Below are 461,373 nucleotides of genomic sequence, written 5' to 3' on the forward strand. Positions count from 1 at the left end.
ACCAGTTCCATAATCGCCTCCAACTCAGAAAATTCTTAGTTAATTGTAGTGTCTGGCAGATTGATTTTTAGACAGCTTGTGCGATTAATCCTAATTTATGCGAAGAAGATCGCGCTTTTTCCCTCATTTCTGCGACCAATCTGCTGTAAAAGTTTCCGTTTCACGGTCACGCTTTGCTACTCTCAGAAACCGGTTGTCTATTAATCCAGGAGGAGAAACTTGTGACCCATTATGGAAAAGCGCTACTGGTTACGGCCTTTTTTGCCCTGACCGCTTGCCAGTCTGCCAGCAAACCTGACACCAGCGCGGCGGCCAGCCACGATCCCGAAACCGATCAGTGCGGCGCATCGCAATATCAAAACTATGTAGGGCAGCCGCTATCGGCGCTCGACAATAAGCGCTTTGAAGTCCCGGTGCGTGCTATACCGTGGAATTCAGCGGTAACGATGGATTTCAATCTGCGTCGGGTAAATTTCGCGGCGGATCAGAGCGGTAAGATTTCCCGGGTGTACTGCGGTTAACACCAAAACGACATTGCATTGTCATCTGGCTGTCACAGCGCCGGGCGAGGATAGCTGCGCACTACGGAGATTTCCTCGTCACTCTCGAATATGCAATGCTCGTCTTATTTCTTCCCGCTACGGCGGGAATTTTTTTATCTTTCGGCCTGCAAAGCTGATTGAGGAGTGATGATGAAAAAGAGCGGAACGTTGCTGCTGTTAACGCTGTTATTAAGCCCGCTGGCGAATGCCTCGAGCGAAGCGGCGTGGCAGCAAAACGACAAAAATATGCAGCAAAGCTGCCTCAAGGCCAGTGGCCTGAAGACAGCTAAAGTGGTGGGTAAGCCGATTCAGTATGATGACCGCGTGGGTTTTGATGCGCTGCTGCTGGAGGGGCGCTATCCGCAAAAGCACATGAAAAACCAGCTCGGCCGCGAACTGTGCCTGTACCAGCGTCAGAGCGGCAAAGCGTTTGTCAGCGAAGCCGACCATCTGCGTGCGGTAAAATAGTGCCGTGGGCCGCTACTTCTGCGGCCCCGATTCCAGCAGTTTCGCCAGCAGATTGCGATAACTCTGCAGCTGCTGTTCATCTCCTTCAAATTCCAGCTTGTCGATCACCCGCGCAATAATCGCTTTGCTGGTGGCAGGCTGCCCGTCATCCATCAGTTCGCGCATGATCGCCGCCAACACATCGCTTTCATGCGGTGCATGCCAGGCGGGGCTATTGAAGTAGTCGGTAATCGCCCGACTGGCGCTGTTTGGCTGGGTTCTCATAGCTGACCTCCGCAGAGACAACGATGCCCGCCGCCAGATAATGGCAGCATGGGGAAATATGGGTTAATCATGCGGACTGTCCAGAACGGGCAGCACGTCGCCAGTGATCACTGGTGGTTTTTTAAACATAGATGCGGTGATGAATAATGTCAGTAACGAGTAGACATATTTTTTCACGTTTGCCGGGCGTTGCGATGCGCTTATCTTGCGGCAGGCATTGTTTCAGCACATAAAGACACTAAAAAACGGGCTTCTGACATGATTTGCTGTGAGCAGAATCACGCTCAACAGCGGAAAACTGCGTTTTTTACCCCATGCCATGTTTTGCCGTCCGGTAATGTTACGAGATTGTTAGACTTAAGCCTCGTTCTATTCTGCTGATGCTCACGCCCATGTTACGCTCCATCGAGTCCTGGAAAGTTAATCTGATATCAGTCTGGTTTGGCTGCTTTTTCACCGGCCTCGCCATCAGTCAGATCATTCCCTTCCTGCCGCTGTATGTTGAAGAACTCGGGATTCGTGGCGGTAACGCGCTGAGCGTATGGTCAGGACTCACCTTCAGTGTCACCTTCATTGTTTCTGCCGCCGTGGCGCCATTATGGGGCAGCCTTGCCGACCGCAAAGGACGCAAGCTGATGCTGCTGCGCGCGTCATTCGGCATGGGCGCGGTGATTCTGTTGCAGGCGTTTGTTACGCAGGCGTGGCAACTGCTGCTACTGCGTGCGCTGATGGGACTCACTTCTGGCTATATCCCCAATGCGATGGCGCTGGTGGCGGCTCAGGTGCCGCGCGAGCGCAGCGGCTGGGCGCTGAGCTGCGTCTCTACCGGGCAAATCAGTGGCGTGATCCTTGGACCGATGATTGGCGGGTTGCTGGCTGACTGGCTCGGTTTGCGCATGGTGTTTATCGTCACCGCGGTATTGCTGATGGTGAGCTTCCTCGTCACGCTATTCCTGATCAAAGAGACCGGTTATACACCGGTGAGCAAGAAGGACAAACTGAGCGGCCGCGAGGTGTTTCGTAGCCTCGATAACCCGCGCCTGATGATGTGCCTGTTTGTTACCACCATGGTGATTCAGATGTGCAACGGCTCGGTAAATCCGATTTTGACGCTGTTTGTACGCGAGCTGGCGCCGAATGCGCAAAACATCGCTTTTCTCAGTGGCGTGATTGCCGCGCTGCCGGGCGTGTCGGCGCTGATCTCCGCGCCACGGCTCGGCAAGCTCGGCGATCGCATTGGTACGCAACGTATTCTGATCGCCACCATGATCGTTTCGCTGGTGCTGCTGGTGGCGATGTCCTTTGTCACCAGCGCCACGCAACTTGGCGTGCTGCGTTTCCTGCTCGGTTTTGCCGATGGCGCCATGATGCCCGCGGTGCAGACGCTGCTGGTGCGTCATTCGCGCGATAACATCACCGGCCGCATCTTCGGCTATAACCAATCGTTTATGTACCTGGGAAATGTTGCGGGGCCGCTGCTGGGCGCGGCGGTATCAGCGGCCACCGGATATCGCTGGGTGTTCTTCGCCACGGCGATGGTGGTGTTAGTGAACGTGGTGTTGCTGCGTCGCTTCTATCGCCGCCCGAAAACCACGCTGACTCCACCGCGGAGCCAGCGTGATGCGGCGGAAAAACCTACTGACGCAACTTCAGCGCGTAGTGCCAGCGCTGCTGAGAAAGCAAAAACTCCGGGCTGACGCTTGGGCTCCAGGAGTCGTCACCGCCGACGCCCATATGGAAGCCGTCGAGGTGCAGCCAGCAGCCATCCTCTTCCTGTAATAAGTGGCGATGCGAGGTTGCGCGCAGCTGTTCAAGACTGTAACGACTGAGCGAGAAAGCGAAGTCGCCGCTGACCTGCAAGTCACCGCTCTGCAACTGACGCGTGCCGCAGCGCAAGCCATTTTCACCCGGGAATACGTAGGCAGTGCTCAGCGCGGCCAGCGGCAACTGCCAGCGCGAGAACTGCGCTGCTAGCTGGCGATCTGGATAGTTCTCGTGCGGGCCTAAGCCGAGCCAGCTCACCTGCTGTGGTGCTTTCACCCACTGACAACGTAGACCGATGCGGGCCGGTGGCGGCAAGCCGGGCGCCTGCTCCACGCTCACGCTTACCGACAACTCCCCGTTGCTGCCGATCTGATAACGTTTGTGACTGGTGAAGATCAGTTGCCCGTTAGCCTGCCACTGATGCCAGGTTTCAATCAGCACGCTGTGTTTCAGGCTATCGACCTGCATATCCACCAGCACCGCTTCCAGCTGATCATATCCCGCGCGTTTCCAGCGCTCGATCCACGCATTGGGATCAACGTTGGCGGCTTCGCTAGTACCAATGTCGTTATCAATTGGCGCACGTATAAAGCACTCCTGCAGCGGCGTTAACAGCGTTTCGGCATCATCAACAAACCATTGCACCAGCTCGCCGCTGCGACGGGAGAAGTGCCAGCGCTGCTGCGGCAGCACCACCGCGACCAGATCGTGATTAGCGATCAGCTCGGGCGCGGTGGTGCTAATTTCAGCTACGCGCTCAGGTAACTCGGCGGGCAGCGGCCACTGATCCCAGGCGACGCGCGCCTCGGCCTCAGACCACGGCGTGGCGTTGAGCTGATAAACCGCCAGGTTCAGCCAGGCGTTGCCCTGCAGGTTCTCACTGACTGGCAGCGTAAACGACTGGCTACCTTGTGGCGCGAGGTCGAGCGGCAATTCACCGCTGGCGAGGGCGACGCCATCTTGCTCAATCGACCAGCGCAGCACTTCATTATCGCTACGGCGGAACAGATATTCGCTGGTGACGGTAAAGCGCCAGGCATCCTGGCTATCGCGCTGAAACTGGAAGAATTGCTGTGCGCGTTGGGCTTCAAACAGCGCCGGATGTGGTGAGCGATCGGCAAACACCAGGCCATTCATGCAGAACTGGCGATCGTTCGGCGTGTCGCCAAAATCGCCGCCGTAGGCTTGCCATGGCTCGCCATTATTGTCGTAGCGCGTCAGGCTTTGATCGACCCAGTCCCAGACGAAGCCGCCTTGCAGGCGCGGGAACTGACGGAATGCCTGCCAGTATTTGGCGAAACCACCCAAGCTGTTGCCCATCGCATGCGCATATTCACACAGAATCAGCGGGCGCGTTTCGCCCGGCAGGCCAATCCATTTTTTCAGTGACCACTTCGGCACGGCCGGGAAGGGCTGATCCTTATCGACGCGCGCGTACATCGGACAGACGATATCGGTGGCTGCGGTATTCGCACCGCCGCCTTCGTACTGCACCGGACGTGTAGGATCGCTGCTTTTCACCCACTGGTAGAGCGCATCGTGCGTGCTACCGTGCCCGGATTCATTGCCCAGCGACCAGATAATGATGCAGGCGTGATTGCGATCGCGCTGCACCATGCGCGTCACGCGCTCGCTGTAGGCCGCGAACCAACGCGGATCGCTCGAGAGCCGGTTCATCGGCTGCATGCCGTGCGTTTCAATATTGGCTTCATCCACCACGTACAAACCGTACTCATCGCACAGCCGATACCACAGCGGATGATTAGGATAGTGAGCGCAGCGCACCGCGTTGAAGTTGTGGCGCTTCATCAGTTCGATATCGCGCCGCATGCTGGCTTCATCCACCACCTGCCCATTTTCCGGATGATGTTCGTGGCGATTCACGCCGCGAATCAGCAGCGGTTTGCCGTTCAGGCACAGCTGGCCGTTCTCAATGCTGACGCGACGGAAGCCAACGTCATACGCTTCGGCTTCCAGCAAGGCGCCATTTTCATCCAATAGGGCAACCACCGCGCGATAAAGATGCGGCGTTTCGGCGCTCCACAGCAGCGGCTGAGTGATGGGCAGCACCAGCAACGCACGTTCGGGATAATGACCGCGCTCATCAATGATGTCGCTGCCCGGCGCCTGTTCCTGCTCAGCAACGCACTTTTCACCGAGCCACAAACTGACGCGTAATCGACACTGCGCAGGCTGATGTGTGCCCGGCTGGATCCTGACGTTCACACGCAGGTCACCGCGCAGATATTCCGGGCTAAGTGCGGTTTCAAGCTGCACATCGGCGAGCTGGGTTGCTGGCTTATGCAACAGGCTGACGTCACGGAAGATGCCGCTCATGCGCCACATATCCTGATCTTCCAGATAGCTGCCATCGCTCCAGCGCAGCACCATCACCGCTAAGCGATTCTGACCTGGCTGCAGCGCGCGGCTGAGGTCAAATTCAGCGGGCAGGCGGCTGTCCTGCGAATAGCCGATCCATTGTCCGTTGCACCACAGGAAGAAAGCTGAATTCACGCCATCAAAGATAATGCGCGTCTGGCCCTGCTGCAGCCAGTTATCATCCACTTTGAATGTGAGCGAATAACATCCGGTGGGATTTTCTTGCGGCACAAAAGGCGGTGTCACCGGAATCGGATATTGCACATTGGTATAAATGGGGGCGTCGAAGCCGTGTAGCTGCCAGTTAGCGGGCACCGGCAACGTTTGCGCGTCCGGCAGATCCTGCAGCAGCCAGCTTTGCGGCACCGCTTCAGGTTGGGTGAAGTAGCTGAAGGTCCATTGACCATTCAGCATCAGCCGCGAGGGAGAAGGACGATCGTCACGCGCCTGGGTTTCATCGCGCCAACTGGCAAACGGGGGATGCGCATCCAGCCGGTTTAGGCTGGTGATCACCGGATTTTCCCAGTCACGGCGCGCCAGAATTTCGCTGAGGGACACAGCAGATAAGGTCATGATGAGATCTCATATTTTGTAATGCGCTCACATTGCGTGAAATTGCCTCGTCTGTAAAGCCATCTGCCGCGATTTTGCGCGCTGAGTGGCAGGCCGTGATGGCGCCTCTGTGATGTTTTAGCCGCTTTAGTGCCAGTAAATTGTTAAGCGTGGTGAGCGGAGATGAATAGCGCCGGGTTGCGGAGAATTCTGTATTGTCGCGCCCGGTGCGGCCTCATACACTCAGCCCGATTTCACCATTCCGAGGTAATTATGGTTCGTATTATTAAATTCGCCGCAGTTGCGGCACTGGTCACCGCGCTGAGCGGTTGCATTTTCCCACCTCCGGGCGGCGGCTGGGGCGGCGGTCATGGGCATGGCGGTGGCGGGCCGGGACGTGGCTTTATGGGGCCGCAATAATGAGCGCCAGCGTTAATTAATTTAGCCAGCGAAACGTTTCAATAAATAAAGGACTCGCCAGTGAAACGTTTCGCCGTTACATATTGATATTGCATCTCTTTTTTCGCGCTGCGGCTAATCTATTTTTTACGCAAAATACCGAATAATTGTTGTTGTTTTATTCCGCTCAATGCTAACGTCTGTTTTTCTTCTCTCATTGAGCTTGTCGCATGAAAAACCTGATTGCGGAACTCCTTCTAAAGCTGGCTGAAAAAGAAGAAGAGTCTAAAGAATTAGTGGTTCAGGTAGAGGCGTTAGAGATCGTGGTCACCGCGATGCTGCGCAAACTGAACTCCGAACAATTCCATGAAATTGCCACCGGTATTAAATTAGCGATGCCGCCCGTGGCGCCTGCCGCTGAAACGCCTGATACCACCCTGCTGCGTAATTATGTAGAGAAGCTGCTGAACCATCCGCGGGTATAAAGATTTTCGCCTGTTTTTACCGGCGAATGTCGTTATCGATTTCTCGTATTGACTTATTCCGTGCCATGCTTAGTGGGCAATAATGCTATGGAGAATCCGGTAATGAAATCGTGTCTTTTGGCAATAATGACAGCAGGCTTGCTGATTGCAGGCGGAGCGAGCGCGGCAGAGAAAACCGCGCAGCAGGAAAAAATGACCACGTGTAACCAAAGTGCCGGTACACAAAATCTGAAAGGCGATGCGCGTAAAAGCTTTATGAGTGACTGTCTGAAAAAAGACAGCAAAATGGGCAATATGACGCCGCAACAAATGAAGATGAAAACCTGTAATGCTGATGCGGGCGATAAAAAGCTCACTGGCGATGCGCGTAAAACCTTTATGAGTTCATGTCTGAAGAAGAGCTGATTTAATTATTGGCTGAAGTGCGCGATGCCTTTAGATAACGGCAGCTGAAATATATTAAGGGTTCATGGTTATCATGAACCCTTTCTTATTGCAGTTAACCGCAGCATGGATATATTCAGGTTTACTTATCACGTCAGAGGAAAAACTCATACCAGGATGTTCATCACAAAAACGCCGCCACAACGCTGGCAGGATGCATTAGTCCTAAATAATGACTAATTAAGTCAAATCCGCTCAATCCCTGCGAAGCCAGACCGTTCGTTGGGCAGCCTTTATCTGTGGAGTCTGCTATGAATGTGCTTGATTATGCTGTGATGGCGCTGTACGCGCTGATGATTGTGGCTATTACCCTGTGGGCGATGCGCAAGGTGGGCAGCACGCGCGATTTTTTTGCCGCCGGTGGAAAAATGCCGTGGTGGTTGTCGGGCGTGTCGCATCACATGTCGGGCTACAGCGCTGCGGTATTCGTGGCTTACGCGGCGGTAGCTTACAACATGGGCATCACCATCTATTTCTGGTGGGCCTTCCCGATAGCCATCGCCGTGCTGATTGGCTCGCGTCTCTTTGCCCCGCGCTGGGCGCGACTGCGCATTTATATGAACATCGAATCGCCGATGGAATATCTCGCCACGCGCTATAACCTGCCAACGCAGATGGTGCTGGCGTGGAGCGGGGTGCTGCTGAAAACCTTCGATGTCGGCGCGAAGTGGGCGGCGATTGCGGTGATTATCAACGTTTTCACCGGGCTCGATCCGCTGATAGGTATTTGTGTTTCCGGGGCGCTCAGCTTGTTTTACACCGTGATGGGCGGCTTGTGGGCCGATGCCTGCAACGATTTCGGTCAGTTTGTGGTGCAGTTTGTCGCCGCCATTGTAATGGTGGTGGCGGTGGCGATGCATCTTGGCGGTTTTGGCGAGCTGTTCACCATTTGGCAGCGGCTGCCGCCAACCCATACGCAGATCATTCAGGAACCCTATACCCTCGGCTTTGTGCTCGCCTATTTCGTCATCTATACCCTGAGTTACAACGGCGGTACCTGGAATCTGGCACAGCGCTTTATTGCTGCGCCCGCCGGCCGCGATGCCCGCAAAGCGGCGCTGCTCTCCTCGGCTCTCTATCTTATCTGGCCGTTAATTCTGTTCTGGCCGATGTGGGCAGCGCCGCTGCTGTTTCCTGGCCTGAGCGATCCGTCGCGCTCTTATTCGATGATGGCGATGGAACTGCTGCCGAATGGCTTAGTAGGGCTGGTGCTGGTGGCGATGTTCACGCATACGCTATCGATGACCTCCTCTGATGCCAACGCCATTACTGCCGTCGTCACGCGCGATATTCTGCCGGGCATGCTGCCGAGGCGCTTTCAGCGCGGTAAAAGTTCGCTGCTGGTGGCGCGACTCACCGCCTTTCTGTTCATTATCACCACGCTGGTGATTGCCATGAACGCCAGCCATTTCGGCGGCGTGCTGTCACTGCTGATCGTCTGGTTTGGTGGTCTGGTCGGTCCGATATCAATCCCGATGCTGCTCGGACTGCTACCGGCTTTTCGTCGTAGCGGTAGCGCCGCCGCGCTGGTGAGTTGGGCGGTGGGGGTTGGCACCTTCTTCTGCGTGAAATTTATCTTTACCGATGTCAGCACCGCAACGGTGGTGGCTGCGCCGGTGATGTCATCGCTGATGCTGTTTATCGCCATGGGTTGGCTGCGCCGTGCGCCGGTTCGCCCGGAAGTGGATCAGCTGCTGAATGCCCTGAATCAGGATCAGGATGCGACCGCCGATAAGCGCTGGCCGCAGAAAACCAATGTTTCTCAGGAGGGATAACATGACGCTATTACAACAGGGAAAAAAGGATCGTTTGGAGGTTAAACGCTTCGCCAGTCGCGCTGCGCTAGGCGCTGAGGCAGCCCAGGACGTGGCGATGTATCTGCGCCAGCGGCTGAGTGCACAACGGCTGGTGCGTATGGTGTTTGCCGCTGCGCCGTCGCAAAACGAGTTTCTTGCCGCGCTGGCTGCGGCGCCGGACATCGACTGGTCACGCATTCACGCCTTACACATGGATGAATACATCGGACTTGATCCCGCTGCGCCGCAGCGTTTCAGCCAGTTTCTGCGTCAGCACCTGTTTGATGAGGTGCGGCCGGGCGAAGTCCATCTGATTCCCTCCAGCGGCGATCCGGCGGCAATCTGTTCTGCGTACAGTCAACAGCTTAACGCCGCGCCGATTGATGTGGTGTGTCTGGGGATTGGCGAGAACGGCCACTTAGCCTTTAACGATCCGCCGGTGGCAGACTTCAGCGATCCTTACAGCGTTAAGGTGGTGCAACTGGATGATGCATGCCGCCAGCAGCAGGTCAACGATGGCTGTTTTGCCACCTTCGCAGCGGTGCCGACGCATGCGGTGACGCTGACCATTCCGGCCTTGATGAGCGGGGCGCGCCTGTTCTGCATGGTGCCGGGCGCCAGCAAACGTGCGGCGGTGCAGGCAACGCTCAATGACGCTATCTCCACGGCTTGTCCGGCAACCCGGCTGCGCCAGCATCCGCACTGCACGCTGTATACCGATAGCGCTGCCTGCCCGGAGGTGACATTTGACTAACGCCATTTTGCGCGGCCGTGATTACCGCACGCTGCAACCCATCGAGCTGGAAATTCAGCACGGCAGCATTGCTGAGGTGCGCGCGCTGAGCGCACTCGATGACGATATTATCCTCGCGCCGGGTTTTGTCGACCTGCAGGTCAACGGTTTTCAGGGCGTCGATTTCAACCACTTTACTTTTAGTGAGCAGGATGTACTGCACGCCACGCGCGCGCTGTGGCAGCAGGGCGTGACCAGCTATTTGCCGACGGTAATCACTGCCAGTCCGCTAGAGATTACGCACGCGATGCAGCGGCTGGCCAGCGCTTGCCAGCAGCATCCTGAGGTGGCGCGTGCGGTGCCGGGTTTTCATCTGGAAGGTCCCTTTCTGTCGCCAGAAGATGGACCGCGTGGTGCGCACCCGCGCGAGGCGATTCGCGCGCCGGATATCGCGCTGTTCGATAGCTGGCAGCAGGCGGCGCAGCGGCGCATCCGGCTGTTAACGCTGTCGCCGGAGTGGCCGCAAAGCGACGCGCTGATCCGGCATTGCGTGGCGCAGCAGGTGCGCGTTGCGATTGGTCATACTGCGGCAACCTCTGAGCAGATTCGCGCAGCGGTAACTGCCGGCGCTACGCTTTCCACCCATCTCGGCAACGGCGCGCATCTGCAGCTGCCGCGGCATCCAAATTACATCTGGCAGCAGCTGGCTGAAGATGCGCTGACGGCCACGCTGATTGCAGATGGCGACCATCTGCCGCCGGACGTGCTGAAAGTGTTTTTGCGCGCCAAAGGCGAGCAGGCGCTGCTGGTCAGTGACGTGACGTCCTTCGCTGGGCAGCCACCGGGCATTTATCACACTGCCATCGGTGGCCGCGTGCAGCTTAGCGCCAGCGGTCGTTTGAGTCTGGCGGATGCGCCGCAGTTGCTGGCGGGTTCAGCGCGCGGGCTACTGGACGGGGTCAACTTCCTGCTGCGCGAGAAGTTGGTTCCGCTGGCGCAAGCCATTGAGATGGCATCGATACGGCCAGCGTGCCAACTCGCTCTGCCGCAGCAACAGGGTTTGGCTGCCGGAGCGCCCGCCGATCTGCTGCTGCTGGCACCGCAAACGGATGGCAGCGTGCAGCTGCGCGGCTGTGTAAAACAGGGCGAGTGCGTGTGGCGACATGACGCAGCGGCCTGACAATCGCAGATTATCTTTTACTATTTAACAACCAGTTAGCTACCGTTGCGCTTTGTTATTGCGGACAAATCACCACGCTTTGCCAGGCTTACTCTTTGTAGGGATTTGCTGTCTACATCAAAAACCAGAAGAAAGGAGGCCTATCGTGAGCTATCAAACCGTCGTGGAACTCAAGTCGCTGGCGCAGCGCAAACCCACCAAATTTACCGTTGGCGACACCGATGTGGTGTTGATTCGTGACGATGAGCGCGTGCAGGCATTTCAGGCCAAATGCCCGCATGCCGGTGCGCCGTTAGAGCAGGGCGCGGTATGTGGTGACAAGCTAATCTGTCCGTGGCACAAAGCGGTGTTTCAGCTGCAGGATGGCCAGATGTGTGAGCCGCTGGCATTAGCCAATTTGAAACGTTATCCGGTGCGGGTTGAACAGGGCAAAGTGCTGGTCAATCCGCAGGCGATGGCGCCCGCCAGTGCACCATCCGCTCAGGGAACTTCGCCAGTGTGCGTGATTTTAGGTTCGGGCGCGGCGGGCAGCGCGGCGATCTGGACGCTGCGTGATGAAGGTTTTAGCGGGCAGATTGTGTTGGTCGAGCGTGAATCAGAGGCACCTTACGATCGCACGGCGCTAAGCAAGTTTGTGCCGTCCGGCAAAATGGCAATTGAAGAGGTGCCGAAACTCCTCAAGCAAGATGTCCTGGGCGCGGTACAGCGCATTCAGGGGGATGTGGAGCAGCTGAAAGCGCTGGAGCAAACGCTGATCCTTAAGGGCGGTCAGCAGGTGAAGTTCGATCAACTGCTGATTGCCAGCGGCGGCGTGCCGCAATCGCTGGACATTGCAGGCAAGGATCTGGACGGCGTGCATCTGCTGCGCTCTCTCAATCAGGCCGATGAACTGCTGAAAGAGGTGGATAAAACTGAACAGCTGGTGATTATCGGCAACAGCTTTATCGGCATGGAGATGGCCGGATCGCTACGTAATCGTGATGTTGAGGTCACGGTGATTGCGCGTCATCCGCTGCCGTTTGCCAAACAGTTTGGCGAAGAGATTGGCCGTCACTTTTACGATCTGCACCGCAGCAACGGGGTGAAATTTGTTGAGGGCGATCCAGTGGCGCTGGAAGGCGAGGGCAAAGTCAGCGCTGTGCGCCTGAAAAGTGGCAAGACGGTAGAGGCCAGCCTGGTGCTGTTCGGTACCGGCGTGGTGCCCGCAACCCAATTCATTCACGACCTGCCGCTCGAAGAGGATGGCAGCTTACTGACGGACAGTCAGCTACGCGTGGCGGATAACATTTGGGTGGCCGGTGATATCGCCAGCTACCCTTCGGTGCGTGGCCCGCAACGTATTGAGCACTATCGCGTGGCACATCAGCAGGGGCGTATCGCGGCATTGAATATGTTGGGTAAACAGATATTGTATGACCGCGTGCCATTCTTCTGGACCGCGCACTACGGTACTCGTTACGAGTATTTGGGGCATGCGGAGGAGTGGGATGATTATCGCCTGCTGGGATCGCTGCAGGATAAGCGCTTTATCGCTTTCTATTGCCGCGAAGGGATGATTGCGGCGGTGTGTTCTGCCGGGCTGTATACGTTGACGGCAGCGCTGGTGCACGAGATGCAGCACCCGATGACGCTGGCGCAGGGGATTGCGCTGTATGAGGCATATCAGGGGTAGAGTGCAGCGCGCGCTGCCCCTCATCCCAACCTTCTCCCGCCAGCGGGAGAAGGGGCCGCCTGAGCTCACTATTTCCTCTCCCGCTGGCAGGAGAGATAGATGCGGCAACATGCTCGATCGGTTCCCTCTCCCGCCTGCGGGAGAGGGTTAGGGTGAGGGGCAAACCGCTCCAATCACTGCTTACTCAACGCCTCTGACTTCGCCATGCAAGCCTGCATCGCGTTAATCACTGCGGCGCGGAAGCCTTTCTCTTCCAGCACTTTTACCGCTTCAATGGTGGTGCCGCCTGGCGAACACACCCGATCTTTCAGCACGCACGGATGCTCGCCGGTTTCCAGCACCATCTGCGCTGAGCCTTTTACCGCCTGCGCCGCGAACTGATACGCCTGTGCACGCGGCATGCCGCCGAGCACCGCGGCATCCGCCATCGCTTCAATAAACATAAACACATACGCCGGTGCCGAACCGCTTACGCCAACTACCGCGTGAATCAGATATTCATTCACCACCGCCGCTTTGCCGAAGCTCTCGAAAATGGCGACCACTTCATCCACTTCATGCGCTTCCACCAGCACGTTAGGCGTCACAGACGTCATGCCTTCATTCACCAGCGACGGCGTATTGGGCATCACGCGAATGATTTTGCGATCGTGGCCTAAAACAGAAGCCAATGAATCGAGCGTCACACCCGCCGCAATCGATACCACCAGCACATCTTTTTTCAGTTGACCGGCAACATCTTTCAGCACTTTGAGAATCACATTGGGTTTCACCGCGCCAAACAGGATATCGACTTCACGCGCCAGGCATTCAACGCTCTCTGCGGCGGTGATGCCGTACTGTTGCGCCATCGCCTGATTGGTGGCCGGTTTGCGGTCAAATACCAGGATATTGGCCGGGGCGATCTGCCCGCTGTTCACCAGTCCGCTGATGATAGCTTTCGCCATATTGCCGCAGCCGACAAACCCGATTTTTTTCTCCAGCATCGCTTTATCCTCTAAGTGGTTCATTTTCTGTGGGGGTAAGCTTACGTCAGCGAGGATTAATAACAAGGCAGGCAGACAGCAAAAACAGTTGCCATTCTGCCGCAGCACGGCAAGATCAGCCTCATTGTCTGCGAAAAAGGAGTCATCATGTCGATTTGGGTTGATGCGGATGCCTGTCCCAATGTCATCAAAGAGGTGTTGTACCGCGCTGCGGAGCGCACCAAAGTCACCGTGACGTTTGTCGCTAACCAACCGCTGCGCGTGCCGCCTTCGCCGTGGCTGAAAACGCTGCAGGTGGCTGCCGGTTTTGACGTGGCCGATAATGAGATTGTGAAACGCGTGCAGCCGGGTGAGCTGGTGATTACCGGCGATATTCCGCTGGCAGCGGAAGTGCTGGAGAAAGGCGCTGCGGCGTTGAATCCGCGCGGTGAACGCTATTCGCCGGATACCATCCGTCAGCGCTTAACCATGCGTGACTTTATGGAAACGATGCGTGCCAGCGGGATTCAGAGTGGCGGTCCGTCGACGTTGAGCCAACGCGACCGCCAACTGTTTGCTAATGAACTGGATAAGTGGTTACGCCAGCGCTAATCAGACGAAGCTGTCATCGTCGTCAAAGTCGCCACCGCTGCTAAAATCGCCGAAATCATTGTTATCCGCCAGGTTGTTATCCCAACCCGAATTATCATTGAGAAACGCGTTGTTACTGTCGTTGCCGTTGAAGGTATCGAGGCTGTTATCGACCTGCGGCAGCGCCGGTTCGTTAATGATGTTAACGATCTCTTCCGGTTGCGAATGGTGGAACATGCTGGTCAGCATATCCGCCATCACCACGCCACCCGCCACGCCAACTGCCGTTTGCAATGCGCCGCCGAGGAAGCCGGTGCCGCGCGCCGGCGCTGCACCGTATTGCTGCTGTGGCGGGGGCGCATACTGCTGCTGAGGCTGCGGCGGTGGCGTGCCCCAGGCCGGTTGTTGCTGCTGGGAGGCTGCCGGACGCGAACCGCCGCCAAACAGGCTTGAAAGAAAACCGCCGCTGCTCTGCTGTGGCGACTGTTGCTGCTGCGCCTGCGCCAGACGATTTTCCAGATCCGTGACCTGTGCATTGAGCTTTTTCAGCGCCGCTTCCTGAATCAGGATCGCCTGCGACATGTAGTAAGGTGCGCCAGGCTGATTCTGTAAATGCTGTTTGATTAACTGCTCTGCGCCTGCATCACGCGGGCCGCTTTGGCTTTCAGCCTGTTTCAGTCGGCTGAACAAGCTTTCAATCAATTGTTGTTCTTCGTTTTGCATGGGAAACCTCCATTTACGGTATGACTCAATATATGAGGGCGCGACCCAGGAAAGTAAATCAGCGGCCTGGTAAGGAAATGTTGCCCGCTCTTACATTTTCGGCGATGCACGATTCATGCATTGTTTTTCGCTGGTTAATCAAGCGAATAGCCCAGGATGTGACTGAAATACGCGTAAATCGTGCCTCGCGGGTGGCTGATAAAATAAAATCCAGGTATTATGCGACGCATTATTGACCTGATGACGTTGCCCGTGCGGCACATTACGGCGGAGGATGAGCCTGGATGTCATTACCCATCTATCTGATCGGCGCACGCGGTTGCGGTAAAACCACGGTGGGCCAGGCGCTGTCGCAAGCGCTGGGCTATGCCTTCAACGATACCGATCACCATCTGCAACTCACCACCCAGCGAAGCGTGGCCGAGATTGTGGCATCTGAAGGGTGGGAGAGCTTTCGCGCCCGTGAGACCGAATCGCTGCGTGCGGTTACCGCGCCAAATACGGTTATTGCCACCGGTGGCGGCATGGTGTTGGCCGAAGCCAACTGTCGCTTTATGCGTGAACATGGTCAGGTGATTTGGCTCAATGCGCCATCGGACGTCTTAGCGCAACGTCTCGAACATCAGCCGGAAGCGGCGCAGCGTCCGACGTTAACCGGCCGTCCGATTGCCGAAGAGATGGGCGATATCCTGCGTGAACGCGCGCCTCTGTATCGTCAAACCGCGCACCATGAAGTGAATGCGATGCAATCACCCGAGCGCGTGGTTGAGCAAATTTTGCAGTCGCTGTCACTGGCGCGCGCCAGCTAAACCCTCAGATTTTTCTCTCTTTTTTTGCAGCGATCCTCCGTTGTCTATACTTCACGGTAGGCAGAGGATCACGGCTGCCCGTGGACAACTGAGAGAAGAGGGAAAATTATGCCAACGAAACCACCCTATCCGCGTGAAGCGCGCATCGTCACTGTTGAAAAAGGCTCGTCAGATCAAACCGTGACCTGGTATGAATTACGTGCCGACCATCCCAAACCCGATACGTTAATTAGTGAACATAAATCTCAGGCCGAAGCGCAGGATGCTAAAGAGCGCTACGAGGATGCCGAAAAAGATTAACGTTATCCATCATATTTCAAGCTGTAGATACGTTGGCTTGATGTGTTCTCCCCAGTCACTGACTAAAGTAAGCGCCTGGGGATTTACACATTTGCCGCCTTCCTGCAGCTTGAACTATTCAGGATAAAGAAACTCAACCAAATACTGCGCATTACCCAATAAGCTCTATCCCTTCCTGCTAAATATCTTTCTCGCCTGATAACGTCATTCAATTCTGTTTTTCTGCCGTATTTTCTCCTGCCTTAAATTCCATAAGTATTGTCCGGCTAAAAATTTGCGCTTGACGCATAAAGCCACGCGTTTTACTTTCGGGGTCTTGATAAAGGAACTCGGTTCCACATAGTGAAACAGGCGCCATGACCACACTCGAAAATGCCTCTGCCGTACTGAAGCTGTTCCAGCGCTTTGGCGTGGCGCAGGGCCATCCGGGCTTAACGTTTACCGAGGTGGTGGATGCGTTGGGGTTGCCGAAAAGCACCGTATCGCGCCTGTTAGCGACGATGGAAAGTGAAGGCTTACTTGAGCGTGATGCCGAGAGCCGCTGCTTTCAGATTGGCCGCGTGCTGCTGTCGGTTGCTGGTCACTATCTCTCGACGCCGTTGGTTGATAGCGCCTCGGCGCCGATGGCGCGTCTGGCGGCCAGCAGCGGTTGCATGGGCTACATCTCGGTGCTGGACGGTGACGATGTGCTGGTGATGCGGATGTATCACGGTCGCTTCTTCACCCAGCTCGTTACGCCGCCGGGCACACGCGTTTCATTAACCGGCACTTCGACCGGACGCGTGCTGTTAGCGCAGTTAAGCGATGAAGAGGTTCGCGATCGTTTTGCCAGCAACTGGCAGGCGGCTTCGCTGAACTCACCGCTAACGCTGGATGATTTGTGTAAAGAGTTAGCCGTGATTCGACAGCAGGGCTGGGCAATGGCGCGCAATGAGACGCTGCCGGGCATCAGCTCACTGGCGGTCGCCGTGACCAATAAACATCGCGGTGAAAGTGCCGCGCTTTGTCTCTCGTTTTTATCGCAAGAAGCGGCGCCCGGTTACCCGGAAGCACTGCTCAGCGAACTACGTGCCACCGCCGCCCTAATGGCGGAAAAGTACGGCGCGTAACCCTGAATCAATCAGGGAATCCCTCTTAACGATTTTAAGGCGTAATACTTCGCGCCACACCAGGGAAATAGCAGGTCTTCGGACCTGCTTATTTCAATAATCAGGGAACGATTAAATAAATATGTGGATGTCCCGCGTGTCGGGCATTGCATTTTAAGGCGTTTCTACAGGGTGAAAATACGGGGATCTCATGCGTCAAAATAATCCAATAAAAAGTGTTGGCGTTGCCTTAATGCTGGTTCTGCTATCCGTTGCAGGCGCCATTATTGGGGTACAGCTTATTACCACCATTGGGGTGACACCCAATACCTCTATTATCGGCGCGCTGTTTGCCATGCTGCTGGCGCGCATTCCACTGCAATGGTTTCGTCGCTACCGTTCGATTGAAGTACAAAACCTCGCGCAAACCGCTATCTCTTCTGCCACCTTTGGCGCCGCCAACAGCCTGCTGATGCCGATTGCGGTGCCGTGGGCGCTGGGCGAACCGCAGCTGGTGCTGCCGCTGTTTGTTGGCGTCAGCGCGGCGATGCTGCTTGATGCTTATCTGCTCTATCGTCTGTTCGATACGCGCGTGTTCCCCGCCAGCAATGCGTGGCCGCCGGGCGTGGCGGCAGCGGAAGCGATTAAAGCCGGGGATAAAGGCGGTCGTCAGGCGTGGCTGCTGGTGGTGGGGATTGTCGGCGGCATTGTCGGTTCGATGCTGAAGATTCCGATGTCGGCGTTTGGTACCGCGTTTATCGGCAATATCTGGGCGCTGAGTATGCTGGGTATCGGTTTTCTGCTGCGCGCGTATGCGCAACCGGTTGCTGGTATTGATATCAACGCCCTTTATATTCCGCACGGCGTGATGGTCGGTGCCGGTTTAGTCGCGCTGATTCAGGTGGTGCAGGTGATTCGCAGTCGCCGTAATGACCAGATCAACGTCAGCCGCAGCGATAGCGAAGTGAAGCGCTCGCTTGGCTTTGGCACCGTGGGTTATATCGTTATCTCCACGCTGCTGGCGCTGGCAGGTGGTTTGTGGAGCCAGATGGGCCTGCCGATGCTGGTGTTGTTTATTGTTTACGCCGCCTTTGCTGCCTTTGTACATGAACTGATTGTCGGCATCGCCGCCATGCACTCCGGCTGGTTCCCGGCCTTTGCGGTGGCACTGATTACGCTGATTCTCGGCATTCTGCTCGGCTTCCCGCCGCTGGCGCTGTGCCTGCTGTGTGGTTTCACCGCCGCAACTGGCCCGGCATTTGCCGACATGGGCTATGACCTGAAAGCCGGCTTTATCCTGCGCGGTAACGGCGCAGATATGCAGCAGGAGCTGTGGGGCCGCCGCATCCAGCTGATCGCCGCCATGATCGCCTTTGTCATCTGTATTCCGGTGGTGTGGTATGCGCATACTATTTTCTTTGCCGAAAATCTGCTGCCGCCGGTGGCGCGTGTTTACGCGAAAACCATTCAGGCCGGGGCGGAGCCGGGTATCGCCGGTAACCTGCTGATGTGGGCAATTCCGGGCGCCATCATCCAGTTAATCGGCGGACCCAAACGTCAGCTCGGGGTGCTGCTGGCGACCGGTTTGCTCATCAATAACGCCGCTGCCGGTTGGGCGGTGATGATCGGTATCGCGCTGCGAATCATCATTTTGCGTGTGTGGGGCGAGCGTGGACGTTCACCGATGGAGGTGATGGCCGCTGGATTTATCGCCGGCGACGCGCTCTACAGTTTCTTCCATTCACTCTTTGCCAGTAGCACTAAGAAATAATCCAGGGAATTCATTATGAGTTTACAGCAGACACTGCAGGTCTTTGAGTTACTCGATAGCGCCTACATTGATGGCCAGCAGGTGGTGGATTTGTTCGCTGCTTATCCGGGCGTTAGCGCCAGCACTACCCGCGTCAGTGGGCCAAAAGGGCGTACCGATTTTGTCCGCATCGATATTCCCGGCGCGCAGGGCAAGCGCAACGGCGGCAATGCGCCAACGCTGGGTATTATTGGTCGTCTTGGCGGCATCGGTGCGCGTCCAACGCGGATTGGTATGGTGTCTGACGCGGATGGTGCCGTGGCGGCAGTCAGCAGTGCGCTGAAGCTGGCGCAGATGCAAACCAAAGGCGATGTGCTGGCGGGCGACGTGATCATCACCACCCACATCTGCCCGGATGCGCCCACTCGTCCGCACGAACCGGTCGATTTCATGGATTCGCCGTGCGACGACATCACCATGAATGACAATGAGGTGATCGCTGGCGTTGATGCGATTCTGTCGATCGACACCACCAAAGGTAACCGCATCCTTAATCACAAAGGCTACGCGCTGTCGCCTACGGTGAAAGAGGGCTACATCCTGCGCGTGTCGGAAGATTTACTGCGCATCATGGAGATGACCAGCGGCAAACCGGCGGTCACGTTCCCGATTACCACGCAGGACATCACGCCCTACGGCAACGGGGTTTATCACCTCAATAGCATTCTGCAGCCCTCCACCGCCACCGATGTGCCGGTCGTGGGCGTGGCGATCTGCGCGGAATCGGTGGTGCCGGGCTGTGGTACCGGCGCCAGCCACGAAGTGGATATCGCCTCTGCGGTGAAGTTTGCGGTGGAAGTGGCGAAAGAGTTCGGACGCGAAACCTGCCAGTTCTATGACGCGCAAGAGTACGCTGTGCTGCTATCTTTGTATGGTAGTCTCAGCCACTTGCGTAACCGGAAAGCCTGATGATGAATACCTCCCTGGTCACACTTACCATTGGTCAATCACCGCGCAGCGACATCTTGCCGCTGCTGCAGGAACATCTGCCCGCCGATCAGATAGCACATGCCGGGCTACTCGACGGCCTGACGCTGGCCGAGGTCGAGCAGCAGTATGCGCCCGCGCCGGGCGATAAAGTGCTGGTCTCGCGCATGACCAGCGGCGAGCAGGTGCGTCTGTCGGGACCAAAAGTGGAGCAGGGACTGCAGCGTAAAATCACCGCGCTGGAACAGCAGGGCTACGACACCATTCTGCTGCTGTGCACCGGCGAGTTCGGCACGCTGAAAACGCAATCCGCTTTATTGCTGGAGCCGGATCGCATCATCCCGCCGCTGGTGCGCGCGATTGTGCAAGAGCATAAAGTCGGCATCGTGGTGCCGGTCGAAGAGCAGATTGCCGAGCAGGCCAACAAGTGGCGCAACCTGACGAGCCCGCCGTGCTTTGCCGTGGCCAGCCCGTATCTGGCCGAGCAGGCCGATTTGGTAGAAGCCGGGTTGTCGTTGCAGGAGCAGGGCGCGGATGTGGTGGTGCTGGATTGCATCGGTTATCACCAGAAGCATCGGGATTTCCTGCAAAAAATGTTGGGCATTCCGGTACTGCTGTCGAACGTGCTGGTGGCCAAGCTGGCGGCAGAGTTGATCGTCTAAGGCGGATAGATCACAACTTACGATCGGTGGCGCTATTTCGCGTGACAGATCAGCGAGTTCCTTAGTAATCTGCCAGTCACGATAATGTGCTGTGAGGAAGTAATATGCTCAATACGAGTGAGTATTTCGACGGAAAAGTGAAATCCATTGGTTTCGACAGCGTGACCATTGGCCGTGCCAGCGTTGGCGTGATGGCGGAAGGTGAATACACCTTCGGTACCGCTCAGCCGGAAGAGATGACGGTAGTCAGCGGCGCACTGAAAGTGCTGCTGCCGGGCGAAACCGAGTGGAAATGGTACGAAGCCGGTTCCGTCTTCAGCGTTCCGGGCCAGAGCGAATTCCATCTGCAGGTAGCCGAGCCTTCTTCTTATCTGTGCCGCTACCTCTGATTTACCCGTCATACTTCGCGCTGCAGATGCGTTGGCTGCGTGTGCTCACCCCAGTCACTTACTTTAGTAAGCTCCTGGGGATTCTCACCCTTGCCGCCTTCCTGCAACGCGAATTATTTAGGGTAAAATTCTGTGCGCTAGATGGTTTTAAACCTGCGATTCTGTTTTGGATTGCAGGTTTTTTGCTTTAATTATGCACCGTTTTAACGCTTCGCTTCGCCGCCTAACGCTTCTACCAGGTTAGCGATCAGCGCGGCCAGTTCGCTGCTCATCAGAATGAAATCAGCATCGAAACGTTGAGCGAAATCGTCGCGATCGATGTCATCATTCTGCTCACGCAGCGTGTCGCTAAACTTCAGGCGTTTCACCGAAGCATCGTCGGCAATGACAAACTGAATGCGCTCCTGCCAGTCGAGCGCCAGCTTGGTGACCACTTTACCGGCTTCAATATGCGTGGCGATTTCATCGGAGATCAGATCCTGTTTCTTGCAGCGGATCACGCCGCCATCTTCCAGCATCGCTTTCAGCTCGGCTTCATCCATCAAGGCAAAACCAGCCGGCAATTCACCGGAACGCACCCATTCGGTCAGCGTCAGCTCGATCGGATTCTCCAGCGTCAGCGGCACCACCGGCAATGAACCGAGGCTTTTACGCAGCAGTGCCAGCGTATCTTCGGCTTTTTTGGCGCTGGCGCAGTCAACGATGATCAGATTGTTGACGGTGTCGATCCACATAAAGGTCTGGCTGAAGCGGCTAAATGCGCGCGGCAGCAGGCTATGCAGCACTTCATCTTTCAGCGAGTCTTTCTCAGTCTTCTTCAGCTTGCGGCTCTGTTCCGCCTCCAGCTTGTCGATTTTGGCTTCCAGCGCCTGTTTCACCACTGGCGATGGCAGGATCTTTTGTTCAGTGCGCGCACAGATTACGATCTGACCGTTAATCTCATGCGTCAGCGCTTCGCTGCGGTTGCCCATCGGTGATACCCAACCGGTTTTCGCCATATCCTGGCTGCCGCACGGTGAAAAGGTGAAGGCGTCGAGCTGCTTTTCCAAATCGTCTGCGGACAGCGGGATGTCACGATTCAGACGATAAACCATCATATTTTTAAACCACAACATCGGGATTCCTTACCGTGGGTGCGATCGGGCGCACAAGTCTCAAAGTCAGCGCGCATGATAGCGAAACATCGGATTCGTTTCATTGCCTTTCCCGATTCAGCCTTCTACTGTATTTGTCACCAGAACGAATAATGAGGAATAAATCGTGCGTATTGGGATTGATTTAGGCGGCACTAAAATTGAAGTGATTGCCCTGTCCGATCAGGGACAAGAGTTGTTCCGTCACCGCGTCAATACGCCGCGTGATGACTACGCTGCCACGGTTCAGGCGATTGTCGATTTGGTGTTGCTGGCGGAGGAGAAGACCGGACAGCAGGGCACGGTGGGCATTGGCATTCCCGGCACCCTTTCGCCTTATACGCAGCGGGTGAAAAATGCTAACTCTACCTGGCTGAACGGACAGCCGCTGGATAAGGATTTGGCGCAGGCGCTGAATCGTGACGTGCGCATCGCCAATGACGCGAATTGTCTGGCGGTTTCCGAAGCGGTGGATGGTGCGGGCGCGGGCCAGCCGCTGGTGTTTGCAGTGATCATCGGCACCGGTTCAGGCGCGGGCGTAGCGATTGGCGGCGAGTCACGCATCGGCGGTAACGGTAACGCCGGCGAATGGGGCCATAATCCGCTGCCGTGGATGGACGAAGATGAACTGCGTCACCGCGCGGAAGTGCCATGTTATTGCGGGTTGCAGGGCTGTATCGAGACATTTGTTTCGGGCACCGGCTTTGCCATCGATTATCAGCGTTTGAGCGGTAAGGCATTGAAAGGCGCCGAAATCATTAAGCTGATTGAGCAGCAGGATCCCGTGGCGGAACTGGCGATGAATCGCTACGAAATGCGTCTGGCGAAATCGCTGGCGCAGGTGGTGAATTTGCTTGATCCGGATGTGATTGTGCTGGGCGGCGGGATGAGCAATAACGATCGGCTGTATCAAACCGTGCCGGCGCTGATGAAACAGTGGGTGTTTGGCCGTGAGTGTGAAACGCCGGTATTGAAGGCGGTGCACGGTGATTCAAGCGGTGTGCGCGGGGCCGCATGGCTGTGGCCGGTGAAGGGTTAGGATTCGGTGTGTGCTGGCTGTCCCCCTCTTCGTACCGTGCTGGTTGCCCCCCACCTCGGTCCTCCCCCATAAATGTGTTCAGTCCGGGGAGATCGTGAACACTTGTTCGGGGACATGGTAGACACTTACAACTAAGGCATAAGAACCCGTTTATGGAGTCGCTTATGCCCTGGGATGCGAGAGATACCATGTCATTACGTACTGAGTTTGTTCTGCTCGCCTCGCAAGACGGGGCGAACATCCGCGAGCTGTGCCGCCGCTACGGCATTTCTCCCGCCACCGCCTATAAGTGGCTTCGCCGCTGGGCTGAGGAAGGGCCGTCCGGTCTTCAGGACCGCTCACGCACGCCCCGTCATTCCCCCGGCAGGTCGCCCGACGACATCACTGACCTGCTGCGTATGGCGCATGAGCTTCATCAGCGCTGGGGAGCACGCAAGATTAAGCGCTGGCTCGAAGAACGCGGACACCGCATGCCCGCCTTCAGCACCGTCCATAACCTGATGGCCCGCCACGGCCTGCTGCCGGGACTGGCTCCGGGTATCCCGGCCACGGGGCGCTTTGAACACGCGGCCCCGAACCAGCTCCGGCAGATGGATTTTAAGGGCCACTTTCCCTTTGGCGGCGGCCGCAGCCATCCGCTTACCCTGCTGGACGACCATTCCCGGTTCTCGCTGTGCCTTGTGCACTGCGCTGACGAACGGCGCGAGACGGTACAGGAGCAGCTGGTCAGCGTCTTTGAGCGCTACGGCCTGCCGGACCGGATGACGATGGATAACGGCTCACCGTGGGGCGACACGACCGGGACCTGGACGGCAGTGGAGCTGTGGCTGATGCGGCAGGGTATCCGGGTGGGCCACTCCCGGCCTTACCATCCGCAGACGCAGGGCAAGCTGGAGCGCTTTCACCGCAGTCTGAAGGCGGAAGTGCTGCAGGGAAAGTGGTTCGCGGATAGCGGAGAGCTGCAGCGCGCCTTCGACCACTGGCGGGCAGTCTACAACCTCGAACGCCCGCATGAGGCGCTGGATATGGCGGTGCCGGCGTCGCGCTATCAGCCATCATCGCGGCAGTACAGCGCCCGCGTAACGTCACCGGAATACGACGAGAGCGTGATGGTCAGGAAGGTGGATATCAGCGGGAAGCTGAGCGTAAAAGGCGTCAGCCTGAAGGCAGGCAAGGCGTTCAGGGGAGAGCGGGTTGGGCTGAAGGAGACGCGGGAAGACGGTTACTACGAAGTGTGGTGGTACAGCACAAAGGTGGGGGTGATCGACCTGAAGAATAAGTCGATCACCATGGGTAAGAATGTTAAAAAGTGTTCACCATGTCCCTGAACACCCGTTTACCATGTCCCCGGACCGTACAAAATGGGGGAGGAAGATGCTGCTATATGTGAGTTATGAAGCTGCATATGGCAGCGTCTCCTTCTCCCGCTTGCGGGGGAAGGCCGGGATGGGGGACAGCCAGCACATACTCACTCACCTATTAACATCGAATCCCGCGGCGCGTTGTCGCGCTGTGATTTAGTTGCCAGGAAGTAGACATACCCCACCGCCATAATCGCCACAAACAATCCGCCAATTACCGGGTTAAACCACAGCATTGCCACCAGACACACCAGCGACAGCACCAGCGCAATACCCGGCACAATCGGATAGCCCGGCGCGCGGAAGCTGCGTTCCATCTCTGGAGCGGTGCGGCGCAGTTTAAACAGGCTCAGCATGCTCATCAGATACATCACAATCGCGCCGAACACCGCCATGGTGATCATCGCGGCGGTCAAGGTCATGCCCTGCAAATTGATGAAGCCATCGCTGTAAATCGCGGCGATACCAATTAAACCACCAGCGATAATCGCGCGGTGCGGCGTCTGGAAGCGTGACAGTTTCGCCAGACTTTGTGGCAGATAACCGGCGCGGGCGAGGGCGAAGAACTGCCGTGAATAGCCAAGAATAATGCCGTGGAAGCTGGCAATCAGACCAAACAAACCGATCCACACCAGCATGTGCATCCAGTTGGAGTTCTCACCAACAATCATCTTCATCGCCTGCGGCAGCGGATCGTTGATATCCGACAGCTTGCGCCAGTCACCTGCGCCACCGGCCAGCAGCATCACGCCAATCGCCAGCACCACCAGCGTGATAATGCCGGTGATATAGGCCTTGGGAATGGTGCGCTTCGGATCTTTGGCTTCTTCGGCCGCCATCGCAGCGCCTTCAATCGCCAGGAAGAACCAGATGGCGAACGGAATGGCGGCAAAAATGCCCGACATCGCTGGCATACCGAAGCTATCGCTACCCGCCCAGCCATTAGCGGCAAAGTTGGCAAGGCTGAAGCCCGGCGACACCACGCCCATAAACACCAGCAGCTCGAGCACCGCCAGCACGGTGACCACCAGTTCAAACATCGCTGCCAGCTTTACGCCAAGAATATTCAAGGTCATAAAGACGATATAAGCACCTACCGCCGCCGTTTTCGGATTGAGGTCGGGATATTGCACGTTAAGGTAAGCGCCAATCGCCATGGCGATGGCGGGCGGCGCGAACACGAACTCAATCAGCGTCGCCAGGCCGGCAATCAACCCACCAGTTTCGCCGAACGCGCGGCGGCTATAAGCAAACGGGCCGCCCGCATGCGGAATCGCCGTGGTCAGTTCGGTAAAGCTGAAAATGAAGCAGGTATACAGGGTGGCGATCATCGCGGTGGTAATCAGAAATCCCAGCGTGCCCGCCACGCCCCAGCCGTAACTCCAGCCGAAATACTCACCGGAAATCACCAGTCCAACCGCGATGCCCCACAAATGCAGGGTGCCCAGCGTGGGTTTGAGCTTATTCGTCATCATCTTCTCCCCGTCGTCGTTGTTGGTGCGGCAGCTTCACCGCGCTTTTTTATCTTTGCGCTACAGTGAAGTGATAATGCCGCTGCCGTACGCGGGAAAACTTGACGCGGGCGCAGTGAGTTTTGTCTTCCACGGTCAACTCGCCAGCAAGAAAAGTGCCAGATGCACGCTGCGGTCAACTTTGACTGGTCTGCGGTCAAGCAGTCAGGACGACGTCATCCCATGCTGATAACACCTGCTTGATGCTGGAGACTGATGAATGATTGCCGAACAATCCGATAGCTTAACCGATGCTGAAATCACCCGGCTGGCGCATCAGGCGCTGGTCGCTTATCCCGCCGCGCTGCGCGGCGACCTGAAGCTGCTGTGCCGCTCGGAAAATGCCACCTTTCTGTTGCAGGCGGCGGGCAAGCGTTATGCGCTGCGTTTGCATCGCCCCAACTATCACAGCAAAGCAGACATTCAAAGCGAACTGCTGTGGCTGGATGCACTGCGCGACATCGGCATCATGGTGCCGCAGGCGATTGCGGCCAGCGATGGCGAAACCGTGTTGACGTTAGCGATGGCCAACGGCGCCGAGCGCTACGCGGTGCTGTTCCACTGGATCGAGGGCGAGATGCCAACCACGGATGTCGATCCCAAAGCCTTTCAGCAGCTCGGTCACATCACCGCGCGTCTGCACCAACACAGCCGCAGCTGGCAGAAACCGGCCGGTTTCCAGCGCATCATCTGGGATCATCACACCATGGTCAGCGATCGCAGCCATTGGGGGCGCTGGCAGGATGCGCCGAACCTCAATCCGGCCGATCACGGCATCGTCGCTGCCGCGGTGGCGCGCGTGGGACAGGAGCTGCAAGGCTTTGGCAAAGGCGCGGATCGTTATGGTTTGATCCACGCCGATCTGCGTCTGACCAATCTGCTGCTGCACAAAGGCGAAACGCGGGTGATCGATTTCGATGACTGCGGGCTCGGCTGGTATCTGCACGATCTGGCGGCAGCGATCAGTTTCGTGGAGCATCATCCGCGCGCCGCCGAATGGGTGGATAACTGGATCCTCGGTTACGAAAAAGTGGCGCACATCAGCGATGAAGAGATGGCGCTGGTGCCGACGCTGTTGATCCAGCGCCGCATTCAGATGACGGCGTGGATGGGATCGCACGCGGAAACGGAGATGGCGCTCAGTCTGGGGCCGCAGTGGGCCGATCATTCCGTGCGTCTCTGTCGTCGTTATCTGGAAACCAATCAGCTGCCGGTCGGCGTCTGATGCACCAGCAGTGAGCAGCGCTGCGTCGTTGCGGCGCACGGAAGGCCGCCATTTATGGCGTAATGTCACTCACTTAAGCAAAAAATTGCGTTTATACGAAGGTGCGCATGAATGCGCACCCTACGAAACCCCGCCAAATCACCGTAGGGTCGCCATTTATGGCGGCCTCACATCTGAATCCACCGATTACCCGCCTGGTACGAAAATTGCTGGAATCCTCTGCCTGTTTCACTCGCGCCATCCTGAGAGGTTCCGATGCCATCACTGATAACCCCCACCGAAGCCTTTAGCGCCTTGTCCATCAACGCCAGTAACCGTGGCGTGCTGGCGGCGGCCGCTACCGGCCTGAGCGCGTTTATTACTGACAAGGGCGGCGATGTCGATCGCATCTTCGGCATCAGCGGAATCAACTCGGAATTGCTGGCGAGCCCAACCTTAAGTTTGGGCTTGGTGAATTATTGTCGCGTGATGGAAGAGGCGGCGCGCCACGCCGATTTTGATAACTTCGGTTTGCACTACGGCAAGCAGTTCAAACCGCAGTCATTAGGCTTGATTGGCTACATTGGCCTGTGTTCGCCGACGCTGGAGCAGGCGCTGCACAACGTGGTGAATGCCTTTCCGTGGCACCAGCACGATACGCTGACGCGGCTGGTGGATAAAGGGGAATGCTGGCGGCTCGATTATCAGGTGCGCCACGGTGCCATCCTGTCGCGTCGCCAGGATGCGGAGCTGACGCTCGGCATGTTCCTCAATTTAATCCGCCACGTTGCCGGCAAGCATTGGGCGCCGCGCGAAGTGCATTTTGAGCATCCGCGCCCTGAGCAGTGGCACGAGCACTGCAAAGTGTTTGATGCGCCGGTCTGGTTCGATCAACCATTTAACTCGTTACTGATCCCGAAACGCGATCTGCTGCGCAGCATGCCGGAGCACGATCCGATGCTGCTGATGGTGATGCAGGATGCCATCCGCCGCCTCAACAGCGCCGCCAGCCTGCAAAGCGTGGTGGAACAGGCACGATCACAGGTCAATCTGTCGCTGATGCAGGGCGAACCGGTGCTGGAAGAGATTGCCGAAAAAATGGGGTTGTCGAGCTGGTCACTGCAGCGGCGACTGCGCGAAGAGGGCATTAGCTTCACGGCGCTGGTAGACAAGGTGCGTTGCGAAATGGCTACGCATTATCTGCAACAGAAACAGCTACCGATCTCGGAAATGGCGCTGCTGCTCGGTTATTCCGAGGTCAGCGCCTTCTCACGTGCGTTCCGCCGCTGGTTTGGCATCAGCCCGCGCCAGTGGCGCCAGCATGGACTGGCGAACCCGGTGCAAAACCAAACCATGCGGGTTGGCCAGGATTAGGCGGCTGAGGTAAATCTTTGGTTTGCCCAATCAATTGCCAGGCGCGCAGGCACAAGCTTTCATCGCCTTGCGTCTGCGTGACCGCGTAGCGCCCGCTGGGCTGCCACTCCAGTCGCACCAGACATTGCTGACCGGCATAACGCTTAGCATCGCGGAAATGCTGGTTAAGCTGGTGCTGCATGCCATCGGCCCATTTGCAGGATGCGCTGCCCGGCGCACTCTGCGGCTGGCACAGATTGGCGATGCTATCCTGCTGTTTTGGCTGAGCCTGCTGGCAAGCGCTGAGCGCTAAAATAATCACTGCGCCGCTCAGCAACGCGATAATTCTGTTCATCAAATTGCCTAGAGTATTCTCGATTATTAGCCACAGTCTACAGGCCGCATTCAGCATTGCTATGGCATTACTCCGACTGTTGGCAGAACCAGAATTTGCCGCCGCCGCAAGCTACTCTTCGCCGGGCAACTCCAGCTTGCTGTAACCCAATCCGTTCATCTTCCGCACCCGAATCTGCACCGGAATGCGCTCCTTCATCGCTTCCACGTGGCTGATTACGCCGATGGTTTTGCCGCTGGCGTTCAGCGCATCCAGTGCATCCAGCGCGGTATCCAGCGTTTCCGCATCCAGCGTGCCGAAACCTTCGTCAAGAAACAGCGATTCGATACGCGTTTTATGGCTCACCAAATCGGACAGGGCTAACGCCAGCGCCAGGCTGACAAGGAAACTCTCACCGCCCGACAGCGTGCGGGTATCGCGCGTGGCGTCTGCCTGCCAGGTATCAACCACTTCCAGCTCCAGCTCTTCGCTGACGCGACGCTGCAGCAGGTAGCGGCCGTGCAGACGATCGAGCTGGCGATTCGCCAGCCATACCAGATGATCGAGCGTCAGTCCCTGGGCGAAGCGGCGGAATTTATCCCCTTTGGCGGAGCCCACCAGATCGTTCAGACGGCCCAGCTGGGACAGCTCCACTTCATCAGCGGCGATTTGCGTCAGCAACGACTGCTGCTGCAGACGCAGCGCGGCATCGCTGTGCAGCTGCTGCTGCGCTTCGCCCTGCTGGCGCGCGTTGTCGCGTAGCGTCATGCGCAGCTGCTCCAGCTGTTGCTGGATGTTGGCGGCGCTGTCATCACTGAGCTCCGCCGGACGCTGCTGCTGATGTGCAGCCTGTCGCTGGCTGAGCTGCTGGTGTAGCGTGAGCTGCTGCTGACGCCGCTGCTCAAGCGTTTGCAGCCGCTGGCGCAGCTGCTGCACCTCGCTTTCCTCCAGCAGTGCGGCACGCAGCGCGGCTTCATCAGCAAAATCACTCTGCTGTAGTGCGGCAAGCAGGGCGGCTTCCGCCGCGGCTACGCGATCGTGCAACGTCTGCTGCTGCGCGGTGATTTGCTCACACTGACCATTCAGGCTGTGCAGCGCGCTTTGCGCCTGTTGCCACTGTTGCAACTGCTGCGCCAGCGCCTGTTCACGCTGTTGCAGGGCGGCGTGCTGCTGCTGGCGCGCTGTCGCCACTGACTGCTCGCCAAACAGCTGCTGACGCTGCTGCTGCTGTTGCTGGAGCTGTTGCTGCAGGGCGCTGAGCGAGTGCTGCAATTCATCGAGACGCTGCTGCTCGCGTAGCTGGTTCTGTTGCAGGCTGTTGCGCTCACCCTCGGCTTTGGCCAGCTGCGGCTGCAATTCTGCGAGTAACCGCTCACTTTCCTGCCATTTGCTCCAGCGCTGCTGCAAGACGCTAAGCCAGTTTTCGCGCGCCCCCGGTTCCGGCAGATGAAGCTGGTGCTGCGCTAACTGCTGCTCCAGCTGCTGCGCCAGTTGCTGCCTGGCGCTGCGTTCGCTGGCTTCGCGCTGGCTAAGTTCGTCCAGTGTTTGCTGCGTGCTGGCGATCTGCTGCTGCGCCAGCTGCTGCTGGTTTTGCTGCTGCTGCCACAACTGCTGCTGGTGCAGATGGGCATCCTTCGCCTGCTGCACGGCGCGCGCGGCGTTTTCCCGTGCCTGAAGCTGCTGCTGCTGGTTGCTTTCCTGCGCATCCTGCTGCTGCAGCCACTGCGCGAATGCGTCCTGCTGCTCCAGCGAGCAGGACAGGGCAAGCGGGTCGCACAGCGTTTGCCACTGCGTTTGCGCCGTCGCCAGCTGCTGGTCGAATTCGTCAATCTCCTGCTGCAAGGCCTGCTGCTGTTGCAGCGACAGCTTCTGCTGCTCGCCTTTGGCGGTGCCGGACTCTTTTAACTGCGCCACACGGGTTTCTAGCGCGGCCAGTCGCTGCTGGTTTGCGCCGGGTTCAAGCTGCTGATATTGCGCAATGGCGGGATGCTGGCACGAGCCGCACAGCGGGCAGGGCTGATCCGGCTGTAACTTCGCGCGTTCGTCAGCCAGCTGCGCGATGGTGCGCTCCAGCTCGCAAATTTTGCGCACATCCAGCAGCGCTTGATGTTCGCGTTTGTACTCTTCGCGCAGCGCCTGCAACGCCTGTTCAGCGTCCTGATGCTGTTGCTGCAGCTGCGTTAATTTCTGCTGACGCTGCAACCGCTGCGGCTGCAGCGAGCGCCACTGCGCGGCTAACAGGCTGAGCTGCTGACGCGCTGCGCGCTGCGTTTGATGCTGAGCCAGCGCGCTGCGCAGCTGAGTCGTGCTGACTTCGGCCTCGAGCGAAGTTAGTACTTGCTCCGCTTGCAGGCGCAGCTGAGCAGCGTGAGCTTCGGCCTGCTGCAGCGGCTGCGCCGCCTGTTCACGCTCAGCCTGCGCCTGTTGATGCTGCGCAAGCTGGCTGCGCTGCTGCTGTTGCTGCGCATTCAGCTGCGTCAGCGTCTGTTCGCGCTCATCGAGCCGCGCGATCTCCGCCTGCCAGCGCGTCAGTTCTGCGCCCCAATCGGCGACAGCGGCTTCGCGGGTACGGAATTCCTGCTGCTGGGTGAGCTGCTGCTGTAAACGTTCACTTACCTGCTGTTGCTGACTTAGTGCGGCTTGGCTGTTGTGCAGCGCCTGCTGCTGCTGAACGTGTAGCCGTTGTTGCTCGCTGAGCTGCTGGGCGTTATTGGCGATGCGGTGATCCAGCGGAATAACCTGTTCGGTCAGCAGCGTTTCCAACTGCTGCTGTTGCTGGATAGCCTGCTCACGCGCCTGCTGTGCCGCTTGATAGTGGCTTTCGCCCTGCTGCAGAGCGGTTTTCGCCTGCTGCTGTTGGCTGTGAAGCTGCTGTGACTGCTGCTCCAGCGACAGCCGATCGCGTTGCAACTGTTCGCGCTGCTGCAACTTATCGCGCAGTTTTTCTGCCGGTTCGGCACGCGCCAGCCGTTGACGATCGCTATCGGCCTGCTGCCAGGCCTGTTGTGCAGCGAGCAGCGTCTGTTCTGCCTGCTGCTGTTCCTGGGTGAGCTGCTGCGCTTGCGTCAGCCAGTGCTGTTGCTGCTGCGCCTGCGTCAGCTGTTGGTTGAGGATTTGCTCCTGCGTGCCGAGTTCTGCCAGCTGTTGTGTCAGCTCTGCGCGCCGCGCCTCGTCCAGCAGCGACATGCCGCCTGCGCGCGCGCGCAGGGTATCCAGCTCGCTGCGGGCGCTGCGCCAGCGTTCGTAGATCTGAATCGAAATTTGCCCGTAGATCTCGGTGCCGGTCAGCTCTTCCAGCAGCTCGGCGCGTTCGCCGGGTTTGGCATTGAGGAAGGCGGCAAACTGGCCCTGCGACAGCATCATGGAGCGGGTAAAGCGCGCGAAATCGAGTCCGGACAGGGTTTCGATCGCTTTTAGCTTGTCACCGACTTTATCCGCGACGATCTGATTATCGGCGACGCGCGCCAGCTCGACGCGCGGTGCCTGTAGCTTACCGTCGGCCTGACCGCGGGCGCGATTCTGGCTCCAGAAGGCGCGCCAGGCTTCACCTTTGATTTGAAACTCAACTTCTGCCAGACATTCGGCGGTGTCGCGGGTGATCAGCTCATTTTGCGTTTGCGACAGCGTGCCAAGGCGCGGCGTCTGGTGATAGAGCGCCAGACAAATGGCATCAAGCAGGGTGGTTTTGCCCGCGCCGGTGGCGCCGGTAATGGCAAACAATCCGTTACTGGCAAAGGGCTCGCGGCGGAAGTCGATAAACCATTCGCCGCGCAGTGCATTGAGGTTTTTAAAACGGAGCGTCAAAATTTTCATGCTAACGGATTCTCCAGCGCGGCCAACTGGCTGCGGAACAGCAGCGTCAACTGCTCGGCCTGGTCGGCGTCCAGCTGATCATCCTGCGCCAGCCGGCGGGCAAACACCTCTTCCACTTTTAGTTCACTCAGGGTTTCGTTATCCAGTCGCTCCAGGCTGCGCTGTCGCTGTTCACGGCTGCGGCGCACCAGCAGCACTTCAACCGGCAAATTTTCCGTCAAGGCTTCGATGCGGCGCTGCAAGTCGCTGAGATACTCCTGGGTGGTGATTTCGATGTCCAGCCAGGTTGGCTGCTCGCCTGCACTTGCGCTGAACTGAGCCAGCTGATGTTCGATCTCCGCCATGGAGCCTTTGAGCATCTGCATCGGCTGGAAGTGGGGAATGGGCAACGGCGTGACGGCATCGAGCGTCGCGCTGAACTCCAGCAGGAACACGCTTTTCTCGCGGCCGAGTTCATCAAAGCTGAGTGGAATCGGCGAGCCGCTGTAGCGAATATGGTCGCTATCGGCGATGCGCTGAGGACGATGAATATGGCCCAGCGCGATGTAATCGGCGGGCGGGAACGCCTGCGCCGGGAAGGCATCCAGCGTGCCGATATAGATGTCGCGTACGGAATCGCTTTTCGTAACGCCAACGGTGGTGAGATGGCCGGTGGCAATAATCGGTAGCGTGCTTTCCAACGCATCGCGCTGCGCCTGCGCGGCGGCGAAGCACTGCTGATAGTGCTGCGCGATGGCTTCCAGCAGGGAAATCTGCTTCTCGCGCCCGGATTGGCCGGCCTGGCTGCGCAAAATATCGCGCGGACGCAGATAAGGAATGGCGCACAGCAGCGCCCCCGGCGCGCCATCGCGCTGCTTCAGGGTTAATACCTGCTGCTCGCCGTGGGGCGTCGCGCTGGTAATCACCTGGGTATTCAGGCAGGCCAGCAGCTCGCGCGATTCATTCAGCGTGGCGACCGAATCGTGATTACCGGCCAGCACCACCAGTTGACAGCCGCTGGGCTGCAGCGCCACCACAAAACGGTTAAACATTTCGCGCGCGTAGCTCGGCGGCGATCCGGTATCAAACAGATCGCCGGCGATGATCAGCGCATCCACCTGATGCTGCACAATCTGATCCAGCAGCCAGTCGAGAAACGCCTGATGTTCTCTGGCCCGACTTTTGCTGTAAAAGAACTGGCCGAGATGCCAGTCAGCGGTGTGAATGATGCGCATGTTTGCTCCGTGCTGAGTTTAGCGAAGGCGAATTATAACCACTTAAGATCACAAAGAAAAAAAGCAGATTTTTATTGTGACATTTCCGTTTTTTATCTATCTATCTTAAGGCGGTGTTTTCATAAAAGTGTCATAAAACTGACGCATAATGGCGCCGCAAATCCCAGTGACACGGTGTCACACTAGCAGGAGTTATAATGGCTAAGCGCATTTTGGTTGTGGAAGACGAAGCTCCCATCCGTGAAATGTTATGTTTCGTGCTGGAACAGAATGATTACCAGCCTATTGAGGCGGAAGATTATGACAGCGCGATTGGTAAGCTGATCGAACCCTGGCCTGATTTAATTCTGCTGGACTGGATGTTGCCCGGTGGCAGCGGGATTCAGTTTATCAAGCATTTGAAGCGCGAAGCCATGACGCGCGACATCCCGGTGATGATGCTGACCGCGCGCGGTGAAGAAGAGGATCGCGTACGTGGTCTGGAAGTGGGCGCGGATGATTACATTACCAAGCCGTTTTCACCGAAAGAGCTGATGGCACGCATTAAAGCGGTGATGCGCCGTATTTCACCGATGGCGGTGGAAGAGGTGATTGAGATGCAGGGTTTGAGCCTCGATCCTTCGTCGCATCGCGTGATGTCCGAAACCACACCGCTGGAGATGGGGCCGACCGAATATAAATTACTGCACTTCTTTATGACGCATCCGGAACGCGTTTACAGCCGCGAACAGCTGCTGAACCACGTCTGGGGCACCAATGTGTATGTCGAAGATCGCACCGTTGACGTGCATATTCGCCGTTTACGCAAAGCGCTGGAGCTGACCGGCCACGATCGCATGGTTCAAACCGTTCGCGGAACAGGGTATCGTTTCTCTGCCCGCTACTAATCGTAAACGGAGTTTTTACCGTGCTGGAACGACTCTCCTGGAAGAGACTGTTGACCGAGCTGGCGCTGGTCTGTTTACCTGCGCTGGTGCTCGGTCTGTTGTTCGGCTATCTGCCGTGGTTGCTGCTGATTGCGGTGACCGGTGTGATGTTTTGGCACTTCAAAAACCTGATGCGTCTGTCGCACTGGCTGTGGGTCGATCGTTCGATGACGCCGCCAACCGGACGCGGCAGCTGGGAACCGCTGTTTTACGGTTTGTATCAGATGCAGCTGCGCAATCGGCGCCGTCGCCGGGAGCTGGGCAATCTGATCAAACGTTTCCGCAGCGGCGCTGAATCGCTGCCGGATGCGGTGGTGCTGACCACCGAAGAGGGCACCATTTTCTGGTGTAATGGTTTGGCGCAGCAGCATCTCGGCTTGCGCTGGCCGGAGGATAACGGCCAGAACATCCTGAACTTACTGCGTTATCCTGAATTCTCCCGCTATATCCGCCAGCGTAAATTTGATACGCCGCTAACGCAGATCCTCAATAATCAGCATCATATGGAATTCCGCGTCATGCCTTACAGCGAAGGGCAGTGGCTGATGGTGGCGCGTGATGTCACCCAGATGCACCAGCTTGAGGGCGCGCGACGTAATTTCTTCGCCAACGTCAGTCATGAACTGCGCACGCCGCTCACCGTGCTGCAGGGTTATCTGGAAATGATGGATGATTCGGTGATGAACGAGCGCACGCGCAGTAAAGCGTTGCACACCATGCAGGAGCAGACGCGGCGCATGGACAGCCTGGTGAAGCAACTGCTGACTTTGTCGCGTATCGAAGCGGCACCGGCCATCGACCTGAAAGAGACGGTGGATGTACCGGGCATGCTGCTGCTGCTGCAGCGTGAAGCGGAAACCCTGAGCCAGGGACGCCACACCATCCATTTCCATACCGATCCGCATCTCAAAGTGTTCGGCAATGATGAACAGCTGCGCAGCGCCATTTCCAACCTGGTTTACAACGCGGTGAATCACACGCCGGAGGGCACGCGCATCGACATCAGCTGGTTGCGCACCCAACAAGGCGCGCAGTTTAAAGTGTGTGATGACGGACCCGGCATCAGCGAGCAGCACTTGCCGCGCCTGACCGAACGCTTCTATCGGGTAGATAAAGCGCGCTCACGCGCCACTGGCGGCAGCGGATTGGGGCTGGCGATTGTGAAGCATGCGCTTGGCCATCACAACGCGCGATTGGAGATCACCAGCGTGCCGCATCAGGAAACCTGTTTCAGTTTTCTTCTGCCGCCACGGTTGATTGTGGCTAACGTGATTCAAGAGCGAGTTAACTAAGGTTTGCACGACGTAGCGGCGCAATTTATTGCGCGATAAATCGTGCCGCGACAGAATAGACGTCTTAATGAATTGCGGAATCGCTGATGAAATCGCTGTTGCTCTCCTGCTTGCTGCTTTGCGCTGCTTTAGCGCACGGCCAACAAACTATGCTGACCGGCAATTTGAGCAGCGTCGGCTCGGATACGCTGGGTTATTTGATGACCTTGTGGGGCGAGGATTTCAGCCGCCAGTCACCGGGCGTTAATGTTCAGGTACAGGCGGCGGGATCCTCAACCGCACCCACCGCACTGGCGGCCGGGGCCGCGCAACTGGGCGCGATGAGCCGCCCGATGCAGATCGACGAACGTCAACTCTTTATCGCCCGCTACGGCTATCCGCCGCTTGCGGTGCCGGTGGCGATGGATGCGCTGGTGGTGGTGGTCAATCAGGACAATCCGTTGCCGCGCATCGCGCCGCAACAACTCGATGCTCTGTTTTCCATTACCCGGCTGTGTGGCGCACAGCAGGTGCCGCAGCATTGGGGCGATCTTGGCCTGAAGGCTAGCCAGTGGGCGACGCGCAGCATTCAGCGCTATGGCCGCAACTCGGCTTCGGGAACATGGGGCTTCTTTAAGCAGCAGGCGCTGTGTAAAGGCGATTTCCGTGCCGACGTCGCCGAATTCCCGGGTTCTGCTGCGGTGGTACAAGCGGTTGCCGCCACGCCTAACAGCATCGGTTACGCCAGTTTTGGCTTTCATCTCAGCGGGGTGAAGATGCTGCCGGTGGTGACAGCAGACGGCGACAGCGTGATGCCGGATGCCGAATCGATCCGCAGTGGCCGCTATCCCTGGTCGCGTCCGCTCTATATCTACGTCAATAAAGCGCCCGGCAAACCGTTGCCGCCGCTGGTCAGTGCTTTCCTGCATCAGGTGCTGTCGCCTCAGGGACAGCGACGGGTGAGCGAAGCCGGTTATCTTCCGTTATCGGATAACCAGATGGCACAAGCGCGTGCCGCCATTGAGGGAAATTGAAGAACGTGCATCTGATCATGAAATTCCTTCATGTGAGCTGAATTTTCTTCTATTGCCGAAGGGGTAACAGCGTGGCATTCTTCTCGGACATATAGCCATCCAGATGGCTAAAAATAACCAGCCGAAATTATACCCTGACGCAACTATGCGCTCAGCCAGGAGAGAAGATGTCACGTCATTCCCCATTCCGTGCCGATACCGTTGGCAGTTTCCTGCGTCCCGCCGCCATTAAACAGGCGCGCGAGCAGTTCGCGAAAGGCGATATCAATGCTGACCAGCTGCGTCAGGTTGAAGATCGCGAAATCCGTCACGTTGTCGAGCAGCAGCGCGCCAACGGTCTGCAGATCGTTACCGATGGTGAGTTCCGTCGTGCCTGGTGGCACTTCGATTTCTTCGGCGATCTGCATGGCGTAGAGCTGTTCGAAGCCGATCAGGGCATTCAGTTCAACGGCGTACAGACCAAAGCGCACGGCGTGAAAGTCACGGGTAAAGTGGCCTTCAACCCGAATCACCCGATGCTCGATCACTTCCGCTTCCTGCAAAGCATTGCCGGTGATGCGGTGGCGAAGATGACGATTCCAAGCCCAAGCGTGCTGCACTTCCGCGGTGGCCGTAAGGTGATTGATGCGACGGTTTATCCCGATCTGAAAGCGTATTTTGCCGATCTGGCGCAAACCTATAAAGACGCCATTAAGGCGTTTTATGATGCGGGCTGCCGCTATCTGCAACTGGATGACACGGTGTGGGCCTACCTGTGCTCAAGCGATCAGCAGCAGCAGATCCGCGAGCGTGGCGAAGATCCGCAGGAACTGGCGCGCATCTATGCTGAGGTGCTGAATACGGCGCTGGAGGGGAAACCTGCCGATCTGACCGTGGGTCTGCATGTGTGTCGCGGTAACTTCCGTTCTACCTGGATTTCCGAAGGTGGCTATGAGCCGGTTGCGGAAGTGCTGTTTGGCGGCGTGAATATCGACGCCTTCTACCTTGAGTACGACAACGAGCGCTCAGGTGGCTTCGAGCCGCTGCGCTTCCTCAAGCCGGGTCATCAGCAGGTGGTGCTGGGTCTGATCACCACTAAAACCGGTGAGCTGGAAGATGCGGAGCAGGTTAAAGCACGTCTGCAGGAAGCTGCGCAGTACGTGAGTCTCGATCAAATTTGCCTGAGCCCGCAGTGTGGCTTTGCCTCCACCGAAGAGGGCAACAGCCTGAGCGAAGAGCAGCAGTGGCAGAAGATTCGTCTGGTGGTCGAGATAGCAAGAACAGTCTGGTAATGCTGTAAACCTGAACAAACAGGCGCGTAAATCGCGCCTTTTGTGCATCTTCAGGCCAGATCATGCAAAGAGATCTCTCGTGCTGAGGAAACTTTTAGCAAATCATCTGAGGTGTTTGCCCGCTATTCCGCCGTGATTCACTGCTTTATCCCGCTATCCTGTTATATCCTTCTGGTTTTCCGATCCCGTATTGCCTTTCTTCGCTATAAACGTTCTAATTTGCGCCGTTGTCGATTTATCCCTCTGCGAACAGAAGAAAAGTAGTTTAAATCACCTGCGCTTTAGCGATTTGGCCCGCATAACCCGCTGGTCTTGCCTGATAAGCCCTTGTTTTAGCGCATCCAGAGGACAACACGAACCCAACTTCCACCGCAACATCAGCTACAGGCAGTACAGAAGTTTATGACACATCGTTTAACCTCGAAGGATATCCTGGCGCTGGGCTTTATGACGTTTGCCCTGTTCGTTGGCGCAGGAAACATTATCTTCCCACCGATGGTGGGCATTCAGTCTGGCGAACACGTTTGGGTGGCTGCATTCGGCTTCCTGATTACGGCTGTTGGTCTGCCGGTGATCACCGTTATCGCGCTGGCGCGCGTCGGCGGCGGTATTGATGCGTTGAGCTCACCGATTGGCAAAGCCGCCGGTTTGCTGCTGGCAACCGTCTGCTACCTGGCTGTTGGCCCGCTGTTTGCCACGCCGCGTACCGCAACCGTCTCCTTCGCCGTGGGCATTGCCCCGCTGACCGGTGATGGCGCGCTGCCGCTGTTTATCTACAGCCTGATTTACTTCGCGCTGGTGATCGGCATCTCCCTTTATCCGGGCAAACTGCTGGATACCGTAGGCCATTTCCTCGCACCGCTGAAAATTTTTGCGCTGATTGTGCTCGGCGTGGCCGTGCTGATCTGGCCGGCTGGCGGCGTGTCGCCGGCAACCGATGAGTATCAGCGTGCGGCCTTCTCTAGCGGTTTCGTCAATGGTTACTTAACCATGGATACGCTGGGTGCCCTGGTGTTCGGTATCGTCATCGTTAACGCAGCGCGTTCACGCGGTGTGGAAGATGCGAAATTGCTGACGCGCTACACCATGCTGGCCGGTATCATCGCCGGGGTGGGCTTGACGCTGATCTACCTGACGTTGTTCAAACTGGGCAATGACAGCGGTGCATTGGTGGCACAGAGCGCCAACGGTGCCGAGATTCTGCATGCTTATGTGCAGCAGACCTTCGGCGGCATGGGCAGCTTCTTCCTTGCGGCGCTGATTTTTGTGGCCTGCATGGTGACAGCGGTTGGCCTGACCTGCGCCTGTGCGGAATTCTTTGCGCAATACCTGCCGCTGTCGTATAAAGCGCTGGTGTTTATTCTGGGTCTGTTCTCAATGGTGGTGTCGAATCTCGGCCTGAGCCATCTGATTCAGATCTCGATTCCGGTGCTGACGGCGATTTATCCGCCGTGCATCGTGCTGGTGGTGCTGAGCTTTACCCTGAAGTTCTGGAACAAAAGCTCGCGTATCATCGCGCCAACCATGCTGGTTAGCCTGCTGTTTGGTATCGTAGACGCCATCAAAACCACCAGCTTTAAAGATGTGCTGCCGCTGTTCAGTCAGCATCTGCCGCTGGCCGATCAGGGACTCTCCTGGTTGCCGCCATCGCTGGCGATGCTGGTGATTGCCGCGGTGGTGGATCGGGCAAAAGGACGTGAACAGGTTGCTGTGCATCAGTAAGCGATACTGCTGTTAATTCCGACCACGGGCTTGCCCGTGGTTTTTCATTTTCAAGGTACTGAGTGTTATGCAAGAAACCAATAAGCTCAAACGCGGACTGAGCACGCGCCACATCCGTTTTATGGCGCTGGGATCGGCGATTGGAACCGGGCTGTTTTATGGCTCAGCCGATGCCATTAGAATGGCAGGCCCCAGCGTGCTGCTGGCGTACATCATCGGCGGTGCGGTGGCATACATCATCATGCGTGCGCTGGGTGAGATGTCGGTTAACAATCCACAGGCCAGCTCATTCTCGCGCTATGCGCAGGATTATCTCGGCCCGCTGGCAGGTTACATCACCGGCTGGACCTACTGTTTCGAAATCCTGATTGTGGCCATTGCCGACGTGACGGCGTTTGGTATCTATATGGGCGTGTGGTTCCCTGAGGTGCCGCACTGGATTTGGGTGCTGAGCGTGGTGCTGATAATCGGTGCCATCAACCTGATGAGCGTGAAGGTGTTTGGCGAAGTGGAGTTTTGGTTCTCCTTCTTTAAAGTCGCCACCATCATCATCATGATCATCGCCGGCTTCGGCATGATTTTCTGGGGCATCGGCAACGGTGGACAACCGACGGGCATTCACAATCTGTGGACCAACGGTGGCTTCTTCGCGCACGGCATTGTCGGCATGCTGCTTTCGCTGCAGATGGTGATGTTTGCCTACGGCGGCATTGAGATTATCGGTATTACTGCCGGTGAAGCCGAAGATCCGAAGACCTCCATTCCGCGTGCTATCAACTCAGTGCCGATGCGTATTCTGGTGTTCTACGTCGGTACGCTGTTCGTGATTATGTCGATCTATCCGTGGAACCAGGTGGGGACGTCCGGCAGCCCGTTCGTACTCACTTTCCAGCATTTAGGCATTGCTGCGGCGGCATCGATCCTTAACTTCGTGGTGCTGACGGCTTCGTTGTCAGCGATTAACAGCGATGTGTTTGGTGTGGGCCGTATGTTGCACGGTATGGCGCAGCAGGGCCATGCGCCGAAAGTGTTCCAGAAGGTATCCAATCGCGGCATTCCGTGGGTGACGGTTTTAGTGATGATGCTGGCGATGCTGATCGCGGTATATCTCAACTACCTGATGCCGGAAAAAGTGTTCCTGGTCATCGCCTCATTGGCCACCTTTGCCACCGTTTGGGTGTGGATCATGATTCTGCTGTCGCAGATTGCGTTCCGCCGCAAGATTGGCAAACAGGAAGCCGGTAAGTTGCAGTTTGCTATGCCGGGCGGCAGCGCGACCGCGTGGTTCGGCGTGCTGTTCCTGGCGTTTATCATCGGATTGATTGGTTACTTCCCGGATACCCGCGTGTCGCTGTACGTGGGCTTTGCGTGGATTGCGCTGCTGTTGCTGGCGTGGCCGCTGGTGAAAAAGCGTAACAGCTGATGCAGCTAATGCAGGTGCGCGCTTATGCGCACCTGCAACCCGGCGAAGCTGGCTGGCATCACGTCATGCATGTGTTACCAACTCTTCCCTAACGCAATCTCGCCACCAAATGGGCTTAGATGATTATTGTCGTAATAGAGCGGCAGGCCTTCGCTGGTGATCATACAACCTTGTTGATTGCACAGATTGTCGCGTAGCGACAGTACGCGCACACCTTGCTGCTGATAGCTTTTCAATAACGTCTCAACCGCTTCTTCCGGGAACTGGAACAGTTTGGTCCGTTCGCTCAATAGCGGCGGCGCCTCCCATTTCCCGAGCCAGGCACTCAGCTCACGACGAATCGGCATATTACGGTTATTGCTGAAGCGTAACGGATCGACATCTACCGATGGCGCATCTTCAATCACCGTAACCTTTTTCCCTGCCTGACGCAGCTGTGCCAGCACCTGATCCATACCAAATTTGAGCGCTTCCAGATTGCTTTTCTCTGGATGATCGAGCGCGGTAAAGCCGGCGCCGGGTAACAGACTCATGCCAGAAGCCCAATAGGCGCTGATCACCACCTCATCAATCTTGTCGCTCAGCACCATCTTCAGCACCTGCTGATTAAAGTTGATGCACTGCTGCGTATGTTTGGGCATTTGGCTCACCACGCGCGTGGCGCCAATCAGGAATGGGCATGAGGCTTTGGTAAGTTGAAACAGCGGCTTGTGTTGTCGCAGCGCGTATCCTGCCACTGAGGTACGTAACGCGGCGGCGTGGCTATCGCCAATCAACGCGATACCGGGACGATCGGTTACGGGATGGCACTCTGCATTCAGCGACGGGAAATTGGCACCGTAATCCAGCAGACACGGATTGCGTTGTGCCGAAATCTTCCATGATTCGCCATTCACAACCATCTCACTCACTCGCGATTTCATACCGCCGGTTTGCCATAGCAGCACCATCGCGCCGGCAGCAACGATTGAGGAGGCGCAATAACCCGGAATCACCCAGCGCGTGCGGTTGCCAGCCTGACGGAATGGCTGCTCGACGAACCGCCATGACAGCCAGGCAATCGCCAATGCCACGCCGCTGATGGTCAATCCCTGCCACGCGGTGAGCGGGTGATCGCTACAGATGCGTGCCAGGCTGAGCAGTGGCCAATGCCACAGATACCATGAGTAGGAGATCTTGCCGATAAAGCGCATCGGCGCGTTTTCCAGCAGCCGCTGGTTCAGTTCACCGCGTGCGCCAATCATTAAACACGCTGCGATGACTGGAATAAGCGCCAGCCAGCCGGGAAAGCTATCTTCTTTGCTCAGCAGTAGGCTGGCGGCAACGATCAGCAGCCAGCCGATCACATTGAGCCAATTGGCGCAGCGTCCTTCGAGGGGCTGCGGTTTCCATAACGCCAGCAGCACGCCAGCCCCTAATTCCCAGGCACGTGTCGGCAGCAGATAGAAGGCATGCGTGCTGGCAAAAGGCGTCAGCCAGATGCAGGCCGCCAGCGAAATAAGGCTCAGTACCAGCACCACACCCGCCATGGAGCGTTTCAGGCGAGCTGCCAGCAGCAGAATAAACGGCAGCACGATATAGAATTGTTCTTCGATGCCGAGCGACCAGGTCATCAACAGCGGGTTGAGATCGGCATCACTGCTAAAATAGTCACCGCTTTTCAGCAATAACATATTCGGAACCGAGATAAATACCGCCACGCTGTATTTCGCCAGCTGGCTGAACTCCAGCGGTGAAAGCAGAATAAAGCCAAGCAGCAGTAATATCGCCATCATAAAAAACAGCGCTGGTGCAATGCGGCGAATACGGCGTAAATAGAATTGATAAAACGAGAAGCGTCCTTCAGATATTTCCTTGCTAATGATACCGCCAATTAAAAAACCAGAAATAACAAAAAACAGATCGACGCCAATAAAGCCGCCATGCAGCGTAGTGATGCCAGAGTGGAACAGAACAACCAATATAATAGCGACGGCGCGCAGGCCGTCAATATCCGCACGATAGCGGTGAGAGGTAGTCGCAGTCATAATACGAATCCACGTTAGTATTAATATTTAGGTTTAGAAGAATGAAGTTCGTTTAAAAATAAATCGGCGCGTCCTGTCGCCGAAAAAAACTGCAAAAAGGAGAAAATGAGTATTACTAAGGGATGTTTGACGGATGCAGCATATCCCATTTCTAACTGATTCGGGATGTTGATTGAAAAAAGGAGACAAGTCTCAGCTTGCAATAGGTTATTACTCAAGAACGACGTAAGTAATTTTGCCTGAAAGTTAAGCCCGCATTACTTATCGAGCTTAACCTCAGGTGCAACAATTCTTAGAGTTGGGGATACGTTATTGAGGTTAACGCGTGATGATCGATAGCCTGATTAAACTGCTGTAGCGTCGATTGATAAGGACACAGCGTGCCAACATCGGTTACGCGACAATTTTGCTGATGCCACTCTTCACGCAATAGCGCATGGGTTTGATCGATCGGCGTGAGATGGCGCAGATCATCCAGGCTTTGTGCCTGGAAATAGACGCGCAGGAAGCGCGCGTTGCTGGTGGTATCGCGCCAGCGTTCAAACACCAGACTGCTGCCGGGTGGAATATTGCCGCGGGCATAGCCCGGCAACTGCCAGCTAAAATTGATCAGCGTGCGTAGCATGGCGATATTGGTGTCGTGTGCTACTAGCAGTAGCCAGTGCGCGTCGGGTGAGTCAGCGCTGTTGTCTAAACCTTTAACTACCGCATCCAGCAGTATTGAACCGCGTCTTTGCGCAATATAAGCAACATCATTACTGAGATCGTAGTTGGCGGTGAGCAGCGGCAGCAGGGCGCTAATCTGCTGTGCGGAGGTAATATTCCCCCATGCCAGCTGGCTAAGCGGCAGGTTTTCGCTCCAGCCGAGCCGCAGCGTTTCTACCATGCTGGCCAGCACGCTCAGGCCCTGCACATAGGTATGGCCGCTTTTAGTCTGCTTGAGCTGCCACGGACGATCGAAAAAGGCGCAGTCGGCAGTGCACACCGCTTGCTTCAACTGCTGAATTTCCGGCTGTAAATCATGTTGTAGCTCAGCCAGATTGCCCGCTTTGGCAGAAATGGCCGCGTTTTCCTGCGCCGGATCGAGCTGCGCAAACGGCAGTTTGTCACTCTGGAACAACGGATCGACATCGCCCTCAACCGAGTGGACCTGCACACCGCAGCCGGGGAAGGCGCCATCCACCAGCGCTGCGGCGGTGGCACGCGTGCGCTGTAGCGGGCTGGCGCGCACGTAAATCTCTCCGGCAGTGGGGCAACCGGCGCGTAACAGACCGAGCTGGCGATAATGTTCGCCTTGCCAGCGGCCTTTATTGACCACCGCCGCATAACCGTGGCCGGTCAACTCACCATCGGCGGTATTCCAGCGCGGCCAGGCGCGTTCCGTCGCCGCTTCGATCTCTTTACGATTACCCGGCGTTGGCGGACGCACGCCGTGGCGGCTAATCTCCACCACTTTTTCCAGCTGATAGCGATCTTCGGCGTGAACCGGTGCGTTTAGCAGCCACAGCAGGCTAGCGATAAACAGGCGAGCAATCATAACGGCAGATGCGCGGGCAGCAGCGCTTTCAATTGTGGATAAATCGCGGCATTCGCCAGCAGCACTGGATTACCGTTCTGCAGGCCGTGATGGGTGAGATAATCGTTAGTGATGCCGCCTGCTTCGCGCATCAGTACAATGCCCGGCAAGCCATCCCACGGATTCATATGCGCTTCGTAATAACCGATCAGTCGACCGGCGGCCGCCCAGGCGCTCATTAAGGCACCCGAACCATTGCGAATAAACATACCGCCCTGCGCCAGTAACGCGCCAATAAAGGCGGTAAGTGGCTCAATCGGTTGGCTATTGGAACTGCTGAGGCCGAGCACGCCTTGATCGAGCTGCTGTGCGCTATGCGCCTGGATGCGTTTGTCATTGACCCACGCACCTTTGCCGCGGCAAGCGTGGAAGGTTTCATGGTGGTTGGGATCGCATACCACACCAATCACCGCTTCGTTTTCACAGACAATTGCCAGCGAAACGCACCAGGTGTGCAGGCCGTTAATAAAGCTGCTGGTGCCATCGATCGGATCGATCACCCAGATAAAACGCGCGCCGCTGGTCGCGCCGCCGCTCTCTTCGCCCAGCACCGCATCATCTGGAAAGCGCTCATGGATCAGATGTTTGACTAACTGCTCAACGTTGCGATCCGCCTCGCTAACCACATCCTGCAGATCCTTTTTATGCTCAATGACTAACTGATGGCGTTGCTGGTACCAGGATAGCGCGCGGCTGGCGGCGGTTTTCGCGACATCGCAGGCGAAGTGATAGCGTGCGTCGAGTTCGGTTAGCGTGGCTGATGACATCTTTCCCTCTTATGATTTTCCGACCGTAGAAGCAACAACAGACGCCCAAAATGGCGCATTGGCTGTGTGACAGACTTAACAAAAGTTAAGAAAGGCTTCATTAAGCCGCAGATGACTGCGGCTGACAAGAGGAGGAGAAGGCCAGCCAGCGAATTTTTATGTTCACTGGCGGCTAAAGCGGCAAGGAGGATTAGCGGCGGGTTCTCACGCCGATTTGGCGCATATCATTGCCGGTTGGCGATTGATGGACGCGCAGACCAAAGGTTGGCAGTACGGCGTAAATATGGTCGAAGATATCTGACTGAATATTTTCATACTCTTTCCACACCGTGGTGCTGGTGAAAACATACACTTCCAGCGGCAGGCCGTTTTCACCCGGCGCTAATTGACGCACCATCAACGTCATCTCCTTATGAATGCGCGGATGTTGCTCCAGCCAGCTTTGTAACCAGACGCGGAAGGTGCCGACGTTGGTTAAGCGGCGGCCATTGAGTGGTGAATCCAAATCACAGCCCAGCTGTGCATTCCATGCGGCAACTTCCTCGCTTTTGCTGTTCAGATACGGCGTCAGTAAATGGGCACTTTTCAACTGCTGCATCATGGCATCGTCGAGGAAGGTGATGCTGGTGGTATCGATATGAATGCTGCGTTTGATGCGGCGTCCGCCGGATTCTGACATCCCACGCCAGTTTTTAAACGAGTCTGAAATCAGCGCGTAAGCGGGAATGGTGACGATAGTGTTATCCCAGTTGCGTACTTTTACCGTAGTCAGCGAAATGTCGATCACCGCACCGTCAGCGCCATATTTCGGCATCTCCAGCCAGTCATTCATCTTCAGCATATTATTGGCAGCCAGCTGGATGCCGGCCACCAGACCGAGAATCGGATCTTTGAATACCAGCATCAGCACCGCAGTCATCGCGCCGAGTCCGGTTATCAGGACGCCAGGCGATTTGCCTAATAGCAGCGAGATAATCATGATCACCATTAAAATGGCGGCGATCAATTTCACGCTTTGAATGATACCGCGCAACGGCAATTGCTGTGCCAGCACGCTGTTAACACTGAGCTGCTGTAACAAATCCAGCAGAGAAAACAGCATCAGCAGGGTAAACACCATCATCCACAGCTGCGCGAAAATCAGCAGTGCGCTGTAGAGCTGGCTGCTGTCATGCAGGAATAATTCGGTTTGTAATTTAAATAACACGCCCTGCATTAACCACACGATACGGCTAAACAGGCGGCTATTAATCAGCGCCTTTGGCCACTGGCGACTGCCGTTTGCGCTGTAACGACGCAATAGCGGCAAAATGGCGCGATGCAGAATTGCATGGGTGAGAAGCGAGATGGCAAAGATGATCGCAATCACGATGCCCAAAGCCATGATGTGCGTGTAATTAAGACCGGCTTCTGCGAGCCAGTTGGCAATAAAATGCTGCATGAGATTTCCCTGGTGTGAACGAAGTGTAAGGTCACGCAGGGTAGGGGATGGGAAATTTCCCGTCCAACAGACGGGTCTTGAAATCTCTGAGACTAAAGTTGTTGCGCGCGCGCGTCGGCCATCAGACGTGGATAGAACTGGAAGAACAGCGGTTCCAGCCGATCATAGTGATCAACAAAATCCTGATAGGAATCGCGTAGCGCGACCAGACGTGGACGGCGATGCGCCATGCCGCTTAGCACGCGCGCCAGCCGGGTGGGTTCGGCGTAATGCTCAAACCAGCGCTCGCGCCACATCACCGCATTCAGCTCAATAAAGCCTTCCGGCGTGCCCGCCAGCTGCGGCACGATGTCGCGTTCGGCTGCGGCAGTGAACGCCACCAGCGATTGCGTCGGGTGGAATTTTTCCCAGTGCAGCGCGAGGAAGTGATCCCAAATCACATCAAGCGTGATGGGCGCCACGCGGCGCGTTTCGGGGCGAAACAGTTCACGTGCAATACGCACTTCGGGCAGATTATCGGTCAGGACGTCGATGCGGCGATGCATCGCAATGCCCTCCACCACCGGCGCGGGCCATCGCGACTGCACGTTGCCGCGCACGAAGTCGGCCATAAGATTGCCCAGCAGAGAGCTGTTAGCCAGCTGCGCGAGGTGAAGATGAGCGAGAAAGTTCATGGCGCATTATATACACGTCAACCTTCAAGTTACAGGTGCGTTGGCTGCTTTCGCTCACCCGTATCACTGAGTAAAGCAAGCTCATCGGGCTTCTCTCGTGTGCCGCCTGGCATAGCTCGAATTATTTTGTGTATAAGCAGCATCACAGAAGCGCAGCCAGTTGTTCAGAATTTGCCGCTTTTCCGCTAGACTATGCCGCCTGATTTTAAGTCCTGAAGAAGTGAAGCATGCGCGTAGCCGATTTTACCTTTGAGTTGCCAGAATCCTTAATCGCCCACTATCCGCAGGCGCAGCGAAGCGGTTGTCGCTTGCTGTCGCTGGATGGTCCAAGCGGCGCATTAAGCCACGGCGTATTTACTGACGTGATGGATAAGCTCAATCCGGGCGATTTGCTGGTGTTCAACAACACCCGCGTCATTCCTGCGCGCGTTTTTGGCCGTAAAGCCAGCGGCGGGAAAATTGAGATGCTGGTTGAGCGCATGCTGGACGATAAACGCGTGCTGGCGCACGTGCGCGCCTCTAAAGCGCCAAAGCCGGGCGCAGAGCTGCTGCTGGGCGATGACGAAAGCGTTAAAGCCACCATGGTGGCGCGTCATGACACGCTGTTTGAAATTGCCTTCGCAGACGATCGCGCGGTGCTGGATATCCTTAACAGCGTCGGCCACATGCCGCTGCCGCCGTATATCGATCGTCCGGATGAAGATGCCGATCGTGAGCTGTACCAAACCGTGTATGGCGTGCGTCCTGGCGCGGTGGCTGCGCCAACCGCCGGTCTGCACTTTGACGAACCGCTGCTGGAGGCGCTAAAAGCCAAAGGCGTTGAGATGGCTTTTGTCACGCTGCACGTCGGTGCTGGCACCTTCCAGCCGGTGCGCGTGGAAACCATCGAAGATCACATCATGCATGCTGAATACGCCGAAGTGCCGCAGGATGTGGTGGATGCCGTGCTGGCGTGTAAAGCGCGCGGCAACAAAGTGGTCGCCGTCGGCACCACTTCAGTGCGTTCGCTGGAGAGCGCCGCAAAGGCCAGCCAGGACGCACTGATTGCGCCATTCTTCGATGACACACAGATTTTCATCTATCCCGGCTATCACTATCAGGTGATCGATGCGCTGATCACCAATTTCCACCTGCCGGAATCGACCCTGATTATGCTGGTCTCGGCTTTTGCCGGTTATCAGCACACCATGGCGGCTTATCGCAGCGCGGTGGCAGAGCAGTACCGTTTCTTTAGCTACGGGGATGCGATGTACATCACCCGTAATCCACAAGCACCTGACGAAAGCGTCGGTGCATAAAAAAGTCAGACTGTCTTTCTGATGAGGTTAATGTGAAATTTGAATTAGATACTACCGACGGGCGCGCGCGCCGTGGCCGTCTGGTCTTTGATCGTGGCGTAGTGGAAACCCCGGCGTTTATGCCGGTAGGCACCTACGGCACCGTTAAAGGCATGACGCCGGAAGAAGTGAAAGAGACCGGTGCGCAGATCCTGCTCGGCAACACCTTCCACCTGTGGCTGCGCCCGGGGCAAGAGATCATGAAGCTGCACGGCGATCTGCATGATTTCATGAACTGGCAGGGGCCGATCCTCACCGACTCCGGCGGCTTCCAGGTGTTCAGCCTTGGCGACATCCGCAAGATCACCGAAGCGGGCGTGCATTTCCGTAACCCAATCAACGGCGATCCGATCTTCCTCGATCCGGAAAAATCGATGGAGATTCAGTTCGATCTCGGCTCTGACGTGGTGATGATTTTCGACGAATGTACGCCCTATCCCGCCGATTGGGATTACGCCAAGCGTTCAATGGAGATGTCTCTGCGCTGGGCAAAACGCAGCCGCGATCGTTTTGATGAGCTGGGTAATAAAAATGCGCTGTTCGGTATTATTCAGGGCGGTGTTTACGAAGATTTACGAGATGTCTCCGTTAAAGGTCTGGTAGAGATTGGCTTTGATGGGTACGCTGTGGGCGGCCTGGCGGTGGGTGAACCTAAAGAGGACATGCACCGAATCCTGGAGCACGTCTGTCCGCAAATTCCGCAAGACAAACCGCGTTATTTGATGGGCGTCGGCAAGCCAGAAGATCTGGTGGAAGGCGTTCGCCGCGGTATCGATATGTTTGACTGCGTTATGCCTACGCGCAATGCGCGTAACGGTCATCTGTTTGTTACCGATGGCGTGGTGAAAATCCGTAATGCCCGGTATAAAGATGACACCGCAACGCTGGATGCTGAGTGTGATTGTTACACCTGTCGCAATTATAGCCGCGCCTACTTGCATCATCTTGATCGCTGTAACGAAATACTGGGCGCACGCCTGAATACAATTCACAATCTGCGCTATTACCAGCGTTTGATGGCAGGTTTACGCAATGCCATCGAAGAGGGTAAATTAGAGCACTTTGTTAGCGAGTTCTACCAACGGACGGGGAAGGCGGTTCCTCCGCTGAACGTCTGATAATTCATCAATGAGGGAAATTTAATGAGCTTTTTCATTTCTGACGCCGTAGCCGCAGCAGGCGCACCGTCTCAGGGAAGTCCGTATTCTCTGGTGATCATGCTGGTGGTATTTGGTCTGATCTTCTACTTCATGATTCTGCGTCCGCAGCAGAAGCGTACCAAAGATCACAAGAAGCTGATGGATTCCATCTCTAAAGGTGATGAAGTGCTGACCAGCGGTGGCTTAGTTGGACGTGTGACCAAAGTGTCAGAAACTGGCTATGTTTCTATTGCCCTGAACGACACCACTGAAGTAGTTGTTAAACGTGATTTCGTGGCCGCCGTTCTGCCGAAAGGTACTTTGAAGGCGCTGTAATTTTTTCTTCCCGAAGGGAACTGCCGTGTTAAACCGTTATCCTTTGTGGAAGTACATCATGCTGGTCGTCGTGATTCTCGTCGGCCTGCTCTATGCGCTTCCTAACCTTTATGGTGAGGATCCGGCCGTTCAGATCACTGGTGCGCGCGGTGGCGCCGCCAGTGAGCAAACGTTGGATCAGATCCAGACCGTATTAAAACAAGACAATATCGAGAGCAAATCCCTCGCTCTGGAAAATGGTGCCATCCTGGCCCGCTTTGCGACGCAGGATGTGCAGCTGCGCGCCCGTGATGCCATCACGACGGCACTGGGCGAAGATTACGTTGTGGCACTTAACCTTGCGCCGGCAACGCCACGCTGGTTGAGCATGCTGGCCGCGGAACCGATGAAACTCGGTCTTGATCTGCGCGGCGGCGTTCACTTCCTGATGGAAGTCGACATGGATACCGCGCTGGGCAAACTGCAAGAGCAGAATGCCGACAGCCTGCGCAGCGACCTGCGCGACAAAAGCATTCCGTATACCACCGTTAATAAAATCGCGAACTATGGCGTAGAAGTGCGTTTCCGTGACGGCGCCAGCCGTGACGCGGCAATTAGCTACTTGTCTACTCGCCATCGCGATCTGGTGATCTCAAGCCAGGGCAGCGATGCGCTGCGTGCGGTCATGAGCGATGCACGCCTGAGCGAAGCGCGTGAATATGCGGTGCAGCAAAACATCACCATTCTGCGTAACCGTGTGAACCAGCTTGGCGTGGCCGAACCGTTGGTGCAGCGTCAGGGTTCTGACCGCATCGTGGTAGAGCTGCCGGGTATTCAGGACACCGCGCGCGCCAAAGAGATTTTGGGCGCAACCGCAACGCTGGAGTTCCGTCTGGTTAACACCAGCGTGGATCCAACCGCTGCGGCCAGCGGCCGTGTTCCGGGCGATTCAGAAGTGAAGAAAACGCGCGAAGGGCAGCCCGTGGTGCTGTACAAGCGTGTGATTCTGACCGGTGACCACATCACCGATTCCACCTCCAGCATGGATGAGTACAACCAGCCGCAGGTGAACATTTCACTGGATGGCGCCGGTGGCAACATGATGTCGAACTTCACCAAGGACAACATCGGTAAGCCGATGGCGACGCTGTTTGTGGAGTACAAAGACAGCGGTAAGAAAGATGCCAACGGCCGTTCGATTCTGGTGAAACAGGAAGAAGTGATTAACGTGGCGAACATTCAGTCGCGCCTCGGTAACAGCTTCCGTATCACCGGCATCAACAATCCAAACGAAGCACGTCAGCTGTCGCTGCTGCTGCGCGCGGGTGCGTTGATTGCGCCAATCCAGATTGTTGAAGAGCGCACCATCGGCCCAACCATGGGTCAGCAGAACATCACACAAGGCCTCGAAGCCTGCCTGTGGGGTTTGATTGCGTCGATCATCTTTATGGTGGTGTTCTACAAGAAGTTTGGTCTTATCGCTACCAGCGCACTGCTGTGTAACCTGGTGCTGATTGTCGGCATCATGTCACTGCTGCCAGGCGCGACGCTCACCATGCCGGGTATTGCCGGTATTGTGTTGACGCTGGCGGTTGCGGTCGATGCTAACGTTTTGATTAACGAACGTATTAAAGAAGAGTTGCGTAACGGACGCTCGGTACAGCAGGCGATTCATGAAGGCTATAAAGGCGCCTTCTCCAGTATCGTCGACGCCAACGTCACCACGCTGATTAAAGTCATCATTCTTTATGCGGTCGGTACCGGTTCAATCAAAGGCTTTGCGATTACCACGGCTATCGGTATCGCAACCTCAATGTTTACCGCTATCGTCGGCACCCGTGCCATCGTTAACCTGGTGTACGGCGGCAAACGCATCAACAAGCTGTCTATCTGAGGAGTGCGTTGTGGCACAGGAATATAGTATTGAGCAGCTAAACCACGGGCGTAAAGTCGTCGACTTTATGCGCTGGGATCGGCTGGCTTTCATCATCTCCGGTCTGCTGATTGTGGCATCTATCGCCATTATCGGTGTGCGAGGCTTCAACTGGGGCCTCGACTTTACCGGCGGAACGGTGATTGAGATTAACCTGGAAAAACCGGCGGATCTCGATGCGCTGCGCGAAGGTTTAGTGAAGGCGGGCTTTGAAGAGCCGCTGGTGCAGAACTTTGGTAGCAGCCGCGATGTAATGGTGCGTATGCCACCGGCCACCGGCAATGCAGGCACGGAGCTGGGCAACAAAGTTGTGGCATCCATCAGCCAGACCACCCAGCAGAACGCCACCGTGAAGCGTATTGAGTTCGTTGGCCCAAGCGTGGGAAGCGATCTGGCGCAGGCGGGTGCGATGGCTCTGCTGTCGGCGCTGATTGCGATTCTGATCTACATCGGCTTCCGCTTTGAGTGGCGTCTGGCGCTCGGTACCGTACTGGCGCTGGCGCACGATGTGATTATCACCTGCGGCATTCTGTCGCTGGCACATGTCGAAATCGATCTGACCATTGTCGCTTCACTGATGTCGGTAATTGGTTACTCGCTTAACGATAAGATCGTAGTATCCGACCGTATTCGTGAGAACTTCCGCAAGATTCGCCGCGGTTCCTCTTACGACATCACTAACGTGTCGCTGACTCAAACGCTGAGCCGTACGTTGATCACCTCCATCACTACGCTGGCGATGATCATGATTCTGTTCGTGTTTGGTGGTGCGTTGCTGAAAGGCTTCTCACTGACCATGCTGATCGGTGTCACCATCGGTACCATTTCATCAATTTATGTCTCTTCAGCGCTGGCGCTGAAACTCGGCATGAAGCGTGAACATATGCTGGTGCAGAAAGTGGAAAAAGAGGGCGCAGATCAGCCTTCGATTCTGCCGTAATGCTGCGTTAGAAAGTAAACGGGCTGCCAATGGCAGCCCGTTTTTTTATGCCTGTCGATCAGGGCGTGGTTTTGTGGGTAGCGGGACTCTCAACATCGTGCACGCGCACGTAGCCGAGCTGTTCTGGCGCTAAGCCGCTCAGTCGCAGCGGCACGGTCACCATACTGCGTGGCATTAAGCTGGCAGGCACCTCGATGGTCTGGCTCAGGCTTCCCGCATTAAGCGGTTTGCCGCTGGCCGGATCCATCTCGCCCCAGACTACGGTGGCACTCAGCGCCGGAATCGGCTGATCATCGGTGGAACGGATATTCAGATTGGCGCGACTGCCGCCCGCTTCACCCGCCACCTGCGAGAGCGACAAACGCACTTTACCCAGCTGCGTCTGAAGCTCCACCGGCGTATTGGCTTGTGGCAACAACCACGCGCCTTGGGTGGACTGGCTGTTCAGCTGTCCCTGAATTTCCAGCGCCGTTGCCTGATTGGTCAGCTTGCGCATCTGCTGATTAAGCTGACTCACTTCCTGGTGCAACTCTTTGACCTGCGGTGAAACCGGCGTTGAACTGCAACCACTGAGAACCAGCAAAGAGAGTGCTGCTGGTGCCCAAAACGTCCTGATCGTCATGCAATGTCCTTTCTTTATTCGGGAATACGTAAAACCTGGCCAGGGTAAATCTTATCAGGATGCGTCAGCATTGGCTTGTTCGCCTCGAAAATCTTGTTGTATTGATTGGGATTTCCGTAGACCTCTTTCGATACCGCACTCAGGGTATCGCCTTTTTTTACGGTGTAGAACTTCGCGGGCGTGACGGAATCGCTGGTGGTGACCTTGTCATCCACTTTGGTGATCCCCGCGACGTTACCCGCAGCCACCAGGATTTTCTCCTTCAGCTCCTGAGAAATGCCGTCGCCGGTAACCGTAACGGTATCGCCTTTAACATCCACCTTCACCTTATCGCTGTCAGGTAAGCCGAGCTTGTTGATGTGATCCTGCAATTTCTTACTGGCATCGTCGCCGCCACTCACGGCATCCCACAGTTTTTCTCCAGCTTCTTTCACGAAATCGAACAGACCCATACATCCTCCAGATAATTATGGTGTACCGCCTTGCTGACGGCTCTCTAAGCGTAGTGGTTTTTTACGTGCGGGCATGTAGGGGATGTCTTGCATTTGGCTTAACGTCACAAACTGCGATTCACACATTATGTGCCACACACATACATTTTGTGTCGTGATCGCGCTACACTGTGTGGCCTATTTATCTCGCATCAGGAAGCCTCATGCATTGCCCATTCTGCTCCGCTGTGGACACCAAAGTGATTGATTCTCGTCTGGTTAGTGAAGGATCGTCGGTGCGTCGCCGTCGTCAGTGTTTGGACTGTCATGAGCGTTTTACCACCTTTGAAGTGGCCGAACTGGTGATGCCGCGCGTGGTGAAAAGCAACGATGTGCGCGAACCCTTCAATGAAGATAAGCTCAGCAGCGGCATGATCAAGGCTCTGGAAAAACGCCCAGTGAGCGCTGATGCGGTGGAAAGTGCGGTAAATCACATAAAAACCCAGCTGCGTGCCACCGGCGAGCGTGAAGTGCCGAGCGCGCTGATCGGTAATCTGGTGATGGATGAGCTGAAAAAGCTCGATAAAGTGGCCTACATTCGCTTTGCTTCGGTTTATCGCAGCTTTGAAGATATTCGCGATTTTGGTGAAGAGATCGCCCGCTTACAGGACTAATCCATGACTGACGAACGCTACATGGCGCGCGCGCTGGAACTGGCGCGCCGCGGACGCTTTACCACTACACCGAACCCCAACGTTGGATGTGTGATTGTGCGCGAGGGCGAGATTGTCGGCGAAGGCTGGCATCAGCGCGCGGGCGAACCGCATGCCGAAGTGCACGCGCTGCGTATGGCGGGTGAACGCGCCAGAGGCGCAACCGCTTATGTCACGCTCGAACCCTGCAGTCATCATGGACGCACACCGCCGTGTTGCGATGCGCTGATTGCTGCCGGCGTGACGCGCGTGGTTGCCGCAATGCAGGATCCCAATCCGCAGGTGGCGGGACGTGGCCTGTATCGTTTACAGCAGGCGGGTATCGAGGTGAGTCACGGTCTGATGATGAGCGAAGCGGAGGCGTTGAATCGCGGTTTTCTGAAACGCATGCGTACCGGATTCCCGTGGATCCAGCTGAAACTCGGCGCATCGCTTGATGGACGTACCGCGATGGCGAACGGCGAAAGTCAGTGGATCACCTCGGCAGCCGCAAGGCGCGATGTGCAACGTCTGCGCGCCCAGAGTTCAGCTATCCTTAGCACCAGCGCCACCGTATTAGCGGATAATCCGTCGCTGACGGTACGCTGGGGTGAACTGAGCGCCGATGTGCGTGCAAAACTTGATGAAGCCCAGTTGCGTCAGCCGGTACGCGTAGTGATTGATAGCCAACAGCGCGTCACGCCGCAGCATAGTTTGATCGGCCAGCCAGGCGAAACCTGGTTGATGCGCAGTGAACCCGATCAGCAAGCGTGGCCCGCCAGCGTCACACAAATTGCGGTGCCGCAGCGTGGTGAACAGCTCGACCTGGTGGCGATGATGATGTTGCTCGGCCAGCGACAGATCAACAGCGTTTGGGTGGAAGCGGGCGCCAGTTTAGCGGGCGCACTGCTGCAAGCCGGGCTGGTGGATGAGCTGATCGTCTACATGGCGCCGAAGCTGCTGGGAAACACCGCGCGCGGCCTGTGCGCGCTGCCGGGATTAGAACAACTGGCAGATGCGCCCGCCCTGAATTTTAGCGACGTCCGCCTGGTCGGCGAAGACCTGCGCCTGACGCTGACTCCGCGTTGAAAACGCGCGGAAAAGCCTGAGCGCGTCGCCAAAGAGTATGATAGAATCCGCCCCCTTCTGCGGGGCCATAAAACAACCCAAAGGATATGTATGAAAGTTATCGAAGCTCCTGTTGCCACGCCTGATGCAAACATTGCCATCGTAATTGCGCGTTTTAACAACTTCATTAATGACAGCCTGCTGGACGGCGCGATTGACGCTTTGAAGCGCATCGGCCAGGTGAAAGCAGATAACATCACCGTTGTCTGGGTTCCAGGTGCATACGAACTGCCGCTGGCAGCACGCGCACTGGCGAAAGCCGGTAAGCACGACGCCATTGTCGCGTTGGGCACTGTCATCCGTGGCGGCACCGCACACTTCGAATATGTGGCCGGTGAAGCCAGCTCGGGCATTGCGCACGTCGCCATGACCAGCGAAATCCCGGTGACCTTCGGCGTGTTGACCACTGAAAATATCGAGCAGGCGATTGAACGCGCCGGCACCAAAGCAGGTAATAAAGGTGCCGAAGCGGCCCTGACTGCACTCGAAATGATCAACGTATTGAAAGCCATCAAAGCCTGATTTTTGTAAGGGGAATTTTGTGAAACCTGCTGCTCGTCGTCGCGCCCGTGAGTGCGCTGTTCAGGCGCTTTACTCCTGGCAGCTGTCTAAGAACGACATTGCCGATGTGGAATACCAGTTTCTGGCGGAACAAGACGTCAAAGACGTCGATATTAGCTATTTCCGCGAATTGCTGGCCGGTGTGGCGACTAACAGCGCGTACCTGGACGGTCTGATGAAGCCTTACCTGTCGCGTCAGCTCGAAGAGCTGGGCCAGGTGGAAAAAGCCATCCTGCGTATTTCGCTGTATGAGCTGAGCAAGCGTTCTGATGTGCCGTATAAAGTGGCCATCAACGAAGGCATTGAGTTGGCAAAAGTGTTTGGTGCTGAAGACAGCCACAAATTCGTCAACGGTGTCCTCGACAAAGCTGCCCCGCAAATTCGACCCAATAAAAAATAGTATTAAAGGCCGGTTTACCGGCCTTTTTCTCATTGAGACCTGACTTATGTCTTGTGGTGAATTCGAACTGATCGCACGTTACTTTAACCGCGTCACCAGCTCCCGCCGCGATGTGGAGAAAGGAATTGGTGACGACTGCGCGTTGCTCAACGTGCCAGAAAAACAAACCCTCGCCATCAGCACCGATACGCTGGTTGCGGGCGTCCACTTCTTGCGTGATATCCATCCTGCCGATCTCGGTTACAAAGCGGTTGCCGTTAATCTCAGTGATTTAGCCGCGATGGGCGCCGATCCTGCCTGGCTGACGCTGGCATTGACGCTGCCCGAGATCGATGAAGATTGGGTAGCGGCTTTCAGCGATAGCCTGTTTGAGCTGCTGGATTACTACGATATGCAGTTGATTGGCGGCGATACCACACGTGGACCGCTCAGCATGACGCTCGGCATTCACGGATTGGTGCCGGTGGGAAGGGCGCTGAAACGTTCGGGGGCTAAGCCGGGCGACTGGATTTTTGTCACCGGTACGCTGGGTGACAGCGCCGCCGGTTTGTCGCTGCTGCAGCATCGTCACCGTCTGAATGATCCGGCGGTGCACGAAGCATTGATCAAACGCCATTTGCGTCCGATGCCACGCGTGCTGCAAGGCCAGGCGTTGCGTGGTTTGGCAACCTCGGCAATTGATATTTCCGATGGTCTGATTTCCGATCTTGGCCATGTGCTCACTGCCAGCCGCGTCGGTGCACGCCTCAATCTCGACGCGTTACCGCTTTCACCGGCGCTGCGCGATCACTTCGAACCTGAGCTGGTGCTGCAATGGGCGCTAAGCGGTGGCGAAGATTACGAGCTGTGCTTTACCGTGCCGGAAGTTAACCGTGGCGCGCTGGACGTGGCGCTCGGCAATTTTGGCGTGCCTTATACCTGCATTGGCCAGATTGCTCCGGAATCGGAAGGGCTGACACTGCTGGAGAACGGCAAGCCGCGTAGCGTAAATCTGAAAGGGTTTGATCACTTCGGCAGCAAGTGAAAGTGGTTTTCATGAATGGCCACCCGACAAAATCAGCGTAGGGTCGCCATTTATGGCGACCTGTTTTAAAAACTACTCAAATCCTACCACCGGATGCGGTTGATACACCGTCTCCAGCTCTGCAATATCTGTCGAACTCAACTCCACATCGACCGCCTTCACCAGCTCAGCAAACTGCTGCTCACGCGAGGCGCCAATGATCGGCGCTGTAACCGCCGGCTTGTGTAACAGCCACGCCAGAGCCACCTGGGCACGCGTCACGCCTTTATCCGCCGCAACATTGGCCAGACGCTCGGCAATCGCCGCATCGTTCTCTTCGGTACCGGTATAGAGCTTCTCCATCACGTTATCCGAGACCGAACGCGCGGTGGTTTCGCCCCATGGACGCGTTAACTTACCGCGCGCCAGCGGACTCCACGGCAGCACGGCGATGCCTTCACGCTGGCACAGTGGATGCATTTCGTTCTCTTCTTCGCGCTGAATAAGATTGTACTGATCCTGCATGCTAACAAACCGCGCCCAGTTGTTTTGCTTTTGCAGGTCCAGCGCCTGAGCAAACTGCGATGCGTGCATCGACGATGCGCCGATGTGGCGCGCCTTACCGGATTTCACCACCTCATGCAGCGCCTCCAGCGTCTCTTCAATTGGCGTATCGTAATCCCAGCGGTGAATCTGCAGCAGATCGACATATTCCATGCCAAGACGCGTCAGGCTGTCATCGATAGACTGCAGGATATTCTTGCGTGATAGGCCTTGTGACAGATTGCTGAGCGGGAAATAGACCTTGGTGGCGACCACAACCTGATCGCGGCGGGCAAAATCTTTCAGCGCGCGGCCCACGATCTCTTCGCTGCTGCCGTCGGAATAGCTGTTGGCGGTATCGAAGAAGTTAATGCCGGCCTCCAGCGCTTGTTTGATCAGCGGTCGGCTGCTCTCTTCCGGCAACGTCCACGCGTGATTACCGCGCGTAGGATCGCCGTAGGTCATGCAGCCTAAACAGAGACGCGAAACCTGTAAGTCGGTTTGGCCTAAGGGAATAGTTTTCATTTGGGCTCCTGCTCTTATGCTTGAGGGAAATCGTTCCCTAAGCATAGCAGCAGGCTCGCTCACCGGGCGGTGAGCGAGTCGGGCAGTTTACTGGGCGAGCCAGTCAGCGATTTGCTGCTGAATACCGGCGGCATCCAGCTGGTAATCCTGGCGCACCTCTTCCTGCGTGCCTTGCGGGATGAACTCATCCGGCAGGCCGAGGTTAAGCACCGGCACGCGCAGGCGTTTTGCCATCACATACTCGTTGACGCCGCTACCGGCACCGCCTTTGATCGCGCCTTCTTCCAGGGTGATCAGCGAATCGTGACTGGCCGCCAGCTCGGTAATCAGTGCTTCGTCGAGCGGCTTCACAAAGCGCATATCCACCAGCGTCGCATTCAGCGCTTCAGCGGCCGCCGCCGCTTCTGGCAGCAAGGTGCCGAAGTTGAGGATTGCCAGCTTTTCACCGCGACGCTTCACGATACCTTTACCCAGCGGCAAACTGGCCAGCGGTTCCAGCACCGCACCGGTGCCGGTACCACGCGGATAACGCACCGCGCTTGGGCCATCCTGATAGTGATAACCGGTGTAAAGCATCAGACGGCATTCGTTTTCATCGCTTGGCGTCATGATCATCATCTCTGGCACACAGCGCAAAAACGCGATATCAAACGCGCCCTGGTGGGTTTGACCATCGGCGCCGACAATGCCGCCGCGATCGATAGCAAACAGCACCGGCAGTTTCTGAATGGCAACGTCATGGATCAGCTGATCGTAGGCGCGCTGCAGGAAGGTCGAATAGATTGCCACAATCGGCTTATAGCCGCCGATCGCCATACCGGCTGCGAAAGTGACGGCATGCTGCTCGGCAATCGCCACATCAAAATATTGCTGCGGGTAATCACGCGAATAGCTCACCATGCCGGAACCTTCGCGCATCGCTGGCGTCACCGCCATCAGGCGCGGATCGTCGGCGGCCATTTCGCTCAGCCAGTTGCCGAAGATTTTTGAGTAGCTTGGCAGTCCCGGCACGCTTTTCGGCAGCGCTAAGCTGGCGGGATCGAATTTCGGTACCGCATGCCAGGTGATGGGATCTTCTTCCGCCGGGGCATAACCTTTGCCCTTTTTGGTCATGATGTGCAGGAACTGCGGACCTTTCAGATCGCGCATGTTCTTCAGCGTGCTTACCAGCGTCAGCACGTCGTGACCATCGACCGGGCCAATGTAGTTAAAGCCCAGCTCCTCAAACAGCGTGCCCGGCACCACCATGCCTTTCAGGTGCTCTTCGGTGCGTTTTACCAGCTCTTTAATCGGCGGTAAACCGCCCAGCACGCGCTTGCCGCCTTCGCGCAGGCGTGAATAGGTTTTCCCGGAGAGAATCTGTGCCAGGCGATTGTTGAGCGCGCCGACGTTTTCGGAGATCGACATTTCATTATCGTTGAGGATCACCAGCATATCCGGCTTGATATCACCGGCGTGGTTCATCGCTTCAAACGCCATGCCTGCGGTAATGGCGCCATCGCCGATAATACAGGCGGTGCGACGGCCTTTACCTTCACGGTCGGCGGCAACCGCCATGCCGAGGCCCGCGCTGATCGAAGTGGACGAGTGGCCGACGCTCAGCACGTCGTATTCACTCTCACCGCGCCACGGGAACGGATGCAGGCCATTTTTCTGCCGGATAGTGCCGATGCGATCGCGGCGTCCGGTCAGAATCTTGTGTGGATAAGCCTGATGGCCAACGTCCCACACCAGATGATCAAACGGGGTGTTATAAACATAATGCAGCGCCACTGTTAGCTCGACGACGCCCAGACCCGAAGCAAAGTGGCCGGATGAACGGCTTACGCTATCCAGCAGATACTGACGCAGCTCGTCACACAGTTCCGGAAGTTTTTCTTTCGGTAATAAACGTAATTCCTGAACCGTGTTTGCTAACGCCAGTGTCGGGTATTTTGCAAGATCAAAACTCATCAGAGACTCATTATGAAAGTTATTTATCGCGTTCAATTATGAAGCTTGCCAGCGCTTGTAAGGCGATTGTGTTGTAAGACTGTGCAGCCAGAATATCGAGCGCGCCAAGCGCCTCTTGATAGAGATCCCAGGCTTTGCTGCGAGCATTTTCCAGCCCCATCAAGGCCGGATAGGTGCTTTTTCCTAACGCCTGATCCGAGCCCTGCGTTTTCCCTAACACCGCAGTATCGCCGACCACATCAAGGATGTCGTCCTGCACCTGAAACGCCAGTCCGATGGCGTTGGCGTAGGTATCCAGTACCGGCAAGGCGGCACGGCCACGTTCTCCGGCGGCTAATGCGCCAAGACGCACCGCTGCACGAATTAACGCGCCGGTTTTATGACGGTGAATCTGTTCCAGCTGCGCCAGGTCGATACGTTTGCCTTCAGCCGCTAAATCCAACGCCTGTCCGCCGCACATGCCCGCTACGCCGCTGGCCTGCGCCAGTTCGGAAATCATCGCAATGCGCGCTTCGGCGCTGACGCCAGGCATCGGCTGATCGGCCAGAATCGAAAAGGCCAGAGTTTGCAAAGCATCGCCGGCGAGAATCGCCGTGTCTTCGCCATATTTAATATGGCAGGTTGGCTGCCCGCGGCGTAACGCATCGTCATCCATCGCCGGCAGATCGTCATGAATCAGGGAATAAGCATGGATGCATTCAACGGCGGCAGCCGGCACATCCAGGCTGGCCGCGTCGGCCTTCAGCATTTCGCCTGTGGCGTACACCAGAAAGGGACGCAGACGTTTACCGCCTAATAATGCCCCATACTCCATGGCATTCACCAGAGGAGAACTCTGAAAAGGAAGTGGATCTATTAAGCGCGTCAACGCCTGATTGACGCGTTGATGGTACGCGCTCAGCAGTTTAGCGAAATCCATTACTCATTATCCGGCGTAAAAGGGGCGAGGGCGGCATCTTTCTCATCGCTGAGCAGGATTTGCACCCGTTGCTCTGCCTGTTGCAGGGTTTGCTGACCGGTACGTGCCAATTGTACACCGCGTTCAAATTCGTTTAGCGCCTGTTCCAGCGGCAACTCACCACTTTCCAGACGGCTAACAATCTGTTCCAGCTGCTGTAATGCGCTTTCAAAACTGGCTGGCGCTTCGGCTTTTTTCGGCATAATCAGTGTCGACTCACAGGTTAGGACATTATGTTGCAATCGGTCATGGTAGCCGACGAGGATTAATTAGCAAAATAATGAATGTGACTGCGGTAGCAGAAGCAGTCACCCCTCAAAGGTGATATACTTTTGCGCCTCGGATGCGGGGGCTCCTGAATCAACCCGCAATTATATGATTTTAACAGCTAAGTGCCGATGCTTTTAGCACTTATTTGCCCAAACGAACCCCTGTCGCCATGAAGTTTATCATCAAGCTGTTCCCAGAAATCACCATCAAAAGTCAGTCGGTGCGTCTGCGCTTTATCAAAATTCTTACCAGCAGCATTCGTAATATCCTGCGTACCGTCGATGAAGACATCAAGGTCGTGCGCCATTGGGATCACGTTGAAGTGCGTTCCAAAAATGAGTCGCTGCGTGAAACCATCGTCACCGAACTGACGCGTATTCCCGGCATTCACCACGTGTTGGCGGTGGAAGATCGCGCCTATACCGACATGCACGATATCTTCGAGCAGACGCTGGTGCTTAATCGCGAGCGTCTGGAAGGCAAAAGCTTCTGTGTGCGCGTGAAGCGCCGCGGAACGCACAGCTTCAGCTCGCAGGATGTTGAACGCTACGTTGGCGGCGGTCTTAATCAGCACATCGCCAGCGCGCGGGTGCAGCTTAATCGTCCGGATGAAACGGTGAACCTGGAGATCGAAGACGATCGCCTGTTACTGATCACCGCACGTTATGAAGGTCTGGGCGGTTTCCCGATAGGGACGCAGGAAGATGTACTGTCGCTGATTTCCGGTGGTTTCGACTCCGGAGTTTCCAGCTACATGCTGATGCGTCGCGGTTGCCGTGTGCATTACTGCTTCTTTAACCTTGGCGGTGCGGCACATGAGATTGGTGTACGTCAGGTCGCGCATTATCTCTGGCAGCGTTTTGGTCGTTCGCATCGCGTACGTTTTGTGGCGATCAACTTCGAGCCGGTAGTCGGTGAGATTCTGGAGAAGGTTGACGACGGCCAGATGGGCGTGGTGCTGAAGCGCATGATGGTGCGTGCGGCGTCAATGGTGGCAGAACGTTACGGCGTGCAAGCGCTGGTCACCGGCGAAGCGCTCGGTCAGGTGTCCAGCCAGACGCTGACCAACCTGCGTTTGATCGATAATGCCTCTGATACGCTGATTTTGCGTCCGCTGATTTCACACGATAAAGAGCACATCATCGATGTGGCGCGTAAGATCGGCACCGAAGATTTTGCCCGCACCATGCCGGAATATTGCGGTGTGATTTCGAAAAGCCCGACCGTGAAGGCGGTGAAAGCGAAGATCGAAGCGGAAGAGCTGAATTTCGATTTCGAGATTCTGAATCGTGTCGTGCAGGAAGCCAGCAACGTCGATATCCGTGAAATCGCTGAACAGACCGAAGAAGAAGTGGTGGAAGTGGAAACCGTCGACTCCTTCACCAGCAACGATGTGGTGCTGGATATTCGTTCGGCGGATGAGCAGGACGCGAAGCCGTTGGCACTTGAAGGCGTTGAGGTCAAACCTCTGGCGTTCTACAAACTCAGCACCCAATTCGGCGATCTGGACCAGAGTAAAACCTGGCTGCTGTATTGCGATCGCGGTGTGATGAGTCGCCTGCAGGCGCTGTATCTGCATGAGCAGGGCTTCAAAAACGTGAAGGTTTATCGTCCTTAAGCTCCAGGTGCGCATGAATGCGCACCTTACCGTTTTTGTTGGGGCGTCTTGATGGCGACCCCAGTGAATTAACGCTCTTCAAACTCCTGATAGTTATAAATCCCCGCCGCCAGCACCAGCTGCGCAGCGACTTCGCGCGCCTTCTCTTTATCCACCAGCAAATCAATCAGCTTCAAAGCAAAGTCCATCGCAGTGCCTGGTCCCTGGCTGGTCAGCAGATTTACGCGCGGGTCCCATACCACGCGACGCTCCATCCATTTGCTGTCTGGAATGGTGTCACGCAAGCCGGGAAAACCGGTCATATTGCCCACCGGGAACAGATCGTGCGGTACCAAAACGGTGCCCGGCGCGGCACAGATTGCCGCCACAATCTTGCCTGAAACATGGAACTGGCGCACGGTCTCGACCAGTAGCGGGCTGTCGCGGAAGGTTTCTGCGCCTTTTAAACCGCCAGGCAGCACAATCGCGTCGTAATCATTGTCGGCGACCTCTACTAACGGCGCGTCCGCAAGCAGGCGCACGCCGCGCGAACAGACGATCTCGCGCGTGCCGTCACTCTCGACGCTGGCAGTGGTGACACTTATTCCGCCGCGCACCAGCAAATCGATAGTGGTGACCGCTTCGGTCTCCTCACTGCCATGTGCCAGGCAAACCAGAACCGATGCGTTCGCGCTCATAGTGGGACTCCTTACGTTTAATCAGATCGTACAAACGGGTGTTCTCCGGCAGCGAAATACCCTGCGCGCGGGCGCGGCGCAACAGGTAGCCAGTGATGTAATCAATTTCGGTTAGACGCTGCGCCCGCACATCCTGCAGCATCGATGAGGTGTTGGCGGCGGTGCTATCAATCACGTCGTAAATAATGCCGCGCAGATTATCCACCGCCATATGCTGGCCTTCGCGCTCCATCACCCAGGCGATCTCTTCACACAAAGTGGCGATTTGCTCTGGCCAGGCTCGCAACGCGCCGTTCTGGCAGTCGTGCTCGACGGTTAGCGGATTGATCACGCAGTTGATCGCCAGCTTGCGCCAGCTGGCGGCGGCGATGTTGTCATGCCAGGCCACATCCGGCAGCGCCTGATGCAGAATATCGGCGATATCGCTCAGGGCAGCGCTCTCGCGATTAGCCGGACCGATATGTGTCATACCCTGGGCGACATGCTTGATCACCGTGCCATCACGCATCGCGGCGTGGGTGGTGATACCGCGTAGCAGCGGCTGACGCACATCTTTTAGCTCATCCAGCGTGCCCATGCCATTGTGCAGTAGCAAAATGGGGGCATGCGCAGGCAGCACGCTTTGCAGGTTTTTCACCGCAGGCGAAACCTGTGGCGCTTTTAGTGTCACCAGTAACAGCTGGCTTTCGGCGAGGAACAGCGGATCGTTAGCAATAAATCTGTGATTGCTCACCTTGCCTTGGGGATCGATGACATTCGCTGAGCAGTAAGGCTGTGGCACACGCAGCCAACCCTGAACCTCATGTCCCTGACGGGCGAGCGCGGCGAGCCAAATTTGACCTAAGGCGCCACATCCCAACACGGTAATTTTCATTTTGCCTCCCGTGGGCGGGTTCCTGTTTTCACGATATGGGTAAGTATAGCTTTCCGCGTATCGTGTTTTATTAGCGCCACAAGACGCGTATTATGCATGTCACTTTAGTATCAGGAGAAGAAAAGATGCCATCTTTCGATATCGTTTCCGAAGTCGAATTGTCGGAAGTGCGAAATGCCGTGGAGAATGCGAGCCGCGAGATCTCAACCCGTTTCGATTTCCGTAACGTGAGTGCAACCATTGAGCTCAACGAAAAGAGTGAGACCATCAAAATCAGCAGCGAATCTGATTTCCAGGTAAAACAGCTGGTGGATATTCTGCGCGAAAAGCTGCTGAAGCGTGGCATTGAAGGCGCGGCAATTGAAGTGCCGGAAGAGATTGTGCACAGCGGTAAAAGCTGGTCGGTTGAAGCCAAGCTGAAAAAGGGTATCGAAAGCGATATCGCCAAAAAGCTGGTGAAACTGATCAAAGACAGCAAGCTGAAAGTACAGACGCAGATTCAGGGTGAAGAACTGCGCGTAACCGGTAAGTCACGCGACGATCTACAGGGTGCGATGGCGCTGGTGCGCGGTGGTAACCTCGGCCAGCCTTTCCAGTTCAAAAACTTCCGCGACTAATCGCGTTTGTCGCGCGCCGCACGACGATATAGCGTGCTGCGCGCGACGCCCAATGCCTGCGCCGTTTTACTGATATTGCCATTGAAGCGCTGCAGCGTTTCGCTAATTAAGCGTTCATCATGACTCTGCCGATCTTCCTGCATGGGTAGTGCTGCGCGGCGATATTCGGCAGGTAAATGCACTTCGGTCACTTCCTCACCTTCATCCGCCAGCGCCAGCAGCACGCGTAACAGGCTGCGTAATTGCCGCACATTACCGGGCCACGGCAGCTGTGCCAGCGCGGTCAGCAGCGCAGGCGAAAGCTGAATGTCACGTTCTGCGCCGCCCAGCTCGAGCCATAAACGGCAGATAAACCCTTCGATATCCGGCCAGTCGCGCAGCGGCGGAATGGTCATAGAAAATTCCTGCAGGCGATAGAGTAAATCTTCGCGGAATTCACCTTCTGCCACGCGCTGTGCCAAATCCCGGTGCGTGGCGCAGATCACGGCAAAATTTACCGGCCAGCTGCGACTGGAACCGAGCGGCGCCACTTCTTTCTCCTGCAACACCCGTAGCAAGCGAGTTTGCAGCGCCAGCGGCATATCGCCGATCTCATCAAGGAACAGCACGCCGCCGTCCGCTTCGCGTATTTTGCCGATATAGCCACTCTTGTTGGCGCCGGTAAAGGCGCCGGGCTGGTAGCCAAACAGCTCGGATTCAATCAGCGCTTCCGGGATTGCCGCGCAGTTAATCGCCACAAACTTGCCTTCACGCCAGCGGCTCTGCTGATGCAGTGCACGACTTACAAACTCTTTGCCGCTGCCGGTTTCGCCGTGAATGCAGAGTGACACCCCGGCGTTAAGCAGCCGCACCATCTTTTCGCCATCGCGATGCAGCGAGAAGGGCAGATCGCGGGTAGGTTCGCTCGGTGCGGCGAAATGGCTGCGCTGGGGCGCGCGCAGGCGGAAATAGTAGCGCTGGGTGGCGTAATCGAGCGGCATGGGAAGGGTATTGGCGTGTTGCTGCTGCTGCGGAAACAGCTGCTGGAAAGTCACGCTGCCGAGTTGATCGCTACTCAATGCCAGCTCGCGCATCGCCAGACGATTCGCGGCGGTCAACACGTTATCTGAAAATACCAGCAGCAGCTCATCGCTGGTATCGATGCCTTGTGGCTGAAGGTGCAGGCTCATCAACCACTGCTGCGGATGCAGGCTCTGCTTCACCCACAAATACTCAATCTGTTTCGCTGCGGCTTTGACCCAGCTAAAGGTTTGCGGATGTGGGAAGTGCGCCGGACCGGAGATATCCAGCACGCCAGCAATCTGACCGTTCGGCATTTGCAACGGCATCGCCGCGCAGTACAGCCCTTGATTAAGCGTCAGGAAGTGCTGATGGCCGGCAATTTCGCAGCCGTCATCAATCGCCAGCGCGGTGCCAATCGCATTGGTGCCACGCCCGCATTCACTCCACAAATTGCCGGGTGCTAGCGCATAACGCTGAGCTTTTTCCATCGAGGGCATATCGCCAAAGGTATTGAGTACCAAACCGGTGGCATCCGAGAGAATGACCACCGATTGCTTCTCAGCCAGTTTTTGCGCCAGCTGGTTAATCACCGGCTGGGCGAACTGCTGCAGTCCGGCATTGCTGGCGAGCAGGTCTGCCAGCTCACCCTGGCGAACACGAGGAAAATCGTCGGCGGTGCGATCGAGGCCATACAGCTGGCTACGGAACCAGGAGTCGCTTAACAGCGGATTGGCGGTAACGGCAGACGCGGATGAATTTCCCTGCATTGATGACCTCGTACCTAAGCGGAAGTGTTGCGGCATTGTAGCGGCTTGGTTTCCGTACTGTTGCGATACGCAACACAGATGACGATTTTTTCTCCATCTGCTCGCGCAGAAAGTGGAAGTGTGATTTGTTAATTTTCTGATTTATTTGGTTATTTATGCATTTTTTGTTGGGTTGGTAAAACTGGCACGCGCGCTGCAATAGCTTATCCAGCAGCGTGTTATTCAATGAAGTCATACAACGTTGCCGCTGTCCGTTCAGATTATCTGACCCTACATTAAGGAGTTTGCGATGCGTTATGCACATCCCGGCACGCCCGGCGCTTTGGTTTCATTTCAGGCGACCTACGGCAACTACATTGCGGGCAAATTCGTCGAGCCGCTCAGCGGCCAATACTTCACCAATACTTCACCGGTAAATGGCAGCGATATTGCGCAATTCCCACGTTCAGACGCGCGGGATATCGATTTAGCACTGGACGCTGCTCATCAGGCCGCTGACGCCTGGGGGAAAACCAGTGTGCAGCAGCGTGCCAATATCCTGCTGCAGGTAGCGGATCGCATCGAGGCGAATCTCGAGAAACTGGCGGTGGCGGAGAGTTGGGATAACGGTAAGCCGATCCGTGAAACACTGAATGCCGATCTACCGCTGGCGGTGGATCACTTCCGCTACTTCGCCGGTTGTCTGCGCGCGCAAGAGGGCAGCACCGCGGAGATCGATGAAACTACCGTGGCCTATCACTTCCATGAACCGCTCGGCGTGGTAGGGCAAATCATCCCATGGAACTTCCCGCTGTTGATGGCAGCGTGGAAACTGGCACCGGCATTAGCGGCAGGTAACTGCGTGGTGTTGAAACCTGCCGAGCAGACGCCGCTGGGGATTACGCTGCTGATGGAAGTGATTGGCGATCTGTTCCCGGCGGGCGTGCTGAATGTGGTGCAGGGATTTGGCCGTGAAGCGGGGGAAGCGCTGGCGACCAGCAAGCGCATCGCCAAAATCGCCTTCACCGGTTCAACTCCGGTTGGGCGTCACATCATGGCCTGTGCCGCTGAAAATATCATTCCCTGCACCGTGGAGCTGGGTGGCAAGTCGCCGAACATCTACTTCGCTGATGTGATGGACGGTGAGGACGAGTTTATAGAAAAAGCGGTAGAAGGCTTAGTACTCGGCTTCTTCAATCAGGGTGAAGTTTGTACCTGTCCTTCGCGCGCGCTGATCCATGAATCGATCTATCAAGCCTTTATGGATCGCGTAATGGCGAAGGTGGCAAATATCCGCCGTGGCGATCCGCTCGATACTGACACTATGATCGGCGCGCAGGCCTCGCGTCAGCAATTCGACAAAATCCTGTCATATATCAACATCGCACGTGACGAAGGCGGACAAATTCTGACCGGTGGCGAACGCGCGAGCGTGGCCGCTGAGCTGAATGATGGATTCTACATTCAGCCGACCTTAATCAAAGGAACTAACCAGATGCGCTGTTTCCAGGAGGAGATTTTTGGGCCGGTGATTGGCGTTACCACCTTTAAGGATGAGGCTGAAGCGCTGGCGATTGCCAACGAAACGCAGTTTGGTCTTGGGGCTGGCGTGTGGACGCGTGATACCAATCTGGCGTATCGCATGGGACGCGGCATTAAAGCGGGGCGCGTCTGGACCAACTGCTATCACATCTATCCCGCTCATGCGGCATTCGGCGGCTATAAGCAATCGGGTGTTGGCCGTGAGACGCACAAAATGGCGCTGAGCGCTTATCAACAAACCAAAAATCTGCTGGTCAGCTATGGCACCGCGCCGTTAGGCCTGTTCTGAGTCCGCATCCGATCAAATGGAGAGTGAAAGATGAATATGCAAATCAAAACCACCATGAAAGCCGCCGTGGTGAAGTCTTTTGGTGAACCGTTAGTGATTGAGCAGGTACCGGTGCCGCAGGTGGGACCGGGGCAGATTTTGGTGAAGATCGCCGCCACCGGCGTGTGTCACACCGATTTACACGCCGCGGAAGGCGACTGGCCGATCAAGCCGAATCCGCCGTTTATTCCGGGTCATGAAGGTGTCGGCCAGGTTGTGGCGCTGGGCGCAGGCGTTAAACATTTGAAACTGGGCGATCGCGTGGGCGTGCCGTGGCTCTATTCGGCCTGCGGTCACTGCGAGCATTGCCTTGATAGCTGGGAAACGCTGTGTTTGTCGCAGCAAAACGCCGGCTACTCGGTAAACGGCAGTTTCGCCGAGTATTGCCTCGCTGATGCTAACTACGTCGGCATCATTCCGGATAACGTTGATTACAATGAAATCGCACCGATTCTCTGCGCGGGCGTCACCGTCTACAAAGGGCTGAAGATGACCGACACCAAACCCGGTGATTGGGTGGTGATTTCGGGCATCGGCGGCCTGGGTCACATGGCGGTGCAATATGCGGTAGCGATGGGATTGAACGTGGCGGCTGTAGATATTGATGATGAGAAGCTGGAATTTGCTAAACGCTTAGGTGCCAGCGTGGTGGCTAATGCGAAAAATGTCGATCCGACCAAAGTGTTTCAGGAGAGCTTCGGTGGCGCGCATGGCGTGCTGGTGACGGCGGTTTCACCGAAAGCCTTCGAGCAGGCGATTGGCACGCTGCGTCGTGGCGGTACCATGGTGCTGAACGGTTTGCCGCCGGGAAAATTTGATTTGTCGATCTTCAATATGGTGCTGGATGGCATCACGGTGCGCGGTTCCATCGTCGGGACGCGTAAAGATCTGCAGGAGGCATTGGATTTCGCCGGTCGTCATAAAGTGAAAGCCACCGTGGCGGTGGAACCGCTAACCAACATCAACGATATTTTCGCGCGCATGCACGCCGGCAAGATTGAAGGGCGTATCGTGGTGGATTTGTCGCTGTAAGAAAAAGCCCGACACGGAGGTCGGGCTGATGATTTAGCAGCTGGCGAGCAGCGCTTCGAGTTCTACGCGGCTCGTCACTTTGCTGTCTATTTTGATATAAGCACTTTTCTCTTCCGGCACGATAAACACTGACGCCACGCCGGGTTGTGCTTTCAAACGTTTCTCAAGGTTTGGCACTGCCAGCACCGCATCGCTGAGCATGATACGCAGGCTGCTGACGTAAGGCGGTTCCTGCATCGACATCGCCACAAATAGCCACGCTGCCGCGACAATGGCGCCAACCAGGAATACGGTTTGTGCATCAACATGACCAAAGATCCAGCCGCCCATGCTGCCGCCAATCGCCACGCCAATGAACTGGCTGGTGGAGTAAATGCCCATCGCGGTGCCTTTGTAGCCTGGCGGCGACTCTTTGCTGATCAGGGAAGGCAGAATGGCTTCCATCAGGTTGAAGGCGAGGAAGAACAGCTGCACGCCAATCACCAGCGTCCAGAAGTGACCTGCCGCGCCCCACAGCACGATTTCCGCAACGATGATCGTCGCCACACAGCCAACGAACACGCGCTTCATGCGGCGTTTAACTTCGGCATAGATGATGAAGGGCACCACGGCAACAAACGCGACTAACATGGTGACCAGATAGACTTTCCAATGTTCTGCTGCTGGCAATCCAGCCTGTTCAAACTGGCCTGGCAGCGCCACGAAACTCGACATCAGCAGAATATGCAGACAGAGAATGCCGATATTCAATTTTAATAATCTTGGGTTGGCCAGCACCGTGCGGATGCTGCCTTTTACCATGCCCGATTCACGATTGAGCACGTGGTTTGGTGCATTCGGCACCACTAACAGGGTGATGACGATGCCAAGCGTCGCGAGGATAGCAATCATCCAGAACAGCGCGTGCAAGCCCAGCGCATGCGTCACGATGGGACCGACCACCATCGCAATGGCAAAGGTGACGCCGAAGCTGATGCCAATAAATGCCATGGCTTTCGTACGGTTCTGTTCGCGGGTTAAGTCCGACAGCAATGCCATCACCGCTGCAGCGATCGCGCCAGAGCCCTGTAATGCACGGCCCAAGATCACGCCCCATATGGAGTCGGATGTTGCGGCAATGATGCTGCCGAAGACAAACAGCATCAGTCCGCCGACGATCAACGGCTTACGGCCGACACGATCGGAGAGCAGACCGAAAGGAATCTGGAAGATGGCTTGCGCCAAACCATAGATGCCGATTGCGAGACCAATCAGCGTTTCACTGGCGCCCTGTAACGCCATGCCGTACGTGGTGAGTACCGGCAAGACCATAAACATTCCCAGCATGCGCAGGGAAAAAACCGTACCTAAACCCCATGTAGCGCGAAGCTCTACTGGCGTCATTTTATTGTCGTTCATGTTTACCTCAAAATTATACTGCGCCCATTTTAGGCAGCAGGGCAGGGCGGGTAAAACATTTGTTCTTAAGCAGTGGTAACAAAAAGAAAGGGCGCGAAATTCGCGCCCTTTCTGGTTTTGCGGAGCTGAATTACCAGACGTAAGTCAGCAAGTCTTTCGACGCCGGCGTCATGAAATCAACTGACATCATCACGCTGAGGGCAGTGATAGCGATAATCGAGAACACAAACAGTTTACGCGCCCAAACTTTATCGTTTGAGGTTTTGTAACCTGAAAGCGCCATCCCGAGCCACCACACGCTAACGGCCGCGGCCACCACCAGATATTTGTAGCCCGCGTAACCGCCAAGGGTCAGCATCAGCGTGGCAATCATGAACGCCAGGATATACAGCGTAATATGATTTTTCGCCACCGAGATGCCTTTCACTACCGGTAGAACCGGAATGTTGGCAGCCTGGTAATCTTTAAAGCGGAAGATGGCAATCGCATAGGAGTGCGGCATCTGCCACAGGCTAAAGATAGCCAGTAAAATCAACGCGCCAGCGTCAAACTGGTTGGTCACTGCGCAGTAGCCAATCACCGGCGGCGCAGCGCCAGAGAGACTACCAATCAGCGTGCCGTAGACAGAGTTACGCTTCATATAGAGGCTGTAAACGCCTACGTAGACCACGAAGCCCATCACCGCCAGCCACATGGCCAGCGGGTTAGCGCCGAAATACAGCAACGCAAAGCCAGCAATACCCAATGCGGTTGCATAAACCAGGCTTACTTTCGCCGAGATCAGGCCTTTGACCAGAACACGGTTCCGCGTTCTCTCCATTTTGATGTCGATATCGCGGTCAATCACATTGTTGAATACACAACCTGATGCGACGACCAGCGACACGCCAACCAGCGAGGCGAGAAACAGGGTGTAATCAATGCTGCCTTTCGAAGCCAGCAGGAATCCACCGATCACAGAAATTAAATTGCCGAAAATAATTCCTGGTTTTGTTACTTGCAGGTATTGCTTAATCATTACACGACTCTTTAGTGGGCCATCATGTTGTAGTTGAGGTTCCACATAATCCACAGTGAGCCTACGACAACAATCAAGATGATGAGTGCTGAGAAGACAATGGCCACCATGTTCCAGCCACCTTCTGATTTGCTGTCTAAGTGCAGGAAGTAGACCAGGTGAACCAGCACCTGAACCACCGCACACACCAGAACCACACCCAGAATAGTGCCGTGTGAAGCGCCGCCATCCATTACCATCCAGAACGGAATACCGGTCAGGATGATCGAGAGGACGAAGCCGATCATGTAAGACTTCACGCTACCGTGCGAAGCGCCATGTTCGTTAACAGAATGACTCATTACATGGCTCCCATCAGGTAGACAACGGTGAATACGCAGATCCAAACCACATCCAGGAAGTGCCAGAACAAGCTAAGGCACATGATACGGGTGCGGTTGGTTGCAGTCAGACCACGTTTAGAAATCTGGAACATCATCACTGCCATCCAGATCAGACCAGAGGTCACGTGCAGACCGTGCGTGCCGACCAGCGTAAAGAACGCTGACAGGAAGCCGCTGCGGTCAGGACCGAAGCCTTCCTTGATCAGGTGATGGAATTCATAGATTTCCATCCCGATGAAGCCCGCACCGAACAGGAAGGTCAGGGCTAACCAGCTGATGACCGAACCCTTGTTCTGGTTGTTCATCGCGATCACTGCCATACCATAGGTAATGGAGCTGAGCAGCAGCAGCGCGGTTTCGACCAGTACGAACGGCAGTTCGAAGATGTCTTTACCTGCCGGGCCACCGGCAGTGTTATTGACCATAACTGCATAGGTCGCAAACAGGGTTGCGAAGATAATGCAGTCACTCATCAGGTAGATCCAGAAGCCAAAGACTTTATTGGCTCCTGCATCGTGATGCCCATGCTCCGCATGGGCGTCGTGGTGGTGTTTTGCAGTTTCAGTTGACATTATTTCAGACCTGCTTTGCTGATTTCGTCAAAGTGCTTCTTCTCGATCTGCTCGACTTCGGCAACCGGTACGTAGTAATCCACGTCTTCATCGAAGCTCTTCACAATCCAGGTCACGATAGTACCTACGAATGTGAGGCCAGCCAGCCACCAGATATGCCAGATCATTGCGAAACCGAACACAGTCATCAGGGCCGCGATAACAACAGCTGCGCCGCTGTTTTTCGGCATATGAATTTCTTCATATTTTTCTGGCTGCTTGTACGCTTCGCCTTTCTCTTTCATTTCCCAGAACGCATCACGCTCGTGGATATGTGGGATAACGGCAAAGTTGTAGAACGGCGGCGGTGAAGAGGTTGCCCACTCCAGCGTACGTCCACCCCACGGGTCACCGGTCAGGTCACGATTCTGGTCGCGGTCACGCACAGAAACGTAGAACTGGGTCAGCTGGCACAGAATACCGCAAGCGATCAGCGCCGCACCGCCTGCTGCAACAACCAGCAGTGAGTGGAACTGTGGATCGATGTCCTGGCTGATACGACGCGTCATACCCATGAAGCCCAGCGCATACAGCGGCATAAATGCCACGAAGAAGCCGATGATCCAGAACCAGAACGCGCGGATACCCCATTTTTCATTCAGCGTGAAGCCGAATGCTTTCGGGAACCAGTAGGTCACGCCAGCCATACAACCGAACACCACACCACCGATAATAACGTTATGGAAGTGCGCGATCAGGAACAGGCTGTTGTGCAGAATGAAGTCCGCACCCGGAACCGCCAGCAGAACACCTGTCATACCACCAATAGAGAAGGTAACCAGGAAGCCGATGGTCCACAGCATCGCTGAGTGGAACTCAACGCGACCCTGATACATGGTGAACAGCCAGTTGAAGATTTTCACGCCGGTCGGGATAGCGATGATCATCGTCATGATACCGAAGAAGGCGTTTACGTTTGCACCCGCACCCATGGTGAAGAAGTGGTGCAGCCAAACGATGAACGACAGTACGGTAATCGCGATGGTCGCCCACACCAGAGAGGTGTAACCGAACAGACGCTTTTTAGAGAAGGTCGCAGTGACTTCAGCGAAGACACCAAACACCGGCAGAACCAGGATGTACACTTCCGGGTGACCCCAGACCCAAATCAGGTTGACGTACATCATCATGTTACCGCCCATTTCATTGGTGAAGAAATGGAAGCCAAGGTAACGGTCAAGTGTCAACAGTGCCAGCGTAACGGTCAGTACCGGGAACGCAGCGATGATCAGGACGTTAGTACACAGTGATGCCCAGGTGAATACCGGCATTTTGAACAGGTCCATGCCCGGTGCACGCATCTTCAGAATGGTAACGAAGAAGTTGATACCGGTCAGTGTGGTACCGATACCGGACAGCTGGAGACTCCAGATCCAGTAATCGACCCCGACGCCAGGACTGTACTCCACCCCGGAAAGCGGCGGATAAGCCAACCAGCCGGTCTGTGCGAACTCGCCCACACCCAGAGAGATGTTCACCAGGATCACACCGATCGCGGTAAACCAGAAGCTCAGGTTGTTCAGGAACGGGAAGGCAACGTCACGTGCACCGATTTGCAGCGGTACCGCGATGTTCATCAGACCTACCACGAATGGCATCGCCACGAAGAAGATCATGATCACGCCGTGAGCGGTGAAGATCTGGTCGTAGTGGTGCGGCGGTAGAATGCCGGCTTCCCCAGCGGAAGCCATCACTTGTTGGGTACGCATCATTACCGCATCGGCAAAGCCGCGCAGCAACATGACGAATGCCATGATGATGTACATGATACCCAGTTTTTTGTGGTCAATGGAGGTGAACCATTCAGACCACAGGTACTGCCACTTACCAAAATAGGTGATGGCCGCAACCAGCGCCAGACCACCTAAGATGATAGCGGCGACCGTAACCACGATAATGGGTTCGTGGTATGGCACTGCATCCAGTGTTAATTTTCCGAACATCGTATTATTCCTCGGCTCCCGCGGAAGCGGCGTGACTCATGTCCATACCTTCATGCTGTGGCATGTCCATCTTCCCGTGGCTCATCTTGAACTTATCAATAACTTGCTTGAACAGTTCTGGATTCGTCGTAGAGAAATATTCCACCGGGTGATTTTCGCTTGGCGTAGCCAGTTTCTCGAAATCATCCATGGTGTTCAGCGCGTTAGGTGCCGCTTTAACTTTGGCAACCCACTGCTGGAATTCCGCATCGTCTTTAGTTGCAATGGCTTTGAATTTCATACCAGAGAAACCACGACCACTGAAGTTCGCAGAGATACCGTCAAATGTTCCTGGCTCGTTGGCGATCAGATGCAGTTTGGTCTGCATACCGGCCATTGCATAAATCTGGCTGCCGAGAGTAGGAATAAAGAAGGAGTTCATCACGGAGTTGGAGGTGATCTTGAAGTTCACCGGAGTATTTGCCGGGAAGGCAATCTGGTTAACGGTGGCAATACCCTGTTCCGGGTAAATGAACAGCCATTTCCAGTCCAGCGCCACTACATCGATCTCAACCGGTTTAACGTCAGAAACCAGCGGTTTGCTCGGCTCCAGCGCGTGGGTTGATTTCCAGGTCAAAACGCCGAGGAAGATAATGATCAGGATCGGAATGGTCCAGACCACGGCTTCCACTTTGTTCGAGTGTGACCAGTTAGGGCTATAGGTTGCATTAGTATTGGTTGCCCGATATTTCCAGGCAAAAAATACTGCCATGAAGACTGCCGGGATAACGACGATCATCATCAAGCCAAAAGCTGTCAGAATCAACGAACGTTGCTCCAGTGCAATCTGTCCTTTGGGATTTAACAACGCACTATCGCAGCCACTGAGTAATACAGCGCCTGCAATTAATGACAAAATCCCCAAACTTTTATTGTATTTACTGAGTCTCATTTAACGACCTCAATGACAAAGGGCTCTATTGTCGTTTAAGTGTGCGCGCATTTTACGGGAAGGTTTATGCAGTGTAAACCAGCATAAGGATGTGTCAGAAGGCTGTTGACACCTTTTGCTAAGGGTGTCACAGATGTTACGCAGGGTGACAAATTATTAACTGCGACAAGCAGTTGGCGTTAATATAACAAAAAACAATGGTAGAAACCGCAGAAAAATCAGGGAAAGTATAAACCGTACTCTTAATGCTCATTTATTTAACATTTCTGTATCATTTTTGCGATGAGTTTAATACAAACTAATTGCTCACCGGATTTAAATATTACCGCGAAGTTGTTAATTTAATGTTTCTAATTCGCGTTAAAAAAAATGCTATTGGTAAAATCAGTTCCTGATATTTTTTGCGCCATTTATTTGTCATTCACAAATAGCGATGAGTTAACGGTGATTGCCCGGCGACATTTTTCTTAATGCCAAACTGTCCAAAATTACGCCGAGTGCAACGGCCAACAGGGCAAATGCCATGCCGGCTTCAAACATCGGCGTAAGCAGCGCGTTGATTGGCAAAACTCCGCTGGCATTAAGCGCCAACGCCAGCAGCCATAACGCCAGCAGGCCACAGCCAACACTAAATAGACGTACCGTCCAGCGGTAGCCTTGCGGCCATAAGCTGCGCATCACAAACTCACCACTTTGCTGGATGCTATGTAACGTGCCGCGACATAGCCACAACAGCAGCAAACCCGGCACACCGGCAAATACCGTAAAGGCATAAAAAGCTGGCCAGCCCCAAAGCTCAACCAGCCAACCGGCTGCAGGGCCAACGTAAACGCGTCCTACCGCCGAAAGGGCCGAGAGCAGCGCGAACTGGGTGGCGGAGAAGGATTTATTACACAGTGTCATTAACAAGGCGACAAAAGCCGCTGTGCCCATACCGCCGCACAGGTTTTCAATGAAGACCGCGCTGGCCATACTCCCAAGATGCGGAGGCGTCACGGCCAATAGCCAGTAAGCAAAGTTTGAGACAGCTTGTAGCACGCCGAAAATCATTAATGCACGGAACAGACTTAAGCGCTGCATCAGCACGCCGCCATATAGCGCGCCAATAATCGTAGCAAGCAAGCCGAGCGTTTTGTTGACCAGTCCGACGTCGCCGGCGCTGAAACCCACGCCGCGAATCAGGAATGTGGTGGTGAGCGAAGCGGCAAACGCATCGCCGAGCTTATAAAGGATAATCAGGGTGATCAGCAGCCAGGCATTGTTACGCTGGAAGAAGTCTTTAAGCGGGAACGTTACTGCCTGACGTAATGAATGTGGTTCACGCGCTGGCATTGTCGGCTCTTTAGCCAGTAATGTCGCGATCAGCCCTGGCACCATCAACAGCGCCATCAGCCAGTACGTGGCTTGCCAGCCGAGATAGCGATCCGCTAACCAAAGCGCGAGTCCGCCCGAAATCAGCATCGCCAGACGATAACCTAGCACGGTGATGGCCGCGCCGCTGCCGCGCTCTTCCGGCGGTAGCACGTCGGTTTTCCAGGCATCAAACACGATATCCTGCGAAGCCGAACAGAACGCCACCAAAACCGCCAACGCCGCCAGCAGCGTTAAGTCACGCGAGGGTTGCATAAAGCCCATGGCAATAATGCCGCCAATCAGTGCCAGCTGAGTGACCAGCAGCCAGCCGCGACGCCGGCCAAGAAACGGCGGCGTATAGCGATCCATCATCGGCGACCACAGAAACTTAAATACGTAAGCCTGGCCGACAAGGGAGAAGAAACCAATCGTTTTCAGGTCAACGTTCTCAACCGTCATCCACGCCTGTAACGTCCCGGCGGTTAACGCCAGTGGTAAGCCAGAGGCAAAACCGAGCAGCAGCAATACCGCCGCATTACGTTGGGTAAAAATACGCAGATAATGAGATGTCATAGCCAACCTGGAATGAAGCCCGGCCAGAAGTGACCGGGCAAATTACTGCGGAAATTAGCGGGCGTTCTGCTTAATGAAGTTGTGAACGCTGGTGTCCTGCGCCATATCAGCAATCACGTCACTCAGCGTTGAGTTAACCGCGTTGGTGATCTTCGCGTTGGTAGCGGTAAACGCACCTTCTACGCTGTAAGTCTGGCGATAGTTTTTCACCTGCTTGTTGCCGTTTTTCGCGGTAGCGATGATGGAGATATCGGCTTTAGTCGTAATGCTATAGCGCACGTTGCCCTGTGTTACATCAGCATATAGACCGTTCACCACAATTTGCAGATCTACCGCACCGCTTGGGCCGATCATATAACCGCGTGACGTCATCTGCTTCTCCAACACTTCCTGCAGCAGGAAGCGCAGGTCGCGTGAAGGCGTCAGCGTAATCAGTTGACCATCGCGGTTGACTTTCGCCAGCGCCTGATCGGAACGTTGATCGGCACCGTTAACACTGATGGTAACGCCCATCAGACTTGGATCTTGCTGCGGCAGTTGAATCTTCGGTTGAATATCCAACGTGGTGTTGTTGCTGGCACAGCCGGCCAAAATAAAAGCAGCCAGCAGAGGGAATAACAGTTTTTTCAACATACTCATTCTCGTTAGCATATAGGTTGGTTTGCAAAACTGCGGCCATCATAGCATTGCGCAGCGGTGAAAAAAGCCCCGGGCTAATGGAAATTGATTGTAAAGGCTTTTTTCAGACGGGCAGAAACCCCACCCGGTTGACCTGAAGCATAAGCGGGTTACTATGCGCAGCGTCGAGGGATTTATTTGCGGCTAACCCGCGGAAGCGGTGAAAAACCTACTAATATTTAAACAGATGGGCACAGCGCTCGCCGGAGAGGAGTGTTAATCATGATTCGCGAACAAATAGAAGAAAAGTTGCGTAACGCTTTCGAGCCTGCACATCTTGAAGTGCATGATGAAAGCTACCGTCATAACGTGCCCGCCGGTTCTGAAAGTCACTTTAAAGTGGTGATTGTCAGCGATCGATTTACCGGTCAGCGCTTTCTGCAACGCCATCGCGCCATTTATGGTGAACTGGCAGCCGAGTTAGCGGGCAGCGTACACGCGCTGGCACTGCATACTTACACGCAAAAAGAGTGGGATGGATTGCAGGATACGGTTCTGGCCTCACCCAATTGTCGCGGTGCAGGAACCCTTGCCTGAATTCATTTCATCACCTTCCTCAAAACGGCCTGCGGGCCGTTTTCTTTTCATTTATTCCCTCCAAACGCGATCTACGGCGCAAAAAAGCAGCAAAACCGCCAAAAAGTGGTGAGTTTGCAGCCTCGACTCATTCCAGCGATGCCGCTATAATGCGGCGTCTATTTTTCCGGAATGTCTTCGGGACGCTTCTGGTAACAGGGATTAGGTTCTGCCTGCAGAGGCCGTCCCGGTTGTTGGATACGGCGCATTTATGTGTGGTGTCTGAAGTTGACCGAGCACGTGATTTTTTGAGGTAACAAGATGACAGTTTCAGTAGAAACCACTCAGGGTCTGGGCCGTCGCATTTCGATTACTGTTGCAGCTGACAGCATCGAGAGCGCAGTGAAGAAAGAACTGGTGGAAGTGGCTAAGAAAGTCCGTATCGACGGTTTCCGTAAAGGCAAAGTGCCGGCACACATCATTTCTCAGCGCTACGGTGCTTCTGTTCGCCAGGACGTGCTGGGCGAGCTGATGACGCGCAACTTCGTTGACGCCATCATCAAAGAGAAAATCAATCCGGCTGGCGCACCAAACTATGTGCCGGGCGAATATAAAGAAGGCGAAGATTTCACCTACGCGGTCGAGTTCGAAGTGTATCCAGAAGTTGAGCTGAAAGGCCTGGATGCTATCGAAGTCGAGAAGCCAGTAGTAGAAGTGACTGACGCTGACGTTGATACCATGCTGGAAACCCTGCAGAAGCAGCAGGCGACCTGGAAAGAGAGCGATGCTGCAGCGACTGCAGAAGATCGCGCAACCATCGACTTCAGCGGTTCTGTTGACGGCGAAGAGTTTGAAGGCGGCAAAGCCTCTGACTTCGTGCTGGCAATGGGCCAGGGTCGTATGATTCCAGGCTTCGAAGAGGGCGTTGTTGGCCATAAAGCCGGCGAAACCTTCACTATCGACGTGAAATTCCCAGACGATTACCACGCTGAAAACCTGAAAGGGAAAGACGCGAAGTTCGAAATCGTGCTGAAGAAAGTTGAAACCCGTGAGCTGCCAGAGCTGACAGAAGAGTTCATCAAGCGCTTTGGCGTGGAAGATGGTTCAATTGCCGGTCTGCGTGCTGAAGTGCGTAAGAACATGGATCGCGAGCTGAAAGGTGCTATCCGCAATCGCGTGAAGACTCAGGCAATCGACGGTCTGGTTAACGCCAACGACATCGATGTTCCGGTTGCGTTGATCGACAGCGAAATCGACGTTCTGCGCCGTCAGGCAGCACAGCGTTTTGGTGGCAACGAGAAGCAAGCGCTGGAACTGCCACGTGAACTGTTCGAAGAGCAGGCTAAACGTCGCGTAGTTGTTGGTCTGCTGTTGGGCGAAGTGATTCGCATCAACGAACTGCAGGCTGATGAAGATCGCGTTAAAACGCTGATCGAAGAGATGGCTTCTGCGTATGAAGATCCGCAGGAAGTGATTGAGTTCTACAGCAAAAACAGCGAGCTGATGAACAACATGCGCAACGTGGCTCTGGAAGAGCAAGCGGTTGAAGCAGTTCTGGCCAAAGCCAAAGTTACTGACAAAGCCACTAACTTCCAGGAACTGATGAACCAGACCTCAGCGGCCTGATTCGTAAGTTAACCGTAAGTGCTAAGCCCGTGACTGAAAAGTCGCGGGCTTTTTCGTTTCTGGCGTGATGTGCGCAGATTTGTCCTCTATTTGCTTAATTAATCGGCAAATTATCCGCTAAGCTCTTTTTCCGTGTTAGCGAATGGGCAAAAGGTTGTTATGCTTGAAACAACTGGGCAGCATCCCCAGATACAGGGAGAATGCATGAAAACAGTGAGACTGACTGATTAACCGTGTCGATATCTCGGTTTGAGACCGTGGCACGTAGTGTTCCTGCCGCGGCTTACGTAAAATCGGTACAGAATGTTGCCAATGAAATTTATCAGGAGACGGTAATGTCATACAGTGGCGATCGTGAATTTACTGCACCGCACATGGCGCTGGTGCCAATGGTGGTCGAACAAACCTCGCGCGGCGAGCGTTCTTACGACATCTACTCTCGCCTGCTCAAAGAGCGTGTGATCTTCCTGACCGGTCAGGTTGAAGATCATATGGCTAACCTGATCGTGGCGCAGATGCTGTTTCTGGAAGCTGAGAATCCTGAAAAAGACATTTACCTCTACATTAACTCGCCTGGCGGCGTGATTACTGCTGGGATGTCGATTTATGACACCATGAAATTTATCAAGCCCGACGTTAGTACCATCTGTATGGGTCAGGCTTGTTCAATGGGTGCGTTCCTGCTGACTGCGGGCACCAAAGGCAAACGTTTCTGCCTACCTAATTCACGTGTGATGATTCATCAGCCGTTAGGCGGTTATCAGGGCCAGGCGACGGATATCGAAATCCATGCGCGCGAAATTTTGAAAGTGAAGCAGCGTATGAATGAGTTAATGGCTGAGCATACCGGCAAGTCGCTGGAAGAGATCGAACGCGACACCGAGCGCGATCGTTTCCTCTCTGCGGGCGAAGCGGTAGAGTATGGCTTAGTCGATTCTATCCTGACGCATCGCCAATAAGACACATCTGTCTGCCCCTTGCGCTATAGTTAACGGGAAGCAGGCAGATGGGTTGAATGCATATCGGCCGTTGATGTACGGCCAGCGCCGTACAACAAATTTGGTCTGAGAAAGAAAAGAGGTTAGCTGATGACAGATAAGCGCAAAGACGGTTCAGGTAAGTTGCTGTACTGCTCTTTCTGCGGCAAAAGCCAGCATGAAGTCCGTAAGCTAATTGCCGGGCCGTCAGTGTACATTTGCGACGAGTGCGTTGATCTCTGCAACGACATCATTCGTGAAGAGATTAAGGAAGTAGCGCCGCATCGCGAGCGCAGTTCACTGCCGACGCCGCACGAAATCCGCCATCATCTTGATGATTATGTAATTGGTCAGGAAAGGGCGAAGAAAGTGTTGGCAGTAGCGGTGTATAACCACTACAAACGCCTGCGCAATGGCGATACCAGTAATGGCATCGAACTGGGCAAAAGTAACATTTTGCTGATCGGTCCAACCGGTAGCGGTAAAACATTGCTGGCAGAAACGCTGGCGCGTTTACTGGATGTGCCATTTACCATGGCCGATGCCACCACGCTGACCGAAGCCGGTTATGTGGGTGAGGATGTAGAGAACATCATCCAGAAGCTGCTGCAGAAGTGTGATTACGACGTGCAGAAAGCGCAGCGCGGTATTGTCTACATTGATGAAATTGATAAGATTTCTCGTAAGTCGGACAACCCATCGATCACCCGTGACGTATCGGGCGAAGGCGTGCAGCAAGCGCTGCTGAAACTGATTGAAGGCACCGTGGCTGCTGTACCGCCGCAGGGCGGACGCAAACATCCACAGCAGGAATTCTTGCAGGTTGATACCTCTAAGATTCTGTTCATCTGTGGTGGTGCATTTGCCGGTCTCGACAAAGTGATTTCTCAGCGTGTTGAAACCGGATCTGGTATCGGCTTCGGCGCAACCGTGAAGGGCAAATCTCAGAAGGCGAGCGAAGGCGAATTGTTGTCGCAGGTTGAGCCAGAAGATCTGATCAAGTTTGGCCTGATTCCTGAATTCATTGGTCGTCTGCCCGTCGTGGCAACGCTGAGCGAGTTGAGTGAAGAGGCGCTGATTCAGATTCTGCGTGAGCCGAAGAACGCGCTGACCAAACAGTATCAGGCGTTGTTCAATCTCGAAGGTGTAGAGCTGGAATTCCGTGACGAAGCTTTAACGGCAATTGCTAAAAAAGCGATGTCACGTAAAACCGGTGCACGTGGTCTACGTTCCATCGTGGAAGGTGCGTTACTCGAAACCATGTATGACTTGCCATCAATGGATGACGTTGAAAAAGTGGTGATTGATGAGTCAGTAATTGATGGTCAATCCGAGCCGATGTTGATTTATGGAAAGCACGAAGCCCAGGCTTCTGGCGAATAAATAAACAATCGCACCGCGTTGTTATCTTAAAAAAGGGGAAAAATCTTTCCCCTTTTGTTTTTCTCTCGCCAGTGACATTGAATGTCGTACAAGCATCCCCATATACTCAATATCCTGTGGGTTTAACTGCAAAACCTCTATTGCGCGGTACCCATCACCTGGCGGACATTAAACTAAGAGAGAGCTCTATGAATCCTGAGCGTTCTGAACGCATTGAAATCCCCGTGTTGCCGTTGCGCGACGTGGTGGTTTATCCGCACATGGTAATTCCGTTGTTTGTTGGCCGGGAAAAATCGATTCGGTGCCTCGAAGCCGCGATGGATCATGATAAAAAGATCATGCTGGTTGCACAGAAAGAGGCTTCAACGGATGAACCTGGCATTAACGATCTCTTCTCAGTAGGGACCGTCGCTTCTGTATTGCAGATGCTGAAACTTCCAGACGGCACGGTAAAAGTGCTGGTTGAAGGTTTACAGCGCGCACACATCACCACGTTGGCTGATAATGGCGACCATTTTGTTGCCCAGGCTGAATATCTGGTCTCGCCGGAAATTGAAGAGCGCGAACAGGAAGTGCTGGTGCGCACGGCCATCAATCAGTTTGAAGGCTATATCAAGCTGAATAAAAAAATCCCGCCTGAGGTATTAACTTCCCTCAACAGTATTGACGATGCGGCCCGATTGGCCGACACCGTAGCAGCGCATATGCCGCTGAAACTGGCTGATAAACAGTCGGTGCTGGAGATGTCCGACGTGAATGAACGTCTGGAATATCTGATGGCGATGATGGAATCAGAAATCGATCTGCTGCAGGTTGAGAAGCGTATTCGCAACCGCGTTAAAAAGCAGATGGAGAAAAGCCAGCGTGAGTACTATCTGAATGAGCAAATGAAAGCCATTCAGAAAGAGCTGGGCGAAATGGATGACGCGCCCGATGAATACGAGGCGCTGAAACGTAAGATTGAAGCGGCTAAAATGCCGACCGAAGCGCGTGAAAAAGCTGAAGCTGAGTTACAAAAGCTGAAGATGATGTCGCCGATGTCAGCAGAAGCGACCGTGGTTCGTGGCTATATTGACTGGATGGTTCAGGTTCCATGGGTCGCGCGCAGCAAGGTGAAAAAAGACCTGCGTAAAGCGCAAGAGACGCTGGATATTGACCATTATGGTCTGGAGCGTGTTAAAGACCGCATCCTTGAGTATCTTGCGGTGCAGAGTCGCGTCAGCAAAATCAAAGGACCGATTCTGTGTCTCGTTGGACCGCCAGGCGTAGGTAAAACCTCGCTGGGCCAGTCGATTGCGAAGGCAACCGGACGCAAATATGTGCGTATGGCGCTGGGTGGCGTACGCGATGAAGCGGAAATTCGCGGACATCGTCGTACCTACATTGGTTCTATGCCCGGTAAGCTGATCCAAAAAATGGCGAAAGTTGGCGTGAAGAACCCGCTGTTCCTGTTGGATGAGATCGACAAAATGTCGTCCGACATGCGCGGCGATCCGGCTTCAGCGCTGCTTGAGGTGCTGGATCCCGAGCAGAACATCGCGTTCAACGATCACTATCTGGAAGTCGATTACGATCTTTCTGACGTGATGTTCGTGGCGACCTCCAACTCCATGAACATCCCAGCGCCGCTGCTTGACCGTATGGAAGTGATTCGTCTTTCGGGTTATACCGAAGATGAAAAGCTGAATATCGCTAAGCAACATTTGCTGCCGAAACAGATTGAACGTAACGCGCTGAAAGACAAAGAGATCACCGTCGACGACAGCGCCATTGTAGGTATCATTCGCTATTACACCCGTGAAGCGGGCGTGCGTAGTCTGGAGCGCGAACTCTCCAAGCTGTGCCGTAAAGCGGTGAAAACGCTGCTGATGGACAAATCGAAAAAACACATCGTGATCAACGGTGATAATCTCAAGGATTTCCTTGGCGTGCAGCGCTTTGATTATGGTCGTGCAGAGAGCGAAAGCCGTGTTGGTCAGGTGACCGGTCTGGCGTGGACGGAAGTGGGCGGCGATCTGCTGACCATCGAAACTGCCTGCGTACCTGGCAAAGGTAAGCTGACTTACACCGGTTCGCTGGGCGAAGTGATGCAGGAATCGATTCAGGCGGCGCTGACTGTAGTGCGTGCGCGTGCGGAGAAACTGGGCATCAATGCTGATTTCTACGAGAAACGTGACATTCACGTCCACGTGCCAGAAGGTGCGACGCCGAAAGATGGCCCAAGCGCCGGTATCGCCATGTGCACCGCGCTGGTCTCATGCTTAACCGGCAACCCGGTACGTTCTGACGTGGCGATGACGGGCGAAATCACCCTGCGTGGCTTGGTTCTGCCGATTGGCGGACTGAAAGAGAAGTTGCTCGCAGCGCATCGTGGTGGCATTAAAACGGTACTGATTCCCGATGAAAACAAGCGCGATCTGGAAGATATTCCACAGAACGTGATTGCCGATCTGGAGATTCATCCGGTGAAGCGTATTGAAGAGGTGCTGAACCTGGCACTGGAAAATGCGCCTTATGGTATGCAGGTTGCGACCGCAAAATAGTGATTAGCGACATAAACCGCTAAAAAGCGAAGCTGGCAGGCAAATTGTTGCTTGCCAGCTTTTTTTTGTGCCGCTAACTTAGTGGGCTGCTGGATCAACGATTAAGATGAATACCGTTGTTTCGGCTCCACAGGCTTGATATAACTTGCTGCGCGTTCGCACCGGGCGGGAAGCGCGGGTGCGATGTGAATAATAAAAGAGGGGATGAAGAGAGTGAATAAGTCACAGTTGATCGACAAAATTGCTGCAGACGCTGACATTTCTAAAGCAGCAGCGGGACGTGTATTAGATGCATTCATGGAGTCCGTTACCGAAGCTCTGAAAGGCGGTGATGAAGTGGCACTGGTTGGTTTCGGTACTTTCTCTGTACGTGAGCGTGCAGCTCGTACAGGCCGTAACCCACAAACGGGTAAAGAACTCACCATCCCGGCTGGTAAAGTTCCGGGCTTCCGTGCAGGTAAAGCACTGAAAGATTCCGTCAATTAATGACCGCTGATCTATCCATTGAAGCAATTTCTTCCATGGATTGAGGACGCAAAAGCCGTTCTCATGTAACATACGGGCACATCATTTTTGATGTGCCTTTTTTATTCTTGATGCGCGGCGATGGCCTTTGGTTGTTGTCTCCGCATGGTTGCCAACTGCCAGCCTGAACAGCAGTTGCACGATGATGACATCGTGTTAAAGCTTTACATTCACACTACAGCGGAGTGTTGTCATACCATGATGGACAATTTACGCGCGGCGTCGAATCATGTCGTGCTCAAGATTATTCTGGGATTGATCATCCTGTCTTTTGTACTCACCGGGGTGGGCAACTACCTGATTGGCGGCGGCAGCGATTATGCCGCGAAAGTTAACGGCCATGAGATCAGCCGTGCTGAGCTGGAGCAGGGTTATAACAATGAGCGCAATCGTCAGCAGCAGATGCTGGGCGATCAGTTCTCACAGCTAGCCAGCAACGAAGGCTATATGCAGCAGATGCGTCAGCAGGCGCTGTCACAGCTGATTGATCAGGCACTGCTCGATCAATACATCAAAGATCTGCACATTGGCATCAGCGATGATCAGGTGAAACAGGCAATTTTCAATCAAAAAGCCTTCCAGACCAACGGTAAGTTCGACAACGCCAAATACAGCGGCCTGATCACCAGCATGGGCTTCACCGCTGACCAGTATGCGGAAGCGCTGCGCAAGCAGCTGGCGACGCAGCAGCTGATTAACGCCATTGCCAATACCGATTTCATGCTGAAAGGCGAAACCAGCAAGCTGGTAGATCTGGTGTCACAGCAGCGTGAAGTGCGGCAGGCGGTGATTGATGTCAACGCGCTGGCGGCTAAACAGACCGTCAGTGACGATGAAATCAGTCAGTATTATCAGCAACATCAAAACAGCTTTATGGCGCCTGAGCAGTTCCGCGTGAGCTACATCAAAATGGATGCCGCTAGCATGACGGAAACGGCCAGCGAAGCAGATATTCAGAGCTGGTACGACCAACATAAAGCGGATTATTCACAGCCGCAGCGCAATCGCTATAGCGTGATTCAGACCAAAACTGAAGCCGATGCCAACTCCGTGGTTGATGCCCTGAAGAAAGGTGAAGATTTCGCTGCACTGGCAAAAAGCAAATCAGTTGACCCAATCTCAGCGCGTAAAGGTGGTGATATGGGGTGGCTAGAGCCGAGCACTACGCCAGACGAGCTGAAAAATGCCAATCTGACGCAGAAAGGCCAGCTGTCGGGTGCTATTAAGTCTTCTGTTGGCTACCTCGTGGTGCGCCTGGACGATATTCAGCCGGAGCAGGTTAAACCGCTGGCCGAAGTGCATGACGCCGTTGCGGACAAAGTGAAGCAAGAGAAAGCGGTGGATGCCTTCTACAAAATTCAGCAGAAAGTGAGCGAAGCGGCCAGCAATGATAATGAATCGCTGGCTGGCGCAGCACAGGCTTCGGGTCTGAAAGTGGTCGAAACCAATTGGATCACCCGCGATAACTTGCCAGATGAGCTGAATTTCGATGCGGTTAAGCAGGCGATCTTCAACGGTGGTTTAGTCGGGCAGAATGGTGCGCCGGGTAACAACTCCGACATCATTTCTGTGGATGGCGATCGCGCCTTCGTCTTGCGTATCAGCGAGCATAAACCGGAAGCGGTGAAGCCGCTGGATCAGGTTAAAGCGCAGATTGTGGATACCCTGAAGCATGATAAAGCGACGCAGCAGGCAAAAGCGCAGGCCGACAAATTGCTGGCCGATCTGAAAGCCGGTAAAGCAGATGCGCTGCAAGCTGCGGGCTTGACGCTCAGCGCCAGCAAATCATTCGACCGCAATGCACAGGATCCGGTTGCGCAGTCAGCCTTCAATCTGCCACAACCTGCCGACAATAAGCCGTCGTGGGGCGTGAGCGAAGATATGCAGGGCAATGTGGTGCTGGTGGCGCTGGATAAAGTCAGCGCCGGCAACATGCCGCAGGCACAGACCGATGAGATGGTGAAAGGTGTGACGCAGAATAATGCGCAGATCGCCTTTGAAGCGCTGCTGGAAAACCTGCGTAAAGAGGCGAAAATTAAGTACGGCGCCGCTGCACAAAACCAGTAAGCCTCACAAAAAAAGTTAAATCACTGCAATACCGAAAGGCCGCTTATGCGGCCTTTTCCATTTCTGGAATTGCCCTTTTGAGCGTTGATTTTAGCTGTGACACCCTGCTGTTGCTGTCAAACACAAGGAGAAACACAGCATGGTTAAATCAACGTTTCATGCCCTCTGTATTGCGCTGGCGCTGGGCGGCGCAGTTTATACCACTGGGCTCGCGGCCGCCGAGAGCCCCAGCGAAACGCAGGCAACGCAAGTTTCCACGCCACAGGAAGGGCAGGTCAGCATTAATTCAGCCACAGCTGAGCAGCTCGCTGCTGGCATGAATGGCATAGGACTAAAGAAAGCGCAGGCGATAGTGAGTTATCGCGAGCAATACGGTCCCTTTACTGCCATTGAGCAACTCAAGGAGGTGCCGGGCATCGGCAGTGCATTGATAGAGCGTAACAGCGCTCGGCTTAAACTGTGAGGCGACTCGCGACTTTGAAGGATTGAAAAAGCCCCTATTCAGGCTGTGCTATGCTCAACAGGTCTTACCAGTTGTCATTCTCAGCCTGAACAGGAGCAACAATGCAAACCACAATTAAAGTGCGCGGGTATCATCTGGATGTTTATCAGCACGTGAATAACGCGCGCTATCTGGAGTTTCTTGAAGAGGCACGCTGGCAGTGGTTGGAGGATGTCGATGCCTTTCATTGGCTGATGGCGCAACAGCTGGCGTTTGTGGTGGTGAATATCAACATTAACTATCGTCGTCCGGCAGTGCTGGGCGACGTGCTGAATATTGAAAGTGAAGTATCTCAGCTAAGCGGTAAAAGTGGTGTGATCACGCAGCGCGTATTATTGGCGAAAGATAATTCGGTGGTGGCTGACGCAGCGCTAACCTTTGTTTGTATCGATTTACGCACGCAAAAAGCGGTGCCGATGGAGGGGGAGTTGCGCGATCGTATGGCGGCGTTGATGCTTGAGAGTCATTAGCTGGCATCAATGACGCCAGCTTACAGCGCAATCTGAATCAGCTGAGGCCGCTTTTCTGTTTCATCGCGGCCATCACGGCTGACGTGTTTTCCTGATACTCGGCTAAGCCGCGGGCACGTAAATGACAGGCTGCGCATTCGCCACATCCATCGCCCTTAATGCCGTTATAGCAGGTGAGGGTTTCGGCGCGTACCAGCGGCAACTGCTGCCAGTAATCTGCCAGCGCCCAAGTCTCCGCTTTGTTCAGCCACATTAGCGGCGTTTCAAAGCGAATATTGCGCGCCATCCCCAGACTGACGGCGTTATTCAGGGCTTTAACAAACTCATCGCGGCAATCCGGATAACCGGAGAAATCGGTCTCACATACGCCGGTGATCACTGCCTCAGCTTCAACCTGATAGGCATAAATTGAGGCCAGCGTCAGGAACAGAATATTGCGGCCCGGCACAAAGGTACTCGGTAAACCGCTGGCGTTAGGATCGTACGTCGGTACGGGAATATTATCGCGCGTCAGGCTGCTGACGGCTAACTCGTTGAGCAGCGTCACATCCAGCACTTTGTGCGCGCGGGCGCCGAGCTTTTGTGACAGCTCAGCCGCAACCTCAATCTCTTCGCGGTGACGCTGGCCGTAATCAAAGGTGACGCAATGCACTTCATCATAATGTTGCAGCGCCTGAATTAAACAGGTGGTGGAGTCTTGTCCGCCACTAAATACCACAACGGCTCTTTTCATTTTTTCTTCCCCAAAAATCAGTGCGCCTATGGTACTGGCTCAGACGCGGGCTGAACAGTATACCCGTCATACTTCGAGTCCCTTCATGGCGCCTACTCTTGGGTAGGTGCGTTGGCTGCGCGTGTTCACCCCGGTCACTTACTTCTGTAAGCTCCTGGAATTCACCCACTTGCCGCCTTTCTGCAACTCGAATTTTTTAAGGTGTAGCGCTGGCTGTGGTTGGCGGCGGAATCCAGGCGCGGGTGAAATCAAACCAGCCCAAACTGTTGAGTTGAATGCCCTCAACGCCAGGCGGAGCAAAAACCTGATAGCGATAGTTAAACAGTGGCAGAAGATGACCTGCGCGCATCAGATGCTGGAACAGTTGATGGGTTTGCTCGCCACGCAGCGTCGCGCTGGGTTGCTGGGCGATGGCGCTAAGCGGTTGTTGCAGCACGTCTTCGCGCAGCGGTTGCCATACCGCATCGTTCTCCAGCCAATTCACTAGCGTGAACAGCGGCGCATCGCCGATCAGCCGATCGCCCATCACGACATCAGCTTCACTGAGATCGATATCGTCGCGCCAACTTTTTACGTCGTGAAAAAAGCAGGTCAGGGTGCAGCCGTATTGCGCCAGTAGGGGGATCAGCGCTTGTGCCATGACATGCAACTCGACCGGTAAATGGTAATTCAGCGTCAGAGCTGGCGGCAGTGCAATGTTGTCGCACTCTGCAAACGGTACGGGCCAGCCGGGGAGCAGTTCGTGACTTGGGGTGATCAAGCCTTCATCCAGCGGCAACTGCTGAATCACGCCGCTACGCTGAATCAGCGCAATCAGCGATTTGGCCTGGTCGGCACTGAAGTGCGAAGAGATACGCGGTGCGAGATAGCAAAATCCGAGGCTTATGCTGCGATCTACTGACCGCAGCGTATCCAGTTCATCAGGATCGCCAATCGCGATTTGCACCGGGTGGCTACAGCTGGTGCCGAGATCACGATCAAACAGCTGTGGCGTGATCCAGTATTCCATCCGCTGGATCAGCGGGCGCTGCAAATGCCAGCGCGCATGGCTCTCCAGCCGCACCAGATCAGCGGTGAAGTGCGTCAGTTTCCATGCTCCGCTGCCAATATCAGCGAATTCAGGATGAGGTAACAAACAGAACTGATGCGCCAGCCGCTGCGGCAGCCAGTAATCGCTTTCGCGCAGTTTAATATGCACCGCCAGCGGATGCGGGGCTTCAATTTGCTCAATTGCCGCCAGCAGGCGCGAACCGCGCGGCGATTGCATGATCTGTTGCAGCTGCTCGACCAGTTGCGCCGCTTGCACCGGCTCATCGTTATGCCAGCTGAGCTGCGGGCGCAGCCAGAAGTACCATTCACGGCCGCTGGCATCGTGCTGCCAATGGTGAGCGATATCGCCTTCAACATCATTATCGCGAAAGCGCGTTAGCCCGGAGAAAACCTGGCGCGCCAGATGTTGCTCGGCGCGCCCGGTCAGCTGCAGCGGACGCAGCGGTTCCATCGCGCGGTAATAGGGGATGCGCAAAACCGGCGACTGGTTTTGCCATTGGCCGCCCATCAGCGGCCGCAGCATTTTCACCAGTCGATCGGGATGCAGATCCAGCACTTGTAAGGCTTGTACCGCTTCACCGGCATCAAGTTGCCGTGTTAACAACTGCTGCCGCAGCTGCTCCGGCGACAGCAGAAAAGTCAGCTCGCCCTGTTTGCCGCGTCCGGATTCAGCGCGCCAGCGTAGCCAACCCGCATCTTGCCATTGGCGTAGCAGCGTGCGCGCGTGGCGTTCACTGCAAAAACAGTGCTGTGCCATCACAGCGACGCTAAGACGTTGTGTTTCACCGTGGCTGAGTTGCCACAGACGCTGAAATTGGTTGACCCGATGCAGTTCGCGCATAGCTAAACCCGGAACAGTTTTTAAAAAGTATTCACTATTAGTTCCGTAATTACCAGGCGATAGTAGCCACCTCATTCAGACAGGAGAATTCGCATGGCTCGTCTCGCGGCATTTGATATGGACGGTACGCTGCTGCTGCCCACCCATCGGTTAGGTAATGAGACGCTGGCAAGCCTGCAGGCGTTGCATCAGCGCGGGGTAACTCTGGCTTTTGCCACCGGCCGCCATCTGATGGATATGCAGCGAGTCCGCGAGCAAATCACCTTGCCAGCATGGCTGATCACCGGCAACGGCACGCGTATTCATGATCTGGAAGGCAACCAGCTTTACGGCTGTGATTTGAGCTCATCAGTGGCTGAAGAGGTGATTCACACCCATTGGCAAACGCCGGCGTCGATTCATATTTTCAATGATGAAGGCTGGTTTACTGATAAGCCCATGCTTGGTGCGCTGGAAGCTCATGCGATGAGCGGCTTCCATTACCAACTGCGTGACTTGCGCCAGATGTCGGCGCATGAAGTGACTAAGATCTGTTTTATTGCGCCGCATGAAATGTTGCAGGCGTTAAGAAGTGAACTGCAGGCCGCATTAGGCGAGCGGGCAAATATTTGTTTTTCCGCGTGGGATTGCCTGGAGGTATTGCCGGTCGACTGCCATAAAGGCGCGGCGTTGGGACGTCTGTGTCAGCATCTTTCGCTGTCGCTCTCCGACTGCATGGCGTTTGGCGATGCGATGAACGATCGTGAAATGCTGGAGCGCGTGGGCAACGGATTTATTATGGGCAATGCAATGAATCAACTGAAAGCGTCATTGCCGCATTTACCGATTATTGGTCATTGCGAGACACAGGCGGTGTCTCACTACTTAAATCACTGGATGACCACACCACACCTCGATTATTCCCCCGAATGCTGAGGCTTACAGTGAACCGGACAGGACGTCCGGTTTTTTATTGCAGCTCATGCACCCACGGCGTAATGTCGCCGATATTCTGCTTCACCCATTCTGCATTGTAATAGGTATCGGGATAGCGCTCGCCGCTATCGCATAGCAGCGTCACCAGTGAACCTTGCTCGCCATTTTCCCGCATACGTTTTGCTATCTGCAACATGCCCCAGAAGTTAGTGCCGGTTGAAGCGCCAGGACGACGTCCAAGGATCTGCTCCAACTGCAGCATCGCAGCGACGGTCGCCCCATCCGGCACCTTCATCATTTCGTCAATCACGTCCGGTAAAAACGACGGTTCCACGCGTGGACGGCCAATGCCCTCAATCAAACTGCCGCGTTCGCTGCGCAGCGTAGTGTCGTGGCTGTGCCAGTAATCAAAGAACACAGAATGCTGCGGGTCGACCACCAGCAGGCGGGTATCGTGGCCCTGATAGCGGATGTAACGGCCTAATGTGGCTGAGGTCCCGCCGGTGCCGGCGCTCATGATGACGGTATGCGGTACCGGAAAAGGTTCATGCGACATCTGACGGAAAATGCTTTCGGCGATATTGTTGTTGCCGCGCCAGTCCGTCGCGCGCTCAGCGTAAGTGAACTGGTCCATAAAGTGGCCTTTTAATTCACGCGCTAAACGCTCGGATTCGCTATACAGCTGGCAGGGATCGGCGACGAAATGGCACTCGCCGCCATAAAAACGAATCATCTCGATTTTACGTTTGGCGGTACTGGCGGGCATCACCGCGATAAATGGCAGGCCAAGCAGCTGCGCGAAATAAGCTTCCGATACGGCGGTGCTGCCAGAAGAGGCTTCAATGATCGGCGTATTTTCACCGATCCAGCCATTAACCAAACCGTAGAGAAACAGGGAGCGCGCCAGGCGATGTTTCAGGCTGCCGCTAGGATGGGTACTTTCATCCTTTAGATAGCAGTGAATACCGGGGAAATCGTCCAGTTTGAAGCGGATGAGATGCGTATCCGCTGAACGCTGAAAATCGGCGTTAATTTCATTGATGGCGTGGCGAACCCAGAGCGTTTGCATGTTGCTTTTCCGTGATCATTATTGCGCACATTGTAAGGCACTGGCAGGAAAAAGAGGTTGCTTTAATCGGGATATAATGGTGCGCTTAGAGAAAATTTTTCTCCGGGAGTGGCAAATGTTAGATAAAACTGACCGTGCTTTGCTGGCAATGCTGCAGCAGGATTGCACGCTGTCGCTGCAGACGTTGGCCGAAGCCGTGAATCTCACCACCACGCCGTGCTGGAAACGCCTGAAAAAACTGGAAGATGATGGCATTATTCGTGCGCGTGTGGCGCTGGTGGACGGCGAGAAAATCGGTCTATCGCTCACCGCCTTTATGTTTGTTAAAACTCAACAGCACAGTAGCGAGTGGTTTAAGCAATTTGTCGCCGTGGTGCAGCAAATGCCGGAAGTGATGGCGTTTTACCGCATGGCGGGTGAGTACGATTATTTGCTGCGTATTCAGGTGGCGGACATGAAGAGCTATGACAACTTTTATAAGCGTCTGGTGAATGGTGTGCCGGGCCTGATGGATGTGACCTCCAGTTTTGCCATGGAAGAGATTAAATACACCACCGCATTGCCGGTAGCGCCCTAACGGGCAGAGAAAGAGACACGCTTGTGCGATTATTCAGCCAGTTAAGTTGGTATTTTTTGCGCGAGTGGCGGCGATATTTGGGTGCCGTCAGCTTGCTGATTGTTATTGCGCTGCTGCAGTTGCTGCCCCCGCACGTGGTCGGCGTGATTGTCGACGGCGTCACCCAGCATAACCTGAGCGCAGGGCAAATCTTCATGTGGATTGGCGTGATGCTGCTGACCGCGGTGATCGTCTATCTGCTGCGTTACGTCTGGCGCGTGCTGCTGTTCGGCGCCTCCTACCAATTGGCCGTTGAGCTGCGAGAAGATTTTTACCGTCAGCTCAGTCGCCAACATCCTGCCTTCTATCTGCGTCATCGCACGGGCGATCTTATCGCCCGTGCCACTAATGATGTTGATCGCGTGGTGTTTGCCGCCGGTGAAGGCGTGCTGACGCTGGTGGATTCGCTGGTAATGGGATTGGTAGTGCTGATCGTGATGAGCACACAAATCAGCTGGGAGCTGACGTTACTGGCGCTGATACCGATGCCGATTATGGCATTCGCTATTCAGAAAGATGGCGCACGCTTGCATCAGCGTTTCAAAGTGGCGCAGGCGGCCTTCTCCAGTCTTAACGATCAAACTCAGGAAAGCCTGACCAGCATTCGCATGATCAAGGCGTTTGGCCTTGAAGATCACCAGTCGCAACAGTTTGCGGGCATCGCCGCAGATACCGGCAAGAAAAATCTGCACGTGGCACGCGTTGACGCGCGTTTCGATCCCATCATTTACATCGCCGTCGGCTTCTCCAATCTGCTGGCGATTGCCGGTGGTGGCTGGATGGTGTGGAACGGCAGCTTAACGCTCGGTCAACTCACCAGTTTTGTGATGTATCTCGGTTTGATGATTTGGCCGATGCTGGCGCTGGCATGGATGATCAATATCGTCGAGCGTGGGAGCGCGGCGTGGAGCCGTATTCGCTCACTGCTGACAGAAGCGCCTGCGGTCGAAGATGGACAGAAAGTGTTACCACCTGAACCGGGCGTGCTGCAGGTTGCGATCCGTGAATTCCGCTATCCGGCCAGTTCCGGCGCGGTGCTCAGTCACCTCAATTTTCAGTTAAAACCGGGCCAGATGCTGGGATTATGTGGACCGACTGGCTGCGGTAAGAGCACATTGCTCAGCCTGATTCAGCGCCATTTCGATGTTGATCAGGGCGATATCCGCTATCACAACACGCCGCTGCCGCAGCTGCGGCTCGATAGCTGGCGCAGTCGGCTGGCGGTAGTGAGTCAGACGCCGTTCCTGTTCTCCGATACCATCGCTAATAATCTGGCGCTCGGCTGTCCGAATGCCACGCAACAAGAGCTGGAGCAGGTGGCGAAGATGGCCTGCGTGCACGACGACATTCTGCGCCTGCCGCAGGGCTATGAAACCGAAGTCGGCGAGCGCGGCGTGATGCTGTCCGGTGGACAGAAACAGCGCATTTCCATTGCACGCGCGCTGCTGCTGAATGCGGAAATCCTGATTCTGGATGATGCGCTGTCGGCGGTAGATGGCCGTACCGAGCATGACATTCTGCATAACCTGCGTCAGTGGGGCAAAGGGCGCACGTTAATTATCAGTGCGCATCGTTTGTCAGCGCTCACTGAGGCCAGCGAAATTCTGGTGCTGCAGCAGGGCGCAGTGGCGCAGCGTGGCGATCATGACACCTTAGCGGCAAAAGAGGGCTGGTATCGCGACATGTACCGTTATCAGCAGCTGGAAGCGGCATTGGATGACGATGAAGTGGCAGAAGGAGCAAGCCGTGGCTAAATCACAACGTCTGTGGCCGACGCTGAAACGTCTGCTGGCGTACGGCAAACCGTGGCGTAAATCGCTGTGGCTGGCGGTCGGTATGCTGTGGATTGCTGCCGCAGCTGAAGTTACCGGACCGGTTCTGGTGAGCTATTTCATCGATAATTTGGTAGCGAAGCATCAGATGCCGTGGGGCATTGCCGCTGGCTTGCTGGTGAGCTTTGTTTTGCTGCAATTGCTGGCGGCGGGATTGCACTATTTTCAAGCGTTGCTGTTTAACCGCGCGGCAATTGGCGTGGTGCAGCAACTGCGCGTTGATGTGATGAACGCGGCGCTACGCCAGCCGCTGAGCGCCTTCGACACGCAGCCGGTGGGGCAGATTATCTCCCGCGTCACCAACGACACCGAAGTGATCAAAGATCTCTACGTCACCGTGGTAGCCACCGTATTGCGTGCTGCTGCGCTGATTGGTGCGATGCTGGTGGCGATGTTCTCACTGGATTGGCGCATGGCGCTGGTCGCGCTGGTGATTTTCCCGTTGGTGCTGACGGTAATGCTGATATATCAACGCTTCAGCACGCCGATTGCACGTCGCGTACGCAGTTATCTGGCGGATATCAACAACGGCTTTAACGAAGTCATCAACGGCATGAGTGTGATCCAGCAGTTCCGCCAGCAGGCGCGCTTTGGTGAGCGCATGGGCGAAGCCAGCCGTTCACACTATCTGGCACGGATGGAAACGCTGCGGCTGGATGGCTTTTTATTGCGCCCGCTGCTGAGCCTGTTTTCCGCCATGATTCTTTGCGGTTTGCTGATGCTGTTTAGCTTTGCCACGCCGGGCGTGTTTGAAGTCGGCGTACTCTATGCCTTTATTACCTATCTTGGCCGGCTTAACGAGCCGCTGATTGAGCTGACCACGCAGCAGTCAATGCTGCAGCAAGCGGTAGTGTCTGGCGAACGTATCTTCGAACTAATGGATGCCGAACAGCAAGGTTACGGCGGTGATATTCAGCCGCTGGCCTCCGGCAGTATTTCGCTGCGTGATGTGAGCTTTGCCTATCGCGATAATCGCGATGTGTTGAGCAATATTAACCTTGAAGTGCCGGCGCGTAATTTTGTTGCGCTGGTCGGTCATACCGGCAGCGGTAAAAGCACCTTAGCCAATTTGCTGATGGGCTATTATCCGGTAACACGCGGTAGCATCGAACTGGATGGTCGCCCGCTGCCGCAGTTGTCGCATGCCGCCTTGCGTCAAAGTATTGCGATGGTGCAGCAGGACCCGGTGGTACTGGCAGATTCGCTGCTGGCCAACGTGCGTTTGGGCCGCGATATCCCGGAAGAGGAGGTGTGGCAGGCGCTGGAAACGGTGCAGCTGGCACCACTGGCACGCAGCATGGCTGAAGGGATTCACACGCGGCTGGGCGAGCAGGGTAACAATCTGTCGGTTGGGCAGAAACAGCTACTGGCGCTGGCTCGCGTGCTGGTTTCACTGCCGCAGATTTTAATCCTCGACGAAGCCACGGCCAATATAGACTCCGGTACGGAGCAGGCCATTCAGCATGCGTTACGGGCGCTGCGCCAGCACAGTACACTTGTGGTCATCGCGCATCGGCTTTCCACCATCACGGAAGCCGATCAGATTTTAGTGCTGCATCGCGGTCAGGTGGTTGAGCGCGGAACGCATGCTGAACTGCTGGCTGAGCAGGGCCGTTACTGGCAAATGTATCAGCTACAGCAGGCGGGCGATGAACTCGCGGCGGGCATCCCCGTACAAGCTGAAGGGTGAATTGCACCTTTTTTGCACAGTTTTATCGGAATGTTCTGTATTGATGCACCCCTTTGAGGCCTGGAGCACCAAAGGGGTGCAACATTGCAACACCTCTCTTGCCACCACTCCCCAATTAGCGCCATACCTCACATAACGAAGCGCCATGCAGCGCGCCCAGGCTACTGACATTCCCCTTTTTTTATTTATGGCACAGCCTTTGCTTATATCCCTACGTGTCCGCGAAGACTCACTCAATTTCTTATCCGGAGGGGAACGTATGAAGCTGGTTACCGTGGTAATCAAACCATTTAAGCTGGAGGACGTGCGTGAAGCCTTATCCTCTATTGGCATTCAGGGACTGACAGTTACCGAGGTGAAAGGTTTCGGTCGCCAGAAAGGTCACGCAGAGCTTTATCGCGGTGCCGAGTACAGCGTTAACTTCCTGCCAAAAGTAAAAATTGATATCGCTATTGCGGACGACCAGCTTGATGAAGTGGTCGATGTCATCAGCAAGGCCGCTTATACCGGCAAAATTGGCGACGGCAAGATTTTCGTCGCAGAACTGCAGCGCGTCATTCGTATTCGTACCGGCGAGACCGACGAAGCAGCACTGTAACTGGGGCTCTGAATTGTGATGGGATGGAAAGAAATGAATAAACTGATAACGAAGTTGGGCCTCACCAGCCTCGCGCTGTTACCTTCTCTGGCGATGGCGGCAGCACCTGCGGTGGCAGATAAAGCTGATAACGCCTTTATGATGATCTGTACCGCGCTGGTACTGTTTATGTCAATTCCAGGCATTGCGCTGTTCTACGGTGGTTTGATCCGCGGGAAGAACGTGCTGTCAATGCTGACTCAGGTTGCGGTGACGTTTTCACTGGTGTGTGTGCTGTGGGTCATCTATGGCTACTCGCTGGCGTTCAGCGAAGGTAACGCCTTCTTTGGTAGCTTCCAGTGGGCCATGCTGAAAAATATTGAGCTGAAAGCCTTGATGGGCAGCTTCTATCAGTACATCCATGTCGCGTTCCAGGCTTCCTTCGCCTGTATCACCGTTGGCCTGATTGTGGGTGCGTTAGCTGAGCGTATTCGCTTCTCTGCGGTACTGATTTTCGTGGTGGTGTGGCTGACGCTGGCCTATCTGCCAATCGCACACATGGTTTGGGCGGGCGGCTTGCTGGCGCAAGATGGCGCGCTCGACTTCGCAGGCGGTACTGTAGTGCACATCAACGCCGCTGTTGCCGGTCTGGTCGGTGCTTACCTGGTGGGTAAACGTGCTGGTTTCGGTAAAGAAGCGTTCAAACCGCACAACCTGCCAATGGTATTCCTTGGTACGGCGATTCTGTATGTGGGCTGGTTCGGCTTCAACGCCGGTTCTGCATCTTCTGCTAACGAAATCGCTGCGCTGGCCTTCCTGAATACCGTTGTAGCAACGGCGGGTGCTGTTCTGTCCTGGGTGTTTGGCGAGTGGGCGGTACGTGGTAAACCTTCTCTGCTGGGTGCTTGCTCGGGCTTCATTGCGGGTCTGGTGGCGATTACCCCAGCCTGTGGTTACGTGGGTGTTGGCGGCGCGCTGATCATCGGTCTGGCGGGTGGCTTAGCCGGTCTGTGGGGTGTGACAACGCTGAAGAAATGGCTGCGCGTTGATGACCCATGCGATGTATTCGGTGTGCACGGCGTGTGTGGCATCCTCGGCTGCATCCTGACCGGTGTGTTCGCTTCATCTTCACTGGGCGGCGTTGGCTACGCAGAAGGCGTGACTATGGGCCATCAGGTGTGGATTCAGCTGTTCAGCGTGGGTGTGACTATCGTCTGGACTGCGGTTGTTGCCTTCATCGGCTTTAAACTGGCGGATATGATTGTTGGCCTGCGTGTTCCGGAAGATCAGGAACGTGAAGGTCTGGATGTGAATAGCCACGGCGAGAACGCTTACAACCAGTAATCGTCGGGTTAAAGAAGAGCAGTGCGCTAAAATTATAAGAAAACAGAGGGGCGATGATTTCGCCCCTTTTTTTATGCCTCGCGCTGACGCATTACACCTTCCTGCACGGTGGTGGCCACCAGCCGGCCATCTTGCGTATAAAACTCACCACGCACAAATCCGCGTGCACCTGATGCAGATGTACTCACCACGCTGTACAGCAGCCACTGTGACAAGTCGAATGGGCGATGGAACCACATAGAGTGATCGATGGTGGCAACCTGCATATCCGCCTCAAGGAAGCCTTTACCGTGCGGCTGTAGCGCAACTGGCAAGAAGTTGAGATCCGAGGCATAACCGAGCAGATATTGATGAATGCGGCGATCGTCCGGCAACTCGCCGTTAGCGCGAATCCACACCTGGCGCAGCGGTTCGTCGACGTGACCTTTCAACGGGTTATGAATCTGCACCGGGCGGATATCCAAAGGACGTTCGGCGAGGAATTTCTCTTTTAATTTCAGCGGCAAATGTGCGGCCAGCTTTTTCGCCAAATCCTGCTCCGATGGCAGATTATCCGGGCCTGGCACCTGCGGCATGCTGTTTTGATGTTCGAAGCCACTTTCTGGAGCCTGGAACGATGCCGTCATGTAGAAAATCGGCTGGCCATTCTGCACGGCGCTGACGCGGCGCGCACTGAAGCTTTTGCCATCTCGCAGCGTTTCGACATCATAAATAATGGCTTTCTGGCTATCGCCTGGACGCAGAAAGTAGCTGTGGAAGGAGTGAATAATGCGTTCTTCCGGCACCGTTTGTTTCGCAGCATATAGTGCCTGTCCCACTACCTGACCACCAAACACCTGGCGCAGGCCAAGGTCTTCGCTCTGACCGCGAAATAGCCCTTCTTCCAGTTTTTCCAGATTTAATAAATTAAGCAGGTTGTGCAGTGCCTGACTCATAGCGGATTCCTCAGTGTGACTTATCGCGCCAGTGTGAAAGATCCGACCAGTTTCCGTCAATGATTTTGCCGTACTTTCAGCAAGCTGGCTGATGCTTTAGGCGCAATCCCGATATTTGTGCCAGAATTAAGGGCATTCGGCGGTAGAAAATCCAGGTATTAAATTTACCGCCGACAATCATAGTGTTCATAAGGAGACGACATCGATGAAACTCTGGCAAGTTATTAGCGGTATGACCCTGGCCGCAGCGATTACAGGTTGTGCCGACCACAGTAAACCGGTAGCTACCCCAACGCTCGGCTCAGCGGTAGCAGGGCAGCAGGCCGCCATCGCGCAGCCAAATGTCAGTGGCTCGGTGTATATTCGCCAGCGCATTGCGCTGCCGCCGGATTCCGTGCTGACTGTCACGCTCTCTGATGCGTCGCTGGCCGATGCGCCATCGAAGGTGCTGTCGCAGCGCGTAGTGCGTACTGAAGGGAAACAGGCGCCGTTCCAGTTTGTCTTGCCGTTTAATCCGGCAGACATTCAACCCAACGCGCGCATTCTGTTAAGTGCGGCCATTTCAATTGATGGCAAGCTGGCGTTTATCACCGATACGGTGAAACCGGTGATTAATCAGGGCGGAACCAAAGCAGAACTGCTGCTAGTGCCGGTGACTAACGTCGCGATGCAAACCCAACCGGGCGCAGCGACTACGGTGCCTTCGACATCACCGACGCAGGTTACGCCATCGGCTTCGGTACCCGCTCCGACGAGTCTTTAAATCGATCAATGGGGCGAGAGAGCGCCGGAAGTCAACATTGTTCCGTAAAGCCGCTGTCTCGTCCCTGATCGCTCGGCACACGCCATCCATGGCGTGTGACGCTTTACTCCACAACGATGACTTCCGGCGTATTGAGTTGAGTGCGGTTTGTCGCCTGTCTGAGCGCGTCATATAGCACCGCTAAATTTGCCAGCGATATTTTTCCAACTCGATCTCCCCAGCATCACTCACTTCAATTCCTTCCGCTTCTAACGCATCACGCTGACGAAACAGATCGTCGCCCTGCAGAGAAATACGACCATGGCGATTGATGACGCGAAACCAGGGCAATTTGCTGCCTTCTGGCAAACGGCGTAATACGCCACCCACCTGACGAGCTGCACGTGGCGAACCTGCCAGCTGGGCAACATCACCGTAAGTGATGACTTTTCCTGGCGGAATGGCCGCAATAATCTGCCAGACGCGCTGAGAGAAATTGTTCTGGTCGCTCATGTGCGCACCTATTTTTATTGAAGAAAGGGCAAACTTTAGCATGCAGAAGGGTAGACAGCAGCGCTTAGCTGTGTGCTTGTGCAAGAAACCAACGGTTGTCTGGCCTACGCTTGCAATTGCCAGGGGGTTACTTGATAATGCCTGCGCTCTCGAAATGAGGGCTCGTCAATGGGGGCCCTGTTGGTTCTCCCGCAACGCTAACTTGTGAACTCGGTCAGATCCGGAAGGAAGCAGCCGCAGCAGGCGACGCGTGTGCCGGGATGTAGCTGGCAGGGCCCCCACCCATTTTATCTCCCTTCAGAAATCCCACAGAATTTAACCCATAGAGAAATCTGGCACTCCTTTGCCGGTGAATCACTCCTTGATAAAACGATGACGTTGCAGAATGGCTGTTAGAGGAAAATCTTAGCGGACGAACTTCCAGACAGAAACCGGTACTTTATCGTAAAGCTTATTCATGGTCAGTTCAGCCAGACGGTGATCGGCTGCCGAATAGAATACCGCGAGTTCATTATCAGGTAATTCGTACTTGTTTTTTTCGATCACCCGTTCAAGGGTATCGATTGAGCGACAGCGGCGCAGTCGCATCAAATAATCTGTTTTGGTTAAGGCTTGGTTGCTCATAAATAAACCGGTCTCAGTCTGGTGCTAAAAGGAATGGCTAGGTTGTTGGAGATAAGCACACTCTTCGGCAAACAGATTAAATAAGCGTTTTGCTGAACGCTGCCACCGTTGTAGATCCTGAGTATTGATTCCATAGCTGCTGAACAGCATAAAGGTATCGTCAAGATATTCATCGATTTGCGTAATCAGGGCTTCATCTTCAACGTGCTTAATTTTGTAATTCATCGTGAAAGAAGCGATATGCTCAATCAAATCGTTGAGCTGTAAATTGCTTTCAGAAGTAGGATCATTAACCCAGCCATGATGGCTATCAGTCAATGTCGCCATACTTTCATCGAACAAGTTCTCACACAGGTATTTAAGCTGGGCAATATCATGCCGTTTCGGTGAGTATTCGTCCATCTTTTTCCCCTCCATAGCTAGCACAGTTACCGCAGCGCGGCGAGATTAGGAAAAGCTACCAGGAAGCGATCACGAATAAAGCGTATTCAGCGACTCCTTAAATGTAATCCACAATCATTAGCTTTGCTCACCTCAATTACCAAATATTACAATTCGTCGGCAGGAGAGGGGCGGGTATTGTCAATCACTTCAAACACCAGTGCGCCGGGGTTTACCTGGAACATCACTTCTTCACGACGCGTAAACGTTTCATTTAAATCCAGGCAAGGATTAAATAAATTCCAGTTGAAATCGTAAAGCATTTTAAATCGATTATTGTCGGTTGGTTGAATAGAAATAATCTGGAAGCTGTCGGGAACTAATTGCGCGTTTTGAGAATACCACTGTAAATCACCGGCTAATGCCTCGGCTATTTTGAGAATATTCCCCTGGATAATTCTTACTAACTTTTCGCAATCGTCCTCATCCACAGCAATATCACAATGAATAATAGACGGCATTTTGTATCCAGTAAAAGAATGATGTTTCTATCATTGAGCTTCTTGCCCGACATTGCAAGTCGCTAATAAACAGAAAGAGTAATCGTTGTGATGGGTTTCATAACTCAATCAAGTAAAAACGGTGAATTACCGGGAATATCTTCGCCAGCGGTCAACTTTTGAAACACTTTTACTCAGGCGCAATGAAGGCGGAATCGGGTACCATTATTGTTATGTTATAACATTATTGGTTATTGAGTATGAATCACAGCGGTTTACTTCTATCCCTTGGCGGCCGGTTACTGGTCGCGCTGGCGTTGATTGCCTTTCTGGCGCTGGCATTATGGTGGGGAATGCAGAAATGATGCATTTCAACCGCTTACAGGCAGGTTATCAGGGGCGGGCGGTAACGCCAGTTATTAACGGCGAGCTGACAAAGGGCAGCATGACGGCGCTGATTGGTGCTAATGGCAGCGGAAAATCGACCTTATTGAAAACCATTGCTGGTTTACTGCCGCCAATTTCCGGTCACTGTGAATTGCAGATTCAGCGCAAAGCGCTGGGGTGGCTACCGCAGCGCAGCGAACTTGAAACGCGTTTTCCTCTTACGGCTTATGAACTGGTGGCGATGGGGTGCTGGCCGCGCTGCGGCTGGTTCGGCAGCATCAATCGGTCCTTATGCAAAGAAATTGACGCAGCGCTGGATGCGGTCCAGATGCGTGAGTTTGCTGATGCTCAACCTTCTACCTTATCCGGTGGACAACTGCAGCGAGTGCTGTTCGCGCGTCTGATGCTGCAGCGCAGCCAGCTCTGGCTGCTGGATGAACCCTTCAACGGTATTGATACGCAAACCGTCACGCTGCTGATGTCCATTCTTGAGCAGCAGCAGCGAGCGGGAACCACAATATTGGTGGTACTGCACGATCGCCCGCTGGTGGCGCGTTATTTTCAGGATGTGTTGTCACTGGATGACACTGACTCTGCACACGCTCCGCAATTGCGCAAGGTGGCGTCGTGACATTAATTCAACCCTTCATCGAATTTGGTTTCATGCGCCGTGCGCTAGTCGCCTGCGTGGCACTGGCGATCAGCGCAACTCCGCTGGGCGTGTTCCTTTCACTGCGCCGCATGAGTTTGGTCGGCGATGCGCTATCACATGCCGTATTACCCGGCGCGGCGATGGGTTATCTGGTATCGGGATTATCGCTGGTGGCGATGGGCATTGGCGGCCTGATTGCCGGTTTGGCAGTGGCGCTGCTCTCCGGCGCGGTTAGCCGTTATACGCACTTGAAAGAGGATGCCAGCTTTTCTGGCTTCTACCTCGGTTCGCTCGCGCTCGGTGTCACGCTGGTGTCGCTACGGGGTTCCAGCGTCGATCTTCTGCACGTGTTATTTGGATCGCTGCTGGCGGTGGATAACGCGGCGATTCTGTTGGTCGGCGGCATTGCGGCTTTCACTTTGCTGCTGCTGGCGGTGATCTTCCGTCCGCTGGTGATAGATGCATTCGATCCCGATTTCCTGCGCGCCCAAGGCAAATGGAGCGCGCCGCTGGTGCACGGGTTGTTCCTGATGCTGGTGGTGCTCAATCTGGTGGCAGGCTTTCAGGTGCTGGGCACGCTGATGTCAGTGGGATTGATGATGTTACCTGCAACCAGCGCGCGCTTCTGGAGCCGCCATCTCGCCTGCATGCTCGGCATCGCCATGCTGCTGGCGATCGTCTCTGCGTTTATCGGCCTGATTCTATCGTGGCATTTCTCGCTGCCGGCTGGACCTGCGGTAGTGCTGAGTGCTGCGGTGCTCTTTCTACTTTCTGTTTTGACAGGACCATGTGGCGGCCTGTTGCGCCGCCGATAACGAAACCAATAAAGGGGATATGAATGAAAAAGTTACCGCTGAGTTTGGCGATTAGCGCCATGCTGATTAGCCCGCTGGCGCTGGCCAAAAGCGTTGATGTTGTGGCGAGCTTTACCGTGCTGGCAGATATCGTGAAGCAGGTAGGTGGCGAGCACGTTAATGTGAAATCGTTAGTTGGCCCAAATGGCGATCCTCACACCTTCGAACCCACGCCGCAAGATAGCCAGGCGCTGTCGCAGGCTGATGTGGTGTTCGTTAGTGGTTTAGGCATGGAAGGGTGGATGGATCGCCTGATCAGCGCTTCAGGCTACAAAGGCACGATTGTAGTGGCATCGAATGGCGTGAACACGCGCAAGATGGAAGAGGACGGTAAAAGCATCACCGATCCGCACGCGTGGAACAGTATGCAAAACGGTGTGATTTACGCCACGAATGTGATGAATGCGCTGATAAAAGCAGATCCTGAAGATGCAGTGGATATTCGCAAAAGCGGTGAAAGTTACATTCAGCAATTGCAGAAGCTGGATAGCTGGGCGGAAACCGCGTTTGCTGAAGTGCCGAAAAACAAACGTAAAGTGCTGACCAGCCACGATGCCTTTGGCTATTTCGGCCAACGTTACGGTGTTAGCTTCCTTGCGCCCGTTGGCTTTTCAACCGAAGCAGAAGCCAGCGCCAGCGACGTGGCCTCGATCATCAAACAGCTAAAGGCCGAGCACATTAATACCTACTTTATGGAGAATCAAACCGATCCGCGTCTGGTAAAACAGATCGCCAGCGAAACGGGGGCAAAGCCGGGCGGGGAACTCTATCCGGAAGCGTTGTCTGAAGCTGATGGTCCCGCGGCGACCTATGTGGCCGCGTTCAAACACAATGTTGACGCCATTCTGCATAGCATGAAGTAAAAAAAAGGCCGGGGAGCATCCCGGCCAATTATCACGACACATTCCTACCTTTTTTTCTTTCTTCCCTGAACCGCCTTAAAGCGCGGATTGGTTTTGCAAATCACATAGATGCGACCTTTGCGACGCACCACTTTGCAATCTTTATGGCGCGACTTCGCAGAGCGCAATGAACTCAATACCTGCATGCCTAATCCCCCGTGTTACTTGTTACGCGTCAGGAAGCTGCCAAAACGCTGATTGAAGCGCGCGGTGCTGCCCTCTTTGGCGAAATCTTTTTGTTTACCGGTGTAGAACACGTGGGATTTTGAGGAAACATCCAGCGTAACGTACGGCAGCACTTCACCTTCATACTCGATGGTGCGCTCGGTTTTGATGGTGGAGCCAACTTTGAAGTATTCGTTAGCTGACGTGTCGTGAAACACCACAGCGCGATAATGGGGATGAATATCCGGTTTCATAGTAACCTCGTTATGTAATGTTATACTATAACAACAGTATGAACCCGAAGCATGATGAATGCAACCGCGTTAAACACAGGTGTTTTTGCAGGGTGGTGAAGGGGTAATAAAAAAGGCCGCATCAGCGGCCTTTTCGGGAAGGGTAAAACTTAGTGTTTATGCTCGACAGGATGACCCTGTTCAATATCACCTTTGTTCTTACTGAAGCGGCGGCGAACCACCACGAAGAACACCGGAACGAAGAAGATAGCCAGCGCAGTTGCTGTTACCATCCCGCCCATAACGCCAGTACCTACCGCGTTCTGCGCGCCAGAACCCGCACCAGTACTGATCGCCAGCGGCATTACGCCCAGGATAAAGGCGAGTGAGGTCATCAGAATCGGACGCAGACGCATACGGGATGCTTCCAGCGTTGATTCAACCAACCCTTTGCCTTCCTTCTCCATCAAATCCTTAGCAAATTCGACAATCAGGATGGCGTTCTTCGCCGACAATCCTATGGTGGTCAACAAGCCCACCACAAAGTAGACGTCGTTGCTCAGGCCACGCAGCGTAGTAAACAGCAGTGCGCCGACGACACCCAGCGGTACGACTAACATGACCGAGAATGGAATCGACCAGCTCTCATACAGCGCCGCCAGACACAAGAACACCACAATCAGCGAGATGGCATACAGCGCCGGTGCCTGGTTGCCAGACAAGCGTTCCTGATAAGACATGCCGGTCCAGTCATAACCGATACCTGCAGGCAGTTTTCCAGCCAACTCTTCCATCAGGTTCATGGCATCACCGGAGCTCTTGCCTGGCGCTGCCTGGCCAAGGATCTCCATCGATGGCAAGCCGTTATAACGCTCCAGACGCGGTGAACCGTACTGCCACTTCGCCGAGGAGAAGGCGGAGAACGGAACCATGGTGCCGCCACTGTTGCGCACGAACCACTTACTGATATCGTCCGGCAACATACGCGAATCGGCTTCGCCCATGACGTACACTTTCTTCACGCGACCACGATCGATGAAGTCGTTGACGTAAGAACCACCCCATGCTGAACCCAGCGTGGTATTGATGTCAGACAACGACACACCCAGTGCCTGCGCTTTTTCCTGATCGATAATCAGTTTGTACTGTGGCGTATCTTCCATACCATTTGGACGTACGCCAACCAGCGTATCCGGATGCTGGGCAATCATGCCAAACAGCTGGTTACGCGCGGCGGTCAGCTTCTCGTGACCCAGGTTACCCTGATCGGTCAGCATGAAGTCAAAGCCGGTGGCGTTACCCAGTTCGATAATCGCTGGCAAGTTGAACGGGAATACCATTGCATCTTTGATCTGACCGAGCGCCTGCATGGCACGTCCGGCAATCGCAGGTACTTTCAGGTTAGCATCGCCACGCTCATCCCACGGCTTGAGGCTGACGAATGCAATACCGGTATTTTGTCCACGACCGGCAAAGCCGAAGCCGTTAACGGTAAACACCGAATTCACGCTGTCTTTCTCTTTGGTCAGGAAGTAATCGGTTACCTGATCCAATACCTTCTGGGTACGTTCCTGGGTTGCACCGGCCGGCAGCTGCGCCTGCGCCAGTAACAGACCCTGATCCTCTTCCGGCAGGAACGAGGTAGGCAGTTTCAGGAACATGTAGGCCATGCCGACAACGATAATGAGATAAATCAGCAGGTAGCGACCGGTACTGCGCACGATATGACCGACACTATCGACATAGTGGTTGGTGCTCTTGTCGAACATACGGTTAAACCAGCCGAAGAAACCGGTGGTTTTACCGTGGTTGCCTTTTGCCACTGGCTTCAGCAGGGTGGCACACAGCGCAGGCGTCAGAATCAACGCCACTAGTACCGACAGCGCCATCGCGGAAACGATGGTGATCGAGAACTGGCGATAGATTACGCCGGTTGAACCGCCGAAGAACGCCATTGGAATAAACACCGCAGACAGCACCAGTGCGATACCCACCAGCGCGCCCTGGATCTGCTCCATCGAACGCTTAGTGGCCTCTTTAGGCGGTAAGCCCTCTTCGGCCATCACACGTTCAACGTTCTCTACTACCACGATGGCGTCATCTACCAGCAGGCCGATAGCGAGCACCATCCCGAACATCGTCAGGGTGTTTATCGAGTAGCCAAAGGCGCTGATAACCGCAAAGGTACCGAGTAAGACGACCGGAACGGCGATGGTTGGAATCAGCGTTGCACGGAAGTTCTGCAGGAACAGATACATCACCAGGAACACCAGCACGATCGCTTCAAACAGCGTTTTCACCACTTCGAAAATCGAAATTTTAACGAACGGCGTGGTGTCGTACGGATAAACGGTTTTCATGCCTTCCGGGAAGAACGGCTCCAGCTTCTTCAGTTCGCCTTTAACCGCATCGGCGGTATCCAGCGCGTTAGCACCGGTTGCCAATTTGATCCCGATACCTGAAGCCGGTTTGCCATTATAACGCGCGATGATCTCGTAGTTTTCACCACCCAATTCAATCTTCGCTACATCACGCAAGCGCACCTGCGAACCATCCTGATTCACTTTCAGCAAGATATTGCCGAACTCGTCTGTTGATGTCAGACGGGTTTGCGCAATGATCGAGGCATTCAGCTGCTGGCCTGGTACTGGTGGCGTACCACCTAACTGACCTGCGGCAATCTGGGTGTTCTGCACTTGCAGCGCGCTGATCACATCCACCGGTGTCAGCTGATAGTTATTCAGCTTGTGGGGATCGAGCCAGATACGCATCGCATACTGCGCACCAAACACCTGGGTATCACCCACGCCCGGCATACGGCTGACCGGATCTTTGATGTTAGAAGCGACATAGTCAGAAATATCATTCTGCGTCATGGTGCCGTCATCACTGACGAAACCGGCCACCATCAGGAAGCTACTGGAAGATTTCTTAACCTGAATCCCCTGTTGCTGCACCTCTTGTGGCAATAACGGCGTGGCCAGCTGCAGTTTGTTCTGCACCTGAACCTGCGCAATATCGGCATCAGTACCAGACTGGAAGGTTAGCGTCAGCGTCAACGTACCTGACGAGTCGCTGCTCGAGGACATATACATCAGTCCATCGATACCGTTCATGTTTTGCTCGATGACCTGGGTCACCGAATCTTGCAGCGTTTTCGCATCAGCACCCGGGTAGGTCGCCTGGATTTCAACCGCCGGCGGCGCAACATTGGGATATTGCTCAATCGGCAGGCTGATAATCGATAGCACACCGGCCAGCATAATGATGATGGCGAGCACCCACGCAAAAATGGGGCGATCAATAAAGAACTTAGCCATGTATCAGTGGCTCCTGTTTATGACGATGATTTAGCAGACGGTGATTCTGGCGCAGCTTTGGCATCGTCGGAGACTTCTTGTGGCGTCACCTGCGCACCCGGTTTGGCACGCTGGATACCGGTGGTGATCACCCGATCGCCTTCTTTCAGACCTTCCGTCACCAGCCATTTGTCGCCAAATGCCTGATTAGCGGTGATGTTACGTGATTCCACTTTGTTATCTGCGCCAACGACCATTGCCGTAGCCTGACCGGTTGGAGTGCGGGTTACGCCCTGTTGCGGTACCAGCAATGCGGTTGGGTTGGTGCCTTCATCCAGACGTGCGCGAACAAACATACCTGGCAGCAGGCGATTGTCCGGATTCGGGAAGATGGCGCGCAGCGTAATAGAACCGGTGGTTTCATCCACGCTGACATCAGAGAATTCCAATGTGCCTGACTGGCTATATGCGCTACCGTTTTGCATCAGCAGGGTGACGTTGGCCTTACCGTCATTCTGTTTCAGCTGACCGGATTCCAGCTCTGCGCGCAAACGCAGGAAATCATCGCTGGATTGGGTCACGTCAACATACATAGGATCGAGCTGCTGCACGGTTGCTAACGCGGTGGTTTGCCCATTTGAAACCAGTGCACCTTCGGTCACTGACGATTTACCAATACGACCGCTGATTGGCGAGGTCACTTTGGTATAGGCCAGATTGATGCGTGCGGTTTCCACATTGGCACGCGCCGCCTGAGCGGCAGCCGCAGTCTGCGCTGCAGTGCCTGCTGCGGTGTCATAATCCTGCTGACTAATGTACTTGGTACCCAGCAGCGGCTTATAACGCGTAATGGTTAGCTGCGCGACGCGGGCATTGGCTTCTGCCTGCGCTAAATCGGCTTTGGCACTGTCATAGGCTGCCTGATAGGTGGCGGGATCGATTTGATACAGCGATTGACCGGCCTTTACATCACTACCTTCAACAAAATTACGCTTGAGAATTATACCTGACACCTGAGGGCGAACTTCCGCAACGCGGAAGGCCGAGGTACGGCCCGGCAGCTCAGTAGTAATTTTCAAGGGTTCGTTTTTTAACGTCACAACACCCACTTCTGGGGGCTGCTGCTGGGCGGCTTGCTGGGATTTATTATCATCACATCCTGTTAACACAAAGCTGCCTGAAAGCATCAGGACGGCCGCCAGAGGCGCTAATCCTCTGTTTTTATTCATAAATAAACCTCTAGTGTCCGATATCAAATGATCAATGGATCACAAACCGATAAACCCATTGCTGCGTTAAAACACGGGTCGTGCTATGGTACATACATTCACAAATGTATGTAAACTTACAAGTTTGTAAAAAAAGCCCAGCATGGCACGAAAAACCAAAGCGCAAGCTCTTGAAACACGGCATCAAATTCTTGACGCCGCATTAGCACACTTTTCCGAACACGGTGTGGCCGCCACGTCTCTGGCGGATATCGCAACAGCGGCCGGCGTCACGCGCGGTGCTATTTACTGGCATTTCAAAAATAAAGCCGATCTATTACATGAGATCTGGCTACGTTGTGACGCTGGGCTGGACGATGTGGAACTTGAGTATCAGACAAAATACCCTGGCGATCCACTTTCTGTTGTCCGTTCGATGTTGATCTATATCCTTGACGCCACAGCAAAGGATCCGCAAAGACGCGCATTAATGGAGATTATCTTTCATAAATGTGAATTTGTTGGCGAAATGTCGACCTTACAGGATATGCAGCAGAGCTTACTGCAAGAGTGTTACGATCGAATTGAAAACGTGCTACGTCTCTGTATTGATGCCGGTCAGTTGCCTGCGGGCCTCAATACACGCCAGGCCGCGCTACTGATGCGGGGCTATATCAATGGCATGATGGAAAGCTGGTTGTTCAACCCGCAAAGCTTTGATCTGGCAGAAGATGCACCACAGCTGGTGGATGCCTTCCTCGATATGCTAAGGCTGAGTCCAACGCTGCTTAGTCCGCCTTAACTTCCGCCGCTTGTTTTTGCTCATAATCATGTTGAACGATCGCCAACGCCGCCAGTACGGTAGCGGTGGGGACGTTATTCTCTTCAAGCAGTTGAATCAAATCGACGGCAAGCTTGATTTCGTCCGGTGCGCTGTCCAGTGACATTTTTTCTCCTAAATACGTAATTTCGCCGCGACCAGCAGCATTAACAGTGCGCCGAGCAGCGCTGCGGCGAAACCGGCCGGATGCAAGGTGGCGAGATCGCCGGTAGTAAAGTAAGTAGCGATATAACCACCAATGAGTGCGCCAATCACCGCCAGCACCAGCGTAGGCACGAATCCTCCCGGACGACCGGGAAAAATAACCCGCTTGAGCCAACCCGCGGCTAATCCCATCACAATCCAAAAAACCAGCGTCATGATTTTCTCCTCCTGCGCATCGCAACGAGTATAGAGGAAAAAGCGCCGTGCTTAGCGCGAAGTAAACTGTAATTCCAGTTTGTAGATGGCGGCACGACAGCGCGCCAGACGCTCCTGTAACTGATCAACTTCACGGATCAGTTGCTGCTGAACGCTCAGGGTTTCAGCCCGCGCCAGATGCTGTTCACGTTGCTGAATCATCGCCAGCAGTCGCTGTTCAAAGCCTTGGTACTCTTCGCGTTTTTTTTGACGTGAATCGATGCGCGGACGCTCACGCTTGACGCGCAACTGTTGGCTATCGCATTCGCGTTGCAAGGCGGCGATCTGATCCAGTACTTTCTCTGCCAGCCACTGACGGCGCGCCACATCGCTATCGGCTGCGGTTAGTTGTGAAACATTGCTTTCCAACTCGCGCAGATAATCCGCCAGGCGCGTGCCGCTGGTGCGAAATAGCTGAGTGTCAAAACGTGGCTGACGACAGGCACCATCCGGCTGCTGCGCAATCTGCTGGCGCAGTAAATCTAACATGGCATGAAGACGCTGTTGTGCGGGCGGTTGGGGCATCACTCGGTTTCCGACTGTGTTAACGTAACGCTGTTTTGACTCTTTCAGGCATCAGGCATGCAGCGTATTTTACTACTGAGCCTTGGCTGGCTGGCGATTGTGCTAGGTACGCTGGGCATTGTATTACCTTTATTACCCACCACGCCATTTGTGTTGCTGGCGGCCTGGTGTTTTGCGCGCTCGTCGCCACGTTTCCACCACTGGTTGCTGTGGCGATCGCCGTTTGGTCGCTATATTCGCCACTGGCAACAGCATCGCGCCATGCCGCCCGGGGCTAAAGGGCGCGCTATCCTGATGATTGTGGCCACCTTTTCCGTCTCAATCTATCTGGTGAATTTGCTGTGGGTGCGCATTCTGCTGGGCGTAATGCTCGCTCTGCTAGTGCTGTTTATGTGGCGCATTCCGGTTGTGGCAGAGAACGCCGACCCGCCGCCGCAGTCGCGTTAGGGTTGCATTTAGCCGGGTATTTGCATAGATTTGGGCATCTTCGTGCGTGGCTTCCCTTATAAACGACTTCGCTTAAGCCGGTTTCCGGTTATTGGCGCTAGAGAAGCTGCGCGTATTAGATATTTTCTCCAGGCGTAACATTTATGACCGCAACTGCGCAGCAGCTTGAACTCATCAAAAACAGCATCAAAAGCATTCCTGACTATCCTAAGCCGGGCATTCTGTTCCGTGACGTGACCAGTCTGATGGAAGATCCGCAGGCCTATGCCGCGTCGATCGCCATTCTGGTTGAGCGTTATCGTGACAAAGGCATCACCAAGGTGGTGGGGACTGAGGCGCGTGGCTTCCTGTTTGGTGCGCCTGTCGCGTTGGGTTTGGGCGTGGGTTTTGTGCCGGTGCGTAAGCCTGGCAAACTGCCGCGTGAAACCTTCAGTGAAAGTTATGAGCTGGAGTACGGCACCGACGCGCTCGAGCTGCATAAAGATGCAATCAAGCCGGGCGATGTGGTGCTGGTTGTCGACGATCTGCTGGCAACGGGCGGCACCCTTGAAGCGACAGTAAAATTGATCCGCCGCGCTGGTGGTGAAGTGAAAGACGCCGCCTTCGTGATTAATTTGTTTGACCTGACCGGCGAAGCCCGTCTCACCGCCATGGGCGTTGAGTGCTTTAGCCTGGTCAATTTCCCCGGCCACTAAGGCCTGTGCGCTCCGCTGTGCGGCGGGGCGCAACCTCCGCAAAGTTATCGGTTGCTGATCCGCTTGTGGCTGTTAAACTACTGCCAAAATAAACAGGGTTTGCGAAACCGCATTTTCTCCCTTCTCCCTAAAATCCAGTGATTGAATCCACATGAGCTATCAGGTACTTGCGCGAAAATGGCGTCCCCAGGCTTTCGCTGACGTAGTCGGTCAGGAACATGTGCTGACTGCGCTGGCCAACGGGTTGTCACTGGGACGAATCCATCATGCTTATCTTTTTTCCGGCACCCGCGGCGTAGGTAAAACCTCGATCGCGCGTCTGTTGGCGAAGGGACTTAACTGCGAAACCGGTATCACCTCGACGCCGTGCGGACAATGCGATAACTGCCGCGAAATCGAGCAGGGGCGTTTTGTCGATCTGATTGAGATCGATGCCGCATCGCGCACCAAAGTTGAAGACACGCGCGATCTGCTCGATAACGTGCAGTACGCACCGGCGCGTGGGCGCTTCAAGGTCTACCTGATCGATGAAGTGCACATGCTGTCGCGTCACAGCTTTAACGCGCTGCTGAAAACCCTTGAAGAGCCGCCATCACACGTTAAATTCCTGCTGGCGACCACCGATCCGCAGAAGCTGCCGGTAACAATCCTATCGCGTTGCCTGCAATTCCATCTCAAAGCGCTCGACGTTGAGCAAATCCAGCAACAGCTGGCGCATGTATTACAGCAAGAGCAAATCGCCGCCGAACCGCGCGCGCTGCATCTGCTGGCCCGCGCCGCTGACGGTAGTATGCGCGATGCGCTCAGCCTGACCGATCAGGCGATTGCGATGGGGCAGGGCAGCGTAACGCGCGATAGCGTGGCGCAAATGCTCGGCACGCTCGACGATGAACAGCCGCTGGCGTTGATTGAAGCGCTGGTGGACGGGCAGGGCGAGCAGGTGATGGCGCTGCTGAACCAGGCGGCCTCACGCGGGGTTGAGTGGGAAGCGCTATTGGTAGAGATGCTGCGTTTACTGCACCGCGTGGCGATGGTGCAGCTGCTGCCGAGTTCGCTCAGCGAGGACGATCTCAGTCAGGCCGATCGCCTGCGCGAGTTAGCGCGCGTGCTGCCTCCAGCGGACGTGCAGCTCTACTACCAAACGCTGTTGATGGGACGGAAAGATCTGCCGCTGGCACCGGATCGTCGCTTAGGCGTTGAAATGACGCTGCTGCGTGCCCTGGCATTCCATCCGCAGGCGGCAATTGCTGAGCCGGTAGCGCGTCCAACCTTGACGCCACAAGCCGCGCCACAAGCCGCGCCACAAGCTGCGTCGCAGGTTGCGGCCCCCGCAGCAGCGTCCGCGCCTGTCGCGTCTGCGCCGAAAGCGGCTCCGGCTGCACAACCGCATATGGCACCGCCGGATAATGAGGCGCCGCCGATGTCAGATGATTATCCTGACCTGCAATCTGCGCCCGATCCGCTACCCGACTCCACCAGCCAGTTGTTACAGGCGCGAACGCAGCTGCTGCGTCAGGGAGCCGGCAAAGCAAAAAAGAGTGAGCCGGCAGCGCGTTCCGCGCGGCCGGCGAATCCGGCGCTGGAACGTCTCGCTAGCGTCACTGAACGCGTACAACAACGTGCGGCTGAACCTGCGGTAAAAGCACCGGCTAAACCGGAAGCCTATCGCTGGAAAACCCAGCTGCCGGTTGAGGCGAAGCCTGAACCCGTGGCGACGCCAAAAGCCTTGCGTTCTGCACTTGAGCATGAGAAAACCCCTGAGCTGGCGCTACGTCTGGCGGAAGAGGCTCAGCAGCGCGATGCATGGGCGGCTGAGATTGCCGCGCTGACGCTGCCGAAACTGGTGCAGCAGGTGGCGCTCAACGCGTGGAAAGAGGTGGCGGAAAATGGCATTACGCTGCATCTGCGCAGCAGCCAGCGCCATCTCAATTCTGCTGCTGCTAAGCAGGCGCTCACGGAAGCGTTGAGTAAGTCTGCCGGTCAGCCGGTTGAATTGACTATTATTGAAGACGATAATCCTACGGTATTGACGCCACTGGAGTGGCGTCAGGCCATTTACGAAGAGAAGCTGTCGCAAGCGCGGCAGTCGATCGAAAGCGATACCCACATTCAGACACTGCGTCGCTTCTTCGATGCCGATTTGGATGAAGAGAGTATTCGACCGGTGTGAACATGCTGCCGCGCGTTGATTGCGCGCAGCCCCAGCAGAGAGAGAAAACTATGTTTGGTAAAGGCGGATTGGGCAACCTGATGAAACAGGCCCAGCAGATGCAAGACAAAATGGCCAAAGTTCAGGAAGAGATTGCCGCGATCGAAGTGACCGGTGAATCAGGTGCTGGCTTAGTCAAAGTAACCATCAACGGTGCGCACAACTGCCGTCGTGTCGAAGTCGATCCAAGCTTGCTGGAAGATGACAAAGACATGCTGGAAGATTTGATTGCGGCGGCGTTCAACGATGCAGCGCGTCGCATTGACGAAACGCAGAAAGAGAAAATGGCTTCAGTTTCTAACGGTATGCAGCTGCCACCTGGCTTCAAGATGCCGTTCTAATGCAAACCAGTCCACTGCTTGAATCTTTGATGGAGTCGTTGCGCTGCCTGCCGGGCGTTGGCCCGAAGTCGGCGCAGCGCATGGCTTTTCAGCTGTTGCAACGCGATCGTAGCGGTGGCATGCGTCTGGCGCAGGCTCTGACCCGCGCCATGTCGGAAATCGGCCACTGCGCTGATTGCCGTACCTTCACCGAGCAGGAGATTTGCACCATCTGCGCCAATCCACGCCGTCAACAAAACGGTCAGATTTGCGTGGTGGAGAGCCCGGCGGATATTCACGCCATTGAGCAGACCGGCCAGTTTGGCGGCCGCTACTTTGTGCTGATGGGCCACTTGTCACCGCTGGATGGCATTGGTCCGCAGGATATCGGCTTAGATCGGCTGGAGCAGCGTCTGGAGCGTGAAACCTTAACCGAAGTGATCCTCGCTACCAATCCCACGGTGGAAGGGGAAGCCACCGCCAACTACATCGCCGAGCTGTGCGGACAATATGGCGTTGATGCCAGCCGCATTGCGCACGGTGTACCGGTTGGCGGCGAGCTGGAAATGGTCGACGGCACCACGCTGTCGCACTCGCTCGCCGGACGCCACAAGATTAAATTCTAATCACTTGCCGATGTCTTCGCGGACATCGGCTTGAAATCCTGCCCTTCATCCCCATTTCTCTCTCAACGTATCATCAACCCCGATTCAGTTGAGGTAGCAATGACCATGAAAGGACAAGAGACGCGTGGCTTCCAGTCAGAGGTAAAACAACTTCTGCACCTGATGATCCATTCGCTCTATTCAAACAAAGAGATTTTCCTGCGCGAGCTGATTTCAAACGCCTCTGATGCCGCCGATAAGCTGCGCTTCCGCGCGCTGTCGACGCCAGATCTGTATGAAGGCGACGGCGACCTGCGCGTGCGCATCTCGGTCAATCCGGAAAACCGCACCCTGACGCTCAGCGACAACGGCATCGGTATGCGTCGTGATGAGGTGATTGAGAACCTCGGCACCATCGCCAAATCCGGTACCAAATCTTTCCTCGAATCCATGGGTTCCGACCAGGCAAAAGATAGCCAGTTGATCGGCCAGTTTGGCGTTGGCTTCTATTCTGCCTTTATCGTGGCCGACAAAGTCACCGTGCGTACTCGCGCGGCGGGTGCAAAAGCCGATGAAGCGGTATTCTGGGAATCAGCCGGTGAAGGTGAGTACACGCTGGCGGAGATTGAGAAAGCCGATCGCGGTACCGAGATCACCCTGCACTTGCGCGAAGGCGAGGACGATTTCCTTGATGCATGGCGCGTGCGTAACGTCATCAGTAAATATTCCGATCACATCGCGCTGCCGGTTGAGATCGAGACTAAAGATGAAGAGAGCGGCGAAAGCAGCTGGGAAAAGATCAACAAAGCCCAGGCGCTGTGGACGCGTAATAAGTCAGAGATCAGCGACGACGAATACAACGAGTTCTACAAACATATCGCCCATGATTTTAGCGATCCGGCGATCTGGAGCCACAACCGCGTGGAGGGTAAGCAGGAGTATACCAGCCTGCTGTACATCCCGGCGCGCGCGCCGTTTGACATGTGGAATCGCGACAGCAAGCACGGCCTGAAACTTTACGTGCAGCGCGTGTTTATCATGGACGACGCCGAGCAGTTCATGCCGAACTACCTGCGCTTTGTCCGTGGTCTGATAGATTCCAACGATCTGCCGCTCAATGTGTCACGTGAAATCCTGCAGGACAGCCGCGTTACCCAAAGCCTGCGCGCCGCGCTGACCAAGCGTAGCCTGCAGATGCTGGAAAAATTGGCGAAAGACGACGCGGAAAAATATCAGCAGTTCTGGAAAGAGTTCGGTCTGGTGCTGAAAGAAGGTCCAGCCGAAGACAGCGCCAATCAGCAGGCGATTGCCAAACTGCTGCGCTTTGCCACCAGCCAGAGCGAAGGCGCCGAGCAGACCATTTCGCTCGACGATTACCTGAGCCGCATGGTGGAAGGTCAGGATAAGATTTACTACATCACCGCCGACAGCTATGCCGCCGCGAAGAGCAGCCCGCATCTGGAACTGTTCCGCAAGAAAGGCATTGAGGTGCTGCTGCTCTCCGATCGTATCGACGAATGGATGATGAGCTACCTCACCGAATTCGACGGCAAAACCTTCCAGTCAGTCAGCAAAGCGGATGATTCGCTAAGCAAGCTGGCCGATGAAGAGACCGAAGAGCAGAAAGAAGCGGAAAAAGCGCTGGAGCCGTTTGTTGAGCGAGTGAAAACTCTGCTGGGCGAGCGCGTGAAAGAGGTGCGTCTGACGCATCGTCTCACCGACACGCCAGCAATCGTCACCACCGATGCTAACGAAATGACCACGCAGATGGCGAAGCTGTTTGCAGCGGCCGGTCAGGACGTGCCGGAGGTGAAGTACATCTTCGAGATCAATCCGGAGCATACGCTGGTGAAACGCGTGGCGGATACCCAGGACGAAACGCGCTTTGCCGAGTGGGTTGAGCTGCTGCTGGATCAGGCGTTGCTGGCTGAGCGCGGTACGCTCGACGATCCGAACCAGTTTATCCGTCGTATGAATCAGCTGCTGACGGCGTAATTGCACCAAACTCGTAAGGTCGCCATTCCTGGCGACCTTTTTTATATCTGCGCCTGATCGCGTAACCAATCGCGAAACAGCGTAATCTCCGCATCGTGCTGGCGTGAAATCTTGGTCATCATCAGGGTGGCGCGATCGACGCGCACAAAGCCCAACGGCGCAATCAAGGTGCCGTCACTCAACTCCTTACGCACCAACAGACGTGGTGCCATGATCACGCCTAAGCCATTTTTTGCCGCCTGAATCCCTAACGTCAAATTATCGAAATGCTTGCCGATCCAGAAATTGCCGCGCGCGCCGCTGGTTTTCGCCCATTCCGCCCATGCATGCAGGCGCGTATCGGCGTGCAGCAGCGGCAGCGAGGCGAGATCCTGTTCGCTTTGAAAACGCGCCGCAAACAGCGGAGCGCACAGCGGGCCGATATAATCATCACTGATCAAGGTGGCATCAATATCGTCATCGGGTGATTGCTCAGCGCTGAGGATCAGCACATCGGTGTGCTCACTGCGCAGCTGGTCAATCTCCACCAGCGGCTGAAACTGCACTTCAATATCGGGATAGCGCTGATAGAAGCTGGCGATGCGTGGAATCAACCATTGCGCCAGAAAGCTGGGCGCGCAGGAGACGCTGAGGTGATGACGCATGCCGGTGCGGATGCTTTCGCAGGTGGTGGAGAGTTCGCTGAACGCTTTCTGACAACTCACCAGCAAACGCTCACCGTGTGAGGTTAATTTGACGCGTCCGCTGGCCCGCACAAACAGCGGCTTGCCCATCCAGCTTTCCAGCTGCCGCACCTGATGGCTGATGGCGCTGTGGGTGACATGTAGACGTTCGGCCGCCACGCTAAAACTGCTATACAGTGCCGCCTGGTGGAAATATTGCAGAGCACGTAATGATGGAAGCGCGGTCATACTCGTCCCTTGTGTAAAAACCTAACAGGGATTGTCAGTTTATATCATTTTAATGTCCAGCCGCATTGGCCTAACCTTTCCCCCAGATTATGGCGGGTTGACGGCTGAGCCTCTCTGTGTTTTACGCCGAAGTTACCGCCACGCTTCACTTCCCGCACACAGCACAATAACCAGAGAAATGTCACGCGATGGCTCCACAACTTGCTACTGCCAGGGCGGCGGCGGCGCGCGATAAGCTTCGCGGCTTGCTGTCTCGTCATTACCGGCTTGAAAATTACGATATCTTCTTCGCCCCCTCTTTGCATATTGCACGGGTGCTGCTTTCCCAACTCTTTCTTCGTCAGGAGCAGGCGCGTAATCAAACTCGCTATGCCTCGCAATATCCGGTCAGTGAACTCAGCGTGTTGCCCACCTTGCCGATGATGGCGGGCAATATTGCGCTGGTGGAGCACGTTGATATGCAGCAGGGCCGGGTACGCGCACTGAGCGAATGTCAAAGCCAGGGCGTTACCGATGCGTCGGAGTCGTTTGCTACGCAGCTGCATAAGCGCTTAATTAGCGATGCGCGGCTGTTTGTTGCGCGCCTCGACAGGCATGCTGCGCTTTGTGGTGATCTGGTGATGATTGCGCTGCGCACCGCGGATTTCAGTACGCTGGTACGCAGCGAGCTGCGGCTGTTTGAGCAGGGATTAGCGCTAGGCGAGGCGCCGGAACAGGCACTTGAATTAATGGATGATAGCGAGTGGCGGCCCTTCAACATTGCTATGGTGGAGAATATCGCGCTCGACTCGCCCTTTATATTGCACTCTATTCAGCAACCGGGTTTACCCTTTGCGCTTTTTCCGCTACCGAGCGGTCTCAATGCTCATGCATTACCGCAGGATATTCAGGTTCTGCCACAGCAGGGTCGTTTGCGGCTGCGGGCCAATGTGCGCGGCGGCGTAAACAAACATCTCAACGTCACGCCGACCTTAAAAAAGCGCCTGAAGGACGTGCTGATGCTTAGCCGTAATTCTTAAAAACAGGCACTCTGCTGGTATTCGCTGACAAAGCAGGTCAAAGTAGGCCTTTCATGGCAAGCACGCCCGTTTCCTTGTGGTGCGCGGGTCATAATGGTATGTTCTTCGCCTTCTCAGATTGAACAATGCAATTCGCAAGGGGAATTACGCAATGCGTATTATTCTGCTCGGAGCTCCGGGCGCAGGTAAAGGCACTCAGGCTCAATTTATCATGGAGAAATACGGTATTCCGCAAATCTCCACGGGTGACATGCTGCGTGCGGCAGTGAAAGCAGGCACCGAACTGGGCCAACAGGCTAAAGCGATCATGGATGCCGGTAAACTGGTGACTGACGAGTTAGTGATTGCGCTGGTTAAAGAGCGTATCGCGCAGGAAGACTGCAAAAACGGTTTCCTGCTCGATGGCTTCCCACGCACTATCCCGCAGGCTGATGCCATGAAAGAAGCGGGCATCAAGGTTGACTACGTGCTGGAGTTTGCTGTTCCGGACGAGCTGATTGTGGATCGTATTGTCGGTCGTCGAGTCCATACGCCATCCGGCCGCGTTTATCACGTCACCTACAATCCACCGAAAGTGGCAGGTAAAGATGACCTGACCGGCGAAGAGCTGACCACGCGTAAAGATGACCAGGAAGAGACCGTGCGTAAGCGTCTGGTGGAGTACCATCAACTGACCGCGCCGCTGATTGTCTACTACGGCAAAGAAGCGCAGGACGGCAACACCGAATATCACAAAATCGACGGCACCCGCCCGGTCGCTGAAGTGAGCACGCAATTGGCCACAATCCTCGGCTAAGGCGTTCTGGGGCCGGTTGTCCGGCCCTTTTGCAGCAATTGCTTTCCCCTCCCACGATTTCCGCTACAATTTCCCCCTGATTTTGCATTTGACCCATTCGTTTCGACATCAAGGAAATACAATGAGGCAAGAAAAGCCCGGGGTTTTGCTGGTTAATTTAGGCACGCCAGACGCACCCACCACACCTGCGGTTAAGCGCTATCTGAAACAGTTCCTCGGCGATCCACGTGTGGTCGATACGCCACGCTTATTGTGGTGGCCGATTCTCAATTTCATCATTGTGCCATTCCGATCGCCGCGCGTTTCGAAACTCTATGCCTCGGTGTGGATGGAGGAAGGCTCGCCGCTGATGGTGTTCAGCAAACGTCAGCGTGAAGCCTTAGCGCAGCGTTTAGATATGCCGGTTGAACTTGGCATGAGCTACGGCCAGCCCAGCCTGGATAGCGCCCTGCAGCGTCTGCTGGCGCAGGGCGTCAATAAACTCATCGTGCTGCCGCTCTATCCACAGTTCTCCTGTTCGACGGTTGCGGCGGTGTGGGATGGATTAGCCACCAGTTTCAAACCGCTGCGTTCACTGCCGGAAGTGGCGTTTATTCGCGATTATGCGGAACATCCGGCCTACATCGCCGCGTTGAAAGCCTCGGTGGAGCGCTCCTTCGCGCAGCATGGCGAACCGGATCTGCTGGTGCTGTCATATCACGGCATTCCGCAGCGTTTCGCCAATGAAGGCGATGATTATCCGCAGCGCTGCAAAGACACCACGGCTGCGCTGGCGGCGGCCTTAGGCATTGCACCGCATAAGATCATGATGACCTTCCAGTCGCGCTTTGGCCGCGAGCCGTGGTTGACGCCGTATACCGACGAAACCATGAAGAGTTTGCCGGCGAAAGGCATCAAGCACGTGCAGGTGATGAGTCCAGGCTTTGCCGCAGATTGCCTCGAAACGCTGGAGGAGATTAGCGGGGAGAACTGCGAGATCTTCCTGCATGCCGGCGGCGAAAAGTTCGAGTATATTCCGGCGCTCAACGACGATGCTGAACATATTGAAATGATGGTGCAGCTGGTCAACGCGCGCCGTTAAGGGTGTGGCAGAGAGTGTGATATCATTCTCTGCCTGATTTTCCCTGACGGCACTCTCGATGAAATTTCCCGGCAAACGCAAATCCAAACACTATTTCCCCGTCAACGCGCGCGATCCGCTGCTGCAAGCTACGCAGCAAGAGCAGGAAGAGGGCAGTTGGGTGGTGGGTATCGACCAGACGCTGGTGGATATCGAAGCCAAAGTCGACGATGACTTTTTGCAACGTTACGGTCTCAGTGCCGGTCACTCGCTGGTGATCGACGATGCCACCGCTGAGGCGCTCTACAACGAACTTATGCGTGAAGAGCTCATCAGCCATCAGTTTGCCGGCGGCACCATCGGCAATACCTTACACAACTACTCCGTTCTCGCCGATGATCGCTCTGTACTGCTGGGCGTAATGTGTAACAACATCCAGATCGGCGGCTATGCCTATCGCTATCTGTGCAATACCTCCAGTCGCATGGATCTCAACTTCCTGCAGGGCGTTGATGGCGCCATTGGCCGCTGCTTCACGCTGATTGGTGAGCAGGGCGAACGCACCTTCGCCATCAGCCCTGGTTTAATGAATCAGCTGCATGCTAACAACATCCCGGAAGAGGTGATTGCGGGGGCGTCGGCGCTGGTGTTGACCTCTTATCTGGTGCGCTGCCAGCCGGGCGAACCGATGCCGGAAGCGACCTTGCGCGCCATCGAATATGCGAAGAAACACAATGTGCCGGTGGTGCTGACGCTCGGTACTAAATATGTGATTCAGGATAACCCGCAGTTCTGGCGCGATTTCCTGCGCGATCACGTCTCGATCGTCGCGATGAATGAAGAAGAGGCTTTCGCGCTGACCGGTGAGCAAGATCCGTTGCTGGCATCGAACATGGCGCTGGATTGGGTGGATTTAGTGCTGTGCACCGCTGGGCCGACCGGTTTGTACATGGCCGGATTCACCGAAGACGAGTTCAAACGCAAAACCAATCATCCGCTGCTGCCAGGCGCGCTGGCCGAATTCAACCAGTATGAATTTAGTCGCGCGATGCGCCATAAAGATTGTCAGCAGCCGCTGCGTATCTTCTCGCATATCGCCCCGTATATGGGCGGGCCGGAGAAGATCATGAACACCAACGGCGCGGGCGATGGCGCACTGGCCGCGCTGCTGCATGACATCACCGCCAACAACTTCCACCGCCAGAAGGTGCCTAACTCCAGCAAACATGGCCGTGAGTACCTGACGTATTCGTCGCTGGCACAAGTGTGTAAATATGCGAACCGGGTGAGTTATCAGGTGTTGAACCAGCATTCACCGCGTCTGACGCGCGGTCTGCCGGAGCGGGAAGACAGTTTAGAAGAGTCGTATTGGGATCGTTGATGGTGGCATCGGTGCGCATTAATGCGCACCTGACGCCGTAGGGTCGCCATTTATGGCGACCTGGCCTGAGACCGCACAAATTTAAATCGGGCACTCACGCACAATCGGGTTCTGCGCTATCTCTTCTTCCAGCACGTGCAACATGCTGTTAGCGATTTCACGTTCGCCCATCACCACACGATTGGCGCCGCGCTCCATAATGTAGGTCACCTCATCGTCATAATGCGCGCGTGCGATGATCTCAATGTCCGGACGCTTCTCACGCGCTGCGGTCACCACTTCACCAGCTTCATAGCCATTCGGAATGGTCAGCAGCAGCCAGCGAGCGCAGTCGAGGCGCGCTAACTCCATGGTATCGACGCGTGCTGCATTGCCCAGTACCGCTTTGATGCCTTGCTCGCGCAGCGCTTCAACGCGAGGACGGGAGTTTTCCACCACTACCAGCGGCACATCCGCTTCCATTAGCTTTTGTCCCAGCAGGCTGCCAACGCGGCCATAGCCGACCAGCACGGCGTGGTTACAGATATCCACCGGAATTTGCTTCTCCTCTTCAATGGCTTCTTCCAGCGTCTGCTCTTCCATAGTCTCGGTTTTATCGAGATAGCGTTCCAGAATGGTAAACAGAATCGGGTTAAGCATGATGGAGAGAATCGCCGCCGCCAGCACCAGATTGCGACCTTCGTCGCTCAGCATACCCAGCGAGATACCGAGACCGGCGAGGATAAAGGCGAATTCACCAATCTGCGCCAGGCTCACTGAAATGGTCATTGCGGTACGACGTGAATGACCCAGCAGCGTCACCAGCAGCCAGGCGGCAATGGATTTGCCCAGCACGATAATCGCCAGCGCGCCAAGTACCGCCAGCGGCTGCTCAAGCAGGATCATCGGATCAAACAGCATGCCGACCGAAACAAAGAACAGCACGGCGAAGGCGTCGCGCAGCGGCAAGGTATCGTGGGCGGCGCGATGGCTGAGTTCAGATTCATTCAATACCATGCCGGCAAAGAAGGCGCCAAGCGCGAAGGAGACATCAAAGAATTCGACCGCACCAAAGGCGATACCGAGCGCCAGCGCCAGTACCGCAAGGGTAAATAGCTCACGCGAACCGGTAGCGGCACTCTTGGCGAGAATCCATGGCACGACGCGGCGGCCTACCACCATCATCAGCACCATAAAGGCGACGACTTTGCCGATGGTCAGCAGCAGATCCCACAGCAGCAGAGTTGGGCTGGCGTTGCCCTGTTCCAGCATGCCGGCGATGGCGGGCAGCAGTACCAGCGTTAGCACCATCACTAAATCTTCTACGATTAACCAGCCAATAGCGATTTGTCCGCGCTGGCTATCAATCAGTTGTCGTTCTTCAAGTGCCCGCAGCAGCACCACGGTACTGGCGGTAGAAAGACACAGGCCGAATACCAGGCCGGTCATCCACGACCAGCCCATGGTCCAGGAAAGTCCCATTCCCAGCAGCGTCGCCACGGCAATTTGCGCGATGGCGCCAGGAATGGCGATGGACTTTACCGACATCAAATCCTTCAGCGAGAAGTGCAAACCGACGCCGAACATCAGCAGAATCACGCCGAGTTCAGCCAGTTCTGGTGCAAGGTTGGTATCTGCGACAAAGCCTGGCGTGAAAGGGCCGGCCAGCACGCCAGCCAATAAGTAACCGACCAGCGGTGAGATGCGCAGGCGGTTTGCCAGCATACCAAGGAGAAATGCGAGGACCAGCCCCCCGACAATGGTAGTGATCAACGGTGTGGTGTGATGCATGCCTGTCTCCTTGTGTGCAAATGTATCCGCTTGTAACAACCTAGTGTAATGCACAATCGCTCACCGCGTTTAAACATTTGAGCGGTAAAAGACCAGTAAATTGAAAAAATGAGACAAAAACGCAGCTGAAGCTTCATTTTCATCAGTTATCTCACTATATCGGCTGCAAATACGCAGAATGAAGGGCGATGAGGAAAAATAGTTGCCCTGTGAAAGGGGCTTAAGGAAAGTGGTTATCACAGATAAAGCCGTCATAAAGGGGATAACTGGTGACCAGGCCAGGATTTGGACGGTGGATAGCAGATTAGATTCTGGTGATGAGCAGTAGATCGTTGCAAGCTGATCCACGTAAAACGTCTTTCATCTTGAGTTAATAAGTCATCTGTGCGACACAGAAGGGCGAAAACGCAGATTAAGTCCACCGCTCAGTGGAAAAACGCAGAATAAGGAGATCGGCATTGTTTTTATCACCGCGAAAAGGGCGCTGGCTGGCGCTGTTAGTGTTACTGCTGCCGATGCTGGCGCAGGCGTGGCAAACGGATCGCAGTTATCGTTTCAGCATTTTGCACACCAACGATCATCACGGTCGTTACTGGACTAACGCTCAGGGCGAATACGGCCTGGCGGCACAGAAAACCTTGATGGATCAACAGCGTTATGATGTGCAGGCTAAAGGCGGTGGTGCGCTGATTCTCTCAGCGGGCGATGTGAACACCGGCGTGCCAGAGTCAGATATGCTGGATGCGGAGCCGGATATTCGCGGCATGAATCTGGTCGGCTATGACGCCATGGCGTTGGGCAACCACGAATTTGATAAACCACTCAGCGTGCTGCAGAAGCAGCAGAAGTGGGCCAAGTTTCCGTTCCTTTCGGCCAACATCTATCAAAAAGGCACCGATACGCGCTTATTTAAGCCGTGGGCGACGTTTAATCGCATGGGGCTAAAGATCGCGGTGATCGGTCTGACCACCACCGACACGCTGCGCATCTCCAATCCGGAGAATATCGCCGCTATCGATATCCGCGATCCGGTGAAAGAGACCGAGAAAGCGGTGGCGGAACTGCGCGCCAGTGAAAAACCTGACGTCATTATCGCACTAACGCATATGGGTCATTACGACGACGGTCAGCACGGTAGCAATGCGCCAGGCGACGTTGAGCTGGCACGCAGCCTGCCGCCCGGCACCCTCAATGTGATCATCGGCGGCCATTCGCAGGATGCGGTGTGCATGGAGAAAGAGAACGTCAGCGTAAAAGATTATCAGCCGGGCCAACCGTGCCAGCCGGATCGCCAGAATGGCGTGTGGATCATGCAGGCGAAGGAATGGGGCAAATTCGTTGGACGTGGTGACTTCACCTTTCGTAATGGCGAGCTGACGCTGGAGAGTTACCAGCTGATCCCGGTGAATCTGAAACACAAAGTGAAGAACCTCGACGGCAGCGAATCCTGGCTCACCTGGCAGGAGGAGATCCCGAAAAACAGCGCGATGATGAAGCTGTTAACCCCTTATCAACTGCGTGCCGGCAAGAAGCTGGATGTGAAAGTCGGCAGCAGTGATGGCGTATTCGTTGGCGAACGCGACAAGGTGCGATTTGAACAAACCAACCTCGGTCAGCTGATTTTGCGTGCGCAGATGGCGGCGACCAAAGCGGACTTTGCCGTGATGAGCGGTGGCGGCATTCGCACTTCGCTTGCGCAGGGCAATCTGAGCTGGCGCGATTTGCTGCAGGTGCAGCCGTTCGGTAATAAGGTGGTATCGGTCACGCTGACCGGCAATGAGTTGCTGAACTATCTGGCGACAGTGGCCAATATCAAAGTGGACTCAGGTGGCTTCGCGCAGTTCACCAACATCAGTTTGGTAGCGGATGGCAAAGGCGTGAGCGATGTGAAGATTAACGGCGAGGCGCTGCAAAAGGATAAAACTTATCGCATGGCGACCAACAGCTTTAACGCCAGCGGCGGCGACGGTTATCCGAACATCGAAACCCATGCCGGCTTCAGCAATAGCGGGCTGCGCGATGCCGATGTGCTGCGCGAATTTGTTAGCCAGCATTCGCCGTTGAAGATTGCCGACTTTGCGCCAACCGGCATCGTGCATCTGACGGAAGCGCAGATTGAGGAGCGCAACAAAGCGCAGGAGAAGCAGCGGAAACCAAGCTATCCGCAGATGATTCTGGCGTGGATTTGGCCGCGCGCCGCGCAGCAACATTGAACGTTGATGGCCAGGTGCGCATGATTGCGCACCTGGGCCGTAGGGTCGGCCGTCATGGCGACCGGTTTTCAGAGAGGCATCAAGCCTGACAGGATTTCTGCGTCACCCAACGGTGGCGCAATTTATCCCACACCCAGTTGTAGAGCATGGTATAGGGCAGGAAGAACAGAAAGAACGCCACTTCCAGCACGAAGGCTTCCAGCAGCGAAATATTCAGCATCCAGGCGGCAATCGGCAAGCCGATCAGGATAAAACCACCTTCAAAGCCCAGCGCGTGCATAGCGCGCAGACCGAAGCCGCGTTTAACCTGCGGCGGCCAGATGCGATCAAAACCGGTGTTATAGATCATGTTCCACAGCATGGCGACGGTCGACAGCATGATCGCCAGCGCGCCCATCTGAAACAGCGGTTTCTCCATGATCCAGGCAGCCAGCGGCGCAACGGTGATAAGTGCCAACCCTTCAAAGCCTGCGGCATGACAAAAACGTTCTTTCAGCGAACGGGTACGCATAGAAACCTCCTGATTAGTGATGTCGCGTATTTTCGCACCCTAAAATGCTAAGATAAAATGATCACCTATCGATAAAAGCGATGGTTCACCATGAAGTACTCCCCGGAATCTCTTGAAGCTTTTGTGCAAACCGTCGCCAGCGGATCGTTTTCAGCGGCAGCGCGCGCGTTGGCAAAAAGCCAGTCCACCATCAGCAGCGCGGTAGCTAATCTGGAAGATGATCTGGGCTTCACGCTGTTTGATCGCAGCGGACGCCAGCCGGTGCTCACCGAACATGGACAGCGTGCGTTTGCGCAGGTGCAGCAGATTCTGGCCGCCAGCCAGCGGCTGGATGAGCTGGCGGTGCGCCTGTCGCAGGGAGTTGAGCCGCGCCTTAGCCTGGCGATCTCTGATTTCTGGCAGGCCGATCATCATCAAAATTTGCTCAATCGTTTTGATCAACGTTATCCGGATATCGAGTTCGAGTGCATGATCGCGGAGGATGCGGATGCTTTAGATCTGTTGCAGGCCGGTCGTGTGCATCTCGGCGTGGTACGGGCGCAGCCACAGTTGCCGCCGGATTTGGCGGTGGCGCGCCTGCAGGTTGGCGCGCAGATGGCGATCTATCTGCATCAGGATCATGCCTTGTCGCAGTTGCAGCAGGTGAGTGAAGGGCAGTTAGGTGAGCTGCGGCATCTACGGCTCAACACGTGGGTGCAAAATCGTGAGCCGCTGCCCGCCGGACGCGTGTGGTCAGCGCCATCCTATCTGTTACTGCTGGAGATGGCGGAGCAGGGTTTCGGCTGGAGCGTGTTGCCGCGCTGGCTGGTGGAGCAGTTTGGTCATCAGGTGCTGAAAGAGCTGCCGGTGCCGGGCTGGCCACAGCGTATTGCGGTAGATGTGGTGTGGTCACGACGCAATCCACCGGGGCCGGCCGGGCGCTGGATGATCGATCAACTCTGCGCCCAGCAGCCCGATTAATCGCGTCTGGCGACATCGGCCAGCGGCGCATCCAGCAGGCGCGACAAATCCTGCGCCGCCAGTTCGATATCCAGCCCGCGTTTGCCGCCAGAGATGAAAATGGTGGCGAACTCCGCCGCCTGCCGATCGATCACCGTTGGCAGACGTTTTTTCTGTCCCAGCGGGCTAATGCCGCCCACCAGATAACCGGTTACGCGCTGTGCCAGCTGCGGATCGGCCATATCGGCTTTCTTGGCGCCCAGCGCTTTGGCGACCTTTTTTAGGTCCAGCTGAGTTGAGACCGGCGTCACCGCCACGGCCAGCGCTTTGGCATCGCCATTGAGCGACACCAGCAAAGTTTTGAACACCTGGCGCGCATCAAGATTGAGCTTACGCACCGCTTCATCACCAAAATGAGTTTCATGGCTGTCGTGGTCATACGGATGCAGGGTAAAGGTGACGTTTTGTTTTTCCAGAAGTTTTACCGCGGGCGTCATGATCGCTCCTTGTTAGGAATATTCTTATTTCAGTTTTGATGGAAAAACAGTGGCGAAATTCTGAACTTTGCGCGAGAATTGGCCCGCGCCAGCAAGAGATTGCTGGTGATAACCAAAATCATAAACAAATTCCTCTTTGACGGGCCAATATTATTATTGGCCTTCTTTTTTTCTGAATTTTTCCATTGTTATCACTCGCACATACTTGTAGCGGCGCGATTTATCGCGCGCTTTTCAGCGACATTCGTAAGCTCAAATGAGCGCAATAAATTGCGCCGCTTGTATCTTGAATGTGTTGCTGGTTAGCTACCAGCAACATGAAACGGAGGCAGCTTTTTGCGCCGCTTAAGACCCGATCTTGCTTCGTAGCTTTAAGCCCTCCGTTTCTCCTTTCACGCCAGCAACTACTCTGAACGGTAACCAGAAGCTCTGACTTCGTATGTACAAGGCTAGATGGCGTGATGGTTTAAGTGAAAGGGAGATATCCGATGTTCTGTCTTGGTATTGATGTCAGCAAAAACAAACTCGACCTCTGCCTGTTCCCCGGCAACGGCAAAAAGAAAACGAAATCCATCAAAAATCAGGTCGGCGTAGAACGTGACATCTGCGACTGGCTCCAGAAGCAGAAGTGCCCGCCAGAGCAGGTGATGGTGGTGATGGAAGCGACCAGCGTCTATCACGAAAACGTCGCTTACGGGCTGCACGGGAACCCGCCCGTGACGGTCTGTATCGGCAATCCGCAACGGGTCAGGGAGTTTGCCCGCGGAATGGGTATCCTGACCAAAAATGACGCGGTCGACGCCTGGGTGCTGGCCCGTTACGGCGAGCTGAAACAGCCCGATGCCTGGGTTCCGCCGCCACCGGAAGTCCGCAAGCTGAAAGACCTGCTGCGTCTGCGTGACGCCATCGTTGAAGATGTGCAGCGCGCGACGAACAGGCTCGAGAAGGCGAACTCAACCCAGACGGCGGGCGAGGTGACCGACTCGCTTGAAAGAACAAAAAAATCGCATGAAAAGGAGCTGAAGCGAATAAACGCGCTGATTGACGACCACATGGATAAGAATGATGGTCTGAAAGATGATCTTAAGCTGCTGGAGTCGATAAAAGGTATCGGCGGCGTAGTGGGAACGACCATGCTGTCGGTGCTGCGTACGTGCCAGTTCCGCAATGCGGGTCAGGTAGCGGCGTGGCTGGGCGTGGTGCCGGTCGAGAAGACGTCAGGCAGTTCGGTGAGAGGGCTGGCCCGGATGTCGAAAACCGGTCCCGCCGACGTGAGAGCGAAGCTGTATATGGCCGCGATAGTAGCGGCAAGGTGGAATCGCCCCGTAAGAGCGCTGTATGAAAGGCTGATGGCGAAGGGCAAGCCAGCCAAAGTGGCGCTGGGAGCGGTGATGCGCAAACTGGTCCATCTCTGCTTCGGTGTGCTTAAAACACGAGAGCCGTGGAACGAAAACTACGTAGCTACCGCTTGACGTTCAAGACGGTAGCTACGGATAGGTGCAGAATTTATTTCTTCAGCAACCCCGGCAAATTATCGTCGCCATACAGATGCAGCGCGCCCACCGCCACCACATATCGCCCTTTAGGTAATGCCAGCAACAGTTCGCGCCAGTGCTGATTACGATTACGCATCAGCGTGTCGTTAAGCTCGCTGCTAAAAGTGCTGGGCAACGCCACCGGTTGCGGCGTTGGCGGCGCATCCAGCCACCAGCTAATCATGGTTTGCAGCAGACGTGCGTTGGTATGCCAATGCTCAAGCGTATCCAGCAACAGCGGCAAACCATCTTGCGGCAGCGATTTCAGCAGGGCGATCTGGGTTTCCGGACCTTCCAGTTCAATAATGCGTTTATTCGCCGCTTTTGCCGCCTGCAACAGCTGATAATCGATGCCAAACTGCGGACGTAAGCCGAGTCGCTGCGCCTGTTGTGCCTGTAACATCAACGCGATTTGCCAGAACGGCAGCGTGTCGAACACGCTCAGTGAAAGTGACAGCTCATCACACAGGGCTTGCAGCCGTTGCAGCACGTCAGCTGCAAGGCGCATTGCCAGCGGTGGATGCGCATCATCGTTGCTAAACGGCGATGCGCCTTGCGTGATATCGGCTTCAACAATCAGCGCGTCGGCTTTATTAAGCTGACGCAGCAAACCGGCGGGCAGCGGCTGCATGTCGCGCGTGCCCATATGAATGCTGCCCGCCAGATGCAGGCGTCGGTCACCCAGCTGAATATCCATGGCCGGCCAGCTGTAACTGGCCGGGAAAAGGGTCGCGATCCGTTGTTGGATGCTGTGCCACAGACCGTGTCTCATTCCCTGTCCTGTCCTTTTTAATGCAAAAATCCATGCTAGCGATTTCATCCACGGAAGAACAGGGCTGGAGTGGCTATTCCCGCTGCGCGGGCTTGAAGCGCAGCAAACGGTTAGCGTTACTCACCACGGTAATTGACGATAGCGCCATCGCTGCACCCGCCACAATTGGGCTCAGCAGCAGGCCGGTAAACGGATAGAGCACGCCCGCGGCAATCGGAATGCCCAAGCTGTTGTAAATGAAGGCGCCTAATAGGTTCTGACGCATATTGCGCAGCGTGGCGCTGGCTATCGACAACGCATCGGCGACGCAGTGCAGATCGTTGCGCATCAGCGTAATTGCTGCGGTTTCAACCGCCACATCGCTGCCGCCGCCCATCGCGATACCGACATCTGCCTGCGCCAGCGCCGGTGCATCATTAATGCCGTCGCCCACCATCACCACTTTGCGACCTTGCTGCTGCAGTTGAATAATGGCCTGCGCTTTGCCCTCCGGCAGTACGCCGGCAATCACTTCATCAATTCCGGCTTCGGCGGCAATTGCCTGCGCGGTTTTCTGGTGATCGCCGGTCAACATAATCAAGCGATAACCCAGCTGATGCAGACGCTGCAGCGCCTCTTTGCTCTCCGGACGTAGGCTGTCACGCAGCGCGATTAATCCCAGTAGCTGATGACTATCGGCCAGCAGCACCGGCGTAGCGCCTTGTGCGGCAAAGTGCTCGATATCCGCTTGCGCGGCGCGGTAATCAATCTGATGTGCATCCAGCAGCGCCTGATTACCCAGCAGCAGCGTTCTGTCGTCAACTTTAGCGCTGATGCCTTTGCCACGTATTGTACGAAATTGCTTAACCGCTTCGCCGCTGACATCAGGCGCGGCAGCGAGAATTGCTTTAGCCAGCGGATGGCTGGATCCATGCTCCATCTGCGCCGCCGCGCTGAGCACCTGCTGGCGATTCCAGTCGCTGTAAAGCAACACATCGCTGACCTGCGGCGTGCCGCGCGTCAGGGTGCCGGTTTTATCGAACACGATGGTATCGACTTCGCTGGCACGTTGCAGCGCATCGGCGTCACGCACCAGCACGCCCAGTTCTGCCGCGCGTCCCACGCCAGCAATCACCGACATCGGCGTGGCTAAACCCAATGCGCAAGGACAGGCGATGATCAGCACCGTAGTGACAATCACTAGGGTATAAGCCAGCTGCGGCTGCGGACCAACCAGATACCAAATCAGGCCGCTCAGCAGCGCAATCGCGACCACCACCGGGACAAAAACGGCGGAGATGCGATCGGCCAGACGCCCGATGTCAGGCTTGCTGCTTTGCGCCTGTCGCACCAGATTAATGATGCGCGACAGCGTGGTATGGCTGCCGGTGGCGCGCGCGACAAAGTGCAGCGTGCCGTCTTGCACTAGCGTACCGGCAAAGATTTTGTCGCCCGACTGTTTGGCCTGCGGTACGGCTTCGCCGGTCAGCATGGCTTCATCAAACCAGGCTTCGCCGTTGACGACGTCACCATCTACCGGCACGCGATCGCCGGTCACCAGTTTAAGCGTCATGCCCGGCTGAACCTCGCTCAGCGGCAGCAATGTTTCACCGTGATCGCTGACGACGCGCGCCTGCGCGGGCGTTAAATCCAGCAGACGTTCCAGTGCTTTTGAGGCACGCTGGCGTGCGCGCTGCTCCAGCGCGTGGCCAAGATTGATTAAGCCCACGATCATCACGCTGGCTTCAAAATAGAGATGGCGTGCCTGATGCGGAAAGAATTCTGGCCATAGTGCCACACTCATTGAATAGAGCCACGCTGCACCGGTTCCCAGCGCCACCAGCGTATCCATGGTGGCGGTGCCGTGACGCAAACTGCGCCACGCGCTGCGATAGAAATGGCCACCGGCAATCAGCATCACCAGCAAGGTGATCACGCCCAGCGTGCGCCACAGCGTTTGGTTATCGGCGCTCAGCATCATGTTGTCGCCGAGCATGCCCCAAATCATCATCGGCACGCCGAGCAGCAAGGCCAGCGCTGATTGCCAGCTAAAGCGCCGCATGGCTTGCCGTGCGCTGACCTGCTGGCGTTCGCGCCGCGTTTGTTCATCATCGATCACTTCGGCGGAATAGCCCGCCTGATCGACCGCGCTAACCAGCGCGTCGGCTGGTGCATCGCCGAGGATCAGCGCGCTGCGCTCGCCGAGATTGACGCGTGCCTGGCTGACGCCGGGCACGTTTTGTAGCGCCTGCTCCACGCGACTCACGCAGCTGGCGCAGCTCATGCCGCCAATCAGTAAGTGATGCACGGGAAGATCTTTGGTAAGCGATTCTGCCGGTTGCGACTCCGTTGTCAGCGCCTCCGGCGGCGGCTCTGTAGCTGTCAACGGTTTAGGCTTTGGGCTGGCTGCGCCGTCTTTCAGCACCGCGTGATAACCGGCTTGTTCCACCGTGGCGATCAGATCGCTGGCACTGGCGGCGCCAGTTACGCGCGCTTCTTCCTGCGTGACGTCGGCCTGTTCGACATCGCTGCGCTGCTCCAGCGCTTCTTTTACGCGTTTAACACAGTGGCCACAGGACAAGCCGTCCAACGCCAGCAGTTGAGTATGTGACATGTTTTACTCCTCAGGTTTTGACTGCATGCAAAATTTGCATTAGAGATGTACCCTAAACCTTCCATTCAGGGGAAGGTCAAGAGGTGAATATGAACATCAGCGATGTGGCAAAAAAAACCGGACTCACCAGCAAAGCGATTCGTTTCTATGAAGAGAAAGGCGTGGTGACGCCGCCATCACGCAGTGATAATGGTTATCGCTATTACGCGGCGCATCATATTGATGAACTGAATCTGCTGCGTCAGGCGCGTCAGGTGGGGTTTACGCTGGAAGAGTGTCGGGAACTGGTGACGCTGTTCAACAATCCTGCACGGCACAGCGCGGATGTTAAAGCGCGCACCTTGCAGAAAGCCGATGAGATTGCCGCACATATCGAAGAGTTACACGTAATGCGTGCGCGCTTGCTGGAACTGGCAGAAGCCTGCCCGGGCGATGACAGCGCGGAGTGCCCAATCATCAATCACCTGGCGGGATGCTGCCATCACGCGGATGGCAAGCGCGACTCAGGGAAAAATTAAAGCGGGTAGGCAAAAGAGAAATCACGAATAAAGGCGCCATTCGCAGCGGCTATCGCTTTCACCATCTCGGCATAATAGTTTTCAACACCGATTTCATGCACCGCGGCGATCATCGGTTTAAGACGATCACAATAGATGTCTGGATTGAGCGAAGATGCGCGGTTTACATTGGGAACGTTCTCGCCACAAATGGCCTGATAATAGGTGCGTGTTGCACCTTTCACTTCGGCTGAAACGGCTTTCATATCGTCTTCAGCGGTAAGGATTTGCAGCGTCGGAATTTGATGCGCATCGATGGCGTTCTGCAGGCGATCAACAAACTGCTTAAAGAACTCAATTGAACCCAGGTCCATGACGCGCGGCGCGGTAGTGCGGCTCTGTGTGTTGCCAAGCGGTTTGCTGTGCTCTTTATGCGAATTAGCTGTTGTGGATGAAGATAATTTTTTCAGATCGAGATCAAACAGCAGATCCGCCAGCTCGCGGCGCTGTGCCAGATCCATATCCTTAATCTCTTTTACCAGATGGGCGACCTCATCTGACTTGTACTGGAAGTTCTGTAGCCAGATAGACCAGTACTCATTTTTCGCAACGAACCAGGCAGGTCGATTATCTGCGGAGTAACGCTTAATCTTCGCGCTTTTTTTGTCATATTCGATCGCTGTTCCATCGGCAAACTGGAACTGGCAACCGGCGAATAACGGATTCACGTCAACTTCCGCGCCTTGCTTTACCCACTCTTCAACCTCACTTGACATAAGGTAGGTGAGAGGAGGCTTATCATTTTGGACACACTCAACCAGAGATTTTAAGTCAGGGATTTTACGTTTGAAATTATACCCATAGTAAATAAAGCGTTTCATGGCTGGCTATCCCTTTAACAGTGTGCAGGTGAATTTACCACATTGTTAGAAGCTTATCTTAACGACGTCGTATCAGTTTGTTCAAAGTGTGTTCTATGTCCTCAAAAATAGCCCCTTCCTCATAAAGCAAGGCTGCCGCTTGTTCAATCTCGCGATCGGTTGGCTTATATTCCCGAATGAATCTCGCATGTGAAATGACTAACTCGGGTGATTCCGCACAGATATCGATTTTGTAGAGCGCTATCAGACAGGAAACAATATGTTCTCTCAATGCGCACATCCCTACTGACAGTGAAACTTAGCGAAAACAACATTCTGATAGGCTAATGCTGCTGCATTTTTCGCCCTAAGCGGGTGAAACGCCGAGTCTTGCTTAGCCTCGCGGATCAATTGGCGTATATAGGGTTGCGAGAGGCCAAATTCCTGCGCGATATCTGCCGCTGTATTTCCTGCCACATGTGCCATATAGATTTGCTGATTGCGTTGTGTGTGATCTGACATCTAAAGTTCCCCGATAGTCTTTAGCTTATTCAAAGTGAGAGTTAAGTTAATACTGAGTGTTGTGGTCTTGTTTTATACGCTGAGAAAAGGGCCATCAGACGACAGCCCCGTGAAACACTTTGCTGTTAGTAATGGAAACCACCGCCTTGATGACCGCCACCCGCAGCAGCATGGGCACCATTACCGAAGCCATGCGCTTCGGCGCTGTGTGTTCCTTCGGAATTGCTACCACCATTGCCATGATCATTGTTCGCATGGCCATGCATCGCCCGTCCATTTGCCCCACCTTTCAGCGGATTACGCTCAAAGGCAGCGATGTGTGGCACCGCAACTTGTAAAGAAGGAGTCACCGCAGCCAGCTCCGCCGCTGTGGTGGTGGTGCTGACACCGTTAACCGTCAGGCTAACCGGTGTCTTAGCTGGCAGACTTGCCGCACTTACGTTGATTGAACCCACCATCATTTGCTGGCGCTGCATCTCGCCGAGCTTGTAGCTAGTGGCGCTGATCTGCGGAGCCTGGGCAGGAGCAACACCCATCATCATTTGCTGGCGTTGCATCTCACCGAGCCTGTAGCTGGTGGCGCTGAGCTGTTTAGCCTGACGATCGGCATCGGCCTGACGGGCGTCAGCCAGGGCTACCGCCATGTCCGAGTTTTTGCGGACGTTGACTTGATGCGGCAGGTTATAACCACCCGCTACGGCGCCGGCTAACTGATTCCTGGCACCAGCCATTTGTGCATTGGCATTGGCCCGGGCGGTCGCGGCTTGGCTCATGGCATCACGATCCACTTGCATAGCCTCAACGCCTTTCAGGCCACTACCTTGGTGAGTGAAGCGTCCAGCATAAGCTGCGGCAACGCGTGCATCCGCAGCAGACTGCATGCGGCTGGCATGGCTTACCGCCTCCTGACCACGACTGATGGCAGCCGTATCGGCTAAAGCAGAAAGCGAAGAAGAAGTAACAACAACAGCGACCAGAGTTTTAGTAAAATTTCCCATGATTAGTTTCCTGGAAGTTAGATTGAACTTTGTCTTAAGTTTTTACTTAATTCTTAATGGTGCGGATATTACGCTCGCTAAAAACTGCGGCAACACTTATTTTGCGCAGCGCATTAAGTTTTGAGTTATCTCTATGAAACTAAATGTAAACTTTTTTAGTGTTGGTGTAGTTTGTTGTGGTGCTATTAAGTGTTGGGTTTGTTTGTGCGTTGAAGTTTGATGTTTATGTTTTCAGGTTTGGGAGCATTAAGGGGGAGATGATGAAAGCGAGTGATGAAATGCTGGGAGGATATCAATGATTTGCAATGCTAGTAGGGTGAGGCGAATCAGGCCGCGCATCGTTAGACCGTGCAGCTTGAGTGAATACGGGAAAGTAAGGTTACCAGGAAGGGGGAATTACAGGACGAACAGCGTAAGCACTGCGATAACCTGCCGCAGATTGATTATCGGGCCGAGTCGTTCGGCCCGTTTAACGCGCGGTACCGATCAGTACAGCAGCGAGTAAAGCTGGCGGCGATAGCGGGCGGCGAGGGTATCGCCAGTGCCGAGTGCGGCCAAAATCTCCTGGAACATCTTGCGCACCTGGCCATCACCCGCACTGAGATCGCTTTTCAGGAAACCGAACAACAGCTCTAACGCTTCTTCGTTGCGGCCAACCTGATGCAGCTGTAAGGCAAGTTTTGCCGCCAGCTCGGCATTCGCTGCATCGCCGGCCAGTTGCTCCTGCAACAGCTGAATTTCAGGCGTATCGGCGGCCTGTTTCAGCAGCTCGATTTGCGAGATCAGGCTTTGATAGCGCGTGTCCTGATCCTGCAACGGTACCTTATCCAACACCGTTTCCGCTTCGTCGCTGCGATTAAGGGTGATCAGCACTTCCGCCAGCAGCAAACCGATTTCGCTGTTTTGATTGCTCAGCTGCCAGGCATCTTTCAGCAGCGGCAGGGCGTCAAGCGGTTTGCCTTCGTGCATCAGCTGCATGGCTTGCTGCGCCTTTACTTCTTCTTCACGCGGCAACACCTTTTGCAGCAGGGCGCGAATCGCCTCTTCAGGTTGCGGGCCCTGGAAGCCGTCCACCGGCTGACCGTTCTGGAAAAGATAAACGGTTGGGATGGAACGCAGACCAAACTGCGAGGCCACCATCTGCTCTTTATCACAATCCAGCTTCGCCAAAATAAACTGACCGGCATACTCCTGCGCCAGGCGATCCAGCACCGGCGTCAATTCCTGACAATGCTGACTGCGTTCGGACCAGAAATAGAACAGCACCGGCAGCTGCATCGACTGCTCTAAGGTCTGTTGCAGATTGGATTCGTTGATGTCGATAATCAAAGCGTGTGACATGAATACGTCTCTTTGCAGAAAGTGTGTTGAGGATATGGGGGCAAGCTGCCCAGGTTCAAGCTCGATTCTGACTTGCAGCTTAGTTGCTGCGTAAAATGCGATCCAGTATCCAACCTGGCAGCAGGCGTTTCAGCAGGCTCATCGCCCAGGCGACCAGCGTCACCGGATAACGCAGACGCGGATGTTTGCTCTCTAACGCGTGACGCAGTTTCGGCAGAATCGCTTCCGGCGGCAGAGTAAAACGCGCGGCGATACCGGGATTGCGCACCGGTTTATCCTGTTCACCCTGATGCACGTTATCGGTGAAACGCGTGCTGATGGGGCCCGGCTCGAGCAAGCTGACGCGCACGCCAGACTCGCGCACTTCAAGACGTAGCGCATCGCTCCAGGCTTCCAGCGCCCATTTGCTGGCGGCATACGCGCCACGGCCTGGCGTAGAGATCAATCCCAGCACCGAACTGGTATTGACGATGCGGCCATTGCCGCTGGCCTGCAGCGCCGGTAGCAGGCGCATCGTCAGTTGATGGGTGCCAAACAGGTTGGTGGAAAACTGCTTTTCCAGCTGCTGACGCGACACGCTGCTGAGCGGCCCATATTGACCAAAACCGCCGTTATTAAACAGCGCGTGCAGGCGATGCTCGGTGAGCTCCAGCACGCGGTCGGCGGCGGCATCGACGCTGGCGGCATCATCGAGATCCAGCTGCACGCCAATAAATCCCAGCGCTTCCATGCGCGCCACATCGTCCGCGCGGCGACAAGCGGCCAGCACGCGATAGCCGCGTGATAAAAGATCGTTAGCGGCGACCAAACCAATGCCGCTGGAGCAGCCGGTGATGAGAATTGTTTTTTGCATTTCTTTACCCGTTAAAAATCACACGCCTGCATTAATCATGCTTTACTAGCGGAGCCAGTTCGGTCGCCATCAGGTTGGCGATAAACGGCTGAGCATCCGGATTGGGGTGAATTCCATCCTGCTGCATCCACTCCGGCTTCAGGTAGACCTGCTCCATAAAGAAGGGCACCAGAGGAATGTCGTACTGCTGTGCCAGGCGCGGATAGATAGCGCTAAACGCCTCCGTATAACGACGCCCATAATTGGCGGGCAGACGAATCTGCATCAGCAGCGGCTGCGCTTTAGCGGCTTTCACTTCGTCGATCACTTTGGTCAGATCGTCAGCGATGTTCTGCGGTGGAAAGCCGCGCAGGCCATCGTTACCGCCCAATTCGATTAACACCCAGCGGGGCTGATGCTGTTTTAATAGGCTCGGTAAACGCGCCAGCCCTTGCCCTGCGGTATCACCGCTGATGCTGGCGTTGACGACTTTGGGCTGCTGTTGCCACTCTTTATTCAGCAAACTTGGCCACGCCGCCGTAGCCGACATGCGATACCCGGCGCTCAGGCTGTCGCCCAACACCAGCAACGTGTCGGCGGCGGCAAATCGGGACACCAGCAGAAGCAATAACAACAGGAAGGGATAATGCCAGCGGAAAACATTGTTGCAGTTCATCATCTTACTAAGTCCGTCGGTCAGGGAGAGCATCAGCTGACCATCCTTACCGGAGTTGAGCTGGTTGTCAAACCAGCTGAGACCATCGCCTTGATTGGCGAGTCCGGCTCGGGCAAGTCCACGCTGCTCGGCATTCTGGCGGGCCTGGACGATGGCAGCAGCGGCGAAGTGCATCTGCTCGGTCAGCCGCTGCACACGATGAATGAGGAGCAACGTGCTGCGCTGCGCGCGCGTGAGGTCGGCTTTGTTTTTCAATCCTTTATGCTGGTGCCAACGCTCAACGCGCTGGAAAATGTGCAGCTGCCCGCGCTGCTGCGCGGCGACAGCGATCGCGAAAGCCGCAGCCAGGCGGTGGAGCTGCTGACGGTGCTGGGCCTGAAAGATCGTCTGCACCATCTGCCTGCGCAACTCTCCGGTGGCGAGCAGCAGCGTGTGGCGTTGGCGCGCGCCTTTAGCGGTCGTCCCGGCCTGCTGTTTGCCGATGAGCCGACGGGCAACCTCGACCGCAAAACCGGCGATCGCATCGCCGATCTACTGTTCTCACTCAACCGCGATTTTGCCACCACGCTGATTTTGGTGACGCACGATGAGCAACTGGCGGCGCGCTGCGACCGCCGCTTGCGGCTGCGTGACGGCAAGCTGTGGGAGGAGACATGATTTGGCGCTGGTTCTGGCGCGAGTGGCGCTCGCCCTCGCTGCTGATTGTCTGGCTGGCGCTGACCTTAGCGGTGGCGTGCGTGCTGGCACTAGGTTCGATCAGCGATCGCATGGAAAAAGGCTTAAGCCAGCAGAGCCGCGACTTTATGGCCGGCGATCGTACGCTGCGCACCACCTCGCCTGCACCGGACGCATGGCTGAATAAAGCGCGCGACGAGGGGCTATCGGTGAGTCGTCAGCTGAGCTTTATGACCATGACGTTCGCCCAAGAGACGCCGCAGTTGGCGGATGTAAAAGCCGTGGATGATGCCTATCCGATGTTTGGCACACTGCAAACCCATCCGCCCGGCTTACGCCCGCAAGCGGGAACGGTGCTGGCCGCGCCGCGTTTGCTGGCGTTGCTGAACCTGAAAGTGGGCGACAACGTAGACGTTGGTGATACCACGCTGCGTATTGCCGGTGAAGTGATTCAGGAGCCGGATGGCGGTTTCAATCCGTTCCAGACCGCGCCGCGTCTGCTGATGAACCTGGCCGACGTGGAGAAAACCGGCGCGGTGCAGCCGGGCAGTCGCCTGAGCTGGCGCTATAAATTCTCCGGCGAACCGGCACCGCTGGCGCGCTACGACAGTTGGATCGAGCCGCAGCTAAAAGCCGATCAGCGCTGGATTAGCGTCGAGAACTCCGAAGATGCGCTAGGCCGATCCATGCAGCGTGCACAGCAATTTTTACTGCTCTCCGCGCTGTTGACGCTGATGCTGGCGATTGCCGCGGTGGCGGTGGCGATGAGCCATTACTGTCGCAGCCGCTACGATTTAGTCGCGGTGCTGAAAACCCTCGGCGCAACGCGCAAGGCGCTACAACGGCTGATCATCGGCCAGTGGCTGGCTGTGCTGCTGCTGGCGGCAATAGTCGGGAGCGCATTAGGGCAAGGGATTGAAGTGATTCTGCTGCTGATGTTGAAACCGGTGCTACCGGGCGCGCTGCCTGCGGCGAGCTTCTGGCCGTGGCTGTGGGCGATTGGCGCGATGTTTGTGATTTCGCTGCTGGTCGGTTTACGTCCTTACCGCTTGCTGATGGCGACGCAACCGCTGCGCGTATTGCGTCGGGATGCCGTGGCCAACGTTTGGCCGCTGCGCTTTTATCTGCCCGCGATGGCGTTGGTAGTGATGGGATTGTTGGCGCTGCTGATGGGCGGCAGCAAAATGCTGTGGGCGCTGCTGGCCGGCGTGGTGATGCTGGCGCTGCTTCTGGCACTTCTCGGTTGGGGCACGCTGCTGCTGCTGCGTAAGCTGGTGGTGCGCAATCTGGCACTGCGCCTGGCGATCAACCGTCTGCTGCGCCAACCGGCGATGACGCTCAGCCAGCTGGCGGCGTTTTCGCTCTCATTCATGCTGCTGGCGCTGCTGCTGGTGATGCGCGGCGATCTGCTCGATCGCTGGCAACAGCAACTGCCGCCGGATAGCCCGAACTATTTCCTGCTGAACATCACCAAAGAGCAGGTGCCACAGGTAAGTGATTTTCTAACCGGGCATCACCTCAAGCTGGAAACGTTCTACCCGATCGTGCGCGCACGTCTGACCGAGCTGAACGGCAAAGAGGCCGATCCGAAGCTGGATAACGCGCTCAATCGCGAGCTCAATCTAACGTGGCAGGCGGAGCGTCCGGATCATAATCCGCTGATTGCCGGCAGCTGGCCGCCAAAAGCCGGTGAAGTCTCAATGGAAGTGGAGCTGGCGGATCGTCTCGGCGTGAAGCTCGGCGATAGCTTAACTTTCAGCGGCGATACCCAGCAGTTCAGCGCCAAAATCACCAGCTTGCGTAAGGTCGATTGGGAAAGTTTGCGTCCGAACTTCTTCTTTATCTTCCCGCCGGGTGCGCTCGATCAACAGCCGCAAACCTGGCTGACCAGCTTCCGCATGGAGAGCAATCCGGCGCTACTGGCGCAGCTTAATCGCGCGTTTCCGACGCTGAGCCTGCTGGATATTGGCAGCATGATGCGCCAAATCGGTCAGGTGCTGACGCAGGTAAGCCAGGCGCTGGAAGTGATGGTGGTGCTGGTCACGGTGTGCGGCGTGCTGCTATTGCTGGCACAGATTCAGGTCGGTATGCGTCAGCGCCGCCAGGAGCTGGTGGTGTATCGCACGCTCGGCGCCAGCAAACGGCTGCTGCGCGGCACGCTGTGGTGCGAGTTTGCGCTGCTTGGCGTGGTGTCGGGGATTGCCGCCGCCCTTGGCGCTGAAGCGGCGCTGTGGGGATTGCAGCGCAAGATCTTTGATTTCCCCTGGCAGCCAGACTGGACCCTGTGGATCGTGTTGCCGATCGGTGGCGCATTGTTGCTCTCATTGTGCGGCGGCTGGTTAGGCGTAAGGTTGTTAAAGGGGAAGGCGCTATTCAGGCGGTTTGAGGCGGCGTGATGTCCTCACTGCGACGCTTTCCCACGCGCGGGAAAGGAAAATGTTAGCTCGATCAATTCCCTCTCCCGCGTGCGGGAGAGGGTTAGTGTGAGGGTGAGGGTGAGGGGACAAAATCCCTGAACTACAACTTTTCCACCGCCCACGCAATCCCGCTTGCATACTCTGCCGGCAGCAGCGGCACCAGCGCATTTAAGGCTTCCGCCAACCGCGCGTGATCGCTATCGGTCAGATTCAGATGCCCCACCTTGCGGCCAGCGCGCACCTCTTTGTCATACCAATGCAGATGCACCAGCGGTTGTTGCAGCCACGCCAGATTCACATCGGTGCCGATCAGGTTCACCATCACCGACGGCGCAAACATCACCGGTTGCGGCAGCGGCAAGCCGAGCACGGCGCGCAGATGCAGCTCAAACTGGCTGATGGACGCGCCATTTTGCGTCCAGTGACCGCTGTTGTGCACGCGCGGGGCCAGTTCGTTGATCAGCAAACCGGCTGGCGTAATGAAACACTCCATCGCCATCACGCCGACGTAGTTCAGCTCATGCATGATGGCGCTGAGCATCGCTTCCGCCTGCTGTTGCTGCGCGGCATCAGCCTGCGGGAAGGCGACGCTGGTGCGCAGAATGCCGTCCTGATGCAGGTTGTGCGTCAGCGGATAAAACACCGTGCTGCCATCATGTCCGCGCGCACCGACCAGCGACACTTCACCGCTGAAGTTAATGCCTTGCTCAACGATGCATTCGCCGTAACACTCATCCGGCAGCGCATCGGTTTCATTGGCGCGCAACCGCCACTGTCCGCGGCCGTCATAGCCGCCGGTACGACGCTTCACAATCGCCAGCTCGCCCAGCGAGCTGAACACCTGCGGCCACTCGGCTTTATCCGCCAGCAGCTGCCACGGCGCGGTGGCGAGGTTTAACTGATCCAGCAGCTGTTTTTGCGTCAGGCGATCGGCCAGACGCGGGAAAATATCGCGATTCACAAACGCCGGATGGCTCGCCAGTTCGCGGGTTAACGCGGTTTCTGGCCAGCGTTCGATCTCGGCGGTAATCACGCTTTCGGCGATCGGTAGCGCAGAGGGTTCTGCATCCAACCCGACCGGATAGACCGCGATGCCGAGCGGTTCACCCGCCTGACGCAGCATGCGGCCTAACTGACCGTTTCCTAATACGCAAACCGGCTTCATGCGTCCTCCCGCGGATCCGGGTTGTTCAGCACTTCATCGGTCTGCGTTTGACGCCAGTTGGCGATGCGCGCGGACAGCGCGCTGTCGTGAATCGCCAGAATCTGCGCCGCCAGCAGGGCAGCGTTGGCGGCACCGGCTTTACCAATTGCCAGCGTTCCCACTGGAATGCCGCGCGGCATCTGCACGATGGAGTAGAGGCTATCGACGCCGCTCAGCGCGGCGCTTTGCACCGGCACGCCCAGCACCGGCACCAGCGTTTTGGCGGCCAGCATGCCCGGCAAGTGGGCGGCACCGCCGGCACCGGCGATAATCACCTGAAAACCGTTGTCGGCGGCGTTTTCCGCAAAGCTGAACAGTTTGTCGGGTGTACGGTGAGCTGAGACCACTTCAACGTGGAAGGGCACATCCAGGCTGTTAAGAATTTCCTCGGCGAACTGCATGGTAGCCCAGTCACTTTTAGAACCCATGACAATGGCGATACGGGCCGGGGTGGCGTTGGATGACATGCGGTCAACTCCTGTGAATATGCAAACGAACCTGGCCGGGCGGGCAGGCGAAGAAGGGCACAGAGAATAGCATGAGATGGCAGCAAGGAAAACGGTTGCGTAGGCGGAAAACGGGCATTTACGCCCGGATGTCAGAAGGGGAATTCGATCAGGCTTACGCCGCTGGCATCAAGCTGAATCATCGAGCCATGCTCATGCCAGGCACCGAGCACCGCGCGCTGAGCGTTTTCGCCGTGCAGCGAGAACTGATGAATCGCCGGGCGATGCGTGTGGCCGTGAATCAGTATCTGCAGCTTGTGGCGTGTCATCGCTTCCTCAACGGCGTGCTGATTGACGTCCATAATGCTGACCGACTTGTGCTGATTGGCCTGTTTGCTGCCATTACGCATGCGCGCGGCAATGCGCATGCGCAGGCGCAGCGGCAGCGCAAGGAACAGACGCTGCAACCAGCGCTGATGCACTTTGGCGCGAAAACGCTGATAACCTTCATCGTCGGTGCACAGGGTGTCGCCGTGCATAATTAATACGCGATGTCTGTACAGCTCCAACACCTGTTCTTCCGGCAGCAGCGTCATGCCAGAAGCCCGCGCGAAGCGTTGACCGAGCAGGAAGTCGCGATTACCGTGAATGAAGAATTTCGGCACCGGCAGCGCCTTGAGCGCCGCAGCAATTTGCTGATGCAGTGGATTGGGATCGTCGTCGCCGATCCAGGCTTCAAACAGATCGCCAAGGATGTAAAGCGCATCGCACGAACGCGCTTCACCCTGCAAAAAATGCAGAAAACCGGCAGTAATTGCCGGTTCTTCATTGCACAGATGCAGATCTGCGATAAACAGCGTGCGCGACATTACTCGCTAACAGTCACTTTCTGGATGACAACGTCTTCAACCGGAACGTCCTGATGCATGCCGCTGCGGCCAGTTTTCACCGCTTTGATTTTCTCAACCACGTCCATGCCTTCAACCACTTCAGCGAACACGCAGTAACCCCAGCCTTGCAGGCTTTCGTCACGGAAATTCAGGAAGTCGTTGTCTGCTACGTTGATAAAGAATTGCGCAGTGGCCGAGTGTGGAGCCTGCGTACGCGCCATCGCCAGCGTACCTTTGGTGTTTTTCAGGCCGTTGTTCGCTTCGTTGCGGATATCGGCTTTGGTGTCTTTCTGCTTCATGCCAGGCTCAAAACCGCCGCCCTGAACCATGAAACCGTTGATTACGCGATGGAAGATAGTGTTATCGTAAAAACCTTCCGCGCAGTATTCCAGGAAGTTCTTCACGGTAGCCGGCGCTTTGTCATCGAAGGTTTTAATTACGATATCGCCATGGTTCGTCTGGAAAGTGACCATTATTTTCTTCCTGTCAGGTTTGTCGTCAGTGTCGTCTGCCGCGCCTGCAAGGCGGCGGGGCATTTTTGTAGACGCTTCTTATATCACAATTTCCAATAACGCGTCAGTAACCGGACGGCAGTTGGCAACCGAGCGATGCACAACTGAGAAAAATACGGCACAATAACCGGCTTGACGTTGGTCAGTTAAGCGATGAAAACAGATCACACAGAGCGCAGACATCGTAGCGGCGCAATTTATTGCGCGATAAATCGCGCCGCTACGGAATGTGCGGTCATTGAATACCATGTTTAACCGATCGGCTGACGCAATAAACAGCTAGATTTTTGATAGTTCTATTCCCGCACACGTAAAACAAACGGAACCGTTCAATGCTAAAGATTTATAACACCCTGAGTCGACAGAAAGAGGAATTCAAACCCATCCATGCCGGTGAAATCGGTATGTACGTGTGTGGTATTACGGTTTACGACCTCTGTCATATCGGCCATGGGCGTACCTTTGTGGCATTCGACGTGGTGGCGCGTTATCTGCGTTACGTGGGCTATCAGCTGAAGTATGTGCGTAACATCACCGATATCGATGACAAAATTATCAAACGTGCCAATCAAAACGGTGAAAGCATTGAAACGCTGACCAACCGCATGATCGCTGAAATGCATAACGATTTCGCCGCACTCGGCATCCTGCCGCCGGATCTGGAGCCGCGCGCCACGCGCCATATCGATGAGATCATCGAGCTGGTCGGCACGCTGATTGAACGTAATCACGCTTACGTCGCTGACAATGGCGATGTGATGTTTGACGTGCTGAGCGACAAAGCTTACGGCGTGCTGTCGCGTCAGGATCTGGAACAGCTGCAGGCCGGTGCGCGCGTCGAAGTGGCGGATGTGAAGCGCAATCCAATGGACTTCGTGCTGTGGAAAATGTCCAAAGCCGACGAACCGGCGTGGAATTCGCCGTGGGGCAACGGCCGTCCAGGCTGGCACATCGAATGTTCGGCGATGAACTGCAAACAGCTCGGCACCCATTTCGACATTCACGGCGGCGGCTCGGATCTGATGTTCCCGCACCATGAAAACGAAGTGGCGCAATCCACCTGCGCGCACGATGGTCCGTATGTGAATTACTGGATGCACTCCGGCATGGTGATGGTTGATCGCGAGAAGATGTCGAAATCGCTGGATAACTTCTTCACCGTGCGCGATGTGTTGCAGCATTACGATGCCGAAACCGTGCGTTACTTTCTGATGTCGGGCCACTATCGCAGCCAGCTCAACTACGGCGAAGATAACCTCAATCAGGCGCGTGCGGCGCTTGAGCGCTTGTACACCGCGCTGCGTCACACCGACGCCAACACCACAGCGGCGGGTGGCGAAGAGTTTGAAGCGCGTTTCCGTACCGCGATGGATGACGACTTCAACACGCCGGAAGCCTATTCGGTGTTGTTCGATATGGCGCGTGAAGTGAATCGCTTGAAAAGCGAAGATAAAGCGGCGGCCGATGCGTTGGCGGCGAAACTGCGCCAGATTGCCAACGTGCTCGGCATTCTGCAGCAGGACCCAGAGCAGTTCCTGCAGAGCGGTGCGCAGGTCAATGACGACGAAGTAGCGGAGATCGAGCATTGGGTGAAAGCCCGTTCCGACGCGCGTGCAGCCAAAGATTGGGCGCAGGCGGATGTGGCGCGCGATAAGCTCAACGAGTTGGGCGTGATCGTTGAGGATGGGCCACAAGGTTCCAGCTGGCGACGCAAATAACCGGAGAGGGCGAGAAATCGCCCTTTTTTATTATGGCGATTGAACAGATTCAGATTCACGGCTTCCGCTCGGTGCGCGATCTCACGCTACCGCTACAACAGCTCAACGTGGTGAGCGGACCCAACGGCTGCGGCAAATCCAATTTGTATAAAGCGGTGCGGCTGCTGCACGAAGCGGCCAGCGGGCGCTTAGCGCTGGCGCTGGCAGAAGAGGGCGGCATTCAGAAAGCGATGTGGGCGGGCGGCTTACGGCGCGGCGATCGGCGCCACGATCCTAAACGTCTTTCATTGGCGGTGGTAATGGACGACATGGATTACCAGATCGATGTCGGTTTTCCTGAGCCTTTAGCCACCAGCATGTTCAACCTCGATCCGCTGGTGAAAGAGGAACGCTTGTGGATGAGCGGCCAGCGGCGGCGTCCTTCTTCCTGCATCCTGCAGCGCACTAATCAAACCGCTTTCCTGCATAACGTTGATGGCGAGCGCGTGAGTTATCCGGCGGTGCTGCATCCGGAAGAGTCGCTGTTTGGGCAACTGGGCGAACCGCATCTCTATCCCGAGCTTTCGCAGGTGCGCGAACGGCTGCGCCAGTGGCGTTTTTATCATGAGTTTGCCGTCTGGCCCGGTTCGCCGATTCGTGCGCCGCAGATTGGCGTGCGTGCGCCGGTGCTGAGCCACGATGGCAGCAATCTGGCGGCGGCGTGGGCCACTATCGTCGAGCGCGGCCATCACGAGCTGTTGTTTCAGGTGATGGATGATGCTTTCCCGGATACCGAATTTCACGTGGATGTGCAGAACGGGCGCTTTCAGATGCTGATGTCGCGGCGCGGGATTTTGCGTCCGCTGGAGAGCGCTGAGTTCTCTGATGGCACGCTGCGTTTTCTTTGCTTAGTGGTGGCGTTACTCAGCCCGCGTCCGCCAGCGTTTATGGCGCTGAATGAACCGGAAAACAGCCTGCATGAAGATCTGCTGCCCGCCTTGGCGCGCCTGATCGCCGAAGCCAGCCAGTTCAGCCAACTGTGGATCACCAGCCATTCACCAAAACTGGCGACGCTGATTGCCGAACATACGGCGGTGAATCATATCGAGCTGGAGCAGATAGAAGGGGAAACGCGCGTGGTGGGGGAAGAGCGTCTTTTGTAGATACCGTCTTGCCAGTTACCTGGCAAGACATATTTTGGTATCGAACGGACGGCCTGATTTCAGCACACCATAAGCCAGCTGGAGCAGCTTCTTCATCGCCGCGCATACCACGACTTTTCCCGTTTTCCTGCCCGCATCCAGACGGTTCTTCAGCGAGATGACCGCCGGATTCCACCTCATTGCCACTATCGCTGGCATGTACAACGCCTTACGCATCGCGCTGTTCCCCATCTTCGATATCCGGCTTTTGCCTTTCCACTCGCCGGACTCCTGCCGCATCGGGTTCAGACCCACCCACGCCACAAGCGCCTTGCTGCTTCTGAACCTCGACATATCGCCCATATACGCCAGCATCGTGCTGCTCAGCACGCCCGCGATACCCGGGATAGATTCAAGCAGCTCTTTGTTCTTTTTAAGGTCCGGGTCATTATTGATATGGTCGTTTATTGCCCGCTTTGTTTCGTCTATCTGCGCATCCAGCGCCGCAATGACCACGCGGATTGAGGGCTGCACTACCGCATCCGATATCTCCAGACGGTTCTCTTCCATCTGCCGCATTTCCTGAAGGTTCGTCAGGCGCTTCACCAGCGCTTTCAGCCTGCGCTCATTGAGTGGTGCCGGCTGCCACAGCGAGGGGCCGTGCATTTTGCAGTAGCGCGCTATCATGCGCGCGTCGTCCTTATCCGTCTTATTACGGTTCAGTTCGGCCTGGCCAAAGCGCTTAATGCGCGCCGGATTTTCCACGCTGACGTCATAGCCCTCATCGTGCAGGAAGGTGGCCAGCGGCTCGCTGTACGCGCCGGTGGCCTCCATGCAGATATGGCAGCAGCCGAACGGCCCCAGCCATTTCTTCAGGGCGCTGAAGCCTTTAGGCGTGTTGGGGAAGACTTTGGTTTTGTAAGACGTCTCGCCTTTCCAGACGGCCACATCAAACTTTTTCGAAGCAATATCAATACCGACGGGCATACGTGTTTGCATAGATTCTCCTTAACAGCATCAGGGAAACCGCCATGACCATCCTTATGGATGCGTGCTCGAAGCACAGGATACCGTCCGGTCTTGAAGGCGGGAGTTAAGTTGCCGGGGATGAATCTACTAAGCAGGCTTTGTGCCCAGGGGTCGCCCCCATCTCACCAGCAACTTCCCGATGATCAGTCGGGGATCATAGCACCCGGAGGAGAATGATCGAGATATAAGGGTCGCCATTCATGGCGACCGTATCAATTACTGCACCTTACGTGATGACGCCATTCACGGCGACCATCACCTCATTACGCGACAACCGTGATCTTAAAGCCAGCAAACTCAACTTTCTGGCCTTCTACAATCTTGCAGCGCTTACGCGTTTCCACTGCGCCATCTACGCGCACTTCGCCTTCCGCAATCACCGCTTTCGCCTGCGCACCGCTCTGCACCCAACCTTCGAGTTTCAGCAGGTCGCACAAATCAACGTGGGCATGTTTACCGAGAGAAAAACTGGCCATTATGCCTCCTCAATGTCGTGAAATTCTTCGCACGCGGTCAGCGTGTTTTGGATCAATGTAGCGACCGTCATCGGACCGACGCCGCCTGGAACGGGCGTGATGTACGAGGCACGCTTAGATGCCGCATCGAACTCCACATCACCGACCACTTTACCGCTGTCGAGACGGTTGATACCGACATCAATCACCACCGCGCCCGGCTTGATCCAGTCGCCCGGAATAAAGCCCGGCTTACCGACCGCCACCACCAGCAGATCGGCGTGCTCAACGTGATGACGCAAATCTTTGGTGAAACGGTGCGTGACGGTGGTGGTGCAACCGGCAAGCAGCAGCTCCATGCTCATCGGACGGCCAACAATATTCGATGCGCCAACCACCACGGCGTTCAGGCCGTAAGTATCGATATTGTAGCGCTCCAGTAAGGTGACGATGCCGCGCGGCGTACATGGACGCAGCTTTGGCGCGCGCTGGCACAGACGACCGACGTTGTACGGATGGAAACCATCCACGTCTTTGTCGGGCACGATGCGCTCCAGCACTTTGACGTTATCGATGCCGGCTGGCAGCGGCAGCTGCACCAGAATGCCATCGATCTCGTTGTCATTATTCAGCTTATCAATCAGCTCCAGCAGCTCTGCTTCGCTGGTGGTGGCCGGCAGATCATAGGAACGGGAGATGAAGCCCACTTCATCACAAGCACGACGTTTGCTGGCAACATAGATCTGCGAAGCCGGGTTTTCACCCACCAGCACCACTGCCAAACCGGGCGCACGTTTACCAGCCGCCAGACGCTGCTGTACTTTTTCGGCAACCTCAAGGCGCACCTGCTGCGCAATCGTTTTACCGTCAATAATTTTTGCTGCCATCAGAGAGGAAATCCATCTGTAGAGGGTTAAATCGGGGATGGCGCCTATTCTGTCAGAAGCGCGTGCGGCTGTCAGGTAGAGATTCGCCCTCTACGCTGCTTTCCCGATTTTTCGCCGTGGCGCCAGCCCGCATTAGCGCTTATGATGCCCGGCAGTGAATGAGATGGATGACGTGATGATTTGGTTAATTCTCGCCACGCTGGCGGTGGTGTTCGTGGTCGGTTTTCAGCTGCTGACAGCCAGCTCGCGCCATGCGGTGCAGGCGCTCAATAAACGGTTGCAGTTGCCGCCGGTACATATCGAATCGATGCTGTCGCTGATGGGCAAAGAGGCGGCAAAAGAGTTCACCGACTACATTGCGGGCGATAACGACACGCATCTGCACAACGGCGCGGCGGTGCTGCTGATTTGGCAGGTGCTAATTGTCGATGGCAGCGACGAGAACATGCAGCGCTGGCATGGCATTTTGATCCGGGCGGGTTTCCCAGCGTTGATATCGAGGCAGCAGTTGTTGCTGGCGTTGGGGTTCCTGCGTCAGCTGGAGCCGGACAGCCAGGAACTGCATGCGCTGCGCGACCAGTACAATGCGCACTTCACCCAGCAAGGGATTGAGCTGGAAGGTGAAACGGAGCAGAGCGGCAATCTGGTGTCGTTAAGCGACTGGCGCAAGCGGCATTAAGGGGTTTTGGTTAATCTGGCAGCACTCCGCTGCTGTGGAAGGGCAAAAACGTTGACGCGCGAGCCGCTGGACGTATAATCCGACCCAATCACTATGCGCCCTTAGCTCAGTTGGATAGAGCACCGGCCTTCTAAGCCGTAGGTCACAGGTTCGAATCCTGTAGGGCGTACCATCTCCCTCTGTAATATCTTCTCTAATTTATCTCTATTTCGTAAACACCATATTATCTTAATCAGGAACATAAGCTGAGAGCTATTGATACTCAGTGAATCCTATGCGATTTAAAAATACTGGCATTAGCTTTACTTAATGAAATCAGATAATTAAATGCGATAGAATGACGCCAATATCACAATCCTGTTTAAAATAGTTATGGTTTGAGCATGTCAATTTTAGATTTCTCTAGCGAAAATAATTTTAAGTATAGGTAGCTCTACTCAAAACGTATGAAATGCACATTTATTGATTACATTATTATCGATGCCTAATCTCATCGATAATTTATAAGAGGTTTGGTTTGAAGAAGAGTTCGAGTTTATGATTTGCAACTTTAGGTACTTCACTAGGCATTGTGGTGGTCATTTTTCATACTTTAAAATTGTAAAACTCTGGCAGGTATTGTTTGCTTTTTGAGCGTTAAAATCTTATATGCTGCAAAAAAATTCTGAAGTTGCAGAATCGATTAGGGAAAACTATGACACTGATTAATTTAAAAGATCTTGAAGCCCACCTCTGGCATGCTGCCCATATTATCACCGGGCCTATCGATGCATCAGATTACAAAACGTACATTTTCCCAGTCCTGTTCTTCAAGCGCATTTGTGACGTATATGACGAAGAATTTGCCGATGCGATGGAGAGAGTTGGGGATGCAGAGCTTGCCAAGGGTAAGATGTTTCACCGCATTCAGATACCAGAGAATTGTCACTGGCGCGATGTTTTCGCTGAGACCAAAGACATCGGTCAGGCATTAAAAGACTCCTTCCGTGGTATAGAACTGGCAAACTCTAAACTGCATGGCATTTTTGGCGATGCCAGCTGGACCAATAAAGAACGCCTTTCTGATGAGTTACTGGCTACGTTACTTAATCATTTCAACAAGGTGAATCTCGGCGTTGCCAGTGTCCGTGACGATGACATGGGGCGTGCATACGAGTACCTGATCAAACGTTTTGCTGATAAAGCTAACAAGAAAGCTGGTGAATTCTACACCCCAAGGACTATTGTTCGCTTGATGGTTAATATTCTTGATCCAAAAGCCGGTGAGAGCGTTTACGACCCTGCTTGTGGTACTGGCGGTATGTTGCTCGAGACTATTCACCATGTTAAAGAAAACGGCGGTGATCCGCGCTTGCTAAAAATTAAAGGTCAGGAAAAAAACCTGACCACCGAAGCCATCGCGCGAATGAACCTGTTCCTGCACGGTCAGGAAGATTTCGATATTGTTCGCGGTGATACGCTGCGTGAACCTAAGTTTTTACAAAGCGATCGTTTAGAAACCTTCGATTGCGTTGTTGCTAATCCACCATTTAGCTTGAAGGAATGGGGATACGATCTGTGGTCGAGCGATCCCTATGGCCGTAAGCAATATGGTCTGGCGCCTAAAACAAATGGTGATTTTGCTTGGGTGCAGCATATGTTTGCTTCACTTAACGACAATGGACGTATGGCGGTCGTGTTACCTCATGGTGTGCTGTTTCGTGGCGGAGCTGAGGGGGGAATTCGAACCAAATTGCTGCAAGAAAATTGCATTGTGGCGATTATTGGTGTCGCTTCCAATCTGTTCTACGGCACTGGTATTCCTGCGTGTATTTTGGTACTGCGCAAATCACGCCCAGCAACGCATAAAGATCATGTATTGATCATCAATGCTGAAGAAATCTATAACAAGGGGCGTGCGCAGAATACGCTGTCCAACAAGCAGGCCGATGACATATACCAAATCTATCATGACCAGGCGCAACAGGGACCAGATGCAAAAGAAATCGAAGGTGTAGCGCGCTGGGTTCCTCTAAAGGAGATTGAAGAAAATGACTTCAATCTAAATATTGCTCGTTATGTGCAAAAGCCACTCGAAGAAGAAACCATCACTGTGGAAGAGGCGCTCAAAGATTTTCAACGGAAGCTGGCTGAGCTGGAAGAAGCCGAAGAGGAGCTGGAAGCCCTGCTTATCAAAGAAGGGTTCGAGGTATGAGTACTATGAGTAATAAAAAGCTGGAAGAGCTGCTCTGGGGAGCTGCTGAGTTTCTTCGTGGCCAAATCGACGCATCAGACTACAAGCAGTATGTCTTCCCCTTGCTGTTTTATAAACGCCTGTCAGATGTCTATCTGGAAGAATATAACGAGGCGATGGAGCTCCATGAAGGTGATGCCGAATATGCCGCTATGCCGATGTTTCACCGTTTCAACATTCCCTCTGAGGCAGCTTGGGAAAAGGTCCGTAATACCAGTAAAAACATTGGTGAAGCGATTCAGAATGCGCTTCGACTGATTGAAGCCAATAACCCGCGTTTACATGGCGTCTTCGGTGATGCGCAGTGGACTAATAAAGAACGCCTGCCCGATCATCTGCTGGCTGATCTGATTGAACATTTTAGTAAAATTCCGCTTGGCATTAAATCTGTCGCCCAGGATGATCTTGGTGAAGCCTACGAATACCTGATTAAAAAGTTCGCTGATGATTCCGGCCATACGGCAGCAGAGTTTTATACCAATCGAACAGTCGTGCATTTAATGACGCGCATTATGGGCTTAAAACCGGGTGAAACTGCCTATGATCCGACGTGCGGCACTGGAGGGATGTTGCTAAATGCAGTGATGGATCTTCGTGCAAGAGGGGAAGAGTGGCGCTCTGTGCACCTTTATGGCCAGGAAGTGAACTTGCTGACTTCAGCTATTGCTCGTATGAATATGTTCCTGCACGATATTGAAGAATTTGATGTACTACGTGGTGACACTCTGGCTGAGCCTAAGTTTATTGAAAACGATCGGCTCAAGCAGTTTGATGTAATTTTTGCCAACCCGCCATATTCCATCAAGAAGTGGAATCGTGACAAGTTTGCCGCCGATCCATATGGGCGTAATCTCTATGGCGTGCCACCGCAGGGCTGCGCTGATTATGCATTTTACACTCATATCATTAAAAGTCTGAAGCCAGAGACTGGTCGTGCCGCCATGCTTTGGCCCCATGGCGTGCTGTTCCGCGATTCTGAGCAGAGCATTCGTAAACAGGTGATTGAATCGGACATTATTGAAGCGGTGATTGGTTTGGGGCCGAACCTGTTTTATAACTCGCCGATGGAGTCTTGCGTGGTAGTGCTTAACAGCAATAAGCCAGCTGAGCGCAAAAACAAAGTGTTGTTTATCAACGGGGTTGAGCATGTCACCCGTGAACGTGCCCATAGCCGTTTATCCTATGATAATCTAACAGTGTTATGTGAGGCTTACTTTACACCTGAAAAGCAGAGCGATATCACCGCTTTGATGGATATCGACGTTATAAAAGAGAATCTCTATAACCTGTCAATTCCACTATATGTGCAAGCACAAAGTAACGCAGAAGCACATAACATTGAACATGTAATTGAGGCGTGGAAAATAAGTCGCACTCAGCTAAAAAAACAAACTAATAAATTATTCCAAAGCCTTGCAGCGCTTGGATATAACGTTGAAAGCAAGGTGGAGCAGTAAATGGTTGAACATAAATTACCTGAAGGCTGGCAGATGGTGAAGTTTGGAGATATCGCGAAACATATATCCAAACGTGTAGAACCGAGCGAGACAGATCTTAAAGTTTATGTCGGTTTGGAGCATTTAGATCCTGATAGCCTGAAGATCAAACGTCATGGTACACCCAGCGATGTTGAAGGACAGAAGCTTTTAGTGAAAAAAGGCCAGATAATTTTTGGCAAGCGTCGTGCTTATCAACGTAAAGTCGCGGTAGCGGATTGGGATTGTATCTGTTCGGCTCATGCTATGGTACTGGAAGCCAATTCAGCAAAGGTCATTCCTGAGTTTTTGCCATTTTTTCTGCAGTCTGATGTATTTATGAATCGTGCAGTAGCGATTTCTGAAGGTTCATTATCTCCTACAATAAAATGGAAAACGCTAGCAACGCAAACCTTCCTATTTCCCGATGTTAACCTACAAAAGAAAATGCTCAAAGTCTTTCAATCAATTGAAGAGACTATATGGCAGTGCTGGAGTTTAATTAATAGTTCAATTAAACTTCGTTCTGCAACAAGAGCTGAACTTTTATATAAAGGTGGAAGCTCAAAGAACCTAATTTCAACTCATTGGGGGAATATTCCTGATGGATGGGAAATTAAACCATTTTCTTATTTGGCAACGATAAACCCAACTTATAGGTATGGCGAACAGTCGGAAGTCACTTTTTGCGAAATGGCTACTCTGGATACAGACTCCATGAAAGTTAATGGTGAGTTAAGTATTAAGAAGATAGGGAGCGGTGGTTCGAGATTTAAGAATGATGACATATTGTTTGCACGTATTACGCCTTGCGCCGAAAATGGAAAAATGGCCATAGTCGATTTTTTAGAGGATAATTCCGTGGGACAAGGCTCTACTGAATTTATAGTGCTGTCCCCGAAAAATATATCTTCTGAATATCTTTATCATCTTTGCAGAACAAACCGTGTGCGACAATTTTCCATAAACAATATGGAAGGTTCTACTGGGAGACAAAGAATACCTGCACAAGTTTTTGAAAGCATTATGTTGCCTATTCCGCCAAGAAACGAAATAAAAAAAATTGAAAGTTGTTTGTCAGATGCGGAGAAATTACATTTGGCCGTCCTGTCAAAATTAGAAAGTATTATTAGAGTGAAGAAGTCTTATATGCAAAAAATATTTGAGGTGATATAAATGTTTAACGAACAAACCGTCACAGAGAATGGAATTATCGACCGTTTAAAAGGTTTAAGCGGTGTCAAGTGGACATACCACCACGGAGAAAATCTGCCTAAACAAGCGCAGGATATCTTTGTTGATGAGTGGCTAAAAGACGCGCTTTGTTCGTTAAACCCTGATATCGGCAGACAGCCTCACTATGCCGATGAGGTCATCTATAAACTGCGGGGAGTGGTTTTAGAAGCCCGCCATACCGGTTTGGTAAAGGCCAATGAAAACTTCCAGGAATGGTTGATGGCTGAAAAAACCTTGCCCTTTGGCGAGAATGGCGACCATATCACCATCAATCTGATTGATTTTGACAATATAGAGAACAACCACTTTGTGGTGGCGCAGCAGGTTCACTATATCGCGGCCACTGAAGTCTATTTTGATATTGTCCTGTATGTGAACGGCATACCGTTGGTAGTGGGCGAAGTTAAAACCGCAACGCGCCCAAGTGTGACCTGGCAAGACGGTGCCGCCGACTTTATGGGCGGTAAAAAGTACTACTGGAAAAACGTTGGATCTTTCTTTGTACCTAACTTACTGTGCTTTGCCAGCGAAGGTAAAACCTTTGCCTATGGCGCAATTAATGCCCGAGTCAAAGACTGGGGGCCCTGGCATAATACTGAGCTTCGTGATGAGATTCTGCCGGGCTTGGCATCGGTACTCAACAGCTGCGAGAGTTTGTTAAATCCGCAGACCTTATTGCAGCTACTGGAATCTTTCGCATTATTTTCAACCGTCAAAACGGGCAAAAATACGTTGCCTAAACGCGTTAAAATCCTGCCGCGTTATCCGCAATTTGAAGCAGCAAAACAAATCGTTGAGCGTGTTCGCAGAGGCTATCCAAAGAAAGGTCTGATTTGGCATTTCCAGGGATCGGGCAAATCCTTGCTGATGCTTTATGCTGCTAAAATGCTGCGTGCCGATAATGCGTTAAAAAACCCGACGGTACTTATCGTTGTGGACCGGCGAGATCTGGACAGTCAAATTAGCGAGACTTTTGGTGGAGCCGACGTAAAGAATCTGATTAAAGTGCAAAGCTGCAAAAAGTTGGGCCAATATATTGAGCAAGACAGCCGTGGCATTTTAATCACCACCATCTTTAAATTTAAAGATATCGAAATTGACGATAGCAACCCCAATGGCTTAAACAACCGTGACAACATCATTGTGTTGGTTGACGAAGCTCACCGTACCCAAGAAGGTGGGTTAGGCGAGAAAATGCGCTGGGCGTTGCCCAATGCTCACTTCTATGGCCTGACTGGCACACCGATTTCTGGCATTGATCGTAATACATTCAAATTGTTCGGTGCCGAAGAAGATCCGGGTCGCTATATGAGCCGCTATAGCTATAAACAGTCAATCCGGGATGGTGCAACTAACCCCGTGAAGTTCGAACCTCGGTTGGCTGAACTCCGAGTGGATCGTGATGCTATCAACGAAGAGTTCGAGCAACTGGCTACCGAGAATAACCTGGATGAAGAAGAAAAAGCAGCATTGTCCAGACGCGCCGGCAAGCTGGCTATTATGCTGAAATCTCCCAGACGTATGGCTGCGGTGAGTAATGACATTGTTGAGCATTTTACCAGCCATGTTATGCCGAAAAAGATGAAAGGCATGGTTGTGGTATACGATCGCGAAGCCTGTGTGCAGATGTATTATTTGCTCGGTGAAAAGCTCGGTTTTGATGTAATTGAAGTGGTTATGAATGTTGACCAGGCTCCGGTTAAAGCTGAAAAGGGTGGTAAAAAAGATAAGCTAAACAAGGACTGGCTCAAATGGCATGACGAACTGGAGCTACCTGTTAAACAAGCCGATTTCGAACGCTGGCAGCACATTGATGCGGAAGAGCAGGTACAGAAGGATCTGATTGAATGCTTTAAAGATCCTGTGCATCCGTTGCAGCTTATCATCGTTACCGCCAAGCTGCTTACGGGCTTTGATGCACCAATTTGCTACTGCATGTATCTCGATAAGCCTTTACGCGATCATACGCTTCTGCAGGCCATGTGCCGAACCAACCGGTTGTACGAAACCGATGATGTACGCAAGGACATGGGATTAATTATCGACTACCTCGGCGTTTTCGAAAATCTGCGTACCGCTCTGGCCTACAACCCTGAAGAAATTGAAGGGGTTGTAGAGGGAATCGAGGCATTTAAAGAGCTCTTGCCGTTACAACTGAATAAATGTCTGGCCTTCTTCCCTGGTGTGGATCGTTCCATAGAAGGTTTTGAAGGTATTATGGCTGCGCAGGAATGCCTGCCGACCAACGAGAAGCGTGATGAATTCGCTGCCAGCTTTGGAGTGTTATCTAAGTTATGGTCAGCTATCAATCCAGATCCTTTTTTGACCCCTTATCGTCAGGACTATAAATGGCTGGCGCAAATTTATGAATCGGTGCGTCCGGTGGGGCAGACAGGTGCGCTTGTTTGGGCTGCGCTTGGTCCTGAAACCATCAAAATGATCCATGAGCATACTGATATCAATCGTATTCGCGATGATATTGACGAGTTGATCATGGATGAGCACGCAATTTTTACCCTGACCGCTAAAGAACAGGAACAACGCGCAAAACGCCTGGAGATTGATCTTATGGGGCGTTTGCGCGGCAGTCATGACCCTAAATTTGTGGCATTGGGCGAGCGTTTGGAAAAACTGCGTCAGGACTATGAAGCTGGTGTTATCAAGGCCATCGACTGGTTGAAAGGCTTATTAGTTGCTGCGAAAGATACGGTGCAAGCCGAACGTGAAACGGGTGAACAAATAGTAACCGAAGCTGATAATAAGCAAGCCTTAACCAAGCTTTTCATTGAAACTCGCCCAGAGTCTACCCCAAAGCTAATTGGTGATGTTGTTGAGCAGATTGATAAAATCGTAAGAGTCACTCGTTTTGATGGTTGGCAAAATTCAAATAGTGGCCCACGTGAAATACAAAAAGCGCTGCTACTGACTCTTGCTCAGTTTGGTTTAGGGAAGGATAATGAGCTTTTCCAAAAAGCATATGAGTATATTGAAGAGCACTATTGATGTTTTAAATAACTTGATCGCTATAAATCAAGTATAAGGATAGCTAGTGGTCCTTATACTTATCCAGGGGGCTAAATTAACCTCATGGTTTATTTCATTGAGTCAAACCGTTTATGTAGATTCACCAAAGGGCAACATTTTAGAGGTCCTAGTACATACCTTATAAGTAATATATTATATAGGAAATGAATTATCTGACCCTTAAATGAGCAAGTCATACTGTAGTAATAGGAAGCTTAACTATGCAATGGAAAGTCGTACGGATTGATTTTACTGAACGTTGTGCCTGTGTTTTTGGAACCAAAACACATTACATTACTTCAGGAAAAGGTTATGTCGTTGTTGATGTTGATGGCAACGAAAGATTTTCTGGACCAAACTGCGCACGTAACCCTGATTTTGTTGTTAATCCTGATGAAAATGTTCCAGATTTAACTAAAGGTTGCCTGGAACCAGACGGTGAGGATTCTGGCCCTAAAATTACTGTTCCATCCGTAGAAACAGGAGGTGCCACCAAAAAACCAGCATTAATGAGTGATAAAATTAAGCACAATGCAATTGCTTATTTGTTATTGCGTGTTGAAAAGTTGAAGCATTTTAAAAAAATAAAATACCGAAAATTAGATGTTGTATATGAACGCTACAAGAACTCAGGTTTAACTGATAGTGATTATGCTTTTTTAAATCGATTAGTCGATGCAAAAGACTTTCCAGAATATTCGTTAAAAAATTTACAGGCTATTTATGCTTGTGATTTCTGGATTAATCAATTCATTAAAAATGAATGCAATAGAGATTTAACATTTGTTGATGGATGCAGAAGCTATCTTCACAGGAAACTTGCCTTGACTCCTTCTCAAATTACAGGGTTGAATAGTTGGTTTGATAATTCTAATGGAAGAAGAATGGTTAGATTAAAGTCAAATTCTTTCGTTATAAATCCTGGTAATTACTGGGGGGATGATTGCAGCATCAATGAAAATTTGTGACTTTTATTTTAAAGATATACTAAGATGTAAATTTATATCTTTAAGCATGAATGTAAATGGTTCCTGATTTTGGCTTTGGAGGTGTTGAGTGTGTGATACAAAAAATATTCTGTATATATTTTAAAGTGCAATGATGGTTCTTATTATACAGGTATGACTTCTGACCTTGAGCGCAGGATGTTGTCACACCAGACTTGTGATGAAATGTGTGCTAAGCATACTAAATTTAGACAGCCAGCTGAGTTGGTTTTTTTTGTTTCTGATATAGCTAATGGCATTTTAGCCAGAAAAGTAGAAAAATACATCAAAGTTTTAACTAGAGAACATAAAGAAGAACTAATAAAAGGTAATGAAAAAAGATTGAAACTGTTATATAAAAACTTGATGAGAATTGTTGATAATTATAGTGAGTATTTATTTTTCCATCATGTGGATTTTTATCGCTTTGAAATGACGGGGGTAAATATTTTCATTTGAGAACTTAATTCACTTAGTGTTTAATTTTTTTAGGGTGCTATTTTATATGTGTGATTAAAGATTGAATATAAAAGTGGTCATTGATTTTTTCAAGTGCCTATTCAACTCATCCAGCCCGCTCTCCACAATCATCTCGACCGCATCACTCCGTGTAATTTCACTTAACCGTACAACCTAGTCGATTTCCCTCAAAACAAACATGGGTAATGACAGCGACACCGCTTTCTTCTTCTTTTTATCCAGAAATACCCGGCTGACGGTTTCGCTCTGTTGTCGGTTAGAGTTGATTATTGATGCTAATTTGGTTGTAAATAAATTTCTTATTGATTCAAATGTAAAGTTATTTCTTTAGATGCGAATTCTTAGAATGAATATATTCATCCCTGTGATATAATATGGTTTTTTGAGAGCTAGGCTAAATTTTTGTTTCACTAAGCATTTAAATCTTAATTACTTTATTATGACTTCTCACAGTTTCGTAATTTGTAAAAAAATCCAGATTTAGTGTTCTCGATGATAAACCTGTCATCATAATTAGCACGTCTGAAAAAAGTTACTCCATTTGATGTCGCTTGCTGCTTTACTCCATCCATAACGGTTTCAAGTTGTGGCGAAGTGACGGTATTATCCAGCATGTGCGCAGTAAACTTATCACCTTCATCAAGCACCTCGGCTGCTTTCTGCATAAGCACGGTTTCGGTATGAGAGCTAGTAATTCTAATGTCACAAACATACGTTCCGGGGCCTCTATCTTCAGCAGCAAGAGCTGAACCTGTTGCCATTAGAATCGATGCTGTCAGGATTATCTTTTTCATAGTGCCTCATCAGTAATTATGGTTTTATGTATTGAAAATTTTATCGGCATCATTGAGTAAAACTAAAATGATTTACTGTCTTAAAAAATAATGATGAACATAGTTTGGAATCACACTGGCGGAAATTTTCCCCTACACATTCTCTATTTGCCTCATCACATCTGGCCTATCATCAAGATTACTTTCAGCGCGAAAATTTGATTTGAGGCTATCCTTATCCCATTCATCCAATCACCCCATTTTCCTCACGTAACCGTCCTATCATGATGCGCACTATTTCCGGCATCTCATGCAGATTATCCTCCCTCAACCCCAGCATCATGTTGTACCCATTAAATAATCCATCAGCCCCCAACCTTGGCAGCGGCAGCAGTTTAGTAGGCATCGTCAGCCAAAACCGCAGATCATAATCGCACCCCAGATACGTCCGCAGTAGCGTCATCACATCCTGCCTGAGTTGCCCATTAGGCATCCAGCCCTTCACTTCATCAAGATCGTCGGTCAAAAGCTCAACCCGCGAACAATAACCAGCCACACAGATCTCATCCCCCAGCACCGGGTTCTGGTCGAGTGACAAACCGCCACGCAGCGAGAGCTGGGCGCGCTTTGCTACCGGCATCCTCACCGCATGATGCGCGAACACTTCAACGTGAGTATTGGGTGCCTGGCTGTTGATCACCGCCGCAATACCTTCAGCAGTGTGTGTGGTATGCAGCAGCGGTTGCAGTATCGCCAGTAAGCGTGAAGATGGCAGCTCGTGGCTATGGGCAATGCCTGTCAACGCCATCAGGCTCTTTGAAATAGCATCGGTACCGCCGGGCGCAAAAGTGGTCGGATAACTGTATTTGCGCCAGATGCGATAAAACTGCGTCATTAGCCGGTGATTGAAGATATCCAGAAACGCTGCCATTGCGTCGGCGCCGTCACGGGCCTGATTAATATCATCAATGATGGTGGTGGGCAGCGGCGAATCCACGCCGTACAAGCCGAGGAAATGTGTTCTAACGGTGGGCGGCGCATCAGGATTATCGGCGTCGATTTCCGTGCGCTTTAGCTCGCCGGCGGGAAAGCCCAGACGCGGGTTGGGGCGAAAGCGCACCGGATCACATTCCGGCGTACGGCCCGTGCCCAGGCGGCTATGGGTTGCCTGTTCTAGCAGTTGGCAGAAGCGGTAAAAGTTAAACCGCGCCGTCTGATCATCGCCGTTGGCGTCCAGCCAGAACGGCGGCAGAGGTGAACGGTTTTGTTTGTTGTCGTCTGTCACATCAATACCCTGTTAATTCGCCGCTCCGGCCAGGCCCATTCGGTGCCCGAGGCGTTCAGCAGCACCGTCAGCTGGGTAAAGCGGATGACGCTGGCGTACTGGGTGAAGAACTGCTCCAGCAGTTCGCAGAACAATCGGGCATCGCCGGTGCCGCTAAACATTGTCTCATCCAGCAGCACGCGGATACGCACGCCGTGCCAGTGATATAAGGCGTTATAGTCCTGCTGCCAGCTAACGTGACGGATACCATTGATGCGTCGGCGGTTGTTCTCCTCGTCGCTCCAGTTAAATAGCGACATCACGGCCCGCAGGTTTTCGGCATTGCTAATCATCTGGCTCAGGGCGCGGGGATGCAGCAGCGATATCAGGTGCCACTGATAAAGTTGCGTGGTTGGCGGATAATAGGGCATGGAAGGGGGCTGTCGTGTACTGCACCGCACAGCCAGGTTGCCGATCACTGCGCTGCCATCAAATACCGCTTTCTCCAGCGCCATACGGGGATAATTGCCGTTGGTGCAGGTGATGTTCATAAACAGCGTGGCATCTTCCTGAGTTCGGTCAGCCTCGCTGGCATCGCCACCCAGCATCAGCAGGGTTTCATAAAGACCGCTGACGCCACGCCAGATGCGCGTATGGAAATAACGCTCCGGCCACGACGCTTTGTGTTGCAGCATGCCGCCTTTTTGCCGGAAGTGTCGATACGGCACATAACGCCGCTTATCCAGCTTTTCACTGGCGGCCACCGCATCCACGCTGTAGATCTCCGTATGCTGATCGCCCAGCCGGTGTGGTCGTAGGCGATAATCCAGCACCGCAGGCTGCACTTTCAGCGGCTCTGCGTTGAGAGAAAACAGGTTGATAACCGGAACGCAGTGAATGCGCAGCACATCTTGCGGCACCGGGATGTCGCGCGGAAGTGGCTGTCTCAAATGGATTTCGAGTATCGCCTCCCTGCAGCTTTCACTAAAGGGCAGCGTGTTAAGCCCGGAAAGGGTAAAGAACGCATAGCGCGCGGGAAAACTGAAATATTCCAGCAGCGGACGCACTTCGCCGCACAAGGCTGGGCTGTCGCTTTCCGGCCACACTGAGTGCCAGTGCTGCTGCCAGCGGGCGCGGATGTCGCCAGTAAAGGGTTGTGGATCGCAGTTATCACTCTGCGGCAGGCGAACCGTGATCCGTTCAATCTGGTTGCTCAGAGCCTGATACATCAGCGACTGCACCGGGCGATCTCCGTGGATATAAAGCGGGATATCGCTGAGATCGATCTGGCTCGGATCTGCCTGTGAACTGAGAGCAAACCGCAGGCAGATCATCTGGTGCCCATCGGGATGGAAGGGCGCCGTTATCTCGCCCAGCGTCAGCGGATGCAGCTTGAGCGCATCGGTGGTGCGATAGGGGCAGCGCAGGCCGGTTATATCCATCGGGCGGGTCAACAGCGTAGTGCCTTCCGGCAGCACGGCATCACGTACCTGGGCGATGGTATCTGGCGTGAGTTCAACGATCGCCATCGATGGTAGCGTGCGGTTTACCACGGGCAGCAGATGCCCAAGCAGTGGCTCCGTCAGTTCAGGGATATCATCATCAATCTTGCGGCGCATCTGCGCCATCAGCAACGAAAATCCCTGGAAGAGCTGCTCTACAGACTCATCCATCTTCAGCGACGTTCCGTCAATGCCGAGACGACGAGCCGCCTGCGGATGCTGTTCAGCAAACTCTTGCGCCGCTGATTTCAGATAGCGCATTTCGCTGTCGAAATAGTTGAGAAAGTCGTGATCGTTCATGGCTCACCTAATCAACCGGCATCAATGTCAGATAAAGCAGTGAGCAGAGTGAAATCAGCCACAGCAGCAACAGAGAGAGCAGGGTTCGATAAAAAAAGGTGCGCGTTCCCCGCCAGCGATCCGGCAGAGAGCGGGTGCTGGAAGTTTTTTGCCGCCACAGATGCGCCATGCCTTGATCAAATTCGGCAAGATCCTTGTCGTCGTTGAGTAGTGAGAAAAGCCGCTCATCCAGCCATAAGCGCCAGCAGTAATAGTGCGTAATTAAAAACAGCACCATTAACGGTACGCTTAGCGCGAAGGTGATGAGGTGAAACATCAGCGCCAGCGGTGGTAGCGTTAAGGCGGCGACGTAGCGCCAGCTGGCGAGATGGATTTGCACAATCCGGTTCGTCATGCTGTTGTCTGACATAACTGCTCCTTGCTAAAAGCTTCCAGAGCCTTGAGGTGGGCGGGCGTGAGGACAATCTGTGGGCGTCTGGCTTGAATCATTTCAACAGCCTCAGCAACTGACGCAACGTGCCCCTCAGCCAGCAGCCAGGCTGCAACTACCGTCGCACTGCGCGATAAACCCAGGGCACAGCAAACCAGCACCTTGTCATACGTTTGGCACAGCTGGCGGAGTTGCCTTACCGCATGGCGCATATCCTCAATCTCTGGCACCAGCAGATCCATCAGCGGGTAAGCTTGCCAGCGCTGTGCCCTTCGGTTGCCTTGGTGGAATTCGGCTGTCAGGTCGAAAACTGCGATATGCCGTTCCGCCTTACCGGGAAATCTACCCAGCGCTACGCCGGTAAAAATGACACTGCTTTTAGCCATGTGGCGGGAGAACCAGCAGCGGGAGATCGCTGCGCCTGTCAGATAAGGCAACATCAGTAAGCGCGCGGAAAGAGACAGGCTGCCGCTGCTGTTTTTTTGGAATATCGTCACGCCCAATCCGGCATAACCCGCCGCTACTATCAGTAGTGCGATGCCGGGCCACAACAGCAGATAGCCATAGGGAATGTTCATTCCCGCCAGTAAAAACAGTAATCCGCCGAGGCAGTATTTAACGGCGAGACGCTGAGCGTGCGGTGAAGGAGGCTGCCAGCGCCATCGCCCTTCAATCGGGATGGCGTAGCTGATGATGACCGCAACCCCATATCCACTGATCACATCAATGAAATGGTGCTGCCAGGTCGTGAGCACCGAGATGGCAATCAGCACAAACCAGCTGCCTGCGACAACTCTCGCCTTGCGATTCAGGTGCTGGCGGAAGCGTAACCAGAGTAGCCAGGTCAGAATGATGTGCAGCGATGGCGCCTGGTTATAGGGCAGGTCAAACTGCTCCAGCTGGTGGAACAACCAGCCAAAGGCGCCCTGTGTTTCCGGGCGCGTAAAGGTGAATTTCAGCGGAAACAGTAAGAACGCCGCGCACGCCACCAGCGATGCCGTAAGCAGTCGATAGCCGTGGCGCATCAGCTCCTGTTTTGAGGTGCAGATAAACAGTGAAATGCCGTACAGCAGGTCAATGCTCCAGTAGGGCACGATGGTCCAGGGAACAAACGGTATCGCCCGCTCCCAGCTCAATACCACGCTGCCGATATCCTCCCGGGTGGCGGTGAAGGTATTGACCTGGCCGTAACTGAGAAAAAACAGCGGGCCCAGCAGCAGTAGCCAGCCAAGCCCCTGTTTCCAGAGGCTATGTGGGCGCTGAGTCAGCGACGATTCAGTCATGCTGCTCTCTTACCGCCAGCGACACGGTGAAGATGCCAAACTCATCAATAATCTGGTGGCACTTCTCGAATCCGGCTTGTTCAACCAGCGTGTCCATCTCTAGCTGGCTACGCACGCGCATCAGCCAGGGAATGCCGTTCTGATGGCTGGTTAAGGTCCAGGCAATCGTTTTGAGCTGCGGGTGCCACGGCTGCCCGGTATAAACCAGCACGCCGCCAGGAGGAATGGCTGCCGCAAGCCCCGCTAACGACGTTTTAATTAACGCATTGCTCGGGAACAGTTCATAAAGCCCGGAAACAATACCCAACGTTGGAGCCGGGGCGAGAGTGGCGAGCGAGTCGTAATCAAAAGCATTGCCTTTTTTGAACTGCGCGAGATGGCCTAAGTTGCGCTCATCGATCAGCGCCTGTCCTTTTTCCACATTCAGTTCGCTGTAGTCGCGCAGCAAAATGCTTTCAATATCAGGCTGCTTCTCCAGCGCATCAAGCACGTAGCGGCCATGCCCAGCGGCAATATCTACCACGTGAACCGGCATGTTGCTCTCATGCAGTTTCGCCACCGCCAGGGCAATTACCTGCTGGATATTTTCCTTACGCGCTCGGATGCCACGCCAGCCGATGCTATTGAGATAATGGCGATCGATGATGCGACCGAGAACACCCGTTCCTTCGGCGGAATTACGGTAGACATAGTCAAGCGTGCTGCCGGAATCAAAGCCGGTTTCATATCCCAGCCGCATGCCTTTAGATAACCTGCCGAAGGTTTTCATGCCGGAGCTCAACGAGGCGTAAAACAGGCCTTGCAGCGAGCGGCGATGAGGCGGTGCCTGTAGTTCACGATAGGCATCAGCGCCCGGACTCCATTGGTCTTCATGACTGTAATCGAACGCGTAAGGTGCGGTGCTGTAGAGCGTTTCGATAAACGACTTCATTTTATCGAAGGCAAGTTGGCGATCTTTTTCACCCAGCGTGTCGTGATAAAAGCCCGGCAAAATATGTTGCTCTTTAACCGCGCTGCGCAAACCCCGGAAGAATTTTTTCTGCGGCTCGGCATGCACCACAAAGTCATCGCCGGAGATCAGCAGTTGCGTGGGTACGGTGATCGCGGCAGAGTCAGACACGATACGCTCAGCCGTTCTATACAGATCCAGCAGGAAATTCACCGCGATCTGGCGGGTAATAAGCTTATCCTGCTCAAAGCTGGCGATGCGTTCAGCATCGTGACTGAGGAATTTACCTTTGACGTAGGAGTTAACGTAGAACAGGCCGCGCATGCGTTGCTGCAGACGTAAACCAGGGCGGGCAAAAGGAACGTACAGCTTCACCTTAAACGCGGGTGAAGCCAGCACCATGCCGCGAATTTTCGGCGCGTAATCATGTACCCAGGTGGCGACCAGCACGGCACCGACGCTTTGCGCGATGACGACGATGTCCTCCATGCTGACCTGCGCCGACTCCGCCACAAAGCGCACGAACTCATCGACATCCTGCACTGAACGGGCAAGGCTTGGGCTATAACCGCGCGCGCCTGGCGACTGGCCGTGACCGCGCGCATCCCAGGCGTAAAAATGGGTGTCAGGCATGTCTAACTCATCGACAACATGCTGTAAGCGCCCTGAGTGCTCGTGTCCGCGATGAAATAGCACAATCACTTTTTTGCTCTGGCTATCTTGCGCAGGCCAGTGTCGAAAAAAGAGTGATGCACCATCGCTGGTTAAAAACGAACTCTCTACAAATAAGCGTGCTTCCTGGCTCATGATCATTTCCTTGTTGCTTGCAGTTGTAATTCGACGAAACGGTTTAATAACGCGGCTTTAAACGCAGCTTTGTTGTCCTGAAAACGAAGCGGATCATCGATATAGATATCGATAAAGAACGGCACCGGGATTTTTTGGCCTTTACCCATTGAGCGATCTAGCCCGTGCATATAGACCGGAATAATCGGTACATCCGGACATTGCTGGCTGAGATGCCAGATACCGGATTTGATTTCAGAGAATTTGCCCGGCTCTCCGCGCGTGCCTTCCGGGAAAATAATGACAATTTTCTTTTCAGCCAGGGCATCAATGCAGGCCTGCAGCGGATTGGCCTGATGCGACCCGCGATAAACCGGGATGATGCCAATCACCTTAAGGGCAAACCAGCCAATCACTTTGTTTTTCAGGAAGTAATCGGCCGCTGCCACGGGCTGCACGTTCACCAACGTTGAGAGGGGGAAAAGGGTGAATAGCGTCAGTACATCGAGGTGGCTATTGTGGTTTGCCACGATGATCGCCGGGCCTGTTTTAGGTAATTTTCTGCGATTGGCCACCGCCACACCCAGCCAAATCAACACCAGCGGATAGGCAATGCAAAGTGTAAAAATCCAACGCAACATAGGGTTCATGCGCGCCCCTTACAGGTAGAAGTAGTAATAGAAGTGGAAGAACAGCGGCGCGGTGTAGATGAGGGAATCTAGCCGATCCAGAATGCCGCCGTGTCCGGGCAATAACTTACCGGAGTCTTTGACCCCAAAATCGCGCTTGATGGCCGACATCACTACATCACCGCAGAATCCGCTCATAGCCAAAATCAGCCCAGCCGCCAGGGAATGCAGGTGATCCATCTGCGTCATGAGCGGACCGAAAATGACAGCCAGTAACGTGGTGGTGAATAGGCCACCGAGCAGTCCGGCGAGGGTTTTGTTCGGGCTGACGTTGGGTGTCACCTTGATCCTGCCCAGCGATTTCCCCCACAGGTACTGCGCAATATCATTCAGCTCAGTCAGGGCCACGAGGAAAATAACCAGCAGAGCACCGGCGCTGGCATCCGCGCCGGGTAAGGTCATCAGGTAGGCAACGTGGCTCAGAGCAAACACCGTGGTCATCATGCCCCAGTGCATTACCGATGCGGAGTGCAGAAAACCGTTTGTATCTCCGGCGATCACCATACGCGCCGGCAGGAACAGAAAGACGTAGACCGGAATAAAGATAATGAACATGCCGTACCAGGCCATGTCGACCCAGAGATATTGCAGCGGGATGGCAGCGAACATCCAGAGCAGGGGCATGCTGTCCGAACGCCGCGTTGGCGCCAGCGTCAGATACTCTTTCAACGCGAGGAAGCTGATAAAGCCAAAGAAAACCAGCGCCAGCCATTTCGTTGACAGCATCGCCAGTGCAAACAGGCAAATAATCACCCACCAGCTGTGGACGCGCTGCTGCAATTCCAGCCAGTTGCGTTGTGGACGATATTTTTTCAGCACATAAGTCACGCATGTTGCCAGCATGAGCACGGCGAAAATGCCGCCCAGGCAGTAGTAGAGAAGGCGTGTAGATTCAGACATTTTTTGCCTCCATCGCACTGCGGCAGCGATTGAGGCAAGTCCAGCATAGCAGCAGGGCTGAGAGGGCAAAGACCGCGTTTACCCATTCGAGATACTGCGGCCACAGCGCAATAACCAAGGCAACTGCACCGAAGATAAACGCACGATCGCTTTTGCCCAGCGGTCCCCGGTAGCTGCGGGTGCCGTTCAGCGTCTGGCCAATCACTCCACAGAATTCTGTGAGCCAGGCGAACAGTACCACCAGCACCACTAACCCGGGTGAGATGCCGGGAATAAAGGCAAATGCCAGATAGAGTGCGGCGTCAGAGATAACGTCACCCACTTCATTGAGGATTGCGCCTGCAGTGGATTGCTGGTGGAACTCCCTGGCTAACATGCCATCAATGGCGTTTAACGCCATGCGGACCAACAGGAATATCGGCAGAGTGATAAACCAGCGCGGATCGGGGAAACAGATCAGTAATGCACCTAACGCCACCGAGGTAAGCATGGCAAATAGCGTCACCTGGTTGGCAGTAATGCCTTGGGCGTGTAACTTCACCACTGTGGGTCTTAACAGATTCTGAAATTTAGGTTTTATATCGTATAGCGTCACGTTATGGCTCCTGCCTTGTGAAATTGAAGTGTTACTTCAATGAATCCAAATTCAGGGTGTTATCCCTTACTTCAATCGTGCGCGGTGTATCCGCATCAAGATCATCGCGGCTTAGTACCCGCTTCCATGTACCACGCTCTCTGTCAGGCTGGCGGAACAGGCCAACTATCGCCACAAACTGCGCCTGTTGCTCCATCGGCATAGCCAGAGTGATGCTTTGCCCTGGCATTACGCTGAGTTGTCGCTGCGCGACCAGGCTCTCTTTCAGCACAATGTCTGGCTGCGTGAGCAGATCGTGGTATTCGGTGTTATCGAAAATCTGACGTTCGCTGAGCTGGAAAATACCTAAACGCAGTGGCATGGCGTGGTGAGCATCATCCTGATTGATCGCGGCGCGGGCGTTGAAAGTCAGATGCAACCTGTCCACCTGTCGATAAAACACCGCTTTTGCCACACTCGCCGTTCCCTGTTTAGTTTTTTGCCAGGCACCGCAACTGCTCAGCAGGATGGTCGCAAAGCAGAGCGGCAGCATGTTTGAGAAACGGCAGGTCATGGTTCATCTCCCTGATAAGCGGCGTCATCTGGCGTGGCAGAAACAAAGATGCGCGTCGGCAACCTGAACCCGCGCAGATCGAGCAGCGCCAGCGGGCCGTTACCCAGCTCCGTGCGAATTTGATAGTTAAGTGCCAGTCCATCCGGCGTTGGCCACACCACCCGGTAAATATTGCCGCCCAACCCGGTAATCCGTGCTTTATCCAGCAGGCGGATCAGTCCCCAGCTTCCCGGATGATCGGCATAAATGCGGGTTCCCGCTTTGGCGCTGCGCCAGGTGAGCGTCGTTTGTGGCTGCCAGCGGTTGTCAGGCCAGTTCAGCGTTTGCCAGCTCTCTTGCTGGTTAAAATATTCCAGCTTCTGGCGATCCACCGTCAGCGCAGACTCCACCACCTCACGGGAAGGTTTTGCCATCATCTGGAAATGCAGCGCCACGTCTCCCCGGACAAAGGCGACGTTGGCGATGCGCGTCAGCTTGTTTAGCGCGTTGAGAAAAGCGGGATCAAATGTCAGTCCCTGACTGTGCATGGCATCCGGCACCCAGCGATCACCCTCCAGACGCAGCAGGCCACCTAAACGGCGGTTAACAAACTGCGCAATGCGTCCGGTATCGGTGCGCAAAAACTGCGCCAGATGTGGCAAGGAGACGTCGCTTTCTCGATGAGCAAACGGATAGCGGTCGGCGAACGCTTCATCCCAGGGAGTAACAATGTCGTTCTGCCACTGATGGTTAATGCTCTCTGCGGTTGGGCTAAGCACCTGCTCCCAGGCCTGTACCATCGGCTCCACAAACACCGCCTGACCCAATCCGCTCCACTCCTGACCGAGACTGGCAGCAATCAGGTTGCCGTAATCGCGGGTATCGGTAAGATCGACCGCTTTGCCCTGAAAAACCGTTAGCGCCAGCGACTGCATCATGGCCTGCGGATCCGGGGCGTTGGTCACCTGCTGCAGACGCAGACTCACGCGGGTGATGCGGGTCAGAAACGTTTGCAGACTGAGGCTCTCTGTTGCCGCCGCGCCACTCTCGGTTAGCGACAGTAGCGGTCCAAAAGTGGCATCCAGCGGACCACGCGCGCCCTGTGGCTGAGCATTCCCTTTTTCGTTATCGCTACTGAGTAGGTGCTTTGCTGAGCTCACCAGCGAATCGGTGAGATCGCCGCCGGTTTGTCCGGTGCGGCCCTGAATATTTAGCGTGTTCATCAGCGCAATCAACGGTGATTGACGTATATCCGCCAGCAGGGTGAGCTGTTCAATCGATTCGGATAGGCTCTCTGCCCGCTGCCATTGCAGGCTGTTAAGAAATTTCAGCCAGGCGCTGGCGAAATCGGAGAAGTAGCGCTCGGTCAGTCGCGTCTTAAGCGTTTCCGCAGAGACATCATTGTTGCTGGCCGGTTTACCGTCGCTCAGTACCCAATCGATCTCGTCCCGGCGCACCTTCGCCGCTTTCTCAATTGCTGGCTGAATGTCCTCCTCCCACGCTTTACGGGTGAAGATGCCGGGCACGGTTTCATTGGTGCTGAACAGCATGCGGCTGTCGGTGCCGCTGACCATCTCGCTGAGCGTCATGTCGGCATAATCGCGTGCCACGTGTTCAAGCAGCTTCTGGTAGCGATTGGCTTCGGCATTGCTGGCACCCATCTGGCGCAGCAGCGCCGAACGCATACTGCTGACCAGTCGCATATCTGGCTCAAGCCGCCACTCTGGATGCGCAGGCAGATTGGTCATCATAAAGGCCAGCATGTCGCCGCCACTGTTTTGCCAGCTGGCGTCCATAATGCCATCGCGCTGCTGCCAGATTGCCATCAACGTGGTGCTGAAAAATGCCGGATCGGCTTGGTCGGGATGCGCCAGCATCAGGTAAGCCTTCAGCAGGTCATACATCTGTTTGGCATCATCTGCCCGTCGCGGACTGTCCGGCGGCAGGTTACGCCAGCCGCTCATTAGCGTGGTAAGGCGCTGAGCGGAGGCGTCACGCAACAGCGGCCTGGCTGACTGCTGCCACTGTTGCCACAGAAAATGCAGCAACGCATCGTTCTGGCTAAGGCCAAAACGCAGGTACCAGGGCGCACCGTACAGCTGACGGTGCTACAGACGCTCCATCTCTTTCTGCAATTCCCGCAGCGCGAACAGCTGCTGATGCAACGGCTGGCGGGTATCCGCTGCCGCAGCTGCAAAATGCTGATCCGCCAGCAGCAGACGAAGGTTAGCAATATATGAAAACACCAGGCATGCCATCCACACTGCCAGCAGGCAGGAGCAGAGCATCAGCAACGTTTTTTGCCATGAAGCGCCGTTAGTCACCGGTTTACGCCAGCGCAGCGCCAGCAAATCCCGCCATGCTTTTCCCGGCTGCCAGGCATGAAGCAGGGAAGCCCTGCCGGATGTGAGCGATGGGCTGAGTATTAGGCCCGCCAGCGGCAGCGCCCGTGCGCCTTCAGAGAGTTGCGACAGTGTCTTTGTCAGGCGCGCGATGCCGCCGTTGCGCAATGTGCGCGCCAGCTCCAGCGGAAAACTGTGCTGGCGATTAAGGTCGGTTTGTTGCATACCACGCTGGACCAGCTGGTGCTCAAGCTCATCAAGCGACTGGCGATAATCGTCTGCACTCTCATCGGGGGCAATAATAAATCCTATGCCTTGCTCGGGAGATGCTGATAGCGACGGCGCATGGCGTTCCCACAGCCACAGCGGGATATCCTGGCCCAACAGGCTGTAGCGTTTTTGCATCTGGCGGGCCGTGGTATCCAGCAGATCCTGCGTCATTTCTGCTTCTGCATTGACCACCCAGACCACCGCATCAGCCAGCTGGCGGCGGATTTTACGCAACGCCCGAAGCTGCGCGGGCTGCGGATCCGCCTGTGCGCTACCGTGCCACAGCAGCAAGGTATTGTGTCCCTCCAGCCAGTGCTGGGTTGTCAGCCCTGGAATACTCTGTTCGACCAGATGCTCATCCCCGACTACCAGCAGAATGCGCACCCGACTGCGCCAGCGCCATCGATACTGAAAACGCATCTGGCTGATAATATCCTGCACCCTCTGATTGTCTGCTGGCCGCGGCTTCTGCGTTCCCGTTGCACCTGTTACCTCACATGCCTGCAGCCGCACCAGCCAACGCCAGACGAGCATAAACAGCGGGCAGAACCACACCAGCGTCAGCCAGACGATCAGCGACCAGAAGGCAATCTGACGCGGCAGAGCTTCAGGCAGATCAAGGCTGCTGCCAGCAAAGTAATACAGTCCGGCGCCGATCAGTACCAGCAGGGTAATGGCGATCAGATAGCCACAAATCAGCCTGAACAGCGAATACCGCCGGTTAGTGCGTGAAGTTTCCACGGGGAACACAAACTCCTGTAATGTATCGAGATTCCCGATCTGCGGCGATCCAGCCGCAGGACTGACCGTTGAGCGCAGAGAGCAGCGCCAGCGACCGTAACGTAAAAGGTGTGATTTGCCCGGCGTTACCAAGCCACGGAGCAAGCACATGCTCCAGAGCAGACCAGCCGCCATCCAGCAGTGCTTCCATCTCTGGGACATCCGCCGCAAGGACCCGATCCGGCACATCAGCCAGCCCGGCGTAGCGGGATAGCTGCGACACGGCCTGCGCAGCCGTTTCACCGGGCACTGGCTGCCAACACTCTGAACGGTGCAGCAGCGCCGAGCCGCGCGGTGAGCAGAGCCACGCAAAGGCGGCTTCTCCGGTGATTTGCTTGTCAGCAGGCTCGCCTTCGCCACTCCCTGCGCACAGCAGCAGGGCAGGGTGAGTTTCAGCGATAAGATCGATAACGGTGTCAGTACCAGTCCGTGACGTAAGCCGGAGAATTTCTTCCGGCAAAATCATGCCCTCGGCCAGCAGCGTTTCATGAAAGGCTGCCAGGCTTACATCATCACCGAGCCAGCAGAAGTGGGTGATAAGGCGTGTTTCAGCTGCCTGACGAAAATGGGTTGCTAAGCGGTTAGCGAGATAAGCCGCCAGCATCGCAGAGCGATCGCGTGTGCCGTTCAGCACCAGCGGACAGCGCAGCACGGCGTAACCTTCAGCATTGATACCCGGCTGCGGGGCGTCCGGCGGTTGCGACAACAGCGCCAGATGTTCGGCATTGTCATCCCCGGCGGGCGTCACCAGCAGTACGGTTTCAACCGGTAATGCCTGGCTACGCTTGTGCCACCAGGCATCCAGCGCCAGCGATGTTTCGGCATGGTGCGTCCGGCTGTTATCAGTGTTTTGCAGCCATATAAGCCAGCGCAATGCCACCGCCAGCAACCAGCACAGCAATGGCAGCACCAGCGCCCAGAACCAGAATAGCGGCGAGCGGGTCGGTTTCCCTTCTGGCCACAGCAGGATGGTAGTGATTGCTGTGATAAACAACAGCCCGGGCAGCGTTACCCACCAGCGCCGCCAGCGGACAGGTTGAACGGCGGCATAGTCAGCATAGATCGGAGGTTGATTCATCCGCAGATATCCATATCCGGCAGTGAGCTGACCAACGTGCAACCGCAGGCGCACCGGTGGCCATCCAGCGCCACGGGCTTACCGTTTACGGTGCTGTTAGGCGCTCCCTGCATGATGGTGGTCATGCCGTGCTCATTGCATTTCGCTTTATCGTTAACACAGGCCACTGACTTGCCGAAAGCATCGAAACTGCCGCTGAGCACTTCGCCGCCGTAAGGTTTGAGCGTATCGCCAACGCGCACCAATTTTTTGAGCGTCATACCACTTTCGCTCCTGATGATTTCAGCATGTCGATGGCAGAGATCATCATGGCTTGGTGTTGTGAGGCCACAACATCGGAGCGGGCAAGGGCTACAGCGGCCCCTGGTTGCGTGGTGGCTGCCGGCGGATTCAGCTTCTGAATCGCGCCGGTTGCCATATCCTTCACTTTATAGGTGGCGCTGTTATAGGCCGTTTTGGGTTCGATAAAATAGATGACGTTGTTGGATGTTGGCGCAGCATTGATTACTTTGCCTTCGACAGATATCAGGCGAAGATTTTTATTGGTCTGGTTACCACAGTAAATCATGCGGTAGCGGAAATAACCGCCCCAGGGCTCGCGTCCACCCAATGCACTTTGCATAAACCAGGCGCGGGAATCGTGAATTTGCTCATCATAGAGCGCAAGCAGGTCGGCACGAGGTTGCGTGCGGATACCGGTGCCTAGCTTGTCGATAAACAGTTGGGGATAGCGCCGATTGCCATCGGCTTTCATCTGCTCGTATTCAGCGTCTTCATCATCACCATTGATCAGGAAGACGGCATGCTTGGGGATCACATCCAGGACAATTTGTGTGGTTTGATCTTTCCAGTCACCATTAAAATCGCGTCGCCACAGCTTGTAATCATGCTGAAATTCCCGGGCAGCTTCGCGTAATTGATACTGTGCGTTGGTTGGATCGAGATCGGGTTTGCCCTGTAAGCTTTCATCGAGCGGTTTGCGATTCTTTTTCGCTTCGGCGCGACGAGCGTTAAGTTCACTTACCGCTGTTTTATGATCTTCCGCTTCTTTTTTAAGTTCGTCAGGTTTTAACTGCGGTGCTTTGTTGAAGAAACTATCGGCAAATTTCTCCCCTTGCGGAAGCATACTGCCATGAGCATAGCGGCCAATGCGCCAGGCGGTGATCCAGCCAATCTGATCTATAAGGGCTGTTTCAAGCGCCTGAGAAAGCTGGTAAGGACGATAGCCTTCTTGCTTATTATCAATCTCTTCAGTGCCTTGTAGGGTGGTGTTCAGCAGGGTTTGACGCCAAATGTTGAAGCGTTTGATCAATTGCTCATCAATAGTAAACTCCCTGACACTTGCAGGAAGCATGACTCGGGAAGGTGAAATATCTTTGATTTTTGGTGTGATGATTTCGGGAGGCACCGCTAAGGGGGCTCCTGCATCGAACGCCGCTGCATACATATCGTGAAGAACAATTTGCGATAATATTTTGCCTGTGCCGGCGCATGATTTCCCTTGATCCCCGGGAGGATAACCGCCACCAACATCTGAATGCATTCCCGGGTAAATTACTTCCTGAGTATTAGCCGGATAGCTGCCGTCTGGGCGACGGACTGAGTCAAGGGGGAAGCATAAACGCTGCTCGTGCGCGGCAACGAAATGACGACAACACTTAATCAATCCCGGAAATTTACGTTCATCAGGTAATTGCTGACTATTATCCGCCCACCCCATATGACCTGCGGCACCCGGCAGGATGTGGGCAGCACCAACAGATGCTACCGTATCCAGTAATCCCAGAAACTCAATACTGATTGGCAAACCAGCAAGTATAAGATGTTCGCTTTTTAATTTGGGGTCGGGGATCTGAGTTAACCAGTTAACAAAAGTCCGCGCTTCGGCGGCTCCGCGAGAAAAACCGTATATAAATAGCTTAACTCCCAGAATATGTGGCTGCTGGATTTCCGCTTTCTGACTATCCAACGCTTTCAATAAAGGGTTAATCACATTACGTCGGTTCACTTCCCCTGAAAAAGATCCGCGAGCCTGCATGCTCGACAGAATTCCTTTAGCTACACCATCACCAAGACGTTTGGCTCCTTTAGAAATGGCATAAGTTAATGCATCCACCAATCTTAATAACGCCCAGTTAATTCGATCCTCTCCCCCAGCGGCGAAAGCAAGCCCATCATTGCTATAATCCATTTCACCAATTTTAGGGAAGGGGGTGCCAACACCTGGAATGTAATAGCGAAAATAGCCATCACTGTCAGCATTTTGATATGTCGCATGATACAACTTAGCGATATTCGTTGGGTGAGAGGGTTTAGCAATACGCGTATCGTTCTCTTCATTATTTCCCGTGCCATCGAAAAATAAACTAATATTTAAGCTCCGACAGCAGGGAATATTGCCTTTTTTATCTGTTTTCTCAGCTAAGCAGGCTCGATAATCGACTTCCTGTTTAATCTGATTTTTATAATTGGCGTTAACCTGCTTTTCACTTAGTAATAGGCGACCACCATCCGGAAACAGTGGTGGTGCGAAACATGGCAGCGCGAGGCTCATTTCATGGGACATGACGCAGGCTCCTTCATGTTCAGCGGTTCCTTGATCGGATAGTTCTCAGTGCCATACCCGGAACAAACCGTTGTTACCTTCACCTGATTGCAGGGCAGGAAGTGCACAGTCAAACCACAGCGCTCTTTGCCATATGCAGGGATATCTACGATGGTATAGCGTTGCTGATAATTAGAGGCATGACGAGCGTAAGCTTCATCTTCATAGCCGAATCCTTTTTTCTTCATTGGTATAGTTTCACCAGGATTAGGATCCACCTCCCACTCAACACGTGCTTTTAATTCAGACGTCCATTTTTCAGGAAGCATAATGCAGCAATATCCCCCACCCAAACCCGGCACATGGTATCCATTAACCGAAAAGCCATTTATTCCCTGTCCCTCGACATGATTGACTGCACGAAGATCGCCAGCGGTATAACCATCATCGCTCTTTGCATTCGAGCACCCTGAGATCAACGCAATAATCACAAGCAAAAATGCCTGAGTTAGCTTGATTGATAATTCCCTTTTCATTGCTGTCATTCCTTATAATCCATAAGATCGCCCACATAACCTTCCCGGCTTGCCTTTAAAGCGATGGCGAAACAGTGTGCAAAGTCTGCTTCTCGAGAGCCAAACGTAGTCGCCCGCTCTTTCATCAGCGCCTCGGCATCGCTGATACATCCCATCAGCTCAACCTGTGCATCACTAATGCGATTCATCGCCGGAGCATCAGTAAGCTGTCGCTCCGGGTGCCATGTGCCGGTTTTCCACACTAGCTCGCCATCCCGATCTCGCCAGCTCCAGAACAGCGCGATATCGGTGAACGTCGCCTGCTGTTCTGGGGGCTGGACGTGTTCCAGCAAAGAGGAAAACACGCGGTTGTCGTAGTAACGCAGTAAGCCGGTTTGCTCTTCCCAGTGAACCTGAGAGAGTGCCTGCAGATGGCTGCTCAGCAGATCGAACGCCAGCGGTGAAAGCAGTAACGTCAGGCGTGGCGAGCCGGTGAAATGCTCCACCAGCTGTTCCAGCCAGCGCTGGTGGCTGCCGGCGCTCCAGTGCAGTCGCATTACCAGCGGCGAATATTCTGCCGTTGCGGCTTCCGGCGTACCTTCGAATAGCGCGAACCAGCGTAATGGCGGGGTTATCTGGTTCAGCGCCTGCTGCAGCGGCTGCACGCTACCGGCCTGATCTACCAGCACATCGATATAATCCTGCCCGGCTGCAGTGCAGAGGGCAGTAGCCTGCTTCAGCCATGCTTTGCCGTTATCTTTATTCGTCATCGTTAGCCCCGCGGCGCAAAAGCCAGCGCCGCCTCCTGCGCTTTTTTCAGGCACGCTTTGCACACCGATTTAGGCAGTTCTGGCAAGTGGGTTTCTTCGCTGGCGGGAGTATCCCAGGCATGCGCGCCACGGATGCTGGTTTTACCCGGCGAATGGATCTGAATATCGCCTTGTGGCGTGATCCGGATGGTTGCGCCACCGCAGCCCAGTACGATGCCGTTTTTCGCGGTCAGCCGCAGTTCCCCCTGCACGGTCTGCACGCTGATATCTTTCATCGCCGTCAGTCCCAATGTGTCAGCATGGGATTCCACCGTCAGCGGTCCTTTGCCTGACACCATGCGGATTCCCTCCTGCTGCGACAGCAAAGAAATCGCCTGACGGGCGTTGACCTGAATACGTTTGCCGCTGGCAATACTGGTTTCTGTCTGGCTTTGCAGGTGCAGAGTGGTGCCTGAATTAAGCAGGATGCTTTTGGGGCTAACCGCACCGATACCTTCCGGTGCGCTCAGCAGCATTGCCGGGGATTTCAGCTGATCGACAGCTGCCAGATAAGCCTTGAGATGGGCGGCATCGGGCTGGAAATTGTGGTGTGACTGCGTGATGGTTTGCCAGTCGCTAATCTGGCTGAGCGCACCTTTGATAAGGCTTAGCGCTGGGGCCATCTCCAGCACCTTACCGGTTGCGGTAATCTGCGCATCTGCAGTAAGGAAAAGACCTTTACCGGCACGCAGCGTACCTGTGCTGTCCGTGCGCAGTTCAAAACCTTCACCCCGCTTAGTGCGGGCATTATCAACGATATGACCGAGCGATAGCTGGCTCTTACCGCCAAATTCCGTCGAGAGTTTGACATGCTCATAGCCCCGACGATCCTCAAACCTGAGTTTGTTGTTTGCCGGCGTCCTCAATACATTGCGTTGATAATTATAGAGATTAACCGGGTCCTCATGACGCGAGTCATGCATCGAGCAGAGGATGTACGGCCTGTCGGGATCGCCGTTGGTGAAGGCAATCATTACCTGCGTTCCGGCTATCAGCGGGAAGTGCCAGCCGTAGACATTCCCTGCATAGGGCTTCGCTAACCGCACCGGCACGCTTTCAAAACCGGATTGCCATGACGCATTCACATCGAACTGGAACCGCACCCGATAACGTCCATGTTCATCAAGTTCGGCATACTGCGCATTGTCAACCGGGCTGGTTACGCGTGCCAGCAGTGTTCCCGCGATGTGCGGCCAGGTTTTCAGCGGTGGGCGATAGGGGCTGTGGGAGCGTACCGGTACGGCGGTGAAACGAATAACGTAGGCAGTATCACGTGAAATTCGGGTTGAAGAGGTTGCAATGACCAGCAGACCATCAGGCGCATCCGGCCACGCTTTGCCTTGTGGCGAGATGACCATGCCCGGACGAATCTCCATGGCATTGGTGCTGCCTGCAAAGGTGATTTGCTCGGTGATCAGACGTTCCTGGCGACGCCGGGCAAACCACTGGCCCTGTTCCGGCAGCGCCTGAAATTCTTTACCTCGCTCCTGATAATTCTCACCGTAGCGGTAAAGCGTTCCAGTCAGTGCCGGTTTATCGGGATCGGTTTCAACCTCGGCCTGCATGTCATCCTGCGCATGGCGGTAATACTCATCATTGAGTTTTGTGCTTGCTGCAACCGACTGATGGTTAATGGATATATTCCACAGTGATTCCTGCCCACCATCAAACAGGCCTGACGGATGACGAAATGCAATAGGCATTTCTGAGGCGTATGCCTGCGCGCTATCCCCCAGCACCAGCACATCACGGTGATTTTCCTCATCCCAGCTGAAGTAATAAAACACGCCAATACGTGCGAGGTGGCGCTCAATAAATGCAAGATCGCTTTCGGCGTAAGAGATATAGAAATCGCGCACCGGATACTGCGTGCTTAACTGGAAGTGATAATCGAGTGAAGAGAATTCCCAGCGTTTCAGAATGTCTTCTACGACACCCGGCACGCTCATGTGTTGATAAACGGCATACGTGAGGCTGGATCGTAGCAGTGCCAGGCGAGACTCCAGCGTCACCACATACCGCGTTTCATCAGCAGAGGACTCACACTGCTGAAAAGCAGTAATCACGCCGCGCAGAATGCGTGGCTCTACCGATTGCCAGGGTTGACCGTCGGGATAAAACAGCAACTGAGCTGCGCTGTTAATTAAAATCTCAGCCGGAATATTGCGGGTAGCACTGGTTATCTCAATGGTGTAGTGCCAGGGCGTATTTAACGCCTCCTCACCATTAAAACGCAGCACCGATAACTGAATATCCGGATGCTGGTTTTTCAGCACAGAGATGTTTAGCTGATAGTGGTTATAAACCGGCGTAGTTCCGCCCTGGAGAACAAAATCCTTTCTGCCCATTAACAGATTCCTTCCTGAAATGTGTATTGGTCTGGCGTTTATCCTTTGCCAGTCAGATATTGCAGATGATCGTTCATGATGAATGTGGCAATAGCAATGGCAACGATAATACCGCTACGAATAAGCCAGGGAGCGCGCTGCCAGAACGATGATTTATAGGGTGAACGCTGAATAAAAATCGGTTTGTCGGGTGATTCAGACTGCTCAGGTAATAGTGCTTTTAGCTTCTGCATCAGCGAAATACGCTCTTCGTTATCTTCCGTCAGACACTTTCCGATATAGCCGAAGCGCAACATGCGGTAATAGCAGGCCACAAGAGTTTCCGCAGGCGCGGGTTCATGCAGCAACGTTCTGATGCGTTCGTAGAAGATTTCACCCCCATTAAGATGAGCGAGAAAATATCCTTGTAACGGCGAGCGTTTCCACCAGACAGAGATGTCTGTATCCGGGATCGTCATGATCAGTTCATCAAGAAATACGCTATGCGCGAACGTGATCTCCTCGCAGAAAATAGGGGGTGCACCAGCGGCGAGGAGTTTATCCTGGACCTGCTCGATCAGGGTGAAACAGCGCTGGTAGAGCGCATCATCAATGGTGATGGTTTGTCCGTTTCGTATGGCGAGAGACAGCAGCCAGGTTTCCTGCATCAGAGTGTCGAGGGTATTAATTGAGATGTTGTGATCTGCAGAGGTCATGAGCACCATCCTGGTAACTACTGAGTAATGTTAATCCCTTAACCCGATAACAAATTAAATCGAGTGCATTGCCAATGCTTATTACGAGTGCAGTTAAAAAGCTGGACTCTGTGCTTTTCGCGCAATGTTTAAACTTCAGTGGCGATGAAGGTATTACATTGAGTGATAGTTTATCAAGCTGGAAATTCAAATTTTGGAATGCGGCTCTATTTACGAACTGATTTTAACGATGCTGTTAAAAGTAATTTTAACGTTATCTATTAACAGGTGCTAATAGGTTATCATCGTTGATTTAATTGGATTTTAATTTTTTGCTTGGTTTGCAGCATACGATGTCATTAAACCGCAGCGCTACAGCCTGATGGAGATAGTAAGGCTATATTTATCCGGCGAGGATGTGTATGCGCGAAAATGAATGAAGTTACGGTGGCGTTAATAATGAGAGTAAAAAAATTATATTGTTTTGGCTTTAATGAGTTTTGCAGTTTTATGTTCTCATGGAAGTTTTTAACTAACGTTAATGCATATATTTATCAGCCTATTTTAAGGTCGTTTTTAGATATTATTAACTTTTACTTTTTTACCTGCCGCAACCGCGCAATCAACTCATCCAGCCCGCTCTCCACCAGCATCTCCACCGCATCGCTCCGTGTAGTTTCACTCAACCGCACCACCTGGTCGATTTTCCTTAAAACAGACATGCGTAATGACAGCGACACTGCTTTCTTTTTCTCTTTGTCGAGAAATACCCGGCTGACGGTTTCGCTCTGTTGCAGTTCAGCGTTGAGCTTGAGTGCTTCATTAATATGACGCAGGCTTTTTTTGTCGAGTTTGCCAGCGTCAGTCAACTGATAGCAGTGGGTGAGGCGGCTATATTTAATCTCCGCAGACCAGGATTCACGCAGTTCTTTTAGCGCGCGCGTTAGCGTGGGTTCGGAGCAGTCGAGCGAGGCTAAAATGCGGCTGGACGCTATCGGTTTGCCGCTGCTGAGCAGTGAGGCCAGCATAAATACGCGTGTCTGTCGGGTACTGAGTTGCATGGTCGATTGAGGCCTGCGTTAAAATTCAATGGTCTGTATCGCCCTCCTGGCAAACGGTTTTCGACAGTATCAGAGGGTGTTTAAATATCAGGTAAATAGGTTCCGAAAAACCGGCGTATCCTCAGATCGTGTATCCGGTGCAATGCCATATTCCTGCGCGCGCGCCAGGATCGCGGCGGCCCAGCGGCGATGCGTCGCCGGTTCGCACATCGCGCCCTGCGATTTGAAAACCGCCTGGCTGGAGTTGAGGATGCGGAACGCGTCAGCCTGATCGCTGGCCGAAACCATCAGCATCTCCTGAATCTTGCCGATCTGGCTGGGATGGATGGCGGTTTTGCCGACCAAACCGTGCGCGATATCCAGTGCCAATTCCTGATCCATAATCTGCTGATCGTCGATGTGCTCGCACACCGGTGCGGTCAGCGCAAAATCACGCGAAGCAAACACCGCCACCAGCATTTTAATGGTGTAACCCATCGGGCTGTCATACAGCGTGAATTGACGCGAGCGGCGCAAAGAGAGCACATTCATCAAGTCGTTACCGCCAATACGCAGGGCAATCACCCGCTGGCGGCAGGGATGGTTCTGCAGCGTGAGAGCCAGCTCGCGCATCGCCACCACGTCAAACACCTCTTCGGTTTCCAGCGTCGGCATCATGCACAGATGGCTCGGTTCGAGAATCTGCCACCATACCGGCAACGAATCGGCGGTGAATTTCGGCAGCACAAAACCATCGATCGCGCTGAGGTTGAGGTTTTTCACCAGCCATGCGCCCATCTCGCTGTTGCGTGGACGGACAAAAACCAGCGGCCACTGCGCGTTGCCATTGGCGCGCTGTTCGGCATTCAACACCTGCAAAATTTGCTGCAGATTGTGCAGTGCCTGCGGCAGATCGGCATCACTCACCGCATCTTCCAGGCAGATCACCAGCGAGCGCAGGCCGCTGATTTTATTGTGCAGAATGGCATCGACGATATCGCAGCGCACCGCCGGCATATATAGCGTTGCGCCCAAACGCCACGGAGAGAGACGGTCGTTCATCACAGCACCTTTTTGATTATCGTCACGGCGCGGTATTGCCCAAGATCGGCTCCCGCTTCTGTGATGGTTAGCCCTTTTTGTTGGGCCAGATAGACCAGCAGCGCCACGTCGGGATCGTCCACCGAACGCACCAGCACCTGATCCGGCACACGACGCAGCACGGCGCGCGTGGCTTCGGCGATGCCCGGCTTGATGCGGTTAATGCTGTTCACCTGATAACGCTCCGCCAGCATGGCGATCACCGCTTCACTTTGCGCGACTAGCCGTTGCTGATGTTGTGGATCCTGCTGGCAAGCGGGCAGGGTGCTGATATCCAGCGCGCGCGCGTATTCCGCCACGGTGTTCACCAACTGCTGACTGCAATCATATTGCGCTAAGTGGTCGCACTGCACGCAGCCGTGCAAGCCCTCTTCAGACCACAACGAGCGCGAGATCAAGCCCGACACCGGCGCGCCCATAATGCCAAACGGGATCAGCCAGTCATCATCGCTGGCCGAAAGCCACGCCCGGCCACAAGGATCGGCCAGCACCACTAAACGTGGTTGCAGCGGATAGCCGGGACGCTGTTCCAGGCTGCGGATCAGCTCGCCAGTGATGGCGCCTTTGCCGGTCCAGCCATCGACGAACACAATGCCGTCGCTGCCGTGGCGCGCTTCAATGATGTCCAGCGCCGCGCTATCAATGCCGCGATCGCGGATGATGCTGATGCCGTAATGATACGATTCGCGGCCCATCGCGCGCAGCGCCTGTTGCAGCATCACGCCGAGCGGCACGCCCGCGCGCACCAGGCTTACCAGCACAATCGGCGTGTCGCCAAACTGCTGTGCCAGCGTCCGCGCCAGCATGGTGACCTCTTTCGCCAGCCGGCCCGCGCCCTGATCCAGCGCGCGGGAAAACAGCTCGAGGTGCCAGCGCGTCGGTTCCGGTTCCTGGCTCAGCATCTCGGAGTAGTGACGCGCGCCGGATTGGATCAGCTGCTCTTTTTGCTCGACCGGCGTCATGTCGATTTCAACCGGTTTCAGCAAAAATTCGACGTCGCCGGGTTGGTAGGATCCAGAGAAAGGCAGGTTATTCACCATCTCATTGTTCTCCGAATAGGGATTGGTTGATGCGCTCGGCAAACTGGCTTTGACGTGGAATGCCGTACCAGCTGCACAGCTTCATAAAGCGGTGATCGCTGAGGCTGTCGCCGAGGCCAATCACCGGGAACACGCCGCGTTCTTTACGCAGTTTTTCCAGCAGAAAGCTGACGGCTAAGCCTTTTTCCACCACGTTCGGCAGCCAGGCCACATTGTTGCTGTTGCGATGGATGTAGTAGCCGGCAGTCGGGAAGCGTTGCTCGATTTCATCGGCGATGGCGTAAAGCTCTGCGAGCCGCGTGCTGTCGCGATGCTTCATCACCAGATAGATCGGCGTCACGCCATATTCATAGTTGATGCGCGCCCAGCCATTGATGTCGCGTTCTGCCATCAGGTCGGTAATCGCCTGCTGCATGGAGAGCAGCGCCGGACCGTAAGGCGTGAGTTGTTCCAGCATGTGCGCGCGCCATTCGGCATCTTCCTCACCTTGCGGATTGAGGATCACTGCGCCGTGCGTGGTCACCGCCCAGGAACGGAAAGGGACTTGCACGCGGGCAATCTCTTCGGTGCCGCGTGCGGTGACCGGGATCAAATCGGCTTGCTCAATCATCCAGTCGACGAGCATCGACTGCTCCTCAGTCATAAAGCTGCGTGGCTGCAGGCTGAGATCGAGCGCGCCGGTGCGGAACGGCTCAAGATCCAGCTCGTCCACCATTTTGCGGCGCGTTTGAAATAGCGTGTCGTCAAGGTCGGAAAAAATCACCGGCTTATTCATAGCTAATCACCTCAACTTGGGGCGCAACCTTGGCCAGTGCCGCGGTTAACAGCGGGTCCACGCTGTCGACGGGCGTTTCGATGCACAACAAAATGCGGTCAAACTGTTGATGCGCCACGTTATAAACAAAGTTGGCGATGCCGAGGCCGTAGTTATCGCCGAAGGCAATCGCCGATTCGATGGCAAAACCGGTGGCGATCGGTGAACGCGTGGTGGAGCTGTATTTCACCTGCGCGCCCTGCGCCGCCAGCCGTTCGGCCAGCAGGAAAGGTTCCCAGACAAATTCACTGCTGCCGAGCACGAGAATTTTCTCTCCCGGCTGCGCCTGAATGGCTGCACCGAGATCGGCGGCGGGGGCTGCCATGCCGAGTCGGCCCCAGCTCTGTTTACCGGTAATTGGCACGGTGGCAGCATCGTTGAGTGCGACGGCGGGCATCGGCGGCAGCGCGGCATCCGGGTCCTGCTGCCAGTGCCAGTCACCTTGCACCAGCGATATGCTGCGCAGCGCAACCGGACAGCGCGCGGCTAGCGCCTCGCCGCTCCAGTCGGTGAGGGTGACGGCGATAACCTGCTCGATCTGCTTTAAGCCGCCGTCGTTGCGCAGCGCTTCAAGCAGATTAATAAAGGTGTTGCCGGTGGTGGCTTCGTCATCAATCATTACCAGCGTGCGCGCATTCAGCACCCGATGGCGCAGCTGCGCGTCATCGGGCAGATAGATCAGATGATCGGTGGCGTGGCTATGATTCTCTTTAAACTCGCACAGCAAATCGGCCTGCTGCGCATGGCGCGTCGAGGTGAGATACACCGCTTCGCCTGCGCGCTGGCGCACTTCATCAAATACGCCTGCGCCGAGGCCAACTGCGGTTTCGGCCATGCCGATAAACAGCACCGGGCCCTCAGCGAAAGGCGGAAACTGCTCGGCAAGTTGGCGATAAACGGCACGCATTTTTTCCGGCTCAACTGGAATATGGCGGCCGAGCACTTTACTGACGAACAGGAAAGCGCGCTTGGGATTGCGACGTTCGGCGATCTCAAACAGGTCGTCGATGGCGCTAATGCCGCCGGTTGGCGTGACGGTCAGCGTGCCGCATGAAAGCGTCCTGCTCCAAAGTGTGGTCATGGAATGTTCCTCATTGAACCTGGTTGGACAGGACGGAGTTGTAAGCGACCACGTCGCTCAGCGCGCGGACGGTGGCTGGCGCGAAGGCGCTGCGGGATTCGTCGATTGCCTGCTGCTGACTGATCAAGCCTAGCTGGCGTAGCGCAAACAAGCCGGGAAGATTTACGCCGCTGAAGCGCGTGTAACCAATGCCGCCGGAAGGACGCATATTGATCTCCAGTAATAACGGTTTGCCGCTGGCATCATTGCGCGTCTGCACGTTGATCAATCCATCGGCGATCATGGCTGCAGCACAAGCTTGTGCCAGCTCAAAGGCTTCGCCGCTGTGCTCGAGATACTGCAACGCACCCTCTTTGCGACGCGCCACGGCGGCCAGCACTTTGCCGTTTTCCGCCAGCATATCGACGGAATATTCCGGCCCCGGCAGCCACGGCATTAATACCAGCGGTTCCATGCTGTCGGCGGCTTCCAGCGCCTGGAGGTAATATTTTGCATTAACCCGGCGTGCATCCGGATGAGTAAACGCCGCCATTGGCGAGACGCTTTCATCAAACTGCCAGAATCCCATGCCATAAATGCCTTTAACCGGTTTTACGCACAGCGGCAGATCGCCAAACGGCTGGCTGGCGATCAGCTCACGTAACTGAGCCGGTGAGTCGACACGCAGCGAAGGCACCACCGGCAGGTTGAGGCTCTCCATGCGCTGGGCAAACGCGACTTTATCGTCAGCCAGATCCAGCATGGCGAGATCGCGCGCGCCCGTGGTTAAGCGTGCGCCGCTGGCTTCAATGGCAGCGCGATGTGCCTCAAACCAATGGGCATGGCGGCCAGTATGAATCGCCTGAATGGCGTATTTTTCTACGGTAGAAAGAATAAATTCGAGGCGCTGATTAACATCGTTGGGTTCTATTAATGCATAATCCGCCAAAGAAAGTATTTCATTACGCTGTTGGCGATGCGATGCATAAATCGACACATTGTAGTTATGTTTTTTAGCTGTAGACGTAATGCCAGTAATTATATCGCGCTGGGAGGATAAACCTTCCATTAGCCAAATTTTGTGAGACATTTCTAATTATTTCCGCAGGAGGCTTGCCGGTGGGTTATGGATTGCGAGTGTATTTATCACGCCGTAACTAGTCAATCATAATATGATTTTTTACCCTAACGTAACCTTATGAATTTTAATGTAAAGAATTGTCATGTTTAGTGCGTGAGTTGAACCGCGGTGATTTGCTTAAGTTGTTATTATAAAACGATTTATTTTGTTTCATGAAATTGCTGTGAAAATTAATGCCGCTCATCAATATCATCATGATATGATTTTGGCCTCATGGAATTTGAAGCAAATATAAAACCCTTTTCAAACCTGTTTGAAGGAATTATGACATGGTTTCATTAAGCAAGAATCAGACGGTCTCACTCAGCAAACAAACCGCTTCGCTGAATAAACTCCATTTCGGCTTAGGCTGGGATCCAATTAAAAAGAAAGGCTTCATGGGCAAGCTTTTCGGTGGCGGCAGTGATTCAATTGATCTCGATGCCAGCTGCGTATTACTGGATCAAGCCGGTAATGCCATTGATACCATCTGGTTCCGCGCATTAACCTCGAAATGCGGTGCCGTTAAGCACAGCGGCGATAACCGGACCGGCGAAGGTGACGGCGACGATGAAGTGATCAACGTCGAATTATCACGTCTGCCGGCCAACGTTGAGTATCTGGCGTTTACGGTGAACAGCTTCCAGGGCCAGACCTTCAACGAAGTGGAAAATGCTTTCTGCCGCGTCGTCGATCAAAACGGCAAAGAGCTGGCGCGCTATGAACTGACCGAGCAAGGCAGCCATACCGGCATCGTGATTGCTTCCCTGCACCGCAACGGCGGACTGTGGGACTTCACGGCGCATGGCCGCGCGAGCGCAGGTCGTACCATCGACGCGATGCAAAACGACATCGTTGCCGCAGTGGTGCGCTAATGAATATGACGCCGGGGAGCAATGCTCCCGTTCCCGCAAATCTGCTGACGGTGCGCGTGCTGTCTGGCGGCGCCGTTGATGCTTCGGCATTTCGTCTGTTCGCCAGCGGCAAAGTGAATGGCGATGCCGACATGGTGTTCTACGGTCAGCCGGATAACGATGACCGTACCATCAGCCTGAAAAGCGAAGGGCACAATTCTGCCTTTGCTGTCGATCTCAACCGCTTGCGTCCTGAGGTCCAGAAAGTTGCCTTCACCGTCACCTGTGACGGCGGCCCCAACGTGTCGGGTTTGCAACGCCTGGCAATTCAGGTGGAGCAGGGCGGCGAAGTGCTGCTGAACGGCAGCGTGGAGCTGGTGGGACGTCAGGAAGCGGCGTTGATCCTCGGCGAACTTTACCGTCGCAATAATGACTGGAAATTCCGCTTTATTGCACAGGGTTTCAACGGCGGCCTGCAGCCGCTGGCGGAACATTTTGGTGTCGATGTGGCTGAGCCGGCACCAACGCCTGCTCCAGCGCCGCAGGCGGCTCCAGCACCAGCACCAGCACCAACGCCTGCACCGGCAAAAATCAATCTGAGCAAAGTTTCTCTCACCAAAGAGAAACCAGCCATCAGCCTGACCAAGCGCGATAACTTCGGTGAAATCCGCATTAACCTCAACTGGCATCGTGAGACGAACAGCGGTGGCGGCGGATTGCGCTCCTTCTTCGGCGGCAACAAAGGCGTGGATCTCGATCTCGGCGCCTTCGTTGAGCTGCAAGACGGCTCGCGCGGCGTGATTCAGGCACTCGGCGGCAACTTTGGCGCCATGCATGCCAAACCTTTCGTACACTTGCAGGGTGACGATCGTACCGGCGAGGTTACCGATGGTGAATGGCTGCACATTAACGGTCGCGAGTGGAGCCAGATTCGTGAAGTGCTGATTTTTGCCTTCATCTACCAAGGCGCGGCCAGCTGGGACAAAACGGATGGCGTAGTGACGCTGCACATCCCAGACCAGCCACCGATTGAAACGCGTATGACGGAAGGGGAGAACCGCCGCAACATGTGTGCGATTGCTCGCCTCGTCAATGAGAACGGCAGTATCCGCGTCGAGCGTATCAATCAGTTCTTTAACGGGCATTCCGATATGGATAAAGCTTTCGGTTGGGGATTCAACTGGCGAGCCGGTTCCAAATAATTACAGACAGAGGATCTACTATGAGCTTTTTCAACAAGGTCAAAGGGGCATTTAACTCCGGCCGCGATGAGCTGACCAAACAGGTTAGCCGCTTTAAAAATAAGAAATTTATGCAGGGTACAGTCGCAGTCTGCGCGCGCATTGCGGTTGCAGATGGCGGCGTGAGCGCAGAAGAAAAACAGAAGATGATCGGTTTTCTGCGTGCGTCTGAAGAATTGAAAGTTTTTGATACCACGGAAGTGATTGAGTTCTTCAACAAGCTGGTAAGCAGCTTCGATTTCGATCTGGAAATCGGCAAGGGCGAAACCATGAAGTACATCCTGGCATTAAAGGATCAGCCGGAAGCCGCGCAGTTGGCGATCCGTGTAGGTATTGCTGTCGGTAAAAGTGATGGTGATTTTGATGCTGACGAGCAAAAAGCGGTGCGCGAAATCGCCGTGGCTTTGGGCTTCGATCCAGCAATTTTTGGGCTTTAAGTTTCGTCTTTTAAGGGTTAATCATGGTATCTACACACATTGGCTTTCCAGCTGAAACCGTCGCGGTGTTCATCGCGCTGTCAGTAGGGGCTATTTTTATCGACCTGTTTATGCACCGTGGCGACAAGCCAATTTCGCTGAAAAGCGCGGCGTTATGGTCGGTGTTCTGGGTTGCAGTGGCGATGGGTTTCGCCGGCTTCCTCTATATCCATCACGGCGCTGAAGTTGCCAGCCTGTTCGTGACCGGTTACGCGCTGGAGAAAGTTCTTTCCGTCGATAACCTGTTCGTGATGATGGCGATCTTCTCGTGGTTTGCCGTTCCGGACCGCTATCGTCACCGCGTGCTCTACTGGGGCATCATCGGTGCTATCGTCTTCAGGGGCATCTTCGTGGCGATCGGTACTGGCTTGCTGAGCCTCGGTCCGTACGTCGAAATCGTGTTTGCGCTGATCGTAGCGTGGACGGCGGTGATGATGCTGAAAAGCGGCGACGACAGCGACGAGATCGAAGATTACTCGCAGCACCTTGCCTATCGCGGCGTGAAACGCTTCTTCCCGATCTGGCCAAAAATGCGTGGTAACGCCTTCCTGCTTAATCAGAAGGAAGTCGATGAAGAGCTGCAGAAGCCAGAAAACAAAGATGTGATGGTCGGTCGCGGCAAGAAAGCGGCGCTGTATGCCACGCCGTTGATGCTGTGTGTGGCGGTGGTTGAACTCTCTGACGTGATGTTCGCCTTTGACTCGGTGCCGGCGATTATCGCGGTGAGCCGTGAACCGCTGATCGTCTATAGCGCCATGATGTTCGCCATCCTCGGCTTGCGTACTCTGTATTTCGTCCTTGAAGCATTGAAGCAGTATCTGGTTCACCTGGAGAAAGCCGTTATCGTGCTGCTGTTCTTCATCGCGGTGAAACTGGGTCTGAATGCTACCGATCATATCTGGCATCACGGCTACAGCATCTCTGCTAGCGCCAGCCTGTTTGTGGTACTCGGCGTGTTAGCGGTCGGTATTGTGCTCAGCGTGATGTTCCCCGGGAAACCCGAGGAAAAAGAAGAGAGCTGATCTTCAACCAGTGATGAGTCTGAAAAATCATTAACCAAGAGGTAATTACAATGAGCGTTTCTCTTTCTAAAGGCGGTAACGTTTCGCTAAGCAAAGCGGCACCAACCATGAAAAACGTCCTCGTTGGCCTTGGCTGGGATGCACGTTCCACCGATGGTCAGGACTTTGACCTTGATGCGTCAGCGTTCTTGCTGTCCGCCAGCGGCAAAGTGCGCGGCGATGCTGACTTTATTTTCTATAACAACCTGGTCTCTTCTGACGGTTCCGTTTCGCACACCGGTGACAACCGTACCGGTGAAGGCGATGGCGATGATGAATCGCTGAAAATCAAACTGGACCTAATTCCCGCTGACGTCGACAAAATTGTATTTGTGGTCACCATCCACGATGCACAGACCCGTCGTCAGAGCTTTGGCCAGGTTTCAGGCGCGTTTATCCGCCTGGTTAACGATGATGACCGCAGTGAAGTGGCGCGTTACGATTTGACCGAAGATGCGTCAACCGAAACCGCTATGCTGTTTGGCGAGCTGTACCGTAACGGTGCCGAGTGGAAATTCCGCGCGGTTGGCCAGGGTTATGCCGGTGGTTTGGCCTCGGTATGTGCTCAGTACGGTATCAACGCGTCTTAATCGCTGACTTAACTCTCACGGGCAGCCGCGCGCTGCCCGCATCATCCAATTAAAAGCAGGAGCTTTAAAATGGCAGTTTCTCTGGTAAAAGGCGGTAACGTTTCCCTGACTAAAGAAGCACCAACCATGAATGTTGCCATGGCGGGTCTGGGTTGGGATGCACGTGTAACCGATGGTCAGGACTTTGACCTTGATGCTTCAGTGTTTATGGTTGGCGACGACGGTAAAGTGCTGAGCGACAGCGGCTTTATCTTCTTCAACAATAAGCTGAGCGCTTGTGGTTCCGTTGAGCATCAGGGCGATAACCGCACCGGTGCCGGCGATGGCGATGACGAGCAGGTGAAAATTACCCTGTCTCAAGTGCCGGCTGATGTGAAGAAGCTGGTGTTTGCGGTCACCATTTATGATGCAGAAGCGCGTAAGCAGAACTTCGGCATGGTGAGCAACAGCTTTATGCGTATCTTCAACAATGATAACGGCGCCGAAATCGCCCGTTTTGACCTGTCTGAAGATGCTTCGACCGAAACCGCGATGGTGTTTGGCGAGCTGTATCGCAACGGCACTGAATGGAAATTCAAAGCCGTTGGTCAAGGCTTCGCAGGCGGCCTGGCAGCGCTGGCTTCGCAGCACGGCGTGAGCGTCTGATTTAAAATAGTGTTATTAAAGCCCCGGCTGGTCCGGGGCTTTTTACTATCTAAAGGATGCATCCTTAACAGGAGGTTAAAAGTATGATGTTACAACCGGGCCAGAATCTCCCGCTGCAAAGCATGCAGCTGACGCTTCGCCTGCACTATGCCGCCACATCCACCTTCAGCGGTGATGTGGATTGCAGCGTTTTCCTGCTTAATGCCAACGGAAAAGTGCGGGGTGATGACGACTTCATCTTCTTCAATCAGCCCGCGACAGCCAATCGCAGCGTGGTGATGCAAAACACGCCGCAGGGCAGCAGCCTCACGTTGGATCTGAATAAAATCGCTGCAGACGTAAGCAAGATTGCCATCACCTTAGTGATTGACGGCAATGAGACGCTGACCGCGCTCAACACGTTGACTCTGACAGCAGAAAATATTGCTCACTTCAGCCCGGAAACGCAGGGGCGCAGCGAGAAAGCGCTGATCCTGGCAGAAGTTTATCGTCACAACGGCGGCTGGAAACTGCGAGCATTAGGGCAGGGATTCAACGGTGGACTTGAACCTCTGGCACGCAATTATGGCGTCGATATCGCGCAACCCACGGCGCAACCCGCCGCGCCAACGGTGGTTAGCCTGGAGAAAAAACTGCAGGAGAAAGCGCCGCGGTTAGTGAGCCTGGCAAAAAAAGCCACCGTTAGTCTGAGCAAATATCAGCTGCAGACGGTAAAAGCGAGAGTGGCGTTTGTGCTGGATGCTTCAGGATCGATGAAAGGGCAGTTTAGTAAGGGCAACGTGCAGGCGGTACTGGATCGCATTGCAGTGCTGGCGGCGCAGTTTGATGATGACGGTTCGATGGATGTCTGGGGCTTTGGTCAGCAACACGCAAAATATCCCGATGTCACGCTGGACAATCTTGATGGCTATATCGCTATGATTCAGCGTGGTGGCAAGCAGTCAGCGTGGGAGATTTTACCCGGACTGGGCGGCACCAATAACGAGCCGCCGGTAATGGAAGAGTTGATTGATACCTTCCGCCACAGTGATTTACCGGTATACGTAGTGTTTATTACCGATGGCGGCATCAGCAAAACGCGCGCCATTAAAGAGGCGATTCGCCGCTCGGCAAACTATCCGATCTTCTGGAAGTTCGTCGGGCTTGGCGGCAGTAACTACGGTATTCTGCAGGATCTGGATAACTTCAACGATCGCCGCATCGACAATACCCATTTCTTTGCCATCGATAACTTCGCCAGTCTGGCTGAGGATCGTTTGTATGATTTGCTGTTGGAGGAGTTTAAACCCTGGCTGGATGCGGCAAAGGCTGACCGGATTTACTGATCAGCCGATATAGCGCTGCTAAGGATCAAGACGCAACATGCGCAGTTTTTCCATCGGCACGCGGCGTTTTTTCCACGTTGGATGGAAATGACGCCAGTGCGGGTCCTGCGCGGCGGCCAGTAATTCAAAATCACCGCGCGTATCGCCCCAGGCGCGCAGGTGATAGTTATGCAGCGGGCCGTAGACGCTTTCCAGTCGCTTGACCTTTTGCCCGCAGCGGCAGTTGTGACCGGTAATCTTGCCAGTGAGAATGCCGTCCACCACCTCTAATTGGGTGCCGATCAGATTGATGCCCAAACGCTCAGCAAACGGCTCTAACACCATCGCAGGCGAGGCGGAACAGATGGTCACTTGCGCGCTGGAGTTCACCTCAGCAGCCACCGCCAACAGGCCTGCCGGGCGCATCAACTTGTTCCAGTTTGCCGCGCAGAATAGCTGCGCCTGCTGACGAATCCACTTCTCCTCGACGCCGGTCAAAAACGTTTTAATCAGCACTTCTTTCAGCTCATCACGCGTCAGCTTTTTCCGCATGCAGTGCAGCGTGGGCAGCGCTAACCTGGCAATTTTGCGCGCAAAAGCGCGTTTGCCAAAACTGAAGCGCAGAAACGGGATGAAGCTATCGTGAATAGTCAACGTGCCGTCAAAATCAAACACTGACAGCACCTGATTTTCACGCGCTAAGGAGGATTCCATGGACATGTTGTTCTCTTTTCGTGCAAGCCGTAATGAATGCAACGATGATAGCAAATGGTGAGACGATATTCTCATGCAGGATTGCGGCTACCGATAAACGGTAGCCGTTTGAAATGCTTACTCGTGAATCTTTCCCTCTTCCTCGCGGGTTTTACCTTCCTCGATAAACTCTTCGTCGATCTCTTCTGAGTTCTCACGGTTATCGCGACCGGAGAGCAGATTCCAGCAGGCAATAAACAGCGCGGCAATGAGCGGTCCAATCACAAAACCGTTGATGCCGTACACTTCCATGCCGCCCAGCGTTGAGATCAAAATCAGGTAGTCAGGCATTTTGGTGTCTTTACCCACCAGCAGCGGACGCAGGATGTTATCCACCAGACCCACCACCACCACGAAGAAACCAATCAGGAACAGGGCTTTCCAGATGGCGCTGGTGGCGAAGAAGAAGATGGTCGCTGGCACCCAAACAATCGCCGAGCCCACCGCTGGAATCAGCGACAGGAACGCCATCAAGGTGCCCCATAACAAGCTGCCATCAATGCCGGTGATCCAGAAGGCGATGCCGCCAAGCACCCCTTGCACCACTGCAACCACCACCGTGCCTTTTACTGTGGCACGCGATACCGCCGCAAACTTCATCATCAAATGATGTTTAACGTAGGTTGAAAGCGGCAGCGCTTCCAGCATCAGATTGACCAGCCAGGCACCGTCTTTCAACAGGAAGAACAGCAGGTAAAGCATCACGCCAAAACCAACGGTAAAGGTGAAGGTGCCTTTCCCGATCAGGAACACGCTGCCGGCCATGTACTGGCCGCCTTTCAGCGCAAAGCCAGAAAGCTTTTGCTGAATCTCTTGTGCGTTGTTCAGGTTGTTTTCGGCGAGATAGTTGCGCGCCCAGGAAGGCAGATGCTGCAGCAAATCAGCAAACACCGCCGGGAACTGTGCGGAGTTGTTTTGCAGCTTGGTGTACACCGTGTTGACTTCAACCACCATCGAAGAGGTGATCAGCGCCAGCGGGGTGAATACAATCAGGCAGATAATCAATAAAGTCGCAAACGACGCCAGGCCGTTACGATCGCCCATTTTGCGGCGCAGCAGCGACTTTAAGGGATGGAAGATCACCGCCAGAATCGCGGCCCAGAAAATGGCAGAGAAATAAGGTGTCAGCACATCAAAAAAGGCGAAGGTAACGATCGCCAAAATAACGATAAAAAAGCCTAAATTAAGTCCTTTAATACGCATTACATAGTCTCGTCAGTAGATATCGCGACTGAACTATAGAACGCCTGACAGGGATTGTAATGTTTTTAGCAAAGATGGTTCGCTTATAGCCGTCATCAATCAATCTGTAGGGGTGTGGGTTCGCAAGTCAAACGCTCGCGATTCATACACTTGCCGTCTTTTTACTTTACATGGCCTCAAACACACTCTGTCCCAATTTGTCCGCTTGATGTCTGATCATTGGCTGGTGCAGCGTCACGATTACGGTAATGATGGTGGCTGTAAATCTCAGGAGGAAAATCATGCTGGAACTACGTCCCAACTGCGAATGCTGCGACAAAGATTTGCCGCCGGAGTCGCCCGATGCGCGCATTTGCTCATTCGAATGCACCTTCTGTGTCACCTGTGCGGAAGGCTCGCTGGCGCAGCGCTGTCCGAACTGCAGCGGTGAACTGGTGCGACGACCGATTCGACCGGTGGCGGCGTTAGCGCGTCATCCCGCATCAACCACGCGACATTTATCCGCTTCCGCCACACGTTGAATCAACGCGGTCAGCTGTGATTCGGCAAACACTTCGATGCCGTGCTGCAGGAGCAATGCGGCAGCAACGCCTCGACCGGATTGCCGTTGGCCGCTAAAACTGCCGTTATAAACCTGCTGACTGCCGCAGGTTGGGCTGCCATCGGTGAGCAGAGCAAAACGGCAGTGTGCCTCTTGCGCCGCGCGCAGCGCTAACCATGCGGCTAATACGTAATGCTGCGTGACATCCCGGCCATCGGATTCAATGATGCGCGCCGCGCCGGTAAGCACCTGTTCTGCGCTGCCACCGGCAATCTCGGCCGGTAAACGTGGCGTGTGTAAACCGGCCGCCAACTCCGGACAGTGAATTACCAGCCGCTGTTCGCTGCGCCAGCGCGCTAACGTTGCTGATACCAGCGCTTTATCGCTGGCGTTATAGCGCACTGCATACCCCATAAGACAGGCGCTAACTAATATTTTTTCCATGTAAACGTTTTCCTTAAATAACGGCGCTGGCAAAACCGTGGTATTAAAGCGTTACGTAACAAACGTAATATTGAGCGCAGTATTAATCACTGTCATGTATTAATGGGGCGCGCAGGTGATGTTATCGTATTAATAGCGGGGGGAATGGTGAATAACGCTGAACTCTGATCGGTAAATCAACGTTTTTAATATGAGTATTCTGTTCATTTTATTGATAATTATGATTTTTATTGATTGGGGTGATGGTTTCGGTGTCATCTTTATAGCCCGATTTTTTATCTGCATTGCGTTCTGGTCAGAGCACAGACCTTATTTATATTGAAACAACGTTGCGAAAAATTTTATTTTTTCCTGACGATTAATTTTTGCGTATTTTTCTGAAAAACAGCGCTTTTCCAAAGAAATTTTCACATTTAAATGGTATTGTTTATCGGCAATGCTAGTGATGTGGCGTTGTGTGCTTCAGTTTTACCCTCAACGTTGTAGGGTTTACCCTCTTGATGTTATTTATGGAAATTGAATTATCCTCCCGATCCTGGCGATCGGGTTTTTCTTTTATTTCCTGGCCTGCCACCAATAAACGCTGTCACGTGCCTTCGATCCCGTTAATGTCAGAAAATACACAATCGTTAAGAAAGTGATAATTTGGCGTAATTTCCTGTAAGTATCGGGTTTTTAAGAGTTTTGGAAATGCTTTTCTGTCTCCATTTAATCAATAGTAATGCTCAACGGCAGCGCAACCGCCGTTATCATTGGAGGCAACATCATGAAAAAAACAACGCTCACTCTTATTGCGTCACTTATTGCATGCAGCACACTGTTTTCAAGCACCTCGTGGGCGGATGGCCCGGGGGATCAGCGCTGGCAGTCGCACGGCGGCGATCAGCATCAGAATCATGGACGCGGCCCGGATCATGGCGGTGACCGTGGACCGGATCGCGGCAATAATCACGACCGCGGCGACCGTCACGATCGCGGACCTGGCCCGGATCGTCACGACCGTTATGCCGACCACCGTATGCCGGAAGGGCATCACGGCGGCGATCGTTTCGCCTGGGGCGGCCATGATTTCCGCCGCGGCTATCCGGCACCGCCGGAGTTTCGTGGCTCGCACTATCGCGTAGATGACTGGCGCGATCGCGGTTTATATGAACCACCACGTGGTGAGCATTGGGCCAACATTGACGGTAATTATGTGCTGGTGGCCGCAGCAACCGGTATCGTCACGGCGATTCTGCTCAACGGCGGCTTTAACTAATTTCCCCTCACGGATGGCAGCGGCCATCCGTGTTTCTCTCCGCTTTATCCGCTCACCAGGTTATCCTCTCTACGACCCGTTTTTCCTTTCAATACGTTAAGGAGTGATGATGACCGTGGTAAAAATGGTGGCGGTGGATAAAGACGGCACCTTCCTCGACGACAAAAAACAGTTCAATCGCGCGCGTTTTCACGCCTGCTATCAGCAAATGAAACAGCGTGGCATCAAATTTGTGGTAGCCAGTGGTAACCAATATTACCAACTCAAATCCTTCTTCCCCGATATCGCCAGTGAGATTGCCTTCGTGGCGGAAAATGGCGCATGGATTATTGATCGCGATGAAGAGTTGTTCTGTGGTTCGTTCTCACGCCAGGACATTGATGCGGTGCTGGATACGTTACACAACGGCAATTATCCCGAGTTGCGCTACATTCTGTGCGGACGCGAAAGTGCCTACTACTTCGAAGGCCTCGATGAAAAATGGCTGGTGAAGATGCGTCACTATTGCCATCGCCTGAAGGCTATCCGCAGCCTGGATGAGGTGGCAGACGATAAGCTGTTTAAGTTCGCGCTGAATCTGTCGGATGATTATGTTGAACCGCTGATGGCGGACATCGAACGGCTGCATCACGGCGCCGCAGCGGCAACCTCCAGCGGTCACGGTTCAGTGGATTTGATTGTGCCGGGCAACCATAAAGGTCACGGCCTCGACCTGCTGGGCCAACGCTGGGGCATCGATCGCAGTGAAATTTTGGTGTTTGGCGACGGCGGAAACGATCTCGAAATGCTGCAGCAGTCCGGCTTTAGTTTTGCCATGGCCAACGCGCCGCAAAAGGTGAAAGACGCCGCGCGCTTTGCAGCGCCCAGCAACAATGAAGAGGGCGTGTTACAGGTGATTGAGCAGATGCTGGCCGGTAAACCGCCGTTTAATATCTCAGCGTAGCGGCTTATCGCGCAGCGGGCGGCTTAGGCTTCCCGCTCACACTTAGACGATGCGCCAGGCGGCGGTGATCATCTCCGTTAACGTTGGTGCGTCGTAGCTAACCCAACCGTTTTTGCTGTTGGCGCGTGCGACAATCCAGTCAACGTCGGTGGCTGACAGCGTGGGACCGTCCAGCCAGAAGGGCGTAATTGCGTGCTGCTGGATCCACGCTTTCAGCGCTAAGGCTGGCGGGGCGGGATCGTCCGGCAGCAGCTGTTGACCAAGTTGCGCCATCAAACGTTGCTGCTCGGCATGTTCGGTTTCTGCCAGCACATCGAGGAACGGGAACAGCAAACGGCCACACACTTCACCGTGATGGAACGGTTTGATAGCCCCCAGCTCGCCGGCAATTCCGTGGATCACGCCTAATCCGGCGCTGCTTAGACATACACCGCCTAACCAGGATGCCATCATCATCGCTTCGCGCGCGGCATCACCACGCCCATCTTCACGATTTAAATCCGGCCACGCTTTGAAGAACAGCTGCAGACCGTTGAGGGCGGTTTGCTGAGTGAACAGGTTGCCTTTGCGCGACAGGTAAGCTTCGAATAAGTGGGTGAAGGCATCGATCGCGCAGGTTGCCAGCACGCTGTCCGGCGCGCCTTTCAGCAGGTCGGGATCGAGAATCGCCACCTGCGGCACAAATACCGGATGGCGCAGCGAAGCTTTGACCTGAATGTGTTGCTGATCGGTCACCACCGCGTTTTGCGTGGCTTCGCTACCGGTGCCTGCCGTGGTGGGGATGGCAATCAGCGGCAGGGTCACGGCTTGTACCGGCGTATCGCCCACTTTCTCCAGATAGCGGGCGGTGCTGAGTGGATGCTGCATCATGGCGCTGAAAGCTTTGGCGGCATCCAATACGCTGCCGCCGCCAATCGCTACCACACGATCAACATGGCCGCGCCAGCGCCGCACCCAGCCATCGATCTCATCCGGCGAGGCTTCATGGCTGACGATCTCATAACCGATGATCTGATCGTTGAGCGCGTTCCCTAAACGCGCCCAGGCAGGACCATTTAGAAATGAGCGGCCACAAAACAGTAGCGTCGGCTGGGTATTGGCCGCCAGCAGCGGAATTAACTGGTCAATACTGCCGCGACCAAACAGGGTTTGTTGATTACTGTACAACTCGATCAGATTCTCACTCACCTGCACATCCTTCTTGTTTGGCGTAAAGACCTTAGTGTAACCAAAAGCCGTGACACTCCCGCTGCAAACATTCTGATAACCCGCAGGCAAAAAGTTGATCACCTTCGCAAAACAGAAATTCCGCCGCTGCCCCAGGTGCTTTATGCCCAATGTTACCCTTAACATGATACCCGTAACATCGTCGGAAAGGGGAGGTTCCTGTTCCGCATGCTGCTGAATCTTATGTCCTCTGGGATAACCATAACAAACCGCTGCCGGTATCTCACCGCGCGCAAAAGTGGAGAAAAATTATGCCATTACTCTATGTGGCGATTGGCGTAGCGTTACTGCTGCTGCTGATGATCCGTTTCAAACTGAACGGATTTATTGCGCTGATTCTGGTAGCGCTGGCCGTGGGCGTGATGCAGGGCATGCCGGTCAATAAAGTTATCATCTCGATTAAAACCGGTGTTGGCGGCACGCTGGGCAGCCTCGCGCTGATCATGGGTTTCGGCGCGATGCTGGGTAAATTGCTGGCGGATTGTGGCGGGGCGCAGCGTATTGCTACCACGCTGATCGCGAAATTTGGCGAGAAGCATATTCAGTGGGCGCTGGTATTGACCGGTTTCACCGTGGGCTTTGCGCTGTTCTATGAAGTGGGCTTTGTCCTGATGCTGCCGCTGGTATTCAGTATCGCCGCTTCCGCACGGGTGCCACTGCTGTACGTTGGTGTGCCCATGGCCGCCGCGCTTTCGGTAACGCACGGTTTTCTGCCACCGCATCCGGGCCCAACGGCGATTGCCACCTTGTTCAACGCTGATATGGGTAAAACGCTGCTGTACGGTACGCTGCTGGGCATTCCCACGGTTATTCTCGCTGGTCCGGTTTATGCGCGTTTCCTGAAGAGCATCGATAAGCCGATCCCGGAAGGCTTGTGGAATCCAAAAACCTTTACTGAAGCAGAGATGCCGGGCTTTGGCGTTAGCGTCTGGACCGCATTAGTGCCGGTAGTGCTGATGGCGTTACGCGCGGTGGCAGAGATGCTGCTGCCGAAAGGTCACGTGCTGCTGCCATACGCGGAGTTCTTTGGTGATCCGATCATGGCCACCCTGATTGCGGTGCTGATTGCTATCTTCACGTTCGGGTTGAACCGTGGACGCAGCATGGATGAGGTGATGGGCACCATTACCGATTCGATTAAAATCATCGCGATGATGCTGCTGATCATTGGCGGCGGCGGGGCGTTTAAGCAGGTGCTGGTGGACAGCGGCGTCGACAAATATATCGCTAATATGATGCATGAAACCAACCTTTCACCGATCTTCATGGCGTGGTCGATTGCTGCCGTGCTGCGTATTGCGTTGGGTTCGGCCACCGTGGCAGCGATTACCGCAGGCGGGATCGTTGCACCGTTGATCGTTACCAGCGGTGCCAGCCCCGAGTTGATGGTGATTGCGGTGGGTTCCGGCAGCGTGATTTTCTCTCACGTTAACGACCCGGGCTTCTGGTTGTTTAAGGAGTATTTCAACCTGACTATCGGCGAAACCTTCCGCTCGTGGTCCGCACTGGAAACCATCATTTCAGTGTGCGGGCTGGTGGGGTGTTTGCTGCTCGCCAGCGTTATCTAAATCTTAAGGCTGAGGCGCTCTGCCTCAGCCGTTTGCGGTTTACTGCGTTAGCGCGCGGAACGCCGCAAGTTCTTCGGGCGGCATGCCTGCTTGCCGCGCTGCCTGGCAAATTTGCTCCCAGCTGTTGCTATCCAGTGGAATGCCGTCGCGGCCGCGCGTCACTCTGTTTTGCTCTTCCCACTCGCCCGGTACCTGAATGGGAGCAGCGCCGCTTTGCGGTGACTGTTTCACCCAATCAAGGAATGATTCCGCTTCTTCCTGCATCGCCGGCGCGTCAAAAGCATCCGGATTAACAATGATGGTGGTCATGCAGTTAAAAATGGCATCGTGGCTGGTAACCCGCGTTGCATCGTGCGTGGTGCGGCCGCCAGACAGCGCTCCGCCAAGAATTTCGCATAGAGTTGCCAGCGCATAGCCTTTGTGCAGCCCAAATGGCATCAGCGAACCGTACGGTTCCTGATGCATCACGCCGGGTTCGGTAGTGGGTTGGCCCTGATGATCGATGAGATAACCTGGCGCAACCTGCTGTTGTTTGTTCCACGCCACCCGCGTTTTACCGAAGGCGATACCGCTGGTGGCGAAATCCAGCAGCAGCGGTGTGGCATTACGACGTGGGAAAATGGCACAGAAAGGATTGGTGCCAAAACGGCGATCGCTGCCGTTAAACGGTGCCACCATCGGATCGCCCATAACGTTGACGAAGTGAAAAGAGACAAAACCGGCTGCGGCACACTGTTCCGCCCAATGACCGATGCGGCCAATATGGTGGGAATGGTGTAACCCCACCGCTGCAATACCTAACTTAGCGGCTCGTTCGATGCCGAGCTGCATCGCCTCAAAGGCCGCAACCTGGCCAAAACCGTTATGACCGTGCAGCGTTAATACGGCGCCGGCATCTTTTTCGAGGGTGGCATGTTGATTAAGCTGCAGAAAACCTTGTGCCAGTGAATTCATATAGCTGGGAATCATGCCGACGCCGTGTGAATCATGGCCAGCCAGGTTTGCGGCAACTAAGTGATCAGCAACCAATTGCGCTTCTTCCGCGCTGCTGCCTGCATGGAGCCAAATGGCCTGGACAAACTGATGAAGGTGGGAAGGGGGAATACGATGCTGGCTACTCACGCGGTCAATCTCCTTATCATGGTCAATAGCGCATCCTGCGACGAAAACAGTGATAACCGCAAGTCAGCAATGCTTGAGCAAAGGGCCACAAGCTGTGGCCCAAAAACTCAGTGCGGCTGTTCGAAGCCCGCTTTCACCATCTGATCGCGCAACGCACGCGTGATTTCACGGTTCCCGCCCGTGATGGGATAAATGACATTGTTGACGACATCGTCAAGATAGTGCTCTTCAAACTCCTGCATGGTGAGTTGCGTACCCCCTTCATCGTTGATGGCAATGCTGCCACTGATGTGGTTGCCGTAATCCTTTGCCTTAAGGCTATAACGCCCCATGCTGGTATTAATCGTACTCATAAGAATCTCCTTGTTACGTAGGCATTGATAACAATTGAGGCCTCTTCAGGCGCTGTAAGTTTAGACTGCGTACAGGCGCTGAGTGCGTTAACACAGGGGAGGAAAATCGAAGGCTGCGACCCGTCTCGCAGAAATTAATTTGTGGCAAGCGAAACGCAGCAAATGCACGTGACCATATTCGCAGTGGGCGGCGAAAGCAGAATAATCATCTATACTGGTTTGCAGACACGTTATTTTTCATACTTGAAGGAGCGAACAATGAAAATAATTCTGTGGGTTATCGCCATCATCTTCATCGTTGGGTTACTGACGCTTACGGGTGTGTTTAAACTGATTTTCTGACAAGTACAGGCACCTGCGGGTGCCTGAATTTTTTATTCGGCATAGGATTTGACCGCCTCATCAGGAATTGTCTTTTTACGGACAATATCGCGCAGATCAAGCGGCTTATAACACTTCGCGCAGCAGGCACCATGATGGTGTGGTAAATCGACCTTTTCGCTAGCAGACAACGTGTAGAAAAATTTAGCGCAACCGCAGCGGCTACAGCAAATAGTCATCTCAATTCCTTCCTCTCCGTCCTGGAGTAGCGAGATTTATCTTATTCGTGCGGCGAGTTCAATTGATAAATTTTATTAACTTATTCCCTGAGTGAATGATTAGCGCTAAGTCACTGAATGCTATCTTATTGCCAAAAGTTATCATCACTGCATGTTTGCATTTTTTGTATATATCCCTGCGTGACCTACCTGTTTACCCGCCATTTCGAATCCTGTCTGCTGATTGAGGTAAAATTGACCACTCAATCAGTAAACAACCAAGAATCGGCCTGGAGTGATTGCGCCGTTTTTTTAATACACTTTTCGCTAATAACCTTAAAACGCGGGAGTTGATAAGCGTGTAATGATTGCTTACTGCTCACTGTCGTTTTCTGTATGACTTAATGGGAAATATTGTTGTGAATCGGCACTTTTCTGCAGCGTTATTGAGCTGCATTTTGACCTCTTCGGTCACTTTTTCAGCATCAGCGGTAACAGCATCACAAGCCATCAAATCTGGCTGGAATACCTTTAGCGACAACGTTTCTAAAACCTGGTCGCAACCACAGAACTACGATTTTTATCTGCCGGCCATAACCTGGCATAACCGCTGGACTTATGACGATGAGCACATCGACAAGTACAACGAGCGACCGTGGGGTGCAGGTGCGGGCGTATCGCGCTGGGACGAGAAAGGTAACTGGAACGGCCTGTATCTGATGGCGTTTAAGGACTCGTTTAACAAATGGGAGCCGATAGGCGGTTACGGCTGGGAAGCGACCTGGCGACCGTTAAACGATCAGAATTTTCACGTAGGTGCAGGTTATACAGCGGGCGTGACGGCAAGGGACAACTGGCGATATATTCCTGTTCCCTTGATTTTACCTTTAGCATCAATTGGATATGGTCCAGCTACTTTCCAAATGACTTACATTCCCGGTACTTACAATAATGGTAATGTCTATTTTGCCTGGCTGAGATTTGAGTTTTAAGCGTTAGCGCCGTGCAGAAAGTGTGATCAGTATGCAAAAAATCAATATTTATCACTTTTTCATCAAATCGCACTGGACAAATGTCACCGCAATTGCTGTACTAGACGTCGACACAGTTTAGTGTCCTTTTTTCATGTAAAGGTAATATAGATGTCTAAGATCAAAGGTAACGTAAAGTGGTTTAATGAGTCGAAAGGCTTCGGTTTCATTACTCCAGAAGATGGCAGCAAAGATGTATTCGTACATTTCTCTGCAATCAACAGCAACGGTTTCAAAACTCTGGCTGAAGGTCAACGCGTTGAGTTCGAAATCACTGACGGCGCTAAAGGCCCATCAGCTGCTAACGTTATCGCACTGTAATTTAACAGTTCGAATTCTGAAAACCCGCCTTCTGGCGGGTTTTTTTTATTCTTTTTTTAAGCATGCCACCAAACAAGTATCCAGGCGATAACAGCAAACGTGGTTAAGCTCATCGCCATCAACTCATCGAATGTACGCGGTATCAAATCTTTCATTTTATCGGCCTCAGAAATTCATTTTCCTCAGCATGACAACGACAGATTAAGCCCGCCTTAAGCCGCCATGACATTCTCGTGACAAGGCAGATTCTGCGGCATATCTCACAGATAGCTTGCGTAACATCCCTACAACAATCCTTACTTGCAGATTTTTGTCCGGCAACGCTATATAACTGCTCAGGGAAAAGTGAGGAGGCAGGATGAATATACGTCAGGCACAGGCAAAAGACAGTTTTGCCTTGAGTGCGCTGTTAACCGAATTGGGATACAGCGCAACGGAAGGATTTATCGATACGCGTTTGGCTCAGCTTTGTAACCATCCAGATGAAATACTGCTGGTGGCGGAACACGGCAGCCAGGTGCTGGGTTTTCTGTCATTACACTTTATTCCGCAACTGGCATTGGCGGGCGATTTTGCCCGTATCAGCTATTTCTGCATTGCCGAAGGCGAGCGCAGCAAGGGCAGTGGGCAGCAATTGTTGAATCATGCTGAACAGCTGGCGCGTTCACGCGGGTGTGATCGTATGGAAGTGCACTGCCACTCATCGCGTCTTAAAGCCAACCAGTTTTATGCGCGGGAAGGCTATGTGGAATCACCGCGCTATCACATCAAAGCTCTGAGCTAAGGTTAAGCTCACGTCCGCTAGCAATCACAATGGCATCGGCGATGCTGTCGAGCTGGGCAAAAGGCAGCAGCGCCGCGCTGACGCGAATGAATTGCCGGCTGTTAATGCTACAGCGTTCTCCTGGCAGCACGGCGATACCGCGCGCGGCTAGCGTGATCATGGCGTATTGCTCGGATTCCACTGGAATCCACACGCTCAATCCATCACGCTCATCTAACTGCAGACCGCGTTTCGCCAGGGCGGCCAGCAACAGCTGGCGACGCTGCGCATAAGTCGCTTTGGCGTGCTGAATACGTTGCTGAGTATCTTCATCGTTAAGCATCCACGCCACGGCATCCTGCAAAATACGACTGGTCCAGCTCACGCCGAAGTTACGCCAGGCTTGCAGGCGTTGCACCATTTCTGAGGTGGCGGATAACACTGCCAGGCGCAAATCCGGGCCATAGGCTTTGGAGAACGAATGCACATGCAGCACACGTTGCGGATAGTGGAAGCCAAGGCTCCATACTGGCCAGCGCGACAAATCGCCAATGCCATCATCCTCGACGATGATGGTGTTGCTGTTGGCCAGCACGCGGGCTAATTCCGCGCTGCGTCGTTGGCTAACGCTGTGGCCGGTGGCTGAATGCGTTCGCGGCTGATAGATAAACATCGCCGGTGATTTCTGCATCAGCGTGGCCAGTGCGGAGGGGATCGGGCCTTGCTCATCGCACGGAAGTGGCAAAATCTCGGCACCAATATTGTCCAGAATATCCAGCAGACGCGTGGCCGTCGGATCTTCGATGACGACACGATCGCCTGGCGAAAGCAGGGTTTGCACGATGAGATTCATCGCATCAAACCCGCCGTCGGTGGCTAGCCAGGCTTCGGCAGGATAGGGCCAGCGCGGTGTCACCGCATCCTGCAATTGAGGTGAAATGGCCTCGCGCTGATAGCTATTCAATTGTGGAGAAGCAATGCCTGCCAGCATCGCCTGGCGCAAATCGGGTAGCAATGACGGATCGGGCGAGGCCATCGCCAGTGATGCCTGAACATTCTCACCGTAATTCCCAATTTTCTCGAAACGAATCGGCCGCGGCATCACGCTGTTACCGCTAACCCATACGCCGCTGCGACCTTTTCCCGCCAGCACTTTCTGCTTTTTCAGCTGTGACCAGGCGGCGGAAACGGTGGCCGGACTCACGCCCAATCGCTCCGCCAGCTCGCGCACCGCAGGCATTTGCATGCCAACAGCAATCTGTCCGTCGCGAATCAGGGTTGATGCCGCATGCGTGATGCCTTTCACCGAAGCGTCAGTAATTTGCTGACTGAGCCAGTCCAAATCCACACTTTGCGTCATAAGAAAATCCTTTGTTCAGTAACAAATAATAGATTGTTCAGATTAGTATTCGCGTTTTAGACTCAAATTCAAGCACTATTTGCTGCATAAATAATCACAGCCACAGGGCTGGCAGAACAGACGAGGAAGGCATAACTATGATTACCATCAGACTGGCGGTGCGTGACTGGGATTACTTCACCCCGCTGGCGCTTGGCGATATCAAGCCGGAAGGTTTTGCGCTGGAGATCGATCGCGTCGGCACTCTGGTGGATAACCTGGCGACTAGCGAGCAATACGATGCGGGCGAAGTATCGTTTAGTCGATTTGCTCAGGCGCGGGCGAAAGGTGACACCTCGCTGTTGGGCCTGCCACACTTTCTGATGCGCGGTTTCCGTCAGCGCTGCATCATCACCCGCGCCGATAGCCCAATCACTTCACCGGCACAGCTGAAAGGCAAAAAGATTGGCGTGACCGGCTGGCAGGATTCGGGCAATACCTGGACGCGCACCGTGCTGCGTGAAGCGGGCGTGGAGATCGATGATGCGTACTGGTTTGCCGGTCGTTTAACCGCGGATCATCCGATTGTTGATCGTTTGGCCGGTTTTGGTCGTCCGGGCCGTATTGAACCGGCGCCAGGTGAACGTCCACTGATCGAACTGCTGAAAGCCGGTGAGCTGGATGCGGTGTTTACGCCATTTATGCCGGAAGGCTTTTTCCTCGCCGATTCTGGATTGCGCCAGCTGCAGGTCGATTTCGCTGGCGCTGAACGCGACTACTTCAATCGCGTCGGTTATGTGCCGGGCATTCATATCCTGGCGATCAAGCCTGCGCTGGCAGAAGCGCATCCGTGGCTGCCGCAGGCGCTAAGCGAAATCATCGACCGTTCCTACCAGATGTGGATGAAGAAGCGCGAGAAATATGCCGACACGACGCCGTGGCTGCTGGATGATTTGCGACGCACCGCGCAGGAATTACCCGCCAACTGGAATCATAACGGCTTTACCGCTAACAAAAAGATGATTGCCGACTTTGCTAATGAGCTGTTCCAGCAAGGTTTAACCCAAACATTGCTGACGCCGGAAGCAATTTTCCCGGCAGCGGCGCAAGGAGAGTAAAAGATGAAAGTAGCAATAGGGCAATTTGCCGTCAGCCGTGAATGGCAGGAAAACACCGATATTTGCATCGGACTGATGCAGCAGGCGCTGTTGGGCGGCGCAGATCTGCTGGTTTTGCCGGAAGGCGTGCTGGCGCGTGATATCGCCGATCCCGATTTAGTACTGAAAGCCGCGCAGCCGCTTGACGGCCCGTTCGTCACGCAGCTGCTGGCCGTCAGCAAAGGTAACAACCTGACCACCATGATGAGCGTGCACGTGCCAACTGCAGGCGAGAAAGCGCTCAATGTACTGATCGCCATTCGCAACGGTGAAATCATCGCGGAGTACGTGAAACTGCACCTTTACGATGCCTTCGCCATGCAAGAGTCGCAGCGCGTCAATCCCGGGCATGAGATTCCGCCGCTGGTCGAGGTGGCAGGCATGAAAGTGGGCCTGATGACCTGCTATGACGTGCGCTTCCCGGAGCTGGCGCGTCGTTTAGTGCTGGATGGCGCGGATGTGCTGGTGCTGCCCGCGGCGTGGGTGAAAGGCCCGCTAAAAGAGATGCATTGGGAGCTGCTGACCACGGCGCGCGCGCTGGAAAATACCTGCTATATGGTGGCGGTTGGCGAGTGCGGCCCGCGCAATATTGGTAACAGCTTGGTGATCGATCCGCTGGGCGTAGCGATTGCCAAAGCGCCTGAATCGGCCGCGCTGGTGTTTGCCGATCTCGATCCGCAGCGCATTGCCTATGCGCGCAGCGTGCTGCCGGTGCTGGAAAATCGCTGTTTTGCTCGTCCTGAACTTAAAACACGTTGATTGCTGGGGAATCTAACTGATGAAAACTATTGCTACCGCCATCGCGCTGTCATTGGGCCTGACGGCCTGTTTCGCTCAGGCAGCTGATGCGATTCCCACGCAGAAAGTAGACCAGGCTCTGCACGATCGTCTGCCTGCGGAGATCAAAAGTAGTGGAAAGATGATTTCGGTAAACAACGGATCCTTTCCGCCATATGAGATCGTCAATGGACCGCATTCCATGGATGGCGCCTCTGCCGATCTGACCGAAGCGCTGGCTCAGCTGCTGGGCGTGAAGATTGAACATGCCACCGTCAGCGGCCTATCGGGCGTGTTGACTGGTATCAATTCTGGCCGTTATCAGATGGCGATTGGGCCGATTGGTGATTACCCGGATCGTCAGCAGAAGGTCGATTTTATCGATTTCGTGCAGGAGTTCGTGGTGTTTGGCGTGCAAAAAGGCAATCCGTCAAAGATTAACGGGCTGGAAGATACCTGCGGCAAGCGTATTGCGGTGATGGCGGCGGGATCGGCCGAACAGGTGATTCGCAAGCAGTCGGATGTCTGTGTCGCCGCGGGCAAACCGGCGGTGGTGGTGCAATCTTTTACCGATCAGCCGTCATCGATTTTAGCCGTGCGCTCTAAACGGTCCGATGCCTTCTTCTCCTCACAGGCGCCGCTGACGTACTTTATCGAACAGGCCAATGGACAACTGGAGCTGTCAGGCAAAGGCAAGAAAAACGGCTTTGGTGATATTTTCCAGGGCACCGTGGTGCCGAAAGGATCCGAGCTGGGCAATGTGGTGCTTGATGCCTATAAAGAGCTGTTCAGCAACGGCACTTATACGGCGATCATGAAGAAGTGGAAACTGGACGGCAACGTACTGCAGCAACCGGGACGTAACCTGGCGCAAGGGGCAGCAAAATGAGTTCAGTCACCAACAATTCGCGAGCCAGGGATAAGGCCGACGTGCAGCAGCGCGATGTGGCTTTTGCCCGCAGTGCGCCCACTTATGGACGCTGGATCTCATGGATTGTGGTGCTGGTTATCGCCGCTAACTTTCTTTGGTTGGTGGCGACCAATCCCAATTTTGAGTGGCATGTGGTGCTGCAGTGGTTCACTGAAGGTTCGGTGATGAAGGGCCTGCAGGTCACGCTCGGCTTGACGGTGGTATCGATGATCCTCGGTACGCTGTTGGGGCTTCTGCTTGGCGTGTGGCGGCTGTCTGAAAACAGATTGTTGAGCGGTTTATCGTCGCTCTACATCTGGTTTTTCCGTGGCACACCGCTGCTGGTGCAGCTGATCTTTTGGTACAACCTCTCGACGCTGTTTCCAACGCTGTCGATCACCCTTCCGTGGACGGATATCACCTTTGCCAGCTGGAATACCAACGATCTGATTACACCGCTCACCGCTGCAATTGCCGGATTAGCGCTCAATGAAGCCGCCTACATGGCAGAGATTATTCGTGCTGGATTGCTGTCAGTGGATAACGGCCAGGTGGAAACCACCCAGGCGTTTGGCATGAGCCGAAGCCGCGCGCTGCGTCGGGTGATTATTCCGCAGGCGATGCGTTCGATCATCCCGCCAACCGGCAATCAGTTGATCAGCATGATCAAGGCCACTTCGCTGGTGAGCGTGATTGCCATGGGCGATCTGTTGTACTCAGTGCAGGCGGTCTATAACCGTACCTTTGAAATTATCCCGATGCTGATGGTCGCGGTGATTTGGTACCTGTTTATCACCTCGATCCTCAACGTTGGCCAGTCCGCGATTGAGCGCTACTACGCGCGCGGTACGACGCGCACGGTGGTGAATAAACGTCGCGTAGCTGCCAACGATCAAGCACCTGCCGTTGCGCACCGTCTGAAGGAGGATGTATGAGTGAGGTTCAGCCGCTGGTACGCGCGCGCAATGTGCAGAAGAGTTACGGCGACAATGAAGTACTAAAAGGTATCGATCTCGATGTGTTTCCCGGTGAAGTGGTGGTGATTTTGGGACCCTCCGGTTCAGGAAAATCGACCTTTCTGCGTTGCATCAATCATCTGGAAGATATGAATGCCGGTTCGATAATGGTCGGCAAGGAGCAGATCGGTTACGAACTTAAACGCGGAATTTTACATCGTCTGTCGGCGCGTAAAATTGCGCATCAGCGCCAGAAAATCGGCATGGTGTTCCAACAGTTCAACCTCTATCCGCACATGACGGTGTTGCAAAACATCATCGAAGCGCCGATTGGCGTACACAAATTTCCGCGTCAGGATGCGCTCAGGCATGCGCATGAACTGCTGGCGACCGTCGGACTCAGTGATAAAGCCGATGCCTGGCCGCGTCACCTTTCGGGTGGCCAGCAGCAGCGTGTGGCCATTGCGCGTGCGCTGGCGATAAAACCCGCCCTGATGTTGTTTGATGAACCGACTTCGGCGCTCGACCCTGAATTAGTTGGCGAAGTGCTGGCCACCATGCGCACGCTGGCCGACCAGGGATTGACGATGATTGTGGTGACACATGAAATTGGTTTTGCGCGCGAAGCGGCCGATCGGGTGGTGTTTATGGATGGTGGCGTGGTGGTGGAGCAGGGCAGTCCGGAACAGGTGATTGGTAACCCGCAGCATCCTCGTACGCAGGCGTTTCTTAGCCGCTTTATCTGAGCCAGCGGTCTCACTCTGTTACAGATTGCAGTTGAGGCCGGCTATAAACTGCGCGTTAATAGTCGGGTCCGTTTTTCACAATGGTTGAAAGGTAAATTATGGAAGGTATCAGTATTGCCAAACTGCTGATCATCGGTGCTCTCATCGTACTGCTTTTTGGCACCAATAAGTTACGTTCACTGGGTGGCGATCTGGGTTCCGCAATCAAAGGCTTCAAGAAAGCCATGAAAGATGATGAATCCGGCGCACCTAAAAGCAGCGTTGAAGAAGTGCCTGTTGAACGTGTCAGTCACAAAGAGTAATCTCTGCGCCGAACGTCAATAAATGTAAATATTTATTACGTTAAAAAAACCAGACTGCTATCAGTCTGGTTTTTTGTTTTTACGGCTTAATGCCAGATGACGCTGGCATTCCCCAATGCATCTAAATCGAAGATATCCGCATGATGCAACGGTTCAAAGAGATCTAATCCATTCTGCATTTGCCAGTTGTCGAGCAACCCTTCAGTTAATACCAGCGGCGCTAAGGTCACCGGCATTTCATCTTGTTGTGTCACCAACTCGATTAAGGCGTTATCGATCATCTCCAGCTCACTCTCATCGATCGGCATGAGAATCGCCCCGATTTTAGAGCGAATGACAAATGGCACATCGATTTTGTCACCAGGGATGCCTTGCGGACCAATGGGTACTGCACTGAAGATATGCTGAGCGGCAGGAAGTTCGGCCGGCACGGCAAATTGCCACTGGCCTTCGTTATCGATCTCCGTGCTGCCTACCAGCACATCATCAATGTAAAAGTTGAGTAATGTGCCAGCAGGCGCGACACCGCTGAATGTGATCTCATCGTCCTGTTGCTGATACTCGCTATTCAGGATGACTTCACTTACCTCGCTAGTCGTTGCGTCAACTCTCGGCTGTTGTTCAGGCTCACGCACGCTGGGCTCAATCAGATCGATGGCTTCTACGCTGACAATCGGCGGGTTGACATACAGCGGCGAAAGCGTCAGCAGAGGGAGGCTAAACTCGCCTTCCTCTGGATTATCGTTCCAGCGATAGTCAGCCTCATAAGGTAACAACGCCAGCGTAGCGGGCAGAACGTCAGGATGGGTCATTTCTGCCACCATTGCTGCCGTCTGATGAAGTGTTTCGGCAGGAGCGGCATCGGCTGTTTTAACCCTCAATGGCAGCTGCATCTCATCGTAGCGATGTTCAATGCTGATAGCGGTAGCGATAAACGCATTGGCACAAGAGGCGTGAGAAGAAGTATAGGGATTCGTGTTGTCTATCGGTGTAGTTCGCGCTTTTAGCGCTTCCAGGCTCTCACCTGATGCGCTGTAACGCCGCACATCTGAGGGTGGACCTGACACATCCGGTGCTCGGGAAAAATCGAGCCCCTCTGTATGAAAGGATGTTTGCATTATCTGACCTTCAAAAAAATCACACTGAGAAAAAGAATAGGCTCTTATGGCCTCAGCGGTTAAAGCGACAGAGTTAAGACGAGGATTAATAGCGTGGCGGTGATTTTTAGCGATTGCGCCCGGGCAGGGCGCAATCGTGAAAGGAAATTACTTAACTTCCATACCTTTAGCCTGCATGTCGGCATGATAAGAAGAGCGCACAAACGGGCCGCAGGCTGCATGGGTGAAGCCCATCGCCATCGCTTCTTCTTTCATTTCATCAAACTCTGCCGGGCTTACGTAGCGCTGTACGGGCAAGTGGTGACGACTCGGCTGCAGATATTGGCCCAGCGTCAGCATGGTGACGCCATGACGACGCAGATCGCGCATCACTTCAATGATTTCGGCATTGGTTTCACCCAGGCCAACCATCAAACCCGATTTGGTGGGTATTTCCGGATGCGCTTCTTTGAACCGCTCCAGCAGTTTCAGTGACCAATCGTAGTTCGCGCCCGGACGCACCTGACGGTAAACGCGCGGCACGTTCTCCAGGTTGTGGTTAAACACATCCGGCGGCGTGGCATTGAGGATTTCCAGCGCACGATCCATACGACCACGGAAGTCTGGCACCAGCGTTTCAATTTTGATTGTTGGGCTTTTTTCGCGAATCGCGCTGATACAATCGGCAAAATGCTGAGCGCCGCCGTCACGTAGATCGTCACGATCCACTGAGGTGATGACCACATAACGCAACGCCATATCGGCGATGGTTTGCGCCAGCTTCAGCGGCTCGTTAGCATCGGGCATGTTTGGACGACCATGTGCCACATCGCAGAATGGGCAGCGACGAGTACAGATTGCACCGAGGATCATAAAGGTTGCCGTGCCGTGGTTAAAACATTCCGCGAGGTTAGGGCAGGAGGCTTCTTCGCACACCGAGTGCAGACCATTTTTACGCATCGCGGCTTTGATGCCCTGAATGCGGCTTGAATCCGCAGGCAGTTTGATCTTCATCCATTCCGGCTTACGCAGAATTTGTTCACGCTCTACCACCACGGTTTTCACCGGGATTAGCGCCATCTTGTCGGCATCGCGATATTTGACGCCACGTTCCATCTGAATTGGTTTACTCATAAATCTGCAGGTTCCGGTCGGGATTGCGATTTGAAAGCTTCCTCACTCAAACTGAGAACCAGGCTTTCAACTTTTTTTGAAAATATGGCAAAAATTATATCATCTCATCTGCCCATAAGCAGCCGATAAGCCGAGGCAAAAGTTACAATTTTGTAAATACGCACGTACAGACAAGGTCAAACGGCGGCATCATTTTGCCATGCCAGTTGGTTAAATCCGGTCAAGCGCGCGAAATGTTGTACCAGACGTGGTTGTACATCTGCGGGGGTAACGCCCGGCTGAAACTGGCTTAACTGCGTCATCTGCATCCCGGCATAACCGCAGGGATTGATACGCAGAAAAGGGGCTAAATCCATCGACACATTAAGCGCCAGACCGTGAAACGAACAGCCTTTACGGATGCGCAGCCCCAGCGAGCAAATCTTCTCATCACCAACATAAACGCCTGGCGCATCAGGACGTGCTCGGGCGCTGATGTCGTAATCGGCCAGCGTGGCAATCACCGTCTCTTCTAAGGCGGTTACCAGCTCACGTACGCCCATTTTGCGGCGCTTTACGTCGATCAGCACATACATTACTTGTTGGCCTGGGCCATGATATGTCACCTGGCCGCCACGATCGCTTTGCACTACCGGAATATCGCCCGGCATCAGCAAATGCTCGGCTTTGCCTGCCTGACCTTGAGTAAATACCGGATGGTGTTCAACCAACCAGATTTCATCGGCAGAGTGGCTGTCACGCTGATCGGTGAATTGATGCATCGCATCGGAGATGGGTTGCCAATCGCGCTGGCCGAGTTGACGAACAAGAAGCGTATTAGCTGACAAAGCGAAGATCCGGTAAAGAGTGGAACGCAGAGTATAACGCTGGCAAAGCGGACTTTGCCAGCGCCAGAATTACAGCACCATACGTACGATTTCGATGTTGCCTAACTCTTCATAGAGCGTTTCAACTTGCTCAATATGCGTCGCGATGATGGTAATTGAAACTGAGTGATAGTTGCCTTTGCTGCTTGGCTTAATATCTGGCTTGTAGTCGCCTGGCGCGTGGCGCTGCACCACTTCAACCACTTGATCAACCAGCTCCGGTTGCGCCAAACCCATCACTTTGTAAGTAAATGGCGTAGGGAATTCGAGCAGTTCATTCAATTTGGTTTTCATACATTGACTCCGGTGCTTAAAAAACAGGCTCCCGCCGAGGCGGGAGCAAAGATAGTAGCTTATTTGGGGGCAAATTGGCGTTTTTTCAAGCGCGCCTTAGCCGAACCAGTGGTGGAACATCAGTTTGATGTAATCAATAATGCGACCGAAGAAACCGCCTTCCTGTACTTCGTTCAGCACCACCAGCGGACGCTGTTCAACCGTTTTGCCATCAAGCTGGAAGTTGATGCTGCCAACTACCTGATTTTTCTGCAGCGGCGCGTGCAGTTCAGTGTTGTTCAGCACATAGCTGGCTTTCAGATCTTTCATGCGGCCACGCGGGATGGTCAGATAGGCATCTTTCTCCACGCCCAGCTGCACGCGATCGCTGTTACCGAACCACACCGGCTCAGAGGCAAACTCTTTACCCGCTTTCAGTGGCGCTACGGTTTCAAAGAAGCGGAAGCCCCACGTCAGCAGCTTTTTACTCTCGGTTTCGCGGCCTTTATAGGTACGCCCACCCATTACCGCTGAGATCAAACGCATCTGACCTTCAGTCGCAGAAGCCACCAGGTTGTAGCCTGCTGCATCCGTGTGACCGGTTTTAATGCCGTCGACGTTCAGGCTGGTATCCCACAGTAAACCGTTACGGTTGGTCTGGCGGATATTGTTGAAGGTGAAGTCTTTTTCGCGGTAAACCGCGTACTCATCCGGCACATCACGGATCAGCGCCTGGCCGATCAACGCCATATCGCGCGGGGAGCTATATTGGCCTTCAGCATCTAAACCGTGCACGGTTTGGAAGTGGGTATTTTTCAAGCCCAGCGCGCCAACGTAGTTGTTCATCAGGTTAACGAACGCGTCCTGGCTACCCGCAACATAGTCAGCCATGGCAACGCAGGCATCATTGCCCGATTGCAGCACGATACCGCGCGTCAGCTGTGAAACCGGTACACGATCGCCTGGCTTCAGGAACATCAGTGATGAACCTTTAAATACGGGATTACCGGTTGCCCAGGCATCTTTGCCGACGGTAACGATATCATCGTTATGGATTTTGCCGGCTTTGACCGCCTGACCAATCACGTAACTGGTCATCATTTTGGTCAGACTTGCCGGATCGCGACGCGCATCGGCGTTCTTTTCGGCCAGCACTTTACCGGAGTTATAGTCGATCAGCACATAAGCTTCAGCATCAATGTCCGGTACGCCCGGAATCATAGTCTTAAGATTAACATCGTCCGCAAAAGCGACATGGCTGAGAGAAAGGGCGATCAGTGATCCCACTGTCAGGCGTTTCAGAAAACGAGAAGGTTTCAGCGTATTCATGTTCAGGACTACAACATCCGTGGGTTTAGAGTGAAAAAAGTGCCTAACTATAGCAAACGCCCGATCGGGCGACATCTTGCTTTGCAAATCAGTTTCAGCAGGAAATGTCACTGACCGTTACATTGACGGGCGGGCAGTGGTGATAAATGAACTCATTTGCGCTTCGGTGTTCAGGCGCTGCTGCAGTGCCGCCGCTTCAGCGCGGCTGTTAAAACCACCTAGCTGAATGCGATAGACGCTGCCATTCGCTTCAACCGCACCCGGCACGCCAAAGCGCTTACCAAGGCTTTCCGCCAGTTGACGCGCGCGGACCGGATCGTTAATCGCACCCACCTGTACCACATAACCGCTGCCCGCATGAGCATTCTGGCGGGTAGCCGGCGCGGCGCTCGCTGTTGGGGCGACAGGCGTTGTCGATGCTGGCGACGCTGCAGGCTCGTTGCCTTCCAGCACGCCATTTGCTAACGGCTGCGGCGCACCGAGAAAACCACTGCTCTGGACTGGCGCACCCATGTCGCCATTATTCTGCAGCGTGCTGTTATCAACGGCGCGCACATCTTGCGGGGCAGGCGCTGGCGTAGTATTGGCGCTACCGCCCATCATCACCATGCCACCGCCGAGGTCTGGACGCGCGGGCAGGGCGTAGCTCTGCTTAGCGACGGTAGTACCGATGGAGCCAGGACCCGAAACGGAACCATCCGGCGCGACTTTAATGTAGTCCACTCGTACGCGGGTATTGTTGGAGATATTCAGGCGGTCGCCCGCTGCGCGCGACAGATCAATAATTCTGCCCGGCGTGTAAGGACCGCGATCGTTGACACGCACCACAATTTGGCGGCCATTAGCGAGGTTAGTGACGCGCACATAGCTTGGCAGCGGCAAAGTAGGGTGCGCAGCCGTCATGGCTTCCGGATCGTAGGTTTCTCCGATCGCGGTACGGTTACCTTGCGCTTCATCGCCATACCAGGTTGCTAAGCCGACTTCGCTGTAGTTCGACGGATCTTTAATCACGCGGTAATTTTTACCGTTGACGCTGTAATCCTGGCTGGTAGAGGGATTGATCGGTTCATAACGCGGTTCCACGCCAGGAATTTCCACTACCGGGCCGTTGTAGGCCGGTTGCGGGGGCGCAGTATTATTTTGCGGTTCCGGTGTGGAACAGGCAGCCAGTACCAATGATGCCAGTGCAACCCCAAGCCAGTCCTTACGCATGTGCAGCCTCTTAAACGCTTTTAGATAACATTTTTCGATGAGTATGGATCGACATCACGATGCCAAATCCAGCCATTAACACAATCAATGCCGATCCGCCGTAACTGACCAGCGGTAGCGGTACGCCAACCACCGGTAAGATACCACTTACCATGCCAATGTTAACGAAAACATAAACGAATAAAATCAGCATCAAACCGCCGGCCATCACGCGGCCAAAGGTGGTTTGCGCGCGCGCGGCGATGATCAAGCCGCGCATGATCAGCAGCAAATAGAGTACCAGCAATAACAACACGCCAACCAGGCCGAGCTCTTCCGCCAGTACGGCAAAGATAAAGTCGGTGTGACGTTCAGGCAAAAACTCCAGCTGCGATTGGGTGCCGTGCAGCCAACCCTTACCGCGCAAGCCCCCTGAGCCGATGGCAATTTTTGATTGAATGATGTGATATCCGGCACCGAGCGGATCGCTTTCCGGGTCCAGCAGCATCATGACGCGGTCGCGCTGATAATCGTGCATCAGGAAGAACCACAGAATCGGGATAAAGGCCGCCACCAGCAGCACCGCAATGCCAATCAGTTTCCAGCTCATGCCGGATAAGAACAGCACAAACAGGCCTGAAGCGGCGATCAGAATAGAAGTACCCAGGTCAGGCTGCGCCGCCACTAACAGCGTGGGCATGAAAATCAGCACTAACGCGATACCGGTATTTTTTAGCGTCGGCGGACAAACATCGCGGTTGATAAAGCGCGCCACCATCAGCGGCACGGCAATCTTAGCGATTTCCGAGGGCTGAAAACGCACGAAGCCGAGGTCGAGCCAGCGCTGCGCCCCTTTACTGATATGGCCAAAGGCATCCACCGCAATCAGCAATATCACGCAGACAATGTAGAGGTAGGGCGCCCAACTTTCATAAACGCGCGGCGGCACCTGCGCCAGCACCAGCATAATGACAATGCCCATGGCAATCTGGCCGAATTTACGTTCGGTCATGCCTGGATCCTGTCCGCTGGCGCTCCAGATAACGATAGCGCTGTACGTCAGCAGGCTGAGAATGATCAGCATAAATAGCGGGTCGATATGGATGCGCGTCCAGATCGATCTTTTCTGCGGATTATCGTTCATGGACATCTTTATTCACCTTCGTAGCCGGGCGGCGTCGGCGCCGCTTCTGGCAGCACGGTATTATTGTCGCCTAACATAATGTGGTCGAGAATCTGGCGCATCACGGTGCCCACTGCCGGACCCGCACCGCCATTTTCCAGAATCATGGTGACTGCTACGCGCGGCTTATCGTACGGGGCGTAAGCGGTCATTAATTTATGGTCGCGCAGACGCTCAGCAATCTTGTGCGCGTTGTAGGTCTCATTCTCTTTAAGGCCGAAGACCTGCGCAGTACCCGATTTCGCCGCGATTTTGTAGGGCGCATCGGCAAAGCTTTTATGCGCGGTACCGTTGGCGCGGTTGGCCACGCCATACATGCCATCTTTGGCAATTTCCCAGTAGCCGGAATGAATGTCGCCAATCGGCGCATCAGGTACCTGGCGATACGGCACCATGGTCTGACCTTCACGGGTCGCGCGCAGCAGATGTGGCACTTTAATCACGCCATCGTTAATCAGAATCATCATCGCTTTGTTCATTTGTATCGGCGTCGCGGTCCAGTAACCCTGGCCAATCCCTACGGGAATAGTGTCACCCTGATACCACGGTTTCTTAAAGCGCTTCAGTTTCCATTCACGCGTTGGCATGTTGCCCGCGCTCTCTTGCGGCAGGTCGATACCGGTGCGGTGCCCATAGCCGAACTTGGTCATCCATTCTGACAGACGATCGATGCCCATGTCGTAAGCGACTTGGTAAAAGAACGTATCCGCTGATTCTTCCAGTGATTTCGTGACGTTCAGGCGGCCGTGGCCCCATTTTTTCCAGTCACGGTAGCGCTTTTCTGAACCTGGCAGTTGCCACCAGCCGGGATCGAATAGGCTGGTATTGCGGTTGATTACGCCAGCGCTTAAAGCAGATACCGCGACGTAAGGTTTAACGGTGGAAGCGGGCGGATAGGAGGCTTGCAGCGCGCGGTTATACAGGGGACGGTTTTCGTCGCTTAACAGCGCTTTGTAATCTTTGCTGGTGATCCCGTCGACGAACAGGTTCGGGTCGTAGCTGGGAGTCGAAACCAGGGCGAGAATTTCACCGGTACGCGGATCGCTGACCACGACCGCCGCGCGGCTGCCGGTCAGTAAGGTTTCGATATACTGCTGCAGTTTGAGATCAACCGTCAGGTAGATATCTCGGCCGGCCTGTGGTGACTGTTCATGCAACTGACGTATCACGCGGCCGCGGTTATTGACTTCAACCTCTTCGTAACCGGTTTTGCCGTGCAGTACATCTTCGTAATAGTTTTCAATGCCCAACTTGCCGATATCATGCGTTGCAGCGTAGTTTGGCCATTTGCCTTCCTGATCGAGGCGCGTGACGTCGCGATCGTTGATCTTCGATACGTAGCCAACGACGTGCGTTAGCGTTTGCCCGTAAGGATAGTAGCGGCGCTGATAGCCTTTCACTTCCACGCCGGGAAAACGGTACTGATTGACCGCGAAACGCGCCACCTGTACCTCATTCAAACCAATTTTTACCGGAATAGAGGTGAAGCGTCGCGAACGTTTGCGCTCCTTTTCGAAGGCATCGATATCGTCATCGGTCAGATCTAACACCGGGCGCAGGTTCTGTAACGTCTGCTTAAGATCTTCGACCTTTTCCGGCATTAGCTCAGCCTGATAGATGGTGCGGTTCAGCGCCAGCGGCACGCCGTTGCGATCGAAGATAATGCCGCGGCTCGGCGCCACAGGCACCAGCTTGATACGGTTTTCATTCGATCGGGTGCTGTAATCATCAAATCGCAGGATTTGCAGGTGGTACATATTGACCACCAGTACGCTGGAGAGCAGCAGAATGCCAAAAAACGCCACCAACGCTCGGCGGACAAAGAGTTTCTGTTCGGCAGTGTAATCGCGAAAGGCGTTGCTCTGTAATTTCATCCGCTACATCTATTGTCTGGGGGTTGTCAGGCGTTTATTCACGATGATAAGGATGATTCGTGGTGATGCTCCAGGCACGATACAGGCTTTCCGCTACCAGCACACGCACCAGCGGATGTGGCAACGTTAATGCTGACAGTGACCAGCTTTGCTCGGCAGCCGCTTTACATGCCGGCGCCAGTCCTTCCGGACCACCGATCAACAGACTGACATCTCGGCCATCCTGCTTCCAGCGTTCCAGCTGCTGCGCCAGCTGTGGGGTTTCCCACGGCTGTCCTGGAATATCCAGCGTAACAATGCGATTGCCTTTGCCCACCGCGGCCAGCATCGCTTCACCTTCTTTTTCCAGAATGCGTTTGATGTCAGCGTTCTTACCGCGTTTACCGGCAGTCACTTCGGTCAGTTCAAACGGCATATCCTTTGGGAAGCGGCGCAGATATTCCATGAAACCGGTCTGAACCCAGTCGGGCATTTTGGTGCCGACGGCCACAAGCTGCAGTTTCAAGGCTTAGCTCCAGAGTTTTTCCAGCTCGTACAGCTGGCGGCTCTCTGCTTCCATCACGTGTACAATCACGTCACCGAGGTCAACCACCACCCAATCAGAGGCAGTTTTACTGTCAACACCGAGCGGCTTAAGACCCGCAGCGCGTGATTCCTGCACCACGTGATCGGCGATTGAGGCGACGTGACGCGTTGAAGTACCGGTGCAAATAATCATGCAATCGGTGATGCTGGATTTGCCCTGAACATCGATAGCAATAATGTTCTGGCCTTTGAGATCATCAATCTTATCAATAACGAACTCTTGGAGTGCTTTACCTTGCAAAAGGTTCCCCTTAAAAACAGGTGATTACGGACGGGCTAGCGATTCGAGAAAGGTAGCCGAAAATGAAGCGGCGTAGTATAGCATGCCACCTTTAGCTGCGATATAAGCCAACGCTATTGATATAGCCGATGACCGCCTCAGGCAGTAAATCCGCGCAGGAAGCGCCCGCATGGCGACGTTGACGAATCTCAGTCGCTGAGATGTTAAGGAGCGGCGTATCAGCCAGCCAAATCTTTCCTGCGGGTGAGTGATGCAGCTGCTGCGCATCATCGGCAAGATGATCATCAAGCCACTGCTGCATTTGTGGCGTGTCCATCTGCGTGGCGTAACCCGGACGTTGGCAAACCAGTAAATGACACAGCGACAGCAACTCCTGCCAGCGATGCCATTTGCCTAACGTTAGCAGAGAATCCTGACCAATGATAAACCCCAGGGGCTGTTTTGCTCCACGCTCGGCACGCAGTGCTTCCAGCGTGGCGACGGTCCATGAGGGTGTTTCACGCTCCAGCTCGCGTGTATCGATGTCAAACAAGGGGCGGTCAGCGATAGCACAGCGCAACATCTCAACACGCTGCTGCGCACTGGCCTCAGGCTGCGGACGATGCGGCGGCACATTGTTCGGTAAAAGCGTCACCTTCTTCAAACCGACCTGCTGTGCCAGAGCTTCTACCGGGCGCAGATGACCATAATGAATCGGATCGAAGGTGCCGCCAAACAGGGCATAGAGTTTAGACATCGGTAAAGCTCAAGGGGAAATCGCGGTGGCACAGCAGCAGCGACAGCGTTTCCAGCTGTGGCCATAGATTTTGCCCGTAATCCTGCTTCATGCTGAGCTCCAGCTCTGCCAGCAGCTGCACCGCACGCTGCAAACGACGTGCATCAAGACGCTGTAGTGCTTCGGTAAACAGTGCGCGGCGGTTTTGCCAGATTCGTTGCTGATCCATCAACGTACGCAGTGCTTGTTTCGCCTGATTACGCTGCAGGTGCAATAAGGTCAGCAAATCGCGCTGTAACGTACGCAGCAGAATAACGACTTCGCTGTCCTCTTTCTCCAACTGATGCAGAATATGCAGGGCACGTTTACTTTTCCCTGCCAGTAGCGCATCAACCCAGTGAAACGGGGTAAAGTGCGCGGCATCGTTAACGGCGGCTTCCACGCGCGGCAAGGTCAATTTGCCATCTGGCCACAGTAGCGATAAACGTTCCAGCGCTTGGGCCAATGCCAGCAGGTTGCCTTCGTAGCAGTAGCAGAGCAGCTGGATTGCGGCATCATCGACGCTGAGCTTCATCGTTTTGGCACGGCTGGCAACCCAACGCGGCAGCTGTGCTTGCTCAGGCGTTTGGCATGGCACCAGCACGGCATGCGCACTCAGGGCTTTGAACCAGGCGCTGTTCTCCTGCGCTTTGGTTAACTTAGCCATCCGCAACACCAGCAAAATATCGCTGTGCAACAACGTCGCCAGCTTCACCAACTGCTCGGCGATGGCGGCGTTAGGGCCGTTTTCCGGCAGCTGCAGGGTTAGCGTTTGGCGTTGGGTAAACAGGCTAAGCGATTGGCAACTGACGAAGATCGCATCCCAGTCAGTTTGTGCATCAAGAGTGACGCTGAAATGCTCTTCAAATCCTTGCGCTGTTGCAGCGACACGAATTGCATCAGCGCTTTCCTGTATCAGCAGCGGTTCGTTGCCGGTAAGAAAATAACAGGCGCGCAGCCCCTCACGAAGCTGCGCGCTCAGTTGTTCAGGATAAATCCTGATCATTGCAGACTGGTAGCTGACGAAGATGACACTTCCGGTGAGTTTTCTCCCGGCAAAATCACGTCAGGCTCTGGCAACGTTTGTTTGTTATTTATCTGTGCGGCATGCACAGTCAGCAGTTTACGTACTAACTGTTCGGCGGCACGCTGACGCATCTCTTGCACAATCATATCTTGCTCGGCATCCTTCGCCAGTGCGGCGTTCGGGTTGTCGAAGAAAGAGCGATACACGGTAGTGCTAATCGGGTAGATGCCTTTACCCGGCAGCAGAACCTGCGCCGTCACTGTCATCACCAGAGAATATTCCGCGGTGGTACCGCTAATAAACACTGATGCAGTATCTCGTCCTTGCCTTGCTGAACCAAGACGTAGCGTTGGATACTTAGCACTAGCCTCATCACTGTCTTCAACAATATTCACATTGTTGATACGCAGCTGCTGGCGCACGGCGCGCGCCAGTGGACCATAGGGATCGCCGGTCTGGACGATGAGCGTTTTCATTTCACTCGGCACCGCCGTGGTGCCGCGCGGGTGAAAACCACAGCCTGCGGTAATCATTACCGCAAGCAGGACAAACAGCCTGATAATCAGTTGTCGCACAGTTCCTCCTGAACTTAACCCACAACCAGGTTAAGCAGTTTGCCAGGGACATAAATCACTTTACGAATGGTGACGCCTTCCAGATATTTTGCCACCAAATGCTCCTGTGCAGCACGCGCCTGCACCTGCTCCTGCGTTGCATCCGGCGCAACGGTAATTCTGCCGCGCACTTTGCCATTGACCTGAACCACCACCAGCAGCGAGTCTTCCACCATAGCGGCTTCATCGGCAACCGGCCAGCTCGCTTCGTCAATGCTGCCTTCGCCGCCCAGCGCCTGCCACAGCACGTAGCTGGCGTGCGGGGTAAACGGATAAAGCAGACGAGTCACCGCCACCAGTGCTTCCTGCAGCAGTGCACGATCTTGTTCGCTTTCCTGTGGCGCACGGATCAGCTTGTTCATCAGCTCCATGATAGCCGCGATAGCGGTGTTAAACGTCTGACGACGACCCACATCATCGGCCACTTTGGCGATAGTTTTGTGCAGATCGCGACGCAGCGCTTTCTGCTCGTCATTCAGGCCATTTACGTCCAGGGCAACGGTCGCGCCTTTGGCAACATGTTCGTAAGCCAGCTTCCACACGCGCTTCAGGAAGCGGTTGGCGCCTTCAACGCCCGATTCCTGCCACTCCAGCGTCATCTCTGCCGGGGAAGCGAACATCATGAACAGGCGTACAGTATCCGCACCGTAGCGTTCAACCATCAGCTGTGGATCGATGCCGTTATTTTTCGACTTCGACATTTTGCTCATGCCTGCGTATACCACTTCACGGCCTTCAGTATCGGTGGCTTTAACAATGCGGCCTTTTTCATCACGCTCAACGGTCACGTCTACCGGAGACACCCAGTTACGCTCGCCGTTCACGCCGATATAGTAGAACGCATCGGCCAGAACCATGCCCTGACACAGCAGGCGTTTAGCCGGCTCATTCGAGTTCACCAAGCCCGCATCACGCAGCAGCTTGTGATAGAAGCGGAAGTACAGCAGATGCATGATGGCGTGTTCGATACCGCCAACATACTGATCGACCGGCAGCCAGTAGTTCGCTGCCGCCGGATCCAGCATGCCTTCGTTGTAATTGGTGCAGGTGTAGCGTGCGTAATACCACGATGACTCCATGAAGGTGTCAAAGGTGTCGGTTTCACGCAGCGCTGGCTGGCCGTTTACGGTAGTTTTGGCCCACTCAGGATCGGCTTTGATTGGGCTGGTAATACCATCCATGACAACGTCTTCAGGAAGGATAACCGGCAGCTGATCTTCTGGCGTAGGCATGACGGTGCCATCTTCCAGCGTCACCATTGGAATCGGTGCGCCCCAGTAACGCTGACGGGAAACGCCCCAGTCGCGCAGACGGTAATTAACTTTACGCACACCGACGCCTTTGGCAGCCAGCGCGTCGGCGATAGCATTAAAGCCCGCCTGATGATCCAAACCGTTGTACTCGCCAGAGTTGAACAGCGAGCCTTTCTCGGTCATCGCTGCGGCACTCAGATCCGGCTCGGAACCGTCGAGGTTCAGCACGACAGGCTTAATGTTCAGGTTGTATTTGGTGGCGAACTCCCAGTCACGCTGATCGTGACCTGGAACGGCCATTACCGCACCGGTGCCGTATTCCATCAGCACGAAGTTAGCGACCCACACCGGGATCTCTTCACCGGTCAACGGATGGATTGCAGACAGGCCGGTGGCCACGCCTTTCTTCTCCATCGTTGCCATGTCTGCTTCGGCGACTTTGGTGGTACGGCATTCATCAATGAATTCAGCCAAAGCGGGATTCGTGGCGGCAGCTTGCTGTGCCAGCGGGTGACCTGCGGCAACAGCCAAATAAGTTGCACCCATGAAGGTGTCTGGACGCGTGGTGTAAACGGTCAGCTTCTCAGCGCTATTAACCACATCAAAGGTGATTTCCACGCCTTCTGAACGGCCAATCCAGTTACGCTGCATGGTTTTGACCTGTTCCGGCCAATCTTCAAGCGTATCAAGATCGTTGAGCAGCTCTTCCGCATAAGCGGTGATTTTCACAAACCACTGCGGGATCTCTTTGCGCTCAACTTTGGTGTCGCAACGCCAGCAGCAGCCATCAATAACCTGCTCGTTGGCCAGCACCGTCTGATCGTTCGGGCACCAGTTCACCGCAGAGGTCTTCTTATAGACCATGCCTTTTTCATACAGCTTAGTGAAGAACCACTGCTCCCAGCGGTAGTATTCTGGCTGGCAGGTCGCCAGTTCACGGCTCCAGTCGTAGCCAAAGCCCAGCAGTTTCAGCTGGTTCTTCATATAGGCGATGTTGTCGTAAGTCCACGGTGCAGGGGCAGTGTTATTTTTCACCGCGGCGCCTTCCGCCGGCAGACCAAATGCATCCCAACCGATGGGTTGCAACACGTTTTTGCCAAGCATGCGCTGGTAACGCGCAATTACATCGCCAATGGTGTAGTTACGCACGTGGCCCATGTGTAGGCGACCAGAAGGATAGGGCAGCATGGACAGGCAGTAATACTTCTCTTTGCCTTCCTGCTCGGTCACTTTAAAGGTTTCGTTTTCGTCCCAGTGTTGTTGGACGCGGGTTTCTATCTCTTCCGGGCGGTATTGCTCTTGCATGGCTGCCTGTGGTCCTTTGTGAAAATCGAAAATCGCTAAGCATAGATCCGCATAGCATACCCATAAGGCTGCGCCTCAACAACTTTTCACGCCCCTGCAAACCGGATTTCTGCTGAATGCGCCGCCGCTTTCACCCTTTTGTGATTTCTCCCGTTGTCAGCGCTGCAAATGTGCCAAAGCAGCTAAACTTAACTGCAGCACCCGTAGCGGAAAGGAGAACAAAATGAATAACGTGGCGCAGGAATACCGTGCAACGATTGAAGCATTATCCCAACGTTTGGATCATGGCGAGCGTGATGTTGATGCACTGGTCGCGGAGGCACGGCAAAGTTTGCTGGCGAAGAAGACGCTGTCGCCCGCCGAGGTAAATGAAGTGATGCGTGCCGTACGGCGCGATTTGCATGAGTTTGCGCTGAGCTATCAGGAGTCTTCTGATGTGGTCGGCGATTCGGTGTTTTTACGGGTGATTCGTGAGAGCCTGTGGAAAGAATTGGCGGATATCACTGATAAAAGCCAGTTAGAGTGGCGCGAAGTGTTTCAGGATCTCCGTCATCACGGCGTTTACCAGAGCGGTGAAGTGGTCGGCTTGGGGAATTTAGTCTGCGAGAAGTGCGGCTTCACGCGGGCGATTTATACGCCAGAGAGCTTAACGCGCTGCCCGGAGTGTGGCCACGATCAGTTCCAGCGTCAGCCATTTGAACCTTAAAATTGCATAAAAAATCGCGCCGCTATGCAAGCAGATAACGCAGCGGCGCAATTTATTGCGCTAATCAGTGCAGGATCTTCGCCAGGAAGTCTTTCGCACGATCGGATTGCGGATTGTTAAAGAAGTCATCCTTATTGGTGTCTTCAATAATTTTCCCTTCATCCATAAAGATCACGCGGTTAGCGACTTTACGCGCAAAGCCCATTTCATGCGTCACCACCATCATGGTCATACCTTCATTCGCTAACTCAACCATTACGTCTAACACTTCGTTGATCATTTCTGGATCAAGCGCAGACGTCGGCTCATCAAACAGCATTGCTACCGGATCCATGCACAATGCACGGGCGATCGCTACACGCTGCTGCTGACCACCGGAAAGCTGCCCCGGGAATTTATCGGCGTGCGCTGCCAGCCCTACGCGTTTTAGCAGGTTCTGCGCTTTCTCGCGCGATGCTGCTTTATCCCGCTTCAGCACCTTGACCTGCGCCAGCGTCAGATTCTCAATGATGCTGAGATGTGGGAACAGTTCGAAGTGCTGAAACACCATGCCCACTTTGCTACGCAACTGGGCGAGGTTGGTTTTTTTGTTATTCACTTCGGTGCCGGTCACCTGAATGCTGCCTTTTTGAATCGGCTCCAGACCGTTGACGGTTTTAATCAGCGTTGATTTACCTGAGCCAGACGGACCGCAGACCACCACCACTTCACCTTTTTTTACTTCGGTGGAGCAGTCGGTCAGCACCTGAAAGTGCCCATACCACTTCGAAACATTTTTCAGGCTAATCATTTAAACCGTCCTTTTTCTTTTCAGATAGGTAACCAACAGCGAAGCACTCAGGCTGATCACGAAGTAGACCAGACCGGCAAACAAAATCATCTCAACCTGGGTTCCGTCGCGCTCACCAATGGTAGAGGCGGTGCGGAAGAAGTCAGCCAGGCTCAATACATATACCAGCGAGGTATCCTGGAACAGGACAATACCTTGCGTCAGCAACAGCGGCACCATGGCGCGGAACGCCTGCGGCAGCACGATCAATTTCATCGATTGCCAATGCGTCATGCCCAGCGCCAGTGCGGCGTTGGATTGACCGCGCGAGATGCTCTGGATGCCCGCGCGGATAATTTCCGAATAGTACGCAGCCTCAAATAACGCAAATGCCACCATGGCGGAGATCAGGCGGATATCCGATTTAGGCGATAAGCCCAGCACCTGTTGCAGGAACGCGGGCACGACCAAATAGAACCATAACAGCACCATCACCAACGGCACGGAGCGGAACAGGTTGACGTAAAGCTTGGCAAACCAGCGCACCGGCGCAATCGGCGACAAGCGCATCACCGCCAAAATTGTGCCCCAGATAATGCCAAATACCACGGCAATCGCGGTGATCTTGAAGGTAATGATCAACCCATTCCATAAGTAAGGCAGGCTGGGAACAATCGAACTCCAATCAAACTCGTACATTATTTGCCTCCCATATTGCCAGGCAGGCGGATTTTGCGTTCTACCACACTCATAATCAGCATGATCACCAGGTTAATGCCGACGTACGCCAGGGTGATGGCGGTAAAGGATTCATAGGCATGGGCGGAGTAATCCAACAGCTTGCCCGCCTGCGCCGCCATATCCACCAGACCGATGGTTGAGGCGATGGCCGAGTTCTTCACCAGGTTGAGCATTTCCGAAGTCATCGGCGGTACAATCACGCGATATGCATTCGGCAGCAGCACATAACGATAGGTTTGCGGCAGTGTCAGCCCCATCGCTAAGCCCGCATTTTTCTGACCACTTGGCAGCGACTGAATCGCCGCGCGCACCTGCTCACAGACACGTGCTGCGGTGAACAAGCCAAGGCAAATCGTGGATGAAACGAAGAATTGAATATTGGGGTCTAGCTCCGCTTTAAACCACATGCCAAGGTTTTCCCCGACCAGCTCTGGCGCCACCAGATACCAGAAGAAGAACTGCACAATCAGCGGGATGTTACGGAACAGTTCCACGTAGCAGGTGCCAATCGTCGCCAGCAGGCGGTTGGGCACGGTACGCAGAATGCCAAAGAAGGAACCTACCAGGAAGGCGATAATCCAGGCGCAGCAGGACACCGCAATGGTGACCTGAAATCCGGACCACAGCCAGCCAAGGTAAGTCGTATTGCCGAACGGGGCCTGTTCAAGAAAAATGCCCCAGTTCCAATCGATACCCATAACGAGCTCCGGTAAAAAAAGGGTAGCGAGGCTACCCATAAGATTGTTGAGCGGTGTCTTACGTCCTGCTTCAGGGGAACGGCCTGTTACAGTCTGTCTGTCCGCACCGCATGTTCAGCAATCGAGAGGGCAGCGGGGCTGCCCTTGTTGTCGTTGTTAATTCAGAGGGCTTTATCGTTCGGTGCTTTGAACAGGGCCTGCATGTCACTTGAAAGTTCGAAGTTCAGGTTCAGATTTTTCGGTGGAATTGGCTGTTTGAACCAGGTTTCAAACCATTTTGACGCTTCGCCCGAGGTTTGTGCTTTGGCAATAGTTTCATCCATCAGCTGTTTGAACTGGGGATCCTGATTGCGCAGCATGCAGCCGTAAGCTTCTTTCGACTGCGGCGTGCCAACGATATCCCAGTTGTCAGGCTTCTTGGCCTTCGCGCGTTCACCCGCCAGCAGCGCATCATCCATCATGAAGGCCACAGCACGACCGGTCTCCAGCGTACGGAAAGAATCACCATGATCTTTTGCGCTGATGATGCGCATATCCATTTTCTTCTCATCGTTCAGCTTGTGCAGCAGCACTTCAGAGGTGGTACCTGAAGTCACCACAACGGTTTTGCCTTTCAGATCATCGAAATCTTTGATGTCGCCGCCTTTTTTCACCAGCAGACGCGTACCGATGATGAACACGGTGTCAGAGAAAGCCGCTTGTTTCTGACGCTCAAGGTTGTTGGTGGTAGAACCACACTCAAAATCATAAGTGCCGTTCTGCAACAGCGGAATACGGTTCTGTGAGGTAATAGGCAGCATTTTAATCTGCAGATCCGGCTTATTCAGCTTGGCCTTAATGGCGGCAATAATGGCGTTTGAGTAATCCTGTGAATAGCCAACCACTTTTTGCTGGTTGTCATAGTAAGAAAAGGGAACTGACGACTCACGATGCCCAACGACGATCACGCCGCTATCATTGATTTTTTTCAGGGTACCGGTGAGATCTTCCGCCTGGGCCGCTCCCGCTGCTGCTCCCAACAGCAAAAGAGATAATGCCACTTTGCGTATCTGCATGTTCCAACTCCTTCGTATGGATGTCGCGCAGAACATAAACTGCGCAGATTGTGATGTTGTGTGTATTTCGTGCTGCTTTTTTAGTTATCCCATAGCGCAACTGCACGCAGGATAGTGATTAACATAGCGAATTGTTAACGCAATGAAACAAAAAAGTTTCTTTTTTGCGAGCCGCTCCGCACCAATAAAAGGCAAAAATTTCCTGATGCGCTAACAGAGTGCACATCAATGCCACAAATTAGTGCGTGAAGGTTGCAATACGCTGACAAAAGCCAATGTTTGCGAAAATCACTGAAATAAATAGCAATGATCGTGCCAGCACGATGAATATCTGTAAAAAGACAGCAGAGAATCGGGGAAAGCGGGGCGGAAGAGAGAGAAAACAGCGGATAAAACAGGCGAAGTGTTTACTTCGCCTGTCGTGATAGCAATCGGATTAGTGACGACGGCGCAAAATCGCTACCACGATGCCAATCAACGTCAGAATCCATACTGGCCAGATACCCGCTTTGGCATACGGTGTTACACCGCTGGTTGGTGTCACTTTGGCTTCCAGAACGTCGCGCGTGAACTGTGGCAGCTCCTTCTCCACCTCGCCGTTGGCGTTTACTACCGCGGTAACGCCATTGTTGGTGGAACGCAGCAGCGGACGTCCCAGCTCCAGCGCACGCATGCGCGCCATCTGGAAATGCTGCCATGGCCCGATCGAATGGCCGAACCAGGCATCGTTAGAGACCGTCAACAAGAAATTGGTATCCGGACGGAAGTTGGCTCGAACCTGTTCCCCCAGCACGATTTCATAGCAGATAGCGCTGGTTAGGTTATAACCCGACACTTTCAGCTGCGGCTGAACATAGGCGCCACGGCTAAAGGATGACATCGGGAGATCGAAGAATGGAGCTAATGGCCGCAGCAGCTCCTCCAGCGGTACAAATTCACCAAAGGGTACCAGATGGTTTTTCTGATAACGGTTCTGGTTTTGATAGCTGTAAGGCTGTTCGCCACCCAATACAATGACTGAGTTATAGTCGTGATAGCGATTATCACCTTCCACGCGCGAATCCACGATACCGGTAATCAGTGAACTGCCGCGTGCGCGCAGTTCAGCATCCAGCGCACGCAGAAACGGCTGCTGGTTGCTTTCCAGATCGGTAATCGCTGATTCCGGCCAGATGATGATCGGTGCTTTACCGATAAACGGCTGGCTGTATGAGGTGTAGACGCGCAGCGTATTCAGTAACTGCTGGGGATCCCACTTCATCGACTGTGGAATGTTGCCTTGCACCATGGCGACATCAACGCTACGTTCCGGCAGCGGCTGATACCACTGCAGCATGCGCAGTGGCCACGGCAGCAACAGCAGTAACGCGGCGGCTATTAAACTTTTTACCGTGCGGTGATGTAACGCGTGAACCAGCAGGCCGGCGATAACCATCAGCAGGAAGGTAATGGTTTCTACCCCGGCTAACGGCGCTAACCCCTTCAGCGGGCCGTCAATCTGGCTGTAGCCAAACTGCAGCCACGGAAAGCCGGTGAGAACCCAGCCGCGCAGAAATTCGCTAACTTGCCATAAAGCCGGTGCTGCCAACGCCAAACGCCATAGCGTTGCGCGTGGCCAGAAACGGTTAAGTAAGCTGGCGAACAGCAGCGGATAAAGCGACAGATAGGCCGCCAGCAGAATCACCAGGAAGATGTTAACCGGGCCGGGCATGCCACCGAATGTGGCAATGCTGACGTAGACCCAATTGATGCCGCTACCAAACAGTCCAAATCCCCAGATGAAGCCAATGGCCGCCGCCTGTGCAGTGCGGCGTTCCAGCAGCAACAGTTGCAGACCAAACAGCGAAATTAACGCAGCGGGCCAGAAATCGTAGGGAGAAAAGGAAAGGGTGCCAATGGCACCCATAATTAACGCCAGCAGCAGGCGTACCCGCTGCTGCGAGTATAGAGAGGCTAAAGCCATAAAATTATTCGTCTTCCAGTTGCGGTTGGGGTGAGTCTTCCGGAATTTTTACATGCACCTGGATAATACGGCGGCTGTCAGCCATTGCGACTTTGAACTGATAACCATCAATGACAATACTTTCGCCGCGAGCGGGAAGGTGGCCGAATCCCTGCATGACCAATCCGCCAATGGTATCGACTTCGTCATCGCTGAAATCGGTGCCAAAGACTTCGTTAAAATCTTCAATTTGCGTTAAAGCACGCATGGTGTAGGTGTAACGATTGAGCTGGCGAATATCACGACCTTCTTCATCGTCATACTCATCTTCAATTTCGCCAACAATCAGCTCAAGAATATCCTCGATGGTCACCAGACCAGAGACGCCACCAAATTCATCAATGACAATTGCCATGTGATAACGCTGCGAGCGGAACTCTTTTAGCATGCGGTCAACGCGCTTGCTTTCAGGCACCACCACGGCGGTGCGCAGCACCTTTTCCATGCTGAACGGCTCAGACGCGCTCGCCATAAACGGCAGCAGGTCTTTGGCCATCAATATGCCTTCAACATGATCTTTGTCTTCGCTGATCACCGGGAAACGTGAATGCGCAGATTCAATAATCACCGCCAGGCACTCTTCCAAAGTTTGGTTGCGTTTCAGTGTGATCATTTGTGAGCGTGGGATCATGATGTCCCGCACGCGCTGTTCGGCAATATCCAGCACCCCTTCGAGCATGTCGCGGGTATCCTGGTCGATCAGCTCTTTCTGCTCAGAATCGCGGATTAACCCCAGCAGTTCATCACGGTTTTTTGGCTCACCGTGAAACAGTTGGTTGATTAGCAGGGAGAAAAATCCCTTTTTACTACTGGGTGCGTCGCTGTTTTGAGAATGGTCGTCGCTCATGGCGTTTTTATTTCGTTCTCTCTAATGAGGGATTGGGGCTGCTGGCATCCGCGCCAGCAGCGCAATAACCTGAACCAACGGCTCAGGCGTCTTCTTTCTCCGAAATGTACGGATCAGGATAACCAAGAGCAAGCATTATCTCGGTCTCCAGCGCCTCCATCTCTTCGGCTTCTTCATCTTCGATATGGTCGTACCCCAGCAGATGCAGCGTACCGTGCACAACCATATGCGCCCAATGCGCTTCAACGGTTTTGCCTTGTTCAGCAGCCTCTTGCTCGACAACCTGGCGGCAAATGATCAGATCGCCCAGTAGCGGTAACTCAATTCCCGGTGGGGCTTCAAACGGGAAAGAGAGCACGTTAGTCGGCTTATCTTTGCCGCGATAAGTCAGATTAAGCTCATTACTCTCCGCCTCATCCACCAGGCGAACAGTGACTTCGCTTTCCGGCTGAAAGGGTGTTACCGCCGCTTCCAGCCAGCGTTGAAAATCGCTCTCCGCAGGCAGATGGTTTTCATCGGCACAGGCCAGCTGTAAGTCTAAAATCACCGCGCTCATGAACGCTCCTGCGGGCTGGTTTGAGTGGCAAGCTGAGCCGCGATAGCTTCGCGTTTGCGCTCTTCTGCCTGTTGATCACGGCGTTTCTGATCGGCGGTTTCCCAGGCTTCATAAGCATTCACGATGCGTGCGACAACCGGATGACGCACCACGTCTTCGCTGTGGAAAAAGTTAAAGCTGATCTCATCGACTTCTGCCAGCACTTCAATGGCGTGGCGCAAGCCGGATTTGGTGCTACGCGGCAAGTCAATCTGCGTTATATCACCGGTAATCACCGCTTTGGAATTGAAGCCGATACGCGTCAGGAACATTTTCATCTGCTCGATGGTGGTGTTCTGGCTCTCATCAAGAATGACGAAGGCATCGTTCAGCGTGCGTCCGCGCATGTAGGCCAGCGGAGCGACTTCGATGACGTTACGCTCAATCAGTTTCTCTACACGCTCAAAGCCGAGCATTTCGAACAGCGCGTCGTAGAGTGGACGCAAATAGGGGTCCACTTTCTGGCTGAGGTCGCCGGGCAGGAAGCCGAGTTTTTCACCGGCTTCCACCGCCGGACGCGTCAGCAAAATACGCCGAATCTCCTGACGTTCCAACGCATCCACCGCGGCAGCCACCGCCAGATAGGTTTTACCAGTACCGGCCGGGCCAATACCAAAAGTGATGTCGTGCGCGAAAATGTTAGCGATGTATTGCGCCTGGTTAGGCGTGCGCGGTTTGATCACGCCGCGCTTGGTTTTGATATTCACCGCTTTGCCGAATTCCGGCACGCTCTCAGCACTTTGTTCCAATACGCGGCTCTCTTTGATCGCCAGGTGAATCTGGTCCGGTTCGATATCTTTAATCTGACCACGCATCGGGGTGGTATCAACGTACAGGGTCCGCAGGATATTCACGGCAGCGTCCACGCACAGCGAGCGTCCAGTCAGCGTGAACAGGTTATCGCGACGTTTGATTTCAAGGCCCAAACGGCGCTCTAGCTGCTTCACATTGTCATCCATCGGACCGCACAAGCTCATCAGTCGTTGGTTATCTGCCGGTTCAAGGGCTATTTCACGCGTTTCGATATTCAAATGAATCCTTAAGGTCACTCAGGGCCAGTTGAAAAGGTGTGCCGGATGCTGGCATCAAAGCGTTCAGCATCTTTATGGAATTATTTATGGCGCTGCGCATAGGCGCAAGCTTCAGAAACGATATTTGGGCAGCGTCTGCGGAAAGCAAGGGCGACAGGATGAAACAGGCGACAGCGCTTTGTGCGCTATCGCTCAACGTTTGAGGTTTCAAGGCTGGAACAGACCAACGCCGATTTCGTTCTCTTTGCGGGTACGGGCAATCACCGACGCTGGACTCTCTGCTACACGCAGCGCCATTTGCTCTTCGGTGCGCACCAGCACGCCACGCAGTGAGCTGGCGTAGACATCAACAATTTCAACATCAACAAACTTACCGATCATTTCAACCGGCGCTTCGAAATTCACTACGCGGTTGTTATCGGTACGACCGGTCAGCTCCATCACATTCTTGCGTGAAATTCCTTCGACCAGTACGCGCTGCGTAGTGCCCAACATGCGGCGGCTCCACGCCATTACCTGTTGATTGATGCGGTCTTGCAGGATGTAGAGACGCTGCTTTTTCTCCTCTTCCGACACATCATCTGGCAGATCGGCCGCTGGCGTGCCTGGGCGCATCGAGTAAATAAAGCTGAAGCTCACATCGAAATTCACTTCGCCCACCAGCTTCATGGTCTGCTCGAAGTCCTGCTGTGTCTCACCCGGGAAGCCGATGATGAAATCAGAGCTCAGCTGGATATCCGGACGCGCCGCTTTCAGCTTGCGAATAATCGCTTTGTACTCCAGTGCGGTGTGAGCACGCTTCATCAGGGTCAGGATACGATCCGAGCCGCTCTGGACGGGCAGGTGCAGGAAACTTGCCAATTCGGGGGTATCACGATAAACCTCGATAATGTCATCGGTAAATTCAATCGGATGGCTGGTGGTAAAGCGAATACGGTCAATGCCGTCGATTGCCGCCACTAAGCGCAGCAATTCAGCAAAGGTACAGATATCGCCATCAAAGGTGGCACCGCGATAGGCATTGACGTTCTGGCCCAGCAGGTTAACTTCTCGTACGCCCTGAGCGGCCAACTGGGCGACCTCAAGCAGAATATCGTCGCTTGGACGGCTTACTTCCTCACCGCGGGTGTAAGGCACCACGCAGAAAGTGCAGTATTTGTTGCAGCCTTCCATGATGGAAACAAACGCGGTTGGGCCATCTGCGCGCGGTTCGGGCAGGCGGTCAAATTTTTCGATTTCCGGAAAGCTGATGTCTACGATTGGGCTTTTACTGCCGCGTACGGTGTTGATCATCTCCGGCAGGCGATGCAACGTTTGTGGACCAAACACGATATCAACGTAACTGGCGCGTTGACGCAGACGTTCACCTTCCTGCGAGGCTACACAACCACCCACCCCGATGATCACCTCAGGATTATCGGCTTTCAGCTTTTTCCAACGGCCTAACAGTGCAAAAACCTTCTCCTGCGCTTTTTCACGAATTGAGCAGGTGTTGAGCAGCAGAACGTCCGCTTCTTCAGCTGCCTCAGTGAGGGTATAGCCGTGCGTACTGTTCAACAGATCGGCCATCTTCGATGAATCATATTCATTCATCTGACAGCCCCAGGTTTTGATATGCAGTTTTTTGGTCATCGAACTAGCCATTGGTTAACGCGAAGTGCAGGGCGCGTATTGTAATGCCTCGCTGCAGCTGTGACCAGCTAACCCTGCATACTTCACGCATGCACGTCGCATCGAATGACGAATTTCCGGTACACTTTAGCTATCAACGTGATGCTGTAAGGTCTCACGGCAAAAAGAAGGATTAGAGTCGATGCAGGATTCACATTTTGATGTGGTGATCGTGGGCGGTGGCATGGTTGGCGCGGCGCTGGCGTGTGGTCTGGCGCAGCAACAGTTCCGCGTGGCAGTGATTGAACGAGCGGAGCCAGCGGCCTTTGATGCTAGCAGCGAGCCGGATGTGAGAATTTCCGCGATTGGTGCCTCCTCAGTCGCGCTACTGCAGCAGCTGGAGGTTTGGCAGCGCGTTCTGGATATGCGCTGTGCACCTTATCGGCAGTTGGAAACCTGGGAGTGGCAAAACGCGCATGTATCATTTGATGCAGCGTCGCTTGGCTTACCTGAGCTGGGCTTCATGGTGGAGAACAGCGTGCTGCAGCGGGCGCTGTGGGAAAAGATGCAGGAAGAGGGCATCACGCTAATTTGCCCGGCGAGTTTACAGGGTTTGCAGCCGCACAGCGCTGGCTGGCATGTGCAACTGGATACCGGCCAAACGCTGGATACGCGTTTAGTGGTCGGCGCAGATGGTGCCAACTCTCGGGTGCGTCAATTAGCGGGCATTGGCGTGCGAGGCTGGCACTATGCGCAATCCTGTATGCTTATCAGCGTGGAGTGCGAGCAGGATGTTGGCGACTCCACCTGGCAGCAGTTTACGCCGCAAGGGCCACGTGCTTTCCTGCCGCTGTTTGATCGTCGTGCTTCGCTGGTGTGGTATGACGCGCCGGCGCGTATTCGTCAGCTGCAAAGTTTGCCGTTGTCACAGCTGGAGAAAGAGATTCATGCGAACTTTCCGGCCCGTGTGGGAAACTTTAAAGTCAAAACCGCAGCATCGTTCCCGCTGGTGCGACGTCATGCTACGCGTTATGTGATGCCCGGATTAGCGCTGGTGGGGGATGCGGCGCATACCATCAACCCGTTGGCCGGGCAGGGTGTTAATCTGGGCTATCGGGATGTGGATGCTTTGATCACTACGCTGGTTGAGGCGCGCAGCCAGGCGGAGCTTTGGGCATCGGATGCCGTGCTGCAGCGTTATCATCGTCAGCGTTATAAAGACAACTTACTGATGCAGGGCGGGATGGATCTGTTCTATTTCGCATTTAGTAATAAGCTGCCGCCATTACGCTTTGCGCGCAATCTGGCGCTGATTGCCGCGGAGAATGCCGGAGCGTTAAAACGCAAGGTGCTGCGCTACGCGCTAGGTTTATAAATCGTAGGGGGCGCATCAATGCGCTCCGGGTTTATGCCCGAACGCAGAAAACAATAAAGCCCGCAAAAGCGGGCTTTATTGTGCAATTTGGCTGGGGTGCAGGGATTCGAACCCCGGAATGCTGGTATCAGAAACCAGTGCCTTACCGCTTGGCGACACCCCAATAGGTGTTTAATCAAATTGTCTTTTTATGGCTGGGGTGCAGGGATTCGAACCCCGGAATGCTGGTATCAGAAACCAGAGCCTTACCGCTTGGCGACACCCCAATAATTTGGTGGCTACGACGGGATTTGAACCTGTGACCCCATCATTATGAGTGATGTGCTCTAACCAGCTGAGCTACGTAGCCTTGGTACTGCTTACTGCATCCGACGATGGCTGGGATACCTGGATTCGAACCAGGGAATGCCGGTATCAAAAACCGGTGCCTTACCGCTTGGCGATATCCCATTCGTCGATTTTGTATCCACAACATATTCCGGATTGGCTGGGGTACCAGGATTCGAACCTGGGAATGCTGGTATCAAAAACCAGTGCCTTACCGCTTGGCGATACCCCATCCGGCTGCCGAAGACTGAAATGGTGCGGGAGGCGAGACTTGAACTCGCACACCTTGCGGCGCTAGAACCTAAATCTAGTGCGTCTACCAATTTCGCCACTCCCGCAAAAAGATGGTGGCTACGACGGGATTTGAACCTGTGACCCCATCATTATGAGTGATGTGCTCTAACCAGCTGAGCTACGTAGCCATCTTTTTCGCGTAACCTTCATCGGCGTTGCGGGGCGCATTATGCGTATTGAGTCTTGTAGCGTCAACAATTTTTTTGCCGTTTTTCGCCTTAAAACGCCTGTTTGTCTGGCTTGTAACCAGGCTGGTGGTTTATTCGGCAATTTTCACTCATGACATCATCGATTGCACAAAAAAGGGGCTCATTTGAGCCCCTTATCTTGTTGAGTAAAAACCTTATTTATAAGCGGACTGATGCACACCTACGGCACGGCCTGAAGGGTCATCCATTGATTTAAAGGCTTCATCCCACTCGATGGCTTTAGCTGAAGAACAGGCCACCGATGGACCGCCCGGTACACACTCTGCAGCGCTGGCAATTGGGAACAACTCCTCAAAGATTTCGCGATACAGATACGCTTCTTTCGAGTTCGGTGTGTTGTACGGGAAGCGGAAATGCGCAGTCGACAACTGTTGGTCAGTGATCTGCTTCGCCGCCACTTCTTTCAGCGTATCGATCCAGCTGTAGCCAACACCGTCAGAGAACTGCTCTTTCTGGCGCCACGCCACGCTTTCTGGCAGATATGAAGAGAAGCATTCACGCAGAATGTGTTTCTCCATCTTGCCGTTGCTGCCGCACAGTTTATCTTCCGGGTTGATACGCATCGCCACGTCGAGGAATTTCTTATCGAGGAACGGTACGCGCGCTTCCACGCCCCAGGCGGACATCGCTTTGTTGGCGCGAGCGCAGTCAAACATATGCAGAGCCAGCAATTTACGCACGTTCTCTTCATGGAATTCTTTAGCGTTTGGCGCTTTATGGAAATAGAGATAGCCGCCAAAGACTTCATCCGCACCTTCGCCTGACAGCACCATTTTGATGCCCATCGCTTTGATCTTACGCGACATCAAATACATCGGCGTAGATGCGCGAATGGTGGTCACATCGTAGGTTTCAATGTGATAAATCACATCACGAATCGCATCCAGACCTTCCTGCACGGTGAAATGGATTTCGTGGTGCACGGTGCCAAGATGCTCTGCCACCGATTTCGCTGCTTTCAGGTCTGGAGAACCTTCCAGGCCCACCGCAAAGGAGTGCAGCTGCGGCCACCAGGCATCGCTCTTATCGGCATCTTCTACACGTTTTGCGGCGAAACGCTTGGTGACGGCAGAGATAATGGAAGAGTCGAGTCCACCAGACAGCAGCACGCCGTAAGGTACGTCGGACATCAGGTGACTTTTCACTGACTCTTCCAGCGCATGTTTCAGCTCTGCTGCGTCGGTGGTGTTGTGCTCGACGGCGGAAAATTCCATCCAGTCACGCTGCCAGTAACGACGAATTTCACCATCGGCGCTCGACATGTAGCTTCCCGGCGGGAACTCTTTAATGCTGCGACATACTGGCACCAGTGCTTTCATTTCGGAAGCAACATACAGGTTGCCGTGCTCATCGTTGCCCATATACAGCGGGATAATGCCGATATGGTCGCGGCCAATCAGGTATTGCTGCTTAACGCTGTCCCACAGAATAAAGGCGAACATGCCCTGCAGTTCGTCGAGAAAATCAACGCCTTTTTCCTGATACAGCGCCAGAATAACTTCGCAGTCGGAACCGGTCTGGAAGGCGTAACGATCGCTCAGCTCGGCACGCAGCGCTTGATGGTTATAAATTTCACCGTTAACAGCCAGTACGTGGGTGTGGTCAGCGTTATACAGCGGCTGTGCGCCGTTGTTAACGTCAACAATCGACAAGCGCTCATGCACCAGAATGGCTTTATCATCCGCATAAACACCTGACCAATCTGGGCCGCGGTGACGCATCAGACGAGAAGATTCCAGCGCTTTCTTGCGCAGCTCAATAGGATCGCTCTTCAGATCCAGCACACCAAAAATTGAACACATAACTGACTCCTGATCTCACCTTGTGGCGAAGTTATTTCTACGTTTGTCCGGCAGCAATGACTGCGTGATGTATAAGAAAATGCGCTAAGTGATGGTGGTAGTGCAAGTGAAATCACGATCCTTTGATAAAAAGAATGTTGATAGGCGCGTAACTTTGTATTTTATTCAATAAATACAGATTTAATTTAGATGGTATCTAATAAATCTGGATTGTTGCTCGATTTGTGTTCAGGTGATGATCGCTGGAGGAGGGATTTACCTCATCAAAAACAAAAGCCCTACTTGAGCAGGGCTATAAGAAGAGATTATGGCTGATATCAAAAGAGATCGATATCGGCGACCGATGGGTAAATCCAGTCCGGTCGGAATGGCATCGCATCAATATCACTGAGCGTTGAAACGCCCGACAGCACCAGAATGGTTTCCAGGCCGGCCTGGAAGCCTGCCAAAATATCGGTACGAAGGTTATCCCCGACAATCACCGTCTCTTCAGAATGCGCATGCATTTTGTTTAATGCCGCGCGCATGATGTACGGGCTTGGCTTACCAACATAAAACGGTTTGCGGCCAGAAATGGTCTCAATCCCGGCACAGAGCGCCCCGCAGGCGGGAACAAAGCCACGCGCATGCGTATCGGGATTGGTTGCGATAAAGCGTGCGCCGTTAGCAACGAAGAACGCCGCTTTATGCATCATGTCCCAATTAAATGAGCGCGTTTCACCCACGATAACGAAATCTGGATTGACGTCGGTGATAGTAAAGCCCGCTTTGTACAGCTCATGGATTAATGCACCTTCGCCAATCACATAGGCTTTTTTCCCCTCCTGACGCTTGAGGAAGTCAGCCGTGGCCATCGCCGAGGTATAAAACACCGAATCTGGCACCTCAACTCCCGCGTTGGCAAAGCGGTTGGCCAGATCAAGAGCCGTTTGTGATGGGTAGTTGGTCAATACCACCAATGGCATATCTTTCGCCAGAATGCGCTGCAGAAATTCGTTCGCGCCGGGAACGGCGGTGTTGTCGTGCATCAACACGCCGTCAATGTCACAGATTACGCTTTTAATCGTCATAGATTGCATCCGGTCGGGCCTGCCAGATAGCAGGCTGGTGATTACTCTTCCAGCAGATGTTGCAACAAAATGCCATTCAGCATAGCGCGTTTTGCTAAGGCAAAGGCGCCAATTGCCGAGCGATGATCGAGCTCGGAACGCATCACCGGCAGATTCTTACGAAATGCCGGAAGTGTCTGCGTATTGATGCAACCTTCAATGGCAGGAAACAGCACTTTGTCGGCTTCAGTGATTTCACCGGCCAGCACCACTTTTTGCGGATTGAACAGGTTGATGGCGATGGCAATCGCTTTACCCAAATAGCGGCCGACGTATTCGATAACTTCGCACGCCAGCGCGTCACCTTGATTAGCTGCGCGACAGATCTGCGGCATCAGGCAATCATTAAGTGTTAGTGAGCTGGGATAGCCCTGATTAAGCAGGTGCCGCACGCGATTTTCAATCGCACCATTGGCAGCGATGGTTTCCAGACAACCGAAGTTTCCGCAATGGCAGCGTTCACCTAACGGATCGACCTGAATATGGCCGATCTCGCCAACGTTACCGTTGCTGCCGAGGAAAATATGGCCATTGGCAATAATCCCAGCGCCGGTACCACGGTGTAAACGCACCAGAATGGAGTCAGCACAGTCGCGGCTTGCACCGAAGTAGTGCTCTGCCAGTGCCAAACTGCGAATGTCATGACCAACAAAACTGGTGACGTTAAAGCGTTTTTTCAGACTGGAAACCAGTGGCCAGTGACTTACCGCGATATGCGGCATATAGCGAATGATGCCATTAATCGGATCGACTAAACCTGGCAGAATCACCGCGATAGCGATCAGCTCATGAATCTTACGCTGATGTGATGCCATAAAAGCGCTGATGGCATTGAACAGCGCATTCTCCAACGTTTCCTGGGTGCGCTCCGGCAGCGGATAATCTTCCTGCGCCAGTGATTTTCCGCTCAGATCGAACAGCGTCAGCGTGGCGTCATTACGCCCTAAGCGTACGCCGATAGTATGAAAATGACGGGTTTCGGTAATAATCGAGATGGCGCGGCGCCCACCGGTGGAGGCTTGTTGCTCCACCTCTTTAATGAGGCCGCGCTCAATGAGCTGGCGGGTGATTTTGGTGACACTGGCGGGCGCAAGCTGACTGTGTTCGGCTATCTGTATGCGCGAAATGGGCCCTTGTTGATCTATTAGCCGATAAACGGCTGCACTATTAAGTTGTTTAACAAGATCGACATTTCCTATTTGAGACTGGCCGCCAGTGGTCATTCAATACTTACTCGCTGAGGACGTTGTCTCCGTTGACTAACGTCTTAGTGATTTGATAATCGCGGGTAAAGACAGTCAGGTTGGCGACTTTTCCTGCTTCAACCGTACCTAACTGTTTCTCCACACCCATTGCCTGCGCCGGATAAAGTGTTGCCATACGCAGCGCTTCATCAAGAGCGATGCCACAGTGTTCAACGCTATTCTGCACCGCTTCAATCATGGTTAATGCAGAACCGCTGAGCGTACCGTTCTCATCAACGCAAAGGCCATCGCGATAGTATATTGTTTTGCCTGCAAAAATGAATTGATCAATCGAAGCGCCAGCTGGTGCTGTGGCATCCGTCACTAACACCAGTTTGTCGCCCTTGATGCATTTTGCATTGCGCACATTAGCGTAATGGACATGTAAACCATCTGCAATGATGCCGCAGTATACATCAGGCGAATCAAACAGCGCACCGATCAGACCTGGCTCACGTCCGGCAAACGTTGGCATTGCATTATAGAGGTGCGTGGCAAAGCTCACACCGGCGCTAAAGCCGATTTTTGCCTCTTCATAGGTCGCATTAGAGTGACCCGCTGAGACGATAATTCCCGCATCACGTAATTGACGAATCACGTCACTGCCGGCGTTTTCAGGGGCCAGCGTGACTTTAGTGATGACATCCGCGTTTGCACAGAGAAAATCCACCAACTCGGCATCCGGCAGACGAATCAATTCAGGATTGTGCGTGCCTTTTTTGGCTTTGTTCAACCACGGACCTTCCAGGTGCAAGCCCAGCGCCTGATTCTGATGCTTAGCCAAATAGGCGCGCATGGTTTCGATTGCGCGTTTCATTAGCGCATCGGTGCTGGTAATCAGCGTTGGCAAATAGCTGGTACAGCCTGATTTTTCATTGGCACGCTGCATAATCTCCAATGTATCCACGCTTAACGCATTGATATCGTCATTGAACTGCACGCCGCCGCAGCCATTCAGCTGCAAATCAATAAAACCAGGAGCGATAAACGCACCAGCCACATCCTGCTGTGCCATTGCCGCGTCCAGGGCATCACGCGGACACACACGCTCAATCAGGCCATCCGTAATCACAACTGCATGATTGTCCAGAATTTCATGACCGGTAAAAATCCGGCCGTTCACTAATGCGTACATCGTTTATCTCTCCCGGCTAAGCCTGCCGCCAACCAGCAGCAGGTTTTTTTACAACGTGTTTTCACACACCTTTCATATTTTCCGCTTCCATTTCGCGGAAATATTTCACGGTTTTCACTTTCAGTTCCATCGTTGCTGGTTCATCACATACCACGACGGATTTTGCATGCAGCTGGAGGCAGCTAATGGTCCACATATGGTTGACGTTACCTTCAACCGCGGCCTGCAGCGCTTGCGCTTTCAAATGACCTGTTACCAGAATCATTACCTCTTCTGCATCCAGCAGCGTACCAACGCCAACGGTCAGCGCGTATTTTGGTACCTGATCCACATCACCGTTAAAGAAGCGAGAGTTTGCGATGCGGGTATCGTGCGTCAGGGTTTTAATGCGGGTACGAGATGAGAGGGATGAAGCCGGTTCATTGAAAGCAATATGACCATCGTTGCCTACGCCGCCCATAAACAGGTTAATTTTGCCGTAAGCGCGGATCTTCTCTTCGTATTGGCGGCATTCTGCGTCAATATCTTCGGCATTACCATTGAGAAGATTGATGTTTTGCTCTTGAATATCAACATGATCGAAAAAATTACGATACATGAAGCTGTGGTAACTTTCTGGATGCTCTTTTGGCAGACCTACATACTCATCCATATTAAAGGTGACCACGTGCTTAAAACTAACCTGGCCCGCTTTGTGCATGTCGATCAGGTGCTTGTAGGCTTCCAGCGGTGTTCCACCGGTTGGTAAACCCAACACAAAAGGACGTTCTGCGCTAGGCTTAAACGCATTAATGCGGTTAACAATGTGGCGTGCAGCCCATTTACCCACTTGGGTCGGTGTGGCCAAAGGGATCAGTCTCATGTCTTCACCTCAATTAAGATTGGAAATGTGGAGTTGCCGTTTCTCTGACAGTATTCTGCCCTTAAGCGTAATGCGTTTAAGCGTAGCCATTAGGGAAAAGTGCGACTCGATATTTTTCATCATAAAATAAGTTTGTGGTGCTGGCTAGCATTTCGCATTATCAAACCATCATTTTGGTGATTAAAGTCACAGTTGGAGTGGTTTTAATTTGCGAGGCGAATTAATTTATCTTTACACTGCGCCTCGTGGTCAAAAGTGTCATCAAGGTACCGGGCGACGGGATAATAAAATCAACTCGCGCTACGGCAAAACGCCAGTCTCATAGGGGGAGAATAAGGTGAGTATTCTAGGATATCTGCAAAAGGTCGGCCGCGCGCTTATGGTGCCGGTAGCGACTTTGCCGGCAGCGGCAATCTTGATGGGTGTTGGATATTGGATCGATCCAGATAGCTGGGGTGCAGGTAATGCACTGGCGGCACTGCTGATCAAATCCGGTTCGGCAATCATCGACAATATGTCCGTGCTGTTTGCCATTGGTGTGGCATACGGTATGTCAAAAGATAAAGACGGTGCAGCAGCATTGACCGGTTTCGTGGGCTTCCTGGTGGTAACCACACTCTGTTCACCGGCAGCGGTAGCGATGATTCAGAAAATGCCGGTGGAGCAAGTTCCTGCCGCCTTCGGCAAAATTAACAACCAGTTTGTCGGTATCCTCGTCGGTATCCTCTCTGCTGAGGTTTACAATCGCTTTAGCCATGTTGAACTGCCAAAAGCGCTGTCATTCTTTAGCGGCCGCCGTCTGGTGCCTATTCTTGTCTCCTTCCTGATGATTGCCGTGGCCTTCGTGCTGATGTATGTCTGGCCGCTCATTTTTGGTGGGCTGGTGAGCTTCGGTGAGCACATTCAGAAGATGGGCTCAGTGGGTGCGGGTGTCTATGCCTTCTTTAACCGCTTGCTGATTCCTGTTGGCCTGCATCATGCGCTGAACTCAGTGTTCTGGTTCGACGTCGCGGGTATCAACGATATTCCTAAATTCCTGGGCGGCGCACAGTCTATCGCGGAAGGTACGGGTATCCCAGGTATCACCGGTCGTTATCAGGCGGGCTTCTTCCCAATCATGATGTTTGGTCTTCCGGGGGCAGCGCTGGCAATTTATCACTGCGCCCGTCCAGAAAACCGCGCCAAAGTCGGCGGTATCATGCTGGCGGCAGCATTTGCGGCCTTCTTTACCGGTATTACCGAACCGCTGGAGTTCTCCTTCATGTTCGTGGCGCCGGTACTGTATGTGATTCACGCTGCACTGACCGGTCTCTCCGTGTTCATCGCCGCGAGCATGCAGTGGATTGCCGGTTTCGGCTTCAGTGCGGGTCTGGTGGATATGGTGCTATCGACGCGCAACCCGCTGGCCGTGCACTGGTGGATGCTGATCCCACAAGGTCTGGTGTTCTTCGTTATCTACTATGCGGTGTTCCGCTTCACCATTCAGAAATTTAACCTGATGACACCGGGTCGTGAACTCTCTGCGGGCGATGAAACCGATGGTTATGATGTGAATGTCGACCATAGCGGTAATGGTGAAAGCCAAACCGAATCTTTGGCGCGCCGTTACATTGCAGCCGTGGGTGGTTCTGAAAACCTCACGACCATCGATGCCTGTATTACCCGACTGCGTCTGAACGTCAAAGACTCTGCACAGGTAAATGAAGGCGTCGCTAAGCGTCTGGGTGCTTCAGGTGTGATTCGCCTGAACAAACAGAGCGTACAGGTTATCGTCGGCACCCAGGCTGAAAGCATTGCTACAGCGATGAAAACGGTACTGAGCAAAGGCCCGGTTGCGGCATCTGCAGCGGCGTCACCTGTAGCACCGGCTCCAGCGGCAAAACCGCAGGCGGTACTGAACAGTGAAAAAGCGGTAATCGCTACGTTACTGGCTCCGGTTACCGGTGAAATTGTTGCGCTGGAAAATGTTCCTGATGAAGCGTTCGCCAGTAAAGCAGTGGGTGATGGTCTGGCAATCAAGCCAACCGGAAAAACCGTTGTCGCGCCAACTGCTGGCACCGTGGTGAAGATCTTCAACACTAACCATGCGTTCTGCCTCGAAGCGGAAAATGGCGTTGAGATTGTGGTGCACATGGGTCTGGATACGGTTGCGCTGGAAGGTAAAGGTTTCACGCGTCTGGTGGAAGAGGGCGCAACGGTAACAGCAGGTCAGCCAATCCTCGAAATGGATCTGGATTATCTCAACGCCAACGCGCGCTCGATGATCAGTCCAGTCGTCGTCAGTAATAGCGATGATTTCGCGGGTCTGAATTTACTGGCAACCGGTTCAGTGGTTGCAGGTCAAACTCCGCTGTACGAGGTTAAAGGCTAAGTCCTTGTGATTGAGCCAGAAGGCAGGAAGCGATTCCTGCCTTTTTTGTTTTAAAACGACCAACAAACGGTTGTTTCCCTCCTGCGCTTTGTGGATCATACTCCGTTACTTCGTGGTACAAATCACCCGTTATAGCTTTTGAGGATTTTGAGATGAGTGAGGCTGAAGCCCGCCCAACGAACTTTATTCGTCAGATCATCGACGAAGATTTGGCGAGCGGTAAGCACAACACTGTGCATACCCGTTTCCCGCCTGAGCCCAATGGTTATCTGCATATTGGCCATGCGAAATCTATCTGCCTGAACTTTGGTATCGCACAAGATTACCAGGGGCAGTGCAACCTGCGTTTCGACGACACCAACCCAGTGAAAGAAGATCTGGAGTTTGTCGAATCCATAAAGCGTGACGTGCAATGGCTGGGCTTTGAGTGGAGCGGCAACATTCGTTACTCCTCAGACTACTTCGACCAACTCTTCAACTATGCCGTTGAGCTGATTAATAAAGGCTTGGCGTATGTTGATGAATTGTCGGCAGATGAGATCCGCGAGTATCGCGGTTCTCTCACAGCACCAGGCAAAAACAGCCCGTATCGCGATCGCAGCGTGGAAGAGAACTTAGCGCTGTTCCAGAAAATGCGCGATGGTGGCTTCGAAGAGGGCAAAGCCTGTTTACGTGCCAAAATCGATATGGCATCCAGCTTTATCGTGATGCGCGATCCCGTGCTGTATCGCATCAAGTTTGCCGATCACCATCAGACTGGCAGCAAGTGGTGCATCTATCCAATGTACGACTTCACTCACTGCATTTCTGATGCGATTGAAGGTATTACGCATTCTCTCTGCACGCTGGAGTTCCAGGATAACCGTCGTCTGTACGATTGGGTGCTGGATAACATCACCATTCCGGTGCACCCGCGTCAGTATGAGTTTTCACGTCTGAATCTGGAATACGCAGTGATGTCCAAGCGTAAACTGACTCAGCTGGTGAGCGAAAAAGTTGTGGAAGGCTGGGACGATCCGCGCATGCTGACCGTTTCCGGTTTGCGTCGTCGTGGTTACAGCTCGGCTTCGATTCGTGAGTTCTGCCGCCGCATTGGCGTTACTAAGCAGGACAATATCGTAGAAATGGCTTCACTGGAGTCGTGCATTCGTGACGATCTCAATGAAAACGCGCCGCGTGCGATGGCCGTGATGGATCCCCTGAAGGTGGTGATTGAAAATCTGCCAGCGGGTCACGAAGAGATCATCACCATGCCAAATCATCCTAACAAACCGGAGATGGGTACGCGTGAAGTGCCATTCAGCCGTGAAGTGTGGATCGATCGCGCTGACTTCCGCGAAGAAGCCAATAAACAATACAAGCGTCTGGTGCTGGGTAAAGAAGTGCGTCTGCGTAATGCTTACGTGATCCGTGCTGAACGTGTAGCGAAGGATGATGAAGGCAATATCACCTGTATCTACTGTACTTGCGATGTTGATACGCTGAGCAAAGATCCTGCTGATGGGCGTAAAGTGAAAGGCGTTATCCATTGGGTTTCTGCAATTCACGCGTTGCCGGCGGAATTCCGCCTGTATGATCGTCTGTTTAGTGTGCCAAATCCGGGCGCGGCTGAGGATTTCCTCACCACCATTAACCCGAACTCACTCGAAACTAAACAGGGCTTCGTTGAGCCTGGTCTGCGCGAGGCCGATTCAATGGCACCGTATCAGTTCGAACGTGAAGGCTACTTCTGTGCTGATAGCGTTTATTCGCAGCCGTCAAAATTGGTGTTTAACCGCACCGTTGGATTGCGCGATACCTGGGCGAAAATCGGCGATTAATTATTTTGTCGCTAACACGATAAGATCATGAAAGGGCGAGCAATCGCCCTTTTTTATTGCCTCTATTTGGCCACCTGCAATCTTTTATGCTGCCTTCCTGTTGATGCGATTAATTCCTCATTTACGACTATTCTGACTTTAGCAAAATTAAACCATTTGCCAGTGTGAAAAACTTTTTTTCAGGTAGGCTATGCGCACTCAAACGTTGCTCCGCGGGTTATCAAAGGATAAAAAATGACAAGTCTTGCCCTGGAAGCCAAGCACAGTGTGGTTGTATTACATCAGCTTATCGAACGTATTTTCAATCAGGTTGAAGGCAGTGATGACAGCATTGATCTGTTTTTATCGCACTTTCATCCCGAATTTAAAATGGTGACACCGCAAGGTAAACAGTTGGATCTTAATGAGATGGAAACGCTGTTTCGCCAATTGAATGGGCAACGCGAAGGCATGCGTATTGCGACCAGTGAGCACGCCATTATCTCGCAGCAAAGCGAAGAGGTGACGATTCAATATCGTGAATTACAAATGATGAATGGCATCAATCAGAGCCGCATTTCACTGGCGGTTCTCGATTGCAGCACCAGCATTCCGCGCTGGCGTTACCTGCAAGAAACCATCGTTGCCTGATTTCAGGTATAAAAAAACCGGCTCAAGCGCCGGTTTTTTTATACTGCATAGCACACTCAATTACTTATCGTGGAGCGTGTCGTCTTCGCGGCAGTCTCCCAGAGCACAGTGACCGTACAAGTACAGGCTGTGGTTACTGAGTTTGATACCATGGCGAGTGGCAATTTCACGCTGACGCGTTTCAATTGATTCATCGCTAAATTCGATAACCTTGCCGCAATCGAGGCAAATCAGGTGATCGTGGTGATGTTGCTGGGTCAGTTCAAAGACAGATTTACCGCCTTCAAAATTATGACGGGTAACGATGCCCGCGTCGTCAAACTGGTTAAGAACGCGATATACCGTTGCCAGACCAATCTCTTCGCCCATATCGATCAGGCGCTTATACAAATCCTCCGCACTGACGTGATGGGACTCGGGTCCGGGTCCCTGAAGCACTTCCAGAATTTTCAGTCTGGGGAGCGTGACTTTCAGGCCAGCCTTCTTCAATGCGGAGTTGTTGTCAGTCATGCGGATATTGTCCTGTTACTTTGCTAGTCACTTGCGGCGCAGGGGCCTTGAATGTTTAGGTCAACGCGCATTCTCATTTGCGTCTCATTATAGAACTCAAGCAGTGAAATGAAAACCAAGGCAACGTCCTTAATCACCAAAAGCAGTAAGGATAATGTCACTAACGCCTTCAAGACGCTTGGGTTTTGGATTCCATTTCACTCAGCCTCATTCTAATGCCAGAGGAATAAGCGGATGACCATTGCGGGTATTCTACAGATTTGCGGGGAAAAGTTAAAAAACCGTAGCTATTATTTTTATAGGAAATTCCGTTGCCCGATGTGAACTTGCGCGCACATCGGGCAGAGCAGGGGATTACGCTTCAATAATCTCTTTCAGCTGCAGTTCATCGAAGATCTGCTTCACCCAGGTTTCAACGCGCTCATTGGTCAGTTCGGGTTGACGGTCTTCGTCAATCGCCAGACCGAGGAAGTGTTTATCATCGGCCAAACCTTTAGATGCTTCAAAATGGTAGCCTTCGGTTGGCCAGTGGCCGACGATGACTGCACCATTCGGCTCAATGATGTCGCGGATGGTGCCCATCGCGTCGCAGAAGTATTCGGCGTAATCTTCCTGATCGCCACAACCAAACAGCGCTACCAGCTTGCCATTGAAATCAATCTCTTCCAGCGTCGGGAAGAAATCATCCCAGTCACACTGCGCTTCACCATAATACCAGGTTGGAATGCCCAGCAGCAGGATATCGAACGCATCGAGATCTTCTTTGGTGCTCTTAGCAATGTCATGCACTTCGGCGACATCTTTACCCAGTTGTTTCTGGATCATTTTTGCAATGTTTTCAGTGTTGCCGGTATCGCTGCCGAAGAAAATGCCTACGATTGCCATGGGTTAGGTAACCTCTTAGATCCTGATTGTGAAAGTAAGTCAGTTGACTGCACAGTAATGCGAATAATAGCAGACCGGTAAAAAGTGCGGAACTTGTAAAGCCGTGACTTTGTGTTCCAGCGTGCGGTCTTCGCGCGTTACGACAGTTTGAGCTGTGCCAGCAGCATTTGTTCAATCAATTCGCTGCGACTGATGTTTTGCTGGTCGGCCAGCGTGCTGAGCGCGTCAACCGCCTCGCTGGACATCTTCAGCTCGACACGACGCAGCCCACGCACTTTATCGCGCTTGAGCTGATTACGTTTGTTGATGCGTAATTGTTCATCACGCGTCAGCGGGCTGGTTTTCGGGCGACCAGGACGCCGCTCGTCTGCAAAGAGATCAAGCGTAGTGCGGTCTGTCTGTTCTTTTGCCATGGTTTGTAAAACTGAGTGGGCGCGAACGGCGGAAAGGCGCTGCGCGATTAAAACATTATCGGCCCGACCACGGTGAAAAAATCATCCGTGGCAAATTTTTAGCGCGACATGATACTCCAGCGCCTTCCTTGACGCCAACCCTAAAGCGCACGCGGCAAGCTTTTGCTTTTACAGGTTAAAAAATCGACGCACCGCGCGTAGCACCGCCTCAGGTTTCTCTGCATGCACCCAATGTCCGGCCCCGCTAATCACATGCGCGTGTGCCTGTGGGAATTGACGCAATAGCGCATCGCGATGCTGATTATCCAGATAGGGCGAGTCGCCACCACGAATAAACAGCGCAGGGTGCGGCCATGCAGGCACCTCTTCCCAGCCGGAAATGGTGGTGTAATTCTCCCACAGCACCGGCACATTAAAGCGCCATTCACCTTCGGCAAACGACTTGAGGATGAACTGAATCACGCCATCCTCATTAATGTGCTGACGCATCACCTCAGCCGCTTCACTGCGGCGCGTCACGCCAGCAGCGCTAACGGCACGGATAGCGGCAAAGATTTCGTCATGGCGGCGAGTTTGATAATCAACCGGCGCGATATCGATCATCACCATTTTTTCTATGCGTTCTGGCGCTATGGCACTGAGCGCCATAGCGATTTTGCCGCCCATTGAGTGGCCGATTACGCTAGCGCGTTCAATGTTGTGCGCATCCAACGTTTCGACCATGTCCTGCGCCATGGCGTGATAATTCATCACCTCACTGCGTGCAGACAGGCCGTGGTTACGCACATCAACCTGCAATGTTGGGCGTGCATCACGCACCCCGCGCGCTAATACGCCGAGGTTATCAAGGCTGCCAAAAAGACCATGGATTAACAGAATGGGTGTGGCATCAGAGGCTGATTGTTCAGTTTGCAGACGGGCGTTCAAAATCATGGCTAAAGTTCTTACGGTTGTGACCTTGGCTTAGGTTATCATGGATTCACCTGTCCAGCAGTCAGGCCGGCGGGCATTAGGGCATATTCCGACTTTTGCCCGGAAACGTTGCCAACGCTATCGGCTGCCACGGATTTAACTTTATAATCCTTATGTTAGAACCCGCTCACGTTTTGCACGACTGGATTTTGCTAAGGCCGTTGCAATAATGCGTGGTTCTGTCATTTGCCAGAATCGTACGGAAAAAGATGAAAACGATTGAAGTTGACGAAGAACTCTACCGTTATATTGCCAGCCACACGCAGCACATTGGTGAAAGCGCCTCAGATATTTTGCGCCGCATGTTGAAGTTCACCGCCGGCCAGAGCGCAGCTGCTGCGCCCGCCGCGGGTGCGTCAGTGAAAGAAGCACCTTCAGCGAGTCGCGAAGCGCGTCCTCAGGATCGTGTGCGCGCGGTACGTGAGCTGCTGCTTTCCGACGAATATGCCGAGCAGAATAAGGCGGTAAACCGCTTCATGCTGGTACTGTCAACGCTCTATCGTCTTGATCCGGCTGCGTTTGCTGAAGCTACGGCTTCGCTGCAGGGCCGTACCCGCGTCTACTTTGCGGGCGACGAGCACACGCTGCTGCAAAATGGCACCCATACTAAGCCGAAGCATGTTCCCGGCACGCCGTACTGGGTGATCACGAATACCAATACAGGTCGCAAATGCAGCATGGTGGAACACATCATGCTGGCTATGCAGTTCCCTCAGGAACTGACAGAGAAAGTTCGCGGCACCATTTAACTGAAGCGTCAGGGAGAAGCGCCAATGGCCAATCACCCCCGTGCCGGGCAGCCTGCCCAGCAGAGCGATTTGATTAACGTTGCACAATTAACCTCGCAGTATTACGTCCTGAAGCCCGATGTGGCGAATCCGGATCATGCGGTGAAATTTGGCACTTCAGGCCATCGCGGTAGCGCGGGACGCCAAAGCTTCAACGAACAGCACATTTTAGCGATCGCGCAGGCGATTGCTGAAGAGCGCAAAAAGAACGGCATCACCGGACCGTGCTACGTGGGTAAAGACACGCACGCACTGTCTGAGCCGGCGATCTTGTCGGTGCTGGAAGTGCTGGCCGCTAACGGCGTGGACGTGATTGTACAGCAGGACAATGGTTACACGCCGACGCCTGCCATCTCTAATGCCATTCTTGAGCACAACAAACGCGGCGGCGCGCAGGCGGACGGTATCGTTATCACGCCTTCGCACAACCCACCGGAAGATGGCGGTATCAAATACAATCCGCCAAACGGTGGACCGGCGGATACCAACGTCACCAAAGTGGTGGAAGATCGTGCTAACCAGCTGATCAAAGGCGAGCTGAAGGACGTTAAGCGTCTGCCGCTGGATCAGGCTTGGGCAAGCGGCCATATCGTTGAGCAGGACCTGATCCAGCCGTACGTTGAAGGTTTGGCGCAGGTAATCGATTTCTCGGCCATCCAGAAAGCGGGCCTGAAAATTGGCGTCGATCCATTAGGCGGCTCGGGTATTGCTTACTGGCAGCGCATTGCTGAGCACTACAAGCTTGATCTGACCATCGTTAACGATGCTATCGATCAGACTTTCCGCTTCATGCATCTGGATAAAGATGGCGTGGTGCGTATGGACTGCTCGTCCGAATGCGCGATGGCGGGTTTGCTGGCGTACAAAGACAAATTCGATTTGGCCTTTGGTAACGATCCTGATTACGATCGCCATGGCATCGTCACGCCAGCCGGTCTGATGAATCCGAACCACTATCTGGCGGTGGCAATCAACTACCTGTTCCAGCATCGTCCGCAGTGGGGCAAAGAGGTGGCTGTCGGTAAAACGCTGGTTTCCAGCGCGATGATCGACCGCGTAGTTAACGACATTGGCCGTAAGCTGGTGGAAGTGCCGGTTGGTTTCAAATGGTTCGTTGATGGCCTGTTCGATGGCAGCTTCGGTTTCGGCGGCGAAGAGAGCGCGGGCGCATCGTTCCTGCGTTTCGATGGCTCAGCCTGGTCAACCGATAAAGACGGTATCATTCTGTGCCTGCTGGCCGCAGAAATCACCGCGGTAACCGGCAAGAACCCGCAGCAGCATTATGACGAGCTGGCCGCGCGCTTTGGAGCGCCTAGCTACAATCGTCTGCAGGCACCGGCAACTTCAGCACAGAAAGCGGCACTGTCTAAACTGTCTCCAGAAATGGTGAGCGCGGATACGCTGGCGGGTGATCCAATCACCGCACGCTTGACTGCTGCACCGGGTAACGGTGCATCAATCGGTGGTCTGAAAGTGATGACGGAAAACGGCTGGTTTGCCGCTCGTCCATCGGGCACGGAAGACGCCTACAAAATCTACTGTGAAAGCTTCCTCGGCGCTGAACACCGTCAGCAGATCGAGAAAGAAGCGGTTGAGATTGTTAGCGAAGTACTGAAAAACGCCTGATTGGCAGTGAAGAGAAAAGGCCGCTAAGCGGCCTTTTTTTATGGCATAAAACGGTAGCCGATACCGGTTTCGGTCAGCAAATGGCTGGGCTGGGTGGGATTCGCTTCCAGCTTTTGCCGTAAATGGCCCATGTAGATGCGCAAATAGTGGCTGTGCTCCACCGCATTCGGTCCCCAAACCTGGTTGAGCAACTGACGTTGCGTCAGCACCTTTCCGGCATTATTCAATAGCAAGCTGAGCAGACGGAACTCGGTTGGCGTCAGATGCACTTCCTGTTCACTGCGCAGCACACGGCGTGCCGCCAAATCGACACTCACTTCACCAAATTTCACAATCGGTTCTGGCTGGCTGCTTTGATGCCGCCGCAGCGCCACGCGTACGCGCGCCAGCAACTCACCGATGCCAAAGGGCTTAGTGAGATAATCATCTGCACCTGCATCCAGCGCATCGATCTTATCCTGCTCGTCGCTGCGCGCCGACAGCACAATCACCGGCATACTGCTCCACTGGCGCACTTCACGAATAAAGTCATTACCATCGCCATCGGGCAAGCCAAGATCGAGGATCACCAGATCGGGCTTACGCGTTGCCGCCTCAATCAGACCCCGCTGTAGCTGTTCCGCTTCCACAATCTTTAAACCTTCGCTCTCCAGCGCCAGGCGCACGAAACGGCGAATCTCTTTTTCATCTTCCACAATCAAGATGGTCGTCACGCTGCCTCCAGCGGCAAAAAGTTAACGCATCACTTTAGCAATAAAGCAGCTCCGCGTCCGTCATATAGTTTTTAACTTGCTGCGATCTTATCGATCACAATTCTGTAACTAAATTTCATCTCCAGCAAAATGGTGCAAAAAAACAGCAAATAAAGTGGTCGGATGAGTAGTAAATTACACAATTCCGGGTAATATCTGAACCAGATCACATTTCAACGCAATGTTCACCACAAGGGGGCCAAGATGGATCGAGCATATCCACTGTATAAAATCGTACTGCGCCGTGTGCTGGTGCTATCAATCGGTTTGCTGGCGCTGCCAGTGATGTTATTCCGTCAGGATCGCGCGCGTTTTTATAGCTACTTGCATCGCATCTGGTGCAAAACCAGCACCAAACCGGTATGGCTGGCGCAGTCGGAAGCGGCTGCTGGCATCTACTGGTAAACGAATTCTACGCATCATCCACCCGGCGCTTGCCGGGTTTTTTATGGCAAATTTTCCCCTCAAACCCGCTTCCCCGCTGTTATCCCGTGCCATTTCAGCTACACTTAAAACCTCTACAAGTTTTATGAGGTTGTACAAGTATGAGCGAGAAAATTCCTGTTGGTATCAGCGCTTGCCTGCTCGGGGATAACGTCCGATTCGATGGCGGCCACAAACGTTTTGCTTTCGCGACGGACGAGCTCGTGCCATTTGTGCGCTTCGAACCTGTATGTCCTGAAATGGCGATTGGTTTACCGACGCCACGCCCGGCTTTGCGGCTGGTGAAAGAGAGCGATGACAATATTCATCTCTGCTTCAGCAAGGATGGCGGCGAGGAAGTCACCGATGAGATGCAGCGCTGGTCCGCCGAGCGCGTGAAATCGCTGCATCATCTGTGTGGGTACATTCTGTGTGCCAAATCGCCTAGCTGTGGGCTGGAGCGCGTTCGCGTTTACGAGCCCGAAACCAACAATAATCGTAAAGCGGGCACCGGCATGTTTACCGCATTTCTGCAGAAAGAGATGCCGTGGTTGCCGCTGGAAGAGGACGGCCGCCTGCATGATGATGCCATCCGCGAAAACTTCATTGGCCGCGTTTATGCGCTGCACGAATTCAATGAAATGTGGCGCAGCGGTCTGTCGCGCCACAAGCTGATGGCCTTTCATAGCCGCTATAAATTGCTGCTGCTTTCCCATGCGCAGGATGAGTACCGTGAAATGGGACGTTTTGTGGCGGCAATGGATCAGTGGGATTCGCTGGAAGATTACGCCGTTGAGTATCGCAATCGCCTGATGCATCTGATGTCCCATCAGGCATCGCGCCGCAATCACACCAACGTGCTGATGCATGTGCAAGGCTATTTCCGCCCGCAGTTGAGTTCGCCGCAGCGTCAGGAGTTGGCGCAGCTGATCGATCGTTATCGTCTCGGCGTGCAGCCGTTGCTCGCACCGATCACCATGCTGAAACACTACATGGCGGAATATCCGCATCCATGGCTGGCTCAGCAGCGTTATTTTGATCCTTATCCAGAAGCGCTGCGTTTGCGCTACGGACAATAATTTCGGGGCTTTATGACCACCCATTTAGTTTGGTTGCGCAACGATCTGCGCATCAATGACAACATGGCGCTGGCAGCCGCCTGTCGCGACAGCAATGCCAACGTGATGGCGCTGTTTATCGCCACGCCACAGCAGTGGCAGCAGCATCACATGGCACCGAAGCAGGCGGCGTTTATCCAGCAAAATCTCCGCTTATTGCAGGCGTCATTGGCGGAACGCGGCATCCCTTTGCATTATCATCAGTGTGATGACTTTGCTGCCTCGATTGATTTTCTCAGCGAGTTTTGCCACCAGCAGCACGTCGACGCGCTTTATTACAACTATCAGTACGAAATAAACGAACGTGAGCGCGATGCACAGGCCGAAAAGCGGCTGGATGCGCAGGGCGTGATTTGTCAGGGATTTGACGATAGCCTGCTGTTGCCGCCGGGCAGCGTACAAACCGGCAGTAACACCATGTTCAAAGTGTTTACGCCATTCAGCAAAGCCTTTGTCCGCCGCCTGCATCAGGGCTTGCCGGAGTGCTATCATGCTCCGAAAGCCCGCCCGAATGCACCAATCCGTATCGAACAGCACATTCCAGCATTTGATTATCCTTGCGAAGATGTTGATGAGAGCTGGTTCCCTGCCGGTGAAGAGGCAGCGTTAAAACAGCTGCGTCATTTCGCCAAACAGGCGGTGCAACACTACCCGGATCAGCGCGACTTACCGGCGATTGATGGCACCAGCCGCTTATCGGCTTATCTGGCGATTGGTGTGCTATCGCCGCGCCAGTGCTTACATCGGGTATTGAAAGAGCACCCCGACGCGCTCAATGAGGGCAAGGCGTTTACCTGGCTGAACGAGCTGATCTGGCGCGAATTTTACCGCCATCTGATGGTGGCATTCCCGGCATTGTGTAAGCACCAACCGTTTGTCGATTGGACGCGCAACGTGAATTGGCAGAAAAATGACCATCATCTTGCGGCCTGGCAGCAGGGTAAAACCGGCTATCCGATTGTCGATGCGGCGATGCGTCAGCTCAACACGCTGGGCTGGATGCACAATCGGCTGCGCATGATTACCGCCAGTTTTCTGGTAAAGGATCTGCTCATCGATTGGCGTGAAGGTGAGCGCTACTTTATGCAGCAATTGATCGATGGCGATCTGGCCGCCAATAACGGTGGCTGGCAATGGGCGGCATCAACCGGCACCGATGCCGCGCCTTATTTCCGCATCTTCAATCCCACCACTCAGGGCGAACGCTTCGATAAACAGGGCGACTTTATCCGCCAGTGGTTGCCGGAACTGCGCTCTGTACCAGACAGCGATATCCATCAGCCACAGGTTTGGGCGCAGAAAAATAACAAGAAACTCGATTATCCGGCACCAATCGTGGAACATAAGGATGCACGTAAAAAGACACTAGACGCCTTTGAGCGCGCTCGCAGCGCGGCTTGAGGCGATCAGGGAGCCGTAATGAACAATGTTGAATTAGAACAGATCGTCAACCAGCAGCTTAACAACAGCGCCTTCAGCGATTACGCACCGAACGGTTTGCAGGTTGAAGGACGCGCTGAAGTAAAAACCCTCATCACCGGCGTAACGGCTTGTCAGGCGTTGCTGGATGAAGCGGTGAAGCGCAACGCTGATGCGGTGCTAGTGCATCACGGCTACTTCTGGAAGAGTGAAGCGCCGGTGATTAAAGGCATGAAGCGCCAGCGCCTGCGTACCTTGCTGGCCAATGATATCAACCTGTATGGCTGGCATCTGCCACTGGATGCGCACGCCGAGTTGGGTAACAACGCGCAGCTGGCGCGTCTGTTTGATATCGAGGTCAAAGGCGAAATTCAGCCGCTGGTGCCGTGGGGCGAATTGGCACAGCCGTTGAGCGGTGCGGCGTTGGCGGAAAAAATCGCCCAGCGTTTAGGCCGTACGCCGCTGCACTGCGGTGATAACGCGCCTGCGTTGATCAAACGCGTTGCCTGGTGTAGCGGTGGCGGTCAGGGCTTTATCGATAGCGCGGCGGCATTTGGTGTCGATGCCTTTATTACCGGTGAAGTTTCTGAGCAAACCATTCATAGCGCGCGCGAACAGGGGTTGCACTTCTTCGCTGCTGGCCATCACGCGACCGAGCGCGGCGGGATTAAGGCGCTCGGCGAATGGCTAGCGACACATCACGGTCTTGATGTGACCTTTATTGACATCGACAATCCTGCCTGATTGCTCCTCTCTCACGCCCTTAACACACGTTAAGGGCGCAAATCTGTTGACACATCTCTGTCACTTTCGCATAACGTATTGCCTTTACGCATAAACGCGCACCCGGTCGCCATAAATGGCGCCCCGCTAACCTGATGGTGCGGGTTGTGTAGTGTGCGCATTAATGCGCACCTCAATTATCTGTTTTTCGGCATGTTTTTTTACCAGGAGGTCGTTTTTGCAACGAGCACGTTGTTATCTGCTAGGTGAGCGCGCGGTGGTGCTGGAACTGGAACCGCCGGTTTCGTTGACCAGCCAGCAGCGCATTTGGGGATTGTGTCAGCGATTGCAGCAGAACGAGCAGGTAGAGGAAGTGATTCCTGGCATGAACAACCTGACACTGCTGCTGCGCGACCCGCAACTGAATGCGCTGGACGCTATTGAACGTTTGCAGCGCTGGTGGGAAGAGAGCGAAGCGCAGCTGCCGGAATCGCGCCGGGTAGAAATTCCGGTGGTGTACGGCGGTGAAGGCGGACCGGATCTGCAGGTAGTCGCTGAGCGCGCCAATATGACGCCAAAACAAGCGGTGGAACTGCACAGCAGCATTGATTACGTGGTCTATTTCATTGGCTTCCAGCCCGGATTCCCTTATCTCGGCGGACTGGATGAGCGGTTACACACGCCGCGCCGCGCCGAGCCGCGATTAATTGTACCGAGCGGCTCTGTGGGCATTGGTGGCAGCCAAACCGGCATCTATCCCTTAGCCGCGCCGGGCGGCTGGCAGCTGATAGGCCATACGCCGCTTAGCCTGTTCGATCCGCTGCAACATCCGCCAACCCTATTACGTCCTGGCGATAGCGTGCGCTTCGTGCCGCAGCAGGAGGGCGTATGTTAAAGATTCTACGCGCGGGCATGATGACCTCGCTTCAGGACCACGGCCGTACCGGTTTTCGGCAATATGGCATCAGCGTTGGCGGCGCGCTGGATCAACCGGCGATGCGCACGGCCAATATGCTGGTGGGCAATCCCGAGCAAAGCGCGGTGCTGGAAATCGTGCTCGGCCAGTTCAAAGTGCAGTTTACCCGCGATGGCTGGTTTGCACTGACGGGCGCCGGCTGTAATGCCGATCTGGATGGCCAACCGGTCTGGACCGGCTGGCGACTGCCGGTGAAGAAAGGTCAGGTGCTGACGTTAGCAACGCCAACGCGCGGCATGCGCAGCTATCTGGCGATTAACGGTGGCTTTGCCGTGCCGGAAATGCTCGGTTCAGTCAGTACCGATCTCAAGGCGGCGTTTGGCGGCTGGCAGGGACGAAAATTACAAGACGGTGACGAATTGCCGTTAGGCAAACCCACGCGTGACTTCAAAGACAAAGCCGGCGTGCGCCAGCTGCTGTGGGGCAATCGCATTCGCGCTCTGGCGGGGCCGGAATACAGCGAATTCTCGCGTGAAGCGCAGCAAGGTTTTTGGCGCAGCCCGTGGAAACTCAGTCCGCAAAGTAATCGCATGGGATATCGCCTACAGGGACGTCAATTGCAGCGCGACGCGACACGCGATTTGCTGTCGCACGGTTTAGTGCCCGGCGTGGTGCAGGTGCCGCCCAATGGCCAACCGATTGTGTTGATGGCCGATGCGCAAACCACCGGTGGTTATCCGCGTATCGCCTGCATCATCGAAGCCGATCTCTATCATCTGGCGCAAATTCGTCTCGGCGAACCGATTCACTTCATTCATTGCACGCTGGAAGATGCCATTGCGGCTAAGCAGCATCAGCAGCGCTCGTTTGACCAAATTGCCTGGGGACTGGGACATGAAGATTGATCTTAATGCCGATCTTGGCGAAGGCAGCGCCAGCGATCGGGAACTGCTCACGCTGGTCAGCTCGGCCAATATCGCCTGCGGCTTCCACGCCGGTGATGCGCAAACCATGCTGCAATCAGTGCGCTGGGCGAAAGCCAGTGGCGTGGCGATTGGTGCGCATCCCAGTTTCCCCGATCGGGAAAACTTTGGTCGTAGCGCGATGCAACTGCCGCCGGAAACAGTGTATGCGCAGATGATTTACCAGATTGGCGCGCTAAAAAGTATCGCGGAGAGCGAAGGTGAACGTCTGGTGCACGTCAAACCGCACGGCATGTTGTATAACCAGGCGGCGGGCGATCCGCAGCTGGCCGATGCTATCGCGCGCGCGGTGAAAGCCGTGGATGCGGGATTAATTCTGGTGGGATTGGCGGGCAGCGCCTCGATTGCGGCGGCGGCTCATCATGGTTTGCGCACACGCGAAGAGGTATTTGCCGATCGCGGTTATCTGGCGAGCGGGGCGCTGGTGCCTCGCAGTCAGCCTAACGCGATGATTGAAGATGCCGACCAGGCGCTCGCGCAAACGCTGGCGATGGTGCAGCAGCGTCAGGTGCAGAGCATCAGCGGCGAATGGGTGCCGGTCAACGCGGAAACCGTGTGTCTGCATGGTGACGGCGCCCACGCGCTCCAGTTCGCCCGTACGTTGCGCGCCGCCTTTGCGACCAATCAGATTGCCGTTACCAGCGCATAACATTTTACTGATTGCCCGGCCTCACGCCGGGCTTTGTCTTTTACATAAGGGAACAACATGGATAACGTGGTAAACCTCTGGCCGCTACTGGGCATTGCCGCCATCATTGTGGGTTTTGTGCTGCGCTTTAACCCGGTGCTGGTGGTGATAGTGGCGGGCTTCGTCACCGGGCTGGCGGCGCATCTGCCGCTGGCGGATATTCTGGAAAAACTCGGTTCTGGCTTCCTCAATACGCGTAATCTGCCGCTGATTCTGCTGCTGCCGTTAGCGGTCATCGGCTTGCTGGAGCGTCATGGTTTGAAAGAGCGCGCGCAGAGCTGGATCGCGCAGATCAAAACCGCGACCGCCGGGCGCTTGCTGATCGTCTACCTGTTCGTGCGTGAAGCCACTGCGGCGCTGGGCTTAACCAGCCTTGGCGGTCATCCACAAATGGTGCGTCCGCTGCTGGCGCCGATGGCCGAAGGGGCCACGGAAAACCGCTACGGCGAAGTGCCGCCAGACGTGCGTCATCGCCTGCGCGCCATGTCGGCCGCCACCGATAACATTGGTCTGTTCTTTGGTGAAGATATCTTCGTCGCTTTTGGCGCAATTATCTTCATGCATAACTTTATGCAGGAGTCTGCCGGTATCAGCACCGAACCGCTGCATATCGCGCTGTGGGGTATTCCTACTGCACTCTGTGCTTTCCTCATTCATTCAGCCCGTCTGGTACGCCTTGATCGTCAGCTGGCGCGAGAACTGGGCGCGTTGAATCAGCAGGCGCTGAACGCCAAAGGAGGGAAGTAATGTTCCAGCAACAATATTTGATGTGGCTGGCAGGGGTGATCCTGCTGGTGGTGGCGCTGCTTTCCTGGCGCGACAGCGCCAACCCGCGCCGTTTTACCACCGGGCTGTTCTGGGCCTTGTATGGGCTGATTTTCCTGATCGGCGACGGCGCTTATCAGTTGATGGGGCAATGGGCGGGCGATGCCGAACTGGGCCGCCGCTGGTTGCACATCGCGGTCGGCGTGGCTGTGGTGGTGATGGCGTTGATTGCCGGTTTCGGCGGCGTGCGTCTGGGACGCTATCATCAGCGCAGCGACGAGCAGAAACAGGAGAGCGCCAAACGTCTGCACAACAAACTGTTCTTGCCGGCGCTGGCGATCCCGCTGGTCACCGTGATTGGCGTGCTGGCGTTTAACCACATTCCTGGGCTGCAGGACACCGTGTTTGGCCCCGGCAATCACTCAACATTGGTGACGCTATTCTCAATGATGATCGGCTGCCTGTTGGGCTGGCTGATTGCACTGAAAATCACCCATGAAAAGCCGCTGCAGTCGATGCAGGAGACCCGTCGCTTGCTGGATGCGGTGGGTTGGGCCTTTATTCTGCCGCAAATTCTCGCCACGCTCGGCCTGCTGTTCACCAGCGCCGGTGTCGGCACCGCGATTTCGCACCTTACCGAGCAGTATCTGGCGGTGGATAATCGCCTGATCGCCGTCGCGGTCTACGCGGGTGGCATGGCGCTGCTGACCATGGTGATGGGCAATGCGTTCGCGGCCTTCCCGATTGTGACGGCCGGGATTGGGATTCCGATTCTGGTGCTGCAACACGGTGGCAATCCGGCGGTGATGGCGGCAATCGGCATGTTCTCCGGCTATTGCGGGACTTTGATGACGCCGATGGCGGCCAACTTCAACATCGTTCCGGCGCGTCTGTTAGAGCTGCCGGACCGCAACGCGGTGATCAAGGCTCAGGTGCCAACCGGTGTGCTACTGTTGGTAGTGAATATTTTCCTGCTCTACTTCCTGATGTTCTTGTGAGGTTGCAATGAAAACGGTGTTAATGACGGCGTTTGAGCCGTTTGGTGGCGAAAGCATCAACCCTTCGTGGGAAGCGGTGCGCAGCTTTGACGGCAAAGAGATCGCCGGTGCACGTATTGTGGTGCGCCAGCTGCCGGTGGTGTTTGCCACCTGCGGTGAAGTGTTAACGCGTGCGCTGGAAGAGATTCAGCCCGATCGCGTGCTGTGCGTTGGGCAGGCGGGTGGTCGATCCGACATTACCGTTGAACGCGTCGCCATCAATGTGGATGACGCACGTATTCCGGACAACGACCAGCAGCAGCCGATCGATCAGCCGATTGAGGCCGATGGCCCGGCGGCCTATTTCTCCACGCTGCCGATCAAAGCCATGGTTGCCGCACTGCGTGAAGTGGGCGTGCCGGCGTCGGTATCGCAAACCGCCGGTACTTTTACCTGTAATCACGTGATGTACAGCCTGCTGCACTGGATTCATACCACCAACAGTAGGGCGCGCGGCGGTTTTATTCACATTCCTTACATGCCGGAACAAGCGGTGCATCATCCTGGTGTGGCGAGTATGGCCACCGCTAGCGTGATCAAGGCGCTGGAAACCTCGCTGCAGGTGATATTGAGTACCGAAAATGATATTCGCGTCGTCGGTGGCGCCACGCATTAACAGGAGTTGTTATGCCTGAGGGACCGGAGATCCGTCGTGCGGCGGATCAACTGGCAGAGGCAATGGAAGGCAAACCGCTCACCGATGTATGGTTTGCCTTTCCCGAGCTGAAAACCTATGAACCCGCGCTGATGGGAACCACCATCAATGCGTTTGAAACGCGGGGCAAAGCGCTGCTCACGCACTTCTCAAATGGCCTGACGCTTTACAGCCACAATCAGCTGTACGGCGTCTGGCGCGTGGTGCCAACCGGCACGCAGCCGAATACCACGCGACAACTCCGCGTGCGGCTCGCCAATGCGGATAACACCATTTTGCTGTACAGCGCGTCGGATATTGAGCTGCTCAACGCTGCTACCTTGGCGGCGCATCCGTTTCTGCAACGGGTGGGACCAGACGTGCTGGATGCCAGCTTAACGGTGGAGGAGGTGCGCGAGCGTCTGCTGTCGCCGCGCTTTCGTCGTCGCCAGTTCAGCGGCTTGTTGCTCGATCAGGCATTTCTCGCCGGTTTAGGTAATTATCTGCGCGTGGAGATTTTATGGCATGCCGGTTTGCTGGCGTCGCACCGGGCGCAGGATCTCAGCGAGCAGCAGCTCACGGCGCTGAGTGAGGCGATGCTGTCGGTGCCGCGTTTGTCATATCAGATGCGTGGCAGCATGAAGAAGTATCACGAAGATGCCGCGTTTCGCTTCGAGGTGTTTCATCGGCAGGGCAAAAAATGTCGGCGTTGCGGAGCGGTGATTGAGAAGGGCGTGTTGTCATCGCGGCCGTTTTACTGGTGTCCGGGATGCCAATTGTAGCGGCACGATTTATCGCGCAATAAAAAAGGCGGCCGTTTGGCCGCCTTTTCCTTATTTATCCAGCGCCGAGGTAAATGGACGCTCGGTGTAACCGGTATACAGCTGACGCGGACGGGCAATTTTCATGCCTTCGTCATGCATCTCTTTCCAGTGTGCAATCCAGCCTACGGTACGCGCCATGGCGAAGATGACGGTAAACATGGAAGACGGAATGCCCATCGCTTTCAGAATGATGCCTGAGTAGAAATCGACGTTAGGATAGAGCTTACGCTCAATGAAGTACGGGTCGTTCAGCGCGATGTGTTCCAGCTCCATCGCCACTTCCAGCAGATCATCTTTCATGCCCAGTTCATTCAGCACTTCGTGACAGGTATCGCGCATCACGGTGGCGCGCGGATCGTAATTTTTGTAGACGCGGTGGCCAAAGCCCATCAGACGGAACGAATCGTTTTTGTCTTTCGCACGTTTAACAAACTCAGGGATGTGATCAACAGTGCTGATCTCTTCCAGCATGCGCAGTGTCGCTTCGTTGGCACCGCCGTGCGCCGGTCCCCACAGTGAAGCGATACCGGCGGCGATACAGGCAAACGGGTTGGCGCCTGAAGAGCCTGCGGTACGTACGGTAGAGGTTGAAGCGTTCTGCTCATGGTCGGCGTGCAGAATCAGAATACGGTCCATGGCGCGTTCCAGTACCGGATTCACTTTGTACTCTTCGCATGGCGTGGCGAACATCATGTGCAGGAAGTTACCGGCATAAGAGAGGTCGTTGCGCGGATACACAAACGGCTGGCCGATGGAGTATTTGTAGCACATCGCCGCCATGGTCGGCATTTTCGACAGCAGGCGGAACGCAGCGATTTCACGGTGACGTTCAATATTGACGTCTAAAGAGTCGTGATAAAACGCGGCCAGCGCACCGGTCACACCACACATTACCGCCATAGGATGCGAATCGCGGCGGAAGCCATGGAACAGTCGGGTGATTTGCTCGTGTATCATGGTGTGGCGGGTAACGGTCGTGCGGAACTCTTCAAACTGGGCTTGGGTCGGGGCTTCGCCATTCAGCAAGATGTAACACACTTCGAGATAGTTGGAGTGGGTTGCCAGCTGGTCAATCGGGAAACCACGGTGTAACAGAATACCTTCGTCACCATCAATAAAGGTGATTTTGGATTCGCAGGACGCAGTAGAGGTGAAGCCGGGATCGAAGGTGAACAGGCCTTGAGAGCCAAGGGCGCGGACATCAACAACATCTTGTCCCAGCGTACCTTGCATCACGTCCAGTTCAACAGACGTATTATCTTGTAGGGTTAGCGTCACTTTTTTATCTGTCATTATTTCGTCTCCATAGCGCCTTTAAGGTAAGGATCTTAGACACCAGAATAGCCTTCATGTTGCAAATATCAGCAAGCGATATAACCACAATCTTCACAGCATCACTCTGCGGTAACGTGGGTCGTGCAGGGTTACAGAGTAAACGCTGATTTGGGCCATTCGGTGGCGTCGGGGCATGACATGCTGCACATCGAGGATGTTAAAGTTCCTGTCACGACATAACTTCTTGGTAACCAATAACCTGATGCTTTGTATTGCTTGTATTGGCAATGTTACATAACTTGAGCTTAGGGGAAAGTGTATCCCCATAACTTTTGTGCATCATAGGGCTTTAATGCGATTGTTTGTAACTGAAATGTTGATCTTTTGTCAAATCAGATAATTAAAAATGTATAAATTGTGAAATTCGTGAGCATGATCACTGTTCAACCTAAATGTGACCAAAGAGATTGTAGGGGAATTGTAATCAGAATGTGATCCTCCTATACTGCGGCCAGGTCTCCGGAACACCCTGACACCAGGAGCCACCCAGCGTTTTACCCGCTTTATTTAACACTGGATGTTGCTATTTTGGTGGCGGTTGCAGTCTGAACACATGCTGTGTCTCTGATGCAACTCAGGACCGGAGGAAGCAAAATAAAAAAGAGCTGTGTGGGCAAAACCGTGAAAAAACAAAGACCTGTTAACTTGGATCTCTCGACGATCCGGTTTCCCGTTACTGCAATATCGTCCATTCTCCACCGCGTCTCCGGCGTGATCACCTTTGTCGCTCTCGGAATTCTGCTCTGGTTACTGGGTCTCTCTCTCTCCTCTCCAGAAGGTTTCCAGCAAGCGGCATCCATCATGGATAGCTTCTTCGCCAAATTCATCATGTGGGGCATTTTAACTGCGCTGGCGTATCACGCTGTGGGCGGTATTCGTCATATGTTGGCTGATTTTGGCTTTATGGAAGAAACCCTGCAGGTGGGAACCCGTTCCGCGCAAGCGGCTTTTGTTATCACTGTCGTGCTCTCAATTTTGGCTGGAGTCCTCGTATGGTAAGCAATGCTTCTGCATTAGGACGCAACGGTATCCATGACTGGCTGTTACTGCGTGCTGCTGCAATCTTAATTACGCTCTACATTCTCTACATCCTCGGTTTTGTCGTGATGACAGGCACGCTGACGTATGACGTCTGGCACGGCTTCTTCTCGTCCGCCTTCACTAAAGTGTTCACCATGTTGACGCTGTTCTCGATTCTGATCCACGGCTGGATTGGGATGTGGCAGGTGCTGACTGACTACGTGAAACCAGTAGCAACCCGGTTGCTGCTGCAGTTTGTGATTGTGGTTGCGCTGTTGTCGTATGCGATTTATGGAACCGTTGTCGTGTGGGGTGTGTAAATGAGTTTGCCAGTCAGAGAATTTGATGCCGTGGTGATCGGCGCGGGTGGCGCAGGAATGCGCGCTGCTCTGCAAATCTCCCAATCGGGCCAGACTTGTGCCCTTTTATCCAAAGTTTTCCCAACCCGTTCCCATACCGTATCGGCGCAGGGCGGTATCACCGTTGCGCTGGGTAACACCCATGAAGATAACTGGGAATGGCACATGTACGACACCGTCAAAGGTTCCGACTTTATCGGCGACCAGGACGCGATCGAATATATGTGTCATGTCGGTCCGGAAGCGATTCTGGAACTGGAACATATGGGGTTGCCTTTCTCCCGTCTTGATGACGGCCGCGTCTATCAGCGTCCGTTTGGTGGTCAGTCGAAGAATTTCGGTGGTGAGCAGGCGGCGCGTACCGCTGCGGCTGCCGACCGTACGGGCCACGCCTTGCTGCATACGCTGTATCAGCAGAATCTAAAGAACAAAACCACCATCTTCTCCGAATGGTATGCGCTGGATCTGGTGAAAAACGAAGACGGTGCGATTGTCGGCTGTACGGCTATCTGCATGGAAACCGGCGAAACCGTCTACTTCAAAGCCAAAGCGACCATTCTGGCGACCGGCGGCGCGGGCCGTATTTACCAATCCACCACTAACGCGCACATCAACACCGGTGACGGCGTCGGTATGGCGCTGCGCGCAGGCGTGCCGGTGCAGGATATGGAAATGTGGCAGTTCCACCCAACCGGCATTGCCGGTGCGGGCGTGCTGGTTACCGAAGGTTGCCGTGGTGAAGGCGGTTACCTGCTGAATAAGCACGGTGAACGCTTCATGGAGCGCTATGCGCCGAACGCCAAAGATCTGGCGGGCCGTGATGTAGTAGCACGCTCCATGATGGTGGAAATCCGTGAAGGTCGTGGTTGCGATGGCCCTTGGGGTCCGCACATCAAACTGAAGCTCGACCATCTCGGTGCCGACGTGCTGGAGTCGCGCCTGCCGGGCATCCTTGAGCTGTCGCGTACCTTTGCGCACGTTGACCCTATTAAAGAACCGATTCCGGTGATCCCAACCTGCCACTACATGATGGGCGGCGTGCCGACCAAAGTGACCGGTCAGGCGCTGCGCGTGAACGAGCAGGGCGAAGATGTGGTGATTCCGGGTCTGTTCGCCGTCGGCGAAATCGCCTGCGTATCGGTACACGGCGCTAACCGCCTTGGCGGTAACTCACTGCTCGATCTGGTGGTGTTTGGTCGCGCAGCTGGCGTGCACTTGCTGGAGTGTATTGAAGAGCAGGGCGAACTGCGTGAAGCCACGCAGGAAAATCTGGATGAAGCGATGGCGCGCTTCAATCGTTGGGAAAATAACACCACCGGTGAAGATCCTGTCGAAATCCGTAAAGCGCTGCAGCGCTGCATGCAGAACAACTTCTCGGTATTCCGCGATGGCGATGCGATGCGTGAAGGTCTGGAAGAGCTGAAAGTGATTCGTGAGCGTCTGAAATCAGCCCGTCTTGATGACCGTTCGCCGGATTTCAACACCCAGCGTATTGAGTGCCTTGAGTTGGATAACCTGATGGAAACCGCGTATGCCACCGCTGTCGCTGCCAACTTCCGTACTGAAAGCCGTGGCGCACACAGCCGCTTCGATTATCCGGAGCGTGATGATGCCAACTGGCTGTGCCACAGTCTCTATGTTCCGCAGACGGAAAGCATGACGCGCCGTGAGGTGAACATGCAACCGAAACTGCGTGCGGCCTTCCCGCCGAAAGCGCGTACTTACTAATTGCGGAGATGATCATGAGACTCGAATTTTCAATCTATCGTTACAACCCAGAAGTCGATGCCAAGCCGCGTATGCAGGAGTACACGCTGGAATCGGAAGATGGTCGCGACATGATGTTGCTGGATGCGCTGATCCGTCTGAAAGAGAAAGATCCGACGCTGGCTTTCCGTCGCTCATGCCGTGAAGGCGTGTGCGGTTCAGATGGTCTGAACATGAACGGTAAAAATGGTCTGGCGTGCATCACACCGATTTCTGCGCTCGGTAACGGTTCGAAGAAAATTGTTATCCGTCCTCTGCCTGGTTTGCCGGTGATCCGCGACCTCGTGGTAGACATGGGACAATTCTATGCACAGTATGAGAAGATTAAGCCTTTCCTCTTGAATAATGGGGAAAATCCACCGGCGCGCGAGCATTTACAGAGCCCGGCAGAGCGTGAGCATCTGGATGGTTTGTACGAGTGTATTCTCTGCGCCTGCTGCTCTACCTCATGCCCGTCGTTCTGGTGGAATCCGGACAAATTCGTGGGTCCGGCGGGTCTGCTGGCCGCTTACCGTTTCCTGATCGACAGCCGCGACACTGAAACCAATGCGCGTCTCGACAATCTAAACGATGCTTTCAGTGTTTTCCGCTGTCACAGCATCATGAACTGTGTGAGCGTGTGCCCGAAAGGCCTAAACCCAACGCGCGCTATCGGCCATATTAAGTCGATGCTGCTGCAACGCGGGGCGTAACAAAGAAGTCACTGTCCGGGAACTGAGGTTCCCGGATGTTTACGGAAGCCTCTATAAGCGCGGTATTGACCACGCTTATAAAGGTTCCCTTACGAGCCAGGCGCCGGTAGCGCACAGGTTCGTATCGCTGAACTCACTACGGCAAGCCGCGTAAGCGGTAACAAATGAAACCTCATAAAAAGCAGATTAATGCTTAAGGGATCACAATGCAGAACAGCGCGATGAAACCCTGGCTGGACTCCTCCTGGCTGGCCGGCGCGAACCAATCCTACATAGAGCAACTCTATGAGGATTTCCTGACCGATCCTGACTCAGTTGATGACATGTGGCGCGAGCTGTTCCAGCAGCTGCCGGGCACTGGCGTGAAACCTGAGCAATTTCACTCCACCACGCGTGATTACTTCCGCCGCCTGGCTAAAGACGCAACGCGTTACACATCAACCGTGACCGATCCGGCCGCCAACTCCAAACAGGTTAAAGTACTGCAGCTGATTAATGCGTTCCGCTTCCGCGGCCATCAGCATGCCAACCTTGACCCGCTTGGCCTGTGGAAACAGGACACGGTAGCCGACCTCGATCCGGCTTATCACGATCTGACCGACGCCGATTTTCAGGAAAGCTTTAACGTAGGCTCATTTGCTATCGGCAAAGAGACGATGAAGCTGGCCGATCTGTTTGCGGCGCTGCAGCAGACTTACTGTGGCTCAATTGGTGCAGAGTACATGCACATCAACAACACCGATGAGAAGCGCTGGATCCAGCAGCGTCTGGAGTCGGTGGTGGGCCACGCGTCTTTCAGCAGCGACGAGAAAAAAGGTTTCCTGAAAGAGCTGACCGCGGCAGAAGGCCTGGAAAAATATCTGGGGGCGAAATTCCCAGGTGCGAAACGCTTCTCGCTGGAAGGCGGCGATGCGCTGGTACCGATGCTGCGTGAGATGATTCGTCACGCTGGCAAGAGCGGTACGCGTGAAGTGGTGCTGGGTATGGCGCACCGCGGTCGTCTGAACGTGCTGATCAACGTCCTGGGTAAAAAACCGCAGGATCTGTTCGACGAATTCTCCGGTAAGCACAAAGAACATCTTGGCACCGGCGACGTGAAGTACCACATGGGCTTCTCATCTGATGTGGAAACCGAAGGTGGCCTGGTGCACCTGGCGCTGGCGTTCAACCCGTCGCATCTGGAAATCGTCAGCCCGGTAGTGATGGGTTCGGTGCGTGCGCGTCTGGATCGTCTGGCAGAGCCAAGCAGCAACAAAGTTCTGCCGATCACCATTCACGGTGATGCTGCGGTGATTGGCCAGGGCGTGGTGCAGGAAACCCTGAACATGTCGCAGGCGCGGGGTTACGAAGTGGGCGGTACCGTGCGCATCGTGATCAACAACCAGGTTGGTTTTACCACTTCCAACCCGAAAGATGCGCGTTCCACGCCGTACTGCACCGACATCGGCAAAATGGTGCTGGCACCGATTTTCCACGTTAACGCCGATGATCCAGAAGCGGTGGCGTTTGTGACGCGTCTGGCGCTGGATTATCGCAACACCTTTAAACGCGATGTCTTCATCGATCTGGTGTGCTATCGCCGTCACGGCCACAACGAAGCCGATGAGCCAAGTGCCACTCAGCCGTTGATGTACCAGAAAATCAAAAAGCATCCAACGCCGCGTAAACTCTATGCCGACCAGCTGGAAAGCGAAGGCGTAGCGACCAGCGAAGATGCCACTGAAATGGTTAATCTGTATCGTGATGCGCTGGATGAAGGCGAGTGCGTGGTGCTGGAATGGCGTCCAATGAGCCTGCACTCCTTCACCTGGTCGCCGTATCTCAACCACGAGTGGGATGAGAGCTACCCGGCAACCGTTGAACTGAAACGTCTGCAGGAGCTGGCGCGCCGCATCAGCAGCGTACCGGAATCGGTAGAAGTGCAGTCACGCGTCGCCAAGATTTACAACGATCGTAAAGAGATGGCCGAAGGCAACAAAGCGTTCGACTGGGGCGGTGCAGAAAACCTCGCCTACGCCACGCTGGTTGACGAAGGCATTCCGGTTCGTCTGTCTGGTGAAGATACCGGTCGCGGTACCTTCTTCCACCGTCATGCGGTGATTCACAATCAGACTAACGGCTCAACCTACACGCCGCTGCACCATGTCCATAACGGCCAGGGTCAGTTCAAAGTGTGGGATTCGGTGCTGTCGGAAGAAGCGGTACTGGCCTTCGAATACGGTTACGCCACCGCAGAGCCGCGCGTGCTGACCATTTGGGAAGCGCAGTTCGGCGACTTCGCCAACGGTGCACAGGTCGTCATCGATCAGTTCATCAGCTCCGGCGAGCAGAAATGGGGCCGTATGTGTGGCCTGGTGATGTTGCTGCCGCACGGTTATGAAGGCCAGGGCCCTGAGCACTCCTCGGCGCGTCTGGAGCGTTATCTGCAACTCTGTGCTGAACAGAACATGCAGGTGTGCGTGCCTTCAACACCAGCGCAGGTTTACCACATGCTGCGTCGTCAGGCGCTGCGCGGTATGCGCCGTCCGCTGATCGTCATGTCGCCGAAATCTCTGCTGCGTCATCCGCTGGCAATCTCCACGCTGGAAGAGCTGGCGACCGGTAGCTTCCAGCCGGCGATTGGTGAGATCGACGATTTGGATCCGCAGCAGGTGAAACGTGTGGTGCTGTGTTCGGGCAAGGTTTATTACGATTTGCTGGATCAGCGTCGTAAGAACGAGCAGACCGACGTGGCCATCGTACGTATCGAACAGCTCTATCCGTTCCCGCACAAAGTCGTGCAGGACGTATTGAAAAACTATGCTCATGTGCAAGATTTCGTGTGGTGTCAGGAAGAGCCGCTCAATCAGGGCGCATGGTATTGCAGTCAGCATCATTTCCGCGAAGTGGTTCCATTTGGTGCGTCACTGCGTTATGCAGGCCGTCCGGCTTCTGCTTCACCGGCCGTGGGCTACATGTCCGTACATCAAAAACAGCAGCAAGACCTGGTTAATGACGCGCTGAACCTTGGTTAATAAAAAGGAAAGAAAATGAGTAGCGTAGAAATTCTCGTTCCCGATTTGCCTGAATCCGTAGCGGACGCAACGGTTGCAACCTGGCACAAAAAACCTGGCGACTCTGTGAGCCGCGATGAAGTACTGGTAGAGATTGAAACCGACAAAGTGGTGCTGGAAGTGCCTGCTTCCGCAGACGGCATTTTGGAAGCCGTGCTGGAAGATGAAGGTGCTACCGTCACTTCTCGCCAGATTCTGGGCCGCTTGAAAGAGGGCAACAGCGGCGGGAAAGAGACCGCGGCAAAAGCGGAAAGCAACGAGTCTACTCCGGCTCAGCGCCAGACAGCTTCGCTGGAAGAAGAGAGCAACGATGCGCTCAGCCCAGCGGTACGCCGTCTGATTGCTGAAAACAACCTCGATGCTGGCCAGATCAAAGGCACCGGCGTGGGCGGCCGTCTGACGCGTGAAGATGTGGAAAAACATCTGGCGAAGAAAGCCGACAGCGGCAAAGCAGCGCCAGCACCCGCCGCTGCGGCTGCACCGCAGGCTGCTGTGGCTAACCGCAGCGAAAAACGCGTACCGATGACGCGTCTGCGTAAGCGTGTTGCCGAGCGTCTGCTGGAAGCAAAAAACAGCACCGCCATGTTGACCACGTTCAACGAAATCAACATGAAGCCAATCATGGATCTGCGTAAGCAGTACGGCGATGCGTTTGAGAAGCGTCACGGCGTGCGTCTGGGCTTCATGTCCTTCTACATCAAAGCGGTGGTTGAAGCGCTGAAACGCTTCCCGGAAGTGAACGCGTCTATTGATGGCGAAGATGTGGTTTACCACAACTATTTCGATGTGAGCATTGCGGTTTCTACCCCGCGTGGTCTGGTAACGCCGGTGCTGAAAGATGTTGATGCGCTGAGCATGGCCGACATCGAGAAGAAGATTAAAGAGCTGGCAGTGAAAGGCCGTGACGGCAAGCTAACGGTTGACGAGTTGACCGGCGGTAACTTCACCATCACCAACGGTGGTGTATTCGGTTCGCTGATGTCTACGCCAATCATTAACCCGCCGCAGAGCGCGATTCTGGGCATGCACGCCATCAAAGAGCGCCCAATGGCGGTCAATGGTCAGGTAGTGATTCTGCCAATGATGTATCTGGCGCTCTCTTACGATCACCGTCTGATTGATGGTCGTGAATCCGTTGGCTATCTGGTCGCGGTGAAAGAGATGCTGGAAGATCCAGCTCGCCTGCTGCTGGACGTCTAAATTTCGCCGGGCGCGCGGAGTGACGGCGCGCCCAAAATCTTACCTGAATGGATAGAACATCATGAACTTACATGAATACCAGGCGAAGCAGTTGTTTGCACGCTATGGCATGCCAGCACCGACAGGCTACGCCTGCACCACGCCACGTGAAGCCGAAGAAGCCGCTTCTAAAATTGGCGCCGGTCCGTGGGTAGTGAAATGTCAGGTTCATGCCGGTGGCCGCGGTAAAGCGGGCGGCGTGAAAGTGGTTAATAGCAAAGAAGACATTCGTGCTTTTGCTGAGCATTGGTTGGGCAAACGTCTGGTGACCTATCAAACTGACGCGCACGGCCAGCCGGTAAACCAGATTCTGGTTGAAGCAGCCACTGATATCGATCAAGAGCTGTATCTGGGCGCGGTGGTTGATCGTGCAACCCGTCGCGTGATCTTCATGGCCTCGACTGAAGGCGGTGTTGAGATTGAGAAAGTGGCAGAAGAAACGCCACACTTGATCCACAAGATGGCACTGGATCCATTAGCGGGTCCACAACCGTATCAGGGCCGCGAGTTAGCATTCAAACTTGGTCTGACCGGTAAGCAAGTCAGCCAGTTCACCAAAATCTTTATGGGTCTGGCGACCATGTTCCTTGAGCGCGATCTGGCAATGGTTGAGATCAACCCGCTGGTGATCACCAAGCAGGGCGATCTGATCTGCCTCGACGGCAAATTGGGCGCAGACGGTAACGCACTGTTCCGTCAGCCGGAGCTGCGTGAAATGCGCGACCCGAGCCAGGAAGATCCACGTGAAGCGCACGCGACACAGTGGGAACTGAACTACGTTGCGCTGGATGGCAACATCGGCTGTATGGTGAACGGCGCCGGTCTGGCGATGGGCACCATGGACATCGTGAAACATCACGGTGGTGAGCCGGCAAACTTCCTCGATGTTGGCGGTGGCGCAACCAAAGAGCGCGTAACCGAAGCCTTCAAAATCATCCTGTCTGACGATGCGGTGAAAGCGGTATTCGTTAACATCTTCGGCGGCATCGTACGTTGCGACCTGATCGCAGACGGCATCATTGGTGCAGTGGCAGAAGTGGGTGTGAACGTGCCAGTGGTGGTACGTCTGGAAGGTAACAACGCCGAGCTGGGCGCTAAGAAACTGGCGGACAGCGGTCTGAATATCATTGCAGCAACCAGCCTGACAGACGCAGCACAGCGTGTTGTCGCTGCAGCGGAGGGTAAATAATGTCCATTTTGATCGACAAAAACACCAAAGTCATTTGCCAGGGTTTCACCGGTGGTCAAGGGACGTTTCACTCTGAGCAGGCGCTGGCCTACGGTACGCAGCTGGTTGGCGGTGTAACGCCAGGCAAAGGCGGCACCACGCATCTCGGCCTGCCCGTGTTCAATACCGTGCGTGAAGCGGTAGAAGCGACCGGCGCAACTGCCACCGTGATCTATGTTCCGGCTCCGTTCTGCAAAGACGGTATCCTGGAAGCGATCGATGCGGGCATCAAGCTGATCATCACCATCACCGAAGGTATTCCAACGCTGGATATGCTGACCGTGAAAGTGAAGCTGGATGAAGCCGGCGTGCGCATGATCGGCCCGAACTGCCCAGGCGTGATCACGCCAGGCGAATGTAAAATCGGTATTATGCCGGGCCACATTCACCAGCCGGGCCGCGTAGGTATCGTCTCGCGTTCCGGTACGCTGACCTATGAAGCCGTTAAGCAGACTACTGACATCGGCTACGGCCAGTCTACCTGCGTCGGTATCGGTGGTGACCCGATCCCAGGCTCTAACTTCATCGACATCCTGAAACTGTTCCAGGACGATCCACAGACCGAAGCGATCGTGATGATCGGTGAGATCGGTGGTAGCGCGGAAGAAGAAGCAGCTGCCTACATCAAAGCTCACGTGACTAAGCCAGTTGTCGGCTACATCGCGGGTGTGACTGCACCGAAAGGCAAGCGTATGGGCCACGCCGGCGCCATCATTGCCGGTGGTAAAGGCACCGCTGATGAGAAGTTTGCTGCGCTGGAAGCGGCCGGTGTGAAAACCGTACGTAGCCTGGCTGACATTGGTGACGCGGTTAAAGCGGTTCTGCCAATCAAATAAGCCATCATCGTAGTGATGTAAAAAGGCCACCTTCGGGTGGTCTTTTTTTTGGCAATATCCTGCTAAAAATCAGGGGAAAAAGCGCAACGGGTTAAAAAAGTGCGGCTATGCTTACTTTGGGTTCAAGGTAAAGAAGGGAAAAGGCGCTAGATCTCTGTCAAAGAATTGACGCGTAACTTTCCAGATCGAGGTTAAATAATTGCGGAAAAGGTAATTATATTCTTAATTTTACCAACTGGTTGTGACAACTAATTAACAACCATTCTTACACTACACATCTGGAAATTTATAGCCTTAATCCAGATCAATAAATAGCGAGTTATAGCAAACTTTACCACTGGCTAAGCGCGGGCCAACCGGTTTAAATTGCGCTGCATCAATTCAGTCTACTTCATAATTTTTCAGGAGTTTGTGTCAGGCGTTGTTATATCAATTCTGTCGCCTCCTTAACTCACTTCTGCCTGAACCTGACTGGAAAGAGAGTTTATTTCGGGAAATTTTTATCACTGTTACTCGCTCACTTCGGGCAACAGGTTTCTCTGTTATCTCAGTAATAAAACTGGAATCAATAATCAGTCGTTCCTGAATCTAATTCTGCGCATCAATGTCAGTGTGTTTGCCGTTGTATCCGCAGAGCGAGTTTATGCGAGGAGCAAGGAGTCATCATGTTAGATATTGTCGAGCTGTCGCGTTTACAGTTTGCCCTGACGGCGATGTACCATTTCCTGTTTGTCCCATTAACGCTCGGTATGGCGTTTTTATTGGCAATCATGGAAACCGTATATGTCCTGACGGGGAAACAGATTTATAAAGATATGACCAAATTCTGGGGCAAGTTGTTTGGTATCAACTTTGCACTGGGCGTGGCTACCGGTTTGACCATGGAGTTTCAGTTCGGTACCAACTGGTCATATTACTCACACTACGTCGGCGATATCTTCGGTGCGCCGCTGGCCATTGAAGGCCTGATGGCGTTCTTCCTCGAATCCACCTTTGTCGGCCTGTTCTTCTTCGGCTGGGATCGTCTCGGTAAAGTGCAGCACCTTGCAGTCACCTGGCTGGTCGCGCTCGGTTCTAATATGTCCGCGCTGTGGATTCTGGTAGCGAACGGCTGGATGCAAAACCCGATCGCTTCTGAGTTCAACTTCGAAACCATGCGCATGGAGATGCTGAGCTTCTCCGAGCTGGTGCTGAATCCGGTGGCGCAGGTGAAGTTTGTGCACACCGTTGCCGCCGGTTATACCGCGGGTGCGATGTTCATCCTGGGTATCAGCGCCTGGTATCTGCTGAAAGGGCGCGATATCGCCTTCGCAAAACGCTCTTTTGCTATTGCAGCCAGCTTCGGTATGGCGGCGATTTTGTCGGTGATCGTACTGGGTGATGAATCGGGTTATGAGATCGGCGATGTGCAGAAAACCAAACTGGCCGCGATTGAAGCGGAGTGGGAAACTCAACCGGCGCCAGCCGCGTTTACCCTGTTTGGTATTCCGGATCAGGAGACGCAAGAAAACAAATATGCAATTCAGATCCCTTATCTGCTCGGCCTGATTGCCACGCGTTCGGTCGATACGCCGGTTACCGGGCTGAAAGATCTGTTGGCGCAGCATGAAGTGCGTATTCGTAACGGCATGAAAGCGTATGCATTGCTGAACGAGTTGCGTGGGGGCAGTAAAGATCCGGCAGTACGCAGCCAGTTCGAGGCGAGCAAACAAGATCTCGGTTACGGCCTGCTGCTGAAGCGCTACACCGCTGATGTCGCCAACGCCACGGAAGAGCAAATTCAGCAAGCGAAACAGGATTCGATTCCCCGCGTTGCGCCGCTCTACTTCGCCTTCCGCATCATGGTGCTGGGTGGTGTGCTGATGCTGGGTATTATCGCGCTCTCATTCTGGAGCGTCATCCGCAACCGCATTGGCAAATCTCGCTGGCTGCTGAAAGCGGCGCTGTACGGTATTCCTTTGCCATGGATTGCGATTGAGTCGGGTTGGTTTGTCGCTGAATACGGTCGTCAGCCGTGGGCGATTGGTGAAGTGCTGCCGACCGCAGTCGCTAACTCATCATTAACCGTAGGCGATCTGCTGTTCTCGATGATTCTGATTTGCGGTCTTTACACCTTGTTCCTTGTGGCCGAAATGTACCTGATGTTCAAGTTTGCGCGCCTCGGTCCAAGCAGCCTGAAAACCGGCCGCTATCATCATGAAACGCTGAAGACATCATCTCAGCCGGTGCGTGGATAAGGAGAGCTACCATGTTTGATTATGAAGTTTTACGCTTTGTCTGGTGGCTGCTGATTGGTGTCCTACTGATCGGTTTTGCCGTCACTGATGGCTTTGATATGGGTGTTGGTATGTTGACCCGTATTCTTGGGCGCACCGATACCGAACGTCGCATCATGATTAACAGCATTGCGCCACACTGGGACGGCAACCAGGTTTGGCTGATTACGGCGGGTGGTGCGCTGTTTGCCGCCTGGCCGATGGTCTATGCCGCTGCTTTCTCAGGCTTCTATGTAGCGATGATTTTGGTGCTCGCTTCACTGTTCTTCCGCCCGGTCGGTTTCGACTACCGTTCAAAGATTGAAGATATGCGCTGGCGTGGCATGTGGGATTGGGGCATTTTCATCGGCAGCTTTGTTCCGCCGTTAGTCATTGGTGTGGCATTCGGCAACTTGCTGCAAGGGGTGCCGTTCCATGCTGACGAATATCTGCGCCTCTTCTATACCGGCAACTTCTTCCAGCTGTTGAACCCATTTGGTTTACTGGCCGGCGTAATCAGTGTGGCGATGATCCTGACACAGGGCGCAACCTACCTGCAGATGCGTACTGCGGGTGATTTGCACCTGCGCAGCCGTACCACCGCGCAAATCACTGCGCTGGTGATGATGGTGTGTTTCATTCTGGCCGGTGTTTGGGTGAAATACGGTATCGACGGTTATGTGGTGAAGAGCGTCATCGATCATCACGCGGCATCTAACCCATTGGGTAAAGATGTGGTGCGTGAAGCCGGTGCGTGGATGGTGAACTTTGAGCAAACGCCGGTGCTGTGGCTGTTTCCGCTGTTAGGTGTGGTGCTGCCGCTGCTGACCATTCTCTGCTCGCGTCTGGAGAAGGGTGCCTGGGCATTCATCTTCTCTTCACTGACGCTGGCTTGCGTCATTATGACGGCGGGTATTGCGATGTTCCCGTTCATCATGCCATCCAGCACCGTGCCGGGCATCAGCCTGACAATGTGGGATGCCACATCTAGCTTGCTGACGCTGAAAGTAATGACCATTGCAGCCATCATCTTTGTACCCATTATCCTGGCGTACACCGCCTGGTGTTATTACAAGATGTTTGGCCGTATCACCAAAGAACACATTGAGAGCAATACGCACTCCCTGTACTGATTAAGGAGATTGAGCATGTGGTATTTTGCCTGGATTCTTGGCACCTTGCTGGCCTGTGCGTTCGGTGTGATTACGGCGCTGGCGCTGGAGCATGTAGAAGAGAGCAGCGCGAAGGACGAACAAGTCTGATGCGCGCACTGATTCAGACACTCTATCGTCTGATGGACAAGGGCCCACTGCGGGCCCTTTCGCTCATCCTTGCGCTGTGGCTGGCGGGCTGTGTGATTTGGCAGCCATCGCGCTTCGCCGCGCGGACCAGTGATTTAGCAATATGGCATGGATTAGTGCTGATTTGGGCAGTGTGCGCGGGCGTGGTGCACGGTACTGGATTCCGACCGCAGCGCCTACGCTGGCAGGCACTGTTTTCACCGTTGCCGGCGATGCTGGTGCTGTTGACAGGAATAGTCTGGTTCTACTATTAAGTCCTGTCTCAGGACTTAAAATTGCTGCTTTTTCAGGCGTTGACGTGAGTTTTTGTCAGTGCCAGGTCAAGAAACATCCCAAAAATCCTTCCAGTTGTTAACGTGTGATAATTATTTTCTCCTGGCTCTGGCGGACCATTCCCAAGCCGATCTCTCTTGCGTATAGTAGCAACGTTTAAAATGAGACCGGGATGTAGAGTGAGTACAACGCTGTTTCGCTGGCCGGTTCGTGTCTATTACGAAGACACCGATGCCGGTGGTGTGGTTTACCATGCCAGTTATCTTGCTTTCTATGAACGAGCACGTACCGAAATGTTGCGCCAGCGCCATTTCAATCAGCAAGTCCTGTTGGAAGAGCAGGTGGCTTTTGTGGTACGACGCATGACAATCGATTTTGTTGCGGCTGCCCGTCTGGACGATCTTCTGGAAATTCAAACAGAAGTGACCTCAATGACGCGTGCAACTATGACGTTCTCGCAGCGTATCGTGAATGCAGAAGGCAAAGTGCTAAATGAAGCAGAAGTCCTGATTGCCTGCATCAACCCACATCTAATGAAGCCAATTGCGCTTCCCAAGTCTATTGTCGCGGAGTTCAAGCAGTGACTGACATGAATGTTCTTGATTTGTTCCTGAAGGCGAGCCTTCTGGTCAAACTTATCATGTTGATTTTGATCGGCTTTTCTATTGCCTCATGGGCGATCATTATTCAGCGTACGCGCATTTTGAATGCGGCGGGGCGCGAAGCCGAAGCGTTTGAGGATAAGTTCTGGTCGGGTATCGAGCTGTCACGCCTGTATCAGGAAAGCCAGGGACGCCGTGATGAACTGAGCGGATCTGAGCAAATTTTCTATTCAGGTTTCAAAGAGTTTGCGCGTTTGCATCGTGCTAATAACCATGCACCGGAAGCGGTGGTGGAGGGTGCGAGCCGTGCGATGCGTATCTCCTTCAATCGTGAACTGGAAACGCTCGAAAACCACATTCCTTTCCTTGGCACCGTGGGTTCCATCAGTCCGTATATCGGTCTGTTCGGTACGGTGTGGGGGATCATGCACGCCTTTATCGCCCTCGGTGCGGTAAAACAGGCAACGTTGCAGATGGTTGCTCCGGGTATTGCTGAAGCGTTGATCGCAACGGCCATCGGTCTGTTCGCGGCTATTCCTGCCGTTATGGCGTACAACCGTCTGAACCAGCGCGTTAACAAGCTGGAACAGGGCTACGACAACTTTATGGAAGAGTTCACGGCTATCCTGCATCGTCAGGCTTTCTCCACCGACAACACGAAGTAAGTCGAGGTTTACGATGGCCAGAACCCGTGGTCGCGGTAAGCGCGACCTTAAGTCGGAAATCAACATTGTTCCACTGCTGGACGTACTGTTGGTGTTGCTGCTCATCTTTATGGCAACCGCGCCGATTATTACCCAGAGCGTGGAAGTGGATCTGCCGGATGCGACAGATTCGAAAACCGTCTCAACTGATGATAATCCACCGGTGATTGTTGAAGTGGCTGGCGTTGGCCAGTACAGCCTGGTAGTGGATCACGATCGTATGACGCAGCTGCCGCCGGAGCAGGTGGTAAGCGAAGCGCAGCGCCGGATTGAAGCCAATCCGAAAACGGTCTTCCTGATCGGCGGTGCGAAAGACGTGCCTTACGACGAAATCATCAAGGCGCTGAACCTGTTACATCAGGCCGGCGTGAAATCTGTCGGTTTGATGACGCAGCCGATTTAAAGCGAACCGTTTTTGGGAACCGAGAGTGTCGAAGGCAACCGAGCAGAACGACAAGTTAAAGCGCGCGATAATTGTTTCGGTGATTCTGCACATCGTGCTGATCGCCTTACTGATTTGGAGCTCGTTTAACGAAAAAATCGAATCCAGCGGCGGTGGCGGCGGCAGTGATATTGACGCAGTGATGGTCGATTCAGGCGCCGTGGTTGAGCAATATAACCGCCAGCAGAATCAGCAACGAGACAGTCAGCGTGCCGAGCAGCAGCGGCAAAAACAGTCGCAGCAGCAGGCCGAAGAGTTACAGCAGAAACAAGCTGCCGAGCAGCAACGCTTGAAAGAGATGGAAAAAGAGCGCTTGCAGGCACAGCAGGAAGCCAAAGAGCAGGCCAAACAGCAGGCTGAGCAACAGAAAGCCGCTGAAGCCGCCGCTAAGCAAGCGCAGGAACAGCAGAAAACCGCCGAAGCGGCCGCCGCGAAAGCCAAAGCGGATGCCAAAGCAGAAGCGGACGCGCAGGCAAAAGCAGCCGCCGATGCCAAAGCCAAAGCGGTAGAAGAGGCTAAGCAAGCCGCGGCTGATGCGAAGAAGAAAGCCGAAGAGCAAGCGAAAGCGGCTGCTGCTGAAGCGGCGAAAGAGAAAGCGGCACAACAGGCGAAAGCCGCCGCAGAATCGAAAGCCAAAGCGGACGCTGAAGCGAAAGCCCAGGCTGCTGCCGATGCGAAGGCGAAAGCAGCTCAGGAAGCAAAAGAGGCCAAAGAGCAAGCGGCGGCTGAGGCGAAAGAGAAGGCCGCTGCAGAAGCGAAAGAGAAAGCTGCAGCAGAGGCGAAAGCCAAGGCCGATGCGGCTGCCAAGGCAAAAGCGGATGCGGCGGCGAAAGCCAAGGCAGCGGCGGATGCGAAGAAAAAGGCAGCAGCTGAAGCGGCGAAAAACGAAAGTGACGTCGATAACCTGTTAGGTGGTTTATCTTCTGGTAAGAACGCACCGAAAAGCGGTACCGCTTCGGGCGGCGCGGCTGGGCAGGGCAATCAGAAGAAGTCTGGCGCATCGGGTGCAGACATTAGTAATTATGCAGGCCAAATCCAGGCAGCAATCAAAAGTAAATTTTATGATTGGGAAAGCTTTAAGGGCAAAACCTGTACTTTGCGTATTCAGTTGATGTCAGACGGTACTGTGGCTGGCGTTAAATCTGAAGGAGGCGACCCGGCACTTTGCCAGGCTGCGGTTGCAGCTGCTCAGCAGGCTCGTATTCCTAAGCCGCCGAGCCAGGAAGTTTATCAGGTGTTCAAAAACGCACCTCTGGATTTCAAGCCTCAATAAATGCAGTAACGTACGGCAGGTTGAACTAAGGTTAGCTTGCCGTACTCTATGAGTACTCGTGTTTTTCAGGAACTGTGCGAATTATCATGAACCTCTGGTTCAGGTAAGGGAGATAAGATGAAGCAGGCACTTCGTGTAACCTTAGGTTTTTTTGTACTGCTGTGGGCAGCCATGCTCCATGCAGAAGTACGTATTGAAATTACGCAGGGCGTTAACACCGCACGTCCTATTGGTGTGGTTCCGTTCCAATGGGCTGGCCCAGGCGCGGCACCAGAAGACATCGGCGGCATTGTTAGCGCTGACTTACGCAACAGCGGTAAATTTAACCCGCTGGATCGTTCTCGTCTGCCACAACAACCCACCAGCGCGCAGGAAGTACAGCCTGCCGCGTGGAGTGCATTAGGTATTGATGCAGTCGTTGTCGGTCAGGTAACCCCTAACGCTGACGGCAGCTATCAAATTGCCTATCAGCTGGTGGATACCGGCGGTGCCCCAGGTACCGTGTTGGCCCAGAACTCTTATAAAGTGACTAAGCAGTGGCTGCGTTATGCCGCGCACACCGCCAGTGATGAAGTGTTCGAGAAGCTGACGGGCATTAAAGGTGCATTCCGTACCCGTATCGCTTACGTGGTCCAGACCAATGGCGGTCAGTTCCCGTATGAGCTGCGCGTGTCGGATTACGATGGCTACAACCAGTTTGTGGTTCACCGCTCACCGCAGCCATTGATGTCGCCAGCCTGGTCGCCAGATGGCAGCAAAGTGGCCTATGTGACCTTCGAAAGCGGCAAATCTGCGCTGGTAGTGCAGACGCTGTCTAACGGCGCAATCCGTCAGGTAGCTTCTTATCCGCGTCACAACGGTGCGCCAGCCTTCTCACCAGACGGTTCTAAATTGGCCTTCGCGCTGTCGAAAACCGGTAGCCTGAACCTGTACGTGATGGATCTGGCTTCAGGTCAGACGCGTCAGGTTACAGATGGCCGCTACAACAGCACTGAACCGACGTGGTTCCCGGATAGCCAGACGCTGGCTTATACCTCGGATCAGGCCGGTGCGCCTCAGATTTATAAAGTTGGAGTTAACGGCGGTGCGCCACAACGTATTACCTGGGAAGGTGCGCAAAACCAGGATGCGGACGTGTCAACTGACGGTAAAACGATGGTGATGATCAGCAGCGCCGGTGGCGCTCAGCATGTCGCCAAACAGGATCTGGTAACGGGAGCCGTTCAAACAATAACGGACACGTTCCTGGATGAAACGCCAAGTCTGGCGCCAAACGGCACAATGGTAATCTATAGCTCTACTCAGGGGATGGGTTCCGTGTTGCAGTTGGTTTCAACCGACGGGCGTTTCAAAGCGCGTCTTCCGGCAACTGATGGACAGGTCAAATTCCCTGCCTGGTCGCCGTATCTGTGATGCATAGGTCCCCTGCACGGCGGGGGATTAAAATGTATGGCAAACAAAATAATAGGATAAAGAAATGCAACTGAATAAAGTGCTGAAGGGTTTGATGCTGGCTCTGCCGGTTATCGCAGTAGCTGCATGTAGCTCACACAAAAACAACAACAACGATCAGACTGGTATGGGCGCTAACGACGGTGCTTACGGTGCTGGTGCGGGCCAGAACGGTAACATGTCTTCTGACGAGCAAGCACGTCTGCAGATGCAGCAGCTGCAGCAGAACAACATCGTTTACTTCGGTCTGGACAAGTATGACGTGCAGTCTGATTACGCTCAGATGCTGGATCAGCACGCTGCATTCCTGCGTGGCAACCCGTCTTACAAAGTGACCATCGAAGGTCATGCGGATGAGCGCGGTACCCCAGAATACAACATCGCCCTGGGCGAACGTCGTGCAAGCGCCGTTAAGATGTATCTGCAAGGCAAAGGCGTTTCTGCTGACCAGATGTCTATCGTGTCTTACGGTAAAGAAAAACCAGCTGTACTGGGTCATGACGAAGCGGCTTACGCTAAAAACCGTCGTGCCGTACTGGTTTACTAAGATAATCGTATGATGAGTAACTTCAGACTTCATCTATTGAGTCTGTCGTTACTGGTTGGTTTAGCGGCCCCCTGGGCCGCTAATGCCCAGGCGTCAATCAGTAGCGTTGGCTCAGGCTCGGTCGAAGACCGCGTCACCACTCTTGAACGTATCTCTAATGCCCAGGCTCAGCTTCTGCAGCAGTTGCAGCAGCAGATGAGCGATAACCAAAGCGATATCGATTCGCTGCGCGGGCAAATCCAGCAAAATAGCTATCAGCTTAATCAGGTGATTGAGCGCCAGAAACAGCTTTATCAGCAGATCGATAGCCTCAGCTCCGGCAGCAACGGTGCCCAGGCGAGCGGTGGTGCCGATGCTGCTGCAGCGGGCGCAGCGACCTCTGATAGCGGCAGCAACAGCAGCGCCACTGCGGCAGCGCCAGCTCAAACCGGCGATGCCAATACGGACTACAATGCTGCCGTTGCGCTGATTCTGGAGAAGAAGCAGTACGATCAGGCGATTACCGCCCTGCAGGCTTGGGTGAAGAAATATCCTGATTCTACCTATCAGCCGAACGCCAACTATTGGCTTGGTCAGCTGTTTTACAACAAGGGTAAAAAAGACGATTCCGCTTACTATTTTGCCACAGTGGTAAAGAATTATTCGAAATCGCCAAAAGCCCCAGAAGCGCTGTTTAAAGTTGGCGTGATCATGCAAGAGAAGAATGACACGGCGAAAGCCAAGGCCGTCTTCCAGCAAGTGATCAAACAATTCCCAAATAGTGATTCTGCGAAGCAGGCGCAAAAACGCCTTGCCGGGTTGTAATTTGTGCATAAAAGACCGGATTTCGTGTGATTTCTGGTCTTACAGCATGAAAGGTAAGCAATTGAGACATTTAGTGGAAAATAAGGGTTGCGCCGCCCCGCTAAATCAGTAATATATGCCGCCGTTGCCGGGACATATCTTAACAAGTATCGGCAGCACTGAAGATGGGTCGTTAGCTCAGTTGGTAGAGCAGTTGACTTTTAATCAATTGGTCGCAGGTTCGAATCCTGCACGACCCACCATCTCAACCCGTTGTTAGTGAGATGATTTCTTCAGTAAGCTTCACAACCTTGATGGGTCGTTAGCTCAGTTGGTAGAGCAGTTGACTTTTAATCAATTGGTCGCAGGTTCGAATCCTGCACGACCCACCATCAAGCATAAGGTTGTAAGCCCTCAACGGGTCGTTAGCTCAGTTGGTAGAGCAGTTGACTTTTAATCAATTGGTCGCAGGTTCGAATCCTGCACGACCCACCAGTTATGTAGAAAGGCGCCCTAAAGGCGCCTTTTTGCTTTTCTACGTTTTAATAAAATTTTAGCAGTGTTGCTTTGGGATGGGTGCCGGGCTCTAAAAGGCGGGACGGATCGCGAAGACACATCACATCCCTGTGGATCGGCCTCGCAAGTACTCGCCTCATCCATGAGGCTCGCCCGCACGCGGGCAACGCTTCGCGTTGTGCAAAAACGCTCCCGGCGTTTTTGTCCATGGCTCGGACGCTTAGCTCCTTCCGCACTCGCCTTTACTGGCCCTTAAGCTTTGTCGTTGCTTTAAATAATCGCACCGATGCATAACGAAGACGGAAGGATCGGGCGGTGGAGTAAAGCTTCCGGCGCATGGATGCGCCGGCAGAGCCTACAGGGATGTATCCACGGCGATTTTACGCAACCGCCCGATCCTTTCGGCTGTTGGCACGGTTTAATTACTTTTAATGACCTTAACCGGCGTCAGACTTTTCCAAATATGCAGCACAGCATAGCTGCGCCACGGTCGCCAAACCTGTGATAACTGTTCCGCCACTTTGGCACTCACGCCGCCAAGATTATTACGAATCGCAATATCCTCTTTCGGAAACGCATCCGGCCAACGCAGAGCGCGCATCGCAATATAACTCGCCGTCCACGGCCCAATCCCTTTCAGCGCCAGTAACTGTTGCTGAACCACATCAGGATTCACCGCACCGTTAAACCGCAAAGCGCCAGAAGCACGCGCCTGCGCCAAAGCCTGAATGGCTTGTGAACGCGCACTGACAATTCCGAGGCTGGCGATATCATCAATGCTTGCCGCCGCCAGCGTCTCCGCATTGGGTGGCAAACGAGACAGCTCTGGCCACGGCGTTGCTAGTGATTCGCCAAAGCGTTGTGCCATACGACTGCTCAACGTCGTTGCGGCTTTCACGGTAACCTGCTGGCCGAGTATCGCACGCACACCCAGCTCAAAGCCGTCAAACGCACCAGGAACGCGTAAACCGGGAAAGCGCGATAAACTCTCCGCCAGTAGCGGATCGTGGCTCAGATGCTCTGCTATACGCTGTGGTTGCGCATCCAAATCAAACAGATCGCGCAGACGACGCAGTAGGGCGGGAAGCACCGGCGTCAACGACGTGGTGAATTGCACTTTCAACGACTGTTTCTCAGCAAGATGGCTCACGCGCACCCAGCCGCGACAATTGCCCAACGCCACGGTGCGGTGGTAAATGCCGCCGTTCACCCATTCCACCTCTTTCATCACGCGCTGCTGTAGAAAATCGAGTATTGCGTCCCAATCATAAGGCGGGCGATAACTCAGGCGCAGCTCGGCACTTTCCTGAATGGGAGTGACAGAATCGGGTTGGCTCTGCTTGCGTAAGCGGGAAGGCGTCATGCGATAACGTGCCTGAAACACATCATTAAAACGCCTCAGACTACGAAAGCCGCTCGCGTAAGCGATTTCCGTCACTGGCAGCGAGGTTTCAGTTAAAAGTTGCTTAGCGAGCAGCATACGGCGCGTCTGACGCAATTCTAATGGCGACACACCTAGCTCATGCTGCACTACTCGACGGAGTTGGCGCTCACTTAGGTCAAACTCGCGAGCAATCTCTGCGAGCGTCTCCTGCTCCTCCAGCAAACCTTCTTCGATGCGTCGAATTAAGCGATCGGCAATACGATGATGACTGTCCACCGGTGCAAAGCCCGGCGCCAGCTCAGGGCGGCAACGCAAACAGGGGCGGAAATGCGCTTTCTCGGCGGCTTCAGCGCTGCTAAAAAACAGGCAGTTCTTCTGCATCGGCGCTTTCACCGGGCAAATGGGCCGACAATAAATGCCGGTTGACGTCACGCCAACGAAAAACAGCCCGTCGAAGCGACTATCACGCGAGGTCAGCGCCTGGTAAGCAATTTCAGGATCAAACATCATGATCTCCAGCAAATAAACCGCATGGTCGCGCAAGCTGAACAGGAAAACTCGCTACTTTCGGACAGCTAACCAGTTTATGCTGATGACCGAAAACAGCCAGTTTCTCAGGTTAGAAGTGCGATAATCGCCAACAGAGATTACGTCGGAGGTGCACTATGTATCATGCCAAAAATATCGCCACCCCTGTTGGGGAGCTCACGCTTATTGCTACTGACAACGGATTGTCGGCCATTCTGTGGGAAAACGAAGGTGCGCAGCGCGTACCGTTGACGCCGATCAGCCATAACGATCAACACCCCATTCTCTGTGAGGCGGAACGCCAGCTGCGCGAATACTTCGCTGGTGAGCGCCAGCAGTTTGATATGACATACGACACGGTTGGTACCGAATTCCAGAAAAAAGTCTGGCAAGCGCTACTCACGATTCCGTTTGGTGAAACCCGTAGCTATCAGCAAATCGCCGTTCAAATCGGTAATCCCAAAGCGGTGCGCGCGGTAGGCGCGGCGAACGGTAAAAACCCGCTGTCGATTATGGCGCCGTGCCATCGCGTGATTGGCAGCAACGGAAAACTGACCGGCTTCGCGGGCGGTCTCAGCGTTAAAGCATTCCTGCTGGAATTGGAAAGCCCACAGAAATCTATGAGCAGCGTATTGTTGCTATAGGGCGCGCAAAAAAGAGACGACACTCTCGCGTAATTCCGCTATCGTGTTTAGCATATAAAACACGACAGCGGTTTTGATGCCGCATCATTGCCGTAGCAGGCAATTTTGTTAAATTGAGAAAACGAGAGCCGTGTCATGAGCCTGATGTTTGATCCTGAAAGCGCAATCTATCCTTTCCCGCCGAAACCGGCACGTCTCAGCCACGATGAAAAAGCCCACTATAAGAACGAAATCAAACGCCTGCTGAAAGAACGTGATGCGGTGATGGTGGCGCACTACTACACCGATCCCGAAATTCAGGCGCTAGCGGAAGAGACCGGCGGCTGCGTGTCGGACTCACTGGAAATGGCGCGTTTTGGCAGCACGCATCCGGCGAAAACCTTGCTGGTGGCGGGCGTGCGTTTTATGGGGGAAACCGCGAAAATCCTCAGCCCGGAAAAAACCGTACTGATGCCCACGCTGCAGGCCGAATGTTCGCTCGATCTCGGCTGCCCCATTGAAGAGTTCAATCGCTTCTGCGATCAACATCCTGACCGCACCGTGGTGGTGTATGCCAACACTTCAGCGGCGGTCAAAGCGCGTGCGGATTGGGTGGTAACATCAAGCATCGCGGTTGAGCTGATTGAGCATCTCGACAGCCTCGGCGAGAAAATTATCTGGGCACCCGATCGCCATCTTGGCCGTTACGTCACGCAGCAGTCCGGCGCCGATGTGCTGTGCTGGCAGGGCGCGTGCATCGTGCATGACGAATTCAAAACCCAGGCGCTGCAACGCATGAAGGCACTCTATCCGGATGCAGCGGTGCTGGTGCATCCGGAATCACCACAGGCGATTGTCAATCTGGCCGATGCGGTGGGCTCCACCAGCCAGCTGATTCAGGCGGCGCAAAGCTTGCCGCATCCACAAATGATCGTCGCCACCGATCGCGGTATCTTCTACAAAATGCAGCAGGCGGTGCCGGAAAAAGAGCTGTTGGAAGCGCCAACCGCCGGCGAGGGCGCGACTTGCCGCAGCTGCGCGCACTGTCCGTGGATGGCGATGAACGGCCTGAAAGCGATTGCTGAAGGATTGGCGCGCGGCGGCAGCGAGCATGAAGTTCACGTGGACAGCGCCTTGCGGGAGGCCGCGTTGCGACCGCTCAACCGCATGCTATCCTTTGCAGCAGATCTCAAACTCAAGGTAAAAGGGAACGCATGACGCGCACCCTTAATATTTAGGGTATAGGTACTTAGCATGGACTTCTTTAGCACGCAAAATATCCTGGTTCACATCCCGCTCGGCGTGGGCGGCTACGATCTCTCATGGATTGAAGCCGTCGGCACCGTCGCGGGCCTGATGTGCATCTGGCTTGCCAGTCTCGAAAAAATCATCAACTACTTCTTCGGTCTGATTAACGTCACGCTGTTCGCGGTGATCTTTTTCCAGATCCAGCTCTATGCCAGCTTGCTGTTGCAGTTGTTCTTCTTCGTCGCCAACGTCTATGGCTGGTACGCGTGGAGTCGGCAAACGTCCAATAACGAACACGAGTTACGGATTCGCTGGCTGCCGCTGCCGAAAGCGTTGGGCTGGGGTGCGGCATGCGTGGTGGCGATTGCCTTGATGACGGTGTACATCGATCCGGTGTTCGCTTTTCTAACCAAAACCGCGGTGGGTATCATGCAGAGCATGGGACTCAACGTGGCGATGCCGCAGCTACAGCCCGATGCGTTCCCATTCTGGGATTCGTGCATGATGGTATTGTCGATTGTGGCGATGATTCTGATGACGCGTAAATACGTTGAAAACTGGCTGCTGTGGGTGGTGATCAACGTGATTAGCGTAATGATTTTCGCCCGTCAGGGCGTGTATGCGATGTCGCTCGAGTACGCGATCCTGACGCTGATTGCCCTCAACGGTTCGCGCTTGTGGATGCAAAGCGCACGCGAACACGGCTCGCGTGCGCTATCACATCAGTGATGGTGATGGGCATGTCCTTCCAGCGCAGCATGATCATGATGATCGTGCTGCGCTGCATGACTCTCTAAACCGAGCTCGCAATCTGGTCCGCTACAGGCTTGATACTCCATCTGCACCGTGGCGTGGGCAATTTGATAGTGCTCGTGCAAATAGTGGTGAATACGTTGCAGCAAGCCGTCATGGTCGTAAGGCGGTATCACCTGCACATGCAGCGTCAGCACCGGTTTTTCACCTACTTGCCAAACGTGCACATGATGCACATTACGCACCTCATCAATATTGCGCGTCAGCTCGCGCGACAGCTTATCGGCATTGATATGGCCTGGCGCGCCTTCCAGTAACTCATGCAAACTCTCACGCAGCAGCGACCAGGCGCTGCGCACCACCAGTAATGACACCAGCAGCGAAAGAATCGGGTCAATCGGCGTCCAGCCAGTCAGCATAATGATTACGGCGGCGACAATTGCACCAACCGAACCGAGTAAATCGCCGAGCACGTGCAGCGCTGCAGCGCGCACGTTAAGATTTTTCTCTTCACTGCCGCGATGCAGTAGCCAGAATGACAGCAGATTAGCGAATAATCCGGCAATGGCGATGCCTAACATCAAACCACCGGCAATCGGCTGTGGCTGATAGAAGCGACGCAGCGCCTCCCAGACAATCAGCACGGTAATTACCAGCAGCGCGATAGCGTTAACGAACGCCGCCAGCGTGGTCAAACGCAGCAGACCAAACGTATGACGCGCATTTGGCTTGCGCTGGGCAAACTGTACGGCCAGCAGCGCCATCAGCAGTGCGGCGGCATCGGTCAACATATGTCCGGCATCCGCCAGTAACGCCAGCGAACCTGAAACCAGTCCGCCAATCACTTCGGCCACCATAAACAGCGCGGTCACGCCAAATGCGGCCGCCAGTCGCGTGCGGTTGCCGTTAGCTGAGCCGTGAGAATGAGTGTGTGCCATAATTTTCCAGTTGTTTTAGTAACCTGTTTGTTAATGATATCAGTAAATTGAGATTATCAACCTGCAACTGTTGCTGTTTAGCCTGCACAATCAGTTGCTGGCAGCGCTCGGCTACCTCCTCCATACCCAACATCAACCAGCTGCCCTTCATGCGGTGCGCCGCCTGTTCCAGTAAGGACCAGTTCTGGGTCGCGCGCGCGTTAAGCAGCGCATCACGATCCTGCTGTAGGGTACGTTGCAGAGTCTGGCAAATGCGCGGAATAAACGCCTGATTATTCTGCGCCAGAATCAGCAGGCTATTTGGCAACGCAGCCAATGGATCCATTGCCGCTCGCGCCAGCAGCGGTGCCAGATGATCGAGCTCGAACGGTTTTAACAGTAATGCTTCATCATCCTGCAGCGTCATTTTCAGCAACTGTACATCGGCAGAGCAGAGCACGCGCAGCACGTTTGTGCCACGCTGGCGCTGACGACGGCGCAGAATGCGCAGCAGGGTTAAACCATCCGGGCGCGGCATCATCTGGTCGATAAACAGCATATCAAACGGCTGCCTGTCATCTGCCTGCAGCAGCGCTCGACCCTCTTCAAACACCATTGCTTCCACGCCAAAGTTGGCCAGCTGCTGCTGCATCACTAAAAGATTGGTGGGATGATCGTCAACGATCGCTACGCGCAAATGGGAATAGCGTGGCCAGCTTGCTGTGCGCTCGGTTGATGGCGCTTCACTCAGCACCAGCGGCAATTGCACCCTAACCGTGGTGCCGAGTCCTGGCTGCGAAGTCAGCGTCAGCGTGCCCCCCATGCGTTGCACGATTTCGCGGCAGATAAACAGCCCCAAGCCGCTGCCTTGCACGGCATGGCTTTTGCCGGACGGCGCTTGGTACCATGGCTCGAACAGCTGCGCTTGCTCGCTGAGCGGGATGCCACTGCCGCTGTCGGTCACCGTCAGCTGAATATCTTCCTCGACCGCCAGCGACAGGCGCACTTCGCCCGCGCGGGTAAATTTTAGCGCGTTGGCCACCAGATTATTCACCACCTGCTGCAGGCGATCGCCATCCAGCAACACGCAGGCTGGTAGCGGCGTCAGCGCTTCAGCAATCAGCACTGGCCCGGTGTCACGCATCAAAGGATGATAAAACTGCTGCTGTTGCTGTAGCCAGTGCACCAGATTAAGCGGGCGTGGCGCCAGGCGGAAGCTCTGACTCTCAATGCGTGCGTGATCCTGCAGATCGTTCAACAGGGCCATCAGCGATCGCGCGCTGCTGTGCATCAGCGCCAGGCGTTCGCTCGGATGCTGCTGCTGTTCCAGCTCCAGCAAACCGAGAATTGCCTGCATCGGCGTACGCAGCTCGTGACTGGCGGTGGCGAGAAACTGGCTCTTGGCGGCATTAGCGCGCTCGGCCTGTTCGCGCTGCCGCCGGTCGCGGCGCTGTTGCCAATAGCGACGCAGCAACAAGGCTAATAGCAGCAAAATCGTCATGCCGGCGACGATCAGGATCATCAACGGAATATTGCGCATCGCCATGCTGTTACCCGGCTGTGGCGGCTGTGACCAGCTCACGCGCATCTGGTTGAGCGTGTCGGGGGGAATCTGTTGGAGTGCATGATCGAGCAGCGCACGTAACTGCGGTTGTGCAGCACTGACCTGCGGCGCCAATGGCCAGGCAATATCGCTGGCGGCAAACGCCAGATGAACGCGATTATCCTGATGACTCGCCATGCGCCAGCGCGCTGACAGCACGTTATCCACTAAGGCATCGATCTGACCACTGTTCAGCGCCTGCCACAGCTGTGCGCGATCCTCAAACAGCTGTGGCACCATGCCGGGTGGCAACAAACGCTGGGCTAAATCTGCGCGCACGATGCCAACGCGCTGGCCTTGCAGGGTTTGCCAGTTCATGGGTTGCGATGTGGAAAGGGTATAAATCCCCCAAATGGCGCGCCAAACCGGCAAGGTATTGCTGTTGGCATCGTCGCCAAACAGCGGCTGAAACAGTTTCAGCATCACCTGCTGTTGTTGCATTAACGTGGTGGCCTGTTGCGGATTGCTAACCCAATGCGGCGTAAAGCGCAGGCCGGTGCTTTGGCTGAGCGCATTGAGCAGATCGATACCAAAGCCGCGAGCATTGCCATTGCTATCGCGATAGCTCCACGGGGCGTTATCTGCTTCAACGGCGTAAGGGATGTCAGTATGCTGCGCCAGCCACTGCTTTTCGCTGGCTGAGAGCATCAGGGTTTGCGTGTCCTGATAGCGCAACAGCGGCGGGCTCCAGCGCTGCTGTACGCGATTGCTGAACTCGGCGGGCAGCAGGCGCAGCTGGCTGTTGAGCCAGTGAATCAGGGCTTGATCGCGCGTTAAAGCGCGTAAGGTTAACTCGCTGGCGCCGGGATCGGCGGTAATCTGATAAATCTGTCCCTGCTGCAGCTGGCCGAGCAAAAAGCCCGCGCTGGCTTCGTCAGCCACCAGATAATCGCTCTGCTGATTCAGCAAGGCATACAGCGCCTGCAGATCACCCGGCAGGCTATGCCAGCGGTGCTGCTGCACAAAATCGGCTGGCAGTTGGGCCAGCGTGGCTTCAGCGATAGTGAGCTGGGCGGTCTCGCTATTGAACATCACCGCGCGCTGGTTATCGCGGTTGCGATAGATGCGAATCGGGCTGCTGTACCAGCTGTCGCTCAGCAGAATATCGGGCGGCAACTGTGTGTGTTCGGTGCTCAACACCAAATCCACCTCGCCGCGCTGCAGCGCCGCCAGCTGCTGACTACGATCCGCATAGCTTTGCAGCGTAAAGTGGGTGCCGGTCAGTTGGCTGAGAGCACTAAGATAATCAGCATCAATGCCCCAAATGCGATCGCCGATCCGCATCGCCCATGGGGCGCTATTTTGCGCCGGAACCGCGACGCGCAACGATGCACCGGGCCATGGCTCAGCATGCGGCGCAGGCATCATGGCGGGCAACATCACGCTGCTGGCGGGTTGCAAATCGGCTCTCGCCAGCAGACTCAGCAGTAACGTACACAGCAACAGCCAAATCCTCACTGCTGCGCTTTCCACAGTTCGGCGAGTTCTACAACCGATTGCACGCCGGTTTTCTCCAGAATATTTTTCTTGTGGGTGCTTACGGTTTTATTACTGATATGCAGCTGTTCGCCAATCTGCAAATTCGACAATCCCTTCACCAGCAGCGCCACAATTTGCTGCTCTTTCTCGGTTAAAGGCAGTTCGATACGTTCTGGCAGCGGCGGGAAGGCTTGTTGGCCGCCGAGCACCGCCAAAATGGCACTGAGCAGTTGCGCCATACTTTGGCTCTTTACCACATAACCGGCGGCACCGAGCGATACCGCACTGAGCAACGTGTGGCGACTCTGCTGTGCTGAGTAGATCAACACCGGGCATTGCTGATTGCGCAGGCGTAAACGGCGCAATAGCTCCAGTCCGTCGCAGTCCGGCAAACCGATATCAAGCACAATCACATCAATGTGATGCAGCTGAAGCAGTTGGCGTGCTTGCGCTTCATCGCCAGCAGCGTGAATTTTTAAGGGGATGGGGGCGTGAGCACTCGCCGCTTCCAGTGCGACGGCAACTAACGGATGATCATCAATAAGTAGCAATGAAGCCATGAATCAGTTCCTGTGAATTTCATTGCTCCAGCATAGCGGAAAAGGGCAGGGGGAAAAATAAAAGGGAGAGCCGAAGCTCTCCCTTATTTAAACTGCTGGTAACCTTATTGCGCGGTACCGTCAGTTTTATGTTTCACGTGGCCGCCACCTTCTTTAGTGTCGACTTTCTTATTCATATCCGGGCATTTGCCGTCTTTACACATGCTGTTTTTGTGAACCTGGCTGGCTGACATATTGCTTGAATCAGTGCCTGAGGTTGCCGCGCTATTAGTATTGGTGCTGCCACTGTTGATTTTGCTGTTATCAACGTTATTCGGTGGCAGGTTCTGTTTTGCATCGCCCGCTGCTGCGCCCGCTTCAGCTGCAGCATTAGCCGCGCCATTATTGTCTGAAGAGTTATCTGCAGCCATAACCGCACCGCTACCTAAAGTCATCGCTGCCGTCAGAAAGATAATTGCAAACTTATTCATCATTATGCTCCAGTAATTAATGGATAGTTGCCGTCAAACACCTGCTGGTGTTGTGTGACGAAAATAGCGTGCCGCGATGGAATAAAATTCCACCTTATACGCTTCGCTTAAATATTAAATTTTGCAAACACATCAATCCTTAGTGCTTACATTTAAAAAGCTTAGTGCATGGAAATATAAATGCAAATTTGAGATGTACATTTTAAGACGGGTACGTAATTTACACCCACCCTGTGAAGGGCTAAAGTGGGCGGGTTGCGCCCGACGGACGTTGGGCCAGAAATTTGAATGGAATGACGTATGGATTACCAGAACGACGATTTACGCATCAGAGAGATCAAAGAGTTACTTCCTCCTGTTGCCTTACTTGAAAAATTCCCCGCCACCGATAAAGCGGCTGAAACCGTAGCGCAGTCACGGCAGGCAATTCACCGCATCCTGCACGGCGAAGATGATCGTCTGCTGGTGGTGATTGGTCCTTGCTCAATTCACGATACCAAAGCGGCGAAAGAGTATGCCGCTCGTCTGCTGCCACTGCGTGATGAGCTGAAAGACGATCTTGAAGTGGTGATGCGCGTTTACTTTGAGAAACCGCGTACCACGGTGGGCTGGAAAGGGCTGATTAACGATCCCTTCATGGATGGCAGCTTCCAGATTAACGATGGTCTGCGTCTGGCACGTAAGCTGTTGGTGGATATCAATGATATCGGCTTGCCGGCGGCCGGTGAGTTCCTCGACATGATCACGCCACAATATATGGCCGATCTGATGAGCTGGGGCGCCATTGGCGCGCGCACTACTGAATCGCAGGTGCACCGTGAACTCTCCTCCGGTCTTTCCTGCCCGGTTGGTTTCAAAAATGGCACCGACGGTACCATTAAAGTGGCGATTGACGCGATTGGTGCAGCCAGCGCGCCTCATTGCTTCCTCTCGGTGACCAAATATGGCCACTCAGCGATTGTGGAAACCAGCGGTAACGAAGATTGCCATATCATCCTGCGCGGCGGTAAAGAGCCGAACTACAGTGCTGAGCATGTGGCAGCGGTGAAAACCGGTCTGGAGAAAGCGGGCCTGCGTCCGCAGGTGATGATCGACTTTAGCCACGCCAACAGCAGCAAGCAGTTCCAGCGTCAGATGGTGGTTGCCGATGACGTTGCGCAGCAGATTGCGGGCGGCGAGCAGGCGATTACCGGCGTGATGATTGAGAGCCATCTGGTGGAAGGTAACCAGAGCCTCGAAAGCGGCAAACCGCTGGTGTATGGCCAGAGCGTCACCGATGCCTGCATTGGCTGGGAAGACACGGAAAAAGCCCTGCGTCAGCTGGCGCAGGCGGTGAAACAGCGCCGCGGTTAATCGCGACATGCAATAAAAAAGGCCAGACTCGCGTCTGGCCTTTTTGCGTTTCAGCGTTCGCTTACTTGGCTTTACCCTGGTTTGCAACGGCTGCTGCTTTCGCAGCGATCTCGTCAGCATCACCCAGATAGTAACGTTTGAGCGGCTTGAAGTTTTCGTCGAACTCATACACCAACGGCACGCCAGTTGGGATGTTCAGTTCGAGGATTTCATCTTCGCTCAGGTTGTCGAGGTATTTAACCAGTGCGCGCAGTGAGTTACCGTGTGCGGCAACGATCACTTTCTCACCGCTCTTGATGCGCGGCAGAATGCTTTCGTTCCAGTAAGGGATTACACGTTCGATGGTCAGCGCCAGGCTTTCGGTGGTTGGCAGCTGTGCATCAGTCAGTGAGGCGTAACGCGGGTCGTGGCCTGGGAAACGCTCATCAGCGCGATCCAGTTCCGGTGGGGTGATGGCAAAGCCACGACGCCACTGTTTAACTTGCTCGTCACCGTATTTTGCTGCGGTTTCCGCTTTATCCAAACCTTGCAGCGCACCGTAGTGACGCTCGTTCAGACGCCAGGTTTTCTCAACCGGCAGCCAGGCCTGATCCAGCTCATCCAGCACGTTCCACAGGGTGTGGATAGCGCGCTTCAGCACGGAAGTGTAAGCGAAATCAAACACGAAACCTTCTTTCTTCAGCAGCTGACCGGCTGCTTTGGCTTCCGTGCGACCTTTGTCAGACAGGTCCACGTCGTACCATCCGGTGAAGCGGTTTTCCTGGTTCCACTGGCTTTCGCCGTGTCGCACCAGTACCAGCTTAGTTACGGCCATAGCTTTACTCCTTAATGCTCGATTTACGATTAGTATTGAAACCGGCTGCGGCCACCGAGAAGCGGCTCACTAATAGCGCCATACCATAGCGGAAAACAGCGCACTGCGTAAGCCTGTCGGCAGCGCAGTGCGCGTTTTTCATCCGGCGGCTAGTGCGACGTGAAGCGATAACGCGTCACGGACTGCCAGCTGTCGCCGGGTTGCAGCCAGCAATCGGGCTGCGGCCATTCCGTATGATTGGGCGAGTCCGGTAAAAATTCACTTTCAAGAGCAATGCCCTGGAAAGCAGTATAGCTGTCTTGCTCACGGGCGCGTGTTCCCGCCAGATAGTTACCGGTGTAGAACTGCAGCGCCGGCGCAGCGGTAAATACGCTCAACTCCAGCTTGCCATCGGCAGACCACAAATGGGCGGCGGGCTGGCTGCTGTCGCCAGCGGTGTTGAGTAAAAAGGCATGGTCATAGCCCTTCACCGCTTTTTGATCGTCATCAGCAAGGAACTCATCGGCAACGCACTTCGGCTGGCGGAAATCAAAACTGTTTCCCGCCACCTCTTTCAGCGGCGCGTTGGGGATGCCCTCGCTATCCACCGGCAAGTAACGATCGGCGTGCAGTTGTAAGCGATGCTGGCGCGCATCACCATGATGCGCATCAAGATTGAAGTAAGCATGGTTGGTCAGATTGACCGGGCAGGGCTTATCCGTCTTCGCTTCATAACGAATCGACAGGCAATTATCATCATCAAGCTGATAGATCACGTCAGCAATCAAATTGCCGGGATAACCCTGATCGCCATCGGGCGAATCAAGGCGATAGTGCACCTCGGTTTCGCTCTGGCTGAGAATCTGCCAGCGACGCTTATCAAATCCTTCTGGTCCGCCATGCAGCTGATGCGCGCCCTGGTTAGCGGCCAGCAGCAGATTGAGCGGCTTGAGTTCTGCCGAGGCAATACGGTTAGCGTAGCGGCCAATGGTGGCCCCAAGATAGGCATCCTGATGCAGATAATCTGATGGCGTCGCGCAGCCGAGCAGCGCTTCACGCACGCTGTGATCGCGCATCGGTACGCGCGCCGACAGCCAGGTCGCCCCCCAATCCATGAAGGTTGCGACCATGCCGTTGCGATTGCGCAGCACAGTGATGCGCCATGGCTGCCCGTCTGGCGCGTGTGAATTGATATCACTTACCATTGGCCAGCTCCTGCGGACGCTTTGCACACGTAGAAGGTCTCTTTAATGCCGGTTTGCGCTTCATATTTTTCGGCCACTACCGCTTTCACGGCATCGACCAGATCGATCGGCATCAGCGCCACGATGCAGCCACCGAAACCACCGCCGGTCATGCGCACGCCGCCGCGCGGACCGAGCTCGGCTTTGACAATCTCAACCAACTGATCGATTTGCGGTACAGTGATTTCAAAATCATCACGCATTGAAGCGTGGGATTCAGCCATCAGTTCGCCCATGCGCTTCAGATCGCCCGCGCTCAACGCATCCGCCGCTTCCAGCGTGCGCGCATTTTCCGTAATGACGTGACGCACGCGCTTCACTACTAACGCATCCAGCTCACCTTCGGAGGCGGCAAACTCTTCCAGCGTGACGTCACGCAACGCGGGTTTGTTGAAGAAGCGGGCACCGGTTTCACACTGTTCGCGACGCGTATTGTATTCGCTGCCCACCAGGGTGCGCTTGAAGTTGGAGTTGATAATCACTACCGCGACATCTTCCGGCATCGATACCGCACGCGTGCCGAGTGTGCGGCAATCCAGCAGCATGGCGTGGTCAGGTTGGCCAAGTGCCGAAATCAGCTGATCCATGATGCCGCAGTTGCAGCCAACAAACTGGTTCTCGGCTTCCTGACCGTTCACCGCAATGGCGGCGCCGTCCAGCTTCAAGGCATACAGTTGCTGGAAAACCGTGCCTACCGCGACTTCCAGAGATGCGGATGAACTCAAGCCTGCGCCCTGTGGCACGTTGCCGCTGATCACCATATCCACGCCGCCAAAGCTGGCATCGCGTTTCTGCAGATGTTTCACCACGCCGCGCACGTAGTTGGCCCACATCGGCTCTTTCAACGGCTCAATGGGCGCGTCCAGCGAGAAACTGTCTTGCTGATTGTCGTAGTCGACCGCAATCACGCGCACTTCGCGGTCATCGCGTTTGGCGCAGGCAATCACCGTTTGGTAATCGATGGCGCAGGGGAGCACGAAACCATCGTTATAGTCAGTGTGTTCGCCGATCAGATTCACGCGGCCCGGCGCCTGAATGCTGTGCGTAGGTTGATAGCCGAAGGTGTCAGCGAAAACCTGTTGAGTAATGGATTTTAAAGACATTTATTGCGCCTCGCGGAAATGGACATCGCTGACAGAACGCAGACGTTCAGCTGCCTGTTCCGCCGTTAAATCACGTTGGGTTTCAGCCAGCATTTCATAGCCAACCATAAATTTGCGTACCGTGGCTGAACGCAGCAGCGGCGGATAGAAATGGGCATGCAACTGCCAATGGTCGTTGGCTTCACCATTGAACGGTGCGCCGTGCCAGCCCATCGAATAAGGGAAGGAGCACTGGAACAGATTGTCGTAGCGGCTGGTCAACTGCTTGAGTGCCAGCGCCAGATCGGTGCGCTGCGGCTCGGTGAGATCGGTAATGCGTTTTACGTGGGCTTTTGGCAGCAGCAGCGTTTCAAACGGCCACGCGGCCCACCACGGTACTACCGCTAACCAGTGCTCAGTTTCTACCACCGTGCGGCTGCCATCCTTCAGCTCGCGCGCCGTGTAATCTACCAACAGCGGTGAGCCTTTTTCATCAAAGTAACGTCGCTGATTGTCATCTTCTTTTTGCGCTTCGTTTGGCAGGAAACTGTTGGCCCAAATCTGGCCGTGCGGATGGGGATTCGAACAGCCCATCGCCGCACCTTTGTTTTCGAACACCTGCACCCAAGGATAGTGTTGGCCGAGGTCGGCGGTCTGTTCCTGCCAGGTACGGACAATATCTTCCAGTCCGCTCAGCGGCAGTTCTGGCAGCGTTTTGCTGTGATCCGGCGAGAAGCAGATTACGCGACTGGTGCCGCGCGCACTTTCGCAGCGCATCAACACATCTTCGCTCTGCGGCGCGTCGGGGGTATTGGTCATCAGCGCGGCAAAATCATTGGTGAACACGTAAGTGCTTTTATAGTTGGGATTGATGTCACCGGTGATGCGGGTGTTTCCGGCACAAAGGAAGCAGTCGGGATCGTGTGCCGGTAACTGCTCCAGTGCCGGCGTTTCTTGCGCACCTTGCCACGGACGCTTAGCGCGATGAGGTGAGACCAGCACCCATTGATCGATCAATGGGTTATAGCGGCGATGGGGATGATCGACCGGATTAAATTTTTCCATGATGAGTCCTGGTAAACGGCAAACAGATAAACAAGGTTTTGATCAAAGTAGCACAAAGACCCGCGTGAAAGCGTGATCCAGTCTGGATAAATGGTATCGTTTACACAAGGTGACGATTCTCATTTTGTGGGGTTGTTGCGTGTGATTGTTGATTTACCAGGCAATGAAATGGTAGCGATTACATTGCCTTTATACTTCGGGCTGCAGCTGCGTTGGCTGCGCATGTGCGCCCCAGTCACTTACTTCAGTAAGCTCCTGGGGACTTACCTGCTTGCCGCCTTGCTGCAGCGCGAATTATTTTGGCAATGGCAAAGCAATTAGACGCCCGATAAAAGCGTCAGAAGGGAATTAACGTAGTGTTTCCTGCAGGAAACCGTAACCTTGCTCTTGCGCGACAAAACTCAGGCGATGAGTGATGCACTGCGGAGCATCTTCGGCGTGATGTGACACAAATAATAGCTGCGTGCGGCCTTCGCCAATCAGCACATCGACAAAACGGCGCACCAGCTGGCGGTTAATCGGATCCAGCCCTTGCAGCGGTTCATCGAGGATCAGCAGCGTCGGGTGTTTTACCAGCGCACGCGCAATTAGCACCAGCCGCTGTTGTCCCCACGACAAACTGTGGAATGGCGCATCGGCCAGCTGATTATCCATCCCGAGCAGGGCCAGCCACTGGCGTGCCAGCGCTTTTTGCCGATCTGACACCGCCTGATACAGGCCAATGGAATCAAAGAAACCCGAGAGCACCACGGTGCGCACATTGCAGCTGACACGATAATCAAGATGCAGGCTACTGCTGACGTAACCGATGTGCTGCTTGATATCCCAAATGGTTTCACCGCTGCCACGGCGGATGCCAAACAGCGTCAAATCATTGCTGTAGCCTTGCGGATGATCGCCAGTGACTAAACTGAGCAGGGTGGATTTGCCCGCGCCGTTCGGCCCAGTAATCTGCCAATGTTCGCCAGGATTTACCTGCCAGCTCAGGCCATTAATCACCGCTTTATCGTTGTAGGACACCACCCCGTTACGCAGAGTCACGCGCGGCGCATCCTCAGCTAATTGTGGCAGTTGATCAGGTTGATCCGCTTCCGGCAGCGCCATGCCAGCCAGCTGCTCACTGTGCGCCAGCTGTGCCACCAGCGCTTCGGCCAGCACGGCACGACGTTCGCCCACATGCGTCAGCGTGCATTCGGCCAGCACCCCCACTTTTTCGACGAAATCAGGAATATCGTCGAAGCGATTTAGCACCAGCACCACGCTGTAACCGTTGCGGTGCAAATCGTTGAGGGTGGTTGCCAGGCTGGCGCGCGACGCCACATCCAGTCCATCAAAAGGCTCATCAAGAATGAGCAGATCGGGCTGCGCCATCAGCGCCTGACACAGCAGCGTTTTGCGCGTCTCGCCAGTGGAGAGATATTTGAAGCGGCGATCGAGCAGATAAGTGATACCAAACTGCTGCGCCAGTGCCTGACAGCGCGTCTCGTCTTTCACCTCGTCCTGAATGATTTGCGCCGCAGTGCGGCCCGTATCATCTTCGCCTTCACTGAGCATATCGGTGTTATTGCGTTCCCACTCATCGCTGACCAGCTGCTGGAGCTGCTCCAGCGAAAGGCGCGTACGGCGCTGAAAATTCTGCTGCACGCTGCCTTTACCGGGCAGCAGCTCGCCGGAGAGCGCGCGCGCCAACGACGATTTGCCGCTGCCATTGGCGCCGACAAAAGCCCAGCTTTCGCCGCTGTTAAGGGTTAAATCGTTGAGTGACAGTGCTCGGGTGGCGCTAAGGTGAAATATGCCTTGCGAAATTTGCAATGAAGCCATGATGTATTCCGTTTTATGCATCGTGTTGCTCAGTTTTAGCCAGCGATGCAGGTGAAGTCAAATCATGGCGGAGATTTCAGAGCAGTGTGGCGATGATGGCGTGTTCAGCATTAAAACTGGCGGTGACGCTGGCGCCAGGCTGCAGATTCTGCTGTTTAACCTCATCGTTAGTGACGGTGGCGCACAGCGTTTCGCCGCTTGGCAGGGCCATCAAGACTTCACTGACCTGCTCGCCGGGTTCGATGGCACTAATCTGCGCGGCCAGCTGGTTATCGCTGCTGCCTGCCGTGCTGCTAACCTGAATCCACGGCGCTTTAATTAACACCAGCACCTCTTTACCGCTGTCGAGCTGCAAACGTTCGGCGCTGCGCTCGGTGATCGCCACCTGTAAACGTGTGGTGCCGTCGGCGAGCAGTACCTCAATGTGCTGCTGCACCTGTTGATGGTCGCTGGCTAGCACCGTGCCAAACAGCTGGTTGCGTGCGCTGGTTTGCAGCGAAAAGCGCGCAATCGCCGCTAACAGGCTATCGAGCGGTAAACTGTCGCTTTGCAACGCGTCAAAGGCTTTCTGCTGAATCTGTTCCATCAGTTGGAAAAGCTGAATCAGCCGCTCACCATACTGCGTCAACTGCGCGCCGCCGCCGCCTTTGCCACCGGTGGCGCGATCAACTAAAGTTTGATCGGCCATCTGATTCATCTCGTTGATCGCGTCCCAGGCACTTTTGTAGCTGATGCCCGCCAGCTTTGCGCCCTGGCTAATGGAGCCGGTTTGCTGCACGCGTTTCAGCAGCTCAATACGGCGCGGATCGGCAAACAGCTTCTGTTGAAGACGAATATGAAGAGAAAGTTCTGCCTGCATGTCAGCTCCTTAGGTTAATCCGCTCAGTTTACTTCTTAAAAGTAAAAGCACGAAAAGGGCAGTGCGTTTTTTTCTCTAACCGTTACAATCACTTTTTTATTTTCTGCGTGAGGTTTCCATGCTGGAACTGTTAAAAAGCCTGGCTGTGGCTATCATCATGGTGCCGATTGTGATGGCGATTATGCTCGGTCTGATTTACGGCCTGGGTGAAGTTTTCAACGTCATCTCTAAATTTGGCCGCCGCGACGATCGTCCCGCCAACAGCTCGCAACACTGATTTCCCAACGCCCGCACCCTGCGGGCGTTTTGTTATTAACTTCCGTAAAATCCTGCCGATAACTATCTCATGACGCATTTGTGCCGACGTTGTATTATCAAATATATAACGTAACAAGGAGCAACAAATGCAAAAAAATCATTACCGTTTGGCTGCAGTCACTGTACTGACGCTTTCTCTGGCCGGTCAGGCGGTTGCTGCGGAAAAAATCACCGTGTTCGCGGCCGCGTCACTGACGAATGCGTTGCAGGAGATCGCCACGCAGTATCAGAAGAAAACCGGCGTTGAAGTGGTCTCTTCATTTGCCTCTTCATCGGTGCTGGCGCGTCAGATTGATCAGGGTGCGCCTGCCGATCTGTTCATCTCCGCCGACCAGCAGTGGATGGACGATGTGGTGGCAAAAAACAGCGTGGTCACCAATACGCGCTATACACTGCTTGGCAACGATTTAGTGCTGATTGCCCCAAAAAGTGATGCAGCCAAAGTGGTGACCGTTGATAGTAAAACCGACTGGAAAAGGCTGTTGAAAGGCGAGCGACTGGCGGTGGGCGATCCCGATCACGTACCGGCCGGGATTTATGCCAAAGAAGCATTACAAAAACTGGGTGCGTGGAACGCTTTATCCCCGCAGCTGGCGCCGGCCAATAACGTGCGTGCCGCGCTGGCGTTGGTAGAGCGTAATGAAACGCCTTACGGCATTGTCTATGGTTCGGATGCGGTTGCTAGTCAGAAAGTGCAGGTAGTGGGACGTTTCCCGGAAGATAGCCACAAGCCGGTGGAATATCCGATGGCGATCGTCAAAGAAAATCAGAACGCAACGGTAACCGCCTTCTATAACTATTTGCAGGGGCCGGATGCCGCTGCCGTATTTAAACAGTATGGATTTACGCCGAAGAAATGATATTGAGCGATCCCGAATGGCAGGCCGTGTTTCTCAGCCTGAAAGTGTCCTGTGTAGCGGTGCTGTGCAGCTTGCCGTTTGGCATCATGATGGCCTGGATTCTGGCGCGCTGCCGGTTTCCGGGCAAAACTTTGCTGGATAGCCTTGTTCATCTGCCCTTGGTGCTGCCGCCGGTAGTGGTGGGCTATCTGCTGCTGATCGCCTTAGGCCGACGCGGTTTCATCGGCGAATGGTTGTATGACTGGTTCGGCTTCACTCTCGCTTTCAGCTGGCGCGGCGCAGTCGTCGCGTCGGCGGTGATGGCCTTTCCCTTGATGGTGCGAGCAATTCGCCTCGCGCTGGAAGCGGTCGATAGCAAGCTGGAGCAGGCGGCACGCACGCTCGGTGCCGGGCGCTGGCGCGTGTTCTTCACCATCACCATTCCGCTCACCTTGCCGGGTATCATTGTCGGTACGGTGCTGGCTTTTGCTCGCTCGCTGGGCGAATTTGGCGCCACAATCACCTTTGTTTCCAACATTCCCGGCGAAACGCGCACCATTCCGTCGGCGATGTTTACCTTGATCGAAACGCCAGGCGCCGAAGGCACCGCTGCGCGACTGTGTGCGGTGGCCATTGCGTTGGCGCTGATGTCGCTGGTGGCTTCTGAGCTGCTGGCGCGCTGGGGCCGTAAGCGGCTGGGAGCGGCGTAATGCTACATCTGCACATTTCTCAGCAGTTGGGTGATCACCTGCTCGACGTTAACGTCAATATTCCCGCTAGCGGTATCACCGCCATTTTTGGTGTGTCGGGCGCGGGGAAGACCTCGTTGATTAACGCGATTGGTGGATTGACCCAGCCGCAAAGCGGGCGCATTGAATTGAACGATCGTTTGCTGTTTGATTCAGCATCGCGCGTGAATTTGCCGCCGGAAAAGCGTCGCATCGGCTACGTATTTCAGGATGCGCGGCTGTTCCCGCACTATCGCGTACGCGGCAATCTGCAATACGGCATGGCACCATCGATGAAGTCACAGTTCAACGCGCTGGTGGCGCTGCTCGGCCTAGAATCGCTGTTAACGCGCTATCCGGCATCGCTGTCGGGCGGCGAAAAACAGCGCGTGGCGATTGGCCGCGCCTTACTCACTGCGCCCGATATTTTGCTGATGGACGAACCGCTGGCGTCGCTGGATCTGCCGCGCAAACGTGAACTGATGCCCTATCTGCAAAAGCTGGCGAAGCAGGTCGATATTCCGATTATGTACGTGTCGCACAGCCTCGATGAAATCCTGCAGCTGGCGGATAACGTACTGGTGCTGGATGCGGGCCAGGTGAAAGCCTTTGGCTCGCTGGAGAAGGTATGGAGCAGCACGGCAATGCGCCCCTGGCTGCCGCTTGCCGAGCGCACCAGCGTGCTGCGCGTGCAGGTGCTGGAACAGCATCCGGATTACCCGATGACGGCGCTGTCGCTGGGCGATCAGCATATTTGGGTCAGTCGCGTGAACCAGCCGCTGAAAACACCGCTGCGCATTCGTATCGCTTCAGCCGACGTTTCGCTGGCGCTGCAGCCGCCGCACAATACCTCGATCCGCAATATTTTGCCGGCGCAGGTTGTCGAGCTGCTGGAGATTGACGATCAGGTGGAAGTAAAACTGCGCATCGGCATTAGCGAGTTGTGGGCGCGCATTTCGCCGTGGGCGCGGGATGAGCTGGGCATCCGGCCCGATCAGTGGCTGTATGCGCAGATTAAGAGTGTGTCGATTGCGGCATGATTTATTGCACGGTTTGATAAACACCGCGCAATAAATTGCGCCGCTACATCCTACGGTTACAGGATTTCCTGGTTTATCACTTCGGCGATGCCCGGCTCCAGATTGGTGCCAATCACCTTTTTAGCGCGTGCTTTGATGGCGTCATCGGCATTGCCCATCGCCACACCTAATCCTACCTGTTCCAGCATGCTGAGATCGTTGTAGTTGTCGCCAAATGCCAGCACGTCTTGCATGCTGAAGCCCTGACTTTCCACCCACTGCGCCAGACGCTTGCCTTTGCTGTTGCCGCCTTTGGCGATATCCACCTGATCATGCCACGACCACTCACAGGCCAGCCCCAATTCCGCTTCGGTGCGCTCGGCAAACTGCTGCAGCGCACGCGTATCCGGATGCGACAGCGCGAATTTCCAGATCGACGTGGCTTCCATTGCGGCCTGCGCCAGACTGGGCACCTGCAGAAACAGCGGACGCTGCGCTTCCGGCAGCGATTGCGCCCAGTTTAGCGTTCGCGTTACATGACCTGTTGGCGTCTGATACAGCATCGCATCATCAACATACAGCAGACCATGAATGTTCTCTTCATCCAGCATCTCAATCACACGGGCGGCTTTGTTTTTCTCAAGCGGATCGGCAGCCAGCACCTTTTTCGCCGGATAATCATACAAATAGGTGCCATTACAGCAGATCGCGGGTGTATCGAGCTTAAGTGCCTGATAAAAAGGGTGGATGGCGCAGTGGTGGCGACCGGTAACGATCAACACTTTCACGCCCGCCTGTTGTGCGCGGGCCAGCGCTTCGATGGATTCAGGCAGAATGGTTTTATTCGGGGTCAGCAGGGTGCCGTCGAGGTCAAGGGCGATTACGCGGTAGCTCATTACACTTTCCGTCCGGGAGTTGGCAAAGCATTGAGTCTACACCCGGCAGCGGCCCTGAGACAAAAAACAGGGCACAAATGAATCCAGCGCGACAAAATGAAACGCGCTACAGTTATCCCTTTCATCAGGCAGCGAATAAGGAAAACGCATGAAACAAGTCGTGTATACCGCCAGTCCCGAGAGCCAGCAGATCCATGCCTGGCAGTTGCAGGAAGATGGCGCACTGACGTTATTGCAGGTAACGGATGTTGCCGGCCAGGTGCAGCCAATGGTGGTGAGCCCGAAGAAAGATTTTCTCTATGTGGGTGTTCGTCCGAATTTTCGCGTGCTGGCGTTCCGCATTGCGGCCGACGGTACCCTGAGCCTGGCCGGTGAAGCGCCGTTGCCGGGCAGCCCAACGCACATCTCTACCGATCGTCACGGCAACTACCTGTTCTGCGGCTCGTATAACGATGCCTGCGTCAGCGTCAGCCCCATTGGTAGCGATGGCTTGCCGCAGGCACCAAGCCAGGTGATTAACGGCTTAGACGGTTGCCACTCGGCAAACATCGACCTGAACAACCAAACGCTGTTTGTACCGGCATTGAAGCAGGATCGTATCTGCCTGTACCAGCTGAATGCTGACGGCACCCTGGCACCGCGTGAGCAGGCGCAGGTCACCACCGTTGAAGGCGCGGGTCCACGTCATATGGCTTTCCACCCGAATGGCGCATATGGCTACGTGGTGAACGAACTGGATAGCACGGTCGATGTCTGGGCGCTCAACAACGTGCACGGCCAGATTGAGCGCGTGCAAAGCCTCGATATGATGCCGAAAGATTTCAGCGATACGCGTTGGGCGGCTGATATTCATATCACGCCAGATGGACGCTTCCTCTATGCTTGTGACCGCACCAGCAGCACCATTACGGTGTTCAGCATCAGTGAAGATGGTGCCGTGCTGGCGATTGAAGGCTTCCAGCCAACTGAAACGCAGCCGCGCGGTTTCAACATTGACCATAGCGGCCAATATCTGGTGGCGGCGGGACAGAAATCGCACCATATCGAAGTGTATAAAATTCAGGAGCGCGGCCTGCTGAATCCGCTGGCGCGTTATGCGGTAGGACAAGGCCCGATGTGGGTGGTGATTCACGCACTGTGATATCACGTAGGGTCGCCATTTCTGGCGACCAGGTGCGCATAAATGCGCACCCTACATAACCGTGCCGTCGTAGAGTCGCCATAAATGGCGACTTTTTTTATGCATACTTCACGGTAATCGATGCACTCGCCAGCGCATGAAAATGCACGTTAAAGCCGACCATCGCGCCGCTGGCACCTTCATCCACTTCAATCTTGTCGGTATCCAGCGCATGCACCGTAAAGATGTAGCGATGCGATTCGCCCTGCGGGGGTGCCGCACCGCCATAGCCGGTTTGGCCAAAATCGGTGCGCGTCTGAATGGCGCTCTCCGGCAGCTCTGCCACGCCAGAACCGGCACCTTGCGGCAGCACGGTCACCTCGGCGGGGATGTTCGCTACCACCCAGTGCCACCAGCCGGAACCGGTTGGCGCGTCGGGATCGTAGCAGGTCACGACAAAGCTCTTAGTGCCCGCCGGGACATCATCCCACGCCAGATGGGGTGACAAATTGTCGCCCTGATAACCCATGCCGTTGAAAACGTGTCGTTCTGGCATCTTATCGCCATCGTTAAAATCCTGGCTGAATACGCGCATGATCTCTCCTGTTTAGTGTGCAGTGTTCTCAATCATGGTGGAAATGCGCCGCAACATCCAGTGCCGCGCTGAGCGCTTGCGTCAGCTGCGTCAGTTCGGCGGCAGAAATCAGATAAGGTGGCATCAGATAAATGAGGCGGCCAAACGGGCGAATCCACACGCCGCGCTCGACGAAGAACTGCTGCAGCGCCGCCATGTTCACCGCCTGATGGGTTTCGACAACGCCAATGGCGCCCAGCACGCGCGCATCGGCCACCGCGCTATGGCTGCGCAGCGGCAGCAGCTCGGCCCGCAGCTGCTGTTCGATAGCCGCTACCTGTGTCGTCCAGTGACCTTCATTGATCATTGCCAGACTTTCCACCGCCACCGCACAGGCCAGCGGATTGCCCATAAAGGTTGGGCCGTGCATAAAGCAGCCAGCCGCGCTGCGGCTAATGGTATCGGCGACGTCACGCGTGGTTAGCGTGGCGGAGAGCGTCATGGTGCCGCCGGTGAGCGCTTTGCCGAGGCAGAGAATGTCCGGCGTGATACCCGCATGTTCGCAGGCGAACAGTTTGCCGCTACGACCAAAGCCGGTGGCGATCTCATCGGCAATCAGCAGTAAACCGTAGCGATCGCACAGCGCACGCACCTGTTGCAGATAACGCGGGTGATAGAAGCGCATGCCGCCCGCGCCTTGCACAATCGGTTCGAGAATGACTGCGGCAATCTCGCGATGATGCGTTTCTGCCAGCTGCGCGAAATCGGCGAAATCCGCCTCATTCCACCCATCATCGAATGCGCACTGCGGCGCATTGGCAAAAAGGTGTTCCGGCAGATAACCGCGCCACAGGCTGTGCATCGAGTTTTGCGGATCGCACACCGACATGGCGGCAAATGTATCGCCGTGATAACCCCGCTTCAGCGTGAGAAATTTCTGCCGCGTTTGATTGCGTCCCAGCCAGTATTGCAGCGCCATTTTCATCGATACTTCGACGGCGATCGAACCCGAATCGGCGAGGAATACGCACTCCAGCGCGTCGGGCGTCATGGCAATCAACTGGCGGCTCAGCTCAACCGCCGCCGGGTGGGTAATACCACCGAACATCACGTGCGACATCTGTGCCATTTGCTGCTGCAGCGCCTGGTTGAGACGCGGATGGTTGTAGCCGTGAATCGCCGCCCACCACGACGACATGCCATCAACCAGTTCACGTCCATCAGCCAGCTGCAGCTGACAGCCGTGCGCTGCCACAACCGGATAACAGGGCAGGGGATCGCGCATCGACGTATAGGGATGCCAGATATGCTGGCGGTCAAAGTTGAGGTCGTCCTGAGTGAACATGCGTATTGTAAACCATTTTAAAAAGATTTAGTTTACAAGTATAACCACGTTAATCGTCGGGATGAACCCCCTTTTTTTGGAGTAAGCAATGGCAAACCGCTGGACACTGACACAAGCTCAGGCACTGTTCGATAAACCTTTCCTTGAGTTGATGTTTGAAGCGCAGCAAGTGCATCGTCAACATTTCGATCCGCGTCAGGTACAGGTCAGTACGCTGCTGTCGATCAAAACCGGTGCCTGCCCGGAGGACTGTAAATACTGCCCGCAAAGCGCACGCTATAAAACCGGTCTGGAATCTGAGCGTCTGATGGAGGTGGATGCGGTGCTGGAATCGGCGCGCAAAGCCAAAGCAGCGGGCTCAAGCCGTTTCTGCATGGGCGCGGCGTGGAAAAACCCGCACGAGCGCGATATGCCGTACCTGCAGCAAATGGTGCAGGGCGTAAAAGCGATGGGCATGGAAACCTGTATGACGCTCGGTACGCTGGATGGCAGCCAGGCGCAGCGCCTGGCTGAAGCCGGCCTCGATTTCTACAACCACAACCTCGATACCTCGCCAGAGTTTTACGGCAACATCATCACCACGCGCAGCTATCAGGAGCGTCTGGATACGCTGGATAAAGTGCGCGGCGCGGGCATAAAAGTGTGTTCGGGCGGTATCGTAGGCCTGGGTGAAACGGTGAAAGATCGTGCGGGCCTGCTGGTGCAGCTGGCCAATCTGCCAACGCCGCCGGAGAGCGTGCCGATCAACATGTTGGTGAAGGTGAAAGGCACGCCGCTGGCGGATAACGAGGATGTTGAACCGTTCGATTTCATCCGCACCATCGCGGTGGCGCGCATCATGATGCCATCCTCGCACGTGCGTCTTTCTGCCGGGCGCGAGCAGATGAGTGAGCAGACTCAGGCGATGTGCTTTATGGCCGGTGCCAACTCGATCTTCTACGGCTGCAAGCTGCTGACCACGCCAAACCCGGAAGAGGATAAGGATCTGATTCTGTTCCGCAAACTGGGTCTCAATCCAGAACATACTGCGACCACGGCGGGTGATAATGAGCAGCAGTATCAGCTCAGCGAGCAGCTGCTGCACGCCGATACCGAGCAGTTCTACAACGCGGCAGTGTAAATGGGCTGGTCACAACGTATCGATCAGGCGCTGGCGGCACGTCGAGCGGCCGATGGCTGGCGGCAGCGACGTCCTATTGCGCACAACAGCGTGCGCGAAATTACGCTGGAGGGTCAGCGTTATCGCCACTTCTCAAGCAATGATTATCTCGGATTGAGTCAGCATCCGGCGGTCATCGCTGCATGGCAGCAGGGCGCGGCTGAATCGGGCGCGGGCGCGGGTGCATCCGGACACGTTACCGGTTACAGCCGTCATCACGCACAGCTCGAGGAGCAGCTGGCCGACTGGCTCGGCTACTCGCGCGCGCTGCTGTTTATCTCGGGATTTGCCGCCAATCAGGCGGTGATCCATCTGCTGGCAGAGAAGCAGGACCGCATCTTTGCCGATAAGCTGGCGCACGCTTCGCTGCTGGATGCCGCCAGCCATAGCCCGGCGAGTCTGCGTCGCTTTGCGCATAATCAGCCAGAGAGTCTGGCGAAACTGCTGGCTACGCCGGCGGACGGCGGCACGCTGGTGGTGACCGAAGGTGTGTTCAGCATGGATGGTGACAGCGCGCCGCTTGCTGCTATCGCGGAACAGACGCGGCGCGGCAACGGCTGGTTGCTGGTGGATGATGCGCACGGTATCGGTGTTACCGGTGCACAAGGACGCGGCAGCTGTTGGCAGCAGCAGGTGAAACCGGAGCTGCTGATTGTTACCTTTGGTAAAGGATTTGGCGTCAGCGGCGCCGCGCTGCTGTGCGATGACGCCACCGCCGATTATGTCGAACAATTTTCCCGCCATTTGATCTACTCCACCGCGATGCCACCGGCGCAGTGCTGCGCGCTGCTGGCGGCGCTGCGGCAGATTCAGCAAGGCGATGCGCTGCGTGAGCGGCTGCACAGCCACATTGCGCGCTTCCGCGCCGGCGCTGCGGATTTGCCGTGGCAGTTAGGCGCATCCAATAGCGCCATCCAACCCTTAATCATCGGCGAAAACAGTGCGGCGCTGGCGTTGTCGCAGCGGCTGGCGCAAGCCGGCTGTTGGGTGAGCGCGATTCGTCCGCCTACCGTGCCACCGGGCACGGCGCGGCTGCGTATCACGCTCACGGCTGCGCATCATACCGATGACATAGATCGTTTGCTGGAGGCGCTGTATGACGCTGCAGGTTAACAAACAGGCGGTGGCGCAGGCATTTGGTCGGGCGGCACCGCATTATGAACAGCATGCGCAGCTACAGCGACTGAGCGGCGAGGCGTTGCTGGCGCTGGCTCCGGCCGGTTTTGGTCCGCATCTGCTGGATGCCGGCTGTGGTACCGGCTGGTATAGCCGCTACTGGCGCGATCGCGGATGCACGCTGACGGCGCTCGATCTCTCACCCAACATGCTGCAAACGGCGCGCGAGCGACAATCGGCGCATGACTATGTGCTGGGTGATATTGATGATCTCCCGCTCGCGGATGCCAGCGTTGACGGCGTGTGGAGCAACCTGGCGGTGCAGTGGAGCAGCGATCTGCGCACTGCGCTGCAGCAATGCTTGCGCGTCACGCGGCCGGGCGGCACGGTGCTGTTTTCCACGCTGCTCGACGGTTCGCTGCATGAAGTGCATCAGGCGTGGGCGCAGCTGGATGGTCGTCGTCACGCTAATCGTTTCCTCAGCGCCGCACAGTTTCATGCCGCCACTGTCGCCCTGCCGATGCAGGCAGAGCAGCAGATCGTTACGCTGCATTTCCCGAGCGCGCTCAGCGCGATGCGCTCCCTGAAAGGCATTGGTGCCACACATCTGCACGATGGACGCGGCGCCAGCGCCGTGACGCGTTCCCAGTTAGCCCAACTTGAACAGTATTGGCCGCAGGATCAGGCCGGATATCGCCTCAGCTATCACCTGATGTATGGAGTTTTAACGAAATGACACGTTGGTTTATTACCGGAACCGATACCGAAGTAGGCAAAACCGTGGCCAGCGGTGCGCTGTTGCAGGCAGCAAGTGCCGCAGGATTGCGCACAGCAGGTTACAAGCCGGTAGCATCCGGCTGCGAAATGACGCCGGACGGCATCCGCAACAGCGATGCGCTGGCATTGCAGCGCTACAGCAGCCTGGCGCTGCGTTACGAGCAGGTGAATCCACTGGCGTTCCTCGAACCGACATCGCCGCATATTATCAGTGCGGAAGAGGGCAGGCCGATCGCGTTTGCGGCACTGTCAGCGGGTTTGCGCGCGCTGGAGCAGCAGGCGGAGTGGATATTGGTTGAGGGCGCGGGCGGTTGGTTTACGCCGTTATCTGAGACGCAAACTTACGCCGATTGGGTGGAAGCCGAGCAGTTGCCGGTGATCCTGGTGGTGGGCGTTAAGTTAGGCTGTATCAACCATGCAATGCTCACCGCCGAAGCGGTAAAAGCGCGCGGGTTACGTCTGGCGGGCTGGATAGCTAATGATATCCAGCCGCCGGGCAAACGCCATCAGGAATATATCGCCACGCTGCGACAACGTATTGACGCGCCGTTGCTGGGTGAGATCCCGCATCTTACTGATGAGGCGCAGCAGGCCGAGTGCGGGCGCTATCTGACACTACCGCAATAAACCAGGTCGCCATAAATGGCGACCCTACGGTGCTTGATGCGGTTTTGTAGATACCGTCTTGCCAGTTACCTGGCAAGACATATTTTGGTATCGAACGGACGGCCTGATTTCAGCACACCATAAGCCAGCTGGAGCAGCTTCTTCATCGCCGCGCATACCACGACTTTTCCCGTTTTCCTGCCCGCATCCAGACGGTTCTTCAGCGAGATGACCGCCGGATTCCACCTCATTGCCACTATCGCTGGCATGTACAACGCCTTACGCATCGCGCTGTTCCCCATCTTCGATATCCGGCTTTTGCCTTTCCACTCGCCGGACTCCTGCCGCATCGGGTTCAGACCCACCCACGCCACAAGCGCCTTGCTGCTTCTGAACCTCGACATATCGCCCATATACGCCAGCATCGTGCTGCTCAGCACGCCCGCGATACCCGGGATAGATTCAAGCAGCTCTTTGTTCTTTTTAAGGTCCGGGTCATTATTGATATGGTCGTTTATTGCCCGCTTTGTTTCGTCTATCTGCGCATCCAGCGCCGCAATGACCACGCGGATTGAGGGCTGCACTACCGCATCCGATATCTCCAGACGGTTCTCTTCCATCTGCCGCATTTCCTGAAGGTTCGTCAGGCGCTTCACCAGCGCTTTCAGCCTGCGCTCATTGAGTGGTGCCGGCTGCCACAGCGAGGGGCCGTGCATTTTGCAGTAGCGCGCTATCATGCGCGCGTCGTCCTTATCCGTCTTATTACGGTTCAGTTCGGCCTGGCCAAAGCGCTTAATGCGCGCCGGATTTTCCACGCTGACGTCATAGCCCTCATCGTGCAGGAAGGTGGCCAGCGGCTCGCTGTACGCGCCGGTGGCCTCCATGCAGATATGGCAGCAGCCGAACGGCCCCAGCCATTTCTTCAGGGCGCTGAAGCCTTTAGGCGTGTTGGGGAAGACTTTGGTTTTGTAAGACGTCTCGCCTTTCCAGACGGCCACATCAAACTTTTTCGAAGCAATATCAATACCGACGGGCATACGTGTTTGCATAGATTCTCCTTAACAGCATCAGGGAAACCGCCATGACCATCCTTATGGATGCGTGCTCGAAGCACAGGATACCGTCCGGTCTTGAAGGCGGGAGTTAAGTTGCCGGGGATGAATCTACTAAGCAGGCTTTGTGCCCAGGGGTCGCCCCCATCTCACCAGCAACTTCCCGATGATCAGTCGGGGATCATAGCACCCGGAGGAGAATGATCGAGATATAAGGGTCGCCATTTACGGCGACCAGGATATCTAGGTCGCGGTTAACCACTTACTCACGGTAACGTCATCCAGCTGCGCCACTTTGCCGTGCGCTACGTTGCGTCCGCGATGCAGCAGCAGGAAGTAGTCGGCGACGCGACGAACGAAGGATACGTGCTGCTCCAGCAGCAGAATCGTCAAACCATATTCCCGGTTGAGCCGACGAATCAGATTGCCCATCTCCTCCTCCAGCCACGGCGACATCCCTTCCGTCGGCTCATCCAGAATCACCAGCTTCGGTTGCAGCACCAGCGCGCGCGCCAGCGCCAGATGTTGCTGCTGATCCATCGGTAACTCGCCGCTGCGTTGATGGCGCAGTGAATAGAGCGCAGGAAACAGATCAAACACCATTTCAGGAATGGCGCGGCTGCGATCGTCCTGTGCCGCCATCAGGGCAATCAGTAGGTTATCCTCCACGCTCATCTGCGAGAAGATATGCCGACCTTGCGGCACATAACCAATGCCGGTGCGGGCGCGCAGTTCCGCGGGCTGCAGCAGCAAATCTTCCGGGGGGGAGCCATCCTCCTGCCAGGTCATTGAACCGCTGTTAATCGGCAAACGACCCATGATGCAGTTCACTAACGTGGTTTTGCCCATGCCTGGACTGCCCAGCACGCCCGTGCAGGTGCCGGGTGGCAGATCGAGATCCACATCCCATAGGATGTGGTTTTGACCGTAAAACTGATTCACCGAACGTAAACTCAGCATCTGACATACTCCTTCCAGATTATTAGCCTGAATGCTCCCGCTCTGTGTCGTCTGGCATACAGTCGTGCACGATTGATGGACACCATTGTCGTCGGCAATAGCCGATATGGACTCGTCACTCCATACCGCTAATCATTGCAATTCCCAGGCCAGGTTAAAGATATAAGCGGGTCATCGTCTGAAACCGAGCAAATAAGCGCTTAAAAGTTGAGTAACGCTTAACAATTCCAGACGGTAATAAATTCGACTGCACTTTGACGGTGCTGACTACTCAACGTTTCTGGTGCATCTGATCGTTCGTAAAGCACGCACTGAAGAAATAAGTGGCCTTAACGGCGGGTTTTTCTACGCGGAAACGCCCGTTGATGGGCAAAAAGAGGAGGTTAATGCGACACGCAATGGGAGAAAAATAAATACGAAAATAAATTTTTTCGCCCTTAAAAAGACGCGGGAGAAAATTATACACAGCTGATGGGCTCGGGGCTGGATTCACTTATCCACCATTACTGTGGATAACCTTGTGCATTAGCGACTGAAAACCGGGCGCAAGCGAGTAAATTCGCGGCCTTCATACATTATGATGAGAATCTGGGCTTTTAGGTGAAATTTAATTAAAACAGCAGGTTAATTAAAATCAAGCATGCGATTTATCTGCCTTGTCATCAGACTGCAATTTAATGACACTCTATTGACAAATGTTAAAAGCGTCCTCCCTTTGGGGATAACATTGCGCAACAACAGCTTGCTGCTTGCCGCATAAATTGCACTGAAGAAAATCATCGGCACGTGCCATAATCGTGCAAGGTTACTGTAATTATGTCCAGTATTTTTTTCTGGCAAATTCGTCATAGCAGAGTAGAATTAGCAGCCTGCCCGCCGACTTCATCTGCTGGAACCGCCAAAACATGAGCAAAGCCTTTAAACTCAACTCCGCTTTCAAGCCTTCAGGCGATCAACCTGAGGCCATTCGCCGCCTTGAAGAGGGCCTTGAGGATGGGCTCGCGCATCAAACGCTGTTGGGCGTAACCGGCTCAGGTAAAACCTTTACCGTGGCGAACGTGATAGCTGACTTGAATCGGCCGACCATGGTGCTGGCGCCGAATAAAACCCTGGCAGCGCAGCTGTATGGCGAGATGAAGGAGTTCTTCCCGGATAACGCGGTGGAGTTTTTCGTCTCTTACTACGATTACTATCAGCCTGAAGCCTATGTGCCGAGCTCTGACACCTTTATCGAGAAAGATGCGTCGGTGAATGAACACATTGAGCAGATGCGTCTCTCGGCCACCAAAGCGCTGCTCGAGCGTCGTGATGTGATTGTGGTGGCCTCGGTTTCTGCCATCTACGGTTTGGGCGATCCCGACCTCTATTTAAAAATGATGCTGCACTTAACGCGCGGCATGATTATCGATCAGCGCAGCATTTTGCGTCGACTGGCGGAGCTGCAATATGCGCGCAACGATCAGGCTTTCCAGCGCGGGACTTTCCGCGTACGTGGCGAAGTGATTGATGTGTTTCCGGCCGAATCGGACGATATTGCGCTGCGTATTGAGCTATTTGACGAAGAAGTTGAGCGGTTGTCGCTGTTCGATCCGCTCACCGGCCAGATTGACTCCGTCATTCCACGCTTTACCGTCTATCCCAAAACGCACTACGTGACGCCGCGCGAGCGCATTCTGCAGGCGATGGAAGATATCAAAGTTGAGCTGGTGGATCGCCGTAAGGTGCTGCTGGAGAACAATAAGCTGCTGGAAGAGCAGCGCATTTCTCAGCGTACCCAGTTCGATTTAGAGATGATGAACGAGCTGGGTTACTGCTCCGGTATCGAAAACTACTCGCGCTATCTTTCTGGCCGTGGACCGGGCGAGCCGCCTCCGACCCTGTTTGATTACTTACCGGCAGATGGTTTGCTGGTGGTCGATGAATCGCACGTGACCATTCCGCAGATTGGCGGCATGTATCGCGGCGACCGGGCGCGTAAAGAGACGCTGGTGGAGTATGGCTTCCGCTTGCCGTCGGCGCTGGATAACCGCCCGATGAAGTTTGAAGAGTTTGAGGCTTCAGCGCCGCAAACCATTTATGTCTCGGCGACACCGGGCAACTACGAGCTGGAAAAATCGGGCAGCGAAGTGATCGATCAGCTGGTGCGTCCAACCGGCCTGCTCGATCCGATTCTCGAAGTGCGTCCGGTGGCGACGCAGGTCGACGATCTGCTGTCAGAAATCCGCAAGCGTGTGGAGATTAACGAGCGCGTGCTGGTTACGGTGCTGACCAAGCGCATGGCGGAAGATCTCACCGAATATCTGGTAGAGCACGGCGAGAAGGTGCGCTATCTGCACTCTGATATCGATACCGTAGAGCGTATGGAGATCATCCGCGATTTGCGCCTCGGCGAATTTGATGTGCTGGTCGGCATTAACTTGCTGCGTGAAGGGTTAGATATGCCGGAAGTGTCGCTGGTGGCGATTCTGGATGCCGATAAAGAGGGCTTCCTGCGTTCTGAGCGCTCCCTGATTCAGACCATCGGCCGCGCCGCGCGTAACATCAACGGCCGGGCTATTCTCTACGCCGACAAAATTACCCCGTCGATGGAGCGCGCGATGGGCGAAACCGAGCGCCGTCGCGAGAAGCAGCAAAAATACAACGAAGAGAACGGTATCGTGCCGCAAGGGCTCAACAAGAAGATCACTGATATTCTTGAGCTCGGCAAAAATGTGGTAAAAACGCGCGGCAAAGGCAAAACCGCCTCGCGCACTGCGGCAGAAGCAGAAGCCAACTACATGGCGCTTACGCCACAGGCGATGCAGAAGAAAATTCACGAGCTGGAAGGGCAGATGCAGCAGCATGCGCAAAATCTGGAGTTCGAAGAGGCGGCCAGCGTGCGCGATCAGTTACATCAGCTGCGCGAACTGTTTATTGCTGCTTCGTAGTGCCTGCGTAGGGTGCGCATAAATGCGCACCTGGAAGCTAAACCGCTTGAATCGCGTGTTCCAGCGCGATGCGCAGCAGCTGGCGATCGTGTCGATATTTAATATCGGCGGCTTCCAGCGGTTCGCGAATGATTAAGCGTTGTTCCACACCGGCAATATCCGCTGACGGCCCGACGACAATCGCATCAATCACCCGCTTGCCAATGGCTTTTTCCATAATCGCCAGCTTATCCGCGACATTCAGACTGGCGGCTGCCGGGCTCAGTTCGCGACCAAGATTGCCGATAAACACCATGGTGGCAGGCGTGCGACGCAGCGCACGCGCCATATCTTCCATCAACAAAATGGGCATCAGGCTGGTGTAAAAACTGCCAGGGCCGATCAGAATCAAGTCGGCTTCGCCTATTGCCTCGATCGCTTCACGCGTCGGCTGCACGTTGGGATGCAGCATCAACTCTTCGGGCGGCTGTCTCATTTCATCAATCGCAGTTTCGCCGTATACCATATTCCCTTCGCCATCCTGAGCCACCAGATCGACCGGCTGTTCCGACATGGGGATAAGAAATGCATCGACTTTGAGCAGATTGCGAATGATGTTAATCGCCTCCAGTGGCCTCACGCTGAGGTGATCCAGCGCTTTAAGCATCAGATTGCCAAGGTTGTGGCCAGCTAACTCGCCGTTACCGCTAAAGCGATACTCAAACATCGCCGTCGCTACGCTAGGTTCGGTGATCAATTGATTGATGCAGTTGCGCATATCACCCCAGGCAATGCCGCCTTCCGAGCGGCGAATGCGGCCGGTGGAACCGCCATTATCGGTGGTGGTGACAATGCCGGTTAAGCGCGAGCCTAACGGTGCTAACGCTGACATCACGCGGCCCAGGCCGTGTCCGCCACCCAATGCCACTACGCGATCCAAATCTGCCAGGGTTCGATTCATGTTTCTCCTTTGTTGCTGACGTCCTCGCGTTGAGGCGTAGTTGAACTGATGTGCATCAATATCTGTGAGATATTTTACCGTATCCTGTCGCGAAAATGCGGTGAAAATACGTTATGTATCAATATATATAGCGAAATTCACTGATGGATGCTAATCGCTAATCGCGCTACCATTCGTTTTAACCGTGTTGTCCACAATGACAACAAACTCCCAAGCCTGGTTTCCTAAGTCGTTAATGATATGGAATGCAGGCCGCAGCCTTGAGCTGCCAGGGTGCAGAAAGAAATGACTGCATCTCCCGACTTTGGAAAGGTGTTCAGGTGCCACAATTTACAGATGCCTACGCGCGCAGCTTTTACTATCTGCGCCTGTCGGTCACGGATGTGTGTAACTTCCGTTGTACCTACTGCTTGCCGAACGGCTACAAGCCGAACGGAACGCACAACAAGAGCTTTCTCTCGCTGGATGAGATTCGTCGCGTGACGCGTGCCTTTGCGGCCGCGGGCACCGAAAAAGTGCGTCTGACCGGCGGCGAGCCCTCCATGCGCCGTGATTTTATCGACATTATCGCGGCAGTGCGCGAAAACGACGCCATCCGCCAGATTGCGATGACCACCAACGGTTACCGCATGGCGCGCGATGTACGTGCCTGGCGCGCAGCCGGCCTCACCCATATTAACGTCAGCGTCGATAGCCTCGATGCGCGCCAGTTTCACGCCATAACCGGACAGGACAAATTTGCCGAGGTGATGGCGGGAATTGATGCCGCTTTTGATGCCGGTTTCGAGAAAGTGAAAGTCAACAGCGTGCTGATGCGTGATGTGAACAGCCATAGCCTCAGCACCTTCCTTGAATGGCTGCGCCTGCGGCCGATTCAACTACGCTTTATCGAGCTAATGGAAACCGGCGATGGCAGCGATCTGTTTCGCCGTCATCACATCTCTGGTGAAGTGATTCGCGATCAGCTGATCATGCAGGGCTGGCAGCGCCAGCCACGTGGCCGCAGCGACGGTCCGGCGCAGGTGTTTCGTCATCCCGATTATCAGGGCGAAGTGGGCCTGATTATGCCGTACGAGAAAGATTTCTGCGCCAGCTGCAACCGCCTGCGCGTTTCGGCGCTGGGCAACCTGCATCTGTGTCTGTTCGGCGATGGCGGCGTGTCGCTACGCGATCTGCTGGCGTCTGACGATCAGCAAGCGGAGTTGCAGGCGCGCATTGCGCACAGCCTTGGGCAGAAAAAGCAGACGCATTTCCTGCATCAGGGCAATACCGGCATCACGCAAAACCTCTCCTTTATTGGTGGCTAAACACAGGAGTTACGGCCATGGGTAAACCTTCCGGCGAATTTGTCGCCTTAAATGTGGCGGTGATGACCGTCTCTGACAGCCGCGATGCCAGCAATGACACCTCCGGCGATTTCCTGCGTGAAGCCCTGGCAGAAGCCGGGCATCAGGTGGTGGACCGCGCGCTGGTGCCGGACAACCGCTATCGCATTCGCGCCACGGTATCGCGCTGGATCGCCAGCGACGATGTGCAGGTGGTGATCGTCAATGGCGGCACCGGTTTTAACAGCAAAAACAGCACGCCTGAAGCCTTGCTGCCGCTGTTTGATCGCGAAATCGAAGGCTTTGGTGAGCTGTTTCGCATGATCTCCTATGAAGAGATTGGCAGCTCGACGTTGCAGTCGCGTGCTGTCGCCGGTTTGGCCAATCAGACGTTGATTTTTGCCGTGCCGGGATCGACCAACGCCTGCCGCAGCGGCTGGGAACGCATTATTGAAGATCAGCTGGATGCGCGTACGCGTCCGTGTAATTTTGTCTCTCATTTGAAGAAGTTGTAAGCATGTCATCCTTAACGCATATCAATGCCGCTGGCGAAGCCCACATGGTGGATGTCTCTGGCAAAACCGAAACGGTGCGTGAAGCCCAAGCCGAAGCGCTGGTGCTGATGAGCGCCGAAACGCTGCAGATGATTATCGACGGCAGCCACCACAAAGGTGACGTGTTCGCCACCGCACGTATCGCCGGCATTCAGGCGGCGAAACGTACCTGGGAACTGATTCCGCTGTGCCATCCGCTGATGTTGAGCAAAGTGGAAGTGACCTTAATTGCCGAACCGGAACACAACCGCGTGCGGGTTACCTCGCTTTGCCGCCTGAGCGGGAAAACCGGCGTCGAAATGGAAGCGTTGACCGCAGCGTCCGTTGCGGCGCTCACAATCTATGACATGTGCAAAGCGGTGCAGAAGGATATCGTCATTGACCAACTGCGTTTGTTGAGCAAAAGCGGCGGAAAATCCGGTGATTTCAAGGTGGTGAGCCATGATTAAGGTGCTGTTTTTTGCCCAGGTACGTGAATTAACCGGCACCAGCGCACTGGAGCTGGCGCCAGAATACGCCGATGTTGCCACGCTGCGTGCGGCGTTAGCCGGGAAGGGCGATCGCTGGGCGCTGGCGCTGGAATCGGGAAAATTGCTGGCCGCAGTCAATCAAACGCTGGTGCCAATGAGTCATCCGCTGCGTGCGGGTGATGAAGTGGCGTTCTTCCCACCGGTTACCGGAGGCTGATGATGGAGACGCGGATTCGGGTGGGTACAGCACCTTTTAACGTCGGTGAGGAGTATGAAAAACTCTCGGCTGATGACAGCGATGGCGCGGTGGTGACCTTCACCGGTAAAGTGCGCAATCACAATCTCGGCGACGCTGTGGCGGCGCTGACGTTGGAACACTATCCCGGCATGACGGAGAAAGCGCTGGCGGAAATCGTCACGGAGGCACGTCAGCGTTGGGCGCTACAGCAGGTGACGGTAATTCACCGTGTCGGCGAACTGTTTCCCGGCGATGAAATCGTGTTTGTCGGCGTCAGCAGCGCCCATCGCGGCAACGCCTTCGCCGCCACCGAGTTCATCATGGATTACCTGAAAACCCGCGCGCCGTTCTGGAAGCGGGAAGCCACCGCAGAAGGTGATCGTTGGGTAGATGCCCGCGATAGCGATCATCAAGCCGCCGAGCGCTGGAGCTAGCGCGCAAAATCCTCCCGCTCCGATAGCGGCAGGCCACTGAAAACGTTAAGGTACGGTTTTTGTTGGCGTCAGGGAGCAGGATGAAAACCACGAAGATGTTAAAAGGCGCAGCATTGCTGGCTGCGCTAGTGCTGGCCGGTTGTAGCAGCAAAAAAGAGCCGCAGGCGCCGGCGCGTCAGCCCGCCGATGTCAAAAGCCAGATCCAGCAGTTGTTACCCAGCGACGTGAAACAAAAATCAGCCTGGGCCGACGATATCTATACCGCATTCCGCGTGCAGCAGATCGATGCCAGCGCCAGCAATATCTGCGCGGTGATTGCCGTCACCGACCAGGAATCTAACTTCAGCGCTGACGCGGAAGTGCCGGGGCTACCTAAAATCGCCTGGGGCGAAATCGATCGCCGCGCCGCGAAGGTGCATGTGCCGGCATTTCTGGTGCGTACCGCGCTGCTGATCAAATCGCCGAACGGTGAAAGCTATGCGGCGCGGCTGGATAAGGTGCGCAGCGAAAAAGAGCTGAGCGCCATCTTCGATGATTTTATCGATATGGTGCCGATGGGGCAGAAGCTGTTTGGTAACCTCAACCCGATTCATACCGGCGGCCCGATGCAGGTCAGCATTGAGTTTGCCGAAGCGCATGCGAAAGGTTATCCGTATGCAGTGGACGGATCGATTCGTCGCGAAGTGTTCACGCGACGCGGAGGCATCTACTTCGGTACGCTGCATTTACTGGGCTATCCGGCCGATTACAGTCAGCCGCTGTATCGCTTCGCAGACTTCAACGCTGGCTGGTACGCTAGCCGTAATGCCGCTTTCCAGGCCGCGATCGCCCGCGCCAGCGGCATTAAACTGGCACTGGATGGCGATCTGATCGTCTATGGCAGCGAGCAAGCCGGTTCTACCGAACTGGCGGTGCGCAGCCTGAGTAAACAATTGGATATGAGCAATCGCGAAATCCGCCGCGATCTGGAGAAGGGTGATAGCGCCGACTTCGCCAGCAGCACGCTGTGGAAACAGACGTTTATTCTCGCCGACAAGATGGCCGGAAAACGTGTGCCGCGTGAGATGCTGCCGGGTATCAAACTGGAAAGTCCAAAAATCACCCGTAACCTGACCACTGCCTGGTTTGCCCAACGTGTTAACAGCCGCTATCAACAGTGCTTGACGCGCCGTTGACGCAAACGGGTGTACACTCCAAACTTACAGAGTTTGTCTAACATTTAATGAGGCGCTTCATGGATCGATATCCACGTAATGATTCAATCGTGCAGCAGGCATCCACCTCGCTGCAGACCTACATGGCGCAGGTGTATGGCTGGATGACCTGCGGCTTGCTGCTCACCGCGTTTGTTTCGTGGTTTGCGGCCCGCACACCTGCAGTAATGGAACTGGTGTTTGCCAACCGCATCACCTTCTTCGGCCTGATCATCGCCCAGCTAGCGGTGGTGTTTGTGCTGTCGGGCATGGTGCATCGTCTGAGCGGGGCGGTCGCCACCGCACTGTTTATGCTTTATTCGGCGCTGACCGGCTTAACCATGGCGAGTATTTTCCTCGTCTACACCTATTCATCCATTGCCAGCACTTTCTTTGTAACGGCCGGAATGTTCGGGGCAATGAGCTTCTACGGCTACACCACTAAGCGCGACCTGAGCCGCTTTGGCAGCCTGCTGTTTATGGCGCTGATTGGTATTCTGCTGGCGTCACTGGTGAACTTCTGGCTGAAAAGCCCGGCGTTGATGTGGGCGATTACCTATATCGGCGTGGTGGTGTTTGTGGGTTTAACCGCCTATGACACGCAGAAGCTGAAAGCGATTGGCGAGAACATCAATGTGAACGACAAAGAGAACCTGCGTCGCACCTCAATTATGGGCGCGTTAACGCTGTATCTCGACTTCATCAACCTGTTCCTGATGCTGTTACGCATCTTCGGCAACCGCCGTTAAACCTCGCATATCTTCGTAGGGTCGCCATTCATGGCGACCAGGTCGGCATCAATGCCGACCCTACGATGATCTTTAACGCGAAACCGATTTCTCCATCTTCTGCTCATTCTTCTGCCGCAAATGCTTCGCGCGACTCTCCAGCCACAAATAGAGCACCAGCGCCACCAGCAAGGGGAGGATGAAATAGAGCACGCGATAGGCCAGCAGCGCCGCGATAATGGTGCCGTGAGAAGCATGTTGCCCACTTAGCAGCGCCAGGAAAACCGCTTCGAGCACGCCAATCCCGGCCGGAATATGAATAATCACCCCGGCGATGCTGCTGATTAACAGCACGCCCAGCACGATGGGGTAATCCACCTGGCGCGCCAGCAGCAGCCAGATAATCATCCCCATCACCATCCAGTTGGCGCAGGATACCGCAAACTGGAACAGCGCCATGCGCAGTGAAGGCAGCTGCAGATGCTGGCCTTTCACCGTCCAGCGCCGCTTCTTCGAGAAAGCACAGGCCCACAAATAGATGGCGACTACCACCAATAACGCCGCACCAATGATGCGCAGCGTGGTTTCACCGATGAACCAACCGGAAGGGATTGGCACCATGCCGGCCGAAAATACCACGCCGGCCAGTAAAATGTAGCCAAGCCAGTTGGTGGCGATGCTCAACGAGAAGATGCGCGTGATGGTGTTGCCGGGTAAGCCAAGCCGGGAATAAAGCCGATAGCGCATTGCCACGCCGCCAACCCAGGTACTGAGCGTCAGGTTGAAGGCATAGCAGATAAACGACACCAGCATTACCTGACGCTTTGCCAGCTTATGGCCGCAGTAGGCGCGGCCAATCAAATCGTACAATCCGTAGGTCAGATAACTCACCACCACCAGCGCGGCAGCGCTGAGCACCACGTAACGGTTGTAGCCGACGATGACGGTGTAAACATCTTCCCAGTTCACCTTGCGCGCATAGACCACCAGCAGCACGATTACCGCGATAAAAAACAGCCAGGTGAGGATTTTCTTCGCCAATTGCCAGCGCGGATTCTTTTTCGACATTAGGGTTTTGCTCCTGGATTGTCAGTTTCGACCCGATCCTGCGTTTCCATTTCGGGTTGGACGGGCGGAGCAACCTGTGACAGGCGCGGCGTATGTGCAGGCAGCCAACCGGCGATGGCCGGAAAGTGGCGTAAAAAGTGGAACACAATGATGCCTTTAGTGAGCTGCCACCAGTTGCGCGGCGGCAGCTTGTCATCGTCTACCCGCACGCAATCGTGTTGCAACAGCAGTTCAAGATTTTCACGCAACGTCTGATTGAAGGCGCGATCGTGAACCATCAAATTCGCTTCCAGGTTGAGCGATAAGCTCAGTGGATCGAGGTTGCTCGATCCCACCGTTGACCACTGTTCATCTTGCACCGCGATTTTACCGTGCAGCGGGCGGCGGCAATATTCATACACCTCTACGCCGCCATCGACCAGGTAGTTGTACAGCAGCTCAGCGCCCACTTTAACGATCGGCATGTCGGGTTCGCCTTGCACAATCAGCCTGACGCGCACGCCGCGTTGGGCCGCGCTGCGCATCTCACGCAGCAGGCGATAGCCCGGGAAGAAGTAGGCGTTGGCAATAATCACATCCTTCTTCGCCTTGCGCAGCATGGCGAGATAATGCTGCTCGATATCGTCGCGGTGCTCATCGTTATCGCGATAGACAAACAGCACCTGCGCCTCGCCAGGCATGGCGTTGACCGCCGGACGATGCGATCGCCCGCCCCACCAGCGCCGCGTGTGCTGTTCGCTGCCCATCTGCTGCTGAACATATTGCGTGATATCCAGCACCACCGGACCTTTCACTTCCACCGCATAATCCTGCTTGGACTGCGCGCCGTAATCGGTGTTGTGTTCGGCAGAGAAGTTAATGCCACCCACGAAGGCGATCACCTCATCGATCACCACAATTTTGCGATGCAGGCGGCGGAACACATTGGTACGCATGCCGAGCACCAGCGGACGGGGATCGTAATAGATAAAGCGCACACCCGCCGCCGTCAGGCTATCGACAAACCTGTCCGACAAATCCGGTGAGCCGTAGCCATCCACCATCACTTCAATTTTCACGCCGCGCTGGGCTGCCTGCAGCAAGGCTTCATGCAGATCGGTTCCGACTTCATCCTCGAACAGGATAAAGGTTTCCAGCAGCAGCGTGCGCTCGGCCCGCTGAATAGCGCCTAAAACGCGCGGAAAAAATTGGTCACCATTTTCTAACAGACGGAGCTGATTACCGTCGCGCCAACTAAAACTCATAAGAAAATCTCCACCGCTAACGGCGCGTGATCGGACAGGTGGGACCAGGGTTTCACCGGTAACGCCCAAGGCTTGCTCACCGTAGCGTTACGGATGTAGATACGATCGAGCCTGAGCAGGGGGAAACGGGCCGGAAAGGTGCGAGCGGGGCGGCCGTTTTTCATGCTGAACACTTCTTCCAGCCCAGCAGCACGCTTGAGAAAACGATTCGCGCGCACCTGCCAGTCGTTAAAATCACCGGCTACCACCAGCGGCGCATCCGGCGGCAGCGCATCAATGATGTCGCACATCATCTTCATCTGCGCCTGACGATGCTTCTCTTTCAACCCCAGATGCACGCAAAACACATGCAGCGGCTCGGCACGATCCGGCAGACGGATTTGGCAGTGCAACATGCCGCGTTTCTCTGTTCCGGCGACAGAAATGTCGCGGTTTTCATATTCAATAATCGGGAAACGTGACAATATCGCGTTCCCATGGTGTCCCTCGGGATAAACGGCGTTTCGGCCATAGGCAAAATCGTCCCACATGGTATCGGCCAGAAACTCATAATGTGAGGTTTCCGGCCAGTTTTCGATGTGCAGCGAATGGATAGCGTGGGTGCCCATCACCTCTTGCAGGAAGACAATATCCGCTGATGTTGCGCGGACAGCGTCGCGCAATTCCGGCAGGATAAAGCGACGATTAAAGCTGGTGAACCCCTTGTGGGTATTGATCGTCAGGACTTTAAATGAAAATCCTTGCTTATTTTGTGGCATACTGCGACGCGCTCCTTTTCATCATCAACAGCACAAAGTGTAGTCTTTGTCACAAATGAAGGGTGTTAAGGGCAGAAAATTAGGGCGTAATCCGAAATTTGCTTTACATTGAGGACGTTCGTCTGGCCTCCAGCCAGATACACTTGGGCGACCTGTTGGGTCTGCCAGGAGAAGAGAATGAAATGGTCTAATCGTGTTCAGATTGTTACCGGACAAACCTGTTTGCACATTGCAATGCACCTGTTGGTGATTGCCGCATTGGTTTGGGGCTGGAAACATAGGGCGCTGGTTGAAGTGAGCAGTACCCTGGTGGCAGCTTATGCGGTGGTATTTATTACCATGCTGGTCATGCAGCGTAGTGCCCGTTTACGTAGAATGGGTGATTCCCTCGAAGAGGTGACCACCACTTACTACTTTGGCGCAGCGATGTTAACGCTGTTCCTGATCTCCCGCTTTATCCACAACAACCTGCTGATTGGTATCCTCGGCGTGGTGATGTTAGTCGGACCGGCGCTGGTTTCGCTGCTGGCAAAAGAGCCGGTGCAGCGCATCGAGAAGAAGCGCAGTTGATCGATTGATGTCCGCAGCGATGCGGGCCAGACGAAGAGGAGCCGCATGCGGCTCCTTTTTTTATGGATGCTGTCAACGCGGAAAGCTGCTAAACTCGCGCCCTTACGCATGGTAGTTTGTGCCCTTTTCACACGTGAGCCCCGCGCTTGCGTCATATCCCTCCTGAAAACTACACCGCTAACGGCGGTCAGGACGGTTCGGAGTAATACACCTGCATGTCATTTGACTCTCTCGGCTTAAGTGCCGATATTTTGCGTGCGGTAGCAGAACAAGGCTACCAAGAGCCGACGCCGATTCAGCGTCAGGCGATTCCTGTGGTGCTGGCTGGTCGTGACCTGCTGGCGAGCGCCCAAACCGGTACGGGTAAAACCGCCGGCTTTACGCTGCCGTTGCTGCAGCGTCTCACGGCGAAACCGTCCACGGCGCGTGGCCGTCGTCCGGTACGTGCGTTGATTCTCACCCCGACCCGCGAGCTGGCGGCTCAGGTTGGCGAGAACGTGCGCGAATACAGCCAATATCTGGATATCCGTTCGCTGGTGGTTTTCGGCGGCGTGAGCATCAACCCGCAGATGATGAAACTGCGCGGCGGCGTTGACGTGCTGGTGGCGACACCGGGCCGTCTGCTCGATCTGGCGCATCAGAATGCGGTCGATCTGTCGCAGGTCGAAATCCTCGTGCTGGATGAAGCGGATCGTATGCTCGATATGGGCTTCATCCATGACATCCGTCGCGTGCTGGCACGTCTGCCCGCCAAGCGTCAGAACCTGCTGTTCTCCGCGACTTTCTCTGACGAGATCAAAACCCTGGCGGAAAAACTGCTCACCAACCCAGAGCAGGTTGAAGTGGCGCGTCGCAACACCGCGTCTGAGCAGGTTTCACAACAGGTCCATTTTGTTGATAAGAAGCGCAAGCGGGAACTGCTGTCGCTGATGATTGGTCGTGATAACTGGCAGCAAGTGCTGGTGTTCACCCGTACCAAACACGGCGCCAACCACCTGGCTGAGCAGCTGAATAAAGACGGCATTACCGCCGCCGCTATCCACGGTAATAAGAGCCAGGGTGCACGTACCCGCGCATTGGCTGACTTCAAATCCGGCGGCATTCGCGTGTTGGTGGCAACCGACATCGCGGCGCGCGGCCTCGACATCGAAGAGCTGCCGCACGTAGTGAACTACGAGCTGCCGAACGTGGCGGAAGACTATGTGCACCGTATTGGTCGTACCGGTCGTGCAGCCGCTACCGGCGCTGCACTGTCGCTGGTGTGCGTGGATGAACACAAACTGCTGCGCGATATCGAGCGTCTGCTGAAGCGTGAAATCCCGCGTATCGAGCTGCCAGGTTTCGAAGTCGATCCAAGCATCAAAGCCGAGCCGATTCAGAACGGTCGTCAGCAGCAGGGCGGCGGTCGTGGTCAGGGCCAGGGACGTGGTCAAGGCCAGGGTCGCGGTCAGGGCGGCAACGTCTCGCGTCCGCACAGCGGCAATGCGCCACGTCCGCAGGGTGAAGCGCGTTCAGCGCGTCGTCCAGCGCAGGGCGCGAGCCAGGCTGCGCCAGCGGCGAACAGCGGTCGTCGTCGTCCGGCACCGAAGAAAACCGGGAACGCCTAACGCTATGAGGGTTTTGCTGGCGCCGATGGAGGGCGTGCTCGATTCGCTGGTGCGTGAGCTGCTCTCTGGGGTGAATGATTATGACTTATGCGTGACCGAGTTTTTGCGCGTGGTCGATCAGCTGCTGCCGGTAAAATCCTTCTATCGTTTGTGTCCTGAGCTGCATAACCACAGCCGCACGCCGTCAGGCACGCGCGTTCGTATGCAACTGCTTGGGCAATATCCTGAGTGGCTGGCGGAGAACGCCGCGCGCGCGGTGGAACTCGGTTCCTGGGGCGTTGACCTCAACTGCGGTTGTCCGTCGAAGCTGGTGAACGGCAGCGGCGGCGGCGCCACCTTGTTGAAAGATCCCGAACTGATCTATCGCGGTGCGAAAGCGATGCGTGAAGCGGTGCCGGATCATCTGCCGGTGACGGTGAAGGTGCGCTTAGGCTGGGATTCCGGCGATCGTCGCTTTGAAATCGCCGATGCCGTGCAGCAAGCCGGTGCCAGTGAGTTAGTGGTGCACGGCCGTACCAAAGAAGATGGCTATCGCGCCGAAAGTATTAACTGGCAGGCGATTGGCGAAATTCGCCAGCGTCTGCGCATTCCGGTAATTGCCAACGGTGAAATCTGGAACTGGCAGGACGCACAGGATTGCATGCGCATTACCGGCTGTGACGCGGTGATGATTGGACGCGGTGCGCTCAACGTGCCGAATCTGGCGCGCGTGGTGAAGTACAACGAAGCGCCGATGGCATGGCCTGACGTTGTCGCTTTGCTGCTGAAGTACACCCAGCTGGAGAAGCAGGGCGATACCGGCATGTATCATGTGGCACGCATCAAGCAGTGGCTGGGCTATCTGCGCAAGGCGTATCACGAAGCCGATGGCTTATTCAGTGAAGTCCGCACCCTCAAAGTCTCCGCCGAGATCGCCACGGCGATTGAGCGGCATGCGTCGGCAATTGCCGTTTAACTCACATTATGCACATTTCGTAGCGGCGCAATTTATTGCGCGATAAATCGCGCCGCTACGAAATGTGCGTTCATTATTTCCTGAACCTGATTAAAACTTTATAACTAAAAAATCCGCGATCTATTAGCAGGCTAAGGTTATAGTGACGACTCAATTTCGCCACCGTTCCCGACGCCACCTTCCATGTCTGACGCCGCTGTACTGAGTAACGCTCAGTTAAATAAACGTATTCTCTCCGTCATTGTCTTTACCTTCTTTTGCTACCTTTCGGTGGGGTTGCCGCTCGCGGTGCTGCCGGGATTTGTGCATAACCAGCTTGGATTCAGCTCATTCATCGCCGGATTAATCATCAGTCTGCAATACTTCGCCACGCTACTCAGTCGCCCGCACTCCGGTCGTCTGGCGGATCGCTTTGGTCCAAAGCGCGTGGTGATGATGGGATTGGTGTTCTGCGGTATGAGCGGCGTGTTGTCGATTATCGCCGCCCTGTGCAGCGATGTGCCGATGCTGAGCCTGGCGCTGCTGGCGGCGGGGCGGCTGTTCCTCGGCGTGGGCGAAAGCTTCAGCAGCACCGGCTCCACGTTGTGGGGTATGAATATTGTCGGCCCGCTGCAAACCGCGCGCGTCATCTCGTGGAACGGCGTTGCCACCTATTTCGCCATGGCGATCGGTGCGCCGCTCGGCGTGCTGCTTAATCAGTGGTTCGGCATCAGCGGCTTTGCCGGTTTGGTGGCGATCATGGGCGTTGCGGGCTTCTGGATGGCGAGCCGCAAAGCGGGCGTCAACGTCACCGCGGGCGTGCGTATTCCGTTTCATCGCGTGGTCAGCCGCGTGTGGATGTTTGGTCTGGCGCTGGGATTTGGCACCATCGGTTTCGGCGTCATCTCCACCTTTATCACCCTCTATTTTGCCAGTCGCGACTGGAGCGGGGCGGCGTTCGCGCTCACCTTGTTCAGCCTCGGTTTTGTGATCGTGCGCCTCGGTTTTGGTCGCTACATCACCCGTTTTGGTGGCCTGAAAGTGGCGCTGGTGTCGTTCGTACTGGAGTGCGCCGGATTACTGCTGATTTGGCAAGCCGATAGCGTGTGGCTGGTAGATTTAGGGGCATTCCTCACCGGCGGCGGTTTCTCGCTGGTGTTCCCGGCGCTCGGCGTCGAAGCGGTGAAACGGGTGCAGCAGCAGGATCAAGGTTCGGCGCTTGGCACCTATTCAGCCTTTCTCGATTTAGGGCTGGGATTAACCGGGCCGGTAGCGGGTTTATTGATTGGACATTGGGGCATGCAGTCGGTCTATCTGGCGGCGGCGCTGATGGTGCTGGGCGCGTTTGCTCTGACGCTGCGTCTGCAACTGCAGCACGGCCGCCAGGCAGCCGTGCAAACGAGTTATTAATATTTTTCGGGCACCACCATGTGCTCGGGCACCGGCGCGCGACGATAGTCTTCAGAACGTTCGCGCGTCGGTAACATAATCGGTTTGGCTTCACTCTCTTCGTACGGCATTTGCTGCAGCAGATGGCTGATGCAGTTGAGGCGCGCGCGCTTCTTATCCACGCCCTGTACCACCCACCACGGCGCTTCGGCAATGTTGGTGCGCTCCAGCATCTCCTCTTTCGCCTCGGTGTAATCTTCCCAGCGGCGACGGCTTTCGAGATCCATGGGGCTCAGTTTCCACTGTTTGAGTGGATCGTGGATGCGGCTAAGGAAGCGCAGCTCCTGCTCTTCATCGGTAATGGAGAACCAATATTTGATGATCTGGATGCCGCTGCGCGTCAGCATTTTTTCGAACTCGGGCACGCTGCGGTAAAACTCCTCTACTTCATTTTCATTGCAGAATCCCATTACGCGCTCAACGCCCGCACGGTTGTACCAGCTGCGGTCAAACATCACGATCTCACCGGCGGCGGGCAGGTGGGCAATATAGCGCTGAAAATACCATTGGGTTTTTTCACGATCGTTGGGCGCGGGCAGGGCGGCCACGCGGCAGGTGCGCGGATTGAGGCGCTGGGTGATACGTTTGATCACGCCGCCTTTGCCCGCCGCATCGCGGCCTTCAAACAGAATCACCACGCGATGACCGGTACGCATCACCCAATCCTGTAGCTTCACCAGCTCGCCCTGCAGATGCAGCAGTTCGCGGAAATAGCGGCGACGGAACGCCTTGTCGCTATCGTCCTGTGGCGCAGCGCTATCGTTAAAACGCAGGTCATCCAGCTCCATCTCCAGCTCTTCGTCGTAGCTGTCGTAAAACTCCTGCAGCAGACGCTGGTTAAAGGTCTCGCTGTGGAAGCTGTTGTCGTGTGTCGCCATCATTTTCTCCCATTACAGGTGGATAAACAGGGCGTAAAGCAGCCCCGAAAGTAACACGGAAACCGGCAGCGTCAGCACCCATGCCATCGCCAGATTGCGGAGGGTCGAGAGTTGCAGGCCTGAACGGTTGGCGGCCATTGATCCGGCGACGCCCGAAGAGAGCACATGGGTGGTGGAGACCGGCAGGCCAAACGCGTCGGCCGCGCCGATGGTGGCCATCGCCACCAGCTCGGCGCTGGCACCCTGCGCGTAGGTCAGGTGGGTTTTGCCAATGCGCTCACCCACGGTGACCACAATACGGCGCCAGCCGACCATGGTGCCGAGGCCCAGCGCAATCGCCACCACCACTTTCACCCACATCGGGATAAAGCGCGTGGCAGCATCCAGCTCTTTCTTTACCGCCGCCAGGTTGCGCGCGGTCTCTTCCGGCAGCGCGATCTTGGCCGTTTGCAGATGCTTAATGGTTTCGGAGGCCAGATACATGTCGTTGCGCGTGTTGGTCACCGCCTGCGCCGGGATGTTCTCCACCGCGCCATAGCGGCGAATCTGCTCACCGATATCGCCCAGCATCATGCCGAGCGCGGGCAGTACCTGCGGACGGTTTTGGCTGGTGCGCACGAATTCGGTCAGTACCCCGCGCGGGGCGGGCATCGCGGCGGGCGCCGGTTGCAGCGTCAGCAGTTGCTGTTCGGTTACCTGCGTTAAGGCGGCGACGCGTGGAATTTGCTCCGGCGGCAGCGAGCGGTTCAGGGCGTAGGCAATCGGCATGGTGCCGACCAGAATCAGCATGATTAAGCCCATGCCTTTCTGCCCGTCATTCGAGCCGTGCGCAAACGAGACGCCGGTGCAAGTGAGAATCAGCAAACCGCGAATCCATACCGGCGGTGGCTGATTGCCTTTGGGTGCTTCATACAGTTGGCGATTGCGGATAAACGCTTTCATCGCCAGCAGCAGCAATCCGGCGCAGATAAAGCCGACCACCGGCGACAGCAGCAGCGCGTAGCCCACTTTAATCGCCTGATCCCAATCGACCCCGCTGGTGCCGCTGCGGCCATGCAGCAAGGCGTTCGCCACGCCCACGCCGATGATCGAACCGATCAGCGTATGGGATGACGAAGCCGGCAAGCCAAAATACCAGGTGCCCAGGTTCCAGATAATTGCCGAGAACAGCAGGGCGTAAACCATGGCAAAGCCGTGGCCGCTGCCCGCTTGCAGAATCAGCTCGACTGGCAGCAGCGAAATAATGCCGAATGCCACCACGCCGCTGGAAAGCAGCACGCCAAGAAAGTTACAGAAACCCGACCACATCACCGCCACGCCGGGTGACAGCGAATGGGTATAAATCACCGTAGCGACGGCGTTGGCGGTATCGTGGAAACCGTTCACAAACTCAAAGCCGAGCGCGATGATCAGCGCGACGCCAAGCAGCAGGAACGGCGTATAGCTGGTGACCGGTGCGCCGGTCTCTTCAACGTCATTAAACAGATTGATGCCGGCATACAGCAGGCCGGCAATCAGCAATAGGACAAAGATCAGACGTGAAGCCGGACCGTTGCCGCGGTTAAGGTTCGGGCGTCCGCTGTGGGACGAGGAAGTTGATGCAGGGAAACTGTTTTCAGCCATAAAACACCTCGGTGTTAAATCACGATGCTCGAACGGCACCCTTTGACTTCCAGTGTGATACGGGGTTTGTATGACAGAATGATGATGGCGAACCAACGGTGTCATCTTGCTGCAACATCCCTGTCGCACGCTGTGGATCTGACCGCTCTGGAATAACCTGCTGCTATGCTCCAGCCCGTTTTACCGCTTGCCTCGCTGCCGGACTTCAATAACGAAGTGGCCGGACTGATTCATGGTTATCTGTTTACGCCTGAGTCGCCGCCACAGCGACTGAATGCGCGCGAAGCCGCTCAACTGGCGCAGCAACAGCTGCCAGCGTCATACTTTATCTGGCTGCACATCAACCTTAATCACGCGCGCGCTGAACGCTGGGTTCAGGACCACTTTGGCGTAGACCACGACTTTTTCGATGAGATACATTCGGCTTCACCGCGCACCCGTTTAGCACATCAAAACGACGCGCTGCTGGCGGTGCTCAATGACGTCACCTTCAGCAAAGAGGAGCGCAGCACGCAGAACGCCACGCTGTGGATGTGGTGCTGCCCGCATGTGGTGGTAACCGCACGTTTTCGCCCGGTTGGCATGATCGAACGCATGCATCAGCAGATCGACCGCCTGCAGTTTGCCGACTCTGACGCGATGCTATTGTGGCTGCTCGGTGAGCAGGAAGCCCAGCTCGAGCAGGTGGTGCGTCGCTCCAGCCAGGCGGTGGATGCGATTGAAGAGCGTTTGCTCAGTGCGGCGATCAAAACCAATCGCCGCGAACTGGGGCAGCTGCGCCGCATGCTGCTGCGCGTGCAGCGCCTGCTGGCGCCGGAACCGGCGGCACTGTTTCGTCTGCTAAATCGACCGCCTAAATGGCTGAAGCGCGAACCGCTGGGTGAGCTGCGTATTTTCACCGAAGAGTTCAGCGTGGCGCTGAATGATTTGGCCAGTTTGATGGAGCGCATTCGCCTGCTGCAGGAGGAGATTGCCGCGCGCCTGATGGAACAGAGCAACCGCACGCTGTTTTTACTGACGGTGATTACCGTGCTGGCGCTGCCGATCAATATCGTGGCAGGCTTTTTTGGTATGAACGTCGGCGGCATTCCGCTGGCCAATAATCCGCACGGCTTTCTGCTGCTGGTGCTGGTGGTGCTGGCATTTACGCTGGTGGCCGGCTGGCTGGCATTTCGGCGACCGCGTGATTGAGCGCTTAAGCACGCGTCAAGCAGTGAATTGGCATCGCAGGGGTTCCGCCCGCTAAGCATCCGGCAGTTTCAGAATGAGTGAAGCCGGCGGCCGGGCTAAGGTCCGAAGGCGCGGACCTTAGCAATCCGCGCCTGCGCCGTCCTCGCTGTTCCCTCGCTTATCACTCCGGCCTGACGGACCGCGCGGATTCGCCATCCCTGGCTCATGCCGCGCTTTCGCCGACGTCGTGTCGGCTCATCCTGGCCGTCACTCTGCGCTCGGCGCTGCGGATAGCGCCCAACCGTCGCCTGTCATTACCGTATCTGGTTTGAAATTTTGCTGGCTGAAGATTTAGGGCTACCTGGTCGCCATGAATGGCGACCTTACAGGCGTTACAGCGATGATAATTCAGGGATAGGCATTGCTGCTACAGCGCAGGTGTTGAGGCGACATCCCAACCCGCTGAGCGAGTGAGGGATTCCAGGGCGAGCCGCAGGGATGCGGCGAGAGGCGGCGCTGAGCAGGAGCGAATCGCCGCCGGTCCGTCAGGAATCGTGAGGGAGTGAAGGCACCGCGAAGCGGCGGGATGGGCTGGCGCAGGGCCCGGGAGTGAAGAGGGCGTGGCCCAGACGCCCTCTTCTCGGTCGCCGCACGGCATAGCTGAAACTACCCCAGCCGATGGCGAACGAAATTCGCTCCGTACAAACGAAAGTAACTGATTAGCATTAGCCATTTATGGCGACCAGGCTTATCGCACGCACAAAAAAGCCAGCCCGCAGGCTGGCTTATTACATCTCAAAACAGACTTACAGGCTGGTAGCCGGCTGAGCAGCTGGCGCTGCACCATTGATACCCTGCGGCGTCATTGGCTCTTCTTTCGGCAAGGCGTCAGAAGATTCCTGTACCGGCACCGGTGCTGGCTGAACGTCGCCGGCTGGACCGTTGATTTTGATCGGCATACCGTTACGCGCCTGGATAGCGTTGTTCACTGCATCCTGGTTAGTGCTGGCATCGGCAATCACTTTGGTCACGGCAGAAGTCAGATTGATTGGCACCAATTCACGTGAGTTGAACTGCTCTTCCGTGGTCGACAGCGGGTTGTGAACTTCCACATAGCGCGAACCATCTGGCTCAACCGTGGCTTTCACCGGCTGGTCGATGAACTGGACGCGCGTGCCAACAGGCACGTTGTCGAACAGCCATTTAATGTCATCAGAACGCAGACGCACACAGCCGTGGCTCACGCGCAGACCAATACCGAAGTTGGCGTTGGTGCCGTGGATCGCATACAGGCGGCCGATATACAGCGCGTGCAGACCCATCGGGTTATCAGGACCGGCTGGGAACACGGCGGGGATGCTCTCGCCGCGTGCGGCATATTCGGCATGCATCGCTTTGGTTGGCGTCCAGGTCGGGCCATCTTTCTTACGCTCAACCTTGGTGGTCCAGTTCATTGGCGTGTCTTTACCCAACTCGCCGATGCCGATTGGCAACACAACCACGGTCTTAGTGCCTTTCGGGTAGTAATAAAGACGCATTTCAGCACTGTTGATGATGATACCTTCACGCGGCGCGTCAGGCAGAATCAGCTGCTGAGGGATGATCATTTTAGTGCCAGCTTTCGGCAGATAAACGTCAACGCCCGGATTGGCTTCCAGCATGTTGCTGAGACCCATCTGATACTGTGCGGCAAAGGCTTCCAGCGGAAGTTTGCTGTCATCAGGAACAGTGATTTCGATATTTTCGCCGATCAGACGGCTGTTAGCCGGCGGCAGCGGATACACAACTGCAAATGCCGACTGGCTGAACGCCGCCAGTGCGAGGGCGAGTGAAGCGAACGCGCGAATGCTCATTTTCATGTTTTTCAAGTCGTTATGGCCATGTTTCAGGCTTGTCAGTGTGTCGAATCCATCGTGGTCAGTATGACCCGCTGCGCATTATATGTGCATTGGCACAGTGATGGAAATCAGGATTTTTGCTTGCTGCGGAAACTTTACGCAAATCCTTGTCTTTACCATACAATTCTCTTGGATCCGTAGCCCAAAATGTGAATTTTTAGGGCTGCCACAGGGTAACTTCATTACTCAATTTACGATTGAGGAAAAAAGCGGCACTGATTAACGCCAGATGCGTTAACGCCTGCGGCATGTTGCCCAAGGCATTACCGTGCGGAGTAAATTCCTCCGCATACAAGCCGAGCGGATTGGCATAGCTCAGCAGCTTTTCAAACTCAAAATGCGCTTCGCTTACCCGCCCGGCACGCGCCAGGCACTCCACGTACCAGAATGAGCAGGCGGCAAACGAGCCTTCTCCTCCCTTTAAAGCATCGGCAGGCGTCTCGTGAATGTTATAGCGCCGCACTAAGCCATCGCTCACCAGGTGCGTTTTTATCGCGTCCAGCGTGGAGATCCAGTCAGGATCGGTCGAGCTGACAAAGCGCACCAGCGGCATCAGTAGCATCGATGCATCAAGGAAATCTCCGCCACGCGTGGCGGTGAAATGGCCCAGCTCGGGGTTCCAGAAATTTTGCCAGATATCATCGCGAATCTCGCTGCGCACCCGATCCCAGCGATCGTACGGCATCGGTAGCGAGCGCTTCAAACCGAGGCGCAGTGCACGATCGAGCGCCACCCAGCACATCAAACGCGAATGCAGAAAATGCTCGGGTTCGCCGCGCATCTCCCAAATCCCGGCATCGGGCTGATTCCAGTTCACGCAGACGTAGTCGATCATATCGGAGACGTACTTCCAGCCGCGATGCGAAATCGCTTCGCCATATTTGTTGGCGAGATAGATGGCATCCATTAGCTCGCCGTAGATATCGAGTTGGGTCTGGCGCCAGGCGTCATTGCCGATGCGCACCGGGCGTGAATTGGCGTAGCCGGACAGATTCAGCAACTCGGTTTCGTGCAGCTCGGTGCCGCTATCAAGGCGATACATCACCTGCAGATGCGGCGTATCGTCATGGCTGTGTTCGACGCAGCGGCCAACCCATTTGGTAAAGTCGCGCGCTTCTTCGGTGTAACCGAGGCGCATCAGCGCGTACATGCTGAATGAGGCATCGCGGATCCACGAGGCGCGATAATCCCAGTTGCGCTCGCCGCCCAGCTCCTCCGGCAAGCCAAAGGTGGCGGCGGCGGCAATGGAACCGTGCTGATGGGAGGTCAGCAGCTTGAGCGCCAGCGCGGAACGCGTCACCATCTCTTGCCAGCGGCCGCGATAGGAGCTGTGGCTGCTCCAGCGGCGCCAGTACGCGAGCGTGTCGCGGAAACACTGTTCGGTGGCGATCTCGGCTACGTGGGGATCGTCATCGTTGCCAAAAACAAACTCGGCCGATTCACCGGCTTTAAGGGTGAATTCCGCCACTGCGCTGTGATTTTCGCGCGTCATCACCACCGTGGCGCTCAGGCGCAAGCTCGGTTGACCGGCGGCAAGGAAGGCGATGCCACCGGGTCGCAGTTCGGTGGTGGTTTCCGCGCGCGCATAGTCGTGGCGCGGTGCGCACAGCAGATGAAACTTCGCTGTGCCGCGCACCATTTTCACGCGGCGCACCAAACGCGGCGCTTTGTTGTGTTCATCGCAGATCGGCATGTAATCGGTAATCTCGGCTACACCTGAATCGTCGAGCCAGCGGGTTTGCAAAATATTGGTATCGGGCAAGTAGAGTTGCTGCTGGCGGGCATGTTTCCAGTCAGGCGCGATTGAAAAAAGTCCGGCTTCATCGCTGTCGAGCAGCGCGGCGAAAACCGATGGGCTATCCAGCTCCGGCCAGCAAAGGTAGTCGATGGTGCCGTCGTTGGCGATCAATGCGCAGGTGCGTAAATCACCAATCACGCCGTGGTCGTCTATTCTGCGTTTAATCTCGCTCATCTTGCCCCCTTTGCCGTATGTAATTGTTAACTATAGACGAAACGGCAGTTTCGGCGGCCCGGAGGCACAGAAGGATAACTTCTATACTGTAAAGACACCCTCAATCAGGAGAATGTTATGCCTTCAGGAAAACAGAAAGTCGCCGTGGTTACCGCTTCCGATTCCGGCATTGGCCGCAGCTGTGCCGTGATGCTGGCAGAAGCGGGTTATACGCTGGGGATCACCTGGCGCTCGGATGAAGAGGGCGCGCAGGAAACCGCACGCATGGTGGAGAGCCGTGGACAGCTGGCGCAGGTGCGGCAGCTCGATCTCTCCGACCCGCAAGCCGGTGGCCAGCAGCTGGCGCAGCTGATTAATTCGCTTGGACGTATCGACGTGCTGGTCAATAACGCCGGTGTGATGACCAAAGCCGATTTTCTCGATGTCACCTTTGAGGATTGGCGCAAGGTGTTTGATGTGGATGTCGATGGTGCGTTTGTCTGCGGGCAGATTGCTGCGCGCCATATGGTCGACCAGGGCGATGGTGGACGCATCATCAACATCACCTCGGTGCATGAACATACGCCGCTGCCGGATGCCACCGCCTATACCGCCGCGAAACATGCGCTGGGTGGCTTGACTAAATCTATGGCGCTGAGCTTACTGCCGCACCATATTCTGGTGAATGCGGTGGCGCCGGGCGCGATTGCCACGGCGATGAATGATATGAAAGATGACCAGCAAGGGCGTCGTATGCCGGAAATCCCGATTGGGCGTCCCGGCGATACGCGTGAAGTGGCGAGTTTAGTGGCGTGGCTCTGTTCGGAGTGGGCAACCTATACCACCGGACAATCGTTTATTGTCGACGGTGGTTTTATGCTGGCGAATCCGCAGTTTAAAGGTTATCACGCATAGTTAACCGGCGCGGCGGTGGTTCCAGTGGCGAATAATGTAGCGCAGCACGATGCCGAAAATCACCGCCGCCGCCAGCCACAATACCGGCTTGAGATGCTGATCGATTTTATGCAGCCACGGCGCGACAATCTGTCCGGCAAAGTAGCCGAGCGAAACAAAAATCAGCGCCCATAGCGCCGCACCAATCACATTCAGAATGAAAAAGCGCAGCGGTTTCAGGCGGCTGGTGCCAATGATGATCGGCCCCACAATACGGAAGCCGTACATAAAGCGCACGCCTATCACGAATAAGCTCGGATGCTTTTGAATCAGGCGCTTGGCTTTGCCGATGGTTTCCTGATGCTTACTGAAGCGCCGCAAAATGCGCGTGCCATAACGACGTCCCAGCCAAAACAGCAGCTGATCGCCAATAATGCCGCCGATCATCGCCGCCAGCACCACACCGCTAAAGTGCAATAATCCCTCATGTGCCGCAACACCGCCCAATAGCGTGAACGTTTCTCCTTCGGCAATACAGCCAATCAGCAGCGCCAGATAGCCATACTGGCTAATTAATCCATTGATATCGAGATGCAAATTATCCTCCCTGCCAAGATTGAAATCGCTATTAGTGTATACCAACGGCTTAATTTGCGTGGCTCCCCGCAAAAATGGCGGCGACGATTATACTTGAGAGACGCTGCCTGCGTTGACGAGGTCTTTTGCTTTAGGGGCAGCCCATGGCATTAGAGGAGTAAACGTATGAATCATGTCTGGGGTTTACTGGCGCATCCGGGTCAGGAAATGCGCGATATCAAACAGGAAAATGAGAGCGTTTCGCACCACTACACCCACCATGTTTTGCTCATGGCGGCGATCCCGGTGATCTGCGCCTTCATTGGCACGACGCAGCTGGGCTGGAATCTGGGCGAAGGGCAGTTCGTACAACTCAACATGCTGACCGGTATCGGTCTGGGCATTCTGTTCTATCTGATTATTCTCGGCGGCGTGGCGGTGATGGGCCGCGTGATCCACTGGATGGCGCGTAATTACCCGCAGCGCCCAAGTCTGCAGCGTTGTACGGTGTTTGCCGGCTATGTGGCGACACCGCTGTTTCTCAGCGGGCTAGTGGCGCTCTATCCGCTGGTGTGGCTGTGTGTGCTGGTGGGCGCGATCGCACTGGTATACACCGGTTATCTGCTGTATGTCGGCATTCCGGTGTTCCTGAGTATCGACCGCGATGAGAGCCTGCGTTTCTCCGGTTCAACATTGGCGATTGGCGTGCTGGTGTTTGAGGTGCTGCTGGCGCTGACGGTAATTCTGTGGGGCTATGGTCCACGGTTGTTTTAGTGGTAGCCGGGTCGCCATGAATGGCGACCTTACAACACCTCTCCCGTAGGGTCGCCATTCATGGCGACCTTTTTAACGCCCGGAAACAATCTCGTTAAGAAATTTCTCAGGGAAGTGCGTATGATATCGCAGCCAGCCCGCATCCCGTCTGGTTTGTTGCGGGCGGCCTGTGTCTTAACACAGCGCAAAACTCCTTACCGGATTTTTTTGACACGATGTCTGCAAAAATGCGTATTTCCCTGCTGTCGCTGGCGCTGTTTGTCGCCGCGCCGGCTGCTGTGACGCCCGCGCTCGCTGCGCCGGCGGCGCTCTCAAACCTGGCGCCGATTGCCCAACCGCAAATCGCCTCCGGCAGTGCCATGATTGTCGATCTGGAAAACAACAAAGTCCTGTTTTCCAGCCATCCTAACCGCGTACGCCCGATTGCTTCACTTACCAAGGTGATGACGGCGATGGTGGTACTGGATGCCAAATTGCCGATGGATGAGATGCTGTCGGTGGATATCAGCCATACCGCTGAAATGCGCGGCGTATTCTCCCGCGTCAAACTGAATAGCGAAATCAGTCGCCGCAATATGCTGCTGCTGGCGCTGATGTCATCGGAAAACCGTGCGGCTGCCAGCCTGGCGCACCACTATCCCGGCGGTTACGATGCGTTTATCCGCGCAATGAACGCCAAAGCGCGTGCGCTGGGCATGACGCACACGCGTTATGTGGAGCCAACCGGTTTGTCGATTCAGAACGTTTCCAGTGCGGAAGATCTGGTTAAGCTGGTGAAAGCCACGCGCCAGTACCCGCTGATTGGCGAGTTGAGTACCACCAAAGAGGACACCGCGGTATTTAAGCATCCGAACTACGCGCTGCCGTTCCGCAACACCAACCATCTGGTGTACAAAAACGACTGGCGTATTCAGCTCACCAAAACCGGTTATACCGATGAAGCCGGGCACTGTCTGGTAATGCGCACGGTGATCAACAACCGTCCGGTGGCGCTGGTGGTACTGGATGCTTTTGGTAAATACACCCATTTTGCCGATGCTAATCGCCTGCGCGACTGGCTGGAAACCGGCAAAGCGGCACCGGTTCCGGCCGCTGCGCTGGCGTACAAAAAGCAGAAGTCGGGCCTCACCGCCAATAACGAATAATTCTCCCGCAGGTGCTTTCGGGCACCTGCAAAAACGCTTATCGTTAGCGCCAATGTTTTACACCTTCATTCCTATAGTTTCAGTGTCGGCAACGTCTTAAACTAGCCGCCATTCACCTGCACACGTGCGTTTATCGGCTGTTATTACGCTGGAATCTTATTAAACATGTTCAAGTTCCGTTCCTTACTTACGCCATTTTTACTGCTGCTGGTGCTGTTAACCCCGGCACTGAGTTTTGCCGACGACAGCGCGGCAGCCGATCAGCAAGAGGACGCTGCGCCCAAAGTTAACGCGTCGGTCGAGCTGCCTAAGATGCAGAAAATACTCGACAAAATTAAAGGTCAGGTCTCGGGCGATACCAATGAGAGCCAGCTTAACCAGCTGAACGAGATGGCGCTGGAGCTTTCCGGCAATGCCGAAACGCTGGGGCAGGCGTTAATCCCGCAGCGCCAGCAACTGGATGCCCAGCTGGCGGTGCTCGGCCCGGCGCCCAAAGCCGATAGCGGCGTGAAAGAGACGCCGGAAGTGACGCGCAAACGTGCGGCGCTGGAGAACCAAAAAGGCAAGCTGGACGATCAAATCAAGCAGGCCGACGGCATCAAAAACGGGGCGCTGGTGCTGTCATCGCAGATCGTTAACCTGCGTCGTGACCAGCTAAAAAGCCAGCTGGCGCTCAACTCCGGTAGTATCTTCGGCCCGCGCTTCTGGGCGCCGGTATTTAGCAGCCAGGATCTCGACGGCGAGAAGATCAGCGACTTTCGTGATGAATTGCAAGACACCGCGGCGCTGTCGTGGGAGTCGGGCTGGCGCTTTGGCACCATCGCCTGGCTGGTAGCAGCGATGCTGGTGATGACGATCGGCCGTCGCTACGGCGAAGAGTTTCTGGCGTGGGTGAGTATTAACAAAATGCCGGAAGGGCGTTTACGTCGTAGCTTCCTGGCCGCCACCATCGCCCTGACCACGCTTGCGGCAGTGGTGTTGACCTTCCACTTCCTTGCGCAGGCCTTTACGCGCCGCGATGAAGTCTCCGGCGACGTGCAGGATTTTGTCGACCGTTTGGTGCAGCTCAGCGTCTACTGCGGACTGATTGCTGGCTTAGGTCGGGCCTTTTTGTCAACGCGTCGACCAAGCTGGCGTTTGCCCGCCATCTCCAATGAAGTGGCGCAGGCGCTGAAGCCGTTCCCGCCCTTTACCGCGGCGCTGGTGTTTGTGTTCCAGACGGTTGAAGCCTTTAACTACAGCGTCGGCACCAGCCTGAATACCACTATTTTTGCCAACGGCCTGACCGCGCTGCTGATTGGCTGCACCGGCCTCGCCATCAGCATGCGCGTGAACCGTGTACGTCGCCGCATGGTGCAGGAAGGCCATCAGCCAGAAGCGCGCTCGACGATTGTGGGTCTGGTGCAGCTGGCGCTGATGCTTACCGCGCTGGCCATTTTGATCTCGCTGATCATCGGTTATGTCACGCTGGCACGCTTCCTCAGCTATGAGGTGATTTGGTGCGGCATTCTGTTTGGCTCGTTCTACTTCCTCAGCCATCTGGTGCAGGATGGCTGTGAAAGCCTGTTCTCCACCAGCAATGCCACCGGCAAGCGCCTGCAAAGCTCACTGAATATTGATGAGCGCCATTTGCAGCAGGCGGCGACGCTGCTGAGCGCGCTGGGTAAAACCTTGCTGATTGCTATTCTGGCGTTGGCACTGCTCAACGGTACCTTCGCCTCCTCAACGCCGATTGAGCTGATTCAGAAGGTGATTGAATTCTGGGGCGGCAAAGGACTGGAGTCACTGAACATTGTGCCGGCGCACATGGTCAATGCGATTCTGTGTCTGGTGGTGGGGATTTACGTGCTGCGTTCGGTGCGTCGCTGGCTGGACAAAGATTTCCTGCCGAAAACCACCATGGACGTCGGCATGCGTGTGTCGCTGGTGACGTTGTTCAGCAACATTGGTTACGTGCTGGTAATTCTGCTGACGCTGTCGATCATGGGCCTGCAGTGGAACAAACTGGCGTGGATTGTCAGCGCCTTATCGGTCGGTATCGGTTTCGGCTTGCAGGAGATTGTGAAGAACTTCATCTCCGGCTTGATTCTGCTGACCGAGCGTCCGGTAAAGGTGGGCGATCTGGTGAGCATCAGCGGTATCGAAGGCGACATTCGCCGCATAAACGTACGCGCTACCGAGATTCAGCTGGGCGACAAATCCACGGTGATTGTGCCGAACTCGCAATTTATCTCGCAGAATGTGCGTAACGCCACCATGGGTAATGCGCAGGGCGTGGTGACCATTCAGCTGACCTTCCCGCTGGATATCGATCCGGTAAAAGTGCGTGAAATTCTGCTGGAGGTTTATCAGGAGAACGAGCGCATTCTGGAGACGCCAGAGCCGTCGGTGTCGTTCAAAGATCTGACGCCAGCGGGTATCGTGCTGAGCGTCACCGGCAACGTCGCCGGTCAGCGTCAGATTTCCGGTGCCAAGAGTGATTTGCTGTTCGATATTCTGACGCGTCTGCGCAAAGAGGGCATTATGCTGTCAACGCCGCAGACCATGATTATTGAACGCCGCGCCCTGGCGGCGGCTGCGCAAGAGCAGCAGGGCGATTCACTGCCGTAATTCCGGCGCTCTATATGAACAGGTCGGCATGAATGCCGACCCTACATGTAAGGTGGCCATTCATGGTCACCTTTTCAACAACCGCACCCTCAAACCTTTACCGCCCAGCCCTTCTGCTTACTGGTTTTACCGATTCCCGGATTGAAACTATTGGTGGGATCCAACTGCTGATAAAACGCCTGCAGCTGCGGTTTCGCCTGATAAAGATGACCAACGTTATGCTCTGCCGGATACTCGGCACCGCGTGCGGCCAAAATCGCCAGCATCTTCTCCTTCAGCGCATGCGCATCCACGCCTTTCTTCACGATGTAATCCTGATGGAACACGTGACAGAAGAAGTGGCCGTAATAGAGGCGATGGCTTAAGTCCTTATCGAACTCGGCCGGCAGACGCTCAAACCACTCCTCATCATTACGGCGTAGCGCAATATCCAGCGCCAGAATATCTTCCACTTCGTCAGCATGCACCGCGTGATAGCGCACGGCAGCACCGGCAGCGGCAAAGCGATGCAGAAACGCGTGCGCTCCCTCCTGGGCGTCGCAGGCAAAGAAGGCGCCGCCACCTTCGCGGAAGTATTCAGTCAGATACGCCTGCGCTTCGGCGACGCCGTCACCGGACATCTTCAGCATCAGGTGATGCTCATATTTATCGCGATACTGCTTAAGACGTTTGGGCAGATGCGCCGGTAACCAGCCGCTGACGCGCTGCAACAGGCGATCGGTAAGATGCGGTTTCACCCAGCTCAGTTTGCTCAGCCAGGCATCAACGCGTCCTTTCAGAGTGAAAAACAGCGGCATTTTGTCGGTGCCGAGTTTATCGATCATCACAAAGGTATCTTTACCGTACACTTCGGCGATGTCGAAAATGTCGCGATGCATATATTCGCCCGCCACCGGCAGATGCTTGAATTCCGCCAGAATATGACGGCGAATATCGCCCAGCTCTGCCGGATTGTTGGTGCCGATATAGAACACCTGCTGCTGGGGTTCGGTGGGGAAGGTATCCAGACGTACGGCGAACACCGCCAGCTTGCCGGCGCAGCCAGACGCTTCAAACAGGCGACGTTCATCGGCGTTGAAGCGTGCCGGAGTATCGGCATTGATCTCACGCACGCGCTCGGCGTATTCATGATCGGAGGCGTGGCGCTCATCCCAGCGTACATCGTTTTGCTGCCAGCGATCGTCATCCAGCCGGCCCAGCATCTCTTCCGGCGAATGACCGAGATCGATACCGAGGTGATTCACCAGCTTGAGTTTGCCGCTGGCATCAATTTGTGCAAACAGCGCCATTTCGCTATAGGCCGGCCCACGTTTGATTAGCGATCCACCCGAGTTATTACAGATGCCGCCCATTACCGAGGCGCCAATACAGGAAGAACCGATCACCGAATGGGGCTCGCGACCTAGCGGTTTGAGCGCTTTTTCCAGCTGATACAGCGTGCTGCCGGGGAAGGCAAGGATCTGCTTGCCGCCATCAATCAGCTGCAACTTATCCAGCCGCAGGGTGCTGATGATCACCACCGGACGATCGTAATCGTTGCCGTTTGGCGTGGAACCTTCCGTCAGACCGGTATTGGCGGCCTGCATCAAAATGATCGCATCCGCGCTCACCAGCGCTTGCAACGCACGCCATAGCTCCAGCAGCGAGCCGGGGAAAATCACCGCCAGCGCCTCGCCTTCACCCGAGCGAAAACCTTTGCGGTAGCGTGCGGTCTGTTCCGCATCGGTTAACAGGTTCGACGAACCCAGCAGACGACGCAGTTCGGCGAGCAGAGTAGGGTGCGAAGTGTTGTTATTCATTGGCCTATCCTTGTCTTTAACATGGCGCTTCAACTGTAGCACGCGTCAGCGGCAGGGTCGCGGTGTGACATTGGCGGCTACCTGCTATCCTCATCTTGTGGCAAACTGCCCCGGTTATTTCGATATTGCGCAGTCACTTAAGAGAACCCGACCTGATGAAATGGATTTACTCTGTTAGCCTCGCTGTCTCCTTAGCCATGCAGCCCGCTTTCGCGGACGACCTGTTTGGCCCACATCCAATGACCGAACAGGCGCGTGACGCCTTTGTGAATCAGCTGCTCAGCAAAATGACCCTTGATGAAAAAATCGGGCAGATGCGTTTGATCAGCGTAGGGCCGGATACGCCGAAATCGGCGGTTCGCGACATGATTCAGCACGGTCAGGTTGGGGCGATCTTTAACACCGTGACGCGCCAGGATATTCGCGCCATGCAGGATCAGGTGATGGAACTCAGCCGCCTGAAAATCCCGCTGTTTTTTGCCTACGACGTAGTACACGGTCAGCGCACTATCTTCCCGATTCCGCTCGGCCTGGCGGCCAGCTGGGATCTTGATGCTATCGCGCAGGTGGGCCGCGTATCGGCCTATGAAGCGGCGGATGACGGTTTAAACATGACGTGGGCACCGATGGTCGATGTGTCACGTGAACCGCGCTGGGGCCGTTTCTCTGAAGGCTTTGGCGAAGACACGTTCCTGACCTCGCAAATGGGCAGCACCATGGTGAAAGCCATGCAGGGTAAAAGCGCGGCGGATCGTTTCTCAATCATGACCAGCGTGAAACACTTCGCGGCATACGGTGCGGTCGAGGGTGGACGCGATTACAACACCGTCGACATGAGCCCGCAGCGGCTGTTCCAGGATTATCTGCCACCGTATAAAGCCTCGCTTGATGCCGGCAGCGGCGGCGTGATGGTGGCGCTCAACTCGCTGAATGGTACACCGGCCACGGCGGATGGCTGGCTGCTGAAAGAGGTGCTGCGCGGCGACTGGAAGTTCAAAGGCATCACCATCAGCGATCACGGCGCGATTAAAGAGCTGCTGAAACACGGCGTGGCCAGCGATCCGCAGGATGCGGTGCGCATTGCGGTGAAATCGGGCGTCGACATGAGCATGAGCGACGAGTACTACAGCAAATATCTGCCGGGGCTGGTGAAAAGCGGCGCGGTAAGCATGGCGGAAGTCGATGATGCCGCGCGCCATGTGCTGAACGTCAAATATGACATGGGCCTGTTCAACGATCCCTACAGCCATTTAGGGCCGAAAGAGAGCGATCCGCAGGACACCAACGCGGAAAGCCGACTGCACCGTGCCGAAGCGCGCGACGTGGCGCGCAAAAGCATCGTCCTGCTGAAAAACTGGCATGAAACGCTGCCGCTGAAGAAAGACGCCACCGTGGCGCTGGTCGGGCCGCTGGCCGATAGCCAGCGCGACATTATGGGCAGCTGGTCTGCGGCAGGCGTGGCGAAACAATCTATTCCGCTGCTGCAAGGCGTGCGCAGCGCGATGGCGGGTAAAGGCACGGTGCTGTATGCCAAAGGCGCCAACATCAGTGATAACAAGGGCGTTCAGGACTTCCTTAATCTGTATGAGCAAGCGGTAAGCGTGGATAAACGTTCGCCGCAGGAGCTGATTGATGAAGCGGTGGCGCAGGCGAAAAAAGCCGACGTGGTGGTTGCCGCAGTGGGTGAAGCGCAGGGCATGGCGCATGAAGCTTCCAGCCGCAGTGAACTGTCGATTCCGCAAAGTCAGCAGAAGCTGCTGGACGCGCTGAAGGCCACCGGCAAACCGTTGGTGATCGTGCTGATGAATGGCCGTCCGCTGACGGTGGTGAAGGAAGATCAGCAGGCCGATGCGATGCTGGAAACCTGGTTCAGCGGCACCGAGGGCGGTAATGCCATCGCCGATGTGCTGTTTGGTGATTACAATCCATCGGGCAAACTGCCGGTCTCCTTCCCGCGTTCAGTTGGCCAGATTCCGATTTATTACAACCATCTGCCAACCGGTCGTCCGTACAACTTCGCCAAACCGAACAAGTACACTTCACACTACTATGATGCGATCAACGGCCCGCTCTATCCGTTTGGTTACGGCCTGAGCTACACCACGTTCAGCGTTTCGCCGGTGAAGATGTCATCACGCACCATGCCGCGTAACGGTTCGGTGGATGCATCGGTGACCGTGACCAATACTGGTAAGCGCGACGGGGCTACCGTGGTGCAGCTGTATCTCAACGATCCGGTCGCCAGCATTAGCCGTCCGGTGCAGGAGCTGCGCGGCTTCCAGCGCATCATGCTGAAAGCCGGCGAATCGCAGACGGTGAAGTTTAAGATCGATGTGGATGCGCTGAAGTTCTGGAACCAGAAGATGCAGCAGGTGGCTGAGCCAGGCAAAATCAACGTGATGATTGGTCTGGATTCCGTGCGTACCCAGGATGCGCAGTTTGATTATTTATAGTCGCTGATGCCCTCACCCTAACCCTCTCCCGCAAGCGGGAGAGGGAACCTATGGGTGCGGCGTTTTCAATCCGAGCACAATCCTCTCCCTCGCCCGCTTGCGGGAGAGGGCCGGGGTGAGGGCCTAACCGCACAAATCGAAACCCATGAACATCCGCGAACGTATCCAACAGCAAGTCTTCCGCCTCAACGGCCTGTCACTCAATGAATTTGATATCTCGCAACCGCCCGGCGATCCTGGCTTGTTTGGTCCGGATCACGTTATCTGGCGCGTGCACGGCGATTTCACGGCGATGCTGTGCGGCGGTATCAGCGCCTTAATGTTGCAGATGCTGCATCCGGCAGCGCTGGCCGGCGTGTGGGATCACTCCAACTTCCGTCAGGACATGATGGGCCGCCTGCGGCGTACCAGCCAGTTTATCGCCGTCACCACCTTCGGCAATACCGTGGATGCCAATATTCTGATTGAGCGCGTCAAACGTATTCACCTGCGCGTTACCGGCATCGACAACGCCGGCAAGCCTTATGTCGCCAGCGATCCGCATCTGCTGACCTGGGTGCACGTTGCCGAGACCAGCCGCTTTCTGGCGGCGCATCTACGCTACAAAAATCCGCAGCTCAGCCGGGAAGATCAGGATCGCTATTATCAGGAAGCGGCGCTGATTGCCGAAGCGCTCGGCGCGCAGCAGGTGCCGAAAAGCGTACCGGCGGTTGAGGACTATTTACAGAGAATGCGCCCTGAGCTGATCTGCGATGAGCGCACGCTGGAAGTGATGCAGCTATTAATCAATGCGCCTGCGCCAAGTTGGCAGGCAAAGCCAGCCATGCGGGTGATGCTGAAAGCGGGAATGGGGTTGCTGCCAACCTGGGCGCAACAGCAGATCCAGCAGCCGATTGGGCCGGTCAATCAGTGGCGGGTGGACCGGGAAATTGCGGTGCTTGCCGGGCTGCTGCGCTGGTCAATTCAGCGCGGCGCCTACACGCGCGCCATGCAGCGCATGGGCCGTTCAGGGTAGATTAAGCTCGTCCTGCTTTTTGGTATAAGTGCGTGGGGTGCGCGCTTCGCGCTGCAGCGCCAGCCGACATTGCTGATGATGATGGATCAACATACCAAGCCCGACGCCAATTAGCGCCAGCGGTAATAAACTGAAGTAAATATCCGTGGGCAACAACACCAGCAGTGCGGCGCCCGCCAGCATGATGCTCAGCGACGACATTACCCACGTATAGCGTATAAACAGCCACACTAACATCGCGCAGATAACCACGTCGCGCAGGTTCAAATCGAGGTTTTGCAGCACCATATCGGCAGCTCCGCACAGAGGAATGCGCCGACGATACCATGCGTGACGGCAAAAGAATCGCGAAATAATTTGAAGCGTGTCAGCGCGTTATGCTGGCACTGATCCGCCGTTTTCATTTACGCCTGCACGCACTTTGAGAGTTTTACCCTTGTGTCACATGGCACGAGTGCCGATCCTGCTCTATTCTCGGGGAAAATGGATTCCTCCAGGTAATATCGAGGCGTTATGACCCACCAACCTCTGATTGCTGAGGTGCCGAATCAGCAACACACACTAACCGCTATCGTCGAACAGGACGCGCGTACGGCCTATTTTTATATCTGGCCGAACGACCTGTTTCGCAGCCAATATGCGGTGCGCGGCTGCTGGCTGCGCAATCTGTTGCCTGCGCCGGCGCAGGAAGATCGTGAAGCGATGGAGCAGGGCATAGCGCCGCTGCTGAGTGCGGAGTACTGCCGTACGCTGGAAGCTGAGCCAATGCTCGATCCGGCCGGATTACAGGTGCTGTGGGAGCCAAGCGATGACGGTGCGGCATTATGGTATTACGGTCAGCTGCTGGCGGTGATCCCCGGCTGGAGCCTGTATCAGGACAAGCAGGTGAGTTTCTCTGCCGCCTGTATCAAAGAAAATCGCCTGACCGCACCGCTTGGATCGGCTTCGACCAACGACTATTACGCGCGTGCCGAACAGCAGCGTCATTTCTGGCGCGACTGGCACGACGGGCATCTGTGGGATGTGGTGCAGCGCGAGCTGATGCAGTGTTATCAGGCGCAGTTTGGCGAATCGGTCAAGTATTACTCCATCGATCAAGGCAACTGGCCGCCGATGGCGATTTCGCAGCATTTACATAACGGCGTTTGGGTTTTTCTCACTCTCGGTATGGGGATTCGCCCAATGCCGCAGGTGGATCACCTGTTTGATGAGCTGGCGCCGCAGTATCGCCGCGTTGAACTGGCGATGGCCGTAGACGGAGAAGTGATGACCGAAGCCAATGCGGTGCAGATGGCGAGCGCGCTGGCAGAGTTTGCGCATCTGCCGTGGGCGCGGCTGACGTGGATTGGCGAAGGCCATACGCTGGCATCAGAAGTGGCGCCGGTGGGTTTCGAAAGCTTCCTGCTGGCCAATGATTTGGCGCCGGAAGCCGCGCAGTTTCGCCTGCCGAAACGCGATGGTGACCGGGTGAATTTGCTGTGGTCAACGCCGATAACCGAAGCCGAACGTCAGTTCGCACAAGCCGACGATCGCGGTGGCCAGCAGTTGCTGCAGCGTTTGCTGGCGGACGGGAATAATCATATTTTCCGCCCGCGTCAGGAAGTGGTGGAGCCGCCCGCACCCTAAACCCGGTCGGCATTAATGCCGACCCTACGATTTTAAATTATCACTCAAATCAACTATTTCACTGCTTTGTGATCGCGCTCACCTCAAGATCCCCATTAACACGCCGTTAACCTCGATCAGGCAACTCGCCAACCAGGGTAAGGGCACACATAATGTTCAAAACAACACAATCCCGTTTCACCGCGACGCTGGTCGCCTTTTTTGTCGGGCTAATGCTGATTACCGTGCTGGTGATCAATCAGTTTATCGCCCCGCAGCTCTCTCATAATGAAAGCCGCCTGGTGCGCTACGAAGTGGACGGCCTGGCCGGACGCATCATCGAGCAGATGAACCGTGTGCAGGCGCAGCAGCGTGCTATCACCGAAGCGGCTGGCGTGATGGACAGCGCGACCATCGATACCTTGCTGCCCGCCTTAGTCAACCAATATCAGGACAGCAATGTGTTCGGCGGTGGCATCTGGCCATTACCGAATCGTCGCGATCCGGCGAAAGAGAAAAACAGCTCGTTCTTTGCGCGTAACGCCAGCAATCAGCTGCAGGTCAACACCTACTGGAACTCAGACGCCGCCGACAAATACTGGGAGCAGTCCTGGTACAAAGATGGCCTGGCCGCCGCTAAAGGTCAGTGCGCCTGGGCGAAAGCCTATCAGGATGCCGCCAGCCCGCAGCCGCGTACTAACTGCGCCATGGCGATTTATCGCGACGGCACCGCGTGGGGCGTCGCGACGATCGATGTGACGCTGGGCTTCTTCAACCAGCTGGCAAAACAGATGGGCGAGGCGATTCAGGGCCGCGTACTGATCGTTGAAGCCGATGGCAAAGTGGTCGGCAACGCCGCGCTGGTGGAGGGTGCGCCGAAGCTGGAGAATCTTGCGGATACGCAATTGCCGATGGCCGCCGCGTTGAAAGGCTTGTTAGCGCAGGCGGGCAGCCAGCCGACACAAACCACCTTTGCAGGGGAAGATGGTGAACACACGCTGTTCCTGCAGGCGATAGCCGGCAGCCCGTGGTATCTCGCCAGTGATGTGCCCTCCAGTTTGCTGGATGCGCAGACGCATAGCATGTTGACGCGTCTGGGTCTGGTGCAGATCCCGCTGGCGGTGATCCTGCTGCTGGTGCTGCTCGGTTTCGTGCGGGCGATGATGAAACGCCTGGCGTTGCTGCATCGCAACATCGAAGCCTTGTCGACCGGCGGTGCCGATCTGACGCAGCGTCTGCCTGCCAGCAATAGCCCGGAATTCAACGCCGTGGCGCAGAGCTTTAACCAGTTCATTGCTTATCTGCAGGGGCTGATGCGCCAGGTGGGCGACAGCGCGCTGGCGATCACCTCCGCTTCGCGTGAAATCGCCAGCGGCAACGCCGATCTCTCAGCGCGCACGGAGTCGCAGGCCAGTTCGATCGTGGAGACCGCTGCGTCGATGGAAGAGCTGACCGGCACCGTACGGCAGAACGCCGATAACGCCACGCACGCCAATCAGCTGGCCGACGGCGCTTCACAAGTCGCCGCGCGCGGTACCGAAGTGGTGCGTCAGGTGGTGAGCACCATGGGGGCGATTAACCAATCGTCGCGTAAAGTGGTGGATATCATTAGCGTCATCGACAGCATCGCTTTCCAGACCAATATCCTGGCGCTCAATGCGGCGGTAGAAGCCGCACGAGCCGGTGAGCAGGGCCGCGGATTTGCCGTGGTGGCCTCGGAAGTGCGCAATCTGGCGCAACGTTCGGCTAACTCGGCGCGTGAAATCAAAAAGCTGATTGAGGAGTCGGTAGCGAATATCGATACCGGCAGCCAACTGGTGGAGCAGGCCGGGCAAACCATGGATGAGCTGATGCAGGGCGTCAGCAGCGTCACCACGCTGATGAGTGAAATCATGTCGGCGAGCCGCGAGCAGAGCATGGGTATCGATCAGGTCAACGTGGCGATTACTCAGCTGGATGGCAGCACCCAGCAGAACGCCGCGCTGGTTGAGCAGGTCTCTGCCGCCGCGCAAGCGATGGAGCAGCAGAGCGTCCAGCTGGAGCAGGTGGTGCAGAGCTTTAAGTTGTAATCGACTCGGTCGCCATGCATGGCGATGCTACACAATACGGTCGTCATTGATGGCGGCGACCGTATTACACACCGCCCGCATCTCCTCTGTTAACCCCTTTTCCCGCCTTTTTATGCTGAATTGTCCGCAGGCTGCTACGCTTTATGTTGCCCACGTTAACGCACGGAATGTGCGCTATTTCCTCCATTAACGCCGGGGAGGTTGTGTACAATAGCTGCGAATTTTCCGAAGGAGTTGTCATGTCCGCCATTGAAGTTATTCTCGTCGACCACCTCGATCGCCCTATCGGCCAAATGGAAAAGCTGGAAGTGCATGAAAAAGGATTGCTGCATCGTGCGGTAACGGTTTACGTGTTCAATTCGCGCCATGAGGTGCTGCTGCAGCGTCGGGCCAGTGGGAAATATCACTGCGGTGGGTTATGGAGCAACACCTGCTGCAGTCATCCCTATCCGCAAGAGTCGACCCGTGATGCCGCCGAACGCCGTCTGCGTGAAGAGATGGGCATGAAACTTACGCTAACGCCGGTGTTTGAACTCAGCTATAACCTGCCGCTCAGCAACGGTTTAACCGAGCATGAATATGGCCACGTGTTTTTCGCCATCAGCGATGAGCAGCCGGTACTCAATCCGGAAGAGGCTGATGCGTGGTGCTATCGCTCAATTGCTCAAATTCAGCAGGAGATGGCAGAAAACCCCGAGCAGTTTACGCCGTGGTTCCTGCACACCTTCCCGCGCATCCCCAATACGCTCGGCGATTTCCGCCTGACCGCATAATTGCACACTCCGTAGCGGCGCAATAAATTGCGCCGCTACAACACGTGCGCTCGGTGAAGTCAGTGTTTAGGTATCACTGAAAATCTTCCGCATCCACGTCGTAGCCCGACGGCTCCCAGCGAATCGTCAGCAGCGCCAGCAAGCCAATCAGTGGCGCCAGGAAGATCACCCAGAACACGCCAGTACCAAACGCAGCGACCAGCAGGGGGAAGGCAAACAGCGACACGGTTGAACTGCCGCGCATCAGCGTCTGATTGAAGCCAACGCCCACGCCGCGCAGCGAAGCCGGATAGCTCAGCGAAGCAAACGTCATGGTATGCGAGCCGGGACCAAAGCCCTGACCAAACAGGAACAGTGCCAGCATGGCAATCGCCACCGCCGCTTGTTCGCCACCTTCCGGACGACCAATCAACGCTAATCCCAGCAGCGCTACGCACTGACAGGCGTAACCGGCAACCGACATCTTCCACGCACCGAGACGTGGCACCAGCCGCACCGCCAGCAAGCCGCCAACAAACGCAAACAGCAGATTAAGCGCCAGCGACACCAGAATTGTGGTCAGCATCGATTGCGCAAAGAAGCTTGAGATGATCACCGGCAGGCCAAACGCCACCGCGTTATAGGCAAACGATGAGGCGATTGACGTCACGGTGGCCAGAATAGTGCGGCGGCGATAGACGCCCTGCAGCAGCGCACCGTAGTTGCGCCAGCTGGCTTTGCGTACCGCTTTCTGCGGTGTCAGATCGGCATCCTCCGCCACCTGCGCGTTGATGTTGTAGGCGTTGCGCAGAATCTCTGCCGCGCCTTTCAGGTTGCCCTGATTGGCGGCCCAAATCGGCGATTCACTCATGTAGCGGCTGCGAATGGCAATGATCAGCAGCGCGGGCACCGCACCAAACCCCAGAATTAAACGCCACAGCCAATCGGTGTGGGTTTCCGGCAGTACCGCATACAGCAGCAGTACCAGCAGATAGGAGATACTGATCGCCGCGTACCACGTCGGACACCACATCGCCACGCTGGCGGCTTTGTTGCCTTGTCCGCGCAGCTTCGAAAACTCGGCAAGAAACGCCATCGCCACGGGCAAATCGATGCCAACGCCGAGTCCCATTACGAAGCGCGCACCCGCCAATACGTATTCGTTCGGCGCAAAGGCACAGGCTAATGCCGCTACCACGAAGAAGAACATATCGGCCATAAATACCCGATAGCGGCCAATTTTATCGGTGAGATAGCCGCCAATTAAGGCGCCGACAATCGCGCCAAAGGTGATCGCCGAGGCCACCATGCCGGTGCCGGCAGGCGTGAGCTGGAACTCGCGCGTCACGTCTTTAATACCAAAGGCTAATGCGCCGAGATCGTAGGCATCAAGAAACACGCCGCCCAGCGCAATGGCGATGACAATGCGCGCGTTGCTGCGCGATTCGTCGCTGTTATTAACCAAACCGGAAACGTCGGCCGCGCTGCGAATCCATTTGGTCTCACCGGTGGGTGTATTCCCTGCCTGCGCCACGTGCGCCGGAGAAGCTAAATCGGTCATGATGTTTTGTAATTTATTGTAATGAGTGGGACGGTGAGCATAAGCCGCCGCCTCGGCATTAAAAATTCAATTTGGTTATATGAACTGCGTTTTGGTTATAACCAACCCGCTATCGATAGCAAAAAAAGCACGAAGTAAGCTGCTTGACCGCGCCCATCGCTATTCGCCAGGCTACGCTTGATAGTCACACAATGAAAACAAATGAGGGAGGCGAGATGATAAAGCAGGGTTTATTGGGGATGATGGCGCTCGCCATGAGCGTGGGTGCGGCGCATGCGGCGGATCCGGTGAAGGTTGGCTCTAAGATTGATACCGAAGGCTCGTTGCTCGGCAATATCATCCTGCAGGTGCTGGATAAACACGGGGTGAAAACGGTTAACAAAATCCAGCTCGGCACTACGCAGGTGGTGCGCGGCGCGATTACCGCGGGCGAGCTGGATATCTATCCGGAATACACCGGCAACGGCGCTTTCTTCTTCAACGATGAGAAAGATGCGGCGTGGAAAAATGCTCAGCAGGGCTACGAGAAGGTGAAAAAGCTCGATGCTGACAAAAACCAGCTGGTATGGCTGACGCCAGCGCCAGCCAACAACACGTGGACCATCGCGGTGCGCGGTGACGTGGCGCAGAAGAATAACCTCAATTCACTGGACGATCTCAGTGCATACCTGAAAAAAGGCGGCACTTTCAAACTGGCGGCATCGGCAGAATTTATCGAACGCAGCGATGCGTTACCGGCGTTTGAAAAAGCTTACAACTTCAAGCTGGAGCAGTCGCAGCTGCTGTCGCTGGCGGGCGGTGACACCGCGGTGACCATCAAGGCGGCGGCGCAGCAAACCTCCGGTGTGAACGCCGCGATGGCGTACGGCACCGACGGTCCGGTGGCGGCGCTCGGCCTGCAAACCCTGAGCGATCCGAAAGGCGTGCAGCCGATTTACGCGCCTGCACCGGTGATCCGCGCCAGCGTGCTCAAGCAGTATCCTGAGATCGGTAACTGGCTGCAGCCGGTATTCAGCAAGCTGGATGAGAAAACCCTGCAACAGCTGAACGCGCAGATTGCGGTCGATGGTCAAGATGCCAGTCAGGTCGCGAAACAGTGGTTACAGCAGAATAAGTTGCTGTAAACAGTGTCGTCGTTGTTATTCAGACCCCGCCAGCAGCCGGTGCTGCTGGTGCTAACCACGCTTATCTCGCTGGCGCTGTTTGCCTTGCCGCTACTGAGCTTCGCCGCTAATCGTCTGGTTTCCGGGCAGCCGCTGTTGTTTTGGCAGGTAGCGAATAGCGGGTTGCTGCTGATACCGCTGCTGTGGCTGTGGCAAGGATTATGGTGGCCTGCGCGGCGTATCAGCGCGGTCAGCTTGCTGCTGGCGGCCGACGTCATGCTGGCGTTGCTTATCTGGCTCGCCGGGCAACAGGCGACGGCGTTGGCGAACAGCGGTAGTCCGCTGGCGCGCACCGCGTTTGGCAGCGGCTTATGGTGCGCTGCGGCGCTGTCGCTGCTGCTAGCGGCCGAAGCGGTACGGCAAATTACGGCCAGCACGCCGTGGCGCATTGTGCTCAACCTGCAAATCTGGCTGTTGCCGCTGCTGCTGCTACTCAGCGGTCACCTCGATCGTCTCTCGTTATTGAAAGAGTATGCCAACCGCACGGCAGTGTTCGACGCGGCCTTCAGCCAACATCTGTGGCTGCTCGGCGGTACGCTGTTGCCGACGCTGCTTCTCGGCTTGCCGCTCGGCCTGGCGATTGCGCGTCGTCAACGCTGGCAGAACGCCGCGTTTAGCGTGCTGAACCTGATTCAAACCGTGCCGTCGGTGGCGCTGTTTGGCTTACTGATTGCGCCGCTGGCCGGTTTGGTCGCGCATTTCCCGGTGCTGGCGCGCTGGGGCATTAGCGGCATCGGCATTGCACCCGCGCTGATTGCCCTGGTGCTCTATGCGCTGCTGCCGCTGGTGCGCAGCGTGGTGGCCGGTTTGCAGCAGGTGCCGCAGGAGGTACGCGAAACCGCGCGCGGCATGGGCATGAGCGCATGGCAGCAGTTCTGGCTGGCCGAGCTGCCGCTGGCGCTGCCGGTGTGGCTTTCTGGCTTGCGCGTGGTGGTGGTGCAAACCGTTGGTCTGGCGGTGGTCGCCGCGTTGATTGGCGCGGGTGGATTTGGTGCCATTGTTTTTCAGGGATTGCTGAGCAGCGCGCTCGATCTGGTGCTGCTGGGCGTGATTCCGGTGGTGGCGCTGGCGGTGATTTTTGATGCACTGCTGCGTTTACTGTCGGCACTGCTGGAGAGACGTCATGATTGAATTTCATCAGGTGAGCAAAGTGTTTGCCGGGAAAGAGGCGATACGCAACCTGTCGCTAAAGATTGAGAAGGGCAGTTTTACCGTGCTGATTGGTACCTCGGGTTCCGGCAAATCCACCACGCTGAAGATGATCAACCGGCTGGTCGAGCACGACAGCGGTGAAATTCGTTTTGCCGGTGAACCGATTGAGCGCATGGATGCCCGCGCGCTGCGCCGCCGCATCGGTTACGCCATTCAGTCGATTGGCCTGTTCCCGCACTGGAACGTGGCAAAGAACATCGGCACCGTGCCGTCGCTGCTGGGCTGGCCGCAGGCGAGGATCAATCAGCGCGTCGACGAGCTGCTGGCGCTGCTTAATCTTGATAGCCACCTGGCATCGCGCATGCCGCATCAGCTTTCGGGCGGACAGCAACAGCGTGTCGGCGTGGCGCGCGCGCTGGCGGCCGATCCGGAACTGCTGCTGATGGATGAACCGTTTGGCGCGCTCGATCCGGTCAATCGCCTGGCGCTGCAGCACGAGATGCTGCGCATCCAGAAAATGACCGGGCGCACCGTGGTGCTGGTCACGCATGACATCGACGAAGCGCTCACGCTGGCCGATCAATTGGTGCTGATGGATGGAGGTGAAATTGTGCAGCAGGGCAGGCCGATTGATTTGCTTACGCAGCCGGTGAATGACTTTGCGCGCGAATTCTTTGGTCGCAGCGAGCTTGGCGTGCGTTTGCTGGCACTGGGTCGCGCCGGCAGTGCGGCACGGCGCGGCGAATGGCTCGATGCGGAACCGATCGCCGAATCACTCACGCTGCGTGAAGCGCTGTCGCAGTTTATTGCGCGTCGTACCGATAAACTCCCGGTGGTTGATCAGCAGCAACAGCCGCTGGGCGTGCTGCACTTTAGCGATCTGCTGCGCCAGCAGGAGGCGAGCTGATGCGGCTGTTACGCGATCCGCTCTACTGGCTGCTGGCGGCCTTTTTGCTGCTGCTGTGGGGATTGCCGCACAGCGGCCCGCTGTTTGCGCACTGGTTTCCGCAGCTCGAGCGGCCGCTCTATCAGCAGGAGAGTTTCTGGCGCCTGGCGCTGGCGCATCTGGCGCTGGTGGTAAGCGGTAGCCTGCTGGCAGTGGTGGTCGGCGTGGGCTGTGCGGTGTTTGCCACGCGGCAGGCCGGGCGCGCGTTTCGTCCATTACTGGAAACGGTAGCTGCGGCAGGGCAGACGTTCCCGCCGGTGGCGGTGCTGGCGATAGCGGTGCCGGTAATGGGATTTGGCGCGACGCCCGCCATCATAGCGCTGTTTCTCTACGCGCTGCTGCCGATTCTGCAGGGTACGCTGGCGGGTTTAGATAGCGTGCCGGCCAGCAATCGTGAAATAGCCGTTGGCCTCGGCATGGGGCCGTGGCGGCGTTTATGGCAGATTGAGCTGGCGCTGGCCGCGCCGGTGATCATGGCCGGGGTACGAACATCGGTGATGATCAGTATTGGTACCGCCACCATTGCGTCTACCGTGGGCGCAGAAAGCCTCGGATCGCCGGTGATCATCGGATTGAGCGGTTTTAACACCGCTTATGTCATTCAGGGGGCACTGCTAGTGGCGCTGCTGGCGTTGATTTGCGATCGTCTGTTAGAGCGGGTGCAACGCAAACTTAGTTGGTATGCACAATAAGGCTGTAGCCGACCAGCATCATGCCGCCCATGCCGCCAAGCGCCATGATGGCGAACAGGGAACCGATAAGGAGTTTATTCCAGTTCATAAGGAGACCTGAGAAAAGAAATTTAGGGCGGCATCATAACGCGCACACTCCGCCAGGCAAAGGCCGTGTGTGCGATTTTTGCTTATGCAGGATCGTGCAGATGAATCGCAAAACCTTGGGCCTGCCAGTGTTCAAACTGCTCTTGCTGACGGCGCGTCGGTTTTTTACCGGTCCAGATAAACAGGTTTTGCCCGGGGAACAGTTCAGGACGCGGCATGTCCAGCGGCTCCGCCAGCACATCCATGCGCCAGCCCTGCTGCGCTAAGCGCCAGGCTTCCAGCCAGATGCGGGTGCGATCTTCCACCGCCCAACCAATCATCAGCGCATCTTTACCGGCTTTCTTACGCGCGCCTGCCAGGCAAAACGCCACATAATCAATCAATGCGCCATCCAGCAGACTGCACATGGTGCGGGCGGTGTTCTGATCTAAGCCCAGACGCTGGCGAACCGGCACAAACACATGATCGATTAGCGCATCCACCGGATGTTCCCGGCCAATAGTGGCAATTTTGGTGCGTAATTTAGCCGGGCGCACGTGGCGCAGCACGCTCATCAACTCTTCCTGCAGTGCCGACCAGCCGTCGTGCACATTGACGGTGGCGCCTTCCAGCAACGCTTTCACTTTGCCAACGGGCACGCCGCTCTCTATCCAGCGTTTTATCTCTTCGATACGCTGAACATCTTCATCATCAAATTGCCGATGACCACCTTCGGTGCGCTGCGGCTTTAACAGACCGTAACGTCGCTGCCATGCGCGAAGCGTTACTGGGTTGATTCCACAGCGTTCGGCTACGTCCCCGATACTGTATAAGGCCATAAAGTCCTCAAAAATTCTGACCTGCATAACAACACCTTAACCCCCACGACTGGGTTGTACAACGATTTTTTAGTTGTACAACTTGACCTTGTTGAGGATTCGTAGTGTTATCTCATATATGAGATTTAATTCCCATAATTGAGAGGTGAAGATGTCTGCTTCGGAAACTGACGATCGCTTAGCGTCAAGACTGGCCGAACTGCGCGTGCAGCGCGGTTGGTCATTAGATGAATTGGCGATGGCGACCGGCATCAGTCGGGCTTCATTGTCGCGAATTGAGCGCGCTGAAACCAGCCCGACAGCCGCTTTGCTTAATCGGCTGTGTGTCGCTTACGGTTTGACCATGTCACGCCTGCTCAGCGAGGTGGAAGAGGAGGCGGCGCTGTTGCTGAAAGCGGAGCAGCAGCCGGTGTGGCATGATGCCGCCAGCGGTTTTCAGCGCCGCAACGTGTCGCCGCCCGCCAGCCATTTTAAAGCGGAGCTGGTGGAGGGCGTGCTGCGTCCTGGCGCGCGCATCGATTACGATGCACCGCCGGTGCAGGGGCTGGAGCAGCATATCTGGCTGCAATCGGGCGAGCTGACAATCTTGATGGATGACCAGCGCTGGACGCTGCAGGCGGGCGATTGCTTGCGCTTCCATCTCACCGGCAAATCCGCCTTCGAGGCTCACGCCGAAGGCGGCGCGCGCTACATTTTGGTGGTATGCAAACCATGATTGAGATCGAACCTCTCAGCGCCACCCAGGCGCAGCCGCTGCTGGCAGAGTTAAGTGATGTGCTGCAGGGCTGCGTGGCCGACGGTGCCAGCGTGGGCTTTATTGATGCGAGAGATCGCGCGGCGATTGAGCATTTCTGGCAGGACAAAATTTACAGCCTGGCGAGCGGCGACAACCAACTGCTGGTGGCGTATCAGCAGGGCGTGATTGTGGCGACGGTGATGGTGGGGTTCAGCGCGATGCCGAATGGTCGCCACCGTGCTGAGATCAGCAAGCTGCTGGTGCATCCGCGCGCGCGACGTCAGGGCATTGCCCGCCGCCTAATGCAACAAGCCGAACAGCTGGCGCAGCAGCAGGGCAAAAGTTTGCTGGTGCTGGACACACGCAGCGGTGACGTGGCGACGGCGTTGTATTTGTCGATGGATTGGCAGATTGCCGGGGCGATTCCGCAGTATGCGGAGTCGACTGAAGGTGTGCTGGATGCGACTACGGTGATGTATAAGGTGTTGCGCTGAGATCGTGCTCGCTGTCCCCCTCCTCGGTCCTCCCCCACGAGTGGGGGAGGAAGATGCTGCTATATGTTAGTTCTGAAGTTGCATGTGGCAGCGTCTCCTTCCCCCACTCGTGGGGGAAGGCCGGGATGGGGGACAGCGAGCACCAACCCAAAATGCACCAACTCAGTGCGCCGCTTCCGCCTCGGCTATCCCCAGCGTCTGCATAAACAGCTTAATAATCGGATTTATTTTGCGCCCCTTTTTCATCAGCAGACAAAACGGGTTCTCGCGACGAATTGAATCATCACCCAATTCGCATAGCTGACCGCGCGCAATAAACGCGGCGGCATAATGCTCTGGTAAATAACCAATAAAATGGCCGGTTAAAATCAACATAGCCACCGATTCCACTTGTACCGCTTGTACACCACTCTCCTGCAAGGGGATGATGCGACGATCGTCGCGTGGCGTTACATATAAATGATTAATGATTTTCTGCTCACGTAATGTTTCCAGCGATATACTCTTATCGCGCGAGCCTGAATATAAAGGGTGTGACATAGAACAATATAATTTTGAATATTCCTTATAAAGCGGAAAGTAATCAAAATCACTTTTCATTTCATAAACCGGTGCCACCCCACAATGAAAACGGCCTTCGCTAATGCCGCGCTCAATATCGTCTAATTGGGCGGTTTGTAATCGAATTTGCACTTTTGGCGCTTTCTGGTGCAGCTGTTGCACCGCGGCGGTGACCGGCGATTGCGGGTCAGAAATGGTGTTGTCTACCACGCAAATGGCAATATCACCCAGCAGTTCGTTGCGGCTGTTGTGCAGCCGCTCACGAAACAGATTCAGCGACACAAACAGCTCCAGCGTGGCCTGATAAACGTTAATGCCATATTGCGTCAGCTCAAAACCTTCACGCCCGCGGCTGCATAACGTCATGCCGAGACGAATTTCCAGATCGGAAACCTGTTTACTGATTGCTGCCAGACCAATATTCAATTCGTGACTGGCGGCGGTTAATCCGCCAGCTTCTACCACGCATTTAAATACCCGCAGTAATTTTAAATCGATATTACTCAGTGCCAGAACCGCATTATCGCTGCGATTATTTGCATTGTTTCCGGACTGGGAAACTTTACTTTCCATTTTTGCTATTCAACTCCGGAATAATTGCGGTGATTGTACAGTGAACCTGAAATGCGCAGTATTTACTAGTTTGTTCATAAAATAAGTTTTTATTATCGCTAGTGGCGCATTCATCTCTTTTTCGTATCGCTGATGATTATCTGTAAGGGGAAATAGCATGTCTGATAATGCCGAACTGTTATGGGGCGCGCGTTTTAAAGCGGCACCGGCGGCGAGTTTAACCGCGCTGTCTCGTAGCCCGGATTATTACTTTGCATTAGCACCTTACGATCTGGCGGGCTGCCGGGCGCATGCCCGTGAACTGGCGCGCGGCGATCTGCTAAGCGCAGAAGAACTCAGCACCATGCTGGCGGCGATTGATGCGCTGGACGCCGATTATCGTGCCGGTCAACTGCATCCCATTGCTGCCGATGAAGATGTGCACACCTTTATCGAGCGTGCGCTGACCGAACGTTTAGGCCCGCTGGGCGGCAAGCTGCGCGCTGGGCGTTCGCGTAACGATCAAACCGTTAACGACCTGCGTCTTTACCTACGTGACAACGGCCGCAAAGTCGCCCGCGCGCTGCTGGAATTACAGCAGGCGCTGGTGGAGCAGGCGGCGCAGCACACCGAAAGCGTCGCGCCCGGTTTCACCCATTTACAGCAGGCGCAGCCGATTGTGTTCGGGCATCAGCTGCTGGCACATGCGCAATCCTTCGCTCGCGATATTGAACGCATGCAGGATTGGGATCGCCGCAGCGCGCGCTGTCCGCTCGGTGCCGCCGCCATGGCCGGATCCGCGATTGCGCGCCAGCCGGAGCAAGCCGCTACCGATCTCGCTTATCTCGCGCCGTGCGAGAACTCCATCGACGCCGTTGCCAGCCGCGATTACGCCGCCGAATTCCTGTTTGTCACCAGCATGATTGGTATCAACCTGTCGCGTTTATGCGAAGAGGTGTGCATGTGGGCCTCGCGCCAGTTCCGCTGGGTGGAGCTGCACGACAGCTACGCCACCGGCAGCTCAATCATGCCGCAGAAGAAAAATCCGGATATCGCCGAGCTGACGCGCGGTCGCTCTGGCCGCCTGGTCGGCAACCTGATGGCGCTGCTCACCACCATGAAAGCAATGCCGCTCTCCTACAACCGCGATCTCAGCGACGACAAACGCAACGTGATTGATGCGGTCGATACGCTACTGCTGGTGCTGCCGGCAATGGCGGGGATGATGGCGACGCTGAAATTCAATACCGAGGTGATGCGCGAGCAGGCACCAGACGGTTTCACGCTGGCCACCGAAGTGGCCGACTGGCTGGCGATGCGCGGCGTGCCGTTCCGTGAGGCGCATGAGATCACCGGCCAGCTGGTGCAATTGTGCGAGCGTGAAAACTGCGGCCTGTCAGATCTCAGTGATGCACAGCTGCAGGCGGTGGATGCGCGCTTAACGCCAGAAGTGCGCAGTGCCCTGACGCTGGAAGCCGCACTGGCGGCGCGCAGCGGTTACGGCGGCACCGCGCCGGCACGGGTGCGAGAGCAATTGGCGCGTCTGCAAACCCTGATGCAGGACCAGCAGCGCTGGACCGAAGATTACGCTGGCCCACGCGCCTGAGGAGGCTTTTATGTCGTCAACGCCGATTGAGCCGAGTTTAAACAACAGCCGCGAGCAGACGCATTACGATCTCGATCGTTATCAGGTGGTGCCGCGCCGCTATTACGGCCGCATTACCGCATCCGCAGTGATTCTTATCCTGCTGGCGCTGCTGGTGAATGCCTTTGCCCACGGCAACATTGAGTGGTCCTTCGTTGGCCAGTTCTTCACCGCGCAGGCGATTCTTAACGGCGTGGTGAACACGCTAATCATGTCGGTGCTGGCGATGGGGCTTGGCATCCTGTTCGGCGTGATCACCGCCATCATGTACATGTCGCCAAACCCGGTGCTGCACTACATCGCCGTGGGTTACGCGTGGATCTTCCGCGGCACGCCGCTGATTTTGCAGCTGCTGCTGTGGTTTAACCTCGCGCTGGTGTTCCCGACCATCAGCATTCCCGGCCTGTTCAGCGTGCAAACCGTCAGCTTTATGACGCCGTTCCTTGCCGCGCTGCTCGGTTTGAGCATCAATCAGGGCGCCTATACCTCGGAAGTGGTGCGTGCAGGTTTGCTGTCGGTGGATACCGGACAGTACGAAGCAGCGAAAGCCATCGGCATGCCACGGCTGCAGGCGCTGCATCGCATCATTCTGCCGCAGGCGATGCGCGTGATTCTGCCGCCGGTCGGCAATGAGTTTATCAGCATGATCAAAACCACCAGCCTCGCCAGCATGATTCAGTACTCCGAACTGCTCTACAACACGCAAACCATCTACTTCGCCAACGCGCGCGTGATGGAGCTGCTGTTCGTGGCGGGCATCTGGTACCTGATTGTGGTCACGCTGCTGTCCTTTGGGCAGAGCCGACTGGAACGTTACTTCTCACGCGGCCATCGTCAGCGTCAGTAAGCAGGAGCCAAACATGAGAAACATCGTGCGCGCCGTCAAGGTGAACAAATATTTCGACCAGTTCCACGCCCTAAAGGATGTCAGCCTGGAAGTGAACTACGGCGAGGTGATGTGCATCCTCGGGCCGTCCGGTTCCGGCAAAAGCACCTTTTTACGCTGCATTAATCAGCTGGAGAAGGTCGATAAAGGCGGGATTTGGGTCGACAACGAACTGGCGGGCTATCGCATCGCCGGCAATAAATTGCATGCCTTAAGCGACAAGCAGATTGCGCGTCAGCGTCTGCAAACCGGCATGGTTTTCCAGCGCTTCAATCTGTTCCCGCATAAAACCGCGCTGGAGAACATCATTGAAGGGCCGTGTCGCGTCATGCTGCGTCCGAAGCGAGAAGCCTGTGAAGAGGCGATGGCGCTGCTGGATCGCGTTGGCATGGCGCATAAAGCGCACGACTATCCGCAGTCGCTCTCCGGCGGCCAGCAGCAGCGCGTGGCGATTGCCCGCGCGCTGGCGATGAAACCCAAACTGATGCTGTTTGACGAACCCACTTCGGCGCTGGATCCGGAAATGGTGGGCGAAGTGCTGGCGGTGATGCGCCAGCTGGCAAAAGAGGGCACCACCATGCTGGTGGTCACCCACGAAATGGGCTTTGCCCGCGAGGTGGCCAATCAGGTGGTGTTTATGGACGAGGGACGCATTATCGAGCAGGGCGCACCGGAAGACATTCTGCTGAACCCGCAAAATCCACGGATGAAAAACTTTATTAACGCGATTCTTCTTTAACGTGACCGGGGTGAATATGAAAAAGCTGTTATTGAGTGCCATCAGTGCCGCCGTGCTGCTGCAATCGTCTGCCTGGGCAGATATCGCCGTGCCTGCCGCCATCAAAGAGAAAGGGCTGACGGTCGCGATCATGCCGAACTATCCGCCGATGGATTTTAAAGATCCGGCGACTAACCAGCTGACCGGCGTGGATTACGATCTCGGCCAGGCGATTGGTGAAAAGCTGGGCGTGAAGATCAACTGGCAGGAGATCGCCTTCGAGCAGATGGTGAACGCGGTAGTGACCAAGCGTGTTGATCTGGTGATGTCCGGCATGACTGACACCAAAGAGCGTCAGCAGGTGGTGAATTTTATCGACTACTTCAAAACCGGCCCGCAGTTTTACACCCAATCCGCGCGCAGCGATATCAACAGCGCCATGGACCTGTGCGGTAAGAAAGTCGGCACCAGCCGTCGCACCACCTTCCCGCTGGAGATTGCCAAATGGTCCAAAGCGCACTGTGAAGCGGCTGGCAAGCCCGCCATCATCGTGGTCGGCGCCGAAGGCACCGCCGATGCGCGCACCCAGCTGCGTCAGAACCGTCTGGATGGCGTGGTGCAGGGCAGCGAAACCCTGCCGTACATCATGGATCTGGAAAAGGGTAAATATAAGCCACTCGATAAAGCCTTCTCCTTCCAGTACACCGGCATGGCGATTGGTAAAGATGCGACGGAGCTGACCGCCGCAGTGCAGGCCGCTATCGACGCGATGATTGCTGACGGTTCATACCAGAAAATCCTCGGCAAATGGGGCCTGGCCGACAACGGCGTAACGAAAGCAACGGTCAACCAGGGCTAAAGGAGCGCGCAGATGCAACAACCGGGCGCAGTGCGCTGGCCGCAGGGTAAACGCGGCTGCATGGCGCTGGCGTTTGACCTCGACGGTCCTACCGGCGATGCCATGCTGAATGGCAGCCTGTGGTCAACGCCAGAGTATTTTACCTTTGGGGCTTACGGGCCGTACCGCGCGCTCGGGCGTCTGCTCGACCTGCTGCGCGCCTTCCAGATTCCCGCCACCTTTTTCGTTCCGGCGTGGGTGGTGGAGCAGTGGCCGCAGCAGTGTCAGGCGATTATTGAACAGGGCCACGAAGTGGCTTATCACGGCTATCGCCACGAATCGTTCTGGTCGATTTCACCGGATGAACAGCGCGCGGTGATGGCGAAATCCGCTGAGATCTTTAAGCACTATCTTGGCATCACCGCCTGCGGTTTTCGTACGCCGTCGGGCGACTGGCATGCCGAAACGCCGCAGATTCTGCGCGACGCGGGCGTGATTTACTCCAGCAGCATGCGCGGTGACGATCGCCCCTACAGCATTCCAGTGGCGGGCCATACGCCACTGGTAGAGATTCCCGGCAAGTGGGAGATGGACGATTACGCCTCGCTGGCCTACACGCGCCAGCCCGATTTCCCGAAAGGCGGTGACCGTATCGCCAGCTATGCGCACACGCGTGATAACTGGCAGCGCGAGTTCGATGGCGCGATGGATGAAGGCTTGTGCCTCACCACGCTGTTCCACCCGAAAATCTCCGGGCAGCCGGGACGGCTTTTGCTGCTCGAACAGCTGTTTGAACATATGACGGCGCGCGATGACGTGTGGTTTGCGCGCTGCGACGCGGTGGCGCAGTGGTATTTGCAGGAGCAACAGCATGACTGAACCTTCACGCTGGCCGCTGGGCTTCCAGTCGGCGGCGATCCTCACTATCGATTTCAACGATATTCACGGCATTCTCACCCAGGCTCCCGCGGTGGCGGGGCGCGATAAAACGCTGTCGGTGTGGCGCTACGGCACGCTGCGCGGCGTCGATCGCGTGCTGGCGCTGCTGGCGGAAAAGCAGCTCAAAGCAACCTGGTGCATGCCTGCGATTGTCGCCGAAGAGCAGCCGGAATTAGTGCAGCGCATGGTGGCGGATGGCCATGAAATCGCCTGTAGCGGCGATGTGCATGAAGATTTTTCGGCTTTGACGCTGGAGCAGCAGATCGCCAGCGTGACGCGCGGCTGCGACAAACTGGCGCAGGTCGCCGGTCGCAATATCGTCGGCTTCCGCACACCCGCCGGACAGTGGAAACCGGGGCTGGCGCAGGCGCTGGTTGAGTGCGGCATTCGCTGGTCATCAAGCTGGCGCGGCGACGATTTGCCGTACTTCCATCCCGGCACGCGCTTAGTTGAACTGCCGATGCACTACACGCTAGAAGATGAGCCGTACTTTGCTTTTAATCTCAGCCCGGCGATCCCGCCAGGCCAATCGCGCATCGCGCCCTATGGCGAAACGCTGGCGAACATGACGCAGGATTTCCACGGTTTCCACCGCTTTGGTCTGTGCTATTTGCTGCGGCTGCATCCGGAAATTATCGGCACCGCCGGACGCATTGGTCTGCTGCGTTCACTAGTCGACACGCTGCAACAGCACAATGTGTGGATCGCCACCGCTGAGCAGGTGGCGGCGCACTGGCAGACGCAGCCGGAGAATGATTTCTCGCATCCGGCGGAGGTGTTTAGCCGCATCATCGGAGGTGCGCATGGCGAGTACGCTTGATCAACTGGCGGCTTTTATCGCCGAGAGCCACTTCGCACAACTGCCGCAGCCGCTGGTGGAGCAGGCGAAACGTCATCTGCTGGATACGCTCGGCGCCTCGCTGGCGGGCTGCGATAGCCCGATCTGGCGCCAGTGTCTGGCGCTGGTTAATGCAGAGGGCGGGCACGCACAGGCGCAGGTATGGGGCAGCGCGCAGCAGGTTAATGCGCGTCAGGCGGCATGGCTGAACGGCGTGGCGGCGCACATGTATGAACTGGATGATACTGGCGGCTGCGATCACTCCGGTGCGGTGGTGATCCCGGCGCTGCTGGCTGCACTGCCGCTGGCAACGCAGCCGGTGGACGGTCAGGCGCTGATCGTCGCGATGGTGATTGGCTATGACATCGGTCGTCGGGTATTAGAAGCCTGTGGTGGTTACTCCGCCCACAACGGCGCGGGCTGGCACTCCACCGCCAGCTGCGGCGTGTTTGGTGCGGCGGCAGCGGTGTGCTCGTTGCTGCAACTGGATCGCGCGCAGTGCGCGTCGGCGCTGGGGATTGCCGCCAGCTTCAGCGGCGGTTTATGGAGCTTTATCCACGACGGTTCGCACACCAAAAAACTGCATGCCGCACGCGCCGCAGAAGGCGGCGTGCAGGCCGCGCTGCTGGCACAGCGCGGTATCAACGGGCCTGCTGCAGTATTCGAAGAGCGTTGGGGCGGTTTCCTGCAAACTTTAGCGCCACAGACGCAGCAGCCGCAGGCGCTGACGGCAGATCTGGGCGAGGTGTGGAAGCTGGCGCGCTGCTCAATCAAGCCGTACGCATCCTGCCGTGGCACCCACGCGGCGATTGATGCGCTGAGTAGGTTACTGCAGCAGCATGATGTGCGGGTAGAGCAGATTGCGCGCATTGTGGTGGGCGTTAATCCGTTCCTGCTGGAGATGTGTGGTGGACGCGAGCTGCGCAGTCTGGCGGCGGCGCAGATGAGTTTGCCCTATGCGCTGGCGGCGCGCGCGCTGTATGGCTCAGCCGAGCTGGCGAGTTATGACGACGCTAAACGTCTGCATCCAGCGGTGGAAGCGCTGCTGGCGCGCATTGTGCTGGTGATCGATGAGCAGCAGAGCCGCGACGATGAACCGTGGGTGCGGCTGGAAAGCGTGCAGGGCGCGCAGTGGCAGCAGCACGTGCCGGTGCCGTCGGGCGCGCCGACTAATCCGTTAAGTCTTGAGGCGCTGCTGGCGAAGTACCGCAGTCTGGCATTGCGCGTGCTGCCGCTGGAGCAGGTCGAACGGCTAGAAGCGATCTGTCTGGAGTTAGAGGAAGTGGCCGACGTGCGCGAAGTGGTGGGGCTATTGGCGGTTAGGTGATTTTATTGTGCTCGTTGTCCCCCATCCCGGCCTTCCCCCATAAATGAGGGAAGGAGACGCTGCCACATGCAGCTTCAGAACGAACATATGGCAGCATCTTCCTCCCCCATTTATGAGGGAGGACCGAGGAGGGGGACAGCGAGCACATTCAAACCACAGCGAGCACATTCAAACCATAAACTAAACCCTGCCCGCCAACCCCTCAACCCGCTCAATCGCCGCCAGTAAACGTGCTTCTGTCACCGTTTCGCCCATATTCGCCATATCCGGCGCGTGTACCGATTCGCGCACAATCAGCGCCAGCTCACTCGCCGCTAAATCGGCAATTTCGCGCAGCGTCAGCGGTACGCCGCAGTCGCGCGCCAGGCGCATCTCATCCAGCACTTCCTCATCCGTGCGGTTCTCCAGCGCCAGCAAGCACAGGTTGCCGAAGCCGACCAGCAAGCCGTGGCCAAACTCGCGGGTTTTATCACAGAAGGTAAAGCCTTCATAAATCGCATGTGAAGCCGCAGCATGCGCGCCGTTGCTCATCAGTGAGGTCAATCCGGCCCAGGTAAAAATCGCATCGAGCACCTGATCGAGCGACGCGCTGCTCTCACCGCGCAGCACCGCGGCATAGGCTGCCGGGCCGTGTTCGGCAATCACGTCATAACAGATCCGGCTATGCGCCAGCGAAGAACGCGCATTGCCTTCGCGCGCGGGATGACGGGCGCTGACTGCGCGGAACTCGTACCACTTGGCCAGCGTATCGCCCAAGCCTGCCGCCAGCCAGCGCGCGGGCGCGTTGGCCAGCAGCTCACTATCAATAATCACCGCCGCTGGAGCCTGCGGCAGCGGGAAGATATCGAAGAAATTGCCGTTGTCGTCATAGCGAATACTCAGCGGCGTCACCGCCGAACAGGTGGCGGCGATGGTCGGCAGCGTCACTACCGGCAAGCCGAGCTGGGCGCCGACCGCTTTCACCGTATCCAGCGATTTACCGCCGCCAACGCCAATCAGCACCTCGGCGTGCAACTCGCTGGCGATGGCGGCCAGACGATTGATGTGCGTGATTGAGGTTTCGCCGCCAAACCACTCTTGCGCCAGCAGCGTGACGTTAGCGGCCAGCAGCTGCGCACGCACCTGGCTTTCCACGGCCTGCAACGCCTGATGGCCACCAATGAGCAGCGCACGCTGGCCGAGTCCGGCACAAATCGCGCCCAGTTGATTGATCACCCCAGCACCGCGTAGCACGCGCGCCGGGAACACCAGATTCTGTTGTGTCATCACTTGTTCTCTGTGTAACGGACGCCGGGCAACACGCACAGCATCTCATAAAGGATATTGGCCGCCAGCTGTGAGGTCATGCCGCTGATGTCATACGGCGGCGACACTTCCACCAGATCGCCGCCCACCAGGTTCAGCCCACGGCAGCCGCGCACGATCTCCAGCCCCTGCATCGAGGTCAAACCGCCCACTTCCGGCGTACCGGTACCGGGCGCCCATGCGGGATCGAAGCTGTCGATGTCGTAAGAGAGATACACCGGGCCGTCGCCGATACGCGCGCGCACCTCGGCCATCAGCGGCGTCATCGAGTGATACCAGCACTGCTCGGCAGGCACCAGATGGAAGCCCTGATCAACGCCCCATTGAAAATCGTCGGCGGCGTAACCTTGTGCGCGTTGGCCAATCTGCACCACGCGCTGACAGTCAAGCAGCCCTTCCTCCACCGCGCGGCGGAAGGTGGTGCCGTGCGCGATCTTCTCGCCAAACATCTCATCGTTGGTATCGGTATGCGCATCAATATGAATCAGGCCCATCGGCCCATGCTTCTTCGCCAGCGCGCGCAAAATTGGCAGCGTCAGCGTGTGATCGCCACCGAGCGTTAAGGGGATAATCGGCCAGTTATTCAGCTCGGTATAATAGCTTTCAATGATATCGACCGATTTCAACAGGCTGTAGGTGTTGATCGGCACATCCCCGAGATCGCCAACGCGCAACGAATCAAACGGCGCCGCGCCGGTGGCCATGTTGTAAGGGCGAATCATCACCGAATCGGCGCGAATGGCACGCGGCCCGTAGCGTGTGCCGCTGCGCTGCGAGGTGCCGATATCCAGTGGGATGCCAACAAAAGCCACATCTAAATCAGCCGGGGATTCCGCGGCGGGCAGACGCATCATGGTGCCGCGTCCGGCGAAACGAGGCATTTCATTACCGCCTTGCGGCTGAGGGAAATCGGTCATCATGGGCTCCTGCGGCTAAGTGAAGCCCATCATTACCCGGTTGGCTGACGGGAAAAATCCTTGACAGCAGATAATCACTTCAGAGATTACTTAACTTTAGTCAGCAATCACTGAAGGAAAATCGGTGCAGACGCTTCCCAATCTTAAACTGCTGCAGGTGTTTGCCAGCGTGGTGGAAAATCAGGGCTATTCACGCGCGCAGCAGGCGCTGAACATGACCACGCCCGCCATCAGCGCCTACATGAGCGAGCTGGAAAGCCAGCTCGGTTTTATCCTGTGCCAGCGCGGGCGCGGCGGCTTTACGCTCACCAGCAAAGGCGAGCAGTTTTATCGTTACAGCCAGGAGATGCTGGCGACGCTGGCGGGCTGGCAGGAGCAGGTGGAAACGCTGAAAAGCGCGCAGGGCGGGACGTTCTCGCTGGGCGTGGTGGATGCCACCGTCACCGACAGCACGCTGGATCTCCCCGCCGCCATTGCCCGCTTCAACCAGCGCTTTCCGGCGGTGTTTTTTAACCTGAGCGTGCGCGATCCCAATGAGCTGCAGCAGCAATTGCTGGAGGATCGGCTCGATTTGGCGATTGGCCACTTTCCGCTGCGTGCCAGCAATCTGGTGACCATCCCGCTGTATGAGGAGCAGCACTGGCTCTATTGCAGCCCGGAACATCCGCTGGCTGAGGGCCATCCAGATGTGCTTACCGTGCAGCAAACCGGCATGGTGACGCGACGTTACTGGAATCAACAGGAGCTGAACAAGCGCGGTTTCCGCCAGAGCAACGCGTCGGTAGAGAGTATCGAAGCGCAGCTGACGCTGATTCTCTCCGGCCGTTTTATCGGTTATCTGCCCGAACACTACGCGCGCAGCGGAGAACAGCAGGGCGCGCTGTGCCGCCTGCTGCCGCACCATTTCCACTTCCGCGCACCCTTCTCCTTTGCTTTTCGCCGCGGGCGCGCGCGTGAAACGCTGATCCGCGCGATGCGTGAAATTCTGAATCCAGCGCGAAAAAATAGCAGCGAAAGCTGACGCTGCGCCAATACTGTGTAAAAATACAGGCCAATTCAGCAAACAGTAATGAATATGGCCCTGACAGCAGCGATAAAAAGCCAGATTGCGCAATGGTATAAGGCGCTGCAGCAGCAGGTTCCTGACTTTATCCCGCGCGCGCCGCAGCGCCAGATGATTGCCGAAGTGGCGAAAAGTCTGGCCGGTGACGAAGGGCGCCATCTGGCGATTGAAGCGCCAACCGGCGTAGGAAAAACCCTCTCTTATCTGATTCCCGGCATTGCGGTGAGCCGCGCCGAGGAAAAACGGCTGGTGATCAGCACCGCCAATGTGGCGTTGCAGGATCAGATCTTCACGAAGGATCTGCCGCTGCTGAAGAAAATTATCCCCGATCTCACCTTTACCGCGGCCTTTGGCCGAGGACGCTATGTCTGCCCGCGTAACCTTGCGGCGCTGGCGGCCACCGAGGATCAGCAGGGCGATTTATTGCTCTATCTCGATGAAGAGGCGGTGAGCGGTTCCAAAGAGGAGCAGAAATTCTGCGCCAAACTGGAGAAACAACTCAGCAGCTACCGCTGGGATGGTTTGCGCGATCACACCGATGTCACCATCGACGATAGCCTGTGGAAGCGCCTCTCAACCGACAAAGCCAACTGCCTTGGCCATCACTGTCGCTGGTATCGCGAATGCCCGTTCTTTGTTGCGCGCCGCGAAATTGAGCAGGCGGATGTGGTGGTGGCGAACCATGCCTTGGTGATGGCGGCGATGGAGAATGAATCGGTGCTACCGCCGGCAAAAAACCTGATGCTGGTGCTGGATGAAGGTCATCATTTGCCAGAAGTGGCACGCGATGCGCTGGAGATGAGTGCGGAAATCACGCCGGGCTGGAGCAGTTTGCAGCTCGATCTGTTCGTGCGGCTGGTAGAAACCATCATGGCGCAGTTTCGGCCAAAATCGCCGCCGCCGCTCACCAATCCGGAACGCCTCAAAGGCCACTGCGATGAAATGCGCGAGCTGCTGCAAATTCTCTGCGACGCCCTCAATCCGCTGCTGCCGGGCAACAATCAACCGGGTGAATTCCGTTTTGTGCTGGGCGAACTGCCAGAAGAGTTGATCAGCCTCTGCGCGCGGCTGTTTAAGCTCAGCGATGCGCTGCGCGGCTTGAGTGAAGGATTGCTCAACGAGCTCGGCGATCAAACCGGTAAAGCCGACATTATGCGGCTGCATAAAGCCATCATTCAGCTCAATCGCCATTTCGGCTGGTTCGAATCGATCAGCAAACTGTGGCGGCTGGCGGCGATGGAGAAAGCCTCGAATGCACCGGTATCGAAATGGATTACGCGTGAAATTCGTGAAGGGCAGGCGCACCTGCTGTTCCACTGCGCGGGCATTCGCGTTAGCGATCAGCTGGAAAAAATCCTGTGGCGCAAAATCCCACACGTGGTGGTGACCTCCGCGACGCTGCGATCGCTGAACAGCTTTAACCGATTGCAGGAGATGTCTGGCCTGAGCGAAAAAGCGGGCGATCGTTTTGTGGCGCTGGATTCGCCGTTTAACCATATCGAACAGGGCAAGCTGGTTATCCCGCAGATGCAGTTTGAGCCGCTGATGGCGCAGGAAGCGGAACACATCGCTGAGATGGCGCGCTTTTTCCGCCAGCAAATTGCCGAAGAGCAGCACAAAGGCGTGCTGGTGCTGTTCGCCAGCGGGCGTGCGATGCAGCAGTTTGTCAGCCACGTTACCGATCTGCGCCTGTCGATGCTGGTGCAGGGCGATCAACCGCGTTCGCGGCTGGTGGCGCTGCATCGGGAACGCGTCGAAGCCGGCAAAACCAGTATTTTAGTTGGGCTGCAATCGTTCGCCGAAGGGCTGGATTTGAAGGGCGATCTGCTGTCGCAGGTACATATCCATAAAATCGCTTTTCCGCCGGTGGACAGTCCGGTAATTTTGACCGAGGGCGAATGGCTGAAGAGCCTGAAACGTTATCCTTTCGAGGTGCAGAGCTTGCCGAGCGCCTCCTTTACTCTGATTCAGCAGGTAGGACGTTTGATTCGCAGCCACAGCTGCTTTGGCGAAATCGTGATTTACGATCGCCGCCTGCTCAACAAAGCCTACGGCAGCCGACTGCTGGCCGCATTACCGGTGTTCCCGATTGAGCAACCGCCGATGCCGGAAGCCAGCGGTGAAAAAGCAAAAAAACGCCGCAGTAAGAAAACCTAATTATCAATGTTGGCAGCCGCATGGCGGCGCGCCCTGGAAGCGGGAATGCCTGATGGAACTGAACAAAATCATTAAAGAGATTGGGCGCGGTAAAAATCACGCGCGCGATATCGATTTCGACACCGCGCAGGCGTTGTACCGCGCGATGCTGGCGGGTGAAGTGCCGGAGCTGGAGCTGGGTGGCATCCTGATTGCGTTGCGTATCAAAGGCGAAGGCGAAGAGGAGATGCGTGGTTTTTATCACGCCATGCAGCAGCAGATGATGCAGCTGCAGGCACCTGCTAACCGCCCGATGCCGATTGTTATCCCCAGCTACAACGGCGCACGACGCCAGGGCAATCTGACGCCGCTGCTGGCGCTGCTGCTGGTGAAACTCGGCTTCCCGGTGCTGCTGCACGGCGTCAGCGATGATCCGACGCGCATCACCTCCGAAGCGGTGCTGGCGGCGCTGGACATCGCGCCGGTAACGTCTGCTGAACAGGCGCAGGCGAAGCTGGATAACGGCGAGCTGGCGTTTATCACCATCGACAACCTCTGTGCGCCGATGGCGAAACAGCTGTCGCTGCGCTGGCGCATGGGCGTGCGCAACAGCGCGCATACGCTGGCGAAGCTGGCCACGCCGTTTGCTGAGCGTGCGGCACTGCGCCTGGCCAGCGTGTCGCATCCGGAATATGTGCCGCGCGTGGGCAAATTCTTCCAGGATATTGATGCTCCGGCGATTCTGTTGAATGGCACGGAAGGTGAGGTGTACGCCAATCCGCAGCGCTGTCCGGCTATCAATTACATGCGCGGCGCGGGTAGCGAAGCGGAAGTGTGGGTTGAGCGCCAGCCGGAAGTGAGCGTGGAACTGCCGGAAAGCAAAAGCGCAGCGGATACCGCCGCGTGGATCAAGCAGGTGTTAGCCGGTGAACGCGCGGTGCCGCAGGCGCTGCGATTGCAGCTGGCATGCTGTTTGGTGGCGACCGGTGAATCGGCCAACCTGGCGGATGCGGAAGCGCGTTTGCAATTGGCAGAGATTTAAAGATTAAAGCCATTGAATTAAGCGCCTTACTTATAGCATGCACAATCTGTAGCGGCGCGATTAATCGCGCTTTTCAATGGCGGTAATGTGCCCATCCAGATAATGCGCAATAAATTGCGCCGCTACGGTACGCGCAAACATCCGCCATGCATGGCGACCGCGATCAGGCTTTCGCCAGCACGCTCTCCACTAACTGCTGCCAGAAGGTAATGCCGATTGGCAGCAGCTCATCGTTAAAGTCGTAGTTGGCGTTATGCAGCGGTGCGGAAGGTGTCGCGCCATCGGCACCTAACCAGAAATAGGCGCCGGGACAGGCTTCCAGCATGCAGGCAAAATCTTCGGATGCCATGGAAGGGTTAACCTGCCAGTTGACCTGCGCTTCACCGAGCAGATCGACACCGACCGCGCGCACCTGTTCTGCCTGCTCGGCATGGTTGGCGGTGACCGGATAACCGGGATACCAGTGAATCTCGCCGCTGACGCCAAATGGGCGCGGCAAGGTAGTGACAAAATCCTCAATCAGACCGCGCACGCGATTACGTACGTCGGTCTGCAAACATCGCACCGTGCCGCGTAACACGATCTGCTCAGGAATGACGTTAATCGCTTCGCCGCCGTGAATCTGTGTCACGCTCACCACGGCGGAGGCCAGCGGCGACAGGCGACGTGAAGGAATGGTTTGCAGCGCCAGAATCAGTTCCGCCGCCACAACCATCGGATCGGCACCGCTTTCCGGCATCGCCGCATGACAGCTTTTACCGTGCAGGGTAATTTCAAACGAATCGAGTGACGCCATCATCGCGTCCGGATTTACCGCCAGCGTTCCTACCGGCATCCCCGGCCAGTTGTGCATGGCGTAAACCGCATCCATCGGGAAGCGCTGGAACAGACCTTCTTCCACCATCTTGCGTGCGCCACCGAGGTTCTCCTCAGCGGGCTGGAAGATAAAGTGGAGTGTGCCGCTGAAGTTTCGCGTGGCGGCGAGCTGACAGGCTGCGGCCAGCAGAATGGCGGTGTGGCCATCGTGACCGCAGGCGTGCATGACGCCGGTTTTCTGTGACTTCCACTGCGGAGTGCCTTTTTCGGTAATCGGCAACGCGTCCATATCGGCACGCAGGCCAATAATCGGACCGGGACCGTTTTCTAATGTGCCAATGACGCCAGTGCCCGCCAGGCCACGAAACACCTGTAATCCGGCATCAGCCAGAACGTTAGCGACTAGCTCGCTGGTTTGCTGCTCCTGGTAACCCAGCTCAGGATGTTGATGTAACTGACGACGCCAGTGCAGGGCGTTTTCCAGCAGGACAGCAGGCAGGCTCATAAGGTAAGGCTCTCCATCAGCAGCAGTGGCTGCAAAATAATGTATTTACTGTAGTGGCAAGCGCATGGCGGCGTCTATCGTGGAGCGTAAGAATTTGGCTATAGGGTATAGCGGAATGGAATAAAGCATTGGCTCGATCGGCCCCTTCTCCCGCGAGCGGGAGAAGGCTGGGATGAGGGGAATGCTGCACAATGTTGAAAGGTGCGCGCTGTCCCTCACCCTAACCCTCTCCCGCAGGTGTTCAGTCCGGGGAGATCGTGAACACTTGTTCGGGGACATGGTAGACACTTACAACTAAGGCATAAGAACCCGTTTATGGAGTCGCTTATGCCCTGGGATGCGAGAGATACCATGTCATTACGTACTGAGTTTGTTCTGCTCGCCTCGCAAGACGGGGCGAACATCCGCGAGCTGTGCCGCCGCTACGGCATTTCTCCCGCCACCGCCTATAAGTGGCTTCGCCGCTGGGCTGAGGAAGGGCCGTCCGGTCTTCAGGACCGCTCACGCACGCCCCGTCATTCCCCCGGCAGGTCGCCCGACGACATCACTGACCTGCTGCGTATGGCGCATGAGCTTCATCAGCGCTGGGGAGCACGCAAGATTAAGCGCTGGCTCGAAGAACGCGGACACCGCATGCCCGCCTTCAGCACCGTCCATAACCTGATGGCCCGCCACGGCCTGCTGCCGGGACTGGCTCCGGGTATCCCGGTCACGGGGCGCTTTGAACACGCGGCCCCGAACCAGCTCTGGCAGATGGATTTTAAGGGCCACTTTCCCTTTGGCGGCGGCCGCTGCCATCCGCTTACCCTGCTGGACGACCATTCCCGGTTCTCGCTGTGCCTTGTGCACTGCGCTGACGAACGGCGCGAGACGGTACAGGAGCAGCTGGTCAGCGTCTTTGAGCGCTACGGCCTGCCGGACCGGATGACGATGGATAACGGCTCACCGTGGGGCGACACGACCGGGACCTGGACGGCAGTGGAGCTGTGGCTGATGCGGCAGGGTATCCGGGTGGGCCACTCCCGGCCTTACCATCCGCAGACGCAGGGCAAGCTGGAGCGCTTTCACCGCAGTCTGAAGGCGGAAGTGTTGCAGGGAAAGTGGTTCGCGGATAGCGGAGAGCTGCAGCGCGCCTTCGACCACTGGCGGGCAGTCTACAACCTTGAACGCCCGCATGAGGCGCTGGATATGGCGGTGCCGGCGTCGCGCTATCAGCCATCATCGCGGCAGTACAGCGCCCGCGCAACGTCACCGGAATACGACGAGGGCGTGATGGTCAGGAAGGTGGATATCAGCGGGAAGCTGAGCGTAAAAGGCGTCAGCCTGAAGGCAGGCAAGGCGTTCAGGGGAGAGCGGGTTGGGCTGAAGGAGGCGCGGGAAGACGGTTACTACGAAGTGTGGTGGTACAGCACAAAGGTGGGGGTGATCGACCTGAAGAATAAGTCGATCACCATGGGTAAGAATGTTAAAAAGTGTTCACCATGTCCCTGAACACCCGTTTACCATGTCCCCGGACCGTACACAGGCGGGAGAGGGGATTGATCGGCGTGCGCGGGTGAGCCTGTAATTTAAATTGTGTAATTGCCTGTTTTTGATATGTTCCCGACATCACGGAGACAGGTAATTATTATGGATGAACAAAAACTCAAAGCCCTTGCTGCCGAACTGGCAAAGGGCCTCAAAACGGAAGCTGACCTCAATCAGTTTTCACGCATGCTTACGAAGCTTACCGTCGAAGCCGCGCTCGGCGCAGAGCTCACTGAGCACCTCGGGCACGAAAAAAACCAGCCCAAAAAAGGCAGTAACGCCCGCAACGGCTACTCCGCTAAAACGCTGCTCAGCGATGATGGCAAAGTCGAAATCAACACGCCACGCGATCGCGAAGGCACCTTTGAGCCGCTACTTATCCGTAAAAACCAGACGCGCATTACCCAGATGGACCGGCAAATCCTCTCGCTCTACGCCAAAGGCATGACCACGCGGGAAATCGTTGCGACATTCAAAGAGATGTACGACGCTGACGTGTCGCCCACACTGATATCGAAGGTGACGGATGCGGTTCAGGAGCAGGTCACCGAGTGGCAGAACCGCCCGCTCGACTCGCTGTATCCTATTGTTTACCTTGACTGTATCGTAGTGAAAGTCCGTCAGGACGGCAGCGTCATAAACAAATCCGTTTTCCTGGCGCTCGGCATCAATGCCGAAGGCCACAAGGAACTGCTGGGCATGTGGATAGCGGAAAACGAGGGGGCGAAGTTCTGGCTGAGCGTGCTGACAGAGCTTAAAAATCGTGGTCTGGAAGACATTCTCATCGCCTGCGTTGATGGCCTGAAAGGCTTCCCGGACGCGATAAACAGCGTGTACCCCCAGACGCGCGTGCAGCTGTGCGTGGTGCATATGATCCGCAACAGCCTGAAATACGTCACGTGGAAAGACTACAAAGCCGTCACGCGTGATCTGAAGGCGATTTACCGCGCCCCAACGGAAGAAGGCGGCCTTGCGGCGCTGGATGCGTTCGCTAAATCCTGGGATGAACGTTATCCGCAAATCAGTAAAAGCTGGCGGGCTCACTGGGTGAACCTGAGCACGTTGTTCGCTTATCCGGAAGATATCCGCCGTGCGATTTACACGACGAACGCCATCGAATCGTTGAACAGCGTGATCAGACAGGCGATCAAAAAACGGAAGGTGTTCCCGACGGATGAGTCAGTGCGAAAGGTGATCTGGCTGGCAACGGAAGCGGCGGCGGCGGCGAAATGGACAATGCCGATCATCAACTGGCGGCTGGCGATGAGCCGCTTTATTATCGAATACGGTGACCGCCTGAGCGGCCACCTTTAAGGGTGGGCAGTTACACAGAATTATTTACAGGGTCGCGCGGGTTGGACGTTATTTCTGCATCGGCAGGTTGAGACCGTGCTCCTGCGCGCAGCTTTGCGCTAATTCGTAACCTGCATCCGCGTGACGCATTACGCCAGTGGCCGGATCGTTCCACAGCACGCGGCCCAAACGCGCATCCGCTTCTTTGCTGCCGTCACAGACAATCACCACGCCGGAGTGCTGAGAGAAGCCCATGCCGACGCCGCCGCCATGATGCAGGCTCACCCAGGTCGCGCCGCCCGCAGTGTTCAGCAAGGCATTCAGCAGCGGCCAGTCTGAAACCGCATCTGAACCATCTTTCATCGCTTCGGTTTCACGGTTCGGTGAAGCCACGGAACCGCAGTCCAGGTGATCGCGACCAATCACAATGGGCGCTTTCAGCTCGCCGTTACGCACCATTTCGTTGAACGCCAGCGCCGCTTTGTGACGCTCGCCGAGGCCCAGCCAGCAGATACGCGCCGGTAAGCCCTGGAAGGCAATACGCTCCTGCGCCATATCCAGCCAGCGATGCAGATTGTGGTGATCCGGGAACAGCTCTTTCAGTTTGGCATCGGTCTTGTAGATATCTTCGGCATCGCCCGACAGCGCTACCCAGCGGAACGGGCCTTTGCCTTCACAGAACAGCGGACGAATATAGGCGGGCACAAAGCCGGGGAAATCGAAGGCATTCTTCACGCCTTCATCCAGCGCCACCTGACGGATATTGTTACCGTAATCCACGGTCGGCACGCCCATATGATGGAAATCGAGCATCGCCTGCACATGTACCGCCATGGAGGCACGCGCGGCTTTCTCCACCGCCTTCGGATTGCTGACGCGCTCAGCTTCCCAGCGCGCCACATCCCAACCCACCGGCAGATAGCCGTTGATCGGATCGTGCGCCGAGGTCTGATCGGTGACGATATCCGGCTTCATGCCGCCCGCTTTGGCACGTTTTACTAGCTCTGGCACAATTTCAGCGGCGTTGCCCAGCAGGCCAACAGAAATAGCGCGCTTCTCTTTATTCGCCTGATCGATCAGTTTCAGCGCGTCGTCGAGCGTGTAGGCTTTATGGTCGACATAGCGGGTGCGGATACGGAAATCGATACGCGACTCCTGGCACTCAATGGCTAACACGCTGGCACCGGCCAATACGCCCGCCAGCGGTTGTGCGCCGCCCATGCCGCCCAAACCGGCGGTGAGGATCCAGCGACCGCTCAGATCGCTGTCGTAATGCTGGCGACCGGCTTCGGCGAAGGTCTCAAACGTTCCCTGCACGATGCCCTGCGCACCGATGTAGATCCACGATCCGGCCGTCATCTGGCCGTACATCATCAGGCCTTTTTTATCCAGCTCGTGGAAGTGATCCCACGTCGCCCAATGCGGTACCAGGTTGGAGTTGGCCAGCAGCACGCGCGGCGCATCGGCATGGGTACGGAACACGCCCACCGGTTTGCCAGACTGGATCAGCAGCGTCTCATCCGGCTGTAACGCACGCAGCGAACGCAGGATCTGCTCGAAGCACTCCCAGTTGCGTGCGGCTTTACCGATGCCGCCGTACACCACCAGATCTTCCGGGCGTTCCGCCACGTCAGGATCGAGGTTGTTCTGGATCATGCGGTAGGCCGCTTCAATCAACCAGTTGGCGCAGTGCAATTCATTACCGCGCGGCGCACGGATTTCACGGGCTACAGCCTGAGTCAAAGTTTCGCTCATCATCGATTCCTTAATTAACAGTCTTACGCTTACTTGGCAGCAGCGCGGTAAGGGATTCTGGCCAGGCTGAATCGCTGGCCCACAGGCGCATGGATTCAATATCCGGCGCCAGTAAACGGTCGTGATCGAGGAATGCCACGTTCGCGCGGATGCGGCGCATCTCTTGCTCTAGCGTTGGCGAGCTCTGCAGCGGGCGGTGGAAATCGATACCTTGCGCGGCGGCCATCGCTTCAATGCCTACCACGGCGGCGGTGTTAAAGCACATGCTGCCGAGGCGACGGGCGGCGTAAGTGGCCATTGAGACGTGATCTTCCTGGTTGGCCGAGGTCGGCAGGCTGTCAACGCTGCCCGGATGCGCGAGCGATTTATTCTCGGAAGCCAGCGCCGCTGCCGTCACCTGCGCAATCATAAAGCCGGAGTTAACACCGCCGTCGTTGACGAGGAACGGTGGCAGGCCAGAAAGACCGGTATCCAGCAGCAGCGCCAGACGACGCTCGGAAATGGCACCGATTTCGGCAATCGCCAGCGCCATAATGTCGGCGGCAAAGGCGACCGGCTCGGCGTGGAAGTTGCCGCCGGAGATGACATCGCCGCTGTCGCTGAACACCAGCGGGTTATCGGAAGCCGCGTTAGCTTCAATCTGCAACACGCGCGCGGCGTGCGTCAGGTTATCAAGGCAGGCGCCCATCACCTGTGGCACGCAGCGAATCGAGTAGGGATCCTGCACGCGGCCACAGTGGGTGTGCGAGCTGAGAATTTCGCTACCGGCTAATAAAGAGGAGACGGCGGCGGCGACGTTGATCTGTCCCACCTGACCGCGCGCCTCGTGAATACGCGCATCATAAGGTTTTACTGAACCTTTGATCGCTTCCAGCGATAACGCACCGGCCATCAAGCCAGCGGCGAACAGATTTTCCGCTTCGAACAGGCCGCGTAACGCCAGCGCAGTTGAGACCTGGGTGCCATTCAATAGCGCCAGGCCCTCTTTTGGCCCCAGCACGATTGGCGGTAAGCCAACGCGCGCCAACCCTTCGGTGGCGGGGATCAGTTGGCCATCCACGCGCACCTGGCCTTCGCCGATCAGCATCAGCGACATGTGCGCCAGCGGTGCCAGATCGCCGGATGCGCCGACCGATCCTTTCTCCGGAATACACGGCATCACACCGGCGTTGAACAGCGCCAGCAGGGCTTCGATCAGTTCGATGCGCACGCCGGAATGACCGCGTGCCAGGCTAATAATTTTGGTGGCCACCACCAAACGCGCGACATTGTCGGGCAGCAGATCGCCCAATCCCACGCTGTGCGACAGCACCAGATTGCGTTGCAGTTCGGCCAATCGCGCCGAGGGAATCTGCGTCTGCGCCAGCTTGCCGAAACCGGTATTGATGCCGTACACCACGTTGCCGGATGCGACGATGGCATCAACGGTTTCATGGGCACGATCGATCGCCGCACGCGCGTCATCCGCCAACGTGAGCGTAACCTTGCTTTGATAGATGGTGCGCAAGGTCGCGAGGTCCACTTCACCGGGAACGAGGCGAATTTCCTGAACCGAACCTGACATAGTCTACTCCTGTCTATACAAGTGATCTGGCATATATCGGACGCCAGTATTTTGCGATGTGGCTGTCCGATTTACCGTGGATTGCGATGAGTGAAGCATAAGTGTCTAATCTTGTCTATACAAGTAGCAAGCGCTATGCCAGATTGTTCTGGTTCTGTGAAATACCGCGCAGTGCGCTGTAGCAGACGCAACGGCGTCAAGGGTGCACCGAAACAGGGCGAAAGCTGCACCAATGCTGAGCTGTCTGCACAATTAGATGTATATACATTTACGGGCTGAGACAGTAAACTTTGGGCATTATTCATAAAAGGAACAGGAAATGGCCGAGCAAACAGCAGTAGCACAGCTGGCTGCGGCGATGGGCGATGAGCCCGCGCCAATTTACCAGCGGGTGAAGCAGGCGATCGTCAGCCAGATCCGCGAAGGTCACTGGAAAGCCAACCAGCGGGTGCCATCTGAAAGTGAGTTGGTGAACGAGTTGGGCGTGAGCCGCATGACCATCAACCGCGCGTTGCGTGAGCTGACCAGCGAGGGTTTTCTGGTGCGCATGCAGGGCGTTGGCACCTTTGTCGCGGAGATGAAGGGCTACACGGCAATGCTGGAAGTGCACAATATTGCCGATGAGATCGCTCAGCGTGGTCATCAGCACAGCTGCAAAATTTTATCGATTGGCCAGATGAAGGCCGACCCCGAGCAGGCAGCGGTGTTGGGCTTATCTACCGGCCAAACGCTGTTTCACTCGCTGATTGTGCATTACGAAAACGACTTGCCGGTGCAGCTGGAAGATCGTCTGGTCAATCCGCTGGTGGCACCGGATTATCTCAGTCAGGATTATCATCAGCTGACGCCGTACACCTATTTAATGCGCGTGGCGCCGTTGACCGCCGGTGAGCATATTGTTGAAGCGGTGCTGCCGGATCTGCGCCAGCGTAAGCATCTGGCGCTGGATGAACATGAGCCGTGTCTGCTGATTCGTCGCCAGACGTGGAGCGACAATAAGATTGTGACTTACGCGCGTTTGCTCTATCCGGGCTCGCGTTATAAGTTGCTGGGGCGTTTTCGAGGGCATGGTTAAGCGTTGCTTCCCCTCACCCTAGCCCTCTCCCGCGGGCGGGAGAGGGGACTAGCCGGTGCGGTTTGGGATAATTGAGCTGAATCGAGGTGTTCATCGCTGAATTTACTCGTTCATCGCTGGATCTACTCGTTCATCGCTCGATCGGCTCCTTCTCCCGCTGGCGGGAGAAGGTTGGGATGAGGGGAATGCGGCTCTCACTCTACCCGGCTAAGCGCCACGAACAGCAGTTGGGCATCCGGCGTTTGGGGTGCCAGCTGCGTAGGCTCATCCAGCCACCAGATCCCCTGATTCATGGCCAGCGTTTCTCCGCCTGGCATTTGCCACGAACCCGCCACCACCCACGCCACGCCGTGTTCACTGCTAACCGTTTGTTTTGCGATCGCCACCTCTGAATGCCAGCTATCGCGCCGCGTCATGATATTAAAGTCCTGACAGCTGCCGCTAATTTTGGCCTCAACTGCCCATTCACCCGGAAATGCCCACGGCTGCAGCGGCGTTAAGCGCCGTTGCGCGTGCTCACTCTCCAGCACAACGCTGTCGCCGTGTAGCAGGGTAATCACGCGGTCGATGCCGGGGAAGGGCGAAAACGGCCCGTCGGCGGAGATGGTCGCGATGCTGGCACGCCAGGCAAACTGCGCTGCGCCTGGCGGATAGCTGATGATTTCGCGCGTCTCGCCGCCGCCGTTACGCCAGCGGCTCACCGGCAGTTGCTCATAGGTAAAACGCGTTCTCATTGCAGCGCCCTCATCGCCTCGGCAAAGCGCGCCGCTGCTACTTCTTCGGCCGGATGATGGCCATGATGAATCACCTGTTTACCGGCCACAAATACGTCGCGAATCTGCTCGCGCTGCCCGCCAAACAGCCAGCGATTCAGCAGCGAAGCGCTGCTCACGCTGCCGAGAAATGCATCTTCTGCCAGCACCAACCAATCGGCACGTTTGCCCGTCCCCAGTTCGCCCGCTGCTAAACCGCACGCCTGCGCGCCACCCTGCGCGGCTTGCTGCCACAGCAGATCGCCCACCGAAGGTTGATTCGGCAATGTGATGCGGTTGCGACGGCGATCGCGTAGTCGCTGGCCGTACTCCAGCCAGCGCAGCTCCTCCAGCGCGCTAAGCGAAACATGGCTGTCGGAACCAATGCCCCAGCGGCCGCCGCGTGCAATGTACTCAACCGCCGGGAAAATGCCGTCGCCGAGGTTGGCTTCAGTGGTCGGACATAAACCGGCCACCGCGCCGCTTGCCGCCATGCGTTGAATCTCATCGTCATCCAGATGGGTAGCGTGAATCAAACACCAGCGCTGATCGACATTAAAGCGGTTGAGCAGCCAGGCCACCGGACGTTCGCCGCTCCACGTCAGGCTGTCATTCACCTCTTTTTCCTGCTCGGCAACGTGAATGTGCACCGGCACATCCTGCGGGCAGGCGGTTAACACCTCATGCATTTGCGCTTCACTCACCGCGCGCAGCGAATGGAAACAGATGCCATGATTAAGCAGCGGTTTATCCGCGCTCCAGCTCGCCACGCGCTGCTGCTGTTGCAGGTAGGCTTCAGTTTGCTGGATGAAACGGCGCTGACCGTCGCTGGCCGGCTGCGCACCAAAGCCGCTGTAGCTATACAGCACCGGCAGCAAAGTTTGGCCGATGCCTGCCGTGTCTGCCGCTGCCATTAAATGCAGCAGCATTGCATCATCGGCATACGGCTGCCCATGCGGATCGTGGTGTAGATAGTGGAATTCCGCCACCTGGCTGTAACCGCCTTTTAGCATGTCGATGTAGAGATGCGTGGCGATATCGCCAACCTGCTGCGGCGATAGCCGCTGCACCATGCGGTACATCAGATCGCGCCATGTCCAGAAGCTGTCCTGCGGATCGCCCGCCACTTCGGTTAACCCAGCCATCGCGCGCTGAAAGGCGTGCGAATGCAGATTGGCAATCGCCGGGATAACCGATCCAGCAAGGCGCGTGGCCGTACCGGGTTCGCTATCAGGCGTGAGTTCAGTGATTTGGCCGGCTGCGTTGGTGGTGATCAGCACGTGCTCATGCCAGCCGTCGGCCAGCAATGCGCGTGGGGCAAAATACGTTGTCATGGTTGATCCTGCATGGCGGAAAGTTGTATATACATATACATACTTTGATGCGCAGTGTAAATCGCCGAACGTGAAGGGGAGTGTGATGGCAGAAGCGAAGCAGATCGACAGCCTGTGGCTGGGGGCCGACATCGTTACGATGCGTGACGGACACTACAATCTGATTGCCGACGGCGCGCTAGCGGTCGATCAGGGAAAACTGATTTGGGTGGGGCCACGCAGCGATTGCCCGGCTTTCGCACCGCGTAAACAGCACGAATTTTCCGGCGGCATCATTACGCCTGGTTTAGTGGATTGCCACACGCATCTGGTGTTTGGCGGCGATCGCAGCCAGGAGTTTGAGCAGCGTTTGAATGGCGTCAGCTATGCGGAGATTGCGGCGCAGGGCGGCGGCATCCTCTCCACGGTTCGCGCCACGCGAGCTGCAACTCAGCAAGAGCTGGTGGCAAGCGCGCGTTGGCGGCTGGATCGTCTGCTGGCGGAAGGCGTGACCACGGTAGAGATCAAATCCGGTTACGGCCTCGATGAAGCCAGCGAGCTCACGATGCTGCGGGCCATCCGCGAGCTGGCGGAAACGGTGCCCGCCGATGTACAGGCCACCTGTTTAGCCGCGCACGGTTTCCCGCCGGAGTTTAAAGACAACCCGCAAGGCTGGATCGATATCATCTGCCAACGCCTGTTACCGCAGGTAAAAGCAGACGGTTTGGCGGATGCGGTGGATGCATTCTGCGAACATTTAGCCTTTTCACCGCAGCAGGTCAACGCGGTATTCGATGCCGCTAAAGCCTTAGATTTGCCGGTGAAACTGCATGCCGAGCAGCTTTCCGCGCTGGGCGGCGCGGCGCTGGCGGCGCGTTACGGTGCGCTCTCCGCCGATCATCTGGAATATGCGACTGAAGAGGATTGTAAAGCGATGGCACAGCACGGCACCGTGGCGGTGCTATTGCCGGGCGCGTTTTATCTGCTGCGCGAAACCCAGCGTCCGCCGGTCGCACTGTTCCGGCAACACGGCGTGCCGATGGCGCTGGCCAGCGATGCCAATCCGGGCACCTCACCGGCGCTATCGCTGCGCCTGATGCTGAATATGGGCTGCACGCTGTTTGGTCTGACGCCGGAAGAGGCGCTGGCTGGCGTGACGCTGTGGGGCGCTAAAGCGCTGGGCTTAGCGCAATCGCACGGTTCGCTGGAAGCGGGCAAGGTGGCGAATTTTGTTCACTGGCCGCTGGCGCGTCCGGCAGAGCTGGTTTACTGGCTGGGCGGCGAATTGCCGTGCCAGGTTATCTATCGTGGAGAAGCGCAATGACCTCTTTTCATTTCACCGCCGGCAGGATTCCGTTGCTGGTTAGCATTCCGCATGCGGGCACCCAATTAACGCCAGAAGTTGAGGCCGGATTGAGCGACGCGGCGTGCGGCCTGCCGGACACCGATTGGCATCTGCCGCTGCTGTACGATTTTGTCCGCGATTTGGGTGCCAGCGTGCTGATTGGCCACTATTCGCGCTTTGTGATTGACCTCAATCGTCCGGCGGACAATCAACCGCTCTACACCACGGCGACCACCGGTTTATATCCGGAAACGTTATTCGACGGCAGCCCAACCTTTGTCGCGGGTAAAACGCCGAGTGCTGAGGTGCGTCAGGGCTATCTGGACACCATCTGGCAGCCGTATCACCAGCAGCTGCAGCAGGAGCTGGCGCGCCTGAAGGCGCAGCACGGTTACGCGCTGCTGTTTGATGCACACTCGATCGCCTCCGTCATTCCGCGCCTGTTTGACGGGCGTTTGCCGGATCTCAACATCGGCACCAATGATGGCGCCAGCTGTTCAACGCCGGTGATTGAAGCGATTAAACAGGTTTGTACGGCACAAAACGATTACAGCTGGATCGCTAACGGACGCTTTAAAGGTGGCTATATTACGCGCGCCTACGGCCAGCCGGAGCAGGGCGTGCAGGCGGTGCAGCTGGAGCTGGCGCAGCTTAATTATATGGATGAGACGCCGCCGTTTGCCTGGCAACAGGACCGCGCTGGGCAGCTACAGAAGGTGCTAAAACCGCTGCTGCAGGCGTTTATTGAAGCGGGTAAACCCGTTTAACCCTCCGCACAAACCGTAGCGGCGCGATTTATCGCGCGTATTAATGGCGGCATTATGCCCATCCAGAAATGGCGCAATAAATTGCGCCGCTTGTATCTTGAATGTGTTGCTGGTTAGCTACCAGCAACATGAAACGGAGGCAGCTTTTTGCGCCGCTTAAGACCCGATCTTGCTTCGTAGCTTTAAGCCCTCCGTTTCTCCTTTCACGCCAGCAACTACTCTGAACGGTAACCAGAAGCTCTGACTTCGTATGTACAAGGCTAGATGGCGTGATGGTTTAAGTGAAAGGGAGATATCCGATGTTCTGTCTTGGTATTGATGTCAGCAAAAACAAACTCGACCTCTGCCTGTTCCCCGGCAACGGCAAAAAGAAAACGAAATCCATCAAAAATCAGGTCGGCGTAGAACGTGACATCTGCGACTGGCTCCAGAAGCAGAAGTGCCCGCCAGAGCAGGTGATGGTGGTGATGGAAGCGACCAGCGTCTATCACGAAAACGTCGCTTACGGGCTGCACGGGAACACGCCCGTGACGGTCTGTATCGGCAATCCGCAACGGGTCAGGGAGTTTGCCCGCGGAATGGGTATCCTGACCAAAAATGACGCGGTCGACGCCTGGGTGCTGGCCCGTTACGGCGAGCTGAAACAGCCCGATGCCTGGGTTCCGCCGCCACCGGAAGTCCGCAAGCTGAAAGACCTGCTGCGTCTGCGTGACGCCATCGTTGAAGATGTGCAGCGCGCGACGAACAGGCTCGAGAAGGCGAACTCAACCCAGACGGCGGGCGAGGTGACCGACTCGCTTGAAAGAACAAAAAAATCGCATGAAAAGGAGCTGAAGCGAATAAACGCGCTGATTGACGACCACATGGATAAGAATGATGGTCTGAAAGATGATCTTAAGCTGCTGGAGTCGATAAAAGGTATCGGCGGCGTAGTGGGAACGACCATGCTGTCGGTGCTGCGTACGTGCCAGTTCCGCAATGCGGGTCAGGTAGCGGCGTGGCTGGGCGTGGTGCCGGTCGAGAAGACGTCAGGCAGTTCGGTGAGAGGGCTGGCCCGGATGTCGAAAACCGGTCCCGCCGACGTGAGAGCGAAGCTGTATATGGCCGCGATAGTAGCGGCAAGGTGGAATCGCCCCGTAAGAGCGCTGTATGAAAGGCTGATGGCGAAGGGCAAGCCAGCCAAAGTGGCGCTGGGAGCGGTGATGCGCAAACTGGTCCATCTCTGCTTCGGTGTGCTTAAAACACGAGAGCCGTGGAACGAAAACTACGTAGCTACCGCTTGACGTTCAAGACGGTAGCTACGATTCATTACTCTGCACCACCACTATGCACATCCTGCCCCCATACGGTGCAGCATTGATCGCGCTGCGTGACAATCCCCCTGATTCTGCAGCTTTGCCATTTTGGCATAGCGCTTGCTAGGTTGTATGTACAAGTAAACACCACGCAGCGATTATGATTTTTTATACTGGCTGGCTCACAAAAAGCTTATGCCGACAATGATCTGCCGCACGCTAACTTGTATATACATGAAAGGTCATCTGCAAAAATATCACCCGCAGAGACCGAGAAACTCGATAAATAACCAGGAGAAGCCGCATGACGTACCGCGCCCCGATTCGCCGTTTTTGCCTCACGACCCTGTTTGCCAGCCTGATGATCAGCGGTGTTGCTGTACAGGCGAAAGAGTGGAAATCGATCACTATCGCTACTGAAGGCAGCTATGAACCCTGGAACCTGACGCTGCCGGGCGGCAAGTTAGGCGGCTTTGAACCTGAACTGATGGAAGATCTGTGCAAGCGCATGGGCATTCAGTGCAAGCTGGTGGTGCAGAACTGGGACGGCATGATCGCTGGCCTGAATGCCGGTAAATATGACGTGATCATGGATGCGATTGTCATCACGCCAGATCGCAAAAAAGTGGTCAACTTCACCGCGCCTTATGCTTCAACGCCCGCCACCTTTATCACCACCAAAGACAGCCCGCTGCTGCCGGCCGATCACAACATCATCAAGCTGCATGACGATGAAAAAGAGATCAACGCAGCGATTGCCCCGCTGAAAGCGGCGCTGAAGGGCAAAACCATCGGCATTGCCTCTGGCACCGTCTACACGCCGTTTATCGATAAGTACTTCAAAGGTGATGCCGACGTACGCGAATACACCTCGTCGGCGGATGCGATGCTTGATCTGCAATCGGGTCGTATCGATGCGGTATTCGATGATGTGACCTTTGCGCAATCGATGCTGGCGCGTAAAGAGAACAATAACCTGGTCTTCAGCGGCCCGCAGCTCGGCGGCCCGATCTGGGGCGAGGGCGAAGCGATGGGCGTGCGCATGGCGGATAACGATTTGAAAGCCAAGCTGGATGAGGCGATTCATGCCGCGCTGGCCGATGGCACGGTGAAAAAGCTCAGTGAGAAGTGGTTTAAAACTGACGTAACCCCGTAAGTGAGGTGAAAGATGATGAGCCTGCTGAGTTTTGGTGCTGATGGCTGGGGCCGCCTGATCCTGAGCGCCGCCTGTACCACGCTGCTGCTGTCGCTGGTGGCGCTGATGATTGGTGCGGTGGTCGGTTCCGGTGTGGCGGCGGCCAAGTTATCACCTCAGCGCTGGCTGCGCTGGTTAGGTGAAGGCTATTCGGTGGTGTTTCGCGGCATCCCGGAACTGCTGGTGATCTACCTGTTCTATTTTGGTGGATCCGGCCTGATTACGCTGGTCGGGCAGATGTTTGGCGCGGATGGCTTTATCGAAGCGCCGCCGTTCCTGATTGGTGCGCTGGCTATCGGGCTCATCTCGGGTTCGTATCAGGGTGAAGTGTATCGCGCGGCGCGTCTGGCGCTGGCCAAAGGCGAAGTCGAAGCGGCAGTGGCGATAGGCATGCCGCGTTGGCGTATCGCGCAACGCATTCTGTTGCCGCAGGTGGTGCGCTATGCGCTGCCGGGCATGTCGAATGTGTGGCAGATGAGCCTGAAAGACTCGGCGCTGGTGTCGGTCACCGGCATCGTCGAGCTGATGCGCGCCAGCCAGGTCGCCGCCGGATCTACGCGCGATTACTTCACCTTCTATCTGGTCGGCGCTGCCTGTTATCTGGTGCTGACGCTGCTGTCTAATCATGCGTTTCGCCGGGCAGAGTCGCGCCTCGGTCGTGCGTGGCAAAGTCGCACTGCGGCACAGCATTAAGGAGCAGCAGCATGATCGATTTCGCCTTTCTCTCTGACACCTTCCTCAAGCTGAGCGCCGCGCTGCCGGTGACGCTGGGCCTGTTTATCAGCGCCTTTCTCTGCGGCGGCATTCTGGCGATCGGTATTTTGTCACTGCGTATGAGCCGCTGGCGCGTGCTAAGCGGCTTTGCGCGCGGCTATATTCTGGTGTTTCGCGGTTCGCCGCTGATGATCCAGCTGTTTCTCATCTATTACGGCCTTGGCCAGTTTGGCGTGATCCGCCACAGCTTCGTCTGGCCGTTCCTGCGCGAGCCGTTCATCTGTGCGGTGCTGGCGCTGTCGCTGTGCACCGCGGCCTATACCGCCGAGATTCTGCGCGGCGCATTGCTGGCCGTGCCCGCCGGACAAGTGGAAGCCGGGCTAGCCTGCGGCATGTCGCGCTGGCTGCTGCTGCGCCGCATTATTGCGCCGATCATGTTGCGCTATGCGCTGCCGGCGTACTCCACCGAAGCGATCCTGCTGGTGAAATCCACCGCGTTAGCCAGTCTGGTGACCGTTTGGGACGTGACCGGTGTGGCGCAGCAGATCATTCAACGCACCTATCGCACCATGGAAGTCTTTATCTGCGCGGCGGCCATCTACCTGATTCTCAACTTTATTATCGTCCAGCTGTACGGGCTGTTAGAGCGCCATCTGAGTGCGCAGCATCGTGCCGCAAAAAAGCCGTTGCCCGCCGTTAAACCGCTTGCCGGAGAGTAATATGCATCACACATCACCCGTTACCTTATCCGCCACCGATATCCATAAATCTTTTGGCGCGATGGAAGTTCTGAAAGGCATTTCGCTGCAGGCACATCAAGGCGATGTCATCTCAATTCTCGGTGCCAGCGGCTCGGGCAAAAGCACCTTGCTGCGCTGCATCAACCTGCTGGAAACGCCGGATGCCGGCGTGGTGAGCGTGGGCGGTGAAACCATTGAGATGAAGCGCCACGCGCGCGGTCATCAGCTGGCGGCCAACCCAAAACAGATTGAGCGCCTGCGTTCACGGCTGGGCATGGTGTTCCAGAGCTTTAATCTGTGGTCACACATGACGGTGCTGCAAAACGTCATCGAAGGCCCGCACTACGTATTGAAACGCGACAAAAAAAGCTGCATCGCGCAGGCGGAGCAGCTGCTCGATCGCGTGGGGTTGCTGAATCGCAAAGATTTCTATCCGGCGCAGCTGTCGGGCGGCCAGCAGCAGCGCGTAGCGATTGCCCGCGCGCTGGCAATGGATCCCGAAGTCATGCTGTTCGACGAACCGACCTCGGCGCTCGATCCGGAACTGGTGGGCGAAGTGCTGAAAGTGATGCGCAGCCTGGCAGAGGAGGGGCGCACCATGCTGGTGGTGACGCACGAAATGGGCTTTGCGCGCAACGTCTCCAATCGCGTGGTGTTTATGCATCAGGGCACTATTGATTGTCAGGGTGCGCCGGAAGAGATGTTTGGCGAGCAGGGATCGCCGCGCTTTAAGCAATTTATCTCCAGCCACCACGGTGTGGAGCAGCCAGCATGACCGTGGTGTGGGGCGATAGCCCACTAACATGGCAGGAACTGGTGCAGGTGGCACGCCACAATGCGGAGCTAAGCCTGAGCGTTAGCGCCTGGCAGCGCATTGCGCAAGGTCGCGCGATTGTCGATGAGATTGTGGCCAGCGGCCAGATTGCCTATGGCATCAATACCGGCTTGGGCGCGCTGTGTAATATCACGCTGCCGGAGGAGCAGCTTAGCCAGCTATCGCGTAATACGCTGCTGAGCCATGCCTGCGGCGTGGGTCAAGTGCTGACGCGTGAACAGGCGCGCGCCATTCTGTGTGCGGCCATTGCTAATTACAGCCACGGAAAATCCGGCGTGTCGGTGGCGCTGGTGCAGCATCTGCTGGCGCTGCTTAATCAGCAGATTACGCCGCAGGTGCCCGCGCAGGGATCGGTGGGCTATCTCAGCCATATGGCGCATATCGGCCTGGCGCTGATAGGGGTTGGCGAGGTTGAGTATCAAAACCAGATGATGCCCGCTGCGCAGGCGTTAACGCTGGCGGGTTTGCAACCCTATCGTCCGGGCGCTAAAGAGGGGCTGAGCCTGGTGAACGGTACGCCGTGCATGACGGGCTTGTCCTGCCTGGCGCTGGATGATGCCGCGCGTTTGCTCGATTGGGCGGATGTCACCGGTGCGATGAGTTTTGAGGCGCTGCGTGGACAGTTGGTGGCCTTTGACGCCGAAGTGATCGCGCTGAAAGCCAGCCCGGGCATGCAGCGCAGCGGTCAGCGCTTGCGTCAACTGCTGAGCGATAGTCCGCTGCTGGCGGCCAGCGTTGGCATTCGCACCCAGGATGCACTCAGCCTGCGTTCGATGCCGCAGGTGCACGGGGCCAGCCGCGATCAGTTCGATCACGCGGCGCGCCAGATCACCATTGAACTCAATGCCTGTACCGATAATCCGCTGGTGCTCGGCACAGCGGATAGCTGGCGCGTGGTGTCGCAGGCTAATCCGCACGGTGAATCGGTGGCGATGGCGGCGGATCTGCTGGCGATTGCGATGGCGGAAGTTGGCAGCATCGCCGAGCGACGCCTCGATCGCCTGGTCAATCCCCTGGTGAGCGGTTTACCGGCGTTTCTGGTGGCACAGCCGGGCGTTAACTCCGGCATGATGATTGCGCAGTATGTGGCGGCGTCGCTGTGCGCAGAGAATCGCCAGCTGGCGCAACCGGCGGTGCTGGATAACTATGTCACCTCGGGTTTGCAGGAAGATCATCTCAGCCTTGGCACCGGTGCGGCGCTCAAGCTGCTGAAGCTGCTGGGCAATGTGTGGCAGATTCTGGCAATTGAGTATCTGCTGGCGGCGCAGGCGCTGGATTTCCACGGCGAAGATCAGCTGGCGCAAGGCACGGCGCAGGCATTACGTCGCCTGCGCACCGTGGTGGCCAACTGGCAGGAAGATCGCTGGCTGGCCCCGGAAATTGCGCGCGCGGTTGAAGTGTTGAAAAGTTATCATCCGCGCTGAAAAAGCGCACTATCCGTAGCGGCACGATTTATCGCGCCTATTAATGGCAGCGCCGTGCCCATCCACACATTGCGCAATAAATTGCGCCGCTACGAAATGTGTCAGGCATTAACTGCGGCGGGCATCCGGGCGCACCAAATCAAAGCGCAGCTCCTCGCTGATGCCGTAATAGGCCGACGGACCACCGGCACGCAGGATCGGCTGCGCTTTGGCGGTTTGGTAGATGCCATTCTCCAGCAACGCCTCATCAATATGGATGGCGACGGCTTCACCCAGCACCAGCCAGCTATCAATCGGATGGCCTTGTGCATCCTGCAGTTGAATCAGCTGCGTCAACTTACACTCAAAATTCACCGGGCTTTCTGCCACCATGCTGACATTGACGTGTGACGCTGCCAATGGCGTTAATCCCGCCAGCGCAAACTCATCCTGATCGGACGGCACTGACGCGGAGCTCTCATTCATCGCTTCGGCCAGCGGACGCGTTGCCAGGTTCCAGACAAACTCTTTGGTCTCCGAGATATTTTGCACGCTGTCTTTCCAGCCGCTGCTGGCAAAACCAATAATCGGCGGATGATAATTGAAGCAGTTAAAGAAGCTGTACGGCGCCAGATTGCGCGTGCCGCTGGCGCTCTGTGAGCTGACCCAGCCAATCGGGCGTGGACCGACGATGGCATTCAGCGGATCGTGCGGCAAACCGTGTCCAGCGCGTGGCTGATAAGAGTAACGTTGACGTGTCATTTCTGCTCCCGGTGATGATCAAAGCTTTATCTTAGCCGGTTAGCTTAGAGCGCAATAGCCAGTAGTTGCGTACAACGCACGCATTGCTTCCCGTTGTTTACGTATTCGTAATACGGCTAGTATGACCTTTTGGCTGGTTGCAGGGAGTGGCAATGAAACATCCCGATTTAAACTTGTTAATTGCGCTGGATATTTTGCTGGAAGAGGGCAGTGTAGCGGCGGCTGCCCGGCGCATGAACCTCAGCGCACCGGCGATGAGCCGCACGCTCGGGCGGATTCGCGACACCCTGGGCGATCCGGTTTTTGTCCAGGCGGGACGCAAGCTGGTGCCCACGCCACGCGCGCTGGCGCTGCGTGAGCAGGTGCGTGCAGCGGTTGAACAGGCCACGCAGGTGCTCACGCAGGGCGAAAATGTGCCGCTGGTGGGGCTGGATCGCCGCTTCAATGTGCGCGCCAATGATACTTTCACCGGCTTCTATTCCGGGCGTTTGCTGGAAGTCATGGCGCAGGAGATGCCTCGCGCGCTGCTGCACTTTGCGCCGGAAGAGGATGATGTGGACGTGGAGCTACTGCGCAGCGGCCGCGTCGATCTGTTTATCAGCGCGGCGCGCCAGCTTGGTCCTGAAATTCGCGTGCAGCCGCTGTTTACCACCCGGTTTGTTGGGCTGGCGCGCCACGACCATCCGATTTTTGCTGGGGATATCTCCCCCGAACAGCTGACGCGCTGGGGACATATCAGCATTTCACGTCGCGGCAAAGCCACGGGACCGATTGATAGCGCACTGGAGCAGCAGGGATTGCAGCGTCAGATATCGCTGATTGTGGCCACACCCTATAGCGCGATCTTCGCCCTGCAGGATTCTAACCTGTTATTACCACTGCCGGAGCATCTGGCGCGCAGCGCGGTGAGTGCCGGCATGCGCGTGCGCACCTTTGAGCTGCCGGTGCCGCTCGAGACAGTGCTGTTAACGCAGGCCTGGCATCCGCGCTTCCAGCAGGATGCGGCACATCGCTGGTTGCGTCAGACCATCCGCCAGTTATGCAGCAACGACGGCTGAATATTGCTTAATCCGTGCGTTTGACGCACTCATCAATTTAACAATCGTCACTTTTACGCATGGATTCCTTTCCCTACAGTGAGCCCAACTTTCACGGTTGAGGATTCTCCATGCAGTCCCGCACTCTCTCATTTGCCCACCGGTTCGTGTCGCAGTGCGATTTAACCACGCCGCGCGCGACCTATATTCTGCGTTCGTTAATCGCCGCCAACCTGGCGCTGGTGGTGGCTTACGCGCTGGAACTGGACATGCCCTATTCGGCGGCGACCACCGTGTTGCTGGTGCTCAATCCGGTGCAGGGCGCGGTGCTGGGCAAAGGTAAATGGCGCCTGATCGGCACGCTGGTTGGCATGGTGGTGGCGCTGGCATTGATGGCCGCGTTTGCCCAGCTTCCGTGGCTATTTATGCTGGCAGAGAGCCTGTGGCTCGGCGTGTGCGTAATGGCGATGAGCGTGCTGCGCCACTTTCGCGCCTCGGGCGCGGCGGTGGCGGGTTACACCATTGGCCTGGCAACCCTTGGGGCGATGCAGCATCCCGATCTGGCTTTTGCACACGCGGTGGGCCGCGCCTCGACGGTGGCGATTGGGGTGGTGTCACTTGGGCTGGTGACGGCACTGTTTAGTCGCCGCACCTTAAGCAGCAAACTGGACGCGCTGCTGCTGCGTTTAACGCAGCAAACCGCCACGCTACTGGCTATGCAAGGCCCGCCGGCGGCCCAGCATCGACTGATGAGCGAAATCTACAGCGTTGACGATTTGCTGGCAGCAGCCCGCCAGGAGTCCGTCACGCTTGCGCAGCATAGCCGCTCCATCCAGCAAGCCATGGATGCGCTGGGTGAGATGGTGGCGAGCGGCGTCAGTCAGCCAGCGGCGATCTGGCAACGTGTCGCCGATGCGCTGGCGCAGGGCCGGGCGGGATTGCCTACGGCGCGGCATCTACTGCTAGACGCGCGTGCTGATGAAACGCAGCCTCAGACGCACATTGACGCCATGCAACGCGTAGTCCAGGTGCTTAGCTATCTGCCCTACACCTCTTCATCACCGCGCCTGGTCGCGCCGAGTTTTCATCGTGACTGGAGCGGTGCACGGCGCAATGGATTACGTGCCACCTTAACGCTACTGGCGGCATCGCTGCTGTGGTTGGGCAGCGGCTGGCCTGCGGGCGATATTATGCTGCTGATCATTGCGCCTTATTGCGCCTTGCTCTCCGCATCTCCTCAGCCTGCCGCCGGTGCACAACAGTTTTTGCGTGGCACGCTGTATGCGCTGCCGATGGCGCTGATCTGCGCCTTTCTGGTGCTGCCGTTGATTAATGGTCTACCGCTGTTGCTGCTGGTGCTGAGCCTGTTTTGGTTGCCGGGTATTTATGCCACCAGCTATCCGCAACATATTCTGAGCGGGTTGGCGTATCTGGTGGGGTTTAACACCTTAACGGCGGCCAGTAACCCCATGGTGTATGACGTTACGCAGTTTCTTAACTGGTCGCTGGCGTGGCTGACCGGCACGGCGTTAACGCTGCTGGCGTTTAAGTTGATGCCACGTAACCCGGCGCGTCATGTGCAGAGACTGCGGGCGCGGATTCGGCTCAACAGTCTGGCGTTGCTGGCGGGAAAAGCGGCGAAACCGCTGCGCTGGCAGCAACAGCAGCAGCATCGGCTGGCGCAACTGGGGGCGCTGCTGCGCACCCAACCGCAAGCACAGGATCTTGCGCTGCTGCAGGGCTTAGCCAGCCTGCAGCTGGGGCGTGAAGTGCTGCGTTTACGCGCGCTGGCAATCGATTCGCCGTGGCGATCGCAAATTGTCACGGCACAACAGCGTATTGCACGTCGCGCGGGTAACCCGCTCCAGGCGGCGAAGCACGCTCAACGCACGGCACGTTTGCTGCGCGGTGATGCGACTTTAGCGGCCGGTTTTAGCGCCCTCGCGCAGCTATTGCAGCAGCATGCTGACTACTTCTCGCCGCAGCAGGGAGGGGATGCGCATGTTAAGTGAAGTGTCGATTGCCGGCATCTATCTGCCGCCTTTCTTTATCTATCTCTGTGCCACTTTCCCGCTATTCCTTGCTGCACGTGCGCTGCTGGTGCGCTGTGGTGTGCTGCATTGGGTCTGGCATCCGGCGCTGTTCGAATTTGCTTTGTCTTTTCTCTTACTGGCGGTGTTAATTCTCTATGTCTGATTCAGTTTTCTCATGGAAGTCGTCCCTCAGGATGGTCATGACGCTGCTGGTGGTGGCCGTCGCAATCTGGCTGGCAATCGCTCTGTGGCGGGCCTACGTGCTGGCGCCCTGGACACGCGATGGTCGCGTCAGTGCGCAGGTGATTCGCATTGCCCCGGAGGTTTCCGGCACGGTGCAGACGGTGCCGGTGGCGGATAACCAGTTTGTGGCGCGCGGTACCACGCTGTTTGTGATTGATCCACTGCGCTTCCAGCTTGCGGTGGCACAGGCTGAAGCTCAGCTGCGGGAGGCCAACGCCACGCTGCAGCAAAAGCGCGATGAGGCGCAGCGGCGGCGGCAAATGGCGGCGCTGATGGCCGCTGAGGAGGTACAACGTGCGCGCGAGGCATTGCTGGTGGCGGAGGCGCAACAGCAGCAGGCGATCGCAGCGCTGGCTCTCTCGCAGCTCAATCTACAACGTGCCACGGTGCGCGCACCGGTGGATGGCTATGTAACCCATCTGCGCTTACAGGCGGGAGATTATGCGGTGGCAGGCACACCGGATGTGGCGCTGGTGGATGCGCACAGCTTCTGGGTTACCGGCTACTTCGAAGAAACCAAACTACACGCCATGCATATTGGCGATCGCGTTGATATTCATCTGATGGGCGACAGCCAAACGCTTAGCGGCCGCGTTGCCAGCTTTGGCCATGGCATCAGCGACACCAATCAGCAGGTGGATGAACAGGGTTTGCCCGGCGTAGAAGCCACCTTTAGCTGGATTCGCCTGGCGCAGCGCATTCCGGTGCGCATCGAACTCGAGGCGCTACCGCAGGATAAATTACTCACGGCTGGCATGAGCTGCAGCATTGCGGTGGCGGGTAACACGCGCGCCCGCGGACGTCTGACAGCGTTGCTGGCGCGCTGGCTTTAATCAATCAGGAGGTTGTATGTCGTTAAATCCCCAGGATTTTACCGTTTATGATATTCAGGCTTTTCCGCTGGTGTGCCTTAACCAGCAGGCCGTGCTGCCGGGTTACGCCAGCCAATGGGAAGCGGAGATGCTGGCGCTGCTACAGCAAGGGCGCCGTTTGTGGTGGTCTATGATCACATGCGCGTTGAAGAGACCGAGGCCGATCGGCGGCAACGCGGTGACTGGCTGATTCGCCATCGCCAACTGCTGAGTCAACGCTGCAAAGGAATGCTGAGTATTGAGAGTGAGGCGTCGCGCTGTGCGGAACTGCGTAAGATGCGCAAAATGTTCGGCATTCCGCATCAGGTGGTGAGTTCACGCACTTATGCCCTGGCGCAGATGCAGCAATGGCTGGCTCGCGCACAGAAATAATGGCAAAAAACGGCGGCTGATAATTTCTTTTACGCGCGCAGCGGGGTATCTTACGCCCGCGCTATTTTCCGGAGAAACTATGAACAAGCCAGCCGCCACGTCACCTTTCCATCCGCGTAACCGCCACCAGGGCCGTTATGATTTTGCTGCTCTGACCGCAGCCCATCCGCCGCTGGCGGTGAAAGTGCGTCCCAACGGCTACGGTGAGTTGTCGGTGGATTTCGCCGATCCTGAAGCGGTTATGCTGCTGAATCAGGCCCTGTTGAAACTGTTCTACAACCTTAACTGGCAGCTGCCGGCAGGCTACCTGACGCCGCCGGTTCCGGGCCGTGCTGATTACGTGCACGCGCTGGCCGATCTGCTGGCGAGCGACAACGGAGGCGTGATCCCGCGCGATTTAGATGTGATGGATATCGGCTGCGGCGCGAACTGCATCTATCCGCTGATTGGCAACGCCGAATATGGCTGGCGCTTCACCGGCACCGATATCACCGCCGAAGCGATTACTGCCGCAGGGCAGATTGTAGCGAGCAATCCGGGCTTGCAGCGCGGCGTGCGTTTGCGCCGTCAAAAGGATGCCGCTGCCATTTTCGCCGGCGTGGTGCACAAGAACGAACGCTATCATGCGGTGTTGTGTAACCCGCCGTTCCACTCCTCCGCGCAAGAAGCGGCCACTGTTGGCCAGCGCAAAACGCGTAATCTGGGCTTAGGCAAAAACGCACCGCTCAATTTTGGTGGTCATCACAGCGAACTGTGGTGCGATGGCGGCGAGCGCAAGTTCGTCGGTCAGATGATTGATGAAAGCGTGGCGCACTCAGACAACATTGTGTGGTTCACCTCGCTGGTGTCACGCAAAGAGAACTTGCCGGCGCTGCGTGACCAGTTGCGCGATCTGGACGCTTATGAAGTGCGCATCATCGAAATGGCGCAGGGGCAGAAGCAGAGCCGCTTTATCGCCTGGACGTTCCAGCCGCCAGCGACACGCGCTAAGCGGCTGAAACGCTGAGTTTATTGCGCTGGCGGTAGCGCCGGTAAACTGGCAGCGGACGTGATATCGCTGCCGGTTTGCATCACTTCCACCGTTTGGTGCGGTGCTTTAATGCCAGCCGCATCAAAATGCTTCTTCACCTTGTCGTCCAGCGCAAAGCGCACCGTCCACTGTTTCAGCGGCTGGGTGGTGAAGGAGACGCGCACGGTAAAGGATTGATTGGTTAAGCCCACCAGTCCTGCAAAGCTCGGCTCGCCAATCACCATGCCGCGAATGTCCGGATTCTCCAGCAGTTCCTGCACCGCACCTTGCAGCGTCGCGTTAACGCGTTCGGTGTCTTCACTGCGATCCACATCATAGTTGGCGACGAACGAGCCGATACCGCGCACAAAGTTGGCGAAAGTGGTGATCGATGACCACGGAATAATGTGATAGGCGCCGGTATCCTGGCGTACGCCCACCGAGCGAATGGACATGCGCTCCACTGTGCCAGTGATCGGGCCAATCGTTACCAGATCGCCGGTGTTCATGCCGTTCTCAAACTGGATAAAGATGCCAGTAATGATATCTTTCACCAGCGTTTGTGAGCCGAATGACACTGCCAGGCCGAGTGCACCGGCACCGGCCAGCAGCGGCGCAATGTTGACCCCGACTTCCGACAGCAAAATCATAATGGTGATGGTGCTAATCACCACCGCCAGCGCATTACGGAACAGCGTCAGCAGCGTGCGGGTGCGTGCGCTGGGCATCGGACGACCGTGCGAATCTGACGCCAGACGGCTTTCGATCAAACTGGCCAGCAGCGTCCAGCCTACCGCCGATAGCAGCACAATCATCACGATGCGAATCAGCACATCCACCATTTTCTGTCCGGCACCGAGGGTCAGCCAATGCCAAAGATCAAACAGATTCCATGCGTTGAGCAGTAACAGCAGCGTGGCGAATACCGTGACTACGCGCGCCAGTTTTAGCAGCGCTTTTATCCAATCATTGACGCGCTTTTGCAGCTCGGGATAGTTGCGGCGCATATCCGGTGAGAGCGTAACGGTCTTGCCGATCCAGCGCGTGAGCATGCCGGAAATCAGCGCGGCGATGACGACGATGGCCAGGCTGCGCACCGTGGCGGACATCATAAACTTCAGGCTGTCGCCGGGATTGAAGATCGAGAACAGGAACAGCGCGATAAAGTAGGCGCTGGCCAGCCAGTGCCACACCATACCGAAGGCGCGGATGAACAGCGCAAAGAAACTCATGCTGCGATCGGCGAGGCGCGACAGTTCGTGATGGATGTTGTTTTTGTTGCGGAAAATCAGCCACAGTGCCCACCCGGTCATGATCCCCATGATCAGCATATTAACCAGCGCAGCCACCTGAATATTGACCTGATTAGAAACAATGGGCACCACCACTAATAAGCCGTAGCCAATAATGCCGCTCAGCCAGCTTAAACGTGTGTTCCAGTAGCTGGCGCGCGCATCCGGTAAGTGGAAGAAGCGCAGCGCGGGGAAACGCGGGCAGAATATCAGGCGCAGTACCGCTTTAAAGAATTCAATGAGCGCAAAGGCGTTGAGGAATAGCCCTTGCTGATAGGCGATGGTGCGGTTGCCGTTGTGATAGTTGTCGCTGATGATCTGGCCGACAAACAGCGTCAGCGCCAGCAGCAAAATATCAAGAATAAACGCCATGAAGATAGTGGCGGGCAGATGCAGCCACTTGGTGCGCTCAAGGTTTTGCTGGCGTCCCCAGCGCCCCATGCGCCGCCACACCGGCCACATCATGCGGCGCGTCAGCCAGTAAAAGGCAAACACCGCGGCGGCGAGGCCGGCAAAGTATTTCAGCGCATTGAGAAAGGTTTGCTGGTTGAAGGCTTTGTGCGGCGCGTTGGTGATGTTGTCATGTAACTTCACAAACTGTGAGGCCACCGCGCCGCCATATTGACGCGTGACGTTGGTGACGCTCTCCAGCACCGTAGGATCTTCCTGATCCGCCTGCGGTGGGGCGAGCACCGGCTGTTCGCTGGTGGATTTACTGTTAGCGGCCTGGCGTAACTGATCGATCAATTCCTGACGTGAAGCGTTGTTATCCAGAATATTGGCCAGCGCGGCGTAGGCGGCTTTTTTCTCTTCTACGCTGGGTTCACCTTCCGCGCTGCTGCTGCTGGCTGGCGTTTGTGACTGCTGTGCTGCCACGGCGGCCTGAGGCAGATTAACCGCCTGCGCCGAAGGCATGAGAAACAGGGTGAGCAAACTGAAGAGTAACCACAGGGTGGCACGACCGGGTGGGCTGGCAGACAACATCGCTTTCTCCTTGAACGGCACAAGAGGGAAGTATAGTCAGTGATGGAAGGTACAGATTCTGAAAGGAAAATTGATTTGTGTGTGGGGTGGTGAGGAAGAAGGTCGTCATCAATGACGACCTTACAGAATCGGTCGCCAACCATGGCGACCTGGCTATCAGGATACGTGCTGCAGGAACTCGCGCAGACGATCGCTCGGCGGGTTGGTGATCAGCTCGTCTGGATTGCCATCTTCGGCAATGGTGCCTTTGTCGATGAAGATCAGACGTGAAGCGACTTTTTGTGCAAAGCCCACTTCGTGCGTCACGATGACCATGGTCATACCTTCCTCAGCCAGATCCTGCATCACTTTCAGTACTTCGTGACGCAGTTCGGGATCCAGCGCTGAGGTCGGTTCATCAAACAGCATCATTTTCGGCTTCACCGCCAGCGCACGCGCAATGGCCACACGCTGCTGCTGACCACCGGAAAGCTCAGACGGGAAGTGGTGCGCACGCTCGGCGAGGCCCACTTTGCCCAGCAGCTCACGCGCCAGCTTGTGCGCTTCCTCTTTCTTCGCACCGCGCACGCGAATCGGGCCAAAGGCCACGTTATCCAGCGCGCTCATCTGTGGGAACAGATGGAACTGCTGGAACACCATGCCCGCTTCCTGACGAATTAAGCGCTCATCAACTTTTGGGTCATTAACCTTCATGCCATCGACAATCAGGTCGCCGGTGGTGATCTCTTCCAGCTTGTTGATGCAGCGCAGCAGCGTGGATTTACCAGAACCCGATGGCCCGATAATCACCACCACTTCGCCTTGATTGATCTTCAGGTTGATGTCGTGCAGCACCTGAGTCTGGCCGAAATTCTTCGAGACGTTGTTAAATTCAATCACAGAATTTTCATCCTTTTCTCAATACGGCGCAGCACAAAGCTCAACACCAGCGTAATAACCAAATAGATAATGGCAACGGCGCTCCAGATTTCGAGCGCGCGGAAGTTACCGGCGATGATCTCCTGGCCCTGACGCGTCAGTTCGGCCACGCCAATCACGATAAACAGCGAAGTATCTTTAATGCTGACAATCCACTGGTTACCCAGCGGTGGCAGCATACGGCGCAGTGCCAGCGGCATAATCACGTAACGCAGGGTTTCGCGGCGCGACAAACCCAGCGCCAGACCCGCTTCACGGAAGCCTTTATTAATCGACAGCACCGCACCGCGAGTGATCTCTGCAATATAGGCGCCGGAGTTGATCATAATGGTGACCACCGCCGCGCTGAATGGATCGATACGCAGGTCGGGGAACGCCATCGGCAAGGCGAAGTAGATAAACATCACCTGGACTACGATTGGCGTGCCGCGAATCAGTTCGATGAATACCAGTGCGATGTTATTGGTGATCCAGCCGCCGTAAGCGCGCGCAAAACCGGCGACTAAACCGATAATTAAACCGCCGACCAGGCCGAGGACCGAGATCAGCAGGGTCATTTTGGCACCTTCGATTAAAATCGGCAGGGCAGGCCAAATGACGCTCCAGTCAAACTCCATGGTGTGACTCCAAAATCTGTTGCGTGGAAATGTAAAAAGCAGGGAGTTTTATGCTCCCCGCTGGAAAAATCGGCTTAGGCCGCAATTATTTTGGTTCAGTACCGAACCATTTTTTATAGATGGTGTTGTAAGTGCCGTTGTCGCGCAGGGTTTTCAGTGCGCCGTTCACTTTTTCACGCAGGTCATCGCTGCCTTTCGGGAAGGCGATGCCATATTGTTGTGCTTCAATGGATTCGCCAACCGCTTTGAAGCGGCCTTTACCGGCGGTATTGATGAAGTACAGGATGTTTGGCGTATCGTGCAGCACGGCGTCAGCACGTTGGGTGCCTAACTCCATGTAAGCGTTGTCGATATTCGGGAACTGACGCAGATCTTTCGATTTGATGTGCGCTTTCGCGTAATCAACCGAACCGGTGCCGCTTTTCACTGCCACAACTTTACCGTTCAGATCGTCGATGCCTTTAATGTCTTTTTCATTTTCGCGCACCATTACCAGCAAACCGCTTTTGTAGTAGCCGTCTGAGAACTCGATGGCTTTCTTACGCTCTTCGGTGATGGTGATGCCGGCCAGCGCCAGGTCAATATTTTTGGTTTGCAACGCAGGGATGATGCCGCTGAAATCCATCGGCTTGAAGGTGTAATCCAGTTTCAATTCTTTAGCGACCGCGTCCCACAAATCGATATCAAAACCGACGTATTTATCGCCTTGTTTGAACTCGAAGGGAACGAATGCGGTGTCGGTGGCGACAATCAGTTTTTTGTCTGCTGCGGTGGAAGAAAGGGAGAAGGCCAGCGCCAGCGCGGCCACGGAGACTTTAATCAATGACTTCATCATTTTTTTCCTTATTACCCTTCAGGCCTGGTGGCCCGATGTACGGCTTATCATATGAAAAAATTATGCCAACTTTTCATTTTTCACGAAATCAGTCGTTTTAAGCACTTGCTGACACGATTTTGCGCTGCAGAAAAGGGTTGCACCTTATTGGTGCCTTATTTTGGTGCAAGGTGCTGTTGTGGTGCAGGCACAGTGTGCACCATGGGCGGGGCGAGCGAAAGAAGGGTTTAAGGAATTGTTAACGACGTCAAAAAAAGCACCACAATGTTACAGACGTAAAAAAAGGCGGGATAACCCGCCGTTATTGTGAGATTGAAATTTATTCAATATTTGATTCGATGAACCACAGGAATTTATCCAAATCACGCGATGCCGCGGTGAAGATATCAGCGGTATCTTCATCGCTGACTTCAGTGATCGCTTTACGCGTGTCATTCGCTACAATCGCATAACGATCGGCCAGCGCTTTCAGATGATCCTGCACGCTATGAATATTTAGCGGATAGCTTTTCAGTGGTGTTTTGTCGTTGACGATCTGGGTGGTGCCCAGCGCCACGCCGCCCAGCTGAACCACGCGTTCAGCGATAGTGTCCTGGTGATCGGTAATCGCCGTACGGAAGCCATCAAGCATCTCATGTACGCCAATAAAGTTAGCGCCGCGCATATTCCAGTGCGCTTGCTTGGTGATCAGCGACAGGTCAATAAACTCCACTACCAGACGGTTGAGCACCTCGATGGTCGCTTTTTTATCGCTGTCAGCGACGTCATTACGGGTGTAAATCAGATCAGACGATTTAGTTTTAACCAGTTTTGCGGTACTCATCATTAATGTCCTCTTATTGATGGTTGTCCTAATCAAGCACGGAAATAAGTATAGCAGCAGTTTTAGACTCTGCAGAGTTGATTAAAACGATGACAGGAATAGATAAACCTTAATGTTGCTCATGGATTGTGCGTTTTTTATTTTACGTTATATAAAACAATGATTTAATTACGATGTTAATTATTTATTAATCCTGTTGCAAAATAATAACAGAAAATTCTTATTATCGGCCAAAAAATGATAATGAGAATGCGTCTATATTTAACCTGCCTGAAGCAGGCTAAATAAAGGGTTATTTATTGCGGATTATTAATATCCACTTCGCTTATTTTCGCGCTTTTTTGTTTCATGGTCAGCGTTGAACCCGCCGAGGCGATAATGATCGCCAGCAACGCAATCCACTGCTGGAGCGTTAACAACTCGCCAAGGAACAGCATGCCCGACAGCGCAGCCATCGCCGGTTCCAGACTCATCAAGGTTCCGAAAATACGCGCTGGTAGACGCGTCAGCGCCATCATTTCAAGAGAATAAGGAATCGCGCTCGAGAGCAGGGCGATCAGCAGTGCCAAAGGCAGTACTTCCCAGTGCCAGATCCCCGGAGCGGCAAAGGTCAGGCCGAGGGGAACGAAAATCACTGATGCAATCAGCGATCCCATCGCGACCGTTGCCGGACCATGTTCGGCACCCGCGCGCTGACCCGCAAGAATATAGACCGCCCAACAAGCGCCGGCTCCTACCGCCAGCAAGGCGCCGAGCGGATCGATGTGGCTCATTCCTGCGCCGATTGGCAGCAGAAACCATAAACCGACCACCGCCAGCAGCACCCAAATGAAATCAAGCGGCCGACGCGCACCGATTAATGCCAGTGTTAATGGGCCAAGAAATTCTAAACCCACCGCGACGCCAAGCGGCACGGTGCGAATCGCCAAATAGAAGAGATAGTTCATGCAGCCGAGCGCTAAGCCATACATCAGCAGCGGCTTGCGTTGCGCACGCGTGAAGCGTAAACGCCACGGCTTAAAGATAATGCAGAGAATAACGGTGCCAAGTCCCAGGCGCAGTGCGGTGATGCCCGGCGCGCCGACGGTAGAAAAGAGGGATTTCGCTAATGAAGCGCCGCCCTGCAGTGAAAGCATTGCAATAAGAAGTACGGCGATAGGGAACAACACTGGGGCCATATTTTTGGTCGTTGGAGGCGCAGACATCCTGTAATCCATTCCTTTAGGTTTTAACAGCGAAGTAACAAGTACCCAGTGTAAAGGAATCTTCAGCAAATAAGGAGATACGAAGCGGGGAAATAAAAAGCGTTAATAGTTCAGAATTTGCCCGTTTTCAGGGCCATTTCCGTAAAGAAACGTCAGGTTTTTTTAGGAATATACTTAAACGCATTTTTTGTGATCGGAAATTTTGTTGCAGAAAAATGATGGTTTTTATAAGTAAAATGAATGACATAGGAAACTTCATTAACTTTCTGTTACACCAAACAATCTGTTAGACAACAAATTGCGGGCAGAGTTTCTTGCTGTTTTTTGTTATATTTATAGCGTTGTCAGGAGAGAAGTATATTCACATTTGAGGTGGTTATGAAAAAAATTGCATGTCTTTCAGCATTGGCTTGTGTACTTGCAGTTTCTGCAGGTTCTGCCATGGCACAAAGCACCGTTACCGGTGGTTACGCTCAGAGCGATTATCAAGGCGTTGCTAACAAAGCAAACGGCTTCAACCTGAAATATCGTTACGAAGACGGTACTAACCCACTGGGTTGGATCGGCTCTTTCACTTACACCGAGAAAGATCGTACTGACGCTGGCGTTTATAACAAAGGCCAATACTACGGCGTGACCGGTGGTCCAGCTTACCGTCTGAACGACTGGGCAAGCATCTACGGTGTTGTAGGTGTTGGCTACGGTAAATTCCAGTCTACCGCTCCAGAGCGCCAGAAAGCTGATACCAGCGACTACGGTTTCTCTTACGGTGCAGGTATGCAGTTTAACCCAATCGAAAACGTTGCACTGGACGTGGGTTACGAGCAGAGCCGCATCCGCAACGTCGACGTTGGCACCTGGATTGCTGGCGTAGGTTACAGCTTCTAAGTTCTTGCTTAGACCAGTTGCACAATAAACGGTCCTTCGGGGCCGTTTTTTTTTGCGCGCCACTCTATCATCAATCCCTGTGTGGCGGTTAAAACACAAAGCCCGCTACATGAGCGGGCTTTGTTAAATTCTGGAGGAGTGGGATTTAGCCGCGCCAGATCAGGTTAGGGCACGGACGTTCAACCAGCGCTTTACCGGTTAGCTTTTCAATTAGCATCAAACGCAGCGCAAACGGTGAGCGAGTGAACAGGCACAGCAGCGATTTTAGCTCGAAAGCCGGTTTGCTCTGTTCAGCCTGGAAGCATTTGCCACAGTCGAGGCAGTTTTTCATGGTAGTCATGTTCACCTCCCGAGTGAATTACGACATCTTCTTGTAGCCTTTATAAGCTATTCGCTTACATTATCAACAAAGATAGCACTGGCTATACTCTTTAGCCAACACTATTTAGGAAAAATTTGTGCTTATTTGTGCCTGGTTTACAATGAGCGCAGCCAGCCCGCACCGCAGGTAAAGTGCGGCAGATAATAAAGAGGAAGTTGAATGAGTCGTCGTGCAAAAATCGCCACCAACACGCCCCAGGGGCCGCTGAAAGAGATTGAGGAGCATGTTGAAGGATTTCGCCAGGTGCGCGAAGCGCATCGTCGTGAGCTGATTGACGACTACGTTGAGTTAATCTCTGACTTAATTCGCGAATTTGGCGAGGCGCGTCAGGTAGATATGGCTGCGCGTCTCGGGGTTTCGCAGCCCACCGTAGCCAAGATGTTGAAGCGCCTTGGTACCACCGGACTGGTTGAGCAAGTACCCTATCGCGGGGTGTTTCTGACCGCCGAAGGCGAGAAGCTGGCTGAAGCGAGCCGCGTGCGCCACCATATTGTAGAAACCTTCCTGTTGGCGCTGGGTGTTAGCCCGGAAACCGCGCGCCGTGATTCAGAAGGCCTGGAGCATCACGTCAGTGATGAAACGCTGGCCGTCTTCCAGAAATTTTACGAGAGTCGCTAACTACAAGGCCTTCCGCCATCATGCCCATCCTGCTTCGTTCTTTAATGCGCGATCGTATTTTGCATTTGTTGTTGCTGTTGGGTGTGATTATGTTGCCGCTGGCGAATTTTCGCTGGTCGCAACTGCCTGGTGCCGTTGACTGGCACACTATCATGACGCTGACAGGCCTGTTGATGTTGACGAAAGGGCTGGAGAACAGCGGCTATTTTGATGTGCTCGGTGCGCGCCTGATCCAACGCTTCCAGCATGAACGGGCGCTGGCGCTGTTTATGGTGTGCGCGGCAGCTTTGCTTTCTACTTTTCTTACCAACGACGTCGCACTGTTTATTCTGGTTCCGCTGACGTTAACGTTGCGGAAATTCTCGCGTCTGCCGATCTCACGTCTGATTATTTTTGAAGCGCTGGCCGTCAATGCGGGATCGTTATTGACCCCGGTCGGCAACCCGCAAAATATTCTGTTGTGGAGCCACGGTTCGCTTAGCGTTGGCGGATTTATTGGACAGATGGCGCCGCTAGCGGCCTTTCTGATGCTTACGCTGATGGCGCTGACGTGGTGGAGCTTTCCGGCACGCGCGATTCAAAAGCATGAGCAGAATGAAACCCAGCGGTGGCGCAAGCCGCTATTTGTGATTAGCGTCGCGCTGTATATCGTTTTTATTGTCGCACTTGAGATGAAAATGACCGGCTGGGCGTTACTGCTGGTGGCGGCGTGTTTCCTGATTATGGCGCGCAGCGTATTGATCAGCATCGACTGGAGTTTGTTGCTGGTATTTGTCGCGATGTTTATCGATGTATTTTTGCTGATGCATTTATCCTGGCTGCAGCCGCATTTTGCCGCGATTGGCCAATTAGGTGAGGGCGGACTTTACCTGCTGGCGATCGGTTTATCGCAAATCATCAGTAACGTCCCCGCCACCATTTTGCTTTTGCAGAAAGTGCCACCGTCCGAGGTGCTGGCGTGGGCGGTGAATATCGGCGGTTTTGGCTTATTGCCCGGATCGCTCGCCAACCTGATCGCCCTGCGCATGGCGCAGGATGCGCGCGTTTGGTGGCGTTTCCATCTGTTTTCTATCCCCATGCTCGCCTGGTCGATGGCGGGTGGATGGCTGCTGTTGCACTTATTGGCTTAACTGCGGGCCAATGTCGGCTTGTGTAAAGTTGCATTGGCATTTGTCAATTTCCCATCTAAGGTTATGTTGACCGTTTTTGCCCGGGAATCGGGACAACTGCCTACGATGAAAAATTATGAGTGAAAACCAGAATCAGCCGTCCGCACGCGATCAGCAAGATCCGCAAAACACATCAACATCCAATCAAGACAACAACGAACCAGAACGTAAACGCCCCGGAAAGAAACCCCTGATAATCCTCGCCGTTGTGGTGGTGATTATGATTGTGGTGGCGTTATGGTTCTGGCTCACCACGCGCAACATTGAAAGTACCGACGATGCCTTTACGGAAGGCAACGCTGTGACCATTGCGCCGAAAGCCTCTGGCTATGTGGTCAAGCTGCTGGTGCGCGATAATCAGCGGGTGAAGAAGGGTGATCTGCTGGTTGAAATCGACGCGCGCGATACCGAAGCGCAGCGCGATCAGGCCAAAGCGCAGCTGGGATTAGCGCAAGCGCAGCTGCATCAGGCACAGGCGCAGTTAGATTTGTCGCGCGTGCAGTATCCGGCGCAGCGTGACCAGGCGCTTGCCGATCAGGCCAAAGCGCAGGCGAACTTATTGAATGCGCAGGCAGATTATCGTCGTCAGCGCGGTGTCGATCCTCGCGCCACTTCACAACGTAATATTGATACTGCCGCCGCTCAGTTGCGTTCAGCTGAAGCACAATTGCAGAGCGCTAAAGCTCAGGTCGAAGTGGCTTCGCAGGTTAAGCTGCAAATTCGTCAGCAGGAAACCAATGTTGAAGCGCGTGAGCAACAAGTTGCCCAGGCCGAAGCACAACTTAACACCGCCGAACTGAATCTCTCGTATACCCAGGTACGTGCGCCCTATGATGGTTTTGTCACTAAGCGCAACGTGCATCTCGGTACGCTGGTGCAGGCGGGCAGCGCACTGTTCTCGCTGGTTTCACCTGAAATCTGGATTAACGCCAACTTTAAAGAGTCGCAGCTGGCGCGCATGAAGCCGGGTAACAAAGTGGAAATCAGCGTGGATGCCTGGCCAGATATGAAGCTGGAAGGGCACGTTGATAGTGTGCAGATGGGCTCGGGTTCACGCTTCTCTACCTTCCCGGCCGAGAATGCCACCGGCAACTATGTGAAAATTGTCCAGCGCGTGCCGGTGAAAATCGTTATCGACAAAGGTTTGGATCCAAATCATCCGTTGCCGCTGGGCCTATCGGTTGAGCCGAAGGTGACAGTGGAATGAGTGCGAGCGAAAGCTGGCGTCCGGCCAGCAATCCGTGGCTGGTTGCCATCACGGTGACGCTGGCGGTGTTTATGGAGATCCTCGACACCACCATCGTCAACGTCGCACTGCCGCATATCGCGGGTTCGCTCTCCTCCAGCTACGACGAATCCACCTGGGTTTTGACCTCCTATCTGGTCGCCAACGGCATCGTCTTACCGATTTCGGCGTTTTTCAGTCGCCTGTTCGGCCGCAAGCAGTTCTTCCTGATCTGCATCGTGATGTTCACCATCTGCTCCTTCCTATGCGGCATCGCCACTGAGCTGTGGCAGATCATCTTGTTCCGCGTGCTGCAGGGCTTTTTTGGTGGCGGATTGCAGCCGGTGCAGCAATCGGTACTGCTTGATTACTTCAAGGCGGAAGATCGCGGCAAAGCGTTTGGCCTGTCATCGATTGCCATCATCGTCGCGCCGGTTATCGGTCCGACGCTCGGCGGCTGGATTACGGATAACTACAGCTGGCGCTGGGTGTTCTTCATTAATATCCCGGTGGGCATTTTAACCGTGATGGCGATTTACCAGCTGCTGGAAGATCCGCCGTGGGAGCGTAAGTGGGCGAAAGGTCGCCTGAAGATTGATTACATCGGCATCAGTTTGATCACGCTGGGACTCGGTTGTCTGCAGGTGTTCCTCGATCGCGGCGAAGATGAGGATTGGTTTGCTTCACACTTTATCATCCTGTTCGCCACGCTGGCGCTGGTCGGTATTGTTGGCGCGATTTACTGGTTACTGTACGCGCGTAAGCCGGTGGTTGATCTCACGGTAATGAAAGATCGCAACTTCTGGGTTGCGGGATTGCTGATGGCGGGCATGGCGATGATTTTGTACGGCAGTTCGGTGGTGCTTCCGCAACTGGCGCAGCAGGATCTGGGTTATACCGCCACCTGGTCGGGGCTGGTGCTGTCGCCCGGCGCGATACTGATTGTGCTGACCATTCCGCTGGTATTGAAGCTGATGCCGATCGTGCAAACGCGCTATATCATCGCGTTCGGTTTTACCTGTCTTGCCAGCGCCTTTTTCTACTCCAGCACGCTGACGCCGGACGTCGATTTCAAAACCCTGGTGATGATGCGTAGCGCGCAGTCGATCGGACTGGGCTTCCTGTTTGTGCCGCTCACCACCATTGCTTTTATTACCGTACCGCAGCGTCTGAATGCCGATGCCTCGGCGCTGTTCACCATGTTCCGAAACGTTGCCGGTTCAATCGGCATTTCGCTTTCCACTGCAGGCATTACGGAACGTATGCAGACACGATCGGCGAACATGGTGCACAACATGTCGCCGCTCAATGAACCTTACAATCTCACGCTGCAACACTGGGCCGACTCGATTCGTAATTTCACCACTGCGGTGGGCGATCCGCTGGTGCTGGCGAGCGGGCAGCTGTATCAGGAGATGATCGCCCAGGCGCGTATCCTGGCGTACATCGACGTATTTATGGGCCTGAGTATCGTGGCTTTGCTACTGATTCCATTTTGTTGGTTGCTTTCGCCGATTAAGAGCGAAGGCGGTGCAGGAGCACATTAACATGAACAAGATTTCGCGCTCGACGCCGTCACTGACGCTGCTGGCGCTGTCATTATTGCTGGCCGGTTGCGCCGTAGGACCTGATTACCAGTCGCCGCAGGCGCACACGCCGGGTAGCTACCATGATTTGCCTTCGCAGCAGGCTTCCAAACCGCTGGCGGCGGCGACCAATCCGCTGTGGTGGAAAAGTTTTAACGATCCGCAGCTGGATAGCCTGATTGAGCGCGCGGTTGCCGGCAACTTAACGCTGCAGCAATCGGTACTGCGCATTGCTGGCGCGCGCGAGCAGCTGGCGCAAGCGCGCGGCGGTTTGTTCCCGTCCCTCAACGGCTCGGCAAAAGTCACGCGACAGCAGCTGGGTTTAAAGGGCTTACTGAAGTCTAACGGTGTTTACGATCAGGTAGACAGCGATGTGGCCAACCAGCTGAACGGGTTGGACCATTCCGTTACTCTTTATCAGGGCAGTTTTGACGCCAGCTGGGAGCTCGATCTGTGGGGCAAAGTGCGCCGCCAGATGGAAGCGGCGGATGCGCAGCAGCAGGCGGCCATTGAACAGCGCAACGATGCGCTGGTGTCGCTGGAAGCAGAAGTGGCTCGCGCTTATCTGCAGTTGCGTGGTTCACAGGCGGTGCTGGCAACGTTGCAGCAGCAGATCGAGGTGGCGCAGCAAACCTGGGAATTGACGCAAAGCCAGCAGCAAAACGGTCTGGCGCCTACCACGGATGTGGAAAATGCCCGCGCACAGCTGGCCTCACTCAATGCGCAGCTGCCGCAGTATCAGGCACAGCAATTACAGGCCATGAACGGCCTTGCGGTTCTGCTGGGGAAAACGCCAGGCGCGCTGGATAACGAGTTGATGAACCCCAAAGCGCTGCCCGAGTTGCCGAAAATGGTACCGGTGGGGATTCCGGCGACGCTGGCGCGTCGTCGCCCGGACATTCGTCAGGCAGAAGCGACGTTGCATGCACAAACCGCCAACATTGGCGTATCGGTTGCCGATCTCTTCCCCAGCCTGTCGCTGACCGGGCAACTTGGGGTGCGCAACACCGATGCCAGCTATCTGGATGACTGGAGCAGTCACTTCTTCAGCGTAGGGCCGTCGCTCTCTATCCCCATTTTCCAGGGCGGTCGTTTAGTTTCCAGCGTAAAACTGGCGCGTGCTCAGCAAGCGAACGCGGCGCTCGATTATCGTCAAACGGTGTTGACCGCGCTGCAGGATGTGGAGAACGCGTTGGTGAGCTATCGTGCCGATCAGCAGCAGGTCATCGCACTGGATGAGACCACGGGCGCTCTGCAGCGCGCCTTTGATTTAGCCAGCGACAGTTATCGGCAAGGCATCTCGACCTTTATTGATGTGCTGGATGCGCAGCGTCAACTGTCGCAAGCCAAAGCGCAGTCGACTCAGGCGCGTATGCAAAGTGCGCTCGATCTGGTGGCGTTATATAAAGCGCTCGGCGGCGGTTGGGAACCTTATCAAAACGTCAACCTGCCGGACTATTCTGTGTTTGGCCCGGCAACAGAGGTGCATTAATTTTACTTAGTAGCCGGTTAACCACCGGCTTTTTATCGCCACGATAAGTAAAAATGAGATTTCTCTCCCATCCTCGGCAATATAATAATCCCCTATGAAAATAGGGCCTGCGTTACACCATTAATCCTTTTTTACCTTTATGCTCAGTTATGCTGCACAGCACAATAGCTGCTAAATGATTGTTTAATACCTGGGAATATTGGTTTGAAATCGATTCCAGCTGCAACATAAGCAACAACCAAGGGTTGTTAATTCAGGGTTAATTAAAGGCGATGCGGCGCTTTTAAACCTCAACGTAAGAAATATGTAAGCAAGTTCAGATTAATCCAGGCAATAAAATTAATTTATTTTTTTATTTGAATTAGGTAATCTTGCCACTACAGTTTATTTAACCCCCTTAAGCAAGGACATTGTGATGAGTGACGCATTTAAAGTTCTGAACAACATTCGCACATTACGTGCGCAGGCTCGTGAACTGCCATTGACCGATCTGGAAGAGATTCTGGAAAAATTAACCGTCGTTGTGACTGAACGTCGCGACGAAGTAAATGCAGAAGAAGCACAGAATCGCGAAAAAGAAGAGAAGCTGTCTAAATATCGCGAAATGCTGCTGGCTGACGGTATTGACCCGAACGAATTACTGGGTGCTCTGGAAGTGGGTAAAAAGCGCGCCAAGCGTGCACCGCGTCCAGCGAAATATTCTTACACTGACGAAAACGGTGAAGAAAAATCATGGACTGGCCAAGGCCGTACCCCAGCTGCGATTAAGAAAGCACTGGATTCAGGTAAAAGCCTCGACACTTTCCTGATCAAATAATCCGCACAATCCTTGTAAGTGGGAGCCGAAGGCAAATGTCTTCGGCTTTTTTTATTTATTTAAATACATTTTTACCTCGCGCCCGGGCACATTAGCTGCACACGCTGGTCTCGTTCGCCAACGGCGTAAGATTCCAGGGACTCGTCAGCTTGCGGCCTTGCTATCGCGCAAATTATTTTGCGTATACGCTCAACACGTTCAGTTCATTACACGCTCTGCTTCTGGCGCAGAGGTGGCGTCAGGGTGCCCGCTTCTGGCATAATGCCCGCTGTTTTTTCCTCCACTGCGTAACAAAGGTCAATGCCGTGTTAGTTTCCAGCAATATCACCATGCAGTTCGGCAGTAAGCCGCTGTTCGAGAATATCTCCGTTAAATTTGGCGGCGGTAATCGTTACGGTTTAATCGGTGCGAACGGCAGCGGTAAATCAACCTTTATGAAAATACTGGGCGGCGACCTGGTTCCAACAGGTGGAAATGTTTCCCTCGATCCTAATGAGCGTATCGGTAAGTTACGCCAGGACCAATTTGCCTTTGAGCAATATAGTGTGCTGGACACCGTGATCATGGGCCACAATGAATTGTGGGCAGTGAAGCAAGAGCGTGACCGTATATATGCCTTGCCAGAAATGAGCGAAGAGGAAGGCTATAAAGTGGCCGACCTTGAAGTCGAATACGGTGAAATGGACGGTTACAGTTCGGAATCACGTGCCGGTGAATTATTACTGGGCGTGGGCATTCCCGTGGAGCAGCATTACGGCCCGATGAGTGAAATTGCGCCGGGCTGGAAATTGCGCGTGCTGTTAGCGCAGGCATTATTTGCTAATCCCGATATTTTGTTGCTCGATGAACCGACCAACAACCTGGATATAGATACCATTCGTTGGTTGGAGCAAGTGCTCAACGAACGTAACAGCACCATGATCATCATTTCGCATGACCGTCATTTCCTGAATATGGTTTGTACGCACATGGCGGATCTGGATTACGGCGAACTGCGCGTTTATCCGGGTAATTATGACGAATATATGACCGCGGCGACGCAGTCGCGCGAACGTTTATTATCGGATAATGCGAAGAAGAAAGCGCAAATTGCCGATCTGCAATCGTTCGTTAGCCGCTTTAGCGCCAACGCCTCTAAATCCCGTCAGGCGACTTCGCGTGCTAAGCAGATTGATAAAATTAAGCTGGAAGAGGTGAAAGCCTCCAGCCGTCAAAACCCGTTTATCCGTTTTGATCAGGATAAGAAGCTGTTCCGTAATGCGCTGGAAGTTGAGGCGCTGACCAAAGGTTTTGATAACGGTCCGCTGTTTAATAAGCTCAACCTGATGTTAGAAGTCGGCGAGAAATTGGCGATTCTGGGTGCTAACGGTATCGGTAAAACCACGCTGTTGAAAACGCTGATTGGTGAACATACTCCCGATAGCGGTACGGTGAAATGGTCTGAAAATGCACGCATCGGTTATTACGGTCAGGATCATGCGGAAGACTTCGCTGAAGATCTGACGGTATTTGACTGGATGAGCCAGTGGAAGCAGGAAGGCGATGACGAGCAGGCGGTGCGCAGCGTTCTCGGTCGTCTGCTGTTTGGTCATGATGAGATCAACAAGCCCGCTAAGGTGCTGTCCGGTGGTGAGAAGGGCCGCATGCTGTTTGGCAAGCTGATGATGCAGAAGCCGAACATTCTGATCATGGATGAACCGACTAATCACCTGGATATGGAATCGATCGAGTCGCTCAACATGGCGCTGGAAATGTACGAAGGCACCTTAATCTTCGTCTCGCATGACCGTGAGTTTGTGAGCTCGCTGGCCACGCGTGTGATGGAGATGAAAGCCGATCGTATTGTCGACTTCACGGGTAACTATGAAGATTACCTGCGCAGCCAGGGTATTGTTTAATCTCTGCATCGCCAGGTGCGCATCAATGCGCACCTTACTGTAATGAAGGTCGCCCTGGAGGCGGCCTTCATCATTTAAGGCTTGCCACAAACTTCACAATGCGCATCCTGCGCGACTCTCATGCTGCGGAATTCCGCGCTCATCGCGTCATACATCAGTAAGCGCGCGCTGGCCGGTTTGCCAAACTCCGTCAGCACCTTTAGGGTTTCCATCGCCTGCATCGCGCCGATCACACCCACCAGCGGTGCCATCACCCCGGCTTCTACACAGCTCAACACCTGCTCGCCGAATAAGCGGCTGATGCAGCGATAGCACGGCTCGCCGGGCTGCCAGGTAAATACGCTCAGCTGGCCTTCCATACGAATCGCTGCACCGGAAATCAGCGGGACCTGGTGCTGGAAACAGAGGCGATTGATTTGCTCGCGCGTAGTGACGTTATCGGTGCAATCTACCACGGCATCGTGGCGGGCAATCAGTGCGCTGAGCTGCGTATCATCTAACTGCGCATCAATCGGCTCGAGCTGGCAGTGCGGATTAAGCGCCGCCAGCGGCTGCTGTGCCGAGGTGACTTTCGCCACGCCAATTTTTGCATCGCTGTGCAGGATCTGCCGTTGCAGGTTGCTCAGGCTCACGGTATCGAAATCGAGCAAGGTGAGATGGCCCACGCCTGCCGACACCAGGTAAGGTGCCGCCGCGCAGCCCAATCCGCCGAGGCCAATCAGCAACACGCGTGCCGCCTTGAGTCTCTCCTGGCCATCAAAATCGAAGCCACGCAGCACAATCTGGCGGTTATAGCGCAGCATCTCATCATCGCTCAACTCCACGCTCATTAGCCCTCCAGCAGGCTGTTGAAGGCTTCAATTTCTACCCACTCGCCGGGCTCAACGTCACCGCGATCGCGCTCGAGCACCACAAAACAGTTGGCCAGCGCAAAGGAGCTGAAGACGTGCGAACCCTGCGCGCCGGTACTGCGCACTTCCAGCTCGCCGTCGTCACCACGGCTGAAAATGGCACGCTGGAAGTCGAGACGACCCGGGGATTTCTTCAGGCGTTGCGTGGCGCGCGCGCGTTGACGCAGCGGCATGATGCGCGTGGTTTGGCCAGTGAGCGTCGCCAGCAGCGGCTGTACCAGCTGATAGAACGTCACCGCTGCCGAGACCGGATTACCCGGCAGGCCGCAGAACCAGCTGTTCGCCAGCCGTCCAAAGGCAAAGGGTTTGCCCGGCTTGATCGCCAGTTTCCAGAAGGTGATAGCGCCCAGCTCCTCCAGCATCGCGCGGGTGAAATCGGCCTCGCCGACCGACACGCCGCCGGTGCTGATCACCACATCGGCCTGACGATCGGCTTCGGTAAAGGCGGTACGCAGCGCCGCCTGGTCGTCAGCAATCACGCCAAGATCGATCACTTCGCAGCCCAGTTTGTTGAGCATCAGCGCGACGGTGAAACGGTTGGTATCGTAAATCTGGCCAGCGGCTAATGGCTGACCCACCGCCTGCAGTTCATCACCAGTCGAGAAGATCGCCACACGCAGTTTACGCAGCACGCTCACTTCGGCGATGCCCAGCGACGCCAGCAACGGCAACTCGGCGGCACCAAGGCGCACACCGGCATCCAGCACCTGTTTTCCCGCCTGAATATCTTCGCCGATGCGGCGGATATTTTGCCCTTCCTGCAGCGGTGCGGTAATCACAATGCCGCCGTCGCGCTGCAAGGTTTGCTCCTGCATTACCACGGCATCACAACCGGCGGGAATCGGCGCGCCGGTCATAATGCGAATCACGCTGCCCGCTGGCCACTCGCCGTTAAAGGGCGCACCGGCGAAGGCTTTTCCCGCCACCGGCAACACGCGATCGGCTGCGCTATCCGCCAGACGAACGGCGTAACCGTCCATGGCTGAGTTATCAAAAGAGGGCACATCGAGCGGTGAGTTAATCGGTTTAGCGGTGATGCGCCCGGCGGCTTCAAACAGCGAAACGTTCAGCGAATCGCTAATCGGCGTTAACTGCTGCAGCATCTTTTGCTGCGCGTCTTCGAGGGAGATTAATCCTGCGGTAAAAGGTTCCATGTCCATCTCTGCCTGGTTAATTTCAGATGCGGTCTATTATGGGTAATGCGTGGCCGTTAAGCGAGCGCGCACGTTACTCATTCACCGCACATTCCGTAGCGGCGCGATTTATCGCGCAATAAGTTGCGCCGCTACGCTGCGTGCGATCGGTGATATCAGTTGTCTTGGTTTGCAACTATGAAGTGAGTAAACCCATCGCGACCAAAAAAGCATAATCCACAATAAAAGGTTATGACCATGAAGACAGTTTCTGCTTTACAAGATGAGGGGGCCTTTCTATAGTCGAAAATTGCCAAAAAAAGATGAAAACCATTCTAAATCAGTGTTTTTGGTTCTGATTCCTTTACAGGGTACCGGTTATGGCTAAAGCAGTTATCGCAATTCACGGCGGTGCCGGCGCGATTACGCGCGCGGCAATGAGCGCCGAAAAAGAGCAGCACTATCGTCAGCAACTCACCGCAATCGTTACCGCAGGCCAGCAGATTCTTGCGGCGGATGGAAGTGCACTCGATGCGGTGACCGAAGCGGTTCGCTTGCTGGAAGAGTGTCCGTTGTTCAACGCCGGCAAAGGTGCGGTGTTCACCCATCAAGGCACGCACGAACTGGATGCCAGCATTATGGATGGTCGCACGCTCGATGTGGGGGCGGTTGCGGGCGTCAGCCACATTCGTAATCCTATCCTCGCCGCGCGTAAGGTGCTGGAAAATAGCCCGCACGTGCTGTTTATCGGGGCGGGCGCAGAAGCCTTCGCTGCCGAGCAGGGCTTAGAACCGGTTAATGCCGATTACTTCTCCACGCCAGAGCGCTGGGAGCAGCTGCAGCGCGCGCTGCACAGCCAGCAGATGGTGCTCGATCATGATGGTGAAGCTAACAGCCACAGCGATGATCCGCTGGACCCGGATCGCAAATTTGGCACCGTGGGTGCGGTAGCGCTCGATCTTCAAGGTAATCTGGCGGCCGCCACGTCAACCGGTGGCATGACCAACAAACAGGCCGGTCGCGTCGGCGACTCACCGCTGGTGGGCGCAGGTTGCTATGCCAGCAACGACAGCGTGGCGGTCTCCTGTACCGGCACCGGCGAAGTGTTTATCCGTACGCTCGCCGCCTACGACGTGGCGGCGCAGATGCATTACGCCGGACGCTCGCTGCAGCAGGCCACTGCCAATGTCATTCACGACAAAGTGCAGGAACTGGAAGGCAGCGGCGGGCTGATCGCCATTGACGCCGCAGGCAATGTGGCGCTGCCGTTTAACAGCGAAGGTATGTATCGCGGATTCGCCTATGTTGAGGGTGACGTTGAGGTAGCGATTTACCGCGACAGCTAAGGAGCAGGCATGACGGACCAACAGCTGCAGTTTGCGCCGGAGCAGGTTCTGGCGGTGCGCGATCTTAACGTACGCTTCGAGCATGAAGGGCGCATTACCGAAGCGGTGCGTAACCTGTCGCTCGACCTGCATCGCGGTGAAACGCTGGCGCTGGTGGGTGAATCGGGATCGGGCAAATCCGTCACCTCGCTGGCGCTGATGCGTCTGATTCAACAGGCCGGTGGCGATGTGAGCGGTGAAATTCAGCTGCGTCGCCGTAATGGCGAGGTGCTGGATGTGATGCGCGCTTCCAGCGGTCAGATGCGCAAGGTGCGCGGCGCCGATATGGCGATGATCTTTCAGGAGCCGATGACCTCGCTTAACCCGGTGTTCACCGTCGGCGAGCAGATAGCGGAATCTATCCGTCTGCATCAGGGGAAAAGCCACCAACAGGCGCTGGCCGAAGCGCGCCGCATGCTCGATCTGGTGCGTATTCCGGAAGCGCAAAATGTGCTGGGGCGCTATCCGCATCAACTCTCCGGCGGCATGCGTCAGCGCGTGATGATCGCGATGGCGCTGTCGTGCAAACCGGCGCTGCTGATTGCCGATGAACCGACCACCGCACTCGACGTCACGATTCAGGCGCAGATCCTGCAGCTGATCCGCGTGCTGCAAAAAGAGATGCAGATGGGGGTGATTTTTATCACCCACGACATGGGCGTGGTGGCAGAGATGGCCGATCGCGTGCAGGTGATGTATCGCGGTGATGTGGTTGAACGCGCGCCGGTGCAGCAGCTGTTTGCCGATCCGCAGCAGCCCTATACCCGCGCGTTACTGGCAGCGGTGCCGAAGCTGGGCGCGATGCACGGCCAGGCGTTGCCGGCAAAATTTCCCTTACTGCATGCCAATGGCCGCGAAGAGCGGGCACAACCCCAGGATACGGTGCGCCACGATCGTCCGCCGATTTTACAGGTCCGCGATTTGGTTACGCGTTTCGATATTCGCGGCGGGTTGCTCAATCGCGTTAAGCGCCGCGTGCACGCGGTGGAGAAAGTCAGTTTTGATCTCTACGCCGGTGAAACGCTGGCGCTGGTGGGCGAATCCGGCTGTGGTAAATCCACCACCGGACGCTCACTGCTGCGGCTGGTGGCCAGCCAGGGCGGCACTATTACCTTTGACGGCCAGCGCATTGATGCGTTGCAGGGCAATGCGCTGGCGTCGCTGCGCCGCGATATCCAGTTTATCTTCCAGGATCCTTACGCCTCGCTCGATCCGCGGTTGACCGTAGGTTTTTCCATTATGGAACCGCTGCTGGTGCATCAAACGATGGATCGTCGTCAGGCGGAGAAGCGCGTCGCCTGGCTACTGGAACGCGTTGGCCTGCTGCCGGAACATGCGCAGCGCTATCCGCACGAATTCTCCGGCGGTCAGCGCCAGCGCATCTGCATTGCTCGCGCGCTGGCGCTCAATCCCAAAGTGGTGATCGCCGATGAATCGGTGTCGGCGCTGGATGTATCGATTCAGGCGCAGATCATTAATCTAATGCTCGATTTGCAGCGTGAGTTTGGTATCGCCTTCTTATTTATTTCGCACGATATGGCGGTGGTGGAACGCATCAGCCATCGCGTGGCGGTGATGTATCTTGGACAGATCGTGGAGATGGGACCGCGTCAGGCGGTGTTTGAACAGCCGCGTCATCCTTACACCAAAAAACTGATGGCCGCGGTGCCAGTGGCCGATCCGGCCCACCGGCATCGTGAGCGGGCGCTGATGGTGGATGAGATCCCCAGCCCGATTCGCCCGCTGGGTGATGAGCCGGAAGTGGCGCCCTTACTGGAAGTAGCACCGGGCCATTTTGTCGCCCGCCACGCTATTAGCGGCGCCTGAGCAGCAACCAATCGCACATCTTCAGATGTCGCGCATGACAGGGATTACAGGAGAACGATAACGATGCACCATATTATGCGAAAAGGGGTTATCACTGCCGGTTTGTTGAGTTCGGCGCTGGCGCTGCCCGCGTGGGCGGCGAAAGATGCGGTGATTGCGGTGGCCTCAACCTTTACCACGCTCGATCCTTACGATGCCAACGACACGCTGTCACAGGCGGTGGCGAAGTCTTTCTATCAGGGCTTATTCGGCTTTGATAAAGACATGAAGCTGACCAACGTACTGGCGGAAAGCTATCAGGCGAGCAGCGATGGCCTGACGTACACCATCAAGCTGCGTTCCGGTGTGAAATTCCAGGATGGCACCGATTTCAATGCCGACGCGGTGAAAGTTAACCTCGATCGCGCCAGCAATCCGGACAACCATCTCAAGCGCTATAACCTGTTCAAATACATCGCCACCACTGAAGTGGTTGACCCAACCACGGTGAAGATCACCCTGAAGCAGCCGTTCTCGGCCTTCATCAACAACCTGGCGCACCCGGCGGCGGTAATGATTTCGCCAACCGCGCTGAATAAATATGGCAAGGATATCGGCTTCCATCCGGTCGGAACCGGCCCGTTTGCCTTTGATACCTGGAATCAGACCGACTTCGTGAAAGTGAAGAAGTGGGAGGGCTACTGGAAAAAAGGTTATCCGAAGCTGGATAGCATTACCTGGCGTCCGGTGGTGGATAACAACACCCGCGCGGCGATGCTGCAAACCGGTGAAGCAAGCTTTGCCTTCCCGGTGCCGTTCGAGCAGGCCAAACTGCTGCAAGGTAACAGCAAGCTCGATGTGGTGACCACGCCGTCGATCATGCAGCGCTACATCAGCCTCAACGTCACGCAAAAGCCGTTTGATAATCCGAAGGTGCGTGAAGCACTGGAGTACGCGATTAACCGTCAGGCGCTGGCAAAAGTGGCGTTTGCGGGTTATGCCACGCCAGCAACCGGCATCGTGCCGCCGACCATCGATTTTGCGCAGAGCTATCCGGCGATTAAATACGATCCGGCTAAAGCGCGCGAATTGCTGAAAGAAGCGGGCTTCCCGAACGGTTTCGAAACCACCTTGTGGTCATCGCATAACCACAGCACCGCGCAGAAAGTACTGCAGTTCACCCAGCAGCAGCTGGCGCAGGTGGGCGTGAAGGTCAAAGTGACGGCGATGGATGCCGGTCAGCGCGCGGCTGAAGTGGAGAGCAAAGGGCAGAAAGAGAGCGGTGTACGTATGTTCTATACCGGCTGGTCGGCGTCAACCGGGGAAGCCGATTGGGCGCTGACGCCGCTGTTCGCTACCACGTCCTGGCCGCCAGCGATCTTTAACACCGCCTTCTACAGCAATCCGCAGGTGGATAAAGATCTCGGCGATGCACTAAAAACCACCGATCGCGACCAGAAAGCCAAACTGTATAAAGACGCACAGGATCGCATCTGGAACGACCATCCGTGGATCCCGCTGGTGGTCGAGCAACTGCTGTCTGCCAACAATAAAAACCTCAGCGGTTTTTATGTCATGCCCGATACCTCATTCAATTTTGATGAGGCGGATCTGAAGTAACAGACGCGGCCAGCCTTGCGGGGCTGGCCGATGCTGCGCAGGACTTCGCATGCTCAACTATTTTCTCAAACGATTACTGGGATTGATTCCCACGCTGCTGATTGTCGCGGTGCTGGTGTTCCTGTTTGTTCACCTGCTGCCGGGCGATCCGGCGCGCCTGATTGCTGGCCCGGAAGCGGATGCCTCGGTAGTGGCGCTGGTGCGTCAGGATCTCGGCCTCGATCAGCCGCTGATCAAGCAGTTCTGGCACTTCATGCTCAATGCGGTGCAGGGCGATTTCGGTCATTCGCTGGTCTCGAAGCGTCCAGTGATTGATGAAATTGCCGCGCGCTTTTTCCCTACGCTATGGCTCACGCTGAGCAGCATGGTGTGGGCGGTTATTTTCGGCATGGCGATTGGTATCACCTCGGCGGTATGGCGCAATCGCTGGCCGGATCGTATCGGCATGACGCTGGCGGTGTCGGGGATTTCGTTCCCGGCCTTCGCGCTCGGCATGCTGCTGATGCAGGTGTTTTCGGTGCAGCTGGGTTGGTTGCCTACCGTCGGAGCCGATAGCTGGAAACACTACATTTTGCCGTCAATCACGCTGGGTGCCGCGGTGGCGGCGGTGATGGCGCGCTTCACCCGCGCCTCATTCGTGGAGGTGATGCAGGAAGATTACATGCGCACCGCCCGCGCCAAAGGGGTACGCGAATCACTGGTGGTGGTGAAACACGGCCTGCGTAACGCGATGATTCCGGTGGTGACCATGATGGGCCTGCAGTTTGGTTTCCTGCTGGGCGGCTCGATTGTGGTGGAAGTGGTGTTCAACTGGCCAGGCTTAGGCCGCTTGCTGGTGGATTCGGTTGAGATGCGCGATTACCCGGTGATTCAGGCCGAAGTGTTGCTGTTCTCGCTGGAGTTCATCCTGATTAACCTGATTGTCGATGTGCTGTACGCGGCAATCAACCCGGCAATTCGCTACAAGTAAGGAGTCGCAATTGAAGAACTGGCGACGTGCCGCGGCATTAAAGACCATGCCGACCATCACGGAAAACCGGGTACGCACGCCGTGGCGCGAATTCTGGCGGCGTTTTCGCCGTCAGCATGTGGCGCTGCTGGCCGGACTGTTTGTGCTGCTGTTGATTGTGGTGGCGTTTATCGCGCCGATGATGGCGCCGTTTGATGCGGAAAACTATTTCGATTACGACCGGCTGAATGAAGGGCCATCGCTAATGCACTGGTTTGGCGTCGATTCGCTGGGGCGCGATATCTTCAGCCGTGTGCTGGTGGGGACGCGCATCTCGCTGATTGCCGGTTTCTTCTCGGTGGCGATTGGCGCGCTAATTGGCACGGTGTTAGGTTTGCTGGCCGGTTACTACGAAGGCTGGTGGGATCGCATCACCATGCGTATCTGCGATGTGCTGTTCGCCTTTCCCGGCATTCTGCTGGCGATAGCGGTGGTGGCGATCATGGGCAGCGGCATGAGCAATGTGATTGTCGCGGTTGCGATTTTCAGTATTCCTGCTTTTGCCCGTTTGGTGCGCGGCAACACGCTGGTACTGAAGCATCAAACCTATATTGAGTCGGCGCGCAGCATTGGGGCGTCGGACTGGACCATTATCATGCGACACATTCTACCCGGCACGGTGTCGTCGATTGTGGTCTATTTCACCATGCGGATCGGCACATCAATTATCACTGCGGCGAGCTTGTCGTTTCTGGGGTTGGGCGCTCAGCCGCCAACGCCAGAGTGGGGCGCGATGTTGAATGAGGCGCGCGCCGATATGGTCATTGCGCCGCACGTGGCGATTTTCCCCAGCCTGGCGATTTTCCTTACCGTGCTGGCGTTTAATCTGCTGGGTGATGGCTTGCGCGATGCGCTTGATCCGAAATTGAAGACCTAAAGCTTACTGCAGATCGTAGCTACCGTCTTGAACGTCAAGCGGTAGCTACGTAGTTTTCGTTCCACGGCTCTCGTGTTTTAAGCACACCGAAGCAGAGATGGACCAGTTTGCGCATCACCGCTCCCAGCGCCACTTTGGCTGGCTTGCCCTTCGCCATCAGCCTTTCATACAGCGCTCTTACGGGGCGATTCCACCTTGCCGCTACTATCGCGGCCATATACAGCTTCGCTCTCACGTCGGCGGGACCGGTTTTCGACATCCGGGCCAGCCCTCTCACCGAACTGCCTGACGTCTTCTCGACCGGCACCACGCCCAGCCACGCCGCTACCTGACCCGCATTGCGGAACTGGCACGTACGCAGCACCGACAGCATGGTCGTTCCCACTACGCCGCCGATACCTTTTATCGACTCCAGCAGCTTAAGATCATCTTTCAGACCATCATTCTTATCCATGTGGTCGTCAATCAGCGCGTTTATTCGCTTCAGCTCCTTTTCATGCGATTTTTTTGTTCTTTCAAGCGAGTCGGTCACCTCGCCCGCCGTCTGGGTTGAGTTCGCCTTCTCGAGCCTGTTCGTCGCGCGCTGCACATCTTCAACGATGGCGTCACGCAGACGCAGCAGGTCTTTCAGCTTGCGGACTTCCGGTGGCGGCGGAACCCAGGCATCGGGCTGTTTCAGCTCGCCGTAACGGGCCAGCACCCAGGCGTCGACCGCGTCATTTTTGGTCAGGATACCCATTCCGCGGGCAAACTCCCTGACCCGTTGCGGATTGCCGATACAGACCGTCACGGGCGTGTTCCCGTGCAGCCCGTAAGCGACGTTTTCGTGATAGACGCTGGTCGCTTCCATCACCACCATCACCTGCTCTGGCGGGCACTTCTGCTTCTGGAGCCAGTCGCAGATGTCACGTTCTACGCCGACCTGATTTTTGATGGATTTCGTTTTCTTTTTGCCGTTGCCGGGGAACAGGCAGAGGTCGAGTTTGTTTTTGCTGACATCAATACCAAGACAGAACATCGGATATCTCCCTTTCACTTAAACCATCACGCCATCTAGCCTTGTACATACGAAGTCAGAGCTTCTGGTTACCGTTCAGAGTAGTTGCTGGCGTGAAAGGAGAAACGGAGGGCTTAAAGCTACGAAGCAAGATCGGGTCTTAAGCGGCGCAAAAAGCTGCCTCCGTTTCATGTTGCTGGTAGCTAACCAGCAACACATTCAAGATACAAGCGGCGCAATTTATTGCGCGTTGTTGAGAAGCACATCTGCGCGCAATAAATTGCGCCGCTACGGTTATGCATGATCTGTTAATCAATCACTCAGAACGTTTCCCAGTGGTCATTACTGTGCGCGGCAACAGGCTGTGCGCGGGTGGATGCTATCGCCGGCTTCACCATTTTCGCCACCGGCACGATCGCCTGGCGGGTGCCGGTTTTAAAACGCGCCACCGCTGAAGAGAGGCTGCTTGCCTGCTGTTCCAGCGATGCTGAAGCGTTAGCGGATTCCTGCACCAGCGTGGCGTTCTGCTGCGTCACGCGATCCATCTCGTTCACCGCCTGGCCAATTTGATCGATGCCGCGGCTCTGCTCATCTGAGGCCGAAGCGATCTCGCCCATGATATCGGTGACGCGGGTCACCGCGCTGACGATCTCCTGCATGGTGTCGCCAGCACTGCTTACCTGCTGCGAGCCGACGTTCACGCGTTGCACTGAATTCTCAATCAGCAGTTTGATCTCTTTAGCGGCTTGGGCGCTACGCTGTGCCAGGTTGCGTACTTCACCTGCCACCACGGCAAAGCCGCGGCCCTGTTCACCGGCGCGCGCGGCTTCGACCGCCGCGTTGAGCGCAAGGATGTTGGTCTGGAACGCAATGCCATCAATTACGCTGGTGATGTCGGCGATTTTTTTCGAACTGTCGGCGATGTCGCGCATGGTTTTCACCACGCCATCCACCACGTTGCCACCTTTATCCGCGGTTTCGGAGGCGGTTTTCGCCAGCTGCGTGGCCTGACGCGCGTTATCGGCATTCTGTTTCACCGTCGCGGTTAACTCTTCCATGCTTGCCGCCGTCTCTTCCAGCGAAGCCGCTTGTTGCTCGGTACGCGAGGAGAGATCGTTATTGCCGGTGGCAATTTCGCTGGCGCTGCCGAATATGGCATCCGCACTATCACGCACATTGTTGATGGTGCTGAGCAGCGACTGCTGCATGTGATTGAGGCTGGCGGCAATCAAGGCCATTTCGCTACGGCCCTCGACCTGCAGGCTGGCGGAGAGATCGCCGTCGGCGAAGCGCTCCATCTGCTGCTGCACCTGTTTCATCGGGGCGAGCAGAATACGGCGTACCAGCATCCACACGGCAACCAGCATCAGCACGACAACCACCACCATCACGGCTACCATTACCAGCATCTGCTGATAGGTGCTGTCGTTCTGCGCACTGCGTTCCGCCAGCAGCTGGACGTTCTGCTCGCGCCACTGTTTGTAAGCCGCTTCAAGATCGTCCTGCGCCTGTTGTGCATCCAGGTTGCCATACGCAGCGTAATCATTGGCTTTGAGGAATGCCGCCGACTGCTGCAGCAATTCGGTGAAGGCGATGAATTTCGCATCAACCACGCTGGCTGAGTCAGCGCTTTGTCCCGGCAGACGCGGCATGCTTTTGTAGAGATCGTAATGCTGCTTTGCTTCATCAAGGGACGCGTTAGCGCTAATCAGTAGTTTATTGATGGCGGCAAGTGACGCGTCATCGGTCTGCTTTTTCAGAATGCGAATCGCGACTCGGTTAATGATAACGCGGGTTTTAACCAGCGTTTGCCAGCCGTCGGCTAGCTCACGCTGCTGATGCGATAGCTGATTGCTGGTGGTGAAATTATGCTGACCGGTAATCAGTGATGACAAGAACAGCGATCCTGAAATCGCCTGCATCGCGGTGAATACCACCAAAATCATCATGATGGCGGTCACAATTCTCATTCGTTTAAACATAGGGGCATCTCTGAGGAAGTAGGCTTATATCTAAGTTATCGGTGCAAAAACACATCGCTTAAGTGCCAGCAGGAAATAATTACGTCACGGGATGATGAGAGGGTGATAAAAACAGATGAAAGCGTTTAATTATGAGCAGGATTTCAAGCACATCGATTTTCGTCGGCAGCCAGAGTTATATCAGGTTGGACGTGGCGAACAGGGCGTGCTGATGGTCGAACCTTACAAAAGTGAGATTTTGCCACACTGGCGCTTTCGCACCGTAGCGCTGGCGCAGCAATCTTCGCAGCAGATTATGCAGCTGTTTGAGGAGTACCGCGCGCAGGATGACTTTGTTGGTATGGATATGGCGCGGAAATACATTCAGATGGGCTATACGCGCGCGCGGCGCTACAGCAATCATCAGGGTGGGCGTAAATATGACGCGGCGGGTAACGAACTGCCGCGTACCACAGAAAAAGAGAAGGCCGCTGCGGCGGCCGTTTTCAAAGCGTGCTGGGATAAACTGCGCGCCGATACTGACTATCTGGCACGCAAACGGGCGCACCAGCAGAAGTATGGTTAAACGCGCGTGCCCCACAGATCGTATTCGTCGGCGTGCTCGACTTTGACGCGAACCACGTCGCCGACTTTTACCTGACGATCGCCATTCAGATAGACCGCGCCGTCGATTTCCGGGGCATCAGCCATGCTGCGGCCCACCGCGCCTTCCTCATCCACTTCATCAATCAGCACCAGCACTTCGCGGCCGATTTTCTCCTGCAGACGTTCGCTGGAGATCTTCTGCTGTAGCTGCATAAAGCGGTCGAAACGGTCCTGCTTCACTTCGTCCGGCACCTGATCCGGCAGCTGGTTAGCGGTTGCACCTTCCACCGGGCTGTACTGGAAGCAGCCAACGCGATCGAGGCGCGCTTCCTGCAGGAAGTCGAGCAGCATCTGGAAATCTTCTTCGGTTTCACCTGGGAAGCCAACAATAAAGGTTGAGCGCAGCGTCAGCTCCGGGCAGATTTCACGCCAGCGCTTAATGCGCTCCAGCGTACGCTCCACTGCGCCAGGACGCTTCATCAGCTTAAGGATGCGCGGGCTGGCGTGCTGCAGTGGAATATCGAGGTACGGCAGAATCTTACCTTCCGCCATCAGTGGGATGACATCGTCCACATGCGGATACGGATAAACATAGTGCAGGCGCACCCAGACGCCGAGTTTGGCCAGCTGCTCGCACAGGCTAACCATGCTGGTTTTCACCGGCGATCCGTTCCAGAAACCGGTGCGGTGTTTTACATCCACGCCATAGGCGGAAGTGTCCTGCGAGATCACCAGCAGCTCTTTGACGCCGGCTTCGACCAGACGTTTGGCTTCGTCGAGCACCGAACCAATTGGGCGGCTATCAAGATCGCCACGCATCGAAGGAATGATGCAGAAGGTACAGCGATGGTTGCAGCCTTCGGAAATTTTCAGGTAGGCGTAATGGCGCGGCGTCAGTTTGACACCCTGCTCTGGTACCAGACTGAGGAACGGGTTGTGTTCCGGCTTTGGCACGTAGGTGTGCACGTGTGACAACACCTGCTCGTAACTGTGCGGGCCAGTGATTTCCAGTACCTTCGGATGCACTTCGCGGATCTGGTCCACTTTGGCACCGAGGCAGCCGGTGACGATCACTTTGCCGTTCTCGTTCAGCGCTTCACCAATCGCTTCCAGGGATTCCTGTACGGCGCTATCAATAAATCCACAGGTGTTAACGATGACGATCTCCGCATCATCGTAGCGTGGCACCACGTCATAGCCTTCAGTACGCAGCTCCGTCAGGATGCGTTCAGAGTCGACGAGGTTTTTCGGACAGCCGAGGGAGACGAACCCCACGCGTGGTGGATTTTTGACATGGCTCATAAGGATAAAAATTCATCATAATTAGTGTGGATAGGGGGGCGATTGTACAGAGGTTGCAGAGGAAAATGTATAGGCTGTGTAAGAATCTCCTTTTAGGGCCGCCAATCTGTTGTGATTATGCTTAACTCATTTGGCGGTGCGTTTAATTCGTTGTGGCGCACCCTCTACGCGCCCGGCTGCATAGGGTCATCCGAGTTGTGTAAGCGGGCGTGTTTTGCTTAAATGTTGGGTCGGTGAGGGTAAGTTATTATCTGCACTGAAAATTTCAAATCGCACTGATGGTGAATCCTCACTGCCAGGGCAGAAGTGGATAATGTGAGAGCAAACAAATGCAAGAGATCGTCAAAGGTTTTCTGAATTTTCAACAGAATGTGTTCCCGGAAAGGAAGGATCTTTTCAAAAGTTTGGCATCCAACCAAAATCCCAAAGCCCTGTTTATCTCCTGCTCAGACAGCCGTCTGGTGCCAGAGCTGGTGACGCAGTCAGAGCCTGGCCAGCTGTTCGTGATCCGTAACGCCGGTAACATTGTGCCGCCGTTTGGACCCGAGCCAGGTGGTGTGTCAGCGACCATTGAGTACGCGGTCGTCGCGCTGGGTGTGACCGAAATTATTATTTGCGGCCACTCCAACTGCGGTGCCATGAACGCCATTGCATCGAATGCCGATCTTGAAACCATGCCGGCGGTCGATCACTGGTTGCACTACGCCAACGCCGCTAAAGCGGTGGTGGAAGAGCGCAACTACGATAGCGTGGAGAAACGTCTCAATGAGATGGTGAAAGAGAACGTGATTGCGCAGCTGCACAATATCAAAACACACCCTTCCGTGGCGGTGGCGCTGCGTAAAGGCAAAGTTCGCCTGCACGGGTGGGTTTATGATATTGAGAGCGGCGGAATAATCGCTCTGACTAAAGGCGGTGAATCGTTCATTTCACTGTCGGAAAATCCGGAAACTTGCTTCGAGTAATTCCGCCTAACCACCTGCATTGCAGGTGGTTTTTCCTCGCATTTCGCGAAAATTTCCCCCCACGCGCATTACCAGCCTCTACACTTGAGAAGCAATTACCTCTGATAAGGGCTCTCTCATGCGATTTTCCCTTTCTGTTCCCGTCTTAACGCTGGCGCTGCTGGCGGCGGGCTGTACTTCTCATGTTGCCGACAAACAACAATATTCGGGCTTTCTTGGCGATTATAGTCAGTTACAACCGGAGAAATCACCGAGCGGCAAACCAACGCTACGCTGGGTATCTCCCGATTATCGCGATGCGGATTATCGCGGTGTGGTCTATACGCCAGTGGTCTATTATCCGGTGCCACATCCTAATGCACGTGTCAGTCAGCAAACACTGGACGAGGTGCGGAGCTATACCGATAGCCAGCTAAAACGCGCAATCTCTGAGCGCAAACCGCTGGTAGCACAAAAAGGTCCACAAACGTTGGTGGTGAAAACAGCCATTACTGCGGTGTCGGCCGAAAACAAAGGCATGCAATTCTATGAAGTTGTACCCGTCGCTGCGGTAGTCGCCAGCACCATGGCGGCCACCGGACATCGCACGCAAGAGAGTGCCTTGTTCCTCGAAGTGGAAGCGGTTGATGGACAGACCGGTAAGCCGCTGATCAAAGTGGTGCGTAAAGCCTTTGGCAAGCCGTTGCCAAATAGCAGCACGCCAATCACGCTTAACGATCTCCGTCCGGCGATTGATGAGATGGTGCGCGATGTAGTGGCGTTTTCCACACCGTAACGTCGAGCCCGGCCTTGCGCCGGGCTTAATGTTTTGTAAATCCGTCCCATCCTTTGTTACGCGCTGACTACCCTTAACGGCAGACCGTGATAAAGGAGAATGCCATGCGATTACTGCCCGCCGCGCTTCTGTTTGGCGCCTTAAGCTGTTCCTCCCCGCTGCTCGCTGCCGATGTGCAGGTGCAGGTTTTGCAAGACAAGCTCGATCATCCGTGGTCGGTCGCATTTCTGCCCGACAATCAAACGCTGTTAATTACTGAACGATCCGGTCAGCTGCGCAGTTGGCAGCCGGGCAAAGGCTTGTCACAGCCGATTGGCGGCGTGCCGAAAGTGTGGGCCAATCGCCAGGGTGGCTTGCTGGACGTAGTGTTGGCGCCTGATTTCGCCCAAAGCCGTCGCGTGTGGCTGAGTTATACCACCGCCGATGCCAGTGGACGCGCTGGCGGCGTGGTGGGTTATGGGCGACTCAGTGACGATAATCGTCAATTGAGCGATTTTAAGGTGGTGCTGGAGCAAACGCCGAAGCTCTCGGGTGGCGCGAATATCGGCACGCGACTGGCGTTTGATCGTCAGGGTTTTCTCTATATCGCCTTCGGCGATAACTTCGCCAGCAGCAGCGCACAGCAGCTGGATAAACTTTCCGGTAAAATCGTGCGCCTGACCCAGGACGGCGCAATTCCCGCGGATAATCCGTTCGTTGACCGTAAAGGGGCTCGTGCTGAAATCTGGTCCTATGGCATGCGCAATCCGCAAGGTCTGGCGCTCAATCCGTGGACGCAGCAAATATGGGAAAGCGAACACGGTCCACGCGGCGGCGATGAGGTGAATATCCCGCAAAAGGGCAAAAACTATGGCTGGCCGCTGGCCACTCACGGCATTGATTACAGCGGTGAAAAGGTGCCGGAAGCCAAGGGCAGCGCCGTGGACGGCACGGAACAGCCGCTGCATTACTGGAAAGTCTCTCCTGCCATTAGCGGCATGGCGTTTTACAACAGCGCACGTTTCCCGCAGTGGAAAAACTCGCTGTTTATCGGCGCGCTGAAGGAGAAGAACCTCATTCGTTTACAGGTTAACGGCGAAAAAGTGGTGGAAGAGCAGCGGTTACTGGACGATCGTGGCGAGCGCATTCGCGATGTGCGCCAGGGACCGGATGGTTATCTGTATGTGTTGACCGATGAAGCCAATGGCAAGCTGCTGAAAGTGGGGCTGGCAGCTGACGCCAGCACCCCGCGCGGTTAACTCAACGTACCCAGTTACACACTTCCCAACCGCGCTGCTGCGCCTCTTGTAGCAGCAGCGGGTTGGGATTCACTACCCAGGCATGATCGGCATGCGTCAGCAGCGGCAAATCGTTCATGGAATCACTGTAAGCCCAGGTGCGTTCGAAGTGCTGCTCCTGCTGTAAGGCTTTCCAGTCACTGAGGCGCGTCACTTTGCCTTCGCGATAGGTCATGGTGCCGTAGGTTTGGCCGCTGTAGCGTTCATCCACCACTTCCACGCCAATCGCCAACGCACCGTGTACGCCAAGACGTTCGGCAATCGGCACGGCTAAATGGTCGCCGCTGGCGGTAATGATCATCACCGTATCGCCGCGTTGCTGATGCCACTCGATGCGCGCGCGCGCAGCAGGAAAGACGCGCGGCATGATGTCGCGATGGATAAAGCGGCGTACCCAGCCTTCGACGGTCATGGTTGCCATGCCAGCTAACGGTGCCAGCGTGGTGTTCATATACTCTTCAATTGATAACGTACCGGTGTGATACTGATCCATCAGGATTTTCTCCTGCTGAATGATCTCTTCGGGGGCAAATCCCTGTGAAACCAGCCAGCGTAGCCACAGGCTGGTGCTGTCTTCACAAATCAGGGTTTCATCCAGATCGAAAATGGCTAAGTCCATCGCGGCTCTCCTCAGGCTGACTGAGATTCAGGTTAGCGGAAATTTGTGACTGGCTTAACCGTTCTGCGAAAAATCGGAATTACACGCAATTTTCTTTGCGGTCAGCCGCGCAAAAGTGGCAGCGCAGGGCGGTTGGTGCCAGGGTTACTCTAATAAACTCTATAAAACTTTACGATTGAACGGTTTTTTTCGCTGGCATGAACCGTTAGCGTTGGGCGAGACACGTCTTGCCTGCAAGAAAACCAAGATTTAACAAGGACAATCTGGTCACGCTCATGAGAAAAAACACCTTCGCTTCTGTCTGGCGGCCGCTGGCTGCTTCTTCACTATTACTGCTTTTTATTCCCGTCACCACGCAGGCTGAGCAGGCACCTGCAGCACCGCAAATTGATGCCAAAGCCTGGATCTTAATGGATTACAACAGCGGAAAAGTGCTGGCGGAATCCAATGCCGATCAGCGTCTCGATCCGGCAAGCCTGACCAAAATGATGACCAGCTATGTGGTCGGCCAGGCGTTGAAATCGGGCAAAATTACCAATGACGATATGGTGACCATCGGTCAGGATGCCTGGGCTACCGGCAATCCAAAACTGCGCGGTTCATCGCTAATGTTCCTTAAACCCGGCGACCGCATTCCGGTATCAGAACTGAATAAAGGCGTGGTGATTCAGTCCGGCAACGATGCGTGCATTGCGCTGGCCGATTATGTGGCGGGCAGTCAGGATTCGTTTATCGGCTTGATGAATAACTACGTCAAAGCCTTTGGTCTGCAAAATACTCACTTTATGACGGTGCACGGTCTGGATGCCGAAGGGCAGTACAGCACCGCGCGCGACATGGCGATTATCGGTCAACGTCTGATTAGCGATGTGCCGGAAGAGTACGCGCTTAACAGTGAAAAAGAGTTCACCTTCAACAAGATCAAGCAGATGAACCGCAACCGCCTACTTTGGAGCAGCAATCTGAAGGTGGATGGCATTAAAACAGGCCATACCTCTGGCGCGGGTAACAATCTGGTGGCATCGGCCACCGAAGGCGATATGCGTCTGATTTCGGTAGTGCTCGGTGCGGCGACTGATGCAACGCGCTTCCGTGAGAGCGAGAAGTTGCTGACGTGGGGTTTCCGCTTCTATGAAACGGTCACGCCGATTAAAGCTGACAAGCCGTTTGCCCAGCAGCGCGTGTGGTTTGGCGATCGCAGCCAGGTCAATCTTGGCGTGGCCAAAGACGCGGCGATTACCGTGCCGAAAGGGCAGATGAAAAATCTCAAGGCCAGCTTTACCCTAAACTCACCGCAGCTGGAAGCGCCGCTGGAGAAAAATCAGGTGGTCGGCACCATCGACTTCCAGCTGGATGGCAAAACCATTGAACAACGTCCGCTGGTGGCGATGGAAGCCGTGCCGGAAGGCGGCTTTGTTGGCCGGATCTGGGATTTCGTGATGATGAAATTCCACGGCTGGTTCGGGAAGTGGTTTAGTTAATCAGACGGTGCGCAGCCCTGCGCACCTGATGAATTTGTTGGGTCGCCACTCATGGCGACCTCATCGCTCACTCGCGAATCCAACCCTTCTTAATCGGCATAGCGAACAGCGCGCGATACACCTGATGGGTGAACGCCAGCATCCGCTGACCATAAAGCTGCCATGCCATGTGTGACGCCAGGCAACCCAGCATGCCGACCAAAAATCCGCCCAGCATATCCAACGGCCAGTGCACGCCAAGGTAGACGCGTGACCAGGCAATGGCGCTACCGACGACCAGCAACAGTACGCCAGACCACATGCGGTGCCAGAAGATAAACGCCAGCGCAAAGGTGAAAATGGTGGTGCCGTGATCGCTCGGATAAGAGTCGTCTGGCGCATGCGACAGGAACTGATGGCCGAAACCGATGGCGAAAGGGCGTGGATGCGGCAGCAACTGACCCACGCACCATGAAATGCTCAATGCATACAGCAGCGCCATGCCGGTTTTTAGCACCAGTTCGCGCTGTGATTGCACCTGATCGCGCGGTCCCCACAACCAGAGCGCGACAATCAGCAGCGGCACAATGGCAATCACATCTTTGGCGATAAACGTCGCCAGACCGATCAGCCATTGCGGTGAATTCTGCGTGGCGTTGATCCATAAAAAAAGCGTGTGGTTAAGTGCTTCCATCACGATTGCGTATCCTCGACTTGTTTACCCAAACAACACCAGCGTAAAAATTGCCAGCAAAATAAAGCTGATAGCCTAAAAGCGCGCGCATCAGTAATAAATAGTCGCGCTCTTAATCTTATTGCGGGTTGTTGGAGTGTTTAACTTTGATGAAAGTTGCATGAATATTGGAAAATAGCGCAGGCGGTGGACAGGCTGACAATTTACGCAGCAGTGAACCTTAAACCACAGGATCGATAGCCATAAAAAAACCCGCAAGTCATTGACCGGCGGGCTCCACAATTTGGGGATTTCAAAGAAAAGCAGTGGCACTTATTCAGACTGCGACCCCAAAAGAAAGTTCGTTATTGCGTCAAATATATTTTTAGAATGGCAATAGCGGCCAGATTATCACTATCAAGGTGCCCGCCAGCGTGAGCAATACGTTGGCAATCGCGTAGGTGCCGGCATAACCCAGCGCGGGAATGCTGCTGCGCGCGGTATCGCTGATGATCTCCATTGCCGGCGCACAGGTGCGTGCCCCCATGATGGCACCAAACAGCAGGGCGCGGTTCATACGCAGCACATAGGCGCCAAACAGATAGCAAATCACCACCGGCAGCAAACTCACCAGCAGGCCACTCAGAAGCATCAATGCGCCTGCGCTGCCAAAACCGTGCTGCAAGCCGCTGCCCGCACTCAGGCCGACGCCGGCCATAAACACCATCAGGCCAAACTCTTTCACCATCGTCAGCGCGCCCTGCGGGATGTAGCCAAACGTGGGATGGTTGGCCCGCATAAAGCCAAGCATAATGCCGGCGAACAGCAATCCGGCGGCGTTGCCGATGCCGAAGCTGAAGTTGCTGAACTGGAAGGTGATCATGCCCACCATCAGGCCGACGATAAAGAAGGCGCAGAAGGCGAGGAGATCGGTGATTTGGCTGTGGATGGCGATAAAACCAATGCGGTCGGCCAAACTCTTCACGCGACGCGCTTCGCCGCTCACCTGCAGCACATCACCCTTGTTTAGCATGATGCTGTCATCAATCGGCATCTCAATCTGGCTGCGGATCACGCGGTTAAGAAAACAACCGTGGTCGGTCAATTTGAGGTGACTCAGGCGTTTGTTAACCGCGTTGTGGTTTTTCACCACGATCTCTTCGGTAACGATGCGCATATCCAGCAGATCGCGATCGAACACTTCTTTGCCGTTGCGGAAGCTGGGATCCAGGCGCGCATGCGCATCGGGATAGCCTACCAGCGAGATATCGTCGCCGAGCTGCAGCATGGCGTCTCCATCCGGGCTGGCGAGAATACCGTTGCGGCGCAGCCGCTCAATATAGCAGCCGGTCTGGCGATGAATGCCCAGCTCACGCAGGTTTTTGCCGCCGCTCCACTCCACCAGTTCCGGACCCACGCGATAGGCGCGGATGACCGGCAGAAACACTTTGCGCTGGCTATCGGCATCAAGGCCGCGCTCGCGAGCAATTTGCTGCGCGCAGGTTGGCAGATCCTGATGCTGCAGGCGCGGCAGATAGCGCGCACCAAAAATCAGGCTCACTAATCCCACCAGATAGGTGAGGGCGTAACCGAGGCTAAGGTTATCCTGCATCAGCGTGAGTTGATGACTGTCGCTGATGCTTTGCCGCAGCGTATCACCCGCGCCCACTAACACCGGCGTCGAGGTCATTGAGCCTGCCAGCATGCCTGCGGTTAAACCAATATCCCAGCCGAACAATTTGCCGAGCGTCAACGCGATTAACAGCGCGCTAACCACCATAACAATCGCCAAAAAGAAGTAATTTTTACCGTCACGGAAAAAGATTGAGAAAAAGTTTGGCCCGGCTTCCACGCCGACACAAAAAATAAACAACATAAAGCCAAGACTTAAGGCGTCAGTATTAATAGCGAAATGCTGTTGGCCTAAAATTAGCGAAACTACCAGTACACCAATGGAATTACCGAGTTGGACCGAGCCGAGGCGTAATTTACCCAAGCAAAGTCCGAGTGCTAAAACGACAAATAATAACAGAACGTCATTTCCGCTTAACAATTCTGCGACGTTAATGTTCACGGTTTAACTTCTTCTTTACCTGTAACAAGTTGATGAGCAGGACTTTTTTCGCTATCTTGTGCCGACCGCTAAGGTTTCTGCAACAAAAAAGCTAAGACCTCATACTAAAGCGGCGTCATTCTAATCATAATTAACATCCTCAGCTATCGGCAGTTTTCATTCCTTTCGCCTCCAGCTGTTTCTTTTTATTTCCAGTCGTGCGCATCAGGGCAAAAAAGTTTCATAATTGTTAACGTAAAAGTTGAGGCTAATTATGTTGCAGCGCAATAATCGCTGGCCAGCATCGGTTCTGGGCGTGATGCTTTATACGCTGGTGTTTATTTATGCACACCATTTCTGGGCCGCCGCCAGTGAACAAGCCGTGCGCGGACAACCAGAATTACTGCTGTTTTTATTACCGGGGATGTTAATGGCGCTATTGCAGCCAGAGAGTCCGCTGGTCGGCACGTTGTGGATTGCGCTGGGTGGCACGCTGCTGGGAATGATGTGGCTGATGCTGGTCATACCGATGACGCACAGCGCCTTGCTGATTGTGGCCTGGAGTTTAAGTGCGCTGTTCTGGGCGGGATGTGGGGCACTGCTGGTGCGCTTGCTGCGAATTATGCTGGCGATGCGGGCTGAATAGCCCGATCAAAAACGGGCCCGCAGGCCCGTTATCTTACGCTTCGATACCCAGGTTTTCTTTCGTCCAGGCAGCAAATTCGGTGTAACCACCAATGTGCTGATCGTCGAGGAAAATCTGCGGCACGGTGGTTACCGGCTTGCCGGCACGCGCTTCCAGATCGGCTTTGGTGATGCCGGTGGCCTGAATGTCCACGTACTGATAGTTAAAATCGTCGCGCTCGCTGGTCAGCTTTGCCGCCAACTCTTTTGCACGTACGCAGTAAGGGCAGCTAGAACGGCCAAAAATCACTGCAATCATTGCTTCTCTCCTTCCGCTGCTGTTTTGTGACTAGAATCACATCACAGCGTGAATAATGCGTCACATCATGCCCGCCCATCCTGCTTAAAGGAAGAAGAAGTTACCTGTTATTCTGATATCTGCTGCCTATGCAGACGCTAAAACTGATTGTACGCCAAAGGAACCTTCGCATGCGTAATCTCGCCACATTACCCAAACCCGTGTTGCTGCTCGAAGTGCTCGGCGTGCTTGCCGTAATGGGTGCGCTGCTACTGACCAATGACTGGGTGAGCGCGCCGGATTTTATGGCCAAAAAGCCGCTGGCGACGCTGCTGTTTTTTCTGGGCATCGCGCTGATGCTGCCTGCGGCATGGATGATGATGTGGCGGACGGCGAAGGCGATGGCCCCGCAATTGTTCAATCATTCCAACAAAAAGAAGTAACCACCGGAGAGGATTATGACGCCGACTATCGATTTACTGTGCAGCCACCGTTCTATTCGCGCCTTTACCGAACAAGGCATTGATGAGGCGCAGCGCAGCGCCATTATTGCAGCGGCACAAGCGGCCTCAACCTCCAGCTTTTTGCAGTGTTCCTCCATTATTCGCATCACCGATCGGGAAAAACGTGAGCAGCTGGTGCAGCTGACCGGCGGCCAGCCGTGGGTTAGCGCGGCGGCGGAATTTTGGGTGTTCTGCGCTGACTTCAATCGTCATCAGCAGATTTGCCCGGATGCGCAGCTGGGACGCGCTGAACAGCTGCTGCTCGGCTGCGTTGATACCGCACTGATGGCGCAAAATGCCATGGTCGCGGCAGAATCGCTCGGCCTTGGCGGCGTATTTATTGGCGGTATTCGTAACAGTATTGCTCAAGTCACCGAACTGCTTGAGCTGCCGAAATTTGTGCTGCCGCTGTTCGGTTTCTGCGTCGGTCATCCAGCGGATGCGCCGGACGTTAAACCGCGCATGCCGCAGGCGATGCTGGTACACGAAAATCGTTATCAACCCGTCGATAAAACCGTGCTGGCACAGTACGATGAGCAAATTACCGCCTATTATCAGCAGCGCGACAGCAATCAGCGTTCTGAAAACTGGAGCCAGCTGATTCAGCGTCTGATCATTAAAGAAACGCGTCCATTTATTCTGGATTACCTGCATCAGCAGGGTTGGGCGACACGCTAAGCACAAGGAACTCTGCAATGAAGATGGCCATTCTCACCCGCGATGGATCGATCTATTCGTGTAAACGTCTGCGCGACGCCGCGGAAGAGCGTGGCCATCAGGTACAGATCATCGATCCGCTCTCCTGCTACATGAATATCAACTCCGATTCGCCGGCGGTGCACTACCGCGGCGAGGCGCTGGGGCATTTTGATGCGGTGATTCCGCGTATCGGCACCGCCACCACCTTTTACGGCACGGCAGTGTTGCGCCAGTTTGAGGTGCGCGGCAGCTATCCGCTTAATGAATCGGTAGCGATTACCCGCGCGCGCGACAAACTGCGTTCACTGCAGCTGCTGGCGCGTGAGGGGATTGATATGCCGATCACCGGCTTTGCCTCCTCGCCGGATGATACCGATGATTTGATTGCCATGGTCGGCGGTGCGCCGCTGGTGGTGAAGCTGGTGGAGGGCACCCAGGGCATCGGCGTGGTACTGGCGGAAACGCGTCAGGCGGCGGAGAGCGTGATCGATGCCTTTCGTGGCCTCAACGCACATATTTTGGTGCAGGAGTTTATCAAGGAAGCACAAGGGCGCGATATTCGCTGCTTAGTGATTGGCAATGAAGTGGTGGCGGCGATTGAGCGCGAAGCAAAAGAGGGCGATTTTCGCTCCAACCTGCATCGCGGCGGGAAAGCCCGAGCAGTGGAGATCACCGCACAGGAGCGGGAAATTGCGGTGAAAGCGGCCAGCACGCTCGGTCTCGAAGTGGCTGGTGTGGATATTCTGCGCGCACATCGCGGGCCGCTGGTAATGGAAGTGAACGCTTCGCCGGGGCTGGAAGGCATTGAGGGCATTACCGGTTTGGATATCGCGACCATGATGATCGCATGGGTAGAGCAACATGCTTGCCCCGGCTATCGTCCTAAAACCGGCGGCTAACCCGCGTTTTTCGGCGGTTTTCGTGGCATCCAGATCGGTTTTTCCGTAAGCTAAGGCGCTCATTTCTTCACCCCACAGGATATTACGATGGATTCACTGGTCGTTCCGGACATTGACGTGCTGCGTCGCTGGCTGGATCAACAAAATATCACCTGGTTCGAATGCGATGCCTGTCAGGCACTGCACCTGCCGCACATGCAGAATTTTGACGGGGTGTTTGATGCAAAAATTGACCTGGTGGATAACGTCATCCTCTTCTCCGCGCTGGCAGAAGTGAAACCCACGGCGCTGATTCCGCTGGTGGGCGATTTATCGCAGATCAACGCCAGCTCGCTCACGATTAAAGCCTTCGTGGATATTCAGGACGACAATCTGCCGAAGCTGATTGTCTGCCAGTCGATCAGCACCACCGCCGGATTAACCTTCGGTCAGTTCTCCCACTTTATGAAGCAGAGTGAAGAGGGCGTTTCCATGGTGATTATGGAAGCCTTCGCTAATAACTTGCTCATCATGGAAGGAGAAGAAGAGGAGCGACAGCCCAGCACCAGCAGCCACGCGATGCTGCACTGAGTTCCCCGCCTCGCTAACTGCCGCTTTTTGCGGCAGTTTTCATTTCTGCCCCACCACTTTTTATTCTGCACTTTGCCCTTTATTGCCAGATATTAGTTGTGCTTTATGCCACTAGTGCCAAACCCCATAGCAGAAACATGCATAACTTATCGCGAAAAGGCGTTTTTTAAGCTGGGATCTGGTGCAGTAGGTAAGGGGGGGCTATCCTTGCGGGGCTGACTGGGACAAGCAACCTCAGCACAACTATAGGTTTTTGCTATTAAACTCCCGCTGAATATTGATTCATTGTGTGCCTGTAATTTTTACAGAAAACGCAACGTTCGGATCGCGTGTATACAGCGTTGTAATGACCCGCTCAGGAGGAAGGAAAACATGTTCAACCAACGTCAAAAATGGTTGCCAGGTGTGGTTGCTGGTGTGCTGATGGCTGCGGCCGCCGGTGCTCAGGCAGAAGATAAAACGCTGCATGTGTATAACTGGTCAGATTATATCGCGGCTGACACGGTGCCGAACTTTGAGAAGTTGACCGGCGATAAAGTGGTTTACGACGTTTTCGATTCCAACGAAGTGCTGGAAGGCAAACTGATGGCCGGTAGTACCGGTTATGACGTGGTAGTGCCATCGTCGAGTTTCCTTGCGCGTCAGCTGCAATCGGGCGTGTTCCAGGAGCTGGATAAGAGCAAGCTGCCAAACTATAAAAACCTCGATCCCGATCTGATGGCGAAAGTGGCCCAGCACGATCCCGGCAACAAATACGCGATCCCTTATCTGTGGGGCACCACCGGCATCGGCTATAACGTCGATAAAGTGAAAGCCGCACTGGGCAAAGATGTACCGCTGGATAGCTGGGATCTGGTGTTGAAACCGGAAAACCTGGAAAAACTGAAAGGTTGCGGCGTCTCCTTCCTTGATGCACCGGAAGAGATTTTCGCTACCGTGCTCAACTACCTTGGCAAAGATCCCAACAGCTCTGACGCGAAAGATTACTCTGGCGCGGCGACCGATTTGCTGCTGAAACTGCGTCCGAACATCCGTTACTTCCACTCGTCGCAGTACATCAACGACCTGGCGAACGGCAACATCTGCGTAGCGATTGGCTGGTCGGGCGATATCCTGCAGGCGAAAGATCGTGCGGATAAAGCCAATAACGGCGTGCATCTGGGCTATATCGTGCCGAAGCAGGGCGCCCTGGCGTTCTTCGACATGTTCGCGATTCCAAAAGACGCGAAAAATGTAGAAGGGGCATACAAATTCCTCAACTACATGATGGATCCAAAAGTCATTGCTGATGTTTCCAACAACATGAACTATGCCAACGGTAACAAAGCCTCGCTGCCGCTGATTAATGCGGACGTGCGCAACAATCCGGGCATTTTCCCAACGCCGGATGCCATGGCTAAACTGTTTGTGCTCAAGGTCCAGGATCCGAAACTGGATCGTGTGCGTACCCGTGCATGGACTAAAGTAAAAAGTGGTAAGTAACTCGTTCTGAACGAGTATTGCCTGAAGACGACAGCAGAGGCGCGGTACTGGCCTCTGTTGTGCCATTTTTAGCGGCTGGCTGTGCCGCGCGATTTTAGCGCCGGAGAAATGTTAGTGAACGACGCGATTCCCCGCCCCCCAAATAAAACCGCTAAGGCGTTGACGCCGCTGCTGGAAATTCGCAATCTGACCAAATCTTTTGACGGCCAGCACGCCGTGGATGATGTCAGTTTGACCATTTATAAAGGTGAAATTTTTGCGCTGTTGGGTGCTTCCGGCTGTGGTAAATCCACGCTGCTGCGTATGCTGGCGGGATTCGAACCGCCGACCAGCGGCCAGATTGTGCTGGATGGTCAGGATCTCTCGCACGTACCGCCGTATCAACGCCCGATCAACATGATGTTTCAGTCCTACGCGCTGTTCCCGCACATGACGGTGGAGCAGAACATTGCCTTTGGTCTGAAGCAGGACAAACTGCCGAAAGGCGAAATCAACAGCCGCGTCGAAGAGATGCTGTCGCTGGTGCATATGCAGGAGTTTGCCAAACGTAAGCCGCATCAGCTCTCTGGCGGCCAGCGTCAGCGTGTGGCGCTGGCGCGTAGCCTGGCGAAGCGTCCGAAACTGCTGCTGCTTGATGAACCGATGGGCGCGCTGGATAAAAAGCTGCGTGACCGCATGCAGCATGAGGTGGTCGATATTCTTGAGCGTGTGGGCGCCACCTGCGTGATGGTGACGCACGACCAGGAAGAAGCGATGACCATGGCGGGCCGCATCGCCATCATGAACCGCGGCAAATTCGTGCAGATTGGTGAGCCGGAAGAGATTTACGAGCATCCAACCAGCCGTTACAGCGCCGAGTTCATCGGTTCGGTGAATGTGTTTGAAGGCCTGCTGCGCGACCGCGGTGAAGACGCGCTGATCATTGATGCGCCGGGCTTAGTGCATCCGCTGAAGGTGCAAACTGATGTCTCCGTCGTCGATAACGTGCCGGTGCACGTTGCGCTGCGCCCGGAAAAAGTGATGCTGTGCGAGGAAGTGCCGGCCGATGGCTGTAATTTTGCCGTCGGTGAAGTGGTGCACATTGCCTATCTTGGCGACCTGTCGATTTATCACGTGCGTCTGCGCAGCGGCCAGATGATTAGCGCACAGTTGCAAAATGCCCATCGCTACCGCAAAGGCGCGCCAACCTGGGGCGATGAAGTCCGTCTCTGCTGGGACGCTGACAGCTGTGTGGTTCTGACGGTTTAAGGGGGCGATATGAGCCAGATTTCTCAACGCCGCGTGCCTAAAGTCGTGGGCACGCCGCTGCAGCGCTGGGCAACGCGCATCAAAATGCAACACGGCCGCAAGCTGGTGATTGCGCTGCCTTATCTGTGGCTGATCCTGCTGTTTCTGCTGCCATTCCTGATTGTGCTGAAGATCAGCTTCGCCGATATTGCGCGCGCCATTCCGCCGTATACCGATTTGGTTACGTGGGCGGATGGTCAGCTCAATCTGGTGCTCAATCTCGGTAACTACTTTACGCTGACCGACGATCCGCTCTACGCCGATGCCTATCTGACGTCGCTGAAAGTGGCGGGCATTTCGACCATTATCTGCCTGATGATCGGCTATCCGCTGGCGTGGGCGGTGGCACACAGCAAGCCCTCAATGCGCACCATTTTGCTGCTGCTGGTGATTTTGCCGTCGTGGACCTCATTCCTGGTGCGCGTTTACGCGTGGATGGGGCTGCTCAACAACAACGGCATTCTCAACCGGTTCCTGATGTGGCTCGGGGTGATCGATCACCCGCTGGTGATTCTCTACACCAATACCGCGGTGTATATCGGTATCGTTTACTGCTATCTGCCGTTTATGGTGCTGCCGATTTATACCGCGCTGACGCGTATTGATTATTCGCTGGTGGAAGCGTCGCTGGATCTCGGCGCGCGTCCGTTAAAGACCTTCTTTAGCGTGATTGTCCCGCTGACCAAAGGCGGGATTATTGCCGGCTCAATGCTGGTGTTTATTCCGGCGGTGGGCGAGTACGTGATTCCTGAACTGCTCGGCGGTCCGGACAGCATCATGATTGGGCGCATTTTGTGGCAGGAGTTCTTTAACAACCGCGATTGGCCGGTAGCGTCCGCGCTGGCGGTGATCATCCTGTTGATTCTGATATTACCGATCATCTGGTTCCACAAGCATCAGAACCGTGAAGTGGGAGAGAAAGAGTGAGCCAGTTACCTACCATTCGATCTCCGTGGCGCACCGTGATTCTGGTGCTGTGCTTTATGTTCCTGTACGCGCCGATGCTGCTGCTGGTGGTGTACTCCTTCAACAGTTCGCCGCTGGTGACGGTGTGGGATAGCTTCTCATTCCACTGGTACAAAGTGCTGTTCCAGGATCAGGCAATGCTCGATGCGGTGGGGCTTAGCCTGACTATCGCCGCGCTCTCAGCAACGATGGCGGTGGTGCTCGGCACTATGGCGGCGGTGGTGATTGTGCGCTTTGGCCGCTTCCGCGGGCATAACGGTTTCGCCTTTATGCTGACGGCGCCGCTGGTCATGCCTGATGTCATCACCGGTTTATCTTTGCTGCTGCTGTTTGTGGCGATGGGCAATACGTTTGGCTGGCCGAGCGATCGCGGCATGCTGACTATCTGGCTGGCGCACGTGACCTTCTGTACCGCTTACGTGGCGGTGGTGATCAACTCGCGTCTGCGTGAACTGGATCGCTCGATAGAAGAAGCGGCGATGGATCTCGGTGCCACACCGGTGAAAGTGTTCTTTGTGATCACCGTGCCGATGATCGCACCTGCGATTGTCACCGGCTGGCTGCTGGCGTTTACCCTATCGCTCGACGATTTGGTGATCGCCAGCTTCGTTACGGGTCCAGGCGCAACCACCTTGCCGATGGCGATTTTTGCCACCGTGCGGCGTGGTGTAAATCCGGAGATCAACGCCTTGGCATCGTTGATTCTGTTTGTCGTCGGTTTAGTCGGTTTTATCGCCTGGCGCTTTATGGCGCACGAAGAAAAGCAGCGATTACGCGATATTCAGAAAGCAAAACGTGGCTGAACATCGTAACATTTGCCACCATAAGAACGGGCTGATTATTTCGGCCCGTTTTATTATGGTGACGGAGCTAAACCATGTCGGAAACCCTGAAAAACGGTTCAATGATTAACGCGACGCCGGTGCCGGTCATGGTGGCGGGCAGCGCGATTATTATCACGCGCTGCCTCAGCGTGTTGATGCTGGCCAACGAACTGGGTTACGACGAACTTGCCAACTTTGTGCATCGTAGCGCGCAGGCCTGGGATTCCACGCTGATTTTTATCGCCAGCCAGCTGATTTTCCTGTTTGAACTGCGCTGTGCCTTCACCCTGATGCGGGGCAATAACCGTGGACGCTGGGGCTATGTTGCCACGCAAATTATTGTGCTTTTCTATATGTTGATGGCTTCGGTTGGCTGGATTTACCCGGAGATTTTCAGCATTCCCGGCGAAAGCAATGCGCAGATTATTCATCATACCCTGCAGCAAAAGCTGCCGGATGTGCTGGTACTGTTGCTGCTGTTTGTGCCCGCCAGCAGCCGCGCTTTTTTCCGGCACCGGTGATACAATCGGCCCCCGTTTTTTTCCCGATTCTGAATACAGGCCTTTCCATGTATTGCGCGCTTTATGATGCCGGTCGCTGTCGCTCGTGCCAGTGGCTGGAAAAACCCTATCCACAACAGCTCAACGACAAACAGTCGCTGCTGGAGCAGCTGCTGGCGGAAAGGCCGGTCGCCGAGTGGTTGCCGCCGGTTGAGTCTGAGCAGCAAGGGTTGCGTAATAAAGCCAAAATGGTGGTTAGCGGCAGCGTAGAGCGTCCCATCCTCGGTATGGTGGCGCGCGACGGTGAACCGGTTGATTTGTGTGCCTGCTCGCTCTATCCCGACAGCTTCGGTGCGGTGTTCGAGGTACTTAAGCCCTTTATCGCCCGCGCGGGGTTAACCCCGTATAACGTGGCGCGCAAACGCGGTGAGCTGAAGTTTTTGCTGCTGACTGAAAGCACCCAGGGCGGCATGATGCTGCGCTTTGTGCTGCGATCCACCACTAAGCTGGCGCAGCTGCGTGCGGCACTGCCGTGGCTGCAGCAGCAGTTACCACAGCTGAAAGTGATCTCCGCGAATATTCAGCCGGTGCACATGGCGATCCTTGAAGGTGATGAAGAGATCGCGCTGACGCCGGATCAAGCGCTGGCTGAACGTTTTAATCAGGTGCCGCTCTATATTCGCCCGCAAAGCTTCTTCCAGACCAACCCGCAGGTTGCCGCCAATCTTTACGCCACCGCGCGCGATTGGGTGGCGCAGCTGCAGGTCAGCAGCATGTGGGATCTGTTTTGTGGCGTTGGCGGGTTTGGTTTGCACTGCGCGACGCCAGACATGCAGCTGACCGGGATTGAAATCAACGCCGAAGCCATCGCCTGTGCGCAGCAGTCGGCGCAGCAGTTGGGGCTGGAGAAGGTGAGCTTTGCCGCGCTGGATTCCACCCAGTTCGCTACTTCACGGGAAGCCGTGCCGCAGCTGGTGCTGGTCAATCCGCCGCGTCGCGGTATTGGTGCGGAGTTGTGTGCTTATCTCAGTGAGATGGCGCCCGATTACATTCTCTATTCCAGCTGCAATCCCACCAGCATGGCGCAGGATATCGCGCGTCTAACGGATTATGACGTCAGCCGTGTGCAGCTGTTCGACATGTTCCCGCACACCGCGCATTTTGAAGTGCTGTGTTTGCTGACAAAGAGAACAGCGTAACGCCTGCCGTACAGAATCTGTCAGGCGGCGCCACGCCATCCCATCAGACTTATTCCGGGAACCACTTCTGATTAATCTGCTGCCAGGTGCCGTTGGCTTTCAACGCCACTAACGCGCTATTTAGCTCGTTTAGCAGCGGCTCATTGCCTTTACGTACCGCAATGCCTAAGCCGGTGCCGAAGAAATCGGTATCAGTGATATGCTCGCCCACTGCACTGAGATCCTCATTGGCCTTCAGCCACTGATTGACCACCGCCGTGTCACCAAATACGCCGTTCAGGCGACCATTTTTCAAATCAAGAATCGCGTTTTGATAGCTGTCATAGGCTACCGCCACCACCTCCGGATGCTTCTCCAGCAGGTATTTCTGATGCGTGGTGCCGTTCTCAACGCCGACACGTTTGCCTTTCAGCTGGCTGAAATCGCTGAACTGGCCTTTGTGCGCAATCACGATGGCGGAGTTGGCGTAGTAAGGCTGGGTGAAATCCACCTGCTTGCTACGATCGGCGGTGATATCCATACCTGAAATCACTGCGTCGTAGCGACGGAATTTCAGCGAGGGAATCAGGCTATCGAAAGCATTATTGGTGAAGCTGCACTCCGCTTTCATTTGCTGACACAGTGCTTTTGCCAGATCGATATCGAAGCCGACGATTTGATTGTCGTGATCGAGCGATTCGAAAGGGGGATAAGTTGCGGAAGAGGCGAAGCGGATTTTTTCCGCCGCATAAGCATTCATTGCCAGAGTTGCCAGCGCAGCAGCAACGATCCATTTTTTCATTATATAACTCCTGTAAACCTTGCCAGAGACGGAACGGGTTGCACGATGCCAGCTAATGAATTTATATGCAATATTTTTGCTTAATAATATGAAAGGGCGAGCACCTTAATCGGTGCCCGCTCTGTTGACATCAGTTGCGGCGCTCAAACGCCAGCGCACGTTTTTCCACCAGGCGCATCATGAGCGTCAGCAAACCGTTAACCACCAAATAGATCAGGCCAGCGGCGGCGTAGACCGAAATGTCGTAAGTGCGGCCATACAGCAGCTGTCCGTGGCCCATCACTTCCATCAACGTAATGGTGTAAGCCAGCGAGGTACTTTTAAATACCAGCACCACTTCGTTGGAATAAGACGAAAGGGCGCGCTTGAAGGCGTACGGCAGCAGAATGCGCAGCGTGTCTTTGCGATTCATACCCAGTGCGGCGCAGGATTGCCACTGACCGGATGGAATGGCGCGCACCGCACCGTAAAACAGCTGCGTAGTGTAAGCGGCGCTGTTCAGTGACAGCGCCAGCAGCGCACACAGCCAGGGCTGCGACAGCAGATGCCACAGCCACGGAATGTTTTGGATGCTGGGGAACTGGCCGGGACCGTAATAAATCAGGAAGATCTGCACCAGCAGCGGGGTGCCGGTAAACAGCGTGATATAGCCTTTGACTATCCAGTTTAGTACCGGCACTTTGAGCGCCAGTACAATGGTGCACAGCAGCGACAGCACCAGCGCGGCAATCAACGATGCCACGGTCAGCGTCAGGCTGGTATGCAGCCCTTTGAGCAGCTCGGGTATGTAATCCAGCATGCTTAAGCCCCTCGCTCGAAACGCGTGGTGCGCAATTCAATGCGGCGCAGCACGGCCTGACTGAACAGCGTGATGATCAGATAGATCGCCGCCGCCACCAGATACCAGGTAAAGGGTTCTTGCGTGCGCGTAGCAATGCTTTTGGTCTGTAGCATCAGATCATTCACGCTGATCAACGATACCAGCGCGGTATCCTTCAGCAGCACCAGCCACTGGTTTCCGAGGCCTGGCAGCGCATGACGCCACATCTGCGGCATAATCAGGCGCATGAAAATCGCCGACTTTTTCATGCCGAGCGCCTGACCCGATTCCCATTGACCGACCGGCACCGCTTTGAGCGCGCCACGTAGGGTCTGTGACGCATAGGCGGAATAGAGCATCGCCAGCGCAATCACACCGCACAGGAAGGGGCTGACGTCAAAGTTCTCAATCTGCACCTGCACCGGAATGTTGAACAGACCAAGATTGATGTGGAAGCCATCGGAGAGCGTCAACAGCAGCTGTGAGGCGCCGAAGTAGATAAACAGCACCACCAGAATTTCCGGCAGGCCACGAATCAGCGTCACCAGACCGGTGCCGATCCATGCCAGCGGTTTCCAGCGCACCGATTCCCAGCCAGCAAAAATCATCGCCAGCACAAGGCCGGCGATCAGTGCACAAACGGCAAGGCCGACGGTCATCCCGGCGGCGCTTGCGAGTGGAATCATTTCATTCATCAGAAATTACTGCTGGAACCATTTGCTGTAGATGGTTTTGTAGGTGCCGTCGGCTTTGATCTTCTCCAGGGCGGCATTGAATTTGCCCTGCAGCTCAGTGTTGCCCTGGCGCACCGCAATACCTAAGCCGGTACCGAAGTAATCTTTGTCGGTCACTTTCTCGCCCAGCGGTGCGAGGTTGGCGTTCTGCTTCAGCCACTCATTCACCACCGCAGTGTCACCGAACACCGCATCGATACGGCCATTTTTCAGATCAAGCACCGCATTTTGATAGCTGTCGTAAGGCACAACGGTGATATCGCTATGCTTGTCAGACAGGTATTTCTGGTGCGTGGTGCCGTTCTGCACGCCGACACGTTTACCTTTCAATGCAGCGACGTCAGCGACTTTATCTTTTTGCGCGATGAAGATGGCGGAGTTGTCGTAATACGGCTTGGAGAACAGCACTTGTTTCTCACGATCCGGGGTGATGTCCATGCCGGCCATTACCGCATCGAAACGGCGGAACTTCAGGCTTGGAATCAGACTATCGAACGCCTGATTTGTGAAGGTGCAGGTCGCATCCATCTCTTTACACAGCGCGTTAGCCAGATCGACATCAAAGCCCTGAATTTTATTGTCAGAGTCGACGAATTCAAACGGAGGATAGGAAGCCTCGGTGGCGAAACGCAATGTCTGTGCCGCAGAAGCGCTCAGGCTCAGGCCGGCAAGGAGGGCAGCAATTACAACTTTTTTCATTAGAAGCTTCCTGACTTAATGCGAAAGATAATTAGCAAACGCGTCGGTTTGCGGCTGTGTAAAGTGGCTGGCATCACCTTGCTCCACAATGTGACCGTTTTCCATGTACACCACGCGGCTGGCGGTTTTACGCGCCACTTCCACTTCATGTGTCACGATCACTTGCGTGATGTTGGTCTGTGCCAGCTCACGAATAATGCTAACGATCTGGGCGGTAATTTCGGGATCGAGTGCGGCGGTCGGTTCGTCAAACAGCAACACCTGCGGTTCCATCATCAGCGCACGTGCAATGGCAACGCGCTGCTGCTGACCGCCGGAAAGGTGCAGCGGGAAACGATCGGCATACGGCGTCAGGCGCAGGCGATCCAGCAGCTTTTCGGCACGCGCACGCGCAGCGTCTTTGCTGAGACCGAGCACGCGGCATGGGGCTTCAATCAGGTTTTGCACCACGGTGAGGTGCGGCCACAGATTGTATTGCTGAAACACCATGCCGACGTTCTGACGCAGCTCGCGAATCGCGCTGTCAGAGGGGGCTTTGGTGAAATCAAACTGGTTGCCGGCAATATGCAGGCTGCCGGAGCGCGGTTGCTCCAGCAAATTGAGCACGCGCAGGAGCGAACTTTTACCCGCGCCACTCGGGCCGAGCAACACCAGCGTTTCTCCCTGCGGACAAGCCAGGTTGATATCGAACAGTGCCTGATGGGCACCGTAAAAACAGTTTATGGCGTTTAGTTGAATACTCATGCGCTAAAAATGAATAGTAATTAGTGTCGCGGATTTTAACGTCACCAGAATAGTTATGCAATTGTGGTGGGTTAATATTTATTAAAGAGCAGTGAAACATCCAAAGCGTAGCACAATATCGCGCCACTCACGGCGGGTAAGGGCTGACGAGGCGAATTTAGTTCACAAATTATAAACAAAAAGCGCCGCAAGGATGCGGCGCGCTAATCAATAGAACAGAGTGCTGGAAAAGTGAACGACTACTTTTTCGCTTCCAGCAGCTGCGTCAATGAACCACCGTTAACGTGCGGCACATCGCTGACATAACGCACATCATCCACGACCCAGCAGGTGCCTTCGTGGATCATGAGCACTTCGTCGTGCCACGTTTTATCATCGCGGTTCAAATCCACGCGCAGCGGGATGTTGCGCGCATCACGGTTAGGGATGGTCGAAGCACTGGCGACATCCGCCGAAGTCGGTCCTTGCGCCAGGCTTGAGAACAGATCGCCGCGGGTCCACGCCGCCGGTTTCGGATTCTGGCTGCTGGCGCTCAGCAGTTTCTGATACAAACGATCGCTCAGGTAAGGGCGATATTTCGCCAGCTGGGTGCTATCCGGCAAGCCCTGAGTGGGCTGGCTGACGCGTAAATCATAGAACTGTTGCGCCACGCTGTCCGGACCACCCTCAACGCAGGCAGCGGTGCGCGGGCCATTATCCTTAATCACTGGCTCAACGGTGGTACAAGCACTCAGCAGTAACGCAGCGGGAATAAGCAGCGCAAAGGCATGGTTTCTCATCTCGATTTCCTTATTGTTCACTGGCAAAGCGCCATTTTTAGCATAGAGTATAGCCTTGCTTTTACGCCGTAAGAGCTATAACTCGCTGATTCAGAAAAGGAGAAAGTATGAAATTTTCCACTACG

434 protein-coding genes, 11 tRNA genes, 1 other RNA gene, 1 pseudogene, 1 riboswitch and 1 other annotated feature (1 of these 449 only partly in view) are annotated in these 461,373 nt (G+C 55.1%); of the genes and pseudogenes, 249 read left to right on the plus strand and 198 right to left on the minus strand.

The features are described 5' to 3' along the window. Positions 1-221 precede the first annotated feature (221 nt). Positions 222-521: an I78 family peptidase inhibitor gene (locus tag WH298_RS14175; protein WP_007887079.1), complete on the plus strand. Its 300-nt coding sequence runs from the start codon at positions 222-224 to the stop codon at positions 519-521. A gap of 171 nt (positions 522-692) precedes the next feature. After that, entirely contained in the window at positions 693-1,010 is a 318-nt protein-coding gene (locus tag WH298_RS14180) for a hypothetical protein (protein ID WP_082204262.1), read from the plus strand. A gap of 12 nt (positions 1,011-1,022) precedes the next feature. On the opposite strand, the gene WH298_RS14185 is transcribed toward WH298_RS14180, so the two are convergent. Then, the gene (locus tag WH298_RS14185; RefSeq protein WP_007887077.1) at positions 1,023-1,274 is read right to left on the minus strand and encodes a biofilm development regulator YmgB/AriR family protein; all 252 of its coding nucleotides are present in this window, start codon (positions 1,272-1,274) and stop codon (positions 1,023-1,025) included. 392 nt (positions 1,275-1,666) lie between these two features. Here WH298_RS14185 and WH298_RS14190 point away from each other — a divergent pair, with 392 nt between their 5' ends. Next, entirely contained in the window at positions 1,667-2,971 is a 1,305-nt protein-coding gene (locus tag WH298_RS14190) for a multidrug efflux MFS transporter (RefSeq protein ID WP_049850786.1), read from the plus strand. Here the strand turns inward: WH298_RS14190 and WH298_RS14195 are convergent. Next, positions 2,910-5,990, minus strand: coding sequence for a beta-galactosidase (locus WH298_RS14195; protein ID WP_180823147.1), 3,081 nt, complete (start codon positions 5,988-5,990; stop codon positions 2,910-2,912). The genes WH298_RS14190 and WH298_RS14195 overlap by 62 nt on opposite strands. A 252-nt stretch (positions 5,991-6,242) precedes the next feature. Between WH298_RS14195 and WH298_RS14200 the strand changes: the two genes are divergently transcribed. From WH298_RS14200 to WH298_RS14230, 7 genes are all read left to right on the plus strand, one after another. Then, positions 6,243-6,389 carry a hypothetical protein gene (locus WH298_RS14200; RefSeq protein ID WP_162838734.1) on the plus strand — a complete coding sequence of 49 codons (147 nt, stop codon included), beginning with the start codon at positions 6,243-6,245 and terminating at the stop codon, positions 6,387-6,389. Positions 6,390-6,598: 209 nt separating this feature from the next. Beyond that, the gene (iraP, locus tag WH298_RS14205; protein ID WP_180823148.1) at positions 6,599-6,853 is read left to right on the plus strand and encodes an anti-adapter protein IraP; all 255 of its coding nucleotides are present in this window, start codon (positions 6,599-6,601) and stop codon (positions 6,851-6,853) included. A 102-nt stretch (positions 6,854-6,955) separates the two neighbouring features. Beyond that, positions 6,956-7,258 (plus strand): PsiF family protein, encoded by a 303-nt coding sequence (locus WH298_RS14210; RefSeq protein ID WP_007887071.1) that lies wholly within the window; start codon positions 6,956-6,958, stop codon positions 7,256-7,258. 290 nt (positions 7,259-7,548) lie between these two features. Further along, entirely contained in the window at positions 7,549-9,072 is a 1,524-nt protein-coding gene (locus WH298_RS14215) for a sodium:solute symporter family protein (protein ID WP_180823149.1), read from the plus strand. 1 nt (position 9,073) lies between these two features. After that, a complete protein-coding gene (locus WH298_RS14220) occupies positions 9,074-9,847 on the plus strand; it encodes a glucosamine-6-phosphate deaminase (RefSeq protein ID WP_180823150.1) in 774 nt (257 codons plus the stop codon). Beyond that, complete coding sequence (locus tag WH298_RS14225; RefSeq protein WP_180823151.1) at positions 9,840-11,006, plus strand: N-acetylglucosamine-6-phosphate deacetylase; 1,167 nt, start codon at positions 9,840-9,842, stop codon at positions 11,004-11,006. The genes WH298_RS14220 and WH298_RS14225 overlap by 8 nt, the downstream gene beginning before the upstream one ends. 145 nt (positions 11,007-11,151) lie before the next feature. Next, positions 11,152-12,678 carry an FAD-dependent oxidoreductase gene (locus WH298_RS14230; RefSeq protein WP_049850791.1) on the plus strand — a complete coding sequence of 509 codons (1,527 nt, stop codon included), beginning with the start codon at positions 11,152-11,154 and terminating at the stop codon, positions 12,676-12,678. Positions 12,679-12,851: 173 nt separating this feature from the next. Here WH298_RS14230 and proC read toward each other — a convergent pair whose 3' ends face one another. Further along, on the minus strand, positions 12,852-13,664 hold the full coding sequence (gene proC, locus WH298_RS14235) for a pyrroline-5-carboxylate reductase (RefSeq protein ID WP_180823152.1): 813 nt from the start codon (positions 13,662-13,664) through the stop codon (positions 12,852-12,854). Between the two features lie 147 nt (positions 13,665-13,811). Here proC and WH298_RS14240 point away from each other — a divergent pair, with 147 nt between their 5' ends. Beyond that, complete coding sequence (locus tag WH298_RS14240) at positions 13,812-14,255, plus strand: YaiI/YqxD family protein (protein ID WP_007887063.1); 444 nt, start codon at positions 13,812-13,814, stop codon at positions 14,253-14,255. On the opposite strand, the gene WH298_RS14245 is transcribed toward WH298_RS14240, so the two are convergent. Next, on the minus strand, positions 14,256-14,957 hold the full coding sequence (locus tag WH298_RS14245; protein WP_180823153.1) for a DUF2076 domain-containing protein: 702 nt from the start codon (positions 14,955-14,957) through the stop codon (positions 14,256-14,258). It abuts the gene before it with no gap. A gap of 284 nt (positions 14,958-15,241) precedes the next feature. Between WH298_RS14245 and aroL the strand changes: the two genes are divergently transcribed. The 7 genes from aroL (at position 15,242) to ppnP (ending at position 20,942) form a co-directional block, all read left to right on the plus strand. Further along, on the plus strand, positions 15,242-15,766 hold the full coding sequence (aroL, locus tag WH298_RS14250) for a shikimate kinase AroL (protein WP_180823154.1): 525 nt from the start codon (positions 15,242-15,244) through the stop codon (positions 15,764-15,766). 108 nt (positions 15,767-15,874) lie between these two features. Beyond that, on the plus strand, positions 15,875-16,066 hold the full coding sequence (locus WH298_RS14255; protein ID WP_007887060.1) for a YaiA family protein: 192 nt from the start codon (positions 15,875-15,877) through the stop codon (positions 16,064-16,066). Between the two features lie 356 nt (positions 16,067-16,422). Further along, positions 16,423-17,175, plus strand: a complete 753-nt coding sequence (locus WH298_RS14260) for an IclR family transcriptional regulator (RefSeq protein WP_049850794.1) — start codon at positions 16,423-16,425, stop codon at positions 17,173-17,175. 190 nt (positions 17,176-17,365) lie between these two features. Then, positions 17,366-18,925, plus strand: a complete 1,560-nt coding sequence (locus WH298_RS14265; RefSeq protein WP_049850795.1) for an OPT/YSL family transporter — start codon at positions 17,366-17,368, stop codon at positions 18,923-18,925. Between the two features lie 15 nt (positions 18,926-18,940). Continuing rightward, positions 18,941-19,873, plus strand: a complete 933-nt coding sequence (locus tag WH298_RS14270) for a DUF1177 domain-containing protein (RefSeq protein ID WP_180823155.1) — start codon at positions 18,941-18,943, stop codon at positions 19,871-19,873. Between the two features lie 2 nt (positions 19,874-19,875). Further along, on the plus strand, positions 19,876-20,553 hold the full coding sequence (locus WH298_RS14275) for an AroM family protein (protein WP_036620377.1): 678 nt from the start codon (positions 19,876-19,878) through the stop codon (positions 20,551-20,553). A 104-nt stretch (positions 20,554-20,657) separates the two neighbouring features. Then, positions 20,658-20,942, plus strand: a complete 285-nt coding sequence (gene ppnP, locus WH298_RS14280) for a pyrimidine/purine nucleoside phosphorylase (protein ID WP_007887052.1) — start codon at positions 20,658-20,660, stop codon at positions 20,940-20,942. 203 nt (positions 20,943-21,145) lie between these two features. On the opposite strand, the gene rdgC is transcribed toward ppnP, so the two are convergent. Then, positions 21,146-22,057: a recombination-associated protein RdgC gene (gene rdgC / locus WH298_RS14285; protein ID WP_049850796.1), complete on the minus strand. Its 912-nt coding sequence runs from the start codon at positions 22,055-22,057 to the stop codon at positions 21,146-21,148. A gap of 145 nt (positions 22,058-22,202) precedes the next feature. Between rdgC and mak the strand changes: the two genes are divergently transcribed. Then, positions 22,203-23,114, plus strand: coding sequence for a fructokinase (gene mak / locus WH298_RS14290; RefSeq protein WP_007887050.1), 912 nt, complete (start codon positions 22,203-22,205; stop codon positions 23,112-23,114). Positions 23,115-23,278: 164 nt separating this feature from the next. After that, positions 23,279-24,442, plus strand: a complete 1,164-nt coding sequence (locus tag WH298_RS14295) for an IS481 family transposase (RefSeq protein ID WP_422616031.1) — start codon at positions 23,279-23,281, stop codon at positions 24,440-24,442. Between the two features lie 140 nt (positions 24,443-24,582). Here WH298_RS14295 and eat read toward each other — a convergent pair whose 3' ends face one another. Then, entirely contained in the window at positions 24,583-25,947 is a 1,365-nt protein-coding gene (gene eat, locus WH298_RS14300) for an ethanolamine permease (protein ID WP_180823157.1), read from the minus strand. Positions 25,948-26,206: 259 nt separating this feature from the next. Here eat and WH298_RS14305 point away from each other — a divergent pair, with 259 nt between their 5' ends. Together WH298_RS14305 and qhpR are read left to right on the plus strand one after the other, a co-directional pair. Next, the gene (locus tag WH298_RS14305; RefSeq protein WP_180823158.1) at positions 26,207-27,211 is read left to right on the plus strand and encodes a phosphotransferase enzyme family protein; all 1,005 of its coding nucleotides are present in this window, start codon (positions 26,207-26,209) and stop codon (positions 27,209-27,211) included. A 255-nt stretch (positions 27,212-27,466) separates the two neighbouring features. Then, positions 27,467-28,564: an AraC-like transcriptional regulator QhpR gene (gene qhpR, locus WH298_RS14310; protein WP_180823159.1), complete on the plus strand. Its 1,098-nt coding sequence runs from the start codon at positions 27,467-27,469 to the stop codon at positions 28,562-28,564. On the opposite strand, the gene WH298_RS14315 is transcribed toward qhpR, so the two are convergent. From WH298_RS14315 to sbcD, 3 genes are all read right to left on the minus strand, one after another. Beyond that, on the minus strand, positions 28,488-28,898 hold the full coding sequence (locus tag WH298_RS14315; protein ID WP_161804870.1) for a cell envelope integrity TolA C-terminal domain-containing protein: 411 nt from the start codon (positions 28,896-28,898) through the stop codon (positions 28,488-28,490). The genes qhpR and WH298_RS14315 overlap by 77 nt on opposite strands. 111 nt (positions 28,899-29,009) lie before the next feature. Next, positions 29,010-32,690: an AAA family ATPase gene (locus WH298_RS14320; RefSeq protein WP_180823160.1), complete on the minus strand. Its 3,681-nt coding sequence runs from the start codon at positions 32,688-32,690 to the stop codon at positions 29,010-29,012. After that, complete coding sequence (sbcD, locus tag WH298_RS14325; protein WP_007887041.1) at positions 32,687-33,904, minus strand: exonuclease subunit SbcD; 1,218 nt, start codon at positions 33,902-33,904, stop codon at positions 32,687-32,689. Before sbcD ends, WH298_RS14320 begins: the two co-directional genes overlap by 4 nt. Before the next feature lie 197 nt (positions 33,905-34,101). On the opposite strand from sbcD, the gene phoB reads away from it, so the two are divergent. The 6 genes from phoB to proY all read left to right on the plus strand — a co-directional run bounded on the left by phoB (position 34,102) and on the right by proY (position 41,551). After that, complete coding sequence (phoB, locus tag WH298_RS14330) at positions 34,102-34,791, plus strand: phosphate response regulator transcription factor PhoB (RefSeq protein ID WP_007887040.1); 690 nt, start codon at positions 34,102-34,104, stop codon at positions 34,789-34,791. A gap of 20 nt (positions 34,792-34,811) precedes the next feature. Further along, entirely contained in the window at positions 34,812-36,122 is a 1,311-nt protein-coding gene (gene phoR / locus WH298_RS14335; protein WP_007887039.1) for a phosphate regulon sensor histidine kinase PhoR, read from the plus strand. A gap of 86 nt (positions 36,123-36,208) precedes the next feature. After that, entirely contained in the window at positions 36,209-37,135 is a 927-nt protein-coding gene (locus tag WH298_RS14340) for a PstS family phosphate ABC transporter substrate-binding protein (protein ID WP_180823161.1), read from the plus strand. Positions 37,136-37,302: 167 nt separating this feature from the next. Further along, a complete protein-coding gene (locus tag WH298_RS14345) occupies positions 37,303-38,406 on the plus strand; it encodes a cobalamin-independent methionine synthase II family protein (protein ID WP_007887036.1) in 1,104 nt (367 codons plus the stop codon). A 402-nt stretch (positions 38,407-38,808) separates the two neighbouring features. Beyond that, positions 38,809-40,128, plus strand: a complete 1,320-nt coding sequence (gene brnQ, locus WH298_RS14350; protein ID WP_007887035.1) for a branched-chain amino acid transporter carrier protein BrnQ — start codon at positions 38,809-38,811, stop codon at positions 40,126-40,128. Positions 40,129-40,195: 67 nt separating this feature from the next. Continuing rightward, positions 40,196-41,551, plus strand: coding sequence for a proline-specific permease ProY (gene proY / locus WH298_RS14355; protein ID WP_007887034.1), 1,356 nt, complete (start codon positions 40,196-40,198; stop codon positions 41,549-41,551). Between the two features lie 74 nt (positions 41,552-41,625). Here the strand turns inward: proY and WH298_RS14360 are convergent, their stop codons facing one another. The 5 genes from WH298_RS14360 to WH298_RS14380 form a co-directional block, all read right to left on the minus strand. Further along, the gene (locus WH298_RS14360) at positions 41,626-43,578 is read right to left on the minus strand and encodes an acyltransferase family protein (RefSeq protein WP_049850802.1); all 1,953 of its coding nucleotides are present in this window, start codon (positions 43,576-43,578) and stop codon (positions 41,626-41,628) included. 292 nt (positions 43,579-43,870) lie between these two features. Beyond that, complete coding sequence (locus tag WH298_RS14365; protein WP_180823162.1) at positions 43,871-45,115, minus strand: histidine-type phosphatase; 1,245 nt, start codon at positions 45,113-45,115, stop codon at positions 43,871-43,873. Next, entirely contained in the window at positions 45,112-45,921 is an 810-nt protein-coding gene (locus WH298_RS14370) for an inositol monophosphatase family protein (protein WP_180823163.1), read from the minus strand. Before WH298_RS14370 ends, WH298_RS14365 begins: the two co-directional genes overlap by 4 nt. 190 nt (positions 45,922-46,111) lie before the next feature. Then, positions 46,112-47,362, minus strand: coding sequence for a mechanosensitive ion channel family protein (locus tag WH298_RS14375; protein WP_180823164.1), 1,251 nt, complete (start codon positions 47,360-47,362; stop codon positions 46,112-46,114). Between the two features lie 92 nt (positions 47,363-47,454). Then, entirely contained in the window at positions 47,455-48,036 is a 582-nt protein-coding gene (locus tag WH298_RS14380) for an ACP phosphodiesterase (RefSeq protein WP_049850804.1), read from the minus strand. Positions 48,037-48,263: 227 nt separating this feature from the next. Between WH298_RS14380 and queA the strand changes: the two genes are divergently transcribed. From queA to secF, 5 genes are read left to right on the plus strand one after another with little or no spacing between them, the layout of a single operon-like run. Further along, a complete protein-coding gene (gene queA / locus WH298_RS14385; RefSeq protein WP_049850805.1) occupies positions 48,264-49,334 on the plus strand; it encodes a tRNA preQ1(34) S-adenosylmethionine ribosyltransferase-isomerase QueA in 1,071 nt (356 codons plus the stop codon). Positions 49,335-49,366: 32 nt separating this feature from the next. Continuing rightward, positions 49,367-50,491 carry a tRNA guanosine(34) transglycosylase Tgt gene (gene tgt / locus WH298_RS14390; protein WP_007887022.1) on the plus strand — a complete coding sequence of 375 codons (1,125 nt, stop codon included), beginning with the start codon at positions 49,367-49,369 and terminating at the stop codon, positions 50,489-50,491. Positions 50,492-50,515: 24 nt separating this feature from the next. Further along, positions 50,516-50,848 (plus strand): preprotein translocase subunit YajC, encoded by a 333-nt coding sequence (gene yajC / locus WH298_RS14395; protein ID WP_007887021.1) that lies wholly within the window; start codon positions 50,516-50,518, stop codon positions 50,846-50,848. A 25-nt stretch (positions 50,849-50,873) separates the two neighbouring features. Then, entirely contained in the window at positions 50,874-52,721 is a 1,848-nt protein-coding gene (gene secD, locus WH298_RS14400) for a protein translocase subunit SecD (protein ID WP_180823165.1), read from the plus strand. A gap of 10 nt (positions 52,722-52,731) precedes the next feature. After that, positions 52,732-53,700, plus strand: coding sequence for a protein translocase subunit SecF (gene secF / locus WH298_RS14405; protein WP_007887019.1), 969 nt, complete (start codon positions 52,732-52,734; stop codon positions 53,698-53,700). Between the two features lie 58 nt (positions 53,701-53,758). On the opposite strand, the gene WH298_RS14410 is transcribed toward secF, so the two are convergent. After that, on the minus strand, positions 53,759-54,322 hold the full coding sequence (locus WH298_RS14410; protein ID WP_180823166.1) for a SadB/YajI family lipoprotein: 564 nt from the start codon (positions 54,320-54,322) through the stop codon (positions 53,759-53,761). Positions 54,323-54,336: 14 nt separating this feature from the next. Continuing rightward, positions 54,337-54,774 carry a peptidoglycan-binding protein LysM gene (lysM, locus tag WH298_RS14415; protein ID WP_180823167.1) on the minus strand — a complete coding sequence of 146 codons (438 nt, stop codon included), beginning with the start codon at positions 54,772-54,774 and terminating at the stop codon, positions 54,337-54,339. 203 nt (positions 54,775-54,977) lie between these two features. On the opposite strand from lysM, the gene nrdR reads away from it, so the two are divergent. The 5 genes from nrdR (at position 54,978) to thiL (ending at position 58,558) form a co-directional block, all read left to right on the plus strand. Then, positions 54,978-55,427, plus strand: a complete 450-nt coding sequence (gene nrdR / locus WH298_RS14420; RefSeq protein ID WP_007887015.1) for a transcriptional regulator NrdR — start codon at positions 54,978-54,980, stop codon at positions 55,425-55,427. Positions 55,428-55,430: 3 nt separating this feature from the next. Next, complete coding sequence (gene ribD / locus WH298_RS14425; RefSeq protein ID WP_180823168.1) at positions 55,431-56,534, plus strand: bifunctional diaminohydroxyphosphoribosylaminopyrimidine deaminase/5-amino-6-(5-phosphoribosylamino)uracil reductase RibD; 1,104 nt, start codon at positions 55,431-55,433, stop codon at positions 56,532-56,534. Positions 56,535-56,624: 90 nt separating this feature from the next. Continuing rightward, a complete protein-coding gene (gene ribH, locus WH298_RS14430; protein WP_007887008.1) occupies positions 56,625-57,095 on the plus strand; it encodes a 6,7-dimethyl-8-ribityllumazine synthase in 471 nt (156 codons plus the stop codon). 19 nt (positions 57,096-57,114) lie between these two features. Further along, positions 57,115-57,534 carry a transcription antitermination factor NusB gene (gene nusB, locus WH298_RS14435; RefSeq protein WP_007887007.1) on the plus strand — a complete coding sequence of 140 codons (420 nt, stop codon included), beginning with the start codon at positions 57,115-57,117 and terminating at the stop codon, positions 57,532-57,534. A gap of 46 nt (positions 57,535-57,580) precedes the next feature. Then, a complete protein-coding gene (gene thiL, locus WH298_RS14440; RefSeq protein ID WP_049850807.1) occupies positions 57,581-58,558 on the plus strand; it encodes a thiamine-phosphate kinase in 978 nt (325 codons plus the stop codon). Between the two features lie 72 nt (positions 58,559-58,630). Here thiL and WH298_RS14445 read toward each other — a convergent pair whose 3' ends face one another. The 4 genes from WH298_RS14445 to xseB all read right to left on the minus strand — a co-directional run bounded on the left by WH298_RS14445 (position 58,631) and on the right by xseB (position 62,719). Further along, positions 58,631-59,605, minus strand: coding sequence for an aldo/keto reductase (locus WH298_RS14445; protein WP_007887004.1), 975 nt, complete (start codon positions 59,603-59,605; stop codon positions 58,631-58,633). 87 nt (positions 59,606-59,692) lie between these two features. Continuing rightward, complete coding sequence (gene dxs, locus WH298_RS14450) at positions 59,693-61,558, minus strand: 1-deoxy-D-xylulose-5-phosphate synthase (protein ID WP_180823169.1); 1,866 nt, start codon at positions 61,556-61,558, stop codon at positions 59,693-59,695. Between the two features lie 19 nt (positions 61,559-61,577). Further along, positions 61,578-62,477, minus strand: coding sequence for a (2E,6E)-farnesyl diphosphate synthase (gene ispA, locus WH298_RS14455; protein ID WP_007887002.1), 900 nt, complete (start codon positions 62,475-62,477; stop codon positions 61,578-61,580). Next, complete coding sequence (gene xseB / locus WH298_RS14460; RefSeq protein ID WP_007887001.1) at positions 62,477-62,719, minus strand: exodeoxyribonuclease VII small subunit; 243 nt, start codon at positions 62,717-62,719, stop codon at positions 62,477-62,479. The genes ispA and xseB overlap by 1 nt, the downstream gene beginning before the upstream one ends. Before the next feature lie 236 nt (positions 62,720-62,955). Here xseB and thiI point away from each other — a divergent pair, with 236 nt between their 5' ends. Beyond that, positions 62,956-64,404: a tRNA uracil 4-sulfurtransferase ThiI gene (gene thiI / locus WH298_RS14465; protein ID WP_007886999.1), complete on the plus strand. Its 1,449-nt coding sequence runs from the start codon at positions 62,956-62,958 to the stop codon at positions 64,402-64,404. 68 nt (positions 64,405-64,472) lie between these two features. On the opposite strand, the gene yajL is transcribed toward thiI, so the two are convergent. Both yajL and panE read right to left on the minus strand, forming a co-directional pair. Continuing rightward, positions 64,473-65,081: a protein deglycase YajL gene (yajL, locus tag WH298_RS14470; protein ID WP_180823170.1), complete on the minus strand. Its 609-nt coding sequence runs from the start codon at positions 65,079-65,081 to the stop codon at positions 64,473-64,475. After that, positions 65,035-65,955 carry a 2-dehydropantoate 2-reductase gene (panE, locus tag WH298_RS14475; protein WP_180823171.1) on the minus strand — a complete coding sequence of 307 codons (921 nt, stop codon included), beginning with the start codon at positions 65,953-65,955 and terminating at the stop codon, positions 65,035-65,037. The genes yajL and panE overlap by 47 nt, the downstream gene beginning before the upstream one ends. 125 nt (positions 65,956-66,080) lie before the next feature. On the opposite strand from panE, the gene WH298_RS14480 reads away from it, so the two are divergent. Continuing rightward, the gene (locus WH298_RS14480; protein ID WP_007886994.1) at positions 66,081-66,572 is read left to right on the plus strand and encodes a YajQ family cyclic di-GMP-binding protein; all 492 of its coding nucleotides are present in this window, start codon (positions 66,081-66,083) and stop codon (positions 66,570-66,572) included. Here WH298_RS14480 and WH298_RS14485 read toward each other — a convergent pair. Next, positions 66,569-68,341, minus strand: a complete 1,773-nt coding sequence (locus tag WH298_RS14485; RefSeq protein WP_180823172.1) for a sigma-54-dependent Fis family transcriptional regulator — start codon at positions 68,339-68,341, stop codon at positions 66,569-66,571. The two genes, WH298_RS14480 and WH298_RS14485, sit on opposite strands and share 4 nt — an antisense overlap. Positions 68,342-68,630: 289 nt before the next feature. Between WH298_RS14485 and exaC the strand changes: the two genes are divergently transcribed. Next, entirely contained in the window at positions 68,631-70,151 is a 1,521-nt protein-coding gene (exaC, locus tag WH298_RS14490) for an acetaldehyde dehydrogenase ExaC (RefSeq protein ID WP_180823173.1), read from the plus strand. A gap of 30 nt (positions 70,152-70,181) precedes the next feature. Beyond that, on the plus strand, positions 70,182-71,222 hold the full coding sequence (gene adhP, locus WH298_RS14495; protein WP_007886989.1) for an alcohol dehydrogenase AdhP: 1,041 nt from the start codon (positions 70,182-70,184) through the stop codon (positions 71,220-71,222). A 33-nt stretch (positions 71,223-71,255) separates the two neighbouring features. On the opposite strand, the gene WH298_RS14500 is transcribed toward adhP, so the two are convergent. The 8 genes from WH298_RS14500 to WH298_RS14535 all read right to left on the minus strand — a co-directional run bounded on the left by WH298_RS14500 (position 71,256) and on the right by WH298_RS14535 (position 80,065). Then, on the minus strand, positions 71,256-72,620 hold the full coding sequence (locus tag WH298_RS14500) for an MFS transporter (RefSeq protein ID WP_007886988.1): 1,365 nt from the start codon (positions 72,618-72,620) through the stop codon (positions 71,256-71,258). Positions 72,621-72,750: 130 nt separating this feature from the next. After that, on the minus strand, positions 72,751-73,638 hold the full coding sequence (cyoE, locus tag WH298_RS14505) for a heme o synthase (RefSeq protein ID WP_007886987.1): 888 nt from the start codon (positions 73,636-73,638) through the stop codon (positions 72,751-72,753). An 11-nt stretch (positions 73,639-73,649) separates the two neighbouring features. Continuing rightward, positions 73,650-73,979, minus strand: coding sequence for a cytochrome o ubiquinol oxidase subunit IV (locus WH298_RS14510; protein WP_007886986.1), 330 nt, complete (start codon positions 73,977-73,979; stop codon positions 73,650-73,652). Next, positions 73,979-74,593 (minus strand): cytochrome o ubiquinol oxidase subunit III, encoded by a 615-nt coding sequence (locus tag WH298_RS14515; protein WP_007886985.1) that lies wholly within the window; start codon positions 74,591-74,593, stop codon positions 73,979-73,981. The genes WH298_RS14510 and WH298_RS14515 overlap by 1 nt, the downstream gene beginning before the upstream one ends. Continuing rightward, complete coding sequence (gene cyoB, locus WH298_RS14520; RefSeq protein ID WP_007886984.1) at positions 74,593-76,575, minus strand: cytochrome o ubiquinol oxidase subunit I; 1,983 nt, start codon at positions 76,573-76,575, stop codon at positions 74,593-74,595. Before cyoB ends, WH298_RS14515 begins: the two co-directional genes overlap by 1 nt. A 4-nt stretch (positions 76,576-76,579) precedes the next feature. Continuing rightward, on the minus strand, positions 76,580-77,506 hold the full coding sequence (gene cyoA, locus WH298_RS14525) for a cytochrome o ubiquinol oxidase subunit II (RefSeq protein ID WP_007886978.1): 927 nt from the start codon (positions 77,504-77,506) through the stop codon (positions 76,580-76,582). A gap of 438 nt (positions 77,507-77,944) precedes the next feature. Continuing rightward, positions 77,945-79,432 (minus strand): muropeptide MFS transporter AmpG, encoded by a 1,488-nt coding sequence (ampG, locus tag WH298_RS14530; RefSeq protein WP_007886976.1) that lies wholly within the window; start codon positions 79,430-79,432, stop codon positions 77,945-77,947. Between the two features lie 54 nt (positions 79,433-79,486). Further along, positions 79,487-80,065, minus strand: coding sequence for a lipoprotein (locus WH298_RS14535; protein ID WP_007886975.1), 579 nt, complete (start codon positions 80,063-80,065; stop codon positions 79,487-79,489). A 264-nt stretch (positions 80,066-80,329) separates the two neighbouring features. Between WH298_RS14535 and bolA the strand changes: the two genes are divergently transcribed. The 9 genes from bolA (at position 80,330) to WH298_RS14580 (ending at position 90,719) form a co-directional block, all read left to right on the plus strand. Continuing rightward, the gene (gene bolA / locus WH298_RS14540) at positions 80,330-80,647 is read left to right on the plus strand and encodes a transcriptional regulator BolA (RefSeq protein ID WP_176519194.1); all 318 of its coding nucleotides are present in this window, start codon (positions 80,330-80,332) and stop codon (positions 80,645-80,647) included. 300 nt (positions 80,648-80,947) lie between these two features. Further along, positions 80,948-82,252, plus strand: coding sequence for a trigger factor (gene tig, locus WH298_RS14545; protein ID WP_007886973.1), 1,305 nt, complete (start codon positions 80,948-80,950; stop codon positions 82,250-82,252). Between the two features lie 335 nt (positions 82,253-82,587). After that, positions 82,588-83,211 carry an ATP-dependent Clp endopeptidase proteolytic subunit ClpP gene (gene clpP, locus WH298_RS14550; RefSeq protein WP_007886971.1) on the plus strand — a complete coding sequence of 208 codons (624 nt, stop codon included), beginning with the start codon at positions 82,588-82,590 and terminating at the stop codon, positions 83,209-83,211. Positions 83,212-83,340: 129 nt separating this feature from the next. Next, positions 83,341-84,612 (plus strand): ATP-dependent protease ATP-binding subunit ClpX, encoded by a 1,272-nt coding sequence (gene clpX / locus WH298_RS14555; protein WP_007886970.1) that lies wholly within the window; start codon positions 83,341-83,343, stop codon positions 84,610-84,612. A gap of 188 nt (positions 84,613-84,800) precedes the next feature. Next, positions 84,801-87,155, plus strand: coding sequence for an endopeptidase La (lon, locus tag WH298_RS14560; protein ID WP_007886968.1), 2,355 nt, complete (start codon positions 84,801-84,803; stop codon positions 87,153-87,155). 213 nt (positions 87,156-87,368) lie between these two features. Continuing rightward, on the plus strand, positions 87,369-87,641 hold the full coding sequence (gene hupB, locus WH298_RS14565) for a nucleoid-associated protein HU-beta (RefSeq protein WP_036620343.1): 273 nt from the start codon (positions 87,369-87,371) through the stop codon (positions 87,639-87,641). A gap of 237 nt (positions 87,642-87,878) precedes the next feature. Further along, complete coding sequence (gene ppiD / locus WH298_RS14570) at positions 87,879-89,747, plus strand: peptidylprolyl isomerase (RefSeq protein WP_180823174.1); 1,869 nt, start codon at positions 87,879-87,881, stop codon at positions 89,745-89,747. Positions 89,748-89,886: 139 nt separating this feature from the next. Then, positions 89,887-90,210 (plus strand): ComEA family DNA-binding protein, encoded by a 324-nt coding sequence (locus tag WH298_RS14575; RefSeq protein WP_007886961.1) that lies wholly within the window; start codon positions 89,887-89,889, stop codon positions 90,208-90,210. Positions 90,211-90,311: 101 nt separating this feature from the next. Further along, the gene (locus tag WH298_RS14580) at positions 90,312-90,719 is read left to right on the plus strand and encodes a YbgC/FadM family acyl-CoA thioesterase (RefSeq protein WP_007886959.1); all 408 of its coding nucleotides are present in this window, start codon (positions 90,312-90,314) and stop codon (positions 90,717-90,719) included. 37 nt (positions 90,720-90,756) lie between these two features. Here the strand turns inward: WH298_RS14580 and queC are convergent, their stop codons facing one another. Further along, a complete protein-coding gene (gene queC / locus WH298_RS14585) occupies positions 90,757-91,452 on the minus strand; it encodes a 7-cyano-7-deazaguanine synthase QueC (protein ID WP_180823175.1) in 696 nt (231 codons plus the stop codon). A 196-nt stretch (positions 91,453-91,648) separates the two neighbouring features. Beyond that, positions 91,649-93,343 (minus strand): SgrR family transcriptional regulator, encoded by a 1,695-nt coding sequence (locus WH298_RS14590; protein ID WP_180823176.1) that lies wholly within the window; start codon positions 93,341-93,343, stop codon positions 91,649-91,651. Positions 93,344-93,436: 93 nt separating this feature from the next. On the opposite strand from WH298_RS14590, the gene cof reads away from it, so the two are divergent. Beyond that, positions 93,437-94,258: an HMP-PP phosphatase gene (cof, locus tag WH298_RS14595; protein WP_180823177.1), complete on the plus strand. Its 822-nt coding sequence runs from the start codon at positions 93,437-93,439 to the stop codon at positions 94,256-94,258. 34 nt (positions 94,259-94,292) lie between these two features. On the opposite strand, the gene WH298_RS14600 is transcribed toward cof, so the two are convergent. Beyond that, positions 94,293-95,327, minus strand: coding sequence for a PLP-dependent cysteine synthase family protein (locus WH298_RS14600; RefSeq protein WP_180823178.1), 1,035 nt, complete (start codon positions 95,325-95,327; stop codon positions 94,293-94,295). A 115-nt stretch (positions 95,328-95,442) separates the two neighbouring features. On the opposite strand from WH298_RS14600, the gene WH298_RS14605 reads away from it, so the two are divergent. From WH298_RS14605 to amtB, 5 genes are all read left to right on the plus strand, one after another. Continuing rightward, positions 95,443-95,904 (plus strand): Lrp/AsnC family transcriptional regulator, encoded by a 462-nt coding sequence (locus WH298_RS14605; protein WP_007886951.1) that lies wholly within the window; start codon positions 95,443-95,445, stop codon positions 95,902-95,904. A 23-nt stretch (positions 95,905-95,927) separates the two neighbouring features. After that, positions 95,928-97,697, plus strand: a complete 1,770-nt coding sequence (locus tag WH298_RS14610) for a SmdA family multidrug ABC transporter permease/ATP-binding protein (protein ID WP_049850819.1) — start codon at positions 95,928-95,930, stop codon at positions 97,695-97,697. Continuing rightward, positions 97,690-99,465, plus strand: coding sequence for a SmdB family multidrug efflux ABC transporter permease/ATP-binding protein (locus WH298_RS14615; RefSeq protein ID WP_049851204.1), 1,776 nt, complete (start codon positions 97,690-97,692; stop codon positions 99,463-99,465). Before WH298_RS14610 ends, WH298_RS14615 begins: the two co-directional genes overlap by 8 nt. A 259-nt stretch (positions 99,466-99,724) precedes the next feature. Continuing rightward, positions 99,725-100,063: a P-II family nitrogen regulator gene (glnK, locus tag WH298_RS14620; protein ID WP_007886947.1), complete on the plus strand. Its 339-nt coding sequence runs from the start codon at positions 99,725-99,727 to the stop codon at positions 100,061-100,063. A gap of 33 nt (positions 100,064-100,096) precedes the next feature. Beyond that, positions 100,097-101,386: an ammonium transporter AmtB gene (amtB, locus tag WH298_RS14625; RefSeq protein WP_007886945.1), complete on the plus strand. Its 1,290-nt coding sequence runs from the start codon at positions 100,097-100,099 to the stop codon at positions 101,384-101,386. A 71-nt stretch (positions 101,387-101,457) separates the two neighbouring features. On the opposite strand, the gene tesB is transcribed toward amtB, so the two are convergent. After that, on the minus strand, positions 101,458-102,321 hold the full coding sequence (gene tesB / locus WH298_RS14630) for an acyl-CoA thioesterase II (protein WP_180823179.1): 864 nt from the start codon (positions 102,319-102,321) through the stop codon (positions 101,458-101,460). A gap of 205 nt (positions 102,322-102,526) precedes the next feature. Between tesB and WH298_RS14635 the strand changes: the two genes are divergently transcribed. Next, positions 102,527-103,084 carry a YbaY family lipoprotein gene (locus tag WH298_RS14635; RefSeq protein WP_007886942.1) on the plus strand — a complete coding sequence of 186 codons (558 nt, stop codon included), beginning with the start codon at positions 102,527-102,529 and terminating at the stop codon, positions 103,082-103,084. Between the two features lie 180 nt (positions 103,085-103,264). On the opposite strand, the gene WH298_RS14640 is transcribed toward WH298_RS14635, so the two are convergent. Continuing rightward, on the minus strand, positions 103,265-103,576 hold the full coding sequence (locus tag WH298_RS14640) for an MGMT family protein (protein ID WP_180823180.1): 312 nt from the start codon (positions 103,574-103,576) through the stop codon (positions 103,265-103,267). A 178-nt stretch (positions 103,577-103,754) separates the two neighbouring features. On the opposite strand from WH298_RS14640, the gene ffs reads away from it, so the two are divergent. Beyond that, positions 103,755-103,851, plus strand: an RNA gene (gene ffs / locus WH298_RS14645) — signal recognition particle sRNA small type. A gap of 130 nt (positions 103,852-103,981) precedes the next feature. On the opposite strand, the gene WH298_RS14650 is transcribed toward ffs, so the two are convergent. The 3 genes from WH298_RS14650 to WH298_RS14660 form a co-directional block, all read right to left on the minus strand. Continuing rightward, complete coding sequence (locus tag WH298_RS14650) at positions 103,982-104,200, minus strand: HHA domain-containing protein (protein ID WP_007886938.1); 219 nt, start codon at positions 104,198-104,200, stop codon at positions 103,982-103,984. A gap of 24 nt (positions 104,201-104,224) precedes the next feature. Further along, positions 104,225-104,602 (minus strand): Hha toxicity modulator TomB, encoded by a 378-nt coding sequence (gene tomB / locus WH298_RS14655; RefSeq protein WP_007886936.1) that lies wholly within the window; start codon positions 104,600-104,602, stop codon positions 104,225-104,227. Positions 104,603-104,748: 146 nt separating this feature from the next. Then, entirely contained in the window at positions 104,749-105,102 is a 354-nt protein-coding gene (locus tag WH298_RS14660) for a hypothetical protein (protein WP_049850822.1), read from the minus strand. Positions 105,103-105,442: 340 nt separating this feature from the next. On the opposite strand from WH298_RS14660, the gene WH298_RS14665 reads away from it, so the two are divergent. From WH298_RS14665 to WH298_RS14675, 3 genes are read left to right on the plus strand one after another with little or no spacing between them, the layout of a single operon-like run. After that, on the plus strand, positions 105,443-106,099 hold the full coding sequence (locus tag WH298_RS14665; protein WP_180823181.1) for a metal ABC transporter ATP-binding protein: 657 nt from the start codon (positions 105,443-105,445) through the stop codon (positions 106,097-106,099). Beyond that, positions 106,096-106,935, plus strand: coding sequence for a metal ABC transporter permease (locus tag WH298_RS14670; protein ID WP_049850823.1), 840 nt, complete (start codon positions 106,096-106,098; stop codon positions 106,933-106,935). The genes WH298_RS14665 and WH298_RS14670 overlap by 4 nt, the downstream gene beginning before the upstream one ends. A gap of 23 nt (positions 106,936-106,958) precedes the next feature. Then, positions 106,959-107,837, plus strand: a complete 879-nt coding sequence (locus WH298_RS14675) for a metal ABC transporter substrate-binding protein (RefSeq protein ID WP_180823182.1) — start codon at positions 106,959-106,961, stop codon at positions 107,835-107,837. A gap of 44 nt (positions 107,838-107,881) precedes the next feature. Here WH298_RS14675 and ykgO read toward each other — a convergent pair whose 3' ends face one another. The 4 genes from ykgO to WH298_RS14695 form a co-directional block, all read right to left on the minus strand. Continuing rightward, positions 107,882-108,022: a type B 50S ribosomal protein L36 gene (ykgO, locus tag WH298_RS14680; RefSeq protein ID WP_007886922.1), complete on the minus strand. Its 141-nt coding sequence runs from the start codon at positions 108,020-108,022 to the stop codon at positions 107,882-107,884. Positions 108,023-108,037: 15 nt separating this feature from the next. Further along, positions 108,038-108,295: a type B 50S ribosomal protein L31 gene (locus WH298_RS14685; protein ID WP_007886920.1), complete on the minus strand. Its 258-nt coding sequence runs from the start codon at positions 108,293-108,295 to the stop codon at positions 108,038-108,040. A gap of 149 nt (positions 108,296-108,444) precedes the next feature. Further along, positions 108,445-111,594: a multidrug efflux RND transporter permease subunit AcrB gene (locus WH298_RS14690; protein ID WP_007886918.1), complete on the minus strand. Its 3,150-nt coding sequence runs from the start codon at positions 111,592-111,594 to the stop codon at positions 108,445-108,447. A gap of 17 nt (positions 111,595-111,611) precedes the next feature. Further along, complete coding sequence (locus tag WH298_RS14695) at positions 111,612-112,802, minus strand: efflux RND transporter periplasmic adaptor subunit (protein ID WP_049850825.1); 1,191 nt, start codon at positions 112,800-112,802, stop codon at positions 111,612-111,614. Between the two features lie 142 nt (positions 112,803-112,944). Here WH298_RS14695 and acrR point away from each other — a divergent pair, with 142 nt between their 5' ends. Beyond that, positions 112,945-113,583 (plus strand): multidrug efflux transporter transcriptional repressor AcrR, encoded by a 639-nt coding sequence (acrR, locus tag WH298_RS14700; RefSeq protein WP_007886915.1) that lies wholly within the window; start codon positions 112,945-112,947, stop codon positions 113,581-113,583. On the opposite strand, the gene rsmS is transcribed toward acrR, so the two are convergent. Genes rsmS through priC form a run of 3 tightly spaced genes read right to left on the minus strand, consistent with a single transcriptional unit; the run spans position 113,570 to position 114,546 of the window. Beyond that, a complete protein-coding gene (gene rsmS, locus WH298_RS14705) occupies positions 113,570-113,728 on the minus strand; it encodes a pleiotropic regulatory protein RsmS (RefSeq protein WP_007886913.1) in 159 nt (52 codons plus the stop codon). The two genes, acrR and rsmS, sit on opposite strands and share 14 nt — an antisense overlap. A gap of 8 nt (positions 113,729-113,736) precedes the next feature. Further along, the gene (locus tag WH298_RS14710) at positions 113,737-113,982 is read right to left on the minus strand and encodes a GlsB/YeaQ/YmgE family stress response membrane protein (RefSeq protein ID WP_007886909.1); all 246 of its coding nucleotides are present in this window, start codon (positions 113,980-113,982) and stop codon (positions 113,737-113,739) included. Positions 113,983-114,033: 51 nt separating this feature from the next. Beyond that, a complete protein-coding gene (gene priC, locus WH298_RS14715) occupies positions 114,034-114,546 on the minus strand; it encodes a primosomal replication protein PriC (RefSeq protein WP_180823183.1) in 513 nt (170 codons plus the stop codon). 57 nt (positions 114,547-114,603) lie between these two features. Between priC and WH298_RS14720 the strand changes: the two genes are divergently transcribed. The 6 genes from WH298_RS14720 (at position 114,604) to htpG (ending at position 120,817) form a co-directional block, all read left to right on the plus strand. Continuing rightward, entirely contained in the window at positions 114,604-114,993 is a 390-nt protein-coding gene (locus WH298_RS14720) for a DUF454 family protein (protein WP_180823184.1), read from the plus strand. Between the two features lie 143 nt (positions 114,994-115,136). After that, entirely contained in the window at positions 115,137-115,688 is a 552-nt protein-coding gene (gene apt, locus WH298_RS14725) for an adenine phosphoribosyltransferase (protein WP_049850827.1), read from the plus strand. A 151-nt stretch (positions 115,689-115,839) separates the two neighbouring features. After that, entirely contained in the window at positions 115,840-117,858 is a 2,019-nt protein-coding gene (dnaX, locus tag WH298_RS14730; RefSeq protein WP_180823185.1) for a DNA polymerase III subunit gamma/tau, read from the plus strand. Further along, positions 117,200-117,261, plus strand: a sequence feature (DnaX frameshifting element). Its footprint overlaps the gene before it by 62 nt. A gap of 50 nt (positions 117,859-117,908) precedes the next feature. Next, positions 117,909-118,238 carry a YbaB/EbfC family nucleoid-associated protein gene (locus tag WH298_RS14735; RefSeq protein ID WP_007886899.1) on the plus strand — a complete coding sequence of 110 codons (330 nt, stop codon included), beginning with the start codon at positions 117,909-117,911 and terminating at the stop codon, positions 118,236-118,238. Further along, entirely contained in the window at positions 118,238-118,843 is a 606-nt protein-coding gene (recR, locus tag WH298_RS14740; protein ID WP_007886897.1) for a recombination mediator RecR, read from the plus strand. Before WH298_RS14735 ends, recR begins: the two co-directional genes overlap by 1 nt. Before the next feature lie 99 nt (positions 118,844-118,942). Then, positions 118,943-120,817, plus strand: coding sequence for a molecular chaperone HtpG (gene htpG / locus WH298_RS14745; RefSeq protein ID WP_180823186.1), 1,875 nt, complete (start codon positions 118,943-118,945; stop codon positions 120,815-120,817). Positions 120,818-120,858: 41 nt separating this feature from the next. On the opposite strand, the gene WH298_RS14750 is transcribed toward htpG, so the two are convergent. Next, a complete protein-coding gene (locus WH298_RS14750) occupies positions 120,859-121,728 on the minus strand; it encodes a LysR substrate-binding domain-containing protein (RefSeq protein ID WP_007886894.1) in 870 nt (289 codons plus the stop codon). A gap of 188 nt (positions 121,729-121,916) precedes the next feature. Between WH298_RS14750 and WH298_RS14755 the strand changes: the two genes are divergently transcribed. The 4 genes from WH298_RS14755 (at position 121,917) to WH298_RS14770 (ending at position 125,984) form a co-directional block, all read left to right on the plus strand. Next, the gene (locus tag WH298_RS14755) at positions 121,917-122,747 is read left to right on the plus strand and encodes a DUF6024 family protein (protein ID WP_007886893.1); all 831 of its coding nucleotides are present in this window, start codon (positions 121,917-121,919) and stop codon (positions 122,745-122,747) included. A gap of 151 nt (positions 122,748-122,898) precedes the next feature. After that, the gene (gene adk / locus WH298_RS14760) at positions 122,899-123,543 is read left to right on the plus strand and encodes an adenylate kinase (protein WP_180823187.1); all 645 of its coding nucleotides are present in this window, start codon (positions 122,899-122,901) and stop codon (positions 123,541-123,543) included. Positions 123,544-123,664: 121 nt separating this feature from the next. Further along, positions 123,665-124,624, plus strand: a complete 960-nt coding sequence (hemH, locus tag WH298_RS14765) for a ferrochelatase (protein WP_007886891.1) — start codon at positions 123,665-123,667, stop codon at positions 124,622-124,624. 58 nt (positions 124,625-124,682) lie between these two features. Further along, the gene (locus tag WH298_RS14770; protein ID WP_007886890.1) at positions 124,683-125,984 is read left to right on the plus strand and encodes an inosine/guanosine kinase; all 1,302 of its coding nucleotides are present in this window, start codon (positions 124,683-124,685) and stop codon (positions 125,982-125,984) included. An 81-nt stretch (positions 125,985-126,065) separates the two neighbouring features. On the opposite strand, the gene ybaL is transcribed toward WH298_RS14770, so the two are convergent. Continuing rightward, positions 126,066-127,754 carry a YbaL family putative K(+) efflux transporter gene (gene ybaL, locus WH298_RS14775; RefSeq protein WP_180823188.1) on the minus strand — a complete coding sequence of 563 codons (1,689 nt, stop codon included), beginning with the start codon at positions 127,752-127,754 and terminating at the stop codon, positions 126,066-126,068. A gap of 458 nt (positions 127,755-128,212) precedes the next feature. Here ybaL and ushA point away from each other — a divergent pair, with 458 nt between their 5' ends. Continuing rightward, positions 128,213-129,967 (plus strand): bifunctional UDP-sugar hydrolase/5'-nucleotidase UshA, encoded by a 1,755-nt coding sequence (gene ushA / locus WH298_RS14780; protein ID WP_180823189.1) that lies wholly within the window; start codon positions 128,213-128,215, stop codon positions 129,965-129,967. A 79-nt stretch (positions 129,968-130,046) separates the two neighbouring features. Here the strand turns inward: ushA and WH298_RS14785 are convergent, their stop codons facing one another. After that, positions 130,047-130,478 carry a multidrug/biocide efflux PACE transporter gene (locus tag WH298_RS14785; protein WP_007886887.1) on the minus strand — a complete coding sequence of 144 codons (432 nt, stop codon included), beginning with the start codon at positions 130,476-130,478 and terminating at the stop codon, positions 130,047-130,049. A gap of 90 nt (positions 130,479-130,568) precedes the next feature. Here WH298_RS14785 and WH298_RS14790 point away from each other — a divergent pair, with 90 nt between their 5' ends. Continuing rightward, the gene (locus WH298_RS14790) at positions 130,569-131,438 is read left to right on the plus strand and encodes a LysR family transcriptional regulator (protein WP_007886886.1); all 870 of its coding nucleotides are present in this window, start codon (positions 130,569-130,571) and stop codon (positions 131,436-131,438) included. On the opposite strand, the gene ybaK is transcribed toward WH298_RS14790, so the two are convergent. Next, on the minus strand, positions 131,435-131,914 hold the full coding sequence (gene ybaK, locus WH298_RS14795; protein ID WP_007886885.1) for a Cys-tRNA(Pro)/Cys-tRNA(Cys) deacylase YbaK: 480 nt from the start codon (positions 131,912-131,914) through the stop codon (positions 131,435-131,437). The two genes, WH298_RS14790 and ybaK, sit on opposite strands and share 4 nt — an antisense overlap. 488 nt (positions 131,915-132,402) lie before the next feature. Here ybaK and WH298_RS14800 point away from each other — a divergent pair, with 488 nt between their 5' ends. After that, a complete protein-coding gene (locus WH298_RS14800) occupies positions 132,403-133,386 on the plus strand; it encodes an IS110 family RNA-guided transposase (RefSeq protein WP_180823190.1) in 984 nt (327 codons plus the stop codon). A 34-nt stretch (positions 133,387-133,420) separates the two neighbouring features. Here the strand turns inward: WH298_RS14800 and WH298_RS14805 are convergent, their stop codons facing one another. Continuing rightward, the gene (locus tag WH298_RS14805) at positions 133,421-134,221 is read right to left on the minus strand and encodes a TraB/GumN family protein (protein ID WP_180823191.1); all 801 of its coding nucleotides are present in this window, start codon (positions 134,219-134,221) and stop codon (positions 133,421-133,423) included. Positions 134,222-134,294: 73 nt separating this feature from the next. Then, the gene (gene copA, locus WH298_RS14810; RefSeq protein WP_180823192.1) at positions 134,295-136,814 is read right to left on the minus strand and encodes a copper-exporting P-type ATPase CopA; all 2,520 of its coding nucleotides are present in this window, start codon (positions 136,812-136,814) and stop codon (positions 134,295-134,297) included. 89 nt (positions 136,815-136,903) lie between these two features. On the opposite strand from copA, the gene cueR reads away from it, so the two are divergent. Further along, a complete protein-coding gene (gene cueR, locus WH298_RS14815; RefSeq protein ID WP_180823193.1) occupies positions 136,904-137,332 on the plus strand; it encodes a Cu(I)-responsive transcriptional regulator in 429 nt (142 codons plus the stop codon). Here cueR and WH298_RS14820 read toward each other — a convergent pair. The 6 genes from WH298_RS14820 to tesA form a co-directional block, all read right to left on the minus strand. Further along, complete coding sequence (locus WH298_RS14820) at positions 137,329-138,192, minus strand: hypothetical protein (RefSeq protein WP_180823194.1); 864 nt, start codon at positions 138,190-138,192, stop codon at positions 137,329-137,331. The genes cueR and WH298_RS14820 overlap by 4 nt on opposite strands. A 282-nt stretch (positions 138,193-138,474) precedes the next feature. After that, positions 138,475-138,693: an RNA polymerase sigma factor sigma-70 region 4 domain-containing protein gene (locus WH298_RS14825; protein ID WP_180823195.1), complete on the minus strand. Its 219-nt coding sequence runs from the start codon at positions 138,691-138,693 to the stop codon at positions 138,475-138,477. A gap of 125 nt (positions 138,694-138,818) precedes the next feature. Next, on the minus strand, positions 138,819-139,691 hold the full coding sequence (locus WH298_RS14830) for a hypothetical protein (RefSeq protein WP_180823196.1): 873 nt from the start codon (positions 139,689-139,691) through the stop codon (positions 138,819-138,821). 486 nt (positions 139,692-140,177) lie between these two features. Next, complete coding sequence (locus WH298_RS14835) at positions 140,178-141,032, minus strand: thioredoxin family protein (protein ID WP_180823197.1); 855 nt, start codon at positions 141,030-141,032, stop codon at positions 140,178-140,180. A gap of 79 nt (positions 141,033-141,111) precedes the next feature. Beyond that, a complete protein-coding gene (locus WH298_RS14840; RefSeq protein WP_180823198.1) occupies positions 141,112-141,885 on the minus strand; it encodes an SDR family oxidoreductase in 774 nt (257 codons plus the stop codon). A 31-nt stretch (positions 141,886-141,916) separates the two neighbouring features. After that, complete coding sequence (gene tesA, locus WH298_RS14845; protein ID WP_180823199.1) at positions 141,917-142,543, minus strand: multifunctional acyl-CoA thioesterase I/protease I/lysophospholipase L1; 627 nt, start codon at positions 142,541-142,543, stop codon at positions 141,917-141,919. On the opposite strand from tesA, the gene ybbA reads away from it, so the two are divergent. Next, entirely contained in the window at positions 142,511-143,197 is a 687-nt protein-coding gene (ybbA, locus tag WH298_RS14850) for a putative ABC transporter ATP-binding protein YbbA (RefSeq protein WP_180823200.1), read from the plus strand. The genes tesA and ybbA overlap by 33 nt on opposite strands. Then, a complete protein-coding gene (gene ybbP / locus WH298_RS14855; RefSeq protein ID WP_180823201.1) occupies positions 143,194-145,611 on the plus strand; it encodes a putative ABC transporter permease subunit YbbP in 2,418 nt (805 codons plus the stop codon). Before ybbA ends, ybbP begins: the two co-directional genes overlap by 4 nt. A 121-nt stretch (positions 145,612-145,732) precedes the next feature. Here the strand turns inward: ybbP and purK are convergent, their stop codons facing one another. The 4 genes from purK to ppiB all read right to left on the minus strand — a co-directional run bounded on the left by purK (position 145,733) and on the right by ppiB (position 148,645). Further along, entirely contained in the window at positions 145,733-146,797 is a 1,065-nt protein-coding gene (purK, locus tag WH298_RS14860) for a 5-(carboxyamino)imidazole ribonucleotide synthase (protein WP_180823202.1), read from the minus strand. Continuing rightward, positions 146,794-147,303 (minus strand): 5-(carboxyamino)imidazole ribonucleotide mutase, encoded by a 510-nt coding sequence (gene purE / locus WH298_RS14865; protein ID WP_180823203.1) that lies wholly within the window; start codon positions 147,301-147,303, stop codon positions 146,794-146,796. The genes purK and purE overlap by 4 nt, the downstream gene beginning before the upstream one ends. Before the next feature lie 131 nt (positions 147,304-147,434). Next, positions 147,435-148,151, minus strand: a complete 717-nt coding sequence (locus WH298_RS14870; RefSeq protein WP_180823204.1) for a UDP-2,3-diacylglucosamine diphosphatase — start codon at positions 148,149-148,151, stop codon at positions 147,435-147,437. Then, the gene (ppiB, locus tag WH298_RS14875) at positions 148,151-148,645 is read right to left on the minus strand and encodes a peptidylprolyl isomerase B (RefSeq protein WP_049850842.1); all 495 of its coding nucleotides are present in this window, start codon (positions 148,643-148,645) and stop codon (positions 148,151-148,153) included. The genes WH298_RS14870 and ppiB overlap by 1 nt, the downstream gene beginning before the upstream one ends. A 371-nt stretch (positions 148,646-149,016) precedes the next feature. Between ppiB and cysS the strand changes: the two genes are divergently transcribed. Together cysS and WH298_RS14885 are read left to right on the plus strand one after the other, a co-directional pair. Beyond that, complete coding sequence (cysS, locus tag WH298_RS14880) at positions 149,017-150,402, plus strand: cysteine--tRNA ligase (RefSeq protein ID WP_180823205.1); 1,386 nt, start codon at positions 149,017-149,019, stop codon at positions 150,400-150,402. 32 nt (positions 150,403-150,434) lie between these two features. Continuing rightward, the gene (locus WH298_RS14885; RefSeq protein ID WP_007890772.1) at positions 150,435-151,544 is read left to right on the plus strand and encodes an AAA family ATPase; all 1,110 of its coding nucleotides are present in this window, start codon (positions 150,435-150,437) and stop codon (positions 151,542-151,544) included. Between the two features lie 15 nt (positions 151,545-151,559). Here the strand turns inward: WH298_RS14885 and WH298_RS14890 are convergent, their stop codons facing one another. From WH298_RS14890 to folD, 3 genes are all read right to left on the minus strand, one after another. Next, positions 151,560-152,522, minus strand: a complete 963-nt coding sequence (locus WH298_RS14890) for an IS110 family RNA-guided transposase (protein WP_180823206.1) — start codon at positions 152,520-152,522, stop codon at positions 151,560-151,562. 293 nt (positions 152,523-152,815) lie between these two features. Further along, a complete protein-coding gene (gene ybcJ, locus WH298_RS14895) occupies positions 152,816-153,028 on the minus strand; it encodes a ribosome-associated protein YbcJ (RefSeq protein ID WP_007890771.1) in 213 nt (70 codons plus the stop codon). After that, positions 153,028-153,894: a bifunctional methylenetetrahydrofolate dehydrogenase/methenyltetrahydrofolate cyclohydrolase FolD gene (gene folD, locus WH298_RS14900; RefSeq protein WP_180823207.1), complete on the minus strand. Its 867-nt coding sequence runs from the start codon at positions 153,892-153,894 to the stop codon at positions 153,028-153,030. The genes ybcJ and folD overlap by 1 nt, the downstream gene beginning before the upstream one ends. 175 nt (positions 153,895-154,069) lie before the next feature. Between folD and WH298_RS14905 the strand changes: the two genes are divergently transcribed. From WH298_RS14905 to WH298_RS14940, 8 genes and pseudogenes are all read left to right on the plus strand, one after another. Then, the gene (locus tag WH298_RS14905) at positions 154,070-154,573 is read left to right on the plus strand and encodes a DUF1198 family protein (RefSeq protein WP_180823208.1); all 504 of its coding nucleotides are present in this window, start codon (positions 154,070-154,072) and stop codon (positions 154,571-154,573) included. A gap of 95 nt (positions 154,574-154,668) precedes the next feature. Beyond that, a tRNA-Arg gene (locus WH298_RS14910) sits at positions 154,669-154,745 on the plus strand. Between the two features lie 522 nt (positions 154,746-155,267). Next, positions 155,268-156,767 carry a type I restriction-modification system subunit M gene (locus WH298_RS14915; protein ID WP_180823209.1) on the plus strand — a complete coding sequence of 500 codons (1,500 nt, stop codon included), beginning with the start codon at positions 155,268-155,270 and terminating at the stop codon, positions 156,765-156,767. A gap of 5 nt (positions 156,768-156,772) precedes the next feature. Then, on the plus strand, positions 156,773-158,263 hold the full coding sequence (locus tag WH298_RS14920; protein WP_202883436.1) for a type I restriction-modification system subunit M: 1,491 nt from the start codon (positions 156,773-156,775) through the stop codon (positions 158,261-158,263). Next, on the plus strand, positions 158,264-159,457 hold the full coding sequence (locus WH298_RS14925; protein WP_180823211.1) for a restriction endonuclease subunit S: 1,194 nt from the start codon (positions 158,264-158,266) through the stop codon (positions 159,455-159,457). It abuts the gene before it with no gap. Beyond that, positions 159,458-162,520, plus strand: coding sequence for a type I restriction endonuclease subunit R (locus tag WH298_RS14930; protein ID WP_180823212.1), 3,063 nt, complete (start codon positions 159,458-159,460; stop codon positions 162,518-162,520). A 242-nt stretch (positions 162,521-162,762) separates the two neighbouring features. After that, positions 162,763-163,509: a hypothetical protein gene (locus WH298_RS14935; RefSeq protein WP_180823213.1), complete on the plus strand. Its 747-nt coding sequence runs from the start codon at positions 162,763-162,765 to the stop codon at positions 163,507-163,509. 114 nt (positions 163,510-163,623) lie between these two features. After that, positions 163,624-163,986, plus strand: a pseudogene (locus WH298_RS14940) (GIY-YIG nuclease family protein); the annotation flags it as partial. A gap of 458 nt (positions 163,987-164,444) precedes the next feature. On the opposite strand, the gene WH298_RS14945 reads toward WH298_RS14940, so the two are convergent. From WH298_RS14945 to WH298_RS15065, 25 genes are all read right to left on the minus strand, one after another. Beyond that, positions 164,445-164,801: a hypothetical protein gene (locus WH298_RS14945; RefSeq protein WP_180823214.1), complete on the minus strand. Its 357-nt coding sequence runs from the start codon at positions 164,799-164,801 to the stop codon at positions 164,445-164,447. 223 nt (positions 164,802-165,024) lie between these two features. Continuing rightward, positions 165,025-166,065 carry a type VI secretion system baseplate subunit TssG gene (tssG, locus tag WH298_RS14950; RefSeq protein ID WP_180823215.1) on the minus strand — a complete coding sequence of 347 codons (1,041 nt, stop codon included), beginning with the start codon at positions 166,063-166,065 and terminating at the stop codon, positions 165,025-165,027. Then, positions 166,062-167,846, minus strand: coding sequence for a type VI secretion system baseplate subunit TssF (gene tssF / locus WH298_RS14955; protein WP_180823216.1), 1,785 nt, complete (start codon positions 167,844-167,846; stop codon positions 166,062-166,064). The genes tssG and tssF overlap by 4 nt, the downstream gene beginning before the upstream one ends. Before the next feature lie 7 nt (positions 167,847-167,853). After that, entirely contained in the window at positions 167,854-168,255 is a 402-nt protein-coding gene (locus tag WH298_RS14960; protein WP_180823217.1) for a hypothetical protein, read from the minus strand. Next, positions 168,237-169,559: a phosphatase PAP2/dual specificity phosphatase family protein gene (locus WH298_RS14965; RefSeq protein ID WP_180823218.1), complete on the minus strand. Its 1,323-nt coding sequence runs from the start codon at positions 169,557-169,559 to the stop codon at positions 168,237-168,239. Before WH298_RS14965 ends, WH298_RS14960 begins: the two co-directional genes overlap by 19 nt. Next, positions 169,552-171,315: a bifunctional alpha/beta hydrolase/class I SAM-dependent methyltransferase gene (locus tag WH298_RS14970; RefSeq protein WP_180823219.1), complete on the minus strand. Its 1,764-nt coding sequence runs from the start codon at positions 171,313-171,315 to the stop codon at positions 169,552-169,554. Before WH298_RS14970 ends, WH298_RS14965 begins: the two co-directional genes overlap by 8 nt. A 2-nt stretch (positions 171,316-171,317) precedes the next feature. Further along, positions 171,318-171,944, minus strand: coding sequence for a lysophospholipid acyltransferase family protein (locus WH298_RS14975; protein ID WP_180823220.1), 627 nt, complete (start codon positions 171,942-171,944; stop codon positions 171,318-171,320). Positions 171,945-171,953: 9 nt separating this feature from the next. Further along, positions 171,954-172,883 carry a phosphatidate cytidylyltransferase gene (locus tag WH298_RS14980; RefSeq protein WP_180823221.1) on the minus strand — a complete coding sequence of 310 codons (930 nt, stop codon included), beginning with the start codon at positions 172,881-172,883 and terminating at the stop codon, positions 171,954-171,956. Next, positions 172,876-173,478 carry a CDP-alcohol phosphatidyltransferase family protein gene (locus WH298_RS14985; protein ID WP_180823222.1) on the minus strand — a complete coding sequence of 201 codons (603 nt, stop codon included), beginning with the start codon at positions 173,476-173,478 and terminating at the stop codon, positions 172,876-172,878. The genes WH298_RS14980 and WH298_RS14985 overlap by 8 nt, the downstream gene beginning before the upstream one ends. Before the next feature lie 31 nt (positions 173,479-173,509). Further along, positions 173,510-174,031, minus strand: a complete 522-nt coding sequence (gene tssJ, locus WH298_RS14990) for a type VI secretion system lipoprotein TssJ (RefSeq protein WP_180823223.1) — start codon at positions 174,029-174,031, stop codon at positions 173,510-173,512. Beyond that, entirely contained in the window at positions 174,028-176,109 is a 2,082-nt protein-coding gene (locus WH298_RS14995) for an ImcF-related family protein (protein ID WP_255438356.1), read from the minus strand. The genes tssJ and WH298_RS14995 overlap by 4 nt, the downstream gene beginning before the upstream one ends. Positions 176,110-176,118: 9 nt before the next feature. After that, positions 176,119-177,363, minus strand: a complete 1,245-nt coding sequence (locus WH298_RS15000; protein WP_238344437.1) for a hypothetical protein — start codon at positions 177,361-177,363, stop codon at positions 176,119-176,121. After that, a complete protein-coding gene (locus tag WH298_RS15005) occupies positions 177,344-178,480 on the minus strand; it encodes a hypothetical protein (RefSeq protein WP_180823224.1) in 1,137 nt (378 codons plus the stop codon). The genes WH298_RS15000 and WH298_RS15005 overlap by 20 nt, the downstream gene beginning before the upstream one ends. Then, positions 178,477-178,740, minus strand: a complete 264-nt coding sequence (locus tag WH298_RS15010; RefSeq protein WP_180823225.1) for a PAAR domain-containing protein — start codon at positions 178,738-178,740, stop codon at positions 178,477-178,479. The genes WH298_RS15005 and WH298_RS15010 overlap by 4 nt, the downstream gene beginning before the upstream one ends. Beyond that, positions 178,737-181,046 carry a T6SS phospholipase effector Tle1-like catalytic domain-containing protein gene (locus WH298_RS15015; RefSeq protein ID WP_180823226.1) on the minus strand — a complete coding sequence of 770 codons (2,310 nt, stop codon included), beginning with the start codon at positions 181,044-181,046 and terminating at the stop codon, positions 178,737-178,739. The genes WH298_RS15010 and WH298_RS15015 overlap by 4 nt, the downstream gene beginning before the upstream one ends. Beyond that, a complete protein-coding gene (locus tag WH298_RS15020) occupies positions 181,031-181,561 on the minus strand; it encodes a Tli1a family immunity protein (protein ID WP_180823227.1) in 531 nt (176 codons plus the stop codon). The genes WH298_RS15015 and WH298_RS15020 overlap by 16 nt, the downstream gene beginning before the upstream one ends. Before the next feature lie 5 nt (positions 181,562-181,566). Continuing rightward, positions 181,567-182,310: a toxin Tle1 chaperone Tla1 gene (locus WH298_RS15025; protein ID WP_180823228.1), complete on the minus strand. Its 744-nt coding sequence runs from the start codon at positions 182,308-182,310 to the stop codon at positions 181,567-181,569. Between the two features lie 2 nt (positions 182,311-182,312). Next, positions 182,313-184,697 carry a type VI secretion system Vgr family protein gene (locus WH298_RS15030; protein WP_180823229.1) on the minus strand — a complete coding sequence of 795 codons (2,385 nt, stop codon included), beginning with the start codon at positions 184,695-184,697 and terminating at the stop codon, positions 182,313-182,315. Between the two features lie 38 nt (positions 184,698-184,735). Next, a complete protein-coding gene (gene tssL / locus WH298_RS15035; protein WP_339541500.1) occupies positions 184,736-185,401 on the minus strand; it encodes a type VI secretion system protein TssL, short form in 666 nt (221 codons plus the stop codon). Between the two features lie 563 nt (positions 185,402-185,964). Continuing rightward, on the minus strand, positions 185,965-186,432 hold the full coding sequence (locus WH298_RS15040; protein WP_007890739.1) for a hypothetical protein: 468 nt from the start codon (positions 186,430-186,432) through the stop codon (positions 185,965-185,967). 87 nt (positions 186,433-186,519) lie between these two features. Continuing rightward, positions 186,520-187,473, minus strand: a complete 954-nt coding sequence (locus tag WH298_RS15045) for an HpcH/HpaI aldolase/citrate lyase family protein (RefSeq protein ID WP_180823230.1) — start codon at positions 187,471-187,473, stop codon at positions 186,520-186,522. Further along, on the minus strand, positions 187,473-188,552 hold the full coding sequence (locus WH298_RS15050) for a cysteine protease StiP family protein (RefSeq protein ID WP_180823231.1): 1,080 nt from the start codon (positions 188,550-188,552) through the stop codon (positions 187,473-187,475). Before WH298_RS15050 ends, WH298_RS15045 begins: the two co-directional genes overlap by 1 nt. Before the next feature lies 1 nt (position 188,553). Next, positions 188,554-189,327 carry an HAD family hydrolase gene (locus WH298_RS15055; protein WP_180823232.1) on the minus strand — a complete coding sequence of 258 codons (774 nt, stop codon included), beginning with the start codon at positions 189,325-189,327 and terminating at the stop codon, positions 188,554-188,556. Next, on the minus strand, positions 189,320-190,447 hold the full coding sequence (locus WH298_RS15060; RefSeq protein ID WP_180823233.1) for a phosphoribosyltransferase domain-containing protein: 1,128 nt from the start codon (positions 190,445-190,447) through the stop codon (positions 189,320-189,322). The genes WH298_RS15055 and WH298_RS15060 overlap by 8 nt, the downstream gene beginning before the upstream one ends. A 10-nt stretch (positions 190,448-190,457) precedes the next feature. Further along, positions 190,458-191,516, minus strand: coding sequence for an ATP-grasp domain-containing protein (locus WH298_RS15065; RefSeq protein WP_180823234.1), 1,059 nt, complete (start codon positions 191,514-191,516; stop codon positions 190,458-190,460). 320 nt (positions 191,517-191,836) lie between these two features. Here WH298_RS15065 and WH298_RS15070 point away from each other — a divergent pair, with 320 nt between their 5' ends. The 7 genes from WH298_RS15070 to WH298_RS15100 all read left to right on the plus strand — a co-directional run bounded on the left by WH298_RS15070 (position 191,837) and on the right by WH298_RS15100 (position 197,738). Further along, the gene (locus WH298_RS15070) at positions 191,837-192,421 is read left to right on the plus strand and encodes a TerD family protein (RefSeq protein ID WP_007890733.1); all 585 of its coding nucleotides are present in this window, start codon (positions 191,837-191,839) and stop codon (positions 192,419-192,421) included. Continuing rightward, the gene (locus tag WH298_RS15075) at positions 192,421-193,602 is read left to right on the plus strand and encodes a TerD family protein (protein ID WP_180823235.1); all 1,182 of its coding nucleotides are present in this window, start codon (positions 192,421-192,423) and stop codon (positions 193,600-193,602) included. The genes WH298_RS15070 and WH298_RS15075 overlap by 1 nt, the downstream gene beginning before the upstream one ends. Before the next feature lie 20 nt (positions 193,603-193,622). After that, positions 193,623-194,078 (plus strand): tellurite resistance TerB family protein, encoded by a 456-nt coding sequence (locus WH298_RS15080; RefSeq protein WP_007890731.1) that lies wholly within the window; start codon positions 193,623-193,625, stop codon positions 194,076-194,078. Between the two features lie 23 nt (positions 194,079-194,101). Continuing rightward, positions 194,102-195,139 (plus strand): TerC/Alx family metal homeostasis membrane protein, encoded by a 1,038-nt coding sequence (locus WH298_RS15085; protein ID WP_180823236.1) that lies wholly within the window; start codon positions 194,102-194,104, stop codon positions 195,137-195,139. A gap of 50 nt (positions 195,140-195,189) precedes the next feature. Continuing rightward, positions 195,190-195,768, plus strand: a complete 579-nt coding sequence (locus tag WH298_RS15090) for a TerD family protein (RefSeq protein ID WP_137385348.1) — start codon at positions 195,190-195,192, stop codon at positions 195,766-195,768. Positions 195,769-195,837: 69 nt separating this feature from the next. After that, the gene (locus WH298_RS15095) at positions 195,838-196,413 is read left to right on the plus strand and encodes a TerD family protein (protein WP_049850873.1); all 576 of its coding nucleotides are present in this window, start codon (positions 195,838-195,840) and stop codon (positions 196,411-196,413) included. An 83-nt stretch (positions 196,414-196,496) separates the two neighbouring features. Next, the gene (locus WH298_RS15100) at positions 196,497-197,738 is read left to right on the plus strand and encodes a vWA domain-containing protein (RefSeq protein ID WP_180823237.1); all 1,242 of its coding nucleotides are present in this window, start codon (positions 196,497-196,499) and stop codon (positions 197,736-197,738) included. An 18-nt stretch (positions 197,739-197,756) separates the two neighbouring features. On the opposite strand, the gene WH298_RS15105 is transcribed toward WH298_RS15100, so the two are convergent. Together WH298_RS15105 and WH298_RS15110 are read right to left on the minus strand one after the other, a co-directional pair. Continuing rightward, positions 197,757-198,437, minus strand: a complete 681-nt coding sequence (locus WH298_RS15105) for an HAD family hydrolase (protein WP_007890726.1) — start codon at positions 198,435-198,437, stop codon at positions 197,757-197,759. 111 nt (positions 198,438-198,548) lie between these two features. Continuing rightward, positions 198,549-199,673 carry an AI-2E family transporter gene (locus WH298_RS15110; RefSeq protein WP_007890725.1) on the minus strand — a complete coding sequence of 375 codons (1,125 nt, stop codon included), beginning with the start codon at positions 199,671-199,673 and terminating at the stop codon, positions 198,549-198,551. 281 nt (positions 199,674-199,954) lie between these two features. Between WH298_RS15110 and WH298_RS15115 the strand changes: the two genes are divergently transcribed. Next, entirely contained in the window at positions 199,955-200,194 is a 240-nt protein-coding gene (locus WH298_RS15115) for a DUF1272 domain-containing protein (RefSeq protein WP_072093389.1), read from the plus strand. Here WH298_RS15115 and WH298_RS15120 read toward each other — a convergent pair. Continuing rightward, entirely contained in the window at positions 200,146-200,658 is a 513-nt protein-coding gene (locus WH298_RS15120; RefSeq protein ID WP_180823238.1) for a 2-thiouracil desulfurase family protein, read from the minus strand. The genes WH298_RS15115 and WH298_RS15120 overlap by 49 nt on opposite strands. A gap of 766 nt (positions 200,659-201,424) precedes the next feature. On the opposite strand from WH298_RS15120, the gene WH298_RS15125 reads away from it, so the two are divergent. After that, positions 201,425-201,916 (plus strand): RcnB family protein, encoded by a 492-nt coding sequence (locus tag WH298_RS15125; RefSeq protein WP_180823239.1) that lies wholly within the window; start codon positions 201,425-201,427, stop codon positions 201,914-201,916. Positions 201,917-202,025: 109 nt separating this feature from the next. After that, positions 202,026-202,859: a Cof-type HAD-IIB family hydrolase gene (locus WH298_RS15130; protein ID WP_049850878.1), complete on the plus strand. Its 834-nt coding sequence runs from the start codon at positions 202,026-202,028 to the stop codon at positions 202,857-202,859. Between the two features lie 42 nt (positions 202,860-202,901). Here the strand turns inward: WH298_RS15130 and WH298_RS15135 are convergent, their stop codons facing one another. Beyond that, entirely contained in the window at positions 202,902-204,212 is a 1,311-nt protein-coding gene (locus WH298_RS15135; RefSeq protein ID WP_180823240.1) for an iron-containing alcohol dehydrogenase, read from the minus strand. A 125-nt stretch (positions 204,213-204,337) separates the two neighbouring features. Here WH298_RS15135 and gntT point away from each other — a divergent pair, with 125 nt between their 5' ends. After that, complete coding sequence (gene gntT, locus WH298_RS15140) at positions 204,338-205,654, plus strand: gluconate transporter (protein WP_049850880.1); 1,317 nt, start codon at positions 204,338-204,340, stop codon at positions 205,652-205,654. 39 nt (positions 205,655-205,693) lie between these two features. On the opposite strand, the gene WH298_RS15145 is transcribed toward gntT, so the two are convergent. Beyond that, entirely contained in the window at positions 205,694-206,776 is a 1,083-nt protein-coding gene (locus WH298_RS15145) for a malate/lactate/ureidoglycolate dehydrogenase (RefSeq protein WP_180823241.1), read from the minus strand. 107 nt (positions 206,777-206,883) lie between these two features. Beyond that, entirely contained in the window at positions 206,884-207,129 is a 246-nt protein-coding gene (locus WH298_RS15150) for a hypothetical protein (protein WP_007890717.1), read from the minus strand. A gap of 258 nt (positions 207,130-207,387) precedes the next feature. On the opposite strand from WH298_RS15150, the gene WH298_RS23725 reads away from it, so the two are divergent. The 4 genes from WH298_RS23725 (at position 207,388) to WH298_RS15165 (ending at position 209,804) form a co-directional block, all read left to right on the plus strand. Further along, positions 207,388-207,471 (plus strand): small membrane protein YohP, encoded by an 84-nt coding sequence (locus tag WH298_RS23725; protein ID WP_085982494.1) that lies wholly within the window; start codon positions 207,388-207,390, stop codon positions 207,469-207,471. A gap of 601 nt (positions 207,472-208,072) precedes the next feature. After that, positions 208,073-208,660 carry a lipid IV(A) palmitoyltransferase PagP gene (gene pagP / locus WH298_RS15155; RefSeq protein ID WP_180823242.1) on the plus strand — a complete coding sequence of 196 codons (588 nt, stop codon included), beginning with the start codon at positions 208,073-208,075 and terminating at the stop codon, positions 208,658-208,660. A 150-nt stretch (positions 208,661-208,810) separates the two neighbouring features. Then, positions 208,811-209,020 carry a transcription antiterminator/RNA stability regulator CspE gene (cspE, locus tag WH298_RS15160; RefSeq protein WP_007890714.1) on the plus strand — a complete coding sequence of 70 codons (210 nt, stop codon included), beginning with the start codon at positions 208,811-208,813 and terminating at the stop codon, positions 209,018-209,020. Positions 209,021-209,378: 358 nt separating this feature from the next. Then, on the plus strand, positions 209,379-209,804 hold the full coding sequence (locus WH298_RS15165) for a GNAT family N-acetyltransferase (protein ID WP_007890713.1): 426 nt from the start codon (positions 209,379-209,381) through the stop codon (positions 209,802-209,804). Here WH298_RS15165 and WH298_RS15170 read toward each other — a convergent pair. Then, on the minus strand, positions 209,788-211,143 hold the full coding sequence (locus WH298_RS15170) for an aminotransferase-like domain-containing protein (RefSeq protein ID WP_007890712.1): 1,356 nt from the start codon (positions 211,141-211,143) through the stop codon (positions 209,788-209,790). The genes WH298_RS15165 and WH298_RS15170 overlap by 17 nt on opposite strands. Before the next feature lie 137 nt (positions 211,144-211,280). On the opposite strand from WH298_RS15170, the gene WH298_RS15175 reads away from it, so the two are divergent. The 6 genes from WH298_RS15175 to tatE all read left to right on the plus strand — a co-directional run bounded on the left by WH298_RS15175 (position 211,281) and on the right by tatE (position 215,970). After that, positions 211,281-212,240, plus strand: a complete 960-nt coding sequence (locus WH298_RS15175) for an ABC transporter substrate-binding protein (protein WP_180823243.1) — start codon at positions 211,281-211,283, stop codon at positions 212,238-212,240. A gap of 3 nt (positions 212,241-212,243) precedes the next feature. Continuing rightward, the gene (locus WH298_RS15180) at positions 212,244-213,038 is read left to right on the plus strand and encodes a deaminated glutathione amidase (RefSeq protein ID WP_180823244.1); all 795 of its coding nucleotides are present in this window, start codon (positions 212,244-212,246) and stop codon (positions 213,036-213,038) included. 19 nt (positions 213,039-213,057) lie between these two features. Further along, positions 213,058-213,945, plus strand: a complete 888-nt coding sequence (locus tag WH298_RS15185; RefSeq protein WP_180823245.1) for an ABC transporter substrate-binding protein — start codon at positions 213,058-213,060, stop codon at positions 213,943-213,945. Next, positions 213,942-214,901 (plus strand): amino acid ABC transporter permease, encoded by a 960-nt coding sequence (locus WH298_RS15190; RefSeq protein WP_007890708.1) that lies wholly within the window; start codon positions 213,942-213,944, stop codon positions 214,899-214,901. The genes WH298_RS15185 and WH298_RS15190 overlap by 4 nt, the downstream gene beginning before the upstream one ends. After that, positions 214,898-215,668, plus strand: coding sequence for an amino acid ABC transporter ATP-binding protein (locus WH298_RS15195; RefSeq protein ID WP_238344439.1), 771 nt, complete (start codon positions 214,898-214,900; stop codon positions 215,666-215,668). The genes WH298_RS15190 and WH298_RS15195 overlap by 4 nt, the downstream gene beginning before the upstream one ends. Before the next feature lie 98 nt (positions 215,669-215,766). After that, a complete protein-coding gene (gene tatE / locus WH298_RS15200) occupies positions 215,767-215,970 on the plus strand; it encodes a twin-arginine translocase subunit TatE (protein WP_180823246.1) in 204 nt (67 codons plus the stop codon). Positions 215,971-216,056: 86 nt separating this feature from the next. Here tatE and WH298_RS15205 read toward each other — a convergent pair whose 3' ends face one another. The 14 genes from WH298_RS15205 to leuS all read right to left on the minus strand — a co-directional run bounded on the left by WH298_RS15205 (position 216,057) and on the right by leuS (position 230,696). Beyond that, positions 216,057-217,037 (minus strand): hypothetical protein, encoded by a 981-nt coding sequence (locus WH298_RS15205; protein WP_180823247.1) that lies wholly within the window; start codon positions 217,035-217,037, stop codon positions 216,057-216,059. 198 nt (positions 217,038-217,235) lie between these two features. Then, positions 217,236-218,201: a lipoyl synthase gene (gene lipA / locus WH298_RS15210; protein WP_007890704.1), complete on the minus strand. Its 966-nt coding sequence runs from the start codon at positions 218,199-218,201 to the stop codon at positions 217,236-217,238. Between the two features lie 176 nt (positions 218,202-218,377). Further along, complete coding sequence (lipB, locus tag WH298_RS15215; protein WP_180823248.1) at positions 218,378-219,028, minus strand: lipoyl(octanoyl) transferase LipB; 651 nt, start codon at positions 219,026-219,028, stop codon at positions 218,378-218,380. 69 nt (positions 219,029-219,097) lie between these two features. Then, positions 219,098-219,361 (minus strand): DUF493 family protein YbeD, encoded by a 264-nt coding sequence (gene ybeD / locus WH298_RS15220; RefSeq protein WP_007890702.1) that lies wholly within the window; start codon positions 219,359-219,361, stop codon positions 219,098-219,100. A 96-nt stretch (positions 219,362-219,457) separates the two neighbouring features. Then, the gene (dacA, locus tag WH298_RS15225; protein WP_007890701.1) at positions 219,458-220,669 is read right to left on the minus strand and encodes a D-alanyl-D-alanine carboxypeptidase DacA; all 1,212 of its coding nucleotides are present in this window, start codon (positions 220,667-220,669) and stop codon (positions 219,458-219,460) included. Between the two features lie 117 nt (positions 220,670-220,786). Next, complete coding sequence (gene rlpA / locus WH298_RS15230; protein WP_180823249.1) at positions 220,787-221,881, minus strand: endolytic peptidoglycan transglycosylase RlpA; 1,095 nt, start codon at positions 221,879-221,881, stop codon at positions 220,787-220,789. A 10-nt stretch (positions 221,882-221,891) separates the two neighbouring features. Next, positions 221,892-223,004 (minus strand): peptidoglycan glycosyltransferase MrdB, encoded by a 1,113-nt coding sequence (gene mrdB, locus WH298_RS15235; RefSeq protein WP_036621577.1) that lies wholly within the window; start codon positions 223,002-223,004, stop codon positions 221,892-221,894. Between the two features lie 8 nt (positions 223,005-223,012). Next, positions 223,013-224,917 carry a peptidoglycan DD-transpeptidase MrdA gene (mrdA, locus tag WH298_RS15240; protein WP_007890698.1) on the minus strand — a complete coding sequence of 635 codons (1,905 nt, stop codon included), beginning with the start codon at positions 224,915-224,917 and terminating at the stop codon, positions 223,013-223,015. A 34-nt stretch (positions 224,918-224,951) separates the two neighbouring features. Further along, the gene (gene rlmH / locus WH298_RS15245) at positions 224,952-225,422 is read right to left on the minus strand and encodes a 23S rRNA (pseudouridine(1915)-N(3))-methyltransferase RlmH (RefSeq protein WP_007890697.1); all 471 of its coding nucleotides are present in this window, start codon (positions 225,420-225,422) and stop codon (positions 224,952-224,954) included. Positions 225,423-225,425: 3 nt separating this feature from the next. Further along, entirely contained in the window at positions 225,426-225,743 is a 318-nt protein-coding gene (gene rsfS / locus WH298_RS15250) for a ribosome silencing factor (protein ID WP_007890696.1), read from the minus strand. A gap of 91 nt (positions 225,744-225,834) precedes the next feature. Then, the gene (gene nadD, locus WH298_RS15255; RefSeq protein WP_007890695.1) at positions 225,835-226,479 is read right to left on the minus strand and encodes a nicotinate-nucleotide adenylyltransferase; all 645 of its coding nucleotides are present in this window, start codon (positions 226,477-226,479) and stop codon (positions 225,835-225,837) included. Continuing rightward, entirely contained in the window at positions 226,472-227,503 is a 1,032-nt protein-coding gene (gene holA, locus WH298_RS15260) for a DNA polymerase III subunit delta (protein ID WP_180823250.1), read from the minus strand. Before holA ends, nadD begins: the two co-directional genes overlap by 8 nt. Continuing rightward, positions 227,500-228,099, minus strand: a complete 600-nt coding sequence (lptE, locus tag WH298_RS15265; protein ID WP_049850892.1) for an LPS assembly lipoprotein LptE — start codon at positions 228,097-228,099, stop codon at positions 227,500-227,502. Before lptE ends, holA begins: the two co-directional genes overlap by 4 nt. Before the next feature lie 14 nt (positions 228,100-228,113). Then, positions 228,114-230,696, minus strand: coding sequence for a leucine--tRNA ligase (leuS, locus tag WH298_RS15270; protein ID WP_180823251.1), 2,583 nt, complete (start codon positions 230,694-230,696; stop codon positions 228,114-228,116). Between the two features lie 223 nt (positions 230,697-230,919). Here leuS and WH298_RS15275 point away from each other — a divergent pair, with 223 nt between their 5' ends. Then, complete coding sequence (locus WH298_RS15275; RefSeq protein ID WP_007890691.1) at positions 230,920-231,402, plus strand: zinc ribbon-containing protein; 483 nt, start codon at positions 230,920-230,922, stop codon at positions 231,400-231,402. A gap of 64 nt (positions 231,403-231,466) precedes the next feature. Here the strand turns inward: WH298_RS15275 and WH298_RS15280 are convergent, their stop codons facing one another. From WH298_RS15280 to miaB, 9 genes are all read right to left on the minus strand, one after another. Next, positions 231,467-232,192: an amino acid ABC transporter ATP-binding protein gene (locus WH298_RS15280; protein WP_007890690.1), complete on the minus strand. Its 726-nt coding sequence runs from the start codon at positions 232,190-232,192 to the stop codon at positions 231,467-231,469. Next, positions 232,193-232,870 (minus strand): glutamate/aspartate ABC transporter permease GltK, encoded by a 678-nt coding sequence (gene gltK, locus WH298_RS15285; protein ID WP_007890689.1) that lies wholly within the window; start codon positions 232,868-232,870, stop codon positions 232,193-232,195. Then, the gene (locus WH298_RS15290) at positions 232,870-233,610 is read right to left on the minus strand and encodes an amino acid ABC transporter permease (protein WP_007890688.1); all 741 of its coding nucleotides are present in this window, start codon (positions 233,608-233,610) and stop codon (positions 232,870-232,872) included. The genes gltK and WH298_RS15290 overlap by 1 nt, the downstream gene beginning before the upstream one ends. Positions 233,611-233,771: 161 nt before the next feature. Beyond that, on the minus strand, positions 233,772-234,665 hold the full coding sequence (locus WH298_RS15295) for a glutamate/aspartate ABC transporter substrate-binding protein (protein ID WP_007890687.1): 894 nt from the start codon (positions 234,663-234,665) through the stop codon (positions 233,772-233,774). Positions 234,666-235,101: 436 nt separating this feature from the next. Beyond that, positions 235,102-236,628 (minus strand): apolipoprotein N-acyltransferase, encoded by a 1,527-nt coding sequence (gene lnt / locus WH298_RS15300; protein WP_180823252.1) that lies wholly within the window; start codon positions 236,626-236,628, stop codon positions 235,102-235,104. A gap of 4 nt (positions 236,629-236,632) precedes the next feature. Beyond that, entirely contained in the window at positions 236,633-237,514 is an 882-nt protein-coding gene (gene corC, locus WH298_RS15305) for a CNNM family magnesium/cobalt transport protein CorC (RefSeq protein ID WP_049850895.1), read from the minus strand. 82 nt (positions 237,515-237,596) lie between these two features. Further along, positions 237,597-238,070: an rRNA maturation RNase YbeY gene (gene ybeY / locus WH298_RS15310; protein WP_007890684.1), complete on the minus strand. Its 474-nt coding sequence runs from the start codon at positions 238,068-238,070 to the stop codon at positions 237,597-237,599. Continuing rightward, positions 238,067-239,140, minus strand: a complete 1,074-nt coding sequence (locus tag WH298_RS15315; RefSeq protein WP_180823253.1) for a PhoH family protein — start codon at positions 239,138-239,140, stop codon at positions 238,067-238,069. The genes ybeY and WH298_RS15315 overlap by 4 nt, the downstream gene beginning before the upstream one ends. Positions 239,141-239,347: 207 nt before the next feature. Next, positions 239,348-240,772: a tRNA (N6-isopentenyl adenosine(37)-C2)-methylthiotransferase MiaB gene (gene miaB, locus WH298_RS15320; protein WP_180823254.1), complete on the minus strand. Its 1,425-nt coding sequence runs from the start codon at positions 240,770-240,772 to the stop codon at positions 239,348-239,350. Positions 240,773-240,953: 181 nt separating this feature from the next. Here miaB and ubiF point away from each other — a divergent pair, with 181 nt between their 5' ends. Further along, a complete protein-coding gene (gene ubiF, locus WH298_RS15325; RefSeq protein ID WP_180823255.1) occupies positions 240,954-242,126 on the plus strand; it encodes a 3-demethoxyubiquinol 3-hydroxylase in 1,173 nt (390 codons plus the stop codon). A gap of 88 nt (positions 242,127-242,214) precedes the next feature. On the opposite strand, the gene WH298_RS15330 is transcribed toward ubiF, so the two are convergent. From WH298_RS15330 to nagB, 12 genes are all read right to left on the minus strand, one after another. Continuing rightward, positions 242,215-242,289, minus strand: a tRNA-Gln gene (locus WH298_RS15330). 28 nt (positions 242,290-242,317) lie between these two features. Continuing rightward, a tRNA-Gln gene (locus WH298_RS15335) sits at positions 242,318-242,392 on the minus strand. A gap of 6 nt (positions 242,393-242,398) precedes the next feature. After that, positions 242,399-242,475 (minus strand) — tRNA-Met (locus WH298_RS15340). A gap of 26 nt (positions 242,476-242,501) precedes the next feature. Continuing rightward, positions 242,502-242,576, minus strand: a tRNA-Gln gene (locus tag WH298_RS15345). 34 nt (positions 242,577-242,610) lie between these two features. Continuing rightward, positions 242,611-242,685: transfer RNA gene (locus WH298_RS15350), tRNA-Gln, on the minus strand. Positions 242,686-242,706: 21 nt separating this feature from the next. Next, a tRNA-Leu gene (locus WH298_RS15355) sits at positions 242,707-242,791 on the minus strand. Between the two features lie 7 nt (positions 242,792-242,798). Further along, a tRNA-Met gene (locus WH298_RS15360) sits at positions 242,799-242,875 on the minus strand. A gap of 215 nt (positions 242,876-243,090) precedes the next feature. Further along, the gene (asnB, locus tag WH298_RS15365) at positions 243,091-244,758 is read right to left on the minus strand and encodes an asparagine synthase B (protein ID WP_007890680.1); all 1,668 of its coding nucleotides are present in this window, start codon (positions 244,756-244,758) and stop codon (positions 243,091-243,093) included. Positions 244,759-245,075: 317 nt separating this feature from the next. Beyond that, positions 245,076-245,828: an HAD-IIA family hydrolase gene (locus tag WH298_RS15370; RefSeq protein WP_036621535.1), complete on the minus strand. Its 753-nt coding sequence runs from the start codon at positions 245,826-245,828 to the stop codon at positions 245,076-245,078. A gap of 41 nt (positions 245,829-245,869) precedes the next feature. Further along, a complete protein-coding gene (nagC, locus tag WH298_RS15375; protein ID WP_007890678.1) occupies positions 245,870-247,090 on the minus strand; it encodes a DNA-binding transcriptional regulator NagC in 1,221 nt (406 codons plus the stop codon). Between the two features lie 7 nt (positions 247,091-247,097). Next, complete coding sequence (gene nagA / locus WH298_RS15380; protein WP_180823256.1) at positions 247,098-248,246, minus strand: N-acetylglucosamine-6-phosphate deacetylase; 1,149 nt, start codon at positions 248,244-248,246, stop codon at positions 247,098-247,100. Positions 248,247-248,307: 61 nt separating this feature from the next. Further along, positions 248,308-249,108, minus strand: a complete 801-nt coding sequence (gene nagB, locus WH298_RS15385; RefSeq protein ID WP_007890676.1) for a glucosamine-6-phosphate deaminase — start codon at positions 249,106-249,108, stop codon at positions 248,308-248,310. 343 nt (positions 249,109-249,451) lie between these two features. Between nagB and nagE the strand changes: the two genes are divergently transcribed. The 3 genes from nagE (at position 249,452) to WH298_RS15400 (ending at position 253,929) form a co-directional block, all read left to right on the plus strand. Continuing rightward, positions 249,452-251,479, plus strand: coding sequence for an N-acetylglucosamine-specific PTS transporter subunit IIBC (nagE, locus tag WH298_RS15390; protein WP_036621574.1), 2,028 nt, complete (start codon positions 249,452-249,454; stop codon positions 251,477-251,479). A gap of 152 nt (positions 251,480-251,631) precedes the next feature. Continuing rightward, a complete protein-coding gene (glnS, locus tag WH298_RS15395) occupies positions 251,632-253,299 on the plus strand; it encodes a glutamine--tRNA ligase (protein ID WP_049850900.1) in 1,668 nt (555 codons plus the stop codon). Positions 253,300-253,533: 234 nt separating this feature from the next. Next, entirely contained in the window at positions 253,534-253,929 is a 396-nt protein-coding gene (locus tag WH298_RS15400; protein ID WP_180823257.1) for a hypothetical protein, read from the plus strand. Positions 253,930-253,989: 60 nt separating this feature from the next. Here WH298_RS15400 and fur read toward each other — a convergent pair whose 3' ends face one another. The 4 genes from fur to ybfF all read right to left on the minus strand — a co-directional run bounded on the left by fur (position 253,990) and on the right by ybfF (position 256,670). Continuing rightward, complete coding sequence (gene fur / locus WH298_RS15405; RefSeq protein ID WP_007890672.1) at positions 253,990-254,439, minus strand: ferric iron uptake transcriptional regulator; 450 nt, start codon at positions 254,437-254,439, stop codon at positions 253,990-253,992. A 354-nt stretch (positions 254,440-254,793) separates the two neighbouring features. After that, complete coding sequence (fldA, locus tag WH298_RS15410) at positions 254,794-255,324, minus strand: flavodoxin FldA (RefSeq protein ID WP_007890671.1); 531 nt, start codon at positions 255,322-255,324, stop codon at positions 254,794-254,796. Positions 255,325-255,461: 137 nt separating this feature from the next. Next, positions 255,462-255,737, minus strand: coding sequence for a LexA regulated protein (ybfE, locus tag WH298_RS15415; protein WP_007890670.1), 276 nt, complete (start codon positions 255,735-255,737; stop codon positions 255,462-255,464). A gap of 168 nt (positions 255,738-255,905) precedes the next feature. Then, positions 255,906-256,670, minus strand: coding sequence for an esterase (ybfF, locus tag WH298_RS15420; protein ID WP_180823258.1), 765 nt, complete (start codon positions 256,668-256,670; stop codon positions 255,906-255,908). A gap of 248 nt (positions 256,671-256,918) precedes the next feature. Here ybfF and seqA point away from each other — a divergent pair, with 248 nt between their 5' ends. Both seqA and pgm read left to right on the plus strand, forming a co-directional pair. Next, positions 256,919-257,458, plus strand: coding sequence for a replication initiation negative regulator SeqA (seqA, locus tag WH298_RS15425; protein ID WP_049850904.1), 540 nt, complete (start codon positions 256,919-256,921; stop codon positions 257,456-257,458). Between the two features lie 24 nt (positions 257,459-257,482). Next, positions 257,483-259,123, plus strand: coding sequence for a phosphoglucomutase (alpha-D-glucose-1,6-bisphosphate-dependent) (gene pgm / locus WH298_RS15430; protein ID WP_180823259.1), 1,641 nt, complete (start codon positions 257,483-257,485; stop codon positions 259,121-259,123). Between the two features lie 38 nt (positions 259,124-259,161). Here the strand turns inward: pgm and kdpE are convergent, their stop codons facing one another. Continuing rightward, the gene (gene kdpE, locus WH298_RS15435) at positions 259,162-259,836 is read right to left on the minus strand and encodes a two-component system response regulator KdpE (protein WP_007890666.1); all 675 of its coding nucleotides are present in this window, start codon (positions 259,834-259,836) and stop codon (positions 259,162-259,164) included. A 243-nt stretch (positions 259,837-260,079) separates the two neighbouring features. Here kdpE and WH298_RS15440 point away from each other — a divergent pair, with 243 nt between their 5' ends. The 11 genes from WH298_RS15440 (at position 260,080) to nei (ending at position 269,363) form a co-directional block, all read left to right on the plus strand. Beyond that, complete coding sequence (locus WH298_RS15440; protein WP_180823260.1) at positions 260,080-260,280, plus strand: YbfA family protein; 201 nt, start codon at positions 260,080-260,082, stop codon at positions 260,278-260,280. Between the two features lie 140 nt (positions 260,281-260,420). Further along, positions 260,421-261,377, plus strand: coding sequence for a YbgA family protein (locus WH298_RS15445; RefSeq protein WP_049850905.1), 957 nt, complete (start codon positions 260,421-260,423; stop codon positions 261,375-261,377). A 12-nt stretch (positions 261,378-261,389) separates the two neighbouring features. Next, positions 261,390-262,817, plus strand: a complete 1,428-nt coding sequence (phrB, locus tag WH298_RS15450) for a deoxyribodipyrimidine photo-lyase (protein WP_180823261.1) — start codon at positions 261,390-261,392, stop codon at positions 262,815-262,817. An 18-nt stretch (positions 262,818-262,835) separates the two neighbouring features. Next, entirely contained in the window at positions 262,836-263,579 is a 744-nt protein-coding gene (locus WH298_RS15455; RefSeq protein WP_180823262.1) for a type 2 GTP cyclohydrolase I, read from the plus strand. Positions 263,580-263,796: 217 nt separating this feature from the next. Then, positions 263,797-264,453: a 5-oxoprolinase subunit PxpB gene (gene pxpB / locus WH298_RS15460; RefSeq protein WP_180823263.1), complete on the plus strand. Its 657-nt coding sequence runs from the start codon at positions 263,797-263,799 to the stop codon at positions 264,451-264,453. After that, positions 264,447-265,379, plus strand: a complete 933-nt coding sequence (gene pxpC, locus WH298_RS15465) for a 5-oxoprolinase subunit PxpC (RefSeq protein ID WP_180823264.1) — start codon at positions 264,447-264,449, stop codon at positions 265,377-265,379. The genes pxpB and pxpC overlap by 7 nt, the downstream gene beginning before the upstream one ends. Next, positions 265,369-266,106: a 5-oxoprolinase subunit PxpA gene (pxpA, locus tag WH298_RS15470; protein ID WP_007890658.1), complete on the plus strand. Its 738-nt coding sequence runs from the start codon at positions 265,369-265,371 to the stop codon at positions 266,104-266,106. Before pxpC ends, pxpA begins: the two co-directional genes overlap by 11 nt. A gap of 57 nt (positions 266,107-266,163) precedes the next feature. Then, complete coding sequence (locus tag WH298_RS15475; protein ID WP_007890657.1) at positions 266,164-266,892, plus strand: DUF969 domain-containing protein; 729 nt, start codon at positions 266,164-266,166, stop codon at positions 266,890-266,892. Beyond that, entirely contained in the window at positions 266,892-267,908 is a 1,017-nt protein-coding gene (locus tag WH298_RS15480) for a DUF979 domain-containing protein (protein ID WP_007890656.1), read from the plus strand. Before WH298_RS15475 ends, WH298_RS15480 begins: the two co-directional genes overlap by 1 nt. A gap of 7 nt (positions 267,909-267,915) precedes the next feature. Then, positions 267,916-268,563: a pyroglutamyl-peptidase I gene (gene pcp / locus WH298_RS15485; protein ID WP_180823265.1), complete on the plus strand. Its 648-nt coding sequence runs from the start codon at positions 267,916-267,918 to the stop codon at positions 268,561-268,563. Positions 268,564-268,574: 11 nt separating this feature from the next. Then, positions 268,575-269,363: an endonuclease VIII gene (nei, locus tag WH298_RS15490; RefSeq protein WP_007890654.1), complete on the plus strand. Its 789-nt coding sequence runs from the start codon at positions 268,575-268,577 to the stop codon at positions 269,361-269,363. Positions 269,364-269,414: 51 nt separating this feature from the next. On the opposite strand, the gene WH298_RS15495 is transcribed toward nei, so the two are convergent. Continuing rightward, entirely contained in the window at positions 269,415-270,698 is a 1,284-nt protein-coding gene (locus WH298_RS15495; RefSeq protein WP_008107361.1) for a citrate synthase, read from the minus strand. A gap of 609 nt (positions 270,699-271,307) precedes the next feature. Here WH298_RS15495 and sdhC point away from each other — a divergent pair. The 22 genes from sdhC to WH298_RS15605 all read left to right on the plus strand — a co-directional run bounded on the left by sdhC (position 271,308) and on the right by WH298_RS15605 (position 291,061). After that, the gene (gene sdhC / locus WH298_RS15500; protein ID WP_007890652.1) at positions 271,308-271,739 is read left to right on the plus strand and encodes a succinate dehydrogenase cytochrome b556 subunit; all 432 of its coding nucleotides are present in this window, start codon (positions 271,308-271,310) and stop codon (positions 271,737-271,739) included. Then, a complete protein-coding gene (gene sdhD, locus WH298_RS15505; protein ID WP_049850912.1) occupies positions 271,733-272,080 on the plus strand; it encodes a succinate dehydrogenase membrane anchor subunit in 348 nt (115 codons plus the stop codon). Before sdhC ends, sdhD begins: the two co-directional genes overlap by 7 nt. Beyond that, entirely contained in the window at positions 272,081-273,847 is a 1,767-nt protein-coding gene (sdhA, locus tag WH298_RS15510) for a succinate dehydrogenase flavoprotein subunit (protein ID WP_007890650.1), read from the plus strand. It abuts the gene before it with no gap. 14 nt (positions 273,848-273,861) lie between these two features. After that, on the plus strand, positions 273,862-274,578 hold the full coding sequence (locus tag WH298_RS15515; protein ID WP_007890649.1) for a succinate dehydrogenase iron-sulfur subunit: 717 nt from the start codon (positions 273,862-273,864) through the stop codon (positions 274,576-274,578). A 206-nt stretch (positions 274,579-274,784) separates the two neighbouring features. Beyond that, positions 274,785-277,592 carry a 2-oxoglutarate dehydrogenase E1 component gene (gene sucA, locus WH298_RS15520; protein ID WP_180823266.1) on the plus strand — a complete coding sequence of 936 codons (2,808 nt, stop codon included), beginning with the start codon at positions 274,785-274,787 and terminating at the stop codon, positions 277,590-277,592. Between the two features lie 15 nt (positions 277,593-277,607). Further along, positions 277,608-278,831, plus strand: coding sequence for a 2-oxoglutarate dehydrogenase complex dihydrolipoyllysine-residue succinyltransferase (odhB, locus tag WH298_RS15525; RefSeq protein ID WP_007890647.1), 1,224 nt, complete (start codon positions 277,608-277,610; stop codon positions 278,829-278,831). 61 nt (positions 278,832-278,892) lie between these two features. Further along, positions 278,893-280,059 (plus strand): ADP-forming succinate--CoA ligase subunit beta, encoded by a 1,167-nt coding sequence (gene sucC, locus WH298_RS15530; protein WP_007890646.1) that lies wholly within the window; start codon positions 278,893-278,895, stop codon positions 280,057-280,059. Beyond that, the gene (gene sucD / locus WH298_RS15535) at positions 280,059-280,934 is read left to right on the plus strand and encodes a succinate--CoA ligase subunit alpha (RefSeq protein ID WP_007890645.1); all 876 of its coding nucleotides are present in this window, start codon (positions 280,059-280,061) and stop codon (positions 280,932-280,934) included. Before sucC ends, sucD begins: the two co-directional genes overlap by 1 nt. Positions 280,935-281,599: 665 nt before the next feature. Next, positions 281,600-283,171 (plus strand): cytochrome ubiquinol oxidase subunit I, encoded by a 1,572-nt coding sequence (gene cydA, locus WH298_RS15540; RefSeq protein ID WP_007890644.1) that lies wholly within the window; start codon positions 281,600-281,602, stop codon positions 283,169-283,171. An 11-nt stretch (positions 283,172-283,182) separates the two neighbouring features. Further along, positions 283,183-284,322: a cytochrome d ubiquinol oxidase subunit II gene (gene cydB / locus WH298_RS15545; RefSeq protein ID WP_049850913.1), complete on the plus strand. Its 1,140-nt coding sequence runs from the start codon at positions 283,183-283,185 to the stop codon at positions 284,320-284,322. A 15-nt stretch (positions 284,323-284,337) separates the two neighbouring features. Continuing rightward, positions 284,338-284,451, plus strand: a complete 114-nt coding sequence (gene cydX, locus WH298_RS15550) for a cytochrome bd-I oxidase subunit CydX (protein WP_007890642.1) — start codon at positions 284,338-284,340, stop codon at positions 284,449-284,451. Further along, complete coding sequence (gene ybgE / locus WH298_RS15555; RefSeq protein ID WP_180823267.1) at positions 284,451-284,744, plus strand: cyd operon protein YbgE; 294 nt, start codon at positions 284,451-284,453, stop codon at positions 284,742-284,744. The genes cydX and ybgE overlap by 1 nt, the downstream gene beginning before the upstream one ends. 180 nt (positions 284,745-284,924) lie before the next feature. Continuing rightward, on the plus strand, positions 284,925-285,347 hold the full coding sequence (gene ybgC / locus WH298_RS15560; RefSeq protein WP_191322252.1) for a tol-pal system-associated acyl-CoA thioesterase: 423 nt from the start codon (positions 284,925-284,927) through the stop codon (positions 285,345-285,347). Continuing rightward, a complete protein-coding gene (gene tolQ, locus WH298_RS15565; protein WP_007890639.1) occupies positions 285,344-286,030 on the plus strand; it encodes a Tol-Pal system protein TolQ in 687 nt (228 codons plus the stop codon). Before ybgC ends, tolQ begins: the two co-directional genes overlap by 4 nt. A gap of 13 nt (positions 286,031-286,043) precedes the next feature. After that, complete coding sequence (gene tolR / locus WH298_RS15570; protein WP_007890638.1) at positions 286,044-286,472, plus strand: colicin uptake protein TolR; 429 nt, start codon at positions 286,044-286,046, stop codon at positions 286,470-286,472. A 25-nt stretch (positions 286,473-286,497) separates the two neighbouring features. Beyond that, positions 286,498-287,784: a cell envelope integrity protein TolA gene (gene tolA, locus WH298_RS15575; RefSeq protein WP_049850915.1), complete on the plus strand. Its 1,287-nt coding sequence runs from the start codon at positions 286,498-286,500 to the stop codon at positions 287,782-287,784. 117 nt (positions 287,785-287,901) lie between these two features. Beyond that, the gene (gene tolB, locus WH298_RS15580; protein WP_007890636.1) at positions 287,902-289,197 is read left to right on the plus strand and encodes a Tol-Pal system beta propeller repeat protein TolB; all 1,296 of its coding nucleotides are present in this window, start codon (positions 287,902-287,904) and stop codon (positions 289,195-289,197) included. A gap of 64 nt (positions 289,198-289,261) precedes the next feature. Then, a complete protein-coding gene (gene pal / locus WH298_RS15585; protein ID WP_007890635.1) occupies positions 289,262-289,783 on the plus strand; it encodes a peptidoglycan-associated lipoprotein Pal in 522 nt (173 codons plus the stop codon). Between the two features lie 9 nt (positions 289,784-289,792). Continuing rightward, on the plus strand, positions 289,793-290,587 hold the full coding sequence (gene cpoB / locus WH298_RS15590) for a cell division protein CpoB (protein WP_180823268.1): 795 nt from the start codon (positions 289,793-289,795) through the stop codon (positions 290,585-290,587). Positions 290,588-290,753: 166 nt separating this feature from the next. Beyond that, positions 290,754-290,829: transfer RNA gene (locus WH298_RS15595), tRNA-Lys, on the plus strand. A 53-nt stretch (positions 290,830-290,882) separates the two neighbouring features. After that, positions 290,883-290,958: transfer RNA gene (locus WH298_RS15600), tRNA-Lys, on the plus strand. Between the two features lie 27 nt (positions 290,959-290,985). After that, a tRNA-Lys gene (locus WH298_RS15605) sits at positions 290,986-291,061 on the plus strand. A 439-nt stretch (positions 291,062-291,500) separates the two neighbouring features. On the opposite strand, the gene WH298_RS15610 is transcribed toward WH298_RS15605, so the two are convergent. Next, entirely contained in the window at positions 291,501-292,973 is a 1,473-nt protein-coding gene (locus WH298_RS15610) for an AlkA N-terminal domain-containing protein (protein ID WP_180823269.1), read from the minus strand. Positions 292,974-293,131: 158 nt separating this feature from the next. Between WH298_RS15610 and WH298_RS15615 the strand changes: the two genes are divergently transcribed. From WH298_RS15615 to pnuC, 3 genes are all read left to right on the plus strand, one after another. Beyond that, entirely contained in the window at positions 293,132-293,638 is a 507-nt protein-coding gene (locus tag WH298_RS15615) for a methylated-DNA--[protein]-cysteine S-methyltransferase (RefSeq protein WP_180823270.1), read from the plus strand. A 135-nt stretch (positions 293,639-293,773) separates the two neighbouring features. Then, positions 293,774-294,835, plus strand: coding sequence for a quinolinate synthase NadA (gene nadA, locus WH298_RS15620; RefSeq protein ID WP_180823271.1), 1,062 nt, complete (start codon positions 293,774-293,776; stop codon positions 294,833-294,835). A gap of 36 nt (positions 294,836-294,871) precedes the next feature. Continuing rightward, positions 294,872-295,594: a nicotinamide riboside transporter PnuC gene (pnuC, locus tag WH298_RS15625; RefSeq protein WP_180823272.1), complete on the plus strand. Its 723-nt coding sequence runs from the start codon at positions 294,872-294,874 to the stop codon at positions 295,592-295,594. Here pnuC and zitB read toward each other — a convergent pair. The 4 genes from zitB to WH298_RS15645 form a co-directional block, all read right to left on the minus strand. Further along, positions 295,588-296,556, minus strand: a complete 969-nt coding sequence (gene zitB / locus WH298_RS15630) for a CDF family zinc transporter ZitB (RefSeq protein WP_049850919.1) — start codon at positions 296,554-296,556, stop codon at positions 295,588-295,590. The genes pnuC and zitB overlap by 7 nt on opposite strands. Continuing rightward, the gene (locus tag WH298_RS15635) at positions 296,525-299,611 is read right to left on the minus strand and encodes an ATP-binding protein (RefSeq protein WP_180823273.1); all 3,087 of its coding nucleotides are present in this window, start codon (positions 299,609-299,611) and stop codon (positions 296,525-296,527) included. Before WH298_RS15635 ends, zitB begins: the two co-directional genes overlap by 32 nt. Further along, entirely contained in the window at positions 299,593-300,177 is a 585-nt protein-coding gene (locus WH298_RS15640) for a response regulator transcription factor (RefSeq protein WP_049850921.1), read from the minus strand. Before WH298_RS15640 ends, WH298_RS15635 begins: the two co-directional genes overlap by 19 nt. Positions 300,178-300,281: 104 nt before the next feature. After that, positions 300,282-300,647, minus strand: coding sequence for a YbgS-like family protein (locus WH298_RS15645; protein ID WP_180823274.1), 366 nt, complete (start codon positions 300,645-300,647; stop codon positions 300,282-300,284). A gap of 300 nt (positions 300,648-300,947) precedes the next feature. Between WH298_RS15645 and aroG the strand changes: the two genes are divergently transcribed. Beyond that, complete coding sequence (aroG, locus tag WH298_RS15650) at positions 300,948-302,000, plus strand: 3-deoxy-7-phosphoheptulonate synthase AroG (protein WP_180823275.1); 1,053 nt, start codon at positions 300,948-300,950, stop codon at positions 301,998-302,000. A gap of 61 nt (positions 302,001-302,061) precedes the next feature. Here the strand turns inward: aroG and gpmA are convergent, their stop codons facing one another. From gpmA to modE, 6 genes are all read right to left on the minus strand, one after another. After that, positions 302,062-302,814: a 2,3-diphosphoglycerate-dependent phosphoglycerate mutase gene (gpmA, locus tag WH298_RS15655; RefSeq protein WP_008109047.1), complete on the minus strand. Its 753-nt coding sequence runs from the start codon at positions 302,812-302,814 to the stop codon at positions 302,062-302,064. Positions 302,815-302,963: 149 nt separating this feature from the next. Further along, on the minus strand, positions 302,964-303,998 hold the full coding sequence (galM, locus tag WH298_RS15660; protein ID WP_049850923.1) for a galactose-1-epimerase: 1,035 nt from the start codon (positions 303,996-303,998) through the stop codon (positions 302,964-302,966). Next, positions 303,992-305,140 (minus strand): galactokinase, encoded by a 1,149-nt coding sequence (gene galK, locus WH298_RS15665; RefSeq protein ID WP_180823276.1) that lies wholly within the window; start codon positions 305,138-305,140, stop codon positions 303,992-303,994. The genes galM and galK overlap by 7 nt, the downstream gene beginning before the upstream one ends. Beyond that, on the minus strand, positions 305,141-306,184 hold the full coding sequence (gene galT / locus WH298_RS15670) for a galactose-1-phosphate uridylyltransferase (protein ID WP_180823277.1): 1,044 nt from the start codon (positions 306,182-306,184) through the stop codon (positions 305,141-305,143). 348 nt (positions 306,185-306,532) lie between these two features. Beyond that, a complete protein-coding gene (modF, locus tag WH298_RS15675; protein WP_180823278.1) occupies positions 306,533-308,005 on the minus strand; it encodes a molybdate ABC transporter ATP-binding protein ModF in 1,473 nt (490 codons plus the stop codon). A gap of 76 nt (positions 308,006-308,081) precedes the next feature. Further along, the gene (gene modE / locus WH298_RS15680; RefSeq protein WP_007890617.1) at positions 308,082-308,864 is read right to left on the minus strand and encodes a molybdenum-dependent transcriptional regulator; all 783 of its coding nucleotides are present in this window, start codon (positions 308,862-308,864) and stop codon (positions 308,082-308,084) included. Positions 308,865-308,982: 118 nt separating this feature from the next. Here modE and WH298_RS15685 point away from each other — a divergent pair, with 118 nt between their 5' ends. From WH298_RS15685 to modC, 4 genes are all read left to right on the plus strand, one after another. Further along, entirely contained in the window at positions 308,983-309,141 is a 159-nt protein-coding gene (locus WH298_RS15685) for an AcrZ family multidrug efflux pump-associated protein (RefSeq protein ID WP_007890616.1), read from the plus strand. A 127-nt stretch (positions 309,142-309,268) separates the two neighbouring features. Continuing rightward, the gene (gene modA / locus WH298_RS15690; protein WP_180823279.1) at positions 309,269-310,042 is read left to right on the plus strand and encodes a molybdate ABC transporter substrate-binding protein; all 774 of its coding nucleotides are present in this window, start codon (positions 309,269-309,271) and stop codon (positions 310,040-310,042) included. Next, the gene (gene modB, locus WH298_RS15695) at positions 310,039-310,731 is read left to right on the plus strand and encodes a molybdate ABC transporter permease subunit (protein WP_007890614.1); all 693 of its coding nucleotides are present in this window, start codon (positions 310,039-310,041) and stop codon (positions 310,729-310,731) included. Before modA ends, modB begins: the two co-directional genes overlap by 4 nt. Next, positions 310,731-311,789 carry a molybdenum ABC transporter ATP-binding protein ModC gene (gene modC / locus WH298_RS15700; RefSeq protein ID WP_007890613.1) on the plus strand — a complete coding sequence of 353 codons (1,059 nt, stop codon included), beginning with the start codon at positions 310,731-310,733 and terminating at the stop codon, positions 311,787-311,789. The genes modB and modC overlap by 1 nt, the downstream gene beginning before the upstream one ends. 56 nt (positions 311,790-311,845) lie before the next feature. Here modC and WH298_RS15705 read toward each other — a convergent pair whose 3' ends face one another. Beyond that, on the minus strand, positions 311,846-312,664 hold the full coding sequence (locus WH298_RS15705; RefSeq protein ID WP_007890612.1) for a pyridoxal phosphatase: 819 nt from the start codon (positions 312,662-312,664) through the stop codon (positions 311,846-311,848). A 148-nt stretch (positions 312,665-312,812) separates the two neighbouring features. Between WH298_RS15705 and pgl the strand changes: the two genes are divergently transcribed. Beyond that, positions 312,813-313,805, plus strand: a complete 993-nt coding sequence (pgl, locus tag WH298_RS15710) for a 6-phosphogluconolactonase (protein ID WP_180823280.1) — start codon at positions 312,813-312,815, stop codon at positions 313,803-313,805. A gap of 97 nt (positions 313,806-313,902) precedes the next feature. Here pgl and WH298_RS15715 read toward each other — a convergent pair whose 3' ends face one another. Continuing rightward, entirely contained in the window at positions 313,903-314,379 is a 477-nt protein-coding gene (locus WH298_RS15715; protein WP_007890610.1) for a kinase inhibitor, read from the minus strand. A 28-nt stretch (positions 314,380-314,407) separates the two neighbouring features. Beyond that, positions 314,408-315,703: an adenosylmethionine--8-amino-7-oxononanoate transaminase gene (bioA, locus tag WH298_RS15720; protein ID WP_180823281.1), complete on the minus strand. Its 1,296-nt coding sequence runs from the start codon at positions 315,701-315,703 to the stop codon at positions 314,408-314,410. Positions 315,704-315,791: 88 nt separating this feature from the next. On the opposite strand from bioA, the gene bioB reads away from it, so the two are divergent. The 4 genes from bioB to bioD are packed head-to-tail and all read left to right on the plus strand — an operon-like array spanning position 315,792 to position 319,382. Continuing rightward, positions 315,792-316,823, plus strand: coding sequence for a biotin synthase BioB (bioB, locus tag WH298_RS15725; RefSeq protein WP_049850931.1), 1,032 nt, complete (start codon positions 315,792-315,794; stop codon positions 316,821-316,823). After that, positions 316,824-317,975, plus strand: a complete 1,152-nt coding sequence (bioF, locus tag WH298_RS15730) for an 8-amino-7-oxononanoate synthase (RefSeq protein WP_180823282.1) — start codon at positions 316,824-316,826, stop codon at positions 317,973-317,975. It abuts the gene before it with no gap. Then, entirely contained in the window at positions 317,959-318,714 is a 756-nt protein-coding gene (gene bioC / locus WH298_RS15735) for a malonyl-ACP O-methyltransferase BioC (protein WP_180823283.1), read from the plus strand. Before bioF ends, bioC begins: the two co-directional genes overlap by 17 nt. After that, positions 318,711-319,382 carry a dethiobiotin synthase gene (gene bioD / locus WH298_RS15740; RefSeq protein WP_049850934.1) on the plus strand — a complete coding sequence of 224 codons (672 nt, stop codon included), beginning with the start codon at positions 318,711-318,713 and terminating at the stop codon, positions 319,380-319,382. The genes bioC and bioD overlap by 4 nt, the downstream gene beginning before the upstream one ends. Positions 319,383-319,447: 65 nt before the next feature. Here the strand turns inward: bioD and WH298_RS15745 are convergent, their stop codons facing one another. Beyond that, entirely contained in the window at positions 319,448-320,410 is a 963-nt protein-coding gene (locus WH298_RS15745) for an IS110 family RNA-guided transposase (protein WP_180823206.1), read from the minus strand. Between the two features lie 246 nt (positions 320,411-320,656). Further along, the gene (locus tag WH298_RS15750; protein WP_007890604.1) at positions 320,657-321,373 is read right to left on the minus strand and encodes an ABC transporter ATP-binding protein; all 717 of its coding nucleotides are present in this window, start codon (positions 321,371-321,373) and stop codon (positions 320,657-320,659) included. 905 nt (positions 321,374-322,278) lie between these two features. Here WH298_RS15750 and uvrB point away from each other — a divergent pair. After that, positions 322,279-324,300, plus strand: a complete 2,022-nt coding sequence (gene uvrB, locus WH298_RS15755) for an excinuclease ABC subunit UvrB (protein WP_007890603.1) — start codon at positions 322,279-322,281, stop codon at positions 324,298-324,300. A gap of 37 nt (positions 324,301-324,337) precedes the next feature. On the opposite strand, the gene WH298_RS15760 is transcribed toward uvrB, so the two are convergent. Next, positions 324,338-325,240, minus strand: coding sequence for a gluconeogenesis factor YvcK family protein (locus tag WH298_RS15760; protein ID WP_007890602.1), 903 nt, complete (start codon positions 325,238-325,240; stop codon positions 324,338-324,340). A 195-nt stretch (positions 325,241-325,435) separates the two neighbouring features. Next, a riboswitch (molybdenum cofactor riboswitch) is annotated at positions 325,436-325,572 on the plus strand. Between WH298_RS15760 and moaA the strand changes: the two genes are divergently transcribed. From moaA to WH298_RS15795, 7 genes are all read left to right on the plus strand, one after another. Further along, the gene (moaA, locus tag WH298_RS15765; protein ID WP_180823284.1) at positions 325,561-326,547 is read left to right on the plus strand and encodes a GTP 3',8-cyclase MoaA; all 987 of its coding nucleotides are present in this window, start codon (positions 325,561-325,563) and stop codon (positions 326,545-326,547) included. It overlaps the preceding riboswitch by 12 nt. A 17-nt stretch (positions 326,548-326,564) precedes the next feature. Next, a complete protein-coding gene (gene moaB, locus WH298_RS15770; protein WP_007890600.1) occupies positions 326,565-327,080 on the plus strand; it encodes a molybdenum cofactor biosynthesis protein B in 516 nt (171 codons plus the stop codon). Between the two features lie 2 nt (positions 327,081-327,082). Beyond that, complete coding sequence (gene moaC / locus WH298_RS15775) at positions 327,083-327,568, plus strand: cyclic pyranopterin monophosphate synthase MoaC (RefSeq protein ID WP_007890599.1); 486 nt, start codon at positions 327,083-327,085, stop codon at positions 327,566-327,568. Beyond that, positions 327,561-327,806 carry a molybdopterin synthase sulfur carrier subunit gene (gene moaD / locus WH298_RS15780; protein ID WP_180823285.1) on the plus strand — a complete coding sequence of 82 codons (246 nt, stop codon included), beginning with the start codon at positions 327,561-327,563 and terminating at the stop codon, positions 327,804-327,806. The genes moaC and moaD overlap by 8 nt, the downstream gene beginning before the upstream one ends. A 2-nt stretch (positions 327,807-327,808) precedes the next feature. Beyond that, a complete protein-coding gene (gene moaE / locus WH298_RS15785) occupies positions 327,809-328,261 on the plus strand; it encodes a molybdopterin synthase catalytic subunit MoaE (protein ID WP_049850938.1) in 453 nt (150 codons plus the stop codon). Between the two features lie 80 nt (positions 328,262-328,341). Then, positions 328,342-329,436 (plus strand): DUF1615 domain-containing protein, encoded by a 1,095-nt coding sequence (locus WH298_RS15790; RefSeq protein ID WP_180823286.1) that lies wholly within the window; start codon positions 328,342-328,344, stop codon positions 329,434-329,436. Positions 329,437-329,495: 59 nt separating this feature from the next. After that, complete coding sequence (locus WH298_RS15795) at positions 329,496-330,203, plus strand: Bax inhibitor-1/YccA family protein (RefSeq protein WP_007890595.1); 708 nt, start codon at positions 329,496-329,498, stop codon at positions 330,201-330,203. 72 nt (positions 330,204-330,275) lie between these two features. On the opposite strand, the gene WH298_RS15800 is transcribed toward WH298_RS15795, so the two are convergent. Genes WH298_RS15800 through WH298_RS15810 form a run of 3 tightly spaced genes read right to left on the minus strand, consistent with a single transcriptional unit; the run spans position 330,276 to position 333,252 of the window. Continuing rightward, a complete protein-coding gene (locus WH298_RS15800; RefSeq protein ID WP_007890594.1) occupies positions 330,276-331,250 on the minus strand; it encodes a lysylphosphatidylglycerol synthase domain-containing protein in 975 nt (324 codons plus the stop codon). Beyond that, positions 331,250-332,494 carry a cardiolipin synthase ClsB gene (clsB, locus tag WH298_RS15805; RefSeq protein ID WP_180823287.1) on the minus strand — a complete coding sequence of 415 codons (1,245 nt, stop codon included), beginning with the start codon at positions 332,492-332,494 and terminating at the stop codon, positions 331,250-331,252. Before clsB ends, WH298_RS15800 begins: the two co-directional genes overlap by 1 nt. Beyond that, a complete protein-coding gene (locus tag WH298_RS15810; protein WP_007890592.1) occupies positions 332,491-333,252 on the minus strand; it encodes an endonuclease/exonuclease/phosphatase family protein in 762 nt (253 codons plus the stop codon). The genes clsB and WH298_RS15810 overlap by 4 nt, the downstream gene beginning before the upstream one ends. Positions 333,253-333,429: 177 nt before the next feature. Here WH298_RS15810 and WH298_RS15815 point away from each other — a divergent pair, with 177 nt between their 5' ends. From WH298_RS15815 to WH298_RS15830, 4 genes are all read left to right on the plus strand, one after another. Then, a complete protein-coding gene (locus tag WH298_RS15815) occupies positions 333,430-333,822 on the plus strand; it encodes a YbhQ family protein (RefSeq protein WP_007890591.1) in 393 nt (130 codons plus the stop codon). 215 nt (positions 333,823-334,037) lie between these two features. Next, complete coding sequence (rhlE, locus tag WH298_RS15820) at positions 334,038-335,429, plus strand: ATP-dependent RNA helicase RhlE (RefSeq protein WP_007890590.1); 1,392 nt, start codon at positions 334,038-334,040, stop codon at positions 335,427-335,429. A gap of 4 nt (positions 335,430-335,433) precedes the next feature. Beyond that, positions 335,434-336,384 carry a tRNA dihydrouridine(16) synthase DusC gene (gene dusC / locus WH298_RS15825; RefSeq protein WP_049850941.1) on the plus strand — a complete coding sequence of 317 codons (951 nt, stop codon included), beginning with the start codon at positions 335,434-335,436 and terminating at the stop codon, positions 336,382-336,384. Positions 336,385-336,567: 183 nt separating this feature from the next. Then, positions 336,568-337,773 carry an MFS transporter gene (locus WH298_RS15830; RefSeq protein ID WP_180823288.1) on the plus strand — a complete coding sequence of 402 codons (1,206 nt, stop codon included), beginning with the start codon at positions 336,568-336,570 and terminating at the stop codon, positions 337,771-337,773. On the opposite strand, the gene ppk2 is transcribed toward WH298_RS15830, so the two are convergent. Together ppk2 and WH298_RS15840 are read right to left on the minus strand one after the other, a co-directional pair. Further along, a complete protein-coding gene (ppk2, locus tag WH298_RS15835; RefSeq protein WP_180823289.1) occupies positions 337,770-338,690 on the minus strand; it encodes a polyphosphate kinase 2 in 921 nt (306 codons plus the stop codon). The two genes, WH298_RS15830 and ppk2, sit on opposite strands and share 4 nt — an antisense overlap. Positions 338,691-338,702: 12 nt before the next feature. After that, entirely contained in the window at positions 338,703-340,313 is a 1,611-nt protein-coding gene (locus WH298_RS15840) for an inorganic phosphate transporter (RefSeq protein WP_180823290.1), read from the minus strand. Between the two features lie 165 nt (positions 340,314-340,478). Here WH298_RS15840 and WH298_RS15845 point away from each other — a divergent pair, with 165 nt between their 5' ends. Further along, positions 340,479-341,504 carry a transporter gene (locus tag WH298_RS15845; protein WP_049850944.1) on the plus strand — a complete coding sequence of 342 codons (1,026 nt, stop codon included), beginning with the start codon at positions 340,479-340,481 and terminating at the stop codon, positions 341,502-341,504. Positions 341,505-342,289: 785 nt separating this feature from the next. Here the strand turns inward: WH298_RS15845 and WH298_RS15850 are convergent. Both WH298_RS15850 and WH298_RS15855 read right to left on the minus strand, forming a co-directional pair. Further along, on the minus strand, positions 342,290-343,342 hold the full coding sequence (locus WH298_RS15850; RefSeq protein WP_049850945.1) for a L,D-transpeptidase family protein: 1,053 nt from the start codon (positions 343,340-343,342) through the stop codon (positions 342,290-342,292). 196 nt (positions 343,343-343,538) lie between these two features. Further along, the gene (locus tag WH298_RS15855; RefSeq protein ID WP_007887860.1) at positions 343,539-345,353 is read right to left on the minus strand and encodes a glycoside hydrolase family 15 protein; all 1,815 of its coding nucleotides are present in this window, start codon (positions 345,351-345,353) and stop codon (positions 343,539-343,541) included. Positions 345,354-345,470: 117 nt separating this feature from the next. Between WH298_RS15855 and WH298_RS15860 the strand changes: the two genes are divergently transcribed. Continuing rightward, the gene (locus WH298_RS15860; protein WP_007887857.1) at positions 345,471-346,247 is read left to right on the plus strand and encodes an SDR family oxidoreductase; all 777 of its coding nucleotides are present in this window, start codon (positions 345,471-345,473) and stop codon (positions 346,245-346,247) included. On the opposite strand, the gene WH298_RS15865 is transcribed toward WH298_RS15860, so the two are convergent. Then, positions 346,248-346,823, minus strand: coding sequence for a DedA family protein (locus tag WH298_RS15865; RefSeq protein ID WP_007887855.1), 576 nt, complete (start codon positions 346,821-346,823; stop codon positions 346,248-346,250). It lies immediately after the preceding gene. Between the two features lie 165 nt (positions 346,824-346,988). Here WH298_RS15865 and WH298_RS15870 point away from each other — a divergent pair, with 165 nt between their 5' ends. From WH298_RS15870 to WH298_RS15880, 3 genes are all read left to right on the plus strand, one after another. Further along, positions 346,989-347,576 (plus strand): Yip1 family protein, encoded by a 588-nt coding sequence (locus WH298_RS15870; RefSeq protein ID WP_007887853.1) that lies wholly within the window; start codon positions 346,989-346,991, stop codon positions 347,574-347,576. Between the two features lie 215 nt (positions 347,577-347,791). Further along, positions 347,792-348,721: a D-alanyl-D-alanine endopeptidase gene (pbpG, locus tag WH298_RS15875; protein ID WP_007887852.1), complete on the plus strand. Its 930-nt coding sequence runs from the start codon at positions 347,792-347,794 to the stop codon at positions 348,719-348,721. Between the two features lie 165 nt (positions 348,722-348,886). Next, positions 348,887-351,331 carry a DUF3772 domain-containing protein gene (locus WH298_RS15880; protein WP_180823291.1) on the plus strand — a complete coding sequence of 815 codons (2,445 nt, stop codon included), beginning with the start codon at positions 348,887-348,889 and terminating at the stop codon, positions 351,329-351,331. Between the two features lie 89 nt (positions 351,332-351,420). On the opposite strand, the gene dld is transcribed toward WH298_RS15880, so the two are convergent. Continuing rightward, positions 351,421-353,130 (minus strand): D-lactate dehydrogenase, encoded by a 1,710-nt coding sequence (gene dld, locus WH298_RS15885; RefSeq protein WP_007887849.1) that lies wholly within the window; start codon positions 353,128-353,130, stop codon positions 351,421-351,423. A gap of 155 nt (positions 353,131-353,285) precedes the next feature. Here dld and bglX point away from each other — a divergent pair, with 155 nt between their 5' ends. Next, complete coding sequence (bglX, locus tag WH298_RS15890) at positions 353,286-355,583, plus strand: beta-glucosidase BglX (protein ID WP_180823292.1); 2,298 nt, start codon at positions 353,286-353,288, stop codon at positions 355,581-355,583. Positions 355,584-355,728: 145 nt separating this feature from the next. Next, the gene (locus WH298_RS15895) at positions 355,729-356,598 is read left to right on the plus strand and encodes an oxygenase MpaB family protein (protein WP_180823293.1); all 870 of its coding nucleotides are present in this window, start codon (positions 355,729-355,731) and stop codon (positions 356,596-356,598) included. Here WH298_RS15895 and WH298_RS15900 read toward each other — a convergent pair. Beyond that, a complete protein-coding gene (locus WH298_RS15900) occupies positions 356,590-356,886 on the minus strand; it encodes a hypothetical protein (RefSeq protein WP_180823294.1) in 297 nt (98 codons plus the stop codon). The genes WH298_RS15895 and WH298_RS15900 overlap by 9 nt on opposite strands. Positions 356,887-357,111: 225 nt before the next feature. Between WH298_RS15900 and WH298_RS15905 the strand changes: the two genes are divergently transcribed. The 3 genes from WH298_RS15905 to idi all read left to right on the plus strand — a co-directional run bounded on the left by WH298_RS15905 (position 357,112) and on the right by idi (position 361,045). Next, positions 357,112-358,224 (plus strand): suppressor of fused domain protein, encoded by a 1,113-nt coding sequence (locus tag WH298_RS15905; protein WP_049850951.1) that lies wholly within the window; start codon positions 357,112-357,114, stop codon positions 358,222-358,224. A gap of 152 nt (positions 358,225-358,376) precedes the next feature. Further along, positions 358,377-360,272, plus strand: a complete 1,896-nt coding sequence (locus tag WH298_RS15910) for a methyl-accepting chemotaxis protein (protein WP_180823295.1) — start codon at positions 358,377-358,379, stop codon at positions 360,270-360,272. Between the two features lie 239 nt (positions 360,273-360,511). Beyond that, entirely contained in the window at positions 360,512-361,045 is a 534-nt protein-coding gene (gene idi / locus WH298_RS15915) for an isopentenyl-diphosphate Delta-isomerase (protein WP_007887840.1), read from the plus strand. Positions 361,046-361,118: 73 nt separating this feature from the next. Here idi and WH298_RS15920 read toward each other — a convergent pair whose 3' ends face one another. After that, the gene (locus WH298_RS15920; RefSeq protein ID WP_180823296.1) at positions 361,119-362,585 is read right to left on the minus strand and encodes an MFS transporter; all 1,467 of its coding nucleotides are present in this window, start codon (positions 362,583-362,585) and stop codon (positions 361,119-361,121) included. A gap of 215 nt (positions 362,586-362,800) precedes the next feature. Here WH298_RS15920 and osmF point away from each other — a divergent pair, with 215 nt between their 5' ends. Genes osmF through WH298_RS15940 form a run of 4 tightly spaced genes read left to right on the plus strand, consistent with a single transcriptional unit; the run spans position 362,801 to position 366,538 of the window. Then, positions 362,801-363,709, plus strand: coding sequence for a glycine betaine ABC transporter substrate-binding protein OsmF (gene osmF, locus WH298_RS15925; RefSeq protein ID WP_007887831.1), 909 nt, complete (start codon positions 362,801-362,803; stop codon positions 363,707-363,709). 3 nt (positions 363,710-363,712) lie between these two features. Then, positions 363,713-364,879: an ABC transporter permease subunit gene (locus tag WH298_RS15930; protein ID WP_180823297.1), complete on the plus strand. Its 1,167-nt coding sequence runs from the start codon at positions 363,713-363,715 to the stop codon at positions 364,877-364,879. Next, a complete protein-coding gene (locus WH298_RS15935; protein ID WP_180823298.1) occupies positions 364,872-365,807 on the plus strand; it encodes an ABC transporter ATP-binding protein in 936 nt (311 codons plus the stop codon). The genes WH298_RS15930 and WH298_RS15935 overlap by 8 nt, the downstream gene beginning before the upstream one ends. Further along, the gene (locus tag WH298_RS15940; protein ID WP_180823299.1) at positions 365,807-366,538 is read left to right on the plus strand and encodes an ABC transporter permease; all 732 of its coding nucleotides are present in this window, start codon (positions 365,807-365,809) and stop codon (positions 366,536-366,538) included. Before WH298_RS15935 ends, WH298_RS15940 begins: the two co-directional genes overlap by 1 nt. A 170-nt stretch (positions 366,539-366,708) precedes the next feature. Here the strand turns inward: WH298_RS15940 and WH298_RS15945 are convergent, their stop codons facing one another. Then, the gene (locus WH298_RS15945) at positions 366,709-367,443 is read right to left on the minus strand and encodes a MerR family transcriptional regulator (protein WP_007887821.1); all 735 of its coding nucleotides are present in this window, start codon (positions 367,441-367,443) and stop codon (positions 366,709-366,711) included. A 151-nt stretch (positions 367,444-367,594) separates the two neighbouring features. Here WH298_RS15945 and WH298_RS15950 point away from each other — a divergent pair, with 151 nt between their 5' ends. After that, entirely contained in the window at positions 367,595-368,158 is a 564-nt protein-coding gene (locus WH298_RS15950; protein WP_007887818.1) for a helix-turn-helix domain-containing protein, read from the plus strand. Then, positions 368,155-368,673, plus strand: a complete 519-nt coding sequence (locus tag WH298_RS15955; RefSeq protein WP_180823300.1) for a GNAT family N-acetyltransferase — start codon at positions 368,155-368,157, stop codon at positions 368,671-368,673. The genes WH298_RS15950 and WH298_RS15955 overlap by 4 nt, the downstream gene beginning before the upstream one ends. Before the next feature lie 162 nt (positions 368,674-368,835). On the opposite strand, the gene WH298_RS15960 is transcribed toward WH298_RS15955, so the two are convergent. Further along, positions 368,836-369,807, minus strand: a complete 972-nt coding sequence (locus WH298_RS15960) for a LysR family transcriptional regulator (RefSeq protein WP_180823301.1) — start codon at positions 369,805-369,807, stop codon at positions 368,836-368,838. 157 nt (positions 369,808-369,964) lie between these two features. On the opposite strand from WH298_RS15960, the gene argH reads away from it, so the two are divergent. The 7 genes from argH to WH298_RS15995 are packed head-to-tail and all read left to right on the plus strand — an operon-like array spanning position 369,965 to position 376,977. Then, positions 369,965-371,392: an argininosuccinate lyase gene (argH, locus tag WH298_RS15965; protein ID WP_007887811.1), complete on the plus strand. Its 1,428-nt coding sequence runs from the start codon at positions 369,965-369,967 to the stop codon at positions 371,390-371,392. 10 nt (positions 371,393-371,402) lie between these two features. Continuing rightward, positions 371,403-372,278 carry an amino acid ABC transporter permease gene (locus WH298_RS15970; protein WP_007887802.1) on the plus strand — a complete coding sequence of 292 codons (876 nt, stop codon included), beginning with the start codon at positions 371,403-371,405 and terminating at the stop codon, positions 372,276-372,278. A 13-nt stretch (positions 372,279-372,291) separates the two neighbouring features. Then, on the plus strand, positions 372,292-373,056 hold the full coding sequence (locus WH298_RS15975; protein WP_007887797.1) for an amino acid ABC transporter ATP-binding protein: 765 nt from the start codon (positions 372,292-372,294) through the stop codon (positions 373,054-373,056). Between the two features lie 16 nt (positions 373,057-373,072). After that, entirely contained in the window at positions 373,073-373,894 is an 822-nt protein-coding gene (locus WH298_RS15980) for an ABC transporter substrate-binding protein (RefSeq protein ID WP_180823302.1), read from the plus strand. A 12-nt stretch (positions 373,895-373,906) separates the two neighbouring features. Beyond that, positions 373,907-374,752 carry a polysaccharide deacetylase family protein gene (locus tag WH298_RS15985; RefSeq protein WP_007887795.1) on the plus strand — a complete coding sequence of 282 codons (846 nt, stop codon included), beginning with the start codon at positions 373,907-373,909 and terminating at the stop codon, positions 374,750-374,752. Next, a complete protein-coding gene (locus WH298_RS15990) occupies positions 374,745-375,632 on the plus strand; it encodes a polysaccharide deacetylase family protein (protein WP_180823303.1) in 888 nt (295 codons plus the stop codon). The genes WH298_RS15985 and WH298_RS15990 overlap by 8 nt, the downstream gene beginning before the upstream one ends. Next, the gene (locus WH298_RS15995; protein WP_180823304.1) at positions 375,616-376,977 is read left to right on the plus strand and encodes an MmgE/PrpD family protein; all 1,362 of its coding nucleotides are present in this window, start codon (positions 375,616-375,618) and stop codon (positions 376,975-376,977) included. The genes WH298_RS15990 and WH298_RS15995 overlap by 17 nt, the downstream gene beginning before the upstream one ends. A gap of 180 nt (positions 376,978-377,157) precedes the next feature. Here WH298_RS15995 and WH298_RS16000 read toward each other — a convergent pair whose 3' ends face one another. Further along, on the minus strand, positions 377,158-378,243 hold the full coding sequence (locus WH298_RS16000) for an iron-containing alcohol dehydrogenase family protein (protein ID WP_180823305.1): 1,086 nt from the start codon (positions 378,241-378,243) through the stop codon (positions 377,158-377,160). Continuing rightward, entirely contained in the window at positions 378,243-379,199 is a 957-nt protein-coding gene (gene speB, locus WH298_RS16005) for an agmatinase (protein ID WP_422616032.1), read from the minus strand. Before speB ends, WH298_RS16000 begins: the two co-directional genes overlap by 1 nt. A 124-nt stretch (positions 379,200-379,323) precedes the next feature. On the opposite strand from speB, the gene WH298_RS16010 reads away from it, so the two are divergent. Genes WH298_RS16010 through ybiB form a run of 3 tightly spaced genes read left to right on the plus strand, consistent with a single transcriptional unit; the run spans position 379,324 to position 383,440 of the window. Then, a complete protein-coding gene (locus WH298_RS16010; RefSeq protein ID WP_180823307.1) occupies positions 379,324-380,220 on the plus strand; it encodes a LysR substrate-binding domain-containing protein in 897 nt (298 codons plus the stop codon). 54 nt (positions 380,221-380,274) lie between these two features. Further along, on the plus strand, positions 380,275-382,419 hold the full coding sequence (gene dinG, locus WH298_RS16015; protein WP_180823730.1) for an ATP-dependent DNA helicase DinG: 2,145 nt from the start codon (positions 380,275-380,277) through the stop codon (positions 382,417-382,419). Between the two features lie 52 nt (positions 382,420-382,471). Further along, positions 382,472-383,440 carry a DNA-binding protein YbiB gene (gene ybiB, locus WH298_RS16020; protein ID WP_180823308.1) on the plus strand — a complete coding sequence of 323 codons (969 nt, stop codon included), beginning with the start codon at positions 382,472-382,474 and terminating at the stop codon, positions 383,438-383,440. Between the two features lie 163 nt (positions 383,441-383,603). Here the strand turns inward: ybiB and WH298_RS16025 are convergent, their stop codons facing one another. Next, complete coding sequence (locus tag WH298_RS16025; protein WP_180823309.1) at positions 383,604-384,761, minus strand: M20 aminoacylase family protein; 1,158 nt, start codon at positions 384,759-384,761, stop codon at positions 383,604-383,606. A 327-nt stretch (positions 384,762-385,088) separates the two neighbouring features. Between WH298_RS16025 and WH298_RS16030 the strand changes: the two genes are divergently transcribed. Both WH298_RS16030 and WH298_RS16035 read left to right on the plus strand, forming a co-directional pair. Continuing rightward, positions 385,089-386,252 carry an IS481 family transposase gene (locus WH298_RS16030; protein ID WP_422616033.1) on the plus strand — a complete coding sequence of 388 codons (1,164 nt, stop codon included), beginning with the start codon at positions 385,089-385,091 and terminating at the stop codon, positions 386,250-386,252. Between the two features lie 138 nt (positions 386,253-386,390). Continuing rightward, positions 386,391-387,602, plus strand: a complete 1,212-nt coding sequence (locus tag WH298_RS16035; RefSeq protein ID WP_180823311.1) for an IS256 family transposase — start codon at positions 386,391-386,393, stop codon at positions 387,600-387,602. 48 nt (positions 387,603-387,650) lie between these two features. Here WH298_RS16035 and hutU read toward each other — a convergent pair whose 3' ends face one another. Both hutU and hutH read right to left on the minus strand, forming a co-directional pair. Beyond that, positions 387,651-389,336 carry a urocanate hydratase gene (hutU, locus tag WH298_RS16040; RefSeq protein ID WP_180823312.1) on the minus strand — a complete coding sequence of 562 codons (1,686 nt, stop codon included), beginning with the start codon at positions 389,334-389,336 and terminating at the stop codon, positions 387,651-387,653. 10 nt (positions 389,337-389,346) lie between these two features. After that, positions 389,347-390,900, minus strand: a complete 1,554-nt coding sequence (gene hutH / locus WH298_RS16045) for a histidine ammonia-lyase (RefSeq protein WP_180823313.1) — start codon at positions 390,898-390,900, stop codon at positions 389,347-389,349. Positions 390,901-391,219: 319 nt separating this feature from the next. Between hutH and hutC the strand changes: the two genes are divergently transcribed. Beyond that, complete coding sequence (gene hutC, locus WH298_RS16050) at positions 391,220-391,975, plus strand: histidine utilization repressor (protein ID WP_007887779.1); 756 nt, start codon at positions 391,220-391,222, stop codon at positions 391,973-391,975. A gap of 194 nt (positions 391,976-392,169) precedes the next feature. Here the strand turns inward: hutC and WH298_RS16055 are convergent, their stop codons facing one another. Both WH298_RS16055 and WH298_RS16060 read right to left on the minus strand, forming a co-directional pair. Continuing rightward, positions 392,170-392,709 (minus strand): HutD/Ves family protein, encoded by a 540-nt coding sequence (locus WH298_RS16055; RefSeq protein ID WP_180823314.1) that lies wholly within the window; start codon positions 392,707-392,709, stop codon positions 392,170-392,172. Further along, positions 392,706-394,061 (minus strand): formimidoylglutamate deiminase, encoded by a 1,356-nt coding sequence (locus WH298_RS16060; protein ID WP_180823315.1) that lies wholly within the window; start codon positions 394,059-394,061, stop codon positions 392,706-392,708. The genes WH298_RS16055 and WH298_RS16060 overlap by 4 nt, the downstream gene beginning before the upstream one ends. Positions 394,062-394,146: 85 nt before the next feature. On the opposite strand from WH298_RS16060, the gene hutI reads away from it, so the two are divergent. From hutI to WH298_RS16100, 8 genes are all read left to right on the plus strand, one after another. After that, the gene (gene hutI / locus WH298_RS16065; protein ID WP_180823316.1) at positions 394,147-395,364 is read left to right on the plus strand and encodes an imidazolonepropionase; all 1,218 of its coding nucleotides are present in this window, start codon (positions 394,147-394,149) and stop codon (positions 395,362-395,364) included. Further along, entirely contained in the window at positions 395,361-396,152 is a 792-nt protein-coding gene (gene hutG, locus WH298_RS16070) for an N-formylglutamate deformylase (RefSeq protein WP_180823317.1), read from the plus strand. Before hutI ends, hutG begins: the two co-directional genes overlap by 4 nt. Before the next feature lie 299 nt (positions 396,153-396,451). After that, complete coding sequence (locus tag WH298_RS16075; RefSeq protein WP_180822033.1) at positions 396,452-397,435, plus strand: IS110 family RNA-guided transposase; 984 nt, start codon at positions 396,452-396,454, stop codon at positions 397,433-397,435. Between the two features lie 316 nt (positions 397,436-397,751). After that, on the plus strand, positions 397,752-398,603 hold the full coding sequence (locus WH298_RS16080) for a transporter substrate-binding domain-containing protein (protein WP_007887773.1): 852 nt from the start codon (positions 397,752-397,754) through the stop codon (positions 398,601-398,603). A gap of 12 nt (positions 398,604-398,615) precedes the next feature. Then, the gene (locus WH298_RS16085) at positions 398,616-399,335 is read left to right on the plus strand and encodes an ABC transporter permease (RefSeq protein WP_036620519.1); all 720 of its coding nucleotides are present in this window, start codon (positions 398,616-398,618) and stop codon (positions 399,333-399,335) included. Between the two features lie 11 nt (positions 399,336-399,346). Next, positions 399,347-400,075, plus strand: coding sequence for an ABC transporter permease (locus WH298_RS16090; RefSeq protein WP_007887768.1), 729 nt, complete (start codon positions 399,347-399,349; stop codon positions 400,073-400,075). Position 400,076: 1 nt separating this feature from the next. Further along, on the plus strand, positions 400,077-400,871 hold the full coding sequence (locus tag WH298_RS16095; protein ID WP_049850971.1) for an ABC transporter ATP-binding protein: 795 nt from the start codon (positions 400,077-400,079) through the stop codon (positions 400,869-400,871). Then, the gene (locus tag WH298_RS16100) at positions 400,868-402,355 is read left to right on the plus strand and encodes an HAL/PAL/TAL family ammonia-lyase (RefSeq protein WP_180823318.1); all 1,488 of its coding nucleotides are present in this window, start codon (positions 400,868-400,870) and stop codon (positions 402,353-402,355) included. Before WH298_RS16095 ends, WH298_RS16100 begins: the two co-directional genes overlap by 4 nt. Before the next feature lie 108 nt (positions 402,356-402,463). Here WH298_RS16100 and WH298_RS16105 read toward each other — a convergent pair whose 3' ends face one another. Next, positions 402,464-403,096, minus strand: a complete 633-nt coding sequence (locus WH298_RS16105) for a flavin reductase family protein (RefSeq protein ID WP_007887758.1) — start codon at positions 403,094-403,096, stop codon at positions 402,464-402,466. 152 nt (positions 403,097-403,248) lie between these two features. Here WH298_RS16105 and WH298_RS16110 point away from each other — a divergent pair, with 152 nt between their 5' ends. From WH298_RS16110 to rlmF, 7 genes are all read left to right on the plus strand, one after another. Then, positions 403,249-404,154, plus strand: coding sequence for a LysR family transcriptional regulator (locus tag WH298_RS16110; protein ID WP_180823319.1), 906 nt, complete (start codon positions 403,249-403,251; stop codon positions 404,152-404,154). Positions 404,155-404,264: 110 nt separating this feature from the next. After that, positions 404,265-406,145, plus strand: a complete 1,881-nt coding sequence (locus WH298_RS16115) for an FUSC family protein (protein ID WP_180823320.1) — start codon at positions 404,265-404,267, stop codon at positions 406,143-406,145. Next, positions 406,135-406,329 carry a DUF1656 domain-containing protein gene (locus WH298_RS16120; protein ID WP_180823321.1) on the plus strand — a complete coding sequence of 65 codons (195 nt, stop codon included), beginning with the start codon at positions 406,135-406,137 and terminating at the stop codon, positions 406,327-406,329. The genes WH298_RS16115 and WH298_RS16120 overlap by 11 nt, the downstream gene beginning before the upstream one ends. A 37-nt stretch (positions 406,330-406,366) precedes the next feature. Continuing rightward, entirely contained in the window at positions 406,367-407,242 is an 876-nt protein-coding gene (locus tag WH298_RS16125) for an efflux RND transporter periplasmic adaptor subunit (RefSeq protein ID WP_180823322.1), read from the plus strand. 16 nt (positions 407,243-407,258) lie between these two features. Beyond that, positions 407,259-407,471, plus strand: coding sequence for a hypothetical protein (locus WH298_RS16130; protein ID WP_180823323.1), 213 nt, complete (start codon positions 407,259-407,261; stop codon positions 407,469-407,471). Next, positions 407,420-407,653, plus strand: coding sequence for a hypothetical protein (locus WH298_RS16135; RefSeq protein ID WP_180823324.1), 234 nt, complete (start codon positions 407,420-407,422; stop codon positions 407,651-407,653). The genes WH298_RS16130 and WH298_RS16135 overlap by 52 nt, the downstream gene beginning before the upstream one ends. A gap of 79 nt (positions 407,654-407,732) precedes the next feature. Beyond that, on the plus strand, positions 407,733-408,659 hold the full coding sequence (gene rlmF / locus WH298_RS16140) for a 23S rRNA (adenine(1618)-N(6))-methyltransferase RlmF (RefSeq protein WP_049850976.1): 927 nt from the start codon (positions 407,733-407,735) through the stop codon (positions 408,657-408,659). Between the two features lie 2 nt (positions 408,660-408,661). Here the strand turns inward: rlmF and ybiO are convergent, their stop codons facing one another. From ybiO to rhtA, 6 genes are all read right to left on the minus strand, one after another. Further along, positions 408,662-410,938, minus strand: coding sequence for a mechanosensitive channel protein (gene ybiO, locus WH298_RS16145; protein WP_180823325.1), 2,277 nt, complete (start codon positions 410,936-410,938; stop codon positions 408,662-408,664). 156 nt (positions 410,939-411,094) lie between these two features. Further along, positions 411,095-411,817 (minus strand): glutamine ABC transporter ATP-binding protein GlnQ, encoded by a 723-nt coding sequence (gene glnQ, locus WH298_RS16150; protein WP_007887746.1) that lies wholly within the window; start codon positions 411,815-411,817, stop codon positions 411,095-411,097. Then, on the minus strand, positions 411,814-412,473 hold the full coding sequence (gene glnP / locus WH298_RS16155; protein WP_007887744.1) for a glutamine ABC transporter permease GlnP: 660 nt from the start codon (positions 412,471-412,473) through the stop codon (positions 411,814-411,816). Before glnP ends, glnQ begins: the two co-directional genes overlap by 4 nt. 85 nt (positions 412,474-412,558) lie before the next feature. After that, the gene (glnH, locus tag WH298_RS16160; RefSeq protein WP_007887743.1) at positions 412,559-413,305 is read right to left on the minus strand and encodes a glutamine ABC transporter substrate-binding protein GlnH; all 747 of its coding nucleotides are present in this window, start codon (positions 413,303-413,305) and stop codon (positions 412,559-412,561) included. A 322-nt stretch (positions 413,306-413,627) separates the two neighbouring features. After that, entirely contained in the window at positions 413,628-414,131 is a 504-nt protein-coding gene (gene dps, locus WH298_RS16165; RefSeq protein WP_036620516.1) for a DNA starvation/stationary phase protection protein Dps, read from the minus strand. 296 nt (positions 414,132-414,427) lie between these two features. Further along, positions 414,428-415,336, minus strand: a complete 909-nt coding sequence (rhtA, locus tag WH298_RS16170) for a threonine/homoserine exporter RhtA (protein WP_007887741.1) — start codon at positions 415,334-415,336, stop codon at positions 414,428-414,430. A gap of 378 nt (positions 415,337-415,714) precedes the next feature. Here rhtA and ompX point away from each other — a divergent pair, with 378 nt between their 5' ends. Continuing rightward, positions 415,715-416,224, plus strand: a complete 510-nt coding sequence (ompX, locus tag WH298_RS16175; protein ID WP_007887740.1) for an outer membrane protein OmpX — start codon at positions 415,715-415,717, stop codon at positions 416,222-416,224. Between the two features lie 145 nt (positions 416,225-416,369). On the opposite strand, the gene WH298_RS16180 is transcribed toward ompX, so the two are convergent. Next, positions 416,370-416,564, minus strand: coding sequence for a hypothetical protein (locus WH298_RS16180; protein WP_007887739.1), 195 nt, complete (start codon positions 416,562-416,564; stop codon positions 416,370-416,372). Between the two features lie 201 nt (positions 416,565-416,765). On the opposite strand from WH298_RS16180, the gene mntR reads away from it, so the two are divergent. The 7 genes from mntR to WH298_RS16215 all read left to right on the plus strand — a co-directional run bounded on the left by mntR (position 416,766) and on the right by WH298_RS16215 (position 425,411). Then, positions 416,766-417,224, plus strand: coding sequence for a manganese-binding transcriptional regulator MntR (mntR, locus tag WH298_RS16185; RefSeq protein ID WP_007887735.1), 459 nt, complete (start codon positions 416,766-416,768; stop codon positions 417,222-417,224). 20 nt (positions 417,225-417,244) lie between these two features. Then, the gene (locus tag WH298_RS16190) at positions 417,245-418,354 is read left to right on the plus strand and encodes an SLC13 family permease (protein WP_180823326.1); all 1,110 of its coding nucleotides are present in this window, start codon (positions 417,245-417,247) and stop codon (positions 418,352-418,354) included. Positions 418,355-418,469: 115 nt separating this feature from the next. Continuing rightward, on the plus strand, positions 418,470-419,600 hold the full coding sequence (locus tag WH298_RS16195) for an HlyD family secretion protein (protein ID WP_007887731.1): 1,131 nt from the start codon (positions 418,470-418,472) through the stop codon (positions 419,598-419,600). Continuing rightward, entirely contained in the window at positions 419,597-421,165 is a 1,569-nt protein-coding gene (locus WH298_RS16200) for a DHA2 family efflux MFS transporter permease subunit (RefSeq protein ID WP_007887728.1), read from the plus strand. The genes WH298_RS16195 and WH298_RS16200 overlap by 4 nt, the downstream gene beginning before the upstream one ends. A gap of 1 nt (position 421,166) precedes the next feature. After that, on the plus strand, positions 421,167-422,696 hold the full coding sequence (locus WH298_RS16205) for an efflux transporter outer membrane subunit (RefSeq protein WP_180823327.1): 1,530 nt from the start codon (positions 421,167-421,169) through the stop codon (positions 422,694-422,696). Between the two features lie 415 nt (positions 422,697-423,111). Beyond that, positions 423,112-423,513, plus strand: a complete 402-nt coding sequence (locus WH298_RS16210) for an H-NS family histone-like protein (RefSeq protein ID WP_007887725.1) — start codon at positions 423,112-423,114, stop codon at positions 423,511-423,513. 305 nt (positions 423,514-423,818) lie between these two features. Then, the gene (locus WH298_RS16215) at positions 423,819-425,411 is read left to right on the plus strand and encodes an ABC-F family ATPase (protein ID WP_007887723.1); all 1,593 of its coding nucleotides are present in this window, start codon (positions 423,819-423,821) and stop codon (positions 425,409-425,411) included. Positions 425,412-425,485: 74 nt separating this feature from the next. On the opposite strand, the gene moeB is transcribed toward WH298_RS16215, so the two are convergent. Together moeB and moeA are read right to left on the minus strand one after the other, a co-directional pair. Beyond that, complete coding sequence (gene moeB, locus WH298_RS16220; protein ID WP_180823328.1) at positions 425,486-426,241, minus strand: molybdopterin-synthase adenylyltransferase MoeB; 756 nt, start codon at positions 426,239-426,241, stop codon at positions 425,486-425,488. Further along, positions 426,241-427,476 (minus strand): molybdopterin molybdotransferase MoeA, encoded by a 1,236-nt coding sequence (gene moeA / locus WH298_RS16225; RefSeq protein ID WP_304623270.1) that lies wholly within the window; start codon positions 427,474-427,476, stop codon positions 426,241-426,243. Before moeA ends, moeB begins: the two co-directional genes overlap by 1 nt. Positions 427,477-427,835: 359 nt before the next feature. Between moeA and WH298_RS16230 the strand changes: the two genes are divergently transcribed. From WH298_RS16230 to gsiD, 5 genes are all read left to right on the plus strand, one after another. Further along, entirely contained in the window at positions 427,836-428,801 is a 966-nt protein-coding gene (locus tag WH298_RS16230) for an isoaspartyl peptidase/L-asparaginase family protein (protein ID WP_180823330.1), read from the plus strand. A 9-nt stretch (positions 428,802-428,810) separates the two neighbouring features. Next, the gene (gene gsiA / locus WH298_RS16235; protein WP_007887715.1) at positions 428,811-430,667 is read left to right on the plus strand and encodes a glutathione ABC transporter ATP-binding protein GsiA; all 1,857 of its coding nucleotides are present in this window, start codon (positions 428,811-428,813) and stop codon (positions 430,665-430,667) included. A gap of 63 nt (positions 430,668-430,730) precedes the next feature. Beyond that, positions 430,731-432,266: a glutathione ABC transporter substrate-binding protein GsiB gene (gene gsiB / locus WH298_RS16240; protein WP_180823331.1), complete on the plus strand. Its 1,536-nt coding sequence runs from the start codon at positions 430,731-430,733 to the stop codon at positions 432,264-432,266. Positions 432,267-432,315: 49 nt separating this feature from the next. Next, positions 432,316-433,236 carry a glutathione ABC transporter permease GsiC gene (gsiC, locus tag WH298_RS16245; protein ID WP_007887711.1) on the plus strand — a complete coding sequence of 307 codons (921 nt, stop codon included), beginning with the start codon at positions 432,316-432,318 and terminating at the stop codon, positions 433,234-433,236. A gap of 10 nt (positions 433,237-433,246) precedes the next feature. Continuing rightward, positions 433,247-434,152 (plus strand): glutathione ABC transporter permease GsiD, encoded by a 906-nt coding sequence (gene gsiD / locus WH298_RS16250; RefSeq protein ID WP_180823332.1) that lies wholly within the window; start codon positions 433,247-433,249, stop codon positions 434,150-434,152. Between the two features lie 34 nt (positions 434,153-434,186). Here gsiD and WH298_RS16255 read toward each other — a convergent pair whose 3' ends face one another. Together WH298_RS16255 and WH298_RS16260 are read right to left on the minus strand one after the other, a co-directional pair. Beyond that, on the minus strand, positions 434,187-435,170 hold the full coding sequence (locus WH298_RS16255) for an IS110 family RNA-guided transposase (protein ID WP_180822033.1): 984 nt from the start codon (positions 435,168-435,170) through the stop codon (positions 434,187-434,189). A 299-nt stretch (positions 435,171-435,469) separates the two neighbouring features. Next, positions 435,470-437,131 carry a methyl-accepting chemotaxis protein gene (locus WH298_RS16260; RefSeq protein WP_180823333.1) on the minus strand — a complete coding sequence of 554 codons (1,662 nt, stop codon included), beginning with the start codon at positions 437,129-437,131 and terminating at the stop codon, positions 435,470-435,472. 115 nt (positions 437,132-437,246) lie between these two features. Here WH298_RS16260 and WH298_RS16265 point away from each other — a divergent pair, with 115 nt between their 5' ends. Continuing rightward, complete coding sequence (locus WH298_RS16265; protein WP_007887705.1) at positions 437,247-437,696, plus strand: DUF4385 domain-containing protein; 450 nt, start codon at positions 437,247-437,249, stop codon at positions 437,694-437,696. Here WH298_RS16265 and rimO read toward each other — a convergent pair. After that, positions 437,693-439,018: a 30S ribosomal protein S12 methylthiotransferase RimO gene (gene rimO / locus WH298_RS16270; RefSeq protein ID WP_007887701.1), complete on the minus strand. Its 1,326-nt coding sequence runs from the start codon at positions 439,016-439,018 to the stop codon at positions 437,693-437,695. The two genes, WH298_RS16265 and rimO, sit on opposite strands and share 4 nt — an antisense overlap. Positions 439,019-439,347: 329 nt before the next feature. Here rimO and WH298_RS16275 point away from each other — a divergent pair, with 329 nt between their 5' ends. From WH298_RS16275 to WH298_RS16285, 3 genes are all read left to right on the plus strand, one after another. Further along, positions 439,348-439,983 (plus strand): carbonic anhydrase, encoded by a 636-nt coding sequence (locus tag WH298_RS16275; RefSeq protein WP_007887698.1) that lies wholly within the window; start codon positions 439,348-439,350, stop codon positions 439,981-439,983. 118 nt (positions 439,984-440,101) lie between these two features. After that, on the plus strand, positions 440,102-440,758 hold the full coding sequence (locus WH298_RS16280; protein WP_180823334.1) for a DUF3313 domain-containing protein: 657 nt from the start codon (positions 440,102-440,104) through the stop codon (positions 440,756-440,758). Positions 440,759-440,862: 104 nt separating this feature from the next. Beyond that, entirely contained in the window at positions 440,863-441,996 is a 1,134-nt protein-coding gene (locus WH298_RS16285; RefSeq protein ID WP_180823335.1) for a PQQ-dependent sugar dehydrogenase, read from the plus strand. 1 nt (position 441,997) lies between these two features. Here WH298_RS16285 and WH298_RS16290 read toward each other — a convergent pair whose 3' ends face one another. Further along, positions 441,998-442,654 carry an HAD family hydrolase gene (locus WH298_RS16290; protein ID WP_180823336.1) on the minus strand — a complete coding sequence of 219 codons (657 nt, stop codon included), beginning with the start codon at positions 442,652-442,654 and terminating at the stop codon, positions 441,998-442,000. Positions 442,655-442,929: 275 nt separating this feature from the next. On the opposite strand from WH298_RS16290, the gene WH298_RS16295 reads away from it, so the two are divergent. Beyond that, positions 442,930-444,135 carry a serine hydrolase gene (locus WH298_RS16295; RefSeq protein ID WP_049850992.1) on the plus strand — a complete coding sequence of 402 codons (1,206 nt, stop codon included), beginning with the start codon at positions 442,930-442,932 and terminating at the stop codon, positions 444,133-444,135. A 67-nt stretch (positions 444,136-444,202) separates the two neighbouring features. On the opposite strand, the gene ybjG is transcribed toward WH298_RS16295, so the two are convergent. Then, on the minus strand, positions 444,203-444,808 hold the full coding sequence (gene ybjG / locus WH298_RS16300) for an undecaprenyl-diphosphate phosphatase (protein WP_180823731.1): 606 nt from the start codon (positions 444,806-444,808) through the stop codon (positions 444,203-444,205). Between the two features lie 364 nt (positions 444,809-445,172). Beyond that, on the minus strand, positions 445,173-446,861 hold the full coding sequence (locus WH298_RS16305) for an aspartate:alanine antiporter (protein ID WP_007887678.1): 1,689 nt from the start codon (positions 446,859-446,861) through the stop codon (positions 445,173-445,175). Positions 446,862-447,114: 253 nt separating this feature from the next. Here WH298_RS16305 and ybjM point away from each other — a divergent pair, with 253 nt between their 5' ends. Next, the gene (ybjM, locus tag WH298_RS16310; protein ID WP_180823337.1) at positions 447,115-447,486 is read left to right on the plus strand and encodes an inner membrane protein YbjM; all 372 of its coding nucleotides are present in this window, start codon (positions 447,115-447,117) and stop codon (positions 447,484-447,486) included. Between the two features lie 33 nt (positions 447,487-447,519). On the opposite strand, the gene WH298_RS16315 is transcribed toward ybjM, so the two are convergent. Continuing rightward, positions 447,520-447,783, minus strand: a complete 264-nt coding sequence (locus WH298_RS16315; RefSeq protein ID WP_007887673.1) for a GrxA family glutaredoxin — start codon at positions 447,781-447,783, stop codon at positions 447,520-447,522. A 170-nt stretch (positions 447,784-447,953) separates the two neighbouring features. Between WH298_RS16315 and WH298_RS16320 the strand changes: the two genes are divergently transcribed. From WH298_RS16320 to rlmC, 10 genes are all read left to right on the plus strand, one after another. Continuing rightward, positions 447,954-448,205: a DUF1418 family protein gene (locus tag WH298_RS16320; protein ID WP_180823338.1), complete on the plus strand. Its 252-nt coding sequence runs from the start codon at positions 447,954-447,956 to the stop codon at positions 448,203-448,205. A 15-nt stretch (positions 448,206-448,220) separates the two neighbouring features. Continuing rightward, positions 448,221-448,943 (plus strand): oxygen-insensitive NADPH nitroreductase, encoded by a 723-nt coding sequence (gene nfsA, locus WH298_RS16325; RefSeq protein WP_049850995.1) that lies wholly within the window; start codon positions 448,221-448,223, stop codon positions 448,941-448,943. Positions 448,944-448,960: 17 nt separating this feature from the next. Then, a complete protein-coding gene (gene rimK, locus WH298_RS16330) occupies positions 448,961-449,863 on the plus strand; it encodes a 30S ribosomal protein S6--L-glutamate ligase (protein WP_180823339.1) in 903 nt (300 codons plus the stop codon). 87 nt (positions 449,864-449,950) lie between these two features. Next, positions 449,951-450,433 (plus strand): YbjN domain-containing protein, encoded by a 483-nt coding sequence (locus WH298_RS16335; RefSeq protein ID WP_007887662.1) that lies wholly within the window; start codon positions 449,951-449,953, stop codon positions 450,431-450,433. 372 nt (positions 450,434-450,805) lie between these two features. Beyond that, positions 450,806-451,915 carry a spermidine/putrescine ABC transporter substrate-binding protein PotF gene (gene potF / locus WH298_RS16340; RefSeq protein WP_007887660.1) on the plus strand — a complete coding sequence of 370 codons (1,110 nt, stop codon included), beginning with the start codon at positions 450,806-450,808 and terminating at the stop codon, positions 451,913-451,915. 114 nt (positions 451,916-452,029) lie between these two features. Continuing rightward, positions 452,030-453,163, plus strand: a complete 1,134-nt coding sequence (potG, locus tag WH298_RS16345) for a putrescine ABC transporter ATP-binding subunit PotG (RefSeq protein WP_180823732.1) — start codon at positions 452,030-452,032, stop codon at positions 453,161-453,163. Between the two features lie 9 nt (positions 453,164-453,172). Beyond that, entirely contained in the window at positions 453,173-454,129 is a 957-nt protein-coding gene (potH, locus tag WH298_RS16350) for a putrescine ABC transporter permease PotH (protein ID WP_007887658.1), read from the plus strand. Continuing rightward, positions 454,126-454,971, plus strand: coding sequence for a putrescine ABC transporter permease PotI (gene potI, locus WH298_RS16355; RefSeq protein WP_007887657.1), 846 nt, complete (start codon positions 454,126-454,128; stop codon positions 454,969-454,971). The genes potH and potI overlap by 4 nt, the downstream gene beginning before the upstream one ends. 74 nt (positions 454,972-455,045) lie before the next feature. Beyond that, entirely contained in the window at positions 455,046-455,513 is a 468-nt protein-coding gene (locus tag WH298_RS16360) for a YbjO family protein (protein ID WP_180823340.1), read from the plus strand. A 47-nt stretch (positions 455,514-455,560) separates the two neighbouring features. After that, a complete protein-coding gene (gene rlmC, locus WH298_RS16365) occupies positions 455,561-456,691 on the plus strand; it encodes a 23S rRNA (uracil(747)-C(5))-methyltransferase RlmC (RefSeq protein ID WP_180823341.1) in 1,131 nt (376 codons plus the stop codon). A gap of 49 nt (positions 456,692-456,740) precedes the next feature. Here rlmC and artJ (WH298_RS16370) read toward each other — a convergent pair whose 3' ends face one another. From artJ (WH298_RS16370) to WH298_RS16395, 6 genes are all read right to left on the minus strand, one after another. Further along, a complete protein-coding gene (gene artJ, locus WH298_RS16370; RefSeq protein WP_049850997.1) occupies positions 456,741-457,472 on the minus strand; it encodes an arginine ABC transporter substrate-binding protein in 732 nt (243 codons plus the stop codon). Positions 457,473-457,602: 130 nt separating this feature from the next. Continuing rightward, positions 457,603-458,271, minus strand: a complete 669-nt coding sequence (gene artM / locus WH298_RS16375) for an arginine ABC transporter permease ArtM (RefSeq protein ID WP_049850998.1) — start codon at positions 458,269-458,271, stop codon at positions 457,603-457,605. 2 nt (positions 458,272-458,273) lie between these two features. Beyond that, positions 458,274-458,987 carry an arginine ABC transporter permease ArtQ gene (artQ, locus tag WH298_RS16380; protein WP_180823342.1) on the minus strand — a complete coding sequence of 238 codons (714 nt, stop codon included), beginning with the start codon at positions 458,985-458,987 and terminating at the stop codon, positions 458,274-458,276. A 6-nt stretch (positions 458,988-458,993) separates the two neighbouring features. Further along, the gene (gene artJ / locus WH298_RS16385) at positions 458,994-459,725 is read right to left on the minus strand and encodes an arginine ABC transporter substrate-binding protein (RefSeq protein WP_007887647.1); all 732 of its coding nucleotides are present in this window, start codon (positions 459,723-459,725) and stop codon (positions 458,994-458,996) included. 15 nt (positions 459,726-459,740) lie between these two features. Then, on the minus strand, positions 459,741-460,469 hold the full coding sequence (gene artP / locus WH298_RS16390) for an arginine ABC transporter ATP-binding protein ArtP (protein ID WP_007887645.1): 729 nt from the start codon (positions 460,467-460,469) through the stop codon (positions 459,741-459,743). Between the two features lie 239 nt (positions 460,470-460,708). Next, entirely contained in the window at positions 460,709-461,248 is a 540-nt protein-coding gene (locus tag WH298_RS16395; protein ID WP_180823343.1) for a lipoprotein, read from the minus strand. A 107-nt stretch (positions 461,249-461,355) separates the two neighbouring features. On the opposite strand from WH298_RS16395, the gene WH298_RS16400 reads away from it, so the two are divergent. Beyond that, positions 461,356-461,373, plus strand: the start of a protein-coding gene (locus tag WH298_RS16400) for a heavy metal-binding domain-containing protein (RefSeq protein WP_007887640.1). It continues 303 nt past the right edge of the window; only the first 18 of its 321 coding nucleotides appear in the window; its start codon is at positions 461,356-461,358; the stop codon falls past the right edge of the window.

It is taken from the genome of Pantoea nemavictus, assembly GCF_037479095.1.
In the GTDB taxonomy this organism is placed as follows: Bacteria; Pseudomonadota; Gammaproteobacteria; order Enterobacterales; family Enterobacteriaceae; genus Pantoea; species Pantoea nemavictus.

Bases quoted from the DNA above. Each gene is read 5' to 3' on its own strand.
- WH298_RS14180 (WP_082204262.1), top strand. From the start codon at position 693: ATGAAAAAGAGCGGAACGTTGCTGCTGTTAACGCTGTTATTAAGCCCG.
- WH298_RS14185 (WP_007887077.1), bottom strand. From the start codon at position 1,274: ATGAGAACCCAGCCAAACAGCGCCAGTCGGGCGATTACCGACTACTTC.
- WH298_RS14190 (WP_049850786.1), top strand. From the start codon at position 1,667: ATGTTACGCTCCATCGAGTCCTGGAAAGTTAATCTGATATCAGTCTGG.
- WH298_RS14195 (WP_180823147.1), bottom strand. From the start codon at position 5,990: ATGACCTTATCTGCTGTGTCCCTCAGCGAAATTCTGGCGCGCCGTGAC.
- WH298_RS14200 (WP_162838734.1), top strand. From the start codon at position 6,243: ATGGTTCGTATTATTAAATTCGCCGCAGTTGCGGCACTGGTCACCGCG.
- iraP (WP_180823148.1), top strand. From the start codon at position 6,599: ATGAAAAACCTGATTGCGGAACTCCTTCTAAAGCTGGCTGAAAAAGAA.
- WH298_RS14210 (WP_007887071.1), top strand. From the start codon at position 6,956: ATGAAATCGTGTCTTTTGGCAATAATGACAGCAGGCTTGCTGATTGCA.
- WH298_RS14215 (WP_180823149.1), top strand. From the start codon at position 7,549: ATGAATGTGCTTGATTATGCTGTGATGGCGCTGTACGCGCTGATGATT.
- WH298_RS14220 (WP_180823150.1), top strand. From the start codon at position 9,074: ATGACGCTATTACAACAGGGAAAAAAGGATCGTTTGGAGGTTAAACGC.
- proC (WP_180823152.1), bottom strand. From the start codon at position 13,664: ATGCTGGAGAAAAAAATCGGGTTTGTCGGCTGCGGCAATATGGCGAAA.
- WH298_RS14240 (WP_007887063.1), top strand. From the start codon at position 13,812: ATGTCGATTTGGGTTGATGCGGATGCCTGTCCCAATGTCATCAAAGAG.
- WH298_RS14245 (WP_180823153.1), bottom strand. From the start codon at position 14,957: ATGCAAAACGAAGAACAACAATTGATTGAAAGCTTGTTCAGCCGACTG.
- aroL (WP_180823154.1), top strand. From the start codon at position 15,242: ATGTCATTACCCATCTATCTGATCGGCGCACGCGGTTGCGGTAAAACC.
- WH298_RS14255 (WP_007887060.1), top strand. From the start codon at position 15,875: ATGCCAACGAAACCACCCTATCCGCGTGAAGCGCGCATCGTCACTGTT.
- WH298_RS14260 (WP_049850794.1), top strand. From the start codon at position 16,423: ATGACCACACTCGAAAATGCCTCTGCCGTACTGAAGCTGTTCCAGCGC.
- WH298_RS14265 (WP_049850795.1), top strand. From the start codon at position 17,366: ATGCGTCAAAATAATCCAATAAAAAGTGTTGGCGTTGCCTTAATGCTG.
- WH298_RS14270 (WP_180823155.1), top strand. From the start codon at position 18,941: ATGAGTTTACAGCAGACACTGCAGGTCTTTGAGTTACTCGATAGCGCC.
- WH298_RS14275 (WP_036620377.1), top strand. From the start codon at position 19,876: ATGAATACCTCCCTGGTCACACTTACCATTGGTCAATCACCGCGCAGC.
- ppnP (WP_007887052.1), top strand. From the start codon at position 20,658: ATGCTCAATACGAGTGAGTATTTCGACGGAAAAGTGAAATCCATTGGT.
- rdgC (WP_049850796.1), bottom strand. From the start codon at position 22,057: ATGTTGTGGTTTAAAAATATGATGGTTTATCGTCTGAATCGTGACATC.
- WH298_RS14295 (WP_422616031.1), top strand. From the start codon at position 23,279: ATGCCCTGGGATGCGAGAGATACCATGTCATTACGTACTGAGTTTGTT.
- eat (WP_180823157.1), bottom strand. From the start codon at position 25,947: ATGACGAATAAGCTCAAACCCACGCTGGGCACCCTGCATTTGTGGGGC.
- WH298_RS14305 (WP_180823158.1), top strand. From the start codon at position 26,207: ATGATTGCCGAACAATCCGATAGCTTAACCGATGCTGAAATCACCCGG.
- qhpR (WP_180823159.1), top strand. From the start codon at position 27,467: ATGCCATCACTGATAACCCCCACCGAAGCCTTTAGCGCCTTGTCCATC.
- WH298_RS14315 (WP_161804870.1), bottom strand. From the start codon at position 28,898: ATGAACAGAATTATCGCGTTGCTGAGCGGCGCAGTGATTATTTTAGCG.
- WH298_RS14320 (WP_180823160.1), bottom strand. From the start codon at position 32,690: ATGAAAATTTTGACGCTCCGTTTTAAAAACCTCAATGCACTGCGCGGC.
- sbcD (WP_007887041.1), bottom strand. From the start codon at position 33,904: ATGCGCATCATTCACACCGCTGACTGGCATCTCGGCCAGTTCTTTTAC.
- phoB (WP_007887040.1), top strand. From the start codon at position 34,102: ATGGCTAAGCGCATTTTGGTTGTGGAAGACGAAGCTCCCATCCGTGAA.
- WH298_RS14340 (WP_180823161.1), top strand. From the start codon at position 36,209: ATGAAATCGCTGTTGCTCTCCTGCTTGCTGCTTTGCGCTGCTTTAGCG.
- WH298_RS14345 (WP_007887036.1), top strand. From the start codon at position 37,303: ATGTCACGTCATTCCCCATTCCGTGCCGATACCGTTGGCAGTTTCCTG.
- brnQ (WP_007887035.1), top strand. From the start codon at position 38,809: ATGACACATCGTTTAACCTCGAAGGATATCCTGGCGCTGGGCTTTATG.
- proY (WP_007887034.1), top strand. From the start codon at position 40,196: ATGCAAGAAACCAATAAGCTCAAACGCGGACTGAGCACGCGCCACATC.
- WH298_RS14360 (WP_049850802.1), bottom strand. From the start codon at position 43,578: ATGACTGCGACTACCTCTCACCGCTATCGTGCGGATATTGACGGCCTG.
- WH298_RS14365 (WP_180823162.1), bottom strand. From the start codon at position 45,115: ATGATTGCTCGCCTGTTTATCGCTAGCCTGCTGTGGCTGCTAAACGCA.
- WH298_RS14370 (WP_180823163.1), bottom strand. From the start codon at position 45,921: ATGTCATCAGCCACGCTAACCGAACTCGACGCACGCTATCACTTCGCC.
- WH298_RS14375 (WP_180823164.1), bottom strand. From the start codon at position 47,362: ATGCAGCATTTTATTGCCAACTGGCTCGCAGAAGCCGGTCTTAATTAC.
- WH298_RS14380 (WP_049850804.1), bottom strand. From the start codon at position 48,036: ATGAACTTTCTCGCTCATCTTCACCTCGCGCAGCTGGCTAACAGCTCT.
- queA (WP_049850805.1), top strand. From the start codon at position 48,264: ATGCGCGTAGCCGATTTTACCTTTGAGTTGCCAGAATCCTTAATCGCC.
- yajC (WP_007887021.1), top strand. From the start codon at position 50,516: ATGAGCTTTTTCATTTCTGACGCCGTAGCCGCAGCAGGCGCACCGTCT.
- WH298_RS14410 (WP_180823166.1), bottom strand. From the start codon at position 54,322: ATGACGATCAGGACGTTTTGGGCACCAGCAGCACTCTCTTTGCTGGTT.
- lysM (WP_180823167.1), bottom strand. From the start codon at position 54,774: ATGGGTCTGTTCGATTTCGTGAAAGAAGCTGGAGAAAAACTGTGGGAT.
- nrdR (WP_007887015.1), top strand. From the start codon at position 54,978: ATGCATTGCCCATTCTGCTCCGCTGTGGACACCAAAGTGATTGATTCT.
- ribD (WP_180823168.1), top strand. From the start codon at position 55,431: ATGACTGACGAACGCTACATGGCGCGCGCGCTGGAACTGGCGCGCCGC.
- ribH (WP_007887008.1), top strand. From the start codon at position 56,625: ATGAAAGTTATCGAAGCTCCTGTTGCCACGCCTGATGCAAACATTGCC.
- thiL (WP_049850807.1), top strand. From the start codon at position 57,581: ATGTCTTGTGGTGAATTCGAACTGATCGCACGTTACTTTAACCGCGTC.
- WH298_RS14445 (WP_007887004.1), bottom strand. From the start codon at position 59,605: ATGAAAACTATTCCCTTAGGCCAAACCGACTTACAGGTTTCGCGTCTC.
- dxs (WP_180823169.1), bottom strand. From the start codon at position 61,558: ATGAGTTTTGATCTTGCAAAATACCCGACACTGGCGTTAGCAAACACG.
- ispA (WP_007887002.1), bottom strand. From the start codon at position 62,477: ATGGATTTCGCTAAACTGCTGAGCGCGTACCATCAACGCGTCAATCAG.
- xseB (WP_007887001.1), bottom strand. From the start codon at position 62,719: ATGCCGAAAAAAGCCGAAGCGCCAGCCAGTTTTGAAAGCGCATTACAG.
- thiI (WP_007886999.1), top strand. From the start codon at position 62,956: ATGAAGTTTATCATCAAGCTGTTCCCAGAAATCACCATCAAAAGTCAG.
- yajL (WP_180823170.1), bottom strand. From the start codon at position 65,081: ATGAGCGCGAACGCATCGGTTCTGGTTTGCCTGGCACATGGCAGTGAG.
- panE (WP_180823171.1), bottom strand. From the start codon at position 65,955: ATGAAAATTACCGTGTTGGGATGTGGCGCCTTAGGTCAAATTTGGCTC.
- WH298_RS14480 (WP_007886994.1), top strand. From the start codon at position 66,081: ATGCCATCTTTCGATATCGTTTCCGAAGTCGAATTGTCGGAAGTGCGA.
- WH298_RS14485 (WP_180823172.1), bottom strand. From the start codon at position 68,341: ATGCAGGGAAATTCATCCGCGTCTGCCGTTACCGCCAATCCGCTGTTA.
- exaC (WP_180823173.1), top strand. From the start codon at position 68,631: ATGCGTTATGCACATCCCGGCACGCCCGGCGCTTTGGTTTCATTTCAG.
- adhP (WP_007886989.1), top strand. From the start codon at position 70,182: ATGAATATGCAAATCAAAACCACCATGAAAGCCGCCGTGGTGAAGTCT.
- WH298_RS14500 (WP_007886988.1), bottom strand. From the start codon at position 72,620: ATGAACGACAATAAAATGACGCCAGTAGAGCTTCGCGCTACATGGGGT.
- cyoE (WP_007886987.1), bottom strand. From the start codon at position 73,638: ATGATTAAGCAATACCTGCAAGTAACAAAACCAGGAATTATTTTCGGC.
- WH298_RS14510 (WP_007886986.1), bottom strand. From the start codon at position 73,979: ATGAGTCATTCTGTTAACGAACATGGCGCTTCGCACGGTAGCGTGAAG.
- WH298_RS14515 (WP_007886985.1), bottom strand. From the start codon at position 74,593: ATGTCAACTGAAACTGCAAAACACCACCACGACGCCCATGCGGAGCAT.
- cyoB (WP_007886984.1), bottom strand. From the start codon at position 76,575: ATGTTCGGAAAATTAACACTGGATGCAGTGCCATACCACGAACCCATT.
- cyoA (WP_007886978.1), bottom strand. From the start codon at position 77,506: ATGAGACTCAGTAAATACAATAAAAGTTTGGGGATTTTGTCATTAATT.
- ampG (WP_007886976.1), bottom strand. From the start codon at position 79,432: ATGACATCTCATTATCTGCGTATTTTTACCCAACGTAATGCGGCGGTA.
- WH298_RS14535 (WP_007886975.1), bottom strand. From the start codon at position 80,065: ATGTTGAAAAAACTGTTATTCCCTCTGCTGGCTGCTTTTATTTTGGCC.
- tig (WP_007886973.1), top strand. From the start codon at position 80,948: ATGACAGTTTCAGTAGAAACCACTCAGGGTCTGGGCCGTCGCATTTCG.
- clpP (WP_007886971.1), top strand. From the start codon at position 82,588: ATGTCATACAGTGGCGATCGTGAATTTACTGCACCGCACATGGCGCTG.
- clpX (WP_007886970.1), top strand. From the start codon at position 83,341: ATGACAGATAAGCGCAAAGACGGTTCAGGTAAGTTGCTGTACTGCTCT.
- lon (WP_007886968.1), top strand. From the start codon at position 84,801: ATGAATCCTGAGCGTTCTGAACGCATTGAAATCCCCGTGTTGCCGTTG.
- ppiD (WP_180823174.1), top strand. From the start codon at position 87,879: ATGATGGACAATTTACGCGCGGCGTCGAATCATGTCGTGCTCAAGATT.
- WH298_RS14575 (WP_007886961.1), top strand. From the start codon at position 89,887: ATGGTTAAATCAACGTTTCATGCCCTCTGTATTGCGCTGGCGCTGGGC.
- WH298_RS14580 (WP_007886959.1), top strand. From the start codon at position 90,312: ATGCAAACCACAATTAAAGTGCGCGGGTATCATCTGGATGTTTATCAG.
- queC (WP_180823175.1), bottom strand. From the start codon at position 91,452: ATGAAAAGAGCCGTTGTGGTATTTAGTGGCGGACAAGACTCCACCACC.
- WH298_RS14590 (WP_180823176.1), bottom strand. From the start codon at position 93,343: ATGCGCGAACTGCATCGGGTCAACCAATTTCAGCGTCTGTGGCAACTC.
- cof (WP_180823177.1), top strand. From the start codon at position 93,437: ATGGCTCGTCTCGCGGCATTTGATATGGACGGTACGCTGCTGCTGCCC.
- WH298_RS14600 (WP_180823178.1), bottom strand. From the start codon at position 95,327: ATGCAAACGCTCTGGGTTCGCCACGCCATCAATGAAATTAACGCCGAT.
- WH298_RS14605 (WP_007886951.1), top strand. From the start codon at position 95,443: ATGTTAGATAAAACTGACCGTGCTTTGCTGGCAATGCTGCAGCAGGAT.
- glnK (WP_007886947.1), top strand. From the start codon at position 99,725: ATGAAGCTGGTTACCGTGGTAATCAAACCATTTAAGCTGGAGGACGTG.
- amtB (WP_007886945.1), top strand. From the start codon at position 100,097: ATGAATAAACTGATAACGAAGTTGGGCCTCACCAGCCTCGCGCTGTTA.
- tesB (WP_180823179.1), bottom strand. From the start codon at position 102,321: ATGAGTCAGGCACTGCACAACCTGCTTAATTTATTAAATCTGGAAAAA.
- WH298_RS14635 (WP_007886942.1), top strand. From the start codon at position 102,527: ATGAAACTCTGGCAAGTTATTAGCGGTATGACCCTGGCCGCAGCGATT.
- WH298_RS14640 (WP_180823180.1), bottom strand. From the start codon at position 103,576: ATGAGCGACCAGAACAATTTCTCTCAGCGCGTCTGGCAGATTATTGCG.
- WH298_RS14650 (WP_007886938.1), bottom strand. From the start codon at position 104,200: ATGAGCAACCAAGCCTTAACCAAAACAGATTATTTGATGCGACTGCGC.
- tomB (WP_007886936.1), bottom strand. From the start codon at position 104,602: ATGGACGAATACTCACCGAAACGGCATGATATTGCCCAGCTTAAATAC.
- WH298_RS14660 (WP_049850822.1), bottom strand. From the start codon at position 105,102: ATGCCGTCTATTATTCATTGTGATATTGCTGTGGATGAGGACGATTGC.
- WH298_RS14665 (WP_180823181.1), top strand. From the start codon at position 105,443: ATGATGCATTTCAACCGCTTACAGGCAGGTTATCAGGGGCGGGCGGTA.
- WH298_RS14675 (WP_180823182.1), top strand. From the start codon at position 106,959: ATGAAAAAGTTACCGCTGAGTTTGGCGATTAGCGCCATGCTGATTAGC.
- ykgO (WP_007886922.1), bottom strand. From the start codon at position 108,022: ATGCAGGTATTGAGTTCATTGCGCTCTGCGAAGTCGCGCCATAAAGAT.
- WH298_RS14685 (WP_007886920.1), bottom strand. From the start codon at position 108,295: ATGAAACCGGATATTCATCCCCATTATCGCGCTGTGGTGTTTCACGAC.
- WH298_RS14690 (WP_007886918.1), bottom strand. From the start codon at position 111,594: ATGGCTAAGTTCTTTATTGATCGCCCCATTTTTGCGTGGGTGCTCGCC.
- WH298_RS14695 (WP_049850825.1), bottom strand. From the start codon at position 112,802: ATGAATAAAAACAGAGGATTAGCGCCTCTGGCGGCCGTCCTGATGCTT.
- acrR (WP_007886915.1), top strand. From the start codon at position 112,945: ATGGCACGAAAAACCAAAGCGCAAGCTCTTGAAACACGGCATCAAATT.
- rsmS (WP_007886913.1), bottom strand. From the start codon at position 113,728: ATGTCACTGGACAGCGCACCGGACGAAATCAAGCTTGCCGTCGATTTG.
- WH298_RS14710 (WP_007886909.1), bottom strand. From the start codon at position 113,982: ATGACGCTGGTTTTTTGGATTGTGATGGGATTAGCCGCGGGTTGGCTC.
- priC (WP_180823183.1), bottom strand. From the start codon at position 114,546: ATGCCCCAACCGCCCGCACAACAGCGTCTTCATGCCATGTTAGATTTA.
- WH298_RS14720 (WP_180823184.1), top strand. From the start codon at position 114,604: ATGCAGCGTATTTTACTACTGAGCCTTGGCTGGCTGGCGATTGTGCTA.
- apt (WP_049850827.1), top strand. From the start codon at position 115,137: ATGACCGCAACTGCGCAGCAGCTTGAACTCATCAAAAACAGCATCAAA.
- dnaX (WP_180823185.1), top strand. From the start codon at position 115,840: ATGAGCTATCAGGTACTTGCGCGAAAATGGCGTCCCCAGGCTTTCGCT.
- WH298_RS14735 (WP_007886899.1), top strand. From the start codon at position 117,909: ATGTTTGGTAAAGGCGGATTGGGCAACCTGATGAAACAGGCCCAGCAG.
- recR (WP_007886897.1), top strand. From the start codon at position 118,238: ATGCAAACCAGTCCACTGCTTGAATCTTTGATGGAGTCGTTGCGCTGC.
- htpG (WP_180823186.1), top strand. From the start codon at position 118,943: ATGACCATGAAAGGACAAGAGACGCGTGGCTTCCAGTCAGAGGTAAAA.
- WH298_RS14750 (WP_007886894.1), bottom strand. From the start codon at position 121,728: ATGACCGCGCTTCCATCATTACGTGCTCTGCAATATTTCCACCAGGCG.
- WH298_RS14755 (WP_007886893.1), top strand. From the start codon at position 121,917: ATGGCTCCACAACTTGCTACTGCCAGGGCGGCGGCGGCGCGCGATAAG.
- adk (WP_180823187.1), top strand. From the start codon at position 122,899: ATGCGTATTATTCTGCTCGGAGCTCCGGGCGCAGGTAAAGGCACTCAG.
- hemH (WP_007886891.1), top strand. From the start codon at position 123,665: ATGAGGCAAGAAAAGCCCGGGGTTTTGCTGGTTAATTTAGGCACGCCA.
- WH298_RS14770 (WP_007886890.1), top strand. From the start codon at position 124,683: ATGAAATTTCCCGGCAAACGCAAATCCAAACACTATTTCCCCGTCAAC.
- ybaL (WP_180823188.1), bottom strand. From the start codon at position 127,754: ATGCATCACACCACACCGTTGATCACTACCATTGTCGGGGGGCTGGTC.
- WH298_RS14785 (WP_007886887.1), bottom strand. From the start codon at position 130,478: ATGCGTACCCGTTCGCTGAAAGAACGTTTTTGTCATGCCGCAGGCTTT.
- WH298_RS14790 (WP_007886886.1), top strand. From the start codon at position 130,569: ATGAAGTACTCCCCGGAATCTCTTGAAGCTTTTGTGCAAACCGTCGCC.
- ybaK (WP_007886885.1), bottom strand. From the start codon at position 131,914: ATGACGCCCGCGGTAAAACTTCTGGAAAAACAAAACGTCACCTTTACC.
- WH298_RS14800 (WP_180823190.1), top strand. From the start codon at position 132,403: ATGTTCTGTCTTGGTATTGATGTCAGCAAAAACAAACTCGACCTCTGC.
- WH298_RS14805 (WP_180823191.1), bottom strand. From the start codon at position 134,221: ATGAGACACGGTCTGTGGCACAGCATCCAACAACGGATCGCGACCCTT.
- copA (WP_180823192.1), bottom strand. From the start codon at position 136,814: ATGTCACATACTCAACTGCTGGCGTTGGACGGCTTGTCCTGTGGCCAC.
- cueR (WP_180823193.1), top strand. From the start codon at position 136,904: ATGAACATCAGCGATGTGGCAAAAAAAACCGGACTCACCAGCAAAGCG.
- WH298_RS14820 (WP_180823194.1), bottom strand. From the start codon at position 138,192: ATGAAACGCTTTATTTACTATGGGTATAATTTCAAACGTAAAATCCCT.
- WH298_RS14825 (WP_180823195.1), bottom strand. From the start codon at position 138,693: ATGTCAGATCACACACAACGCAATCAGCAAATCTATATGGCACATGTG.
- WH298_RS14830 (WP_180823196.1), bottom strand. From the start codon at position 139,691: ATGGGAAATTTTACTAAAACTCTGGTCGCTGTTGTTGTTACTTCTTCT.
- WH298_RS14835 (WP_180823197.1), bottom strand. From the start codon at position 141,032: ATGTCACACGCTTTGATTATCGACATCAACGAATCCAATCTGCAACAG.
- WH298_RS14840 (WP_180823198.1), bottom strand. From the start codon at position 141,885: ATGCAAAAAACAATTCTCATCACCGGCTGCTCCAGCGGCATTGGTTTG.
- ybbA (WP_180823200.1), top strand. From the start codon at position 142,511: ATGCCAGCGGAAAACATTGTTGCAGTTCATCATCTTACTAAGTCCGTC.
- tesA (WP_180823199.1), bottom strand. From the start codon at position 142,543: ATGATGAACTGCAACAATGTTTTCCGCTGGCATTATCCCTTCCTGTTG.
- ybbP (WP_180823201.1), top strand. From the start codon at position 143,194: ATGATTTGGCGCTGGTTCTGGCGCGAGTGGCGCTCGCCCTCGCTGCTG.
- purK (WP_180823202.1), bottom strand. From the start codon at position 146,797: ATGAAGCCGGTTTGCGTATTAGGAAACGGTCAGTTAGGCCGCATGCTG.
- purE (WP_180823203.1), bottom strand. From the start codon at position 147,303: ATGTCATCCAACGCCACCCCGGCCCGTATCGCCATTGTCATGGGTTCT.
- WH298_RS14870 (WP_180823204.1), bottom strand. From the start codon at position 148,151: ATGTCGCGCACGCTGTTTATCGCAGATCTGCATCTGTGCAATGAAGAA.
- ppiB (WP_049850842.1), bottom strand. From the start codon at position 148,645: ATGGTCACTTTCCAGACGAACCATGGCGATATCGTAATTAAAACCTTC.
- cysS (WP_180823205.1), top strand. From the start codon at position 149,017: ATGCTAAAGATTTATAACACCCTGAGTCGACAGAAAGAGGAATTCAAA.
- WH298_RS14885 (WP_007890772.1), top strand. From the start codon at position 150,435: ATGGCGATTGAACAGATTCAGATTCACGGCTTCCGCTCGGTGCGCGAT.
- WH298_RS14890 (WP_180823206.1), bottom strand. From the start codon at position 152,522: ATGCAAACACGTATGCCCGTCGGTATTGATATTGCTTCGAAAAAGTTT.
- ybcJ (WP_007890771.1), bottom strand. From the start codon at position 153,028: ATGGCCAGTTTTTCTCTCGGTAAACATGCCCACGTTGATTTGTGCGAC.
- folD (WP_180823207.1), bottom strand. From the start codon at position 153,894: ATGGCAGCAAAAATTATTGACGGTAAAACGATTGCGCAGCAGGTGCGC.
- WH298_RS14905 (WP_180823208.1), top strand. From the start codon at position 154,070: ATGATTTGGTTAATTCTCGCCACGCTGGCGGTGGTGTTCGTGGTCGGT.
- WH298_RS14915 (WP_180823209.1), top strand. From the start codon at position 155,268: ATGACACTGATTAATTTAAAAGATCTTGAAGCCCACCTCTGGCATGCT.
- WH298_RS14920 (WP_202883436.1), top strand. From the start codon at position 156,773: ATGAGTAATAAAAAGCTGGAAGAGCTGCTCTGGGGAGCTGCTGAGTTT.
- WH298_RS14925 (WP_180823211.1), top strand. From the start codon at position 158,264: ATGGTTGAACATAAATTACCTGAAGGCTGGCAGATGGTGAAGTTTGGA.
- WH298_RS14930 (WP_180823212.1), top strand. From the start codon at position 159,458: ATGTTTAACGAACAAACCGTCACAGAGAATGGAATTATCGACCGTTTA.
- WH298_RS14935 (WP_180823213.1), top strand. From the start codon at position 162,763: ATGCAATGGAAAGTCGTACGGATTGATTTTACTGAACGTTGTGCCTGT.
- WH298_RS14945 (WP_180823214.1), bottom strand. From the start codon at position 164,801: ATGAAAAAGATAATCCTGACAGCATCGATTCTAATGGCAACAGGTTCA.
- tssF (WP_180823216.1), bottom strand. From the start codon at position 167,846: ATGAACGATCACGACTTTCTCAACTATTTCGACAGCGAAATGCGCTAT.
- WH298_RS14960 (WP_180823217.1), bottom strand. From the start codon at position 168,255: ATGTCAGACAACAGCATGACGAACCGGATTGTGCAAATCCATCTCGCC.
- WH298_RS14965 (WP_180823218.1), bottom strand. From the start codon at position 169,559: ATGACTGAATCGTCGCTGACTCAGCGCCCACATAGCCTCTGGAAACAG.
- WH298_RS14970 (WP_180823219.1), bottom strand. From the start codon at position 171,315: ATGAGCCAGGAAGCACGCTTATTTGTAGAGAGTTCGTTTTTAACCAGC.
- WH298_RS14975 (WP_180823220.1), bottom strand. From the start codon at position 171,944: ATGAACCCTATGTTGCGTTGGATTTTTACACTTTGCATTGCCTATCCG.
- WH298_RS14980 (WP_180823221.1), bottom strand. From the start codon at position 172,883: ATGTCTGAATCTACACGCCTTCTCTACTACTGCCTGGGCGGCATTTTC.
- tssJ (WP_180823223.1), bottom strand. From the start codon at position 174,031: ATGACCTGCCGTTTCTCAAACATGCTGCCGCTCTGCTTTGCGACCATC.
- WH298_RS15005 (WP_180823224.1), bottom strand. From the start codon at position 178,480: ATGAATCAACCTCCGATCTATGCTGACTATGCCGCCGTTCAACCTGTC.
- WH298_RS15010 (WP_180823225.1), bottom strand. From the start codon at position 178,740: ATGACGCTCAAAAAATTGGTGCGCGTTGGCGATACGCTCAAACCTTAC.
- WH298_RS15015 (WP_180823226.1), bottom strand. From the start codon at position 181,046: ATGTCCCATGAAATGAGCCTCGCGCTGCCATGTTTCGCACCACCACTG.
- WH298_RS15020 (WP_180823227.1), bottom strand. From the start codon at position 181,561: ATGAAAAGGGAATTATCAATCAAGCTAACTCAGGCATTTTTGCTTGTG.
- WH298_RS15025 (WP_180823228.1), bottom strand. From the start codon at position 182,310: ATGACGAATAAAGATAACGGCAAAGCATGGCTGAAGCAGGCTACTGCC.
- WH298_RS15030 (WP_180823229.1), bottom strand. From the start codon at position 184,697: ATGGGCAGAAAGGATTTTGTTCTCCAGGGCGGAACTACGCCGGTTTAT.
- tssL (WP_339541500.1), bottom strand. From the start codon at position 185,401: ATGGTGCTCATGACCTCTGCAGATCACAACATCTCAATTAATACCCTC.
- WH298_RS15040 (WP_007890739.1), bottom strand. From the start codon at position 186,432: ATGCAACTCAGTACCCGACAGACACGCGTATTTATGCTGGCCTCACTG.
- WH298_RS15045 (WP_180823230.1), bottom strand. From the start codon at position 187,473: ATGAACGACCGTCTCTCTCCGTGGCGTTTGGGCGCAACGCTATATATG.
- WH298_RS15050 (WP_180823231.1), bottom strand. From the start codon at position 188,552: ATGGTGAATAACCTGCCTTTCTCTGGATCCTACCAACCCGGCGACGTC.
- WH298_RS15055 (WP_180823232.1), bottom strand. From the start codon at position 189,327: ATGAATAAGCCGGTGATTTTTTCCGACCTTGACGACACGCTATTTCAA.
- WH298_RS15060 (WP_180823233.1), bottom strand. From the start codon at position 190,447: ATGACCACACTTTGGAGCAGGACGCTTTCATGCGGCACGCTGACCGTC.
- WH298_RS15065 (WP_180823234.1), bottom strand. From the start codon at position 191,516: ATGTCTCACAAAATTTGGCTAATGGAAGGTTTATCCTCCCAGCGCGAT.
- WH298_RS15070 (WP_007890733.1), top strand. From the start codon at position 191,837: ATGGTTTCATTAAGCAAGAATCAGACGGTCTCACTCAGCAAACAAACC.
- WH298_RS15075 (WP_180823235.1), top strand. From the start codon at position 192,421: ATGAATATGACGCCGGGGAGCAATGCTCCCGTTCCCGCAAATCTGCTG.
- WH298_RS15080 (WP_007890731.1), top strand. From the start codon at position 193,623: ATGAGCTTTTTCAACAAGGTCAAAGGGGCATTTAACTCCGGCCGCGAT.
- WH298_RS15085 (WP_180823236.1), top strand. From the start codon at position 194,102: ATGGTATCTACACACATTGGCTTTCCAGCTGAAACCGTCGCGGTGTTC.
- WH298_RS15090 (WP_137385348.1), top strand. From the start codon at position 195,190: ATGAGCGTTTCTCTTTCTAAAGGCGGTAACGTTTCGCTAAGCAAAGCG.
- WH298_RS15095 (WP_049850873.1), top strand. From the start codon at position 195,838: ATGGCAGTTTCTCTGGTAAAAGGCGGTAACGTTTCCCTGACTAAAGAA.
- WH298_RS15100 (WP_180823237.1), top strand. From the start codon at position 196,497: ATGATGTTACAACCGGGCCAGAATCTCCCGCTGCAAAGCATGCAGCTG.
- WH298_RS15105 (WP_007890726.1), bottom strand. From the start codon at position 198,437: ATGTCCATGGAATCCTCCTTAGCGCGTGAAAATCAGGTGCTGTCAGTG.
- WH298_RS15110 (WP_007890725.1), bottom strand. From the start codon at position 199,673: ATGCGTATTAAAGGACTTAATTTAGGCTTTTTTATCGTTATTTTGGCG.
- WH298_RS15115 (WP_072093389.1), top strand. From the start codon at position 199,955: ATGCTGGAACTACGTCCCAACTGCGAATGCTGCGACAAAGATTTGCCG.
- WH298_RS15120 (WP_180823238.1), bottom strand. From the start codon at position 200,658: ATGGAAAAAATATTAGTTAGCGCCTGTCTTATGGGGTATGCAGTGCGC.
- WH298_RS15125 (WP_180823239.1), top strand. From the start codon at position 201,425: ATGAAAAAAACAACGCTCACTCTTATTGCGTCACTTATTGCATGCAGC.
- WH298_RS15130 (WP_049850878.1), top strand. From the start codon at position 202,026: ATGACCGTGGTAAAAATGGTGGCGGTGGATAAAGACGGCACCTTCCTC.
- WH298_RS15135 (WP_180823240.1), bottom strand. From the start codon at position 204,212: ATGTTAAGGGTAACATTGGGCATAAAGCACCTGGGGCAGCGGCGGAAT.
- gntT (WP_049850880.1), top strand. From the start codon at position 204,338: ATGCCATTACTCTATGTGGCGATTGGCGTAGCGTTACTGCTGCTGCTG.
- WH298_RS15150 (WP_007890717.1), bottom strand. From the start codon at position 207,129: ATGAGTACGATTAATACCAGCATGGGGCGTTATAGCCTTAAGGCAAAG.
- WH298_RS23725 (WP_085982494.1), top strand. From the start codon at position 207,388: ATGAAAATAATTCTGTGGGTTATCGCCATCATCTTCATCGTTGGGTTA.
- pagP (WP_180823242.1), top strand. From the start codon at position 208,073: ATGGGAAATATTGTTGTGAATCGGCACTTTTCTGCAGCGTTATTGAGC.
- cspE (WP_007890714.1), top strand. From the start codon at position 208,811: ATGTCTAAGATCAAAGGTAACGTAAAGTGGTTTAATGAGTCGAAAGGC.
- WH298_RS15165 (WP_007890713.1), top strand. From the start codon at position 209,379: ATGAATATACGTCAGGCACAGGCAAAAGACAGTTTTGCCTTGAGTGCG.
- WH298_RS15170 (WP_007890712.1), bottom strand. From the start codon at position 211,143: ATGACGCAAAGTGTGGATTTGGACTGGCTCAGTCAGCAAATTACTGAC.
- WH298_RS15175 (WP_180823243.1), top strand. From the start codon at position 211,281: ATGATTACCATCAGACTGGCGGTGCGTGACTGGGATTACTTCACCCCG.
- WH298_RS15180 (WP_180823244.1), top strand. From the start codon at position 212,244: ATGAAAGTAGCAATAGGGCAATTTGCCGTCAGCCGTGAATGGCAGGAA.
- WH298_RS15185 (WP_180823245.1), top strand. From the start codon at position 213,058: ATGAAAACTATTGCTACCGCCATCGCGCTGTCATTGGGCCTGACGGCC.
- WH298_RS15190 (WP_007890708.1), top strand. From the start codon at position 213,942: ATGAGTTCAGTCACCAACAATTCGCGAGCCAGGGATAAGGCCGACGTG.
- WH298_RS15195 (WP_238344439.1), top strand. From the start codon at position 214,898: ATGAGTGAGGTTCAGCCGCTGGTACGCGCGCGCAATGTGCAGAAGAGT.
- tatE (WP_180823246.1), top strand. From the start codon at position 215,767: ATGGAAGGTATCAGTATTGCCAAACTGCTGATCATCGGTGCTCTCATC.
- lipA (WP_007890704.1), bottom strand. From the start codon at position 218,201: ATGAGTAAACCAATTCAGATGGAACGTGGCGTCAAATATCGCGATGCC.
- ybeD (WP_007890702.1), bottom strand. From the start codon at position 219,361: ATGAAAACCAAATTGAATGAACTGCTCGAATTCCCTACGCCATTTACT.
- dacA (WP_007890701.1), bottom strand. From the start codon at position 220,669: ATGAATACGCTGAAACCTTCTCGTTTTCTGAAACGCCTGACAGTGGGA.
- rlpA (WP_180823249.1), bottom strand. From the start codon at position 221,881: ATGCGTAAGGACTGGCTTGGGGTTGCACTGGCATCATTGGTACTGGCT.
- mrdB (WP_036621577.1), bottom strand. From the start codon at position 223,004: ATGAACGATAATCCGCAGAAAAGATCGATCTGGACGCGCATCCATATC.
- mrdA (WP_007890698.1), bottom strand. From the start codon at position 224,917: ATGAAATTACAGAGCAACGCCTTTCGCGATTACACTGCCGAACAGAAA.
- nadD (WP_007890695.1), bottom strand. From the start codon at position 226,479: ATGTCTAAACTCTATGCCCTGTTTGGCGGCACCTTCGATCCGATTCAT.
- holA (WP_180823250.1), bottom strand. From the start codon at position 227,503: ATGATCAGGATTTATCCTGAACAACTGAGCGCGCAGCTTCGTGAGGGG.
- leuS (WP_180823251.1), bottom strand. From the start codon at position 230,696: ATGCAAGAGCAATACCGCCCGGAAGAGATAGAAACCCGCGTCCAACAA.
- WH298_RS15275 (WP_007890691.1), top strand. From the start codon at position 230,920: ATGAATAACGTGGCGCAGGAATACCGTGCAACGATTGAAGCATTATCC.
- WH298_RS15280 (WP_007890690.1), bottom strand. From the start codon at position 232,192: ATGATTAGCCTGAAAAATGTTTCGAAGTGGTATGGGCACTTTCAGGTG.
- gltK (WP_007890689.1), bottom strand. From the start codon at position 232,870: ATGTACGAGTTTGATTGGAGTTCGATTGTTCCCAGCCTGCCTTACTTA.
- WH298_RS15290 (WP_007890688.1), bottom strand. From the start codon at position 233,610: ATGGGTATCGATTGGAACTGGGGCATTTTTCTTGAACAGGCCCCGTTC.
- WH298_RS15295 (WP_007890687.1), bottom strand. From the start codon at position 234,665: ATGCAGATACGCAAAGTGGCATTATCTCTTTTGCTGTTGGGAGCAGCA.
- lnt (WP_180823252.1), bottom strand. From the start codon at position 236,628: ATGGCTTTAGCCTCTCTATACTCGCAGCAGCGGGTACGCCTGCTGCTG.
- corC (WP_049850895.1), bottom strand. From the start codon at position 237,514: ATGAGCGACGACCATTCTCAAAACAGCGACGCACCCAGTAGTAAAAAG.
- ybeY (WP_007890684.1), bottom strand. From the start codon at position 238,070: ATGAGCGCGGTGATTTTAGACTTACAGCTGGCCTGTGCCGATGAAAAC.
- miaB (WP_180823254.1), bottom strand. From the start codon at position 240,772: ATGACCAAAAAACTGCATATCAAAACCTGGGGCTGTCAGATGAATGAA.
- ubiF (WP_180823255.1), top strand. From the start codon at position 240,954: ATGCAGGATTCACATTTTGATGTGGTGATCGTGGGCGGTGGCATGGTT.
- asnB (WP_007890680.1), bottom strand. From the start codon at position 244,758: ATGTGTTCAATTTTTGGTGTGCTGGATCTGAAGAGCGATCCTATTGAG.
- WH298_RS15370 (WP_036621535.1), bottom strand. From the start codon at position 245,828: ATGACGATTAAAAGCGTAATCTGTGACATTGACGGCGTGTTGATGCAC.
- nagC (WP_007890678.1), bottom strand. From the start codon at position 247,090: ATGACCACTGGCGGCCAGTCTCAAATAGGAAATGTCGATCTTGTTAAA.
- nagA (WP_180823256.1), bottom strand. From the start codon at position 248,246: ATGTACGCATTAGTGAACGGCCGGATTTTTACCGGTCATGAAATTCTG.
- nagB (WP_007890676.1), bottom strand. From the start codon at position 249,108: ATGAGACTGATCCCTTTGGCCACACCGACCCAAGTGGGTAAATGGGCT.
- glnS (WP_049850900.1), top strand. From the start codon at position 251,632: ATGAGTGAGGCTGAAGCCCGCCCAACGAACTTTATTCGTCAGATCATC.
- WH298_RS15400 (WP_180823257.1), top strand. From the start codon at position 253,534: ATGACAAGTCTTGCCCTGGAAGCCAAGCACAGTGTGGTTGTATTACAT.
- fur (WP_007890672.1), bottom strand. From the start codon at position 254,439: ATGACTGACAACAACTCCGCATTGAAGAAGGCTGGCCTGAAAGTCACG.
- fldA (WP_007890671.1), bottom strand. From the start codon at position 255,324: ATGGCAATCGTAGGCATTTTCTTCGGCAGCGATACCGGCAACACTGAA.
- ybfE (WP_007890670.1), bottom strand. From the start codon at position 255,737: ATGGCAAAAGAACAGACAGACCGCACTACGCTTGATCTCTTTGCAGAC.
- ybfF (WP_180823258.1), bottom strand. From the start codon at position 256,670: ATGATTTTGAACGCCCGTCTGCAAACTGAACAATCAGCCTCTGATGCC.
- seqA (WP_049850904.1), top strand. From the start codon at position 256,919: ATGAAAACGATTGAAGTTGACGAAGAACTCTACCGTTATATTGCCAGC.
- pgm (WP_180823259.1), top strand. From the start codon at position 257,483: ATGGCCAATCACCCCCGTGCCGGGCAGCCTGCCCAGCAGAGCGATTTG.
- WH298_RS15440 (WP_180823260.1), top strand. From the start codon at position 260,080: ATGGATCGAGCATATCCACTGTATAAAATCGTACTGCGCCGTGTGCTG.
- WH298_RS15445 (WP_049850905.1), top strand. From the start codon at position 260,421: ATGAGCGAGAAAATTCCTGTTGGTATCAGCGCTTGCCTGCTCGGGGAT.
- phrB (WP_180823261.1), top strand. From the start codon at position 261,390: ATGACCACCCATTTAGTTTGGTTGCGCAACGATCTGCGCATCAATGAC.
- WH298_RS15455 (WP_180823262.1), top strand. From the start codon at position 262,836: ATGAACAATGTTGAATTAGAACAGATCGTCAACCAGCAGCTTAACAAC.
- pxpC (WP_180823264.1), top strand. From the start codon at position 264,447: ATGTTAAAGATTCTACGCGCGGGCATGATGACCTCGCTTCAGGACCAC.
- pxpA (WP_007890658.1), top strand. From the start codon at position 265,369: ATGAAGATTGATCTTAATGCCGATCTTGGCGAAGGCAGCGCCAGCGAT.
- WH298_RS15475 (WP_007890657.1), top strand. From the start codon at position 266,164: ATGGATAACGTGGTAAACCTCTGGCCGCTACTGGGCATTGCCGCCATC.
- WH298_RS15480 (WP_007890656.1), top strand. From the start codon at position 266,892: ATGTTCCAGCAACAATATTTGATGTGGCTGGCAGGGGTGATCCTGCTG.
- pcp (WP_180823265.1), top strand. From the start codon at position 267,916: ATGAAAACGGTGTTAATGACGGCGTTTGAGCCGTTTGGTGGCGAAAGC.
- nei (WP_007890654.1), top strand. From the start codon at position 268,575: ATGCCTGAGGGACCGGAGATCCGTCGTGCGGCGGATCAACTGGCAGAG.
- WH298_RS15495 (WP_008107361.1), bottom strand. From the start codon at position 270,698: ATGACAGATAAAAAAGTGACGCTAACCCTACAAGATAATACGTCTGTT.
- sdhC (WP_007890652.1), top strand. From the start codon at position 271,308: ATGCAACTCAGGACCGGAGGAAGCAAAATAAAAAAGAGCTGTGTGGGC.
- sdhD (WP_049850912.1), top strand. From the start codon at position 271,733: ATGGTAAGCAATGCTTCTGCATTAGGACGCAACGGTATCCATGACTGG.
- sdhA (WP_007890650.1), top strand. From the start codon at position 272,081: ATGAGTTTGCCAGTCAGAGAATTTGATGCCGTGGTGATCGGCGCGGGT.
- WH298_RS15515 (WP_007890649.1), top strand. From the start codon at position 273,862: ATGAGACTCGAATTTTCAATCTATCGTTACAACCCAGAAGTCGATGCC.
- sucA (WP_180823266.1), top strand. From the start codon at position 274,785: ATGCAGAACAGCGCGATGAAACCCTGGCTGGACTCCTCCTGGCTGGCC.
- odhB (WP_007890647.1), top strand. From the start codon at position 277,608: ATGAGTAGCGTAGAAATTCTCGTTCCCGATTTGCCTGAATCCGTAGCG.
- sucC (WP_007890646.1), top strand. From the start codon at position 278,893: ATGAACTTACATGAATACCAGGCGAAGCAGTTGTTTGCACGCTATGGC.
- sucD (WP_007890645.1), top strand. From the start codon at position 280,059: ATGTCCATTTTGATCGACAAAAACACCAAAGTCATTTGCCAGGGTTTC.
- cydA (WP_007890644.1), top strand. From the start codon at position 281,600: ATGTTAGATATTGTCGAGCTGTCGCGTTTACAGTTTGCCCTGACGGCG.
- cydB (WP_049850913.1), top strand. From the start codon at position 283,183: ATGTTTGATTATGAAGTTTTACGCTTTGTCTGGTGGCTGCTGATTGGT.
- cydX (WP_007890642.1), top strand. From the start codon at position 284,338: ATGTGGTATTTTGCCTGGATTCTTGGCACCTTGCTGGCCTGTGCGTTC.
- ybgE (WP_180823267.1), top strand. From the start codon at position 284,451: ATGCGCGCACTGATTCAGACACTCTATCGTCTGATGGACAAGGGCCCA.
- ybgC (WP_191322252.1), top strand. From the start codon at position 284,925: ATGAGACCGGGATGTAGAGTGAGTACAACGCTGTTTCGCTGGCCGGTT.
- tolR (WP_007890638.1), top strand. From the start codon at position 286,044: ATGGCCAGAACCCGTGGTCGCGGTAAGCGCGACCTTAAGTCGGAAATC.
- tolB (WP_007890636.1), top strand. From the start codon at position 287,902: ATGAAGCAGGCACTTCGTGTAACCTTAGGTTTTTTTGTACTGCTGTGG.
- pal (WP_007890635.1), top strand. From the start codon at position 289,262: ATGCAACTGAATAAAGTGCTGAAGGGTTTGATGCTGGCTCTGCCGGTT.
- cpoB (WP_180823268.1), top strand. From the start codon at position 289,793: ATGATGAGTAACTTCAGACTTCATCTATTGAGTCTGTCGTTACTGGTT.
- WH298_RS15610 (WP_180823269.1), bottom strand. From the start codon at position 292,973: ATGTTTGATCCTGAAATTGCTTACCAGGCGCTGACCTCGCGTGATAGT.
- WH298_RS15615 (WP_180823270.1), top strand. From the start codon at position 293,132: ATGTATCATGCCAAAAATATCGCCACCCCTGTTGGGGAGCTCACGCTT.
- nadA (WP_180823271.1), top strand. From the start codon at position 293,774: ATGAGCCTGATGTTTGATCCTGAAAGCGCAATCTATCCTTTCCCGCCG.
- pnuC (WP_180823272.1), top strand. From the start codon at position 294,872: ATGGACTTCTTTAGCACGCAAAATATCCTGGTTCACATCCCGCTCGGC.
- zitB (WP_049850919.1), bottom strand. From the start codon at position 296,556: ATGGCACACACTCATTCTCACGGCTCAGCTAACGGCAACCGCACGCGA.
- WH298_RS15640 (WP_049850921.1), bottom strand. From the start codon at position 300,177: ATGGCTTCATTGCTACTTATTGATGATCATCCGTTAGTTGCCGTCGCA.
- WH298_RS15645 (WP_180823274.1), bottom strand. From the start codon at position 300,647: ATGAATAAGTTTGCAATTATCTTTCTGACGGCAGCGATGACTTTAGGT.
- aroG (WP_180823275.1), top strand. From the start codon at position 300,948: ATGGATTACCAGAACGACGATTTACGCATCAGAGAGATCAAAGAGTTA.
- gpmA (WP_008109047.1), bottom strand. From the start codon at position 302,814: ATGGCCGTAACTAAGCTGGTACTGGTGCGACACGGCGAAAGCCAGTGG.
- galM (WP_049850923.1), bottom strand. From the start codon at position 303,998: ATGGTAAGTGATATCAATTCACACGCGCCAGACGGGCAGCCATGGCGC.
- galK (WP_180823276.1), bottom strand. From the start codon at position 305,140: ATGTCTTTAAAATCCATTACTCAACAGGTTTTCGCTGACACCTTCGGC.
- galT (WP_180823277.1), bottom strand. From the start codon at position 306,184: ATGGAAAAATTTAATCCGGTCGATCATCCCCATCGCCGCTATAACCCA.
- modF (WP_180823278.1), bottom strand. From the start codon at position 308,005: ATGGCTTCATTGCAAATTTCGCAAGGCATATTTCACCTTAGCGCCACC.
- modE (WP_007890617.1), bottom strand. From the start codon at position 308,864: ATGCAGGCAGAACTTTCTCTTCATATTCGTCTTCAACAGAAGCTGTTT.
- WH298_RS15685 (WP_007890616.1), top strand. From the start codon at position 308,983: ATGCTGGAACTGTTAAAAAGCCTGGCTGTGGCTATCATCATGGTGCCG.
- modA (WP_180823279.1), top strand. From the start codon at position 309,269: ATGCAAAAAAATCATTACCGTTTGGCTGCAGTCACTGTACTGACGCTT.
- modB (WP_007890614.1), top strand. From the start codon at position 310,039: ATGATATTGAGCGATCCCGAATGGCAGGCCGTGTTTCTCAGCCTGAAA.
- modC (WP_007890613.1), top strand. From the start codon at position 310,731: ATGCTACATCTGCACATTTCTCAGCAGTTGGGTGATCACCTGCTCGAC.
- WH298_RS15705 (WP_007890612.1), bottom strand. From the start codon at position 312,664: ATGAGCTACCGCGTAATCGCCCTTGACCTCGACGGCACCCTGCTGACC.
- pgl (WP_180823280.1), top strand. From the start codon at position 312,813: ATGAAACAAGTCGTGTATACCGCCAGTCCCGAGAGCCAGCAGATCCAT.
- WH298_RS15715 (WP_007890610.1), bottom strand. From the start codon at position 314,379: ATGCGCGTATTCAGCCAGGATTTTAACGATGGCGATAAGATGCCAGAA.
- bioA (WP_180823281.1), bottom strand. From the start codon at position 315,703: ATGTTCACTCAGGACGACCTCAACTTTGACCGCCAGCATATCTGGCAT.
- bioB (WP_049850931.1), top strand. From the start codon at position 315,792: ATGGCAAACCGCTGGACACTGACACAAGCTCAGGCACTGTTCGATAAA.
- bioF (WP_180823282.1), top strand. From the start codon at position 316,824: ATGGGCTGGTCACAACGTATCGATCAGGCGCTGGCGGCACGTCGAGCG.
- bioC (WP_180823283.1), top strand. From the start codon at position 317,959: ATGACGCTGCAGGTTAACAAACAGGCGGTGGCGCAGGCATTTGGTCGG.
- bioD (WP_049850934.1), top strand. From the start codon at position 318,711: ATGACACGTTGGTTTATTACCGGAACCGATACCGAAGTAGGCAAAACC.
- WH298_RS15745 (WP_180823206.1), bottom strand. From the start codon at position 320,410: ATGCAAACACGTATGCCCGTCGGTATTGATATTGCTTCGAAAAAGTTT.
- WH298_RS15750 (WP_007890604.1), bottom strand. From the start codon at position 321,373: ATGCTGAGTTTACGTTCGGTGAATCAGTTTTACGGTCAAAACCACATC.
- uvrB (WP_007890603.1), top strand. From the start codon at position 322,279: ATGAGCAAAGCCTTTAAACTCAACTCCGCTTTCAAGCCTTCAGGCGAT.
- WH298_RS15760 (WP_007890602.1), bottom strand. From the start codon at position 325,240: ATGAATCGAACCCTGGCAGATTTGGATCGCGTAGTGGCATTGGGTGGC.
- moaB (WP_007890600.1), top strand. From the start codon at position 326,565: ATGGGTAAACCTTCCGGCGAATTTGTCGCCTTAAATGTGGCGGTGATG.
- moaC (WP_007890599.1), top strand. From the start codon at position 327,083: ATGTCATCCTTAACGCATATCAATGCCGCTGGCGAAGCCCACATGGTG.
- moaD (WP_180823285.1), top strand. From the start codon at position 327,561: ATGATTAAGGTGCTGTTTTTTGCCCAGGTACGTGAATTAACCGGCACC.
- moaE (WP_049850938.1), top strand. From the start codon at position 327,809: ATGGAGACGCGGATTCGGGTGGGTACAGCACCTTTTAACGTCGGTGAG.
- WH298_RS15790 (WP_180823286.1), top strand. From the start codon at position 328,342: ATGAAAACCACGAAGATGTTAAAAGGCGCAGCATTGCTGGCTGCGCTA.
- WH298_RS15795 (WP_007890595.1), top strand. From the start codon at position 329,496: ATGGATCGATATCCACGTAATGATTCAATCGTGCAGCAGGCATCCACC.
- WH298_RS15800 (WP_007890594.1), bottom strand. From the start codon at position 331,250: ATGTCGAAAAAGAATCCGCGCTGGCAATTGGCGAAGAAAATCCTCACC.
- clsB (WP_180823287.1), bottom strand. From the start codon at position 332,494: ATGAGTTTTAGTTGGCGCGACGGTAATCAGCTCCGTCTGTTAGAAAAT.
- WH298_RS15810 (WP_007890592.1), bottom strand. From the start codon at position 333,252: ATGCCACAAAATAAGCAAGGATTTTCATTTAAAGTCCTGACGATCAAT.
- WH298_RS15815 (WP_007890591.1), top strand. From the start codon at position 333,430: ATGAAATGGTCTAATCGTGTTCAGATTGTTACCGGACAAACCTGTTTG.
- rhlE (WP_007890590.1), top strand. From the start codon at position 334,038: ATGTCATTTGACTCTCTCGGCTTAAGTGCCGATATTTTGCGTGCGGTA.
- dusC (WP_049850941.1), top strand. From the start codon at position 335,434: ATGAGGGTTTTGCTGGCGCCGATGGAGGGCGTGCTCGATTCGCTGGTG.
- WH298_RS15830 (WP_180823288.1), top strand. From the start codon at position 336,568: ATGTCTGACGCCGCTGTACTGAGTAACGCTCAGTTAAATAAACGTATT.
- ppk2 (WP_180823289.1), bottom strand. From the start codon at position 338,690: ATGGCGACACACGACAACAGCTTCCACAGCGAGACCTTTAACCAGCGT.
- WH298_RS15840 (WP_180823290.1), bottom strand. From the start codon at position 340,313: ATGGCTGAAAACAGTTTCCCTGCATCAACTTCCTCGTCCCACAGCGGA.
- WH298_RS15845 (WP_049850944.1), top strand. From the start codon at position 340,479: ATGCTCCAGCCCGTTTTACCGCTTGCCTCGCTGCCGGACTTCAATAAC.
- WH298_RS15850 (WP_049850945.1), bottom strand. From the start codon at position 343,342: ATGAAAATGAGCATTCGCGCGTTCGCTTCACTCGCCCTCGCACTGGCG.
- WH298_RS15855 (WP_007887860.1), bottom strand. From the start codon at position 345,353: ATGAGCGAGATTAAACGCAGAATAGACGACCACGGCGTGATTGGTGAT.
- WH298_RS15860 (WP_007887857.1), top strand. From the start codon at position 345,471: ATGCCTTCAGGAAAACAGAAAGTCGCCGTGGTTACCGCTTCCGATTCC.
- WH298_RS15870 (WP_007887853.1), top strand. From the start codon at position 346,989: ATGAATCATGTCTGGGGTTTACTGGCGCATCCGGGTCAGGAAATGCGC.
- pbpG (WP_007887852.1), top strand. From the start codon at position 347,792: ATGTCTGCAAAAATGCGTATTTCCCTGCTGTCGCTGGCGCTGTTTGTC.
- WH298_RS15880 (WP_180823291.1), top strand. From the start codon at position 348,887: ATGTTCAAGTTCCGTTCCTTACTTACGCCATTTTTACTGCTGCTGGTG.
- dld (WP_007887849.1), bottom strand. From the start codon at position 353,130: ATGAATAACAACACTTCGCACCCTACTCTGCTCGCCGAACTGCGTCGT.
- bglX (WP_180823292.1), top strand. From the start codon at position 353,286: ATGAAATGGATTTACTCTGTTAGCCTCGCTGTCTCCTTAGCCATGCAG.
- WH298_RS15895 (WP_180823293.1), top strand. From the start codon at position 355,729: ATGAACATCCGCGAACGTATCCAACAGCAAGTCTTCCGCCTCAACGGC.
- WH298_RS15900 (WP_180823294.1), bottom strand. From the start codon at position 356,886: ATGGTGCTGCAAAACCTCGATTTGAACCTGCGCGACGTGGTTATCTGC.
- WH298_RS15905 (WP_049850951.1), top strand. From the start codon at position 357,112: ATGACCCACCAACCTCTGATTGCTGAGGTGCCGAATCAGCAACACACA.
- WH298_RS15910 (WP_180823295.1), top strand. From the start codon at position 358,377: ATGTTCAAAACAACACAATCCCGTTTCACCGCGACGCTGGTCGCCTTT.
- idi (WP_007887840.1), top strand. From the start codon at position 360,512: ATGTCCGCCATTGAAGTTATTCTCGTCGACCACCTCGATCGCCCTATC.
- WH298_RS15920 (WP_180823296.1), bottom strand. From the start codon at position 362,585: ATGACCGATTTAGCTTCTCCGGCGCACGTGGCGCAGGCAGGGAATACA.
- osmF (WP_007887831.1), top strand. From the start codon at position 362,801: ATGATAAAGCAGGGTTTATTGGGGATGATGGCGCTCGCCATGAGCGTG.
- WH298_RS15935 (WP_180823298.1), top strand. From the start codon at position 364,872: ATGATTGAATTTCATCAGGTGAGCAAAGTGTTTGCCGGGAAAGAGGCG.
- WH298_RS15940 (WP_180823299.1), top strand. From the start codon at position 365,807: ATGCGGCTGTTACGCGATCCGCTCTACTGGCTGCTGGCGGCCTTTTTG.
- WH298_RS15945 (WP_007887821.1), bottom strand. From the start codon at position 367,443: ATGGCCTTATACAGTATCGGGGACGTAGCCGAACGCTGTGGAATCAAC.
- WH298_RS15950 (WP_007887818.1), top strand. From the start codon at position 367,595: ATGTCTGCTTCGGAAACTGACGATCGCTTAGCGTCAAGACTGGCCGAA.
- WH298_RS15955 (WP_180823300.1), top strand. From the start codon at position 368,155: ATGATTGAGATCGAACCTCTCAGCGCCACCCAGGCGCAGCCGCTGCTG.
- WH298_RS15960 (WP_180823301.1), bottom strand. From the start codon at position 369,807: ATGGAAAGTAAAGTTTCCCAGTCCGGAAACAATGCAAATAATCGCAGC.
- argH (WP_007887811.1), top strand. From the start codon at position 369,965: ATGTCTGATAATGCCGAACTGTTATGGGGCGCGCGTTTTAAAGCGGCA.
- WH298_RS15970 (WP_007887802.1), top strand. From the start codon at position 371,403: ATGTCGTCAACGCCGATTGAGCCGAGTTTAAACAACAGCCGCGAGCAG.
- WH298_RS15975 (WP_007887797.1), top strand. From the start codon at position 372,292: ATGAGAAACATCGTGCGCGCCGTCAAGGTGAACAAATATTTCGACCAG.
- WH298_RS15980 (WP_180823302.1), top strand. From the start codon at position 373,073: ATGAAAAAGCTGTTATTGAGTGCCATCAGTGCCGCCGTGCTGCTGCAA.
- WH298_RS15985 (WP_007887795.1), top strand. From the start codon at position 373,907: ATGCAACAACCGGGCGCAGTGCGCTGGCCGCAGGGTAAACGCGGCTGC.
- WH298_RS15990 (WP_180823303.1), top strand. From the start codon at position 374,745: ATGACTGAACCTTCACGCTGGCCGCTGGGCTTCCAGTCGGCGGCGATC.
- WH298_RS15995 (WP_180823304.1), top strand. From the start codon at position 375,616: ATGGCGAGTACGCTTGATCAACTGGCGGCTTTTATCGCCGAGAGCCAC.
- WH298_RS16000 (WP_180823305.1), bottom strand. From the start codon at position 378,243: ATGACACAACAGAATCTGGTGTTCCCGGCGCGCGTGCTACGCGGTGCT.
- speB (WP_422616032.1), bottom strand. From the start codon at position 379,199: ATGACCGATTTCCCTCAGCCGCAAGGCGGTAATGAAATGCCTCGTTTC.
- dinG (WP_180823730.1), top strand. From the start codon at position 380,275: ATGGCCCTGACAGCAGCGATAAAAAGCCAGATTGCGCAATGGTATAAG.
- ybiB (WP_180823308.1), top strand. From the start codon at position 382,472: ATGGAACTGAACAAAATCATTAAAGAGATTGGGCGCGGTAAAAATCAC.
- WH298_RS16025 (WP_180823309.1), bottom strand. From the start codon at position 384,761: ATGAGCCTGCCTGCTGTCCTGCTGGAAAACGCCCTGCACTGGCGTCGT.
- WH298_RS16030 (WP_422616033.1), top strand. From the start codon at position 385,089: ATGCCCTGGGATGCGAGAGATACCATGTCATTACGTACTGAGTTTGTT.
- WH298_RS16035 (WP_180823311.1), top strand. From the start codon at position 386,391: ATGGATGAACAAAAACTCAAAGCCCTTGCTGCCGAACTGGCAAAGGGC.
- hutU (WP_180823312.1), bottom strand. From the start codon at position 389,336: ATGAGCGAAACTTTGACTCAGGCTGTAGCCCGTGAAATCCGTGCGCCG.
- hutH (WP_180823313.1), bottom strand. From the start codon at position 390,900: ATGTCAGGTTCGGTTCAGGAAATTCGCCTCGTTCCCGGTGAAGTGGAC.
- hutC (WP_007887779.1), top strand. From the start codon at position 391,220: ATGGCCGAGCAAACAGCAGTAGCACAGCTGGCTGCGGCGATGGGCGAT.
- WH298_RS16055 (WP_180823314.1), bottom strand. From the start codon at position 392,709: ATGAGAACGCGTTTTACCTATGAGCAACTGCCGGTGAGCCGCTGGCGT.
- WH298_RS16060 (WP_180823315.1), bottom strand. From the start codon at position 394,061: ATGACAACGTATTTTGCCCCACGCGCATTGCTGGCCGACGGCTGGCAT.
- hutI (WP_180823316.1), top strand. From the start codon at position 394,147: ATGGCAGAAGCGAAGCAGATCGACAGCCTGTGGCTGGGGGCCGACATC.
- hutG (WP_180823317.1), top strand. From the start codon at position 395,361: ATGACCTCTTTTCATTTCACCGCCGGCAGGATTCCGTTGCTGGTTAGC.
- WH298_RS16075 (WP_180822033.1), top strand. From the start codon at position 396,452: ATGTTCTGTCTTGGTATTGATGTCAGCAAAAACAAACTCGACCTCTGC.
- WH298_RS16080 (WP_007887773.1), top strand. From the start codon at position 397,752: ATGACGTACCGCGCCCCGATTCGCCGTTTTTGCCTCACGACCCTGTTT.
- WH298_RS16085 (WP_036620519.1), top strand. From the start codon at position 398,616: ATGATGAGCCTGCTGAGTTTTGGTGCTGATGGCTGGGGCCGCCTGATC.
- WH298_RS16090 (WP_007887768.1), top strand. From the start codon at position 399,347: ATGATCGATTTCGCCTTTCTCTCTGACACCTTCCTCAAGCTGAGCGCC.
- WH298_RS16095 (WP_049850971.1), top strand. From the start codon at position 400,077: ATGCATCACACATCACCCGTTACCTTATCCGCCACCGATATCCATAAA.
- WH298_RS16100 (WP_180823318.1), top strand. From the start codon at position 400,868: ATGACCGTGGTGTGGGGCGATAGCCCACTAACATGGCAGGAACTGGTG.
- WH298_RS16105 (WP_007887758.1), bottom strand. From the start codon at position 403,096: ATGACACGTCAACGTTACTCTTATCAGCCACGCGCTGGACACGGTTTG.
- WH298_RS16110 (WP_180823319.1), top strand. From the start codon at position 403,249: ATGAAACATCCCGATTTAAACTTGTTAATTGCGCTGGATATTTTGCTG.
- WH298_RS16115 (WP_180823320.1), top strand. From the start codon at position 404,265: ATGCAGTCCCGCACTCTCTCATTTGCCCACCGGTTCGTGTCGCAGTGC.
- WH298_RS16120 (WP_180823321.1), top strand. From the start codon at position 406,135: ATGTTAAGTGAAGTGTCGATTGCCGGCATCTATCTGCCGCCTTTCTTT.
- WH298_RS16125 (WP_180823322.1), top strand. From the start codon at position 406,367: ATGACGCTGCTGGTGGTGGCCGTCGCAATCTGGCTGGCAATCGCTCTG.
- WH298_RS16130 (WP_180823323.1), top strand. From the start codon at position 407,259: ATGTCGTTAAATCCCCAGGATTTTACCGTTTATGATATTCAGGCTTTT.
- WH298_RS16135 (WP_180823324.1), top strand. From the start codon at position 407,420: ATGCGCGTTGAAGAGACCGAGGCCGATCGGCGGCAACGCGGTGACTGG.
- rlmF (WP_049850976.1), top strand. From the start codon at position 407,733: ATGAACAAGCCAGCCGCCACGTCACCTTTCCATCCGCGTAACCGCCAC.
- ybiO (WP_180823325.1), bottom strand. From the start codon at position 410,938: ATGTTGTCTGCCAGCCCACCCGGTCGTGCCACCCTGTGGTTACTCTTC.
- glnP (WP_007887744.1), bottom strand. From the start codon at position 412,473: ATGGAGTTTGACTGGAGCGTCATTTGGCCTGCCCTGCCGATTTTAATC.
- glnH (WP_007887743.1), bottom strand. From the start codon at position 413,305: ATGAAGTCATTGATTAAAGTCTCCGTGGCCGCGCTGGCGCTGGCCTTC.
- dps (WP_036620516.1), bottom strand. From the start codon at position 414,131: ATGAGTACCGCAAAACTGGTTAAAACTAAATCGTCTGATCTGATTTAC.
- rhtA (WP_007887741.1), bottom strand. From the start codon at position 415,336: ATGTCTGCGCCTCCAACGACCAAAAATATGGCCCCAGTGTTGTTCCCT.
- ompX (WP_007887740.1), top strand. From the start codon at position 415,715: ATGAAAAAAATTGCATGTCTTTCAGCATTGGCTTGTGTACTTGCAGTT.
- WH298_RS16180 (WP_007887739.1), bottom strand. From the start codon at position 416,564: ATGACTACCATGAAAAACTGCCTCGACTGTGGCAAATGCTTCCAGGCT.
- mntR (WP_007887735.1), top strand. From the start codon at position 416,766: ATGAGTCGTCGTGCAAAAATCGCCACCAACACGCCCCAGGGGCCGCTG.
- WH298_RS16190 (WP_180823326.1), top strand. From the start codon at position 417,245: ATGCCCATCCTGCTTCGTTCTTTAATGCGCGATCGTATTTTGCATTTG.
- WH298_RS16195 (WP_007887731.1), top strand. From the start codon at position 418,470: ATGAGTGAAAACCAGAATCAGCCGTCCGCACGCGATCAGCAAGATCCG.
- WH298_RS16200 (WP_007887728.1), top strand. From the start codon at position 419,597: ATGAGTGCGAGCGAAAGCTGGCGTCCGGCCAGCAATCCGTGGCTGGTT.
- WH298_RS16205 (WP_180823327.1), top strand. From the start codon at position 421,167: ATGAACAAGATTTCGCGCTCGACGCCGTCACTGACGCTGCTGGCGCTG.
- WH298_RS16210 (WP_007887725.1), top strand. From the start codon at position 423,112: ATGAGTGACGCATTTAAAGTTCTGAACAACATTCGCACATTACGTGCG.
- moeB (WP_180823328.1), bottom strand. From the start codon at position 426,241: ATGAGCGTGGAGTTGAGCGATGATGAGATGCTGCGCTATAACCGCCAG.
- moeA (WP_304623270.1), bottom strand. From the start codon at position 427,476: ATGGAACCTTTTACCGCAGGATTAATCTCCCTCGAAGACGCGCAGCAA.
- WH298_RS16230 (WP_180823330.1), top strand. From the start codon at position 427,836: ATGGCTAAAGCAGTTATCGCAATTCACGGCGGTGCCGGCGCGATTACG.
- gsiA (WP_007887715.1), top strand. From the start codon at position 428,811: ATGACGGACCAACAGCTGCAGTTTGCGCCGGAGCAGGTTCTGGCGGTG.
- gsiB (WP_180823331.1), top strand. From the start codon at position 430,731: ATGCACCATATTATGCGAAAAGGGGTTATCACTGCCGGTTTGTTGAGT.
- gsiC (WP_007887711.1), top strand. From the start codon at position 432,316: ATGCTCAACTATTTTCTCAAACGATTACTGGGATTGATTCCCACGCTG.
- WH298_RS16255 (WP_180822033.1), bottom strand. From the start codon at position 435,170: ATGTTCTGTCTTGGTATTGATGTCAGCAAAAACAAACTCGACCTCTGC.
- WH298_RS16260 (WP_180823333.1), bottom strand. From the start codon at position 437,131: ATGTTTAAACGAATGAGAATTGTGACCGCCATCATGATGATTTTGGTG.
- WH298_RS16265 (WP_007887705.1), top strand. From the start codon at position 437,247: ATGAAAGCGTTTAATTATGAGCAGGATTTCAAGCACATCGATTTTCGT.
- rimO (WP_007887701.1), bottom strand. From the start codon at position 439,018: ATGAGCCATGTCAAAAATCCACCACGCGTGGGGTTCGTCTCCCTCGGC.
- WH298_RS16275 (WP_007887698.1), top strand. From the start codon at position 439,348: ATGCAAGAGATCGTCAAAGGTTTTCTGAATTTTCAACAGAATGTGTTC.
- WH298_RS16280 (WP_180823334.1), top strand. From the start codon at position 440,102: ATGCGATTTTCCCTTTCTGTTCCCGTCTTAACGCTGGCGCTGCTGGCG.
- WH298_RS16285 (WP_180823335.1), top strand. From the start codon at position 440,863: ATGCGATTACTGCCCGCCGCGCTTCTGTTTGGCGCCTTAAGCTGTTCC.
- WH298_RS16290 (WP_180823336.1), bottom strand. From the start codon at position 442,654: ATGGACTTAGCCATTTTCGATCTGGATGAAACCCTGATTTGTGAAGAC.
- WH298_RS16295 (WP_049850992.1), top strand. From the start codon at position 442,930: ATGAGAAAAAACACCTTCGCTTCTGTCTGGCGGCCGCTGGCTGCTTCT.
- ybjG (WP_180823731.1), bottom strand. From the start codon at position 444,808: ATGGAAGCACTTAACCACACGCTTTTTTTATGGATCAACGCCACGCAG.
- ybjM (WP_180823337.1), top strand. From the start codon at position 447,115: ATGTTGCAGCGCAATAATCGCTGGCCAGCATCGGTTCTGGGCGTGATG.
- WH298_RS16315 (WP_007887673.1), bottom strand. From the start codon at position 447,783: ATGATTGCAGTGATTTTTGGCCGTTCTAGCTGCCCTTACTGCGTACGT.
- WH298_RS16320 (WP_180823338.1), top strand. From the start codon at position 447,954: ATGCGTAATCTCGCCACATTACCCAAACCCGTGTTGCTGCTCGAAGTG.
- nfsA (WP_049850995.1), top strand. From the start codon at position 448,221: ATGACGCCGACTATCGATTTACTGTGCAGCCACCGTTCTATTCGCGCC.
- rimK (WP_180823339.1), top strand. From the start codon at position 448,961: ATGAAGATGGCCATTCTCACCCGCGATGGATCGATCTATTCGTGTAAA.
- WH298_RS16335 (WP_007887662.1), top strand. From the start codon at position 449,951: ATGGATTCACTGGTCGTTCCGGACATTGACGTGCTGCGTCGCTGGCTG.
- potF (WP_007887660.1), top strand. From the start codon at position 450,806: ATGTTCAACCAACGTCAAAAATGGTTGCCAGGTGTGGTTGCTGGTGTG.
- potH (WP_007887658.1), top strand. From the start codon at position 453,173: ATGAGCCAGATTTCTCAACGCCGCGTGCCTAAAGTCGTGGGCACGCCG.
- WH298_RS16360 (WP_180823340.1), top strand. From the start codon at position 455,046: ATGTCGGAAACCCTGAAAAACGGTTCAATGATTAACGCGACGCCGGTG.
- rlmC (WP_180823341.1), top strand. From the start codon at position 455,561: ATGTATTGCGCGCTTTATGATGCCGGTCGCTGTCGCTCGTGCCAGTGG.
- artJ (WP_049850997.1), bottom strand. From the start codon at position 457,472: ATGAAAAAATGGATCGTTGCTGCTGCGCTGGCAACTCTGGCAATGAAT.
- artM (WP_049850998.1), bottom strand. From the start codon at position 458,271: ATGCTGGATTACATACCCGAGCTGCTCAAAGGGCTGCATACCAGCCTG.
- artQ (WP_180823342.1), bottom strand. From the start codon at position 458,987: ATGAATGAAATGATTCCACTCGCAAGCGCCGCCGGGATGACCGTCGGC.
- artJ (WP_007887647.1), bottom strand. From the start codon at position 459,725: ATGAAAAAAGTTGTAATTGCTGCCCTCCTTGCCGGCCTGAGCCTGAGC.
- artP (WP_007887645.1), bottom strand. From the start codon at position 460,469: ATGAGTATTCAACTAAACGCCATAAACTGTTTTTACGGTGCCCATCAG.
- WH298_RS16395 (WP_180823343.1), bottom strand. From the start codon at position 461,248: ATGAGAAACCATGCCTTTGCGCTGCTTATTCCCGCTGCGTTACTGCTG.